Annotated in this window: 244 protein-coding genes, 1 tRNA gene and 2 pseudogenes; 90 read left to right on the top strand and 157 right to left on the bottom strand. The window is 35.6% G+C overall.

Features of this window, described 5'->3' with window-relative positions; genetic code table 11:
* Positions 1-243: 243 nt before the first annotated feature.
* From ACWA1F_RS16005 to ACWA1F_RS16015, 3 genes are all read left to right on the top strand, one after another.
* Positions 244-1236, top strand: a complete 993-nt coding sequence (locus ACWA1F_RS16005) for an FAD:protein FMN transferase (protein WP_456894984.1) — start codon at positions 244-246, stop codon at positions 1234-1236.
* Between the two features lie 267 nt (positions 1237-1503).
* Positions 1504-3897 carry a TonB-dependent receptor gene (locus ACWA1F_RS16010; protein ID WP_456894986.1) on the top strand — a complete coding sequence of 798 codons (2394 nt, stop codon included), beginning with the start codon at positions 1504-1506 and terminating at the stop codon, positions 3895-3897.
* Positions 3898-3934: 37 nt separating this feature from the next.
* On the top strand, positions 3935-5269 hold the full coding sequence (locus tag ACWA1F_RS16015) for a hypothetical protein (protein WP_456894988.1): 1335 nt from the start codon (positions 3935-3937) through the stop codon (positions 5267-5269).
* A 107-nt stretch (positions 5270-5376) separates the two neighbouring features.
* Here the strand turns inward: ACWA1F_RS16015 and ACWA1F_RS16020 are convergent, their stop codons facing one another.
* Positions 5377-6252, bottom strand: coding sequence for an NmrA family NAD(P)-binding protein (locus ACWA1F_RS16020; RefSeq protein WP_456894990.1), 876 nt, complete (start codon positions 6250-6252; stop codon positions 5377-5379).
* Positions 6253-6333: 81 nt separating this feature from the next.
* On the opposite strand from ACWA1F_RS16020, the gene ACWA1F_RS16025 reads away from it, so the two are divergent.
* Positions 6334-6699 (top strand): winged helix-turn-helix transcriptional regulator, encoded by a 366-nt coding sequence (locus ACWA1F_RS16025; RefSeq protein ID WP_125721855.1) that lies wholly within the window; start codon positions 6334-6336, stop codon positions 6697-6699.
* A 226-nt stretch (positions 6700-6925) separates the two neighbouring features.
* Here ACWA1F_RS16025 and ACWA1F_RS16030 read toward each other — a convergent pair whose 3' ends face one another.
* The 15 genes from ACWA1F_RS16030 to ACWA1F_RS16100 all read right to left on the bottom strand — a co-directional run bounded on the left by ACWA1F_RS16030 (position 6926) and on the right by ACWA1F_RS16100 (position 34456).
* A complete protein-coding gene (locus ACWA1F_RS16030; protein WP_456894992.1) occupies positions 6926-7891 on the bottom strand; it encodes a M20/M25/M40 family metallo-hydrolase in 966 nt (321 codons plus the stop codon).
* A 206-nt stretch (positions 7892-8097) separates the two neighbouring features.
* On the bottom strand, positions 8098-9150 hold the full coding sequence (locus ACWA1F_RS16035) for a sialidase family protein (RefSeq protein ID WP_456894994.1): 1053 nt from the start codon (positions 9148-9150) through the stop codon (positions 8098-8100).
* 243 nt (positions 9151-9393) lie between these two features.
* Positions 9394-10980, bottom strand: a complete 1587-nt coding sequence (locus tag ACWA1F_RS16040; protein ID WP_456894996.1) for a SusD/RagB family nutrient-binding outer membrane lipoprotein — start codon at positions 10978-10980, stop codon at positions 9394-9396.
* A 16-nt stretch (positions 10981-10996) separates the two neighbouring features.
* Complete coding sequence (locus ACWA1F_RS16045) at positions 10997-14083, bottom strand: SusC/RagA family TonB-linked outer membrane protein (protein ID WP_306156305.1); 3087 nt, start codon at positions 14081-14083, stop codon at positions 10997-10999.
* A gap of 263 nt (positions 14084-14346) precedes the next feature.
* Complete coding sequence (locus tag ACWA1F_RS16050) at positions 14347-17007, bottom strand: glycoside hydrolase family 3 N-terminal domain-containing protein (RefSeq protein ID WP_456894999.1); 2661 nt, start codon at positions 17005-17007, stop codon at positions 14347-14349.
* Positions 17008-17020: 13 nt separating this feature from the next.
* On the bottom strand, positions 17021-19264 hold the full coding sequence (locus ACWA1F_RS16055; RefSeq protein WP_456895001.1) for a GH92 family glycosyl hydrolase: 2244 nt from the start codon (positions 19262-19264) through the stop codon (positions 17021-17023).
* 11 nt (positions 19265-19275) lie between these two features.
* Complete coding sequence (locus ACWA1F_RS16060) at positions 19276-20760, bottom strand: alpha-L-fucosidase (RefSeq protein WP_456895003.1); 1485 nt, start codon at positions 20758-20760, stop codon at positions 19276-19278.
* Between the two features lie 57 nt (positions 20761-20817).
* A complete protein-coding gene (locus ACWA1F_RS16065; RefSeq protein WP_456895005.1) occupies positions 20818-22668 on the bottom strand; it encodes a glycoside hydrolase family 35 protein in 1851 nt (616 codons plus the stop codon).
* A 19-nt stretch (positions 22669-22687) separates the two neighbouring features.
* Entirely contained in the window at positions 22688-25000 is a 2313-nt protein-coding gene (locus ACWA1F_RS16070) for a beta-N-acetylhexosaminidase (RefSeq protein WP_456895007.1), read from the bottom strand.
* 522 nt (positions 25001-25522) lie between these two features.
* Positions 25523-26542: an isoaspartyl peptidase/L-asparaginase family protein gene (locus ACWA1F_RS16075; RefSeq protein ID WP_456895009.1), complete on the bottom strand. Its 1020-nt coding sequence runs from the start codon at positions 26540-26542 to the stop codon at positions 25523-25525.
* Between the two features lie 93 nt (positions 26543-26635).
* Positions 26636-27754: a putative glycoside hydrolase gene (locus ACWA1F_RS16080; RefSeq protein WP_456895010.1), complete on the bottom strand. Its 1119-nt coding sequence runs from the start codon at positions 27752-27754 to the stop codon at positions 26636-26638.
* Positions 27729-28796: a carbohydrate-binding family 9-like protein gene (locus ACWA1F_RS16085; RefSeq protein WP_456895012.1), complete on the bottom strand. Its 1068-nt coding sequence runs from the start codon at positions 28794-28796 to the stop codon at positions 27729-27731. The genes ACWA1F_RS16080 and ACWA1F_RS16085 overlap by 26 nt, the downstream gene beginning before the upstream one ends.
* Before the next feature lie 8 nt (positions 28797-28804).
* Entirely contained in the window at positions 28805-29770 is a 966-nt protein-coding gene (locus ACWA1F_RS16090) for a glycoside hydrolase family 130 protein (protein ID WP_456895013.1), read from the bottom strand.
* Between the two features lie 545 nt (positions 29771-30315).
* Positions 30316-32193 (bottom strand): sodium:solute symporter family protein, encoded by a 1878-nt coding sequence (locus tag ACWA1F_RS16095; RefSeq protein WP_456895015.1) that lies wholly within the window; start codon positions 32191-32193, stop codon positions 30316-30318.
* A 22-nt stretch (positions 32194-32215) separates the two neighbouring features.
* Positions 32216-34456 (bottom strand): GH92 family glycosyl hydrolase, encoded by a 2241-nt coding sequence (locus ACWA1F_RS16100; RefSeq protein ID WP_456895017.1) that lies wholly within the window; start codon positions 34454-34456, stop codon positions 32216-32218.
* A gap of 130 nt (positions 34457-34586) precedes the next feature.
* Between ACWA1F_RS16100 and ACWA1F_RS16105 the strand changes: the two genes are divergently transcribed.
* Positions 34587-35645, top strand: coding sequence for a sensor histidine kinase (locus ACWA1F_RS16105; RefSeq protein WP_306156293.1), 1059 nt, complete (start codon positions 34587-34589; stop codon positions 35643-35645).
* Positions 35646-35716: 71 nt separating this feature from the next.
* On the top strand, positions 35717-36430 hold the full coding sequence (locus tag ACWA1F_RS16110) for a LytR/AlgR family response regulator transcription factor (RefSeq protein WP_306156292.1): 714 nt from the start codon (positions 35717-35719) through the stop codon (positions 36428-36430).
* A 681-nt stretch (positions 36431-37111) separates the two neighbouring features.
* Here the strand turns inward: ACWA1F_RS16110 and nagB are convergent.
* The 38 genes from nagB to ACWA1F_RS16300 form a co-directional block, all read right to left on the bottom strand.
* Complete coding sequence (nagB, locus tag ACWA1F_RS16115) at positions 37112-39025, bottom strand: glucosamine-6-phosphate deaminase (protein WP_456895020.1); 1914 nt, start codon at positions 39023-39025, stop codon at positions 37112-37114.
* Between the two features lie 139 nt (positions 39026-39164).
* Positions 39165-41258 carry an alpha-L-fucosidase gene (locus ACWA1F_RS16120; protein WP_456895022.1) on the bottom strand — a complete coding sequence of 698 codons (2094 nt, stop codon included), beginning with the start codon at positions 41256-41258 and terminating at the stop codon, positions 39165-39167.
* Positions 41259-41344: 86 nt separating this feature from the next.
* On the bottom strand, positions 41345-41986 hold the full coding sequence (locus tag ACWA1F_RS16125; RefSeq protein WP_456895024.1) for a Pr6Pr family membrane protein: 642 nt from the start codon (positions 41984-41986) through the stop codon (positions 41345-41347).
* Between the two features lie 49 nt (positions 41987-42035).
* Positions 42036-42596 carry a YdeI/OmpD-associated family protein gene (locus ACWA1F_RS16130; RefSeq protein ID WP_456895026.1) on the bottom strand — a complete coding sequence of 187 codons (561 nt, stop codon included), beginning with the start codon at positions 42594-42596 and terminating at the stop codon, positions 42036-42038.
* Positions 42597-42747: 151 nt separating this feature from the next.
* Positions 42748-43959, bottom strand: coding sequence for a DUF4272 domain-containing protein (locus tag ACWA1F_RS16135; RefSeq protein WP_456895028.1), 1212 nt, complete (start codon positions 43957-43959; stop codon positions 42748-42750).
* Positions 43960-44189: 230 nt separating this feature from the next.
* On the bottom strand, positions 44190-46595 hold the full coding sequence (locus ACWA1F_RS16140) for a sugar-binding domain-containing protein (RefSeq protein ID WP_456895030.1): 2406 nt from the start codon (positions 46593-46595) through the stop codon (positions 44190-44192).
* Positions 46596-46961: 366 nt separating this feature from the next.
* The gene (locus ACWA1F_RS16145; protein ID WP_456895032.1) at positions 46962-50402 is read right to left on the bottom strand and encodes a malectin domain-containing carbohydrate-binding protein; all 3441 of its coding nucleotides are present in this window, start codon (positions 50400-50402) and stop codon (positions 46962-46964) included.
* Between the two features lie 454 nt (positions 50403-50856).
* Entirely contained in the window at positions 50857-53586 is a 2730-nt protein-coding gene (locus ACWA1F_RS16150) for an alpha-d-galacturonidase (protein ID WP_456895034.1), read from the bottom strand.
* 338 nt (positions 53587-53924) lie between these two features.
* The gene (locus ACWA1F_RS16155) at positions 53925-54812 is read right to left on the bottom strand and encodes a sugar phosphate isomerase/epimerase family protein (protein WP_456895036.1); all 888 of its coding nucleotides are present in this window, start codon (positions 54810-54812) and stop codon (positions 53925-53927) included.
* Between the two features lie 94 nt (positions 54813-54906).
* On the bottom strand, positions 54907-56052 hold the full coding sequence (locus ACWA1F_RS16160) for a sialidase family protein (protein ID WP_456895038.1): 1146 nt from the start codon (positions 56050-56052) through the stop codon (positions 54907-54909).
* 215 nt (positions 56053-56267) lie between these two features.
* Positions 56268-57098 carry a BRO family protein gene (locus tag ACWA1F_RS16165; RefSeq protein WP_456895040.1) on the bottom strand — a complete coding sequence of 277 codons (831 nt, stop codon included), beginning with the start codon at positions 57096-57098 and terminating at the stop codon, positions 56268-56270.
* Positions 57099-57149: 51 nt separating this feature from the next.
* On the bottom strand, positions 57150-59900 hold the full coding sequence (locus ACWA1F_RS16170) for an alpha-L-rhamnosidase (RefSeq protein ID WP_456895042.1): 2751 nt from the start codon (positions 59898-59900) through the stop codon (positions 57150-57152).
* A 267-nt stretch (positions 59901-60167) separates the two neighbouring features.
* Positions 60168-60791 carry a hypothetical protein gene (locus tag ACWA1F_RS16175; RefSeq protein WP_456895044.1) on the bottom strand — a complete coding sequence of 208 codons (624 nt, stop codon included), beginning with the start codon at positions 60789-60791 and terminating at the stop codon, positions 60168-60170.
* Positions 60792-60889: 98 nt separating this feature from the next.
* Complete coding sequence (locus tag ACWA1F_RS16180) at positions 60890-62455, bottom strand: MGH1-like glycoside hydrolase domain-containing protein (protein WP_456895046.1); 1566 nt, start codon at positions 62453-62455, stop codon at positions 60890-60892.
* Positions 62456-62866: 411 nt separating this feature from the next.
* The gene (locus tag ACWA1F_RS16185) at positions 62867-65314 is read right to left on the bottom strand and encodes a glycoside hydrolase family 95 protein (RefSeq protein WP_456895048.1); all 2448 of its coding nucleotides are present in this window, start codon (positions 65312-65314) and stop codon (positions 62867-62869) included.
* Between the two features lie 184 nt (positions 65315-65498).
* The gene (locus ACWA1F_RS16190) at positions 65499-66914 is read right to left on the bottom strand and encodes an acetylxylan esterase (protein WP_456895050.1); all 1416 of its coding nucleotides are present in this window, start codon (positions 66912-66914) and stop codon (positions 65499-65501) included.
* A 135-nt stretch (positions 66915-67049) separates the two neighbouring features.
* Positions 67050-69824, bottom strand: a complete 2775-nt coding sequence (locus ACWA1F_RS16195) for a glycoside hydrolase family 78 protein (protein WP_456895052.1) — start codon at positions 69822-69824, stop codon at positions 67050-67052.
* A gap of 214 nt (positions 69825-70038) precedes the next feature.
* Positions 70039-71907 carry a six-hairpin glycosidase gene (locus ACWA1F_RS16200; RefSeq protein WP_456895054.1) on the bottom strand — a complete coding sequence of 623 codons (1869 nt, stop codon included), beginning with the start codon at positions 71905-71907 and terminating at the stop codon, positions 70039-70041.
* A gap of 227 nt (positions 71908-72134) precedes the next feature.
* Positions 72135-73052: a glycoside hydrolase family 43 protein gene (locus ACWA1F_RS16205; RefSeq protein ID WP_456895056.1), complete on the bottom strand. Its 918-nt coding sequence runs from the start codon at positions 73050-73052 to the stop codon at positions 72135-72137.
* A 78-nt stretch (positions 73053-73130) separates the two neighbouring features.
* A complete protein-coding gene (locus ACWA1F_RS16210) occupies positions 73131-74696 on the bottom strand; it encodes a glycoside hydrolase family 28 protein (protein ID WP_456895058.1) in 1566 nt (521 codons plus the stop codon).
* Between the two features lie 230 nt (positions 74697-74926).
* A complete protein-coding gene (locus ACWA1F_RS16215) occupies positions 74927-76327 on the bottom strand; it encodes a glycoside hydrolase family 140 protein (protein ID WP_456895059.1) in 1401 nt (466 codons plus the stop codon).
* Positions 76328-76579: 252 nt separating this feature from the next.
* On the bottom strand, positions 76580-79660 hold the full coding sequence (locus ACWA1F_RS16220; RefSeq protein ID WP_456895061.1) for a DUF6298 domain-containing protein: 3081 nt from the start codon (positions 79658-79660) through the stop codon (positions 76580-76582).
* Positions 79661-79953: 293 nt separating this feature from the next.
* On the bottom strand, positions 79954-81660 hold the full coding sequence (locus ACWA1F_RS16225; protein WP_456895063.1) for a polysaccharide lyase: 1707 nt from the start codon (positions 81658-81660) through the stop codon (positions 79954-79956).
* 122 nt (positions 81661-81782) lie between these two features.
* On the bottom strand, positions 81783-82466 hold the full coding sequence (locus ACWA1F_RS16230; protein WP_456895065.1) for a DUF3826 domain-containing protein: 684 nt from the start codon (positions 82464-82466) through the stop codon (positions 81783-81785).
* A gap of 114 nt (positions 82467-82580) precedes the next feature.
* Positions 82581-84296, bottom strand: a complete 1716-nt coding sequence (locus ACWA1F_RS16235) for a polysaccharide lyase (RefSeq protein ID WP_456895067.1) — start codon at positions 84294-84296, stop codon at positions 82581-82583.
* A 100-nt stretch (positions 84297-84396) separates the two neighbouring features.
* A complete protein-coding gene (locus ACWA1F_RS16240; protein WP_456895069.1) occupies positions 84397-86391 on the bottom strand; it encodes a RagB/SusD family nutrient uptake outer membrane protein in 1995 nt (664 codons plus the stop codon).
* Between the two features lie 19 nt (positions 86392-86410).
* Positions 86411-89755: a SusC/RagA family TonB-linked outer membrane protein gene (locus ACWA1F_RS16245; protein WP_456895071.1), complete on the bottom strand. Its 3345-nt coding sequence runs from the start codon at positions 89753-89755 to the stop codon at positions 86411-86413.
* Positions 89756-90496: 741 nt separating this feature from the next.
* Complete coding sequence (locus ACWA1F_RS16250) at positions 90497-91480, bottom strand: pectinesterase family protein (protein ID WP_456895073.1); 984 nt, start codon at positions 91478-91480, stop codon at positions 90497-90499.
* A 314-nt stretch (positions 91481-91794) separates the two neighbouring features.
* Positions 91795-93816, bottom strand: a complete 2022-nt coding sequence (locus tag ACWA1F_RS16255; RefSeq protein WP_456895075.1) for an aceric acid hydrolase — start codon at positions 93814-93816, stop codon at positions 91795-91797.
* Between the two features lie 160 nt (positions 93817-93976).
* Positions 93977-96427 carry a pectate lyase family protein gene (locus ACWA1F_RS16260; protein ID WP_456895077.1) on the bottom strand — a complete coding sequence of 817 codons (2451 nt, stop codon included), beginning with the start codon at positions 96425-96427 and terminating at the stop codon, positions 93977-93979.
* On the bottom strand, positions 96424-98757 hold the full coding sequence (locus tag ACWA1F_RS16265) for a DUF5703 domain-containing protein (protein WP_456895079.1): 2334 nt from the start codon (positions 98755-98757) through the stop codon (positions 96424-96426). The genes ACWA1F_RS16260 and ACWA1F_RS16265 overlap by 4 nt, the downstream gene beginning before the upstream one ends.
* Positions 98758-98969: 212 nt before the next feature.
* A complete protein-coding gene (locus ACWA1F_RS16270) occupies positions 98970-100394 on the bottom strand; it encodes a sialate O-acetylesterase (RefSeq protein WP_456895081.1) in 1425 nt (474 codons plus the stop codon).
* Positions 100395-100479: 85 nt separating this feature from the next.
* On the bottom strand, positions 100480-103869 hold the full coding sequence (locus tag ACWA1F_RS16275; RefSeq protein ID WP_456895083.1) for a glycosyl hydrolase: 3390 nt from the start codon (positions 103867-103869) through the stop codon (positions 100480-100482).
* An 89-nt stretch (positions 103870-103958) separates the two neighbouring features.
* Positions 103959-107288 (bottom strand): glycoside hydrolase family 2 TIM barrel-domain containing protein, encoded by a 3330-nt coding sequence (locus tag ACWA1F_RS16280; RefSeq protein ID WP_456895085.1) that lies wholly within the window; start codon positions 107286-107288, stop codon positions 103959-103961.
* A 150-nt stretch (positions 107289-107438) separates the two neighbouring features.
* A complete protein-coding gene (locus ACWA1F_RS16285; protein ID WP_456895087.1) occupies positions 107439-108563 on the bottom strand; it encodes a glycoside hydrolase family protein in 1125 nt (374 codons plus the stop codon).
* Between the two features lie 309 nt (positions 108564-108872).
* Positions 108873-110546 (bottom strand): hypothetical protein, encoded by a 1674-nt coding sequence (locus ACWA1F_RS16290; protein WP_456895089.1) that lies wholly within the window; start codon positions 110544-110546, stop codon positions 108873-108875.
* Between the two features lie 148 nt (positions 110547-110694).
* Positions 110695-112881: an alpha-L-rhamnosidase-related protein gene (locus ACWA1F_RS16295; protein WP_456895091.1), complete on the bottom strand. Its 2187-nt coding sequence runs from the start codon at positions 112879-112881 to the stop codon at positions 110695-110697.
* Positions 112882-113409: 528 nt separating this feature from the next.
* A complete protein-coding gene (locus ACWA1F_RS16300; RefSeq protein WP_456895093.1) occupies positions 113410-114225 on the bottom strand; it encodes an AraC family transcriptional regulator in 816 nt (271 codons plus the stop codon).
* Between the two features lie 100 nt (positions 114226-114325).
* Between ACWA1F_RS16300 and ACWA1F_RS16305 the strand changes: the two genes are divergently transcribed.
* Positions 114326-115534, top strand: a complete 1209-nt coding sequence (locus ACWA1F_RS16305) for an MFS transporter (RefSeq protein ID WP_456895095.1) — start codon at positions 114326-114328, stop codon at positions 115532-115534.
* Positions 115535-115980: 446 nt separating this feature from the next.
* Here ACWA1F_RS16305 and ACWA1F_RS16310 read toward each other — a convergent pair whose 3' ends face one another.
* A complete protein-coding gene (locus ACWA1F_RS16310) occupies positions 115981-116259 on the bottom strand; it encodes a SymE family type I addiction module toxin (RefSeq protein WP_456895097.1) in 279 nt (92 codons plus the stop codon).
* Positions 116260-116422: 163 nt separating this feature from the next.
* Here ACWA1F_RS16310 and ACWA1F_RS16315 point away from each other — a divergent pair, with 163 nt between their 5' ends.
* Positions 116423-116629, top strand: coding sequence for a helix-turn-helix transcriptional regulator (locus ACWA1F_RS16315; protein WP_456895099.1), 207 nt, complete (start codon positions 116423-116425; stop codon positions 116627-116629).
* Between the two features lie 52 nt (positions 116630-116681).
* Here the strand turns inward: ACWA1F_RS16315 and ACWA1F_RS16320 are convergent, their stop codons facing one another.
* The 5 genes from ACWA1F_RS16320 to ACWA1F_RS16340 all read right to left on the bottom strand — a co-directional run bounded on the left by ACWA1F_RS16320 (position 116682) and on the right by ACWA1F_RS16340 (position 124809).
* The gene (locus ACWA1F_RS16320; protein WP_456895101.1) at positions 116682-118073 is read right to left on the bottom strand and encodes a hypothetical protein; all 1392 of its coding nucleotides are present in this window, start codon (positions 118071-118073) and stop codon (positions 116682-116684) included.
* Positions 118070-119302: a hypothetical protein gene (locus ACWA1F_RS16325; protein WP_456895103.1), complete on the bottom strand. Its 1233-nt coding sequence runs from the start codon at positions 119300-119302 to the stop codon at positions 118070-118072. Before ACWA1F_RS16325 ends, ACWA1F_RS16320 begins: the two co-directional genes overlap by 4 nt.
* 198 nt (positions 119303-119500) lie before the next feature.
* The gene (locus ACWA1F_RS16330) at positions 119501-121081 is read right to left on the bottom strand and encodes a sodium:solute symporter (protein ID WP_456895105.1); all 1581 of its coding nucleotides are present in this window, start codon (positions 121079-121081) and stop codon (positions 119501-119503) included.
* Positions 121078-122142 (bottom strand): Gfo/Idh/MocA family protein, encoded by a 1065-nt coding sequence (locus ACWA1F_RS16335; protein WP_456895107.1) that lies wholly within the window; start codon positions 122140-122142, stop codon positions 121078-121080. Before ACWA1F_RS16335 ends, ACWA1F_RS16330 begins: the two co-directional genes overlap by 4 nt.
* Before the next feature lie 153 nt (positions 122143-122295).
* On the bottom strand, positions 122296-124809 hold the full coding sequence (locus tag ACWA1F_RS16340) for an L-rhamnose mutarotase (protein WP_456895109.1): 2514 nt from the start codon (positions 124807-124809) through the stop codon (positions 122296-122298).
* A gap of 563 nt (positions 124810-125372) precedes the next feature.
* Between ACWA1F_RS16340 and ACWA1F_RS16345 the strand changes: the two genes are divergently transcribed.
* Positions 125373-127043, top strand: coding sequence for a glycoside hydrolase family 28 protein (locus ACWA1F_RS16345; RefSeq protein ID WP_456895111.1), 1671 nt, complete (start codon positions 125373-125375; stop codon positions 127041-127043).
* Positions 127044-127368: 325 nt separating this feature from the next.
* Here the strand turns inward: ACWA1F_RS16345 and ACWA1F_RS16350 are convergent, their stop codons facing one another.
* The 4 genes from ACWA1F_RS16350 to ACWA1F_RS16365 all read right to left on the bottom strand — a co-directional run bounded on the left by ACWA1F_RS16350 (position 127369) and on the right by ACWA1F_RS16365 (position 131317).
* Entirely contained in the window at positions 127369-128205 is an 837-nt protein-coding gene (locus tag ACWA1F_RS16350; protein WP_456895113.1) for an amidohydrolase family protein, read from the bottom strand.
* Positions 128206-128211: 6 nt separating this feature from the next.
* Positions 128212-129009 carry an SDR family oxidoreductase gene (locus ACWA1F_RS16355; RefSeq protein WP_456895115.1) on the bottom strand — a complete coding sequence of 266 codons (798 nt, stop codon included), beginning with the start codon at positions 129007-129009 and terminating at the stop codon, positions 128212-128214.
* A 289-nt stretch (positions 129010-129298) separates the two neighbouring features.
* On the bottom strand, positions 129299-130312 hold the full coding sequence (locus ACWA1F_RS16360) for a zinc-binding alcohol dehydrogenase family protein (protein WP_456895117.1): 1014 nt from the start codon (positions 130310-130312) through the stop codon (positions 129299-129301).
* Between the two features lie 150 nt (positions 130313-130462).
* Entirely contained in the window at positions 130463-131317 is an 855-nt protein-coding gene (locus tag ACWA1F_RS16365; protein WP_456895119.1) for a fumarylacetoacetate hydrolase family protein, read from the bottom strand.
* A 399-nt stretch (positions 131318-131716) separates the two neighbouring features.
* On the opposite strand from ACWA1F_RS16365, the gene ACWA1F_RS16370 reads away from it, so the two are divergent.
* From ACWA1F_RS16370 to fucP, 7 genes are all read left to right on the top strand, one after another.
* Positions 131717-132865, top strand: a complete 1149-nt coding sequence (locus ACWA1F_RS16370; RefSeq protein WP_456895121.1) for an ABC transporter substrate-binding protein — start codon at positions 131717-131719, stop codon at positions 132863-132865.
* The gene (locus ACWA1F_RS16375) at positions 132862-134004 is read left to right on the top strand and encodes a CaiB/BaiF CoA transferase family protein (protein WP_456895123.1); all 1143 of its coding nucleotides are present in this window, start codon (positions 132862-132864) and stop codon (positions 134002-134004) included. Before ACWA1F_RS16370 ends, ACWA1F_RS16375 begins: the two co-directional genes overlap by 4 nt.
* 200 nt (positions 134005-134204) lie before the next feature.
* Positions 134205-135344 (top strand): CaiB/BaiF CoA transferase family protein, encoded by a 1140-nt coding sequence (locus ACWA1F_RS16380; RefSeq protein WP_456895125.1) that lies wholly within the window; start codon positions 134205-134207, stop codon positions 135342-135344.
* Entirely contained in the window at positions 135344-136567 is a 1224-nt protein-coding gene (locus ACWA1F_RS16385) for an extracellular solute-binding protein (RefSeq protein WP_456895127.1), read from the top strand. The genes ACWA1F_RS16380 and ACWA1F_RS16385 overlap by 1 nt, the downstream gene beginning before the upstream one ends.
* A gap of 61 nt (positions 136568-136628) precedes the next feature.
* Complete coding sequence (locus ACWA1F_RS16390) at positions 136629-137702, top strand: Gfo/Idh/MocA family protein (RefSeq protein ID WP_456895129.1); 1074 nt, start codon at positions 136629-136631, stop codon at positions 137700-137702.
* Positions 137703-138061: 359 nt separating this feature from the next.
* Positions 138062-138505: a MaoC/PaaZ C-terminal domain-containing protein gene (locus tag ACWA1F_RS16395; protein WP_456895131.1), complete on the top strand. Its 444-nt coding sequence runs from the start codon at positions 138062-138064 to the stop codon at positions 138503-138505.
* 157 nt (positions 138506-138662) lie between these two features.
* On the top strand, positions 138663-139967 hold the full coding sequence (fucP, locus tag ACWA1F_RS16400; protein ID WP_456895133.1) for an L-fucose:H+ symporter permease: 1305 nt from the start codon (positions 138663-138665) through the stop codon (positions 139965-139967).
* Positions 139968-140651: 684 nt separating this feature from the next.
* Here the strand turns inward: fucP and ACWA1F_RS16405 are convergent.
* The 4 genes from ACWA1F_RS16405 to ACWA1F_RS16420 form a co-directional block, all read right to left on the bottom strand.
* Positions 140652-141131: a hypothetical protein gene (locus ACWA1F_RS16405; protein ID WP_306160784.1), complete on the bottom strand. Its 480-nt coding sequence runs from the start codon at positions 141129-141131 to the stop codon at positions 140652-140654.
* 177 nt (positions 141132-141308) lie between these two features.
* Positions 141309-142715: an efflux transporter outer membrane subunit gene (locus ACWA1F_RS16410; RefSeq protein ID WP_456895135.1), complete on the bottom strand. Its 1407-nt coding sequence runs from the start codon at positions 142713-142715 to the stop codon at positions 141309-141311.
* An 18-nt stretch (positions 142716-142733) separates the two neighbouring features.
* Positions 142734-145904, bottom strand: a complete 3171-nt coding sequence (locus ACWA1F_RS16415; RefSeq protein ID WP_456895137.1) for an efflux RND transporter permease subunit — start codon at positions 145902-145904, stop codon at positions 142734-142736.
* Between the two features lie 5 nt (positions 145905-145909).
* Positions 145910-147070 carry an efflux RND transporter periplasmic adaptor subunit gene (locus tag ACWA1F_RS16420; RefSeq protein WP_456895139.1) on the bottom strand — a complete coding sequence of 387 codons (1161 nt, stop codon included), beginning with the start codon at positions 147068-147070 and terminating at the stop codon, positions 145910-145912.
* 264 nt (positions 147071-147334) lie between these two features.
* Here ACWA1F_RS16420 and ACWA1F_RS16425 point away from each other — a divergent pair, with 264 nt between their 5' ends.
* From ACWA1F_RS16425 to ACWA1F_RS16440, 4 genes are all read left to right on the top strand, one after another.
* Positions 147335-148381, top strand: a complete 1047-nt coding sequence (locus ACWA1F_RS16425) for a sensor histidine kinase (RefSeq protein WP_456895141.1) — start codon at positions 147335-147337, stop codon at positions 148379-148381.
* Positions 148378-149109 carry a LytR/AlgR family response regulator transcription factor gene (locus tag ACWA1F_RS16430; protein ID WP_456895143.1) on the top strand — a complete coding sequence of 244 codons (732 nt, stop codon included), beginning with the start codon at positions 148378-148380 and terminating at the stop codon, positions 149107-149109. The genes ACWA1F_RS16425 and ACWA1F_RS16430 overlap by 4 nt, the downstream gene beginning before the upstream one ends.
* 110 nt (positions 149110-149219) lie before the next feature.
* Positions 149220-149513: a DUF3861 domain-containing protein gene (locus ACWA1F_RS16435; RefSeq protein ID WP_306160772.1), complete on the top strand. Its 294-nt coding sequence runs from the start codon at positions 149220-149222 to the stop codon at positions 149511-149513.
* 336 nt (positions 149514-149849) lie between these two features.
* A complete protein-coding gene (locus ACWA1F_RS16440; protein ID WP_456895145.1) occupies positions 149850-151079 on the top strand; it encodes a PQQ-dependent sugar dehydrogenase in 1230 nt (409 codons plus the stop codon).
* A 225-nt stretch (positions 151080-151304) separates the two neighbouring features.
* Here the strand turns inward: ACWA1F_RS16440 and ACWA1F_RS16445 are convergent, their stop codons facing one another.
* The 3 genes from ACWA1F_RS16445 to tnpA all read right to left on the bottom strand — a co-directional run bounded on the left by ACWA1F_RS16445 (position 151305) and on the right by tnpA (position 153531).
* Positions 151305-151919: a thioredoxin family protein gene (locus ACWA1F_RS16445; protein WP_456895147.1), complete on the bottom strand. Its 615-nt coding sequence runs from the start codon at positions 151917-151919 to the stop codon at positions 151305-151307.
* A gap of 6 nt (positions 151920-151925) precedes the next feature.
* Entirely contained in the window at positions 151926-152405 is a 480-nt protein-coding gene (locus ACWA1F_RS16450) for a TlpA family protein disulfide reductase (RefSeq protein ID WP_456895149.1), read from the bottom strand.
* Between the two features lie 664 nt (positions 152406-153069).
* Complete coding sequence (gene tnpA, locus ACWA1F_RS16455) at positions 153070-153531, bottom strand: IS200/IS605 family transposase (RefSeq protein ID WP_456895151.1); 462 nt, start codon at positions 153529-153531, stop codon at positions 153070-153072.
* Between the two features lie 311 nt (positions 153532-153842).
* Here tnpA and ACWA1F_RS16460 point away from each other — a divergent pair, with 311 nt between their 5' ends.
* A complete protein-coding gene (locus ACWA1F_RS16460) occupies positions 153843-154757 on the top strand; it encodes a DsbA family protein (RefSeq protein WP_456895153.1) in 915 nt (304 codons plus the stop codon).
* A gap of 65 nt (positions 154758-154822) precedes the next feature.
* Here the strand turns inward: ACWA1F_RS16460 and ACWA1F_RS16465 are convergent, their stop codons facing one another.
* A complete protein-coding gene (locus tag ACWA1F_RS16465; RefSeq protein WP_456895155.1) occupies positions 154823-155296 on the bottom strand; it encodes a CinA family protein in 474 nt (157 codons plus the stop codon).
* Positions 155297-155568: 272 nt separating this feature from the next.
* Between ACWA1F_RS16465 and ACWA1F_RS16470 the strand changes: the two genes are divergently transcribed.
* The 3 genes from ACWA1F_RS16470 to ACWA1F_RS16480 are packed head-to-tail and all read left to right on the top strand — an operon-like array spanning position 155569 to position 156797.
* The gene (locus tag ACWA1F_RS16470; RefSeq protein WP_456895157.1) at positions 155569-156045 is read left to right on the top strand and encodes a hypothetical protein; all 477 of its coding nucleotides are present in this window, start codon (positions 155569-155571) and stop codon (positions 156043-156045) included.
* A gap of 36 nt (positions 156046-156081) precedes the next feature.
* On the top strand, positions 156082-156504 hold the full coding sequence (locus ACWA1F_RS16475; RefSeq protein WP_306160757.1) for a hypothetical protein: 423 nt from the start codon (positions 156082-156084) through the stop codon (positions 156502-156504).
* Between the two features lie 17 nt (positions 156505-156521).
* Positions 156522-156797: a PrgI family protein gene (locus tag ACWA1F_RS16480; protein WP_306160755.1), complete on the top strand. Its 276-nt coding sequence runs from the start codon at positions 156522-156524 to the stop codon at positions 156795-156797.
* Positions 156798-156872: 75 nt separating this feature from the next.
* Here the strand turns inward: ACWA1F_RS16480 and ACWA1F_RS16485 are convergent, their stop codons facing one another.
* From ACWA1F_RS16485 to ACWA1F_RS16505, 5 genes are all read right to left on the bottom strand, one after another.
* Positions 156873-157241 (bottom strand): SpoIIAA family protein, encoded by a 369-nt coding sequence (locus tag ACWA1F_RS16485; protein ID WP_306160753.1) that lies wholly within the window; start codon positions 157239-157241, stop codon positions 156873-156875.
* Positions 157242-157827: 586 nt separating this feature from the next.
* Positions 157828-159597, bottom strand: a complete 1770-nt coding sequence (locus tag ACWA1F_RS16490) for a RagB/SusD family nutrient uptake outer membrane protein (protein ID WP_306160752.1) — start codon at positions 159595-159597, stop codon at positions 157828-157830.
* 5 nt (positions 159598-159602) lie between these two features.
* A complete protein-coding gene (locus ACWA1F_RS16495) occupies positions 159603-162887 on the bottom strand; it encodes a SusC/RagA family TonB-linked outer membrane protein (protein WP_456895160.1) in 3285 nt (1094 codons plus the stop codon).
* Positions 162888-162958: 71 nt separating this feature from the next.
* The gene (locus tag ACWA1F_RS16500; RefSeq protein WP_456895162.1) at positions 162959-163882 is read right to left on the bottom strand and encodes a FecR family protein; all 924 of its coding nucleotides are present in this window, start codon (positions 163880-163882) and stop codon (positions 162959-162961) included.
* Between the two features lie 83 nt (positions 163883-163965).
* The gene (locus ACWA1F_RS16505; RefSeq protein WP_456895164.1) at positions 163966-164490 is read right to left on the bottom strand and encodes an RNA polymerase sigma-70 factor; all 525 of its coding nucleotides are present in this window, start codon (positions 164488-164490) and stop codon (positions 163966-163968) included.
* 264 nt (positions 164491-164754) lie between these two features.
* Here ACWA1F_RS16505 and ACWA1F_RS16510 point away from each other — a divergent pair, with 264 nt between their 5' ends.
* Positions 164755-165816, top strand: a complete 1062-nt coding sequence (locus ACWA1F_RS16510; protein WP_456895166.1) for a phosphatidylinositol-specific phospholipase C1-like protein — start codon at positions 164755-164757, stop codon at positions 165814-165816.
* Positions 165817-166009: 193 nt separating this feature from the next.
* On the opposite strand, the gene ACWA1F_RS16515 is transcribed toward ACWA1F_RS16510, so the two are convergent.
* On the bottom strand, positions 166010-167941 hold the full coding sequence (locus ACWA1F_RS16515; RefSeq protein WP_456895168.1) for a metallophosphoesterase family protein: 1932 nt from the start codon (positions 167939-167941) through the stop codon (positions 166010-166012).
* Between the two features lie 167 nt (positions 167942-168108).
* Between ACWA1F_RS16515 and ACWA1F_RS16520 the strand changes: the two genes are divergently transcribed.
* Both ACWA1F_RS16520 and ACWA1F_RS16525 read left to right on the top strand, forming a co-directional pair.
* Positions 168109-168699 carry a Crp/Fnr family transcriptional regulator gene (locus ACWA1F_RS16520; RefSeq protein ID WP_456895170.1) on the top strand — a complete coding sequence of 197 codons (591 nt, stop codon included), beginning with the start codon at positions 168109-168111 and terminating at the stop codon, positions 168697-168699.
* A gap of 86 nt (positions 168700-168785) precedes the next feature.
* Positions 168786-169844 (top strand): SDR family oxidoreductase, encoded by a 1059-nt coding sequence (locus ACWA1F_RS16525; RefSeq protein WP_456895172.1) that lies wholly within the window; start codon positions 168786-168788, stop codon positions 169842-169844.
* 506 nt (positions 169845-170350) lie between these two features.
* On the opposite strand, the gene ACWA1F_RS16530 is transcribed toward ACWA1F_RS16525, so the two are convergent.
* The 6 genes from ACWA1F_RS16530 to ACWA1F_RS16555 form a co-directional block, all read right to left on the bottom strand.
* Positions 170351-173212 (bottom strand): RICIN domain-containing protein, encoded by a 2862-nt coding sequence (locus tag ACWA1F_RS16530; RefSeq protein WP_456895174.1) that lies wholly within the window; start codon positions 173210-173212, stop codon positions 170351-170353.
* Between the two features lie 243 nt (positions 173213-173455).
* Positions 173456-175078, bottom strand: coding sequence for a glycosyl hydrolase family 18 protein (locus ACWA1F_RS16535; protein ID WP_456895176.1), 1623 nt, complete (start codon positions 175076-175078; stop codon positions 173456-173458).
* Positions 175079-175250: 172 nt separating this feature from the next.
* Positions 175251-177905: a beta-1,3-glucanase family protein gene (locus tag ACWA1F_RS16540; RefSeq protein WP_456895178.1), complete on the bottom strand. Its 2655-nt coding sequence runs from the start codon at positions 177903-177905 to the stop codon at positions 175251-175253.
* A 127-nt stretch (positions 177906-178032) separates the two neighbouring features.
* A complete protein-coding gene (locus ACWA1F_RS16545; protein ID WP_456895180.1) occupies positions 178033-181419 on the bottom strand; it encodes a family 16 glycosylhydrolase in 3387 nt (1128 codons plus the stop codon).
* Between the two features lie 219 nt (positions 181420-181638).
* Entirely contained in the window at positions 181639-184569 is a 2931-nt protein-coding gene (locus tag ACWA1F_RS16550; protein ID WP_456895184.1) for a triple tyrosine motif-containing protein, read from the bottom strand.
* Between the two features lie 589 nt (positions 184570-185158).
* Positions 185159-185797 (bottom strand): HAD family hydrolase, encoded by a 639-nt coding sequence (locus ACWA1F_RS16555; protein WP_456895186.1) that lies wholly within the window; start codon positions 185795-185797, stop codon positions 185159-185161.
* A gap of 230 nt (positions 185798-186027) precedes the next feature.
* Here ACWA1F_RS16555 and ACWA1F_RS16560 point away from each other — a divergent pair, with 230 nt between their 5' ends.
* Complete coding sequence (locus ACWA1F_RS16560; protein ID WP_456895188.1) at positions 186028-187194, top strand: DUF4861 family protein; 1167 nt, start codon at positions 186028-186030, stop codon at positions 187192-187194.
* 588 nt (positions 187195-187782) lie between these two features.
* On the opposite strand, the gene ACWA1F_RS16565 is transcribed toward ACWA1F_RS16560, so the two are convergent.
* Positions 187783-188814 (bottom strand): LacI family DNA-binding transcriptional regulator, encoded by a 1032-nt coding sequence (locus ACWA1F_RS16565; RefSeq protein WP_456895406.1) that lies wholly within the window; start codon positions 188812-188814, stop codon positions 187783-187785.
* 245 nt (positions 188815-189059) lie between these two features.
* Between ACWA1F_RS16565 and ACWA1F_RS16570 the strand changes: the two genes are divergently transcribed.
* The 12 genes from ACWA1F_RS16570 (at position 189060) to ACWA1F_RS16625 (ending at position 210788) form a co-directional block, all read left to right on the top strand.
* Positions 189060-189509, top strand: a complete 450-nt coding sequence (locus ACWA1F_RS16570; protein WP_456895190.1) for a NanQ anomerase/TabA/YiaL family protein — start codon at positions 189060-189062, stop codon at positions 189507-189509.
* A gap of 2 nt (positions 189510-189511) precedes the next feature.
* The gene (locus ACWA1F_RS16575) at positions 189512-190177 is read left to right on the top strand and encodes a bifunctional 4-hydroxy-2-oxoglutarate aldolase/2-dehydro-3-deoxy-phosphogluconate aldolase (protein ID WP_456895192.1); all 666 of its coding nucleotides are present in this window, start codon (positions 189512-189514) and stop codon (positions 190175-190177) included.
* A 117-nt stretch (positions 190178-190294) separates the two neighbouring features.
* Positions 190295-191107, top strand: coding sequence for an SDR family oxidoreductase (locus ACWA1F_RS16580; protein WP_456895194.1), 813 nt, complete (start codon positions 190295-190297; stop codon positions 191105-191107).
* A gap of 371 nt (positions 191108-191478) precedes the next feature.
* The gene (uxuA, locus tag ACWA1F_RS16585; protein ID WP_456895196.1) at positions 191479-192663 is read left to right on the top strand and encodes a mannonate dehydratase; all 1185 of its coding nucleotides are present in this window, start codon (positions 191479-191481) and stop codon (positions 192661-192663) included.
* 394 nt (positions 192664-193057) lie between these two features.
* Complete coding sequence (locus tag ACWA1F_RS16590; RefSeq protein WP_456895198.1) at positions 193058-194686, top strand: DUF4955 domain-containing protein; 1629 nt, start codon at positions 193058-193060, stop codon at positions 194684-194686.
* Between the two features lie 190 nt (positions 194687-194876).
* On the top strand, positions 194877-198968 hold the full coding sequence (locus ACWA1F_RS16595) for a two-component regulator propeller domain-containing protein (RefSeq protein ID WP_456895200.1): 4092 nt from the start codon (positions 194877-194879) through the stop codon (positions 198966-198968).
* Positions 198969-199183: 215 nt separating this feature from the next.
* The gene (locus ACWA1F_RS16600; protein WP_456895202.1) at positions 199184-202186 is read left to right on the top strand and encodes a SusC/RagA family TonB-linked outer membrane protein; all 3003 of its coding nucleotides are present in this window, start codon (positions 199184-199186) and stop codon (positions 202184-202186) included.
* Between the two features lie 17 nt (positions 202187-202203).
* On the top strand, positions 202204-203724 hold the full coding sequence (locus ACWA1F_RS16605) for a RagB/SusD family nutrient uptake outer membrane protein (RefSeq protein WP_306160712.1): 1521 nt from the start codon (positions 202204-202206) through the stop codon (positions 203722-203724).
* Positions 203725-204055: 331 nt separating this feature from the next.
* Positions 204056-205231 (top strand): glycoside hydrolase family 88 protein, encoded by a 1176-nt coding sequence (locus tag ACWA1F_RS16610; protein WP_456895205.1) that lies wholly within the window; start codon positions 204056-204058, stop codon positions 205229-205231.
* An 88-nt stretch (positions 205232-205319) separates the two neighbouring features.
* The gene (locus ACWA1F_RS16615; RefSeq protein WP_456895207.1) at positions 205320-207740 is read left to right on the top strand and encodes a glycoside hydrolase family 2 protein; all 2421 of its coding nucleotides are present in this window, start codon (positions 205320-205322) and stop codon (positions 207738-207740) included.
* Between the two features lie 488 nt (positions 207741-208228).
* On the top strand, positions 208229-210028 hold the full coding sequence (locus ACWA1F_RS16620; RefSeq protein ID WP_456895209.1) for a glycoside hydrolase family 2 protein: 1800 nt from the start codon (positions 208229-208231) through the stop codon (positions 210026-210028).
* A 196-nt stretch (positions 210029-210224) separates the two neighbouring features.
* Positions 210225-210788 (top strand): DUF2911 domain-containing protein, encoded by a 564-nt coding sequence (locus ACWA1F_RS16625; RefSeq protein ID WP_306160705.1) that lies wholly within the window; start codon positions 210225-210227, stop codon positions 210786-210788.
* Positions 210789-211055: 267 nt separating this feature from the next.
* Here ACWA1F_RS16625 and ACWA1F_RS16630 read toward each other — a convergent pair whose 3' ends face one another.
* Genes ACWA1F_RS16630 through ACWA1F_RS16640 form a run of 3 tightly spaced genes read right to left on the bottom strand, consistent with a single transcriptional unit; the run spans position 211056 to position 214883 of the window.
* Positions 211056-213260, bottom strand: coding sequence for a xanthine dehydrogenase family protein molybdopterin-binding subunit (locus tag ACWA1F_RS16630; RefSeq protein ID WP_456895212.1), 2205 nt, complete (start codon positions 213258-213260; stop codon positions 211056-211058).
* A 7-nt stretch (positions 213261-213267) separates the two neighbouring features.
* Complete coding sequence (locus ACWA1F_RS16635) at positions 213268-214248, bottom strand: FAD binding domain-containing protein (RefSeq protein ID WP_456895214.1); 981 nt, start codon at positions 214246-214248, stop codon at positions 213268-213270.
* On the bottom strand, positions 214245-214883 hold the full coding sequence (locus ACWA1F_RS16640; RefSeq protein ID WP_456895216.1) for a (2Fe-2S)-binding protein: 639 nt from the start codon (positions 214881-214883) through the stop codon (positions 214245-214247). Before ACWA1F_RS16640 ends, ACWA1F_RS16635 begins: the two co-directional genes overlap by 4 nt.
* 817 nt (positions 214884-215700) lie before the next feature.
* Here ACWA1F_RS16640 and ACWA1F_RS16645 point away from each other — a divergent pair.
* A complete protein-coding gene (locus ACWA1F_RS16645) occupies positions 215701-216837 on the top strand; it encodes a cysteine desulfurase family protein (RefSeq protein ID WP_456895218.1) in 1137 nt (378 codons plus the stop codon).
* Positions 216838-217042: 205 nt separating this feature from the next.
* On the opposite strand, the gene ACWA1F_RS16650 is transcribed toward ACWA1F_RS16645, so the two are convergent.
* From ACWA1F_RS16650 to ACWA1F_RS16660, 3 genes are read right to left on the bottom strand one after another with little or no spacing between them, the layout of a single operon-like run.
* Entirely contained in the window at positions 217043-217666 is a 624-nt protein-coding gene (locus ACWA1F_RS16650; protein ID WP_456895220.1) for a nucleotidyltransferase family protein, read from the bottom strand.
* Positions 217656-218780 carry an XdhC family protein gene (locus ACWA1F_RS16655; protein WP_456895222.1) on the bottom strand — a complete coding sequence of 375 codons (1125 nt, stop codon included), beginning with the start codon at positions 218778-218780 and terminating at the stop codon, positions 217656-217658. The genes ACWA1F_RS16650 and ACWA1F_RS16655 overlap by 11 nt, the downstream gene beginning before the upstream one ends.
* Before the next feature lie 34 nt (positions 218781-218814).
* Positions 218815-219558 carry a response regulator transcription factor gene (locus ACWA1F_RS16660; RefSeq protein WP_456895224.1) on the bottom strand — a complete coding sequence of 248 codons (744 nt, stop codon included), beginning with the start codon at positions 219556-219558 and terminating at the stop codon, positions 218815-218817.
* A 134-nt stretch (positions 219559-219692) separates the two neighbouring features.
* On the opposite strand from ACWA1F_RS16660, the gene ACWA1F_RS16665 reads away from it, so the two are divergent.
* The gene (locus tag ACWA1F_RS16665) at positions 219693-220442 is read left to right on the top strand and encodes a DUF1349 domain-containing protein (RefSeq protein WP_456895226.1); all 750 of its coding nucleotides are present in this window, start codon (positions 219693-219695) and stop codon (positions 220440-220442) included.
* Between the two features lie 239 nt (positions 220443-220681).
* Complete coding sequence (locus tag ACWA1F_RS16670; protein WP_456895227.1) at positions 220682-221014, top strand: YegP family protein; 333 nt, start codon at positions 220682-220684, stop codon at positions 221012-221014.
* A 75-nt stretch (positions 221015-221089) separates the two neighbouring features.
* Here ACWA1F_RS16670 and ACWA1F_RS16675 read toward each other — a convergent pair whose 3' ends face one another.
* The 8 genes from ACWA1F_RS16675 to rhaT all read right to left on the bottom strand — a co-directional run bounded on the left by ACWA1F_RS16675 (position 221090) and on the right by rhaT (position 232183).
* Complete coding sequence (locus ACWA1F_RS16675; RefSeq protein WP_456895229.1) at positions 221090-222460, bottom strand: glycoside hydrolase family 27 protein; 1371 nt, start codon at positions 222458-222460, stop codon at positions 221090-221092.
* 165 nt (positions 222461-222625) lie between these two features.
* Complete coding sequence (locus tag ACWA1F_RS16680) at positions 222626-223213, bottom strand: LutC/YkgG family protein (RefSeq protein WP_456895231.1); 588 nt, start codon at positions 223211-223213, stop codon at positions 222626-222628.
* Positions 223206-224606 carry a lactate utilization protein B gene (locus ACWA1F_RS16685; RefSeq protein WP_456895233.1) on the bottom strand — a complete coding sequence of 467 codons (1401 nt, stop codon included), beginning with the start codon at positions 224604-224606 and terminating at the stop codon, positions 223206-223208. Before ACWA1F_RS16685 ends, ACWA1F_RS16680 begins: the two co-directional genes overlap by 8 nt.
* Before the next feature lie 334 nt (positions 224607-224940).
* Positions 224941-225681, bottom strand: a complete 741-nt coding sequence (locus ACWA1F_RS16690) for a (Fe-S)-binding protein (RefSeq protein WP_456895235.1) — start codon at positions 225679-225681, stop codon at positions 224941-224943.
* Between the two features lie 96 nt (positions 225682-225777).
* Positions 225778-227139, bottom strand: coding sequence for an FGGY-family carbohydrate kinase (locus tag ACWA1F_RS16695; protein ID WP_456895237.1), 1362 nt, complete (start codon positions 227137-227139; stop codon positions 225778-225780).
* A 104-nt stretch (positions 227140-227243) separates the two neighbouring features.
* Positions 227244-228518, bottom strand: coding sequence for a TIM barrel protein (locus ACWA1F_RS16700; RefSeq protein ID WP_456895239.1), 1275 nt, complete (start codon positions 228516-228518; stop codon positions 227244-227246).
* Between the two features lie 443 nt (positions 228519-228961).
* On the bottom strand, positions 228962-231106 hold the full coding sequence (locus ACWA1F_RS16705; protein ID WP_456895241.1) for a bifunctional aldolase/short-chain dehydrogenase: 2145 nt from the start codon (positions 231104-231106) through the stop codon (positions 228962-228964).
* A 27-nt stretch (positions 231107-231133) separates the two neighbouring features.
* Complete coding sequence (rhaT, locus tag ACWA1F_RS16710; protein WP_456895243.1) at positions 231134-232183, bottom strand: L-rhamnose/proton symporter RhaT; 1050 nt, start codon at positions 232181-232183, stop codon at positions 231134-231136.
* Between the two features lie 388 nt (positions 232184-232571).
* Between rhaT and ACWA1F_RS16715 the strand changes: the two genes are divergently transcribed.
* A complete protein-coding gene (locus ACWA1F_RS16715) occupies positions 232572-233612 on the top strand; it encodes a GntR family transcriptional regulator (protein ID WP_456895408.1) in 1041 nt (346 codons plus the stop codon).
* A gap of 608 nt (positions 233613-234220) precedes the next feature.
* On the opposite strand, the gene ACWA1F_RS16720 is transcribed toward ACWA1F_RS16715, so the two are convergent.
* From ACWA1F_RS16720 to ACWA1F_RS16800, 17 genes are all read right to left on the bottom strand, one after another.
* Complete coding sequence (locus tag ACWA1F_RS16720; protein WP_026729959.1) at positions 234221-234397, bottom strand: histone H1; 177 nt, start codon at positions 234395-234397, stop codon at positions 234221-234223.
* Positions 234398-234705: 308 nt separating this feature from the next.
* On the bottom strand, positions 234706-236028 hold the full coding sequence (locus ACWA1F_RS16725) for a rhamnogalacturonidase (protein ID WP_456895245.1): 1323 nt from the start codon (positions 236026-236028) through the stop codon (positions 234706-234708).
* A 26-nt stretch (positions 236029-236054) separates the two neighbouring features.
* Positions 236055-237335, bottom strand: a complete 1281-nt coding sequence (locus ACWA1F_RS16730) for a DUF4861 domain-containing protein (protein ID WP_456895247.1) — start codon at positions 237333-237335, stop codon at positions 236055-236057.
* Between the two features lie 158 nt (positions 237336-237493).
* Entirely contained in the window at positions 237494-237886 is a 393-nt protein-coding gene (locus ACWA1F_RS16735; RefSeq protein WP_456895249.1) for a hypothetical protein, read from the bottom strand.
* A 2-nt stretch (positions 237887-237888) separates the two neighbouring features.
* A complete protein-coding gene (locus ACWA1F_RS16740) occupies positions 237889-238272 on the bottom strand; it encodes a hypothetical protein (protein WP_456895251.1) in 384 nt (127 codons plus the stop codon).
* Between the two features lie 679 nt (positions 238273-238951).
* A complete protein-coding gene (locus tag ACWA1F_RS16745; protein WP_456895253.1) occupies positions 238952-239695 on the bottom strand; it encodes a rhamnogalacturonan acetylesterase in 744 nt (247 codons plus the stop codon).
* Between the two features lie 517 nt (positions 239696-240212).
* A complete protein-coding gene (locus tag ACWA1F_RS16750) occupies positions 240213-241568 on the bottom strand; it encodes a glycoside hydrolase family 28 protein (protein WP_456895255.1) in 1356 nt (451 codons plus the stop codon).
* Between the two features lie 99 nt (positions 241569-241667).
* On the bottom strand, positions 241668-243668 hold the full coding sequence (gene pelA / locus ACWA1F_RS16755) for a pectate lyase (RefSeq protein ID WP_456895257.1): 2001 nt from the start codon (positions 243666-243668) through the stop codon (positions 241668-241670).
* A 216-nt stretch (positions 243669-243884) separates the two neighbouring features.
* A complete protein-coding gene (locus ACWA1F_RS16760) occupies positions 243885-245474 on the bottom strand; it encodes a glycoside hydrolase family 43 protein (RefSeq protein WP_456895259.1) in 1590 nt (529 codons plus the stop codon).
* A 305-nt stretch (positions 245475-245779) separates the two neighbouring features.
* A complete protein-coding gene (locus ACWA1F_RS16765; RefSeq protein ID WP_456895261.1) occupies positions 245780-247006 on the bottom strand; it encodes a glycoside hydrolase family 88/105 protein in 1227 nt (408 codons plus the stop codon).
* Between the two features lie 77 nt (positions 247007-247083).
* A complete protein-coding gene (locus ACWA1F_RS16770) occupies positions 247084-248289 on the bottom strand; it encodes a glycoside hydrolase family 88/105 protein (RefSeq protein WP_456895263.1) in 1206 nt (401 codons plus the stop codon).
* 9 nt (positions 248290-248298) lie between these two features.
* Positions 248299-249492 (bottom strand): glycoside hydrolase family 88/105 protein, encoded by a 1194-nt coding sequence (locus ACWA1F_RS16775; RefSeq protein ID WP_456895265.1) that lies wholly within the window; start codon positions 249490-249492, stop codon positions 248299-248301.
* A gap of 177 nt (positions 249493-249669) precedes the next feature.
* Positions 249670-250635 (bottom strand): DUF4861 family protein, encoded by a 966-nt coding sequence (locus ACWA1F_RS16780; RefSeq protein WP_456895267.1) that lies wholly within the window; start codon positions 250633-250635, stop codon positions 249670-249672.
* Positions 250636-250647: 12 nt separating this feature from the next.
* Positions 250648-251586, bottom strand: a complete 939-nt coding sequence (locus ACWA1F_RS16785; RefSeq protein WP_456895269.1) for an alpha/beta hydrolase fold domain-containing protein — start codon at positions 251584-251586, stop codon at positions 250648-250650.
* Between the two features lie 101 nt (positions 251587-251687).
* Positions 251688-253376 (bottom strand): RagB/SusD family nutrient uptake outer membrane protein, encoded by a 1689-nt coding sequence (locus tag ACWA1F_RS16790; protein WP_456895271.1) that lies wholly within the window; start codon positions 253374-253376, stop codon positions 251688-251690.
* Between the two features lie 12 nt (positions 253377-253388).
* On the bottom strand, positions 253389-256517 hold the full coding sequence (locus ACWA1F_RS16795; protein ID WP_456895273.1) for a SusC/RagA family TonB-linked outer membrane protein: 3129 nt from the start codon (positions 256515-256517) through the stop codon (positions 253389-253391).
* 30 nt (positions 256518-256547) lie between these two features.
* Positions 256548-257987, bottom strand: coding sequence for a glycoside hydrolase family 28 protein (locus ACWA1F_RS16800; protein WP_456895275.1), 1440 nt, complete (start codon positions 257985-257987; stop codon positions 256548-256550).
* Positions 257988-258274: 287 nt separating this feature from the next.
* On the opposite strand from ACWA1F_RS16800, the gene ACWA1F_RS16805 reads away from it, so the two are divergent.
* Positions 258275-259303, top strand: coding sequence for a LacI family DNA-binding transcriptional regulator (locus ACWA1F_RS16805; RefSeq protein ID WP_456895277.1), 1029 nt, complete (start codon positions 258275-258277; stop codon positions 259301-259303).
* 332 nt (positions 259304-259635) lie between these two features.
* Here ACWA1F_RS16805 and ACWA1F_RS16810 read toward each other — a convergent pair whose 3' ends face one another.
* The 8 genes from ACWA1F_RS16810 to ACWA1F_RS16845 form a co-directional block, all read right to left on the bottom strand.
* Positions 259636-261258 carry a UxaA family hydrolase gene (locus ACWA1F_RS16810; RefSeq protein WP_306159389.1) on the bottom strand — a complete coding sequence of 541 codons (1623 nt, stop codon included), beginning with the start codon at positions 261256-261258 and terminating at the stop codon, positions 259636-259638.
* A gap of 197 nt (positions 261259-261455) precedes the next feature.
* The gene (locus ACWA1F_RS16815; RefSeq protein ID WP_456895279.1) at positions 261456-262901 is read right to left on the bottom strand and encodes a tagaturonate reductase; all 1446 of its coding nucleotides are present in this window, start codon (positions 262899-262901) and stop codon (positions 261456-261458) included.
* Positions 262902-263122: 221 nt separating this feature from the next.
* Positions 263123-263791: a bifunctional 4-hydroxy-2-oxoglutarate aldolase/2-dehydro-3-deoxy-phosphogluconate aldolase gene (locus ACWA1F_RS16820; RefSeq protein ID WP_456895281.1), complete on the bottom strand. Its 669-nt coding sequence runs from the start codon at positions 263789-263791 to the stop codon at positions 263123-263125.
* Positions 263792-263805: 14 nt separating this feature from the next.
* On the bottom strand, positions 263806-264825 hold the full coding sequence (locus tag ACWA1F_RS16825) for a PfkB family carbohydrate kinase (RefSeq protein WP_456895283.1): 1020 nt from the start codon (positions 264823-264825) through the stop codon (positions 263806-263808).
* Between the two features lie 111 nt (positions 264826-264936).
* Positions 264937-266337, bottom strand: a complete 1401-nt coding sequence (uxaC, locus tag ACWA1F_RS16830; RefSeq protein WP_456895285.1) for a glucuronate isomerase — start codon at positions 266335-266337, stop codon at positions 264937-264939.
* A gap of 24 nt (positions 266338-266361) precedes the next feature.
* Positions 266362-267153: a gluconate 5-dehydrogenase gene (locus ACWA1F_RS16835; protein WP_456895287.1), complete on the bottom strand. Its 792-nt coding sequence runs from the start codon at positions 267151-267153 to the stop codon at positions 266362-266364.
* Between the two features lie 3 nt (positions 267154-267156).
* Positions 267157-267996: a 5-dehydro-4-deoxy-D-glucuronate isomerase gene (gene kduI, locus ACWA1F_RS16840; protein WP_111377125.1), complete on the bottom strand. Its 840-nt coding sequence runs from the start codon at positions 267994-267996 to the stop codon at positions 267157-267159.
* Positions 267997-268094: 98 nt separating this feature from the next.
* Positions 268095-269690 carry an MFS transporter gene (locus ACWA1F_RS16845; protein WP_456895290.1) on the bottom strand — a complete coding sequence of 532 codons (1596 nt, stop codon included), beginning with the start codon at positions 269688-269690 and terminating at the stop codon, positions 268095-268097.
* 408 nt (positions 269691-270098) lie between these two features.
* On the opposite strand from ACWA1F_RS16845, the gene ACWA1F_RS16850 reads away from it, so the two are divergent.
* Complete coding sequence (locus tag ACWA1F_RS16850) at positions 270099-271037, top strand: alpha/beta hydrolase (RefSeq protein ID WP_456895292.1); 939 nt, start codon at positions 270099-270101, stop codon at positions 271035-271037.
* Positions 271038-271126: 89 nt separating this feature from the next.
* Here the strand turns inward: ACWA1F_RS16850 and ACWA1F_RS16855 are convergent, their stop codons facing one another.
* The 3 genes from ACWA1F_RS16855 to ACWA1F_RS16865 all read right to left on the bottom strand — a co-directional run bounded on the left by ACWA1F_RS16855 (position 271127) and on the right by ACWA1F_RS16865 (position 276310).
* The gene (locus ACWA1F_RS16855; RefSeq protein WP_456895293.1) at positions 271127-272512 is read right to left on the bottom strand and encodes a PepSY-associated TM helix domain-containing protein; all 1386 of its coding nucleotides are present in this window, start codon (positions 272510-272512) and stop codon (positions 271127-271129) included.
* A 144-nt stretch (positions 272513-272656) separates the two neighbouring features.
* Positions 272657-273895, bottom strand: coding sequence for a DUF4374 domain-containing protein (locus ACWA1F_RS16860; protein WP_306159407.1), 1239 nt, complete (start codon positions 273893-273895; stop codon positions 272657-272659).
* Between the two features lie 24 nt (positions 273896-273919).
* Positions 273920-276310, bottom strand: coding sequence for a TonB-dependent receptor (locus ACWA1F_RS16865; RefSeq protein WP_456895296.1), 2391 nt, complete (start codon positions 276308-276310; stop codon positions 273920-273922).
* Between the two features lie 107 nt (positions 276311-276417).
* On the opposite strand from ACWA1F_RS16865, the gene ACWA1F_RS16870 reads away from it, so the two are divergent.
* From ACWA1F_RS16870 to ACWA1F_RS16895, 6 genes are all read left to right on the top strand, one after another.
* The gene (locus ACWA1F_RS16870) at positions 276418-277449 is read left to right on the top strand and encodes an AraC family transcriptional regulator (protein WP_456895298.1); all 1032 of its coding nucleotides are present in this window, start codon (positions 276418-276420) and stop codon (positions 277447-277449) included.
* 539 nt (positions 277450-277988) lie between these two features.
* Positions 277989-278300: a hypothetical protein gene (locus tag ACWA1F_RS16875; protein WP_456895300.1), complete on the top strand. Its 312-nt coding sequence runs from the start codon at positions 277989-277991 to the stop codon at positions 278298-278300.
* A gap of 25 nt (positions 278301-278325) precedes the next feature.
* On the top strand, positions 278326-278886 hold the full coding sequence (locus ACWA1F_RS16880) for a 2'-5' RNA ligase family protein (RefSeq protein WP_456895302.1): 561 nt from the start codon (positions 278326-278328) through the stop codon (positions 278884-278886).
* A 314-nt stretch (positions 278887-279200) separates the two neighbouring features.
* Complete coding sequence (locus ACWA1F_RS16885; protein ID WP_456895304.1) at positions 279201-280124, top strand: helix-turn-helix domain-containing protein; 924 nt, start codon at positions 279201-279203, stop codon at positions 280122-280124.
* A gap of 502 nt (positions 280125-280626) precedes the next feature.
* Complete coding sequence (locus ACWA1F_RS16890) at positions 280627-281352, top strand: SDR family oxidoreductase (RefSeq protein WP_456895306.1); 726 nt, start codon at positions 280627-280629, stop codon at positions 281350-281352.
* Positions 281353-281626: 274 nt separating this feature from the next.
* On the top strand, positions 281627-282391 hold the full coding sequence (locus ACWA1F_RS16895) for an SDR family NAD(P)-dependent oxidoreductase (protein WP_456895308.1): 765 nt from the start codon (positions 281627-281629) through the stop codon (positions 282389-282391).
* A gap of 248 nt (positions 282392-282639) precedes the next feature.
* On the opposite strand, the gene ACWA1F_RS16900 is transcribed toward ACWA1F_RS16895, so the two are convergent.
* From ACWA1F_RS16900 to ACWA1F_RS16910, 3 genes are all read right to left on the bottom strand, one after another.
* On the bottom strand, positions 282640-283113 hold the full coding sequence (locus tag ACWA1F_RS16900) for a hypothetical protein (protein ID WP_456895310.1): 474 nt from the start codon (positions 283111-283113) through the stop codon (positions 282640-282642).
* A gap of 165 nt (positions 283114-283278) precedes the next feature.
* Complete coding sequence (locus ACWA1F_RS16905; RefSeq protein ID WP_306159422.1) at positions 283279-283980, bottom strand: LytR/AlgR family response regulator transcription factor; 702 nt, start codon at positions 283978-283980, stop codon at positions 283279-283281.
* Entirely contained in the window at positions 283977-285014 is a 1038-nt protein-coding gene (locus ACWA1F_RS16910) for a sensor histidine kinase (protein ID WP_456895312.1), read from the bottom strand. Before ACWA1F_RS16910 ends, ACWA1F_RS16905 begins: the two co-directional genes overlap by 4 nt.
* Positions 285015-285188: 174 nt before the next feature.
* Here ACWA1F_RS16910 and ACWA1F_RS16915 point away from each other — a divergent pair, with 174 nt between their 5' ends.
* The 5 genes from ACWA1F_RS16915 (at position 285189) to ACWA1F_RS16935 (ending at position 293468) form a co-directional block, all read left to right on the top strand.
* Positions 285189-286574 (top strand): TolC family protein, encoded by a 1386-nt coding sequence (locus ACWA1F_RS16915; RefSeq protein WP_456895314.1) that lies wholly within the window; start codon positions 285189-285191, stop codon positions 286572-286574.
* 12 nt (positions 286575-286586) lie between these two features.
* Positions 286587-289874: an efflux RND transporter permease subunit gene (locus tag ACWA1F_RS16920; RefSeq protein WP_456895316.1), complete on the top strand. Its 3288-nt coding sequence runs from the start codon at positions 286587-286589 to the stop codon at positions 289872-289874.
* 207 nt (positions 289875-290081) lie between these two features.
* The gene (locus tag ACWA1F_RS16925; protein WP_456895318.1) at positions 290082-291170 is read left to right on the top strand and encodes an efflux RND transporter periplasmic adaptor subunit; all 1089 of its coding nucleotides are present in this window, start codon (positions 290082-290084) and stop codon (positions 291168-291170) included.
* A 238-nt stretch (positions 291171-291408) separates the two neighbouring features.
* Complete coding sequence (locus ACWA1F_RS16930) at positions 291409-292254, top strand: hypothetical protein (RefSeq protein ID WP_456895320.1); 846 nt, start codon at positions 291409-291411, stop codon at positions 292252-292254.
* Positions 292255-292259: 5 nt separating this feature from the next.
* Positions 292260-293468 (top strand): AAA family ATPase, encoded by a 1209-nt coding sequence (locus ACWA1F_RS16935; protein ID WP_456895322.1) that lies wholly within the window; start codon positions 292260-292262, stop codon positions 293466-293468.
* Between the two features lie 138 nt (positions 293469-293606).
* Here the strand turns inward: ACWA1F_RS16935 and ACWA1F_RS16940 are convergent, their stop codons facing one another.
* The gene (locus ACWA1F_RS16940) at positions 293607-293840 is read right to left on the bottom strand and encodes a hypothetical protein (RefSeq protein WP_456895324.1); all 234 of its coding nucleotides are present in this window, start codon (positions 293838-293840) and stop codon (positions 293607-293609) included.
* A gap of 829 nt (positions 293841-294669) precedes the next feature.
* On the opposite strand from ACWA1F_RS16940, the gene ACWA1F_RS16945 reads away from it, so the two are divergent.
* Entirely contained in the window at positions 294670-295056 is a 387-nt protein-coding gene (locus ACWA1F_RS16945; RefSeq protein WP_456895326.1) for a hypothetical protein, read from the top strand.
* Positions 295057-295515: 459 nt separating this feature from the next.
* On the opposite strand, the gene ACWA1F_RS16950 is transcribed toward ACWA1F_RS16945, so the two are convergent.
* On the bottom strand, positions 295516-296064 hold the full coding sequence (locus tag ACWA1F_RS16950; protein WP_456895328.1) for a type 1 glutamine amidotransferase domain-containing protein: 549 nt from the start codon (positions 296062-296064) through the stop codon (positions 295516-295518).
* Positions 296065-296312: 248 nt separating this feature from the next.
* Here ACWA1F_RS16950 and ACWA1F_RS16955 point away from each other — a divergent pair, with 248 nt between their 5' ends.
* On the top strand, positions 296313-297107 hold the full coding sequence (locus ACWA1F_RS16955; RefSeq protein ID WP_456895330.1) for a helix-turn-helix domain-containing protein: 795 nt from the start codon (positions 296313-296315) through the stop codon (positions 297105-297107).
* A 140-nt stretch (positions 297108-297247) separates the two neighbouring features.
* On the top strand, positions 297248-297592 hold the full coding sequence (locus tag ACWA1F_RS16960) for a cupin domain-containing protein (protein ID WP_456895332.1): 345 nt from the start codon (positions 297248-297250) through the stop codon (positions 297590-297592).
* Positions 297593-297780: 188 nt separating this feature from the next.
* Here the strand turns inward: ACWA1F_RS16960 and ACWA1F_RS16965 are convergent, their stop codons facing one another.
* A complete protein-coding gene (locus tag ACWA1F_RS16965) occupies positions 297781-298215 on the bottom strand; it encodes a cupin domain-containing protein (RefSeq protein WP_456895334.1) in 435 nt (144 codons plus the stop codon).
* Positions 298216-298328: 113 nt separating this feature from the next.
* Between ACWA1F_RS16965 and ACWA1F_RS16970 the strand changes: the two genes are divergently transcribed.
* From ACWA1F_RS16970 to ACWA1F_RS17025, 12 genes are all read left to right on the top strand, one after another.
* On the top strand, positions 298329-298556 hold the full coding sequence (locus tag ACWA1F_RS16970; protein WP_456895336.1) for a DUF2683 family protein: 228 nt from the start codon (positions 298329-298331) through the stop codon (positions 298554-298556).
* Positions 298546-298842: a type II toxin-antitoxin system RelE/ParE family toxin gene (locus tag ACWA1F_RS16975; RefSeq protein WP_456895337.1), complete on the top strand. Its 297-nt coding sequence runs from the start codon at positions 298546-298548 to the stop codon at positions 298840-298842. The genes ACWA1F_RS16970 and ACWA1F_RS16975 overlap by 11 nt, the downstream gene beginning before the upstream one ends.
* Positions 298843-299476: 634 nt before the next feature.
* The gene (locus ACWA1F_RS16980; RefSeq protein WP_306159458.1) at positions 299477-300070 is read left to right on the top strand and encodes a TetR/AcrR family transcriptional regulator; all 594 of its coding nucleotides are present in this window, start codon (positions 299477-299479) and stop codon (positions 300068-300070) included.
* Positions 300071-300318: 248 nt separating this feature from the next.
* Positions 300319-301536, top strand: coding sequence for an efflux RND transporter periplasmic adaptor subunit (locus tag ACWA1F_RS16985; protein ID WP_456895340.1), 1218 nt, complete (start codon positions 300319-300321; stop codon positions 301534-301536).
* Between the two features lie 12 nt (positions 301537-301548).
* Positions 301549-304713, top strand: coding sequence for an efflux RND transporter permease subunit (locus tag ACWA1F_RS16990; protein WP_456895342.1), 3165 nt, complete (start codon positions 301549-301551; stop codon positions 304711-304713).
* Positions 304714-305038: 325 nt separating this feature from the next.
* Positions 305039-306457: a TolC family protein gene (locus ACWA1F_RS16995; protein WP_456895343.1), complete on the top strand. Its 1419-nt coding sequence runs from the start codon at positions 305039-305041 to the stop codon at positions 306455-306457.
* A gap of 491 nt (positions 306458-306948) precedes the next feature.
* Positions 306949-307554 (top strand): Crp/Fnr family transcriptional regulator, encoded by a 606-nt coding sequence (locus ACWA1F_RS17000; RefSeq protein WP_456895345.1) that lies wholly within the window; start codon positions 306949-306951, stop codon positions 307552-307554.
* Between the two features lie 73 nt (positions 307555-307627).
* Positions 307628-308359 carry a GNAT family N-acetyltransferase gene (locus ACWA1F_RS17005; RefSeq protein ID WP_456895347.1) on the top strand — a complete coding sequence of 244 codons (732 nt, stop codon included), beginning with the start codon at positions 307628-307630 and terminating at the stop codon, positions 308357-308359.
* A 514-nt stretch (positions 308360-308873) separates the two neighbouring features.
* Positions 308874-309254, top strand: a complete 381-nt coding sequence (locus ACWA1F_RS17010; RefSeq protein WP_306159468.1) for a DoxX family protein — start codon at positions 308874-308876, stop codon at positions 309252-309254.
* Between the two features lie 13 nt (positions 309255-309267).
* Positions 309268-309480 carry a hypothetical protein gene (locus ACWA1F_RS17015; RefSeq protein WP_456895350.1) on the top strand — a complete coding sequence of 71 codons (213 nt, stop codon included), beginning with the start codon at positions 309268-309270 and terminating at the stop codon, positions 309478-309480.
* Positions 309481-309664: 184 nt separating this feature from the next.
* Positions 309665-310171: a DinB family protein gene (locus ACWA1F_RS17020; protein WP_456895352.1), complete on the top strand. Its 507-nt coding sequence runs from the start codon at positions 309665-309667 to the stop codon at positions 310169-310171.
* Positions 310172-310201: 30 nt separating this feature from the next.
* On the top strand, positions 310202-310669 hold the full coding sequence (locus tag ACWA1F_RS17025; RefSeq protein WP_456895354.1) for a DUF1440 domain-containing protein: 468 nt from the start codon (positions 310202-310204) through the stop codon (positions 310667-310669).
* Positions 310670-310759: 90 nt separating this feature from the next.
* On the opposite strand, the gene ACWA1F_RS17030 is transcribed toward ACWA1F_RS17025, so the two are convergent.
* Positions 310760-310921 carry a DUF1328 family protein gene (locus ACWA1F_RS17030; RefSeq protein WP_306159476.1) on the bottom strand — a complete coding sequence of 54 codons (162 nt, stop codon included), beginning with the start codon at positions 310919-310921 and terminating at the stop codon, positions 310760-310762.
* A gap of 429 nt (positions 310922-311350) precedes the next feature.
* Here ACWA1F_RS17030 and ACWA1F_RS17035 point away from each other — a divergent pair, with 429 nt between their 5' ends.
* The 7 genes from ACWA1F_RS17035 (at position 311351) to ACWA1F_RS17065 (ending at position 320957) form a co-directional block, all read left to right on the top strand.
* Positions 311351-313621, top strand: a complete 2271-nt coding sequence (locus tag ACWA1F_RS17035; protein ID WP_456895356.1) for a glycosyltransferase — start codon at positions 311351-311353, stop codon at positions 313619-313621.
* Between the two features lie 260 nt (positions 313622-313881).
* Positions 313882-314640: an MlaE family ABC transporter permease gene (locus ACWA1F_RS17040; protein WP_306159480.1), complete on the top strand. Its 759-nt coding sequence runs from the start codon at positions 313882-313884 to the stop codon at positions 314638-314640.
* A 4-nt stretch (positions 314641-314644) separates the two neighbouring features.
* Positions 314645-315424 carry an ABC transporter ATP-binding protein gene (locus ACWA1F_RS17045; RefSeq protein ID WP_456895410.1) on the top strand — a complete coding sequence of 260 codons (780 nt, stop codon included), beginning with the start codon at positions 314645-314647 and terminating at the stop codon, positions 315422-315424.
* 22 nt (positions 315425-315446) lie between these two features.
* Positions 315447-316274: an MlaD family protein gene (locus tag ACWA1F_RS17050; protein WP_306159484.1), complete on the top strand. Its 828-nt coding sequence runs from the start codon at positions 315447-315449 to the stop codon at positions 316272-316274.
* Between the two features lie 149 nt (positions 316275-316423).
* On the top strand, positions 316424-319243 hold the full coding sequence (locus ACWA1F_RS17055; protein ID WP_456895359.1) for an AsmA family protein: 2820 nt from the start codon (positions 316424-316426) through the stop codon (positions 319241-319243).
* Positions 319244-319245: 2 nt separating this feature from the next.
* A complete protein-coding gene (locus tag ACWA1F_RS17060) occupies positions 319246-319761 on the top strand; it encodes a low affinity iron permease family protein (protein ID WP_306159523.1) in 516 nt (171 codons plus the stop codon).
* Positions 319758-320957, top strand: a complete 1200-nt coding sequence (locus tag ACWA1F_RS17065; protein ID WP_456895361.1) for an NAD(P)/FAD-dependent oxidoreductase — start codon at positions 319758-319760, stop codon at positions 320955-320957. Before ACWA1F_RS17060 ends, ACWA1F_RS17065 begins: the two co-directional genes overlap by 4 nt.
* Positions 320958-321240: 283 nt before the next feature.
* Here the strand turns inward: ACWA1F_RS17065 and ACWA1F_RS17070 are convergent, their stop codons facing one another.
* Entirely contained in the window at positions 321241-322266 is a 1026-nt protein-coding gene (locus ACWA1F_RS17070; protein WP_306159490.1) for a helix-turn-helix domain-containing protein, read from the bottom strand.
* A gap of 172 nt (positions 322267-322438) precedes the next feature.
* On the opposite strand from ACWA1F_RS17070, the gene ACWA1F_RS17075 reads away from it, so the two are divergent.
* Together ACWA1F_RS17075 and ACWA1F_RS17080 are read left to right on the top strand one after the other, a co-directional pair.
* Positions 322439-322924, top strand: a complete 486-nt coding sequence (locus tag ACWA1F_RS17075) for a DNA-deoxyinosine glycosylase (protein ID WP_456895363.1) — start codon at positions 322439-322441, stop codon at positions 322922-322924.
* Positions 322925-323224: 300 nt separating this feature from the next.
* The gene (locus ACWA1F_RS17080) at positions 323225-323659 is read left to right on the top strand and encodes a DUF6526 family protein (protein WP_456895365.1); all 435 of its coding nucleotides are present in this window, start codon (positions 323225-323227) and stop codon (positions 323657-323659) included.
* A gap of 3 nt (positions 323660-323662) precedes the next feature.
* Here the strand turns inward: ACWA1F_RS17080 and ACWA1F_RS17085 are convergent, their stop codons facing one another.
* The 3 genes from ACWA1F_RS17085 to ACWA1F_RS17095 form a co-directional block, all read right to left on the bottom strand.
* A complete protein-coding gene (locus tag ACWA1F_RS17085; protein ID WP_456895367.1) occupies positions 323663-324829 on the bottom strand; it encodes a hypothetical protein in 1167 nt (388 codons plus the stop codon).
* Positions 324830-325095: 266 nt separating this feature from the next.
* On the bottom strand, positions 325096-326517 hold the full coding sequence (locus tag ACWA1F_RS17090; protein ID WP_456895369.1) for an MATE family efflux transporter: 1422 nt from the start codon (positions 326515-326517) through the stop codon (positions 325096-325098).
* 60 nt (positions 326518-326577) lie between these two features.
* Positions 326578-327054, bottom strand: coding sequence for a MarR family winged helix-turn-helix transcriptional regulator (locus ACWA1F_RS17095; protein WP_306159499.1), 477 nt, complete (start codon positions 327052-327054; stop codon positions 326578-326580).
* Between the two features lie 175 nt (positions 327055-327229).
* Here ACWA1F_RS17095 and ACWA1F_RS17100 point away from each other — a divergent pair, with 175 nt between their 5' ends.
* A complete protein-coding gene (locus ACWA1F_RS17100) occupies positions 327230-328144 on the top strand; it encodes a hypothetical protein (RefSeq protein ID WP_456895371.1) in 915 nt (304 codons plus the stop codon).
* Positions 328145-328683: 539 nt separating this feature from the next.
* Here the strand turns inward: ACWA1F_RS17100 and ACWA1F_RS17105 are convergent.
* The 6 genes from ACWA1F_RS17105 to ACWA1F_RS17130 form a co-directional block, all read right to left on the bottom strand.
* Positions 328684-330699 carry a glycoside hydrolase family 97 protein gene (locus ACWA1F_RS17105; RefSeq protein WP_456895373.1) on the bottom strand — a complete coding sequence of 672 codons (2016 nt, stop codon included), beginning with the start codon at positions 330697-330699 and terminating at the stop codon, positions 328684-328686.
* Positions 330700-330724: 25 nt separating this feature from the next.
* A complete protein-coding gene (locus ACWA1F_RS17110; protein WP_456895375.1) occupies positions 330725-331969 on the bottom strand; it encodes a glycoside hydrolase family 71/99-like protein in 1245 nt (414 codons plus the stop codon).
* A gap of 236 nt (positions 331970-332205) precedes the next feature.
* Positions 332206-333720 (bottom strand): RagB/SusD family nutrient uptake outer membrane protein, encoded by a 1515-nt coding sequence (locus tag ACWA1F_RS17115; protein ID WP_456895377.1) that lies wholly within the window; start codon positions 333718-333720, stop codon positions 332206-332208.
* Between the two features lie 28 nt (positions 333721-333748).
* Positions 333749-336766 (bottom strand): SusC/RagA family TonB-linked outer membrane protein, encoded by a 3018-nt coding sequence (locus ACWA1F_RS17120; protein WP_456895379.1) that lies wholly within the window; start codon positions 336764-336766, stop codon positions 333749-333751.
* Positions 336767-336794: 28 nt separating this feature from the next.
* Complete coding sequence (locus ACWA1F_RS17125; protein ID WP_456895381.1) at positions 336795-337877, bottom strand: hypothetical protein; 1083 nt, start codon at positions 337875-337877, stop codon at positions 336795-336797.
* Between the two features lie 8 nt (positions 337878-337885).
* Positions 337886-338407 carry a DUF5004 domain-containing protein gene (locus ACWA1F_RS17130; RefSeq protein ID WP_456895382.1) on the bottom strand — a complete coding sequence of 174 codons (522 nt, stop codon included), beginning with the start codon at positions 338405-338407 and terminating at the stop codon, positions 337886-337888.
* Positions 338408-338890: 483 nt separating this feature from the next.
* Between ACWA1F_RS17130 and ACWA1F_RS17135 the strand changes: the two genes are divergently transcribed.
* On the top strand, positions 338891-340489 hold the full coding sequence (locus ACWA1F_RS17135; protein ID WP_456895384.1) for a DUF6377 domain-containing protein: 1599 nt from the start codon (positions 338891-338893) through the stop codon (positions 340487-340489).
* Between the two features lie 200 nt (positions 340490-340689).
* Here ACWA1F_RS17135 and ACWA1F_RS17140 read toward each other — a convergent pair whose 3' ends face one another.
* From ACWA1F_RS17140 to ACWA1F_RS17180, 9 genes are all read right to left on the bottom strand, one after another.
* On the bottom strand, positions 340690-341913 hold the full coding sequence (locus ACWA1F_RS17140) for a sterol desaturase family protein (protein ID WP_456895386.1): 1224 nt from the start codon (positions 341911-341913) through the stop codon (positions 340690-340692).
* A 489-nt stretch (positions 341914-342402) separates the two neighbouring features.
* Positions 342403-343689 (bottom strand): Glu/Leu/Phe/Val family dehydrogenase, encoded by a 1287-nt coding sequence (locus ACWA1F_RS17145; protein ID WP_456895388.1) that lies wholly within the window; start codon positions 343687-343689, stop codon positions 342403-342405.
* A 602-nt stretch (positions 343690-344291) separates the two neighbouring features.
* Positions 344292-345146 (bottom strand): EamA family transporter, encoded by an 855-nt coding sequence (locus ACWA1F_RS17150; RefSeq protein WP_456895390.1) that lies wholly within the window; start codon positions 345144-345146, stop codon positions 344292-344294.
* A 475-nt stretch (positions 345147-345621) separates the two neighbouring features.
* Entirely contained in the window at positions 345622-347085 is a 1464-nt protein-coding gene (locus ACWA1F_RS17155; protein WP_456895412.1) for an AAA family ATPase, read from the bottom strand.
* Between the two features lie 182 nt (positions 347086-347267).
* Positions 347268-348386 (bottom strand): vWA domain-containing protein, encoded by a 1119-nt coding sequence (locus ACWA1F_RS17160; protein ID WP_306157033.1) that lies wholly within the window; start codon positions 348384-348386, stop codon positions 347268-347270.
* Positions 348387-348492: 106 nt separating this feature from the next.
* A complete protein-coding gene (locus tag ACWA1F_RS17165; protein ID WP_456895392.1) occupies positions 348493-348873 on the bottom strand; it encodes a YchJ family protein in 381 nt (126 codons plus the stop codon).
* Positions 348863-349096 carry a hypothetical protein gene (locus ACWA1F_RS17170; protein WP_306157037.1) on the bottom strand — a complete coding sequence of 78 codons (234 nt, stop codon included), beginning with the start codon at positions 349094-349096 and terminating at the stop codon, positions 348863-348865. The genes ACWA1F_RS17165 and ACWA1F_RS17170 overlap by 11 nt, the downstream gene beginning before the upstream one ends.
* 110 nt (positions 349097-349206) lie before the next feature.
* A complete protein-coding gene (locus ACWA1F_RS17175; RefSeq protein ID WP_456895395.1) occupies positions 349207-349347 on the bottom strand; it encodes a hypothetical protein in 141 nt (46 codons plus the stop codon).
* Positions 349347-349889, bottom strand: a complete 543-nt coding sequence (locus ACWA1F_RS17180) for a hypothetical protein (RefSeq protein WP_456895397.1) — start codon at positions 349887-349889, stop codon at positions 349347-349349. Before ACWA1F_RS17180 ends, ACWA1F_RS17175 begins: the two co-directional genes overlap by 1 nt.
* An 85-nt stretch (positions 349890-349974) precedes the next feature.
* Here ACWA1F_RS17180 and ACWA1F_RS17185 point away from each other — a divergent pair, with 85 nt between their 5' ends.
* The 6 genes and pseudogenes from ACWA1F_RS17185 (at position 349975) to ACWA1F_RS17210 (ending at position 354664) form a co-directional block, all read left to right on the top strand.
* Positions 349975-350220: a hypothetical protein gene (locus tag ACWA1F_RS17185; protein WP_456895399.1), complete on the top strand. Its 246-nt coding sequence runs from the start codon at positions 349975-349977 to the stop codon at positions 350218-350220.
* A gap of 422 nt (positions 350221-350642) precedes the next feature.
* Positions 350643-351083: a KTSC domain-containing protein gene (locus tag ACWA1F_RS17190; protein WP_095931645.1), complete on the top strand. Its 441-nt coding sequence runs from the start codon at positions 350643-350645 to the stop codon at positions 351081-351083.
* A gap of 262 nt (positions 351084-351345) precedes the next feature.
* On the top strand, positions 351346-352107 hold the full coding sequence (locus tag ACWA1F_RS17195; RefSeq protein ID WP_306157047.1) for a DUF4369 domain-containing protein: 762 nt from the start codon (positions 351346-351348) through the stop codon (positions 352105-352107).
* Positions 352108-352125: 18 nt separating this feature from the next.
* Positions 352126-352512: pseudogene (locus ACWA1F_RS17200) on the top strand (TlpA family protein disulfide reductase); the annotation flags it as partial.
* Between the two features lie 470 nt (positions 352513-352982).
* A tRNA-Tyr gene (locus tag ACWA1F_RS17205) sits at positions 352983-353066 on the top strand.
* A gap of 290 nt (positions 353067-353356) precedes the next feature.
* Positions 353357-354664, top strand: coding sequence for a site-specific integrase (locus tag ACWA1F_RS17210; RefSeq protein ID WP_306157049.1), 1308 nt, complete (start codon positions 353357-353359; stop codon positions 354662-354664).
* Between the two features lie 42 nt (positions 354665-354706).
* Here ACWA1F_RS17210 and ACWA1F_RS17215 read toward each other — a convergent pair whose 3' ends face one another.
* Genes ACWA1F_RS17215 through ACWA1F_RS17230 form a run of 4 tightly spaced genes read right to left on the bottom strand, consistent with a single transcriptional unit; the run spans position 354707 to position 355999 of the window.
* The gene (locus tag ACWA1F_RS17215) at positions 354707-355030 is read right to left on the bottom strand and encodes a hypothetical protein (protein ID WP_456895401.1); all 324 of its coding nucleotides are present in this window, start codon (positions 355028-355030) and stop codon (positions 354707-354709) included.
* The gene (locus ACWA1F_RS17220) at positions 355014-355289 is read right to left on the bottom strand and encodes a DNA-binding protein (protein WP_306157051.1); all 276 of its coding nucleotides are present in this window, start codon (positions 355287-355289) and stop codon (positions 355014-355016) included. Before ACWA1F_RS17220 ends, ACWA1F_RS17215 begins: the two co-directional genes overlap by 17 nt.
* A gap of 15 nt (positions 355290-355304) precedes the next feature.
* Positions 355305-355592, bottom strand: coding sequence for a hypothetical protein (locus ACWA1F_RS17225; RefSeq protein ID WP_125720991.1), 288 nt, complete (start codon positions 355590-355592; stop codon positions 355305-355307).
* A gap of 17 nt (positions 355593-355609) precedes the next feature.
* A complete protein-coding gene (locus ACWA1F_RS17230; RefSeq protein ID WP_456895404.1) occupies positions 355610-355999 on the bottom strand; it encodes a hypothetical protein in 390 nt (129 codons plus the stop codon).
* A 92-nt stretch (positions 356000-356091) separates the two neighbouring features.
* On the opposite strand from ACWA1F_RS17230, the pseudogene ACWA1F_RS17235 reads away from it, so the two are divergent.
* Positions 356092-357165 (top strand): annotated as a pseudogene (locus tag ACWA1F_RS17235) (hypothetical protein); the annotation flags it as partial.

The following is a 357165-nucleotide window of genomic DNA, read 5'->3' on the forward strand; positions in this document are numbered from 1 at the left end:
AAAATCGCTGCGCTCTTTTTTTTGGAATTTGGGATTTTAATTTTCTAATTTAATTTTTGGAATTCGGCTTTTAAATAAATCCCAGAGGGATGACATATTTATAGATTTAATGTGACCTCCCGAAAAAAAGCCCCAGCGGGGCGGCATATATCGCTCCTCTGGAGCTTTAAATTGGCAACAATGTAATATATCTATAAATATTATGCTCCTCTGGAGCTCAACTAAATATTATAATTTGATTTCATGTATAAATCAACCCTATATAAATACTTATTTCTTTTTTTAATACTTCAAAACTTTTGCGCTAACGCGCAAGTTTTAAGAAAAAGAACAACGCTTCTTATGGGCGGACGTTTTGACATTAGTATTGTCGATAAAGACTCGCTTTCGGCTGAACAGAATATTGATATTGTTATTGGCGAAATTACGCGAATTGAAAACTTAATCTCCGATTGGAAATCCGATTCTCAGGTTTCTGAAGTCAATCAGAATGCTGGAATAAAACCTGTAAAAGTTGATCGTGAAGTTTTTGAATTGACGCAAAGAGCAATTAAATTTTCTAAAATAACCAATGGCGGATTTGACATTAGTTTTGCTGCTTTAGATCGCATCTGGAAATTTGACGGTTCCATGACCGAAATGCCTTCGGCGGAAGCTATAAAAAAATCGGTAGAAAAAGTGGGCTATAAAAACATCATTTTAGACAGTACAGAATCGACCATTTTCTTGAAATTAAAGGGAATGAAAATTGGTTTTGGCGCTCTAGGCGAAGGTTATGCAACTGATAAATGCCGTGCCATGATGATTACAAAAGGAGTTCAGGCAGGAATTATAAACGGTTCTGGAGACATGAGTACTTGGGGAAAACAGCCGAGCGGAAAAGATTGGAAAATTGGAATTACGAATCCGTTTAAACCAGAGAAGATTTTAGCTGCTGTTCCGCTGAAAGAAGGCGCTGTTACTACTTCAGGTAGTTATGAAAAGTTTGTCGTTTTTAACGGAAAGCGTTATTCCCATATTATAAATCCTGCAACTGGTTATCCCGCAACTGGTTTGTGCAGTGTAACGGTTTTCGGTCCAAATGCCGAAACCGCCAACGGATTGAGCACTTCTATGATGGTTCTAGGCCAGAAAGAAGGTTTGCTTTTACTTCAAAAATTTCCAAACTATAGTTGTGTAATGATTACAGACAAAGGAAAAGTTATTAAGTCTAAGAATTTTGCTTATAAATTGTAGATTGATTTAACCGCAAAGTTCGCAAAGTTTTTTTGATAAAGCTTTGCGAACTTTGCGCTTTTAAAAGTTACTCTAAAATTCTTGCGCTCTTTGCGGTTAAAAACTATAAACCGTAAATAGTCTTACTTGACTTATATGGTTTCAAAAAAATAACATTAAAAAAACATTAGAACCATTCCTGCAATTCTAATAATCTTCTAATAGCTTTATTTAGATTAAATTTAAATTATCATATAAGTTTGCGGCACTTTTATATGCAGACTCAATATGAGAACAACTTTACTTCTATTTTTATTTACTATTTCAGCTTGGTCGCAATCTGGAAATCTTACTGGAAAAGTGACTTTTGGAACCAATGAATTAGCTTACGGTTCTACCGTAATTATCAAGGGAACCCAAAAATATGCTATTGTAAATGATTTTGGTCGTTATGAATTCAAAGGACTAAAGTATGGCGAGTACATTTTAGAAACTTCTTCTATGGAAGGCCAAACAAGAATTGCCAAAATTAATGTGAATAAACCCAATACCGAATTCAACATTTCATTAGATAGAAATGCTCCTAAAGATTTACAAGAAGTTGTAATTAAGAAATCTTCTATCAGAAAAGAAATAATGGAAAAAGGTTTTGCTGTAAACGTAATTGAAACACAGGAAGCAGCACAAAGAAATCTGCAAACCAACGATTTATTAGATCGTTCTGGTGGCGTAAGGATTAGACAGAATGGAGGCCTAGGCTCTAGTGTTACCTACAACATTAATGGAATGTCTGGAAATGCCATACGCATCTTTATTGACGGAATTCCGATTCAGACTTATGGGGCATCATTTAGCTTAAACAGCATTCCACCCGCTTTAATTGAAAGAATTGAAGTATACAAAGGTGTAGTTCCTGGGTACTTAGCAGATGATTCGCTAGGAGGAGCTATTAACGTCATACTTAAAAAGGGATCTAAAAATATGATTGCAGCGTCTGTTTCTTATGGTTCTTTTAATACGATACAATCCAATTTCAGTACGACTTATAGAGACAAATCTGGCTTTACTGTTAAAGCAAACGGATTTCAAAACTATTCTGATAATGATTATGAAGTCTGGGGAAGATTCGTCTATAACATTCTGCCAAATGGACGTTACGATTACATACGAGCAAAACGATTCGAAAGTATGTACAGATCATATGGAGGAAGACTTGAAGCAGGTTTTACAGACGTAAAATGGGCCGATAATTTTTCTATCAGCTATAATGGTTCTGAAGATTACAACCAGATTCAGCACGGACAATATATGACCAAACCTTACAAAGGGCGCTTTAGCGAATCTGCTGCCAATGTTTTCAGCATCAATTATAATAAAAAAGATTTCTTGATTAAAAAACTTGATTTCTCTTTAATTTCTGTTTACAGCCACAGAAATGACGTAATCAATGACACCGTAAAATGGAATTATAATTGGGATGGCGAAAAAGCGCTGGGTCTTTATGGCGAGCCTACCACAACAACTCAAGGAGCACAACAGGGAGCGCCAACAATATTGCATCAAAGATCAGATATTTTTAATACACGAGCTGGTTTAACATACACTATTACCGACAACCATAAAGTTTTAGTAAATAATATGTTCTATAGCGTGGACCGAAATGATTTGGATGAAATGTTGCCAGAATTGGTTCGTAATTTTTTAGCTACACGCGATTTAGAAAAAAATGTTTTTTCAGCTTCGTACGAAATGCAGGCTTTCAAATCTCGTTTAAAAACTAATCTTTTTCTAAAAAATTATGATTTAAATACAGAACAGGTTACTCCTAAATTAAGTAATCAAAATGGTCAGAGTAATCTAGTATTTGAAGCCGATTCAAGAAATACCAATTTTACTGGTTATGGTTTTGCAGGTTCTTATTCTTTTTTACAAAAGGCAATGTTAATGCTTTCTGCCGAAAGAGCTATTCGATTGCCTAACGAAAATGAAATTTTTGGACTACCAGGCGAGAATGTTCTAAGCAATCCTAATTTAGGTCCTGAGCAAAGTGAAAACCTTAACGTGGGTTTAAGATTAGGTCCGTATCTAATCAATCATCATAAATTTTCATTTTACGGAAATGCTTTTTGGAGAAATATTCAAGATAAAATTGTTCGACAAATCAGCGATCGTGTTAACGAAGCGGTGCAAGCAACGCCTTTTATTAATTTAGGAAGATCTCAATCTGTTGGTTTTGAAACTTCTGTTCAATATTCGTTTAAAGATAAATTATTTGCGGGTGTCAATCTTTCTAAATTCAATTCGGTTTATAAACAGAAATATGACGCTAACGGAAATCTGCTTTCTTATTATAACAAGCAATTGCCAAATGAGCCTTTCTTTAATATAAATGGAAATCTGCAATACAATTTCAAAAATTTAATTCAAAGCAAATCAGAACTTAACCTCTATTACTATTGTGGCTATGTAGCTCCATTCTACACTTCTTGGCTTGAGATTGATAGAACTACAGCTCAATTTCCGCAGGATTTAGGTTTAAGTTATGCATTTCCAAACAAACAATTTATAGTAAGCTTTGATGCTAAAAATATTTTTGACGAACAGGTTTATGACAATTTTGCTGCTCAAAAACCAGGAAGATCTTTTTACATCAAGCTAAATTACACGATCAGTAAATTTTAATCACATTATAAATAACTAATTTTTTAAATCCATAAATATGAAAAAGAACAACTTTAAACTATTTACCTCTGGTTTATTACTAGGTGCATTAGCGTTGACTGCATCATGCAGCAGCGATGATAACAAAAATGAAAATGCAGAACCAGTGAATCCAATAACAGACGGAAGATGGATTACTGTAGCAGGAGCTTTGATGCAAACAGATCCAGGTGATGGAAACGGTGGAACTAGAGTTTTTGCTATTAGTAAAGAAAATGCAATTGATCCTAATTTTTCTGTAAATGTTTACGATCAGGGAGTTGCTGTTCAGTCAAACAGAACGGCTCGTTTACAGTCTTCTGTAGATGGAAATACTCTTTTCAATATTACGTATACAGGCGCAAACGGTGGAGAATTTATGACGTACCAAGTTACTGGAGCTAATAAATTTATTGAATCTAATGCAAAAGTAAATATTTCTCAATATGCTGGAACTTCTCCAAGATGGGTAAAACTTTTTGACGGAGATAAAACAGGTGTTGCAGTAAACGTAAGTACTCCAATAGTAAATACGAATGAGGACAAGACGTATAAAAATACAAGAGGAAAAGCTACTGTGTTGTCTTTAGACATGAAGCAAACTCTAATTTCTGCATTCAAACAATATGAAATTCCGTTAAGCGCTGAAGAAGAAGCACAAGGACACCATATTTTCCGTCTAGATGCTCCAACGCTAAACAAAGCAGGAAACAAACTTATCATTGGAACTTGGATGCGTAAAACAGATCCTGCAACAGGACAAAATGCATCTTCTTTCACTCGTTTAGGTTCAAAATCTGTTATTGTTGATTATCCTTCGTTAGAAAATCCAAAAGTTATTACTTCGACTGTAGGTTTTGGAGATACAAGCGGATACAGAAGTTTCAACAGTTTTGTGGCTACAGATGGTAATATTTACCAAGCAACACAAAGAGATGCTCAAAAAGGTTCTTACATCTTAAAAATCAACCAAAACAACGAATATGACAATTCTTATGTATTTAGTTTAGATACAGCTTTAGGAGTTAAAGGAAGTTATATCGATGCATGGAGATATGCTGGAAACGGAATTGCTTATGCGGTATATACTTTTGAAGGAACTGAGCAAGGTTATCTAGCTAGATTAGATTTGAACGCAAAAACAGCTACAAAAGTAGAAGGAATTGATTACGATGCTGATTTGAATTTCGGACAATATCAAGGTTTTGTTGTTGATGGAAACAACTTCTACATCGCTGTAACACCAGTTGGAAAAGATGGTAACATTTATGTAATTGATATTCCTTCTGGAAAAGTTACTAAAGGTGCTAAATTGGTAAACAAACCAGGAAACCACTACATTGGGGTATTCTAAAATATAAAAGGTTGTGAATAACAATCTCTAAAAATTTCATTCACTTGAGTTTTTTTTTAATCGAACATTCCGCTTCTATTTATAGTAAGCGGAATGTTTTTTTATGATTAGAATTTTGAAGCAAATTCTTTTGCGAAATCCTCTAATTTGATTTTACCATTTACCTTTCCATCATTGTTTAAGAAATCTGCGGCTATGGTTTCGTTTCTTAAGCCCGTTCCCATTTCGGTATACAATCCTGCCATTTCTTCTGGAACGCCAGCTTGCGTCATTCCGCCAAAATATTGTTCATCTGTAAATTCAACCCACGGAAGTTCTGGTTTGCCAATGGCAGTTCCAAACGCTTTTACAATTTCTGAAGGTGTTTTTACATCACTAATAATATATTTAATGTTTTTCCCTTCCTGAGTTTTCTGCAACTCTTCTGCAGCGGCTGCAGCAATATCTTCTGGATGCACTAGCGGAATTTGGTTTGATGCAGGAAAATTGGCTCCCATGATCCCCGCTCCTTTTATCATTGGGATATCATTAAAGAAATTAAAATAGAAATATCCTGCTCGTAAAAACGTGATAGAAGTATCTAATTTCTCATAAATCTTCTCAATGTTATACAAACCTGCAATTGGTCCGTTTCCTGTTGGCAAATCGGCTCCAATACTGCTTAGCATTACCACTCTTTTGATGTTGGCGGTTTGGATTGCTTTCGCGAAAGCGGTACCTGCATCAGTCGTATTTTTAACAATATTAATGCCACCCATATTTGGAGGAGTCATTGCAAAAAGGGCATCTGCTCCTGCAAAAGTTTGAGAAAGAAAATCGGCATCGCTAACTGATCCTATTGCGGCTTTTGCGCCCAGATTTTCAATTGCTTCTTTTCGATCTGCATTACTGCTAATTACCGTTACGTCATGTCCTGACTGTACTAATTGTGCCGTTAATGGCTTTCCTATGTTTCCTAATGAACCTGAAATTATAATTTTCATCTTAAAATGTTTTTTTATTTAACAAGACAAAGGTATATTTGTACTTACTTTTACACAAGTACTTACCCTAAAGTATGTATTATGACCGCAATTAAAGAATCGTCTACTATTCAGGAAAACAAGCAGTATGCATTGGAAAAATGTCCCGTGACTTTTGTTATGGAGAAAATTGGAGGCTACTGGAAACCTATTATTTTATATCATTTATCGACCGGAGATAAGCGCTATAGCGAATTGAAAAGAGCCATTCCGGCTGTGACAGAAAAAATGCTCATTCAGCATTTAAAACAATTAGAAGCAGACGGATTAGTAATTCGCGAGGCAAAACCTGTCGTACCGCCATTTGTAACGTATAAATTAAGCAATGCAGGAACTGGTTTATTGCCTGTTATTGATGCCATGGCTGCATGGGCTTTTAAAGTCAAAGACGGCGTCTATACTATTTGATAGACACCGCCTTCTTTTAAAAAACAAAAACTAATTAACTTAACTTGTTAAGGACGCTGATTTTTTTTTCTGTTTCACGCAGATTTAAAATGATCTAGGCAGATCTGACAGATTTTTTTTTTATTTAATTAAAAATGATTTAAAATATAAATCTGCGCTTTCTGCTAAAATCTTTTTAAATCTGCGTGAAACAAAAAAATCAGCGCAATCAGCATACTATAGAATTTTAGTTTTGCTTAATAAAAACCAAATCTTCATTATAATTTGCGATTGCTGTTAATGCATTAAAAATATATTTTGAGACCAAAGCACCGCCTTCAAAATTGATTAAATCGATATCATCATCGGGTGTGTGGTATTGAGGATGCCCACCTGTGTGAAAACCAACCGCCGAAATAGATTCTTTATAAAAAGAAACATGATCGGAACCTCCCACGTCGCCTGCGTGTATAACAGGATTTAATCCGCTGTTTTCTTGGAGGCTTTTCATCAATTCTACTCCGTTAGGAAAAGTTCCCGCACCGCCCATGTAAAGTTCTTTTTTATCGTTTAATCTACCGACCATATCCATATTCAGCATAACTTTTACGGCTTCTTTGGCAACTGGAAGATGATTTACAAAAAATTTTGAACCAATTAATCCTTCTTCTTCTCCGCTAAACGAAATAAAAATGATGCTTCGTTTTGGTTTTATTTTCATCTTAGAAACTTCTTCTAAAATGCACAGCAAAGCCGAAACTCCAGAAGCGTTATCGTCTGCTCCGTTATGAATCGCAAAAGCTTCTTTCTTTTTACTTCCAGAACCTTGTCCGCCCCAACCCCAGTGATCATAATGCGCACCGATTACAATGTATTCGTTTTTTAAAACAGGATCTGAACCTTCGATATAGCCTACAACATTTTGAGTCACCACGCTATCCGATTTCATTTTATTGATTCCTTCTTTTATAAAAACTTTAAAAGGCTGGTAATAAGAATTTCCGAATTCTTTTAATCCGTATTTTTTAAAATGCTTCTGAATGTAAGCCGCCGCTTTATTGTTTTGCTTAGTTCCAGGAAAACGGCCTTCCATCTTATCCGATGATAAATATTTATCGTGTTTATAAAAGGTTTGTGCCATGTTCTGAGCGTTTGAAATAGTGCTCAAAAAGAAGAAACTTACCAAGATGATGCTATTTTTTAAAACTTTCATATTTCGTTGTCTAAAAAATGGAACGCGGATTGAACGGATTTTTTTGTTTCTAGTTTCACGCAGATTTAAAATGATTTAAGCAGATTTAATAGATTCCTTTTTTATTTAATAAAATGATTTAAAAAATAAATCTGTGCTTTCTGCTAAAATCTTTTTAAATCTGCGTGAAACAAAAAAAACAGTTTTATCCACGTTCCACAAGAGTTTTATAAACTAAGCTCAAAAACGGTATGTTTAATATATTTTCGATCGTAAGTATATAAAACATGTATTCTTTTGTCTGTAGTCTGGATGATGGCTGGATAACTGAACTCTCCTTTTTCTTGTTTTTCGAGATCAAACAGTTTACTCCATCTTAAACCGTCTCTAGAAAATTCAACATCTAAAACATTTCTTCCGTTAAACCAATCTTTGCCCATTGGCAACGGATTATTTACTAGCAGAAACATGTTTTTATTTATTGTTAATGCATCTATTCCCGAATTGGAGTTAATCACGTTGATTGTATTGGTGCGAATCCAGCTTTTTCCATTGTCTCCCGACCAGCTGGCAACTACTTTGTTGTGTTTGCTTCGAGATAGCATCTGAATATCGGTAGCGCTATGGATTAAAAATGTAGGCTGAATAATATCAAAATTCAGATTGTTTTCTACCGCAATTTTCTTCCAAGAATCTGTTGCTTCTGTATATTCTTCAATATGTACGCGCCATTCGTCTGTGTTAACGCTTTCTGTGCTGCTTCCGCATAAAATTACGCCAGGTGTAGTTTCGATTGGTTTATTTCGAATTGGACCTAAAATTCCGTCTGGAAGATATTTCGGTTCTCCCCAGGTTGTTCCGTTATCTTTCGAAACAATCATAGCGCCAAACCATTCTCTCGGATTTTTTCCAATTTTATAAAACAAATACAAATTCTGGCTTTTGCTTTTAAACAAAACTGGATTCCAGCATGGAAGCGTGTCTCCGTTTTTAATCAACGGCTGAATGAGATTTATAGGTGCCGACCATTTTTTGTCTTTATAGGCCGAAATGTAAATTCCGACATCTTTCGCACCTTCATATTTTCCGCCAAACCAAGCTGCTAAAATTTCGTTTGGCTTGTATTCTACCAAAGTCGATGCGTGACTTGCTGGCGTTGCAGGCGGATCTGCAATGTAGCCGCTTTCTATATTAACCGCTTTCATTTGAGCATGTATTGCATTATTTGAAAATAAAAATGCTGCTAAAACGATGACGGTAGTTTTTAATTTGAAATTCATTATTTATTTTTTTTAGTACTTAGTCTTTTAGTCCTTAGTCCTTTTTTTTAGTCCTTAGTGGTTAGTCGTTAGTCCTTATTTTTTTTAGTTATTAGCTTATTTTTTGAAGTTACTTAGTAAAGACTAAGAGCTAAGGACTAACAACTAGGGACTAAGCACTAAGGGCTAAAAAAAACAAAAGGAGAGTTACCTCTCCTTCTGTTCAAGTAACAAATCGATTGACTTTTTACTTTACCAAATTAATTATTTTGTGTCCCACCAAAGTCTTGTTCCACCTGAATCTGGACCTCCTAATTTAGAAACTCCGTCTTCTACAGCCGCTTTGTTTGATGAGTACTCATTTGTAGTGTAAATAATTCTTTTCATTAAAGATTTACCAACTCCAGCATCTGGGTTATCTGTGTTTAAAGCTGGATAGATTACTTTAGCATCGCTACGACGTAAATCTGCCCAAGCTTCCCAAGATTCTGGGAAAATTGCTAAGTATTTTTGAACTGCAATCTGAGTTCTCTGATCAGCAGTAGATGCAGACCAAGCAACTGGCAATTTAACTGGAATATCTTGCAAGTCTAATGTTGGATATACTGTTAAGATATTTGGTAATGTTGGCAAACTTGTTCCGTTGATGTAAGCATTAACTACAGCAGCATCTGTGAATCCCCATTGTGCAAGAGACAATCTGATACCTGTTTCGTATAATGTTTTTGCATCTCCGCCCATGTTCCATCCATTTAAAGCTCCTTCTGCTCTACTCAAGTAGTTTTCAGAAGCCATAAAGATTTCGATGTTTTTAGTTTCGCTACGTGTATTATTTGGACCATTCCCTAATTCGTCATTATTAAATTTAGAGAATTCAGTAGTTCCAAATTGATCTTCTAAACCTCCAACTGGGTTTCCTCTATATACTCCTGATGCGATTGGGGCAAACCATTTTGATAAACGTGGATCTTGGTATCCTACTAAGATACTTTCCATAGAAGAAGTCATTACATAACCCCAGCTATTTACAATCATGTTTAAATTGTTTGGAGTAATGTTGCTTGCTTTAAAGAATGCACTCTGATCGTTTGTTTGCATAACTCCGGCAGCTACAGCAGCTTCAGCTTGAGTTTTTGCAGTTGTAGGTTCTTTATCAGAAATTCTTAAAGCCAAACGTAATCTCATACTGTTTCCAAAGATTCTCCATTTGTCAACACTTCCTGCGTATACTCTATCGTTTGGGGCAAGAGAGGCAACTGAAGTTGCAGAAGTAGAACTTAATGTAGCATTTGCTTCGTCTAATAATTTGAAGAAGTCTGCATAAATAAATTCTACGCTATCGTAAGGAACTTTTTCTTTTCCGTTACCAGCTTCAGTGTAAGGAAGTGGTCCGTAAGCATCAACCATTTGGTTGTACATAAAAACTTTCCAGATTTTTAATACCGCAGTAGCTTCTGCATTTCCTTCAGATGCTTTAAAAGCATTTGTTAAAGCTGGAGCCGCAACTGTGTAAAATCTTGTCCATCCTCTACCTTCGTATCCGTTTACGAAAGCATTTCTTTCTGTTCCGTATCCACAGTTTAAGTAGTGGATGAAAGTTGATGATAAAATACCTGTAGCAATACCCCAAGTACCTTGATCATCTACACCTGGCGACGAATAAGAACCGTTGTGGATACCTGCATATAGTGCAGATGCAAATGCAGGACCTGCTAAAGTAGCATCCAACTGATCTTCAGTCAATGAATTAGGATCTTTGTTTATTTCGTCGAAGTCCTTTGTACAGCTAGAAAAAGTAGATAGCATCGCTACAGCAATTCCTAGTGTTTTTATTTTAAAACTATATTTCATGATATCTCTTTTTTAATTAAAATCCGAATTTAACATTAACTCCATAATCTCTCGTTGAAGGAATGTTGAAAGATTCTATCCCTTGTAAGTTTCCTGTACCTGCTCCAGCTTCTGGATCAAAGTGTTCTGCTTTGTTTAAGAAGAAGAACAAGTTTCTACCTACTAATGAGAAATCGATGCTTGTAAATCCTGAGTTACCTAATAATTTTTTTGGCATTGAATAACCAAAAACAAGCTCTCTTAATCTGATGTTTGTAGCATCATAAACGAATGGCTCTGCGATTGGAGTTCTTTGTCCGATTGCTGTCCAGTATTGTTCAGCATTGATGCTTGCTGTGTTTGGAGAGTAAGTTCCGTTTCCGTTATCTACTACACCATCAACAATGATTCCACCATTTCTTCCTGCTAAAGTAATATCGCTCACCCCTAAACCAGCTTGTCTAGCTTGAGTGTATGAAATAACTTCACCACCAATTCTGAAATCAACCAAGAAGCTTAAAGAGAAATCTTTGTATTTAAAGTTGTTTTTGAAACCTGCAGTCCAGTCTGGGTTAAAGTTACCAGCACGAACATCAAAACCATTTGTTGCTAATGGAATACCTGCACTGTTTACAATGATTTGTCCAGCTTCGTTTCTTTGGAAACCTTTGATGTATAAATCACCGTACTCACCACCTTGAACAACTTTACTTCTAACTAAACGTCCTTCACCAATTACTAATTCATCACGTCCTTCAAAGATAGATTTAACTTTTGATTTATAAGAAGCGTAGTTTGCTGTAATATCCCAAGAGAAGTTTTCTGTTTGAATTGGAGTTGCAGAAAGCGTTAACTCGATACCTTTATTTTCAATATCTCCACCGTTTACGATTGCTCTAGAATATCCAGAAGACTCAGGAGTGTTGATGTAGAAAATTTGGTTGTTTGTTAATGTTTTAAAGTAAGTGAAATCTAAACCTAAACGGTTGTTGAAAAATCTAACATCTGCACCAAACTCATTAGAAGAAGAAATCTCTGGCTTCAAGTTTGGATTTGCTTTTGTGTTTTGTCCGTATAACATACCACCGTTTCCTCCGATGTATGAGAATCTTTGCTGTGTCTGATAAGGATCTGTATCGTTACCAACTTCTGCGTAAGAAGCTCTAAGTTTTGCAAAACTGATTACTTCTGGCAATGTAAACATATCAGAAAGAACAGCAGAAAGTCCGAAAGATGGGTAGAAATAATCTTGTGGCAATGTAGAAGACCAGTCATTTCTAGCTGTTAAATCTAAGAATAAGTAGTTTCTGAAACCAATTTGACCAAATCCGTAGATAGAGTTAATTCTTTTTTCTGAAGCTGTAGAAGTAGATTGAACAGTTTGTACGTTTGACAATGCGAAGAAGTTTCTTTTACTTAAAACACCACCAGAGTTTAAAGCTGAACTGTTTTGTTGCAATGAACTTGCTCCTCCATTAAGACCAATAGAGAAATCTCCAAATTTTTCGCTGTAAGAAAGTAAAGCATCAATGTTTAATTCGCTTACAGTTTCATAAGATTCGCTGTATGAACCCATGTTGCTGTTGAATGCATTTGTAGCGTATCTGTTTCTTACGTTTTTGTTTGTCATTTGGTCTAAACCAGCTCTACCTTGTAAGCTTAATGTTTTTGTAAACTCATATTTAAGAGAAGCTAAACCAATAAATCTATTTCTTTTGTCTGTACGAGCATCGTCACGTAAAGCAGACCAGAATGGGTTTCCACCTGGAGCTCCAGTTTCGTCTAAGAAATAGTTTACTTGTCTTTGTCCTGCAGCATCAAAAAATTCGAAATCTTTGTAATCGTTATAAGCGATACTACGAGGCAATAAGTAAGCAGATGTTCCGATAGATTCTTCACCTGTTCTTAACAAGTTATCGATGTCTTGAACGATGTAGTTTGTTTTTACATCCAAAGATAATTTATCAGAAATTTTGCTTGTCAATCTTAAGTTAAGATTGTGTCTGTCCATTTGGTTTCCTCCAACAATACCTTCAGCACGTGTGTTAGTATAAGAGAAATAACCTTGCGCTTTTTCGTTACCAGCAGTTACTGTTAATGTATTAGCTAAGTTATAACCTGTTTTGTAGAAATCAATAACGTTGTTTGGCTGTGCAATGTAACTTTGTGTAGCTGGTCCAGCATAATTTGGGTTACGAACTAACTGCCATGCAGAAACCTGACGTCCGTCTAGAGGAGCACCCCAGCTTGAACTTGAGTTAGAAACATAAGCTCCATTTGTACCTTGACCGTACTCATTTTGCAAGTTCATCAAATTATAAGCAGAAGATGCCATAAAGTTAGATGATAATGTAACTGAAGTTTTTCCAGATTTACCCGATTTAGTTGTAATAACGATTACACCATTTGATGCTCTAGAACCGTAAAGAGCCGCAGCAGATGGTCCTTTAAGAACAGTCATCGACGCAATATCTTCTGGGTTAATGTTAGAAATACCATCTGGCTGTGTAGTACCTCCTGTATCAATATCAGGGTTACCAGTAGTTGTACCGTTACTAATTGGCACACCGTCTACTACATATAATGGTTGGTTGTTTCCGTTAAGAGATCTGTTACCTCTTAAAGTAATTCTAGAAGAAGAACCAACACCATTTGAAGTTGTAGAGAAGTTAAGACCTGCAACTTTACCAGAAAGTGAGTTCGCAACGTTTAATGATCTTGCTTCAGAAAGCTCGTCTACAGAAACGTTCTGTGCAGAATACGTAATTGCTTTTTTCTCTCTTTTAATACCAAGAGCTGTAACAACTACCTCTCCTAACTGCTGTGTATCTGGGCCTAAAGATACATTAATTGTAGTTTGTGATCCAACAGCAACTTCTTTTGTAGCAGATCCTACATAGGTAAAAACTAAAACTGCTGATTGATTTGGAACACTAATCGCATACTTACCGTCAAAATCGGTAGAAGCACTTGTTTTAGTTCCTTTAACAATAATATTTGCTCCAGGAATTGGAATCCCAGTTTGAGCATCTGTTATCGTTCCTTTTACTGTAGTCTGCGCTTCTAGGCTTTGGAAACCAAAAAGGCATATGACCAACAGTAATTTTAGTACGCTTTTAATCATATTAGTTGTTTTTTTAGAGTTAATAACATGTTAAACTTAAGAATACATTTTGTTAACGAATCAAAATTTCGACAAATGACAATTTTGAAAAGGTGTTGGTGAATCTTTAGTCCAAAAATGAAAGAAAACGTTTTCATTTGTAATCCTAGTCTTGTTTATTTACAAGGCCTAAACCCCAAATAATTTAGAGATTTAAGCCTTTTATAATTGTATTCATTTTTTTAAAGCAAAAACGCCGAAATATCTTCGGCGTTTTCGGGTTTTTAGTTCAAAACCTTGAATTTATTTTTTAACAAATCGACCGAATTTCCGCCGACTAAAACTTCGAAATCTCCTGGCTCTACAACCTCCTTCATTTCTCTGTTCCAGAGAGATAGCTCATCCTTTGTAAGTGTAAAATCGACACGTTTGGTTTCTCCTTTTTTAATGAACAACCTTTTGAAACCTTTTAATGTTTTTTCTGGTGTTGTAACGCTGCTGTAAACATCATTTACATAAAGCTGAACAACCTCGTCTCCATCAAAATTTCCAACGTTTTTAACATCAACTGAAACTTTCAATTCGCCATCTTTTTTAATTTCAGTCGAGCTGATAGCCATATTTGAATATTCAAACTTGGTATAACTCAAACCAAAACCGAAATTGAATAATGGATTTTCGCTCTCTGCGACATATCTGTGAATCGCAGAAGGTTTTTGGTTATAATATATAGGTAACTGCCCAACTGATTTCGGAACTGTAATTGGCAGTCTTCCTGCTGGATTGTAATCTCCGAATAAAACGTCAGCAACGGCTCTACCTCCAAATTCTCCAGGGAACCATCCTTCAATAATCGCTGGAATATTATCAGCAATCCAGTTTGTCGACAACGGACGTCCGTTTAATAACACACAAACTACAGGAGTTCCTGTTTTCTGAATCGCTTCGATTAATTCCTGCTGTATTCCGTGTAAATTCAAATCGGCAACGTCTCGGTTTTCTTCCACCAATTCGTTAGATTCTCCTAAAACTACAATCGCAACATCTGCTTTTTTAGCGGCTTCAATCGCTGGCTGCATGTTTACTTTTTCTAAGTTCCAGCGCAAGTGAGCTCTAGCTCCCCAGCCTCCTTCCCACATTTCAATGCGGACTTTGTATTTCTTACCTGCTTCAATATTTTTTGGCGTTGTAACAATACTTGTAGCACCTTTTGTCCAGTTGTCAACAACCAATACATCATCAACCCACATTCTGATTCCGTCGTCTGAACTTAAACCTAACCAACCGTCAAATGATTTATCTGATTGAATATAACCTGTCCAACGAATAGAAAAATCATCCACATTCACACCATCACCAGGAGCCCAAGGCCAGTCAAATTCTAATTGGCTGTCAATACGAGTTAAAGCTGGAGTTCCTTCTAAATTTCTGTTATTGAAATATTCCCCTTTTAATCCGTTTTGAGATCCGTCAGAAGTAAATAAATATTTAGATGGAATCGCCTGCCCTTTTACGATCAGCGGTACGCCTTCTTCGTAAACTACATTTGCCGTTTTGCCAACTACTTGCTGAATACCTTCAAAAACCGTTGTTCCAACACTATTTTTAGGAGAATAACCTCCCAATCTTGAAGCATTAGCGTTTGGTCCGATAACCGCAATGTTTTTAAGATCTTTTTTCAATGGAAGAAGATTGTTTTCATTCTTCAATAAAATCATCGATTTTTGAGCTGCTTCTAATGCAACAGCCTGATTTGCTGCAGTATGAAAACGCTCTTTAATCAGGTTTTTATCTGTAAACGGATTTTCAAATAATCCTAATAAGAATTTCAAACGTAAAACACCGCCCGCAGCACGATTAATGTTTTCTTCCGTTAATTTTTTCTCATTAACCAATTCGATAATGGTATTCTGCCAGAATTCGTTTGAAAAATCGTAAAACTGCATATCAACACCAGAAGAAACGGCTTCTCTAATAGCATCTTTTGGAGAATCTGCCACTTTATGAGTCGTTTGGATGTATTTAATAGCTCCTAAATCTGAAACTACGATTCCTTTAAAACCCCATTCTTTTCTCAAAACATCTGTCAATAACCAATGATTTGCCGCACATGGAATTCCGTCTAACTCAGAATACGCACACATCGTTCCCAATGCACCGCCTTTTGTAAACGCTTTTCTAAAAGAAGGCAAATGATCTTCACGAGCCGAACGTTCTCCTACCAAAATCGGAGAAGAATTTCCTCCCGCTTGCGGAATACCGTGAACTGCAAAGTGTTTCGGTTCTGCGATAATTGAACGATCTGATTTTAAATCGTCTCCTTGCAATCCTTTAATAAAAGCCAAACCAATTTCACTGTTTAAGAAAGCATCTTCTCCAAACGTTTCCGCAACACGCCCCCAACGTGGCTCACGTCCTAAATCTAAATTTGGACCAAAACCAAAGTGAACTCCATGAGCACGGGCTTCCATACCGATTACTTTACCCACTTTATCCAGAACATTTACGTCCCAAGTTGCTCCAAGTCCAATGTTCATTGGAAAAGCTGTACTTCCTTCGTCCAAATAACCATGAAGCATTTCGCACATAATCAACGCAGGAATTCCCCAACGGTTTCCTTTAATTACGTTAGTCTGAAGGTCGTTTATCATTTTCGCTGAACGCGGATAAAGATCGTGGATCGCTCCAATTCCTAATTTCCCTATTTTTTCAGCCGATTTACCTTTAGCAAAATCTTCTTTTTCTTTAAAAAAATCTCCTCTGTACATATCCATCTGACGCACTTTTTCTTCAAGTGTCATACGGCTTAACAAATCCTGTACTCTCTCTTCTACCGGCAGTTTGGCATCCTGATACGGATACTTTTTCTGGGCATGGCTTTGGTTAAAAAAGCCAACAGCCATTACAAAAATAATGGCTGTTTTTCTCATTCTTAATTGTAACATAGTTGTGTGTATTTTAATTTTGAATCACTTTAAGCTTTGTTCCATTCACAAAATCATCGTGTGAAATAAAAAAAGTATTAAGTGTTTTTCCGTTTAGCTCAATCGAATTGATTTTCCCATCATTATTGACTTGTCTTTCAATTACAATGCTTTCTTTTTTATAATATCTTGGATCTAATTTAATCGTCACCCTATGAAACATTGGCGTTGTAATAGTATAAATTGGATCTCCCGGAGAAATCGGGTAAATTCCCATCATCGAATACACCAACCAAGCCGACATCGTTCCGGTGTCATCATTTCCTGGCAATCCTTTCGGTTCATTTTTGAAATATTCGCGAACCAGTCTTTTTACATGATCCTGAGCTTTGTATTCCTCACCTTTCACATAATTAAACAAATACGGATTGGCAATATCTGGCTCATTCGCCATATCAAATTGCTTCATGTCGAAGATTTTCTGCAATTGTGCCGAAAATGCTTGATCGCCGCCCATTAATTTCTTTAATCCGATGATATCATGAGGAACCATGAAATTATACTGCCACGCATTTCCTTCGATAAAACCAACATTTTCTTCAAAATTTGCTCCAGAAGCAGGATCAAATGGTTCGTACCAATCTCCGTTTGCAGTTCTTGGACGAAGTAAATTCAGATTCTTATCAAATAATTTTCTATACGATAACGAACGGTTTTTAAAACGTTTTACATTGTCTTTGTCCCCAAATTCGTTGGCCATAAGCGAAATAGCATAATCTGAAATATTGTATTCCTGAGTCGTCGAAACTGGCCCTTTATTATCTGTCGTTAGATATCCTTTTTTGATATAATCTTTCAATCCCGGACGAAGCGGATTATGTTCCACCTGATCTGCGCCTTTCAACATTGCGTAATACGCTTTATTGACATCATAATCACGAATTCCTTTTAAGTAAGTATCTGTAATTACAATACTTGCAGGATCACCAACCATCGTAAAAGTTTCTGTCGAATTCAATTCCCATTTCGGTAACCAGCCGTTTTCATCAAACATGCTCAACATGCTTTTTACCATATCAGATTGCTGTTTTGGATAAACCAAAGACATCAACTGGTGCACATTTCGGTACGTATCCCATAAAGAAAATACGGTATAACGTGTGCCATCGGTTTTACCAATTTTAGTTCTTTTGATTACGGGATATTCTCCGTTAATATCATTTAAAGTATTGGGGTGAATTAAAGTGTGATACAAAGCCGTATAGAAAATCGTTTTGTCATCTTTTGTACCACCTTCAACCAGAATTTTAGACAATTCTTCGTTCCATTCGTTGTAGGTTTCTTTGTAAATGGCGTCAAAAGATCTGTTACCTACTTCTTTTGCTAAGTTTTCACGGGCATTTTCGATACTTACGTACGAAATTCCGATCTTCACTTCAACTGTTTCTTCTTTTTCAAATTTATAAGTAAAATAACTTCCAATACTATCACCTACAACGGTTTTGATCGTATTTTCCATTATTCTAGCTTTTCCGTTGTAACCCATCCATTGCGCTTCAACGCCGTTGTATTTTGCAGGTTTTTTCCAAATCCCAAATTTATCGGCAGGTTTAGAAAATTGAGCCACAAAATAAACGGGATAAGCATCTTCTGGGCTGTTGTAGCAAAACGAACCCACCGAACGCATTCCTTCAATTTCTGTCGACGATACTACTTTTATCATCGCGCCTTCTTCATTCGTTAAACCTAATCCAAGATTTAGCAAAATGTTTGATTGCCCTTTCGGGAAAGTGAATCTGCTCACCCCAGCTCGTTTTGAAGCCGTGAATTCGCCTTTTACTTTATACTTGTCGATGTTTACGCTATAATACGCCGCTTTTGCCACTTCTTTAGAATAAGTCGAACCGTATTTTAAATGATCGATTTCTACTGCTCCAGTTGTTGGCATCAATAAAATAACACCCAATTCTGGACAGCCGACACCGCTTAAATTCACCTGACTGAATCCTGTCAAAAACGTATTTTCATTCACATACGGATTCGAAAGCCATTGGCTGTCTTTTTCCATCGGTGTACCTTTTACTCCCGCCACATTAAACGGACTAATACTTGCCATTCCGCGCGGCGCAATTGGTCCAGGAAATGCTGCTCCAAAATTGGAAGTCCCAATAATTGGATTGACAAAATCTGCAGGCTCCTGCGCAAAAATGCTGATGCTAAAAAACAGCATGTACAAAATACATGCTGTTTTGAATTTATTATTTGTATTTAAAACCATAGGCTTCGTTCTTATCTGTTAATCGCTTCGATTTTTAAAGTCCAAGCTTCTTTTGCAGGAAGATTATTTCTTAAACTTTCTGGAATAGTAACGGTAAATCCGTTATCTGATTTTACCCATTTCAATGAAGTTTTAGATCCTAACATTGTAATTTTCGTTCCTTTCTTAGGGCTGATCGATTTTACTGTAACTGTTGCAGGAATTTTGTCTTCTCCTTCTTTAGCTAAATAAAAGGCAAATACATTCCCCGCTTTATTTTGTGTAAAACAAATGTTTTCTTCTTTATAAGGCTCGATTGGTTTGGTGTTGTAAATTGCTGTGCTGTTTACTTTCATCCAATCTCCATAAGCTTGCAATAAATCGTAAGCTCCTTTATCCCATTCTCCTTCTGGACTTGGCGCAACATTTAACAATAAGTTTCCGCCTTTCGCCACGATATCAATTAACATGTGAATACCTTGTCTTCCAGTCATGTAAGTAGCGCCTGGAGAATATGACCATCCGCCGCCAGCAGGAATACAAGATTCCCAAGGATAAGGCAATGTTTTAGCAGGAACACGTCCTTCTGGCGTTAAATAGTTTTGGTTTTTACCGTGAACGGCTCTATCTACTACGATCAATCCTGGTTGTTTCTGACGCGCTTTAACCACCAATTCATCCATTTTCGGATCTTGATCTACTACTCTGTGTTTGATGAAACCGTTTTTAGATTCGTTTTCTGCAAACTTCTCATCGTAGTTTTCTTTGATGTTCACTTGGTCTCTCTTACGAACCCATCCTCCGTCTAACCAAAGAATATCAACTTTTCCGTAATTAGTCAAGATTTCCATAATTTGGTTGTGCGTAAAATCAACATATTTCTGCCATTTTTCTGGATATAAAGACGGATCGTAGTTTACGTTTCTATCGAATGGAGGAAAGTATGGATCCCAATAGTTTTCGTTATGCCAATCTGGTTTAGAGAAATACGCTCCTGTTGAAATTCCTTCTCCTCTAAATGAGTTGAAAATCTCTTTTAAAACATCTGCTTTCGGGTTTGTATTGAAAGGAACATCTTTACTCGTAATCTTATAATCAGAATATTTAGTATCGTACATGTTAAATCCGTCATGGTGTTTTGTTGTAAAAACCATGTATTTCATTCCCGCATATTTAGCCGCTTTAGCCCATTTTGCAGGATCAAATTTTACTGGATTAAAAGTTTTTCTCAACCCTTCATAATCTGCGATGTATTGATTGTAACTAGCAGGATTGCTCCCTTTTTTACGTTCACACCAACCGTAATCTTCTGGACAAATAGACCAAGATTCAACAATACCCCACTGGCTGTAAGTTCCCCAGTGCATTAGCAGACCAAATTTTTTGCCTTGCCATTCATCTAAGTTTTTCAATACTAACGGGTCAGTTTCTGGTACGTATCTTTCATCTTCATATATCGCCTGCGCGAATAGCTGAGCTGAAAATAAAAGGGCGATAATGAATATTCCTCTTTTCATCTTTAATCTATTTATTAGGTTTTTTATTTATTCTATGTTTTTTGTTTAATAGTATTCTTAATTTAACTTTTCAAGTATCGGCTGGTCTGTAAAAGTTAATTCTGTTTTGTTATTTTCATTAAGCTGCTCAAGCACAACAACTTTATTTTCTCCTTTTTTCAACCAACAACCTGGCACATACAGCGTTTGTTGCGGTCCAACTTTCCAGTAGCGTCCAAGATTGTGTCCGTTAACAAATACAATTCCTTTTCCCCAATTTGTCATATCAAGAAAAGTATCGGCTGGTTTATCAATGTTTACAATAGATTCATAGATAACTGGACGTCCAGTTTTTACCTTTTCATTTTTAAGAACTGGAACTTCATTCATAGGCATTTTATACATTTCCCATCCGCCACTAATTTCATATTCATTAATAAATACTGGAGAAATAATTCCTTTCGTATTGTGAACTATTTCGGCACCGTAATTAATGCGTCCCATATTTTCAACTAAAATTTCTAAAATACCGTTAAAAGGAATAGTAACTTCCAACTCGTAGTTATTGAAAACTCTATTCAACTCGCCAACATTAACTCCGTTTACATAAACTGTGGCAAAGTCTCTTAATCCCTCAATTTTTAATTTGCCTGTTATTGGTTGCGTAAATCTTTTTCTATACAAAACATATCCATGTCCCTGACCCAGTTTTTCAAATGTTAAAGGCTGATCATTTACAACAGCTTTCTCCTTTTTGATCCAACTTAAAACATCCATACTAGATTTGATAGGCTGATTAGGATATTTTACAACTGGTATTTTCTCTGGAATAGGCGCTAATTTTGTTTTAGAATATTTTTGCATTAGATCGCGAATAGCCATAAATTTTGGTGTCACCCAACCCGCTTCGCTAATTGGTGCATCATAATCATAGCTTGTAATATCAGGCTGAATATCTCTTTCTTCATTATAATTTGCTCCAGAAGTAAATCCGAAATTAGTACCGCCATGCACCATATAATAATTAAAAGAAACACCTGCATCAAGGTACTTTTTAGTCTGGCTTGCAATCTCCTCAGATCCAATTTTAATAAATGGTTCTGCCCAATGATCCAACCAGCCAGAATAAAACTCTGCAACCATGTAAGGCCCCTGCCCTTTATGGAATTTATCAACCTGTTTTTTTAAATTTTCAATATTGGATTCTCCATTTGCAGTTGGCAACACGCCATCAACCAAACCTCCTTCAAACAACCAAGAACCATCAGAAGTAAAAAAAGGCTCTTGAAAACCGGTTTGTTTCAGCATATTGTAAATAGCTGTTTTGTATGCTGCATGATCAGCAGCTGCAATATCTGTTCTTTGAGAAACATAAGAACCAAATTCATTTTCAACCTGAACCATAATAATAGGCCCACCTTGGTTAGCAAATTGTCCTTTAACCTCTGCATACAAATGCTCAATATACGTTTTACAAGCGTCTAAAAAAGCTTTATTATTGGTACGAATTACTAAATCTGGGTTATTTTGCAACCACCAAGGATATCCTCCAAATTCCCATTCACCGCATGCATACGGGCCTGGTCTAAGAATCACATATAATCCTTCGCTTTTAGCAATACGTAAAAACTCTCCTAAGTCTCTATTTTCTGTTTTAAAATCCCATACGCCTGGCGCTGTTTCGTGATAATTCCAAAACACATAGGTAGCCACGGTATTCATTCCCATCGCTTTAAGCATTTGCAGCCTATGTCTCCAGTATTCTTTTGGAATACGTGCATAGTGCATTTCTCCAGAATGTATTTTTACAATTTTTCCGTCTTGCTTAAATTCTCCATTAGATATAGAAAATCCTTTGGTTTGTGCTGTGCTAAAAAACGGCATCAAACAAATCAATAATATTCCGAGCTTAAATAATATCTTCTTCATCTTTTATATCGCTAAATAATTAATTGATTACAATTTCATCCACAAACAACCAAGAGCTTTCTCCTTTTGGACTTTTCTTTAAGTTGCCTCCAATTACTTTTACAAAACGTGCATTTTGTTTTTGGAAATTGATTTTGAAATCTTTCAATTCTGGAACTGCATTTACAGCATAAGGACGCATAATTTTTCCTACCTGAGTATATTTAACGCCATCTGTAGAAATCAAGACTTTAATTTGAATTGGGAAATTAACTCCTGCTCCTTGGCTTTCTAAAGCTCCAACTGATACTTGTTCGATGCTTTCTACTTTTTCAAGATCGATAACCAATTCCATATCGTTAACCAACCAAGCCTGCCATTGTCCGTCATGGAAATTTTTGCTTCCGCGAATGGTGTTTACCATAGTATTCGCATCTCCTTTGTAATTCGAATTGTAAGGAGTTAAGTATTTTACTTTTTTAGCGAATCCTTTGTGGAAAACAATCGTATCGGTAAATGTTTTTCCGACTGGTTTGTCATCTTGAAATAAAGAAGCTTTTAAAACAGTAGTTTCTTTTATTTCAATTGGAGCAACATATTTTATCGCATGATGATCAATGCTTTTGTCTCCTAAAACATAACGAATGTCTGGATTAGGAAATTCATTTTTCAACTCAACTTTAATTTGTTTATTTGCTAAATCAGCTGTAGAAGAAGCAGTTACCAAATAAGCACTTTTTGCATAATTGATTCCTAAATAATCGTAACGTTTTAATAAAGAGAATAATCTCGTTGTGAAATCATTCCAATTGCGTTTCTCTTTTGGACTCCATAAAGTCTCTGATAAAGCGGCCAATCTTGGAAAAATCATATATTCTGAATCTTTTGGCAAGGCTAAATGTTCTGCCCAAAGATTTGCTTGTCCGCCTAAAACGTGTGCTGCTTCCTGAGGCGTCATAGTCGAAACTACAGGATCAAATTTGTACACTTCACTTAATGGATTATAAGCATCAAAAGCTAAAGGTTCTTCGTTTTGCGGACCTTGATAAAAGTTGAAATAACAAGGCGATTCTGGAGTCATAATTACATCATGACCTTGGTCTGCTGCTTCGATTCCGCCTTTCATTCCTCTCCAGCTCATAACCGTTGCGTCTGGAGCCAACCCGCCTTCTAAAATCTCATCCCAACCGATTACTTTTTTACCTTTTGAGTTGATGTATTTTTCCATACGTTTTACAAAATAGCTTTGTAATTCGTTGACATCTTTTAATTTTTCGTCTTTGATTCTTTTTTGGCAATGCGGACATTTTGCCCAATTGGTTTTCGTCGCTTCATCGCCTCCAATATGAATGTATTTTGAAGGGAAAATCGTGATTACTTCGTCAATTACATTTTGTAAAAATTCAAAAGTGGTTTCTTTTCCAGCACAGTAAATATCGGTCAAAGGCCAAACTCCGCCTGACGGAACACCAATTCGCTGATTGAAACAAGCCAGTTCTGGATATGCTGCAATCGCACTGCTTACGTGTGCCGGCATTTCGATTTCAGGAATTACTTCGATTCCTTTTGTAGCCGCGTATTTTACGATTTCTCTTAATTCGTCTTGCGTGAAGAATCCGCCGTATGTTCCTTTTTCGTCAGGATTTGTCGTTAATCTGGCATTCCAAGAAACATTTTCCTGATCTACTCTCCACGCTCCAACTTCAGTTAGTTTTGGATATTTTTTAATTTCTATTCTCCAGCCTTGATCATCAACTAAATGCATGTGCAAAACGTTCATTTTGTGCATCGCTAAACGATCAATTGTTGCCAGAACATAATTTTTATCAAAGAAATGACGCGATAAATCTAGCATTAAACCTCTCCATTTGAAACGAGGTTCATCAGTAATTGTTAAACTTGGAACCTGCCATTTTGCAGAAGTAATTGCAAATTTACTTTCAATTGCTTCAGGAAGTAATTGGCGAACGCTTTCTAATCCATAAAGAAAACCTACATTTCCTTTAGCAGAAATCACAATATTCGTTGGATTTACATCTAAAACATAAGCTTCATTTTTTAAGTTCGGATCTACTTTAAACTGAACAAAATTACTTACCGGAGCTTTAGTTGTTGTTTCTGGTTTCCATCCTGCAGCAATTTCAAATTTAGAAGCTAAAGCATTCGCTGCATCTTTTTGGAAATCGCCGTTTACGACAAACTTTGTATCTTTTGTAAACTCAAAAACACCTGTTTTAATAAGAGTCTGACTCGGTTTCGGAATGATCTTTATATCACTTTCTGTGTAAACTTTCTGCGCATGAGCCGAGAAAACTGAAGTGATTAGTGTTAATAGGAATAATAATTTTTTCATTCTTTGTTTTTTGGTTTGTCTCTTTGTGGCTAATATTTTTAAACACATAGAGACATAGTTTTTTGTTTTAGTTTGTCATCCTGAGGAACGAAGGATCACACTAGTAATTCCTCACAGTAACTCACCAATCTTTGCAGAGTTTATTGTGTGATCCTTCGTTCCTCAGGATGACAAAAATGCGTTTAACCTTTCATCTTCAACGGATTAAAATCCGTTGCTACAATATGGTTCGTTCCTACGGAACTCTTACGAAAGAGCCTTCGGCTCGAAACATATTGTAGGGATGGATTTTAATCCATCCATTTTGCAAAGTTATTTGCTATGTTATTTATTCTTAGTGAAACGACTTTTAAACACAATAAAATCTATGTTTCGATGTGTTTAAAAATTTTCACATTTAGTTTGTCATTTCGACGAACGAGAAATCTTCACAAGTAGCTCCACACAGTAACTTACCAATCTTTGTAGAGTTTCTTGTGTGATCCTTCGTTCCTCAGGATGACAAAAAATACGTTTAATATATTATTTATCCCAAGACATTTTAAATTTCGCGTCTTCCATTCTGTGGCCTTTTACGTCATCAGAAACGGCAAAATTGAAACCAGATCTTAAACTATACCCTGCATATTCACCGTTTTTATTCAAAGCGATAAAACCGACTTGCAGGTACTCCATGTCTTTGTGATTTTTATGTTTGTTGTAAATACGTTCTGTAATTTCTTTACAAGCCTCAAAAGGAGATTTCCCCTGACGCATTAATTCGACAACCATTGCGCTTCCTGCAGTTCTGATCACGGCTTCGCCTAAACCAGTTGCTGCAGCTGCTCCCACCTCGTTGTCCAGGAAAAGACCCGCGCCGATTATTGGGGAGTCACCGACGCGTCCGTGCATTTTCCAAGCCGCACCGCTCGTGGTACATCCGCCCGAAAGATTGCCATCCTGGTCTAACATTAGCATGCTTATGGTATCGTGATTTTCTATATTAATAACTGGTTTGTATTTAGAATCTTCCAGCCATTTTTTCCAGTCTTTTTCAGATTCTGGAGTTAGCAAATTTTCTTCTTTAAATCCTTCTGATAAAGCAAATTGTAGTGCGCCTTGTCCCGCTAACATTACGTGAGGCGTATTTTGAAGTACTCTTTTGGCAACAGAAATTGGGTGTTTGATTCCTTGAAGAAAACAAACTGAACCGCAATTGCTATTGTGATCCATAATACAGGCATCCAAGGTAACTTTTCCTTCGCGGTCAGGATATCCTCCGTAACCCACACTGCGTACAGTCGGATCTGCTTCAGGTATTTTCATTCCTGCTTCGATGGCGTCTAAAGCTGATTTTCCTTCTTTTAAATTTTTCCAAGATTCTTTATTGGCAGGCAGACCATGATTCCAAGTCGAAATAATGATCGGTTTCTGCTGTTTTTTCTCTTTTACATCTTCAATTTCATTTTCATGATTTGCAGCAAATCCGCTAACGCCCAAAACAGAACTTACGGCCAAGGTGCCTAAAGCTGTTTTCTTGATAAAATCTCTTCTATTTGACATGTGGTTTTTTGTTTTTGGTTCAACATTAAGAATTAAGTTATTCTTGATGTCGCTAATTTACTTCGTAAAAAATTTTTATCCCAGTAAAATCTTTTATAAGCTTGCTTTTACCGCTTTTATAGTCTTTAAATTACTTTCTGATAAAGCATTTCCGTCAAAAAATGAAACGCCAGTTGCGCCATTTTTCTTAGCTTGAAGAATTGCTTCTTTCAATTCAACATCCGATTTTAATCCTGGAATATAAATTCCTGTATTTACTTTCGTAGGTTTTCCTTCTAAATCGGCTACGCCTTGTTTAGTCGCATAACCAACCCAGTCAATTTCTTCATCATAAAAACTATGGTAAATCATCGGATATACTTCGTCAATATTCCATTTGTCCCAACGCTGGCGTACCATATGGTCTGCCATTTCTGGATAAGGAAAAACGGCTGCCGTTAATTTTACATTGTGTTTGTGAGCAATTTTATACGCATCATCAACTACTGCTTTTACTGCATTTAAACGAAAGTTTTTCCACTCCATATCGATTGAAGTGTTATGACTTTTCTTTGGATTTTTATGATGTTCTTTTTCGAATTTAGAAACGCAGGCATCACAATAACAGAAATCAAATTGTGGTAATTCTACGTCTTGAACTAAATTGTATTTTGGTAATAAACTGATTGGCAAAAAGATATCTGGGAAACGAATGTAATCTAAGTGAACACTTTCAATCCCTTCTACTTTTGCTAAACCTTCAACCAAACCTAAAACGTGGTTTCTCGATTCTTCTTTAGTTGGGCAAAGCCATTGGTAATAATCTACATACGGACGGTTGTCAAAACAAGATTTTCCTTCTTTACTAACTTGGTACCAGTCTGGATGCTGTAATGCAACTGAATCGTTTGGACGGTTTATTGCCATAATCCAAGCGTGAACTTTTAAACCTTCTTTTTTCGCTAACGGAACCAATCTTCCTAAAAGTTTCGGATCTGTATTGGTGTTGATTAAAACTTCATCAATACCGCCGTCTTTGTATTTTTTGAATTCTGTTGTATAATCTGCATCCGATTTTTTAGGATCAGCAGTTGTCCAAACTCCAAAATTGAATTTTCCGTTTTCTGCTGTTTTAGCGTCTTTTTGTCCGCAAGAGAATAAACTCAGCGAAAGCGCCAAAACTAAAACTTTTGATAGCTGCTGTAACTTAGTCGTTCGTAATAATTTTACCATCTTCTTTAATTATTAAGGTTTTGTTTGAAAAAGGACTTTTTATAGCAATATTAAATCCTGATAAATGATTCTCTAATATCGGTTTTAAAACTTTTCCGTCAACAATTATATTTTTTGTACTGATATCTTTTAGGGATTTAGCCCATGTTTTATTCTTGTCAAAATATCTTTTTTGAGCTCTGTATAATGTATACAACTCCCATTTTACTTTTTCTTCCTGCGGAATTGTAAATTTATCCTCGCTTTCTTTTGAAGAGAAGTATACATAAGCCCATTTTTCGGGCTCATGCATATTTATGACTCCCATAGGCGACCAAACCCAATTGTATTCTGGGAGAAATTTTCCTTCTTTATCTTTTTTACGTTCGTATTTTCCGTCAACAATATCATGCTGCCAATTCACACGAGAGAAATTGACTTTCCAAAATTTATCTTTTGGAACAATATTATCAAAGTAAGACGTCTTATAAACCGACCACGGAATGGCAATTTCCAACGTCCAGCCTTTATCAATATCCGAAGGATTATTTAAAGTTCCGTGTACTTTTACAGCCGATTTTAATCCGTCGATATTCCAGTCGTTTAGAACGGTGTTTTTTTCGCGATAAGGTTTATTAATAAATAAATCCCAAGCCGTGTTTAAAGCATTTATTTCTAATTCATAATAATTGTGCGTATCATTATCTGGATCGATAAAAACCTCAAAATCATTATTGTAAAAAATAATAGTATCGCGCTGTTTTAGATTTGCCCAAACGTGAGGCTCCTCCATTTTGGCTAGAATATAGTAGTAATTATCGTCCCAGAGCATTTTGACCTGAGTTTTGTATTTTGGAGTTTCAACACCTTCTATGTCGACAAAAGGCGTTGTCCAAGATGCTTTTTCCCAAGCTTTATCTGCTTCATCGCCGTCAATAACAATTTCTTTAGATGTTTTATACGCAATATAACTTTTTGGTGTAACCTCTTTTTCAGATTGCGCATACCCCATCAACGCAACAAAAAATACGGCAAGGGACAATAATTTACTTCTACTATGCATCTTTCTTATTATAAACTATTTTCTTTTGTAAACTGAATTACTTCACTTAATTTTCCGAAAGCAATTGCTACGTGAGTATCTGCTGCACCGTAATAAACTGCCAATTTATCTTCTTCAATACTGTGTAAAGCGGCACATGGGAAAACTACGTTTGGAACGTCTCCAACCATTTCATACGTTTCTGCAGGTCCTAATAAATAAGGCTGTGTTCTGTATTTTACTTGATCTGGTGAATCAACATCTAAAAGTGCTGAACCCATTGCATAACGGAAACCGTTGCAGGTATTGATTACTCCATGGTAGATCATTAACCAGCCTTCGTCAGTTAAAATCGGGATTGGTCCTGCTCCAACTTTTGTACATTGCCAAGCACTTTTTTCGAATGGAGACGGTTTCATCACTAATCTGTGTTCTCCCCAATATTTCATATCCGGGCTGTAGCTGATCCAAATATCTCCAAAAGGTGTATGTCCGTTATCACTTGGACGGCTTAACATTGCATATTTTCCGTTGATTTTTTGCGGAAACAAAACTCCATTTCTGTTAAATGGTAAAAAGGCATTTTCACATTGGAAAAATTCTTTAAAATCGAAAGTGTAACCAATACCAATTGTTGGTCCGTTGTAACCGTTACACCATGTAATCCAGTAGCGGTCTTCGATCCAAACTACACGCGGATCGTATTTATAAGCAGATTCGATCATTTCTGTGTTTCCAGATTTCATCTCGATTGGTTCGTGATTGATGTCCCAATTGATTCCGTCTTTACTGAAACCAGCAAAAATATTCATCTGAACTGCTTTGTTATCACATCTAAAAACCCCAGCATATCCGTCTCCAAAAGGTACAACTGCACTATTGAATATACTGTTTGAAGAAGGAATCGAATATCTGTCGATAATTGGATTCTCAGAATATCTCCACATTACATCTTTACTGTTTTCGGGTCTGTCTTGCCAAGGAATAGTACTCATTTTTTTATCTTTTTATTGTTTATTGTTCTTTGTTTGTGGTTTTTGGTTTTTATTTTTTTTAAACACATAGAATCATAGCTTTTTGGAGCGTGTAAAAGGTGTTTCACTTTTAATAAATAACATAGCTATGTGTTTCTTTTTGTGTTTCCTTTGTTTTGCTTCGTCCAGTTTTGTCATCCTGACGAAGGAAGGATCGCACTAGAAATTCCGCAATCTTTGCCGCCAATCTTTGTAGAGTCCCGATGCGTACCCATAGTTGAAACTATGGGCTATGTTCAAAGCTCTATGTGTTAAAAACTAGTTTCTTTCTATTCCCTCAAGTAAAAGAAAAATCTATGTTTCTATGTGTTTAATTTTTTCAATTATTATTATAACTCACTTCTTATTTTGTCATTTCGACGAAGGAGAAATCTCCGCAAGTAGCTCTACAATCTAAATCCCAATCTTTGTCGAGTTTCGTGTGTGATCCTTCCTTCGTCAGGATGACAAACTAGACGTAGAACTTTGTCAAAGTTTTAAACTTTGACAAAGTTGTTGTACGTAAATTATTCTTCAATCTTCCTAACTCTATCCAACCAAGTAAACTTCAACACTGTCGTTGTAACTAAGAAAACTGCCAGCGCCACTAAAGCTTTTGGATAATCTCTGATAATGAAATAAATCGGAAGCAAAATCATACTCGACTGCCAAACGATACCGATAATACAATTCATCATATCTAAATAGAAATCATTATTTTTTTGGAAAGATTGATCTTCAGCTTTTAATGTTTTATAAACTGGTCCCCATAATCCCCAAGGTCTTACGTTTTTATAAAAAGATCGTAATACTTCCATATCAGTTGGTTTACTTAGATAAGTTCCTAAAAGACAACCTAAAATCGACATTCCGAAGATTAATGGGAATAAGTAAATTGATGGCACTTGCGAAAGATCATGCAAGAATGTTCCCGCTGCTAAATTTCCTTTATTCTGATCTAAAACAAACTGAAGAGAAGCTGCAATTAATCCGCCGACCATTCCCCAGAAATAACCCCATCCGTTAAAACGCCACCAAATCCATTTTAAGAAGTTGGCTGCAACGTAACCACCGTACAAAGCACTTGTAATCCAAAGTGTTAACGAGTTGATCGAATCTGCAAAGAATCCCATGAAAACTCCAAGTCCAACTACTAAGAAAGACGAAATCTGACTTACTTTAATATAATGTTTGTTTGAAGCAACTGGCTTGAAATATTTTTTATAAATGTCATTTACAATATACGCTGGCCCTGCGTTTACGAAAGCCGAGAATCCAGACATGAAAGCAGCTAAAAGACCTGCAAGAAGAATTCCTTTAATTCCAACTGGGATATAAAGATTAACGACTTTCGGCATTAATAATTCTAAATCGGCTCCTGTTAAATTTACATTTGCGTTTAATTCTGGTGCTAAATTCACCAATGCAATTACTACGATTCCTGTAATCAACAAATATCTTGGAATGAATAAAATCAAGTTGGTAAAACCGCTCATGTAAGCTGCTTCTTTAACCGATTTTGTAGACAAAACTCTTTGTAAATCATAGCTTGGAGTTGGTCCTGCAACGCTGGCAAAAAATCCTTTGAATAAAGTCATTCCGATGAAAGCGCCAAACATTTTGTAGCCTTCTGTATCAATTAATTTGTTGAATGTTTCAAATTTATCGCTCCATTGTGTTTCAAATTCCCATCCAAAGAAAACATTTTTCCATTCTGGCGTAATCACCGAATTGATCTGAATATCTGTATAATTAATGAAGGCATAACCTGCGATTAAAACTCCGGCAACAATCATAATAATGTATTGTACAACCTCTGTCGCAACTACAGAAAACATTCCCCCTTTAACGGTATAAATTGTAGTTAAGAAAATGATTAACAACGCATAAGCTTGTTCTGACGTTAAGAAAACCGATCCGTTCATGTAAACTGTCAAATCCCAAGGTAAAATAATCGTTACAAATTTTCCGATTCCAACGAAAAAATAAGCAATGAAACCAATAGTCGAAATAATCGCAAAAATCGCTACAATAATATGAGAAGCTTTTCCAGCTTTATCACTTCCAAAACGCGTTAGAATCCATTCAGAACCTGTCATCACTTTCGATCTTCTGATCCAGACTGCGAGGAACATCATGACGAAAATCTGATTCCAAATTGGCCAAAGCCACATAAACATGAAACTTTTTACACCGTATAAAAACAGCACGCCAATCATCCAGGAAGTTCCCGAAACATCAAACATTCCTGAGCCATTGCTCAATCCTAAAAAATACCATTTGATTGATTTTCCTCCCAAGAAATAATCATCAAGACCTTTTGATGCTTTTCTTGAAATCCAGATTCCTATACCGACCGAGAGGACGATGTAGATTAAAATGATTGATACGTCGATAATATTCATTAATATATTTATTTTGAGTTAGTTAGTTTAGACCGAAATTTTTGTTTGGCTCTGCTCCCATTACAAAATGAAGCACGCCACCGTTTAGTATTTCTTGATGAGAAATTGCTGTTTTATTGAATGGCTTTCCGTTTAAGGTAGCCGATTGGATATAGAAATTCTGTTTGGAAACATTTTCTGCTTCAATCACAAAAGTTTTTCCGTTTGGAAGATTTAAAGTTGATTTTTCGAAAATCGGACTTCCGATTTCGTATTCACCAGAAGCAGGATTCATTGGATACAATCCCATCGAACTGAACACATACCAAGCTGACATTTGTCCGCAGTCTTCGTTACCGCTTAATCCGTTTGCAGTCGTATTGTATTGTGTGTCTAAAATATGACGTACCCAATATTGCGTTCTCCAAGGCTGTTTGGCGTGATTGAACATATAAGCAATATGGTGACTTGGCTCGTTGCCGTGCGCGTATTGTCCGATCAATCCAGAAATATCAGCAGAAACATTACTTCCTGTAATCTCAGAACTTTCTGTAAACAATTGCTCTAAACGTTTGGTGAAATTTTCATTTCCTCCGTGAAGTTTGATGAAATTATCTACGTTATGAGGCACAAACCAGCTGTGCTGCCAAGCGTTTCCTTCTGTGTAATCTGTATGTTCTCTGTGGTTAGAGTGTTTAGGATCAAAAGGTTCGTTCCAAGATTTTCCGTCTTGCGATTTTCCTCTCATGAAACCTGATTTCGAATCAAATAAATATTCGTAAGCTTTTGAGCGTTTAGAGAAAAGCTCATAATCAGCTTGTTTCCCCAATGCTTTAGCTATTTGCGCTACACACCAATCGTCATAAGCGTATTCTAAAGTAATCGTAACCGATTCGTCTAATAAATTGTACGGAATATAACCGTATTGCTTGTAGAAATTCAATCCGCGTTCGTCTTGCATCATCGTTGCTTTCATCGCTTCGTAAGCTTTTTCAGCATCAAAACCTTTTATACCTTTAAAATAAGCATCTGCAATAACTGGGATTGAATGATATCCTGTCATTGTATTGGTTTCATTCGCGTAAAGCGTCCAAACCGGAAGTATTTTTTTTGTTTCGTAATACGCTAACATCGAATTAACTAAATCAGAAACTTTTGTTGGTTCCAAAATAGTTAACAAAGGATTTTCTGCTCTAAACGTATCCCAAAGTGATAAAGTTGAATACGCCGTGTAATCTTTTGCCGTTACAATTTTATCGTCTTCCGTTCTAAATTGTCCGTTTTTATCGCTGTACGTTACCGGCGCCACTTGTGCGTGATACAAAGCCGTATAGAAAATCGTTTTTAAAGAATCCACTGGAGTTTCAACTGTAATTTTGCTTAACGCTTTATTCCAGTCTGCAGCAGCTTTCGATTTTACTTTTTCAAAATCTTGTTTTTCGGTATCTAAATTCAATTTTGCATTTTCAATACTTACAGAAGAAAGAGCGACTTTTACATCTAACTGATTTGAATTCTTAGCATCAAAGAACAATTGCAACGCTGTGTTTTCTCCTTCAGCATTTCCACCAGAAACCACTTTTTTATCGGCTGTTAAAATAGATTCTGTAATAGGTTTAGAAAACTTCGCTACAAAAAATACTTTCTGATTTTTTGCCCATCCTGTACTGTAACGGAAACCGCTGATGGTGTTTTCGTCTTCAATTTTAATGGCTGTTTTGGTCGCTTTGTCCCAGTTAATTGCAAAACCTAAATCGACAACTACAGATTGTATATCGTTAGCAGCATAAGTATATTTATGGTATGCGGTTCTTTGCGTAGAAGTTAATTCTACATTGATTTTAGGATCCTCAAGAAAAACTTGGTAAGAACCCGGTGTTGCTTTTTCGTTAGCATGGCTATATTTTGATTTATACGGAAGGAAATCGCGTGAAGCGGCTTTGGCGGTTAAGTCTAACTTTTTGTTTGTCGGCATAAATAAAATATCTGCCAAATCACCGATTCCTGTTCCGCTTAAGTGTAAATGACTAAATCCAGAAACTATTGAGTCAGAATAATGATAGCCAGAACACCAGTCCCAGCTTGAAATCCCATTATCTGGACTCACCTGCAGCATTCCAAACGGAACTGTTGCGCCCGGATACGTATGTCCATGACCGCCAGTACCTATAAAAGGATCTACATAATTTGTTGCAAAACTTTTTCGATCTTTGTTTTTATCTACATTTATTTTGCAACTTGCAGCAAAAATTACCGTTAAAGAAAGCAGAGTAATTTTCTTCATATCAAAACAATATTAATTTAACTTTAAATTTAGATAAATTCAACTTTTACCAAAATATTTTTAGACGGACGACATTTAAACAGCTCTAAACATCAAAAAATAGTAACAAACGACACTTTAAAGACCGCATATGATTTTTAATGCCAACAAACCATACAGCTTACCTATTCGCTATCATGTTTATTTCTGGCTGACGTATTTTGTATTCAATACATTTCGCTGGGGAAGCTATTTTAACGACTACGTTTACTCCTTAAAAACCACTTTACTCGGATTCCCAATTCACATGGCACTGTGTTATCTGAATATTTTGGTTCTAATGCCACATTTGGTTTACAAGAAAAAGTATGTCCTATATATTATAAGTGTACTTTCTGCCATATTTGTAATGGTCGTTCTTAAATTCAATCTGACTTATTTACTGATTACGCACGATGTGTGGCCCGAAGGTCCGCAAACCATAAATACACTTACACTCAATTATACTATAGATATGATGATGGGCGAATTGTATGTAATGACTTTTGTAACTGCAATAAAAATCACTTTGGATTTTTTAAAAGAACAGAGACGTGTTACAGATCTTGAGAAATCGCAGCTAGAAACGGAATTGCTGTTTTTGAAGTCGCAGATTTCGCCGCATTTTTTCTTTAACACCTTAAATAATATCTATTCGCTTTCTGTAGAAAAATCTAACAAAACTCCAAAAATCGTTCTGAAGCTTTCTGAATTAATGCGCTATATGCTTTATGAAACAAAAGGCAAAAAGCAGACTTTAGAAAACGAAATCATGTGCATTCAGAATTATCTTGATTTGGAACGAATTCGCAACGGAGAACGCTTAGAAGTCGATATGTCAATTTCTGGAGATATTCATGACAAAGAAATTTCGCCTGTTTTACTTTTAACTTTCGTCGAAAATGCATTCAAGCACGGCGTGAATAAAAACACTGGAAATGTTCTAATTGACATCAGATTTAAAGTAAAAGGAGATTACTTACATTTTACAATTTCAAACCCAATGCCCGAATTTACCGTACATAAAGATAATTTTAACAAGTCAAGTGGTATAGGTATCGAAAACGTAAAAAAAAGACTCGAATTGGGATATAATAAAAGTGACTATAAGCTTTCATTTAAAAATAAAAAGAATATTTTTGTCGTTAAACTAGTTATAAAAGTCACATAGCCCCTGCTTTTAGATATAACTAAAATTATACTTACAAGATAACCACACATTGGCCCAAAATAACAGTACAAATGAAAATAAAGTGTTTAATTATCGATGATGAGCCATTGGCAATAAACGTTATTAAAAATTATATTGAGCAGATTGAAGAATTAGAATTGGTAAGCACTTTCAGTAATTCTATTGAAGGCCTTAATTTTTTAAAAAACAATACCATTGATGTAATTTTCTTAGACATCAACATGCCTGTTTTGGACGGTATTAATTTTATTAAAAGCTTAGAAAATCCGCCCTTATTGGTAATTACAAGCGCTTATGACCAGTTTGCTATTGAAACTTACGAACTGGATGTATTAGATTATTTGGTAAAACCAATTGAGTTTCCTCGTTTGATGAAAGCGGTAAACAAAATCAGCAAACGTCTTAATGCCAATACCAAAGCACCTATAGAAAACAGTAAAGAAAATCCGTTTATCTTCGTTAAAATCGATAAGAAAAAAATGAAGAAGATTTTCTTGAACGAAATTTTGGTCATCGAAAGCTTAAAAGATTATCTAAAAATAAGCACTACTTCTGGAAAGTTCATCATACACAGCACTTTATCAGATTTCACGAGTTTATTACCCGAAAGAGATTTTATCAGAATCCACAGATCGTACACGATCGCCATTGACAAAATTGACGCCGTTGAAGGAAATAGCATTGAAATTGAAGGGCTTCGCTACGTTATCGGAAGATCTTATATTGACGAAGTGAAGCAGAAAATTTTGAATTCTTCGATATAGTAGATTTAACCGCAAAGAGCGCAAAGAATTACGCAAAGGTCGCAAAGTTTATTTTTTAAGCTTTGCGATTTTTTTTTATGGAGAGATAAAAATAAAAAAAAGAGCTGTAAGCTCGATTCATATTGTAGCCCGGAATTTTAATCCCGGGATTGATGAATTCCAATAGAAATTAGATCCGTAGGATCGAAGCATTTTTTTGTTTTTTATATATTCCGTTTCTACGGAATTAATTCAAAACGACAACTATCATTTCAACGGATTAATCCCGAAGCCTCGGGACGTTGCTACAAAATTTTCCATTCCTAACGGAATTTTATTGTTATTTTTTGATTGAAAGACAAAAACTTTGCGCCTCTTCGACTTTGCGCGATTACACAAAAACGTTAGACGCACTGCTGTTCGCCTCTACATTCAATCTTTGAGATAAAACTTTGCGACTTCGCGACTTTGCGCGATTATATAACAAACGTTAGACGCACTACTGTGCGTCTCTACAATCAAACTCTGAAATAAAAAACCTTGCGAACTTTGCATAAACCTCTGCGCTCTTTGCGGTTAAACTTCAGAAAAAGTATAAAAAACGAAAATGCGGCCAACCACGACCGCATTTTACTCAATTATAGGTAACTAACCAAAATAAACCATGAAATAGTCTATTATCTTTATTGCTGCAAAAAATCACTAAAAGTGATATCTTTTAAACGCTTCTATAGCCGAATAATCTGCTAAACCTAAGCTGTGATATTTTTCTGCAGTCAATCTATTTCTGTCTTCAACTCGCACCCAAAACTCCCTGCTGTCATCACCCTGAAACATAACGCCGTCTTTTTGAGACTGGTGATAAAAAATAGCATGTCGTTTCTTCATAACCTGGTCAGGACTCATTGGTACTGCCATGTCAATTTGGTACGATTCCCATTCATGCCAAGCGCCTCGGTACAGCCAAACCCAACAATCATTCATAAAGCTATTGTGTTTTAATCTTTTCAAAGCTTCGAACAAACTGTCTAAACACACTTTATGAGTTCCGTGCGGATCTGCTAAATCTCCAGCAGCATAAATTTGATGCGGTTTTATTCTTTCAATAATATCGCACATAATCTCGATATCTGCATCCGAAAGATTATTCTTTTTAACCGTTCCTGTTTCGTAAAACGGAAGATCTAAAAAGTTAACATTTGAATCTGACAAACCAATGTAACGTGTTGCTCCAAAAGATTCGCTTCTTCTAATTAATCCTTTCAATTTTCTAACCTCAGGCGAATCAATTTCTGTTCCTGTTCTGTTTTTAAGAAAATCAATAATTTCCTGAGAAACTTCAGAATTCGGATTCAATGCTTTAGAAATTTCTGCAAACTTCAAAGCCTCTTCATTCGAAACGGCAATGTTTCCAGAAGTCTGATACGCTACATGCACCTCATGTCCTTGTTCGACCAAACGGTCAAAAGTTCCTCCCATCGAAATCACATCATCATCTGGGTGCGGGCTGAAAATAATGATCCTCTTTCTCTCCGGCGTGGAACGCTCCGGTCGATAAGTATCATCTGCGTTGGGTTTTCCGCCCGGCCAGCCAGTGATTGTCTGTTGCATTTTATTAAACATCTTAATGTTCAAATCGTATGCAGTTCCTTCTTCCGTCAAAAGACTCGACATTCCGTTGTCGTTATAATCTTTGTCTGTCAGCTTTAAAAAAGGTTTCTTAGTCAGCTCACTTAACCAAGCCACCGCTTTTAATTTTAATTCATCTGTCCAAACACAAGATTTCACCAGCCAAGGCGTTTTAACTCGTGTCAATTCAGACGAAGCTTCCGTATCTAGAACAAATGTTGTGTTGTTGTGCTCTTGTAAATACGTCGCTGGAACTTGCGAAGAAACCTGTCCTTCGATTGTCTTTTTTATAATTCCTGCTTTACTGATTCCCCAGCCTAGCAAAACAATTCTTTTTGCATTTCTAACGGTTCCTATTCCCATTGTAATGGCTTTTCTCGGAACATTATCAATTCCTAAAAAAGAAGAAGCCGCATCGACACGGGTTATATGATCCAAAGTAATACTTCTCGTTCCCGAATTAACGTGAGAACCTGGTTCATTAAATCCGATATGTCCTGTTCTACCGATTCCGAGCAGCTGAAAATCCAATCCGCCGTACGACTTGATTTTCATTTCGTAATCGATGCAATATTGCTGTAATTCCTCGGCACTCACCTGCCCGTCTGGAATATTTATATTTTTTGGAAGAATATTGACATGATTGAATAAATGCTCGTGCATAAAATGATAATAACTTTGAATATCATTTTTATCCATCGGATAATATTCATCTAAGTTGAAAGTCACTACGTTTTCAAAACTCAGCCCTTCTTCTTTGTGCATTCTTACCAATTCTTCATAAACCTTAATTGGCGAAGAACCTGTAGCCAAACCTAAAACACAAGGTTCGTTCAGCTCATTTTTTCTCTGAATTAAATTGGCAATTTCCTGCGCTACAAGTAAAGAAGCTTCTTGCGAAGATTCGAAAATAACATTGTGAATTTTCTCGTAACGAGTTTCTTCAAATTTCCCTGCTTCTCTAAAACCTATATCTTCTTTAATCATTTGCCTTGCCATTTAATTTCTAAGATAAAAGTAGAATTAAATTATTCGTTAGTCTTAAAAATTCGACTAATAACGGCTGCGCTTCGGCAAAAGACAAAATAAGAATGCTAAGCTATTTCTAAAGTTTCCGAAAAAGCTTTTATTCTACAACTCCAATTTCAGAAATCGAAACACTTTGTGATTTTCCAACGCCAGCTGTAGCGACAAACTTTAAAAACCTTGCTTTAACTGCAGTAAAACTCTTAATTTGTTCAATTGGATTATGTTTAATATTAGAGAACTCCCCTTCTGATTGTTTGTCCCAATAAAAACTGTCTACACTCGTATACAATTCATAATTGGAGATCAGATTCAAGTTGTTGCCAACCTGTTGCGGCGTATAAGTAAAACCTTTAATGCTTACCAATTCTCCCATGTCAATCACAACACTTTGAGGCAGTTTATTTTCATCATTTCCAAATCCCCATTCTGTATTCGCATTTCCGTCAATAATACGTTCAGCAGAAGCAAGGTCTCCGCTAGAAACCGAAACTACTTTCCATTTTTCTTTAGAACCCCCATATTTAGCTGTTTTTACCGCACTGTTGATTTTCTCTTTTGTATTTCTAGCAATTGCTTTTATTTCTACCGCTTTATTATATATAAATGGAGCTTTATACAAAATGCTTTTTTCCGATGGATTTTTTCCGTCAAGCGAATAATAAACAGCATTTCCATCTTCCGATTTAATCGTAACCAAACCATTTTTATCGCGAAGAATTTGAGGCTCTCTAACGAAAGTCGGAGCATTATAGGCTTCAATTGTACTGATTACAAATCCAGCTTTCGCATCTAAAACATTTACACGAATAGCCGAAGCTGTAACGCGGTCCAAACGCAAAATCCTTTTGTAACCAATTGTAGTTTCTGTTGCAATAGTTTTCCAGTTTCCATCAATTTTGGCTTCAACAGAAAAAGATTTAACTCTCTGTCCTAGCTTAATATATTCCTGAAGCAAAATTCTATTGATTGCTGTAGGTTTTTTAAACGTAAATTCAATTGTGGCTTCTTTTACTTTTTCGTCTGTAGCCCAATACGTGTTTTTATTTCCGTCAATAACATTTTGAGGGCCAAAATTAGAATCGGCTCCTTTTGTATTTGAAGCTTGAACTTGTGTATCTGCCAATAATTCTGTTTTGAAATCGGCTTTAATTGTAGCAACTAATTCTTTCAATCTCGCTTCATCATTTTCATGAACCAAACCGCGTTTATCAACCGGAAGATTCAATAAAAAAGTCGCATTTCGCCCAATCGATTCGTAATAAATATCGACCATTTCGTCAAGCGAACGAACTTTATCGTCTTCAACTGAGTGATAAAACCATCCTGGTCTGATCGAAACATCAGCTTCTCCTGGAACCCATTTTTCACCGTCTTCATGACCCGACATAAATTCGGTATAATGCACTTTGCCAGCCAATTCATCTTTCTGACGAAGCAGTGACCAATTGGTTTTTCCTGCTCTACCTTCTTCATTTCCAATCCATCTCGCTTCAGACGGACCAACACCCCAAACCAACGTTTTTGGTGCTATGTCATAAATTAATTTATAGGTCTCCTCCCAGTTGTAATAAGTTAACGAATTGATCTTTCTCATTTCATTGGCTCCGCCGTAGTAGCCATCACCACCATTTGCGCCATCAAACCACATTTCGAAAACATCTCCGTAATTGGTCAATAGTTCTTTTAACTGATTTCTGAAATACGTGATATACTCAGGTTTTCCATATTGCGGATGATTTCTGTCCCAAGGCGAAAGATATAATCCTAATTTTAAATCATATTCTTTACAAGCGGCTGCCAATTCTTTAACCAAATCACCTTTTCCGTTTTCCCAAGGAGAATTTTTAACCGAACGTTCTGTATACGCCGAAGGCCATAAACAGAAACCGTCATGATGTTTGGCTACCAAAATAATTCCTTTCATTCCCGACTCTTTCGCAATGCGAGCCCATTGGCGAACATCTAATTGTGACGGATTAAAAAGTTCTGGCGATTCGTCTCCGTAACCCCATTCTTTATTGGTAAAAGTATTTAATGAAAAATGCACAAAAGCATAAAATTCCATTTCCTGCCAATCGATTTGTTTCTGTGTCGGAAGCGGTCCAAAAGGTTTTGGAGCGTTTGGTAATTCTTGACTTGAAGCACTAGAAATTGCACCAAAAAGGCATAAGGAAAATAATATTTTTTTCATTGCTAATCTGCTTTAAAACGGTCTATAAAGCATAAATGTACTACAAATTGAAATCTAGTGAATAGAATTTCGACCAACAGCAGATTTTAAAGCATTTTGGTTCTAATTTTAGAAATAGAAATTAAAATCATCGACAAAACCACAAAAGCAATTAAAACGAATAATCCATTTACGAGAGCAGTTTTAAAGCCCAATTTAGTTGCGTCAATAAACGGATACGGGTAAAAATTGGTCGTAATCCCGTGAAACAAAGTATAAATAATATAGAGAATAGGATAAACGAGCCATCCCAAAATAACCTTAAAAGAGATTCTTTGTGGACTCACAAAAAATAGCCAATACGAGAAAAATAAAACTGGCACTACCGAATGAAATATTTCGCTTACAATAAGATGATGTCCTTTTAAATCGACAATGTGACGAAGAAGCAAATTAAAAACCATTCCGACAATTAGAATATAAACGGTTACGGCTGTAATTGTGGTGCATTTTTTGAAAAACGCATTAAGCCTGCATCTGCCGCTAAATAATAAAAAAGCACTGCAAAAGAAAACGATTGTATTTGTTGTAATTGTAAAAAAACTGAAAAAACGCACGGCTGCACTAAAGAAGGTAAAACCAGGCCCTTTTAATAATAAATAAAATTGTACAGGTAAAGCATATAATTCGAGGGCAAAAATAATACCCAACAAAATCTCTCCTTTTATAATGGTATTTTCTTTTTCCATATTATACTATAAGTCAAACCACTAATATAAGGAATTTTATTGGATTTTACTACATCACTCGTTTATGCTTTTCGCTTTCCACAATTGTTTTTTCAAGTCTTGACAATTGTGTTTTTTCCTGTTTGGCACTCATAATCCAATGAATCATAACTTTCTTGTAGGATGGTGCTTGTTTCTCAAAAAATTCCCAAGCTATTTTGTTGCTTTTAAATTCCTTTTCGTAAGCTTCTAAAAGCGGGATAGGTTCTTTCTTTTCGTGCGAATATATTTTTGATTTATTTTCTGATAGAAAACTAAAAGCTTTTAAACCTGCCTCAGTCATTAAACCTGCTTTAGTCAAATCATCCATTTTTTGAACATTAATGGCACTCCAAATACTAGAAGGCCTTCTCGGAGTAAAACGAATGCTGTAACTTTCTTCATCAATCGATCTGCGAACGCCGTCTATCCAGCCAAAACAAAGCGCTTGATCTACAGATTCTGACCAACTCATTGATGGCTTTTTGCTGGAAACTTTATAAAAACCAACTAAAAGCTCTTTTTCTTTTTGATGGTTCTTTTCTAGCCATTTTCTAAAATCTTTTTGATCTGCAAAAAAAGTCGGTGTCATTTTGTTTAAAATTTTAATCTCGCAAAGTCGCGGAGACGCAAAGTTTAAAATTAAAAAAATTAAACCATATAAGTCATGTAAGTTTAATTAAGCAAAAAACTTAAAAATTCTTATATAACTTATATGGTTCAAAAAAAATCACAGCTTTTGTTTAAGTGTCACAGGTAACATTATCCCAATCTTGATCCATGTAATGAATTAGCCAGTTGAGCGCATATTGCCTTTCGTACACAATTCCTGGATTAATGTTTTCTATTTGTCTTCCATTAATTCTTTCGTCTACACAAGCCCAATTGTATCTGTAATACAAATCGGCAGCGTCTAAAATTTCTTTTTTAGAACGAACTTCATGAACTGCATTTATAAATTCAAAAGGATTTTTGCCTTGTCCGACAGGATAATTTTCCGAACTAATATTTCCAAGATCACAAAACGCATTCGGAAAATCTATTGCATCTACTTTTTTCAAAGCCCACATCAAGGTCCAAATTCCTTCACACTTCCAAGTTTCGTACATTTTTTTGTCTTCTGTTGGATTAGCTAGAAATTCCTTTTCACCTTCAGTTACAGATTCCCAAAGTTTATATTCCTGCAAATAATCAACCGCTTCTTCAGAAGAAATACTATTGAAAGCAACTAAATTCGTCACAGCCAAAACGCTTGCCCTCTCAGCAATTTCTTTTGCAGATCGAATTGTAGTTTCTCTTTCCGATTCAATGCAAGGTAAATGTTTGTTGATTTTTATATTTTCGCTTTCCAGAATTGCTTCGTTTTTTGCTTTTCTTTCTATTTGATCTTCATCTAAATCGGTTTGATCGTTATCAAAATATTCCGAATTGATATTAACTTTTAAATCCTCTATTTCACATTTTCCGTCTGTATCAATAATCAGATTTAAATCTTTATCCAGAAAATGCTGCGTTTCAGATTTACTGATAATAGTTTTAGGCTGAACAAACAGAACAGCGTCAAATTCCTTTGCCAAATCAGCGATAATGTCATTTAACTCTTTTAATTCTCCTTTATCTTCGCGAATCGAAAATTCTGAATTCAGCGTTTGTATTTTATGAAGAAATAATCCTTTTACCTTTTCATTTTCAGTCGGTAACGAATCTACAAATCCATACAGTCCTTTTAAATTGGCAGTTAATTCAGAATCGTCTATTTGTGGAATTTGATAAGAAGGAACAGCTCTTTCTCTGTAAAATAGTGTTATTTTCTTTGACGGACTTAAGATTCCGCCTTTTACTTCAAATTCTAGATTTTCACCATTAGTAGAAAAAACGCCATTAGGAACATGAGAAAGAAATATTTGCTTGATTTTTTCCAGTCCTAAATGATGCGAATAAATTGTACAAATCATTTTTCGGCTTTTAAATATTATAAAGCTAATATAGGTTTAATTCTACAAAGAACAGAAAAAATACTTCAAAAGCATATTATGAAAATCTCGCAAAGTCGCGAAGGCGCAAAGATTATACAAAAAAGAAAACCATATAAGTCATTTAAGATCATTAAGGCAAAACTTAAAATTACTCATATAACTTATATGGTTCAAAAAGCTTAGCGACTTCGCGCCTTTGCGAGATTTTTTTAATTTACTTTTATCGTAATTTCTGAAGACGACAATCCATTGGCAGAAGCTTTCAACCGAATATTATCCTTCTTCCCATTCGACTGAATAATCGCAATACATTTTCCGTTAAACAAATTACAAGAATTGGCTTTAAACGAATCCAAATTGGCTTGATAGCCATTATCAACTCCAACTAATTTTCCTCCACCAGTAACTTCAAAATTGATTAAGTCCATGGCATTTGGCAAAAGGTTTCCATCTTTATCGGCTAAAGAAACCGTCACATAAACCAAATCGTAAGTATCATTTTTGATAGAAGTTTTATTTGCTTTTAAATCAATTTTAACAGCTTCACCAGCGGTATGAATTTCTTTTTCTAAAACTACTTTTCCATTCTTTCTGGAAACCGCTTTTAGCGTTCCAGGTTCGAACTTCACATTCCACGAAATATGCAAATCATCATTTTGTTTGGCTTTTTTACCTAAAGATTTTCCGTTTAAGAAAAGCTCCACTTCATCGGCATTATTATAATATGCCCAAACAGCAACTTCCTGATCTTTTTTCCAGTTCCAATGCGGAAAAATATACAGAACGTCTTTCTTCGACCATTCGCTTTGGTACATATAATACACATCTTTTGGAAGTCCGGCTAAATCTACAATTCCGAAATACGAGCTTCTTGCCGGAAAAGGATACGGATCTGGTTCACCGATATAATCGAATCCTGTCCAAATAAACGTTCCCGCCATGAAATCCTGACTTTTTATTGTTTTCCAGTTTTCTTCGTGCGTTGCGCCCCAATACGATTTCACCTGATCGTAAGCCGAAACCGTCCAATCTGCATTTCCGTCAAATGGAGCGCCGTGTTTGGTTGGCCAAGCTTTTATTCCGTCAGGAAAATCATAATGCCCACGGGTTTCTAAAGCCGAAACACTTTCTGATGCTAGTATTTTCTGTCCTTTAAATTTCGTGGGGAAATCTTTATAATCTTCGTGTTTATAATTGAATCCCAATAAATCTAAAGCGCCCGATTGATAAATAAAGTTTTTCTCAATTACATTCTCCGTCAAAGCGGAAGTTACAGGGCGAGTCGTGTCTAGATTTTTTACAATTTTAGCCAACTCACGTGTAATCGCAATTCCAGTTGAATCGAACTGTTCACGGATTTCGTTACCAATACTCCACATCATTACAGACGGATGATTTCGATCTCTTTTAATAAAATCTTCCAAATCCTGTTTGTGCCAAGCATCCCAATCTTTGTGATAATCGTTGGTTACTTTTTTCTTTTTCCAAACATCAAAAGCTTCGTCCTGAACAATGAATCCCATTTCGTCACACAATTGCATCATTTCTAAAGAATGCGGATTATGAGACATTCTGATGGCGTTTGCTCCCATTTCTTTCATCAATGTCAATTTTCTTCTAACAGCGTGGATATTTTCTACAGCACCCAAAGCGCCATTATCATGATGCAGACAAACTCCGTAAATTTTAGTCGGAACACCATTCAATGAAAATCCTTTTTCAGCATCAAAATTAAAATAACGGAATCCAAGCGGTGTTACGTAATTATCAACTAGTACAGATTTCTCGTAGATTTTAGTAACAACTTTATACAAATAGGGATTTTCAGTATTCCATAATTGCGGTTTTAGAACATCCAGATTATGCACTTTGGTTTCAAATGTCTTAGCCCCAATTTTCTCTATCGAAATTTTATTAGCCACTTCCTTATTCTTAGCATCTAAAATAGATGTCACCAATGTAAATTCTCTAGTAGTATCATTATCATTATCAATTGTAACTTCTAAATGCACTTTTGATTTGTTTGTTGAAACTTCAGGCGTAGTTACAAAAGTTCCCCACTTCCCAACATGCAGTTTTTCGCTAGCCACCAATCTTACATTTCTATAAATACCAGAGCCGGTGTACCATCTTGAGTTGGGTTGCGCATCATTATCAACTTTAACAGCGATAATATTGGCTTGTCCATAATTCAGATAAAGAGACAAATCATATCCAAAAGAGATATATCCATTTGGACGCATTCCTAATGATTTACCGTTTATAAACACTTCGCTATTCTTAAAAACTCCATCAAATTCAATCGAAATTGTTTTGCTTTTCCAACTTGCAGGAATAGTAAAAATCTTGCGATACCAGCCTTTTCCAGCAGGCAAAAAACCTTGCGCTTGTTTGGTTTTAGCATCTTTATCAAAAGCTCCTTCAATACTCCAGTCATGCGGTAATTGGAGCGCTCTCCAATCTGATGCATTATAGTTTGCGTTTATCGCTTCTGGATGATCTCCTAATTTAAAGCTCCAGTTTTTATTAAAGTCTTCTACAATTCTGGCTTGTTTTTGTGCCATTATTGATGCTGAAAGCAAAACTGTAAATGCAAGTAAAATTTTCTTAACCATATTTTTATTTTTTCTCTCGCAAAGTTTTTTTTGAAACCATATAAGTGCTATAAGTTTATTTTAGCAAAACTTAAAATTTCTTATATCACTTATATGGTTAATTTCTTAGCGTCTTTGCGACTTTGCGCGATTATTTTTTTATTCTAATTTAAATCTATACTCTTTATTTGTCAGGCTGAGCGGAGTCGAAGCCCACGCAAAGTAATTCCGTAAAGTTAATCGCCAATCTTTGTCGAGCTTCTTGCTCGGGCTTCGACTCCGCTCGGCCTGACAAAGGAATCTTAACGCGATCAAACTTAATTGAACTTATATGACTTATATGGTTTAAAAACCTTTGTACCTTCGCGTCTTCGTGGCAATACCTTTTTATTGAAACTCGAAATTATCCAACAGCAACCCTTTCAAATCATCTCCTTCTAGCGTAATTTTATATGTTCCTGCGTTAATATAACCTCCTGATGTTGTATTTAATATCTTCCATTTTTCTGGAGAAGGAAAAAATTCAATCGTATCATTTCGCATCAAGATTCCGTATGCATCTTCCATTTTGAATTTTACTTTTAATGGCGTTTCATTTCGATTCATAAAACGGAAACGCATTAAATAAATTCCCGCAACACCTGGTTTTACTTCAAACTCAATGCTGTTATTCGTCTTTTTAGTAAATTCAATATAATCTGCTTTTTTGAAATTTCCTTTTTCGATTCCAGTTCCAGTTGTTTTTGTTTTTTCGGCTTCGATGATTACAACTGGTCTAGAATCATCTTTTTCGCCCATATCGTAAGTTGGCACTACAACAATCGTTGAAATCGTTTCAGAATTATCAAAAGAAACCTTCTCGCCTTTTTTTACTTTTTTAGTGAAAACATCAAATGAAATTCCAGCGCTGTTTTTCGCTTTTTCTTCTATTTTTTTATAATCTGAAAGCCAATTTAAAGTCTTAATTTTATTGTCAGCTAAAACATAAAACGTCGATTCTTCTTTTGCTGTAAATGAACCCGAAACTTTTGAATTATTCGAAAACTGAATGAAATCAGCACCAAAAACTTCTGAAGGCAATTCTGTAAATACAACTTCTGAGTTTAGATATTGTTTTGAATTGATATCCAACCAAGAAGCGATTTTAAAATCTTTAGAATCTAAACTTACATTCTGAATATTTCTAGCTGATTCCTCAACAGGTCTAGCGTGATAATCTTTGGTTGCGATTGCAATTGCCGAAATAATCGCCTGCCCCACTTTGACATTTGGAAACGAAATTTTAATTTTTCCGCCAGTGCTTTTTACCTTAAATGTTTTCTTTAAAGCATTATCATGCCCCGCTTCTGTCCAAATATCGAAATCTTTTAAAACAACATTATCGTTTATTGCGACATCAAACAAACGCCAGCCTTTGCAATCCATTCCGCCTCCAGTTCCGTACCAAGGTTCTGTAAAGTATAATTCGATTACATATTCTCCATCAGGCGCAGGAAATTCATAACTTAATTTATCAACCCCGTATCTGAAGGTTTGAAATAAAGCTTGATCTTTTGTTCCATTTACAGGATCAAAACTACTTCTTTGGCTTGCGTAAAAATCGGGCAGTTTTTCAAAATTATCTGTCCATGATAAAGAACCCCAAGTATTTTTTCCGCTTTTGTGTGTATCGGTTAACCAAGTGTTTCCGTTAGAATCTGTGAATTCTGAACCGCCGCAATTTACTCTGTAAATGTAATTTAATCCGCTTTTTGCCTTTAAAATATCGGTTTTATTTGGCGTTAAAGTTTCTAAATTTGGTGCTTTTGGCAAATTATTTAAAACAACATAATCTTTCGCAACGGCTTTTCCGTTTACGTATCCAACGGCATATAAAACATTGTACTGAACATTGACATTATTAAACTGAAAATGTTTTCCGATTCCCGGATTTTTTAGTTTTCCTAATGAAGTTTTATTGACGTCATTAAACAATTCTACTTCGTCACAATTCGAGTAAATATCGATTCCATTTTTGATTCCCGCTTTTTCCCAACGGCTTGGCCAAGTATGCGAAACGATATAAACCATTGGATTGCTTTTGTTCGAAACATAATTGGCGCGGTACATATAATACGCATCTAAAGGTTCGCCCCAAATCGTAAAAAGTCCTTTATAATTTACGGGGCCTACTTTGTCAATATCTCTAAATCCTTCACCATTTTGAACGCGTCCCGGATTTTCGTGTGAAGCAAAAAGCCAGTTGAATTGTCCCGCAATTTTATCACGAACTGATTCGGCTTCGCGGACTTTGATTTCCATTAATTGTGAAAAACGGTTTTCGCTTAAAGTTCCTTTTTGATCGAATTCGCCTTCGGTATGCAAATCAGCCGAACGCCATGCGCCGTATTCTCCATTTAATAACTGCGTCGTCATCTCGAGATGGTATTTTAAAGGATCACCACCATAAGTTCCTGACCAGTTTTGAACGACATTCCAATCTGTTCCTTCTCCACCGTTGCAAGTCGTTACTATTCTTTGTTTTTCAGATAACGGATCCATTTCGCGGATAATCTGCGTGCATTCTTCCGCAAATTCTTTCGGAATTGTGCTTTCATTCTGCAAGCCCCACATTACTACAGACGGACTGTTTCTGCGTTCCTTAATCCATTCGCGTAAAAGCGTTTTAAAATTTTCTTTAAATTCTGGTGTATCGTACCAAATATGTGCGGAAAACTGACTCCAGAATAAGATTCCGTTTTCGTCTAATGCTGCCTGATATTTTAAATTATGTGGCTGATGTGCTTCGCGGAAAGCATTAAATCCAGCGGCTTTTATTTGCTCGATTCTAGCATGAATCTGTTCGTTTGAAAACGCGTGACTATTTCCAATCTGATGCTCGTATTCGCAAACTCCATTGATAAAAACAGATTCGTCATTAATGAAAAAACGATTGTCTTTTCCGTCACGGCTAACCGGCCAGCTCACCCAACGGATTCCGTAAGGTGTCGTTAACTGATCGATAATTTTTCCGTTTTCAGAAATAGTCGTAACCAATTTATACAAATATGGATTCGAAGGCGACCATAATTTCGGATTTTGAATTTCCGGCAACGTCAACGCTACTTCTTTTTTCTCTCCCGAATTGTATTTGATTTGATTCTTAATGCTAGAAATTTTCTTTCCAGAAGCATCAAAAAGAGTATTTTCTACGGTTAAATTTCGACTTGAAGTCCCGTAATTTTTGATTTCAGTAGTTGTATGCAGGATCGCTTTTTGTTTCGAAACCGATTTGTCATTCCAAATATGAATACCAAAAGGTTCGATTCTAACATCGTTTGTGATAACCAAAGAAACAGGTCTGAAAATCCCCATTGGCTGAGAACCTTCTGAAAATCCCCATTCGCCTGAACAACCTCCGCAAACCCATGGAAGATCGGCAATAAAGGATGGATGCGATGCTTTTACCAGAATCTGGTTTTCTTTCTTTGAGGAAATTAAGTTGGAAATATCCAATGTAAAAGTAGTTCTTCCGCCTTTGTGTTCACCAGCTTTTTTTCCGTTTACCCAAATTTTAGCGTATGAACTTACGCCTTCAAAAAACAAAAAGAACTTTTGTCCGGATGCAATTTTATCCAGTTTTAAAGTTCTTTTGTACCAAGCAGTTCCGTGTAAATTCCCATGTTTTGTTCTCCTGAAACCATAATACTGATCCCAATTGTGAGGTACACTTACCTTTTGCCAATTGGAATCAGTTTTTGGATTTTCTACAAAATCTTCTTCTTTCAGCGGAAGATTATCCAGCATTACGGTCTCCCAAGATGGATTCAGCGAAATTTCTTTACGCACTGAACTTTTGCCCTGACTCCAAACAGTGCAAAAACTTGAGAAAAAACAAAAAATAAAAAAAACTATTCTGTTCATATTTTTAAAACCATATAAGTTATATAAGGTTGTTTTTTAATTGTTGTTGACCTAAAGGTCGTTGTTTTGTCATTTCGACCGAAGGGAGGAATCGCACTAGAAACTCCGCACAGTATTTCAAATCTTTGTCGAATCCCGAGTGCGATTTCTCGTTCCTCGAAATGACAAACTTCTGTCGAGTTTCTTGCGTATCCTTCGACTTCGCTCAGATAACAAGATTGTATTACATTTTCGATGTAAACCTTACGGCTTTTCAAAACCCGTCAGGTTTAGCGTAACGTTTGGTTTGCGTGAGGGATTGAGGCGGTATCCTTTTATGCAGCGGAGCGGAATAAAAGATATAGCCGAAAGCCCGACCCGGAGGGACACGCCCAAATTATTAATAAAACAACCAGTCGATTGCTGCTTTTTCTCCTGCATCGATATACCCGACATCACGCGGTGTAATGGTCTGATCTGCGTCGATGAAACCTAAAATCAATACTTTTCCTTTTCCTAAATCGAGTTTGTTTTCGCCCGGCTGGAAAGTATAGGTGTGAATATTTACACGTGGCAATTCTTTCAAATTCATGGCGCTTGCCAAAATCACTTCAGCCTGACCATGCGCATTTCCTGCTGCATCGGTTTCTAAACTTGGCGGTAACAAAAATCTTTTCTGATCGGAGTTGAAATAACCGACTACTAATTTAACCGCTTTTGTGTTTCTAAACTTCAAATGAGTACCTTTTTCATTTTGGTCGTTTTCTACAAATGAGAATCCTTTTAAATTTTGAAGTTCTGGAGCAATTTTGGTTAATTCAGAAATATCTGTTGCGTATACTTTTGTTCCTTTTTTAACTAAATAGGTTCCTGGTTTTTCGTCGATGAAAGTTACTTCAGCAGGTTTCCAAGGTTTTCCTTCTTTGGTTTCGATTTTACCGTCTTTTGACGATTTCAGCTTTTCTAAATTTCTTTTAAAATTAGCCAATTCACGTTCGTAATGCGGTAACAATTCTGCCCAGGTTTTGTTGTTTCCGTCGTCGCCTCCAATCGGGATTCGACGTTGTGCAGTCTGCATACTGTTGGCATACCAATAATGATCTTTTGTTAGATTTACCAAAAGTTCGTAATATTCGATACTTTTTTCTAAATGCGGCAGCGCTTTATCTAAATCGGTAATATCATTTGAATAGCTGTAACGCAAAACCAAAATCGCAGCTTTTACTTTTTCTGAGAAAAAATCAGCGAAAGCTTTATAACAATGAACATCATTTTTAAGACGTAAAAATTCTTCTTTATCTTTGGTTACGCTGGCTTCGGCTTTATCGATCGCTTCAACTGCTAATCTTCCGTGTTCTGTAATTTCAGCAATAATCTGCGTTGGAAGTTCGCCAGAATGCGGTTCTTTGTTCCATTCTTTTTTTGCATATTCCAATAATAATTCGCCCGGAGGCCCGCAAGATTCGTGGAATCCCGGATATACTCTCCATTTTGATGGATTTACCAACTGACTTTCGAACATTCCTAACAATAAAGTTTGGCGGTTTCCTTCTGTGATTCCGAAACGTCTTAACGTTTTTGGAGCAATTTCTCCTGTTTCTTCGTATGCTTTTAGAATGTTGTTAGCAGCTTCCTGACTCGTTCCGTATTTTGCAGCTAAGTCATTATCCCAATATTTGATTTCTTCATTTCGGTCTCTTTTACTGTCCCAAGCATATCTCGCCCAAGCTTTGTACCAAATCCAGTCGCGATCCATTTCTAATAAACGTTCGCCTGTTTTGGTTTTATCGGCAGAATACGGCCAATCCCAATATGAAGCTTGCGGATACAAGTGTAAAGCATTTGCTCCGTGAATATTGTGCATGGCTTTTACCGTTTTCTGAATAAAATCTGGTGAACCGTATCTGAAAGGCTCTAAATTAGCCAAAATATGCACATTTTCGATATGAATCGATTTTAGAGAACTCAACTGTTTGTGCGTTTCACCCCAAGGTCCGCCCGGCGTGTAAGTCGTTAAAGATTCTCCTGTATATTTACTTTCTGTGTATAAGTTTTTGTATAATGGAAGCGATTTTTCCATTACCAAAGGTCCGTCTGTATCGTGCGAACGCAAGATAATTGGCGGTTCTTCTGTTTTTCCTAAAGCCTGTAAACCATCGCGAACACCCGGAATAATCGTTTTGGTAAACCATTCTACGTCGTCATCAACGGTATTGATTGCTTCTCCCAAACAAACCATTAAACCAACGTTTGGATATTTTTCGATGAAAGCTGCAATTGATTTTCTGGTATAATCTGATAACAAAGGCGTAATTGGTCGTGAACGATCCTGAGTTTTAATATTGTAATGTTCTGCAAAAGGTTTAGAAACAATGATATTGTAAAACATCTGAATCACCCAGATTCCTCTTTTGTTAGCTTCAACAGTTAGAAATTTGTAGATTTCCTCGTTCTTTTTGAAATCTTCGTCACTTACTTCTACTGCAAATGGATACTCTTTTAGTTTTACCAAAGAAGCAAATGGGTGTCCGTTCCATAAATATAAGGAATTCATGCGGTTATCAACCATCATATCCAAGTACTTAATCCATAATTTTTGATCGTAAAACCATGGAAAAGTTTCTGGCGTATACGGATATTCGTAAACGTCACGTCCAGGAAGATATACGGGTTTCTGCATTCCGATACAAGCTCCACGTAAAACCATTTCTGGACTATCGTCGATATTCAGATCTGATGGAAGTTTACCAGAATCTTTAATTCGGTCTACCAATTCCAAAGCGCCGTACAACGCTCCAGTTGCATCTGTTCCTTCGATATAAATGATATTATTTTGTGTACGAATCTGAAAACCTTCTTTTTTAGTCAGTTTGCTGTCGTCTATTTTAGAGCTTTTGGCGTTTTTTTTCCAAAAATCAGTTCCTTTTTCACCAATAACAATTACTTTATCTTTTGATTTTTTGAATTTGTCTGAAGCTGTAACCTGAAAACCTTTTGAAGTTAAAGTTTCGGCTAATTTCTCTGCACCGTATTTAGCTCTCGGCGCGTTGGCATCACTCACAATGGTGATGTTTTGCGCTTGCGCGAAAGTGACGTAAAAAAATAAAAGAAGTAATTGTAAATGTTTCATTGTGTTCTGGTTTTATTCTTGGCAATCAATTTTTTTTTCAGGAGCTAATCCCGCTATCCGTTACAATCTTTTTTATTTTTAAAGAAAAAATAAAAAAGGATTTCCACTTCTATCGGGGCTAGGGCATTCATTTTCATAAGATTGTTTTCGTCTTTTTGTCATTCCAACGGAGGAGAAATCTCCGCAAACTAAATCGACAATCTTTGTAGAGCATCTTGCGGAGATCCCTCGTTCCTCGGGATGACAAAAATGAGAGTAAAATCTGCGCAAAAACATCACGCAGATTTTTAAGTGAAAAATTGTGTTGTTTAACGATTACATATTTTCACCAATTTATTTTATTTCTGAAAAACTTTCTTCAAATAAGCTACATTCGCTCCGTAATTGGCTTTTACGTTATGAACTTGTGTCACGTCTCTTGAACGCTCCACAATAAGCCATCCACTCCATTTCATTTCGTCTAATGTTTGTTTGATTTTTGGCATATCGATCGCTGGATCGTTTTCTAACCAAAATTTATCGGTATTTGAAGCGTGAATCTGTGCTAAATGTTTTTTCCCTAAAATCTTTAATTCTGATACTATATCTCTTCCGTTATCTACGGCATTAGCAAAATTGAAAGAACTTTTAATGTATTTTGAATCTACTTCTTCTAAAAGCTTTTTCTCGTCTGTGGCGCTTAATGAAGTTTCAATAGCAATCACTCCGCCAATTTTACCGACTTGCTTTCCTGCCCATTTTAATCTTTCAATAACAATCGGACGCAGTTCTGGATTTTTAGTTAAGTCGCTTTCAGTTCCTAATGGTAAAAAAGCGACTTTAACTTTCATGTCTTTCATTGCCTTTACACAATCGTTAATCATCGGTTCGATGGTTTCTCTTTTTGCAAAAGACTGTGCGTAAAACCCTGACATGGCAATTGAGCTGATTCCGACATTTAATTCTTTCGATTTATCTAAGAATTTTTGTCTTTCTACAGGATCGCCTAATTTGCTGTCAAAAGTCGGACGATTTCCTAAACCGCCCATGTCGAGTTCAATTCCGTCAGCTTTTATTTCAGATGCTAACCCGAAAGCGCCTAATTTTTGTCTTTTTAAAATCATCCAATCGCAAACCGCAACTTTATACTGCTGTTTGTTTTTTGATGCCTGAGCCGTTGCACAGCTGTTGAATGTGGTTGATAAAACAACTAGCATGGCAACTAATAAATGTTTTTTATATATCATTGGGTATGTTTTTTTCTGCCACGAATTGCACCAATTTTCACGAATTATATTTAAAAAATTAGTGTAATTCGTGAAATTAGTGGCGACCTTTTCTTTACTCTTCTTCTGCTTTTACGGCCGTGACTACTTTTCCTTCTTCGCCCGGCCAGATTCCGTTTTTGATTGGAAGTGCTTTTAATTTACTTGGATCTACTTTTACATATTTCAGTTTTTCTCTTCTCCAAGTGTACACAATATGCACCATTCCGTCTGAACTCTGAATCATGGATGGATATGAATATTGACTGATTTTTGAATCTTCTAAAACCAAAGCTGCGTTCCAATGAATTCCGTCTTTAGAAACTGAAACATTCAATGGTGTTCTTGGTCCTTTTGCTTCTTTTCCTGGAGGCAGAACGTGATTATAAACTAACAAATGTCTTCCGTCTTTAAGAGTTACAGCATCTGTTCCTGAGTTATTATTTGGAAGTCCGATTAACTCCACATCCGACCATGTTTTTCCGTTATCTTTTGAGAAAGTACTGAAAATCGCTCTGTTTCTGGTTCTTCCGATAGCCTGAATACTGCCATCTTTATGAAATAAAATACTTGGCTGAATCGCATTGATTTTTTGTTTTCCTCTCGAAAGTGTGTCACCCATTACCCAAGTTTTTCCGAAATCTGGAGTCGATTCCATGCGAAGTCTCCAACCGTCACCTTCAATACTTGACGGACAAAGTAAAGTTCCGTTGCTTAATAAAACTGGTTTATTTTTGATTGGCCCTAAGAAACCATCAGGCATTTTTTGAGCCTCAGACCATGTTTTTCCGCCGTCAGATGAAGTTCTGATTACGCCCCACCATTCTGATGGTTTTGGTCCAATTTTGTAGAAAAGCATTAAATCTCCACCTGGAATTTGATATAAAACGGGATTCCAAGTTGGTAATCTTGGCCCTTCTTTCATTACGCCGTCTGCTACTTTTACACCTTCGTTCCAAGTATCGCTTCCTTTTGGTTTGATTGCCACATAAATGCAGACATCAGGATTTCTTTCGTGAGTTCCACCAAACCAAGAGGCTACTAAATCACCATTTGTTGCTTCGACAATTGTAATAGCGTGGCAAGACGGATAAGGTGCTTTATCGTAAACAAACTGATCTACTAAAATTCCTTCTTTCCAAGTTTTCTTTTCTAAAGCCGACTTACAACTTCCTAAAAGGAAAAGTCCAAACAAGACAAATGCTAATTTTGTAATCTTCATTCTTAATTAAATTATGAATTATTTTTTCTGACTATAAATATAGACCTAACATTTTTTTAGGTAAAAATATTTATTAAGTGTAAAAATAACACTAAAAAATTAACAATGTATCCTGTACTGTCCCGAAATACTAAAAATGTAAGTTATTTAACGTTTATCGCAAAATTTCCTGACGAAAGTGTCATCAAAACAAAATTGTAGATAGAAATTTATACTTATTCAGGAAGATCTTTTTGATTTGGAGGCAAAAAATTCTCTCCAGTTACTACATTTTTGCCTGTTTGTTGTTCGAGTTCAATTCTTGCATTCTTAGCAACTGAACCGCCTTTTTTACTGGCTACAGCATTTTCCTCCAGTCCTTTTGCTTCATCGTTTTCTGCTATTTGTCTTGTAGAAAGTTCGGCTAACGCTGTAAAAATTAATTCAGCTTCACTCATATGATCTCGCAGATTCTGCGATTCTAATCCTTTTATTTCTTTGTGTTTCTTTACTGATAGTCCAGTCCATTCCTTATGGATGATGTTGGTTAGAAAAGCAAATTCACTTTTCTCTTCGATGCCAGCTTCTTTCCAATAATCAGTGAGTTTGTTGCGGGTTTCCTGCCCCATCATTCTCTGCTGAATCCACTTTTCGCTTCTTCCGTGCTGTTTCCAGTTTTCTCTGGCACGATCTATACTTTCTGACGGATCCTGAATTTCCTGTATGCGTTCATATCCTACTTTTGCCAGCCAAAGTTTAAAGGGTTCTGCTTTTGGTGATGGTATGGATTGAATTATTCTAAAAATATCTTCGACATTTCCTACATCAGTAAGTCTCATTTTACCATCTTCGGCAACTAATTTCAACCGGTTACAATTTGTAACCGTTTCATTTCCTTCTTTCAACAATCTGCTTCTCAATACTTTCCAATAATTTCTTGCTCCCTGATGATGAGGCTGATTGGTGAGAATTTCAACAATATCGACAATTGAAAAATACCATATTTCATTATCAGCATCGAAATGACTTCGTACTTTTTTATCTTCAAAAACTTTAACAGCATCCATAATTACAGCTTTAAACTTACTGATGCAATAATACGAAAATTCTTCTTAAATTTATCTTTTTACATTAAAAACATACGAACCTGATTCTAAAGTCAAAACAATATTATTGTTTTCTATTTTAGAATTAAAAGTCTTATCCAACCTTTGTTTATTAATCGAAACAGTAGAAATATCACTAGTTGGAAGATACACAATAGCAGAAGTATTAGCTGGAATAGTAATATTCCAAATCAAAGATTTTTTATCTTTTTTCCAGTCGCTTTTTATAGTTCCGTAAACAGATTCATAAGAAGCATTTACATACGTTAATCCGGCATTGAAATCTGGTTTCATAATAATTTGCTTGAAGCCTGGCGTTTCAGGATTACTTTTGATTCCCGCCATATTTTCGTAATACCAAATCAGTAAATCGCCTAAAAGCATAACGTGATTTTGCGAATTCATAGCAGGGTCTGCCGTATTTCCGTTCCAAAGTTCCCAGATTGTGGTTGCACCGTTTTCAACCATATAACCCCAGCTTGGGTAGGTTTTGTTGGATGCTAATTTGAAAGCCAAATCTCCTCGTCCAAAATTGGTTAATGTTCGCATTAAAAACTGCGTTCCTATAACACCTGTACTAATATGACCATTTTTAACCACTTCAACTTGGTGTACTAAATTTTCGAATATTTTAGTTTGTAGTCCATCTGGCACTATTCCGAAAGTTAAAGGCAGTAAATTGGCGGTTACGGTATTATTCGCGTAGCTGTTTTTATCGCTGTTCAAATATTTAGCATTGAATGCTTTTTTGATTCTTAAAGCTAATTCATCATAATGTTTTATATCATTTTCAGCATTTGCAATCACCGCAAATTTCTTCATGATATTCAACAACTGATAATAGAACGCACTAGAAATCAATTCGCCATCTGTTAAACGCATTGGATCTTTCGAACGAATTAATTCTAAAGATTCTGGCGGAACGCACCAATCACCATATTTATCTTTGGTCATGATATCATCAACCAGATAATTTTCTTCCATATAATCCATCCATTTTTTCATGTTTGGATATTGTTTTTCGACCACTTTTGCATCTCCAAATTGTTGATACAACATATCAGCAACCGTGATATACGTTCCTGGCCACGTTACGTTGTCTCCATAATAACGCCAGAAAGCCGGTGCCACATCCGGGAGTCCGCCATCTATAGTTTGCGAATACTTAATATCGTCCAACCATTTTGCATACAAAGTCTGATTATCAAATAAAAAGCTTTCGCCATAAGCGCCCGTTGTTCTGTCTCCCAACCAAGGTTGACGCTCGTTTCTCTGCGGACAATCAATTGGCATTCCTTTGTAATTTCCGCTGATTCCCCACCACGCATTCTTAAAAATCTGATTCATAATTGGGTTCGAAGAATCGAAAGTTCCTGTTGTTTGGATATCGTCATAAACGACTTTTCCAACGAAATTTTCTAAAGTTGGTTTCGTTGTAAAACCCGAAATTTCAACAAATCGAAATCCGTGGAAAATAAAACGAGGTTCCCAAATTTCTTCTCCTTCGCCTTTTAAAGTATAAATGTCAGTTGTTTTAGCATCACGCAAATTGGCGATGTATAACGAACCGTCTGGCTGAAGTGATTCTGCAAACTTCATCGTGATTTTATCTCCGCTTTTTCCTTTCACTTTCAATTGTAACCAGCCCACCATATTCTGCCCCATATCTAAGATATAAGTTCCTTTTAGAGTCTGCTTAATCGAAATCGGTTTTACTTCACGTTTCACCTTCATATTTGCCGACATCTGTGCTTCGTAAAATCCGCCTGGTTCTTGAACATATTCTGCTGAAAGCCATTTTTTATCATCAAAATTAATGGTATTCCAACCCTTCATTTCTTTGCGGGCGTCGTACTCCTCTCCGTCGTATTCGTTGTTGGATAAAATCGGTCCATCAGTTGTAATTTTCCAAGTATCATCTGTACGAATAACATCCTTACTTCCATCAGTATATTCTACAAATAACTGCAAGGCCATTTTCGGGTAACCAAACGTTTTAATTTTATACGGTTTATAATCTTGGCGCATCGTAAAAAAACGCCCGTTTCCTAAAATCGTCCCTAGCATATTTTTACCTTCCTGAAGTTGCGAAGTCACATCAAAAACATTGTATTTTATATTCTTTGTATAATCCGTCGGAACAGGCGCTAAAACCTGATCACCAATTTTATTTCCGTTAATATACAATTCATATAAGCCCATTCCCATGATATAGACTTTGGCATTTTTAACTTTCTTTTTCAGATTGATTTCTTTTCGAAGATAACGTGCCGATAATCGAGAATACTGCGAAATGCTATCTCCAGAAGAAGTTTTTTCATATCCAATCCATCGTGTTGATTTCCAATCTGCATAAGTCAAAATTCCAATACTGAAATGTGCATTTTCTTTAGAATGAATTTCTCCTTTATTGGTAAAAACGGTTAATTTCCAGTAAACATCTTGTCTGTCTTTTAGTTTTTTTCCATTATAAATCACATTTATAGAAGCATCACTTTGCACTTTTCCGCTATTCCATAAATCGCCATTTCCTGCATTTAGTTTTTCTAAACTAGAAGAAGCAATAATTTGATATGCAAATTGTTTTACATCATTTACGTCTGCTTTTATCTTCCAGCTTAATCTTGGCTGTAAAACGTCAATTCCTTCTGGATTTGTCAGCATTTCGCATTTCAAATCACTCACCACAATCTTGTTTTGGGCTTTCGCCGAAATACTGAAAAGTGAAATGATTATTGTAAGATGTAAAAAAAACTTTTTCATGGTATTGTTTATTGTTTCCCGCAGATTTTGCAGATTTTTCAGATTGAGCAGATAAAAATTATTTTAATCTGTGTAATCCGTGGTAAAAAAATCTCCAATATCTACCAAATCTGCGAGAGTAAATTTTATTCTCATTTTTTGTCATCCTGAGCGAAGTCGAAGGACACGCACTGTAATTCCACAATCAAAATCGATAATCTTTGTAGAGCTTCTTGTGGAGATCCCTCGTTCCTCGGGATGACAAACTATACGTAATATTTTAAAAAATCATGGATTAATAAACCTTCTCAATTTATCCATTGTACTCAAACTTTCAAATGCAATTTTATTTCGTTCTAACAATTTACTGGTTTCACAACGCATTTTCCACTCAGGGTCCTTGAGTTTTTGCCTCAACTTAGAAACTATAGATGGATTATTTTTCAAAACGGATTCATCAATCCAATATTCTAAAAATTCTAAAGCATTTAAGCGAATGACAACATCTTTATGATCCAATCCTTTCAATAATTTTTCTCTAACTCTTTCTGCAAGATACGTATCTAGAGTTTCGACTAAAATTTCATTGATAACAGAAGAAAGTTCTTTAACGCGATTCTGGTCCAATCCTATTTGATAAACCCTGCTGAATTCATCCGAAAGAAAATCTGCCCATTTATCCAAATCTTCATCCTCACTCAAAGCATAATAGACAAACCTAACTTTATCTGGCTGTGCATAAAGATTATTTTCACAAAAACGCTTTACCGCTTCTAAATCTTTTACAGCTAGTTTCTGAACGTCTTTGATAGCTTCCTCAGATTCTTCATATTCAAGATCATAATATTCATCAAGAGTTATTAACTGATCTAAGTTATGTATAGGCCTAAAAACCGCTTTCTTCTCAATCATAATATTTCAAATAAGGTTTAGAATATTTTTTAAGAATTAGAATTTAAAAATCAAAAAAAATCTGCAGAATCTGCATGAAACCAAATCTCAGCAAAAAATTACTCCGAAATCACTTTCTCCAATTTCTCAGAAAACGCAATTTCTTTTCCGTTTTTATAAATTCTAAAACCTTTTCCTTTTTTATATTTTTCTCCAGTTTTGTCCCATAGTATAGTAATGATATTGCCGTGATACAAAACATTATCCAGACAAAACCAATCCCATTTTTCCTGCGGAATCAACGGATTCACCTCAATCTTTTCATCAGCTCTTGGACGTAATCCAACCATTCCCGTAATCATCAAATCGTTAAAAGTCGAATGATTGTAATAACGGCTTCTTTCTCTGTCGCCCATTAGCCAATAACCAGTCGTTTCGTCCAAATACTCGCCAAGATAAGGTTTTCCTCTGTAATACTGCGATTGAACATACAATTCCATTTGCTTGAAATAATCTGGTTTTCCAACAAAATTCTGATCATAATTATTCAAAACATTTGCCATTGCAGTCAAAGTCTGCGAACTTGCGAAAGGCCAAATCGCACCGTCCCACTCACAGGTTCCAGTTCCGTGCGTTCTAAAACGCGGACTTCTTCTTTCAGCTGTCGTCAAGCCAAACGGTGCCGAAAACCCTTTTTCATCTTTTACCTGTTCCCAAGCTTTTTCAAAACCTTTTCCTTTTTCAGGAAGATTAAAATACCAAGGAATAAATCCGATTGCTTCTCTAACCTGTGCCAAAGTATCTTTTTGTGTCAAAGTCTCAAAGAATTCACTCTTTGAATTCCACAATTTGGTTTCCACTAATTGCTGTAAAACATCAGCTTTCGCTTTAAATTTTGCTTCCGCTTCTTTATCGCCTTTCATTTCAGCCATTTTAGAAATCGCTAGAGCGTTTCCATACATATAACTGTTAATTGTAGGTCTTGCATTTTGCACTTTTCGTCCGCCACTTAAAGATTCTTCCATTCCGTCTTTTACATCATGCTGCCAAAACAAACCATCTTTTCGCTGACGGTCTTTTTCCCAAACCGCATAATCAGTAACCATGTCTGGATACAAATCCAGCAAGAATTTTTCGTCCTTATTCACCAAATAACGATTGTACAAAGCATCGGCTGTCCAACTGCTGAATTTATACAATTTATTCATCGGTTTTCCATCATTACCTCTATACCAAATTTTCACATCCTGCTCAATATATTTCGGATCATGAACCCAACGGAATTCATTAATATGATGCCCCAAAGCACAACTAATCATATTGTATTTATCGGCATACGAACGGTCTACCAAAAACTCTGTAATCGCAAATCCTTGTGGTGTTTGTTTAATATGTTTACGAACACTCCACCAGCGGAAATAATAAATTTCCTCAAAATTCTGCTGTGGACATTCAAACAACGGAATGTTCTTTTCCATCCAAGCCCAAGCACTGTCATTCGGAATCGCAAATTTTAAATTTTCGTCTTCCATCGTGTTGAAATAATCAACATAATGTTTATAATCAGCCGAATTTAAAACTGCAGATTTTCCTTTCTGAGAATGATTTACACTCGATTTACAGCTTGTGTTTAAAGCTATTAAAACTGTAAGCGCTATTATTTTGTATTTAAAATCTCGTAACATTTTAATTGTATTATTTTAATATTTTTTTGGGCGTGTCCCTCCGGGCCGTGCTGTCCGTTCCCGCTTTTTTTATTCGGCTTAAAAAGCCTCACAAAAAAGAGCTCCACTTCCATCACTCACGCGAGAGACGTTTACGTTTTTTCAACAGCTTTATTCTCCTGCAAGGTTTCCAAAACCTTGTAGGTGTTTATTCGTTCCAAGAGATTAATCTCATGGTTTTGTCATTTCGACGTTAGGAGAAATCACACTAGAAATTCCGCAACAATTTTCGACAATCTTTGTGGTTACGCGTGCGATTTCTCCCTAAGGTCGAAATGACAAAATGAACCTGAAATTTATACCTACAAGGTTTCGAAAAACTTGCAGGAAAAACTTAAATTACCTTATATAACTTATATGGTTTCAAAAAAATCAATACCCCGTAAAAGTATATGTTTGCCCTGCTTTCATATTCACATCGTAAACATTGTAATTCGGCAGTTTTACTTTTTCTAGTTTTGCTTCATTCGAAATAATCGGTTTCTTCACTTCCACATCATAAAACAAAACATTTGAATTTTTACCTTTTGCTTTTTTTATTGACGGCCCTTTCAAAGTATTTTCTACTTTTAAACGACAGTTTCCACCAATTTTCGAATAGATTTTTAAAGTCGAAACTTTGTTATTTTTCCAAGTCATGTCGATTACAAAACCGCCTCTTGCCACTAAACTTTTTATGCTTCCGTCTTTCCAAACGGTTGGTAGTGCTGGCAATAACTGAATCGCATCTTCTTGGCTCTGCATCAACATTTCTGCGATTCCGGCCGTACAGCCAAAATTCCCATCAATTTGAAATGGCTGATGCGCATCTAACATATTCGGATACGTTCCGCCACCTTTTCTTTGGTCGGCCGTTACCAAATGCAATTGATCCTGAATCAGTTTATAAGCATGATTTCCGTCTAATAATCTCGCCCATAAATTCACTTTCCATCCCATTGACCAGCCTGTAGATTCGTCTGTTCTGTAAATCAGCGATTGTTTTGCAGCTTCAAATAATTCAGGTGTTTTAATTGGCGAAATCTGATTACTCGGATACAAACCGTACAAATGCGAAACGTGTCTGTGATTGTCTTTCGGATTATCCCAATCGTCCTGCCATTCCTGCAACTGACTATGTTTTCCGACTTTCATTGGAGGCATTTTTGCCAAGGCATCGCTTACTTTTTTCGCATAAATAGCATCTGGCGAAACCAAAGCCGAAGCTTCAATCACATGCGTAAACAAATCAAATATCAACTGATTATCCATTGTCGTTCCCGATGCAATCGTCGATTTTCCAGTTCCACCTGCATGTGTGTTTTCAGGCGAACTTGAAGGCACAACAACTAAATATCCCGTGTTTGGATCTACAATCATGAAATCCAAAAAGAAATCGGCGGCACCTTTCATAATCGGATAAATTTCTGCCAAGTATTTTTTGTCTCCCGTGTACAAATATCTTTCCCATAAATCCTGACAAACCCACGCGCCGCCTGTCGGCCACATTCCCGAAGCTGCTGAATCTACTGGAGCGGTTACACGCCAAATATCGGTATTGTGGTGTAAAACCCATCCGCTGGCATTGTACATCATTTTGGCTGTTTCTGCACCAGTTACGCTTAATTCTTTTGCCATCTGTAAAAACGGTTCGTGCATTTCCTGCAAATTCGTTACCTGCGCCGGCCAGTAATTCATTTCAGCATTAATGTTGGTCGTGTATTTACTGTCCCAAGGCGGAGTTACCATATCGTTCCAAATTCCTTGCAAATTCGCTGGCTGTCCACCTGGCTGTGAACTCGAAATCAATAAATAACGTCCAAATTGGAAATATAATGCGGCCAACTGCGGATCAAATTGTTTGGAGAAATCTCTAATTCTTTCGTTTGTTGGTTTCTTCGCGTTTTCATTCGAACCTAAATCTAAAGCAACTCTATTGAAGAATTTTTGGTAATATTCAGTGTGAGCCTTTTTTATGGTTTCAAAATCTTTTATTTCGGCTTTAGCCAAATAATCTTTGCTCTTCGCAATTTCATCTCCCGAAATATCCTGATAGTTTTTAAAATTCGTTGCAATCGAAATGTACAAAGTCACTTCATCGGCTTTGTTGATGCTTAAAACTCCATTGCTAGCATCGATTTCACCACCTTTATTTTTAGTCGTTAATCTTCCCTGAAATTTTACTTTTCCTTTTACGCCTTCAAAATTGGTTCCAACGCCCGAAAGTATAATCTGGTTTTCTTCTGTTGATGGAACCGTTTTATCAATCGGACTGTTCATGAAAACATTGCACGTAATCTGTCCCGGCTTGCTTGCAGAAAGCTTCACTGCAATAACTTGATCTGAAAATGCTGTTATGATTTCGCGTGTAAATTCAACTCCATTAACGGTGTATTTCACTTTCGCGGAAGCGTTACTAATATCTAGATCTCGGTAGTAATTGGAATATTTTTGATGCCCTGGAAACGAAATATAAACGCTCCCAAAAGTCTGATACGGCATTCCGTCATTGGTCTGCGACATGATATCTTTTGTAGCCAAATCTTGCGCTTCATCAAATTTTCCTTCAAATATTAGTTTGCGGACAATCGGCAAAGCTTCAATAGATTTAGAATGGGCATTACTGTTTGGAGAACCAGCCCAAATGGTTTCTTCATTCAATTGTAAACGCTCAACAGCTGGATCGCCAAAGACCATTGCGCCTAAACGTCCGTTACCTAATGGCAGGGCTTCGTTCCAGATTGCAGCTGGTTTATCGTACCATAATTTTAAATCGCTTTGTGCTGATGCAAAGGAAAAAATCCCTAAACAGATTGCCGTTAATTTAATTTTTAGATTCATACTTATGTTTTTTTCTGCCACGAATTCACGAATTTGCTCTAATACTACTTTGAGCTTAATTTCTCAAATTTATTTCGAACTAATTAATCTGCCTAATCTGCAAAATCTGCGGGAAAAATATTTACTCTCGCAGATTTAGCAGATTCAGCAGATAAAAAATTCGTGAATTCGTGGCTATCTCTCTTTATTTTTTGACCTCGTAAACTTTCAGATTTTTTTCTCCGAACATTTCATATAATTTGTTGATGTCTTTCAGCGCATTTTCAGGCAGTTTTTCTCCTTTGTCTCCAAAAACAAACAACTTTTCTTTTGGTTCAATCACACAAGTTGATTCGTCGATTTCGCCTTTATCGTTCTTCACTTTATTCAAATCTAAATTTAAATATTTCGCCATAAACGGATACAATGCCATTCGTTTCGAGATTCCGAAATCGTGACCTTCTTTTGCAAAATGAGCATTTTCTACCAAATCTTTTTTACCGTACAAATCATAAGTTCGCTGAATAAAAGGAAATTCCAATTCTGGAACTGCCAATGTCCAATCTTTTCCATCTGAAACGATCAATTGCGGTTTTGGAGCCATCATAGCAGAGATTTCAGCGTTGTTTGTTCCGTTTCCACATAAGTGAATGCCGCGCCCGCTTTCGCACGGACATCCGCCAGAAAAGTGAGACGAAACCATTACCACTGGAGCCGAAACTTTTACACGATCATCAATCGCTGCTAAAAACATCGTATGCGATCCTCCGCCTGAACCTCCTGTAACGCCGACTCTTGTCATATCAGCATTTTTAACCGTTGCTAAATAATCCAGCATGCGAATTCCTGTCAATAACTGAACTGTCGATGCAATACTGTTTCTGTGCGTTTCTTCTGGAAACTGCAATAGCGATTCTCCCCAAGCAAATAAATCGTAACCCACAACAATAGCTCCCATTTTAGCCATCATTGCACATCTGTATTGTTCGTCTTTTCTATATCTTCCGTCGCCGAAATGCCCGTCTGGAGTTATAATAACAGCTGCTTTTTTGTTCAACGGATACGGTTTGTAAATCGATCCCGTTGCATAAACACCTGGCAAAATCTCCAGTGCGATATTCTCGACACTGTAGTCTTTATAGATTCTCTTTGGAGTTAAAAGTGGCTTAGACTTAGGTGTAGGGGGCGCCTTATCCAAACCAAATGATGAAATCATACAAGCTTTTAACTCCATTTTGCGTTTTTCCCATTGTTCTTTAGTCGAATAAAGGCTTTCTAAATAAAACAAACGTTCTTTTCCTTTATCAACAGAGACTTTATGGTTTTCATACTTGCGTATGATGTAAGTTCCGTCAGGTTGTTTGAAATACATCAATTCAAACGGTGCTAAAATATTAGTCAGCGACAACGGCAGGTTTCCCGGTTCAATTCTCCAGTCGGCGTAGTCAAGTTCTTTTCCTTTCAATAAACCTCTGTCATCGTTGATCGTTACATTAAATAAAGTTTCAATTTTCTTTATAGTTTCTGATACTGGTTTTCTAAAATTGGTATCAGAAGTCTGTGCTTTGGCAATTGTCAAAGCAAAAATGGAAACTAAGAAGATGTATTTTATTTTTTTCATTGTTGTGAGTTTGTACGCGGATGATACGGATTCGCTATCGCGAAGACGCTGATTTTTGCGGATTTTTTCATCTTTCTAAATAAAAAATCCGTTTTTATCCGCGTCTTTACGAAGTAAATCTGTGTCATCTGCGTTCTATATTGTGCATTCAATTATATATTTTCCAGAACCTAATTCTAAAACTGGTTTTATTCCATCATTACCCGCTCTAACCTTTTTATCATCAATTTTTATTTCTGAATTTTTAGGAACTGGCAATTTTATTGTCGCTGTTGTATTTACCGGAATTTCAACATTTAGAATAAACTTTCCGTCTTTCTTTTCCCAAGAAGAAACAATTTTTCCATAAACCGATTGATAGTCCGCTTTCGCGAAAGTCATGTCGCCCACAACTTCTGGCTGAATGAAGAAATGTTTGAATCCTGGTTTTTCAGGATCCGATTTAATTCCGGCTAAACTTTGGTAAAACCATTCTTCAATTTGTCCCATCATAAAATGGTTATACGAATTTCCTTTTCTCGGATCCCATTGCTCCGTTAAAGTTGTTACACCGTATTTAACCTGAAAACCATAACCCGGAGCATCGTAATGATTGTTCATTTTAAACATCGTTTCGTTTTCGCCATTTTGTGCTAAAGCTTGAAATAAATAACGATTTCCAACATCTCCCGTTGTTAAACGATCTCCTTTTGCTGCAATGTCTGCTAATAAGTTTTGCATTACCGCTTCTTTATATTGTGGCTCTACAATATTCATAAAAATTGGAACGGCATTGCTAAACTGGCTTCCCGTTCCGTATTGTTTGGTTCCTGAGTTGAAAAATTCGTTGTTAAAAGCTGTTTTTATTTCAGAAGTTAATGTTTCGTATTTCTCGATATCTTCCGTTTTACCTAATAATTTAGCTGATTTAGCCACCAAACTTGCTCCGTAATAAAAATGCGAAGTCGCCGAAAGCGCAATCGGACTGTTTTTTGAATATCCTGCTGGATGCGCTCCGTAATCGTACCAGTCGCCCAAACCGTGCGAAACAATGTGATTTTTAGATTTTGATTCTAAATAATCGACATAGTTTTTCATAACCGAATAATATTTTTCAATTAAAGACGCATCGCCGTAATATTCATAATACATCCAAGGCAGAATCACGCCTGTTACGCCCCATTCTGGAGAATCGGTAAAATCGCCTCCAAAAATGATATATTCAGGCACAATCGACGGAATAAGTCCGTTTTCTCTTTGCGAATCTGAAATATTCTGCATCGTAGCAGGAGCGAAAGTTTGCAGATTATAATTGAAAAGCAAACCTGGACCGTTTAAGTGAATTTCTTCCAACCAGCCTAATTTTTCGCGTTGCGGACAATCGGTAAAAACACTCTGGAAATTACTTTTTATAGCATAATTTATAATCTCATGTGTTTTATTAAAAAGCTCATTCGAACATGCAAAACTTCCTGCTTCTCCAGCTGAATTGTAAATGAAATTCGATTTTAAATCCACAAGAGTCGGCAAACTTTTATCTTTTGTTTCTTTGTAATTAATGTTTTCAATCTGAACAAATTGAAATCCGTAAAAACTAAATTTCGGCGTCCATTCTTCGGTATCTTTACTTTTTAGAGTATAGTCATAATAATACGGTTTTCCCGATTTTCCTTGTCCAACCGTCCCGTCTTCGTTTAAACTTTCTCCAACCCAAACGCGAACGGTTTGTCCTTTTTTTCCTTTTACTTTTATAGTTGGAAATCCAGAAAGATTTTGTCCCATATCAAAAACAAAGAAATTCGGTTTCAGCTCTTTTGCTGTTTTAACTTCGTACTGTTTCTGAATTGTAATTGGTGTTGTAGTCTGAGGTCTCAAAACTCCTTTTGGAGCTTCTTGAACCACTACTTTTTTCCAATCTGAATCTTTGAAATGTTTGGTATTCCAGCCTTTTTGCTCTAAATTGGCGTTGTAATCTTCTCCACCAAAAATGCTGTTATACGTAATCGGACTTTTGCTGTATTTCCACGTTTCATCTGACTTTATGATTTCTTCTGAATTATCATTGTATTTGATTTTCATTTTGAAGAATAAAGTAGGCGGCCCAAAACTCACGAAAAATTTGGTATATCGTTCAGCCAGTGTATTGTACATTCCATTTCCTAATAAAACGCCGATAACATTTTCGCCTTTTTGAAGTTGCTTGGCGCTTAATTCATAAACATTGTAATTCACCGTTTTATCGTAATCTGTCCATAAAGGTGCAAACTGACTGTTGCCAACTTTTTTACCGTTGATCGTCAATTCGTAATGTCCTAAACCCGAAATATAAACGACTGCTTCTTTAATTTCTTTTTTTACATCGAAAGGTTTACGAAGCATAATACTTCTTCTTGACAAAGAATCGGAAGCATTTATTATCGCATCTTTCTTTTCTCTTTTATAAGTGGCACTATGAAAGTTTCGGCCTTCTGGCAAATGACTGTCTGCTTTGGTAATCGCTCCAATCCAAACGGGATTTAGTTCTGATTCTAAAGGTGCCGTTCTAAAAGCAGCAGTTTTGCTCCATTTAGAAAGTTTTCCTTCCTGATTCCAAACTTTGACTTTCCAGAAATATTTGGTTTCGTTTTTTAATGGTTTTCCGTTGTAAACAATACGCAGGTTTTTATCTGAGTTTACTCTTCCAGTATTCCAAATATCTCCATCGTCATTATTTAATTTTTCTTCGGAAGAAGCTACTAAAATCAAATAAGCAATTTGCGAAGCATCAGATTCTTTTGAAACTAATTTCCAACCGAATCTCGGCTGATTCTGAACGACTGCTAAAGGGTTTTCAGCCATTTCTGTGGTAAGATGTACAGGAAGAATTTGTCCTTTAGAAACTAGGGTTACTAAAAGGCAAATCGCTAATACTATGTTTTTAAAATTTTTCATCTTTACTTGTTTGTCTGCTAATTTTGTTTCTCGCAGATTTTGCAGATTGAGCTGATTTTTTTTTCGCCACGAATTCACGAATTTTCTCTAATTTTTCTTTGTGTTTAATTTTTCGAATTTATACCAAAATATTAATTTGATTTATTCGTGAAATATTTTAATCATTGTTAAATAAATTACGCACTGATGATAAAAATAATTAGTGAATTCGTGGCTAATTTAATTTTTTAGTAATCAAAGATTCGATATTAAAAACTGCTTCTGGGATTAATTTTCCGGTTTGAGGCAGGTCGTCGTAATCGTCTGTGTCTGGCGCTGTGTCTGCATTTGGTGTAAATCTCTGTTCTCCTGTTCGGAACATAATTCTTTCAAATCCGTCTATTGGCGCGTAGAATATCTTTGTTGATTCTTTTTCATCGTTTACTTTTATCGTATACGAACGGTTTTTAGCATCTAATTTAACCGTTATTTTATACGTTTTGTTGGCTTCATATTTTCCAATCCCATTGAAACGCGCTCCAGTTTTCACTTTAATCTGACCATCCGAATCAAACGTCAATCGTACTGAAGGCAGACCTTGTTTGTTTTGGAATTCAACCTGCAATAAACCATGATTGTTCTGCTCTGGTTTAACCGTGAAAACAGCCTCCATTTTTGAAGCAAATGGAATAACACGTTCTGCTCTTGAATAATCAAAATAATCCTGATCTCTTAAAGTCAGCCATTTTTTACCGTCAGCTTTCTTTTCGATTTTTGTGGATGCCCAAGAAAGATCGTACGTATTCCAGAACTTCAATTCTTCTCCGTCAGGTAAATTATTGAAAACATCGTTTACATCATTTGTGACCACAGAAGTCACAGGAACAGGAATCGAAGCTACCCAAATATCTTCTTTGTTTACGCTGTAACCCACCCAGATTTTTCCGTCTGGCGGAGTTCCGTTTTTCTCAGTGATTCCGCGAACATATTGCGGACCGGCTGATTTGTAGTTTCCGCCATATCGCATCGGACTTACTTCTCCGTGAACCAGTAATAAATCTTTATAATTTAATCCGTCATCACTAGTCGAAATTGCCAATGGCCAACGGTATTCTGACGGATTGTAAAGTGTCGCATAACGATTGTCAGATGTTTTTTGTCCCCAGATTTTAGCATTGCTGTTTACAAATCCAGGCGCACGCAACGGCATATAATCCCATGATTTTCCACCGTCACGGCTGATTGACGTTAAAGCGTGTTTCCATAAACCTACTACATTTCCGTTTGGTAAATGGTAATAGCTGAAAGCTTTATAAGGTTTTTGAAGCGGAATTAATTCATCATCACGATCAGCTTCTTCTACCCATTGCTGTAAAACTAATGGCTCAGACAGAATTTCTTCACAGGCTTTGATCAATCCTTTGTCTTTTGATTTAGTATAAAAAGGGAATTTCGATTTCGATTTGTCCCAAGTTTTATTGTATCTGATGAAATAAATTTCGCCAAAACTTCCGTCTTTTTTAATTTCGCGAATCACACGACCGATTCCTTTTCCGTCATTTGGGTCGTCTTTTTCATCCATTGCGATTCCGTAATACGCCAAGGCAAAAAGGCGTTTATCTTTTGACGTATAAAAGCCCATTCTTTGGTGCATAATCGCATCGAGATTTTTGGCAACACCTTCAACGCCTTCTTTTTTCCATCCGTCTGGAATTCTGTAAATAGGAAAAATTACTTCTGGTTTTGTCCAAGTTTGACCATCTTTAGAAGTCATTAATAAAGTCTGGCTCGGCGGAATATGTTCGCCTGAAGGGTCGCTCAAATAATGCAGATAAAAAGTATTATTCCAATACGCCATCATCGGCTGGTGGTTGTATGTCCATCCGAATCCATCTGCTTTTTCGGGATGTTCACGGCTTGCACGCATGATCTGTGTGGCGTGAACTCCAACCGCTGGACTTAACTGTCCGTGATGGTAATCTACATTTGAAAGTGTTTTGCCAACATAACGCACGGTATCGTTTTGTGCATTTACACCTGTGCAAGTCAGAAGAATTGCAGAAGCGGTGATGATGTTGGTTTTAATATTTTTGAAAGTATTCATGGTATTATTTTTATCGTTATTAAACCTGACAGGTTTTAAAAACCTGTCAGGTTTGCGATCGTAAATTTTAATATTTTAAATCTGCTCAATCTGCCAAATCTGCGAGAGTAAATTTTCTCCCGCAGATTTAGCAGATTCTGGAGATTTTTATTTTTTTGCCACAGATTAAACGAATTAAAATGATTTTTAAAATCTGTGCTAATCTGTGTAATCTGTGGCATTAACTTTTATTTCCTATCAATTAATCCTTTTAAAACTTCGCTTGAAATTGTCGTAATCGTTCCGTGTTTGTGTCCTTCCGGAAGACTTATTTTGGATGAAACATCTTCAAAATGAACAAAATCTGAAGTGCTTAACGCTTTATAATTTTTGGAACCGTAATTGTCATAATACAACAGCCAATTTTTGCCAACTTTTACTACCGTCGGACCTTCTGATAAATATTCTGTTAAAGGCTCTGAACTTTTTTCAAACGGACCTAATGGCGATTTTCCGAAAGCTACCTTTATGTTTCGCATTGGTCTTGTATTGTCTTTCAAAACCAAAACATAATCCTTTTTTGCTTTTTTAACGATCACACAGTCAATTACACTGAAACCCGGATCGTAATATAATTTGGTATCTGAAAAGGTTTTGAAATCTTTTGTCGTTACATAATACATTCTGTGATTGTTTTTCTCGTCTTCCACACCTTTTTCAAATCGGAACGGAATGGTCGATGCCCAGATTATAATGTATTCTTTTTTAACATCATCATAAAAAATCTCTGGCGCCCAAACGTTTACTACATCCGGCTCGTTTTTCATTACGGGAATATATTGTTGTTCTGACCAGTGAATTAAGTCTTTTGAACTTGCGTAACCGAAACCGTTTCCGCCTTTCCAGTCGGTTGTCCAAACCATGTGGTACGTTCCGTCTGCGCCTTTTGTGATTGACGGGTCACGCATGATTTTACTGGCTCCGATTTCTGGTTTTAGAAATGATCCTTCTAAGCCTTTCCAGTTGTACCCGTCTTCGCTGTACGCCAGATATAAACCTTCTGTCGCTGGTTCTCTAAACGACGTAAAAAGATAGAGTTCTTTCTTTTTTTGCGAATAACTAACCGCGAAAAGTGAAAGGGTTAATATGATGAATAATTTTTTCATGTTATTAAATTAAACACAGATTTCACTAATTAGCACAAATTTAATTGGTGAAAATCTGTGAAATTCGTGTTGTGTTATTTATTCTATAATTGCTTTTTTATCTAAAGAAGCGCCTTTTTTAATCGCTATTTTCACATTATTCAAAACATTGTTTTTCAGGAAAACATTTTTGGTTTCTTTTCCATCGGCTTCGATAAAAATATCGGTTTCATTGAATGGAAAATTGTTGTTGATCAATGTATTTGAAACGTTGTCTAGTTTAATAACCGGAACTCCTTTTATCGCTGTTGACGAACCAACGTTGTCTAAAATAACATTTTTTGAATCTGAAATTTTGAAAGAAGAACCAATTGTCGCGTTTACTTTTACATCGTGAAATTCAACATCTGTTGCGGTGTTTACCGTAAAACCTTCTTTTCCGTCCATGTTGATGTTGGAGAAAGTAATGTTTTGAATCGGCATTTCGGTGATTCCTAAAATCTGTCCTGCTTTGTTTACGTTGGAAGCTGTGATGTTGCTCATGTGAATGTTTCTGAAAATTGGCGTTTTCTCGGTTACTGGCTCAACTGTAGTGCCTTTGTCGTAGAAAAGGCTCAATACGATGGCTTCTTCTTTGATGTTTTTCATGACGATATTATTCACACGAATATCTTCTACCACTCCGCCTCTTCCGCGAGCCGATTTGATACGGATTCCTCTATCGGTTCCATCAAAAACGCAATTTGAAATGGTGATTTTTTTGATTCCGCCCGACATTTCGCTTCCAATGACCACTCCACCGTGACCGCTTAACATGGTACAGTTTGTAATGGTAACATTTTCAGTTGCTTTACCATATTTACGTCCGTCGCCGTCTCTTCCCGATTTGATGGTAATACAATCGTCTCCAACGCTGATATGGCAGTTTGAAATATGTACATTGGTACAAGAAGAAGGATTAATTCCGTCTGTATTTGGCGAATGCGGATTAAAAATAGAGATTCCAGTTACGGTTACGTTATCGCAAAATTCTGGATTAATCGTCCAGAAAGGTGAATTTTGAAAAGTAACGCCTTCGATCAAAATGTTTTTACAGTTGTAAGCCTGAAAGAATGATGGTCTGAAGAATTTCTTGTCAACCGTTCTTTTGTAATACGGTTCCGTGTAAAGGCCTTTGTTTTGCTCTTCCCACATGGTTTGGTATTTGGTTGGAGGCAAAGGTTCTTTGGCAGTTTCGATTCGGTACACTTCATTCCACCACGCTTTCCCTTGTCCGTCGATTACGCCTCTTCCTGTAATGGTAATGTTTTGCTGATCTTTTGCGTAAAATAAAGGCTGGAAAGATTTCATGACAATTCCTTCGTAACGCATTTCTACGTAAGGCAAGTAGTCATCAAAGTTTTCTGAGAACTTCAAAACCGCTCCAGAATCTAAGTGAATGGTAATGTTGCTTTTTAATGTTAAAGCGCCTGTCAAATATTCTCCGGCAGGAAAAAAGATGGTTCCTCCGCCATTTTTAGATGCTTTTTCGATTGCGTTTTGGATGGCTTGAGTGCATTTTTGACCTTTGTTGTTTCCGCCTTCTTTTAGGATGTTTATCCAGCCATCTTGTGCAAATGTTGTTAGGCTGGTGATGAAGCAGAGTATGATTAGTATGTTTTTCATTGTTTTGTTGTTTTTTGGTTTCACGCAGATTTAAAAAGATTAAAGCAAATCGAGCAGATTTTTAAAATTTAATCTGTGCAGATCAGCTAAAATCTGCAAAATCTGCGTGAAATATTTTATTCTTATTTTTTGTCATTGCGAGGAACGAAGCAACCACATTTACAAAATAAAACTTTGCATTTTTATGGTAGTGAGGTTGCTTCGTTCCTCGCAATGACCAATCTATATGGTTACTTTGAGGTTAAAATCAAAACCCAGTCATTGCCATCTTCTTTATTTCCTGCTGGCTGGAAGTTTTGAGTTCCTTTATTATCAAATGTTCCGATTATTGTTTTCTTGCCGTTTCTTGGATTGTACCAAGTTGCTTCGAATTTATCTCCAGCAATTTTGCCTAGTTTTACTTCTATTATTCTTCCGTTGTAAGTGTATAATAATGCATACTTTTCTCCTCTTATGGCTGGAATGTAATCGTATTTTTCTCCTTGGTTAACCACTAAAGAAACGTCTGGTGTTCCTTCTAAAAATGGAAATTCTTCCATCAGCTTTTTAATGTAAACCATTTGTTTGGCTCCTGGCGCATTGATTGCTGATGTCCATAATTCTTTGTTTCCGTAAGCTGGTTTATCGCCTTTTCTGAACATTTGCATTACCGCGTTGTGTCCATACGTGTAACCTGCTCCGCCTGACAGAACCGACCAATATCCGTAACGGCGTACGTCGCTTGCGGTCCATTTTGGCTGTAATGTATCGTGGAGTCCGTGTGGAATATTTTCATATGAAGGTTCTCCGTCAAGCGTTGGTTTTATAGGTTTTAAATCGAAATCTCTAAGAACGAATTTGTAATTGTCCTCTTTGAAATTCGTTTTACTAGAATCCTGATCGTATCTTCTGTGTCCTGACTGAAACATATTGAAATCCAGCCATTTTACATTATGAAAATTCTCTGAAGAATCGGTTCTTCCAAATGGATGGAAAGTCACTAACTGGTCTGGATTACTGGTTTTTAAAGTACTTCCGATAGCATTCCAGATATCCTGAAATTCGTTTCCGTGCGTATCTCCTCCATTTAACCAGATTACGTTGGTTCTGTTTTTATATCTATTAGCCAAGAATTGAGCATATTCTGTTGCCTGTTCTTTGCTTACTTTATTTCCTTTTGAAACGTTGGTTCCCCAAACCGGAACCATGGCTACGTAAATTCCGTTTTTCTGAGCTACGTCTAACGTGTAATCTACATGATCCCAGTAGTCATACTGTTTTGCATCTTTGAAATCATTTCCAGCCGTAATCAACGGTTTTGAAACGTCTTCGTTGATTAATGCTGGATCACCATAAACATTTACGGCATTGATATTATGCAAAACCATAACCTGAACTACATTGAATCCTTTGTCTTTTCTGTCTTTGAAGTATTTCTCCACTCCTGCTCTGTCCAGTTTTCCGAATGCGAGCCAACCTGTATCACCAAGCCAGAAAAATGGTTTTTCGTTTTCGGTTACAAAATAATGCTGATTTTTAGATACTTTGATTTGAGGCAGTGCGCCTTTTGTTTTGGCTTGCGAGAATCCGCTTTGTGCTGTGAGCATAAAGGGAATGCAAAGGGCGTATAAGGATTTAATTTTCAGATTCATTTTGGGTTGTTTTTGAATTTATGTTTTTTGGTGTTTTGATAGCCACGAATTCACGAATTTTTCTTTTATAATCTTTGTGTTTTTTATTTCACGCAGATTTTGCTGATTTTGGCTGATTTGCGCAGATTTTATTTAAAAAAAAACTGTACGATCTGCTTTAATCTTTTTAATCCCGATAGCTATCGGGAGCGTGAAATATTTTTAACCATGCAGATTAAAAATAATTCGTGAATTCGTGGCTATCAAAACTTTTTATTTCTTCACTACGAAAAGCACTTTTTCTTTTATCTCGGCTTGTGGAATTGTGATTTGTTTTCCTCCGCTAATATTGGCTTTTTTGGTTGTATTTCCTGTTGAAGCATTGATTGCGAATACTTCAAATGTTCCTTTTTCGTTTGCTAAATCGATTGTGATATCCTGATCGTTTTTCAGGTAAAATAAATAGCTTTTCCCTTTATTTTCTAATTTCCAAAGATTGTCCGAAAATGTATTTCCTTCTGCTGGTTTCATTTCGCTTAAAGCGGTATAAAACTGAGGCAGTTCAATTTTTGGAATGTTTGGCAAAGAAGCTCCTGCCATTAATGCTGGCCAACCGAATCTTGATGAACCGTCTGTTGAATATAAAACTACTTTTTCAGGATATTTTTCGCGGTATTCTCTAACGGCTCGATATACCTGATTATCCGTTTCTTTTCCGGTTTTCAGTTTTCTGGCGTGCTGTCTTGGTGCTAAATTCACGCCTCCTTGTGGAGCGTAAGCTGAACCGTCTTCTTTGTAATACCAATATCTGATGTCGATTACATCAACCGTTTTGTTTCTTTTGGCATCATTCAGAATAGCATCCTGAACGTCTTTCGTAGCGCTTAATCCGATTAAACCTTTTTTACCTGTTTCGTCTTTCCATTTTTGGGCCTGGTCAATCCAGAATTCCATGAAGTGAAGCGGACCTGTATATTCCGCACTTGTTAACTGAATTACGTTGCTGTTTTCTTGAAAGTTTTCGAATGATTTTCTAATAAAACCTTCGTGCAATTTTCTTCTTTGCTCATTCGTAATATCGTAAAACTGTTCCGCCATAAAAATACGTTTGTCTCCTGCGTACGGCGGCGGCTCTGGAAATCCTGAATTATTAATATTGTTTGCCGAACGCCAAGGCGAACTTGCCCAATGCGCTCCAGCCTCTAAAATATTGTGCTGAAAATATTGCTGATTGATTAACAATTGTCCGTTTGGTTCTGACAATGTTGCAAACTGCGCTAAACGGTTCCAGTACCAATCGTTGAATTTCGTTAAATCGTATTTACTTAAATGATCCCAAGCCAAATCCTGTCCGCTTCTCGCGAAAGGCTGTTCGTAAAACGGAGGCCAAACATCAGCATCAAATCGGCGTACGCGTTCGTGATCGTCCATACGGCGCTCATACCATAAACCGTAATTGTGTTCTAAGGCAACGATGTTATTTTTTGTCAAATAATCTACCGTTTCCTGAACTTTATCTGTCAGTCCGTTTCCTGTTCTTCCGGGTACAAAACGGGTTAAATGCGGTGTCGATTTTTTTACGAAATCATCCGTAAGATCTCCTCTCCACCAGGCTACATTCGTTTCTTTTCCTGCAATTAGTTTTCCTTCAAAAGTCAATAAACCGTTTTCAACAATTACTTTTGAAGTTGATGTTTTCGCTTTATTTTCTGAAGCAACTTTTAAATCGTTGGCATTTTTAAGTTTGGAATTGTTTGTGTCTATTGGATTTTGTTTGGAAACTTCTGTAATCCATTCCTGCAAACTTTTTGCTGTTGTTGCTGAGTTTTTTGTCAGTTCCTGCGCTACTTCGATTGTTGGACTTGAAGAAGGTTCTGATCCTAAATCATAGATAAATGCCGGTGAAGGCAGTTTTCCTAATCTGTTTTCTAATTGTGTGTAGAACAAACTTCTTGGACTGATATGTCCGTTTACGTCTTTCCAGTGTCCGTTTCCTCCAAATTGTCCCCAAACTCCAAAAGCCCAGTTTTGTGCTGTTGGCGGACTATAACATTCTACTTTTGAAGCAGATGATTCCCAGATAACAGAATTTGCTGCTGTCCATCCTGCGCCTCTTCCTGCCTGTTCTCTGTTATTGTAGCTTAGTGCTTTTCCGTCAATATTAGCAATGTCAAATAAAACTCCAGTTGCCCAGCTTCCGATTGCACCACTGTTATCAAACGGAAGATGCGATTCGCACTGAACGAAAGCATTTGGACCTGTTGTTCCAAATCCACCCACGGCAAAATCATGATAGCCAAATTCAGAATAACAACGCTGGAAAAGGGTCTGCTGACCTTCGGTATAAAAAGTATGTCTTCTGAATGAAGCAATTTCAGAAACGGGTTCTGTCGCGATGCAATCTTCTACCGTAATCTGCTGACTTGTTTTTAAAATCGTAACGGCACCTCCTGCAAAGTGTTTGAAATTAACTTGTTTTACCCAAGCATTTGTAGTGTTTTCTATACTTACCGCCTGCCATCTATGTTCTTCGTCTTTTGCATTTGAAGGATTAAAAGTTGATTTCATCAGCATGTTTTCAACGCCGATATGTTCAATTCTTCCTGCCCATGAATAAACGGTAACTTTTGAAGTTCCGAAAACGTCGTCTAAAGACATGGTTATTGGCGCGTTTACCGTTACTTCGTTTCCGTTGATTTTAGTTACAATACGATTCCAAGTTGTAATCCAATCTCCTTTTTTCCAGCCAATCCATGAAGTTTCTCCGCCGAAATCTTGCATGTTTAGTTCTTTAATGAAATTATCCGTTAAAGGTTTGCTGATTTCGATTTCGTCACCAACTTTTAATTTTGACGTATTTTTTAATTGGATTTTCTGTGTTCCAAGCGGTGTGTAAGCATTGTTAAATTCGAAAGTATCTTTATACACCTTATCGTTTACACCCAAAATTCTAATCAATGCTTCCCTTTCTAAACCTGTTCCTAGAAGTACGGTTCCGTTTTCTGTATTTCCGCTTCCGCGAAGGACAACTCCCGATTTTCTGATGTATAAAGTGCCGCTTACTTTGAAAGTTCCTTTGTCTAAAAGAACAGCTCCGCGAAAACCATTTTTATCTGGTTTTAAACCGCTTACATAATCAATCGCATTTTGGATTTTCTGCGTCGCGTCTTCTTCCTGCTTCGAAACAAAAATCTTGTTTTCCAGATTCGGAATTGCTTTTTCTGATGCCATATAGCCCGCAAAAGAAAAATCCACAATTTGGTTTCCTTGATTGTCTGTCGTGAAGGTCAGTTTTCCTTCTTTCGTCTTTACAATATCTGGGAAAGCAGTTTGGGCTGTGGTACTTATTGACATAGCAAAACACATTATTACTAATGTGTTTTTGAAAGAAATTATATTTTTAAAATGAATGAAGTTCACTTTTAATTGTTTTTAGATTTTCTAAAGTTAAGTATTTCCTCAGTTTTGTCATTTCGACGAAGGAAAAATCTTCGCAAGAAGCTCCGCAAAGTTTGATTTAGATTGTCGAGCAACTTACGAAGATTTCTCCTTCGTCGAAATGACAAACTGTGCGTTATTACTTCATGTTATTAAACCTGACAGGTTTTAAAACCTTTCAGGTTTCTATTCGCAAAAATTACTTTTAACTATTGAACCAAAGATTTTACTTTAGCCAATGTATCGGTATTATTCTCCAATTTCGTCCAGTCTACTTTTTGATTTGGATCGATGTTGTTGAAATACTTTTCGATATTCGTGTAACCGTCTCCGTTTGAATCTTTATTGGCATCTGAAGCGTCTTTTGGATTTAAACCAAATTTCTTCTCCCATGCATCTGGAATTCCGTCGTTATCCGAATCTTTGTACGCTTTTCCTTTGTAAGTTGGATATCCGCCAACTTGATCTGGATGCGTTATAATTCCTCTTTTGTATGAATCGGCAGGAAGTCTTCTTTTTACAAATTCTTTTCCAATCGCATTTTCTAAACCGTCTTTCACTTCGATTTTTCCAGTGCGAACTTGTTTCAGAACTCTTTCATCAACAGCATCTCTTTTCGGGATTGTCGCTCCCACATTCGTTAAAACAAAATCATACGCTTCTTCTGCACTCATGATTTTAAATGAAGGCATTGAAAAAGGTTTTGGCTGTTTGATGGCTGCTAAAAATTCTTTGGTTTCCGCTTCTGGAAGGTTTTCCAATTGCACTCCGCCATTCCAATTGTCTGCCGTAACTTCTGGAGATCCTACGATAAAGTTACCTGAAACGTAAGCTCTTCCGTATTGTTTTGGCTGAATATATCCTGATTCTGGTTTTACGATTCTATGCGAAATAGGCTCATTTACTGGCGTAATTGGTCCTGGTTTAAAATAATTGTTGATGATATTTAACATCGAACGATAATCACCTCCGTCAAGCGTACGATTCCACCAATTAAATACTACGTTATTCACAAAATTAAAGTCGCCATACATTCCGATAGAAGCATTTCTAGAAATGTTGTCGGCCCAAAGATTACGCATAAAAGTACTATTTAATCCGCCGATTGTACTTCCAAACGCGTGATTATAAGTATCTAAACCTTCTGACGAAATAGTGTTTTGAATCGTGATATTACAAGCTGGTAGTTTCTCTAATTTAGATTTTTCATTTGCAGCAAACTGGTGTCTGTACAATGAAATATTTTCGTCTAATCCCCAGCTTACAGAACAGTGATCAATAATGATATTTCCCATTGGGTTTCCACCTAAAGCATCGTCTCTTCTGGTTACCTCAGTTGCACCACGTCTAAAACGCATGTGTCTGATAATAACGTCATGTGTGTCAATTTCTAATGTTTCTCCCGCAATACAGATTCCGTCACCTGGAGCTGTTTGTCCTGCAATCGTCACATAAGGCGCACGCATGCTGATTCTTTTTTCGAGTTTAATTATTCCTGAAACATTAAAAACGATTGTTCTCGCTCCAACAGCTTCGCAGGCTTCACGAAAAGTTCCTTTTCCGCTATCCGCTAAACTAGTCACTACAAATATTTTTCCGCCACGTCCGCCTTGTGTATAAGCTCCTCCGCCTTCAGCACCTGGGAAAGCAGGAATATCAGCTTGTACAAAATCTTTTGGATAAGAAGCCCAAGGCAAATAAGGTTTTCCTTGTTTAGCTTCTTCTTTAATAATATGATAATTAGCATTCCAAATTTCGGCTAGTCTTTTTTCTTCGTCAGCTAAAACAGCGTCTGCTTTTGCTTGAACATCTTTTGGAATTACGGGATATTGGGCGTATGTCGAAGAAACAAGTGAACAAAATGAGAATGCAAATAATGCTTTTTTTAGAGTACGGTTTGGAGAAATATTTTGCATTTTTTTAGTCGTTAGTAGTTAGTTGGTTAGTCCTTAGTTTTTTTTAGTAATTAGTCCCTAGTGGTTAGTCCTTAGTTTTTAGTTAAAAAATTGACTATGGACTAAAATCTAAGGACTAAGGACTATTCTTTTTGGCCTTCTTTCTTCGCTTTCTCTCTTGCTTCAACGCGCTCGTGCCAGTCTTTACTTTCTTTATTTAGATCGTAACCTTGTTTGGATAAATAGTTGTTGATTCTTCCTTTGTATTTACCAAACCAGCCGTGTTTTTCTTTAGATGAGCCAGCGTCCATGGCATGTTCTCTAGCTTCAACCAAAGCTTTGTAGATATAGTCTTTCTGCTCAGCAGTTAAATTAGGAAGCATGTCGTTGTAACCTGCAACCGTGATTGGAAGCACGCCATAAGTCATTCCGTCTTTTACTTCTGTGATTTTGTCTTCTGATAATTCTTTACTTAATTTTTTGATGTAAGATTTATGCAGTTTTTCAATTGATTCGTCTGCTTTTGCTTTCAGCTTATCAATTTTTTCGTTTTGTTTTTCTTTAGCTAACGAAGTGTCTTCTTTTACTTTTTTGATTTCAGCATCTCTTCCATCATGAATTTCAGTTAAATCTCTGAACTGCTGTGCGATTATATTTGAAACAACTTTTTCTTTAGCTTCGTTTTTCAAGTCTAATTTCACAACGATTTTAGCCGCTCTCTCGTTGGTAACTTTAACGTATTCTGGATCTACATGCTGTTGTGCATTTAAAGCCGAAAATGCGAAAAGAAACGATAATAAGCTGATATTTAGTTTTTTTATTAACATCGTCTTTATGTTTTAATCTCGCAAAGGCGCTAAGTCGATAAGCTATTTTTCTTAAGTCTTAAAATAAAACTTTGCGACTTTGCGTCTTTGCGAGAATTTTTTTTATCTAAACTCTTATTTTAAATCTAACAAAGGTCTTACCAAAGTTTCTTTATTGTTAGCTAAATCTTTCCAGTTTACTTTTATCGCTGGATTTACACCGTTGATATAATCTTCGATATTAGAATATCCGTCTCCGTTTAAGTCTCCTTTTGCATCAGATGGATCATTCGGATTCAAGCCATATTTTTTCTCCCAAGCATCTGGAAGACCATCTTTGTCTGTATCTACATAAGGTTTTCCTTTGTATTCAGGATATCCTCCAACTTGAGAAATATCTGTAATGATTCCTAGCTTATAAGAATCCATTGGAAGACGTCTGTGTTCGAATTGATAGAAAGTCTTTTTCTCTAAACCTTTTGCATATTCTGGAACTCCAGTTTTTACCGTTCTTACGATTCTTTCGTCAACTTTATCTCTAAGTGGTAATGTAGCTCCAGCATTTTTAAGAACATAATCATAAGTCTCCTGAGCCGTCATAATTTTGTCAAACCACGGCATTGGCATTGGCTCATTTACTCTCATTTTCGGGAAATATACTGATGCTTCTGCAAAAGTCATTAATTCTCCTTTTTTAGTTTCCATTTGTACTCCACCATCCCAGTTATCTTTAGAAACTTTTTCGTTTCCTTCAACTACGTTTCCATTTACATAAGCTCTTCCGAACTCCATGTAATCCAATTTGCTTCGTCCTGCTTCTGGTTTCAAGATTCGGTAGCTGATTGGCTCATTTTTATTGGTAGCTGGCCCTGGCTTAAAGTAGTTATTGATAATGTTGTATTTTGCTGTATAATCTCCGCCATCAATAGAACGATTTACCCAGTTAAACACAACGTTGTTTACGAAATTGAAAATTCCGTTCCATCCAATTGATGGATTTCTACCTGTATTACTAGACCACATATTTCTTAAGAATGAGCAATTTTCTCCTCCTAAGGTACTTCCAAAAGCGTGGTTATAAGTATCTAAACCTTCTGCAAACAAACTATTTTGAATCGTAACATTTACAGTTGGCAATTTTTTATCTGCAGAATTTGGTGTTCCATCATTATACATATGTCTGTAAAAAGACATGTTTTCATCTAATCCCCAGGTTGCAGAAACGTGGTCAATGATGATGTTTCCAACTGGATTTCCTCCGATTGCATCATCTCTTCTTCCAACAAAAGTTTCTCCTCTACGGAAACGCATATGTCTAATTACTACATCATGCGTATCTACCCAAATCGATTCTCCTGCCACACAAATTCCATCTCCAGGAGCAGTTTGTCCTGCAATTGTAACGTAAGGTGCACGGATAATTAATGGGCTTTTTAATTTGATAATTCCCGCAACATTAAAAACTATTATTCTCGCTCCACCTTTTTCGCAAGCTTCACGTAAAGATCCAGGTCCGCGGTCTTCAAGACTTGTTACAGTGTAGACATTTCCACCACGACCTCCAAAAGAATACATTCCTCCTCCTTCAGCTCCTGGAAAAGCAGGAATACTTGCCTGTGGTAAATCGGTTGGTCTTGCTGCCCACGGAATATAAGGTTTTCCATGTTTTGCTTCTTCTTCAATAACAACTAAAGCTTTCTGCCAAGCTTCGTCTGAAAGTCTTTGAGCTTCTTCTTTAATTGCTTTTTCCTGCGCCTGAACTTCTGGACTAATTTTAGGATATTGAGCAAAACATTTTGCACTTCCTAAAAAAAGTAGCGATGATGCGATAAATAATGCGGAATTTTTCATGTTAATTTTTAATTGTGGTAATTCTTTTTAAACAAATCACCTGTATCTTTTGACGAATACAGGTGAAAAGCTTTGTATGTTTTTTGTTTAGTGGTAAAATTTATTCTTGGTAAATGTATGTTCCAGCCGCTCCGTTACCATCTTTCCATCCAACAGTTTGTGTTAGCCATGGATTAGCAACCAAAGCAGTCTGATTAAGACCCATAATGTAATAATTTGATCTCCAAGAAATAGGAGTTGCAACGTTACCTACTTGATCCATTGGTGTTGGAGGAGAACGTAACTCAAAATTATTAGTATAAAAAGTCGCCAATGCATTAATTTGAGTTTGGAAGTTTGCAGCATCTGGATCAACAGAAATAGAAGCACGTTGAGAAGCTAAAGGATCTGTGTTAGCAGCACTAGTTCCATTTTTATAATGTAAATAGTTTCCAACACGCTGAGTTCCGTTGATTACTGGAATACCAAGTTTAGCATTTGTCTGATCATTGATTGAAGCATCATCACTGTAAAGCATCCATCTTTGAATATCCCAAAAACGTTTTCCTTCATAAGCTAACTCAACTCTGCGCTCATAAAGACAAGCTTCAAGGGCAGCGTATTTGTCTCCCAATGCACCTATTCCGTAATTATCTGTAGCAGCAATTCCAACACGTTTACGAATTCTTCCTAAATAAGTAGTAGCATTTCCAATATCTCCTTTTGCAGCATAACATTCTGCAATGTTTAATACTAACTCTGCAAAACGATATTCAAAAATATCTGTTCCAGAAATCTGGAAGTTTGAAGCATTACTTACAGTAGGGCTTGACATTTTACGAATGAAAGCAGGACTTGCTACATCGTTACCCATACTGAAACCGAAAGCAGTTGAAGTTGTACTCCAACGATATGCCCAAACAGTAGGTACTGCTGCTGTCGCCAAACTATTGTTGTAAGGCCAATAACTTCCTGAGAAACCAAATGTTCTATAAAAACGTGGGTCACGATCTTTAAAAAATAAGAACGGATCATAACTATTAGCTGCAGTTGGTCTTTTTCCATTAGCCATAGGAAATAAGTCAATCATACTTTTTGGAGCATCAACTCCACCACTTCCTTGTCCACCTTGGCTCGTCAAACGAATTGATCTTTCCCAAGAGTTATTTGATTGTAAAGAAGGAGTAACTGTAGTACTGCTTGCTAAAAGTTTAACAACAATTGCCTCTGAAATGAATGCATTATCATTAACATAAAACATTCTTTCCCAATCTCTTGCTGTTGCTCCATATAAGCCGTGTCCTTGAGAAGTTAATTCTGTTTCTGCTGCTAATCCAGCTGCTAAAGCTGCATCCCAACGCTCTGTAGATGAATCCCAATTTTTATTGAATAACGGACTTGCATACGTTAACAATACACGAGCTTTTTGAGCCATTGCTGCTCCTTTTGTAAAACGGCCATAATCACTAGCTGGCCATTTGCCAGGCAATAAACTTGCTGCTAGATCAAAATCGGCAGTAATTTGGTTCACTAATTCCGTTACTGTAGCCCTTGGTATTTTGATTGAAGGATCATCTTTAGATGGAGTCTGAACTGTTGTAACAATTGGAACACCACCGTAAGTACGCATTAAATCAAAATATTGAGTAGCACGTAAATAATACATTTGCCCTTTTATCTGATCACGAAATGTTTGAGGCAAATTAGCTCCGTCAACATCAATTCTTTCCAACATCACATTAATGTCTCTAATTCTATTGTAAGGATCATTAGAAGGGTTTTCAACTAATGTTTTTCCAAAATAACCTGATCCATCAGCGGCATTTTCCAAAGTTATATTTGGATTAATCATTGCAGAGATACCGCCTACTTCTTCCGTATAAGAAGTTTGAGTAGTTGTAAATGATCCAACAAGTGTAGCTGTAGGCGCTTTATAAGCATCGTAAAAATCAAAATATAAGTTATTTACGTACCAATTTACACGTTCTTCACTTTTAAAGAACTCTGCGTCATAATACTTATATTGCTTTTTGTCTTCCAAAAAGTCATCACTGCATGAAACTCCTAATATCATTAAAAGAGTCATTGCTATATATGTACAAAATTTTGCTTTCATAATTGTGTTTTAATTAAAATTAGAATGATACATTCAAATTAAGTGACCAAGTTCTAAGAGTTGGATATCTTGAAACTGAATCATCATACATATTTCTATAATGATTTGGATAAGGATTATATAAGTCCCAAAGGTTATTACCTGTAATACCTAAAGTAGCTTTTTGAATATTTAATTGTTTCATTGCTTCTTTTGGAAGTTCAAATCCGAAAGTCATATTTCTAATTACACATCTAAAAGTATCCAATTGCCAGAAATCTGATGGTACAAGAGCACTTTCTTGTGCCATATTAGGATATTTACCATTAGGATTATCAGTAGCATCATACATATCTGTCCAGAAAGATTCGTGAGACCAGTCGTTGTGAGCAGATCCTACACCTTGTTTTACTAAGTCAATAGATCTGTAACCTCCCCAAGAAGTTTGAATCTGTGTTCTAAAATAAACAGATTTGTATTTGAATCCTAAATTACTTGTAAAACCGTACGTTCTGTTGTTTTTTGCTAGTTTAACATAATCTTCATTTGCCATAATTCTACCATCAGCACCAGCCTGAGTTTTTGATGATGCATCATAAACACCCGCTGTATCTTCATAAGCTAACATTCCTTTTCTCATTTGAGTTACATTATTGATAGTCAAGTAATTTGGAACTCCACCTACCGCTGTAGCTCTTTCTGTTAAATAATTCCAGTAATTAGCAATATCCTCGTCTGTTCTTAAAATACCATCTCCTGTTGAAGTGCCTTTCCAAGTTTTGAATCCCCATTGTGGGAAAAATGTAGAAGAACCGACTTCTGTTACATTCATGTTTGCATTTGGTCTTGGAAGCGTAGGGTATTGTTTCACTTCATTATCATTAAACGCGAAGTTTATCCCAACATTATAACTAAAGTTTTCTTTAATTTTATCATTCCAGTTTATAGCAAATTCAGTTCCCCAGCTATCTATCGCAGCATAATTAACCTCTGCAAAACCACCTCCTACTGTAATCGGAGTACCTGCTTCTGCTGCCAATCCAATTAAGGCATCTGTTGTTTTATCATAGTAGTAATCTACTGAAAGTGATAATCTATTTTTAAGGAAAGCTACATCAATACCAATATTATTTTTGATTGTTTTATCCCAGTGTACATTTTGATTTGGATTTGGACGTGGTGTAATTCCTCCTCCTAAAAGACCTCCATTTCCACCAAATTGTGCTCCTTTGTCAGCAATCGGCTCGTAAAATTGTAACCATCTCCAGTAATCAATATTATCTTTACCAGTTTTACCAATTGAGTAGCGTAATTTCAAATTATTGATCCAAGAAACATTGTCAGTAAACCAATCTTCTCTAGATACTACCCATCCTAATTGAGCACCTGGGAAAAAGCCCCAATAATTTTCTGGTGCAAACTTAGTAGAAGCATCACTTCTAAAGATAAACTCCACAAGATATTTGTCTTTAAAGTTATAGTTTAAACGTCCTAAGTAAGATTGTGTTCCAGACTCTACTTTTACAGCTTCAGAGTTTGTACTAATAGGCCCAGCAGTAGTACTATTTCCTAAAAAGTCTTTTGAAGTTCCTTCGTAAGCTAAACGAACACGCTTATTCCAAGCTTCTGATTGCTCATAACCGAACATTGCAGATACATTATGATTGCCAAACGTTCTTGCGTATGATGCAAAAAAGTTAGCCTGCATCAATTTATCCAAATCTGTTGTATAGTAAGCTCTTGAACCACGAATATTCGTTTCTGGTTTTCCACCATTCGCAAACTCTGAATTTGGATTTAAGAGGTGATTATCTTGTTTTTCATGATTCACAATTCTTAGTAAATCATAAGGTAATTGAAACTGCTCTGTATAACTGCTTGACTGGCTTCTTGCAAAACTTCCTTTAACACTCAAACCTTTCAAAAATGGCAATTTATACTCCAAAGACAAATTCACATTATAAGAAAACTGTTCTTCAGTTTGTTTTCCAGCATCTAGAGCTGCAAAATAGTTCCATCCTGCAATAGTTGTATTCGCATTTGCACTTCCTAAGTTACGATCTGAACGTGGAAACGGAGACATCCAATACGTTTGATCACCTATTGTAGTTTCCCAAGGAACATACTTTGGCATGTGCAATAAATAAGCATAATCTGCTTGTTCACCTCCAGCTGCAGAACCAAAACTGCTATCGTTTAAGTTTGCCGAAGATTTAGTATATGATTTAACAACATCTGTTGTAATAGCAGAAACGGAAGCAGAGAATTCTAAATCTTGAGAGATTTTGATATTAGTTCCTGTTCTGAAATTCCATTTTTTATAATCTTGCTCTCCTAAGTTAGGACCTTGATCAAAGTACGTGATACCTGCAAAATAAGTAGCTTTTTCAGTTCCTCCACTTGCAGAAAGAGATTGTCTTTGTTGTGTAGCTGGTTTCCAAGCTTTTTTAAGCCAGTCATAATCCAGACTTTTCATTTGCTCAAGCTCTGCAGGAGAAAAATATTTAGAAGTAACAGGATCTAAATTTGAATTTAAAAATCTGTTTTTCCAAATTCCATGCTCATAAGCGCTCATAGTTTTACCATGACTTACCGCATCATTGAAAGAGTATTGACTATAATAAGTAAACTTTGGTTTTCCAGCTTTTCCTCTTTTAGTCTTTACGATAATAGCTCCTTGTGAAGCTCTAGATCCGTAAATCGCCGCAGAACCGTCTTTTAAAACAGTCATACTTTCAATTTCTGAAGGATCCAATTGGTTAAAAGTCTCTAAAGTAGGTTTACCGTTTTGAGGATCAACTTGAACCATATCATCAATAACTACCAATGGAATAGATGAATTACCATCTTTTGAGAATCCAAAAGTTTGACGAATTGCAAGTGTTGCTCCATCTCCAGGACGGCCAGCACCACCTTCAACATTTAAACCTGGAGTTAAACCTCTCAAAGATTCTGCTAAATTTGACACAGGTAAATCTTGAATATCGTCTGGTTTTAAAGATACAATAGCTCCAGTAACATTATTCTTTTTCTGAGAACCGTATGCAACTACTACAATATCATCCAATACATTAGAATCTTCAGATAATTTAGCATCTACAATTGCACGTCCGTTAACTGGAATTTCTAATTTTTTCATTCCGATAAATGAAAACACTAAAGTAGCTCCCGGTTTTACTTTAATTTGATACTTACCATTGAAATCTGTTGTAACCGTATTCTTTGTAGATTTCTCAGTTACATTTACACCAGGAAGAAGGCCTGATACATTATCAGTAACAGCTCCTGTTACCGTAACTTGATTACCTGAGTTTTGAGCATAACTCAATACACTCATCAGTGCAAACAAAAGAAAGCTACATCTTTTTATAAGTGCTTGTTTCATAAATGTTTTTTTTTGGTTAGGTTATTAATTGTTAGTTAGTCATGTTTAATGTGCCTATCTATTAACAAAATTTTTCTTAATGGAATCTTAAATTAATTTTATTAAATGTTTAAAACACATTTATTTTAATATTCCAAAAATATGACGATGACATATTAGAACCGTCCTGCTCTATCCTGTTTTAATCATGTTATTTCAAAAAAAAACAGTCAAAAAAAACAATATTAATAAAAAACGAATAGAAAAAATAAATGAACCCAAATATTTAAGACAATTGTTTGCTTAAAACAAAATTTAGAAACCTATTTTGACTAAAAAACAATAAGATTTATATCAAAAATAAACATATAGTATATATTCTGCAAAACTTAATACTATCTCATCTGATAAATAAGAGCTTATAAAATACCGTTTTTTACGAAAACGATAGAGATAAATACTCTGAGTATATTTTTTTGACGTTAAAAAACTTACAAAAAGACCAACAGGACACCTGCAGGACACTCCAAAAAAAACCTTAATATTTTTTTAATAAAAGATAAGATTTTTAAACGTAAATTCTGACCAACAAATTGTAAATAGCTTTTTTTGAAAATTTTTATTTCAAAATACAAATAAAAAAAGCCCGCTAAATCCTATGATTAGCGGGCTTACTTATTTCGTTTTAAAGATATATGCTCTTGATTGTTTTACAATAGTCAGCAACTCTCAAATCGTCAACTAAATAAATCGTTGTTATTGTCATTTTTGTGGATTCCATCCATTTAAAACTAAATCTCTATCGTATTTTTTAATCTCTTCTTTCTTTAACTGGTGCGACCATGAAACTCTTTGAGAAATATATTTCGCACTGGAACCTTTACTTCCGAATTCTGCATAATACGCCGTTTTATCTTTATCAGGAAAACGAGTGTCAGGCCATGCATTCCAACCTTCAGGAATAATATGCGAACCAATATCTGTATTGATAAAAACCGTTTGAGCGTAAGGCCTCCAAGGTCTTCCTAAAAATACTTGATCTACCGTTTTGTCTTTGGCAGTTAGCTTACAATCGACAAAAACATATCCATACGGCTGTCCTTGCGGAGTTGAAGCCGCAGTAATATAAGAGTTTACTAGACTTTCGATCGTACATTTGTAAAAATAAGCCGTAGCTGCTCCAAAAATAAAATCGGTTGTTCCGTTGATGAAACAGTTTTCGAAATAAATGCGTGTTTTTTCTTCAGATAAATAAAGTGTATCCTGATTGCCTAAAAGATTGCAATTCTTCACAATAACTCTATCACCTTTAATATGAAGCGCCACCGCCTGTCCTACTCTGCCTGCTGTATTTTCAACCGTAAGATTTTCTAGCGTACAATCGTTCGCTTTAATTTGAAATGAATACGAAGTTCCCGTTCCAAAAGCGGTTTTTCCTGACGGATCTTTCTCGCGAAGCGGTTTCCCCGAATAATCATCAAATGAAATTATCGTTTTGTTTCTATCTGTTCCTTTTAAAGTAATGAATGTTTTAGAAACTGGAATTTCTAACTTTTCTTTATAAACTCCAGGTTTTATCGTAATTACAACACGCTTTTCTGAATTGTCTTTTACATTATTTACTGCTTCCTGAATCGTTTTAAAATCTCCCGAGCCATCTTGTGCAACCGTTAAAGTTAATTTATTATCAAGCGTTTGAGCTGATAGAGAAAGTGTTATTAAGAATAAAGTTAGAATGTATTTCATAAATTTTCAGTTTAAGGTTTTAGATAAAGTTTATCTGTAGAGACGCACCGCAGTGCTTCTAGCCCAACGTAACCACAATGTTTGACACATGGCGTAGACGGACTGCAGTGCATATCTACAAAGATTAGCGATTCACTGTGAGGAGCTACTTGTGTGTCCTTCGACTCCGCTCAGGAGGACAATCTTTGTGGTAAATCTTTGCCGAGCTACTTGCGAAGATTTCTCCTTCGTCGAAATGACAAAATACATGATTAAAATCCGTTTTAATCTGCGTTTTCGCGATAGCGAATCCGTAAAATCCGCGTCCTAGCAAACTAGTGCGACATCCAAACCGTCATTTCTCCTTGCCCTTTATTTCCCCATGCAAAATAGGGAACCAATTTTACAGGAACAGAAACAGCATCTTTAGAAGAAAGAGGTTTGTATAAAGTCTTATTCCAAGAATTATTTGGATTAATTACTGCTTCTGCCTCAATGCTCACTAAATTTCTATTGTTTAAAGTAAAGTTGTTCGTTGTAAATTTCGAATTCAGTTTTAAAGCCACATCGTTTACGCTTGTTTTCGCCGGCAACTGATCTGATTCTAAACAATATACCAAAGGCCCTCTTTTTACAGCAACCTGATTTTTAACTTCTTCCACTAACGGATTCGCTTCCATCAACTCAACTGGCATTGGAAGATTCAATTCAATTACATCTCCTTTTTTCCATTTTTGATTTAATTTCAAATAAGTTCCAGAAACGATTTGATCCGTAATTTTTGAATTATTAACTGAAATTTCCGCATTCTGACTCCAACCTGGAATTCTTAAAAAGAAAGCCTGTAAATCTTTTGGTGCTTTTACGATTTTTAAAGTGATTTTTCCATCCCACGGATAATTCGTCTGTTGTTCGATTTCTAAAGCTTCTCCGTTTAACGATTTTGTATTCAAAGTGTTACTTCCATATAAATTCACATACAAACCTTCTTTCGAAAGATTGTAAGCGTAATTTCCAACTTCTGCAATTGTTCTCGTTACGTTTGGTGCACAACAATTTGACAAAGCAATATAACCTTCACGCACATTTCCCCATCTTTGGTGAAAAGGCAGATCTAAAGAAACATTCAGCGGATTGTTGTAAAGGAATTTTTCTCCTTCTAAATCCATTCCAGAAAGTACGCTGTTATAAAGTGCTAATTCCACAATATCCGCATATTTGGCATCTCCAGTAATCTGAAGCATTCTCCAGTTCCATAATACATTTCCAATATTGGCACAAGTTTCCGTGTGAGCCGTTGCATTTGGCAATTGAAAAGGTCTTCCGTAAGCCTGATGAATCTTCTGCACCACAGTCGGGTCATAGGAAGTTCCGTCTGGCGAAACGCCGTCATACAACGAACCACAGCCTCCAGTAATGTACATTTTACGATAGGTTACATCATCCCAAATTGATTCTAAATTATCTAGCAATTTCTTTTCTCCGGTTTCAGCATATAAATCGGCCACTCCTGCGTATAAATAATTCGCTCTTACAGCGTGTCCCATCGCCGTAGTCTGCTGTCTAAATGGAACTCTGTCCTGATTATCATCAGTTCCGTCACTTGTTGTTCCTTTAATGTCGATCAAATTATTGGCTAATTCCAGATACTTAGGATTTTTGGTTGTACGATACATTTCGACAATTCCCATATAATGTGACGGACAAATGGCATTTCGCGCTAATTCAGGCGAAGCTTTTTTGTAGAAATCATATAAGAAATCGGCAACACCTTTGGCGATAATAAGAAAATTATCTTTCCCAGTCGCACGATAATGAATACAAGCTGCAGTCATTAAATGTCCCATATTGTATTTCTCAAAACCCAATTGTTTTTTCACTTCTTCTGGACCTAAAGTTCCCCAGCGTTCATCAATTAAAACGGGCGTGTGAATATAACCGTCTTTGCGCTGTACTTTCGCGAAAAGCGCAATCGCCTTATCCATTTCAGCATCGAGTTTTTTGTCTTTTGTAATGGCGTATGTTGCTGCCATTCCTTCAAAAATCTTGTAGAAATCACCATCATGAAAAGAAGGCCCTTTAAAAGTGCCTTTGCTTAATCCTGCAGCAATTTCGAAGTTTTTGTAAGCGTGTGAAGTCTCACTATGGTACAAATCCCACATGTACGGAAGCGTATTTTTGGTCTCCACATCAAATTGTTCTTTCCAAAATCCGTTAGTCCATTTTACGTCTTGAAGTCCAACGCTTTGCAATTTCGAATACGGACTTTGTGAATTTGCTACCAAACCCTTATTTTGCGCCACTACACCAGCACTAACAAAAAACAAGCTAAGGGAAACATTTAATAAATTTTTCATTTTGTATTTTTTTTGAACCTTATAAGCTATATAAGTTCATTTAAACTAAACTTTTTTGAAACCATATAAGTGATATAAGTTCATTCAAGCCACTTTTTTAAACTTAAAAAATTAAATTCGAGCCAACTTAAATTTTCTTACATAACTTATATGGTTAAAATTATTTTACAAAGAAATTGATCGTTCGGCTCATAGAATCTCCATCTGCATCTTTTACAATAATGACAAACGACGCAAATCCTTTATCTGAAGCAGTGAACTGAATTTCCTTTCCTTTTAAACTCACTTTTCCGTTTTTAACTTCAGAGAAAGTGTAGACTGGTTTGTTGTCATAACCTTTAAAAAAATCTGCAACAGCTAAAACTTTTTTATCTTTTAAATTGATAAAATAATGAGGCTGCGCCAACCAATCTAAATAATTATCCAATTGCGTAAATCCGTCTTTATCGGTATCAGAATTCGCATCTGAGAAATCTCCTGCTGGTGAATTTTCATTTAAACCAAAAGCTTTTTCCCACCAGTTTGGTAGTCCGTCATGATCCGTATCCCAATCTGTCGGACGAGTTTCTGACGGAAAATTAGGCCATCCTCCCGCATCTGCTTCATTGTCAATCATTCCGCCTAAACCGCTTTTACTGCCTTTATAAGTAAAAGTTCCTTTTTTAGTTTCCTCAATAATTCGGTTATCGTGTTTGTCAAAAAACGGCTGATTTGCTCCAACATCCGAAAGAACATTTTTATAAGCTCCATTTGCCGATTGCGTTTGCACGAAAGAATCAAAAAATGGCTTATTTACAAACGTTTCGTATTCTACCATTTCTTTATTGGTAATCGTCATTTTTCTTCCTTTATCCTGCGTTTTTTCGTCGAAATAACCCGGCATAACGTTTCCGTCAAAGAAATAGCGTTGCATTCCTTTTCCAACACCTTCGTGCTGTGCATTCAAAGCAACAAAAATTCCAGTTGAAGCGCCTGGTTTGTAATAGTTATTAACGAAATTTACTTCATTGGCGCCGCCATCTGTTGCACGTTTTCCCCAGTTGTACACGACATTATTTCTAATATCAAGTCTTCCTGTATAAAATCCGTCACCGCTTAAACCACCTCCAATACTCCAGTTACGGCCTTGGTTGTGCGCTAATAAATTATGGTGAAAACTTCCGATATCTCCGCCAATTGTAGCCGCATATCCATGCATTTTTCCAGCTTCGTATTTATCGTGTCCTGCCACATTTAAAGCCTCGGAAATTAAAGTTCGCTGCAACGTAATATGATGCGCACCACGCGAACTAAACGATTCATCAATCGTCCAGCTAATCGAACAATGATCGATAATACTGTAATCGGCACCAGTTAATCCCATGCCGTCAAACGTTTTCCCTCCTCCGATTCTCACTTTCAAAAAGCGGATCACACCGTCATTTCCTGTCAGACCAATTGGAGCTCTGGTTACCGTGATTCCTTCGCCTGGAGCCGTTTGTCCTGCAATCGTAATATAAGGCTGATTGACAACCAATCTTGAAGCCAGTTTAATATTTCCCGAAACATTAAAAACAATCGTTCTTGGCCCGATTTCCTGATTCACCGCGTCGCGCAAACTTCCCGGACCGTCATCATTTAAATTCGTTACTTCGATAACTTTTCCGCCACGTCCTCCTACCGCATAACGCCCGTAACCTTCCGCTCCCGGAAAAGCCAGTTGAGCAGGTTTAAACGACCATATATTTCCTAAAGTTTCCTGACCCTTATTATCCACTTCATCCACTCTCCAATAATAGGTTGAACCGCTGTACAAATCAGAAACTGAATAATTATTATCTACTAATTTTCCTTTAAATTCTTTAGAAGATTCGGTTGCATTGGCAACAGCGTCTTTATCCAAACCAAAATATAATTTATGAGCTGAACCATTTTTTGAAGCCTCCCATTTTAAAATCACATTTTTGGTTACTTCAACATGCTCGTCTCTGTTTTTTGGTTCTGGAGAACGAGCCTGATTCATCAAGTTTGGCGTATCCAATTCAAAACCGTTAATCACGATTTGTTTTACAATATCAGGATTGTTTGTCGCATCAATTTCAAAACGAACAATCACATCCTTTCCTTTTTCGGCATTGAAAGTGATATAAGCCATTGAAGCATCAACTTTCGCATTCGCTCGCTGACTGGCATTTACCGTTTCTTGAAGTTTACCGTTGACGAAGATTTTTATCGGAGAAAAAGTTTTTCCTGTAATGATATCAAACGCATTATGAAACGTCAAAAGCGTATGCTTTCCTGCCGTTAAACCACTGATTTTTAATTGTAATTTTTCAGCCGTAATCAATCCATCGCTTCCTAATTTATTATAAAATGGTGCGCTCATTCCAACCTTGTACCATTTTGAACTGAAGTTTCCTTTTAATTGAAAAGTTACTCCGTTAAAAGTCTTCTGGTCTTCTTTGTTTTCATTGATTACCCAAGCTTCATAACTTGGATCATGAACTTCTTCTAATCTTCTTTGGAAAAAGTCAAAATCGACTTTTACAATCTGTTTGTCGGCATTTTGTGCCTGTCCATTTACTGCTAAAAGCGTGGTTAAAGCAAATGAACTTATTAATTTTTTAATCATTTCAAGTTAGTTTTTTCTGTTTCTGATTTTCCAATCAGGTTTATAATGTCTTTTTTTCTTTCTTCTGGAATCACTTTTAAAACCTTTAATTCTCCGTTAATGAGCTCAGCTTCAATAGTAGTGTTTTGTTTGGCATGTAATTTAAAATGAACATTCCAATCTTTTGGCCATGCCGGAAAAAGATAGATTTTCCCGTCTGCTTCCTGCAATAACATTTCCTGCATGCCTATCATTCCCGAGCCTCCCCAATTATGATCTGGAACCCAGTCAAATCCCGGTCCCCAAAATGCTGGGAATCTTCTTTCTGAATTCGCCATTTTCAGCAGATTGTATTTTTTGGCTTCTTCGGTCAAACCTAATCTTGCTGAGAAAATATTGTCTTGTTTCCAACCCACATGACTTCTAAATTTTAAAGCATCTGGATCGTATTTCCATGTATTTAAAGCCATTTCTAAATCTGGTTTTCCGACGCCGTAAATTCCCCATGGATAAACAGGATACAATTGCGGAACCTCTGTATTATTTACTCGTTCCCAAGTTTTAGCAGGAACTAAAACTTTATGATTCTCAATCTGACCAAAATTTAAAGGCGGAATTCTGTTTTGAAATGCTTTTAGATAATCGACTTCTTCTTTTGATAATTCTTTCTGCGAAAGGTTTAAAAGCTGTTCCGTAATTACTTGCAAAGCCGAAATCGTACTGTTTGAATTATTCGTCATCTTATAGGTTTCAGCCCCCGAACCCGGATAAAGAATTAATTTTCCGTTTCCGTCCAAAGCTTTTCTGCCTCTTTGTTTCGCTAAATATTGATAATGTTCATCGAAAAAACGAAGACAGCTAATAATAAACTGATTGTATTTCTGAATGTCTTCTTTAGCATATTCTTTTTGCTGAAGCATCATTTGGCAGAATTCAAAAACCGTGTCCCATTCGTATTCCAACCAAGCGTTATATTCCATTCCTGGATCGTAATCAGCTGGACGTTTCCATTCGTATTCAGCAGGATTCGGAAGTCCAAAGTTTTCTAATTGTTCTGTGAAAGAAGCGCCGTTGTGTTTCCAATACACTTTACTGCGTAATTCGGCATTTTTCTGAATCGTTAAATAATAATTCAATTGCGATTTCATCATATCAAAATCACCGCTTTTTACCATCGGAAAATAAACCAATCGCTGGTTTTGAGCCGTCATCGTTCCTCCGCCCCAATTTCTAAAATCGGGTGTGAAATTCAGATCCTTATTCGTGTAAACAGGATCAACCGTAAAAAGTCCGCCATTGAATTTCGTTGGATATTTTCCGTACGCATTGCATCCCAACATGTATCGAAACAACTGATAATTCTGTCCAATCTGATAAACCGAATCTTTAGCGGCCGATTGGTTTTTCTGCGTAAAAATAAAACTGCGGTTCCAGAAATTATTCCACCATTTTATGGTGTTTTTTTCTGCTTGTTTCGTTGTGTTTTTATTTGCATTAATCAAACTTTTCAGTCCATTATTCCAAGTCGAAAAGTCAGTTTGAGCGGTGTTTAAATAAATTTCTAATGAATGTTTTCTCGAAGGTTTTACACTTGTTAAATTAAAACCTTTGAAATCGGTGTCCTGATATTTTCCTAGATAGGTTCCGTCTGGTTTTAAGTTATCGCCTTTTATGAACCCGCCGAAAGTCAGATTGGCAATCGGGTTCATCATTTCGTCTTTAACCGATTCCATTTTCTGCTGTTTTACGGCAACATCAAAAACGGTCTGTTCACGATTTCTATGATAAAATTTAAGTCCGTTATTTTCAAAAGCAATCGAATCTTTAAAAATAAATAGATCGCCCTGAGTCGCCCATTTATAAGAATTGGCATTGTTTTCTTTTCCTTTTGATTGATGATTCTGATAACGCCAGCTTTCATAAGAAGCCGTCATTTTCAACGGATTTTTACTTTCTAAATCAACATGAATAATCGGTTTAAAAACATCTACCCAAAGTTTGATTTTGGTATCATTCTGCCCAACCAAAACGTAGCCGTCTCTGAGTTTCAATTCCTGACGAAAACCGTCTTTCCCTTCAAACGGATTTGGACTTAAAGTAATTTTTACACGACCTAATTTCAATAAAGTATTATGTTCATCAAAAGTCCCACTTCGTGAAAAATAAAAATACAAATCGCCTTTCTCTACCCAGACATTCATACCGATATCACCACCTCCCAAAGGCATAGATTCTGACGAATTCTGGCTTTGCGTTGTCCAAACCTGATTGTAAGTATCGAGTACAGGAATTTGCGCTTTAAGACAAAGCGTGGTAAAAAGAGAAAATAGAAATATTAAATTTTTCAACATACTAATTTTTATATAGAATACTGTTTTTAAACCATATAAGTTATATAAGATAATTTAAGTTGCTACCTAAAATTGAAACTTGTAAGGTTTAAAAAAGAACATAAAAGATAAATTTAAGCGAAGCTTTAAATTTTGACTTACATTTCCTTAAAACACAATCCAAACACAAAGCTTAAATTGTCTTATATAACTTACATGGTTTAAAAAAAGACCTACCATTCATCCGTTCTAAACGAAGAAACCGGCAGACCGCCTGCACTGAATAATTCCGCTTTCGCGAAATCTTTCCATAGATATCTAATTGCAACTGGCTTTTTAACTTTATCTGAGGTCAAAACCACTGATTTTCTTCTCACAACCGTTTTGGCAGGATAAAAAACTTTGTCTTCGCCTGCAATTTCAAAACCTAAAACTTCCTTGTCATAAGACGTAATTCCGTTCGCCACATCATCAAAAGAAACCGTTACAGCGCCATCTTTTATCTCCATAGATTTGTATTTCGGACTTTCAAATTCGAAACCTTCAATTCCGTACGTTCGTGCCAAAGCCTGAAAAGCCAATCTATTCCCGCCCTTTTCTTTGTCCATTGGATGAATATTATTCTCCTCTCCAACGTCCATTAAAACCGCCATTGCCGAATTCGAAATTTCCTTCGAAGCTTTAAACTGCGCTTCTCTCAAATAAGCCGAATTGTATTTCTCTAAATAATCTTTTGGATGAAATGAAGCATAATTAAACGGTGCAATCTGAGCAAAATAAAATGGAAAATCGCCTTGATTCCACATCTTTCTCCAACTGCTTACCATTTTCTTCATCAAAGCGGTATATTCATTTGCTCTTTCATAATTCGATTCGCCCTGATACCATATACAGCCTTTGATTCCGTAACCAATTACTGGCGAAAGCATTCCGTTAAACAAAGTCGTTGGAACACGATTTGGATCTTTTACCAATTCTTCTTTTGTAGTCGGAATTTTAGCACTAGCGAAATCTTTCAGCATTTCCTTGTTCATCCATGCTTCCATGCTTGAACCGCCGTACGAAACATGAATCAACCCCACGGGAACATTTAAAACTTCCTGCAAAAGCGATCCGAAATACCAAGCCGTTGCACTAAAATTGGAAGTTGATTTTGGAGAAGCTTCTTCCCATTTTCCTTCAAAATCTTCTTTTGGTTCTAAAACCGTCGCACGCGGAACAGTAATTAAACGAATGTTTTTATTGGCTGATCTTACAATGATTTCGTTTCCGTTTTTAACTGGCTGTCCTTGAAATCCTTTCAAAGGCATTTCCATATTGGATTGTCCTGAACAAAGCCAGACTTCGCCGATTAAAATATTTTTGATGGTTACTTTTTCTGTTCCTTCATTTACTTCAATTGTAAAAGGTCCGCCTGCGGTTGGCGTTTGCAATTGGTTTTTCCATTTTCCAGAAGCATCGGCTTTAGTTTTATAAATTTTAGAATCCCATGATGTTTTGATTGTAACATTGGCATTGTTTTCTGCCCAGCCCCAAATTGGTGCATTTGATTTTTGCTGTAACATCATATTGTCCGAAAACAATGCAGGCAGTTTGATTTTTGCATTGATTTGAAGGCTTAGAAAAACCGTTAAAATTGCAATGATTGATTTTTTCATTTTTATTTGTGTTTTATTAGCCACGAATTCACGAATTTTTTAAAATCTGATTTGAGATTAATTCGTGAATTCGTGGCGAAAAAAATTATTTTTCTTTTACAATACTTACTGGTCCCAACAATCCAGCTTTCAACAACGGATTACCTTCCAATCTAAATGCTGCTGTTGTCCACGTTAATCTTTCTTCCTTTGGCAATTTTTGATCACCAATTAAGCGGTTTGCCCACGTATTGGTAACTTTTATTACAATTGTATTTTTTCCTTTTTGTAATACCTTTGAAATGTCTGTTTTAAATGGAAAAGTCCAAAGCGTTCCACAATCTTTTCCGTTGATGAAAACTTCGGCGATATTAGCAACTTCACCTAAATCCAGCCAGATCTTATCAGTATCTTTTCCTTTCCAGATAAACTCTTTTTTATAAACCACAGTTCCAGAATAATACTTAATCTGATCGTTTGCAGAAGTACTCCAATCAAAAAGTTTATTAGTTTTTATTACTTCTTTCGGACCTTTAAATTCTGGATCAAATTGCAATTCCCAATTTTCGTCTAAAACTTGAATTTTTTCAAATTCAGCAGCTTTTGCTTTCGCTAAAACTTCTTTTGATTCTTCTTTAAAAATCACAAAACCAGATTCGTTAGCTTCTAAAGTCACTGAAACAATTGTTCTCTCATTTTCTATTTTCCAATTGGCTAAAGCCGAAGTTCTATCCGTAACTGGATTGTACCATTGTGGAACTTTTCCTGCAATTCTGAAAGAAGCTTCAAACGTTCTTTTTTCTGATTTTTGATTTGAAAGAAAATAAACTTCTTCATTTTCTGCTTTTCTATGAGCCCAAGCAATCGTTTCTGAATCGGCTCTGTTTAAATTCGGAAAATAAACGTCTTGTGCAATTCCGATGGAAGCAAAATCATTTCCTAAATAAGGTAATTTTACAACTGTTCCTTTTCCAATTTTCCATGAACTTGAATTAGCATTATTCCAGATTTCATTAATTACATTTTGCCATTTCTTTTGATTTTCTTCGGATTGAATTCCCGGCTGAATCGTTGGTTTATACTCTACAAAAATCGTTGCGCCATCTTTTAGCAACTGCAGGATTTTTTCGGCGGAAGCCAAAGATAAAATCTTATTTGGCGCCATTTTATGACTTCCTGGAAACAATAAAGCACCATATTCGATTCCATTTTCAAAAGTTACTTTTCCGTTTATAACTTTTGCTCTATTAATTAAAACATCAGCATTAAAAGAATCGTATTGATAACCGTTTAACGGATTAATCCATTGCGATAAATCGGTGATATTTTTCGAATACGTTACTTCTTTTGGCATTTTGGCTGTCGGCTGACCTTCATTTTCCAAACGGATTTTCTCGCTCTCTAATCTTTCTTTTCCAAACACATTCGGAATAAAAGGCACCAAACGATCCGGTACAAAAGAGCGAGAAGGAAAATCTTCACCAATAAAAATCGCCAGATCAATTACTGGTTTTCCTTTTTGCAATTGAAACTGAACGCGCTGACAATAATCAAACCATGCTTGTCCGGGTTTCCACCAAGTTTGGTCTCTTTGAAAAAAAGTTCCGATATCGTCCAGAGTCATTCCTGGTTTTCTGTCCGTCCAAGGGTTATGCACAAAAACATGGAAAAATAATCGGTTGATTCCTAAAGCATAATTGCGGTCTGCCGTAGTTTTCAAGTTTCCGGGATGTTCATCCCAATCCATTCTCAAAGCCGTAAAAGATTCTGCCTGAATAATGTCTTTTCCGTAAATATGTCCGCCCGAAATGGCATCGACCATATCAAAAGGTTTGTCGTGCGTTGGACTTTTCAGCCAAAATTCACCGCCCGGATAATCGACATATTTATAATGCAATAAAGCATCGCTCATCATGGTTGGCGCCACGTTTTCAGAACTTAATTTTACGTTGTATTCTTTTGCAATTTGCGCTATCGTTGCGTAGAAATTATCGGCAACCAAATCGGCAATAGTTTTACGTACATCATATAAAATTTTCTCTGAAAAGTCAGCGCTTTCAATCGGAATTCCCGCCATAACCGGCAGATATTCTACCAAATCATAACCACGTCTTTTTTTGAATTCATCTCTAAAAACCGAAGACCAGTTTTGGCTTCCGCATTCCCAACTATCAAAATGCAGGATTTCCAGCACTTTTGAAGCCAGTTCTGGACCCGCAGAACGAACGGCTTCTCCAAACCAATGATCCAATTGAAAACGAATTAATTCGGGATTAAATTTGTCTACTTCCAAACCTTTTCCTGCTCCACCCGTTGCATTTTCATGACCTGTAGAAGTGTGTCCCATTCGGATGATTTTCCATTTTCCTTTTGGCGCTTTCCAGTTTAGATTTCCGTCAGCATCCACAAAGCCGGATATATTTATAATTTCTGATTTTTTAAATGCATCAGAATTTGGAATTTCTTTTTCAGTAGTCTGTGGAGTCAAACGCCAGATTGCCCCCGATTTTCCTTCGTAATTATTAATTAAAGACTGATTTGAAAGTGTAATTTTACTCACTTTCAAATTCTGTTTCCATTTTGCAAAATCCAAATCTTCAGCACCTGGTTCTGTTCCTTTCGGATCGTAAACAAATCGGAAATATTTTGCGGTAACAGGCTTAACGGTATGGGTATTCGGAAAATCCATGTCCTGCCAGCCGTGTCGCGGTGCAATCAGTCTTTCGTGGAATTTAAAATGAACGCCGTCGTCACTCACTTCAACGATTAAACGCTGTGCCTGATAATCTCTTCCTTTAGTTTCAATTACAATGGATTTGCAGGTAAATGGCTTTTCAAATTCGTATTGAATCCATCCTGCATCGGCAAATTTGAAATTTTCGTCTTTTTTAGGATCTGCCAAAAACGAAGCATCGGTATTATTGGAGGTCGTTACTTTTGGTAATGGATTATGCGAGGTAGTTTCGTATTCTTTTATTGGAATTGCAAAAACCGCAATGTCTTTATAATAGTCTTTATAATGTTCTGGAACTGGCAGTTTTGAAACTATTTTTTTTCCACCTACAATTTCAGTCGTTGACCAGACTACTTTCTGCATCGACATTTCTGGTGTAATCCACGGACCGCCTGCAACGGCAAATCCGTCTGCTCCGTGAAAAGCGAGCTTCAATCCTAAACGACCAGCTTCTTGAAATGCCCAGTGAATCATATCCCAAAACTCTGGACTCAGCTGTAAAACTGGCGGATCAATCAATGGCGGATTGGCTGGGCCTTTTATAGTCATTAAATACGCACCAGCAATTCCGTTTTGTTTCATGGCTTCTAAATCGGCTGTGATTCCCGCTTTAGAATAGGCCGATTTCATCCAATACCAATACACCCAGGTTTTGGAGGATTCTAATGTTGGCTGAAAAGAGTTTTCTTTTTTATGGACTTCCTGCGCAGAGACGAAGCTTGCGAATAGGAGGATAAAAAAGAGGTGTTTTTTGTTGGGCATTTTTATGTTGTTTTGTCATTGCGAGGAACGAAGCAATCTCATACCGAGAGCAACTAAGTGTGATTGCTTCGTTCCTCGCAATGACCGCATTAATACTTAAACTTCTTCAAACTACTCTCCAACTGATTCTTCGAACCGCTGAAAGGCGTTAAATAAAAACTATATTGATAATTTCCTGATTTGATTTGATATTGTTCAATTGGCTGTGCTACAATCGTCCAACTGTCGTTTCCTCCTACTCCCATTTGGATTAAATCGATGTTTAGCGTCAAGAATCCTGGGTCTTTTAAATCGTACGTATGACCTGAAGCACTTAGGTTTTCTTGTGTATAAGGCCACGCACTCATGCTCAAAAGCTTATTGTCATTGACCACTACAAAACCTTGATTTTTCTGTGGAGTTGATAATGCCATCCATCTTACATCACAACGATTCCCGTTTTCCTGTGGTTTTGGATAATGTTCGATAAAATCATTAATTGGCAGTGAATATTTCCCGACAAATGAACCGAAACTTCTGTCGCTGTAATTTTCCAATTCTCCTTTTCCGTACCACGAAATCTGATCGAATTTTCTTTGAACGCCCATCTGCATTCCGATTTTTGGAATATTTGGCAATTTATCTGAAGCTTTTAAACTGTAATCTACTTTTATTACGCCATCTGGACTGATATTGTAAACAACATTTACGCTTGCGCTATCTTTTATAATTTCATAATCGCTTATTATTTTAATCTCAGAAGCCGATTTATCGATTTTCACATTCATCAATTTTGGTTTTGCTTTGTACCATTGTTTCAACAGTTTTTGCGATTTCCATCCGCGTTTGTCGTTGTCTGTAAGCGGTCTTACGAAGTTAGGCATCAAAGGTGCAAAAACTTGTTCTTCTCCGTTAAAAATATACGAACTTAAAGCTCCATTTGTTTTATTGATTTTAATATCAAATGATTTTCCTTTAATAGAATAATCCGAATCTGATTCCGAAACATTTACTGTTCCTTTAGCAGCTGGATTAACTTCGCTTCTCTTCTGAATCACGAATTGATCTTCCGCGACAGCGTAACCTTTAGAAGCCCAAAGTTCATCTGCTGAAAGCTGGAATTCTATATTTAAAATATATTCGGCATCGGCTTTCATCTTTGGCAGATATGAACTAATATTTAAAGTCGTCGATTGTCCTGCTTCAACTTTAAATGGTTTTAAAATCTGAGTTTTAATAACGTTTCCGTTTTCTAAAATTTTTAAAACCGGAATATAACTTTCTAAAGATTTAACCGCACTGCGATTTTTAATTTCTAACTGATTTCCATTTAAAGTCGAAATCGCTGGCTGATAGACCCATTTATTTTCAAAAAGAGAACCTTTTGGTTTTCCGTTAGAATCTACAATTCCTTTGGTATTAAAATTTCCGTCGTGGTATTTTTCGCCAAAATCACCTCCGTGTGCAAAATAATTTTGTCCTGATCTTGAATCAAATTTCACGATTCCCTGATCTTTAAATTCCCAAATACAACCTCCGATAACTCTCGGAAGCGAACGGAATTCATCCCATAATTCTTTTAAATTACCAACTGAATTCCCCATCGCATGAGAATATTCAACGAAAATAATCGGACGTGTATCTTTCTTTTGATCAACCAAAAATTTCGGAGTGAAAACACCTGGATAAAAACGGCTGACCATATCCACATACGAATCATCCTGTGGATTTTCAAAACGATACGCGTGATCAATTGTTTTCGGATATCTCGGATCAAGCGGATCAATATAGCCGTCTAATTTTGCATTCCCCTGTGCTGGTTCATAATGCACCGGACGAGTCATGTCAAAATCGTGAACCCAACCCGACATTGCAGCATGATTTGGACCTTTTCCGCCTTCATTACCCAAACTCCACATGACCACAGACGGATGGTTTTTATCACGTTCAACCATTCTGATCATACGCTCCATGTAAGCGTTTGTCCAAAGTGGGTCGTTAGCTAATTTACCTCCGATTCCGTGTGTTTCTTGGTTGGCTTCGTCCATCACCATAATTCCGTATTGATCACATAATTCGTAAAAATAAGGATCGTTTGGGTAATGACTCGTACGTATAAAGTTGAAATTAAACTTTTTAATTGTAGTTATATCTTGCTTGATGTCTTCTCTCGTAACTGCTTTTCCTCTTGTCGGATGATGATCATGACGGTTTACGCCATACACATAGGTTTCTTTTCCATTAATGAGCATTTTTCCGTTTTCTTTCGAGAATTCAATCGAACGGAAACCAACTTTACAGCTTTTAGCATCGGTAACATTTCCGTTTTTATCTTTTATAGAAATCACCATTGTGTATAAATTCGGTTCTTCTGAACTCCATTTTTTCGGATTTTTGATGTTTTCTTGGAAGAATCCAAAACGAACATTATCCAGACGAGGATAACTTTCATTGATTAAATCGAGTACAGGTCTTTGAAGCGGTTCTTTGAACATTGGTGCATTATTCGCATCATACAACTGAACATTCATTGTATAATCTTTAGCTTGAACTCTTTCTCCAGTCAGATTCTCTACTTTCGGACGCAGTTTAAATATAGCATCAGTATATTGTTTATCTAATTTCGTCTGAACAAAGAAATCCTGAATACGCAATTTTGGTTCAGCCATAATGAAAACTTCACGCTGGATTCCGCTCATACGCCAATGATCCTGATCTTCTAAATAAGAACCATCTGTCCAACGAATTACGCGAACTGAGACTACATTTTCTCCTGCTTTTAAATAAGGGCTAATATCAAATTCTGAAGGCAGAAAACTGTCTTCTCCATAACCTAAAAATTCTCCGTTTAGCCACACTTCAAAACCTGAACTTACGGCTCCAAAATGCAAAGTCACGGTCATATCTTTCCAGTTTTCTGGAACGGTAAAACTTCTTTGGTACGAACCTACTCCATTGTAATCTTTCGGAATAAAAGGCGGATTTATTGGTCGAAACGGATAAACAGCACTTTTGTAAATCGGGTTATCATACCCTTTCATTTCCCAGTTGGAAGGCACTTCAATTTTATCCCAACCAGAAACTTTGCTTAGGTAAAAATCTTTGGAAGCTTCTTTTAAATTTACAGCATATTTAAAATCCCAATCACCAGTCAGCATTTGCATTCGGCTTTTGGTTCTGTCACCTTTTAAAGCGTCTTCGACACTTGTGTACGAATAAGCAGTTGCTCTGGATGGCTGTCTGTTGATGCTTGTAATTTTTGGGTCTTCCCAAGGAGCAAATTCGTATTTTTTATTCAGTTCTGGTACGCCTGCGGGTTCTCCTGTTACGGATTGTCCATTAGTGTAAAATGTTAAAAGTAAAATGAAAAATGTGAATACTGATTTTGGTATCGAAAATCGAAACCTTGAAAAGTGATTATTTTGAATTGGTTGAAACATTATTTTATTTTTAGTTTTTTGTCATTCCGAGGAACGAGGAATCGCACTAGGAATTCCACCACTATAATCGACAATCTTTGTGGTTACGAGTGTGATTTCTCCCTTCGGTCGAAATGACAAAACTGTGTCTTAATACTTAATTCTAAATACTTAATTCTTTTTCTTTTTCTCCGGCGGCGCTACAAAATTCAATTTGCTTTTTCCTAAATCCTTCGAAGTCGCGATTGCAATACCTCTTTGTTCTGCTTTGTTAACCGCGCAGTAAAAATGAAACACTACGCCATCATGTTTTACCACAAAAGATTTATGAGCGAACATATCATCATAAGGTTCAGAAGATTTAACTAAATCGTCGCCTTTCCAGTCTGTCCAGTTTACTAAATCATTGGAAACGGCAAAACGATTAAAGGCACCTTGATTCCAACCCGTCCAGAAAGCTCCAAAATAAAACATCACCCAAGTATCATTAATACGCTGAATGTAAGAATCTCCCGAAATTCCTTTATGATGATTAATTAAAGGTTTATTGCCATAACGCTTCCAAGTTTTCATATCGTTTGATACTGCCATTGCAATACGCTCAGCGCCTTTAGCGGGATTTATACTATCGCCTCGGGCATTATAATACATGATAAAATTATGTCCCGTTACTTTATCTTTATCACGAATCACGCTGTTTTTGTACATCGTACTATTATCCCACCATTTGGCATCTTTATCTTTTGGTGTTAAAACCGGATTTTCTAATCTTTGAAATTCATGCGGTTTTGTCGGCGCTTCTTTTGTATACGCCATTCCGATTGACAAAACGCCTGCTTCGTAGCCTTTGCTGTCTCCACCAAAATAACTCATCCAGTATTTATCATCGTATTTTTCCCATTCGTAGCTTCCGCCCCAGGTCATATCTTGCAACGAAATATACCCTGCTTTTTGGTTGACATCCCAGTGTTTTTCATTTTCTGAAAAAGACATTACTTTTCCTAAATGTTTCCAATCTAAAAGATTATCACTTTCAGCCAACCAGGTTTCATAGCCTCTTCCGTCGTAAATTAAATACGTCATGTACCACTTGCCATCTTTTCTGAAAACACTTGGACAATCCATTTTATAAGAGTTGTCTGTTGGCACCATTACCAAACCGTACTTATAAGGTGTTTTTACTTCTTCGTAAATTTCCTGCATTACGCTGTCGGTAATTTCACGCTTCTTGTATTTGGTTGCACAGCTTGTTAGGACAAGTGTTGAAATGGTTAGGATTAGATACTTAATTTTCATTTTTTGGTTATGTTTTGTTTGCTTTTGCCACGAAGGCACTAAGACTCTAAGTTTATTTTTTCTTTGCTACTTTGTGTCTTTGCGAGATTAATTCTAAGCTTTATTTTTAGCTCTCGCAAAGTCGCTAAGGCACAAAGTTTTTTTTATTCTTCTCTCGCAGATTTTGCAGATTTAGCTGATTTTTTATCTGCTTGATCTGCAAAATCTGCGGGAATTTTAAACTATCCTCATATTCATTAAAATAAAATCTGTGTAAATCAGCGTTTTTACGAAGTAAATCCGTTTAATCCGCGTTCTATTTGTGCTAAATTATTTTTTTAATTCTTTCAATTTAGACTCCATTACATCTTTGTTCAGTTTTACTTTTACCATTCCTGTTGGATGAAATCTTCTTTTTAAATCGATGGCATTGTAAACGATAGTATAAACGTCATTTCCTTCAGGGATTAAGCAAAGCGGTGTTCTCATAATATCCCACCATTTATCTACTTTGGTTTCAATTGGGAGATAATGCGCTTCTGCCCAATTTACACCGTCTGCGGATAATGAATACGCAATCATATTTGGCAAATGGTGTCCCCAACCGTCTGGACCTCCGTCGAAAATCGCGATGTACATTCCATTTGGTAACTGACTCACAATTGGATTTTCAACAAAAAGCGGATGCATGGTTTTAATTGGTTCCAAACCTTTGTTCATTCGTAACCAAGGCCCTTCTAAACTTTTTGATTCGGCTAAAGCCACAAACCAGCCTTTTCCTGATTTCTTTGGATAATCTGCCCATGAATTAAACGGATATGCTCCACTGTAAAATCCGAAATATTTGTCACCCACTTGGTACGGAAAAAAGGATGCAACTCCCTGGCGTCCTTCCCAAGGCTGAGAATCCAATCCTGGTTCCATGATAATTCCCATATCTTTATAAGGGCCACCGATTCCGTTGATGCCTTCTACCATTGATTCACAACGCCAGATTCTTCCGAAAGAATGGTTTGGTTCTATTTCTTTACTAACTGTATACGCCAAATAATAGCCGTACCATTTGTTTGCCTTTTCGTTAAAAACTGGCATATAAGACCAAATAGCTGCACGACGATCATTCATTGGGTTATCATCTTCGGTAACGGCATATGTTCCACTTGCTTGGTAAATTGTCGATTCTCTTTTCCAATGAATCGCATCTTTACTGGTCCAATGTCCGATTTTGGTTTTTACTCTATCATAATAGTAATCAACACCTTTTTCTCCTGCTCTTTCCGTTGGAAACATATGATAGATATCGCCGACTTTCACCACGCGTCCGCCTTCGAAACCTCCCTGAATATCTTCTGTTCCAGACATTCCTTCGTCGATAACGGGTTTGTTTTCTCCGCCTATAACTTCAAAAAGTGGTTTTTCATCTGAAAATCCTTCAACAATAAAAGTCGGGTTCCACAATTTTCCATCTGGAAGTTTGGCGTCTCTTGGTTCTAATTTATCAGAAGCTTTTACAACTCCCAAAATGGCGAATAAACCTTTTCCAAAATTGATGGTTTGAGTTCCTTTTGAATAAGAAACAGCATAAATATTTACTGGAGGTAAACCTGTAATCGTTACTCCGTTTTCTAAAATTAACTTGCTATTTTTAATATTTTCCGATTGAAGATATTCTGCATTTTTCTCTTGAAAAACACCAACTAAAACCGTTACAGCTTCTTTAAATTTTAATTGCAAAGGAGCATTTGTACCATTTTTATATTTATCTAAAGGAAGTTCGATTCCTTTTAAATCTTGTAATTCCGGGGCTAAACGAACAATATTATGTTTACTTCCTGAAAATACATGTGCATATTGAGCCGTTTTGAACGTTTTGTAATTGGATTTTACAATTTCGAATGAAGCTGGTTTCCATGCTGTTTGAGCGTTGGCTTGTACGCATAGGAAAAACAGCGCTAGGAAAGCGGTTTTTAGATTGAAATTGTATTTTGTATTTTTTGAAAACATTGGTTTTTTATTTTTTTGATTGTCATTGCGAGGAACGAAGCAATCACATTTGCAAAAGTACTTTGTGTAATTATTAGCGAGGTTGCTTCGTTCCTCGCAATGACAAACTGGACGTTAAAACTAAGGACTAATAACTAGGGACTAAGGACTACAGTGCTTTATAACTCACCTTATACTCTACATTCGGTTTTACAATCAACTGATATTTATTCTTTGCCAATTCTGTAATCGTTCCTGAGTTTGTTTTGGGTTTGCTGGCACTTTTAAAAACTAATTTTCCTTCACCTTCGCCTGCTTTTATCTTAATTTCTTTAGTACTGCAATACACGGCAACTTCTCCGTTTGGTGTTGGGACTTTTCCTTCCATCCATTGTAAACCTCCCAAATTTGGTTTGATTTCATATTCTGAATATCCTGGAGCGGTTGGCTTTACACCTAAATAATATTTTCCTAATAAGTAAATCGGACTAGCTCCCCAAGCGTGGCAAAGGCTTTTTCCATAAGGACGTCCATACATCGTTAAGTGCTCTGCTCCTTTTTTCTTCGGATTGTATTCTTCCCAGAAAGATGTCGCGCCTTCATTCAACATGCCTCCCCAATAGTCTTTCATTTCTTTTAAAACATAATCCTGTTCGTCCATAGCGCACAAAGCTTCCAACTCGTAAAAACGCATATATGGGGTTGTGATTTGAAGAACATCTTTATTCAGCAACACTTTATTTTTTACACTCTGTTTTTGTTCCTCAGTAAAATAATTGAAGAAAATACCGAACATATTCGCATATCGGGTTACAATATTTTGCATTTTTCCGTCGATACGCTGGTGTTTCATGACGTTTTCTTTTTTATCCCAAAACACATCAAATAATTTTGCTTTCAAATCAGCTGATAATTTTTCATACTGTTTTTGATCTTCATTCTCATTTGCAATTTTAGCACTGACCGCCATCGCTTCTAAACTTCTTGCCAAAAGCATTTGTTCAAAACTCACTTCACCTGTTTTTGGTAGTCCGTCTGCCCAATCAATGAAAACCCAGTCGCCTTCTAATGGTTCGAGGAAACCGTTTTTATTTCTTCTTTCTAAACAGAAATCCATCAGCGATTTCATTCTTGGATAAAAAGTTTTAATGAATTTCGTATCGCCTGTATGCAAGTAGTAATCGTAAACTCCTACAAACCAATACAGCGAATAATCCATTATAATATTTACGTGCGCCGTTACAGGGTCTTTTCCACGAAGCGCCACCATCGTTCTTTCCACCGAAGCTGAATCAAAGAACAAATAATAATTCATTAAATAACTTTGATACGCATCACCAGACCAAACCCAACGGTCACGTTTGATTCCGTCTATAAAAAATTCGCGTGAAGTTAAATGCATCGTGTAAGCCGACACATCCCAAATTTTATTCAATTGTTCGTCTGAAGATTTGAATGCACCTCGATAATCTAATGGCAGATATTCGTAAAGCATCGAAATTGAATCGTATTTTACGCCTGCATCTGCCTGTACTTGAACATAGCGGAAAGCTTTCGATCCGTCGTGCGTGTAAGTTTCTGGTTGTTTTCCGTCAAAAGATAAATGATCTAAGGTTTCGCATTTGGCAGTATCTAAGGCTTCTTCGCGAGATTCTCCATAATAAAGCGCTACTTTTCCTTTGCCTTTTAAGCCGTGAATTTTGATGTAACCGAAAGTTTCTTTTCCAAAATCTACCAAATCACCATTTCCATTTTTCTCTGTTTTTTTTGCGAATAAAGGTTTGGTTGTCAACTTAAATTCAGAAGGTTTAGTTTTTGGAGAATCAAAATTCCAAGAACCAACAGGAACCCAAGGCGTACCAGATTGCTGTGCTTTTCCAGCTTCGTCAATCCAAAGCTTGTCTTCGTTGGTCACTTTCCATGAAGCATCAGATTTAACATAGTTACCTTCAATATAGATTGCAGGCAATACTTCTTGATTGTAAACTTTAAATGAAATTTTATGTTTTCCAGGTGGAACTGTTATTGATTTTGGCTGTCCATAAATTTGAACGCCATCTAAAAGTAATTGAAAAGGTCCTTCTGAAAAGATTTTTACTTCGTCTGGTTTTGGAATATCTACTTCTGTCTGAAAAGTGACCAAAGCATAAGGACTATAATATTGCCAAAGCGGAGGAAAAACTGCTTCACGTTCTGTACGTCTTACCTGCATTTTATTGCTCAACCAAACTTCAAAATCACCTGGATACCAGATCCATGTCGCTTTTTTTTGTTTTTCCTGCGCCAATACTAGCGAACAAGAAAAAAGAACGGCAAAAAGAAATATAATCTTAAAAATGGAAGGGCGGTTTAGCATAGTAAGTTTATTTTGGGACTAAAGATAAGTGTTATTATCACATTTCACAACCTGCACTATCCTGTTATTTCATAAAAAACAGTAATCTTTGATAATTTTTTAAGGGAAAAATTACGAGTTATCACTTTTTTAGTATTAAAAAAAATGATGTTGCGATTTTTATGAGGTACACGGATGAAACGGATTCGCTTTCGCGAAAGCACGGATAAAAACGGATTTTTTTATTTTTTTAAACACATAGAATCATAGACTTATCTATGTCTAAAAAGGCGTTTCACTTATTTTAATGCATCCCGAAGCTTCGGGACTATGTGTTAATGACTAGTCATTTTAAATATTTTCTATTTCATAAAGCAAATAAAATCTATGTATCTATGTGTTTAAAAATTAAAACCAAAATTTTATCTCAATGCAGCAAGCTTTGTCAAAGTTTAAAACTTTGACAAAGCTATTGTAGAGTAATAAAAGGAAAAATCCGCGTCAATCAGCGTCTTCGCGATAGCGAATCCGTGTCATCCGCGTCCCATATTATGCAGAAATTTTATCCTCGTTTTCATCTTCCAAAATATAATTAGAAGGTGTTTTTCCTAGATGTTTTTTGAACATAAAAATAAAGGCACTTGGAGTTTCGTAGCCTAAATTGAGTGCAATTTCTTTAATGGATTGTTTTTCGCCCAATCTTTTAATGGCTTCAAGCAACTTCAAACGAGTACGCCAATCGCTGAAATTCATTCCTAATTCTTTGATAAACAAACGAGATAAAGTTCTCGTGCTCATAAAAGAGAGTTCAGCATAATAATCTATGGTTTGTTTGCTTGCGACGTCATTCATTAAAAGTTCAACTACTTTTTGAAGTCTTTCGTCGTTTGTTGTTGGAAGAAATGTCGCACTTGGTACAATTAAAGCCAATTCATCAAGAAAAACATCTATCACTCTTCTTTGAGAATCTTCAAGTTTTCCTTCTGTTCCAAAAGTGATGATTTTAAAAACCAATTGTTTCAGAAACATCGGAATATCAAAAGAAAAACTATTGATTGGCAATCCTTTAGTAACCGACGGATCAATAAAAACGCTGTAATAATTTACGTCTTTCTGAAACGTAACCTGATGTTCTACTCCACCCGGAATCCACAAACCTTGCAACGGATTCACCACCCAAATATTATTGCCTACGACAACATTCATTACACCGCGAGTTGCGTATATCAACTGCCCGCGTGGATGAGCATGCGAAATACAAGTTTCATAATTCACTGTTTCTGTGTATCCTAAAACAGGAATTGACGGATCTATTTGGAATCCGTAATCTTGCGCTACCCTAAATGTCCGAATCTGATTATTCATTGTCCAAATATAGCAATTTTGACATTATTATTTATTTCAATTTTGTAAAAAATTAGTGCCACTATTATTTTCCAAACAAATATTAATCTAAAAATAACTCATGGAAACCGTTAAAGTACAACCAGAAGTCATTAAAAAAACCACGTATTCAATCTTATTTATAATCAGCTTTTCGCATTTAATTAATGATCTTTTACAAGCTGTAGTTCCTTCAATTTATCCGCTCATTAAAGATAATTTTGGTTTGAGTTTTACTCAAATCGGAATCATCACACTTACTTATCAAATGGTTGCTTCAATCCTTCAGCCGTTTGTGGGAATGTATACCGATAAAAATTCTAAACCGTATTCGCTAATTATCGGAATGTGTTTTACAATGGTCGGATTATTTCTGGTTTCAATTTCAACAAGTTTTGTATTTCTTTTATTATCAGTAAGTTTAATCGGAATCGGGTCTTCTATTTTTCATCCTGAATCTTCTCGCGTGGCACATTTAGCATCGGGCGGAAAAAAAGGATTGGCACAGTCTATTTTCCAATTGGGAGGAAATGCCGGAAGCGCCATCGGACCGTTATTAGCTGCATTTATCATTATTCCACACGGACAATCTTATGTGGCTTGGTTTTGTATAATTGCTTTGGTCGGAATTTTTGCTTTGTATAAAATTGCGATTTGGTACACTGAACACCTTTCTGAAAGAATGGCTAACAAATCAGCACATAAAATCGAAACGCATCATTTGTCTAAAAACCGTGTCATTGCATCTTTAGCTATTTTATTGGTTCTAATTTTCTCTAAATACTTCTACATGAGCAGTATTACGAGTTATTACACTTTCTTTTTGATTGATAAATTCCATATCTCGATTCAGCAGTCGCAAGTATATTTATTCTTGTTTTCTGGTGCCGTTGCAGCAGGAACTTTAATCGGAGGGCCAATTGGTGACCGTTTCGGAAGAAAATACGTAATCTGGGTTTCTATTTTGGGTGTTGCGCCGTTTACATTAATGCTGCCTTACGTTTCTTTATTCTGGGTTGGAACTCTTTCTGTAATCATCGGATTGATTCTTTCTTCTGCTTTCTCTGCGATTTTGGTTTACGCGACAGAATTACTTCCAGGTAAAGTGGGTCTTGTAGCCGGTCTTTTCTTCGGATTTGCTTTCGGAATGGGAGGATTGGGTTCTGCCATTCTAGGTAAAATCGCCGATGCAACGAGTATCGAATATGTATTTAAAATTTGTGCATTTTTGCCTTTGATTGGTATAATTACTGGATTCTTGCCTAATATTGAAGGTCGTAAAAAGGCTTAATTTTTTAATCTCGCAATCCCGATAACTATCGGGAGCGAAGTCGCAAAGTTTTTTTATTTAATGTCAATTGCCTCCAGCTTTAGCTGGAGGTTTTTATTTAAGATAGTATGAGGCTTTAGCCAAATTGTAAATAGTTTGGCTAAAGCCTTTTTTTATTCTTGCTATATTCCTCCAGTTAAAACTGGAGGCAATTCATATATTTTTTTCACAACATAGCCCACGATTTCAATCGTGGGAGCGCAATAAAAATCCACAACAATAATTTTTGCTATTATTGAAATCGTGGAAACACAATCCAAATACATAACAATAATTTTTATAGCATTGAAATCACGGAAGTGGAATGCAAATCTTCAACGATACGTTTCCCAAGGTTGAAACCTTGGGCTATGTTTGAATAGCTGATTTTATTTGGCTTGAATTCATTATTGATTGTAATAATTATTCTATTTAGCTGACTTTTTTCCTTTAACGAAATTATTTAAAGCTTTTTCTTCTTTTAATGTTAAAGCTTTTAATCCTCCAATAGTTTCAATTTCATTATTGGTTGTAATAATAATTTTATTTTGCTGATGTTCAACCGTTACGAAATTCCCGCAATTAAAACCGATTTCCTGAAGCCATTTTCCGCACAGACGAATTTCTGGGAATATTACATATTGACGATATGATCTTGCCATATATTTTGGCTGAATTTTTAATCGTCTTTTTGCTGATTGTTTCATTTTATTATTTATTTCAAAAAGCAAATATAGTAGGAATTTTAATATAAATAATATTTTTACGACTATAAATTGTTGTTTTATGGCAATTTTGAATATTTAAAATATTCTTTTTCTTATATTTAAATTATAAGATATTTGCATGAAATAGCAATAAATTAACATTGTGTCGAAACTTAAGTTAAATAGAATAAAAATTGTTTTAATTGAAAACAATAGGAAAAGTAAAGATTTAGCCAATCATTTGGGGAAAACTGTATCGACTGTTTCGCGTTGGTGTACAAATGAAGCTCAGCCTTCAATTGAGACGCTTTATGAAATTGCTAAATATTTGAAAGTTGATATTCGGGAGTTGTTGGTTTCTACGAAATAAAAAAAAAGACACATAACTTTATGCATCTTTTTTTATCAACTAAAATCGTACTTTATAATTCTTTCCAAAGAGTTAGTTTTGAATTATTATACCAAACAATATTGTTTTGAACTGTAATCAACGAAAAAACGATTTCTTCTAAAGTTGGAATTAGAAATTTTTCTAATAAAGTTCTAGCTGTATCAGCAAAAATTGGATGGCTAATTAAATTTAAATGAGTTAAATGAAATTCTGTTTCTCTATTGTGAACTATCGAATTTCTTACACAATAAATTAATTTAGGTAAAAAATAAGAAATAGTTTGATTGGTTACATAATTATGGGTAATATCCACACCTTTAGTTGTTACTACATTTAATTTTTTCAATAAAATATTTAAATTTACATCATCTACAAAGTGAGTTGGTATTATTGTTGTCCAATCAGAAAGAATTTTAGTCGTGTAATTTAAACCTGTTGAATGATTAAGGTTTAGAATTCCTTCAAACAGTTTTTTTAACATTGACAATTCAGAATCATTAATTTTGTCATACATCCTTTTAAAATCACGGACAGAAAAAACATCTCCATTAGCTTGTAGTTCTAGATTTACTAAGGGCGCTTTATACATAAAATTCTCAAAGACATGATATATTCGTAAATATTTATCTAAAACATCTTTTTGGTAATTATATTCACTTATTATATCAATCGAATCTTCAAATTGTTGATATGTATTTCCAAGTGTAATATTTGAAAGAGGGGAAAAATTTGGTGGTAAATTGTATTCATTACTTTGATGTATTGTTTCACCCGCTTTTACAATATGGAGACATAATGTAGCCCAAACGGTTTTAGGTTTTGATATAAATGTTGCATCTACAAAAACATATTTTGAAAGATTTAAAGGTTGATCTGTTTCTCCAATTTTTGCTAACAAATAAAATAAAATTTGAGCGCCTGAACTAATTGCATCAATAAAATTTTTAAAATCTTGTTTATCCGTAAGGCTAAAAAGTATAAGAGAATGATTTACATTAATATTATCAAAAACAAAGAAATTTTTCTTACTAATAGGATGAGTTAATCCAAGTAATCCAAAATCTGCTTCATTAATATTTTCAGTCAAGTCTATTGTTGTACCACCATATTCTGAAGTCAATTTTTGTAAGATTGAAATAATTCCGTAGATTTCATTTTTTCTAAAATCTGGAAAATCATCAAACGATTGTTTAAAATCATCTAAACTTTGTAATAATGATGTAAAATCAGTATAAAATTCTACTCTCATTTTCGCTTTATTAATTTCAGTTTTTTCACTTATAATAGAATCAGCGATTTCGATTAATTCATCTTGTTGCACACTAGTTTTTGAATCGTGATAAATTGTAAAAGCATCATTCTCATATGTTATTACAGTTAAAAGCTCCAACAAATTGTTATACATAACATCTATTTTTCTCATACCTTCGTAGTTTTAAAATAGACTGGCCAATCTAGAGATTTTGTTCTATCATCCAAAAGCTCGTAAATACCATAATAAATAGCATTCTTATTTACAGTTCCAATATTCACTTTGCTTAAGTCAAGGTTATTTCTCACTTGTTCAAATTCTGATAAATTTAAAGCTCCTGAATTTTGAATAAGCTTAAGTTTAAAAACATCAAGAATTTCCATCGGAGATTTGGAATTAATAAGCGCATATCTTCCTAAGGCTGCAAAAACTCCCACAATTGAAACTTCGCGACCTAGCCATTTAATTCCTTCTGCTCCATATGTTTTTGTTAATGAATCATCAAATTCTAAAAGCTCAAAAATGAATCTGTGTAAAAAAGAAAAATTAAAATATTTTTCATAATCATCAATTTCAAAATCTGTTGACTGAGCCTTATGAACTAAATTAACATTTGCTGTTATTGGTTTACCCGCATTAAGGGATAAAATTCCTGTTATCAAATGCGAAAAATGAAACTGTCCTATTTTCCTATTTTTACTAAAAATTGTTGAATTAGCATCTTTTTCCCTAACAAGTTCAAATCTATCTAGATTAGCTTTCTTAAGAATTGGAATAAGATTTAAAAATAAGATTTCAAGTTGATGCTGTGTTTTTACGGGCTTGTGACCAGCATTAAGAATTAGCATTTTATTTACTTCTTCTTGTGGAGTTAAATTAGACCAAACTTCAAACCATTGATAATTTGTAAAACAATTATCAATTTCTTTTTTATCATCCGATAACTTATAAAAATTAATTATAGATTCTAATATTTTAGAGTTAGAATTTATCTTTCTTAAATTTTCCGAATGATTTTTAGACAATTGTAATCTACTCATTTGAAGTAAATCAACAGAAATATCAAGTTGATCTTTAAAATATTGAATGGTATCCCATATCAATTTAATACGAAATGTTCTCTGCAAACCATCTAGAATTTTAAATTCACTGATTTTTATTACATCCTTATCAATTACATATTTTTCTTCATCTACTACAAGTACAATCGGAGGAATATGTTTTTTATGTAAAATAGTATCAACTAGATTATCAAGATAAGTATTATTAACTATTTCTCGTTGAACTTCATAATCCTGATACCCATCTGATAGAGCTGTAACATATTCGCCCAAGATTATTTTTGAAAGATAACATGTACTATCTTTTTCTTTAATTTTATCTAATATAATTCCATTCATTTATATCAAAATTTAAATTCTTTCATATTATTTGTATAATTTAATATTAAAAAAGTGAGCATTCAAAAAAATAAATTTGCAAAATTTTTCTTAATTATACTTTTTCAAATATAATGGATTTTTATTAGCAAGTATTTTATAATGATATAAAAAAAGCTTTCTTCAACAGAAAGCTTTTTTTATATCATTATATTTTTCTTAATTCCCATTAAAAACCAAATACAAAACTAAAATCGTCAGTCCTAATACCCCAAACAACAACTTCACTTTTTTACTAGTTTTTGGAATATCTGTTTCATCAGAAAAATTGGTTTCAGGATTTTTGTCTAATAACGAAATAGCGATTGCCGTTACGGTTAAAACAGCAAAAATGTAAAACGAAATCAATAAAAAGTGAGGCCAAACCGGATATTCATCGGCAGGGAAAATCCACAGGTATAAAACGCCCACAAACAAACTAAACGCCGAACCCCAAGACAAAGTAAAGTTTACGGCTTTTTTTGTCGTGCGTTTCCAGAAAACACTCAATAAAAATACCACAGACAATGAAGGCGCCAAAAAGCCCAAAACCGCCTGAAAAATATTGAACAAATTCTGCCCTTTAATATTATCAATCGCAACCGCCATTAAAATTGCAAACAAACATCCAGCTGCAATCGTAATTCGGCCAATTTTAATCTGATCTTGTATCGTCGCCGTTGGATTGATTTTCTTTACATAAATATCATTGGTAAAAACAGCGCTCAAAGCATTTAGAGAAGATCCAATTGTTCCCACCAAAACGGCAATCATAACGCAGATTACCAAACCGTTCATTCCACTTGGGAAAAGATTCGTAACCATCGTCATATAAGCCAAATCGGAGTTTTTGCCCAATTCAGGATATAAAACATAACACAAAATTCCAGGCAGAATAAATAACGGAAGTGCCATTACTTTCAACCATCCGATGAAATTTACCCCCAATTGTCCCTGTTCTAAGTTTTTAGCTCCCAAAACACTCTGCACCATCGATTGATCGGTACAGAAAAAGGCAACAGCTGCTACGGGATATCCTAAAAGAATGGCTGGCCAAGGATAACTAGCATCATCCGCTGGACGGACTAAATTCCAAAAATTAGAAGGTGTTTTGGAAAGTAAAACGTCGATTCCGCCTACTTTCTGTAATCCTAAATAGGAAAGCGTCAACGAAACGACAATCAATAAAATCATTTGAAAAACGTTGACTTTTGCAATCGCTTTTAAGCCGCCTGCAAAAGTAAAAATTCCAGAGAAAATCACTAAAACGGTAACGCTCTGCCACATCGGAATTCCCAGAATCTGACGCACTAAAACGCCTCCGCTAAACAATCCTAAAGAAAGCCAGCTTACGAGGATTTTTACCAAAGCGTACCAAGCCAGAATGTTCTGTGTGCTGTCGCCGTAGCGTTTTCCCATATATTCCGGCATCGTGCTAACTTTACTCGCAATATAACGCGGTGCAAAAACCATCGCTAAAAGCAGTAGAAACACAAAAGCATACCATTCGAAATTTCCCGCCACGATTCCTGTTGCGTAACCAATACTCGCAAAAGCCAGCAATGACGAAGGCCCAACATTTGTTCCCCACATATTAAACCCGATATTGTACCAGTTTAAGGAGTTTCCCGCCAGAAAAAGCGTTTCGTTTTTCTTGCTTTGTTTTACGCTTACAATGTATCCAATGACCAATAAAGTTACCAGATAAACCGCTACGATGATAAAATCGAGCGTGGTTAATTTATCGTAGATGCTGTTCATAGTCCGTATTCGTTAAGAATATCGGCAATTTTAACCGGCATTCCTGTTTGTAACGTTTTATCCATTGCCTGCAGTAAAGCCACGGTTCCGATTCCTTCTTCCATATCTGGATAAGCGGTAAAATCCTGTTCGATACTGTCTACGAAATATTCTAAATAATTCTGATATTCCCCGCCGTGGTGGCTCTGTCCTTCGAAACGGAAATAATATTTTAAAGTGCTGTCGCCCCAAGTCACTACTTTTTCTTCGCCCGTTTTATCGGTAACCGCATAACGCAATTCATGATAATCCGCCTGACTTGCGCCTTCTGTCGCTCTCAAAATCGTACTCATTCCGCTGTCGCGTTGCGCAGGTTGGGTCGGCGAAGTATAAACACCACTTACACGAGCAATTCTACCATCGGTTGCTTTGAAAATAAAATGCATAGTATCTTCATTTTTCAATCCAGCTGATTGTCCGTTACTGCTGATCATTCCGTAACCCATTACTTCTTGAATGTTTGGAAGATACCATCTAATGAAATCTACAGGATGGCTTAAGCCTCCGTACAGCCATTTAAAAGATTGCAATAAAGACCATTCTTTCTTTAAAAACCATCTGTGATCAGCGTGGTATTGAGCTTCGATTGTAATTAAATCGCCAATTAAACCTGCTTCGTAATCGGCTCTTTGTCGTTTTGCTGGTTCGAAGAAACGCGAACTTTGTCCGATAAAAATTTTTTTTCCTGTTGATTTGCTTAGTTCTAAAAGCTCTTTGGCATCCGAAAGATCATCGATAAACGGTTTAGTACAAACGACATGTTTTCCGTTCAGCAACGCTTGTTTTACGTGCTGTGCGTGTAAGTGATCGGGTGTATAAATCGCAATAATATCAATCGATTCGTCATTTAACAAATCGTCGTAATTGGTGGTGTACGAATGAAAATCGAATTCTTTTGCTCGCTGTTTGCACAATTCTTCGTTTCGGTCGCATACTTTTACAAGTTCTAGTTTTGAACTTTCGATAGCAGCTGACATTGTGCTTCGTCCTTCTCCAAGTCCCAGAATGGCTATTTTTAACATTGGTTTTATTTTAGTTTTTTGATAGTTTTTTTTCCGCCACGAATTCACGAATTTTCTTTTTCAAATCTGACTTTTTTATTATTCGAATTAATTCGAAAAAATAATCGCAAAGATTTTAAAAAGAAAATTCGTGAATTCGTGGCTATCTTTCTCTTATTTAGTTTCTACTTTGTTTAAGAAAATCCAGGTTTCGTCTGGTTTTGCGCCTTCGATTCCGGTTTGGTATTTTTTCATTAAAGCATTCCAGTCGTCTACACGCGGATTATTTTGTGTTGTTTTCGGATTCAATTTATCCAGATTTTCCCCTTTCGGAATACTGATTACCAAGATCAATTGTCGGTCTTTTTTGAAAACCTGTAACTGCTGAAAATCAGCATTACAGAAACCTTTGGCTACTTCCGGCCATTTTTCGAATTGCGTTTTATGATAGTCTACATATTCTTTCTGCAGTTTTTCATCCGCAGGAAGATTAGCAGTTAGAACCACATTTTCCCAATCAGATGCCGGTTTTGAATCTTTACATCTTTCGAAGTTTTGGAAATCGTAAACCAGATCTTCATAGATTTTTATTTCTAAAGAAGGAAAAGCTCCCGCCAGTTTTCGTTTCGTTCTTTCGGGCTGATTCATTTTTCCGTAAATCACCAAATGATTTTTCCATTGGTAGAATTCCTGGCCTACGATTCTAAATCCAACCAAAGTCGATTTGATTTTTTCGATATCGAAATCATTTCCGATTAATTCTATTGCATACGGTTTTGGCATTTCTTGCAATCCCCATTTTTCGTCGATTACAATTTCTTTTTCCAAAGCTGCCGCGTAAGGTGCTCTAATTCCCGCAGCTTCTTTAATTTTAGAACTTACGTAAGGATCATTATGTTCCCAAATATTCCCTTTTGGACCGTTGTGGTTTTTCAGGATTTTCTTTTCGGCAATCCAGTTGTTTTTAATAGTAAAACCTTCAGAACCTTCATCAGTATATAAATATAGCCATAAAAACGGATCGTGTGCATACGGACTGTTGTAAACCTTGTCAATATAGTTTTCTTCAATTCGGCTTCCAGGCTGTGCCGAAAGCGTGTAAATTCCCGCTACATCATGAAGATGTTTGGCATAATGATGAATTTTATTCGCCAGAATTTTATTGTTCTGCATAACGTTTGGCGTGTGCGTCCAGCCCCATCCCATCGAAATTCCAGAATAAGAAACGTCTGAAATCTCATTGTGTTCAATTGTAAGGTTTCGCACAAAACCTGCCGCAATTCCTAGAGTTCCCCAATCTTCATTGGTTACATTGGTGATTAAATTATCTGCAATAACTTCATCCGAACACATTTCTCTTTCGTCTTTGATGATTAAAGGCAAGTGCGCTTCAAAAGGCTCTTCTGAGAAAATGCCAACATTAATCGCGCTTCCGCCAATGTCTTTGAATAAATTCCCTTTTACCGTATTGTGATTCGTTCCTTTATTTAAATCTAAACCTGTCGAAGCCAAATGCTCAAAACGGCAGGATTCAAACTGAATATTATTCGAATAATTTACTTCGACAGCTGCACGAGGTCTTCCCACCCAAGCTTGATTTTCCAAATTCGCCTGATTTGGCGTTCCTGGCTGTTTCAGTTTATAAGCATCTAAAAGATACAAACCGCATTGCAAAGGCACGTGTCCTTGTTGTGAAGGACGAAGCCAGTTGCTGTATTGAAATGAAATTCCCTTAAATCTAAAATGACTTACCGGAGAATCAATCGTACCTTTTACTTCAACTAAACTTTCTAAAACAGGAACCGTAACTTTAACCGAATTAATATCTTCACCCGCTCTCGGAATATAATAGATTTTAGCATTTTTCTTGTCTAAAAACCATTCTCCAGGCTCGTTTAAAAGTGAAAAAGCATTGTTTAAGAAGTAAGCCGAATTTCCGTTGTTTTTAGAAATCCACGGTGCCGGCCACGGATGCTCGCTCTGAATACGGCTTTCTGGTTCTTCAAACGACAATTTTGCACTGTCTTTCTTCACTTCGATATTTTTGATACGTAAGTTGGCATTCGACCACCATTGTACGATAAACATTTCCATTCCTGGTTCAAACTTTACCGATTTATCTTTAAACGGAATCCAGCAGGTTTGTTCTTCGTGATTCCAAGACAGAATACGTTCCATTGAAGTTCCCGCTGTATTTTTAGCTCTAACGGCTTTTTTATCGTTAACCCATAATTGTCTGTAATCAAGTAGAGTTCCTGCTTTTTTAGGAGCGTCGGCTACCCAGACAGCACCTTTTTTAAGTCCGTTGATAACTGTAGTCGATTTTGTCCAGTTTTTGATTTCGATTCCACCGCTAATAATTGGTTTTGCATTTGCATCGGCCACAATTGTTGTCGGACTACCAGCAGTTCCAGAATCTTCTGGTCTTACAAATAAAGGTTCGTTTAAATAATACGTCCCGTCCATTACCACAATTCTAATCCCGTCTTTTACAGATGGATCTTTTAATCGGCGGAGTTCTCTGGCTTTTCGCATCGCCATGTGAACGGTTGCCAGCGGACTTTCTTTTGTTCCCGAGTTTTTGTCATTCCCTTTCGGGGAAACCCATATTTCGGCCGCATTTATCGAAAACGTAACGCAGAGGATTAAACAGAAGGTCAGGATTTTAGTAAATGAATTCAAACGCATTATTTAATATTTTGATTTTTTTCTGGGTAAAAAATTATTAGGCAGTCAATTTTAAGTAGATATAATTTACAAATAAATGTATTTTTAACACTTTTACCAAATAATTCGTCCAATTTACTTGAACATAAAGTTATATGTATCCTGTACCCTCCTGTTTTGGTTGTTTTTAAACCATATAAGTCATATAAGTTTATTTTAAAGGTTTGTGGTTAAAATAGTCTCGCAAAGGCGCGAAGACGCAAAGGCTTATTCTCATTTTTTGTCATTTCGAAGAACGAGAAATCTCCGCTTGAAACTCTACAAAGATTGGCGATTCAGCTTGTCGAGCTACTTGCGAAGATTTCTCCTTCGTCGAAATGACAAACAGTACTTAAGAACTGAGAAAAACAATTAAAAACTTTAAATTGAACTTAAATGACTTATATGGTTCAAAACTTTCACCACAATTCTATTTTCTAAACTTTTTTTAATAGATTTGTGTAATCGATTACATTTAACTATTGTTATTTATGTGAGAAGGAATTTTTCACATCTATAAAAATAACACCAAAAATTTACTAACAATGAAAACCAACCCACTAAATCTTTTTTCTCTTGCAATGGCAATTATGCTTTGCCTGGGGTCAAAAAATGTGAATGCTCAAAACGCATCTTACGATACTTATGCCAATGTTGAATTCAAAATGCCGAAAGTTAACGAACCTGTTATTCCTGCTAATGTTGTAAATCTAAAAGATTTCGGAGCGATGAACGGCGGTTATGTTTTGAATACCAAAGCTTTTGCAGATGCGATTGAAGCACTTTCGAAAAAAGGAGGCGGTAAATTGATTATTCCACCAGGAATTTGGCTGACCGGTCCAATCATTCTAAAAAGTAATATTGAATTGCATGCTCAAACTGGCGCTTTGATTAAATTTTCTACAGACAAAACTTTATACCCAATCATAGAAACGAGTTTTGAAGGTTTAAATACTTGGCGTTGTATCTCTCCTATTTATGGGAAAAATTTAGAAAATGTTGCTTTTACAGGAAATGGAGTTTGGGATGGTTCTGGAGAAGCTTGGAGACAGGTTAAAAAGAGTAAATTGACAGAAGATCAATGGAAGAAATTTGTGGCTTCGGGCGGAGTTTTAAACGAAAAGAAAGACAGCTGGTATCCTTCTGAACAATATATGAAAGGCGCGAAAGGTGCCGATCAAAATGTACGTCATGATTTGAAAACGAAAGAAGATTTTGAAGCGATTCACGATTTTCTTCGTCCGGTTTTGGTGAGTATACAGAATAGTAAACGAGTGCTATTTGATGGTCCTGTTTTTCAAAATTCTCCTGCGTGGAATCTTCATCCGTTGTTAATTGAGGATTTGATTGTTCGAAATGTAACAGTTCGTAATCCGTGGTTTTCTCAAAATGGTGACGGACTGGATGTAGAATCCTGCAAAAACGTAATTATTGAAAATTCTAGTTTTGATGTTGGTGACGATGCAATTTGTATTAAATCTGGAAAAGATAAAGACGGACGTGATCGCGGTGTTGCTTGCGAAAATATCATTGTGAAAAATAATATCGTATATCACGGACACGGCGGTGTAACGGTGGGAAGCGAAATGTCGGGCGGTGTAAAAAACCTGCATGTTTCTAACTGTACTTTTATGGGAACTGACGTCGGTCTTCGTTTCAAAAGTACTCGCGGACGTGGCGGTGTAGTGGAAAATATCTTTATTTCAGATGTTTTTATGACGGATATTCCGTCTCAGGCAATTTCGTTTGATTTGTATTATGGCGGAAAATCGATCGCTGAAACACTTGCTGAAGGTGGAAATACAGTTACAACAAAATTAGTTCCTGTAAACGAAGAAACGCCTCAGTTTAAAAATATTTCGATTAAAAATATTACGATTAAAGGCGCACAGCAAGCGGTATTTTTACAAGGTCTTCCTGAAATGAATTTGGAAAATATTGAGATTTCAAACCTGATTGCAAAATCTCAAAAAGGTTTTTCTATTATTGATGCAAATGGAATTAAAATCAGCAATGCGCAATTGGATATTGAAGGTAAAAATGCGTTCGAAATTTATAATGTTCAAAATCTTTCTTTGAAGAAAGTAGAATTTAATCCTGGTTCATCGAATGCGATAACTATTGATGGTGCAACAACTAAAAATATCGATTTGAGTGGTTTATCTAAAACTACTACTATTGGAAAAGATGTTCCTAAGAAAGCGGTTAAGTTTTAAAATTTTGAACCATATAAGTTATTTAAGTTCAATTTAGCTGGATGTTAAATAGTTCTCGCAAAGACGCCTAGTCGCAAAGTTTTTTTATTCTTTGTGACTTGGCGTGTTTGTTTTTATTGATAATCTTTATTTAAACATACCCCGAAACCTCGGCAAGTTATTTATTGCTCCAGCGGAGCAAAATATTTATAGAATATTAATAAAACAAAATGGGGAAAAAGCTCCAGCGGAGCGACATATAATTGTAAAAAACATGTCGCTCCGCTGGAGCTTTATATTGTAAACCTGTATTTCCTGCTATAAATATTTAGCTTCTCCGAAGCTACTAATCATTTAAATTGTAGAATGAAATTGCATTCTCAAACCAAATCTTATTCTGATCTTCTACAGAAAACTTCGAGATATAATCTTCTAATGTTTTTACAACCTCATTATAATCGGAAGCGACATTCAAGACCGGCCAGTCTGAACCGTACATTAATTTGTCTACAGAAAAATTATCAAAAATAACATCCAGATAAGGTTTTAAATCTTCTGGTTTCCAGTTTTTCCAGTCGGCTTCAGTGACCATTCCAGAGATTTTACACCAGACATTATCATATTTTGCAATTTCTTCTATTCCTTTTTTCCACGAATCAATATCGGCTGATTTGATATCTGGTTTTGCAATATGATCGATCACAAATCTTTGGTTCGGAAAATCTTTTACAAGGCTTATCGCCGCTGGCAATTGACGATGGAAAATTAATATATCGTAAGTATAATCGAATGCTTTTAAAGCTGCAATTCCGTTACGGAATTCAGTTCCGTACATGAAATCATCTGGTTCGCCCTGAACGACATGTCTGAAACCTTTCAGGGTTTTATAATTCGAATAAAAACTTAGACGGTCTTGAATATTTTCAGCTCGTAAATCGATCCAGCCGACAACGCCTTTTATAAAATCATTTTTGGAAGCCAAATCCAATAAAAAATTGGTTTCTTCCTCTGATTGACTTGCTTGTACGGCAACACAACCTTCAAACTGATTATTCTGAAGTTCGGTCAAAAGATCATTTGGCAGAAAATCTCTCTGAATTACAGCCATCGTTTCGTCAATCCAGCTGTCTCGAACGGGATCAAACTTCCAAAAATGCTGATGTGAATCTATTCTTTTACTCATAATTTCTTAGTTAACATCGCTAATTAATGCGCGGTCTAAATGTACGTAACCTCCATCAACAAAAACAAATTGTCCTGTAGTGTGCGATGATTTTTCTGAAATAATGAAAAGCGCCGTATCTGCAATTTCTTCGGTTTTAGTCATTCTGCCTTCAAACGGAATACTTTTATTGATTTTCTTCAAAACGTTTTCTCCATCTTCCAATGTTTTAATCCAGTCTTCATAGGCTGGCGTATAACTTTCAGCAATAATAATAGCATTCGAACGGATTCCAAACTGAATCAAATCTACTGCCCATTCTCTTGTTAGACCTAAAACGCCACCTTTCGCAGCAGCGTAACCAGAAGTGCCACCCTGCCCCGTTAAAGCCACTTTTGAACCAATATTTAAAATGTTTCCTTTTGATTCTTTTAAATACGGAAGTGAATATTTAGCTAAAAGAAAATAACTAACCACATTCAGCTTCAAAGAATTCATAAAATCCTCATAACTTGAATCTAATCCCGCACCGTCATTTACGCCAACATTATTGATTATAGCATCGATTCTTCCGTATTTTGCAGCGATTACTTTCACAGCATTTTCCATTGCAACAGGATCTGTCACATCGGTTTGAACAAATAACGAATTAACGCCTCTATTTTGAAGTATTTCAGCGTAAGCGAAACCTCTTGTATTTCGATCTACCAAAACTGGAATCGCGCCTTCGTCTGCTAGGCGGTTGATAATCGTTTCTCCGATACTGCCTTCTTTTCCAGCTGATCCAGAAACAACGACTATTTTATCTTTTAAGTTTAAATTCATTTTTGTGGTTATTTAAAGTTAAAGTTTTCCTCATTTTTGTCATTTCGACGAAGGAGAAATCTCCGCGAGTTGCTCCACCAAGAAATTCGCCAATCTTTGTAGAGTTTCTTGCGGAGATTTCTCCTTCGTCGAAATGACAAACTATTGACGAAAACTAGCTATGTGTGAGAAACTAGTTTCTTTTAGCTTCCTTTTATAAAGTAGAAAATCTATGTTTCTATGTGTTTAATTTTTACCCTCATTTAAACCTGACAGGTTTTAAAAACCTGTCAGGTTTCTTTGAAAACAATTATTCTATTTCGATCAACGCCTTGATTACATTATTTTTTGGATCAACTAAGTTCGCAAAATCAGTAATCATTTCGTCAAAACTCGTTCTGTGTGTAATGTATTTTTTCGGATCGATTTTTCCTTCTTTCAGGCATTTCATTACATATTCAAAATCTTCGATTGTTGCGTTACGGCTGCTCATTAAAGTCGATTCTCTTTTGTGGAAATCAGGATGACTGAAACTCAATTCTCCTTTTTGAAGTCCGACTAAAACAAATCTTCCGCCATGCGAAATATAATTGAAAGCGCTGTTCATTACTTTCTGATTTCCAGTCGCATCAATAACCACATTTGCCATATCTCCGTTTGTCAATTCAGCCAATTTCGCAGCAACATCATCGTTTAACGGATTAATCGTTTCATCAGCATTTAATTCTGTTTTACAGAAATTCAAACGATAGTCATTAATATCCATTACGATCACTTTTGCTCCGGCGATTTTAGCAAACTGAATCAAACCAATTCCGATTGGTCCTGCTCCCATTACCAAAACCGTATCTGTAGATTTTACAGCCGCTCTTCTAACTCCGTGCGCTGCAATTGCTAAAGGTTCTACCAATGCCAGTTCATCATAATCCAAACCTTGTCCGTGCAGTAAATATTGTTCTGGAATCGAAACATATTCGGCCATTCCGCCGTCAATGTGTACTCCAAAAACTTTGATATTCACACAGCAATTTGTCAATCCGTTACGGCATGCCACACATTTTCCACAGTTAAAATACGGAATAAAAGTGACTTTATCACCTGGTTTAAAACCTTCTGCATTTCCTTTTACATATTCAGCAGCCAATTCGTGGCCTAAAATTCTAGGATATTCAAAATACGGTTGAGTTCCGCCAAAAGCGTGAATATCAGTTCCGCAGATTCCGATTCTTTTAATTTTCAATAAAACCTCACCTTCTTTTGGTTCTGGAATAGCTGTTTCTTTTAGTAGAAATTCCTGCGGTTTTTCGCAAACAATATATTTCATTTGTTGATTTTTAGTTAATTCCTTTGGCGTAATTTGTAAATTTTATTTAACACATAGAAACATAGTTCTTGATTGCGCACAAGGCGTTTCACTTTGCATTAATAAACATAGTTTATGTGCTAAAATTTATTATGTCTGAGACGTTTATAATTATTTTGTATATGCAACAGCTTTCTGTTTGCTCGTTCCTAAACCTTCAATTCCCAGTTCGATAACATCTCCCGCTTTAATATAAACTGGATCTGGTTTGATTCCTAAACCAACTCCCGGAGGCGTTCCCGTACTAATAATATCGCCTGGAAGCAAAGTCATAAACTGGCTTAAATAATGCACCAAATAAGGAATTTTAAAAACTAAATTTAGCGTGTTGCTGTCTTGGTATTTTTTACCGTTTACTGTCAGCCACATTTTTAAATTGTCGACATCGGCAACTTCTTCTTTGGTTGCCAAAAATGGTCCAAGAGGCGCAAAAGTGTCGCTCCCTTTTCCTTTTGCCCATTGCCCGCCACGCTCCAACTGAAAAGCTCTTTCGCTATAATCATTCAACAAAGCATAACCCGCAACATAATCTAAAGCTTCAGCTTCTTCTACATAACTTGCCTTTTTGCCTACTACAAAAGCCAATTCTACTTCCCAATCGGTTTTTTCACTGTTTTTAGGAATGACCAAATCGTCGTCTGGACCGCACAAAGAAGTTGTCGATTTAAAAAAGATTATCGGTTCGGTAGGAATCGGCGCATTGGTTTCTTTACAGTGATCAATGTAATTTAAACCAATACAGATAATTTTTGAAGGTCTTGCAACAGGCGATCCCAAACGTACCGAAGCGTCTACTTCTGGCAGAGACGGATTATTTTCTAATGCTTTTTGTAATTTTTCCAATCCATTCTCTTCAAAGAAACTTTCGTTAAAATCGGTTACAATCGAAGAAACATCATATCTTTTTTCTCCGATAATAACACCCGGTTTTTCTTTTCCGATTTCTCCAAAACGTATTAATTTCATAATCGTATATTTTTAGTTGTTAGTTTATATTTTTTGAGGATTAAAAACCATCAAATCTTTTATTTTTCTTGAATCTTCCAGCATTTACCAGTTTAAATTCTCTAAAGAATGGAATCAAAAATAATAAATGTAAAAAATACAATTACAAAAATACTTTTTCTAAATTAATAACCGCGATCTATTTTATTTTTCTGCTCTTAAAATAGTCATCGTTCAAAATTTTATAACATTTTTTATACGGTTTGTAAAAATTAACAGCCTAAATAACCTTTTCAGCAAAAAAGAATAGTTAATAAACACGGGATTTCTTGCTCATTTCAATCTTATTTCTACTTTTGTAATTGTATTTTTTACATTTATTATTTCCAACTAACATTCACTACCCAAAATCCCTATAAAATGATAAAATTAAAAGGCATAACTTGGAACCATACAAGAGGTTTGCTTCCAATGGTTGCCACATCGCAGCGTTTTACAGAGTTACATCCAGAAATTGAAATTTCTTGGGAGAAAAGAAGTTTACAAGAATTTGCGGATGCTTCGATTGAAGATCTTGCTAAAAGATTTGATTTATTGGTAATCGACCATCCTTGGACTGGATTTGGAGCACAAACTAAAGCAATTCTTCCGTTATCCGATTATTTATCAGCAGATTATATTAAAGATCAAGAACGCAATACCGTTGGAAAGTCTTACGGTAGTTACGTTTTTCACAATAAATTATGGGCATTGCCTATTGATGCTGCAACTCCTGTAGCATCTGCAAGATTGGATATTTTAGAAAAGAACAATCTAGAAGTGCCAAAAACTTATGAAGATTTATTGGCTTTGGCGAAAAAAGGCTTAGTAGCTTTTGCTGGAATTCCAGTTGATGTTTTGATGAGTTTCTACATGTTTTGCTGCAGTTTGGGAGAAGCTCCTTTTCTTTCTGAAGAAAAAGTTATTTCTGAAACTACAGGAAAAAAAGCGCTTCAAATGTTTAGAGAATTAGCGCAGTTTATTGATCCTAAAAACTTTAACAGAAATCCAATTCAGGTTTATGAAGCCATGGTGAATTCAGACGAAATCGCTTACTGCCCTTTTGCCTACGGATATTCTAATTATTCTAGAGTTGGCTACAGCAAAAATCTATTGCACTTTTTTGATTTGGTGAGTTTAAATGACAAGCCAATGATTTCTTCGCTTGGCGGAACTGGTTTAGCGGTTTCATCTTTCAGTCAGCATATTGGCGAAGCGATTCGTTATGCTGATTTTACAGGATCTTCTGAGGTTCAGCAGAATTTATATACCGACAACGGCGGTCAGCCAGGGCATTTGGAAGCTTGGAAAAGCGACCGATTGAACGATTTGACACACGATTATTTCAAAAACACATTGCCAACTTTACAACGCGCGTTTTTACGTCCGAGATATTACGGCCACATGTATTTTCAAGATCACGCCGGAGATGTTGTCCGCAATTATTTAATGTACGGCGGAGATGAAGATAAAGTTCTAGAAGAAATGAACGGACTTTATGCAGAATCTCTAAAAATTCAGACGATATGAGACCTTTAGAAGGATTAATTGTTCTGGAATTCTGCCAGTTTTTGGCGGGACCTTCAGCCGGATTAAAACTGGCTGATTTGGGCGCACGCGTGATCAAAATCGAACGTCCTGTAAAAGGGGAAGCCTGCAGGCAATTGAGCATCAAAGACTTATTTGTAGACGACAGCAGTCTGCTTTTTCATACGATTAATAGAAATAAAGAATCTTTTGCAGCCGATTTAAAAAATCCTGATGATTTGGTTTTAATAAAAAAACTAATCGAAAAGGCTGATATTATGACACATAATTTCAGACCGGGTGTGATGGAAAAAATCGGTTTAGATTTCGAAAATACATTAGCCATTAATCCGCAGATTATTTACGGAACTATTACGGGTTACGGAAATGAAGGTCCGTGGGCAAAAAAACCGGGACAGGATTTATTATTGCAATCGCTTTCGGGTTTAAGCTGGTTGAGCGGACGCAAAAGTCAAGGCCCAGTTCCGTTTGGATTGGCGGTTGCTGATTTAATGTGCGGCAATCATTTTGTACAGGGAATTTTAGCAGCACTTTTAAAAAGAGCCAAAACTAAAAAAGGTGTTTTGGTCGAAGTGAGTTTATTAGAATCTATTCTAGACGTTCAGTTTGAAGCGATTACTTCTTTTTTAAACGACGGCGGTCAATTGCCTGAAAGAGGCGATATTAAAGGAAGCGCGCATGCTTTTTTAAGCGCGCCATACGGAGTTTATCAAACTCAAGATGGTTTTTTGTCTCTTGCCATGGGCGATTTGATTTTTATTGGAAAAACACTCGGTTTGGATTTAAGTCCCTTTGCTGATAAACACTTATGGTTTGAAAAACGCGATGAAATCAGAACGATTTTAAGCAAAAAAATTCAAACCCAAACTTCTGATTATTGGATTGAAATTTTGCAGAAAGAAGGCATATGGTGCGGGAAAGTTTTCAACTACGAAGAATTGGATAATCAGCCGTTTGTAAATGAATTGCAGCTGAAACAAACTGTAAAAAATGCAGAAGGCGAAACTTTAGTTACCACGAGAAGTCCGATTCAGTTGGACGGTGAAATTTTACTTAGCGAAAAAGCGGCGCCAAAAGTGGGTCAGGACAATTTAGCAATACATGCAGCCTTTATTCAATAATTCGGTTAAAATTATTTTTTAATTATAATCAAAATAGAAATTAAAATTTGCGCATATCTGCTTTAATCTGTGTAAATCTGCGTGAAAAAATCTTTGGCAAAAAAAAGTATTTCACGCAGATTTTAAAAGATTTAGGCAGATCAAATTAAATTTTAAATGTTAATTAAAAACGATTAAACAGATAAAACGGTTAACAAAAAATGAAACCATTAGAAGATTATTTAATTGTAGATTTCAGTCAGTTTCTTTCAGGGCCGTCAGCGAGTTTGCGTCTTGCCGATTTGGGTGCTCGCGTGATAAAAATTGAAAAACCGGGAACGGGAGACATCTGCCGAACCTTATATACTTCTGACTTGATTATGAATGGCGAATCGTCTGTTTTTCATACGATCAACAGAAATAAAGAATCGTTTGCCATTGATTTTAAACAGCCCGAGGAACTTCAAAAATTAAAAAAATTATTAGCAAAAGCTGATGTTGTCATGCATAATTTCAGACCGGGCGTTATGGAACGCATTGGCTTAAGTTATGAAGAAGTGAGAACTATAAATCCTAATGTAATTTACGGATCGATTTCTGGTTTTGGAGAACATCCCGATTTGAAAGATTTACCGGGACAAGATTTGCTTTTGCAGTCTTTAACGGCTTTAACATGGCTGAGCGGCAATCAGGAAGACGGTCCTGTACCTATGGGATTGTCGATTGTTGATATGCTCGCTGGAGCTCATTTGGCACAGGGAATTTTAGCGGCTTTATACCGAAAAGCAACTCACAATATTGGAGCGCAAGTTCAGGTAAGTATGCTAGAATCTGCTTTTGACTTTCAGTTTGAGACCATCACTACGTTTTTTAATGACGGAGGTGAATTGCCTGTTCGTACCAAAACCAATAATGCGCATGCCTATTTAGGTGCGCCATACGGAATTTACAAAACTAAAAACGGTTATTTAGCTCTTGCAATGGGTTCGATTCCTGTTTTGGCTTCACTTTTAAAATGTGATGCTTTACTGGCTTTCCCAGAGAATAAATTTACGCTAAGAGACGAAATCAAAAATATTCTTGCCGATCATTTACAAACTCAGGAAACACAATTTTGGCTGGATATTTTAGAACCAGCAGACATTTGGTGTGCGGGAGTTTTAAACTATCTGCAACTTTTTGCCGAAGACGGATTTAAAGTTCTGAATTTCACTCAACAAGTAGAAATGCTTGATGGTTATACTTATAAAACTACACGCTGTCCGATAAAAATTGACGGCGAATATCTGACTTCTGGAAAAGGTTCGCCGAAACTAGGTCAGGACAACGAACGAATTATTAAAGAATTTATAGACTGCTGATGGAAAAAATTAGAATCGCCGTTCGAAAATTCGATCCTTTCGAAAGTACACTTCAAAAGCTTTGGGATGCGTTTTGTCTTCAAAACAATATAAAAATTGAAGCCGAAATGATTCCGATGGAACTTCATGATTTATATGAAACCACTATTACCAAAAAGGGTTTAAAAGAAGGAAAATGGGATATTGCGCACCTCAATACCGATTGGATTTTTGATGCTGTACACGAAAAAGCGGTTCTAGATTTATATTCCTTTATTTCACAAAATCCGCCTGAAAATTATCCGCACGGCTGGCACAAATCGCTTTTGCATTTACAAAAAATTGATAATGGAACGTACGGACTTCCATTTCATGATGGGCCAGAATGTCTGATTTACAGAAAGGATTTATTCGAAAATGAAACCGAAAAAGAGAATTTTAAAAAGCAATTTGGTTACGAACTTTCGACGCCAAAAACTTGGCAAGAATTTCAAGAAATTGCAACTTTTTTTAATCGCCCAGAAGAAAATCTTTACGGCTGTATTTTTGCCAATTATCCAGACGGACACAATATGGTTTTTGACTTCTGCCTGCAATTATGGACGCGCGGCGGTTCTTTAATCAATAACAAAAATCAGATTTCCATTAATAGTAAAGCGGCAATTGAAGCTTTAGATTATTACCGAAAAATTGTGAATGACAAAAATGCTGTTCATCCCAAATCAAAAGATTTTGGTTCTGTTGAAGCAGGTTTGGCTTTCGCCGAAGGGCAAGCGGCAATGGCGATCAACTGGTTTGGATTTGCTTCGATGGCAGAAGTGATCGAAGAATCGAAAGTAAAAGGAAAAATTGATATTACTTCCCTCCCGTCTGATCCGAGACATAAAACGGCTTCACTAAATGTATATTGGTTATATACTATTGGTACAGGAAGCAAACACAAAAAACTGGCTTATGACTTTTTACGATTTGCCACAACTGCTGAAAGCGATAAATTATTGACTACTGAAGGCGGAATCGGTTGTAGAAAATCAACTTGGAAAGATGAGGAAATTAATGCTTTAATTCCGTTTTATCATAAACTGGAAATGCTTCACGAGAATGCGCTGACATTGCCACAAACGCCAATCTGGCCAAAAGTGTGTGAATTTATCGATCATATGGTTTTAAAAGCAATTAAAAGTGATATTCCGTCGGCACAATTATTAGAAGAAACACAAATTAATATTCAAAAAATAGAATAGAAAACTTTGTCAAAGTTTAAAACTTTGACAAAGTCGAAACTAACATAAAAATATTTACAAAATGAATATTCCTTATAAACCTTTATTACCCGAAACAGAACAGCCGATTATTATTATCGGAGCGAGCGGCATTGTAAAAGATGCGCATCTTCCGGCTTATCAAATGGCTGGTTTTAAAGTTTTTGGTATTACCAACAGAACGATTTCAAAGGCATACGATTTGCAGAAACAATTTAAAATCGATCATGTTTTTGAAAATGTTGCCGAAGCGGTGAAAAATGCGCCTTCAAACGCAGTTTACGATATTACGGTTCTGCCCGATCAATACATCGAAATTTTAGAACAATTGCCAGACGGTGCGGCGGTTCTGATTCAGAAACCAATGGGAAATGATCTGGCTCAGGCACGCGAAATTGTAGAAGTCTGCGAAAGAAAAAATCTTGTTGCTGCGATTAACTTTCAGCTTCGTTTTTCGTCATTCGTAAGCGCTGCAAGATATTTAATTAATGAAGGAATAATTGGTGAACTTTATGATTTCGAATTTAAAGTAACCGTAAATACGCCTTGGGAATTATTCCCTTTAATTAAAGAGCATCCGAGATTGGAAATTCTTTTTCATTCTGTTCATTATATCGACTGTATTCGCTCTTTCTTAGGAAATCCGAAAGGTGTTTATGCAAAAACAGCTAAACATCCGCTGAAAAAATTATCTTCAAGCCGTTCAACCATTATTTTGGATTATGGCGAAGATAAGCATGTCGTAATTAATACGAATCACGATCATCATTTTGGTCCGAAACACGAAGAAAGCTACATCAAATGGGAAGGAACAAAAGGTGCCATCAAAGCTAAAATGGGCTTGCTGATGAACTATCCTGATGGTTTGCCTGACGTTTTTGAGTACGCACTTCCGAAAAAAGACAATGAAAATGAATACGAATGGACGGAAGTGAAACTGGAAGGTTCTTGGTTTCCTGAAGCTTTCATTGGCGCAATGTCTAATCTGATGCGCTACAAAGAAGGTTCTGACGAAAAATTATCTGCCAGCGTGCAAGATGTTTTAGGCACAATGAAAGTGGTCGAAGCTTGTTATATCAGCAGTAAAAACGGCGGAATTTCTTTTGATGAAGTGTAATTAAAACACTATATTTCCAAACCATATAAGTTATATAAGATAATTTAAGCTGAATGCTTTTTTAAGCTCATAAAAGTTTTAGACAAAGCAGATTAAATGAACTTATATGGTGAAACCAAAAATTAAACCATAAAAGCTATATAAGGTAATTTAAGCTGGATGCTTTTTTAAGCTCATAAAAGTTTTAAACAAAGCAGATTAAATGAACTTATATGGTAAAAACGAAAATTTAAACCATATAAGTTATATAAGGCAATTAAAATTTTGCAGCCTTATATTTGCTTTCGAATGCTTTGCGCAATCTGAGATTAAATAAACTTATATAATTTATATGGTGAAAAACACAAAAAAATAATATTATGTTTTTTAAATCAACTTTTTTCGAAGATTATAAAATCGACGATAAACGAATAACTATCGGAAGAACCATAACAGAAACTGATTTTGTGGTTCATGCCGGACACACTGGAGATTTCTTTCCGCACCACATGGACGAAGAATGGTGCAAAACACAGCCATTCGGTCAAAGAATTGCACACGGAACAATGGTTTTTAGCATTGGAATCGGTTTGACAGCTTCTGAAATTAATCCCGAAGCTTTTTCAAGAGGTTATGATAAAATGCGTTTCGTAAAGCCAGTTCATATTGGTGACACGATTCACTCTGAAATTACAATCTCTGAAAAAGGAGATGCTAAAAAGCCAGAAATGGGCGCTGTAACTGAACATGTTGAAATTATAAATCAGCGTGGTGAGGTTGTGCTTGTCTGCGATCACCTTTTGTTTGTGAATAGAAAATCCTAAGGTGCTAAGCTACTAAGCTTCTGAGATGCTAAGTTTTTATATACTTTCCTTCTTTAGAACTTTAACAACTCAAAAGCTTAGAAACTAAACTTAGAATCTTAGCATCTCAGAACCTTAGAACCTCCAAAAAATAAACAACTTAAAAACTATCAAACGAATGCAAATTACAAACCAAACTGGCGATCAACACGAAGTGCCAACGGAAGGTGGAAACGGAAAACAATATCTGCTGCCTTTTATTCTAGTTACATGCCTATTTTTTCTGTGGGGAATGGCCCACAATCTTGACTCTGTATTGATTCCGCACTTGAAAAAAGCGTGTGAATTAAATAACCGCCAATCGACTCTTATTGATACTTCGGTTTTCTTTGCTTATTTTATTATGGCGATTCCTGCTGGAATGCTTATTAAAAGGTTTGGGTATAAAAACAGTATTATTACAGGCTTATTAGTGTTTGCTATTGGAGCTTTTTTATTCGTTCCTGCAGCCAATACTCGTACTTATGAATTGTTCTTATTTGCTTTGTTCGTAATCGGATGCGGATTAACAATTTTAGAAACGAGCGCGAATCCGTATGCGGCGATTTTAGGACCAGCTGAATCTTCTTCTAAGAGATTGAATTTAGCGGCTTCTTTCAACGGCTTAGCGGCTATGGTGGCTCCTATTGTGGGTTCGCTATTTATCCTTTCTGGAACTAATCATACGCCAGAACAAATGGCTGCGATGCCAGATGCTGAAAGATCTGCTTATTTATTAGGTGAAGCGGCTTCTGTAAAAATGCCTTATATTGTTTTAGGAAGCATTTTAGTTTTGGTTGCGATTATATTTTACTTCGTACAATTGCCTTCTATGAAAGCGACTCACACAGAAGCTGAAATTAAACCTGGATTTTTTTCTGTTTTAAAATTTAGACATTTAAGCTGGGGAGTTGTAGCGCAATTTTTCTATGTGGGTGCACAGGTTTGTATTACGAGTTTCTTTATTCGTATCGCACAACAAGGCGCAGGATTAGACGAAAAAACGGCTGGATATTACTTAGGTATTTATGGTTTCCTTTTTATGGCTGGGCGTTTTATCGGAACTTTCTTTTTACGTTTTGTAAAAGATTATGTATTGCTTTCTATTTATTGTGTAATGAGCGTTTTACTTTGCTTAGTGGCAATTTATGGCTCTGGAATCGTAGTAATCTACGCTCTTGGTGGAATTGGATTCTTTATGTCTATTATGTTCCCGACAATTTTTTCTTTGGGAATTAAAGGCTTAAAATCAAATACTGAAACGGGTTCTTCTTGGTTAGTTATGTCTATTGTCGGCGGGGCTATTATTCCGTACGGAATGGGAACTTTAATCGATATGAATCATGATGATATTCAGTCTGGATATATTATTCCACTGGTTTGTTTCTTGATTATTCTTTCGTTTGGTGCTATTGGGCATAAAGTGAAAACTGTTACAGAATAGTTTTTATAGCCACAGATTCTTTTTTATAGCCACGAATTACACAAATTTCTCGAATTTTTATTTTATCGAAATATTAATTGCCTCCAGCTTTAGCTGGAGGTTTTTATTTAAGCTTCTTGAAGGGCTTTAGCCAAACTTTTTTGCCACAGATTATTTGGATTAAAAAGGATTTTTATAGCCACGAATTCACGAATTTTTATTTTATCAAGACTGCCTTAACTGAAGCTTACTTGAATTAAAAAAGATTATTTTCTAACCACAAATTACACAAATTTTCGCAAATTTTATTTCTAAAATATCAATTGCCTCCAGCTTTAGCTGGAGGTTTTTTATTTAAGCTTGTCGAGGGATTTAGCCAAACTTTTTTGTCACAGATTATTTGGATTAAAAAGTTTTTTTTTGACACGAATTCACGAATTTTTATTTTATCAAGACTGCCTTAACTGGAGCTTATTTGAATTAAAAAAAGATTATTTTCTAACCACAAATTACACAAATTAGCGCAAATTTATTTTATCAAAATTGCTTCCTAATTAAGCTGGAGGCAATTCATTTTATATTTTTTCAGCCAAGAATTAGCATTAATTACAATCGTAAAAAAATAAAAATTCGTGAATTCGTGGCAAAAAACACAATAAAAAACGCCTCCAAATTGGAGGCGTCTTTCTTTAGTCATGTTTAAAATTAACGGTGTTTGCCGTTACCGTGATCGTGGTTCTTGTCTGACTGTTGTTTGGAGTTATTTCCTTTTTTGTTTCCGTTGTGATTTCCGTTATTGCTTTTTACTGGTTTTTCTCCTCTGTTTTTTTGAGGTTTACCTACATAGCCTTTTGGATAGCTGGCTCTGTGTTTTGTATGGTAACTATAAGGAGAGTCTCCTCTATAATCGGTCAAAACTACTTTGTAGCCAGAGTACAAATCATAATTTCTATATCTTGACGGAAGTCTTTTTTCGCGAATCCATTTTCCGCTGTTATCGTAGATAAATACGCTCTGATTTACATCATAATATACATCGATATCCGGCAGGTAATAATAACGGCTGTTGTCGTAACCTTGTGGTCCCCAATTTGGAGGAGTACCAATATTTACATTTACTGATACTTGCGCTTGAGCAAAAAATACACTCATAAAAAGCACTGAGGCGAATACTAACTTTTTCATGTCTTTAGAATTTAATTGTTAATCTTATTAGATATTAATCGAAAGTAATGCCAAAAAGCTGCTGTTCAAGTATTCATTATACAAAATCACCAAACTGATCGACGGATAGTGCTTTTTAAACGATGTACTTTTCAAAAAAACGTCTCAAAAATTGAGACGTTTTTTCATTATAAACAATTATTTCCAACCACCACCTAACGCTCTGTACAAATTAATAACAGCTTGCAGTTTTTGCAGATTATCTGCTACTCCGCTTAACTGCGCTGCTAAAAGATTTTGCTGCGATGTTAATACATCTGTATAATTAGTTGCTGAACTGTATTCTAAAAGTTCTTCGGTAAAATCTACTGCTTTTTCTAAAGCTGCAATCTGCTTGGCTCTTGAATCTTCTTTTTCAACGGCCATTTGGTACGAATACAAAGCATTCGAAACCTCCTGACCCGCCACTAAAAGACTTTGCTGGAAATTATTGTATGCTTGCAATTGTTGCGACTGCGCCGTTGTCAATCTCATTTTGTTTAATCCGTTATTGAATATAGGCTGTGTTAATCCTCCAATAATCGAATAAAAAATCGAATGGCTAAAGAAATCATTCAACTCTAAATTTGAGAATCCTGTGCTTGCCGTAAGTGTCAAACTTGGGTAGAAATAAGTCTTCGCCAAATTTGTTGATTCGAAAGCAACTCTGAAGTTAAATTCCGCTTGACGGACATCTGGACGATTATTTAGCAATTGAGCAGGCATACCGATAGAAATTTGTTCTGGAATAATCTGTGTCCCTAAAACGCCTCTATCAATTGGTCCGGGAGCTTGTCCTAGCAAGATATTTAAAGCGTTTTCTGTTTCACGAATATATTGTTTCAAATCTGGAATCAAAACTTCTGCTGCGTGCTGGTTAGCTTCACTTTGTACAACCGCTGCACCTGTTACAATTGCGCCTTCTTTTAAGGCTTTGATTGTTTCGACATTTTCAATACGGGTTTTTAAAGTTTCTTGTGTAATTTCCAACTGTTTATCATACGACAAAAGCAGGAAATAATTATTGGCAATATCTGCAATCAATTGTGTTTGAACCGCTTGTTTTGCAGCATCTGTAGCAAGATATGTCGCTAAAGCGGCTCTTTTAGAACTGCTTAGTTTTCCCCAAACATCAATTTCCCAAGAAGTACTTACGCCCAATTTATAAGTTGTCGTTAAAGTATTGATATTGATTCCCGCCGGAAAGTTTAATCCCGCTTGAGATTGCTTATTATGCGTTACATTGGCATCCAATTGCAATGATGGATAATACGCCAATTTGCTCTGACGCAAAGTAGCTCTCGCCTGAACAATATTTTCAATCGCATTTTTCAAATTCAGATTTTGATCTAATCCTTTTTGAATTAATGCATTCAGTTTTTCATCTTTAAAAACGGTATTCCAAGGCATATCGGCAATTGTTGTCGAATCTGAAGAATTCTGATCGCGATACAATTGATCGGTTTTTAAAGTAGTGGGACGTTCGTATTTCTTAGTAACAGAGCACGCACTAATCAGTGCGGCTGTCATTACCAGTAGAATATATTTATTTGAACTATTCGTCATCTTTCTTGTAATTAAAATTTACTCTTTGTGAGCTTCTATTAAATGAATTTCGTCTTCATCATCATCGTCATCGTCATAACCGTCTTTTGCCGGTCCGCTAACTTTTTCCTGTAAAGTCTGGAAAATGATAAACAATACTGGAATTACGAAAACCCCTAAAATTGTTCCGATTAACATTCCTCCTACGGCTCCAGTACCAATCGATCTGTTACCAACCGCACCCGCTCCAGTAGCAAACATCAGCGGTACCAATCCTAAAATAAAAGCAAACGAAGTCATCAAAATTGGTCTTAAACGTGCCACAGCTCCGTCAATTGCAGCCTGCACAATCGGAAGACCTTTTCTTCTTCTATCCAAAGCAAACTCGACAATCAAAATACCGTTCTTCGCGAGAAGTCCAATAAGCATGATTAAGGAAATCTGCAAGTAGATATTACTGTTCAATTTGAAAATAATCGAGAATAAATACGCTCCAGCCAATCCAAACGGAATTGAGAATAATACTGCGAATGGCAGAATATAACTTTCGTACTGCGCACTTAACAAGAAGTAAACGAATACCAGACACAGAATAAAAATGAAAATCGTCTCACTTCCTGATGCTAATTCCTCACGTGTTAAACCTGAGAATTCGTAACCATAACCTGCTGGAAGATTTTCTGCTGCCACCTCTTGAATTGCTTTAATAGCATCTCCCGAACTGAAGCCTGGTTTTGGCGCTCCTGTAATCGAAATAGAAGTAAATAAGTTAAATCTTGAAATCGATTCTGGACCAAATACTCTAGTCATTTTTACAAACTCGGTAATTGGCGCCATATTTCCAGCACTGTTTCGAACAAAGATTTTATTTAATCCTTGTGTATTGGTTCTAAATTCTGGAGAAGCCTGAATCATTACACGATATTGTTTTCCGAATTTGTTGAAATTTGAAGCATACAAACCACCGTAATAACCTTGCATCGTAGATAAAATCGAATTTACCGAAACTCCTGCATCTTTCGCTTTCGCTAAATTAATATCCATCATATACTGAGGGAAACCAGGGTTAAATGGCGTTGTCGCATATTGAATTTCTGGACGTTCCGATAGTTTAGCTAAGAATTCCTGATTCACTTTATAAAATTCAGCCGTTGTATGACCTCCTTTATCTTGTAACTGAAATTCGAATCCACCACTTTGTCCAAAACCTTGAATAGTCGGTGGCGAAATAAAGAAAATATTAGCTTCACGAATTCCGCTTGTTTTTGCAAAAAGCTGTCCGATTACATCGTCAACACTTAGATCACGCTCGTCCCAAGGTTTTAATTTTACAATAACCATACTGTAGGCACTACCCGCACCTGCCGTGAAGTTCTGCCCCACAATACGAAGTGTATTTTTAACTCCTGGAATTGTTTTGGCAATACTATCAACTCTTTTTGCAATCACATCAGAACGTTCCATAGAAGCTGATGGCGGCAAACTAATATTGGCAAAAACAGTTCCTTGATCTTCTGAAGGCACGAAAGCTGAAGGCGTCGTTTTCATCATATAAACTAATGCAATACCTGCAATAACGATAGAAGCTAATGCAATCCATTTTTTTACAGAAAGGAAACTTACCGAACGTTTGTATCTTGCCGTAACATTATCAAAAGCAACGTTAAACGAAGTATAAAAACGCTGTAAATAGCTTTTATGTTTATGATCGTCAGCATGCGGTTTCAATAAAAGTGCACATAAAGCCGGACTCAAAGTCAAGGCGTTTACCGCAGAAAGTATAATCGCAACTGCCAGTGTAATACCAAACTGTTTGTAGAAAACCCCTGTAGATCCTCCAATAAAAGTTACCGGAATAAATACCGCAGCCATTACCAAGGTAATCGAAATAATCGCTCCCGAAATTTCGTCCATGGCATGAATTGTTGCTTTTTTAGCCGATTTATAGCCGTGATCCAGTTTGGCGTGAACGGCCTCCACGACCACAATCGCATCATCGACCACAATACCAATGGCGAGTACCATTGCAAAAAGCGTCAATAAGTTAATGGTAAATCCGAATAAATTCAGGAAGAAAAACGTACCCACAATCGCAACCGGAACTGCAATTGCTGGAATTAAAGTCGATCTAAAATCCTGAAGGAAAATAAACACCACGATAAAAACCAGAATAAAGGCTTCTACCAATGTATGGATTACTTTTTCAATAGAAGCATCCAAGTTTTCGTTAACGTCAACCAAAGTGGTGTATTTAACTCCTTTCGGAAAATTCTTTGCTGCTTCTTCAATCAGTTTTTTAGAATTGTTGATTACGTCACGCGCGTTAGATCCTGGAGTCTGGCTAATCGCCATCGCTGCAGATTCTACACCGTTGGTTTTAATAGTCGAAGCATAACTTAAAGATCCTAACTCAACTTTTGCAACATCTTTCAGTCGAAGCATTTGTCCGTTTCCGACAGATTTGATAACAATATCTTCAAATTCTTGAGCTGTTGTTAAACGCCCTTTGTATTTAATTACATATTGAAAAGCCTGATTTCCGTTTTCACCAAATTTACCTGGCGCCGCTTCGATATTTTGTTCTGCCAAAGCAGCCGAAATATCGCTTGGAATCAGTTTGTACTGCTGCATCACGTCTGGTTTCAGCCAGATTCTCATCGAGTAATCTTTGGCACCAAAAACGGTTACATCTCCCACCCCAACTACACGCTGGATTTGCGGTACAAGGTTGATTTTCGCATAGTTTTGAAGAAACGTCTGGTCGTAAGCTTTGTCATCACTGTATAAAGAGAAAATCAATAAGTTACTACTCTGACTTTTCGTAACCGTTACCCCAGCCTGAGTTACCTCTACTGGCAGTAAACTTGTTGCTCTAGAAACCCTGTTCTGCACGTTTACCGCTGCTAAATCTGGATTGGTTCCTACTTTAAAGAAAATCTTAATTGAGGCATTTCCGTCGTTGGTTGCTGTAGAAGTCATGTACGTCATGTTTTCTACACCATTAATTTGCTCTTCCAACGGAATTACGATACTTTTCAGTACCACGTCGGCATTGGCACCAGTATAACTTGCCGCCACATTTACAGTTGGAGGCGCAATATCTGGGTATTGCGATATCGGCAACTCAATTAGGCCTAAAACACCTAAAATAACGATAATAACAGATATTACCGTTGAGAGTACGGGTCTTTGTATAAATTTTTTAAACATTTTTTTTATTTTAAATCGGCGTAAACTGTTTCTGGGCTTTGATTTTGGGCTTTTATTTCAGTTCCTTCTTTTAAAGAGGCTACTCCTTCTAATACAATCTGATCGCCAGGATTTAATCCGCTTGTTACTACATAATAATTGCCTGCAGAATTGTCTAATACTGTGATATTGGCATTTTTAGTTTTTCCGTCTTTACCAACAACTACAGCAAAAATCTTATCCTGTAATTCAAATGTTGCGCTTTGTGGAACTATAATTGAATTTTTAACTTCATTCGGAATTCTAACTGTTGTGCTGCTTCCACTTCTGATAATTCCTTTTGGATTTGGAAAACGCGCTCTTACATTTACAGTACCCGTTTCTGTATTAATTAATCCGTTTACCGTTTCAATATGCCCTTTCTGATCGTAAATTGATCCATCTGAAAGCAATAAAGAAACTGCTGGCATGTTTTTAATTTTCTGAGCTAAAGAAGCGCCCGTTGTATTGTTTTGTGTAAAATTCAACAGCATTTTTTCGTTTATAGCGAAGTACGCGTACACATTTCCAATACTAGAAACGGTTGTTAGCGGATCGGCCGTATTTGAACTGACCAAACTTCCTAAACGAAACGGAATTGAACCTACAACTCCATTTACAGGACTTGTAACGGTTGTATAGCCTAAATTAACTTTAGCATTTACTAAAGCTGCATTTGCCTGAGCCAAAGAAGCCAAAGCCGACTCATACGTATACTGAGCCGATTCTAAATCGTATTTACTGATAATTCCTTTTTCAACCAATGGCTTCACTTTATTTACAGCCAATTTTGCCGAACTTACATCTGCCTGAGCACTTTTAATACTTGCTGTTGCTGTACGAACTTCCTGCTCATATTCTGGAGCACTGATTTTAAATAAGGGCTGTCCTGCTTTTACAACCGCACCTTCATCAACAAAAATCTTATCGATATAACCTTCAACTCTTGGACGGATTTCTATATTTTGCTGTCCTTGTATACTAGCTGGAAAATCGCTGTTTAAAGTAGCCGATTTTGGCTGTAAGGTTACAGTCTTATATTCTTTAATCTGCGGTGCTCCTCCGGCCTGTGCCGATTTATCATTTTTACCGCATGAAGCGATAATAAGTGAAGCTGCAAGAATGCTTAAAAATGATTGCTTATTCATTGTCAAAAATGTGTAATTATCGATTATATCCTAGCAAAAGAAACAAATTATAACACACAAAAATTTTCAAATAGACGAAGAGCGACAAACAATCGATAAAGGTCGGATGACAGCCGATGGATTTTTTTAAAATATTAAACAACTGTTTAATTTTTATCCCATCGGCTCTAAATTGCTTTTTAGAGACTCTAAATCGGGTTTTGGCGATTGCTAAATTTTCATGTTCAAATAAAATGTAATATTGTCTCTAAATTACGAATTCTAATGACACCAAACATTTTCAGACCTTACTTATTTACTGGACTTCACATACTTGGCTGGTTTTTGTTAGGGTATCTTATGCTATTTTATATTCCGCTGACTTGGAATGTCGTGCTTCCGCAGGCATTCTGGCTTTGGCAAAGTATTATATTGTTTTTACTAATCAATCTATTTTATTATACTGCAAAAATCGTAGTTCCAAAAACCATTATTAAAGACAATACTTCGCCTTTCTTGCTTTGGGCATTTGCGGCAATTATTGCTATGCAGTTAATTGCTTATTTTTATACCTCGCAAACCGATCTACACGAGCAGATTAGTAGGGCTATCGGATTTAAGAAATACAAAAATCCGTATTTCGATAATTACGTTTTTACGCTGACTTTATTGGTTTTAGGAATAAGCACCAGCTGGGCCATGTTAACGCATTGGCAGAAAGCGGCGCAGCACAAACAAAAATTAGAGCAGGATAAAACAATGGCAGAACTGGCCATGTTAAAAGCACAGATCAATCCGCATTTTTTCTTTAATTCATTGAACAGCATTTATTCTTTAACTTATACCGATATTGAAGATTCTAGAAATGCATTGCATACTTTAAGCCGTATGATGCGTTATTTGCTTTATAGTACGGAAGAAAAAACAACGCTGCTGAAAGAAGCCGAATTTATGCGTGATTTTATTGCTTTAATGAAACTTCGTGCCAATAGCAAACTTACCATTACAACAGATATACCTGAAAAAATACACGATTACCCTATTGTTCCAATGTTATTACTACCTTTAGTAGAAAATGCTTTTAAACATGGTATTCACGCCACCGATAAAAGCGAAATTTACATTAAGCTTACGCAAAATGAAAGCAATCTGGAATTTGAAGTAGAAAATACTTTTTTTGAAAAAACAACAACTTCAGATGAAGGCGGAATTGGTTTAACAAACACCAAAAGAAGACTGCAATTGATTTATCCAAATCAGCATTTCATTTCTTTTGGAGTTACCGATCACGGAACATATAAAATTAAATTGAAAATAAATCTAGAGCAATGACGGTATTAAAATGTATAGCAGTAGATGATGAACCATTGGCTTTAAAACTGGTAGAAACGTTTATTCACCAGACTCCATTTTTGGAGTTAATAACTACTTGCGACAATGCTGTAGATGCAATGGGGATTATTCGGGAAACTAAACCTGATTTGGTTTTCTTAGACATCAATATGCCCAATTTAAGCGGAATGGAATTGGCGAGACTTTTACAAGATCAAGCCGGACCGCTGCCCAAAATCGTTTTTACAACAGCTTACAATCATTATGCAATTGAAGGTTATCGTGTAAATGCGGTAGATTATCTTCTAAAACCTTTCAGTTACGAAGAATTTCTTCGAGCTTCCAGCAAAGTTTTACAATTGTCTGAAGAAGCCAGCAATAACTTTACTCCAATTGCCGCAGACGACGAATTTATCTTTTTGAAAGTCGAGTACCAATGGGTTAGAATTTCTTTAAAAGATATTACGTATATCGAAAGTCTGAAAGATTATGTAAAAGTACATCTCGAAGATTCGCAAAAAGCATTAATGTCTTTGATTTCGCTAAAGGCATTAGAAGAAAAACTCCCTTCTTCAAAATTTATGCGTGTTCATCGTTCGTTTATAGTTTCGTTAGACAAAATAAGCGCCATCAGTAAAAACTCCATCTTTATCGATAAAATAGAAATCACAGTCGGCGAACAATACAAAGAAGCCTTTAAAACTATGGTCGATAAGTGGCTGAAATAAAACAATAAAATTAAACACATAGAAACATAGTGTTGTAATCTCAAAAGGCGTTTCACTTAGAAGAAAGCACAGAGAATTGCTATGTGATAGAAAAAATAATGATTAATAAAATGGAAAAAAGATCAAACAAATATTACCTTACTTTAAGCCTTAAGGAATATGCAAATGGTGAAACCGAACCAGCAAAAGAACTCGGAATTCAATTTGATAATCACGACGAAATCTTCGGAATCATTGAAAGAATTAAATCTAAGAATATATTTAAAGACGATTCTGAAGCTGTTCAATTTGCTTTAGGGCTAAAATTATTTAGTGAAATCAAATTAAAAAATCGCAAAAATCCACTTTTTGAAGAACTGAATGAAGTTTTTCCTGTCTTTATGAAAAAATTAAAAAGTCTTTAAAATCTCCTTTAAAAATAAGACTTCAGCCTTATTTCCCTTCAGATTTTAAATGTTAAATTTCTGCTAAGAAAAACATAATACAATTCTTACTGGCAATATTTTAAAACAATTATCCGTTTCAATTAGGCATGTCCCACTAAATGCTTTCCTTAAAAGAAGTTTAATTTCTAGTTGAAATTCTTTTGCTTTTGAAAAGCATTTAGGCATTCTTAATTGAAAATAAAACGGAGAACCTCGTTCGAAACTGACCATTTCATAGTTAACGAATCTCCACTTCTCTTTGGAAATGTTCGATAATGCAAAAATTATTTTATTAACCATTAAAATGAAAGCATTATGATAATTCAAAAAAGTATTTTTCTTCTTGCCGGAATTTTGGCTTTAGGCAGCTGTTCTAACAATGATAACGTTGATGGAGATACCGATGCAGGACCAACTGGACCTCCCGTAGAAACCGGTACGCCTAACACAAGTTATCAGCCAGCATTTTCCGGACAAACACGCGCAGGAAGCATTCAGACTACAACTGAAATCGAATCTAAAATTATCACCAACGGTTTAAGCGCTCCTTGGGGAGTTGCCTATCTTCCTGACGGACGTCTTTTAGTAACTGAAAAAGCAGGTAAAATTAAAATCGTTACCCAAGAAGGTGTCATTAGCAATGCCTTAACTGGTGTTCCTGCTGTTAATCCTGCTGAGCAAGGTGGTTTATTAGGAATTTGTCTAGATCCTGCATTTGCCACAAACCGAATGATTTACTGGACGTTTTCTGAAATTGTAGCTGGCGGAAATATTACCGCTGTAGCGAAAGGCAGAATTTCAGACAACTATTCTGCGATTGAAAATGCAACGGTTATTTATCGTTCGAATACACCTCATCCAAGCGCGAAACATTACGGAAGCCGTATTTTGTTTGACAAAACTGGAAATTTATTGGTAAGCATTGGCGAAAGATCTGATATAGATGCGCGTCCGTTAGCACAATCAGCCACTAGCAGTCTGGGTAAAATTGTCCGTATTACGACAAATGGACAAGCTGCTTCTGGAAACCCGGCTTTTACTGCTACAGGGGCTCTATCAGAACTTTATACTATGGGACATAGAAATCCTCAAGGATTGGCTATACATCCAACAACGGGTGAATTATGGGAAAGCGAACATGGCCCTAGAGGCGGTGACGAAATTAACCGAATTAATCCAGGAAAAAATTATGGTTGGCCAACAATTACGTACGGAATTGAATACAGTGGTACGAAAATTGGAGATGGAATAACACAGAAAGAAGGTTTAGAACAGCCAGTATATTATTGGGATCCAGTGGTATCGCCAAGCGGTATGACCTTCTATGCAGGAAAACGAGTTCCAGAATGGCAAAACAATTTGTTTATAGGTTCATTAAGCGCTACGCATATTGTTCGTTTAGCCTTTAAAGACAATAAAGTAGCAGGCGAAGAAAGATTATTGGCCAGCGAAGGACAACGATTTAGAGATATTACTCAAGGAAAAGATGAAGCATTATACGCCGTTACCGATCAAGGAAGACTTTATAAAATTGATAAAAAATAGAAAAAAGCAAACTTGTTCATAATACATGCCAAAAAACGCCCCAAATTGGGGCGTTTATGTTTTGGTACTGAAGTGTTTATTTAACCGCAATGGGCGCAAGGTTTTGATATACTAAATCTAATACAAACGCAAAGTTCGCAAAGCTATATCTATATAGCTTTGCGAACTTTGCGTTTACAAAATCTTTTAAATCAAAAACCTTGCGTTCTTTGCGGTTAAAAAAAACTACGCTTTTGCTTTTCTTTTTACCGTACACCCAATTTCTTTAGTTTGTGTAACAGCTGGTTTCTGACCGCTTTTTAGAGACGCAATCACATCTTCTGCATACTTGATTTTTTGAGGATTATTTCCTTCTGGATCATTATCAATTGCTCCAACATATTCTACCACATTTCCTTTTGCAGTTTTAGAAACAATGAAAATATGAGGCGTGCGTTTTGCACCATACTCATCAGTAATTTTTTGTCCCGGATCAAATAAGTATGGGAAAGAATATTTTTTCTCTTTTGCTAAATCCTGCATTTTTGCGAATGTATCTGCTGTAGAAGCTTCTGGATCGTTTGGATTTATAGCAATAACTGGATATCCTTGCGGTTTGAATTTTTTATCCAAATCGATAATTCGCTGCTCATATCCAATTGCATACGGACAAGTGTTGCAGGTAAAAACTACGATATATCCTTTTGCATCTTTAAAAGTTCCGAAAGAAACGTCTTTGTTGTCTACATTTTTCAGTTTGAAATCTGGAGCCGCGTCGCCTGCTTTAAGAGTTACAGCATTTTGTGCATGAGATAGAAAAGCAGAAAATGCTAATGCTAGTAATAAGATTATTTTCTTCATAATGGTTTAAAGTTTTTTATATTCAGTTAATAATTGTTCGTACGTAAATTCGCTTTCGACAAATTTTCTTTTGTCATTTTTGATGAAGAGCGTTGCCGGAATACTTCCTGACCAGCTCGGATCTATTCTGTCAATAAACTCCTGCGGACTGCTTTCATTCAACAGAAAAACTTCATTCTTCAAATTTTTCCTTTTCACAAACGGAACCACATTAGAAGCTAATTTCGATTTAAAATCTAAACTCACCAACAAAACAGCCAGTTTTTCTGATTTATGCTCAGCGCTTAGTTTTTCAAAATGCGGCAGTTCTTTGATGCAAGGAGCGCACCATGTCGCCCAAAAATTCACTACATAAGTGCTGTCTTTTCCGTTCTTGATTCTTTCATTCAGCTGATTTATAGTTAAAAGCTTCACATTCTGATTGTATCCTTTTACACAAAAAAGCAAAAACAGAAAAAAGGAGATTTTTAAAAGTTTATTTTTCATAGACCTTTTGACCTTAAAATTAATTTGTTTCCTACAAATATAAACTAATGCTTAATTAGATTTTGTTAATGAAAGTTTAATTGCAAGCTACTAAGCCTCTAAGTCGCTAAGATGCTAAGGTACCGACGAAATGTTTCTAGCGGAACATTATAATCATGGGAACGCATTATGTTACCAATGAGATGTTCCTAGCGGAACATTAACCAATCGAACATGCTATTGGGCTACCGATGAAATGTTCCTAACGGAGCATTCTTAATCGAACTTGAATTAGATGTTCCTAGCGGAACATCTAATTGGTAACAACCATCATATGCACAATTGGTTTTGTTCCGCTAGGAACATCTCGTCGGTAAGCTCTAGAATGTGCTCAATTAGCTATGTTCCGCTAGGAACATCTCGTCGGTAAGTGCTAGAATGTGTTCAATTAGCTATGTTCCGCTAGGAACATCTCATCGGTAAGTTCTAGAATGTGCTCAATTAGCTATGTTCCGCTAGGAACATTTCATCGGTAACAACCATCATATGCTAAATTGGTTAATGTTCCGCTAGGGACGTCTCGTCGGTAAGTTCTAGAATGTGCTCAATTAGCTATGTTCCGCTAGGAACATCTCATCGGTAACAAGTCTATCTGAGTATATCGTCCCGTAGGGACGTTTGAACATCACAATATTGGCTCTATAAAAATATACCTCGGATCATATTCTACTTCAAATGCTTTCAACATTTCGAGATATTCATCTAAAAATGCTTTTTTGCTATGATGTTGCTCTTGCTTTTCTATATAACGAATTACATTTGAAACATGACTTTTTGAATACGAAAAAGCTCCATAGCCTTCTTGCCAAGCAAAATCTGAACATAATTTTTGTTCCTTAATCCATTTTGAGCTTTCTGTTTTTACGTTTTGGATCAGAGACGACATAGATTGTGTTGGACGCATTCCTATAAAAATATGAATATGATCTGGCATACTGTTTATGCATAACATTTTGTGCTGATTGGATTGAATTATTCCTGTTATGTACTGATGCAATTTATCTTTCCATTCTTTTGCTATTAATGCTTTTCTGTATTTTACTGCGAAAACAAATTGTATATGCACCTGCGTGTATGTGTTTGCCATAATTATCATTTTAATTTTTCTACCGATGAGATGTTCCTAGCGGAACATTTTTTGTTAATCCCTGTGGGATTGTGATGTTAATTATTTTCAGCAACAAATATAATGTTTTGTAAGATTATAATTACTTTTTTTTATCATATTAAACTTCTGATAAATAGTCATCTTTTTTTGACTAATTGACTCGCAATGATATTCCATTCAACTTTGTAGTAATTTCAGAAAATCCGAGAGTACAAAAAAATATGAAAATACTGTCGCTACTATTAATCTTGATTTGCAGTGCAAGCTGTCAGTCGCAAACGAATTCTAAAATGAGTGAAGACAAAACAAATCCGCTATTGTGTGATCCTGTAAGCGGAATGTGTGAAATGCCTGTTGGCGAACAATCGAATGGAAAAACAGCTATTTCTACAGAAAATAAACCCGTTAAAATAGTTTATTACACCGATCCTATTTGCTCTTCTTGCTGGGGAATTGAACCTCAGCTTCGAAAATTAAAACTAGAATACGGCGACTATTTTGAGATTGATTACCGAATGGGCGGATTATTACCCGATTGGAGTTACAACAGTGGCGGAATTAGCAAACCTTCTGATGTAGCGCATCATTGGGACGAAGCTAGTCTGCATTACGAAATGCCAATTGACGGAAATGTTTGGATCGAAGATCCGCTAGATTCTTCTTATCCTTCTTGCATTGCCATGAAAGCAGCGCAAATGCAGAGTAAGGAGAAAGCGGTTTCTTTTATGCGTATTCTTCGCGAAAAGCTTTATTTGGATAAAAAAAATATCGCAAAATGGGAAAACATTGCTGAAGCTGCCAAAATCGCAGATTTAAATATAAAAAAACTAAAAGCCGATTATGATGATGCCGAAGAACTTTTTCATCAAGATTTAAATTTAGGCAAAAGTCTTGGAGTAAGAGGTTTTCCAACACTATTTTTTGCAGATGCTACCAATAGCCAACTGATGGTTTATGGTTCTAAACCTTATTCTTGGTACGAAAATACGCTATTGGCATTGTTTCCTGAAGCAAAGAAGAAAAGTATTAAAAATGAGAATCCGATGGATTTGTTCGAGATTTATCCTACATTGGCTCCTAAAGAGTACGCTGTCATTTTAGAAAAATCAACTTCTGAATCTAAAGCTATTTTAGAGAAATTACATCAGCAAGGTTTGTTGGATAAAAAGACCATCAAAAACGGTTCTCTTTATAGTAAAAAATAAATTTTGATTGTAAATAACAAAAGCCGTAAAGTTGAATTTCTTTACGGCTTTTGCTTTTTTGATATCTAAATCTCTTTCAAAATTAAATCGGCTATAACATCTATTGCCTGATCGATAATACTTTCTGGAGTTCCTTTAAATTCGAAACGTTTGGCAATTTGCTTTTCTCCTAAAATTAGATGTATAAAAATTGTCCCGACAGGTTTTGATTCGCTTTCACTTCCACCCGGCGTTGTTAAACCTGTTAGTGCAACACAAATGTCTGAATTGATATAACGATAAAAATTCTGTGCCATTAGCTTCGTCACTTCTGCAGATTCGGCACTGTACTGTTCAATTGTTCCCCATGGTATGTGCAATAAATCTTCTTTCATAGAAGTGTGATAACAAACTATCCCTCCTATGAGAATTCTTCCTGAGTTTATTACGGTAGAAAATTCATAGCACATTTTTCCTGCTGAAGCACTTTCTGCAAATGCTATTGTCTTGTTTTTTTCAATTAAAGCCTTACAGCAAGCGGTGACCTTCTCTGACGCCATATCGATTAAATTTAATTACACAATTATTTCATACCAAATGTATAAGTGTAACCTCATTATAAACTTACATAATTTCTTACATTATTTACATTATAAGTAACTGTTAATTATGCAATTATAATTTAATTTTTTATAAGACCTCCCTTCTATTTACGTGCTAAATTTGTAAAAATAGCTTTTTAGTGAAGCAATAGTACATGCCATTAGATTTATAAAAGCCAAATAATTAGAAGAAATTAAATTAGAAAATAACAAATCAAAAAAACACTATTATGGAAAAGCAGCACAACCATGATTATGGTCAATTTGATCCTGATTATATCGACCAAAATACGCTTGTAGATGGAACATATTCTAACGAAGATGAGTTTAAACAAGTTTTAAAGAAAGACGAGAATCGCGAATTTGGCGAAAGCGATCCTGATTATTACGAGCAAAATACATTAGTTGATAATGATAATTATGCTCGTGACGAAGATCCGTATCAATATCAAGAAGAATTTATTGAAGATCCTTCGCATCCTAAGGGAGATTTTGAACCAAACACGAATATCCGATCAGAAAACATTCCGAATGAAGAACGGGTTGTTAACGAAGATGACGCCATTACAAATGATGATACAGAAGAGGATTTGAAAGATCAGTACAATTCTGATCATGAAGACACTGTTGAAAAAAACAATGATGCGCCTGAGAATTTAAATGATTTTGACGCAGAACATTATCCGGAGAATCATCCTAGAGAATAAGCAAAATAATCGTAAATTGTAAAGCATTAATTAGTTATGACTTTAGCTGCTCAGATTGTCTGGCTCTTTTTACTCGCAATTCCTATTGCCTGTATTAGTTGGACTGTAACACACGAAGAAATTTTTAGAGAGCCTCATGAATGGTGTGTCAGACATTCTAAAAATGACAGATATATACTATCCAGAAAGTTCTTTTATCTTCTTACTTGTGAATACTGCTTCAGTCACTACGTTACCATTGCCTTTCTGATCCTTTGCGATTATAAACTTTTGTTAAATGACTGGAGAGGTTACATTTTGGCAGGGTTTTCTCTGGTTTTTATGGCAAACGTATATATGAGCCTTTTTGCTCTTTTACGTCAAGCTATTAAAAAAGAAAAAGTCGAAATCGAGAAAATCGAAAGCGAAACTGACAGCGATAGCGCTAAAAATGAAAACAATATTAAAAAAGAAGTATAATTAAATAAATTGACGTCATGGAGAATTTGAATTTTATAGACCCATTATTACACGGAATTACCCCTGAAACTTTAAACAATAAAAATCTATCGGTAAAGCAATTAGCATGCGCAGGAGTTGGTGCTCTTTTGGCTGCAGCAATTTTAAAGAAAACCGGAAATCCAAAAATTGGAGCAGTTGTAGGTGGTTTAGCATTACCAATATTAGCATCAGCAGGTTATAAAAAATACTGCGAAATAAAAAAAGAAAAAAACGATGCCATTTCTAGCAGTGGTATCGAATACAATCATTAATCGGTTAAAAAAAAAACTACCATAAAAAAAGAGCGCTTATAATTAAATAAGCGCTCTTTTAATTTTTTAAAGAGATCAATTTATATTGCCTTCGACCCAGTTTAAAGCTTTATTAAAATCTATTTTTTTATAACCACGAAACTCACCTGGAACAATATAACTGAATCCGTTTGTAAAAGAGATAATTTCGTCTGTATCGGTAACAATTGCAGCTCTGTTCCATTTTCCTAAATGTTTAAGTCCCAAAAGTCCGTCTTCTAGCCAAGCTCCTGCCGTAAAATTTTTAATATCAGTATCTAAAACCAGTAAAAAGTTAATTTCATTGATTTGTTTTACCAAATGCTCAACCGCTGGAGTTACAGTAGTTAAAAAATCTTCTTTTGTTACTTCTGCCAATGCTCTAAAGGCAACAATATTATCTGTCGTATCGATTTGATGTATCATGATTTTTACACATTTTGAGTTATTTAATGAAGTTTTATTTAAACATTTTCAGAATGTTCAATATCTACTCAAATATACTCATTATCAGTCAGATAAAAATTACATTTAACTATTCGTTTATTATATTTTTTTAAGGTTCTGAGGTGCTGAGCTTCTAAGGTTTTAAGTTGCAAAGTGACAGAGTTGCAAAGGTTTATTTTGATTGCGGATACATTGTGTATCTGTATATTTCTGTGTAAAATTTATCCACAAGGTTTTCTGTAGACACGCACTGCTGTGCGTCTAACGTTTTTATTAAAACAAAGGAAAATCAAAACAGATATCCCTTGCGTTAGATGCACTGCAGTGCGTCTCTACATTCCTAAACTTTGTCTCTTTGTCACTTTGAACCTCTGCATCTTAGAAGCTCAGCACCTCAGAAGCTTAGAAGCGTTAGATGCACTGCAATGCATCTCTACAATCCTAAACTTTGTCTCTTTGTCACTTTGAACCTCTGCATCTTACAAGCTCAGAAGCTAAAAAAAAAGCCTATCTCTTTCGAAATAGGCTTTTTGAAAAAAAATAAAAAATAAACTAACACACAAACTTAGTTGTATCCTTGATTTTGTTTGAATTCCTTAGTCACGTCGATTGTGGACTGCGGAATCGGGAATACTCTTCTGTAAGGTTCCGAAGCTGGTTTTGCTGTTCCTGGAAGATCAAATTTTCCGAAACGGATCATTTGTGGTCTTCTGTACAATTCCCAGTATAATTCGAAACCAATTTCGTTATATAAAACAGTTTGATCGATTGAAGTTAAAGGCTTACCTGCTACACTTCCGTATAAAGATTCTCTTTTTCTGCTGGTGCGTAAAATGTTCAAATCTTCCATTGCTTGAGCTGTATTTCCTTTTCTGAAATAAGCTTCAGCTCTCATCGTATAAATTCCTCCTAAACGAAACAACGGAATATCAACATTACTGTTTCCATTTCCTCCTTCTGGATCAAATTCATACTTAAAAATACGAGCTCCCTGATTGATTTCGTTTTGAGCAAAAACAGCCTGAGCTGGATTTTTGAAAGTTAAAGAAGGCGTAAAATCCATTTTGGTTGTAGTACTTTTTTCCATAACTAATGGCGAAACTTTAATACGTCCGTTAACCATTTCTAGTGAACCAGAAGACAATAATATTGGTCCGTATTGTGGTCCGTACTGAATTCCTCTGTTAAAGTGGAACCAAGGCAAATTAGCACTTTTCGGTACAATATCTGTTGCTGGAACGCTTACGTCAGTTCCGTCGTTCATAAACCAAGTTCCGTCTCCATACTGGTATTTCTGCTGGAATCTCGGGTCATCATGATTTCCATCCCATGTTGCAAAAAACTCAGGAGTTGTACAAGCTGCATTTGTTCCTCTATTTGCTGCAGAAGCTCTCTGGTTACGCTCTACACACACATAAGCAAAACTGTTTGAACCATTTCTGATGTAATCTATTTTCTGAGAAATAGCAAAAATCAATTCTTTCCCTTTGTCATTATCTCTTGCAAAATTCTTGAAATAATCGCTTTCTAAAGAATATTTTCCTGAATTTATAAGCAATGAAGTATAATAAATTACACGATCCATATCTGATCCTGTGCCAGTTGCTGCAGCTTCAGTAAAATTAAAGTTTGATGTAGCATTAAGACGATCTTTAAAAACAGCGCGGTTCAAGTACATCGTTGCCAAGAATCCGTAAGCGGCTTCTTTTGTAAATCTTCCGTGGTGTGTTTGCTGTGTTCCCATCTCTGCTAAATCTGGAATCAAAGCTTCAACATCTTTAATTAATTGATCAATTTGCGTATCGGCTTTTAAAATCTGCAATGGTGCATTTGGATTCATCGGATCTCTATATGGCGCTTGTCCGTACAAATCTAAAGTTGTGTATAAATAATATGCTAAAAGTCCTTTCGCTTCCGCTAAAAATAATTTCTTCTCTGGAATTGAACTTTCTTCAACCGACTGAATTGCGGTTAACGAACGCGTAATTCCGTTTGTCAATTTATTCCAGTTATCCACTACAATCGCATTATCCGATTTCCATGTAAACTCGTGCATGTCTCTCCATTTTCCACCATCTCCCCAGTCGCTTCCTCGAGTCGGCAGGATCGCTTCATCTGTAGTATATTCCTGTAAAGAGAAAACTCCCCCGTGATCTACAAAAGTTCCATCTCCCAAACGGTCATAAGCCGCTGCAAGAGCTCCAGCTGGATTGGAAGCATCTTCTCCTAAAACCTCATCCAAAACAACTTCGTCAAGATTGGTACAGCTTGCAAAAAGCCATATAAAAGAAAATATCGCAAATGTTTTTATAGTAAAAATTGTATTTGTCTTCATAATAATTATAGTTTTAAAGTTGCTCCAAAACTGAATGTTCTAGAAGTTGGATAACTTGCATAATCGATACCGATAGATTGGTTTCCTCCGTTTGATTTCGGACTATTAATTAACGGATCGTAACCTGTGTAATTTGTAATCGTAATTAAGTTCTGACCTGTTACATAGAGCGTTAATCCGTTGATCCAGTTTAATCCTTTTAAGTCAAAATTGTAACCAATACGAGCCGTATTTAATCGGATGAAATCTGATTTTTCTAAAAATAGCGTAGACAAGATTGGAGAATTTGTTGCATTTGCTCCAGACTCGTAATAACCTGTTGCCACGTTACGGTCAGATGCTAAATTGTTTATATTTAAAGCATTCAAACCTGTGTTATTCAATAAATAACCGCCAGTTTGTCCGATGATAGAGAACGAGAACGTAAAGTTTTTGTATCTCATATCACTGTTAAATCCGTAATAGAAAGTTGGAAGCGCACCTTCGATAATAATTCTATCGCTGTTATCAATTACGCCGTCTCCGTTTTGATCTTTAAAGATGTTTGCTCCATTGGCATCAAAACCAATGTGCTCCAATAAATAGAAAGATCCAGCTGCATAACCGCTTTTGTAAATATTTGCGTTTACACCCGATTGTCCAGGTCCTGAAATTGTTCCTGTTAAGATTTCTGAAACCGGAAGATCTTCAATTTTATTATTCAGAGTCGCACCGTTCATGTCGATATTCCACGAAAAGTTTTTAGTATCAACGATTTTAGAACCTAACATAAACTCGATACCTTTATTGATGATTTTTCCGTCTATATTGGTCCAGATTGTAGTTGTCGGACTCAAAGCTTGAGAAGGAACATTCAAAATAGCATCTGTAGTGGTTTTATTGAAATAATCTAATGTTCCGTACAATTTATCATTCCATAAATTAAAATCTAAACCTACGTTATACTGCGTTACAACTTCCCATTTCAAATCAGGATTTGGTGTTCTGTTTACCGAAACTCCGTTTACCAGATTCAAATCATCGTATAAATAATATCCATCAGCTCCAGCTAAAGAATAACTTGCTTGAGTAATTTTATTTTCAACTTCCTGATTTCCGGTTTGTCCCCAGCTCGCTCTTAATTTTAAATTATTTAAAGTCGAAGAATCTTTTAAGAAACTTTCGTTAGCAATATTCCAACCTAAAGCAAAAGATGGGAAATAACCGTACTTGTTGTTTTTACCAAAACGAGTCGATCCGTCACCTCTCATAGAAGCGGTAAGTAAATATCTGTTATCAAAGCCATAATTTAATCTTCCGAAATAAGACTGCAATTCGTTTTCTTGCGCATAACCCGTAGTTCCCGATTGCGTTCCTTTAAATCCAGGATTTATTGATGGTGGAACACCTTCGCCTTGATTCGCAATTCCGTCAATGCTGAAACTTGTTCCTGATCTTTCAAATTTCTGATAAGAGAAACCGCCTAAAGCTTCGATTTTATGTTTATTTAAATTTAAATTATAAGTCAAATAATGCTCTACCAAAGAGTTTTTAGAATCTAAATTATTCTGAACATATTTCCCCTTCGGATTCAAATCGGTTAAGTTTGGAAAAATAGTCGTGTTTCTTTCTGCCATAGAACGGTCAACACCAATATTCAGTTTATATTCCAATCCGTCAATAATTCTTAAAGAAGCTTCTAAGTTTCCTAAAACTCTCAACGTTCTTGTTTGATCTTGGTAAATGCTCAACAAATACGCTGGATTGTAATGCGCATTCATATTGAAATTGGTGTAATTTCCGTTAGCATCAAAAACAGAACGCGTTGGATTTGCCATCAAAGTATGAACGATCAATTGTCCGTTAGAACCTCCATCGTCAGAAGTTGGAACTCCGTCATCTTTAGTTTCACTTGCCGTAAGATTCATTTTTACTTTCAAACGTTTGTTGTCTAAAAATGATTCTGCTGCGTTAATTCTTCCAGAAAGACGTTTGAAGTTACTGTTACGAACCACACCTTCCTGATCCATTTGTGCGATCGAAGCATAATAGTTTCCAGATTCTGTCTGTTTAGAAAAAGAAAGCGAATTGTTTGTGGTAATAGCCGTTCTGTAAATTACATCTTGCCAATCTGTATTTCCGCCGTGATCAAATGCTTTGTCTTTAATCGCATTTCTATATTCGCCAGCGCTTAAAACATCTAGTTTATTTGCTACAGTTGCAACTCCCGTGTACGTATCAAAAGTCAAAGTTCCTTCACCTTTAGAACCTTTTTTAGTTGTTACCAAAACCACACCGTTAGATCCTCTCGCTCCATAAATCGCAGAAGCCGATGCATCCTTCAAAACCGTAATCGATTCGATATCGCTTGTATTCAAAAAATTCAATGGATTTTTAGCCGAAGAAGATCCAAATCCGACGTTGCTTCCAGACGGACTCACATCATCATTAGACAACGGCACACCATCCACTACGAATAAAGGCGTACTTCCGCTTCTAATAGATCCAACTCCTCTAATCGTAACGTTTACTCCTGCTCCCGGCTCACCGCTTGTATTGACAACACGCACACCCGCAACTTTTCCTTGTATTAAATTATCTACAGAAACGTTTACACCTTGTTTGAAGTTTGCCGCTTCCAATTGTGTAACCGCACCCGTAACATCTTTTTTAGACTGTTTTCCGTAACCAACAACCAAAACTTCATTTAACTCAGCCGTATTCGGTTCCAATTGAATCGTCATAAAACCTTTTTGCACAGCAACTGTTTTGGTTTTATACCCCATATACGAAATGTCAAGTGTTTTTCCGTCTCCAACCGTAATTTCAAATTCTCCGTCAAAATTGGTAACTGTAGAATTTGACGAACTAGTTTCTGACACTGTAGCTCCAGGAATTGGCACTTTAAATTCGTCAACCACTTTTCCTTTTACTTTAATTCTGTCAACAGCTTTAGTGCTTACCGCTTTTGGCGCAACTGTTTTTTGAATTAAAATTAGCTTGCCGCTAATGTTATAATTGAAATTGGCTTTTTTAGAAAGATCATTCAAAATTGCTGTGATAGATCCGTCATTATAATTTACGGTATACGCTGTATTATCAGCAATTACAGCTTGTCCGTAACTGAATTTGTAATCGGTTTGCTGTGTTAGTTTTGAAAAAATAGAAACTAAAGTAGCTTTTTCTATTTTATTTGTTACTTTTGGCTCTTTTAATATAATAGTTTTACTGTAACCGCTCTGAAAGGCAAGTAAAGCTAGAACTAAAAAGACAAAACTCTTTAGATTTAAATAAGAAGGTTTAAAATACATGATTTAAGTAATTGTTTTTTTACGATGCTTAGTTATTAATAGCAGTTGTTCCCGCAACTGCTTTTTTGTTTTTAATCCACTTTTACTGTTTCGCCATAAACTTTGAATTTTAGGTTTGTGATATAATTTATTTGTTCCAAAACATTTTCTAATGTCGCGTCCTTCTTGATGAATACCGTTAACGGCGTTGCTAATACTTGTTTATCATCATACTCAAATGAAACTCCGTATTTATATTGTAAAATGGTAATTACTTGTTTTAAAGTTGTTTGATCCAGCGTTACATCTTCATTGTACCAATTCACCAAAAAGGCTTTATCTGCCAATTGTTTCGTTAGTTTTTGAGCTTCGAATAAAGCTTCCTGATTGGGCACTAAATCAACGCTCTGCCCTTTTCCAGAAACATTAACTTTTCCGGTTACGACAATTACTTTGCAGTTTAATTTTGATAATTGAATGTGAAATGAAGTTCCGACAACTCTCGTCTGAATTTCTCCAGAATGAATAATAAACGGATGCTGCTTGTCTTTGGCAACTTCAAAAAACGCGTTTCCTTTTAGTAAAGAAACCGTTCTTTGATCGCCTTCAAATTTTTCAGGATACTGAAATGATGAGTTTGCTGCCAGATAAATTTTCGAACCGTCACTTAATTGGATAGATTTGGGAATCGATGACGTTTTAAATGTGATTTGTTTTTGGTTTAAAACATTTGGTCTCAAGAAAAATCCTAAACCAAGCAGAAAAAGAATGCTGGCAGCAGCCATATATTTTAAATAAGGATTGAAAGACTTCTTTTTTCCTATTCTTAATTGAATTTCGTCATAAATATTTTGAGATTCGATTTCTGGATTTCCCATAAGATCATTGTCCCATTTTGAATTTTGATATTCGCCAAAAGCAAAATCATGTAATAAATTTTCTTCTGCCGATGAAGTTTTTCCTCGCGAACTTTTATCCAGCAAATATTCTAAACTATGTTTAATTCTTTTTATCATAATACTTATTGTTATAGATAAGTACTAGAAAATTGAAATCGTACTATTGCCAAATATTATGAAAACATCAAGCGAAAGTTATTTTAAAATTTTTGGTTTAAAATAATAAAGGGAGCCAGCCAAGCAAGGTCTTTTAAGCCTTCGCGAAGTTGTTTTACAGCTGATGAAATCTGGTTTTTTACGGTTTGTTTTGAAATGCCAAGTTCATCTGCAATCTGATCGATTGTCATGTCTTGAAATTTATACATTAATAAAACCTCTTTTCTTTTCTCTGGAAGTTTGTCTAATGCAGCATAAAGCAGATCCATAACTTCTGGATCTATAGTCGAAAAATTTTCTATGATGTAGTCTTCGAATTTTTCTTCTAAAATAGTCTTGTTGAAACGATTGTTCTGATAATGTTTGAAAACCTGATTTTTGACCGCTCGAAACAAAAAAGGTTCGATCGCATTAATATTCAGCTCTTCCTTTCGTTCCCATAAATCTACAAAAACATCCTGAACAATGTTCTGTGCCAAGTCTTTGTCCTGAGTCATCGTATAAGAAAATGCATTGAGCTTTTTCCAATATTGATTATACGTTTTTTCAAAAACTTCAGGATTATTCATAGGGCAATTAAAGACTTTTTGGTATCGTAAAATAATAAAATGAAAATCCAATCTTTTTTGCGCCAAGGTTATCTTTAAATTAACAAATAAACACGTTTGTTGTAGAAATACTACTTTTTTAAGGCAGAAACGGTAATCACTTTGCGATTTCTTTTTTTTTATCTAACATAGAAATCGATAGCGAATTTTAATTTAGTGACTTTCAAAATGCAATTTTCTTTTGATGCGTCCCCAGTCAAACAGTATCAATTACATTTTAGAATTATGAAACAACTTTTGTTCACTTTATTATTTGCTGGGGCATTAAACGCTCAGGCACAAAACGACAATCTGAAAATTAACCAGATTCAAGTTATCGGATCACATAACAGCTATCGTCATGCGATAGAAACTGACTTATACAATCTTATTCAAGCTAGAGATACCACTCGTTCTCTTAAAGGTTTGCAATACACGCATATTAGTATTACCGAACAATTAAACAAAGGTTTGCGCAATCTGGAAATCGATATTTTCGCCGACGCGAAAGGCGGAAAATATGCGCACCCAAAAGGTTTGGATATTGCAAAATCTGAAGAAGCATACGACCCAGACGGATTGATGAAAAAACCTGGTTTTAAGGTTTTCCACATGCCTGATATCGATTTTAGAACTTCTTGCTATACATTCGAAATCTGCCTTCAGGAATTAAAAAAATGGTCTGATGCCAATCCAGACCACGTACCCGTTTTCATCACTTTGGAACCAAAAGACGGAGATGCTAATTTCTTCGGCACAAAACCAGAAGATTTTACTGCAGTTGTTTTTGATGAAATGGATAAAGTCATTAAAAAAGAATTAGGCAAAGACAAACTGATTACGCCAGATATGGTTCGCGGAAAATATAAAACGCTTGAAGAAGCCGTTTTAAACAATAATTGGCCAACTTTAAAAGAAGCAAAAGGAAGATTTTTATTCTTATTAGATAATAACGGCGCAAAAAGAGATTTGTATGCATTGAATCATCCGTCCCTTAAGGGACGCGCCGTTTTTATTAACGCCGAGCCAGGAAAACCAGAAGCTGCGGCTTTATTCAGAAATAATGCTGAAGACCCAACAATTAGTGATTTAGTAAAGAAAGGCTACCTAATAAGAACCCGCGCCGATTCTGACACCAAAGAAGCACGCGCCAATGATTATTCGCATTTTGAAGCAGCAAAAAAATCAGGCGCACAAATCATCACAACCGATTATTACTTGCCAAGCACTTTCTTCAATTCTCCTTATCAAATTAAATATGATGATGGGAGTTATGTTAGAGTTGATCCTGTTAATGGAGTTAAATAATTGTTTCAAGTCTTATTTGTTTCAGGTTTTAAGTTCTTATTGGACTTGAAACTTGAAACAATCATCCACACAAAATAACCACAAAGAATGTCATTGCGAGGAACGAAGCAACCTCACTTACAAAAAACAAACTTTGCGTCTTATTGTAGTGTGATTGCTTCGTTCCTCGCAATGACCAAACTTTGCGTAATTCTTAGCGTTCTTCGCGGTTAATCTCCCCCGTTTTCAAATCAACAGAAAAATGATCTGCTGGAACTTCGTGCATGAATTTATTGAAGATAATTAAGAACAACTTCATTTGCTTTTGAAGTCGTGTATTTTTTGAAAGATCAGCTTTAGAACCTTCTAAAAACAAATCGGATAAGACTTTATATTGTTTTGCCCTTTCAATTCCAACATCGGCAAGAGCTAATTCATCTGCGCTTCTAAAACGGTAAAAATCAATTAAAAGATCATTTCCTGTCCAATTGAAATCTGTTTTTTTGAGTTTATTTTTAACTAAAATCAGTTCCGATTTCGTTTCTGCTTCTTTCCATTCTTTTTGAAACTGTTCTTTATTTTTCAGAATGAAATCAAAATCCTTATCTTGGATATTCGCCAAAACCAATAAATCTTGAGCAGAAACATTCAATATAAATTGCTTAAAATCTGAAGGCCAATCGTCTTTTAAGAAACGTAGACGAACTAATTCCTTCAAATGAAAATCAGTAAAATCGTGATAGTTTTTAGTTTTTAAAATATCAATATTCCAAATATCTTTTGCATTCTGGCTTTCCAAAAACTGATATTCCATTTTATATAAATCAAAAAGTTCATCGTATCTCGGGACATCATCAATTGTAATCGTCTGAATATCTATAACATTGTCTTTTTTTAAAGTCAGCAATTTATACGCTGGAATATAAGCCGCAAGCGAAGGCGTTTGCACATTTACCAAAGTATTTCCTTTTGGTGAAGTTCTAACACCCGTATCGTTAATATGCATGTGGCCTCCAAAATGAATCTTCAATCCTGCATCGGCAAAAACCTGAGCCACTTCTTCAACCGGAACTCGATTTAACTGCCATTTGTTTGGGCCAAGCAGTTCTTTTATTTCCGCAGAAGCGTCATCATTAAAATCAATCATCGGAAAATGGCTAAAAGCAACCAAAGTTTTACCTCGTTTTTTGGCTTCCGCCGAAATAGTTTCAACCCATTTAATGAGATGCTTTTTGTTTGAAAGCACATTATTATATCCCGTACTTGCTTCTGAATAACTTTTAGAATCTTTAGGATCGCTATCCGTTTTTTTCGGAATATACACGTTTCCATCAATGGCCATTAACCAAAGTCCGTCAATGGGTTCCACTACATAACTAACGTCTGGAACTTCATAACCAGGTGCAACTTCATAAACTCGGTTCGCTAATTTTGCGCTTTCTAAAGCTTTATCAAACGAATAATTTTCACTTGAATAATTCGAAAAAGGAGTTGCCCAAAATTTGTTTTTTTTGTTCGGATGAAATCCAAAATCCTTCAAATTATCCGTAATTCCTAAATAACCCATTTTGGCAATATCGGCGGTAACAACTACAGGCTGTTCGATGGTGAGATTTGGCGCATACATGCCGTCTTTGCTATAAATGGGTTGACTTTTACCTTCTCTTCCTAAAAAATCTTCCTTTCCCGATTCTTGTGCAAAAGGTCCAACTGGATCATGATTTCCTGTGGTAATGAAGAATTCTATTCCGAATTTCTGAGTGTATTGTTCTAAAATTTTAGCTAATCCGCGAACGTGAATCGGCTGTCCGTCGTCTGTATAGTCTCCTGGAAGTGCCACATATTTGATTTTTCGCTTTGCGATATCTTCTAAAGCGGCTAAAAAAGCAAAATAGTTTTCATTGAAAATTCGGGTTGAATGCAATTGCGATGACATTGTTCGCACCAAAGCATATTGATTCGTTTTTGGATTCAGAACACCTTTATAATCTGAATCTGAGAATCCGCCAAATAAATCTTGCAAGTGAACATCTGATAAAAAGGCAATCTGTGTTCCGTTTAAATTCTTTGTTTTTTGCGCCGATACGGAACTATTAAAAACAGCAAAAAATGACACTATAAATAGTGAAGTAAGTTTTAAATTCATAGGTTTTTGACTTTAATAAATTTGGGGACACTTATTAGAAGTTTTGGAGCTTTTAATCAGCAGCAATTTTATCACTTTAAAGCCGAATTAAGTTTATGTTAGTGTTATGGAATAATAATGTTTTGTAATTTTGATTGCGTATCTAACCTAGAAATAAATTGGAAAAAATGACAGAATACCAGTCTTTAATAGATCATTTGCAAGCTCGTGTAGCATTTTCTGACGAAGAGCTTAATCAATTTATAACTGAATTTAAAGTCACTAAAATTAAAAAAAGGCAATTTATTGTACAGCCTGATTTTATAGCAAAATATAGAAGTTATGTTCTAAAAGGCGCTTTAAGGGCTTATGTGGTAAGCGATGATGGACAGGAGCACACGATTGCGTTTGCCATTGAAGATTGGTGGATTTCTGACTACAATAGTTACATTTATCAAAAGCCCGCCACGATGTTTGTTGTTGCGCTTGAGGATGCGGTTATTTTGCAATTAGATTTTGATGCTGAAACAAAATTAAAAAACGCGAACCCTAAATTTGAAACCTTTTTTCGCATTACCGCTGAACGTACCGCCGCAGCTTTTCAGCGAAGAATTATTATGAATCTTACTTCTTCTGCAGAAGAACGTTTCGAAAGTTTTAATACCGAATTTCCTTTGGTTGTACAGCGTGTGCCGCAATATACATTGGCGTCTTATCTAGGTATGACAACTGAGTTTTTATCTAAAATACGAAACAAAAAATTAAAAAATAAAAGTTGAACTACTTCAACCTTTTTATATAATCTACTTCATTTTTAATCTGTTGAAACCACCAGAACTTTGTAAAGAATTTAAATACAAAGAAAATGGAAACAAATAAAAACACCGCTTTAGTAGTTGGCGCAAACGGAGTAATTGGCACAAAACTTATTGATTATCTTTTATCTACAAAAAATTGGACTGTTATTGGGCTTTCTAGAAAAGGAGGAACAGATAGTGAGAATTTAAAATTCATTTCTGTTGATTTACTTGATATCGAAAACTGTAAAAAACAGCTATCAGAACTGAAAAATGTTACGCATATTTTTTACGCCGCCTATCAAGATCGTCCTTCTTGGTCTGAACTTGTCGAGCCTAATATGAAAATGTTTCAAAATGTAGTTGAAACAATTGAACCCATATCTAAAAATCTTCAGCATATTAGTCTCATGCAAGGATACAAAGTTTATGGCGCGCACCTTGGACCTTTTAAAACTCCAGCCAAAGAAACTGATGCAGGACATATGCCACCAGAATTTAATACTTATCAACAGCACTATTTAGAGAAAAAACAAGAAGGAAAAAATTGGAGTTGGAGTGCCATTCGTCCGTCTGTAGTTGGCGGAACGGCACTTGGAAACCCGATGAATCTAGCTCTTTTAATTGCTGTTTATGCTTCAATTTCTAAAGAATTAAATATTCCGCTCAGATTTCCTGGAAAAACTGGAGCATACCATAAATTAATGGACATGACCGATGCAGGATTATTGGCTAAAGCTACTGTTTGGGCGGCAACAAATCCTAAATGTGCCAATCAAGCCTTTAATATTACTAATGGAGATTTGTTTAGATGGGAAGAACTTTGGCCAAAAATTGCGGCATATTTTGAAATTCCTGTTGATCAACCGCTTCAAATGCAGTTAAAATCGGTTATGGCAGATAAAGATGTTCTTTGGAAAGAGATGCAGGAAAAATACAATTTAGAGCAATACTGTTATGATAAATTAGCGGCTTGGGAATTTGGCGATTTTGTTTTTTCTTGGGATTATGATTTTTTCTCAGATGGAACTAAAGCAAGACGTCTTGGTTTTCATGAATTCATAGATACCGAAGAAATGTTCTTTGCTCTTTTTGATGAATTTCGTCTTAAAAAAGTTATTCCTTAAATCTGAAAAATTATCGCAAAGAACGCAAAGAATTTTTGAGTAGGATTTTATAAAATTTAAGTTCGCAAAGCTTATACGTAATATTTGTCATCCCGAGGAACGAGGGATCTCCACAAGTAACTCCGCACAGATAATCAATCTTTGTCGAGCATCTTACGGAGATCCCTCGTTCCTCGGGATGACATACTCTGGGGTTACTTTGAACATATCCTTCGACTTCGCTCAGGAAGACAGAAAAGTTTATTGAAAGCACGCTAAGTTTTTTTTAATCTCGCAAAGACGCAGAGTCGCAAAGTCTTGTCAATGCTACTTTGTATTAAAAATTTATCCTCAAAGCTTTGCGATCTTTGCGTTTGCTTAGCTCAAAGAGAAGTAAAAAACCTTTGCGCCCTCTGCGTTAAAAATTACCACGCAATAAAAAAGGCCATCATCTCTGACAGCCTTTCATTACATTAAAACCAAAAAATGTAACGTGTTTAAAACCATTATGGCAAATGGGTTTATTTTTATTTCTTTATAAATCGTTTAATTGTTTTTTTGCCGTCTTTTTCTAGGATTAGGAAATAAATGCCTCTATTTAACTGACTAACATTCAAACTATTTTCATTTATACTTTGAGAGGCCACAACAGTTCCCTGTGCATCGATAACTGTCGTTTTTCCACCGACTACATCAGTTGTAAACGATAGTAAATCTACAACAGGGTTTGGATATACAATTAGTGCATTATTTTCTGCTTGTACAATTTCAGCAGTCGTTGCGATTGGCGCAGCATTTCCGACTTTTGTAATTCTAATCCAGTTGATATTCATTCCTGTATTTTGAATGTAGATTCCGAAATTGTATGTTCCAGCATTTACGTTTACATTTTGAGTCACCGTCTGCCAGTTTTGCCATCCTCCAGTATTAGGAACAGTTACATTTCCTAACACAATAGCGCCAGCATTTAAATCTGAAGAAAGTACACCGCCTGAAGCACTTGCAACTCTATATTCAATTAAATATGAACCACTTGTTGGGAAATTAATATTATTGTAAGCCAGCCAGTCACCTGTTTCGGTATACCCCACATTAGAGCCTCCGCCGGTGTCTGTTGTAGCTTCGACCTGAATACCGTTCATCGCTGAATAGTCTTCGGCCTGAATTAAAGTTGAAGTTTGAGAAGTTGTCGTTGCAATCAATTTCCACTGTCCGCAGGTTTGATTGTTGTTGTCCCATTGCTGTACAATGGCTCCAGAAGCAGTGCTTGCTCCAGCCACCTCAACAATTCTTCCGCTGTGGCGGGCAACAATTTTATAGAATCCGTCTCCTGTAGAAACTAAAATGAACTGCTGATTCGTTGTTCCGTTATACGGATATTGTTCTACACGTGTACCATTCACTTTATTAAAACCATTCACGTCCATTGACTGACCGCTGTGATTCGCAATAATTTTATACATTCCGTCTCCTAAATGCGTAAACGTAAATTTCTGATTGTTTCCAGAAGTCAAACCGCCTTGATTAATTCCCGCTCCATTTGACATGCTTGCCGACCAAACGTCCATATACAAACCACTGTTTCTATTTTGAAGAAAGAAAGTTTGGTTTCCTAAAGTCGCAACTCCGTTGGCAATAATTCGAATTGAACTTACTTTGTCATTCCAAGTCGTATTCAAACAAGAATTATCAGAATTAATAACCGTTGAAGCTCCTGTAAAATTATCGTCTTGATACAAAATCGCCTGATAACCTTGAGTAATTCGAAGTGAAGAAATATCATCATTTAAAACTCCTAAAGAATTTAATCTTGCCAGATTATAATCACCAATAGTTAATCCGCCCGAAAATCCTGTGTAGTTACAATCTTTGTAAACCGTAATTACATCTGTAGAAGACGCTATATTTCCTCCCGGCGGAATAGTTCCCGTAATCGAATAACTTCCGATAGAACCGTAAGCCGAATAACCTCCTGCTCCAACATTTCCGGCACCGTTTCCGTCAACTCCTATAAAATATTTTCCCGCCGGAAGATTAACATTCATAGAAGCATTCAAAGCAAACGGATCAGAATTCCAGTACGTTCCCATCTCCGCACCAGCAGAATTATACAATCGAATCAAAAGATGTAGATTTCCGTCTCTCGAAACCGTATTGGCATTGATCGAAACATTTCCGCCACCCGTTGTAAAAGTGAAGAAATCGTAATCGGCTTCACTCGAAATAATTCCATTTCTTTGATTAATCTGACCGCTTGCGTTATAATCTAAATTGGCTGCAGAAGCCGTAGTATTTCCATAATCGTCACCGCGGTAACCCACTCCAAACTTAGCACTAGCAATTATAGCAACATCATCTTGTAAATTATTAGCATAATTGTACTGCCCTTTACTCCATTGTACGACAGGTCTGTAATAGCCCGCACCCATAATTGGTGCCCAAGAAGTTCCGTCTAAACCAAGGAAATAATCTTCTGCAGGATTGGTGCGTCCGTCGTGACCTAAGTCAAAAGTATGTCCCACTTCGTGAGAAGAAGCATCTCCTCCTGATTTTCCAGAAGTGATAAACACCCAGCAAGGGACATCGTTATCCCAGTTAAAAGAACCGATATACGCTACTCCACCCGCTCCTGGCGCAGCAGTATTGGTTGTTGTCACAACTACGCGCATTCTTCTGTTTCTTGGATAAGAATTAAAAACGGCTTCGTTTGTGGTAACATTTACATTAAACGGACGATAATCTTCTGAAACTACTTCCCAATGCTGTTGTACCGCTGCATCGTTCATTCCAGATGGCGCTGCATTGATTGCATTTCCGTTGTTCCAAAGATTTCCTGCTGGCATATAATAACCGTCAAAATCAAGCATTATACAGCCTGCAGCTCCTGGTAAACTTTGCAGATCTAACAATGCCGGTGCAATTTCTGTAGCAACAGCAGTTTTGCTTGCGGTATTGTCTTGTGTCGGAACATTTTCATAATCGATACAAACCAAAGTGTTGATGTCTACTTTTTCTACAAAAGCATTTCCCTGAGCATCAGAAAAATATTTGTAGGCTTCTCTGGTTTTCTTTAAAAGAATATGCCCTTCTAGTGATTTGTCTTTTACTTTGATATAAAAAGAAGATTCAGCTATATTTTTAATTTCACCTATTAAAAACTCGCTCGATTCGTTGGATTCTTTGTAGTTTATTTTTCCGTTAAAGCTTGTTTTTTCAGCCTGAAGTAAAACGGTCTTTTCGGCACTTTTTCCTGTTGCGGAAGTTGCAAGTCCTTTCTTTAAATTATTTAAAAAAGTTTTACTCGATCCTAAGGAAGTCTGTGCAAAAGCGAAGCTTCCGACGGCGAGAAACAGTAATATACTAAAATGAAATTTGTAGTTGTTTTTCATATAATTTGGGGTTAATAAGATTTGTTAAATTTTGATGCTGAGTTTTTTTTTTAACGCAAAGCACGCTAAGTTTTTTTCCAATTTGGAACGCAAGCAATATCTAAATATTAAGTTCGCAAAGCTGTGTGTAAACCCAGCTTTGTGAACTTTTTTCAATTTATTGAGTCTTTTATAGAAAAACTCTTTGCGAACTTTGCGTTCCCGATAGCTATCGGGATTGCGCCTTTGCGGTTAAAAAAAAATCTATTTCTTAATAAAACGTCTCACCGTTTTGATTCCGTTTTTTTCTACAGAAATCAGATAAACTCCTGTTTTTAAAGTTGAGACATCAATACTATTGTTATTTACTGTTTGAGAAGAAACCGTTGCGCCTCCTTCTGTATTGATGATATTGACATTTCCGCCAGTAACTTCAGCTGAAAAGTAAAGCTGGCTTTCTGTTGGATTTGGATAAACACTCAAACTTTCAATAGAATCTGAAGATGCTGATTTCGCAGCCAAAGCAGAAGCCGATTTTGTAATTCTAAACCAGTTGATATTGAAACCTGTATTTTGAACATAAATTCCGAAATTGTACGTTCCTGCATTTACGTTTACAGTTTGTGTAATCGTCTGCCAGTTTTGCCAGCCTCCAGTATTAGGAACATTCACAGCACCAAGCTGAATCGTTCCTGCATTTAAATCAGATGACAATCTTCCTCCTGTAACAGCACTTGATACGCGATATTCAATTACATAATTTCCTGAAGTTGGAAAATTGATATTGTAATACGCCATCCAATCTCCTGTATCGCAATAGCCAACGTTTAATCCACCGCCAGTATCTGTTGTAGCTTCTGTCTGAACGCCGCTCATCGTGTTGTAATTTTCAGCCTGAATCAAAGTTCCTGTTCCTGGAGGGTTACTTCCTTTTACAACCTGATCAACAGCTGTTAATAATGATTTTGCTCCAGTTGCATCTTGAGATAATTCCCAAATCATAACTCCCGCAGCATTCTGAATTGCAAAAGTTGTTTTTTGTTTGATGGTTGGAATTCCGTTGTAATAAATCGTATTTCCAACTTGATCTACATTTTCTGCACCTGGATATTGCGCTACGATATTCGCATACGAAATTCCCTGATTGGCAGAAGCTCCAAATCCGTAACCGTAAAACGGAAGTCCGATCACAGCTTTGCTTGCCGGCAATCCGCGGCCTGTCCAATAATTAAACTGATTTACCGCCATACTGTAAGGAGAATGCTGTCCTGGATTTCCTGGTGCCCAAGGTCCTGTTGCATCATACGCCATGATATTGATCCAGTCATACGCCGCAAAAGTAGATGAAGGTACATTTGCACCACCATATCCTTCTGAAAGCGCTGCTGAAATCAATTTTCCGTTGGCATGCAATTTATTCGCCAAGGCAATTACAAATCCGCCGTAGTCTCCATTAATTGCTGGACCTTCCAAATCTACATCGACTCCGTCAAAATTATGCGCTACCACATAATCGTAGATTTTTTGGATAAAAGCGGTTCTGTTGGCTGGTGTTATCAGATTGAAATAATTGTCGCGAATCGCTCCGCCTTCTGAAACTGAGCCTCCTCCAAGAGAAACAAAAACTTTTACATTATTAGCATGCGCCGTGTTAATAATCGCATTACTCCCTGAATTAAAAGTCAGATATCCATTGGCATCTGGATTTTCAAAAGCAATATTAATATGAGTCAATTTACTATACTGGATAGTGCTTGAAAAAGCATTTAAATCGATCCAGTTGGGGATATAAGCGATTACTTTTTTCTGCGCAATCGACAGATTAAAAACTCCTAATACTAAAATGATTGTCCATTTTAGCGGCAACCTTTGGTAATTGTTTTTCATAATAATTGTTTTAATAGATTAATAAATTCGTAAATAATTGGGACGGTATTTATGAGTTTAAAAGGTAGATTGCAGATTTTAGATTCGCTTGAATTGGACTGCGTCCAAATTCAAGCGGAATTTTTACAACTAACAGTAAATCAATCTAAAATCTGCATTCTAAAATCTAAAATTATTTTTTAATAAAACGTTTGATCACTTTTTTACCATTCTGATCCAAAACCACAAAATAAATTCCGGTTCTTAATCTTGATACATCAATACTATTATTACTGATTTTTTGCTGAGACACAACAGTTCCAGTCTGATCTATTATGCTTACTTTTTCTCCGCTTACTGCTGTAGTTACATAAAGTGTGCTTTCTGCTGGACTTGGATATACTGTAAGTTCGGTTGAAGTTGCTTCTTCTTCTAAAGTTTCAACAGCTGCTATTCTTGCTGTTGCTCCTGCTCCAACTTTTGTGATTTTAATCCAGTTGATATTCATTCCCGTAGTCTGAATATAGATTCCGAAATTGTATGTTCCTGCATTTACGTTTACGGTTTGCGAAACAGTTTGCCAGTTTTGCCAGCCGCCAGTATTTGGAACCGTAACATTGCCTAAAACAATAGCACCTGCATTTAAATCTGAAGAAAGAACTCCGCCAGAAGCACTTGCCACTCTATATTCAATTAAATAAGAGCCTGTTGTTGGGAAATTGATGCTGTTGTATGCTAACCAATCGCCAGTTTCAGTATAACCCACATTTGATCCCCCGCCTGTATCTGTAGTAGCTTCAACCTGAATACCGCTCATTGCTGAATAATCTTCTGCCTGAATTAAAACTGAAGTTTGTGAAGATGTTGCTGGAACCAACTTCCATTGTCCGCAAGTTTGGTTGTTATTATCCCATTGCTGTACAATTGCGCCCGAAGCTGTGCTTGCTCCTGCGACCTCAACAATTCTTCCGCTATGGCGGGCAACAATTTTATAGAATCCGCTTCCTGCATCTACCAAAATAAACTGCTGATTGGTTGTCGCATTGTATGGATATTGTTCTACTCTTGCGCCATTGGCTTTATTGAAATTATTGATATCCATAGACATACCGCTGTGGTTCGCAATGATTTTGTACATTCCGTCTCCTAAATGTGTGAAAGTAAATTTCTGATTGTTTCCAGAAGTCAAAGCACCTTGGTTGATTCCTGCTCCGTTAGCCATACTAGCTGTCCAAACATCCATATACAGATTACTATTTCTGTTTTGAAGGAAGAAAGTCTGGTTTCCTAAAGTGGTAACTCCGTTAGGAAGAATTCGTATAGAAGTTACTTTGTCATTCCAAGTCGTATTCAAACAAGAAGTATCTGAAGTAATTGTGGTTGAAATTCCTGTAAAGTTATCATCCATGTATAAAATCGCTTTATAGCCTTGTGCCACTTTAAGTGACGAAATATCATCATTTAAAACTCCTAAAGAATTTAAACGTGCCAAGTTGTAATCGCCAATTGTTAATCCGCCTGAGAAACCAGTGTAGTTACAATCTTTGTAAACGGTAATTACATCTGTGGAAGCTGGAACAGAAGGCGTTGTAAGTCCAAAATATCCTCCAAAAACAGCAATTACTTTTGTTGGCTGTGGCGAATGAAGCGATGGCGACTGATCTGCAACGTCATCATAAGCAAATCCGTAGGCTAGATTATCAATATTAATTCCTGGTAAATGCCAGAATTTAGAATAATGATTGGTTGGATTTACCTGATAATATTTCGATGCATCGTACCAGTTTTGCTGACCCGGATTTGCAGTCGTTGTATTCACAACATGGCGATTTATCGCAGCTGTTAATTGTGCCTGAATCACAAGATCCAAATCTCCATCGACCAATCTTCTGTCCAAAACTCCTTTTCCTTCCAAAGCTTCTTGCGTGCTCGGACGGTTTTGCACGCGTCCTGTTCTTCCAATAAAAGCTCCAGATTGTCCAACCATTTCTAGTTGTTCGCCAATAACTCTTCCTTTAAAAACTCCAGCGTCTCCGGCGTAAAAAATCAAATCTTCATTTTTATATTTGTTCCAGATCGCATCGATATACGATTTTAAATAATTGGCGTGTGGTCCAGATCCTTCCGCGTAAGCAGGAGTTTTAGAAGGCGCTGTAATTTCTCCCGTTGCATCGTTTACACAACCTTGAAATTCTGCAGGAACATTCGCTTTAAAAGCGGCCACAATATCTGCGTGTTTTTTCAAATCTCCCACTTTTTTCTGATAGCCGTTTGCACCGAATAATTCTAATCCCATTGGATATTTGTATGAATCTACACGAGTTGGATTTCCGAAGAAACCGTGCTGATTATTTGTCAGCTCAATCATTTCATACAAAATTCCCTGATTCGGATCTGTTGCATTCTGCGGATTTGGCGATGCATATCCTGAAGGCGCTCCGCTAGCTCCAAAAAAGTAGAAATACAGTTGTGATCCTTTCGAAATAAAAACTCGACAGCCTGCAATTAATGGCAAAGTGAAGGTTTTGTTTGGAATTTCGCTCAGCTTGGTAAAACATGCCGCATATTTGGAGTTTTGCCCCGGCCCAGTGTTTCCGCCGTAAGTTGGTCCTATAACTGTATTGTAAGAAGCATTCATTGGTAAAACCTGACTTGTTTTGGCATTCACCCAAACGTGGTTTCCTGTGGTATAATCGATTCCGACAATCGCAACATATAATTCGGTGTCGGCAAAGGGTGAATTATTGCTTATTGTGAACGGGATGGGTCCCTGTCCGTGCATTAGATTTGAAAACACTAAAAATAGTGTCGTCAAAATGGAAAATCTTTGTAGTCTAATTCTTTTCATATCTAAATAATTTTGGGGTTACGTAAAGAGATTTTAAACCAAAGTCATTTTCGCAGTAATGACTAAATGATCCGCCAGGTGCAATTTGGTATGCCCTCCTTGAAATCGCACCCAACGGATTTAAAAATTATTTCTTAATCAGCTTTTTTGTCCAGCTTTTCTGGTCTGATTTGAAATTTAGAATATAGATTCCTCTACGAAGTTTACTAACGTCAATTACGCTTTCGTTTGCTTGAGGTTTATTTTCTAAAATCAAATTTCCTGTATTGTCATAAATTGTAATGACTTTATTGTTTAAATTTTCAGGAGATGAAACCTGAACATAATTAGTCGTCGGATTTGGATAGATTGCAAAAACAACTTCTTCTGTCTGAGGTTCTTCCGAAACATTCAAAGCCATTCTAGCTGTCGAAGATGAGCCGTAAGCTTCTATTTCGTATAACGAATATCCGTAAGGAGCCAAAGCTTTTGCATTACCCAAAATTCTCAAATATCTTCCTGATCCGCTTACCGCTAAATCGTCTGTCCCTCCATCTGAAGCCGTTTGCGTATTGATCGTTTCGCTTTCAGTGAAAACATTATCTGCAGAAAGCTGAATTTTATATTGAGTTGCATAAGCAGCTTCCCATTTTAAAACAACTCTGTTCAGATTGTAATTGGCTCCTAAATCAACATAAATCCATTCGGTTGCGTTGGCAAAAGAACTCGCCCATCTTGTACCAGCATTTCCGTCTGTTGCTTGGTTTGCAGTAAACGTTGTATTTTCTAATGTCGAAGCTGTCGCTGTTTTATTTAAAGCTAAATTCACAGTCGGATTCGGATTTTCTGTCGATACTAAATTTAAAGCTCTTAAATTATCGAAATAATAGGTGTTTCCAGAATTGGTTCCCGGTTCAAACAAGAAAACAAAACGGTTTACTTCGCTGTCTGATGTCGACGCGTCTGGAGAACTTGCGTATGTAAAAGTTATCGTATGCCAAGCATTGCTTTGTTTTACAACACCTTGATAAATACTATGTCTTCCAACTGGATAATTGGACGGAACCGAAGCGCTACTTTCTGCCTGCCAAGAAATAACCGATCCAACTGGCGCAGAAGTGTAAACGTCCATAGCGAATTTTTTAACGCCGCCTTTGAAATCTCCAATATTGGTTAAAGTGGTATTGAAAGAGAAGTTATCGTATAATTCAGTCGATTTACGAACATATTTTCCAACATTTGAAGACGTATTGATTCCACTTGCATTTGGGTTTGCCGTGTTTGGCGTATACGTTCCGATAGCGTCTCTAAATGTGATAGTGTGAATAGTCTGATAATCTTCGTACACTACGCCAGGCATAAAAGTATCTGGCACTTTGGTAGAACCAATTCTAATGTTATCAAAATAATACGTATCATTGGTATAAGAACCAGAATTAAACAATAAAACCATTTGATTTACTGCCAAATTTGAAGTTCCTGCATCTGGACTCGAATTGTAATAGAAAGTCAGCGTTTCCCATTGATTTTGTTTGGTTGTAATTGCGACATAGTTACTATTTCTCCCTGTCGGATAATTGGCTGGAAGCGATGTTGCACTGTTTTCTAAATTCAAACTTACCACGGTACCAATCGGTGCAGAAGTATAGACATCGATCATAATTTTATTGGTCTGATTTTTTAATAAACCAGCATCTTCGATCGTGCTTTGCGTATTGAAAAACAAAACGTCATATTGCTCTGTTACATTTCTAACATACCTTGCCACATTCGCGGAAGCGTTAACCGAATTACTTCCAGGATTTGCCACAACAGAATACGTTCCTGTTGTTGTTCCTTTTATAATTTTATTGATTCCGTCGTAGTTTTGTAGAATGTCAGTAGCAATAATTGGTTTTTCTGGTGCCGCTTTTGTCAGCAGATTATCAAAATAATAGGTCGCTCCTGAATTCGAATTCGATTCAAAAAGAACCACCACATTATTGATGGTTAAAGCGCTCGTATTAGGATCGATTACTTTTTCGAACTCAAATTCAATCGTTTCCCATTTGTTCTGAACCGTAGTCGTTGCTTTAAAACCGCTATGTCTTCCTAACGGATAATTGGTTGCCGTTGTTACGTTGCTGTTTTCTAACTGCATCGAAATTTTGGTTCCAACCGGCGCCGAAGTATAAATATCAAAAGAAAGTCTTTTCCTTCCGTAAACATAATCGTTCGCATTTGTGATAGTTACATTTCTGATATTCAACACATCATACAATTCGCTTGAATTTCGAACATATCTTCCAACCAAAGCAGAAGTGTTTATTCCAGTTGCAGAAGGATTCGCAACAGCTTCTGTCAAAACTCCTGTTTTTACAGGGTACAATACATTTCGATTACTTTGAAAATCTTCATGTATTTTTTCAACTGGCAAAGCGGGTTCGGTTGTAACCGCCAGTTTGTAGTTGTTGACATTACAGCCAGAAACTGTTGCAGCCACAGAAACATCTCCTCCAGAAGTTCCCCAATTTACAGTAATCGAATTTGTTCCCTGTCCTGATGCAATTGTTGCGCCTGCTGGAACTGTCCAGTTGTAGGTCGCCCCCGCAATTGCATTTACAGAATAGGTTTTACTAGTTTCATTTTGGTATACTTTGTTATCGCCTGTTACCGCATATTTAAAACTCCCATCGTAAACACGAACATAATCGACTTGTAATTTTGCTGGGAAATCGGCAGGAATTGGCTCTACTCCCGTACCGTTAACTCTCGTGTAAGGCGTTCCGTAGCTTCCAACTGCGAGATTCAGAATAATATAAAAATTGCTGTCATTAAAAGGCCATCCGCTATTTACGGTTGTATTTGGGGTTGCCGTGTGAAACAGTACATCATCTACAAACCATTTAATGATATTTGGTCCCCATTCTACAGCATACACATGAAAATCTGCTGATAAATCAATTGGCGAACTATAACTTCTACCCGTAAACTGATAGCCTCCGCCATCATAATGAATGGTTCCGTCTACCGATTTTGGGTTTCTGTGTTTGGCTTCCATAATATCAATTTCTCCCGTAAATGGCCAGTTTCCGTTTACTGGAAGCATCCAGAAAGCAGGCCAAGCGCCCTGTCCGTTAGAAAGTTTCATACGGGCTTCAACTCTCCCGTATTTTAAAGCATATTTTCCTTCTGTAGTCAATTTTGAAGAAGCGTACGGCTGATCTGGAAATTGAGCATTTGGCGCATACTTAGCCTCTATATTTAAATAGCTGTTTGCTCCTTCTTTTACAATTGTTGCCTGATTGGGGTCGTAACGCTGTGCCTCAGCATTTCCGAATCCGCAGAGCGACGGACAGCCGTTTCCTGATATGCTCTGCCATTTGGTTAAATCTACTGTTGTGCCGTTAAACTCATCAGACCAAACAAGCGTATTGCATTGGGCATGAGTTTTAAAAAATGGCAACAGTAAGATGAAAACTGCAACACAAAATTGTTTAAAAAAATAAGAATTGCTTTTCGGTGGTCGGCCGAAAAAAGAGTCATTTTGATTCATTTTTAAATAGGTTTTTAGTTAGTAAATGTCATTTCTTGAATGCAGACTGCTTTACAAAACAGTTTGTATTTTCCGACAATAACAGCGCAATATTAACTAAAAAATCAGGCTAGACTTACATTTTAGAGTACGGTTTGACTACGGTACTATAAAAAAACATCTAAAAATCAACTCTAAAAACACGTATAAGTACTTAGGATTTTACTTCTTAATAAAAATTTAAAAATTAAGAATGAATTCGGTAATATTAGTATCAGAAGGAAGCTGTAGTTTTTTGCGAATACGGTATCGGGTATCTTCAACACCTCGAACAGAAATCCCTAAAAGCGGTGCAATTTCTTTTGTATTAAAGTTCATTCGCAAATAAGCACATAGTCGCATGTCGCGAGGCGTAAGTTCAGGATAGCTTGCTTTTAGCCTTTGCATAAAATTATCATGCAACTGATTGAAAATTTCTTCAAATTCGTTCCAATGCTTGTCTCCCTGCAATTCGTGGTCAATAATTTTATTGATTTTAGAGAGAAGACTGAAATTTACATTCGGATCATTTTTCTTATCAATCTGTGCGATGAGTTCTTTTATCGAAAGCAAAATTTCATTTAAATGAATCAAATTGACCGTGTTTGAAGCTACTTTGGCATTTTTCAGGTTTATGGTTGCTTCGAGATTTTCGCGCATAATATTCATATTTTCCTGTTCCAAAGTCAGTTTCTGCTCGTTAAGTTCGGCACGGCTTCTAAGCAATTCCTTCTCCTGATTTTCTATCAATTGTTCACGCTGACGCCCAGCAACCAATTTCTGATATCTGACAATCAGATAAATAACCACACTGTAAAGCGCAAAATACAATAGATACGCCCAGAAAGTTCTGTACCAAGGCGGCAAAACTTCAAAGCGAAAAACAGCTTCTTCGCTCACTACATCATACATATTTTTTGCTCGTACGTGAAAAACATATTCGTTTTCAGGCAAATTAGTATATTCTTTTTCTGTCTGCAGACTGTAATCTGACCAGCCTGGCTCAAAACCTTCCAACCAATATTCATATTTCGTGGCATCGGCATCATCAAAACAAAGCGAAGCAAAAGAAAAATGAAGTGCGTTATTAGTATGCGGTAAAACTGTCGAGAATTTATCACCTACAGATCCTGTTTTGTTCGGAAGCACATCATATCGGCTGGAATACAGCAAACTATCTTTTGGAAAAATGCATTTAACCTCAGAAATAACTGCTTTATATTTGGTTTGATATTTTTTGTTTTTAATGGCGCTGTAATGAATTAAACCCTCTTGTGTACCGAAAAAAACATCACCGCTTTTTGTCGTCTGAATGTTTTCGAAACCAGGAACATATATATAGCGAAGCTTTCGAAAAGGAAGTTCTTCAATCTTAAAACTTCCGTTTTTCTGCTTGCTCATTTTTCCTGTATTTTCGCCAGAAACGTACCAAATATTATTTTGCTGATCTGGTTTTAATAAGCGAATATGATTTTCTAATCCGAGGTATTTCTTGAAAAGCGGATCTGGAATCATTTTTTTTGAAGGTAAATCCTGTCTGTAAACTCCTTTTGTAGTTCCAAACAAAATCTGATTATCGACTTTAAAAGTATTCAGAAACAGACTCGACGGAAAACCATTTTTATCATTATAAAACTGAATATCAGCAACCGCATCAAATGCTGCATTAAATTTAAGTTTGTAAATTCCTTTGTATCCATGTGCAATCCAAATGTTTCCTTGCTGATCCGTTTCCATAATTCTGCTGCTTTCATCAAAACCTTTTATCCGATGCTGAAAAACCCAAGAACCGTTTATTTTTTTGAGTAAATACAGTCCGGTATAACCGCCAACAAGCAATAAATCTGGATGATTCGGAATTAAAATTCCCTGCCAAGCACCGTCTATTTTGGCCAACGCTTTCGCGGAATTTCCATTGATTTCGAAAATTCCGTTTTTTTCAAAAGCCAATAACGAATTACCAAAAACGCCAACATTCCAGACATTTTCAGACATTCCAGAAATATGCTGAAAAGTTATGTTTTCTCTTTTTCCGCTTTTATAAGCTCCCCAATCCAGCCCAAATACCCCATTATCGGTGCCGATATACAATTTATTCTCATAAATCTGACTGCAATAAATTTTGGTTTCAGAATTGGAACTGTCTATAATTTTGGACAAAGGCGATGAAATCTGAATGAGTGAAATTCCGCCTTTGAGCGTTACCCACAAATTTCCTTCTTTATCTACTTTAAAATTAGTCACATATTCATTCTGAAGCCCCATTTGTTTGTCGATATGCTGAATCAAATGTCCTGCACTATCTATAACTATCAACCCAGATTGACGCGTTCCGATTCCGAAATATCCATCAGACAGTGCAATTCCAGCCGAAATCTGATTCTGCTTCAGCAAATGATCTACTTCTGTCACAAAAGGCTTGATTTGATTTTCGCTGAAGATAAAAAGACCGTTTTTTTGGGTGAATAATAAAAGGCCATTTTTAGTGCTAAAAATCTTTCTTACCTGCATTCCAGCAAACTTCTGACCACTTTCGATTGGAATTAACACATTATCTTTTAGTTTTAATAATCCCCTTTCATTATCCGAAACATACATTTCTTTTCCCACTTCGAAGAAATCATCAAAGGTTGTTTGAGGTTCTACTACTTTGATTGTATTGTTTTTATAAATAAATATGCCTTCGTAAGAAAAAAAGATAACTTCATTATTTCGGATAACGGTGTGCAACACATCACCAAAATTTCGAACCGATTTTGGAAGCAGTTTAACCAAAGAAGTATATTGATATTGTCCATTCGGAAGCTGAATCACAAATCCGAAATCGCCTTGAGCGCCAACATATATTTTATCCTTTGTATCAATAGCCATCGAGCGCACCATGCTTCGATTTTCTGGCTGCGTCACAATTGCCCAACGCACGCCATCAAACTGCATAATTCCAAAATGATTGGCAAAAAACATCATGCCTTTAGAATCTTGCAGAACATCCCAATTTTCAGACGCAGCTTTATAAACTTTCGGATTGTAATTGGCTATAAAAGGAACCCCAATCTTTTTGATTTGGGAATTAATTTTTAGGGAAATAAATAAAAGCGATAGAAGTAAAATTCTAATTTTAAATTTCATCATTCTGTTTGTGTCTGTAGGTTAGTTTTGTGATTTTGGGAAATCACAACTTGAAAATAGCTCTTTGGGAAAAGATATTTCCTAGGAAATCGTATTATTTCTTTAGTACAGCATTACAAATTCAACATGAAAAGCGTACTAAAAAAAAGAATGTACAAACTCAAATATATAAAATTTAATTTTAATGCAACAAATTACATTTTAAATTAAGAATTGGTCAATTTGACTATTTGAATTAGATAATTAGACAATTAGAGAATGTGAAAATGAGATAATTTTTTTAATGTCGTGAAGCTTTGTCAAAGTTTTAAACTTTGACAAAGCTGTCTACTAAATTGCGCATATCCTTTGCCTTCGCTCAGGAGGACAACCAAATGTCAGGCTGAGCGGAGTCGAAGCCCATTCCAGATTTAAAAACTCCAAATTCCAATCAATAAACTTAGTCAAAGCTTTGCGCATATCCTTCGACTTCGCTCAGGAAGACAAACAAACTGTCAGGCTGAGCGTCCCGAAATTTCGGGAGAAGTCCCGTTCCAAATTTCATTACTAAAACTAACCCTTTCTTTAAATAAACTTATATCACTTATATGGTTCAAAACATTTTCAGCAATCTGCCCAATTCTTCATAAGAAGAAAAAAGCTCTGCTCCTTCTTCTTCTAAATCTTCATTATTAAAACCATTTACTAAGCCGTAGACTTTAAATCCGCCGCTAATTCCTGCTTTTACACCAGATTTACTATCTTCGACCACAATGCAATCTTTTACCTCAAATCCCATTTCTTTTGCGGCATGCAGAAATATGCCTGGTTCTGGTTTCCAACTGTCTATTTGGTACGAGCTATATATTTTATTTTCGAATTTATCTAGCAATCCCGCAACTTCAAGATTTAAACGAATCTTTTCTACGGGTCCGCTCGAAGCCACACAATACGGAATTTTTAGGTTATTGATAAAATCTTCAACGCCTTCCATTGGTTTTACCTGAGTTCTAAAGGCTTCAAAACTCTTTTGACGATATTCGTTTTCAAATGTTTCTGGGAGATTTTGTCCAATGGCTTCTTCAATGTGGCAAAAACAATCTTTTAAACTTCTGCCATTAAAATAACGATACGCATCTTCCAATTCCATTTCAAATCCATGTTCCTGTGCCATTGCAAGCAGTATTCCGTTACCGATTTTCTCTGTATCCACTAAAACTCCGTCACAATCGAAAATTATACATTTAACCATTTTTGTTGATTTTTAATAAATTTCAATTTACAAAAAAAAGTTAATGAGATAATGGGGTAATTGAGATAATTAGATAATGTTTATTTTAATTGTCTAATTACCCAAATTGACTAATTATCTAATTACCTCAATTATCTAATTAAAAAAGCTTTGTACAAAATGACACCAAATCTGTATTTTAATTTCTTATTTGATTTGTACTTTTATGAAAACTATTAAACCCACAAATTTTGAAAAAACGTCTTTTTATCATAACCATTCTGGCAGTTCATTTTACTGCTTTTTCTCAGAATAAAATCATTACTATTTCTAATAATTTAAATGTCGATAGAGAATTTGAAACTGTTGAGTTGACCAAAAAATTACTAGGTTTAAGTGCTAATGCAAAACTGGAAGATTACACTGTAAAAGAAGCTGCAACCAATTCTTTTTTAGAAACCCAAACCGTTGACAATGACGGCGACGGAATTGCCGATGTACTTCTTTTTCAACCTAAAATAAAAGCTTACTCAAAACAGGATTTTGAAGTTTTTGTTGGGACAAATCCTTCTGCATCAAAAGTAATTAGCTGTTATTCTCGTTTCGTTCCAGAACGAACAGACGATTATGCATGGGAAAACAATAAAGTGGCTTTTAGAACTTACGGTCCTGTGGCACAAAAAATGGTTGAAGACAAAATTCCAGGTGGTACTTTAACGAGTGGAATTGATGCTTGGCTGAAAAGAGTAGATTATCCGATCATTAATAAATGGTATGAAAAAGCCACTAACGGAACGGGAACGTATCATAAAGATACAGGCGAAGGTTTGGATAATTTTCACGTAGGTGACAGCCGCGGCGTGGGCGGAATTGCAGTAAAAGTGGATGGAAAATACTATTTTTCTAAAAATTTCATCAGCTGGAAAACTATTACTACAGGTCCAATCAGAACGAGTTTTATTTTAACGTATGCGGATTGGGATGCTAAAGGAAATAAAATAACAGAATCTAAATTGATTAGTTTAGATTACGGAAGCCAACTTTCCCGTTTTGAAATTAATATCACAGGAACAAAAGAAATCGCTGCGGGATTAACGCTTCATGAGAAAAAAGGAGCTATCGGCACCAATCTAAAAGAAGGCTGGTTGAGTTATTGGGAACCTATCGACGATTCTGAAATTGGAACTGGACTGGTTGCTCCAAAAGGTTCTTTACTTAGTTTTGACAATCATGCTACAGACGAAAAAGATCTAAGCAATCTTTACGGAAATATTTCGGTTAAAAATAACAAAGCTATTTATTATGTCGGTTTTGGATGGAAAAAAGGAAGTCCGTTTCAGACTAAGCAGGAATGGGAAAAATATTTGAGTGACTTTGCTACGAAGATTAATAATCCTTTGGTTGTGAAGGTTAAGTAAGTTTTTTTTTTTTGCCACTAAGGCGCTAAGGCACGAAGGTTTTTTGTTTTTTATTTCGTGCAAAGGCGCAAAGTTTTATTTTAAGTTTTTGCTGATTTGATGATCTCATTTTTTGTCATCCTGAGCGGAGTCGAAGGACACGCAAGTAGCTCTACAAAGAACTGTACACATTTACACCTGACAGGTTTTTAAAACCTGTCAGGTGTCATTAAAAAAAATAAAAATCAGCTATTTCAAACATAGCCCACGGTTTCAACCGTGGGAAACGTTTTGTAATTAAAGCAGTTATTAATAATCATCGATTGCGGATATTCGTAGCGTAGCCACGGTTGAAACCGTGGGCTATTTTATAAGCTATATGCAATAAAAAGTAACAGTTTTTTGTCATTTAGGAACGAGGAATCTCAATGGTAAACTCTACCAACATTGGTAATTTTGTTTGAGGAATTTCTAGTGTGACCCTTCCTTCGTCAGGATGACAAACTAAACTTAAAAATAAACCTTCGCGCCTCTACTACCGATAACTATCGGGATTACGCGATTAAAAATAAAACTTTGTGCCTTAGCGCCTTTGTGGCGAAAAAAAAACTATCGCTTAGCAGGAAAATAATTCTCCTTTAAAATAATCTCCAGCGGGATATATTGCGTTTTCTCCACAGATTCCTGAAGAACCAGTTTTTTATATAAATAATTAATTCCAAAATATCCTTGCTGTTCTGGTCTTTGATTGATCAGGAAATCAATTACGCCTTTGTTGAGATATTCGATGTTTTCATTTAATAAATCGTAACCGATAATTCGCACACCTTTTATATTATTTTCATCTAAAAATCGGGCTACAATATAAGCACGTGAATTGGGTACAAAAACACTATTTACACCAGAAAACATTTCCAAACTCAATTGATCAATTCCAGAGTCCTTAATTGTGACTTCAGAAAACTTGAAATTGGTCAATTCATCATGATCTTTAAAATAAGAATAAAATCCGTTGATGCGTTGTAAGTAAACCGAAGTGCTTTCGATTTCTCTTGCAATTTTAAAAATCAAAACGTGCCTTTCATTTTTAACCGCAAAACTGATTAACCTTCCAGCCAAATAGCCACTTTGAAAAGCATCCTGCCCCACATAAGCATGTTCGTTTTCTTCGGAAATATTCGAATCGATCATGACAACGGGGATCCTTTTTTGCTGGTATTCCTTTAAAAACAAAACAGAATCTTCATAAAAAATAGGAGCAAAAAGCAAACCGTCGCAAGTGAACTGCATTACTTTTTTAACGGTTTCTTTAAAAGAGGCCAGATTATAATCGTAGAAAAAATAATCCAAAACAATTCCGAATTTGCTAAACTCTTGAGCCGCTTTTTCTATTCCATCGACCTGACTTTTCCAATATTCCAACTTTTCAGATTTTGGAAGAAAAACAGCAAAACGAAATTTTTTGTTTAAAGCCAAATTACTCGCCAGAATATTCCGTTTATAACCAAACTGTTCAATTATTGCATTGACTTTATCGACAGTTTCCTGTGCCACTTGTCCGCGGTTATGCAAAATTCTATCTACCGTTCCAGGAGAAGTATTGGCGAGTTCGGCTATTTTCTTAATTGTTATGATACTAATTCGTTTTAAGTTAAATTCTTACTAAACATACACTTTATTCGTTTTTTTATTTAGAAAAGTTGTTTTAGTTAACTTTTTCTCTACATTTGTAAACAGACCGTGTGCGTACACGCAAACATACACATATGTTTCTAAAAAATCATAACTTTTGGTAAAAATTTTATTAAACTAAATGATTTTCAGAGCAATTCGCTTTCTAAAAAAAGAATTTGAATCGGTTAAAAACTAACTAAATACAACTAAAAATGATTATTGACTCACTGCAAAATGCTTCCAAATACTTTGGGCTTCATCCCAATTTTAAAAAGGCATTCGATTATGTAAATCAAAACGACATTAGCAACTTGCCTGACGGTGCAATAGAAATTGGTGAAGGCTTAAAATTAATCGCCATTTCTGGTCAAGGAAATACACGCGAAGAAGCTGTAAAAGGTTTTGAATGCCACGACCAAAACATCGACATTCAGATTTCATTAAAAGGTCCTGAGACTTTTGCATGGAAACCTAGAGAAAAATGTGTAAATCCAAATGGAGAATATAGTGACGAAAGAGATGTAAGATTTTTTCACGACGCTCCAGATACTTTCTTCGAACTTCAAGAAAACCAATTTGCGATCTTATTTCCAGAAGATGTACATACGGCAATGATTGGCGGAGGTTTACTGCGAAAAGTGGTTATTAAAGTAAAAATATAATTATGAGTACAATTCAAAACTCGATCGAAGTAATCGTAAAACAGGGCATGCTTCCTTTGTATTTCAATGCTGACGAAGGTAAAAGTATTGCTGTTTTAAAAACATTATACAATGTCGGAATTAGAGCGGTTGAATATACGAGCCGTGGTCCAGAAGCACTTTCAAACTTCAAAAAAATGATTGAAGTTCGAAATGCTGAAATGCCTGGAATGCTTTTAGGCATTGGAACTATCAAAAATTTAGCGCAGGCAGAAACGTATTATTTAGCTGGAGCCGACTTTTTCATTAGTCCAGGATTTGTTCCTGAAGTGGCTTCTTTTTTAATTTCTAAAGAAGTTCTATATGCTCCGGGATGCATGACGCCAACAGAAATTATTGCGGCAGAAAATGCAGGAGTGAAATTCATTAAGCTTTTCCCTGGAAATATTTTAGGTCCGGATTTTATGAGCGGTATTAAAGATGTTTTTCCAAATCTAACTTTTATGCCAACTGGCGGAGTCGACACAACCAAAACGAGTATTCAAAGCTGGTTCACTGCTGGAGTTTCAGCAGTTGGAATGGGCAGCAAACTTATCAGCAAAAAAGTGATGGAATACGAAGAATACGATACTATCGAAAAGGAAACTAGAAATGTTTTGGAAATTATTGAAAACCTGAGAAAGGGATAAATTCCAAATTTTAAATTCCAAATTCCAATAAAACGAAACAAAAAAATTAATATAAACATACTTTATTTTCCAGATTGGAATTTGGAATTTTAAAGTATTTGAAATTTTAAAAATTTAATGGATTCAATATTTAATTTAAAAGGAAAAATAGCTTTAATAACAGGTGGCGCAGGAGTTTTAGGGAGCCGTTTCGCTAACGTTTTGGCACAGCAAGGCGTAATTGTCGGAATCGTTTCGCAGTCACTTGAAAAAGCAGAAAATACCGTAAAAGACATTGAAGCAAACGGCGGAAAAGGTTTTGCTGTTCAGGCGAATGTTTTAAACAAAGAAGAAGTAGAAAAAGCAAGAGATTTTATCGTTGAAAAATACGGCCGTCTTGATATTTTGATTAATGCCGCGGGCGGAAATATGCCTGGCGCAACGATCCAACCCGATCAAGCCGTTTACGATATGAAAAGCGATGATCTGCAAAAAGTAATCGATTTGAATATTATTGGAACGATGCTTCCAACTCAGGTTTTTGCGGAGCTTTTTGCAAAACAGAAATCAGGAAATATCATCAACATTTCGTCGGCATCGGCACAAAGACCTTTAACGAGAGTGGTGGGATATTCGGCTTCAAAGGCAGCGATTGATAATTTCACACAATGGATGGCGGTGGAACTGGCGCAGAAATACGGCGAAGGAATTCGTGTAAACGCTATTTCTCCAGGTTTTTTCATTGGCGAACAAAACCGTGCTTTATTATTGACTTCAGAAGGAAAATTAACGCCAAGAGGAGAAAAAATCATCGATCACACGCCAATGGGAAGATTCGGAACTCCAGAAGACATTGACGGTGCGCTTTTATTTTTATGCAGTGACATGTCCAAATTCGTTACAGGAACTATATTAAAAGTAGACGGCGGATTTGCAGCAACTAGTATTTAATTAGCGTGCTCTCCTGCAAGGTTTTCGAAACCTTGCAGGTTTAAATTTAAACACGAATTTCACTAATTATCATTTGTAATACTGCGAGATTTTCGAAACCTTGTAGGTAATCGTTTTAAGATCCGAAAATAATAAATGATTCTTATGAAAAGGAGTGCCATAGCCCCGATAGAAGTGGAAATCCTTTTTTATCTCGTTTCTTTAACGAGATAAAAAAGATTGAAACGTATAGCGGGAAATAGCTCCTCAAAAAAATTATAAATAACTCTAAATACCTACAAGGTTTCGTAAACCTTGCAGGAATTGATAAACTAACTAAAAATCAGACCTACAAGGCTTTGAAAACCTTGCAGGAAATAAAAACATAAAAAATGGAACAAACACTAAGATGGTTCGGACCAAATGATCCTGTTTCTTTACAAGATATCAAACAAACCGGCGCAACGGGAATTGTAACGGCTTTACACCATATTCCGAACGGACAGGTTTGGACAATTGAAGAAATCATTAAACGAAAAGTAGAAATCGAACATGAAGACGGCGATCCGAAAAAAGGTGCTTCTGGGTTGATTTGGTCGGTTGTTGAAAGTATTCCGGTTCATGAAGACATTAAAAAACAGACTGGAAATTATCTGGAATACATTGAAAATTACAAAGAAAGCATTCGCAATTTGGCTTTGTGCGGTATTAAATGTGTTTGCTACAACTTTATGCCGGTTTTAGATTGGTCAAGAACGGATTTATCGTATACGGTTGAAGACGGTTCGAAAGCTTTACGTTTTGATATTAATGCTTTTGCGGCTTTTGAATTGTTTATTTTGAAAAGACCTGACGCGCAAAAAGAATACTCGCTGGAACAAATTCAGAAAGCAAGAGATTATTTTGATGCGATGAATGAGGAGGATAAAATAAAATTGCAACGCAATATTTTAGCTGGACTTCCAGGAGCTGAAGAAGCGTATACGGTTGAGGATTTCTTGGTGACATTAAGTGCTTACAATCATATTGACAGACAGGCTTTAAAGAATAATTTATTTCATTTTCTAAAAGAAATTATTCCAGTTGCTGAGAGTAAAGGCGTTTTGATGGCGATTCACCCAGACGATCCGCCTTACCCGATTCTAGGTTTGCCAAGAGTGGTAAGTACGGAAGAAGATTTAATAGAATTAATGAACGCTGCTCCTTCTCCATCAAACGGATTTACGATGTGTACAGGTTCGTACGGTGTTCGTGCTGATAATGATTTGCCAGGAATTGTAAGACGTCATGGCGATAAAATGAATTTTATTCACTTAAGAAGCACGCAACGCGACGAAGAAGGAAGTTTTTACGAAGCGAATCACCTTGAAGGCGATGTTGACATGTATGAAGTGGTGAAAGCAATTCTAGAAGTAGAAAAAAGAAACAACAGCCAATTGCCAATGCGTCCTGATCACGGACACCAAATGCTGGATGATTTGAAGAAAAAGACTAATCCGGGTTATTCTGCAATTGGACGTTTAAGAGGTCTTGCAGAACTGCGTGGATTGGAATTGGGAATCAAGCGATCTTTATAAGGGTTTTGCCACGAAGGCGCTAAGGCACAAAGTTTATATTTTTTTTTAATCTCGCAAAGTCGCAGAGACGCAAAGTTTTTTTTGCCACTGATTAAAGTGATTAAAAGGATTTTTTTTTCGCAGATTTGGCAGATTAAGGAGATTTTTTATTCTCATTTTTGTCTTCCTGAGCGAAGTCGAAGGACACGCTAGAAGCTCGACAAAGATTGTCGATTTTGTTTGCGGAGTTACTTACGCGTCCTTCGACTTCGCTCAGGATGACAAACTAGACTTAAAAATCTTTGCGCCTCCGCTCCCGATAGCTATCGGGATTGCGAGAACCAGAAAAAACTTAGAGCCTTCGTGCCTTCGCGGCAAAACCAAAAAAACTAACTAACCACAAAAACCACAAACCATGATTCGCCAAACCATTCTTATCTCCTGCTCTTTATTTGCGAATGTGATATTGGCGCAGGAATTACCTAAAATCCTATCTCAAAAAACAAATTACCTTCCCGATTTCAGTTATGCGGGTTACCATTTTGGCGAAAAACCGCTTCCTGAATCTAACGGAAAAATTATTAATGCAACAGATTTTGGCGTTAAAGCCAACGATCAATTAGATGACTCTAAAGCGCTTTTAAAAGCTTTTAAAGCCGCAAATGCTGTTGAAGGAAATGTTGTTTTACAACTTCCTGCGGGAAAAATTATCCTTAGTGAAATTCTCTATATCGAAAGAAGTAATTTTGTGCTTCGCGGTGCGGGTTCTGCTGAAAACGGAACCGAAATTTACTGCCCAAGACCGATGATGTATCTTAAAGATTCTGAGGTTTTGGCTGAACTCCGCGAGTATTTAACCACTTTTGACAAACGTCAGCGTGAACCCGAAAATAACATCGATCTTCCGTTTTCGCAATATGCTTGGTCGGGCGGTTTTATCTGGACGCAGGTTCCAGGCGAACGTGTAAAATCTTATTTGGATAAATACGAACCCGAATCGAATGCGCTGGCAAAAGTGAGTTCGGGGAAAATGGGCGAACATGTTATTACAGTTTCTGAAATTAAAAATCTAAAAGTCGGTGACGTTGTCGAATTGCAATTATTCAATAAAGACGGTGAAAACGGCGAAATCATCAAAGATTTATATCAAGGCGCGAAAGTAAAACCGGGATCGCATCACTGGAAGTTTCCAAAACTTCCTATTGTGAGACAGCAGGTTGAAATCACTAAAATTTCAGGCTCCAAAATTACTTTAAAAACGCCTTTAACCATTTCGATAAAACCCAGTTATCAGGCACAATTGGTGGAATGGAAACATTTAAATGAAGTCGGAATCGAACATCTTCGCTTTACTTTTCCAGATATTCCGAGAGTGGCGCATCATGTTGAACCTGGAAATAATGGCATTTTCTTAACCCGTTTATTTAATTCTTGGGTTAAAGATGTCAAAATCACCAATGCCGACAGCGGTATTTTAGCCGAAGAAGTGGCCAATACCACCATTCAAGATATTATAACCGACGGCCCACATCTGGCACATTACACCGTAACTTTAGGTGGTGTGCACAATATTTTGGTCAAGAATCTGAAAATTTATAATTCGGCTGTTCATCCGTTAAGTTTCAACACTTTTGCTACTAAAAATGTGTATCAAAACTGCGAAATTTTTACAGACCCGCTTTTAGATCAGCATTCGGGAGCCAATCATCAAAATCTGTTTGACAATATTACCGTTCATTTTAAAGCCGACAAAAACAATAGTTACCTTTTATTTGGCGGTGGTGGCGCTGATTACTGGAAACCTTCTCACGGCCCTTTCAGTACTTTTTGGAATCTGAATGTTCAAGTTGAAAATCCAGACGCTTCAAAACCTGTTTTACTGTACGGAATGAAAGACGGCGCTTTAGCCAGAATCATTGGCGTTCACGGAAATACGAAATTTGAAATCAAATATGATGTTGATCCTTATATTGAGTTTTTGAATCAATCAGTTGATAAAGTGCCTTCGTTGTATGATTATCAATTGCAAAGACGATTAAGGTAAGTTTAAAATTGCCACAAAGGCACGAAGTCACAAAGTCCTTCATTTTTGTTTCACGCAGATTTAAAATGATTCAATCAGATTTTACAGATTTATTTAAAAATCTTAATTAATCTGCTACAATCTGCCGAATCTGCGTGAAACAAAAATCTTAGTGTCTTAGCGCCTTTGCGACTAAAAAAAATAACCCGCTATGAAATACAAAATAGCTTTTCTCACAATTCTATTTATTTTCGGAAATCTATTTTCCCAAAATAAATACCGCCTTAAAAATATTTCTACGACCGATGGACTTTCGCAGAGTTCTGTCATTGCTATTCATCAAGATAAATTTGGGCAGATGTGGTTTGGAACCCGCGATGGATTGAATAAATATGATGGAAGCCGTTTTACCATTTTCAGAAACGATGCTGCTGATAAATATTCGATCAGCAACAATGATATTTTAGCGATTGACGAAGATACTTCAGGAAAAATCTGGGTGGGAACTTACAATGGTTTAAACTGTTACGATCCTGTTTCCAACCGTTTTACGAGATATTTGCATACCAAAGCCAATCATACCATTAGCAATAATGCAGTTTGGAGCATTCGCGAAATTGGCGGCGAAATGTGGTTTGGAACTTCAAAAGGATTAACGATTTACAACAAAAAAACAGAGCGTTTTACTTCGGTTTTTCATTCCGATGATGATGCTTCTACCCTTCCGAGCAATAATATTCTGAGTATTTTAAAAACCAAAAAAGGCGAAATCTGGATTGGAACTACAAAAGGTTTGTGCCAGTTGACTAATAGACAAAATGGAAAATTCAGCTTTAAAAATTATCCTTTAAACGCAACCGATTTATTAAATGTTCAGTCAGTAATTGAGAACAAAGACGGCAGTTTATGGGTCGGAACAAAAAATAAAGGGCTTTTAAAATTTGATCTGAAAACGAATGCTTTTGTTTCTTTTCTTTCGGCTGAAAAATACCGCGAAATTAATACTGACATTCGTTCTTTACTAATTGACAATCAAGGTGCTTTATGGGTGGGCGCGTACGACGGAATTTATATTCTGGGACAAGATAAAAGTCTTCAGAAAATCAATAACAGCAATAATAATAACGGAATCGACAAAGTGAAATCGGTTTTTAAAGATCGAAAAGGTTCCATTTGGATTGGCTGTTATTACAAAGGCGTGAATCTTTGGGATGTCTCGAATGTCAATTTCTCGAATTACAATCAGAATTCGAAAAAGATTCCGATGAGTTTTGATGTCGTGAGTTCTATTATTGCGGATAAAAATCAGAATATTTATTTTGGAACTGAAGGCGGCGGAATTACTATTTTCAATAAAAATAACGAAGCTGTAAGCTACATCAACAGTAAAACGGGACAATCGAATAAAAACGATATTAAAGCGATGTGCCTTTCTGACGATCATATTTTATGGATTGGAACTTTTTCGAAGGGATTATCAGCTTACAATACCATTTCAAAACGAATTGAAGATAATAGAATCGCTTCTGATTTAGCTGAATTATTAAAAGAAAGCGGTGTTTATTCGCTTAAAGCGGAAAATAAAATTTTATGGATCGGAACTTTTGGTAAAGGTTTGATTCGTTACGATACTTTGGATAAAACTTTTCAGATTATTGGAAATGATAATACAAAACCAGTTTTTCTGACCAACAACATGGTTCGCAGCATTTTAATCGACAAACAGAACTATATCTGGCTTGGCACTCAAAATGGTTTAAATCGCATTTCGCTTCGAAATTTCAATCCGAAAAAATATACAATAGACCATTACTTTTATGATCATTCTTCGTTGTCTGGCGATGATATTCTGACTTTGTTTGAAGATTCTCAAAACAAAATCTGGATTGGCACAAAAGCAAAAGGATTGCATTATTTTGATGGAAAAAAATTCAGCCGAATCAATTTAAAAATTGGAAATACATTTATTACGTCCATTCATTCGATTCTAGAAGATAACAATAAAAACCTTTGGATCAGCACCAATCAGGGAATTATCAAGTACAATACGATTAAAAGAACGATTGCAATTTATGATCAGAAAGACGGTTTGGCGAGTAATGAATTTAATGATAATTCGGCTTTAAAAGTGGGCGCGAATCAGTTTTATTTCGGAAGTCCGTCTGGAGCAACTTATTTTGATGCGGGTAAAATTTCCTTAAACCAATATGCTCCGCAGGTTTTAATTACCGATTTGAAAATTAAAAACGAAACTGTCAATGCGCATGATAAAGACGGTATTCTAGAAAGAAGTATCGGTTTTACTAAAACCATTATTTTGGATTACGATAAGGCAAATTTCTCGATTGGTTTTGCGATTCCGAATTATATTCGATCTAAAAATAATCAATACAGCTATCGCTTAATTGGATTGGAAAATAACTGGACGACGACTAAAAATAGCGAAGCCAATTTTGCCATTCAGAATCCAGGAACGTATACGTTTGAAGTTCGCGGTGCCAATAACGACGGGGTTTGGAATCAGACTCCGACTACTTTGACCGTTGTGGTAAATCCGGCTCCGTGGCGCAGTATCTGGGCGTTTTTATTGTATGGAATTGTAATTGGTTTGGGCCTTTACGGTTTGATCTGGATTATGAAATCGAAAGCCAGATTGAAACAGAAACTCGAACTGGAGTATCTGGAAACGCAAAGAATTGAAGAGAACAACAAATTGAAACTGGATTTCTTTACGAATATTTCGCACGAATTCAGAACGCCATTGACTTTGATTTTAGGTCCGTTACAGCAGATTTTGGCCGATTATAACGGAACCAACGAAATGTACAAAAAGCTTTTGGTAATTGAAGGAAGTGCGAATCATCTGTTAAGTTTGATTAATCGTTTAATGGATTTTAGAAAACTCGAAAACCATCAGGTTACGCTGGAATCGGCAAACGGAAATATTGTGAAATTCACCAAAGAAATCTTTTTGTCATTTATTGAATATGCCAAAGACGGCGGTTACGATTATACATTTGAAACTGAAAATGAAGAAATTCTGGTGTATTTTGACCGATACAAACTCGAACGCGTATTTTATAATTTGATTTCGAATGCTTTCAGATATACTCCAAAAGGCGGTTCGATCAACATTAAAATCAATCATGATCAACAGAATCTTTTTATAGCGGTTGAAGATTCGGGTGTGGGTATTTCTGAAGAACATATTGACAAAATTTTCGATTTGTTTTTTGAAGTTCCGACACACAATCAGGTTCAGAAAAACTATAACAAAGGAACCGGAATCGGACTTTCGATCGTAAAAAACATTGTCGAACTTCATAAAGGAAAAATTGATGTTACCAATAAACCTTCTGGCGGCGTTATTTTCACAGTGACTTTACCGCTTGGGAGCGAACATCTGCTTGACAGCGAAATTATTCCGGATTTTAAAATCAGCGACGATATTGCACAGTATCAGGCACAATTGGAACCTTCGGAAGTTATTGAAAATGAAGATCTGGAAGATTTAATTGTAAACGAAGAAAAACAGACCATTTTATTGGTTGAAGATCATAAGGTTTTGAGAAAGTTCATGAAGAACCTGCTCAAAAAAGATTACAACATTATTGAAGCCGAAAATGGAAAAATCGCTTTAGAAAAAGCCTTAAAATTTGTTCCAAACTTGATTATCAGTGACGTAATTATGCCCGAAATGGTGGGAACAGAATTGTGTTCGAAAATCAAAGAAAACATCAAAACCAGTCATATTCCGGTTATTCTGCTGACTTCCAGATCTTCATTAGTATACAAATTTGAAGGATTGGAAAGTGGTGCCGACGATTACATCAGCAAACCATTTAATTTAATTGAATTCAGGCTTCGTGTAAAAAACCTTCTGAACATGACAGAACGTTTAAAAATGAAGTTTTCTAGCGAAGACAGTTTTATTCCGTCAGAAATTACGGTTTCTTCGCTTGACGAGGAATTATTAAAAAAAGCATTCAAAATTGTAGAAGAGAATATTTCGAACGAACAATTTGATATTCCATTTTTCTGTTCAGAATTGGGTGTTAGCCGAACCATGTTATTTCTAAAAATTAAAGCTTGGACGAATTGCACGCCAAACGAATTTATTCACGAAATAAGATTAAAACGCGCCGCTCAATTATTAGAACAAAATAAATTAACCGTTTCAGAAGTCAGCTATAAAGTTGGCTTCAACAATCCGAAATACTTTAGCAAATGCTTTCAGAAAAAGTATGGCGAAACTCCGTCGCAATATGCAGACAAATTTTATAAATCTTCTGCTATAATTTAACAAACCTATTGTTTTAGGGACTTAAAAAAGGGTATCTGTATTTTTAGATACCCTTTTTTGTACTTCTATATCGTTTTCGGCATCTACATTTGCGATATGAAAATCAAGAAAAACTACTTCTCATTGCTACAGATTTTATTTGTCGTAATCATCATCGGAATGAGCTTATTGATTTTTTACTACAGCTAACTTTTAACCTTAAAACCAAAAAATGAATGTTTACAAATCACAAAAACAAACCGTTTAAATGGTGTTTACTGGTGTCTTTTTTACTGGTAAATTTCATTGTGAATGCACAGGACAAAAAAGTCACCGGAAAAATTACTTCCAGCGAGGATCTTCTCGGACTTCCTGGTGCCAATGTTTATATTAAAAATTCCTCTGTGGGCGCTTCTGCCGATATGGACGGAAATTACTCTGTAATTGTTAATGAAAAAAATGCTGTTTTAGTTTTCAATTTTGTCGGATTTCAAAGTGTTGAAGTTCCCGTTGGCACTAAAAGCGTAATCAACGTAAGCTTAAAACCAGATACCAAAGCGCTAGACGAGGTTGTGGTAGTAGGATACGGAACGCGTAAAAAGAGCGACATTACAGGATCTGTTTCTTCAGTTACGGCAAAAGAACTGACGGCTTTTCCGCTTTTAAACGCAGAACAAGCCTTGCAAGGACGTGCTGCAGGGGTTTCTGTTATGACGAATAACGGAGGAGAACCAGGCGCGCCAGTAAAAATCAGGGTTCGTGGAGGAACTTCTATTAATGCGAGTGGAGATGCTTTGATCGTTGTTGACGGATTTGCGGGCGTTTCTATGCCAGCGCCTCAGGATATCGCATCTATTGAAGTTTTAAAAGATGCTTCGGCAACGGCAATTTACGGATCTCGAGGTTCAAACGGGGTTATCATGGTGACAACGAAAAAAGGTAAACCTGGAAAACCAGTAATTGAGTTTAGCAATTCAACTTCTGTTCAATCAGTAAATAATAAACTGCATTTATTAAATGCCGATCAATTTGCGGCTTACAGAAAAAGTTTTACTACGCACACACAAGGGCCAGCAAATACAGATTGGCAAGATGTAATTTATCGTGACGGAATGATTTCGAATACGCAATTGTCATTTTCTGGAGGTTCTGAAAACGTAAGATATTATGTTTCTGGAACGTATTTCAACCAGAATGGTGTTGTAATCAATTCTGGAATCGATAAATATACAATTGTAAGCAATTTGGAAGCTGATTTATCTCCAAAGTTTAAAGTAGGTTTAAACACTTTCACCAGCAAACAAAACAAAGAAGGAATTGTGAGTCAGACGGGCGCCGGAGGAACGGGTGCTGCGGGTGTAATTGCTTCTGCTTACCGTTTTATGCCAGATAAAGGTATTTATAATGCCGACGGATCTTATACGACTACAGCGCCAATTGGAGACGATATTGACAACCCGTATGCGACAGCAATGGAAAATATTCTAGAAACGGTTTCTATCGTAAACAGAAGCAATTTCTTTGGGCAATATCAAATTACAAAAGATCTTGATTTTAAAACGACTTTAGGTTTAACCGATAATAATTCGCAAACAGGAAGATTTATTCCATCGACTTTAATTGCAGGAAAAAATATTAAAGGAGAAGCTTCTGTAAACAACACTAGATTTTCTTCTTTCTTGACAGAGAATTATTTGACTTTCAAACGTGAAATTATCGACAGAGGTATGCTGACGGTTTTGGGCGGTTATTCGTATCAGAAAAACAAAAACGAAAATTCGTATGCTGGTTCAAGAGGTTTTTTAACGAATACCAATTCTTATAGAAATTTAGGCGCTGGAACTGTTTTCTTAAAACCAGATTCTGGATTATCTGAAACCGAGTTGATTTCTGCTTTCGGACGTTTAAACTTCGATTATGCCGACAAATATTTGCTAACCTTTACAGCGAGACGAGACGGTTCTTCAAGCTTTAGTAAAAATTACAAATACGGAACTTTCCCTTCTGGAGCAATTGGATGGAATGTTAGTAAAGAAAACTTCTTAAAAGACAACAAAACAGTTTCTAACTTAAAATTAAGAGCGAGTTATGGAGCAACAGGAAACCCTTCAATTGGTGCCTACTCTACTCTTTCTAGATTTTCTGAAATTTATTATGTGAGCGGTGACGTGATTACCAATTCAGTACAGTTGACTTCATTAGACAATCCGAACTTGAAATGGGAAACTTCGTATCAGCAGGATTACGGAATTGATTTGGGTTTATTTGATAACCGAATCAGCATTACGGCAGATTATTATAAAACCATTACGAAAGATTTATTGTTTAACCGTCCGCTTCCAGGAATCTCAGGAATTGCTTCTCAGCTTCAAAATGTGGGCGAATTGGAAAATAAAGGATGGGAATTAGGAATTAATACCAGAAACTTTATTGGTGCTGATTTTACTTGGTCAACGAACTTTAATATTTCTTCGAACAAAAACAAAGTATTAAAATTAGCCGATAATAAAGATCTTTTAATCAATTCTGCTCCAGGACATTTCTTGGCAACTGAATCTCAGATTTTAAGAGTCGGACAGCCTGTTGGTTCTTTCTTCGGATTTATTTATGATGGTGTAATTCAGCAAGGTGAAACAGTTTTACCTGGAAATTTTGAAACTGCTCCTGGAGGTGAAAAATTCAGAGATTATAATGGTGATGGAAAACTAGATTCTCAGGATAAAACGATTATCGGAAACCCAAATCCTGATTTCATTTTCGGATTCAATAATGATTTCACTTATAAAAATCTGGACTTGAATATCTTTTTCCAAGGTTCACAAGGAGGTCAAATTCTGAATTATACTTTAATGGAATTGGCTTCTGGAAATAATAATGCTACAACAGAAGTTTTAGATGCTTGGACACCGACCAATACAGATACAAACGTTCCTGCAAATGCGGCGAGAACCAAAAGAATCACTTCAAGATTTGTTTATGACGGAAGTTATATTCGTTTGAAAAACGTTTCTATCGGTTACAGTTTAGACGAAAAAGTAGTTTCGAAAATCGGATTAAGCAAAGTTCGTTTTTACATCAGTGCGCAAAATCTTTGGACGATTACAGATTATCCGGGAACCGATCCAGAAACCAACTACTTAAACGACACCAATTCAAGAAGTAACACCAACCTTGGATTAGATTACGGTGGATATCCAAACGTAAGAACGTTCACTTTCGGATTTAATTTAAAATTCTAGTAAAAAAATATTCAGATATGAAAAAATATATAGCTTTTCTATTTGTCGGAACACTCGCTTTTTTCAGCTGTTCTGATCTGGAAGAAAAACCGGTTGGAATTATTCGTCCGGACAACTTCTTCAACAACACAGACGATTTACAGGCTGCTGTAAACGGAGCTTTTGCCAACATTGGCCACAACAATTACTGGGGAAGAGAATTTACAATTGCCTTAATGCTTCGTGACGATATGTCTGACATTGGCGATAGAACCACACAAGCCGCGCGTATTGATGTAAACGATATGAGTATGAATGATACCAACGCATTGGTAGCGAATTTTTGGCCTCAGTCTTATGTTATCATCACGGCTGCCAATCAAGCCATTGAAGGGGCTAAAAAAACACCTGGAGATCCTGCAAAAGTCAACGCTATTGTAGCTCAGGCGCATTTTGCGAGAGCATTTGCCTACTATCATTTAGTGCGTCTTTTTGGCGATATTCCGTATGTTGATTTTGTTGTAAATGATGTGAATCAGGTTAATTCAATAGGTAAAACAAAAGAGGCTGAAATTTATCCTAAAATCATTGCCGATTTGGAATTTGCCAAACAATGGTTGGATGACAAACCAAAAGTAAAAGCGGTGCCTGGAAAAGGAACTGCGGCGGGCTATTTGGCTTCTGTTTACTTGACTTTAGGAAATTTTCAAAAAGCGTATGACGAAGCTAAATTTGTAATTACAAACGAAGCTAAATTTGGTTTGGGACTTGATGCAGATTTTCAGGATTTGTTTAATGCCACGAAAACAGCTTCGTTAAAAGAACCTCTTTTTACAATTGACTTTAACAACTTAACTTCAGGAAATTACGGCCAGGATTATACGGCGTTTTTTACTGGATCTTTAAAAGACGATAGCTACAGCTACGGACAAGGATTCTCTGTTGCTGTTCCTTCTTTAAAAGTATTCAATACTTGGGATCAAAGAGATTACAGAAGAGCGGTAAGTTTTGATACGATTATCAGAAAGAAAACAGGTCCAGGCGGATCGCTGCAGGTGTATCCGTCAAGCGATAACGAAAAAGCGCCTCGTCCGCATATTGCTAAATATTTCCGTTTTCCGGGAAAAGCTGGGGCTAACGGAAGAACTTCACAGCACAACTACATTACGATGCGTTTTGCAGAAGTTTTGTTAACCGCTGCAGAAGCTCTTAACGAAATCAATCCGGGAACTACAGAAGCTGATGGTTATGTAAACCGCGTTCGCGCAAGAGCAAGAAATAAAGCTGGAAAACTAGTTTCTTTTCCTGCCAACGTAACTCCAGGACTTTCTCAAACTGATTTTAGAAAAATGGTTATTGACGAAAGAAGATTGGAACTGGCTTTTGAATATGTGAGATGGTATGATATCAAAAGGCTTAAAATCGGACCAGAAGTTTTTGGACCAAACGGTTTAGAACCGCATGCTAATTTCGATCCAAACAGAGATTATCTGTGGCCATTGCCAGGAACAGAATTGGCTATTAATCCGAATTTACAACCAAATAATCCTGGTTACTAATTGTTGATTATGGTACGCGGATGACACAGATTCGCTTTCGCGAAAGCGCTGATTTTAACGGATTTCTTTCTTTTTGGTTGTCATTGTTTCACGCATATTTAAAAATGATTTTGGCAGAGAGCGCAGATTTAAAGTTCTCGCAGATTGGGCAGATTGAGCAGATTTATTTCAAAAAATCTTTAAAAATCTGCATGAAACAAAAAAATCAGCTTAATCTGCAAAATCTGCGGGAGTAAATAAAAAATCTATTCAAATCTGCTTTAATCTGCAGAAATCTGCGTGAAACAAAAACTAGCGAAAATCCGCGTCCAAAAAAATATATATTTTAAATATGAAGAATGTCAATTTTGTTTTTCTAATTCTGGGTTTTGCATCGCTGGCAACAGCGTGCAAACCTGGGGTTAATCCTCAAACAACAACTTCTGTTGCTACAGAAAAATTATTGAAAACCCGTTACCAAATGCTGCTCGATTATCCAGTCGATTCGATGTCGATGCCGAGAAGCATGAACATTAAAACAATGGAAATTCGAAAAGTACCGTCAAGAGATTGGACAAGCGGATTTTTCGCTGGAAATCTCTGGCAATTGTACCGTCTAACAGGCGATTCCCGATACAAAGAACAAGCTCAAAAATGGACTCCTTTTAGCAAAAAAGAAAGTGTCAATAGTAATTCGCATGACGTAGGTTTTAAAGTGTTTTGCAGTTTTGGAGAAGCGCTGAAAGTGGAAAACAAGAAAGAATACGAAGCTGTAATTGTAAAAGGCGCCGAAACTTTATGCACAAGGTTTAATCCAAAAGTGGGTTCCATTCGTTCTTGGGATTTCAACAAAGAAATCTGGGATTATCCCGTAATCATCGATAATATGATGAATTTGGAACTGCTTTTTGAAGCTTCTAAAATATCTGGAAATCCAAAATACCGTGACGTTGCGATTCAACACGCCAAAAAGACTTTAAAAAATCAGTTTAGAGCAGACAATTCGTGTTATCACGTAATTGATTATAATCCGAATACGGGAGAAGTTAGAAAGAAAACGACTTTACAAGGTTATAATGATGATTCGGTTTGGGCGCGTGGCCAAGCTTGGGCAGTTTACGGATTTACAATGTCGTACCGATATACCAAAGATCCCGCTTATTTGAAACAAGCTGAAGGAACGGCAAAGTTTTTTATGACCAATAAAAATCTGCCAGAAGACGGAATTCCATATTGGGATTTTAAAGATCCGAGTATTCCGAATTCGGCTCGTGATGTATCTGCCGCAATGGTGATGGCTTCTGGACTATACGAATTGTATTCTTACACCAAAGATAAAAGCTATCTCGCTTTCGCGGATAAATTAATGGCTTCCGTACAATCTGAAAAGTATATTTTAAGTACAGAAATCAAAGCCCCTTTCCTACTCGATCACAGCACAGGAAACTGGCCCAAACACGACGAAATCGACGAACCAATTATTTATGCCGATTATTATTTTCTCGAAGCTTTGCTTCGCAGAAAGTAACAAAGATGCAGAGTTACAAAGTAACAAAGTTTTTTGCCTTTGAGCCTTTGTCACTTTGTCCCTCTGAACCTAAAATGCTATATAACCTATGAAAAAACCACTGTACCATTATAATACATTTTACATTTTTATTACCCTTGTTTTTGTTCAAATTTGTCTGAGCAGCAGTTTTGCTCAGACAAAAACAAACATTAACGACAATTGGCTGTATTTGGAAAATCATACTGCCAACCTCAGCGAAGCTCAAAAAGCTTCTAACTGGGTTTCTCTCAACTTGCCACACACTTGGAATGCCGAAGATGCGACCGATTTAAATCCGGGCTATCGACGTGATGCGAGCTGGTACCAGAAGAATCTCAATATTTCTAAAATTGATCAAAATCAGGTTTATTCGCTTTATTTTGAAGGATCGAATGTTACTACGAATGTTTACGTAAACGGGAAAGAAGCTGGATCGCATATTGGCGGTTATATTGGTTTTTCTATCGATATTACTAAATTCATTAAAGAAGGAAACAACGACATTTTTGTTCGTGTCGATAATAGTTATGATATTGAAATTATTCCGTCTCAAAAAAGTGATTTCTTTATTTATGGAGGAATAACACGCGATGTTTGGCTGGTTTCGAAATACAAAAGCCATATCGAAAATATAAAAATTACAACACCTGAAGTTTCAGCTAAAAAAGCTTCTGTTCAAATTGTTTCGTCCATTATAAATCCAGAGAATTCAAAAGATTTATCGTTGACTGTAACTTTAAAAACTCCAAAAGGAAAAAAAGTTACGAGCAAAACGATTCCAGTTTCGGATAAAGTTTCGACAATCACTTTCGAAAACATCAAAAACCCAGAACTTTGGGATACTGAAAAACCGAATTTATACAAACTGACGGCTTCTTTATCTGAAAAAAATCAAATCAAAGATAGTATTACTGAGAAAGTTGGTTTTAGATGGTTTGAGTTTAAAGATCATGGGCCTTTTTACCTCAACGGAAAACGTCTGTTAATTCGCGGCACACATCGTCATGAAGAACAAGCTGGTGTTGGGGCAGCCATGAGCAACGAACAGCATTGGGCAGATATGAAATCGATAAAAGAAATGGGCGCAAACTTTGTCCGTTTAGCGCATTATCCGCAAGATCCTGAAATTTACAAAGCTTGTGATGAACTAGGATTATTGGTTTGGGATGAATTGCCGTGGTGTCGAGGCGGAATCGGAAATGAGGTTTGGAAAACCAATACCAAAAATATGCTGGCGGAAATCATCAATCAAAATTACAATCATCCGAGTATTATAATCTGGTCTTTAGGAAACGAAATGAACTGGCTTCCTGACTTTCCAGACGGAGATAATGCTGATAAAATGAATGCTTTTTTAACGGAATTAAATGACATTTCGCATAAGCTAGATCCGACAAGAAAAACAGCCATTAGAAAATATTATGAAGGTTCACATATTGTAGATGTATTCTCGCCTTCGATCTGGTCGGGCTGGTATTCTGGAAGTTACAAAAGCTACCAAAAAGCAATTGATGTTTACAAAAAAGAATACAAACATTTTATTCATGCTGAATATGGTGGCGACAGTCACGTTGGTCGTCACAGCGAAAAGCCAATAACGGGCGAAAATGTAATAAAATCTGAAGGTTGGGAAGAAGCCATCGTTCAAACCAAAGTGGCTAACATTGCTCAAATTGGCGATTGGAGCGAAAATTATATAGTTGATTTGTTTGACTGGCATTTGCATATATCCGAGAATGATCCAACGTTTGTGGGAAATATTCAGTGGGCTTTCAAGGATTTTGCAACGCCGTTACGACCAGAAGATGATATTCCGTACATGAATCAAAAAGGTTTGACGGACAGAAACGGAGTTCCAAAAGATGCGTATTATGTTTTTAAAAGTTATTGGGCGACAACACCTTTTGCGTATATCGAATCGCATACGTGGACGGAACGCCAAGGCCCTGAAAACACACCAAGAACTATCAGCGTTTTTAGTAATTGCGAGAAAGTAACTTTGTTCCATGACGGAAAATCATTGGGAGATAAACAACGAAATCTTTCCCTTTATCCTGCAAATGGATTAACTTGGGATGTCAATTTCAAAAAAGGGGAAAATGTTTTATTAGCTGTTGGAAAAACAAAAGAAGGTAAAACAGTTTCTGATACCTTAAAAGTGAATTATCGTTTCAATAAAAATGATACGGCAGTTTCATTACAATTGTCATCAGAAAAATTAAAAAATGGCAATTATTTGGTTACCGCAATTGCAATTGATAATAATAATTTACGCTGTCTGGATTATGAAGCAAGCGTGTATTTTCAATGTCTAAAAGGAGGAAAAACATTGAAAAGCCAAGGAACACCAACAGGAAGCGAATCGATTAGAATGGCAAACGGAAAAGCTTCGATTGAAGTAATTCCAGATGGTTCTGGAAATCCGATAGAAATGACGGCTTTGAATCAGAGTTTTAAAGGGGAATATTTGATTGTTCCTGTTCGATAGAAGGTTCTGAGGTTCTGAGCTGCTAAGGTTCTAAGTTTTTTGTTTCACGCAGATCTTAATGGATTTTGGCAGAGATCGCAGATTTAATTTTCTCGCAGATCTGGCAGATTGAGCAGATTTGATTTAATTAAAAGATTAATTTTAATCTGCTTAAATCTTTTAAAATCTGCGTGAGACAAAAAAATCTGCTCAATCTGCTTAATCTGCGGGAGAAAATTTTTTATACAGAATTCAGATTTATTTTAGATACAGCTTGTCATCCTGAGCGGAGTCGAAGGACACACAAGTAGCTCGACAAACAAAATCGCCAATCTTTGTAGAGTTTCTTACGTTCCTTCGACTCCGCTCAGGAAGACAAAAAATGAGAAAACTTTGCGTCTTAGCTCCCGATAACTATCGGGATTGCAAGAAGCAAAAACAAAAAAACTTAGTGCCTTAGCGCCTTCGTGGCAAAACAAAAACACAAATACCAAAAAACAAATTATAAAATGAAAAAACTATTAACCGCATTACTCCTAATCTCTTCCGTTTTGGCGTCTGCACAAAATCTAATCTCAAACGTACCCAACCGCAATACCACTTCGTTAAACGGAGTATGGAATTATATCGTCGATCCCTATCAAACGGGATTTTACAGTTTTCACTTGGATCAATATGATAAAAATGAAAAAGCGCCAAAAGGAGCTTTTTTCAGCAATTATCATGCTCAAAATAAACAAGAATTAGTAGAATACGATTTTGATAAATCTCCAACAATTACAATTCCGGGCGATTGGAATTCGCAGGTTCCTGAATTAAAATATTACGAAGGAAATGTATGGTTCAAAAAGTCGTTTGATTATAATTTAGCACCTAAAAAACGTCTGTTTGTATATTTGGGAGCTATCAATTACAAAGCTGATGTTTATTTGAATGGGAAAAAACTAGGTACGCACGAAGGCGGATTTACACCATTTAATTATGAAGTAACTTCGATTGTAAAACCAAAAGACAATTATCTGGTTATTAAAGTTGATAACACGCGCCACAAAGAAGATGTTCCGACAGTAAATACCGATTGGTGGAATTACGGAGGAATCACGCGCGATGTGACTTTAATTGAAGAAGAAGATTCTTTTGTAGAAGATTACACGATTCAGCTTAAAAAAGGAAATGTTGCGATAATTTCAGGTTTTGTAAAAATCAACAATCTAAATTCGACTCAAAATTCGGTTTCTATTTCGATTCCAGAATTGAAAATCAATTACAAAGGAAAAATTGGAGCTGACGGAAATCTGAATTTTGAAATTCCTGCGAAGAAAGTTTCATACTGGTCGCCGGAAAATCCAAAATTATATGATGTTACAATTGATTTTAATGGAAAAAAATTAAGCGATAAAATTGGTTTTAGAACTATCGAAACCAAAGAAGATAAAATCTTGCTTAACGGGAAACAGATCTTTTTACGTGGTATTTCTATTCACGAAGAAAATGCCAAAGGCGGGCGTGCTAATTCTGTTGAAGATGCTTTGCGCTTGTTGAATTGGGCAAAAGAAATGGGCTGTAATTATGTACGTTTGGCACATTATCCGCATAACGAAAACATTATTCGTGAAGCTGATAAAATGGGAATCATGGTTTGGGAAGAAATTCCGGTGTATTGGACAGTGGAATTCACAAACAAAAATACCTATCAAAATGCCGAAGATCAGTTAACGGCTTCAATAATAAGAGATAAAAATAGAGCCAGTATTATTATCTGGTCAATGGCCAATGAAACTCCAATTTCTGAAGCACGAAATACTTTCATTAAAAATCTAGCATCACATACGAGATCATTAGACAATACAAGATTAATCAGCGCGGCTTTATTAACAAAAAATGAAACTATAGATGATCCAATTGGTGAAGTTTTAGATGTTGTGGCTTTTAATCAATATCTAGGCTGGTACGGCGGAAATCTGGAAGATGCTGAAAAAAAAGTCTGGAAATCGAAATACAACAAACCAATTGTTGTTTCTGAATTTGGAGGCGATGCTAAAGCTGGTTTTCATGGAGAGAAAAACGAACGCTGGACAGAAGAATATCAGGAATATTTATACATTCAGAATTTAAAAATGATTGAGAAAATTCCTCATCTAAGCGGATTAAGTCCATGGATTCTAGTTGATTTCAGATCTCCGAAAAGATTGCTTCCAGGTATTCAGGATGGATATAATCGTAAAGGTTTAATTTCTAATGACGGAGAGAAAAAGAAAGCCTTTTATATCATGCAGGATTGGTATGCTAAAAAGAAAAGTGAATATTAAATGTAGAGGCGCACAGCAGTGCGTCTACGCAACGCATATCTACAATACGTTAGACGCACTGCGGTGCGTCTCTACAGTAAAAAATGACGAAAAAAGAAAACTGTTACCAATTCATTAACAAAAAACCGACTTGAATTTATATGATTTTTCTTCATTATTAACTTACTTTGTGATAATCTAAAAAAATTGTAATCCTATGAAAAAATTATGTTTATTGGCAGTTACGTTGTTTGCTGCTTTTACAGTTCAGGCTCAAGATGTGGTAAAATTTGCTCCGCTTGACAATAGCCCTGTTGATATTTCTTATTTCCCAAACAAAGCCGTAAAATTCAAAAAAACGGATACTCCAAACCCAGTTATCAAAGTGACTTACGCAAGACCTTCTGCAAAAGGAAGAACTATTTTTGGAGACGTTGTTAAGTTTGGCGAAATCTGGAGAGTTGGTGCTAACGAGAACACAGAAATTAAATTCTACAAAGATGTAACTATTGGCGGTAAAAAAGTTCCTGCTGGATACTACAGTTTATTTGCTATTCCTGAAAAAGATAAATGGACCATCATTATCAATAAAGAATTGGATTTATGGGGTGGTTATGCTTACGACGAGAAGAAAGACGTAGTAAGAGTTTCTGTTCCTGTTAAAAATGTTTCTGATGTAATCGAAGCTTTATCTATTGCTTTTACAACTCAAGGAAATGTAGCTAATTTAGTTATTGGTTGGGATAAAACTACGGTTGAATTGCCAATTACAGTGAAGTAATTTTTAATGATATAGGCCACAAAGGCACAAAGTCGCAAAGTTTTTTTTAAGCTTTGCGATTTTTTTTTAGCCACGAATTCGCGAATTATTTTTTTTATTAAAAAATATAACCACAAATTACACAAATTTCCACAAATTATATTAAAAAGAAATTTGCGAAAATTTGTGTAATTTGTGGTTTTAACTTTTGCAGAGATTTTCGATTTAGCAGAAAAAAAATTTGTGAATTCGTGGCTATTTTTTTTTCAATCGAAATAATCTGTGGCTTTAAACCTTCACAGTTTCTATAATTTTATCCAAAGTAATTGGTAAATCGCGAACACGCTTTCCTGTAGCGTTGAAAACAGCATTTGCAATTGCAGGCGCCATTCCAACTAAAGCTGTTTCTCCCAAACCTTTTGTCCCCATCGGATTACTGATAGGGTCTTTTTTATTAACAAAAAACACTTCCTGCTTCTCAATATCGGCGTTTACGGGAACATGATAATCTGCAAAATTGTTATTGATTGGACGCCCAAAACGATGATCGATTTCCAGAGCTTCCATTAATCCCATTCCGATTCCGCCAACAGCCCCGCCGAACATTTGTCCCGCAGAGGTTTTCTGACTGATAACCGTTCCGATATCCGCGCAAGAAACCACATGCGCCAATCTAATTTTACCCAGATTCGGATTCACTAATACTTTCACAAAATGAACAGAGAACGAATAAATCGAATATTTCTTAGCTTCTTCAGCAGCTTTAGAAAGATTCTCTACTTCTAGGTTTTCTAATTTATTAGCGCTTAAAAGCGCAGTCAGAGCAATCGATTTTGATTTGTCTTTTTTAGAAGAAATCAATCCGTTTTCGAAAGTCAGATCCGTAATTGGAATTCCTTTAAAAGTCGCATTTGTTCCTGCTAATTCCAGTACTTTACTTACCAAAAGATTACAAGAATCATGCACTGCCGAACCTACAGAAGAAGTCGTTGCCGAACCACCTTGCGTTGGACCTTTTGGCAAACCGCTTTTTCCCATTTCGATGATTACATTTTCAGATGGAAGACCTGTAATTTCAGCTCCAATTGCTGTCATCATGGTTGCCGTTCCAGGTCCCATATCATTCACACTGCACTGTAATACTAAATCACCATTCGCAAGAAATTTTGCTTTTACCGAAGTCGGACTTCTGTAGCAACCAAAAGTTCCCGTTCCCATTCCGTAACCTACAAGCCAGTTTCCTTCTTTCACCGAGCCTGGTTCATTTTTACGGTTTTTCCAGCCAATTTTATCCATTCCCGCTTCGTAGCATTCTAAGAGAAACTTACTGCTCCATGGTTTATTTTGTTCCTGATCTTTTTCTGCATAATTGCGTTTGCGAAATTCAATCGGATCTAAATTTAATTTATAAGCCATTTCATCCATGGCAGATTCTAAGGCAAAAGAACCGGTTGCTTCTCCCGGTCCGCGCATCCAGATTGGCGTGCAGGTATCCAAAGGCACAATTCTATAACGAGTAGAAACGTTCGCACAATCATAAATAAAGCGTGACATATTTACCGTTCCTTCCATAAAATCTTCATAACTCGAAGTCATCGCAACGGCTTCATGAGTTAATCCTGTTAGTTTTCCGTCTTTGGTTGATCCCAATCCCATTTTCTGAATGGTGTACGGTCTAAAACCAACATTGGTAAACATCTGCTCCCGATGCAAAACCAGTTTCACCGGACGATTTAATTTTTTTGCCCCAATTAAAGCTGCAATCTCATAAGGCCAGGTATGCAATCCCATTCCGAAAGCGCCTCCAATGTATTCTGCATGCACCTCAACATCTTCTACAGGCACGCCAAAAACTCCGGCTACACTTTTTCTTGTTCCTTCTACGCCTTGGCTTTTTGTATATAAAATGGGTTTATTTCCATCCCATTTCGCAATGATATTCGCCAATTCCATTGGGTTATGAACTTCGGTCGGAATCGTATATTCTGTTTCCAAAACAACTTCGCCATTTTTATAACCGTCATGCTCGCCACGATGATAGTCGTTTCCTTTATCGGTTTCGACTTTTTTCTCTTTATCAGCAGCTTTTTGAAGTTCGGTTGAATGCTCTTCTTTAAAATAATCCGCTTTAATTAAGCTTGCTGCATAGCGCATACGCTCAAAAGTATCGGCAATCACCAAAGCAATCGGCTGATCGTAATACAAAATCGAATCGTCTTTGAAAATCTGCAGCGGCTGGCCAAAATTATGTTTGTCTTTCGCTTTTTGATATCCAGAAGGTTTGTCCACATTTAAATGTGTAATTACAGCCAGAACGCCTGGTGCCCATTCTGCTTTTTTAGTATCGATAGTTTTAATTCTGCCTTTTGCGATTGTACTTCCAACAAGGCAGGCGTAAACAACTCCTGACGTTTTATATTCAGCCGAATACGTTGCAGAACCTGTTACTTTAGCAAATCCGTCAACTCTATTAATATTACTTGTTTTGCTCATAATTGAATTATTTTGATGCTGCTATTGTAAGTGCTTCCGTTACTGCATTTCCTCCCAACGTCAATTTAAAGTCATTGCCGCCGTATCCTCTTGCGCCTTTCATAGACAGATTTCCTGCTTGTTTAAAAACCTCTTCTGATATTATTTTTCCTTTCAAAAATTCTTCAGTTTCTGTTAATCGCCAAGGTTTATGTGCCACACCGCCCATAGCGAGTCTGACATCATTTATCTTGTTATTTTTTATATCTAAAGCTACAGCAACTGAAACCAATGCAAAAGCATAACTTGTTCTGTCACGGACTTTTAGATAATGAACATTTTTAGTAAAATTATTATCTGGAATTTCAACTGAAGTAATCAATTCTCTTTCATCCAGTTTATTGTCTTTTTCAGGCGTATTTCCTGGAAGTCTGTGAAAATCTATAAAATTAATTTCTCGTTTTCCTTTTGGCCCTTCCACTAAAACTTTCGCGTCAAGCGCCGCCAATGCCACGCACATATCACTCGGATGAACGGCTATACAGCTATCAGAAGCGCCAAAAATAGCATGCATTCGATTAGAGCCGCCAATAGCGCCGCATCCGCTTTTAGGAACACGTTTGTTACAAGGCATATCGTTATTGTAATAATACGAACAGCGTGTTTTTTGCAGCATATTTCCTCCCACAGTTGCCATATGACGAATCTGCTGTGATGCTCCTGCAGCCAAAGCCTGAGCGAGCAGAGGATATTTTTCTTTTATAGAAGCATCTTCGGCAACCTGACTATTTTTTGCCAATGCACCGATTGAAACTTTTCCTTTTAAAAATTCTATTTTCTTTAAATCCAATCCGTTGATGTCGACCAATTTGTCTGGTGCGACAATATTCTTCTTCATCAAATCGACCAAATTTGTTCCTCCCGCAATAAACATGGACGAATTGTCTTTGGCTTTTCCTGTTATTGCCGAAGAAGACGACAGTGCTTTAATTATCTGAAAGTTTTTCATAGCTCCTTCCCTCCTTCCTTCACTTCAGTTATAGCATCAACAATATTATGATAAGCACCGCAACGGCAAATATTACCGCTCATGTACTCGCTTATTTCTTCTCTGCTGTTGGCATGACCTTCTTTGATGCAAGCAATTCCCGACATAATTTGTCCTGGCGTGCAATAACCACACTGAAAACCATCGTGTTTTATGAAAGCTTCCTGCATTGGGTGCAGTTTTTTACCTTTTGAAAGTCCTTCAATTGTAGTTACCTGAGCATTTTGCTGCATCGTAGCTAGAGAAAGACAAGACAAAATTCGGGTTCCGTTTACGTGAACGGTACACGCACCGCATTGTCCGTGGTCGCAACCTTTCTTGGTTCCTGTAAGCTGTAACTGTTCGCGAAGCAAATCGAGCAAAGTGGTTCTTGGCTCGATATTCAGATTGTGTTTTGTGCCATTTACTTCAATAGAAAGCGGTACGGTTTCTAAATACTCCGCTATTTTTTCGTCCCATTTCTTTTCTGATGCCATTACCAATGAAGGCGGCGTCAGCGCCAAAGCGGTAAAAAGTCCCGATTTCTTTATAAAGTCACGGCGGGAATTAGCATCCTCAGGCGTTACTTTATTCTGGTTTGTTTTTTTAGAAGCCATTCAGTCTATTTGTTAAATTAGCCAATTCACTTTTGTTATTCTAACAAATTTAGCGATCTTCTGTAAGAAAAAATTATAAAATTCAAACATTACTCTTATTTAGAATAATTACAATTTCTGTTTTTTTAAAACCATATAAGTAATATAAGTTTAATTAAAATTCCAATCTTTTTTAAACTCAAAGAGCGCTAAGATATTCTACTTAATCTTTACAAAAACGCGAAAAGCGCAAAGATTAAATGAAAAAAAATCTCGCAAAGTCGCAGAGACGCAAAGTTTAATGCAAAAAATAACCATATAAGTAATATAAGCATTTTAAGTTCTCTTCTTAATTAAACTTATATCACTTATATGGTTTAAAAAACTTTGCGCCTCTTCTTTATGAGATTTATTATGCAAAGTTTTTTTCTCGCAGATTTGGCAGATAAAGCAGATTATTGTTGCGTTAAAAGATTTTGCAGATTTTTAAAATATACTAAAGAAATCTGCTGAATCTGCTGAATCTGCGAGAAACAAATTATCCCTTACATAAACTTATATCACTTATATGGTTTAAAAACTTTGCGCCTCTTCTTTTTGAGATTTATTATGCAAAGTTTTTTTCTCGCAGATTTGGCAGATAAAGCAGATTATTGTTGCGTTAAAAGATTTTGCAGATTTTTAAAATATACTAAAGAAATCTGCTGAATCTGCTGAATCTGCGAGAAACAAATTATCCCTTACATAAACTTATATCACTTATATGGTTTAAAAACTTTGCGCCTCTGCGACTTTGCGAGATTATAAAATTGTATTTTTACTTTTTAAGCAAAAGTGTATGTCGCAACAGCAAATTATTTATTTGGATAATAATGCCACAACCCGTGTTGATGAAAGGGTATTAGATGCCATGCTTCCTTATTTTACTGATTTTTATGCTAATTCAACTGCTTCGCATATTTCGGGTTTAACGGTTCAAGAAGCGGTGGAAAATGCTACATGGCATACGGCTGATTTGATTAATGCTGATGCTGATGAAATCATTTTTACTTCGGGTGCGACCGAAGCTATTAATCTGGCGATAAAAGGTCTGGCTCATCAAAATCGTAAACATATTGTAACAATTCAAACAGAACATAAAGCGGTTCTAGAAACCTGTCGTTTTATGGAAAGCATTGGCTTTGAGGTTACTTATCTTCCGACTAAATCAGATGGACTTTTGAACCTTCAACTTTTAGAAGATATAATTACTGATAAAACTCTGGTTTTCATCGGAATGTTTTCTAACAATGAGACAGGAGTCATACAAAACATTAATGCTATTTCTACAATTTTAAAAGCTAAAAATGTGCTTTTTCTATGTGATGCTACACAGGCGGTTGGGAAAATTCCGATTGATGTAAAAGAACTCGGAATTGATCTTTTAACTTTATCGGCTCATAAATTTTATGGCCCGAAAGGTATTGGGGCTTTGTACATTTCGACGAAGGCCAAAATCAAATTGGAATCTCAAATTCTTGGAGGCGGACAGCAACGAAAATTACGCAGCGGTACGCTTAATGTTCCGGGAATTATTGGTTTAGGTAAAGCTTGTGAAATAGCTGCAAATGAATTAGATGAAAATCAGAATAGAATAAAACTATTGCGAGACAAATTAGAAAATGGCTTGTTGCAATTTGAAGGTTCGTTCGTAAATGGAAACATCGAAAACAGAATTTACAATACTTCCAATATTTGTTTTCCGGGCGTCAATTCAGAACAGCTTATTTTGGGTTTGGGGAATATTTCTGTTTCGAATGGCGCTTCTTGTTCGGCTGTAACTTCTGAACCCTCGCATGTTTTAAAAGCTATGGGATTGTCAGATGAAGAGGCTTTGAGTTCGATTCGCTTTAGTCTGGGAAGATTTACTACTGCCGAAGAAATTGATATTGCTATTGAACGGGTTTTGGAATTGGCTCGACGGTTATGTGTGTAAGTTTTTTTTTCTAAGGCGCTATTTGATTTTGCCACGAAGGCGCTAAGACACAAAATTTTTTAATCTCACAAAGTTTTTCTTTTTTTGCCACAAAGGCACTAAGGCACTAAGTTTTTTTAATCGCGCAAAGTCGCGAAGTCGCAAAGTTTTTAAAAATAATCTTTGCGCCTTAGTGTCTTCGTGGCAAAACCCCTTTGCCCCTTTGTCACTCTGCCCCTTTGTCACTCTCAAAAAGAAACTTCAAATAATCTTCTTTGGTATCGATATCAATATTTCCCTTTTCGAAAGGAACAGAAACTACATCTTCAGTATATTTTTTTAGGAGTTTTTTGGCTCCTTCCTGCCCTTTTAATTCTTGGAATTCTTGGAAGTATTTTTGACGAAATAAAACTGGCGTTCCTAAAGTTTCGGCGTAAGCTGAAGCGGCAATTCCTTTTTGGGTTTTCTGGGATTCGCTGATTAAATTTTCAAAAATAGAATTTGTTACAAAAGGCTGATCGCAAACTGTCAGAATACATTGTTCGCAATCAGAATTTAGAGATAATAATTGGCTAATGCCTTTTATAATGGAAGAAGACATTCCGGTTTCCCATTCTGGATTGAAAGAAATTGTTATTTCAAGCGACTGAAGCTCTTTTTCGATTAAATCATGATTGGAACCTGTTACGACTATTACAAACGATTTTTCAACCTTTAGAGCTTCGGAAATGGTGTTTTTCAAAAGAGTCGTTTCTTTAAATTCCAACAATTGTTTGGGTCTGCCTAATCTGGAAGAATTTCCTGCGGCTAAAATGATAATGCCTGTTTTATGTCGAAATTTATTCTCCATAATAAACTTCATCGTGTATTTTACCCGATTTGTATTTTAAAGATGTTCCTGTTCGGGCAGATGCGACCGCTTTAATTTCAGAAATAATAGACAATGCAATTTCTTCTGACGTTTCAGCTCCAATGTCCAAACCAACAGGACTGTGAATTCGGCTTAATTGTTCTTCGTTTAGGGTAATTCCTTCTAACGAAAGATCATCGAGCATTCGGCTAAATTTTGACTTTGGACCCAAAATTCCAATGTAATGGCAATTGGTCTGCAGTAACGATTTTAAAACCGCCAGATCGTATTTGTAATTGTGCGTCATCAAAACAAAATAAGTCTGATCATCGATTGCTATATTATCGAGAAAATGTTCGGGTTTTAAAACTGAAACCTGACTGGCTTTAGGAAAACGTTTGACTGTTGCATGTGTTGCACGGCCTTCGCCAATGCTGATTTTCCATCCTAAAACGGAAGCCATTTTTACGAGTGGCTGAATATCGTTTCCTGCTCCCGCAATTACGAGCGAAATGGATGGTTTTATAAACTCAATTAAAGCTTCACTGTCGTTCTCTTCTTGAAGTTTTTTGACTATTGACGTTTTGCTTTTCAGCACTTCTTTTACATCAGAAATTAAACTTAAAGCTTCGTTGCTATGATTTAAAATCGGACTGTCTTTTCTAAAGAATAAAGTGGTTCCAATCTGAAAAGCATTTCTTTTTAAAGAGAAAACCGTTACGATTACAGCTTCTTTCCTTTCTAACTCCAATTGCTGTAAAAGCTGAATGGGATTATTTTCTATTTCGTCGTTTATGTATTCAAAAAGAATATGGACAATTCCGTTGCATCCGAGCTGCAAACCCACTTCGGCATCATCTTCATTACTAGTATTGTAGGTTACCAATTTATTTTGTTGCTGATTGATTGAAAGAAGTGCTTTTCGAAGTGCATCTCCTTCAAGACATCCTCCGCTTATAGCACCTGTCAGCAATCCGTCTTCTGTAACGAGCATACGCGCGCCCGGCTGTCTGTACGACGAGCCTTCGACTTTAACTACTGTAGCCAAAGATGTTTTTTTTCCTGCTTTCTTGGCCTCAGAATATGCTTTTAGAATTTCGCTGATTTCTTTCATATAAATATCTTCCTAACAAAAATAAGGAATTCTTTTAAAGGGAAATAATTCCCATAACAAAAGCCGTCTGTACAGCTTCGGCAGTATTGGTCACTTTTAATTTTTCTATAATATTCTGTCTGTGGCGTCTTACTGTATAAACAGAAATATGCATTTCTAACGCAATCTGTTCACTTTTCCTTCCTTTTGCAACGCTAGTCAGAACTTCTATTTCTCTTTTCGAAAGTATATTTTGGGTATTGTTTTTATATTTTTCAGGTCCGATTACTTCGCCAGTTTTTATATTAAAAATCTTTCCATCAATTCCAGTTCGAGACTGTAAATCTGTTGATGGCAGATACAAACATAAAGCCAGAGAAATGCTTCCGTTAGTAAACGTATTCAAATAAATCGTTCGGTGATTGATATAATTAATTTTATTATTAGAATCCTTCATTCTAAGTCGGCTGAAGGTGCTGTAGTTGCTGTATTCTTCTTTCGGAATTTCTTTTAAAAACTGATAGAAATTAAGTTCCAAAACATGTCTTTCGACCAAATCGTCTGAATTGATTTTAGTAAATATACATTCTTCAAAAGCAGAATCAATTTCTGAATTTTCATCTGGAAGTCCGAAAACAGCACCGAAGTTGCCTGAATAAATGTAACTTTTGTCCAGCTGATAATCGGATAAAACAGCTACACATTGTTCTATTTTGACATAATTGCGCACAAACTGCTTGTACATTTCGATATCATTTGATTCTCCAATCTCAAATTTTTGTTCTAAAAAGGTAGTCATTAATTGGTTTTCGACGGAAGAATTCTGTGGCATTTAAAAGTGCAATTGGTTAATTTTACGTATTGCCCTTTTTGAAAAGCAATTTTAATTTTGAAAAACTAAAAATATTACTTTCTATCCCAATAAAATAATCTATGAAAACATTTTTTTACAACACCATTATTATTCTTAGTCTTTCTGCTTTGACGAGCTGCAATAATAAAAACGAAACTGCAAAAACGACAATGAAAGAAGAAACAAAAACAGATTCTGCCTTTGTAAATGGTTCGCCTTGCGACATCAAATTATCTTCTATCCATTTTACAAAAGCAGTTAACGGTGCCGACACGCTGATAAAAACCGAAGCAAATGAAAAAATCGTTTTTAAAGCGGGCGAGAAATCAGATTACTTTTCTGATCCTGACGGAAAATTATCCAATACTACTGCACCAATGCTTTTGTCTAAAGTAGATAATACCAAACCTTTTACGCTTACCGCGAAAGTTACGCCTGAATTTACAAAAACAGGTTTGTACAATGCGGGTGTTTTATACATTTATGTGAACGATAGTTTTTATCAGAAGTTTTGTTTTGAACAAGACGAAAGAGGCAATCATAGAATTGTAACTGTTCGTACAATGGGAACTTCTGACGATAATAATCACGATGTGGTGAAAGAACCTACTGTTTACATGAAAATCTCTTCAGATACTAAAACAGTTGCAAGTTATTATTCGTTAGACAAAAAGAATTGGCAAATGGTTCGTTTGTATAAAAACAATTATCCAAAAGAAATCTGGATGGGAATTAGCACTCAATGTCCTGTAGAAAAAGGTACGCAAAGTATTTTTGAAGAAATCAGTTTAGAAGATAAAAGTGTTGCCGATTTTCGTTTAGGAATTTAAATGATTTTAGATTTTAGATTTTAGATTTTAGATTTTAGATTTTAGATTTTAGATTTTAGATTTTAGATTTTAGATTTTCTAAAAATCGCTACGCTCTTTTTGGAATTTGGAATTTCAAGATTTGGAATTTAAACTTTAGTTAATCATTTTTTTAAACCGATGTATGATTTATATTACTAAGTTTTGTATTTTTATCAATAGCAAAATAATATTATTACCTAACTTTAAAAATAAACTACATGGGAAAATTTGTAATTACCACCAGAGCTAATGGAGAGTTTCAATTCAATTTAAAAGCTGGTAATGGCCAGACCATTCTAACAAGTGAAGGTTATACAACAAAAGCAGCCTGCAGTAACGGAATTGAATCTGTTAAAAAAAATGCACCAGACGATGACCGTTATGATAGATTAGAATCTAAAAGCGGGAAACCATATTTCAATTTAAAAGCTGGAAACGGACAAATTATTGGTTCAAGCGAAATGTATGAAAGTACATCGGCTAGAGAAAACGGAATTGAATCGGTAAAGAAAAATGCTCCTGATGCAAGTGTAGATGATCAAACGGCTTAATTGCCTATTTATAATTATAAAAAAAGCTGTTTCTATTGATTTAGAAACAGCTTTTTTATTTAAATATACTTCTATTTATTTTTTACCTTTTAACTGATACAAAACAGAACTATGAGGTTTTAAATCGGCTGTTATTTCTTTTGAAGTTACTTTTGATTTCTCGCCCGTCCACATATTTAAAACTTCAGCTGAACTAGATATTCCTAAATCAGAAAGATTTACCGAAACCTTTTGCGAAGTATTATCCGAAATATTGAATAAAGCCAGATAAACGCTGCCGTCTTTTGCATTTTTTGATGTTACGGCAATTTTCCCGTCTTTCTGAAAAAGCTGTTTTACATCACTGCTTTCGTTGTGCATTTTTACCACCTCTTTATTCGTCAATAATGATAAAGTGAAAGCATCATTACTTGGCAAATCTCCTCCAAAAAACAATGGCGATTTGAAGATATTAAAAAAGGTAATCAAAGTATATTGTTCGTCTTTTGTCAAACGCGTCATTCTATCCTCGCCTCTTTCTCCTCTTATGGAAATGCGTCCTAACGGAATCATATCGCAGTCTGGCCAAGTTCCCGGTGCAATGTACGGATACCATTTTTGCGCCACCTCCATCAAATGTGTAATATGAGGCCACGTATCCCAAACATCGTCAACCATACGCCACATGTTTGCGTGCGTGCTCACGTGCGCAGCTGCTGAAATTGGCGTTTCTCCTGGCGAAGTGCTTAAAACAATTTTACGTCCGCATTTGTCAATCGCATTTCTAATTAGGTTGATTTCGCCTTCGTGATAAGGTCTTGACAAATCATCAATTTTAATAAAATCTACTCCCCATTGCGCATACAATTCCAAAATAGAATTGTAATATTCCTGTGCTCCAGGTTTGTCTGCCACAACAGTATAATTGTCTCTCAGCCATTCACATTGTAAGGCGGTAGAATACACCTGATCTGCCGTTATTCCGTTTGTTCCTTTTATGGGCAGTTTATCTTCAACGGCTTTTTTAGGAATACCACGCATGATATGGATTCCGAATTTGAGTCCTTTTTTATGAATATAATCAGCTAAAGGCTTGAAACCTTGACCGTCTTTTGCTGAAGGAAATCGGTTAACCGCAGGCAAATATCTACCGTACTGATCCATTACATACCGCGGATCGGTTTGGTTGTAGCCTCCTGCTTTGTCATTTTCTACAAACCATCGAATGTCGACTACGATATATTCCCAGCCAAATTTCTTTAGCTCTTTTGCCATATAATCGGCGTTGGCTTTTACTTCGTGTTCTTCAACCGTTGGTCCGTAACAATCCCAGCTATTCCAGCCCATTGGCGGTGTCTGAGCCCATTGTTTAAATTCTTCTTTTTGAAATGCTTTGGTTTGAGCATTTGCTAATGCTGACAGGAAAAAGACTCCTATCGCCATTGTAAATAAGTTTGTAATTTTCATTGCAAGTGTGGTTTAAGTGTAAGTTATACACTTTAAAAGTAATAAAAAAAATGTACGATGTCGCTTTTTTTATTCTTTGGTATAATCAAAACCATTTTGATGAAAACAAAAAATGCAGAAAAGTTACCCTTTCTGCATTTCATATAATTTTATTTTTTAGAATTTTTAATCCAATAAAAAGACAATTAATCCTCTTGCTCCGTGTGCTCCAAGAACCAAAGATTGCTCAATATCAGCCGTTTTCGATGGACCAGCGATGAAAGTTCCGAAACCGTATTCCATGTTTCCAATTCTTTGATACGCTTGCTGCATTGTTGGAACAAGATCACTTTTATGAACAATAATAGCTAAATATTGTGCAATAAATGGCGCGACGCGCTGTCCTAAAATATCATCGGTTACCCAAAGTCCGCTGTTTTCTGCAACTCCAAAATGAGCTTTTACAACCGTTAATTCTACATCTTGCAGCGAATGCGGATCTACGTTTTTCCAGTCTAAAGAAGCAATTTCTGAAAGCTCTGAAAGCGTCGTAATTACTCTTTTCTCCAGATTATAATTGGATTTGATGTAATTGATGATTTCGTTATAATCGGCCACTTCAACTGGATCGCCACCAATTCCTTTTAAAACGGTTTTATACGTTTCTAATACATCAAATTGTTCTGAACCTAAAAGATTTAGATCCGGCAATTCTGAAACCAAATCGGGTTGATTCAGTTTTATTCTTTTTAAAATTTCGCCTTTACTACTCATTCTTATTCTCTTTAGATTCTCTCGAATTTTTCTTGTACCATTCTCTAAAAGATTCCTCAGGAACATCAGGCATTTCGCGCTGATCGTACCATTTGTTCATCTTATTATTCACCATTCCTGGAATATTCTTCATTACAAATCGTCCTGATTTTCCAGCAATATTAAATACCGTCGGATTTGCCAAAACTGTTGCCATGGTTTTCATTGCTACCGTTTTTGCAGTCGGCGTATGCCCTTCTTTAACCAAAACCTGACGCCATTTGTACAATTGGTCGTGAATATCAATTTTTACAGGACAAACATTCGTGCATGAACCGCAAAGCGTACTAGCAAAAGGTAAATCGGCATTTTTGCTCATATCTAAATTTGGTGCCAAAATAGAACCAATTGGTCCCGCAACCGCATTGTGATAACTGTGTCCGCCGCTTCGTCTGTACACTGGACAAGTATTCATACACGCTCCACAACGAATACATTTTAGCGAATTTCTAAAATCTTCTCTTCCTAATTGTGTACTTCTTCCGTTGTCAACAATTACGATGTGCATTTCTTTCCCGTCTCTTGGCTTCTTGAAATGACTCGAAAAGGTGGTAATTGGCTGACCTGTTGCGCTTCTTGCCAATAATCTCAAGAAAACACCTAAATGTTCTCTTTTCGGAATTAGTTTCTCAAATCCCATACAGGCAATGTGAACGTCTGCTAAGTGCGCGCCCATATCGGCATTTCCTTCGTTGGTGCAAACCACAAATTCGCCCGTTTCTGCAACAGCAAAATTAACTCCTGTTAAAGCTACTTTTCTAGTTAAGAACGTATTCCTCAAACTCTGACGTGCAGATTCTGTCAAATACTGCGGATTGAAGTTTCCTTTTTCTGTTCCTAAATGTTCATGGAAAGTTTCGCTTACATCTTCTTTTTTTAGGTGAATCGCGGGAAGTACAATATGACTTGGCGGTTCTTTTCGAAGCTGTACAATATATTCTCCTAAATCAGAATCGATTACTTCTATTCCTTTTTCGGCTAAATAATCATTTAAATGGCATTCTTCTGTAAGCATTGATTTGGATTTCACCATTTGCTTAACATCATGTTTTGCCATGATCGAATGCACGATTTCGTTGTGTTCTTTAGCATCGGCTGCCCAATGCACGATTATTCCGTTTCGCTGCGCATTAGCTTCGAATTCGACTAAATAATCGTGAATATTAGAAAGAACATTAAATTTTATTTGAGATGCGGTTTCGCGAAGCAGTTCCCAATCTTCAATTTGATGTGCAGATCTGTCTCTTTTAGCGCGAACAAACCAGAGCGTTTCATCATGCCAATTGACACGCTCAACGTCTTTATTGAACTTTGCTGCGGCGTCGCTATGCGGTATTACTTTTTCTGATGACATTTTTAATTATTTAAAAGTCAATTTTTCAAATGTTTGTTATTGCTATCTTTATTTAACCGCTAAGGTCGCAAGGTTTTACACAAGGTTCCCAAAGCTAATTTATCTTAGCGTGCTTTACGGTTTTTCTTTGCGTGTTTTGCTGTAATTTTTTACGCAAAGTCCGCTAAGATTATTTTAATTGCGAGAGTAAGCAAAACCTAGATATTAAGTTCGCAAAGCTTTGTGCAAATAAAGCTTTGCGAACTTTTCATTTTAATGATTCTCAAAAAAGCTTTGCGTGCTTTGCGTAAAAATCTTTGCGTGCTTTGCGGTTAAATTTCACTCAATAATTTTCTTAATTTTCCAGTGAATTTAATATTTCAGCAATGTGAATGGTTTTAATTCTGCTTTTTTGTCTTTTCAGAATTCCGTCCAAGTGCATTAAGCAAGACATATCTCCACCGGTAATATAATCCACATCATGACTTTCGTGATCTTTAATACGATCCTGACCCATTTTTACAGAAACAGCTTCTTCGGTAACGCAAAACGTACCTCCAAAGCCACAGCATTCGTCTTTTCTAGTCAATTCAACTAAATTAAGATCTTTTATACTATTTAATAACTGCCCAGGTTTAGAAAAAAATGGCGCATTCAGTTCTGACATTTGCGAAAGATGCAATCCTCGCTGACCGTGACAGCTAACGTGCATTCCGACTTTAAACGGAAATCTTCCATCAATGTGGTCGATTTTTAAAACATCTGTGATAAACTCTGTAAGTTCATAAACCGTATTTCGAATTGCTGTTGCCTTCTCTTCCTGTTTTTCGTCATGCAAATGGTCTTTTACATGCAAAACACAACTTCCAGAAGGACAGACGATATAATCAAATCCAGAAAAATTGGCGATAAAATTGGCGTCGCATCCTTTTGTCAAGTGCGCATAACCACTATTTGCCATTGGCTGTCCGCAGCAGGTTTGTCCCATTGGGAACTCAACCTCACAGCCTAATTTTTGTAGTAATTCGTAGGTTGCGATTCCTACTTTTGGATAAAATTGGTCGACATAACAAGGTATAAAAAGTCCAATTTTCATATTGTAGTATTTAGTGTGTTGTTCATTAGGCGTGTACTGTAAAAATGTAAAAAATACGTTTATACCGCAAATTTACAACATACAGACCGTTTTTACCTAATGTTTATAGAATTTCAAATCAATTAAATCATTCTGAATTGGTTTTGGATTCCAGTTATCGTGAATGGCCAATGCAGCACCCAAAGCACTCGCCTGCGCCATCGAAGCCGCGTAAACCTCAACATCTGGAAAAGCTTCTGCCAATAAATTCATATAAATCGAATTTTTACTGAAACCTCCATCCACAAAAATCTTTTTTACTGGACTGTTATGAATCACCAAATTGGTCGAAAAAACCTGCTGTTCTACCAAATCCAGCATTAATTGATGGTAAGCTGTTTCGTAATCTTTATAATTGGAAAGATCCCTTTTTTGAAAAGGGCATTCTTTCAGAATATCAAAATTGTATTTTTTAGGATAGATAATTTGAAAATTAAGCGCTCTTAAATTGGCTACAATTTTTTTATCAAAATAAACCTCTTTGTACGTATCAACCGGAACATTAAAATGCTGCGCCAAACGTTTGGTCTGCACTTCGTGTTCGTTTCCTGCAAACAATCGAGCAGCTTTTACTGGTTTCTCGGTATACTGCATGTAACAAAGACAGTCGTTTTGCAGTTCGTCAAAAGTCAGCGGTTTGTTATTGAACGGATTTAAAGAAATACTCCAAGTTCCTGTAGACAACAATACAAATGGTTCTGTAAAGTTGATTGTATAAGGTATGATCGCCGATGAGCTATCATGCAAACCTACGCCAATTGCAAGGTTTTCACGAGTCATAATTACATCTTTACCAAAATGTATTGACGGTATTTTTTCTGCAATATTTTCTTCTTTCAGCCATTTATGGTATCTCATTTTTTTGAAATTCCACAAATTCGTGTGACAGCCAATACTGGTAATATCCGCGTAGGCTTCATTCGTTAAAAGAAAACTTAAAAACTGCGGCAAGTGCAGGCAGTATTTTACTTGTTCGAAGATTTCAGGCTTTTGTTCTTTTAAACGGTAAATCTGCATTCCCGAATTTAAACTGCCTAAAACTGGAGAAGCGGTTTTTACAGCAAACTTCTTTTCTCCTTTGTATTTTTCGTAGAATTCAGATTTTAAATCCTCTGGATAATCTTTTAAATAATTATACAGAGGAGTTAAAACTTTTCCGTTTTCGTCAATGTATACGAAACTGGCTCCGTAAGTGCTGAAATTGATGGCTTTTAAAACATACTCTTTCAGTTCTTTTATTTCAGATAATCGATCTAAAATCCAATTTTTCAGTACTTCGATATCTTCACACGGAAATCCTTCTTCATCTGTGGTTTCATCCAGATTTACCGATTTCTCCCAGACAATTTTATAATTTTCGTTAAATAAAAAAACCTTTTTGTTTGTTTTACCAATATCAAAAATCGCAACTACATTCATTTTTTTTTATTATAAATTATGAATTATTAGTTATGAATTCCAAAACTATAAATTATGAATTTTCATTTGAAGAAAATTCATAATTCATAACTCATAACTCATAATTATAATCCCGTTGCTACTGTTTTTAAACCTCTTTCGTCAATCAAAGTTCCTCTAACTTGAAGCGAACGATATAATGCTACCGGATTTAATGCTGCTCCAGAACGAAGACGAGCTTCTGCCACTAACGCACGAACATCTGTACGGAAAGCATTTTGAAGAATTTCCTGTGCTTTTACCACATCATTTTCTTCTTGCGCTTGTTCTAATGCTTTTCTGTCTACAGAAAGTGCCTGAGCATAAGCAATCATAATGGCTTCTACAGACTGCAATAAATCTTCTAACGGATCTTTGATGTTGTGAGAAGCATCGATCATCCAGCCTAAATCTTTAGCGTGATTCATCCCTCTTGCATCCATTCCTTCTACCAATTCATTGAAAATCAAGAATAATTGATATGGTTTTAATGCTCCAGCCGTTAAATCGTCATCACCGTATTTTGAATCGTTGAAGTGGAAACCTCCCAATTTGTTTTCCATTAATAAAATAGAAACAATCTGCTCGATATTAGCATTTGGAAGATGATGTCCTAAATCTACTAACGTCTGCGCTTTGTCACCTAACTTTTTAACATACGAATAAGACTGCCCCCAATCTGCTACAGTCGTAGAATAAAAGTTAGGCTCAGCACATTTGTATTCTAAAAATAATTTCCAGTTTGAAGGCAATGCATCGTAGATTTCTTCTAAACTTTCTAATGTATTTTGGTACGCTTTTCTGAAGTTTAATTGTCCAGGAAAATTAGAACCATCCGCTAACCAAACGGTTAAAGATTCAGATCCTAATTCGATTCCGTGCTTAATTACTTCTATATTATGAGCAATTGCTTGTTTGCGAACTGCTTTGTTTACGTTTTGTAAAGAACCGTATTTGTAAGTGTGCTCAGCACTTGCCTGATCTTGAAAAGTATTCGAGTTCATGGCATCGAATTTTAATCCGTGCTGTGCTGCTAATGTTTTAATTTCATTATAATTTGTTGGAATATCCCACGGAATGTGTAATGAAATTGCTCCAGAAGCATTGTTTAATTTGTGAAGCAAACCAACATCTTCGATTTTTTCTTCTAAAGAGCGAGGTTCTCCTCCGCCAGCAAAACGTCCAAATCTTGTTCCTCCTGTTCCTAAAGCCCAAGATGGAATGGCAATTTGAAAATCGATCAGTTTTTGAATAATCGCTTCTGTATCATTAATTTCTGATGCTGTAAAAACTAATTTGTTCTGGTGTTTTTTTAATAAATCCTCGTTATGAGATTCGATGTGGTTTGATCCGATTAACATAGTTATTGATATTTTAATAGAGTTTACAAGATATATAATTTTATATTTTTAGTATAGTTTTTTAACACATGCTCTCAAATAAGACGCTGATTTTTTATTTTCTGGTTTCACGCAGATTTAAAAAGATTTGAGTAGAAAGCGCAGATTATTTTTGAATCATTTTGATTAAAAAAAAATCAATAATCTGTCAGATCAGCTTAAATCTTTTTAAATCTGCGTGAAACAAAAAATCATTTTAATCCTTCCAATCTGTGGCTAAAAAAAATCACTAAAAATTAGAACTTATACAATCTAAACTCTTGTTTTACTTCACTTTTTTTTTGCTTTTTATAAAGCTGAAAGCGTTATGTCTAAAAAAATCTAACGTTCGAAAGAATTCGAACGCTAGACCACAAAAAACCACTTTTGCTTAAACAAACTTATATAAAAAACCTAAACAATCTTTATCTATAAAAGCCCATGCCTACGCCACCATCTACGTTTAATGCGTTTCCTGTAGATTTACCTAGTAAACCTCCAACAAAAGCATAACAAGCGTTGGCAATATCATCTGGCAATATGATTTCGTTTAATAACGTACGTTTTGCATAGTAAGCCGGAAGTTCTTCAACTGTAATTCCGTATGCTTTTGCACGACCTTCTGCCCATCCTCCAGACCAAATATTTGAGTCTGAGATTACAGCATCAGGATTTACTGTATTTACACGAATTTTATCGGCTCCTAATTCAGCAGCCATTAAACGTGTAAGGTGCGCTTGAGCCGCTTTTGCCGAACCATAACCAGGATTGTTCGGACCTGCAACTACAGCGTTTTTAGAAACGATATTTACGATATCTCCTCCAAAACCTTGTTTGCGCATTACTTCGATTCCGGCTTTAGAGACAATAAATTGTCCTTTAACCAAGATATCGTATAATCTATCCCACTCTTCAAGAGTGTGTTCTGCAATAGATTTAGAAATACTGATTCCAGCATTATTTACTACAATATCAACACCTCCAAAAGCTAAACAAGCTTCGTCTAATGCTAATTCTGTACTTTTTTCGTTAGTTACATTCAATAAAGTGCTAGAAACGGCATCTTTACCAAAAGCTTTAGTAAACTCTGCTGTAGCACCTTGCAAACGCTCTTCGTTAATATCATTGATTACTACGCAAGCACCTTCTTGAGCGAATTTTTTAGCGATAGCTTTACCAATTCCACCCGCAGAACCTGTAATCAATGCTACTCTTCCAGACAATGCTTTTGGTTTTGGCATACGCTGTAATTTAGCTTCTTCCAGCAACCAATATTCAATATCAAAAGCTTCTTGGTGCGGTAAAGAAGTATATTCAGAAACTGCTTCTGCACCTTTCATTACGTTTACTGCATTGATGTAGTATTCAGATGCTAAACGCGCCATTGTTTTATCTTTAGCAAAAGTGAACATACCAACTCCAGGATATAAAATCACCACTGGGTTCGGGTCACGCATTGCTGGCGAATTCGACTTTTTACAAGCATTGTAATAGTCTTTGTACATCGCACGGTATGCCTCAAATGCAGGCGTTAATTTTGCTTTAATTGCTGCAACATCAGATAAATCTTCGTTTGGATCCAACTCTAAAACCAATGGACTGATTTTAGTTCTTAAAAAGTGATCTGGACAAGAAGTTCCTAATGGAGCTAATTTTGCTAAATCATTAGAATTAATAAATTCTAAAACTCTTGCATCATCTGTATAATGACCAATCATTTGACGTTCTGATGAACAGAAACCTCTTAAGATTGGAGCTACTTTTGCTGCTTTTAATTTACGGTCTGCTTCTGGAAGACTGTCAATTTTCTTTCCTCCAAAAACTGGACGTTTTTTACCGTAGTTATCTTCTAAGTAAGAAGCACATTTCTCGATTACTTCCAGCGTATTGATATAACTATCAAACGCAGTGTCTCCCCAAGTAAATAAACCATGAGAACCTAACATGATTCCGCGTAGTTTTTTACCGTTTTGTGCCGCTTCTTCTAAACAAGCTCTCAACTGAAGACCAAGATCAAATCCTGGACGCTGCCAGCCTACCCAGCCAATTTCTCCGTTAAATAATTCTTCAGTGATTTTCTTTCCATCTTTCGCTGCAGCGATCGCAATTGCCGCATCTGGATGTAAGTGATCAATATGTTTGAATGGAAGAAAACCATGTAAAGGCGTATCGATTGAAGGCGCTTTTGAAGCCAAATCGAAAATACAGTGGTTGAATAATTCTACCATTTCATCTTCAAACTCAATACCTCTATAAACATTTTCAAGATTACGAAGTCTGTCCAAATACAAAGCCGCACAACCTGATTTTGTCAAAGTACCGATATCACCACCAGAACCTTTAATCCACATTACTTCAGAAGATTCTCCAGTAAGAGGATCTTTGTCTGTAATTTTCACAGAAGTGTTTCCACCTCCGTAGTTGGTCAATCTTAAATCAGCTCCTAACAAGTTAGAACGATAAATAAAAAGCGCTACTTCATCACCTGCCAATGCTGCTGCCTTAGCTTCATCCCAAAGGTAGCTTACGTGCTTAAAATTCATATTATTAATTGTTTTTGTATTCGACATATACTATTTTATTATTCTTGTATTTATTTATAATGAGTTACCAATTCCTACCAAAACGATTGCAAGCATTATCAGACCAATTCCCCAGAAAAAAGTTCTTAAAGTCTTTTTAGAAACTCCTGACCATTCTTTCAAATAAAATCCCCAGAAATTTGCTGTCAGGATAATGGTTGCCATGTGCAAAATCCATGAACTTGCTCCGTTACCAAGTTTGCTTTCTCCCATTCCGTAAAAGAAAAACTGTAAAAACCACATGGTTCCAGCCAGTGCAGAAAACAATACATTTTTAGTTATCGGAGTAGACTTATTGGTATAATCACCAATAGTTTTATTTTTAAAATTTAAGTAAAGACACCAGATAAAGTTGGTTGTAAGACCTCCCCAAAGCAAAACAACATAAGTCACATTATTTTGAAATAGCGGATTAGAACCATTTAGTATCGCTTGCTCTGCCATAGGTTTTCCAGCTTCTATTCCGTAGTTAAAAAACGAACTTAAAATTCCAGATATCACCGCTACAATCAGACCTTTTACTAAATTGAAATCTTTGTCTTTATCTTCGTGGCCTGTTGCAAAATCTTTCTCTTTCAGCATTCCTGCTTTTCCAGAAATAGCAATTCCTATAAGATATACCACCACTCCTAGTAAAACTAACTGTCCACCAGAATTAGAAAGCATGTGAGAAAATGAAATTTTTCCTTCTGTCGGAACAAAATCATAATAAATTGACGGAACTAAAGCACCAAATGCAGAACAAAATCCAAGCGTTATTGAATTCCCCAAAGACATTCCCAGGTAACGAACTCCAAGACCATAAGTAAGCCCTCCGATTCCCCAAATTAACCCCATTGAATAGGTAAATGCTTTGATTGAAGGAGAAGCTGTTGCTATAATTTCACCAAAATGAGGAATCGTCAAATAAGCGGCGATTGGCGGAACAATCAGCCAAGAGAAAAATCCTCCTACAAGCCAATAGCTTTCCCAAGCCCAGTCTTTTACTTTTTTAAAAGGCATATAAAAACTACCTGAAGAAAATCCTCCGATAGAATGAAAAATGATTCCTAATAATGATTCCATTTATTAAATTTTAGTTTTTGGTTTGTTTAGATAGCAATTTGGTTTTGTAAAATAAGAGAATGTCAAAAAGAAAACTGTCCTGTACTATCCTTTACGGATTTCGTATTTTTTGTTAAAACTAAGGATTATTAGAAATAACGGCTTGTAATTATTGGGTAAATAAATTTAAAATGGCTATTTTAGCAATCGATTTCGCAATTATTGATTCCGCATTCGGGTTAAAATTCAGGAATTATAAAAAAAAGATTACAAGCCTTAGTAAATTCTCTTTTTAATCGCTTAAATAATTCTGCGCAGACAGATTCTTTCGAAAGAAGAGATTTTTTTGAATTATTTAGAATTAAAATGGGTTTCGGTGCAATACGAAACAAATTTTCTCAAAATGAACATGATTAAACTTATTAAAATCGACGAAGATTCTCGAGTTCCTAAATACAAACAGATTGTTGACTCCATTCTTCAGAACATCGCTAACGGAAATTTGAAAATCAATCAAAAAATTCCTTCCATTAATAGTTTCAGTGAAGAGTTTTATATGTCACGCGATACTGTTGAGAAAGCCTATAATATTTTAAAAGAACGAAAAATCATTTCTTCCATTAGAGGAAAAGGCTACTATATTACCCGAACCAAACTAGAATCTAAAGTTAATATTCTGTTTCTGACCAATAAATTGAGCTCGTATAAAATGAAAACATACAGCTGCTTTATTGATACTCTCGGAGCCAATGCCCATGTCGATCTTCAAATTTATCACTGTGATGAAACTTTATTCCTAAATATATTAGACAAGTTTGAGGGCGCTTACGATTATTATGTGATTACAACGCATTTTAAAACAGACGAATTAAAACATTTAAGTTTTACTGATAATGTGGTAAACGCAATTAAAAATATTCCGCAAGAAAAGCTGGTTGTTTTAGATAATATCAAATTAGGAACCGGCGATAATGTCATCAAAATTTATCAGGATTTTGAAAATGATATTTATAATGCGCTAAAAGAAGGACTTTCTAAAATAACAAAATACAAACGTTTGATTCTTGTATATCCAGATAAAGCGGTTTATCCGTATCCGAGACGAATTCTGCACGGATTTAGAAAATTCTGTGTCGAACACGAAATCAATTTTGAGATTCTAAGCGAAGTCTACGATGATATGATTCTAAAAAAAGGCGATTTGTTTATTACGATCGAAGAATCTGACTTAGTGAATTTAATGAAACAGATTCGAGATGAAGAATATGTTTTAGGAAAAGAAATTGGTGTTATCTCTTATAATGATACACCTCTAAAAGAATTATTAGGCATCACGGTAATGTCAACCGATTTTAATGTAATGGGAGAAACTGCCGCAAGAATGATCTTGAATAAAGAAAAAGGTCAGGTAAAAGTGCCTTTTAATTTTATTGATAGAAATTCTATTTGAGGTGCTAAGGTTCTAAGTTACTAAGGCGCTAAGGTTTTTTTAGCCACTAAGGCGCTAAGACACAAAGTTTCTTCGCCACGAATTCACGAATTTTCTCTAATTTAATTCGTGCGATTCACCGCAAAAAACACCGATTTATTAGCCACGAATTCACGAATCATATAAAAAAATTCGTGAATGCGTGGCGAAAAAACTAACCGCAAAGGGCTTCGACTCCGCTCAGCCTGACAAACGCAGTAAAAACTATCCAAGAAAATTTGCGCTAATTTGTGTAATTTGTGGTAAAAAAATCCAAGAAAAATTTGTGCAATTCGTGTAATTCGTGGCAGAAAAACTAACCGTAAAGGGCTTCGACTCCGCTCAGCCTGACAAACGCACAGTAACTCTCGGTAAAATTTGCGCTAATTTGTGTAATTTGTGGTAAAAACCCATCCAAGAAAAATTTGTGCAATTCGTGTAATTCGCGGCAAAAAACACAAAATCTATTCGCCACGAATTCACGAATCATATATAAAAATTCGTGAATTCGTGGCGAAAAAACGAACGCAATAATTCGTGGCAATAGAAGACATAAAAAAACCTCGCCGATTGACGAGGTTTTAGTTGTATTATTTTTTTGATTCTTCGATAGAAACTTTTCTGAACTCTTTTAAAAGTTTTTCAATTTCTAAAGTAGCTTTACGTGCTCTTGGTCCTGCAGCCTTGATACCTTTCTCAGTTAAAGATTCAGCTTCTGCTTTGAATGTGTCAATTTCGGCGTTGATTTTTACTAATAAATCTTTCATGCTTATATATTGTTAAATTAAGCCACAAAAATAAAAGTTTGTGTGATAGTTACAACAATTTTGCTGTTAAATTTAATGCAGTTTTTCATTCATTTTCTTTACAATAAATTGACTTGCTTTGTTTTCAAAAACCCAGCAAACACAATACATTAACAATCAAAGACTTATTAATAAATTTTCCTTGTCTTGGTTATTTGAATGCTCTGTAGAAAGTATCTCAATCCAGATATTTTTTTCTACAATTAGCGTCTAAAACCCTTCTATTTGTTAATTTTTTCAAGGAAAAAGTACTTCAAAACGGAAAAAAACTACTCGATTAGAGTCTTATTTAGGTAAACATTCCTGAAAATAATACCATTTACAATACTCTTATCAATCTTCGTTTTTAAAGATTCTATATTCAGATTTTCAAATTCAAAATTGCTTAATCGCACATTCGGATCTTTTTCCACACCATAAAAATTAGTGCATTTGAGATTGATATTTCTCAAAGTAATATGATCTCCATAAGACAGCGGGATATCTTTACGATTTTTTAAATCATAAAACTGCCGCCACGCAAAAATAGCCAAACCCGTTTCTGCTTCACCTTGAATATTTTCTAATAAAATATATTCGTAACGTTGTGGTGTATCTGGTCTCATTTTCAGCCAAAGCAAACGAGAAGCGCCTTCTATTTTACTATTTCTAAAAATTACATTTCGGTTATGAATAGCTTCACTCCCATTGGTCAATGCCGAATGGCAAAATCCAAAAGTGCAATCTTCAATGATGATATTTTTATTAGAGCCGTTATTCTCGTCTTGGTCTGCATAAGGGCCTTTACCGCCTTTTAGAGCTACTGCATCATCATTAACCGACATGTAGCAGTTTTTTATTAAAACATTTTCGCAGACATCCAGATCAACCGCATCTGTACTAGGCGCTTTTATTCCGATATGTGGAGAGAAAATATAAAGATTCAGCAGTTTTACATTCTTGCATTTATAAAAATGACTCGTCCAAAAACCAGAATTAATCAATTTTACATCCTGAAACTGAACATCATTGCAGTTCCATACAAATACTAATCTAGGGCGTGAAACTTCTAGATTGGTACAGTCTGGATTTTCACTTCGTCTTTTCCAGAAAGCTTCCCAAAACTTTTTACCATTTCCGTTTATAGTTCCTTCCCCAGAAATAGAAAAACGATCTACTCCGTAAGCATTCACCAAAGCAGGAAAATAATCCAGATTTTGCCCTTCCATTCTAGAAGCTCTAATCGGATAATCAGCAATTTTGTCTGAACCTTTTAAAACCGCTCCTTTCTCTAAATATAAAGTTGTTTTTGGTTTAAAGAATAAAGCACCGCTCAAGAAAACACCTTTTGGAAACACAATTACACCTCCGCCATTTAATGATGCTTGGTCAATTACAGTCTGAATGCTCTTCGTCTGAATTAATGTGCTGTCCTGCTTAACTCCGAAATCTGTTATACGATATTGTTGTCCTAAATCTTTCAGCTGCAACTTCTGATCATTTTTAAACCAGTTGCTAATCGGACTTCCATCAGGAAAAAATTCCGAATCTTTCTGTGCAAAAGAAGAATTTAGGCAACATATAAAAGTTAAAACAAGAAGAAGCTTTCTCATTTGTATAACAGTCTGAAGTTTCAAAATTATTTAATTTTAACGGTAACTTTAGCAGAAAGCTGTTTCGCTAAATTGGTCACATAATTAGTAAAAAAAGCAGAATCTTCAAATCCTTTATCTGCACTTAGTTCCCAAGCTGCAACAGCATAATAACTGATTTCTTTATTGTTTTCAATTTTCAATTTTGCTAAATAAGAATCGGTTAGCTGTCCAGTTTTTGGAGCTTCCATATAGCCTTGATAAATATTTTTCGGAACCAAAATAGCCGATCCTAAAATCCATTGGCGTTCGTACGTAAGTCGGTCATGCAGAATCAAACACACCCATTCGCCCGCTTCTATCACTTGAAGCGGATTTTTATTGTTGATGTTTGAAAGCGCCGCGAGAAAAGTTTCTTTTCCTTTAATGCCATTGATAGATACGGTATTTTTATAGGCATACATTCCTGGCCAAATTGAAGTCGTTTCTTGCGCCTGATATAAGTTGTCAGAAGCTTTCCAATTTTCGTAGTGATAACTTAAAACTGACTTTACAGGTCCTTCTGCCACAATTTTGAAAGTCGTTTTCTCTACATTATTAATCGTATCATTTCCTAAAATACCAAGCCTAGTGATTTTATTATCAGCCAATAATGCAAAACCGCCCAGACCAGCTGAACTTCCCACAGGAAAAACATCTCTTCCCCAATCCAGCATGACGTGATAATTGTCTTCAACGGCACCTTTACTGTTTATTCCAACATCTTCTGGCGTTATTCCCGGAAGTTTTTTACCAAACACATCTTTACAGTTTCTTCCGTCCAGATAATGTCTAAAACCCACTTTATCATTTTCCCAAGTTGGGCCGTCAGTCTGATATTTTTGGTAGCCTAACTTTTTATGCACCTGATTTGCCATTAAAACTTCCTGCGTATCTGGATGAACTGGTAAATCTTTGCCTTCCCTTTTTCCAAAACGAACACTTGTCTTAATTGTAAATTTAGGATCTTTATCTGACCATTTCCATACAATCTTTTTTTCTTCGTTTGGCGCAAAATCGGTCACAAAAAATAGTTCATCCCATTTTCCATCTCCGTCAAGATCATTAATTTGTGCTGGAATCGTATCGTTTTTAAAAAGCAAAATCGGATAATTTGCTTTATTTTCAAATCGCTTTTCTCTTTTAATAGAAACTGCTTTTTGAGATAATTTCAAATTACTTGTGTTTTTTACAACTATAGTATTTTCTGCGGTTTTTTGAGCGTTACTGCTTGTATAACATAATGCGGTAAAAGCGATTGAAATATAAAATGGGATTATTTTTTTCATTCTTTTTAATCTTTATATTTTTTCCGAACAATTTATGAAATTAATTGTTATTATCACACTTAAAACATAAAACTTCATCCAAAAAAAATGCAGGATAACGAACAACAATTATCCTGCACTTGAACCACAACTTCTAAAAAATTATGAACGAAAAAAAACTATATTAAAAAATACATAGCTCTATAATAATCCTGAAACTTTGTTTCTTTACTTACTTTTTTATCAAAAGGTGTTTTTTTAATTTTTTCAACGGGTTTTTCCATAAAATGATGTTTCAATTCCTTAAAAACTTCTTTTCTGGTTTTTGATTCATCAAAAAGAATTAAGCTGTTTCTTTCTTCCAGAAATGACAAAGTCCTATAAAACCACTTATCAAATAAACACACTAAAATATTTTCATTTTGATCTTTCTTTTTTAAAAAACCCAGCAACTCCAATTTATCATATATTACAAATACAATTTTGTCGTATTGTTTTTTGTCTTCGTCCTTTTCATCAAAAAATAGACTTTCAGAAAATTCAAAATCATCTTTAAGCTTTCTTTTAAACATCCTTAAAAACAGCCCTCTATTATCGATTTTCCAGGCGCTCCATTACCTCCAGCGATACCATCTTTTCCAGAAACAGTTTCTCCAGAAACAGCTAATCTTACCCATTTGTCCACATACCAATAGTAGTATCCGGGAATAACATCTGAAGTAGTTTCTGTATTAAAAACCAATAAACTATTTGCGTATCCACCATTATCCAGTGTGACTGTGGTTTTATCAGTTGAGCTTTTCAGCTTTACACTCGGAATCAAGATACCTTTATTTCCATCTTTAGCATATACCTCTAACTGCGTCGAAGGACTCGGATTTAGCTTTCCAATACCTACTTGCGAATAAGCAGAAAAAGCACCTAAAACAAAAAATAAAGGGAGTAATTTATTTTTCATGAGATTTAATCTTTATGAATTATTAATTAATTTTAAGTTCTGATTAGAAATAAGAAACACCTCTACATGCATAAAATGCTCACTAGTACTAATAAATTTCGAATTCAGTTTTTTTGCTTCTGTAAAGTTTCGAGAAGTGATTTGCTGCCATTCTGTAATTTTTGCTGTGCTTACTGTTTTCTTTATTATATGCATTGTAGTTTTATTTCGTTACTACTATCTTGAAAGTATATTTACAATCAATTTGAAGGTGCAAAGTTCCAGACAAATGCCTCCTTTCTTAACCTGTAAAAGTTTTTATACTAATAGATTAAGACATTCTTGTTATTTCGAAAACAGACAATAAAGCATTAGCTGTCAAACACTTATATTCTACATGTTTTCAGAAACAGCTCTAGCAAAAGATGGTTTGATTATAATTTTAAAAATCTCAATTAGAAGAAATTACTCTTAGTGAATATAATGAGAGATGCTGTAATAAGTTAAAGGGTCTTTTAATACAGTTCTTATATAGAGATGGATATGTTCTGCAAAAAGAAAGCAGATAAGAAGAGATCCATTTTTATTTCTATATGAGTTAGCGCAAGGCGTGCGGAAGTACTTGCAGTAAAAAAAAATACTGTACAAAAACAGGTTTTGTACAGTATTTAAGGTTATTTGAGATTAATTAAATAAAGGGTTATTTAATTTCTTTTTGAAGTTTTTGAAGTGAAGGACTTTTTAAAAGTTTGACCTGGCTTATAAAAATCTGTGCTATTTCTGTTGCTCCTTTTAAGGAAAGATGGGTATCGTCTGCTTTGTCTTTATCGTAAAATGGATTTTCACCTGCTTTAAAATGCAAATGCAAAAGTTTAGAGTTTTCTGGTCCGTAAGATTGTTCTAGCTGTTCTGTATAATATTCTAAGTCTATAAAAGGTACATTGTATTCTTGTGCTACCAATCTGGTTTCTAAAGGGTAATCACCATGAGTAGGCACCAATACTCCTTTTTCATTAAAATTACGTCTGCTGATAGAAGTCAGCAAAATAGGAATTGCTCCTTTTTCACGGCTTTCTTTTACAAATTTGATCAGATTGTAGCGGTAAGCGGTGTGCGGGTTGGTATATCGTGAGGGGTCTTCTATTTTTTGGTCATTATGTCCAAACTCGATCAGTACGTAGTCTCCTTTTTTTAGTACCTTATATATAGAGTCCCAACGTTTTTCTGCAATAAAGCTTTTGGTGCTGCGGCCGTTTACTGCTTTGTTTACTACTAGTATATTATCTGTAAAAAATGGCTGTAGAACTTGTGCCCAACCGTGTTCTGGATTTTTCTCTGGATCTTTTTTGTTTGCCATTGTGGAGTCGCCAATACAATATAGGTTTGTTTTCTGGGCTACGGCTGCTGTGGTGATCAGAAGTGTGAGGATTATATACTTTTTCATTTTTTTAATGAGTTTAGATGCATTGTTTTTTTAACCGCAAAGTTCGCAAAGGATTACGCAGAGTACGCAAGGTTTTTTGTTTAATTCTTTTTGCCACAAAGACGCAAAGACGCAAAGTTTTATTTTAAGCTTAACTGCACATTTTCTGTTTCTGAAACTAGAATTGCGCTACGATTATTTTTATTTAATCGCGTAAAGACGCAAAGGCGCAAAGTTTTTTTAAGCTTAACTGAGCATTTTCTGTTTCTGAAACTAAGATTGCGCGATGATTCTTTTTATTTAATCGCGCAAAGACGCGAAGTCGCAAAGTTTTTTTCTAAGCTTAACTAAGCATTTTCTGTTTCTGAAACTAGAATTGCGCTACGATTATTTTTATTTAATCGCGCAAAGACGCAAAGGCGCAAAGTTTTATTTTAAGCATAAATCGTTGTGTTAGACGCACTGCGGTGCGTCTCTACAATTCGGTTCGTAAAAACCTTTGTCTCTTTGTCTCTCTGTCCCTTTGAATCAAAAAAAATTAAGGTTTCGAAACTGCTGTTGGCACGCTTGCTCTTTGTCCTATAAAAACATCTGTCATTAATACATTTTCTGCATTTTCGTTTGACAGGGCGTTTTTGGCTTGTTTAATTTCTATGTTGTTTAAGGTTATGTTTTTGATTTTTTTGTCTGTAAATCCTTGAATTACAATTCCTGATTCGGATGCTTTATTACAAGTAATATTCGAAAAATGTATATTGGATATATCCGATTGATAGCCTTTTCCTTCTCCGTGATAATTGGCTGTTATATAGAGACAGTCTTCCACTTGGTCTAATTGAATGTTTCTAACAAATATATTTTTAATATAACCGCCTCGGTCTGCATTTGTTTTTAGATAAATGCCTCTCTTTAAATAACCAACGGTTTTGCAGTTTTCAACAAAGACATTCTGTACTCCTGCTGACATTTCGCTGCCGATAACCACGCCGTGAAGTCCTTTAAAATTACAGTTTCTGATGACAATATTTTGACTTGGTGTTGCTGTATTGGCTCTTCCTTCGTGATCTCTTCCTGCTTTTATGGCTACATTATCGTCTCCGTTGTCAAAAGTGACATTTTCAATTAAGACGTCTTTTGCATATTCTGGATCGATTCCGTCGTTGTTGTGATTTAAGGATTTATAACTGATGCCACGTACTGTAATACTTTCTGATTTTAAGAGATGCAGACACCAAAAAGGAGAATTTTCTATTCTTATATTCTCGACTAATATGTTTTTGCAATCTAAAAATTGAATCATTTGCGGTCTTAAAAAATAGCCTTCTCCAAATTTTCTTTCGTTTAATGGTGCATTGTTATGATTCATTTCACGACTTAATTCTTTACCTTTGCCTTCTTTTGCTTTAAAGGTTTTCCAAGTTTTACCTCCTTCTCCGTCTATAACTCCTTCTCCCGTAATTGCAATATTTGTACAATTATTGGCATAAATTAATGGACTGTAATTATACAGCATTGTGCCTTCCCAGCTTGTTAGAACCATGGGTAAATAATCTTGCGGATTATCACTGAATTTAATTTTGGCTCCTTTTTCGATCTTTAAATTGACGTTGCTTACAAAGTGGATTGGCCCATTAATTTTATAAATTCCTTTTGGAACGATAATCGTTCCGCCATTATTCTTTTTGCATAAAGCCATGGCTTTATCAAAAGCTTTTTTATTATTGGTAACCGAATCACCTTTAGCTCCTAATTTTATGATATTTATTTGATAAGTGGAAATTACAGGCAGCTGGATTCGTTTTACAATAGAATCTACTTTTGCAGATGGAAATGAAGTTTGTTGCGCAAAAGCAGTAACTGAAATAAAAAGGAGAATGATATATTTTAAATTCATTTTTTTAGGTTCTAAGGTTCTGAGGCACTAAGGTTCTGAGGTTTTCTTTAGAGAAGCATTACGAAGAAGCTTAGCCTCTTAGCTCAGAACCTTAGCCCTTTATAAAAAATACCAATTTGTAATTTTGTCTTTAAGAATGTTTTCTATAGAATATTGACCAGCTTCTTTTTTTGTAAGCTGATGCGACCATTTTACTCTCTGAACTGTTTGGGCTCCTTCTCCTTTACAATTGTATTCGGCATAAAAGCTATTTTTTTCTGCTTCTGGTTTCGACCAGTTTTCCCAGCCTTCTGGTTTAATTTGTTTTCCTAATTCACATTCTATGTAAACGGTTTTGGCATAAATACGCCAAGGCCTTCCTAGATATACTTGCGATGCTTCTGGATTGGAAGTAATTTTACAGTTTTTAAATACAAAACCAAAAGCTGTTCCTTCTGGAGTTGAAGCCGCCGTAATATAAGAACTTTTAATGCTGTGAATAATACAATTTTCAAACAGCACTGTCGCACCTCCAAAAATAAAATCGGTAGTTCCTTCTATATAACAGTCTTTAAAATACTGTTTGGCTTCTTTTCCAGACAGGTATAAGGTATCTTGATTTCCTAGAAGATTGCAGTTTGAAACTTTTACACGATTTGCGACAACCGATAAGGCAATTCCCTGACCGCGATCTCCCGAGGCATTTTTAATCGTTAAATTTGAAACAGAACAATCATCGCCTTCTATTAAAACCGTGTACGTATAAAAGGTACTGTTTCTTCCTAAACCAATTTTAGAAAAGTTATCATCAAAGGTAATAATAGTGTTCTCTTTGCTTTCTCCTTTTAAAATGACGTTATTGTTCCATTCTGGAATTCGGACTTTTTCGTTGTAAATTCCGTTTTTTACATAAATGGTCACTTTTTCATACGGAAATGCAGGTGTTGCGTATACAGCATCTTGTATTTTAGTAAAGTCACCAGAACCATCTTGCGCTACAGTAATGAAGTTTACATTTTTCTTTTCGGCTGCTCCTACCTTTGTACCGTTTTTAACGGCCCAGTCTGGAAATTTTTTCAAAACTTCTTTTGGCGCATCCGTATACCACGAATAACCATTTCTTCTTTCGGAACCAATTTCTGCAATAGATTTCTTTTTAATTCCGTCGCGATCACAAAAGAAAGGTTCGTTGGTTTCCAGATCCATAAATCTTGCCCAAAGCGGTGCAGCATTTTGAGTTGGAATCATCTTTTTATCGATAATTTTTCCTGCATCGTTCAGTACTCTTTTTTCTTCCAGATTGGTAATTTTTGTTTTTTCAAACCAAGCGACTGCACTTTTTACAGCGGTAACAATTTCTGGCGAAGGTTTATCAATTGCCATTAATAGCAATACTATTTTTGCTGATTCGTATCCGCTTAGTGATGCCAATTCAAAAGCTCTTGCGTTTGCAGGCAGCAGCGTAATCTCGTCATGCTGTGCGCACCAAGCAGTTAAAATTCCGTTTTGCTTGTATTGTGTTTTTAAAATGCAGTCAATTCCTTTTTCGAAAGACTTTTTACATTTATCAACAATTTCTTTTGAAGGTTTTATGCTGTAATAATCGGTTTCCTCTGCAACGTTTTTAATTACATTCAAGATGTTTACCATCGAATCGTCGTTGTAGGTAATATGCGTGTAATAGCCTTTTTTTAACGGATAAAACTGCGGCCAACCACCATTGTCATATTGCGCTTCCAACAAATAATTTAATCCTTTTAAAAAAGAGGCTGCGTAACGTTCGTCTTTAACCTGAGCATACATTCTCGACATAAAAAGCATTTCCTGACAAGTTGCTCCGTTGTCTGTTGTGGTTTCTACAGTCGTTTTTTTGAGTGCAATTAAATCTTTTTTCTGCTTTTCAGTTAATTCTTCTTGCATTTGAATGTTCTTTGGCCATCCTCCAATATCTCTTTGGTACAGCAGTACATTTTCTGCTATTGTTTTGGCTTCCGCCGAAGCAAACCAAGCCGCATCACTTTTACGAATAATATCTGGCCATCTTTTATAAGTGGTTTGAGCGTGAAGTCCAATACTTAAAAATGCAAGAAGCAGTAAAGCTGTTTTTTTTAATTGCACCATCTTGATCTGTTTTAACTATCTGTTTATTTTTGAAAGCAAAAAAGGCATATAAATTTATAAATTGTAAGAAAAATCATTTAAAAGTAGTTTTAAAGCATTAAATTCTTACTAAATGTATTCTGATATTATTTTTTTGTTTTTGTTCGTCAGAATTAAATTATGAAAGCCATTTTTTCGACAAAAATCCAAAAAAAAGGCATTTTTCTCTTTTTTACTCTATTTTGTTATTCTAAACCAATCTACTTCAACATTTCCAGAATCGTTTTTCACTTCTTCGCCTAAAGCGAAAAGTCCGACTTTGGCACCAATCCATTTTCCTTCTTTAGCTTTAAAATCGATTCCAACTTTTTGATAATTTTTATCGTCTAAGCTGTAAAAGAAACTGCACATGCCTTCTTTAGTAATTTGCACTCTAAGGTAAATCGTATTGTTTTCTATTTTTATAGGTGCCGTTTCGGTTTCTGAAACCGTTTTGTCAAAAGTTCCCGTTTTCTGACTTAGGTATAATTTTCCGTCAACATTTTTAAAGCATAAAAAACTATAATCTAATCCCATTACGATTAAACCTGTAGATTCTTTGTTTAATCTCGGATTAAAAGTCAGTTTTGTGGTAGCTGTAAATTCTTCTGCTGGGAATTTCTGCAATAATAAATTTGGAGCATTGAAGATGTTCTGAGAAGTCGTATTGCAAAACAAATTCAGATAACCTAAGCTGGTCGGAAATCCCCAATTGATTTGTCTGTTTGCCTGCCACTGCCATTGCAATCCTAATTTTGGCGAATTAAATTCGTCTGATTCTGCTGGAGTTTCGATTGGATATTTTTTACCAACGTTTGGTTTTTTATAAGTCGTAACTGGTTCGCCAATTCCGTTTTTATCAAAATCTTCTCCCATTACTGGCCAATCGTTTACCCATTTCATCGGCTGCAGATGCACAATTCGTCCGTAAGCGCCTTTGTCCTGAAAATGGAAAAACCAATCTTCGCCTGTTTGAGTCGTAACCCAAGCGCCTTGATGCGGGCCATTTATAGCGGTCGAACCTTGTTCTAGAACCTTTTTCTTTTCATAAGGTCCGAAAACATTTTTCGATCTTAAAATAGTCTGCCAGCCAGTTGGAACACCTCCTGCAGGAGCAAAAATGTAGTAATAGCCATTTCGTTTGTAAAATTTAGGGCCTTCGATTGTTTCTTCGCCTTTATGTCCGTCAATAACCATTACTTCGTCATTGTTTACAACAGTTCCTTCTGGATTCATGGTGCAGACTACCAGTAAACTTTTAATCTGTGCGCGGCTTCCAGCAAAGGCATGAGTCAGGTACGCTTTTCCATCTGTATCCCAAAGCGGACTAGGATCTATCAGTCCTTTTCCTGCTTTTACTAAAAGAGGTTCCGACCAAGGGCCTTCTGCTTTTTTTGCTTTTATCATATAAATTCCAAAATCGGGATCTGGATAGTATATGTAAAATTCATTTTTATGATAGGTGATGCTTGGCGCCCAAACTCCGTTTCCGTGCTGTACTTTATTGTACGTTTCAAACGGCGGCTGTTTTACCAAAGCGTGTCCGATAATTTTCCAGTTTACCAAATCTTTAGAATGCAGAATAGGTAATCCTGGAATGCAATTAAAAGAAGAAGCGGTCATATAATAATCATCGCCTACGCGAACGACATCTGGATCTGAATAATCGGCGTGAAGGATTGGGTTTGTGTAGGTTCCGTCTCCATTATCTGATGTCCAGACTTGTGCTGTATTCTTCTGAAAACAAAAAATGGAAAGAAGAAAAAGGATGATTTTTATATTTTTCATTGTTGTATTGTTTTTTACCGCAAAGCACGCTATGATTTACGCAGAGGCTCTCTAAGTTTTTTTTGCCACTAAGACGCAAAGTTTTTGTTTGCCACGAATTACACTAATTGCACTAATTTTCTCGTCTGCATGTCTAAAAGAAATCGATTGCTTTTTGCCGCTAAGGCGCTAAGACACAATTTTTTTGTTTATCTGAGCGAAACTTTGTTTTTTTTTGCCACGAATTACACTAATTACGCTAATTTTTTCGTCGTGAAGTCGAATACTAATTTGTGGAAATTCGTGCAATTCGTGGCTAAACTTTATTATCTATTTAGCTCTAAAGCAGCTAAAATAAATGGTCCTGTTGCTTTTGGGTCGTTGTCTTTTTTTCTTTCGTTTACGTAATATTCGTAAGAACCATCACGGTATGGATTTCCTCCTAAACCTGCTACTTGACAGCAGTTTGTTAAAGTGATTCCGCCGTCAGCATCTACCTTTTTGATTAATACTGTTGTTAATCCGTCGAAAGCTTTGTTGGCTGCTTTTTTAAATTTAGCTGGCAAATACCCTTTGTTTGCTCCTTTTGCATACGCATACGCAAACATAGCCGAACCAGATGCTTCTAAATAATTTCCTTTTTCACCAGCTTTGTCTGTAACTTGGTACCATAACCCAGATGATTTATCTTGGTATTTAAGTAAAGCTTCAGAAGCATTATTTAGATATTTAACTAATTCTTTTTGCTTTGGATGCTCTTTTGGGTAATAATCTAAAACGTCAACCAATGCCATTACATACCAGCCTAATGCTCTAGACCAGAAATTTGGAGAATTTCCTGTTTCTTTATTAGCCCAAGGCATTTGTTTGCTTTCATCCCATCCGTGGTACAATAATCCTGTTTTAGGATCTGTTGCATGTAGCTGGATTAGCTCAAATTGTTTTGCAATATCATCCAGACTTTTTCCATTTTCAAACGTTACGGTGTATTGTGCATAGAATGGTTCTCCCATATACAAACCATCTAACCACATTTGGTTTGGATAAATTTGTTTGTGCCAGAATCCGCCACTTGCCGTTCTTGGCTGTTCTGCCAATTGTTTGCGTATTTGCTGTAAAGCTTTAAGATATTTATCTTGTTTAGATTCTGCATAAATATCAAATAAAAGTCTACCTGGCACTACCAAATCGATATTAAATTTATCAAATTCATAGGTTTTGATTTCTCCGTCTGCTTGAACCAATTCATCAACATATCCTCTTATGTAAGCTTTGTATCTAGGGTCAGGATTTTTTTTGTACAATTCTTCGATAGAATGTAAAACTAAAGCGTGAACATAATCCCACTTTGGCTTTTTGGCATCATCCAGCATGTAGGCTTCTGGATGACGTTTCATCAAAGTTAAAGCCATTTTATCAGACCATTTCAGATTCTTTCCAATCACGATATCTTTCTTCGCTGGCTCTTGTGAGGTTACTTTACAACTCGTAATTGTCATTACACAAATCAGTAAAACTGACATTAGGTAACTTTGCTTTCTACTATTCTTCATTTCAAAATATATTTAATTCTACTATAATCTATTTTCTCTAATTTTCTAATTCTCCAATTATCTAATTTTCTAATTGACTAATTATCTAATTCCAATGCAGCTAAAATAAAAGGGCCTAATCCATGCGAATTGTCTACTTTTATTTTTTCGCCTATATAATATTCATAAGAGCCATCGCGATAAGGGTTTCCTCCTAGCCCCGCGCTCGCACAAACTTGCGTAATATGTATTTCTCCATCTGGATCTACGGTGACTAGCTTTTTTACAATACCTTCAAATCCTTTTTCTGCTAACTTTTTATAGCTTTCTGGTAAATATCCTTTGTTTGCTCCTTTAGCGAAAGCGTAAACAAACATTTCAGAACCAGATGCTTCAAGGTAATTTCCTTTTTTATTTCCGGCATCTGTAACTTGATACCACAATCCCGATTTGTCTTGAAATTTTGCCACAGCTTTCGAAATCTGATTCAAGTACTGGATTAGTTCTTTTCTTTTTGGATGGTCTTTTGGCATGTAATCTAAAACATCAACCAAAGCCATCATGTACCAGCCAATAGATCTTGACCAAAAATTGGGTGACGTTCCTGTTGTTTTATTCGCCCAAGCCATTTGTTTACTTTCGTCCCAAGCGTGAAAAAGAAGTCCTGTTTTAGGATCTACAGTGTGTTTATGAATTTCTTCAAACTGTTTTGCAATATCGTCAAAGGCCTTGTTATTTTCGAATTCAGCAGTGTAACGTGCATAAAACGGCTCGCCCATATACAATCCGTCCAGCCACATTTGATACGGATAAATCTTTTTGTGCCAAAATCCTCCTGAATTAGTTCTTGGATGTGTTTCTAACTGCTTTCTCAAGGTCTGCAAAGCTGTTAAATAACGTTGTTCTTTAGTCGAATCGTAAAGATCAAAAAGTATTTTACCAGCATTGATATTATCAATATTGTAATCTTCCAATTTGTAATTCAATATTTCTCCAGACTCATTAATTGTCGATTCTGCGTATCCTTTTGCATATTCAAAATAAATCGGATTGTTGGTCTTTTGATATAATTTTTGAAAAGACAGCATGGCTAAACCTATTTTATAATCCCATTTTGGTTTTTCGTTATGATCAATCTGCCAAGCTTTTGGATGGCGTTTCATTATTGAAAGCGCCATTCTTTCTGACCATTTCAAATCTTTAGAAATAACAATTGCCTTTTCTTGAGCTGTTACATTGAAAATTGAACATAACAGAAAAATTATGACTGGTATCGAACTCAAATATTTTATTTTTCTATCCATCAAAAACGCTTATTTATCCAATTCAATTGATGCCAATAAAAATGCTCCAAGGCCTATTGCACCATTTTCTTTTGTTTTGGAAGTCAGATAATAATTATTTGTTCCGTCTCGAAATGGCTTTCCGCCCAAACCAACATTGGAAGAAACATTCAAAACATTTACTTCTCCTTTTTTATCTACTTTCACAAATTCTTTTACAAAACTGTCAAATGATTTTTTAGCTACTGTTTTATAGCTTGCCGCTAAATATCCTTTATTCGCTCCTTTTGCAAAAGCATAAATAATCATTCCTGAAGCTGAAGGTTCTATGTAATTTCCATATAAATCTGGTTTATCGGCCACTTGATACCATAAACCCGTTTCACTTTTGTACTGATTCACATTTTTTGCAATCTGATTCAAATACCCCACCAAAACTTTGTGTTTTGGATGTGATTTCGGAAAATAATCTAAAGTTTCTACCAAAGCCACCATATACCAGCCAATTCCTCTTCCCCAAATGGTAGGCGAAGTTCCCGTTTGTTTATCTGCCCATGCAATCTCTTTGCTTTCGTCCCAAGCCTGATAAACCAAACCTGTTTTTTTATCTACAATATGATTTTGAACGAGTTCGAATTGTTTCGCAATATCATCCAAATTTTTTCCTTTTTCGTACTTAACCGTAAACTGCGTATAAAAAGGTTCTGCCATATACAAACCGTCAATCCACATTTGATTTGGATAAATCTGTTTGTGCCAAAATCCTCCGCTCGCTGTTCTTGGCTGACTTTCTAACTGATTTCTTAGTCTTCCGATAATCTGCAGATAGCGCGAATCCTTTGTGACATCATATAAATTAAACAGCAATTTTCCAGGATTCAAATAATCAATATTATATTCTTTAAGATCGTATTTTTTGATATTTCCGGTACTGTCAATCATTCCGTCAACATACTCTTTGATATAGTTCAGGTATTTTGGATTGTTTGTCTTTTGGTATAATTTTTCAAAACCAGACAAAACAAAACCCATTTTATAATCCCATTTTGGCTTGTCGTTTCCGTCGAGCTGCCAAGCATTTGGGTATTTATTTAAAATAGAAAGCGCTGTACGTTCTGACCATTTTAAATCATAAGAAATCACAGCTGCATCGGCTTGATTTTGCCCAATTGCAAAAACATTGAAAAGCAGAAATAATAATATGGCTGTTTTTTTATACTTCATATTTATATTTTTTTTGCCACAGATTAATGGATTACTTGGATTATTCTTTGCTAACTTTTTTATACTGTTTTGTTTTCAATATGCTAAATATTTTTCACGCAGATTTAGCAGATCCAGCAGATTTAAAATTTCTAATTTGTAAATCTTTTTAATCATTTAATCTGTGGCAAAAACAACTTACATCTTCCCTTTTTTATTCAGTACTTCCAATTGTTTATCTAAATATTTAGCAAATTCTTCTTTGGTTTTAATTCCGTTTACTTCTTGTTCCCAAGCTCCCAAGAGGTAAAAAGTTACCGCTTTTGTAGTTGGTTTAAAAACTAAAAGATAATCTAAATCCGTATCTGCGATATTTTCGATAGTACTAATTTCATAAAAAATTGCCATTCCTAGCTTATCTGGAACCAAAGATTGTTCTCCAAAAGTTGCCAAATACGCCCATTTTTTATTCTTGCTTTCTTTTTTAAGCAATTCAGCTGTTTTTTGTTTTACAATTCCAGTACAGATTCCTTTTATTGCCTGAGATGCTTTAATAGTATGCTGCGTATATAATTGGCCTGGTTTTATTGTCAGTTCTGAAATAAAATCAATTTTGTCTGAAGCTGTTTTCCATCCATAATAATTTACTTTTACCGTAGATTCATTCGATTTGTTAGCCACAGTTGCGATAGTCGAATCTACTTCACGGAAGTGTAATTTTTCATTGTTTAAATAACGGTCGATAGAACCAATTCCGATTCCTTTTCCTGCTTTCAATATATCAGCTCCCCAATCGCTCATGTTATGGTAAGAATCAAATCCGTCTTGCCCAACAAGCGGTAGAATATTTTCTGATGTCTTTTTTCCGAAAATATCAATCGCATTTCTCCAATCTAAATACAAACGGTAACCAATTCTGTTGTTTTCCCAACCTGGTCCTTCGTAACGAATGTCAAAAGAATGATCGGTATGTTCTGGAGCCAGTTTTAATCGGTCCACATTTTTAAACACAGTTCCGCCTTTATACTTTCTTCCTTCCCATTTTCCGTCTGTTTTTGCAGATATTTCGGCGTAGGTTTTATTGGTTTTAATATCGTATTTCTGCGCGTTTATGGCCGTTAAACCTGCGAAAAATAAAACTGCTGTGGTGATTTTTGCTTTCATTTTGTATGCTAATTATTTAAAAATTGTATCTAGAAATCGTACGCTGTACGAAATTGTCTGTGTAAACCAAGGGTCGTAAAACCAAAATGAATGTGGAGAATCTGGAATAGTCTGCACTTCACTATAAATTTTATTTTCATTCAAAATCTTAATCATATCATCTCTCCCCGCATGAAATCTTGGAATACTACTGCAGATGTATAATACAGGCGGTGTGTTTTGGTCTGTATGGCTTAGCGCCGAAGCATTTTTCCAATTTTCAGGTATTTCATCTGATTTTCCTCCTAACCAAAATGCTGCCATATCTCCTTCTGACGATTCTGGATGTTTGAATGCCAAAACTCCATCTACATCAATTATGGCATGGACTTTTGAAGAAGAATGGCTTTTAAAATTTTTATCTTCAAAAAGCGGATTGTTATTTGTTGTACCAATTAAAGCTGCCATTTGCCCTCCCGAAGAACAGCCTAAAACCGCAATTTTATTTGGATCTACATTAAGCTTTGCCGCATTGTCTTTGATAAATTTTATTGCATTCTTGACATCAATAACTCCTTCTGGATATTTTGCTTCTAATGATAATCGGTATTCAATCGCAAAACAAGAAAAGCCTTTTGCTGCAATTTCTTTTCCTATAAACTGCATCTGACTTTTATTTCCTGATCTCCATCCGCCGCCATGAATCAGGATAACAGCAGGATTTTTTTTCTTTTTTGTATTGATAAAGGCATCAAAATGTAAAGTTCGATCCTCTTTTTTATTGTAAACTAAATCGAATGTTGCTACAACTTCTGGATTTGCTTTTATTTCAGGAATGGTAATAAAGGGATATTTCTTAATTAATTTAGCATAAGTGCTTTTAATGGTATACGACGTATCTACCTTGTATTGCTGGCTTTGCATTACAATGACATTAAAAAACAACGCTAAGATTAATTTAAATTTTCGCATTTTTAATCTTTACTTTTTTAGTTAAGAAAGGAGTTCGACCTATAGTCAAACTCCTTTTTAACTACTTCAAAAAACATAGTTCTCAAAAAACTAACAAATTACTAATAACCAGGATTTTGAGGAAAATCTTTATTCTGATTCAAATCTAAAGCTGATTGCGGTATTGGTCTTAAAATTTTAAGCTGACCGTCTATACCAACAAAATTTGCTTCTTTTATTCTATAATTATGAGCAGAAGCTCTTGCAACCAAAGTTCCTGTACGTTTTAAGTCGAACCAACGCTTGTATTCTCCCAATAACTCTCTTCCTCTTTCGTCTAAGATATAATCGATATTAAATTGAGCCAAAGTCGCATTAGCAACACCTGCTCTTCTTCTTACTTCGTTTAAACGGTCTAATCCTGTTCCTGGATTTCCTGCTTTTAAATACGCTTCTGCAGCAATTAAATACGTTTCTCCAAGTCTAGAAATAATGATATCTCTTGTGCTCACAGGTCCTGTGCTTGATGGCGTAGTCGGATTTGCATCATCAAACTTCTTAACTGGAATTGTGTAACAGTCTAAGTTTTTGATTAATGTATGTGCTGCCGAATATTCTCCCCAAGGGTGGTATACAAATGTCGAAGCTAATCTTGAAGCATTTGTTGTCATATAAGCAGTTTTGTCTGCAGGTGTAAACCATTTTGGTTCGTAAAAATGTCTCACTTTTAATGAAGCTGGATTTGAACTTCTGTAATACGGATAATATAAAATTGTTTTTGTAACTCCGTTTACTGTTTCTGGCCCTTCTAAAATTTCGGTCATAAAAGTGGCATTCCATCTTGCATCACCTTTTTCATATAAACCTAAAGCATAATCTGTAGGACATAAATTGTAACTTCTTAATGGCGCTCCTGTTTCTGCTCCTCCTAAATAAGAACTGAAATAGTAAAACTGATTGTTACCCAACTCTGTTGGATTTGTGCTTACTGAAGCTTTATCATATTGTACAGAAAAAATCGTTTCAGCATTCAAATCGTTATCAGTACCAGCTGCCGTTGTAACAAATAATTGGCCAAAAGGAATATTTAGTGCCTGCCCTGCAATTGCAGCATCTGCATAGGTAGCCGCTTTTGAAAAATCATCTGGTTTTGCAAAACTTTCGTATCCTCTTGTCAGGTAAACTTTTGCTAATAAATCGTTTACGGCTCTCTTATTTACTTTTCCAGCTGTGCTGTAAGCAGCAGTTCCTGCATTAGCCAAAGCAAAATCTAAATCTGATATGATTTGAGCATATACTTCTTCTGCAGTGTTTCTTGTAAAAAATAAAACAGGACTTGTAATATTCTCATTTACAATTGGCACACCGCCATATGTCTGAACTAATAAGAAATACGCATTTGCTCGTAAAAATCTTGCCTCTCCTACTAATGTATTCAGATTGGGTGTCTGTTCTGTAATTGTAGAATAATAAATCGTTTTATTTACAGACTGAATCAGCTGATAACATGAAACATACAAATCTTCAACATTTGTAGAAGATGGAATTAAAAGCGTATACTGGCTCAAACCTGCTGGTTCTGGAGTTCTTCCTTCGGCATACATATCGGTTCCAGCTTCAAAAAGCCACGGATTTTTTCCATAAATTCCTTTTAGCCACGCATAATTTGTATTGACTAATAACTGAAATCCTGAGGCTGTTTTATATGTTTCATCCGCTGGCACATACGAGCGGCTATCTTCTTCAATATAATCACTGCAAGAGCTTACCGCTGCTGCAATTATTCCTATCATTACTAATATTTTTTTCATTTGATATCTTTATTAAAATTTAACACTTAATCCCAATTGTGTAGTTACAGCTGCCGGACGGTTTACACCAAAAGGTGAAGCGGCCCATTCTGGATCATATCCATCAAAATTTGTAAACACAAATGGATCTAAAACGTTTACATAAATTCTGAAATTAGAAATTTTCAGTTTTTTCAATAATTCAGAATCTAGTGTATAACCTAAAGATATATTTTTAATTTTCACATAAGAAGCATCTCTGTAGTACCCGAATAATGAAGTCCAATACGCTCCAGCTCCCGTTGCAACAGGCCCTGGTCTTGGGTTCGTATTATTCGCATTTGCTTCAATTCCTGTTCCATTAGTAGGAATAAAATAATCCATTGCTAATTTCTGGCGTCCTCTATCACTTACGTCAGCAAAGTTTTGGTGAAAAGTACTCAAAACTGTTTGTCCTTGACTTGTAATTACGGAGAAGTTAAAATCGAATTGACCTACATTTAATTTAGAATAAAAACTTCCTTGCCATTCTGGATTTGGATTACCAATTACAGTTCTATCATCCTGATTAAATTTACCGTCACCATTTAAATCTTTTGGTCTTGCCTGTCCTGGAGCCATTCCATAAGAAGCCGCTGCTGCCGCTTCGCTTTCCTGCCAAACTCCATCATAAACATAATTGTAATTTGGATTTAAAGGCGCACCAAGAATCAATTTATTGCCAATATCACTTACTTTATCTTGATTGTAAATAGACTCTAATTTGTTTACGTTTTTAGTGAATGTGAAAGTAGTTTCCCAAGTTACCAAACGAGATTTGATGTTTTTAGTAGTCAATAAAACTTCCACCCCTTTATTGCTTACAGAACCAACGTTAGCAAAAGTATTTTTCCATCCTGATTCTGATGGTAACTGCTGTTTGTAAATCAAGTCATCAGATAATCTGTCGTAAACATCAACAGAACCTGTAATTCTATTTTTTAGAAATCCAAAATCAATACCTAAATTATATTCTCTTGTTTTTTCCCAAGTTAAATCAGGGTTTGCTAAATTCTCTGATTGCCATCCTGAAACCACATTTGGACCTGCTGCATAAAATGTTTGCTGGTTTAATAAGGCCTGAGAAGTATAAGGAGCTACGTTGTCATTTCCTGTGTAACCTAAACTCGCACGCAGTTTTAAATCAGAAACGAAAGAACTATTTTCTAAAAACGATTCTTTGCTTAATTTCCATCCTAAAGCTACAGAAGGGAAACTCTGCCATTTATTTCCTTCAGAAAGCACAGAAGATCCATCCCATCTTGTAGAAGCAGTAATTAAATATTTGTCTTTAAACGCATAATTTAAACGAACTGCATAAGAGTTTAAAGTGTTTTTTGCAAAAGATGATTTTACCACATAACTTGTCTGAACACCAGACCCCATATTATCTGTACCTACATCAAAAGGCTGGTTGTTAGAATATAATGAAGAAAATTCATCTGTATTGGAATATAAACTCTGAAGCAATAACAAACTAAAATCATGAACATCATTGAAAGTATGTTTCAAATCAATCTGATTATCCCAAGTGTAATTGAAGTTGTTTGAATTTTCTAGAGTTGCAGAATTTTTTCCGTTTAATGTTACCCCTGCATTCGTCTGTGCTGTATACGCTTTTGAATTTTGCGAATCCATAATTCCTGCCGCAAAAGTTGTTTTAAACGAAAGCCATTTTAACGGCTGGTACTGGAAATAAGCATTACCAACTGTTTGCCAAGTTTTTTCTGTTTGAGAAGAATTAGCAATTTCCATTAATGGATTTACAGTTGAAGTTTTATTGATTGCCCAAGCTCCATTAGGATAAGTTAACTTACCTGGAAGAAAAAACAATGTTCCAACTTGCTCGTTTCCTGCTGCATCAATTGCCCACGGAGACATTAACGGACTCAATCTAAATGCGTCCTGCATGGCTAAATCACTACCTAACTGATTGTCTAATCTAGCAATCGTAACGTTTACACCTGTAGAAAACTTATCATTTATTTTGTGATTTAATCCTAATTTGAATGAATATTTATCTGTTGAATCATTTTCAATTAAACCACGATCACTCTGGATTCCGAAGCCTAAATTATAGCTTAAACCAGAATCTGAACGGCCTGTAATATTTAAATAATTATTCTCTGTCATTCCAGATTTCAATACTGCATCGTACCAATCAAAATTGTAACCGCTGTTGGCACGAGATACTAATAACGGACTTTGGTTTCCTGCCAAAGCAGCCAATTGCGCTGGAGTTTGTGTTGCAGGAGTTGCACTCATGTAGGCCACTTGGTGAAATTTCCACCACTGCTCTCCTGTCATCATATTTGGCAATCTTGTCGCCGTTTTATTTCCGTAAGAAGTATCAAAAGTTACACTGATACCTGCTTTTGCACTTGTTCCGCTTTTTGTTGTTACAATAATAACTCCATTAGAACCTCTAGAACCGTAAATAGCAGCAGAAGAAGCGTCTTTTAGAACGTCCATTCGAGCAATATCCTGCGGATTCAAGAAATCAATTCCATCCATCGGAACGCCATCTACAACGTATAAAGGTGAAGAACCTACCATAGTCGAATTACTAGAATCGGCAATCAATGAGTTGTTTCCTCTAATAACAACTTTAAATCCGTCTCCTGCACGACCTGTAGAAGATGAAATCTGAACCCCAGGCGTACTTCCTTGAATCGCTTCTAGCGGACTGATTGTGTTTCTTTCTGTAATAGTAGCCGCACTGATCGTACTAACAGATCCAGTAAGATCTGTCTTTTTTACAGAGCCGTATCCTACGACAACTACTTCAGTCAATGCATTTGACTGTTCTGCTAAACTTACATTGATTTTAGTTTTTCCAGCAACACTTACCTCCTGTGTCTGAAATCCTAAATAGCTAATTATTAAAATTGCTTTACTGTTTGATACATTAATTTTAAAACTTCCTTCAAAATCTGTCGAAGTTCCATTTTTAGTCCCCTTTTCATTAATGTTTACCCCTGGCAGTGACATACCCGTAGCGTCGGTAATCTTTCCCTCTATTGTGGTTGACTGTGCGTTAATAGAACTGCACAGTAAAAAATTCAGGAAAAAGAAAAATACAAAGTACTTATCTTTTCTCTCAGATAATTGTTTAATACTCATGTGGTTTAAAGTTTGGTTAATTGATAGTGTTTAGTTTTTAATAGATTCTACTTTTTTCTCATTGATATAGGTATTTATAAAGTTTATATTTTTTACATTTTTTAATAAGTAGACTGAATCTACTTTCTGGATTTTTACATCTTTCAGCGTAATATTCTCAACTGGAGACTCCGCATAACCTTCTGCCCAAACGCTGTATTTTCCACCGTTTTTCACCGTGACATTCTCTAAGCTTATATTTCTGATCGTCGGAATAAAATTTCCGGTCTGAGATCCGTAGACGTTGTAAAACATGTTCAGTTTTAAAACACATTCTTTAACTGTTCCCACTTCAAGATTTCGAACATAGACATCTTCTATAATTCCTCCTCTTTTTGAATTTGTTTTAATTCGAATGGCACGATCCAGATTCGGACTGTCCATCACACAGTTTTCAACAAAAACATTATTTACTCCTGCTGAAATTTCGCTTCCAATTACAACACCGCCGTGTCCATCAATCATTTTGCAGTTTTGCACAATGATATTTTTACTTGGTATTGCCACTCTTCTTCCGTCGCCATCGCGTCCTGCTTTAATAGCAATACAATCATCCCCAGTATTAAAAGTGCAGTTTTTGATTAAAATGTTCTGCGAATATTCTGGATCACAGCCGTCATTATTCGGGCCATGGCTGTTGACCGTTACTCCGTCAATAATCATATTATTGGTTTTTATCGGATGTAAAATCCAAAAAGGAGAATTAATAATGGTTACATCTTTTATTAAGGCCGTATTACATTCAAAAAACTCGATAAAATTTGGTCTTAAATAGCGCCCTTCACCAAAAACTCTTTCTGCTACTGGAATCCCTTTTTCTGCCATATCCACCAAAACCTCACGATTTGTTGGATCATTTTGAGATGGAATTCCTTTTTTCCATCCATAATTTTTTCCTCCAGACCAAATCCACCAATTCGTACTATCTGCCTGACCATTTAAAGTTCCTTTTCCTGTAATTGCAATATTGGTTTTGTTTTTAGCATAAATAAGTGGCGAAAAGTTCATTACTTCTGTACCTTCCCAAGAAGTATGAACAATAGGATAATCTTTTGGGTTTAAACTAAACAGAATTTCAGCGTTATCTTCTAAATGCAAATTCACATTACTTTCTAAATGAATTGCGCCTGTCAAATATTTTCCGTTTGGAACCAAAACTCGACCGCCTCCATTTGCTGCACATTTTTGTATTGCTTTTTGGAAAGCTACCGTGTTTAATGTTTTTCCATCAGCAACAGCGCCAAAATCATTTATGCTATATACTTTATCTGAGAAATGTGTCTGCGGAATACTTTTTACGACCAAATCCATTCTTTTCCATGGATTATCTGAAGAGATTGAAGAAGAATGTCTTGTGCAAGATGCCAGTGACAGCCCCAAAGCAGCGAAAAAAAGAATCTTTTTAAATGCGACTATCTTATTTGTAATCATTTGTATAGATATTTCTTGTTTGGACGCCAAAAATCTCAAGATTTATGTAATCGATTACACGAAAGTAGAAAAATTGTTCTAAGAGACCAAATTAATTTAGAAAAAAATTATATATTTAATTTTTATTGCAAAATTTAATTACATTTAATGCAAAAAATTAGATAATTTATTATCATTGTAGAATCTAAAACGTTTTAGCTTTTCGATATGGTAATCGATAACAATTTTTATTACATAATGAAAAAAAATGTACTTTTGTCTAAAAATAATCCGAAAACTTTTTTTGAATGAGTGAAAAAGTAACTATTTACGATATTGCTGAAAAATTAAACATCACAGCTGCAACAGTTTCCAGAGCGTTGAACAACAATCCTAAAATAAAGGAAGCGACGCGTGAGTTGGTTATCAAGACAGCTGCTGCGATGAACTACAAGCAAAACAAATTGGCACTCGCTTTAAAGAGCGGTCGAAGCAATAATATCGGAGTTATTGTTCCGCGTATTGACAGCAACTTTTTCGCCTCGGTTATTCGAGGAATCGAAGAAGAACTTTATCCTCACGGTTATCAGGTTATTATCTGCCAGACGCACGAAAGCATTAAAAGAGAAAATGAAAACCTTCATACGCTGGTAGATGCACAGGTAGACGGTATCATGATGTCGGTTACTGGTATTTCAGATGAAAATGATAGCGCTTTCAGAAATGTTTTAGAAAAAAATGTACCTCTGATATTTTTCGATAGAAGCAAACATATTGATGGCGTAAGTTCTGTAACCATTAATGACTTTAAAGGAGGTTACTTAGCCACCAAACATTTAATTGATGAAGGTTGCCGACATATTGCACATTTTTCTGGAGATCAGTCTTTAGATATCTTTAAAAACAGGTTTTTAGGCTACAAACAAGCTTTATTAGACAACGGACTTCAATTTAATGAAGAATATGTTATTCATGTAAAAAGTAGTGTTGAAGCAGGTAAAGAAGCTGCTACTGCATTACTTGCTTTAGAAACTCCGCCAGACGCGATATTCTCTTCTAGTGATTTCGCCGCTCTAGGCGCAATTCAAGAACTACAAAACAGAAATATTAGCATTCCAAATGAGTTCTGTGTAGCCGGTTTCAGTAACGAGCCTTTTACCAAATTCATGGAGTTATCGATTACTTCTGTAGATCAGTCTCCTTTAGAAATGGGAAAAATGTCTGCCCGCGTTTTCTTAGAACAAGTCGACAAAACCGATACCATTAAAATAGAGAAAAAGGTTGTCCTTGCCCCAGAATTACACATTCGTAAATCTTCTACAAGAACCAATTTTTAATTAGTTTTTAAACCATATAAGTGATATAAGTTCATTTTAAGCTTTCCTGCAAGGTTTCCAAAACCTTGTAGGTATTTTTTTTTAGCAAAAACAAGTTTTCATTATCCTATTTCGCATTTTCAACCGCTTAGCGCAGGAGACCTACAAGGTTTTGGAAACCTTGCAGGAATCAGTACGCTTATATGATCTCTTTCTTCGAAAACAACCCAATCTAAAAGCATCTATTAAATGAACTTATATCACTTATATGGTTAAAAAAAAGACGCACTACTGTGCGTCTTTCTATATAAACCTTTGTTACTCTGTTACTTTGTAACTTTGAATCTAAAAAATTACAAAGAAACTCCTCTTTTCCAAGGAATAAAATCGTTCTGATTTAATATTGCCGCTTTAGTTTTTACCGTACCACTAGCAATATCGATAATAGTTTCAAGCATTTCATCGGCCATTTCTTCGATAGATTTTTCACCTTTGATGATTCCACCAGTATCAATATCGATGATGTCAGACATTTTTGCCGCCAACTCTGAGTTAGAAGATATTTTTACTACTGGTGCAATTGGATTTCCTGTCGGAGTTCCTAAACCTGTTGTAAACAATACCATATTCGCTCCCGAGCCTACCATTGCAGTTGTGCACTCCACATCATTTCCTGGCGTGCATAGCAATGTTAAACCTGGCTCGTTGATATACTCCCCATAATCGTAAACACCAGCAATTGGAGATGTTCCTCCTTTTTTAGCCGCTCCTGCAGATTTCATAGCGTCCGTAATCAAACCGTCTTTAATGTTACCCGGAGACGGATTCATATCAAATCCTGAACCAGCATCAACAACCGTTTTTTCGTACCATTTCATCAAATCTAAGAAACGTTTTCCGTCTTCGTCATCCACACAACGGTTTACTAATTCTTGTTCTACACCACATAGCTCAGGGAACTCAGAAAGAATTGTCGTTCCTCCTAATGCTGCCAATTTATCAGACAAAACTCCTAAAGTTGGATTAGCAGAAATTCCAGAGAATCCATCAGATCCACCGCATTCTAAACCAATTCTAAGCTTAGATAATGGCGCTGGTTCTCTCTTAATTTCGTTTGCTTTTTTAATCGCTTCAAAAGTATCTTTTACCACACTGCTCAACATCGTTTCAATAGTTCCGATAGACTGCTGATCGTAGATTAAAACAGGTTTTTTACTGTCTGGATTGATTGCATCTAAAGCTTCTTTGAAAATTGAAATCTGAAGATTCTGGCATCCTAAACTCAAAACCGTTGCTCCAGCTACGTTTGGATTATTTACATAACCAGCCAAAAGTTTAGCTAAACTGTGAGAATCCTGACGAATTCCACCGCAGCCTCCTTGGTGCGTAATGAATTTTACTTCAATATTATTGAACAAGTTCGCATCGTTTGAAGCCTCTTGATTTCCTGCTCCGCCCGTTTCTGATTTTACTAAAGAACGCAACAATAATTGATAATCGTTTTCTTTAGGTTTCATCAATTCTTTCTCAAAAATATCTTTTAAGATTTCGATGTTTCTGTTTTCACAAAAAACCAATGGAAAAAACAACCACACATTTTCTGTTCCAACCTGCCCGTCTTCTCTATGATAGCCCTGCCACGTTCTGTCTTTCCATTTATCTACATTTGGAGCTGTCCAGCCAATAGTTTCAGTTTTACCTGTAACTTTATCACTCTCGTGTTTTACGTTTGCAGTAGAAAGCAATCCTCCTTTTTCGATTCTTGCGCTTGCTTTTCCAACCAAAACACCATACATAATGATTCTGTCTCCTACATTAAAAGGAACCATTGCAATCTTATGTTTCATTTTCACATCAGACTCAACAGCAATTGATTGTCCTTCAAAATCAATCACTTCGCCAGCTGACAGATTTACCAAAGCCACCGCTACGTTATCAGTAGGATGTACTTTTATTAATTTTTTCTGCGTTGCCATAATTAACCTTTGTTCTTTGTTCTTTTTGTTTTTCTTTTATTTTCAAGCAATTGAGTATAATTCACTTTTTCTCAATCTTACTCACAATCTTAAATTTAAATCTGCTTTTATCTGTGTAAATCTGCGTGAAAAAATATTTCACGCAGATTATAAAAGATTTCAGCAGATCAAATTAGATTTTAATTCTTAGATCCTATTTATTTTATTCTTTCTTGAAACTTAGCAAAACCAGCTTCAATACCATTTGAATCAATTTCTTCTAAAGCGATTGTAATAGCTCTAGTTAATCCTGGAATTTCTGTTAAATCCTCATCCCAGAAAGATTTGTTTTGTAATGTCAAACGAGCAATTTTCTCGTAATCATCAGACTTCCAAAGTCCGCTAAAGAACGTTGTAATATCTTCACCATCTTTAACAGGCAATTCCTGTCCATTCCATGTTCCTTTATAGAAGCGAATTAAACTCGCTAATGAGAAAGTTAAATTAACTGGTAATTTTTTGTTAGCATTATAATATCCTAATAAACTAGGCAAAACTCTTACTTTGAATTTCGAAATAGAATTTAATGCAATATCAGCAAGTGCATGTTTGATAAATGGATTTTTAAAACGATCCATCACTTCCTCACAATAGGCCGTAATTTCATTTTTATCCATATCAAGCGTTTCACTAATTTCACCAATAACGCTATTTACAAATTTTCCTGTAAAATCTCCGTTAACAGTTTCCATCACTAATTTGTTACCATACAAAAGTGAAAAAGGAACCATTGCAGTGTGAGAACCGTTTAAAATACGAACTTTAATCATTTTAAAAGGACGAATATCATCAACGATTTTTACATTCAAATCTGTTTTATCAAAAGGCAATTTTGCTTTTAAATCATCTCCACCTTCAATAGCCCAAAGGAAAAAAGGTTCAGCAGCAACAATTAAATTGTCCTGATAATCTAATTTACTATTGTATTCTTCAATTTCAGCTCTTGGATATCCAGGAACAATTCTGTCAACCAAAGTACTGTGATAGGTACAAGCATCTGATACCCAAGTTTTAAATGCATCTTCTAACTTCCATGTATCACAATATTGCAAAATATATTTCTTAAGGGTCTCTGAGTTATAATCAATCAATTCACATGGAATGATTGTTACTCCTTTAGAAGCATCACCATTAAAATGTTTAAATCTTTCATATAATAAAACCGTCAGCTTTGCAGGAAACGACACGGGTGGCTGCATGTCTGGAGTATCACTTCCAATGAATTCAATTCCAGCTTCAGTAGTATTAGAAACAATAAACTGAAGTTCTTCTTCTTTAGCCAAAGCCAAATAATTTGAAAATTCAGTATAAGGGTTTACAGTTTTTACAATATTAGAAATTAACTCAATATTTTGTATTTTTTCGCCTTTTTTGATTCCGTTCATAAACAAAGTATACAAACCGTCCTGATCATTAATCATGTTGACCATACCGTCTTTCAAAGGCTGAACTATTGCAATACCAGCATTAAAATCAACTTCAGTATTTAGTTTGTGAAAAGCGTAATCTACAAAAGCTCTTAAAAAGTTCCCTTCTCCAAACTGAACTACCTTAATTGGCTGTAACTTTTCTAATCCTGTATTTATTCTATTTAATTTTTTCATTTTAAATTTTTCTTTAAAGTGTTTTAAATAACCACTATAAATCCCTATTGTTTATGTCCTTTTTTTAAAACTGTAAATGAAACATTACACTCGATTGGGTAAAACAAAGTCTGCTGTGAGGAATGGCAAACCAAATTTTTCAAGCGTAATGCTCAATTACAATCTCTAAAAATCTAAAAAAAACTTATAAAATAAGGAGTTCGGCATGATTACCCCTTAATCTATTTTCTAATATCTTTTATAATGTCAAGAACCTCTTTCACTTTTGAAGTTAGCCCTTCGAAATCTTTATTATCTAATATGTCTTTTGAAATTAACTGCGAACCTAAACCAACGCAAGTCGCACCGGCATTCAGCCAAGAACTCAAACTTTCAACCGTTGGATAAACGCCACCAGTAGGCATAATATTTGTCCACGGACAAGGGCCTTTTATTGCTTTAATGAATTCTGGTCCGTAAATATCTGCGGGAAATAATTTTACAATCTCACAGCCTAATTCTTCTGCTCTTGCAATCTCTGTCAAAGTTCCGCAACCTGGTGACCAAAGCACTTTTCTGCGATTACAAGCTATAGCTATGTCTTCTCTAAAAACTGGCGTTACAATAAAATTTGCTCCTAAACTCATATATAATGAAGCCGAAGCTGCATCTGTTACAGAACCTACACCTAAAATCATTCCTGGAAGTTCTGCTAAAGCGTATTTGTTTAAAGCTCCAAAAACTTCATGAGCAAAATCACCACGGCTTGTAAATTCCATTAATCTAGAACCTCCGTCATAACAGGCTTTTAAAACTTTCTTACTTAATTCGATATCCGAATGAAAAAATAGCGGAACCATTCCGTTTTCTTTCATTTGAGAAGCGACTTCTATTCTTGAATATTTTGCCATTTTTTATTTTAAAATTATCTTGATACTAATGCAGAACCATCACCATCAATCATATTTTCCACTTCTTTTAAGGTAACCAAGTTGTAATCTCCAGCAATGGTATGTTTTAAACAACAAGCCGCAACTGCAAAATCCAATGCTCTTTGGTTATTATCATATTCCAATAAACCGTAGATTAATCCGCCCATGAAAGCATCACCGCTTCCTACGCGATCTACAACTGGAGTAACTTCTTTTACAGCAGCGCTGTGAATTGCTTTTCCGTCATATAAAATTCCGCCGATTCTTTGGTGAGAAGCGCTTACAGAATAACGAAGCGTTGTTGCAGCAATCTTCAAATTCGGAATTAATTGAAATAATTTATCATATACCGCAGGAAGCGTTTTCTCATCCTGATAATTCGGATTCACTTTCGGAATTCCTAACATGAAATAAGCCGTATCAATATCTCCTAAAATTACATTGCTGTATTGCAACATTTCTGGCATCACTTCGCTTGGCGTTTTGCCATATTGCCACAATTTTGATCTGTAATTTAAATCGCAAGAAATCTTAATTCCTTTTTTGTGAGCGATTTTAATAGCTTCTAAACAAGCTTCTGCAGCACTTTGAGAAATTGCTGGTGTAATTCCGCTCCAGTGAAACCACTCTGCTCCTTCTAAAACTGTTTCCCAGTCAACTTGGCCTTTTTGAATAGTCGACATCGCACTATGCGCACGGTCGTAAACTACATTACTGCCACGTGTTCCCGCGCCAGTTTCTAAGAAATAAATTCCTAAACGTTCTCCGCCGTAAACAATATTTTTCGACTCCACGTTCATTTTTCTCATTTCTTTTAATGCAGAAAAACCAATTTCATTTTTTGGAAGTCTTGTAACAAATTCAGCATTTACACCATAATTTGCCAAAGAAACACAAACATTAAATTCACCGCCTCCGTATGTAGCACCAAATGCTGAAGACTGTGAAAAACGTAAATGTCTCTCTGTCGAAAGACGAAGCATGATTTCTCCAAATGCAACTACTCTACTCATGTTATATTTATTTTGCGACTCCCGATAGCTATCGGGATACAAAGATTTGAAGGATTTTAAAACTTAGCGAACCTTGCGTAAATCTTTGCGAACTTTGCGGTTAAACTTTAATTAAAATTTGAAATACTCTTTTGCGTTATTGTATGAGATGTCAGAAACTAATTTTCCGATCCATTCCATATCGTTTGGCAATTCTCCTCTTTTGATTTCGTCTCCCAAAAGATTACACAAAATACGTCTGAAATATTCGTGTCTTGGAAATGATAAGAAACTTCTAGAATCTGTCAACATTCCAACAAAACAGCTGATTAATCCCATATTAGACAAAGCATTCAATTGTTTTGTCATTCCGTCTTTCTGATCTAAAAACCACCATCCAGAACCAAATTGTACTTTTCCGCGAACGCTTCCGTCGTTGAAGTTTCCAATCATCGTTGCCATAACTTCGTTATCAGCAGGATTTAAATTATAAATGATTGTTTTAGTCAATTTATCTTTACTGTCTAAAGCATTTAAGAAAGCAGATAATTTTTGAGCCTGAGGATAATCTCCAATAGAATCCCATCCTGTATCTGGCCCTAAGATTCTGTGCATACGAGCATTATTGTTACGCAATGCACCTAAGTGAAATTGCTGTACCCATCCAAACTCATGGTACGTCTCTGATAAGAAAACTAAAATAGCGCTATGGAATTTTAAAACTTCTTCTGGAGACAATTCGCCGTTTTCTCTTTTCTTTTTGAAAATAGCATTTACTTCACTTTCTGTAAAGTTTTCAAAATCAATTTGATTTAAACCGTGATCACTTAATTTACATCCGTTTGCATTAAAAAATTCGATTCTTTTTCTTAATGCAGACTGTAAATCAGCATACGTGTTAATTGCAACTCCGGACACATCCCCTAATGTGTCCAGATATGCATTATATCCATCATTAGCAATTAAGATGGCTTTATCAGGTCTGAAAGCCGTACTCATTTTGATTCCGGTCGAATTGTTTGCGAATTTCTGGTGAAATTCTAATGTATCGATTGGATCTTCTGTAGTACAAACCAATTCAGCGTTTACTTTTTTAAGAAGATTTTGTGTGCTGTACGCTGAAGAATTTACTTTTTCTGAAGTTTCGATGTAAATTTTCTCAGCAGACTTTTCATTCAATAAATCATAAATATCAAAATAACGAGCCAATTCTAAATGCGTCCAGTGATACAAAGGATTACGCATTGTGTACGGAACTGTTTTTCCCCAGTTTAAGAATTTATCTTTATCTGAACCGTTTCCAGTTACAAACTGCTCGTTGATTCCTAATGTACGCATTGCACGCCATTTGTAGTGGTCACCGTTAATCCAAACCTGAGTGATATTGTCAAAGATTTTATCTTCGGCAATAAACTGCGGATTTAAGTGATTGTGGTAATCTATGATTGGCTGATTTTTAGAGTAATTGTGATACAACTCTTCAGCATATTTATTTTCTAATAAAAAATTATCGTTGATGAAAGTCTGGCTCATGTCTTTTAAAATATAATTTAAAAATTATTCTTCGTTTGAAGGTTTTCCGATTGTTGCAAGGATTCCTCCGTCAACATACAAAATGTGACCGTTTACAAAATCACTCGCTTTTGATGATAAAAATATTGCTGCACCGGCTAAATCACTTGGATCTCCCCATTTAGCCGCTGGCGTTCTGCTAATAATAAAATCATTAAAAGGATGTCCGTCTACGCGGATTGGCTTTGTCTGTTCTGTAGCAAAATAGCCAGGACCAATTCCGTTGATTTGAACGTTATACTTTGCCCATTCTGTCGCCATGTTTTTAGTCAGCATTTTTAAGCCTCCTTTTGCAGCAGCGTAAGCAGAAACTGTATTTCTTCCTAACTCACTCATCATAGAACAGATGTTGATGATTTTCCCTTGTCTTCTTGCAATCATTCCTTTTGCAACATGCTTAGAAACGATAAACGGACTTACTAAATCAATATCAACTACTTCTCTAAAATCTGAAACTTCCATATCAAGCAACGGAATTCTTTTGATAATTCCTGCATTATTGATTAGAATATCGATTGGTCCAACTTCACTTTCAATTTTCTGAACAGCAGTTTTCACCTCTTGCTCTTCCGTTACATTAAATTTGTAACCAATCGCATTGATGCCTTCACTTTTTAATTCAGCTACAGCGTTATCAATTTTTTCTTGAGAAGAATTTCCGTTTACTACAATTGTAGCTCCGGCTTGACCTAATCCTTTTGCCATTGCCATTCCCAGTCCGTGTGTAGAACCTGTAATAAGGGCAACTTTTCCTTTTATATCAAATAAATTTGTCATTTCTTATCTTAAATCAGTGATTTTACAAACATCCATATCTCCGTAATCTAAGTTTTCACCCGCCATTCCCCAGATAAAAGTATAATTGCTAGTTCCTGAACCTGAGTGAATTGACCAAGGCGGAGAAATTACTGCCTGATGATTGTTCATCCAGATGTGTCTTGTTTCCTGCGGTTGTCCCATAAAGTGGCAAACTGCTTGATCTTGTGGAATATCTAAGTAAAAATAAACTTCCATTCTGCGATCGTGTACGTGCGCTGGCATCGTATTCCAAACACTTCCTGGTTTCAATTCTGTCATTCCCATTTGCAATTGGCAAGTTGTTACTACGCTTCCAATAATCATTTGGTTTACAGTACGGTGATTTGCCGTTTCCATTGTTCCCAACTGTAATTTATTAGCTTCAGCTAAACTTACTTTTTTAGTTGGATAAGTGGTATGTGCTGGTGCAGAGTTTAAATAAAACTTCGCAGGATTGTTTTTATCATCACTTTTAAAAACAACTTCTTTATTTCCAGCTCCGATGTACAAAGCATCTTTAAAACCTAACTCATACGTTGTTCCTTCAACCACAACAGAACCGCTTCCTCCAACATTGATAATTCCTAATTCTCTTCTTTCTAAAAAATAAGGAGCTTTTAACGGATCTATAGTTTCTAAAGCTAAATCGCCTTTTACAGGAACTGCGGAACCTGCAATATATCTGTCGTAATGCGAGTAAACCAATACTACTTCATCTTCCTGCATTAAGTCATCAATCAGGAATTCTTCTCTCAATTGCTGTGTATCATATTTTTTAACAGCTTCTGGGCTTGACGCGTATCTTGAACTATATTTTGTCATAATTTTAAATTAATGTAATCGATTGCACAAAATTATATTTTTATATTTAAATAGCATAATTGAAATGAAAAAAAATGTTTCAATTATCAAAAAATCTATTAAAGATCGGTAATTGGACGGTATTTTGGAACTAAAGTTTTCATTACTATCCATCCTGTCAAATAACAAACCGCACAAATAGAGAAAATAATCATGTAACCTGAATTGATTCCGTTTGCAACAGTATCTCCTGCAGCGGTAAGCGACTTTAAAAAATCTTCTAAATTTGCTACTCCTTTTTCAGCAAGAAAAGCCTTTTCTGTTACTGCATCTTGAAACTGAGGATATTTTTCTAATAATGGCTGACCATTTACTGTACTCCAATTTCTTTGTGTAAAGTCAAACAATACACCTGAACCTTTGTTGATCAATGTTGAACCAACACCGCCCGCTAATCCACCGATACCGGTAATCGTAGCAATTGCTTTCTTAGGAAACATATCTCCTACCGTAGTAAAAATATTTGCTGACCAAGACTGGTGTGCTGCACCTGCAATACCGATAATGATTACGGGAACCCAATAACTAATATATCCTAAAGGCTGAGCCGCTAAAGCCAACAGAGGAAAAAAGGCAAAAATCAACATCGCTCTCATTCTTCCTTCATACGGGTTCATTCCTTTTTTCTCCACAAAATACGTTGGAAGCCATCCTCCAATAATAGACAGTAGAGTGATCATGTATAAAATAAACAATGGGAAAGCTGCTTGCGTAGAATCCATTCCGTAAACTGAGCTTAAATATGCTGGTGTCCAGAATAAAAAGAACCACCAAACGCCATCTGTCATAAATTTACCGAAAGCAAAAGCCCATGTCTGTTTGTATTTAAAACAATCCTTTAAAGAAACTTTAGAAGTAGTTTCTGGCTTGTAACCTTCGATTTTACTATCTGCAATATCATCTTGCTGAATATAAGCTAATTCTTCTGGCGTTACTCTTGCATGTTTTTCTGGTTTATCGTACATAAACATCCAGAATCCCATCCATACAAACCCTAAAGCTCCAATAATAATAAAAGACATTTCCCATCCGAAAGATTCTGCAATAAAAGGAATTGTAATTGGTGCCGCTAAAGCTCCAACTGTTGCTCCCGCATTGAAAATACTTGTTGCAAAAGCTCTGTCTTTTTTAGGAAAATATTCTGCTGTAGTTTTGATAGCAGCCGGAAAGTTTCCTGCTTCTCCAACAGCCAAAACGAAACGTGCAAAAATAAATAAAGCCACACTCACATTGATTACCAACGCTGTATCGCTTATTGTACCGATTATTTCTTTTGAACCATGAAAACCTACAAACCATTCACCTGTAATAATTCCAGAAGTGGCGATTCCGCAAAATGCGTGAAGACAAGCTCCTACAGACCAAATTCCAATTGCCCAAAGAAATCCTTTTTTAGTATCTAACCAATCTACAAATCGGCCCGCAAACAAAAGAGAAACTGCATAAAATATAGAAAACAAAGCGGTAATGTTTCCGTAATCGTTATTGGTCCAATGGAATTCAGGCGCAATAAAATCTTTCCAGGTTAAAGAAAGAACTTGTCGATCTAGATAATTGATTGTGGTCGCAAAGAACAGCAATGCACAAATACTCCAACGGTATTTTCCTGTAGATTTGATGCTCTGATTTACTGCAACAGTTTCGGTTTGATTCATAGTAAGTGGGTATTATAGTTTTTATAATTTTGGTAATCTTAAAAGACTATATTTACTGCTTTCTAAAAATATTAAAATCAATAAATTAGCACCTTTAAAGAAAATTAATGTAATCGATTGCACAAATATAGTTTTTAATCTGTACAATCCAAATAATATTGTATGAAAAATTATTTTAAGTCATTAAATAAACATATTACATAAAAAAAAGAATACAAAATTACACATTAAACAATATATTTGTTAAAAGCCAATAGGTGAATTTCATCCTTTTTAAGGGGTAAAATTGTCCTGAAATTTATATTTTGGAAGTTCATTTCATTTTAATTCCCTTTTTCGAATAATGCTATTGAATTTCTTTCGATAAAACCAAATAAACAATTGTAAAACAATTAATTAAAAATCAAATTGAAAACCACAAAAACACAATCTTTAAGAGGAGCTGCCTTTACTTTTCTTCTTTTTTCAGGAATATTTACTGTTAGCGCACAGAATCAAGTTATTCCGCTTTGGAATAAGATTCCTGACGAAATAATGGCAAACAACTATAAAGAAAAAGAAGTCATAAAAGAGGGAAAAATGCAGAGTACAAGTCAGGTTTCTGTTCCAACTCTAAGTATTTTTATTCCGAAAGAAGCGAAACCAAATCAAACGGCTGTTGTAATTTGCCCAGGTGGCGGCTACACACATTTGGCCTTTGATAAAGAAGGAACAAAAGTAGCCGAATGGTTTAATAGCTTAGGAATTGCAGCTTTTGTATTAAAATACCGAATGCCGACCGATTTAACGATGAAAAACAAAAATGTTGGGCCGTTGCAAGATGCTCAAGAAGCCATTCGCTACGTAAGACAAAATGCATCAAAATGGAATCTAAATCCTAATAAAGTTGGGATTTTAGGTTTTTCTGCTGGTGGACATCTGGCTTCTACTGCATCAACTCATTACGATGACAAAGTGTATGAATCGGCTTTTAAAGTAAGTGCACGTCCCGATTTTTCGCTATTGATTTATCCTGTAATTTCAATGGAAAACGAAATTACGCACAAAGGTTCGCAAACCAATTTACTTGGAAATAATCCTTCTCAGGAACTTATAAATTCTTTTTCTAACGAAAAGAAAGTTACTTCAAAAACACCGCCAACTTTCTTAATTCATGCCACAGACGATACGGTTGTAATACCAGAAAACAGCATCAATTACTATTTGGCTTTAAAGAAAAATGGCGTTTCAGCAGAACTGCACATTTATGAAAAAGGAGGCCACGGATTTGGTTTAGGCGTTGCAGACACTAGCAAATTTTGGACAAGAGATTGCGAAGAATGGTTAAAAGCAAACGGATATAACTAAAAAAAAGAAGGGCAAAACTTTTACAAGTTTTGCCCTTTATCAAAAAAAAAAAAAACAAAAAAGGAATTAAAAAAACCATTTTAATATGTTTAAGCAGTAACCTCTTGTTCTGCTGTATTTTTCAATTTAGGAACAGGAACTGCCTTACTTGCCACTTTTGGTTTTGCGGCAGGTTTCTTTTTACCAAATTTCTGTTTTCCCCACCAGATAATAAATCCTGTAATTGGTAAACTGGCAGAAATTAAACTGGCCAAAAAGGCTATGATTTTTCCTGTAAGTCCGAGAACACTTCCTACGTGAATATCATAATTCATACGTCGGATTTTGTCTGGGATATTGGCTTCGATATACTTTCCTGAGAAAGGCGTTTTAATCGAGATTTCTTTCAAACTCTGCTGATCATAACTGTATCGGTCCATATTATAAAAAGTGTGTTTTTGTTTGTAAACAAAAGCACCAATAGGGTCTGCAGGTTTCCCAGGAATACTAATTAAAATTCCGGCTGCCTGAGGATTTTCTTTTCTTATATTCAATAAAACTTTATCGGCTGTTGTAATATTAAATTCTTTTACATTGGTTGTGTCAGATTTTGGAGATTCGCGATTTTCTGTCAACGGTTTACCTCCAGAGGTTACCCAATACAATGATTTACTCCACCACCCAAAACTCCATACTAAGCCCGTTACGGCTATAAAAAACAGGAAAATACAGCTGTAAAAACCAAAGACATTATGCATATCATAATTGACACGCTTAAAGCTGGCATCCCATTTAATTTTAAAACTTTTATCTATAATAGATTTTATCCATTTTGTAGGCCACCACAAAACGATACCTGAAATTAATAATACAACGAAAATTAAAACTGCAACTCCAACAATTGGTCTTCCAATATCATAAGGAAGCCATAATGCACGGTGTCCGTTTAAAATCCATCTGAAAAAATCTGGAGAATCTCCTCTCGAAAAAGTTTTTACATTTAATACTTCTCCCGTATACGGATTCATATAAACGCTTATAAAAGTTCCAGATCTTCTTCCGCCTTTGCGTTTTTCACCTTTTCCTTTTTCTTTCCCTTTTTCACCAGGTTTCAGTTCCGATTTTGCTTTTCCTGCTTGATTTTGAGCAAAATCTTTTTTACGTTCTCCCCTTTTATGTTCACCTCTTTTATTTCCTCCTTTTTCACCTCGTCCTCCTTCGCCTTCTTCTTTTTTCTCCACAAAATAGCCCACAATTGCTGCTTCGTCTTTTGCACCAAAAGTCACACTTGTAGCTTTCTTGTCTTTCATTTTTTTATCTGCAATTGTAACCAATTGAGAGGGCAGTAAAAATGCTTCTTTCTGAGGTTTTACAAAACGCCAGTCTTCGATAAAATCTTTTATTTCATTTTCGAAAACATAAATACAGCCTGTAAGACTGACAATTACTACAATAATTCCAGAAGCTAAACCCAGCCACAAATGCAGCCAAGCCATGATACGCTTAAAAAGTGACTTTTTACTTTTTTTCTTGTTATTAGGTTTTGGTTTTGACGAAGAAAACATAATCGGATAGATAAATAGGATAAATAGAAAAACCGCAAGTCCTCATAAAAAATAAGGACTTACGGCAAAAAATTATTAGTATTTTAATTTCTGGATTGCAGTAATTTGTCCACCTTCAACTTTCATACCTTGTGTAGCTACACCAGTCGTTCCATTGATAGCGTAAATCCAGTTTCCATCAGGAGTATTTACACCAAGAACAGCTGAATTTCCATCTTCTGTTGTAATATTATAACGAGTAGTAGCATTTGATAATACAGCAGGCATACCAGTAACCCATTTAAAGGTTTGGTTGTACACATCAGCAACAGCTAACTTAACAGCTCCTGAATTAGTTCCTGGAGTTCCGTACATTAATAATAAGAACTTACCATTTGAGATATAACTTGTTGAAGAAATCTTGTATCCTCCAGATTTTTCTTGAACATTAAAGAAGTAAGATTTGTCAAATTCTGTAGTACCTTTATTAATTCTAACAATAGCTGAAGGTTTTGTAGAGCTTACAACATTATTAGCTGTTGCAATAGCTCCAGAAAATCCATAAGCGTCTCCTTTTTCATCTTGAAACAATCCATTAGTAAAATAAGCTCCTAAATAACTTGTACGGTTATCTTTGATTACTTTTTCTAATTTTAGATCTGGATAACTATAAACAGCTACCCAAGTACTATCAGGATGCCTTGTTCCAAAAGTATCTGGAGCAATACCATTAATTTTCATATAAGGCATAAATACTTTATCTCCCACCTGAGTTGCCCAAGTAAAATGCGCTCTTTCTGCTAAATCTGCATTTTTATTTCCAATTAAAAGTCTAGTATCTTGTGACACTGTTCCTGTGAGTACAGATTGTTCTGCATCAACTTTATACATATAAGAAATTGAAGCGCCACTTCTTGGTACTTTCACCATTAAAATATCTTTGTTAACTGGCGCAAAAACTTGTACTGTCTCAGCTTGGAAATTTGAAGTTTTAGTTAAATTTCCATCCGCAGTTAATCCATAAGTAGTAACAGCTCCTGGATTTCCCTGACCGTAAAGGAAACTAAAAAATTTGTTTTGCGTTGATAGGTAATAACGATAAGTACCATCTTGTTCTAGTCCATTTCCTGCTGTGGTAATCAATCCCTTTGAAACGTCGTCGGCAGTTAATAAATAATCTGCTACTCCAGTTGCTCCTGTAGAAACGGTAACTATATATTTTGATTTTCCTGTTTCTCCACTAGCTCCCTCATTTTTATCATCATTACTTTCGCATGAAATAAAAGTGAAAGCAAATGCAGCCAATAATAAAGGTAATTTGCTAATTGTTTTCATAAGTATTAAAAATTTATATTAAAATTATTTGTTCGATTTGTTAAAGAAGTATCTAAATTTTAGATAAAAGGCACGACTAGGTTTTTGAAGTGAAAAATTATCTACAAGTTCATTATCCAATAAGTTCTGGCATTCTAAGGCAACGTTGTATTTTCCATTGGCCATCGTGTAAACCAAGTTTAAATCATGTTTAAGTTGTGTAGGAATATCGTGTTTACCACTTGAACCTCCCCTACTTGGCCAATACAGATAATAAGCATGCACATAAAGAAGATTATAACCTACAGATAAATTATTTCCTTTCTTAAATACATCGTTAAAAAAAACTGTTGCATCTAGATTTCCAAACAAATAAGGAATATTTGGCACCCTGTCTTTATAATAGTAAGAAACATAATTTTGCTCTGGCTCATATTTGGTCATATTGCGTATATCCTGATACGTCATATTAATACCAGAAGTAAATCGGTTTTTATAAGAGTATCGAATTTCTCCATCAATACCTTTTGTTCTTACACTTCCTTGATTAACTGTTACCGTTTTGTTCTGATTATTATTAAATTCAGTACGAATAAAATCAGTAGCATTACGATATATACCATTTACATCAAATGTTAAGGCATTAATTTCATTAAATCTAGTTTGATAACTAAGACCTACATTGACATTGTTACTCGATTCTGGTTTTAAATTATTGTTACCCTGTAAATTATCATTAGGATTACCAAAAATTTCATTTGGTGTAGGTAATCGATAGGTTTTTTCATAAGAAGCTTTTACTTGCAAATTTTGTCTTAAATAATAGTTGCTTGCTCCTCCATAACCTAAAGAAGATGATTTATCATTTAACTCCTGATAGGCAACATCTCCCCAGTTTCCAGAAGGATTGTAACTTCTTGTGAGAGTAGTTTTTAAATCATAATTCTTTAAAAATAATGAAGTGCTCCATTTTTGGTTGTAGTCAAATTTATAGCCAAATGCCAAAATATTCTTTTGTAGCTTTTCAGGCTGTTGATACGTTACAGACTCAGGATAAAGTTCATCGCTTCCTTTACGGTCAAATGTGTTAAATGTATTGTTTAGCAACAATGAGTGACGTTCTCCTATAGCATAATTAGCATTAAAAGTAGCTACTCCATTGTTGTTTTTAAATTTATACAGAGATCTACCAGCTTCTCCACCTGGACCTTCATTTTGTGTATATTGCCCAAACCAATTGTATCGTCTATTTACTGTATCTACAGTTTGTTCATAACCAAAATTAAAATTTCCCGTTACATCCACATTCAACCCTTTTGTAAATAGATCTTTTACCTGGTATTTCAAAGTAGGCATCAAAGTATTCCCGCGTCTATACCTTTCGCCAAATACTGCTACCATTCTGGCTCCAGTTTGAATATCAGCCTTATTTTGTCCAGCTGTAAAACCAACCATCAATTTATCGGCATATTTTTTACCAGTAATTCCAATTTTAAAGATTACCGTTTCGTTATGGTAATTATCATGAAATCTTCTTACTCGCGTTTCAGGATAATACTTACCAGTTTCTAAATCATTAGTCTCAACATTTACCCAGTAATTATTATCCGAATAATTTTGAAATGCGTTAATCTCTGTAGTAAAACCACTTTTTGAAGTATAACCTGCGTTTATAGCTGTTTTAAACGTATTGAATGATCCAAAAGAATAAGAAGCATCCACATAAGTTCGAGGTTTGCTATTCGTTACAATATTAACAGCTCCACCCAAAGCATCTCCACCCAACCAAATAGGCACAACACCTTTGTAAACCTCTACACGATCAGCTAGGTTAATTGGAATATTATTGATTTGAAAAGACGAGCCAAAATTATCCATCGGTACGCCGTCAATAAAAATCTTAATTTGGTTTCCAGAAAATCCATTAATCGATAATTCTGATCGAGATCCTACACCTCCAGCTTCACGAAAACGTACGCCTGACACTCGATCTAAGGCATGTGCCAGATCCAAAGTAGAGTTGTGCAGTTTTTTTGCATCAAGAGCAGTTACATTATAGGCTTGTTTATTTACCTTATCAACTGCCGAACGCCCTATTACAGATACGTTTTCTAATTCTTGCAATTCACTTTCCATTTTAATCGAAAGATCTAAATTGCCTGAAACTTGAATTTGTTTTTTTTGAACTGAAAATCCCATTGCAGAGATTTTTATAGTGTGTTTTCCTGATGGAACATTTTTTAAAACATAGTTCCCTTTTTCATCTGACATTACACTTAAACCTGTTTTTTCGATGATAACGGTTGCAAACGGAACTGTTTCTCCAGAATTTTCAACAACTTTTCCTGACACTGTAAAACCTTGATTTTGCTGGGAAAATGATAAGAACGTGGTTAGAAAAAATAAACTGGCAAATAAAAATTTTTGAGCTGACATATCTTTAATTAGACTAATTATAAATAACTTTGCTGCAAAAGTACCATCAACGTCTTGAAAAAAGATAGGGAAAAACGGATTATTATTTTGTAAAAACGGATTAAATTTTGAAAATCAACGCCACTATTTTAACTTCTCAAACGCCTATAATTAAAATTCAAATTGGAGCTAACTATTATCCAAAAAGTATTTTAACCGAAGAAAATGTCAATACACAGAATGAAGATTCAGAACAAATAATTAGCAGACATCTCATAACCGACGGACTGGTTCTACTTGATACTCAGTTATATTTCTCAAGTTCTAAAACTGTTCTTTTTGAAATTGATGAAGAGTCTATTGTCATGAATTTTATTTACAGCAGTAATGTAGAAACTCATATTGACCAATTGGAAAGCGAAAAGTTTTCTAAAGAAAACACGCACAATATTTTCTATACGAATAATTTTAAAGGCTCTTTTAAAATTCCCGCTCATAAGCAGATAAATTACATGTCGATTATACTTTCTAAGGAATTCTATTACAACATTATAAACGAAGACTGGCAGCTGCATGAGAAATTTTCGAAAAAAATTCTGGGAAAGCAATCTTCTTATTTAACAACAAAATATCTTCCTTTTACGCCCGCAATTCAATGGGTAACATCAGAAATAAAAAACTGTACGAGAGAAGGCGTTTTAAAAAGAATTTATATCGAAAGTAAAATTAAAGAACTCCTTATTTATCAGCTTGAAACAGTAGATACAAAACCTTTAGCTTCAGAAAAAATTAGCGAAGAAGATTTTAGCAAGCTTTTAGAAGCAAAAAAAATATTAGAAAACGATTATAGAAACACTCCTACTCTACCGGAACTTTCCAGACTTATTTCGTTAAACGAATTCAAACTTAAAAAAGGTTTTAAAGCTTGTTTCGGAACGACTGTTAGGAGCTATATCATAAAACTCAGAATGGAACATGCGAAAGAATTATTCCAAAGCAAAACGGCTACGGTAAGCGAAGCGGCGTATAAATGCGGCTATAAAGATATTTCACATTTTTCGGCAGCTTTCAAAAGCTATTACGGATTCTCGCCTCAAAAATTTAAAATCAATACTGATATCATTCAATTCTTCTTATTGGCTTTTTCATTTGCTATATAAAAAAAGGGTTCTAAAATTCCGTCCGTCGACTTCCTTTTAAAACCCTAAAAAAAATTAGACATTAATGTATAGTGCAAACTCTTATACAAGTACCCACGATCAAATGAATATGTCAAAATTTAATTCAAAAAAAATGTTTCTCCAAAAAACATGAATTGTTAAAACTTAAAAAATGACATTCTAAAAAAGGTAAAAACAGCATTGTTATTAAATTTCAACAGCCCAAAATTAAAAGGCTCAATAGAGATTCCCTTACGGTTTTCCTCATTCAACAAAAAATTAACATCATTATAACAAACCGAAAAGCTTAAATGATTGTGCAGCAAAATATTGCCAAAATCAACTTTAACTAAATTTTGTAAAAGAAAATACTAGATTCCTTCCGAAAAACTTCTTAAAAATACATTTCTTGTCCTAGATTAAGTTTCTTTTTCTAAATACCTGACTACATTTGCGAATGCAATTATATAATTAGACAATTTCTTAGAAGCTTAGAAGCTCATTACCTTAGTACCTTAATAACTCAGAACCTCAAAAAAATGAAGCTACAATTTTTATTACTCGGAAAAAACGAAGCTATTTTAGCTATTTTGCTTCGCCTAGTTAACGCAGATGAAAACTGGAATGGCATTGCTTTTAATAACGAAAAAGAAGCTCAAGAATACTTTCAAAATAACAAAATAGATATTGTACTACTGAGTTCTGCAATTGAAGATCATATCGAAAAAGAGTTTACTTCTTTCTGCTTAAAACATCAGCCCGATGTCGAAGTTATTGAACATTTTGGAGGCGGAAGCGGTTTATTGAAATCGGAAATCCTGCATAGGTTGCATTTGAAAGGAAAGCTTTAAATTTGTTTTCTTTAAAATATCCAAAATGGAAAAAACATATTCAGTTGTATTTTATTCTAAAAAATTGGTCGCTCCAGTTAAGGAAATGAAAAACTTCTTAAAAAGTGAGATTGGATGGTACAACAGCTGCAATTCTGAAGCTCATATTACCATTTGCGAATTCAAAATTGACGATTCCCAACTTGATTCCACTAAAAAGAAACTTATTAAAATTGCTGATAATTTTACCTCTTCCCAAGTACATTTAGATCATTTTGGATTTTATGAGAATGCTGGCGCGTTTTACATTGGTGTAAACGATGAATCTAAAATGAATCTAATACCAATCATGAAAAAGATTCATGAAACGCTGAAATCTTTAAAACTCAAAAAAAGTGACGATCCGCACATGTCAATCGGTCGACGATTAACTCCAGAAAATCTTAAAAAAGCTACTGAATTATTTACCACAATCGACCTTAATTTTCTTTGTGATTCAATTGTTTTAAGAGAATTCGATCCCGTTGTAAAACAGTTTTTTGTAATTGATGCTTTTCCTTTTGGCAACAATCCCCAACCAGAATTTGTTCAGGAGAGTTTGTTTTGAAATTTGCCACAAAGGCACAAAGGCGCAATGTTTTTTAAATATTCTATTTCTCCATTTCAACCATAGCCCAAGGTTTCAACCTTGGGTACATATTTAGGGATGGCTTCGTTGCGTACCCAAGGTTAAAACCTTGGGCTATGTTCGAGCAAAATGCGTAAAGCTTTGCGCACTTTCTAATTCATATATAAATAAAACTTGCGTCCTTTGCGTAATTCTTAGCGCCCTTTGCGGTTAAACAAAAAACTTCGTGCCTTAGCATCTTCGTGGCATAAAAAACTTTTTTCGTATATTTGATTTTCGCAAATTCGAATGCTATGAAATCCCTTGACTCATTTTACAAAGACATTACCGAAGGATCTACTGTAGATCCAAATTCACTGCTTCCAAATGACATTCAGAAAGAAATCGGGCACTTTAATATTTTTGATATAAAAGAACTTTTGGAGCGCATGAAAGGAAAACCTGGTATGCCTTATGACCGCAGAGCGTATTATAAAATAAGTTTGATTAGAGGACACAATAAAGCAGAATATGCCAATAAAGTAATCGAAATAGAAAAACAAGGATTGTTATTTGCAACTCCCAAAATTCCATACAATTACCTTCCGCAGGATACCAATCAAGGAGGACAATTTTGTGTTTTTACAAGTGAATTTCTTTCTAAAAGCAAAAGCGGAATCGACTTGGACGAACTGCCTATTTTCGCTTCAGACGGCTATCCTATTTTTCAGCTTTCAGACGAAGAAGTTTCAGAAGTAGAACTGATATTCAACAAAATACAAAAAGAAATCAATTCTGATTATATATATAAGTACGACTTAATCCGAAATTATGTTGCAGAATTAATTCACTTTGGTCAAAAATTACAGCCTATTACGGCATTATATTCTAAACACAATTCTGCAGCAAGAGTTTCGTCTTTATTTGCTGAATTATTAGAAAGACAATTTCCGATTGAATCGCCAAACCAGCGATTAGAATTAAGAACCGCCAAAGATTTTGCTGAAAGATTATCAGTGCATGTTAATCATTTAAATAAAGTTTTAAAGGAAAACACAGGAAAAACCACCACCGAATTAATAAGCAGCAGATTAACCAACGAAGCCAAAATCCTTTTAAAACAAACGGACTGGAATATCTCTGAGATTGCCTATTCACTTGGTTTTGAAGAATTAGCACATTTTTCTAATTTCTTTAAAAAACAAACAACCTTTACGCCGATTGCTTTTCGAAGCTGATTTTAAATTTTAGAATGTTGATTTTAGATTGCAGATTTTAGATTGCAGATTTTAGATTGTAGATTTTAAATTATTGATTTTAGAATTAAATTGTAGAGCTTAGATTGTAGAGAATCCGAAGGATTCAAATGTTTATAGCATAATAATTAGTCAGTTGGGTTTGACCCCGAAGGGGTCATATTATGCTCGGTAATACATCTTCTATAAATATTTGAATCCTTCGGATTCTGTTTAAAATAAAGTAATTCCTGTATAGTTTGTCCTCCTGAGCGAAGTCGAAGGATCTCATGCTACATCCGCATCGTGTATATACTGTGCGTGTCCTTCGACTCCGCTCAGGAAGACATAAAATGAGAATTGGAATTTGGGTTTTGGAATTTGGAATTTCAAAAATTGGAATTTCACACTTGATTTGAATTTCGCAAACATCGGTTTGATATTTACAATTCTCCACCACTGCTTTGGCTATACCTTTGTCTCATCAAATTAAAAGATCGAAATTATGAACTTATCAAACAACAAAATTTTAATAACCGGTGGTGCAAGCGGTATCGGACTTGGACTTACCGAAAGATTTTTGAAAGAAAACAATACTGTAATTATCTGTGGAAGAAGGGCTTCTCTTTTAGAAGAAATAAAAACTAAATTTCCAACCGTAATTACAAAAGTATGTAATCTTTCTAAAGAGGAAGATCGTATTGCTCTTTATGAATGGATCAAAGAAAATCATTCTGATTTGAATGTTTTAGTAAACAACGCCGGAATTCAAAACTGGAAATCTGTAACCGATGCTGATTTTTACGAAAGTATGAAATCGGAATTAACAACAAACATAGAAGCTCCGTTGCATTTAACTTCGCTTTTCATTCAATTGAAATCACTCACAACGGTTATGAATGTAACTTCTGGATTGGCATTTTCACCTTTTGCAAAAGTTCCAGTTTATTCGGCTACAAAAGCATTTTTCCGTTCGTTTACGATTTCACTTCGTCATTTATTAAAAGAAAAAAACATTGAAGTAGTCGAGATTATTCCACCAGCATTAAACACCGATTTAGGCGGAATCGGACTTCACGACGCTCACCCAAGCGTAAGCAGTTTTATTGAGTCGATTTTTGAACAGTTAAAAGAAGGGAGACAAGAGCTTACTTTCGGAACCAGCGAAACGAGATTGAACGCAAGCGTACCAGAATTGAAGGCATCATTTGAAGCGTTACATTCTAACTAATTTATTAAACACATAGAAACATAGATTTAGAAACTTAGAAAAGGCGTTTCACTTGTTTAAAAAAACATAGCTAGCGTCTAGAATTACACTTCCAGCTATGTGTGAGAAACTAGTTTCTTTCAGCTCTCTTTTAACGAAAACAAAAAACCTATGTTTCTATGTGTTTAAAATTATTCACAAGCAAAACTCGTAAAAGTCTTCGACTTCACTCAGACAGACAACAACAAACAACAAACAACAAACAACAAACAATAAACAACAAACAATAAACATCATGACAGTAAATACAAAAATAGCTCTAGTTACAGGCGGTAGCAGAGGTTTAGGAAAAAATATGGCAATTGCAATTGCAAAAAAAGGATTAGATGTAATTATTACTTATAACAGTAAAAAAGAAGAAGCTGATGCAGTAGTTTCGGAAATTGAAAGTTTGGGGCAAAAAGCGGCTGCGTTACAATTAAATGTTGCAGATTCGGGAACTTTTGATTCTTTTTTCGAAGCTGTAAAAACAACTTTAAAAAACACTTTCAAAACAGACAAATTTGACTTTTTGGTAAACAATGCTGGAATCGGAATCCATAAATCATTTATCGAAACTACAGAAGCCGATTTCGATTTATTAACTAATATCCAATTTAAAGGCCCATTCTTTTTGACTCAAAAAGCTTTAAACGAAATGAATGACGGTGGTGGAATCGTGAATATCTCAACTGGTTTAGCAAGATTTTCGTTTCCAGGTTATGCAGCTTATGCTTCTATGAAAGGTGCGATGGAAACTTTGACAAAATATCAGGCAAAAGAATTGGGCGCTAGAAAAATAAGAGTCAATATTGTAGCTCCTGGTGCCATAGAAACAGATTTTGGAGGCGGTGTCGTTCGAGATAACGAGCAAATGAATCAGCAAATTGCTTCGGTAACCGCTTTAGGAAGAGTTGGTTTGCCAGACGATATTGGCGGTGTTGTTGCCTTTTTATGCAGCGAGGAATCTCGTTGGGTAAATGCGCAAAGAATTGAAGTTTCTGGTGGGATGATGTTGTAAAGAGGTTTCAGGTTTAACCGCAAGGCACACAAAGATTTACGCAAGGTTCGCAAAGTTTTTCACATAAAGCTTTGCGAACCTTGCATTTCTATTCGTATAGTTTAAAAAACTTGCGCTCTTTGCGGTTAAAAACACACAAAGAATATCAACTTGAAACTTGGAACTTGAAACAAAAAAACAAAACCCGATAAGCTTAAAAAACTTTATCGGGTTTGTCATTTCAAATAATATTTGAATTAGTAAAATCTTTAATTCTTTTCGATTGAGACTTCAAAACCGCCGTCTTTATCAAAAACAACATCATAAAACTTAGTGTCTTTTATTATGCCAACTTCGTAAGTTGTTTTGTTTTTATCGTCTACTACTTTTGCAATTTCTTGAATCGCTTTCGCTTTGTAATTCTTTTTCAAATAGGATTGTGCTTTTACGGGAAGATCTCTAAACGCGATCTCCAATTCAAAAGCTTTCATGATTCCTAGATTGTCATAAATCGCTACCGCTTTAGTGGTATCGTTTACATTGTATCGTGCTTCATACCTAACTTCGTCTGCATCGTCACCCACATATTCTTCAGACCAAACCGGTACCTTTCCGGGATATTCTTTTTCAAAAGTAAACCGCACCTTTTCTGGCGGTGTAATTACTTTTTTCATGTTAGTTCCTTCTTGCGCAATTAAAAAACTACTGCATAAAAAAGTAAAAATCAAAAATGCATTTTTCATAATTTCTCTTTTAAGTTGAACTTTAAGTAACGTATTAAAAGTACTACTTTTTTTTATTATGAAAAATAAATATTTTTTAGTTGGTAAATGGTCGGTTTTTTAATATTCAGACTTCTTATGATTAATTAAAAACTGAACACTATCCCTAAACTTCGAGACTGAACACTAATTTTTCTTAATCCTGTCCGTCAATTCTCTTTTATAAGTAATTCCAATTGGGATTCTTTCATTTTTAATGACAACAAAATCTTTTTCTGTCGCATCAATTTTATCTAAAGCCACGATATACGATTTATGAATGCGCATAAAATTCTTTTCTGGAAGGCATTTTTCAAATTCTGTTGTCGTGATCGAAGCCAAGTAAGTTCGTTTAGTAGTATGAAGCTTCACATAATTTCCGAAACTTTGCGCAAACAAAAGCTGATCCAGTTCTATATCCATAATATAACCGTCAACTTTTACGCTTACGGTATTTACAATCGTTTCTTCTTCTTTTGCTTTTCCATTTTCTGTTGAAAAAAAGCGATCGATTGCTTTTAAAAACCTCGGAAAATAAATCGGTTTCAGCAGATAATCAATAACGCCGTAATCGTAACTTTCTAAAGCAAATTCAGAATAAGCCGTTGTTAAAATCGTTTTTGGATGATTCGGAATAATCTTTAATAATTCCATTCCTGAAATTTCGGGCATATTGATGTCCAAAAACATTAAATCGACTGTATTTTCACGGAGATAATTCATTGCTTCGATGCCATTATAACCTTGAAAAACCAATTCTAACTGCGGATTCTGTTTGATATAATTCGCTAGAACATAATGCGCTGCGGGTTCGTCATCGACAATTATACATTTTTTGGTTTCTTTCATCCTACAAACTTTTTTAGCTGAATTTCTAAATCAACAATGTAAGTTTGCTTATCATCGTTAATATTCAATTTATAGTCTTTTCCATAAATTAAATTCAAACGTTCGATCGTATTTTTTAAGCCTATTTTGGTCGAAATCACATCGTTTTTCTTCGGAATCGAATTCGAAACATGCAATTTCAACAAACCATTTTCAACTGTAATCGTAATTTTAACGAAGCATCTTTCAATCGCGCAAGTGCCATGTTTAAAGGCATTTTCGATAAAAGCAATTAAAAGCATGGGAGAAATTTTATAGGTATATTCGTTGTCTACCTGACTTTCAAAAGTAATATCGCAACGATACCCAACACGCTCTTTTTCGAGCTGCACATAACTGTTTATAAACTCCAATTCGTCTTCTAAAGAAACACATTGTTTGCTGTTGCTTTCTAATTGATAACGCATTAGTTGCGAAACTTTCATAATTAAATCGGGCGTTCTGTCTGGAAACTGAAGACTGATTCCGTAAAGTGTATTAAAAGTATTGAATAAAAAATGCGGATTTAATTGTCCTTTCAATGAATTCAATTGCATTTGATTGAACAATAAAGCCGCATCGGTTTGTTTTCTGTGAATACGATAAAACTTAAATACAATAATCGGACTCAGAATGCAGACCAAAGTTCCTAAAACGCTCGCCAATTGGTACGCATAACTTCTCTGATGCGAGTTTTGATACAAATGGCATTTGGCAAACATATCCAGCATTGTGATTTCGTACAAAATGACCGAAAAGACAAATACTCCAAAAAGCGTTAAAATGATATATGTAAAAGGTTTATTGGCTTTGAATAAAATTGGCAGTAAAAAAAAGCGGTTAAATTGGGCGTGCATGTACAAAATGCAATAGAAAAATATACCCATTAAAATAGAAATGAAAGAACTGAATAACATCCAATCATTTTTTAAGGTATAAATTGTAAAGGAGAAAAGGACAACGGCAACCTCCTGCCACCATTTGTTATCCAGTATGTTATCAATTCTTTTGTTCATTCTTAATTTTGAAATAGTTTACAAAGTACGAACAAATATTTAATTATTTTTTTCAAAAAATGACAAATTCAATTCGTCATTTACTAGTGCAGTACATCACTTAACCTGACTTTTATCAGCATAAGAGAAATAAATTTGTTTCATCAAAAACATTTTATTTCACACCTTGAGTTTATGTATTTCAAAAAAATTACCTTTTTATTTTTATTGATTTTTGCCTCAATCGGTTATGCTCAAACCCTATCTTTAAAAGAAGCTGTAAAGATAGGTCTTGAAAACTACGGTTCTATCCGAGCAAAAAGCAATTACACCAATGCATCAAAAGAGACTCTAAAACAATCCCGTCGTGATTATCTGCCCAACTTAAATTTATCGGCGCAGCAGGATTACGGAACTGTAAACGGACAAAACGGACCGCTTTACGGATTTGGAGGTTTAGGAGTTGCTTCATCAGGTTTACCTCTTCCTGAACAAAACTGGAATTCGGCGTTTGGAGCGCTGTATTTAGTCAACATGAATTGGGATTTTTTCACCTTCGGAAAAACGAAAGAGAAAATCAATCTTTCAAAAATTGATGTTCAGGCTAAAGAAAAAGATTTACAGCAGGAAAAATTCCAACAGGAAATTAAAATTTCGGCTGCTTATTTAAATCTTTTGGCAAGTCAGAGATTACTGATTTCACAGCAAAAAAATCTTTCCCGCGCAGAAGTTTTTAAGAAGACTGCAGCCGCGAGAGTTAAAAACGGATTATTGGCTGGAGTAGATTCTACTTTGGCTACCGCTGAAGTTTCTAAAGCTAAAATCGCTTTAAATCTGGCTAGAAACTTCGTTAAAGAACAAAACAACAAATTGGTTGATTTGATGGGCGTTGCACCACAGGATTTTGTTGCTGATACACTTTTTGTAACGCAGATTCCGAAAGAATTAATTAAAAGTGAAGCTACTACAGACAGTTTGCACCCTTTATTGCAATTGTACAAAACGAGAATTGATTACAGCAATCAGCAGGTGAAATTGTACAAACGATTCTATTACCCAACAATGAGTGCTTTTGGAGTTTTACAAACCAGAGCCTCTGGATTTGATTCTTCTTATGCAACGAATCAAAATGCTTTTACAAGAAATTATTGGGATGGCGTAAATCCAGATCGTACCAACTATTTAATTGGAGTTGGAATTACGTGGAATTTAACCACACCTTTCCGTTCCAGCAAACAGGTAAGCGCACAGAAATTTGTTTCGCAGGCGATTCAGGAAGAATACAATCAGGCAGATCGTGAACTGAAATCGCAGCTGAATTTTGCTGAAGATAAAATCAGAATCACTCTGGAAAATTACGCCGAAGCGCCAATTCAAGTTGATGCAGCAAAACGAGCGTACATTCAGAAATCGACTTTATACAAAAACGGTTTAACCGATTTGACTGATTTAACGCAGACGATGTATGTTTTAAACCGAGCCGAAATCGATCGTGATATTGTCAATAATAATGTGTGGCAATCGTACTTATTGAAAGTCGCAGCAACAGGAAATTTTGACTTATTTATAAATGAATTTTAATTATAAATCCTAATGAATTTAATACGTTTTGCACTCCGCAAACCCATATCGATCTTAGTATTGGTTGCGGGTCTATTTTTCTTCGGAATCGGTGCCATCAAAGACATTAAGGTAGATATTTTGCCGAAAATGAATTTGCCGGTTATCTACATCGCGCATCCGTTTGGAGGTTATACTCCAGACCAAATGGAAGCTTATTTTGCTAAAAACTATGTGAACGTTTTACCTTTTTCGAACGGTATCAAATCGGTAGAAACCAAAAATATTCAGGGGTTAATGATTATGAAATTAACCTATTATGAAGGAACCAATATGGCGCAGGCAGCTGCCGAGTTGAGTGCACTTTCGAACAGGATTCAAGCGGCTTTTCCTCCAGGAACACAGCCTCCGTTTATCATTCGTTTTGACGCATCTTCTCTGCCAATTGGACAATTGGTTTTGAGTTCTAAAGTCAGATCCAACAACGAATTACAGGATTTAGCCAACGTTTATGTTCGTGCTTCCTTTACTTCAATTCCCGGTTTATTGTCTCCGGCTCCCTTCGGCGGAAGCCCAAGAACTATTGAGGTTAACGTAGATCCAGATTTATTGCGTTCGCACAATATGACGCCAGACCAGATTGTCGAAGCCATTCGTTTGAACAACCAAACGGCTCCGTCTGGAAACGTGCGTATGGGCGACAAAAACTATATTACGCCAACTAACAATACGATTAGAGAAATTGCAGATTTTGAGCAGATTCCACTATTGAAAGGCGGTGTTCAAAACTTAAAACTGGGCGATGTTGCTCAGGTAAAAGACGGTGCCGATATCACAGCGGGTTATGCTTTGGTAAACGGAAAACGTTCGGTTTATATTAGTATTGCAAAAGCGGGAGACGCTTCGACTTGGGATGTGGTTCAGAAATTGAAGAAAGAATTGCCTAAAATTCAAAGTACACTTCCTGAAGATGTCAACATTACGTACGAATTTGACCAGTCGGTTTATGTAATCAACTCCGTAAAAAGTTTGATTACAGAGGGAATTATCGGTGCGGTTCTTACGGGTTTAATGGTTTTATTATTCCTGGGCGATAGACGTGCAGCGTTAATCGTAATTATGACGATTCCGATTTCGGTTATTTCTGGGGTTTTATTCCTGAAATTATTCGGGCAGACGATCAACTTAATGTCTTTATCAGGATTAGCGCTTGCAATTGGTATTTTGGTGGATGAAAGTACCGTAACGATCGAAAATATTCACCAGCATCTCGACATGGGAAAACCCAAGGCTCTCGCCATTTGGGATGCCTGTCAGGAAATTGCCTTGCCGAAATTATTGATTTTACTTTGTATTCTCGCCGTATTTGCACCGGCATTTACGATGGTCGGAATTCCGGGAGCATTGTTCTTGCCTTTGGCTTTAGCGATTGGATTTTCAATGGTGATTTCGTTTTTACTTTCGCAGACTTTTGTTCCCGTAATGGCCAACTGGATGATGAAAGCGCACACGAAACACGCACACGAACCAAATATTACCGACGACGAAGCAGAGTTTAACGCCTGTGGATTAACGCCTGAATCTGAGCAAGATTTAATTGCACAGAAAAAGGAAATGGTCGAAAGGGAAGATTTTAACAACGACGGAAAAGTGAGTGGTTTCGAGAAATTCAGAAACCGTTTTATGCGCACTTTAGACCGATTGTTTGTACATAAAAAAATAACGAGTATTACGTATTTAGTTGTGGCAACTGTTCTAGCAATAGTATTCTTGACTTTTATCGGAAAAGACGTTTTCCCGAGAACCAATTCGAGCCAGCTCCAATTAAGAATGCGCGCAGTTGACGGAACACGTTTGGAAAGAACCGAAGAACAAGCTAGAGTTGTTTTGAAAGAATTAGAAAAAATGGTCGGCAAAGATCATATCGGAATTTCTTCTGTTTATGTCGGTCAGCACCCTTCTCTATTCTCGATTAACCCTATTTATTTATTCATGGCGGGTTCTCACGAAGCGGTTTTTCAGGTAAGTTTAAAAGATTACCATGAAGATATGGACGACTTTAAAGACGAGTTTAGAGCGCGTTTGAAAAAAGTGTTGCCCGATACTAAACTTTCTTTCGAGCCAATCGAATTGACTGATAAAGTGTTGAGTCAAGGTTCTCCTACTCCAATCGAAATTCGAATTGCAGGAAAAGACAAAAAACGAAACGAATTGTACGCGACTCAAATTGTAGACAAACTAAAAGCGATTTCGTATTTCAGAGACGTACAAATTGGACAGCCAATTCATTATCCAGCAATGAATATTGATATTGACAGAACTCGTGCTGCCGAATTAGGCGTTGATATGAACGACATTTCACGTTCGTTGGTAGCATCAACTTCCTCTTCTCGTTACACCGAAAAAAACAACTGGGTTGATGAAAGAGCAGGATTATCATACGCGGTGCAAGTTCAGGTTCCGTTGAATAAAATGAAAAGCAAAACCGATATTGGAGAAATTCCGGTATTGAAGAACTCGCTTCGTCCAGTTTTAAGTGACGTTGCCAAAATTACACCAGGCTTTGTGAGCGGTGAAAACGACAATTTAGGAGCCATGCCATACATTACCGTTACGGCCAACATCTACCAAACCGATTTAGGTACGGCATCAAAAGATGTGTCGTCAACAATTAGTTCATTGGGCGAATTGCCTCGTGGTTTGTTTATTACGCCAATTGGACTAAGTACTGTATTGACCGAAACATTAAGCAGTTTACAAACAGGATTATTGGTTGCCGTTTTTGTAATCTTCTTAATGTTGGCTGCTAATTTCCAATCGTTCAAAGTTTCGCTGGTAATCTTAACGACCGTTCCTGCCGTAGTTTTAGGATCATTATTAATGCTGACCATTACAGGTTCTACGTTGAACTTACAATCGTATATGGGAATCATTATGTCAGTTGGAGTTTCTATTGCCAATGCGGTTCTTTTGGTTACAAATGCCGAGCAATTGCGTAAAATAAACGGAAACGCCTTAGAATCGGCTCGTGAAGCGGCGGCGTTGCGTCTTCGTCCGATTATCATGACTTCGGTTGCGATGATTGCGGGTATGTTGCCAATGGCGATCGGACACGGCGAAGGTGGCGATCAGGTTTCTCCGTTAGGAAGAGCAGTAATCGGCGGATTATTATTTTCTACATTTGCCGTATTATTAATCCTTCCGCAGATCTTTGCGTGGGCACAAGAAAAAACATCGACACAATCTGTTTCTCTAGATCCTGAAGATCCAGAAAGCATTCACTATATTTCATCAATAAGTAAGTCGAAAGTTGGAAAGTAACCTGTTGAGTATATTTTTTAAACACATAGAAACATAGATTTGAGTTTTAAATAAAAAGAGGTAAAAGAAAAAACTAGTTTTCACACATAGCCAAACTATGTGCACTTAGATTAGTAAAACGCCTTCTATACGCAAAGAAAACTATGTTTCTATGTGTTAAAAATTACACGAACAGATTAAAACATATTCATTATATAAAACCAAAAAATGAAAAGTAACATTATAAAATCATCTGCATTATTATTTACAGCTTTAGTTGTATTAAGCGGTTGCGAAAAGAAAAAAGAAGAAACTGCGAAACCAGAAATCGAACCTAAAGTAGAAACGTTTCTTTTAGCAAAAGAAAAACTGACTACAGAATTGCGTTTACCAGCAGAATTAACCGGTTTTCAACAAGTTGATTTGTACGCAAAAGTAAGCAGTTTCGTAAAAACCTTAAAAGTTGATATTGGTTCTAAAGTAAAAAAAGGACAGCTTTTAATTGTTTTAGAAGCACCAGAAATCAGTTCGCAATTGGCAGCTGCCGAATCGAGATTAAAATCGATGGAAGCGATTTACGCAACCAGCAAAAGCACTTACAACCGTTTGTACGAAACAAGCAAGGTGGAAGGAACGATTTCTAAAAACGATTTAGAAATGGCAAGCGGTAAAAAGAATTCGGATTACGCACAATATCAAGCAGCCATTGCAGCACACAAAGAAATCTCGATTATGAGAGGTTATCTTGAAATTCGTGCGCCATTTGACGGCGTTGTAGCAGCAAGAAATGTCAATTTAGGAACATTTGTTGGGCCAGCAGGAAAAGGATCTGATTTGCCTTTATTAACGATTCAGGAGCAGAGTAAATTACGTTTGGCGGTTTCGGTTCCAGAATTGTATACAGGCTATCTGCATCCGGGCGACGAAATGAGTTTTAACGTAAAATCGTTACCAGAAACGTTCACTGCAAAAATTACGAGAATGTCTGGTGCTTTAGATTTAAAACTGCGTTCTGAAAGAGTCGAAATGGACGTTCACAACACCAAAGGAAATTTATTGCCTGGAATGGTTGCCGAAGTTTTATTACCGCTTAACGCGAAAGACAGCACATACGTAATCCCGAAAACGGCTTTAGTAAGTTCAGCAGAAGGTCTGTATGTGGTAAAAGTGGTTAACCACAAAGCCACAAGAATTGACGTTAAAAAAGGAAGAGAAATCGACGATAAAGTAGAAATATTTGGTGATTTAACTCCAAATGATAAATTGGTAAAAATTGCCAGCGAAGAAACTAAAGAAGGCGATACAATAAACGAATAACCTGCGTTTAGCCTTTTTAGTAGATTACCATTAACTGTACGCATTCTTTATGAATGCAAATCTAAAAATTTGCCTAAGGACAGTTCCTCTTTTTGGAGGGACTGTTTTTTTATTACTAACAAGTAAAAATACTTATGTCAATTATATTTTAAAATAAATATATTTGATAAATTAATAAGAGTTTACCTTATTAAGTTCCTATGTCAAAAAAATTACTATTTTAATCCTATTTAAAAATATGCTTTTCAATATATATTATATAAATTTTCCTAAAGTTTATGAAATCAAAATGATGCTTAGCAATGTTATCTCACTAAATAAAGAGATAACAAAAGATTTATCAGCTGAAGCAAAAGCTGAAATGAAAACCAAGCTTGGAATAAATTTCATGGACTGGTTTAAAATGGGAGATATTGAAGCCTCCGCTGAATTAAAAGGATCTGGAACAAAAAAAGTTTTCGAAACATTTGAAATCAAAACAACAAAATCTTTGATACTCAACGATGTAATAGAAAAAGCAAAAATTGTCAAAGATTTTTCATCAGTTCAAGAAGGAACATTATTGAAAATAGATAATGTAAAATTGAGTCTCGAAAATGAAGATGAATTACGTATTGTAAAATTCATTAACAGCGGAGCACTTAAAGATTTAATGATTCCTGGTTCGAATGGTTTTGATATGAGCAATCTGTTTAACTCTATGTTTAAAGATTATGCTTATAAAATTAAAGGAGAAAATCAAACTGAAAATATAATAATAAAAATTCCCTTGACATTTGAAAGCGAGTTCGAAAGTTCTTATAGTGTTGATGACTTATTCGTAGGTAAAGTATCAATTGTAGGACTTTATAAAGGGAAAATTAAAATTGATAGTCTAAAAAATTCCTTTCAGTATTTTCAAGAATTGGGACAATTACAAAATAGTCTAATTCTTCCAAATAATGACGATGATGAAATACAAGAAAGTCATTACACAACTTCACAAGCTCCTAATCAATTGTATTTTAAAAGTTCAGGTGATAATAATGAATATAATTATATTGATTTATTAGCAATTATTCAAAATGTTAATACGGAAGATTAAACACTATGGATTTAACATTACATTTTTACGAAAAAGATGATTACTATGATTTTAAAGAAACCAAAATATCTGAAGGATATTTTTTTGAAAGTATTACAAAATTTATCCATAATACTATAGATATTTCTGACTTAGAAGTTGAAAAATTAATTATTGATATATCTGCCATAACAGAATATATTAATATTCAATCTGTAACTGAACAAGTTGTTGATAGATTTGAGATTTCTCCATTTTATATTTGTGATATTTCTAAAAAAGAAAAAATTGAATACGAATTACGTCATGCATTTGAAAATTTAAAGAATCTTGATAAAGATTCTTTTATCAAAAAAAAGAAAGAAAAAAAAGCTTCAGAACTTGATGAAGTACAAATCGTTAAGCAACATAAAAAAATCACTGATTTAAGTGATGATGAATTAGACATTTTTTTACATGAATTTAATTCTAAATTATATGGTCATGAAAAATTTAAAAATGATTTTGCTCAACAATTAAGGACATTTCGGATTTTTAATAAACTTGGAGAAAATAAAATCCTCTCCCTTTTCTTAATGGGTGAGTCTGGTGTAGGGAAAACAGAAGTTGCTAGAACAATTTTTAATTGTCTCAATGGAAAAAAACGTCTTGCAAAAATAAATTTTGGAAATTATAGTAGTGAATTTTCTTTAAGTTCATTAATTGGGGCTTCAAGAGGATACAGAGATAGTGAAGATGGAGAAATTTTTATGAAAGTAAGAGATACTGATATTGGAGTTCTTCTTATAGATGAATTTGAAAAGTCAAATGCCACTCTCTTCAATTATTTTTTAAATGTTTTAGAAACTGGTTTAATGGAAAGTTCTCTAGGTGGTCAAATAGATTTAAACGGTTTCATTATAATTTTTACATCTAACATATCTAAAGAAAATTTTAAAGAAAAAATTTCTCCCGAATTGCGCTCAAGATTTGATTACAAGGGGATTTTTACATTATTAAGTAATACTGAGAAAAGGAAATATATTGAATTTAGATCTGAAAATATTAGTAAAAAGATAAAAACTGAATATGGATATGAATTTGGAGAAGAATTAAAACAATATTTACTAAACAATATTAAAATAGAGACATTTAAAAACATGCGAAATATAAATCGAGAAATAAAAAAGATGTTTTTATTATATCTAGCAAATCAAGAACAAAATAATTCTAAAAACAAAAACTTGAAAGTTTAATTTTACCCGATCGCGCAGATCTTCTTCGCAACGATAGCGAGAATTTGTCATCGATATCGCAAAATAATAAACACATTATATCTTTAAGAACTAAAACCTCGATTCCAAAAAAATCGAGGTTTTTCCATTTTATAAACCTTACTCCTCACTCAAATAAGGATTCAGAATCTCCGCCAATTCATTGAGCCAATAATAATTGTCTTCAAAATTTGCTAGTCCGATTTGGAGGGTTTGGTGTTGTCCTGAAACACCGAGAGCTAAAATGCAGTTTACTTGTCTTAATATTTTAGCCATATCTTCGGGATCGATTATATGGTTAAAAAAATCAATCAGCCTTGTTTCGGCTTCTTTGGAAAGGGTGTTTGAATTCATAAAGTCGTAGTTTTAAGAATTTAAAAACCCTTGTAAATTAGTGTTCCTAACGCCTACGACAGCGTTTACGGTCGTTTCCGATACCGTACACATAATACAAGGGCAAGTCTATTTAATTCTTAAGGTCGTAGTTTTAAGAGCTACAAACATAAGAAAAATACATTTAAAAAATAAATATTTTCTTACAATATTGTTTATATATTTATCGGCTTTATAATATACCAAATGTATAAAATTCGTTATTAGAAATAATCATTTTAAAATGGTATGTTTTGTATTTTCAGAAAGTCCCAGCGGGACGAAATAGGTATAGAAAACAATTCAGCCCATTTCAAAAGAACCCCAGCGGGGTGAAATCTTATTTACCGTATGTCGCTCCGCTGGAGCTTTGATACGGCACGTATTATGAATCTATAAATATTTCATTCCTCCGGAATTTTTAACTGCTGAAATATTCTGGTAATATGTGTCTTTCCTACACGTTTCGACGGATTAAAATCCATCGCTACAAAATAAATCGAGCCTATGGCTCTTGTTGAAATTCCGTTAGGAATGATTTATTTTGTAGCCCGGGATTTTAATCCCGGGTTAATGAATCCCAAAATTAAAAAGATCCGATCGCGCAGATCTTCTTCGCAACGATAGCGCGGATTTGCAATCCGTGCCCGTAACGATAAGTAAATATTAAAAGTAAAAAAATCCAAGCCAAGCCAATCTTTGTGGGCAATTGCAAATCCGCGCTATCGAACGGAATTAGTATCAGAATTACTATTTTCGCTTTAACTAAATAATTTTTATAAATTGTAATTTAATAAGCATTTGAAACATTATGATTAAAAAAATTTTCTTTCTTTCGATAATTATTGCTTTTTCATCATGCGAAAAAAGTGAATTCGAAAATTTACTTTCTAATCCAAACAAAAAATGGTGCTATATAAATAATAATAAATATGATAAAAATTCTATTATTAATTGGTACATGAAATTTTATACAAATGGAGATTTTGAAAATCTATCTGTAACAAATAATCAGAAACTTATTTTAGTGGACGGACAATATAAAGATTGCTTTTGGAAATATTCTAAAAATGATAGCATTCTAGAATTATGCGATTCTCGATATAAAATTTTAAAATACGAAAAAGATACAATTCATCTTATGGGATTAAAAGATAATTTTAAGTGTTTATTTATAAATTATAATCCAAAGAAATAAGAAAGAAAAATCGACAGCGCAGATCTTTTTCGCAACGATAATCAAATATTAAAAGTAAAAATTAATGCGAAGCCAATCTTTGTGTGCATGGATTGCAAATCGGCGCTATCGGAGTTTAATTATTTTGGGCGCAATTTTTGTCGATTTAGATTGCAGAGCTTCTTGTGTGTCCTTCGACTTCGCTCAGGAAGACAAAAATGATTATAAATCTGCATGATCACTTTGAGAATCTAAAATCTAATTAAATCAGCCTAAATCTGTGTAATCTGCGTGAAACAAAAAAAATCATCTGCTAAATCTGCGAGAGAATTTCACAAAGTGAATTACCAATCTTTATAGAGCTACTTGCGGAGATCCTTCCTTCGTCAGGATGACAAAAATGATGATAAAGTGAAACAAAAAAATGCAAGACCAAAATTGATCCTGCATTTTTGCAATTTTATAAATCTAAAAAATCTTTTACGCTCTCTGGCGCTCATGAATTCCTTCTTTGATTTCTTCGACCATTTTTTTATTAAAAGCGGGCAGATCATTTGGGTTTCGGCTGGTTACTAATCCTTGGTCTACGACTACTTCTGAATCTTCCCATTGTGCTCCAGCATTTTTCAAATCATTTTTAACAGAGAAAAACGAAGTCACTTTTCTACCTTCTAAAACATCAGCATCTACCAGAATTTGTGGTCCGTGACAAATAGCGGCTACTGGTTTTTTACTTTTAAAAAACGATCGTACAAAATCTACTGCAGCCTCTTCTCTTCTTAATGAATCGGGGTTTAAAACTCCACCCGGAAGAACCAAAGCATCGTAATCGGCTTCATTGGCCTGATCTAATACAACATCAACATTATATTCGTTGCTCCAATTTCCGTCTTTCCAAGCTTTAATAGTTCCCGATTTCAAACTTACAATATCTGCATTCCAACCTTGCTCTTCCAGATACGCTTTTGGAGATGCTAATTCTGATTCTTCAAATCCGTTTGTAGCTAATATGGCTATATTCTTTTTCATAATTTAAGTATTTAAAACGTTATTAATTTTGATTTACCTAAAATTACTTATTTCAAAAAGCTAGCGAAAACAGATGATGTTAAAGGTTTCTTTAATAAAAGTTAATTAACTGAAGTCCAATTATTTATTAAATATTAAATCAAAATTATATAAAATTGAAGTCACTTTAGTTTACTATTTTATAGCTTAAAAACTTTGTGCCTTAGCGTTTTAGCGTCAAAAAAAAATAATTTCTTATATTTGATATTATGCAGGAAATGATAACCATAAAAACTTTTGCCGAAGCAGAAGAACTTCAGAATCCGAGACGTGTTTTAAGATACGTTCTGATTTTCTGTACTGCCGGCGAAATCACGGTTTCTGTAGACGAGAGAGGATATATACTGATTCCAAATACGGTTTTAACGATTACTTCCGGTCAGATTCATTCTTTTACAGACAACAAAAATGCAGAGGGCTTTGTTTTAGAATTCACATATAATTTCTTTTGCAAAGATGACTACGATATGGAGTTGATTTTTCATAACGGGTTATTCTGTCATTTTGCAATGAATGAAATTATTTTGGTTGATAACAGCCAAATTGTTATCAATCAGCTAAATGAAATTACAAAAGAATTAAGTGAGCAGCCTTATCAATATCTCATTTCGGTTCACAGCAGAATCGAGCTGATTCTGGTAGAAATCAACCGAACCAAAATTAATCGCGGAGACGAAATCTATAAACCGGATGCTTTGTTTCTGCATTTTCTGGAAACTGTTTTAAAGAATTTTGATAAAAATCTTTCTGTTGCCGAAATTGCCGGTTTAATTGGCACAACAGAATCTAAACTCAACGAACTTTCTAAACTGCATACCAGTAATACAGCACAAAATGTCATTTACGGATTGATTATTTCTGAGGCAAAACGTCTTTTAAATTACGAGAAACTTTCGGTCAAAGAAACCGCTTATGCTTTGGGTTTTAATGATCCGTTTTACTTTCCGAATTTCTTTAAAAAACACACCAATGTTTCTCCTAAAACGTATAAGGAAATGTTTTGATTACTAATGTGTATTTTGTGTAACACATTGAAAATAAAAAAACTAGTTACATGCTTTTTCCAGAATTGTCTATTCTTTAAAATTCGCCACTATTCCATCTTTGTATTGTTATTATTTAAAAGAATTTAAAAACAATAAAAATGGAAAAGCAAATCACAAGAACAAACGAAATCAATTGGAAACCGCTTACAGAAGAAGGTGTAAACACAGATGGAATTTCTGTAAAAGCTTTATGTTTTGATCCAATCGCAAAAAGACCTACATCATTTTTATCCAAGTTTGAAGCAGGAGCTTCGTATCCAAATCACATTCATCCCGCGGGAGAGCAAATTTACGTTTTAGAAGGCGAAGTCCGTTCGGGTAAAGACGAATTAAAGCAGGGCGATTATTTGTATATGCCGCCGGGAAGTACGCATTCTGTGTATTCAAAAACGGGTTGTGTTTTATTGTTTATAGTTCCAGAGGAAGTTGTGATTTTGAAGTAGGTATTTTTATTAAAATTCAACAATTTGTCATTTCGACCGAAGGGAGAAATCGCACTCGTATATCGACAAAGATTGGAGAATTACTTTGCGGAGTTTCCAGTGCGATTTCTCCCTTCGGTCGAAATGACAAACTAAACGCATTTACCAATACACAAAAAATCACATCATATCATTTTGATACCCAGGAACTACCTCAAATCCTTCTTAATAACCAAATATTTCAAATTAGTATTTCCTGCATTGCTGATTCCGTGTTCGGCATTTGGCGGGCAATATAAACTGGTATTTGGACCAACAACAACGGTTTTTCCGTCTAAGAAAAAAGAAGCTGAACCTTCGAGTATATAAAAGAATTCTTCTTCAGGATGATGATGTGGTGCGTGTGTTGATTTTCCAGGTTCGACGATGCTCATTTTAAGCGTATTTTCCTGAGTGAAGTTTTTATCGCCAAACCAATATTGATAACCAACTTTGGTTTTCGTGGCTTTATCTAACTCAAAATGATTGACGCAGTTTTCTATAGTGTATTTTATTTCTGGTGCTTTTTCTTTGGCTTCTTGAGCGGAAGCTAGTTGTAGAAATAAAATCGTAATGGTGGTTTTGAGGATAGTTAGTGGTTTCATTTTTTTATTGTAATGTTACGAAAAATTGGGATTCATAAAAAATAATTAAATCATTAACATGAAAACTAGAGTTTTGTCTTAACTTTGCTTATCAACTTTAGTAAACTAAAATCATGCAAGCAATAAACATCACAGCGTATACAGAAGATGCTTCTCAAATTGAAGCTGTAAAAGCTTTTATGAAAGCACTAAAGATCAAATTTGAAATTGCAAATTTAAAACCTTACGAATTATCAGCCGAACAGCAAGAAATTTTAGATAGTCAAGTTAATTCAGATAAAAGCAATTATAAAGATGCTGAATCAATTTATACAGATTTAAAAAAGAAGTATGAATTATAAAATTATCGTTTCTCCAATTGCAATAAAAAACATTGAAGAGGCTGTTGAATATTACATTTTTAAAGCCAGTAAAAAAGTTGCTTTGGATTTTATGAATGATTACAAGAAAGTTTATAAAGCTTTACAAATAAATCCTTTCTATCAAATTCACGATAACAATTATCGTTTTCTTCCTTTTAAAAAATTTCCTTACGTAGCTTTCTTTATGATTGATGAATTATCTAAAACCGTTTTTCTAAATGCTGTTTTTCATACTTCTCAAAATCCTGATAAATATCCGAAATAAATGGTTCCCTAAAAATCAGAATCGCCAATCTTTGTGGAGTTTCTGGCGTATGCTTCGACTCCGCTCAGCAAGACAAACTGGATGTAACCACATAAAAGAGCCATCGGCTCGACCAATTTTGTAGGCCGGGATTTTAATCCCGGTTTTAAAACGAAATCCGAAATAAAGATCCATAAGGATCGCAACATATTGGCGTTTTATATGTTCCGTTCCTACGGAACTCATTTGTGGTGCAATTCTCGTGATTCAACGGATTAAAATCCGTTGCTACAATATTGACCATTCCTAACGGAATTTCTAACCATAATATTGAAATATTCTTTTTAAGTGTGTTGAGAAAAATTATGAAAATGATACCTTCTCGCCTAGCCCCGATCGAAACGGCATCCTTTTTCTGGCTTCTTTAGACAGAAAAAGATATAGTGTAGAGCGGGACAAAACTCGATGAAAACGAAAATGTTGTGCTTCAAAAAATATAAAGACTACAGATAACATCAATAAAATAAGGTGTTCACAATCTTTTTATGAAATGCTTATTGTACGATAAGAAAATATTATGATAAAAATATTTTGTAATTCGAAAAACCGTCATACATTTGCCTAACAGTGTTAAACGATTTAATACTCGAATAAAATGGCTAGCAAAGATCGAATTTTAAGACAAAAAGAAGAGACAAGAAATAATATTCTTGGCGCTGCTTATGATATCGTAAAAGAAGAAGGCTGGAATGGTTTGAGTATGCGTAAAATTGCCGATAAGATCGAATATACTGCTCCTATTATTTATGAATATTTCTCGAATAAAGAAGCAATTTTAGAAGAACTTACAGGCAAAGGTTTCGTAAAACTGACAAAAGAATTGCAAACTGCAATCGACAAGTTTGAAAAACCCGAAGACCAATTGGAAGCTATGTGGATGACGTATTGGGACTTTGCTTTTACTAATACTGAATTGTATCAGTTGATGTTTGGTGTCCAAATGACCTGTTGCGCACAGCGATGTTCGGCTCAGGAGGGACCTTACAAATTATTCACTCAGGTTATTGCTGAAGTAATGAAAGACAGCAATCCGAGTCAAGATATCATTAAACAAAAGTACTTCACTTTCTTTTCTGTTATTCATGGTTTAATCGCCATTAATATCATTAACAAAAGTGACATTTTAGAAACAATTAATGCCCAAATTTTGAAGGATGCCATTGGTGGTATCATCAAATCAATACAATAAAAATTTTTTCAAGTTTTACTTAACGGTGTAAAATAATTTAATCGGATAATATAAAATCCTTTTTTTTGAAACATTAACTTAACACTGTTAGAAAATTTAATAAAGGTAATAAAAGCTCTTTTTTTAGACTTTTACTTAACGATGTTAGATAATTTAATACCGATTTTGAAATAAACTTGGAATGGCTTGCTGTATGGAAATTTGCGCACTTTTACTTAACAACGTTAGATAATTTAATTCAATTAAATATGAATCCCGAGAATGCCAGAATGCCCAAAGAATTAATCCGAGAAAATGTTCAACCAATTAAAACCACGATTAAAATGAAAAATGTAATTATAACCAGTTTTATTCTGGCATTAGTTCTAAGTAGCTGTGCCGATAAAAATCAAGGTCCTGCTGCTCCGCCTCCACCAGTTTTACCAGTTTTGGCGATCACAAGTGCAAATACGACTACTGACGCTGAATATCCTGCTTCTATACAAGGAACTGTTGATGTTGAAATTCGCCCACAAGTAAGCGGCAATCTTGACAGAATTTATGTTGACGAAGGTGCTTTTGTAAGCAAAGGTCAGACTTTATTTAAAATCAATGAGCGTCCGTTTCGCGAGCAGTTAAACAATGCTGTTGCAAGTCTTCATGCAGCTGAAGCAGCTTTAATCAACGCTAATTTAGAAGTTGATAAACTGACTCCACTAGTACAAAATAAAGTTGTTTCTGATTATCAGTTAAAAACGGCTAAAGCTTCACAAAAAATTGCTGCTGCTAATATCGAGCAGGCAAAAGCAATGGTGGGTTCTGCGAAAATCAATTTAGGATATACTAATGTTACGGCTCCAGTAAGTGGCTACATTGGAAGATTGCCTAAAAAACAAGGAAGTTTGGTTTCTGCATCTGATGTTGAAGCTTTAACAACACTTTCTGATGTTCACGAAGTTTTTGCTTATTTCTCTTTGAGCGAAACAGATTTTATCAACTTTAAATCTAAATACGCTGGAAATTCTTTAGGGGATAAAATCAAAAAATTGCCGCCAGTGAGCTTGATTTTAGCTGATAATACGGATTATCCAAAAACAGGAAAAATCGATATGGTTGACGGTCAGTTTGATAAAACTACTGGTGCCATCACGCTTAGAGCAACTTTCCCAAATGCAAACGGAACACTTCGTTCTGGAAACACAGGAAGAATCCGTTTAGGATTAAATCATGACGATGCGATTTTGGTTCCGCAGTCGGCTACAGTTGAAATGCAGGATAAAGTATTCGTGTTTACTGTTGGAAAAGACAACAAAGTAACCAAAATGCCTATTACCGTTATCGGGAAAAACGGTACGAATTATTTAATTAAAGACGGTGTACATGCTGGAGATCAAATCGTATTGAGCGGTATTGACAAATTACAGGACGGACAAGCGATTCAGCCTGAAAAATCAACTAAAGTTGCCGAAGTAACTAACAAAAAATAATCAAAAGAAATAATGTTCAAAATATTTATACAAAGACCAGTACTGGCAACTGTAATCTCCATTCTGTTGGTGATCTTAGGGGTACTGGGTTTAACTAAACTGCCTTTACAACAGTTTCCAGATATTGCGCCTCCATCGGTTTTGGTAACGGCGGTATATCCAGGAGCTAACGCAGAAACGGTTTTACGTTCTGTGGCCCCTTCTCTAGAAGAGTCTATAAATGGTGTAGAAAACATGACTTACATGAGTTCTACTGCGAGTAATGATGGTACTTTGGCAATTACTGTTTTCTTTAAATTAGGAACAGATGCCGATCAAGCCGCGGTAAACGTTCAGAACCGTGTGGCACAAGCTACGAGCCAGCTTCCTGCGGAGGTTGTACAGCAAGGTGTTATTACGGCAAAACAACAAAACTCTTTCATCATGGCAATTGGTATGTATACCGATGATGAATCGAAATACGATCAGACTTTTGTTGCGAACTATGCTCAAATCAATATTATTCCGGAGTTAAAACGTATTCCAGGTGTAGGTTCTGCCAGTATTTTTGGTGGTGTAAAAGATTACTCGATGCGTGTTTGGTTAAATCCAACGCAAATGGCAACTCATAATGTTACGCCAAGCGAAGTGATGGGCGCTATTCAAGATAAAAGTTTGGAAGCGGCTCCAGGGAAATTTGGAGAGCGAAGCAAAGAGGTTTTCGAATATGTAATTAAATACAAAGGAAAACTTACCAAACCAGAAGATTATCAAAATATTGCCATTCGTTCTAACGCAGACGGTTCTGTTCTTCGTTTAAAAGATGTGGCGAGAGTTGAATTAGGTGCTTACTCTTACAACAGTTTAACTCGTTTAAATGGTAAAAAAGGAATTGTAATTGGTGTGATTCAGTTAGCGGGTTCTAACTCGAATGACATTCAGATTGCGATCAATAAAATGATGGAAAAGGCTTCTAAAGATTTTCCAAAAGGCATAAAACACAATATATTTTACAGTACAAAAGTTTCTCTAGATCAATCTATCGAACAAGTGGAACATACTTTGGTCGAAGCTTTTATTCTGGTATTTATTGTGGTATTTATTTTCCTTCAGGATTTTAGATCAACTTTAATCCCGGCTATTGCAGTACCTGTAGCAATTTTAGGAACGTTCTTCTTCATGCAGTTATTCGGATTCTCGATCAACTTGTTAACGCTTTTCGCATTAATTCTGGCGATTGGTATTGTGGTCGATGACGCCATTGTCGTCGTAGAAGCCGTGCATGCGAAAATGGAGCACAAAAAACTGTCTCCAAAAATCGCCACTCATGAAGCAATGCACGAAATCACGGGTGCTATTATCTCGATTACGCTGGTAATGGCTGCTGTATTCCTGCCGGTTGGTTTTATGGAAGGCTCAACAGGAGTTTTCTATCGTCAGTTTGCCTTTACGATGGCAATTGCAATTGTAATTTCGGCTGTTAATGCCTTGACTTTGAGTCCAGCACTTGCTGCTCTGTTCTTAAAAGATAATCACGGAGCTCATGATCACGATGCTGCTTATGAGAAAAAAGGATTTAAAGAGAAATTCTTTACCGCTTTTAACAGCAGTTTCGAATCATTGACGAATCGTTATGTTGGCGGTATTAAATTCTTAATCAGAAAAAAATGGTTGAGTTTAGGCGGATTAGCTGCTATTACTCTTGCAACTATTTTATTGGTAAAAACAACTCCTGCTGGATTTATTCCAACAGAAGATCAAGGATTTATCGCGATTGCAGTAAACACGCCATCGGGAACTTCGCTTGACGGAACTCAAAAAGTAATGACCGAAGCCGAAAATACTTTAAGAGGTTTAGATGCTTCAAGATTTGTAACAGCGATTTCTGGTTTTAACTTATTGACCAATTCAACAAGTCCATCTTCTGCGGTAGTTTTCGTTTTATTAAAACCAAACGAAGAACGCGGCGAAGTGAAAAACATTGACGAAATCATGAATCAAGTTCGTGGAAAACTAGGTTCTATTTCTGGCGGAAGTTTCTTCGTCTTCAGTTTCCCAACGGTTCCTGGATTTAGTAACGTTGAAGCTTTAGATTTGGTTCTTCAAGATAAAACAGGCGGAAAACTCGATAAATTCTCTGGAATCTCTCAGAATTTCATTGGCGAATTAATGAAACGTCCTGAAATTGCAGTTGCTTTTACAAGTTTCAAAGCTGATTATCCTCAATTACAATTGGATATTAATGACGAAAAAGCGAATCAGTTAGGCGTAAATGTAAAAGACATTTTACAGACTATGCAGGCTTATTTTGGTAGTGCACAGGCATCAGACTTTAACCGATTTGGTAAATATTACCGAGTGGTAGTTCAGGCTGACATTGCCGACAGAGCAGATCCAACAGCAATTGACCGTGTTTTCGTTAAAAATAAAAACGGCGAAATGGTACCCATAAATACTTTAGTAAAACTGACTCGTATTTATGGTTCTGAAACCGCTTCTAGATACAATCTATTTAACTCAATTTCTATTAATGCGATTCCGAAACCTGGATTTAGTTCCGGAGATGCCATTAAAGCAATTGAAGAAGTAGCAGCTCAACAATTGCCTGCAGGTTACGGGTTTGAATTCTCGGGCCAAACGCGTGAAGAGATTTCTTCTGGAGGACAGTCTGCAACTATATTTTTACTGTGTTTGATATTCGTTTATTTCCTACTTGCTGCACAGTACGAAAGTTACATTCTGCCTTTGGCTGTAATCTTATCAATTCCTGCAGGTATTTTTGGAGTATTTGTGGCTATTGGTTTAACTGGAATCGAAAACAACATTTACGTACAAGTTGCCTTAGTCATGCTGATCGGACTTCTCGCCAAAAATGCCATTTTGATTGTGGAATTTGCGGTTCAGAAACGAAAATCAGGACAAGCATTGGTAAAAGCTTCTATTGAAGCGGCAAAATTACGTCTGCGACCAATTATCATGACTTCTCTTGCCTTCGTAGTTGGACTTGTACCAATGATGAGCGCCAAAGGTCCATCGGCACAGGGAAATCACTCGATTAGTATTGGAGCAGCGGGCGGAATGCTTTCAGGAGTAATTCTAGGTTTGTTTATCATTCCGGTATTATTCATCGTATTCCAGCATTTACAAGAAAAATTCAGCGGCAAACCAGTTGCTGTCATTCATAATGAAGAAAAATAAAATATGGAAAACTATATCACAATCCTTTTAGTTGCCATCATATTTGGCATCGGATATATATCGTACAGAATCTCAAAAGATCTTGAAACCAAAAAAGATATTTGTACAGAAATCTAACTGTTTGAGTGAAATTTAAAAACTAATATTTAACACATAGAAACATAGATTTCTATATAAAAAAAGAGAATAAAAGAAACTCGTTTCCACACATAGCAACTATGTGCATTAAAACTAGTGAAACGCCTTTTTTGAATCTCTAAAAAACTATGATTCTATGTGTTGAAATAATTACACTCAACGGATAAAGAACATTAATAAAAAGACAATGAAAAATTATATAACCAAAATCGTGACCTTCGCCATTCTGATCACGACTTTAATATCCTGTAAAGTCTCTAAGGATATTGAAACTCCAAAAGATGCATTTCCTGAGAATTTCAGGAATGCATCGGTTTCGAGTGATACAACCAGTATTGCCGATATTGAGTGGAAAAACTTCTTTACAGAAAAAGATATTATCACGTTAATCGACAGCGCGGTTACCAGAAATAATGATCTGCTTATTGCACAAAAAAATATTGAAATTGCGCAATACAGATTTACACAATCGAAATGGGGGAATGTTCCTCAGGTGAATCTATTTGTAAATGCCAGCACCAGTAATCCTTCAGACAATAGTTTTACAGGAATGAACTTGAATCAGGCATTAGGCGCTAAGCATATTGACGACTATTCTGCTGGAGCTTCACTTTCTTGGGAGGCTGATATTTGGGGAAAGATCAGAAACCAAAAGAAAGGAGCTTACGCAGGATATCTTCAATCTGAAGAAGTAAAAAAAGCATTGCAGACTAATATCGTGGCAAATGTTTCTAGAGGATATTACAATCTTTTGATGCTGGACGCTCAGTTGAAAATTGCACAGCAGAATTTAAAGTTAAATGACAGCACGACTAAAATCATTAAATTGAAATACGATGCTGGTCAGGTAACTACTTTGGCAATTCAGCAGTCTGAAGCACAAGAATTAAACTCGAAACAGTTGATTCCGCTATTGGAACAGAATATTGCGATTCAAGAAAATGCATTAAGCGTTTTGACTGGTTCTTTTCCGAATTCAAAACAAAGAACAGTTCTTTTAACTGCACTGGAAGTGAAAACGAATCCGTCTATTGGAATTCCGTCTTCATTAGTAAGCAGAAGACCCGATGTAAAAAGTGCAGAATTGGCGCTTAAAGTAGCCAACGCAAATGTCGGTATCACGAAAGCGGATTTATACCCAGCTCTCAGAATTACGGCGCAAGGCGGTTTAAACTCTTTCGAAACGAGCAGCTGGTTCAATATTCCGGCTTCTCTTTTCGGAACCGTTGCAGGTGGTTTAACGCAGCCAATTCTGAACAATAAAAAGGTTAGAACGCAATATAATATCGCTGTCGCGGAAAGAGAAAAAGCGGTTTTAGCTTTTAGACAACAGGTTTTAATTGCCGTAAGCGAAGTTTCTGATGCTTTGGTGAAAGTAGAAAAGTTACAGCAACAGGAAACTTTCTTAAAAGAAAAAGTAAAAACATTGCAACAGGCTATTAAAAACTCCAACTTGTTATTCCAAAACGGTTTAGCAGAATATCTGGAGGTTTTAACAGCTCAGGCAAACTTATTGCAAAGCGAACTGGAATTAGCAGACATAAAAAGACAACAACTCACAGCCAATACCGATTTGTATCGCGCTTTAGGCGGAGGTTGGAAATAATACCCGTTACCCGTTAATTATTTATTTTTTGAGATGAAAACGCTGTGAGACTATTTGGTTTCATGGCGTTTTTTTGTTAGCCACGAATTCACGAATTTTTTTTTTACTTGCGACAAAGGCTCTAAGGCACGAAGTTTTTTTATTTTGCCACAGATTAATAAGATTAGAAAGGATTTTTTTTAAGCCACAACCCGAGCGATAGCGAACAGGCGAAGCAATTTCACAAATTTTCACGAATTATTTTCTCATCCTATGTCCTCCTGAGCGAAGTCGAAAGATGCGCACAGTAACCATCATTTTTGTCATCCTGAGGAACGAAGGATCTCCGCAAGAAACTCGACAAAGATTGGCGATTTACTTTGTGGAGCTACTTTACGTGTTCTTCGACTCCGCTCAGAAAGACATAAAATGAGAAGGAAATTTGTGTACATTTGTGTAATTTGTGGCAAAAAACTTTGCGTCCTAGCGCCTTCGTGGCAAAACAAAAAACAATGACTTTAAATAAAGAAACATACCTCAACAATCTAAAATTATACTTCGAAAGTTACGCTCCTATTTCTGAAAAGTCATGGAAATTGATTGAAAACCTGACACATTTCCAGACAATCAAAAAAGGAGAAATAGTATTGGAAAATGGGGAAATCTGCAAAAATCTTTATTTTATTGCAAAAGGAATTCTGCGAACTTTTATTACCGATCAACAAGGGAATTTTTATAACAAAAACCTTTTTTTCGAAAATAGACTTGCCTGTTCTAAAGTTTCATCAATGTTGCAAACTCCTTCCAGTTTTACAATTGAAGCTCTAGAAGATTGTATTTTAATCAATCTTAATTACCAAAAATACATCACGTTGATCAACGAAAACAATGATCTTAAAAGCTTCTATATTGCCTATTTGGAAAAAAACTGGATTATTGAAAAAGAACAAAATGAGATTGCTCTGGTTATGCAAAATGCAACTGAAAGATATTTAAGTTTGCTTCAAAAAAATCCAAATATTGAAGATCGTGTTCCGTTATTGCACATTGCATCACATTTAGGTATTACTCCAACACAATTAAGCCGAATCAGAAAAAGTTTAGAAAAAAAAATGTAAATCAACATATGTAAAGGTTTTCTACAAATGTCAATTTTATCTTTGTTCTCCTATATAAAATGAATTACCAAAAATGGAAAATACAAACCTTATAAAAGATAATATAGACAATCTTACAGCACTTTGGAAAACGGTTGCCACTCCACTCCTTTCTTATCATAAAAACGATCCGTTTGAAGTTATTCAGATAAAAAATTCTGGCTGGCCCAACCGAGTATGGTTTCGAGAAGATATTACAGAAGAAAATCTACCTCAGATTCTTGAAATTATAGAAAAGAACCCAGGCATAATAATTCCGTATTGGGATATTTTTGGAAGCGGTTCTAATGAAATTTTCGAGAAAAACGGATTTAAAACACGTATTCAACTCGTTGCAATGGCTTTGAAACTGGGAGAAAAATTTCCGCTTGAAAATAATCTTACTTTCAAAAGAGTTTTAAATGAAGAAGATGCGAAAACTTGGACCGATATTTATCCGTTGTCTTTTAGTTATGTGATCAGTAAAGAAACACTGACTCATAATTATGAAAATGCTAAGTTTTATTTAGTTCATTTGAACGAAAAACCGATTGGGACTTTGACTCTTTTTCAAACTGGAAACGTTATGGGAATTCATGGCGTTGGTGTTATTCCCGAAATGCGAAAAAGAGGTTTTGCAGAAGAAATCATGAAATTCGCCATCAACGAAGCGATTGACGCCAATGCCGAATATGCTCAATTGCAAGCTTCTCCTTTAGGAAAAAACATTTATACAAGATTAGGATTTGAGGATTTGTTTATGATTACGAATTACTTTTTGGATTAAAATTCCAATTAAAAAATTCTAAATTCCAAATTCCAAATTCCAAAAGAATCCGGAGGATTCACATATTTATAGCACGCAATTACCATCGCAGACATGTGACCCCGAAGGGGTCATACTTGGGTAGCATAATAGAATTCTATAAATATTTGAATCCTCCGGATTCTTTACATGCAAACCTAAAATTTTTGCTCTCATTTTATGTCTTCCTGAGCGGAGTCGAAGGACACGCACCGTAACCACACGGAATGGATTTAGCATGAGAGTCCTTCGACTTCGCTCAGGAGGACAAAACTTTGTCGAGCTACTTGCGAAGATCCCTCGTTCCTCGGGATGACAAACTGTACGTTAACATCACCACAACAAACAACAAACAGCAAACAACAAACAACAAACAACAAAACAAATTCTTGTCCCAAATGCCCCTAAAATAGTCGTAAATGTGTATTTCGTTTCAATAGAACAATTAGTTACATTTGTAATACATTAACTAATAACTATTTAAAACAAATACCCAATGAAAACAACGAAAATCATTTTCTGGACTACTACAATCCTTATTTTTTTATTTGAAGGCGTTATGCCGGCTTTAACTTCTCAGTCTGAAATGGCTAAAGAAGGAATCAGACATTTAGGCTATCCGGAATATTTCGGAAATGCATTAGTTGTATTTAAGATTCTTGGAGTTTTAGCCTTGATTATTCCGCAAGTGCCGGGACGTGTAAAAGAATGGGCTTATGCCGGATTTGCTTTCGATTTTATTTTTGCTTCAATCAGTCATTTTGCTGTAGACGGAATTGATTTTCAAGGTTTCTTTCCTTTAATTGTTCTGGCGATTTTAATTATATCGTATGTAACATATCACAGAATACAGCGTTATAAAAACATAGCGCTCTAAAAACCAAAACTTTATGATAATTGAAGTTTTTAAAACAAATGTTCAAGAAGAATCTCAATGTGCGATAATCATTGAGAAGCTTCTTGAGCATTATCCAAACAGCTCGATCAACTTCGATTTAGAAGATTGCGACAAAATCCTGCGCATTCATGCACCCAATTTTTCGAATACAAAAATCATCGACATTTTAAATTCGCACGGTTATTTCTGCGAAGCCCTTCCATAAAAAATTAACACTTCACAAACTATTGATATATAGTGTTTTAATATTTTTTATCGTATATTTGAAGGAGTATCATTTCCCCTAATTCTATAAATTTAATTTTTCACAGATAATGCACTGAGGTTTTTATTGAACCAATCGGTAAACATCTGCTATCGAATTTCCAATTTCTAAAATTAAAAAAAAAATGAAAAGTGCTATTCAAAATACCATACTAGAAACCTACAGTAAATTAGACGAACTGGTTTCAACTTTTTCAGAGGATGAAATCAATATTGTTCCGTTTGAAGGGAGCTGGACTGCGGGACAAACTACACAGCATATTATTCTAGCGTGCTCTGGTCTGACCAGCCTTTTTGCCGGAAAAACAGAAAAAACAAATAGAGAGCCTGACGAAAATGTCAAACAGCTCGACGCTATTTTTTTAGATTTTGATACCAAATACCAATCGCCCGAAAACATAAAACCTCCTGATATAGTGTATGAAAAAGATACGCTGCTGGCTTCTGTCAAAAAAATACAAAATGATTTATTTGAAGCTGCAGAAACTTACGATTTGACACTGACGTGCTTGGATGCCAAAGTACCCGGTTTTGATTATTTCACGATTTATGAATGGCTTCATTTTGCAATCGTGCATACGCAGAGACACACCCGTCAGATAAAATCGATTTACGAACATATCAAAAAATAATCGATCACAATTAAAATCAAAACTATTTTTATGAGATCAAAAGTAAAAACCATTGTTTCATCTGGTTTAGTTGCAGGAACATTAGATATTACTGCTGCCATTTTGATTTACGCGGGAATACTGCATAAAACAACAGCTGAAAAAATTTTACAGTCTATTGCAAGTGGCATTTTTAAAAAACAAGCCTATACGGGTGGAGTAGAAATGACTTTTGTGGGTTTGGGGCTTCATTTCTTAATCGCTTTTATTTTCGCTTGGTTTTATTTTAAAATTTTTCCTTACATCCCATTTTTTAAAATAAACACTTTACTTTCGGGAGTTTCATACGGCTTCTTTATTTGGGTCATAATGAATCTAGTTGTCCTACCAATCATATTTCCCGTTTTACCCGAAAAGAATTTAGATTTTCCGCTCTTACTTTCTATTCTCATCGTGATTTGCTGCGTCGGGATTCCGATTGCGTTTATAACGAGAAAGTATTATGCGAAATGGTATTGAGAAAAAGTGACAAAGAGACAAAGGTACAAAGTGGCAAAGTCACTAAAAAACTTTGTCTCTTTGTCACTTTGAATCTCTGAACCTTAAAGCTTAGACCTTCGTTCTTCCTGTTATTAATGAAATAACAAACAATACTATAAAGATAAAGAATAAAACTTTTGCGATTCCTGCGGCTCCGGCGGCAATACCTCCAAAACCAAAAATTCCGGCTATAATAGCAAGAATGATAAATATAACTGTCCAACGTAACATAATATTGATTTTTAAGTTCTTAAATATGACTGTTTATAAGCCTTTTTTGTTTATTTCAAAGTTCTTTTATTCCTACAAATCTTGTTAACTCGATACACTTTATTATTATCCCAATAAATTAATAACCACGCCAAGTATAGTGCGACTTTCACTATTATTTCAAAGTCTTACAGAATTACCATATTAATGCTTTTGAGTTAATTTTTTGATCGATTGGATTAATCGTGACTTCATTGCTGGAGTAATTTCACATAAAATTTCAAAGAACAATGGAAGTGTTATGAAACATGGTAAGTAGTCTTCCCTACAGGAACTTCCATTTTTGATGATCAACTATACTATTTTAATTATTGCGCTGCCGATCATAAGATTGCGGCGGCATCTTTGAACCTTAACGAGTTATTAACCGAACTTAAAAAATGTATCCACATGAAAACAATATCAAATAAATCCAAAATCGTTTTTTTATCTACTTTTCCGCCTACGCAATGTGGCATAGCAACCTATACTCAAGATACCATTAAAGGAATCACAGATGTTTATGGTAAATCTATCAAATGCGAAATATGTGAACTTGTTGATAAACCTAAAGAAAAGCCAACACAAGCATTTACCTTAAACACAAAAAATAGAGAAGAGTACGCTAAAGTCGCCGAGGAAATTAATCAGGATGAAACGGTAAAATTAGTGCATATTCAGCACGAATTTGGTTTGTTTTCAGGAAATTACGGAGATCATCTTTTAGATTTCTTAAATGTTATTAAAGCACCTGTTACATATACTTTCCATAGCGTAATTCCGAATCCGAATGACGAATTGAGAACGTTCGTGAGATTACTGCTGAGTTATAGCAATTCGGTTTTTGTAATGACGAATAAATCAAAAGAAATCCTAATTAATGACTACGACATCAATGAAGAAATAATTACTTGCGTACCTCATGGAACTCATATTGTGATATACGAAACTCCACAGCAGGCCAAAGAAAAATTAAACATTCATGACAGATTAGTGTTTTCAACTTTCGGACTTTTGGGCGAAGGTAAAAATATAGAAACGGGTTTACAGGCTTTACCAAAAATTATCGAAGAGGCGCCAAACGCCTTGTATTTAATTATTGGCAAAACACATCCAAATTTAATTAAGGACGGAGTTGATACTTATAGAGATAAACTAGAAAGTATCGTTGCAGATTTAAATCTTCATGATAATGTTCGTTTTGTAAATCAATATTTAGACACCGACGAACTTTTAGATTATCTAAAAGCTACCGATATTTATATGTTCACCTCAAAAGATCCAAATCAGGCTGTAAGCGGCACTTTTGCTTACGCAATGAGCTGTGCATGTCCGATTGTGGCTTCAAAAATTCCGCATACCAAAGAAGTACTGACCGCAGATTCTGGAATTTTGTGCGATATTGGAGATTCTGATCAATTTGCTGCAGCAGCAATTCAATTGATTAAAGATGAAAATCTAAGACACGAAATGGGAATTAGTTCTTTTACCAAAATGAGAGCTTCATCTTGGGAAAATGTCGGAATTACTCAAATGAATACTTATAAAAAATTGATTAAAAATCCATCAGAAATCAAATACAGCTATCCTCCTATTCAGTTAAAACATATCAAAAAACTGACTACCGAATTAGGAATTATTCAGTTCAGTAAAATTTCTATTCCAGATTTAGATTCAGGATATACTTTAGATGATAATGCAAGAGCTTTAATCGCGTTTTGTATGCACTATAAACTGACTCAGGATAAGGACGATTTGGCTTATATTTTAATCTATTTAGATTTTATTCAGCGCTGCCAAAAACCAAAAGGAGACTTTATCAACTATGTCGATCAGGAAAACCGCGAACATGTAGAACAAAATGCAGAAGTAAATCTAGAAGATTCTAATGCGAGAGCTCTTTGGGCATTAGGAACTGTAGTTTCTATGTCTGATATTCTTCCTGAAGCAATTACCAAAAAGGCGACAACATGTTTATTGAATTCTTTAAAATGGGCAGAAACCATTCAATCTCCGCGTTCAATTGGTTTTGCAACAAAAGGTTTGTATTTGTACCATTCTACAATTCCTAATTTGTACGTTGCGGCAATCATTAATAAATTAAATGCCAAACTGCTTGCCAATTATGAAAACACAGCTACAGAAGACTGGCAATGGTTTGAAAATTATCTGACTTATGGTAACGGAATCCTTCCAGAATCTATGCTTTATGCTTATTTGATTACCAATAAACCGGTTTACAAAAAAGTAGCTTTGGATTCTTTAGATTTCTTGATTTCTAAAACATTTGTAAAAGGAAATTTCAAAGCCATTTCAAATCAGAGCTGGCACCACAAAGGATCTGAGCCGGCACAATACGGAGAACAGCCAATTGATGTTACCTATACAATTCAGACTTTAAATGCATTTTATAATGCTTTTAAAACGCCTGAATACAAAAAGAAAATGAAAGCTGCATTCAACTGGTTTTTAGGAAAAAATCATTTAAATCAGATTATGTATAACCCAGTAAGCGGTGGCGGTTATGACGGACTTGAAAAAAATAATGTGAATTTAAATCAAGGCGCAGAATCTACTGTTTGCTTTCTAACTGCAAGATTATTAATGGAAAAATTAGCCATGTCACAGTCTCGTGTTATTCCTTTAATGAAATCACGAACTGGAGTAGCTATAAATTCTTAAAACATATTGAAGCTAACCAAATACTTCACTTTTTTTAAACCCTGAAAATCCCTTTTAGTTAAAAGGGATTTTTTGTTTTTAGGAACGACGCAACGTCACTTTTATTTTTTTATTGTGCAGAAGCCGATGAAAATTATATAAACTTCCAAAAAAGTTGTATAAGATTTTTACTCTTAAAAAAGAGTAATTTCATATAGAGAAAATAGGCTTTTTACCATTCCTATTTTCATTTTATATCATTCACCTTAAAACATACAATTTTGATTCTCGATATTAAAAATACATTCGCCGAAATTGGAGAAACCACAATATTCGCCAAAAGGTTTTTTAAGGAAGTTTTTATTCCGCCTTACGAGACCAGAGAATTTCTAAAACAGTGTTATGTTATAGGATACAAATCTCTGCCGCTGGTTGCCATTACAGGTTTTATTATGGGGTTGGTGCTTACGCTTCAATCACGTCCTACTTTGGTAAAATTTGGTGCAGAATCTTGGCTTCCAGGAATGGTCGCGCTTTCGCTAATAAGAGAAATTGCTCCTGTAATCACCGCTTTGATCTGTGCAGGAAAAATTTCGTCTGGAATTGGTGCCGAATTAGGATCCATGAAAGTAACCGAACAGATCGACGCCATGGAAGTTTCAGCGGTAAATCCGTATAACTATTTGGTTGTGACTCGCGTTCTTGCCTGTACTTTGATGGTTCCAATTCTAGTCTTTTTTGCCGATGCTATCGGAATCATTGGCGGTTATGTGGGCATTAACATTCACGGAGATGTAAACTTTTACCGTTTCTTAACCCAAATCGTCCAATCCTTAGAATACTTAGACTTGCTTCCGGCAACGCTAAAAACTTTCTTTTTTGGATTTTTTATCGGAATTATTGGCTGTTACAAAGGGTTTAATGCTTCTAACGGAACAGAAAGTGTGGGACAAGCCGCCAATTCAGCAGTAGTTACAGCATCGCTAAGCATTTTTATTATCGATATGGTGGCTGTTCAAATAACCGACTTATTTTTTTAAGATGATGGAGGAAAAAATACATAAAGAACCTAAAAAAACAAAAGAGAAAGATCAGACTCCGATTATTGTGATTAAAGATCTTCATAAAACTTTTGGAAAAGATAATGCCGTTTTAAAAGGTGTAAATCTCACTTTGAATAAAGGCGAAGATTTGGTGGTTTTAGGACGTTCAGGATCTGGAAAATCGGTTACTATAAAATGCATTGTCGGATTGATTGAACCTGACAAGGGAGAAATTAAAGTCTTTGACGAAAATGTTCTTAATATATCCAAAAGCGAGCTGAATGAAATTAGAGTCCGAATCGGATTTTTGTTCCAAAGCGGGGCACTTTACGATTCGATGTCTGTTAGAGAAAATCTCGCTTTTACTTTAACCAAACACAAACGCGATTTAAGCAGTGAAGAAGTGAACAAAGAAGTAATGGAAGCACTGGAAAATGTAGGCCTTGCTGAAGCCGTAGACAAAATGCCTTCTGAACTTTCTGGAGGTATGAAAAAAAGAATTGGCCTTGCCCGTACTTTAATTTTAAAACCAGAAATCATTCTTTACGATGAGCCCACAACAGGTCTGGACACGATAACATCAAGAGAAATCAGTCAGCTGATTTTAGATATTAAACACAAACAAAAAACCTCTTCGATCATTATCACTCACGATATGGCCTGCGCAAAAATGACTGCCGATCGAATTGTGGTTTTAAAAGACGGTGTCATTCACGCCGAAGGAACATACGAAGAATTAGAAAAAGACGAAGACGAATGGGTACGCTCATTTTTTCAATAAAGCAAAATAAATAATAGAAATCATGGAAAAGCAATCTGGATATACTTGGAAATTAGGAATGTTTGTTACGATAGGCTTACTGCTTTTTATAATGGCGGTATATTTTATCGGGAAACAGCAAAACCTTTTCGGATCTACCTTTCATATAACATCCCAGTTTAAAACAGTAAGCGGTTTAGAAGTCGGAAATAACGTTCGATTTTCTGGAATTAATGTCGGAACCGTAGAACAAATTCAGTTAAAAAATGACTCCACAGTTGTCGTGGTTTTAGTAATGAAAGAAGAAGTTCGAAAATTCATTAAAACCGATGCCACAGCCAGTATTGGTTCTGATGGTTTAATGGGAGACAAAGTGCTGACTATTTCGCCAGGTGCAAAATCTCAAAAAGTTATCGAAGACAACGGACAGCTAGCTTCTGTTGACGGAATTGAAATGCACGATATTATGAAAAGCGTGAAGAAAAGCGTGGATAATATTGGCGTGATTTCAGATGAAATAGCCATTTTCAGTCACAGCATGAACAACGGAAACGGTGCTTTGGCAAGATTGGTCAAAGATGATAAAATGGCCAATAGTGTTTCGAATACGCTTTCTAACCTAGAAACCGGAACAAAAGGTTTTAGCGAAAATATGGAAGCTGCAAAAAGCAATTTCCTTTTTAGAGGCTACTTCAAGAAAAAAGAAAAGGAAAAAGAGAAAAAAGCAGAAGAAAGAAAAGAGAAACAAGAGGAAAAGAAAGAAAAACAGGAAGAAGCAAAAGAAAAAGCCGCTAAAGAGAAAGAACAGAAAGAAGAAGCCAAAAAAGAGAAGAAAGAGGAACAAAAGCAGGAAGAAGCCAAGAAGAATTGATTTTTTTTAGAGAGTCCTTAGTCCTTAGCTGTTAGTCTTTAGTGCAAAGCTTAAAAGCTGAATGACAAGAACTAACAGCTAAGGACTAAGGACTAAAAGCTAAGGACTAAAAGCTAAGGGACTTCTCAAGAACCACAAATTACAAGTATATGCCTAGTACATTCAAACATACCGCCATTAAAGTTTTAAAAATTACTGGAATTTCTATTGCGGTAATTTTGTTTTTGCTATTTATTATTCCCTTGCTTTTTCCTGGGAAAATTGCTTCGGAAGTAAAGAAAATTGCCAACGAAAGATTGGATACCAAGCTGGATTTTACCAAATCGAAGCTTTCTTTTTTTACGCATTTTCCATCCCTGACCGTTTCTCTAGATGATTTGTCCATGACGGGTTCTAAACCTTTCAGCAATGACACTTTATTAAAAGCCGATCAGGTTGCTTTCGGAATCGATATCAAAAGACTTCTTTTTGATAACGAAGTCAAAATAAACAAACTGTATGTTTCGGATGCGCTGATTAATATTATGGTCAACGAAAAAGGTCAGGCCAATTATAATATTTATGTTGCTCCAGAAGATAGAGATAAAAAAGAAGATCCGAATGCTCCAGAAGAAGGAACAGCCATTCGATTGGAACGTATTGATCTGCAAAACTGCCACGTAAAATACAACGATCGTTCGGCTAAAATTTTGGTTGATGCAAAAGGTTTTAATTATGTTGGAAAAGGAAATCTCAGCGAGGACATTTTTGATCTCGCGACTGATGCGAAAATCGATAATCTGGATTTCTTTTATGACCGAACCGGTTATTTAAGACGAAAAAAAGTCAGTGCCGATTTAATTACCCGAATCAATACGCACGCCCTAACTTTTATTTTACAGAAAAATGAACTTCATATCAATAAACTGCCGCTTAAATTTACTGGTTTATTCAGCATTTTAAGAGACGGATATAAAATTAATATCAAAGCCGCTTCAGAAAATACAACCGTAAAAGATTTACTTTCTGTAATGCCTCCCGAATATTTAACATGGCTTGAAAAAACTGAAATTTCAGGAAGAAGCGATTTATTGCTCAGTTTTAAAGGAGATTACAATGTTCAGAAAAACCAGAAACCAAATTTGGCTTTCAATTTAAAAATTAATGAAGGTTCGGTAAATTATAAAAATGGGCCTGTTCCTTTAACCGATTTCCAAATGGATTTGAATGCTTTGCTTCCGTCGTTGGATACCGAAAAATTATTGGTCAACTTGAGAACATTCAAATTTAAAGTGGGCGAAAAAGATTATTTTAATGCTTATCTACACAGTAAAGGTCTAAGCGAAATGTCGATTAATGCAAGTGTGAAAGGTGCATTAGACCTTGCTGTTGTTGATGCGGCTCTAGGATTAGAAAAAATCGATCTGAAAGGAATTTTAAAAACCGATATTCAGGCGCGAGGGCTTTTTAGCACTTCCAAAAAATTATTCCCAAAAACGATTGGCGGAATTTCACTTCGAAACGGTTGGCTTAAAACAAGCTATTATCCCAACCCAATTACGAATATCACTTTTGTGGCCAACATGCTCAATAAAGCGGGAACGTATCAGGATCTGATTGTTGCCGTGGCACCCGCCTCTTTTACTTTTGAAGGAAATCCGGTTTATGTAAATGCCACTTTATCCGATTTTAGCGATTTGGCTTATAATGCCAAAATTAAGGGCGAACTGAATGTCGGCAGAATTTATAAAGTTTTCTCCCAAGAAGGTGTTGACATAACGGGTTATGCCAAAGCCGATCTTTCTTTAAAAGGAAAACAAAGTTATGCCACAACAGGACAATACGATAAACTGGACAACAAAGGAACATTATTGCTTAAAAATATAAAAGCAACTTCAGAATTGTTTCCAAAGGCTTTCTTTATTAAACAGGGAAATTTTCGTTTTCAGAACGAAAAAATGTGGTTTGAAAAATTCAATGCTTCTTACGGAAAATCAGATTTTGATATTAACGGTTATCTGCTCAATACGATTAATTATTTCTTAGAATCGAAAGGAACTCTGAGCGGCAATTTCAACTTAAAATCTAAACTGATTAATGTTGACGAATTTATGGCGCTTGAAACTGGCGAAAATAAAGACCGCAATATTGAAGTCGAATACGCCAAAGAAGATCATCCAAAAATGAGTGGTGTAGTCATTATTCCGAAAAACTTAAATGTCAATTTAGATGCAAGTGCAGACAAAATCGAATACAATAAATTAGTTTTTAACAAACTAAATGGAAAAATTGGAATAAAAAAAGAAGGATTTTACTTAGAAAACATTACCTTTAATATTATTGACTGCATTTTAGGAGTTAATGCGCTGTATAAGGACGAGTCTCCAACTTCTGCACATTTTGATGCACATTTTACAGCTAAGGATTTTGATGTTCAGAGAGCATACAAAGAAATTCCGATGTTTCATGATATGGTCACTGCAGCTGAAAAAGCACACGGAATAATCTCTGTCGACTATAAAATAAAAGGAGATCTGAATGGAAATATGGGGCCTATTTATGAATCTATGCAAGGCGGAGGAACCATTAATTTACGTGATGTAAAAATTAAAGGACTGAAACTTTTTGATGGAATTAGTTCTAAAACAGGACAAAGCGGTTTGAGCGATCCAGATATGGAAGGAATCGAAATCAAATCGACTATAGATAAAAATCTTATTAGTATTGAGCCATTTACCTTTACCGTGGCCAGCTTTAAGCCAACAATTAAAGGAACTACAAGCTTTGACGGACTTTTGGATCTCAGAATGCGTTTAGGTCTTCCGCTTTTCGGAATCATAGGTTTTCCGATTGTAATTACAGGAACACACGAAGCTCCAAAAATTAAAATATTCAGCAAAACGGGACAAGAAATTAATCCTGCAGTTTATGATGAAAAAAACAATAAAGTTATTCGAAAAGAAAAACTAAGCAAAACTCAAAAAAAATAATAATGAGTTCTAAATCTCCACATAGCGGCGGTGCATTCGAAAAATTTGCTTCTAAAGTTTCAAAAGCTGCAGGAAGCACAACGGCATTTATCAGTGCGTTTATCATCGTTTTGGCGTGGGCGGTTTCAGGCCCCATTTTCGATTATTCTGAGACTTGGCAATTGGTCATCAACACTGGAACGACAATTATTACTTTTTTGATGGTTTTCTTAATTCAGAAAGCACAAAATAAAGATTCGCTTGCTATTCAGCTAAAACTAAACGAACTCGTAGCTTCCAACGAATTATCGAGCAATAGTCTGGTTGATATCGAAAATATGACGGAAGAAGAAATGATCATTATTCAGAAATATTATCACCATTTGAGCCAATTGGCAAAAAAAGATAAAAGTATTAGAACGTCCCATTCTCTTGCAGAAGCAAATGAGCTTCATAGCCGTAAAAAAGAAAAAAACACCAAACCAGATAACACTAAAAAGATTGCCAAGAATACCACTAAAAAAATAACCAAAAAATGAAATTGAGCTCTACAGAAACGTATTGGCCTTTAAAAAATGCCATAAAACAAAGTTACCCCTCCCTAGATTCTGATATTCACACCGATATTTTAATTATTGGTGGAGGCATAACAGGAGCTTTAATAGCTTATAAATTATTAAACGAAGGAAAAAAAATCGTGCTTGTAGACCGTCGAGATGTTTGCGGCGGAAGCACTTCGGGCAGCACTGCTTTACTACAATATGAAATTGATGTTCCTTTGCATCAGCTCATTAAGCTTCGCGGCGCGAGATGCGCCGTAGACAGTTACCAGAACGGAAAAAAAGCCATTTTTGATCTTCGAAATATAATTGATGCAGTTGGCTGTGACTGCGGTTTTGAGTTCAAAAAAAGCGTTTATTTTACTACTTTAAAAAAAGATGTCCCGTATTTAAAAAATGAATTTAAAGCCAGAAAACAGCATGGTTTTGAAATCAGCTGGCTGAGCCGATCAGAATTGCAGAAAATGGGACTGAATGCCATTGCGGGCATAGAATCTAAAACGGCCGCGGTTATGGATCCTTTTAAGCTGGCAAGCGATCTTTTGTTTCATTGCCATGAAAAAGGAATGCCAATTTTTGACCGAACCAATATCGCTTCTATTCAGCATCAAAAAGGCAAAATCATTGCTACTACAGATTCTAAATGTGTCATAACAGCGGGGCATATTATACATTGCACGGGCTACGAAAGCACAGAAACCCTAAAAGAAAAAGTGGTCGATTTAAAAAGCACTTACGTTATTGCATCAGAAAGTCAGCACGATCTTCCGGAGCATTTTAGAAATACTATTTTTTGGGATACTGCAGCGCCTTATCATTACATTAGAACTACAGAAGATAACCGTATAATAATGGGCGGCGGAGACGAGGATTTTAAAGATACTTCCAAACGCGATAAACTGCTTCCTAAAAAAGAAGCTTATCTTTTAAAACAATTCTTTAAACGATTTCCAGACTTAAATTTCAAAATCGATTATTCCTGGGCAGGAACTTTCGGAGAAACCAAAGACGGCCTTCCCTATTTCGGAAAACCAAATCCGAGAAAAAATGAGCATTATATCCTAGGATTCGGCGGAAACGGAATCACCTTCAGCGTACTCGGAATGAATTCTATTTTGGATTCCATTCATAACAAAAAAAATACGGATTTGGATTATTATCGGTTTGGGCGCTGAAAAAAGCGTTGCTTTTTTAGGGACAAAGAGACAAAGGTTCAAAGTAGCAAAGTTTTAATTTTGTTACTTTGAACCTTTGAGATTTATATCTTATATCTAATATTTTTTAGAGAAAATGAAAAAGGTTCAGAGAGATAAAGTTTAAAATCTTTTTCCACTCTGAACCTTCGACTTGTATATATATTATGCTTAAAAGCTAACGAATTCAATTAAAAAAGCTAACCTTACTTTAAAAGCAGGTAAAACCTTTGCCACTTTGTCTCTCTGCAACTTTGTCCCTCAATTACGCAGTAATCGCCAAAGAATTCAAATTAAACTTATATTCTTTTGGGCTGCAATTGAATTTTTGTTTGAATATTTTAGAGAAATAGCTTCTGCTGGTGAAACCAATGCAGTAAACAATTTCTGAAATATTTAAGTCAGATGTTCTAATTAAAATTTCGGCTTTTAGAACACGCATGTGTGTGATGTAATCGTTGACTGTGCGGTTGTGAATCATTTTGAAGCCTTCCTGAAGTTTGTTTGGAGACAATCCCGATTTTTTGCTTAGTGATTTTATAGAAAAAGCTTCTTCTGGACTTGATTTTATAAATTCTGAAAGTTCTTTTATTTCTTCCATTTCTCTTAAGGTCAATCCGTTTGATTCATTTGCAAAAGCATGAAGATCGTCTGAATGCTGTTGAATTTCCATAGCGAGAATAATTCGCATAATACCTTCTTTAAGTAAATTGCGAACAATGCCCGTTTGTGTAATCGAGTTAAGCTGTTCAATTTTTTCTGCAATCTGCAAATTATAAGAACCTATATAAAAGAAATCTGTTACCTGATTGTTTTCAAAAAAAGTATCTTTCACTTGTTGATTTAATGAATGAACTTGATTTGCAGGATCAATTTGAGTTCCGACAATAATTAGGGTCAACTTTGTTTTCTTTCCTTTTTCAAAGTATAAAACATTATCTTGATTTTGCTTAGAAGTTACAATTGCAGTCTGAAAGGTTTTTAGCTTTCGCTCTTCTCCATTCAATCCAAAACTATGTGCAAGATTACCTTTTGAGCAATAGGCAAAATAAATTGGCGACGATTTTACATTTAGAAAATCCAGTCTCACATCTGCAGAAAATGTCATGTCAAACTGAACATAGGAGATATTGTCGTTAAACGAAGCTCCAATTATAGAACCTTCAGCAAAACTATTTTCAACTTGAAGTGCATACTCATCTAAATCAAAAGTCACTTTTCCGCCAAAACTAGTCTGAAGTTCATCAAATATATTTTGAGTTTTTTCTGTATTTATAGTAATAATTTTCATGGTTCGCCGGATTTTAAATTATAATTTGCAAAACAGATTATTTCTATCGAAAATCTGAAATTCAAAGTTCGTTTAAAGACACGCCAAGAATGTTATATAATTTTTCGGTTTTGTTTTATAATTCCTTATAAATGTTTAATTTAAGGTACATCAAATAGTATAAGAATATAGTATGAAAAGTTTTTCGTTTGCCCCAATAAGTTCTCCTTCTTCTAAAATTCTGATTTTAGGCACAATGCCTGGAACAAAATCTTTAGAACTCAATCAATATTATGGCCATAATCAGAATAACTTTTGGAAGTTTATGTTTCAGATTCTTGGAGAAGATTTTTCTACTGATTATGAAACTCGAAAAAACCTATTAATCAAAAACAACATTGCACTTTGGGATGTCTTACAATTTTGCGATCGTATAGGAAGCTTGGACAGCGCGATAAAAAATGAAATTGCAAATGACTTTGAACATTTTTTAGAAATTCATCCTCAAATAGAAAGCATTCTTTTTAACGGACAAAAAGCGGCGGCTTTTTTTAAGAAATACGTTCACTTAACAAAAGAATATAAAACTTTTACGCTTCCTTCTACCAGTCCAGCCAATGCTGGTAAGACTTTCCAAGATAAATTACAGGAATGGAGCATCGTTAAAACCTTATTATAAAGAAGCAGTTTTTATAGAATTAAAATGCAAATATTGAAATCATGTAACTTTTTTCGTTTAAAGTATAACAAAATTCAACCACTCTCGATCTAATTTTACATCAAAGAAAAATAAGCCATATTGAAGATTTGATGAACGAAAAGAAAAGGCTTTCTTCTTATTAAAATTTACAAAGCAAACTGTAAAAAGTTTAGTCTATAAAGAGAACATTGGTTATGTTAGTTTATTTTTGGGAAAAAGCTACTCTATAGAAATATAGAGTAGTTTTGTTTTTATAGGCTACCTTTAATCTAAAAAAACATGAAAATTCAAACATATTACAATCATATACGGTTTTATCCACCGCACCATTTTATCTATTATCCTGTTTTAATTTTATTCTTAGCCACGAGTATTTACTTAGGCATTACAACAGAAGATTATTTAATTTGGGGATTTATTAGCGTAATCTTTATATTTCTTTTTGCATTGGCCTATATGCTGCGCCAGCACTATGCTTTAACGCTTCAAAATAGAATTGTGCGCTTAGAAATGCGTTACCGTTATTTCACTTTAACAGGCAAAAGATTCGAAGAATTTGAATATAAACTCACAGACGATCAAATATTTGCGCTTCGCTTTGCACCAGACGACGAATTGGTTCCGCTTGTAGAAGATGCATTAAAAAACAGCTTGACAGGCGATGCAATCAAAAAAGCAATCGTGCACTGGAAAGCAGATTATCATAGAGTTTAGCAACTATTTATTTTTCTTTTTATTGAAAATCAGATAAAAAAGAAATAATATAATCCAAACTGAAATAATTACTACAAAATAAATTGCAATAATATTAGGATGCAAATAATTAGGTTCGTAAAACAATTTATCCAGAGTTGTAAATTTTTCTGCTAAAGCTTTCCTGTCAAAATTATTTCTGATCGCATTAAGCGGTTCGTCACGGTTAGCTTTATAATGATAAACATCTTGTGTCAGCTCTTTCGGAATGAGATTGGTTTCGATATTGTATTTCTTCAAAAGTGTATCCAATTTCTGGAAGGCATACGTTAGCGAATCTTTCTTAGCATTATACAATAATTTATAACGATCCACTGCGGCTTGATACTTTTGTTTATCGAGAGAATCTCCCTGAACAGGATTAAATAAAGACTTATTTTCCAGAAAAATACAAATATCATCATCGTGTTCTGGATGAACAGGGACACTCTTAAAAATAATTTGTGTACTGTCTCCTACAATTCTTTTTGAGATTACTCTTTTGTGTATTTCTTCTTTATCAAAACCCAGAATATCAAAAATGCTGTCTGCTGTATTTGTTGTTTTGTCAAAAGTGCTTGTTAAAGCAGTTATCGTATCTATACTATAATAATTGGTTTCTGTAATAGCATATTCACCCGGAACAATAGTGTCTTCTTCTTTTAGTACAGGATAAGGTTTTGGATATAAAATATTCTCGTAATTGAACAATTTCTCCGAACTATATGACGTATATCCATACAAAAAAGGATTCAAAACATTCAACAGCTTTTTGTCCTTATTAAAATCATTTTCAGACAATTCTGTTTTCAGTTTGGCATTCATTCCAAAACTATAACTCACAAAAAAGGAAAAAGTCAGAAAGGAAATAAACAGCAGACAAGCGCCAATCTTAAACAAATTTCCTCCTTTATAATTTTCTCTAGAATGATTTCGAATCAGAAAAATAAGAAAGAAAAGCAAAAACAAACCACTGACAAAAAAATGCGAAATCGAAACATCATCGTAAAATTTAAATCGGTAAAATTCGGTGTAGATGTTAATATTTTTAAGCCCTTTGAAGGTTAAATAACCGTATAAAAAATAAGCTACATGGATAAAGGTTAATACAATAACAGATTTTACAAAATAACGTTGTAGAGTTTTATTCATTTTTTAAGGTGCTAAGGTTCTAAGATGCTAAGACTAGAAGTATATTTTTGAAGTTTCTAATATACTGAAATTTTATTTTAGCATAAAAATATTACAAATAAAAAAGACGTGAAAAAAATCACGTCTTTAAAAAATTTTGTTACTTGGACATCTGCCAATCTTTGGTTAGATGCACTGCAGTGCATCTCTGCATTCACAGAATCAAAAACCTTTGTCACTTTGTCACTTTGCACCTTAGAAACTCAGAACCTAGAACCTTAGAACCTTTATTTCGTCAAATCAAACCCTTCTTTAACGATCTCACTTTCAACCTTATCAATCAATTTATTGGTTTTGCCTGTCAATCGTTCTTTTTTCCAATCGCCTTTAACATACATTATAACGGTAATCAAAGCTGTTACAACAGAAGCAATCGGAAACGCCCACCAAATACCAACTTTTCCTAAAGAAGTATTGTGCGACAAAATAAAAGCCAACGGAAACTGAATTACCCATTGAGAAACCAAAGTCAAAACCATTGGCAATTTGGTATTTCCAACGGCGCGGAAAACTCCAGTCAAGCAAAGCTGTAATCCTAAAAATCCCCAAGAAAGGCATGTAATTCTTAATAATTCTGTTCCTCCTTCAATAACGGCCTGATCGTTTGGAACAAAAAAAGCAATTAAATGCGGCGCAAAAATAAAAGCGATAATTCCAAGACCTGTCAATAATCCGAAACCGAGATAGGCACCTAGTTTTGCAATTTCAGTTGCTCGGTCGATATTTCCTGCGCCAATATTTTGTCCGACAAGAGTCGCAATCGCCATCGATAGTCCCAAAGCAGGAATCAGAATCAGCTGAATTAAATTGGAACCGGCTCCGTAAGAAGCCACCGTTAAAGTACCAAAACGAACAATCAAAAACGTAATCGCCATCATTCCTAAGGCACGCATAGACTGTTCTATAGAAGATGGAAAACCAATTTCAAAAGCTCTTTTTATGTGTTTGTAATCGGGTTTGAAATCGGCAAGACGAATATGAATTCCGTGTTTTCCTCTAAACAGAATTGCAAACCCAATTATAATCGCTAAAAGCTGTGTCGATAAAGTTGCCAATGCTGCGCCTTTTACGCCCATAGCGGGAATAAAATTCCATCCGTAAATAAACAACGGATCTAGCGCAAAATTCAGAATAACAGTTCCTAAAACAATATAAACTGGCAACGTCACACGTCCAACTCCACGCATAATAGATTGGAAAATCATGAATCCGAAACTAAAAACCAAACCAACAAATGCTACTCGCATGAATCCTAAAGCATCAACATAAACTGCTGGTTCTACTTTTAGCAGATATAAAAAATAGGGACTTAAAATATAACCAATAATGGATAATACAATAGAAACTATAATCACCATCGACAAAGTTTGTGCGGCAACGTGATTGACCATTGCCTGATTTCCTGCTCCAAAATATTGTGCAATCAAAATAGAACCTGCAATAGCCAGTCCGGTTCCTAAAGCTATGGTTAAAAATATGACAGGCGTACTTATGGAAACTGCCGCAACGGCATCTCCGCCCAAGCGTCCTACCCAAAAAGCATCTACTAACTGATATGCGGCTTGTAACAAATTAGCAATCATAATTGGAACTGCTAATTTTAATAATGAAGAAAGGATTGGCCCTTCTAACAATTCATTTTTTTTCATTTATTCGAAATAATTATTTAAAAATAAGTTGACATATCAACTTTTAAAGTTCAAAAAAAATTAAAGCGTTTCGAGTTTGTCTGCATAAAACTTTACTGCATTCAACGCTTCGATTCTTTCTTTTGGAGAAAAAACAGACATTACTTCTTCTTCTGCCCTTTTCATCAGCGACCGAATATTTTTAGCCATTATGATACCTTCCTCGGTAAGACTTACAATGTTTTTGCGTTTATCCATTTTGTCTTTTACGACCTCAACCAATTTCTTTTTTTCGAGTGCTGAAATACTTCTCAAAATAGATGATTTATCACGCATCGTTTTATCTGATAATTCTCTCTGCGAAAGACTTTTGTGATTCAAAATCATAAGCAAAGGCAATTGTTCCAGCTGCAATGTGATTCCTGCTTCAGTCATTAACGCATTTGTCCGTCTAAAAATTGCTCGTTTTATACGGTTAATCTGAAAGAAGAAACTATCTGATATTTCTTCTTTCCAAAAATTTGAAAAACTTGCTGTATCGGTATGTTTTTTTTCCATGAGGCAAATTTACAAAAAAGAGTGACATGTCAACTATTTTTAAAAACAAATTCTTATTTTACTGATAACCAAATGATTTCTAAAAATAATTCAATACAAAAAAGAAAAATGAAAGATAATTTTCGCTAACTTTAATTGTTAAATTTTACCTAATAAAACTTAAAAAACCAATCTGATGAAAAATTTCCTATTTCTTTTGATGCTAACATTTTTTTGGATTCCGGTAAACGCTCAGAATGTTGCAGATAATATTTCGAGCGAAAGCTTAACAACCTCTAAAACTTTCGACGAGGAATTTCAAGACAGCTATGCAGACGATCTGCCTTGGCATGCAAGACGATTTAAAGTAACTGCGGGTGCTTTTTTTCCTATTAACAATACCGAAATTCGTGTTGATGGCAATAATGGTAACATTGGTACAAAAATCGATCTTGAAGACGATTTAGGTTTTAATAAATCGAGTTCTTCTTTTATGGGAACTTTTGACTGGAGAATTTCAAGAAGATCCAGATTAGGAGCTGAATATTTTGTTTTGAACAGAAGCTCTACCAAAACTTTAGAAAGGGAAATTAATTTTGGAGATCATACTTACGATGTAAATGCAAGAGTAACGGCTTTCTTTGACATACAAATTGCCAGAATTGCTTATGGATATGCGATTATCTCGAAACCTAAATACGAAGCGGGTTTACTTATTGGAGCGCATGTGCTTTTTGGTGATTTAGGTATGCGTCTTGATACTCAGCAAACCAGCCAAGAAATAAGAGACAATTTCAGTTTTACCGCTCCTCTTCCTGATCTTGGTATTTGGGGTGAATTTGTTTTGGGAAAACGTGTGGGACTTTATGCTAATGTTAATTACTTGGCGGCTAAAATTGATAATATAGATGGACACATTATAAGTTACGGACTTTCTGTTTTGTATAATGTGCATCAAAACTTTAGTCTTAATGCTGGCTACACTGGTTTAAATTTTAAAGTAGATGCTGTTGGAAAACGTTTTAACGGCGATTTAAAATGGGGCTATAATGGACCAACGATTACAGCTGTTTATACCTTTGGAAATCATGTGAAGCTTTATAAACATTGAGGTTCTAAGGTGCTGAGATGCTAAGGTTCTAAGTTTTTTTTTAACCGCTAAGGACGCAAAGAATTATGTAAGGTTCGCAAAGGTTTTATGCAAAGCTTTCTAACTAAACAAAATATTCTCGCAAAGACGCGAAGGCGCAAAGTTTTTTGCCACAAATTTCACAAATTTTCGCTAATTTTCGTGTATTTATGGCCTCATTTTTTGTCTTCCTGAGCGAAGTCGAAGGACACGCAAGAAACTCTGCAACGATAATAAAAATTTGTGAAATTTGTGAAATTTGTGGCTAAAAAAAAATCAACGCAAAACATATCTATAAAACTTTGCGAACTTAATTTCTAGAACCTGCTTCAGCTTTAATTAAAAAAATCTTTGCGTACTTTGCGTTAAAAAAAAAACACAATCTACATCAAAAAACAAACCCGACCTCGTAAACGAAATCGGGTTTATTACCAAACTTAAACTTACTTAACTTAACTCAAAATAAAACTTTATAAACTTAGAAGCTCAAAAGCTTAGAAGCTTAGAATCTTAAAAAATCATTATTCTATTGGAGAAAATTTTATTGCTGTTCCTCCACCAGCTGCCAATTTGATATTTAAAACAGTTTTGCTGTTTACTTTTTGTTTAGAGATTGTAACGGGATACGGATTTGTTTTATAATTTGCTCCTTCTCCATCTGCATAAATTTCTGCTTCGTATTCTTTGTTTTTATCCAAAAACGAAAGCGCTACTTTCAGCTCTCTGGCATTTCTATTGGTAATCGAACCTAAATACCAGTTTTTCTCCTCCCAGTCTTTACGAGCGATTGTAGTGTATTCTCCAATTTTAGAATCTAAAACTTTGGTATCTGACCAAGTGCATGGCACATCTTTTACGAATTGAAACTCTGGTTTTCCTTCATAATTTTCAGGTAAATCTGAAGCCATTTGCAACGGACTGAAAATAATCACGTACAACGCCAATTGATTGGCCAAAGTGGTCTGCACTTTTGCACCAGACGGCGTTTTGTAATCAAAATTGAAGTTTCCTGGCGTGTAATCAAAGGGTCCAGATAGCATTCTTGTAAAAGGCAAAGTCGTTAAATGCTCTGGCGTATTTCCTCCATCTACAGACCATGCATTGTATTCTTGTCCTCTACCGCCTTCTTGCGACATAAAGTTCGGATACGTACGCTGTAAACCAGTTCCTTTCATTGGTTCGTGGTTATCAATCATGATATGATATTTAGCCGCAGTTTCCATTACTTTTCTGTAGTGACGCGCTCCGTACTGGCTGTCGTGCCATTCTTTTTTATCCAAATACTTGTTTACATAACCCGTTTTAACCGAATTCACTCCCATTTTTTGATACAATTTAAAAGCATCTTCCAATTGGTTTTCATAGTTTTTGGTTGCTCCAGCCGTTTCATGATGTCCGATTAAACGAACATTTTTCATAGCGGCGTATTTGGTAATTTCTTCCAAATTAAAATCTGGATATGCTTTTGTAAAACTAAATGCAGATCCGTCAGCTGTCCAGTCACCATCCCAGCCTTCGTTCCAGCCTTCTACTAGAACGCCGTCAAAATTATTTTTCGCAGCAAAATCAATATATTCTTTTGTGTTTTTGGTTGTAGCACCATGTTTTGGTCCTTGTCCCCAAGTATATTTTTCTAAATGCATTCCCCACCAGATTCCAATATATTTTGAAGGCGTAATCCAAGATAAATCTTCAATTTTTGACGGTTCGTTTAGGTTTAGCATAATGGTAGAAGTGGCTACTTCTCCAGGATTTTTGCCCACAACAATCGTTCTCCAAGGCGTTTTAAAAGGCGTTTCAGCGTAGACTTTTACGCCATCAGCCCACGGCACTAGATCACTTTTGTATTGTTTATCAGTAGTTTTTAATAACGTCATTGAGGCAAAATCAGTTAAATTGGCTTCGTGAATCGCTACATACAATTTGTCTTTAGTTTCAAAAGTTGCTGGTGTATTAATGGTATCGGTTTTACTCATTAAGGTTTTGCGATATTCGCTTTCGTAATAACTATTTTCGCGATGCACCGGAATCCACCAAACTTCGTTATTGTCTTTAAAAGTAAATTGCGTTACTTCATTCGAAATTTTGACTTTTCCTAAATGCGGCTGTTTTGGAAATTCATAACGGAATCCAATACCATCGTCAAAAACTCTAAAAATAATATCAACCAAACGCTCCTCGCCTTTTGCTTCTTTTAAGTGAACAATCAGTTCGTTATGATGATCTCTTACTTTTTTGAATTCACCCCAAGGCTGTTCCCAAGTTTCATCTGCCGATTTTTCTTCTGTTGAAACGACTTCAAAACCATCGGTCATTTTGGCTAATCCTTGAAATTCAAATCCCATAAGAGAAGGTTCAATAACCGATTTTCCGTTAGAAGAAAAACTATATTGAGGCTGTCCAGAAGGAGTTAATTCAAAAGTTAATTCAGAGATTTTTTCAGGAGAACTGATTTTATACGTTTTTTTAGTACTGCAGGCCATAACGAGCATCGATGCCAAAGCCACTATACAGTATCTATATTTTCTGTTTTTCATTATTTAAATTGTATTAATTACAGCTCTATTTTATTTCGCTTATTACTTGTTTTGCTCTTGCTGGCTGCATAGAAACAAAATAGTTAAATGCTTGGTCGAGTTTTTTCTGAGCTTCTGCATTTCCTTTTTTCTGCACGCGCAAATCGTATAATTTGCTGATTTCTGCAAAAACGCTTTCTGTACTTTTTACCCCAGCAAAAGTTTTGATTTTTTCGATAAAAGAATATCCAAATTCAACAGTTGGTTCAATCATGGTTCCTTCTCCGAAATCATTCCACGTAATCAGCTGCAGGTAATTTACATTGGCATTTTTTGCTAAAGCTAAAGTTTCGTCCAATGTTGCTCCGTTATTATGTTCAATTGTCCATCCAATGGCTGCACCACCTCCGCCTTGAGCGTAAAAATCTTTAAAACCAGGATAAGCACTTCCCATTGCAACTCCCAATTTTGGTTTGGTATTGGTGTAAAAATTAGTTAGGTAACTGTTGTCTTTGTACACCCAAGCATATTCGCCAGAAGCATTATCTCCTGCTTTTACAGAATGATCCCAAAGTGTCAGAAAAGTCGGTTTTACCGTCAGCGTATTAAAAACATTGGTCCATTCTGCGGGAGTCTGCAAAACGATTGGCCCAAAATTCATTAAAAGCGGTTTGCCATTAATTTTAATATAATTAGCATCAGAAAAATAATTATTTTGTACATAAGCTAAATCTGTTTTGGCGGCGCCGGTTACCGAAATTGCTTTTCCAGCATTTACAACATTGGTCAAAAATCGGTCTTCATATACAATCGCATATTCTAAACCTACTTTATCCAACATTTCAATAAGCTGATCTGTATTTTCTTTGATCATTCCGTAATCGTTGACATCGTAAGTGCCGTACCAATCGATCAGAATTCCATCAATTCCTGAATATTTCATCAACAGTAAATGATTTTCGATCACATCTTTATCGCCTGAGTGATAAGGCCCAATCAGCGGATAATAGTGCGATGCAATTTCTCTTCGGCCGTTTGCTCCTACGTTATTCGGATTTTTGTTTGCCATTGTCCAGTGATATCCCCATTCTTTATCTGCACTGCTTTCGTTGGTTTCAAACCAAGGCATGTAATGCATATAAATTTTGGTGCTGTTGGTTTTCTCAATCGCAACTGGCGCTGTAACTTCTGGTTCTATAGGTGGATCTGAGCCTTTGTCATCGCTGCTGCATCCAGCAACCATCACAATGCTCATCAAACCAAAAACCAATGATGTGATATATCTTTTCATATTGATTTAATATTTAAAGGATTTAAAAGATTTGTTTCACGCAGATTTAAAAAAGATTTTAGCAGATCTATCAAGATTAAATATTATTTGATCTAAAAAATCTGTTTCAATCTGCAATAATCTGCTAAATCTGCGTGAAACAAAATCACTTTAATGTTTAAGCTAAAAACTGTAAATCTTTAAAAACATGTCAGCCTTCCACGACTAACCAACATGGAAGACTGACATTTAAGAATCTAGCTTTGAGGGTATCCAGGATTCTGTTTTAAGTTTTTGTTTGTGGTTAAAACAGTACTCGGAATTGGGAAAATCGCTCTGTATTTTTCTGTTGTACCTTTTGACCACCATGGCTCGAAGAATGTACCGAAACGGATGTTGTCTGTTCTTCTTCTTCCTTCGAATGTAAATTCTTTCAGCAATTCTTGATTTATAAATGCCAAATCAATTGTTGCTGGCAATTCTTCTCCAGCACGAGCCGCTACTTGCTGTACAAATGGTCGAGCCAAATCTGGTGAACCTAAACGAACGTAACATTCTGCCTGCATCATCAAGATTTCTGAATAACGGATTAAAACAAAATCGTGATCACGTTCCCATTGCTCTCCTGCTTTCATTTCATATTTAGCCAAACGAACTCCTTCGTTCTCTTTTGCATCTTCTAAACTTGTTAGGTTTTCTGTGTAAGTCAAAGGTTCTCCGTTGTCCATCATAATCACCGTTCCTGTTGCCAGATTGATCTGATCGCCTTGAAGCATGCATTTTTTTCTTTTGTCTGTATCTGCAAAAGCTGAATATACTCCAGGTTGTGCGCACATTCCGTTTGCGCTCCAAGGATAATTGTTTGGAATTGCAGAAATCGCTAATTTTTGGTTGTAATGAGCAGACATGGAGTTCATGTAATTTCCAACTGTTCCCGCTTTTGAATCGTAAGGAATAGCAAAAATAATTTCTGGTGAAGTCTGATTCTCCGTCACAAAATTGGCAAAGAAATCTGGTGTTAAACTGTATCCTGTAACCTTCTGGCACATATCGATACAATCTTGCCAGCGCTGCTGACCTACAAATGCTTCTGAATTAAGATATAATCTAGCTAAAATAGAGTACGCTACATTTTTAGTTAATTTAGAATACACCGGACTTGGATTTAAAAATGGAATCGCATCTGTCAATTCTTTTTCAACAAAATCATAAACTTGTTTTCTTGTAGAATTGGCAGGAAGATCTGTGTCTTCAAAATTGGTTACAATTGGCACATTCCCGAATAAATCTAGAAGATTGTAGTAGTAATAAGCTCTAATCGCTTTTAATTCTGCAAAAATCGGCTCTTTGGCTTTATCGCTCAAAGATGATTTATTGATCTGATAAATGATCGCATTGATCTTAGCAATTCCAGTATAATTGTAGCGCCAAGCCGAAAGAATCATTCTATTATCTGCTTTCCAAGTATGTTTTTGCGCATCTTGATATTGCCCGCCATCGTACCAGTTTGTGCCTCTTGTCGGAATTGTAGCTTCATCTGAAACTACTTCATTCAAAAAGAAAACATATTCGCAAGTTGGAAAATTATTTGAGATTGCATCGGAGAATCCTCTTAAAGAAGAATAAGCTCCACCTACCAGCGCATCGATTTCTTTGGATGTATTTCCAAAATTTCCGTCTTCTACCTGATCATACAACTGTTCGTCCAAATCAGTACATGATACCGTAAAAAGCATGCTTAAAAGTATTGCTGCTGTTATTTTGATTTTCATTGTTAATATTTTATGGTTATCAATTCGCTTAGTTATTCAGCGTAAAATTTAGTCCAACAGAAATTGTAGTTGGTCGAGGATAATTGTTGTATCTGTCAATTCCAGGAGCTGCCAATCCGGTTGTATCCATTCTTCCAGTTTGATTAATTCCGTCCTGAGCATTTAAACCAATCTCTGGATCTACACCTTTGTAACCTGTAATTACAAATAAGTTTTCTCCCATTACATACATTCTCACTTTAGATTTTTTGTATTTCAATGGTAAAGTATAACCAAAAGTCAAGGTCTGAAGTCTAAAGAAAGAAGCATCTTCGATCCAGTAATCAGAATACTTAGGAGCAGACGTAATACCGCTGCTTAAGAATGAATCTGGCACATTGAAAGCTGGTAATCTGTTTGGATCATTCAACATCATGTTTGTAGCATTTAAAGCTTTTTGTCCAAACATTCCGTATCCAGAAACTCCAAGATCAAAATTTCCATAAGTAAAATTCATTCCAATACCTAAAGTCAAATCTGGCTGAATGTTTCCTAAATCTGTTTTGTCTTCATCAACCAATGCACTTTCAGCAACTACTTGTCCTGCTGCATTGTAATATTGAATTTTTCCGTCTGCATCTAAACCAGCATTTTTGAATCCCCAGAAAGTTCCAACAGGATATCCTTCAGCAATAATCTGAGAATATTGTCCAGACATACCCGCCAAACCGTGAAGAGATCCGCTGTAGATAACATCTGTTTTATAAGTTGGATTAGACAGTTTTTCAATTTTTTGAACGTTGTGTCCAAGCGTTAAATTGGCATTCCAATTGAATTTATCTCCTTTAATAATGTCTGCATTCAAGGTTAATTCAACCCCTTTGTTTGACATTTCACCAACGTTTGCCAACATTGTACCCACTAAGTATGGAGGCTGAGGCACTTCGTAAGTGTATAATAAATCTTTTGTTGTTTTAGAATACCATTCAAAAGATCCTGTAATTCTGTTGAAAAGTCCAAAATCAAAACCAACGTTAATTTGTTCTGTAGATTCCCATTTCAAATCAGGATTTGGGTTTTGTTTTGGAGAATAAGCCAAACTCCAAGTTTTTGTAACTGGATCGTAGTAACTGTCACTTCCAACTCCTAAAATAGAAAGCGATTTATACTCCCCAATTCCATCTTGATTTCCTGTAACTCCATAACCCACTCTTAGTTTTAAATTGTCTAACCAGCCTTTTGAAGATTCCATAAATTCTTCGTTAGAAATTCTCCACGCTGCAGAAGCAGATGGGAAAGTTCCCCATTTATTGTTTTCCCCAAAACGGCTTGATCCGTCACGTCTTACCGTTGCAGTCAATAAATATTTACCGTCGTAACCGTAGTTAGCACGAGCATAAAAAGAAACTAAATTTGATTTTCCTTTGTATGAATACACATCGTTTAAACGGTAGTTGTAACCAGCTCCTAAATTATTGTAGCTAAAAGCATCTGTAACAAAACCGCCTCTTTGCGCTCCAAAACCTTCATAGATATTTTCAAGGTAAGAATACCCAGCCAAAGCGCTAATGTTATGCTTGTCGATAATTTTGCTGTAGTTTACATACAGTTCTCCTTGCGCATTAGTATATTCTGCATACGTTCTTTGTGCAAAACCGCCTTCAGTCTGCCCTTCCATAACAGCATAAGATGGTTTGTAAGTCCCTCCTTTTACAGCATTATGTTCTAACGAAATATTTGCTGTCGCTGTAAAGTCATTTAAGAATTTTACATCGGTTTTAAAATACCCTAATAGTCTGTGTCTTTCGTTATCAAAAGTTCTGTTAGTTAAAATCTCAACTGGATTCTGATAGATATTTCCCGTTACTTCACTGAATTTTCCATCTGAAGTGTAAACCGGAATCGTCGGGTTTAAGTTATATGCTCTTTCAAAAATTCTGTAATCAATTGGGTGCCATTTGTCAATATTGGCAAATAATCCCATATCAAATTTTACTTCTTTATTATCTCCAAGAAACTGATAAGCATTTACATTACCGCTTAATCTTTCTAAACCAGAATTTTTAATAACTCCTTGATTGTCTAAGTAAGAAAGAGAAGTTCTAAAACCGCTGTCTGCTTTACCCGAATTGATGCTTAAAGTGTGTGATTGCGAAACAGAGGTCTGCTCGATGGCTTTCTGCCAGTTGGTATTGGCGCCATAATCTACCGCATCTGCAATTTGATTTTGGCGAACATATCCTCTCCATTGGTTTGCCGAAAGAAGATCCAAGTTATCATTCACATAACCGATACCCGTTTGCCCATTGTACACAACAGAAACTCCTTTTGTTCCCGATTTTGTTGTAATCATAATTACCCCATTTGCTCCACGAGAACCGTAAATTGCCGTTGCCGAAGCATCTTTAAGGACGTCAACCGATTTAATATCTGAAGGTTGAACCACGTTTATGTCAACTCCTGCAATACCATCTACCACAATCAACGGACTGTTGCTTGCTGTTAAAGAAGTTCCTCCACGAAGACGAATTGTAGCTCCCGCAGCTGGATCTCCAGAAGGACGAATGATATTCAATCCCGCTACTTTTCCTTGCAAAACCTGCTCTGTAGAAGAAATTGTTCCTTTAACTAAATCATCTGCTCCAACTGTAGAAATGGCTCCAGTCAAATCTGATTTTTTTACTTTCCCGTAACCTACAGAAACTACCTGTACTTCAGCCAATGTATAACCATCATTTTGCAAGCGAACCTCAACATTAGAAGTGCTTCCGGTAACTTGAATTTTTTGTGTCGTAGATCCGATAAACGAAACTTCGATTGCACCTCCTACGGCTACCTGAAGACTGAATTTACCATCAAAATCTGTTGTAGTTCCGTTTTTTGTTCCTACTTCAATGATAGAAGCTCCTGGCAATACCGTTCCCGTATTGTCATAAACGGTTCCTGAGATTTGTTTTTTCGTCTGCGCGAAAGAACTGGCAGAAAGAAAAAGCATAAAAATCATCAATACCGCTCCTTTAGCAGTCCACATTTGATGCAGGACGCTTTTTGTATTTTTACTATTCATTAGAATTGGTGTTTTAATTTAATAGTGATTATTTATCTAAAGTTTTAAGCGGAATCGTCGTATCCGAAATCGTTTTGTCTTTATTGTCTTTTACCAAAACATGGATTTCACTTAAATTTGGAACTCCGTTTAGTTCTGAAACCAAATTGACAAAACCTTTAATTTCTGCAGTTCCTCCAGTAAACTCACCAGAAATTGTTTTTGCTCCAGCTGTAATCGTGTAAATCAATTTATTTACACCTACCTCGTTATTTTTTCTTGACATTCCAAGAAAATCTTTCTGACTGATTTGTGATGGAAAGAAAGCAAAACTTGGCGGCGGCGGTGGAATAAATTCTCCTGCATAAATAACCTGATCGCCAGAATTAGCTGTCCAATTTTCTGCTACCATCAGGAAATTTATTTTTTCCATAACGAAACCATCCGGAGCATTGAAGTAATGCTTAGGAATAAAATCCATTTTATAAAAACCATTGCCCAAGTCCTTTAATTTTGTTTTTTCAGCAACGTCTGGTTTTGCTGCTTCATACATTTGCTGAATAGCCCAATCATTTAAACCACCGTGCATGTGTACACTTGGAGTACCAGCAAATGCAGGATTAAGATTGGCATTAAACAAAATACTTACCGGTTTGTCAATTAATGGTTTTGACGGATAAGCTCTAAATAATTCATCTGAAGTGTAAAAAGAGGAGAAATCAGTATAAGCCATGTTTCCAACATCACTTTGTTTAGATCCGTTTTTGTTTTTTAAACGAAACCAAAATCCTGCACTCGCAGCAATTTCTTCTGGAGTTTTAGAAAAATAAGCTGTTGGAGTCAGAGTAAAACTCCAGATTTTATTTCCTTCATATTTCAGTTTGGCAAAGTCCGAAGAGTTTTCCCAGTTTCCTGCGTCTGGTTCAGATGGAGACCAGATCCAGATGTATAAATCTTCTGTTTCAGCAAACGTAGATGCCGACATATCAAAATACCATGTAACTTTTTCATCGTATTTGTAAACCACCGGAAAAGACGACATTGGCCCAACAGCTCCAGCATTTTCCTGTGCTGTAATAAAATTAGGCGCCATCAATAAGGCAAGTAAAACTGTATATATAAACTTTTTCATATTACTTTTTAATTAATAGCATTTAATTTAAACACATAAGACAAGAAATCTACACCGCCAGAAGAACGCGCCAGTTGAAGCTGCATTTCTTTAGTTTTACCAGGAACTGCAATCAATCTCAGTTCATCTGTTTTTTGCGTTTTTTGCGCATCACTGTACAAATAGATTTTTGTTCCAACGCCATTGGTCTGCTGAAAATCGGAGCTAAGTGCCCAATACCCTTTTGGCGCAAATAACGGAGGCACGTCTCCCGTTACTTCATAACTTGTTGGATTGTTCTTTTCATCTACGTTAAATTTGATTTTAAAATCTTCGCAGTTAAAATAAGTACTCAAGTTTTCTTCGTTTGGTTCGATCTGATTTGCTTTCGCAACTTCATCAACCATTTTCAGATTTGTTAATCCCCAATTTCCATTTACTTTTTCATAAAGGGTAATCGGATCTACGTAGCTTCCGTCATCTGTGTTGTCGCATCCAATTGCAAAAAAACACATCATAAAAGCTAGCCAATAAAGACTTTTACATTTCATAAATTTTTGGTTTTCGTTAGTTTGTTATTCCCTTCAAAAGGATACAGCGAAACTAGACGTTAAATAAATCCTAAAAAAAAAATCTGATAAAAATCAAGATGAAATTCAAAGATTAAAAAACATAAGTAATTAATTATCAATTGTTTACATTTCCACTTATAATCGAAAAATCAAGATGATGTTTAGATGAAAATAGACAGTTTTTATATGGTAAAAATGACAATATGTAAAATATTCGGTATATTTTTTTCACTATGCATATATATAACTACTTTTTATTGTATAATTGCAAATAAATTATCTGTTTTTAACATTTACAGCTTACTTTCATCCTGAAAATCACCTTTTAAAGCGATGTTATTGAACATTTTATAAAATTCCAGAAAAACAGACTTAGCGTAATCTCAAACTTATTCTTAATTTTAAAACGAATTAACTAACTATATCTATCAACCAACCTTTTCCCTAAACCAAAACAAAATCATGCAAAGAATATTGATGCTGCTTTTCTTCTTAGGAGGTTTTTCTCTTACTGCGAAAGAGACAAATCCTTATTTAGAAGAATTAGATCAGGTTCTCTTGAAAAAAGACATTTACCTGAAACAGAAATATCGAAAAATTGAAACTTTAAAGAAAAACGTATCTAAGTTTACACTCAACCAAAACAATGAAGAACTATACAATTGTTATATGGCATTGTTTGACGAATACAAATCTTTTAAATACGACTCGGCTTACTACTATTTAGAGCAATCTAAAATCAAGGCTAAAATTCTAAAAGATCCCAAATTTTTATCCAAAAGCCGAATCAAAGAAGGTTTTGTGCTTTTGTCTTCGGGTCTTTTTAAAGAAGCAATCGATACGCTAAATGTTATCGATGACACCAAACTGGATCTCAAAAATAAGTTTGAATATTACAATATAAAAGCCCGTGCATACTACGATTTGGCCGACTACAACCGTGATCAGCGTTTTAATATTCATTATGTACAGCAGGGAAATCATTTCTTAAAAAAAGCTCTAGAATTAATTGGAACCAATACGAATGAATATTGGGCTGCAGAAAGTTTAAAACGCCTCAAACAGCAAGATTGGCGCGGTGCCGAATTTGCCTTCAGTTATTGGATTAACAATTATAATCTTCCGCCAGATTATTACGGAATCGCAACTTCGAGTCTCGGTTACATTTATTCGGAACGAGGTTACACCAAAAAAGCGATTCAATATTTGGCTTTAGCCGCAATTGCGGATGTAAAAAATGCGACAAAAGAAACAGTTGCACTTCGAAATTTAGCCAATGAACTCTTTAAAATGGGCTATTTGGATAAAGCCAACGAATACATCAATATCGCCATGGATGATGCTACTTTCTACAATGCAAGACATCGCAAAATTGAAATTTCGTCTATTCTGCCCATTATAGAAAAAGCACAGCTGAATAATGTAAAAGATAAGAATGATAAGCTGGAAAAAATCATCATTCTCTTAACGATTCTTACGGTTATCATTTTTGTTTTTCTCGGAATCATTTTCAAACAATTGAAAGAAAAAAATAAAGCAAGAAAAATCATGGCCGATTCGTACTTGCAACTACAGGAAATGAATGTGAGTTTGAGCGAAGCGAATGCGATTAAAGAAGAATACATCACGTATTTTATTAAAGCAACTTCAGCTTTCATTAATAAAATAGATCATATTCAGAAGAGTACGCTGCATAAAATCATCACCAAAAAAACCGATGAAGTTATTGCGAGTTTAAAACGCTATAATGTAAAAGAAGAACGCGAAAATCTTTTCCATCAGTTTGATGAAATCTTCCTGAAATTGTTCCCAACATTCGTAACCGATTTCAATAAATTGTTCCCGAATGACCATAAATGCATCGTTAAAAAAGGCGAACTCCTGAATACGGAATTGCGAATATTTGCGCTTTACAGATTAGGAATTCAGGACAGTAGTCAAATGGCAGAATTCCTAGAACTTTCTGTAGCTACCATTTACACCTACAAAACCAGAATTAAAAGCAAATCTGATTTTAAAGATACTTTTGAACAGAAAATTATGGAGATTAAGACGATTTAAAAAAGGTTCTAAGGTGCTGAGATGCTAAGGTTCTAAGTTTTTTTTAGCCACGACCCGAGCGATAGCGAATAGGCGAAGCAATTCACGAATTTTTTATTTAATATCTATCCGCATAGATTTTAAAATAATTCGTGAATTCGTGGCTGATAACTACACGAATTGATTGGAAAAAAGAAAATTCGTGAATTCGTGGCTATTTCTCATTCCGAAGCTTCCAACTGCAGAACAACGTTTTGATAACGTTTACTCAACGAAAACAATTGCTCTGCAAAAATCATAACCGCAATAGGCACAAAGAAAAACGCCAATAAATCTTCTTCGTATAAGAAATAAGTCGAAATCAAAGCCAAACGAGCATATTCCAAATAATAAATCCATTTGCGCTGTTCTAATAAAGCACCACAATTGATTAGGGTGAGAATTACCAAAGAAAGCACAAATAGCTTATCATAACTTTCCAAATAATCAAAATAATAAGTGAAAACAGTCAAAATTAACGTGCAGAATCCTAATTGAATGTAAAGGTAATTTTTAAAGCGAAGCCTTTGATTTGGAGCAGCTTTATCTTGAAGAAAACGCTTTTCTAGAATCGGGCGAATATCTTGATCCATATCGGCAGGGCTTCCAAAAACGGCTTTCCATTTGGCTTTGAATCCGTTGGAGCGTTTCATCAATTCGTAGATTTCAAAATAATAATGAAAATGTTGCCACAAGAAACTATAGCTTTTTAGCGGATGCGTTAATCCATATTTTGGCTTTTCTTCTTCAGTCTGGAAAGTTCCAAAAAGACGATCCCAAAAGGTAAACATGTCTCCATAATTTTTATCGAGATATTTTTCATCAGAAGCATGATGAACGCCGTGAACTGAAGGCGTAACAAATACATATTCTAGCCATTTTATTTTACCGATAAGCTGCGTATGCGTAAAGAACGAATAAGCACCGTGCACAATCAGCATCGTAATCACCATTGTTGGATGAAAACCTATAAATGGCAATACGCACCAAAATCCCGTTCTGATAATGGCTTGAAACGTCGTAATTCTAGCGGCGGCCGTAAAATTAAACTCTTCGCTATGATGATGCACAATATGCGCTGCCCAGAAAAAATTGACTTCGTGCCCTAATCGATGGTACCAATACCAGACAAAATCTGTCGCTAGAATAAGCGCAAACCAAACTAAAGCATTACTTGGAATCTCAAATATTCTATAATCGTCATAAATCAAATAATATAGCTGATAAAAACTGGCTGCGATAAATAAGTTAATCAAACGCTCTGCAATTCCAATTGAAATATTCGAAACAGAGCTTTCATAATTAAAAATTTCTGGTCTTTTTCGGCGCTGGGCAAGCTTATATTCTAAAAACAAAAAAAGAAAAAAGGCGGGCATGGCAAATGCCAGGAAATTAATGTTTTTCATTTGTATGATACTTTTTATTCTAAAAATATATGTTGGGTGAAATTTAAATTTTAACACATAGATTGCTTTTGCTTTGTCATCCTGAGGAACGAAGGATCACACTCGGGAATCGACAAAGGTTGGTAGCATTTCTTTGCGGAGTTTCTTGTGCGATCCTTCGTTCCTCAGGATGACAAACTTTTGTCTTAAAAAACTTCGCGACTTCGTGGCTTTGTGGCAAAAAAACTCAGCATCTTTGTCGAGTTACTTGCGGAGATCTTTGTTCAGGATGACAAACCTTTTCAAACTGCTATGTGCATTTCAACAAGTAAAACGCCTTTTCTACGTTTTCAAACTATGTTTCTATGTGTTAAATAATTCCACCTAACGGATTAAAAATTATATTTTAAAGTTCAAACGAAAAAGACATTTCCATCAATTACGTTCTTTTAGAGAGTTAAAGAAAAACGTAACCAACGAAAATGATCTTTTGCAAAATAAACCTGATTTTTAATTCTGCTTAAATTGAGGAGCTTCTAGCGCAATCTCTTTTACCGACTGCGTTTCGGCTACTTTTTTCAAAGCGATAATATAAGCCGCAATACGAGGCGTTACATCGTGTTTTACTGCAACTCTAAAAACAGTATCAAAACCTTTCTCTAGAATATCCTCCAGACGTTTGTTGATCTGGTGAATTCTCCAAGACTCCAAAAGCGAATTCTGAAGCCATTCGAAATAAGAAACGGTAACACCGCCAGCATTAGCCAAAATATCAGGAACAACTAATATATTTTTTTCATGTAAAATCTGATCTGCGTCTGAAGAAACTGGGCCATTCGCCGCTTCTATTATTATTCTTGCCTGAATATCTCCTGCATTTTTCTGCGTAATTACATCTTCTTTTGCAGCAGGAATCAATACATCAACATCTAAAAGCAATAAATCTTCATGTTTTATGGCAACTGAATTTGGATAGCCTTTTATCGTTTTGTTATTTAGATTGTAATACAAAATCAGTTCCGGTATATTAATTCCGTTCGGATTATAAAATGCTTCTGAAACATCGCTTACAGCTACAATTTTAACTCCTTTTTCGTGCAGAAACAAAGCGGAATGTAATCCAACATTTCCAAATCCTTGAATGGCTGCCGTAGCTCTCGCAGGTCTGATTTTTAATTTCTGAAGTGCCAAAAGCGTGATAATACTTACTCCTCTTCCCGTTGCTTCTACTCTACCCAAAGATCCTCCAGAATGAAGGTGTTTTCCAGTTACGACAGCATGAATTGGTCTTCCGTGCAAAATAGAAAACTCATCCATTAGCCAGCCCATTTCGTCTGGTCCTGTTCCCATGTCTGGCGCAGGAACATCTTTTTCTGGTCCGAAAATATCAGATAGCGTTTTGGTGTAGGCTCTTGTGATTTTTTCTAATTCTGTTTTAGAATGGTTTCTCGGATCGCAAATAATGCCGCCTTTTGCTCCACCAAATGGAATTCCAGTTACAGCAGATTTCCAGGTCATCCAGGCGGCAAGTGCTTTTACTTCGTCAATATTTACAGCAGTATCGTAACGAATTCCGCCTTTTGATGGCCCTAAAGCCGTATTGTGAATTACACGGTATCCTTCAAAATTCTGAACGTTTCCGTTATCTAAAGTAATAGAAAAGTTTACCGTGATCTGTTTTTCAGGACGCTGCAGTTTTTGACGGATAGAATCATCAAGATTTAAAATGTCTGCAGCAATATTAAAGCGATCAATCATTGATTGAAACGGATTGTGTTTTATAATTTCTGAACTCATACTATATAGTTTTTAGGTTTGGGTTATCTTTTTAGTTTATTAATTCACCGAGTGAAATTAATTTCAACACATAGAAACATAGCTTTTGTAAACTTAAAAAAAGGCGTTTCACTAATTTCAAAACACATAGCTATGTGTTAAAGCTTGCTTTTTCTTTACTCTTAAACGAAACAATAAAAATCTATGTTTCTATGTGTTTAAAATTTTATTCATTCTATTTTCTGGAACTTCAAATTAGATGCAACACGGAATCTTTATCAGACCGTTGCGCATCAAAATTTTCATATTTCTGTTGGTTCTCATATCTTGATTTTTTAATGATTCAAAAAAAAGCCTTTCATGGTGCAATGAAAGGCTAAAAAAAAAATAACTAACAAGTACTTTCTCTATTAACGCCATTTCAAAACGTGATTCATCATACAGCACATCGCAAAGCTGCAGGTGAAAGACGTCTTTATATTTTGGCTATAGTTTTTCATTGTTGAAGCAAATCTACAAAAATATATTTATAAATTCTATAGAATTAGTCGAGTTTATTTTAAACAAAAGTACAATAGCTTATTAAAACAACTGTAAACTAAAGGATTACGTACTAAAAAAAATTACTGTAATTGCGAAAAAAATATAAAAACAACAGCAATTAGTGCTAAAAACAATCCCAAAACATTGATTTTAGATAGTTTTTCTTTGAAGAAAAAAGCTCCAATAAGAGTTCCTAGAAAAATTACCCCCATATTCATTCCCGCAAAAACAGTTGATGGATTTTCTGCAAATGCTTTATGTGCTTTTAAATAAAAAAGAATATTACTAAAATTGAAAATTCCAACTAAAGCTCCGAAAAGTAAATTCTTCGCAGCCAGTCTCTCTTTTTCAGCAATAATTTTATAAACCACAATTAATACCGAAACGGCAAAGGAAATTATAAAAACAAAAAACAATGAAGTCGTGTAAGGAACAACCGTGTACAACGCAATCTTCTTGAAAAGAATATCAATTATTCCGAAACCAAACAAAACCGCTGCAGGATAAATCCATTTGTTTTCTTGGTTTTCTGAAGGTTTTTTCAAAATAAATAAAAGGGCTGTAAATCCAATTACCACTCCTATTGTTTTATAGGTATTAAAAGCTTCATTAAACAACAGCCAAGCAGCTAAAATCGGAATAAAAAGAGATAATCGCTGTGCCGCATCGGTTTTCGCGATTCCCATATATTTTATTGAAAAAGCCAAAAACAAGAAAACAATCGGCAATAAAATTCCGACTGCAGTATAAATATTCCAAGGCGCTTTATCGTCAAACTCCTGAAGATTTGGACTGAATGTAAAATAGCAAAGTGCAATAGCTATGATATAATTGAACGAAATAATCTGTGATGGATTTGCATTGTATTTTCTGGAAATCTTGAAAATCACACCAACAATAACACTGCAAAGAATGCTTAATATAAGGAATAACATAAATTGAATTTTGGATTGTAAAAGTACAGTATTAGTAGAGAAAATAATTCAACCGGTTTTGAAAAACAAACTAGTCCAGGTTATTTTTTATTTAAACACATAGAAACATAGTTTTTCTTTGCGAGTAAAGGCGTTTCACTTGTTTAAAATTCACATAGCTGTTTGCAAATTTTTTTTGTCATCCTGAGCGGAGTCGAAGGACACGCAAGTAGCTCTGCAAAGTTTTTTACGCATTTATCTTTGTCAAAGTTTAAAACTTTGACAAAGATTTTGATTTAGATTGTCGAGTTTCATGCGTGTCCTTCGACTCCGCTCAGGATGACAAACAGCAGTCAAGCTATGTGTTAGAAACTAGTTTCTTTCAATTACCTTTCTACAAATCTAAAAAATCTATGTTTCTATGTGTTTAAAAAAAATAAACCCAACAGACTATACTATCCATCGGGTTTAATACAATTTTTAAATCGTAAAAAGTTTAAAACTTACTAATATAACTTCCGTAAATATCTCTAAACTGATTTCCTTTTGCAAAACGGTCTTTGCTCAATTTTTTATATTCGACCAATCCCCAAAGAATGAATTCTTTCATGAAATACGCATCTTCATTTGCCAATTGAGGCTGGTATTTTTTCAATAAATCATCTAACGGACTTACTTCATCTAAAATACTTTTATATTCTTTATCAGAAGCGTCGTCTAATAATTCGAAACCGCTTTCCGCGAAAAACCATTCTACAACATCAGAATAAGGTGTTTTCTCATCTGGCTTTTCTAATTTTTCTATTTTCGGGAAATATTCTGGGAATAAAGTTCGAATGGCAGAACCAATCAGACTTTCAGCCACGACATCGGCTCCCTCCTGCTCTCCTTCATAAACCAATTCTACTTTTCCTGTAATCGCTGGAATGATTCCGACAAAATCAGACAAACGTAAAGTCGTTTTATCAGCACCCGAAATCAAAGCGCGACGCTCTGCTGTACTAATTAAGTTTTCGAATGCTGTAATACTCATTCTCGCACTTACACCACTTTTGTTGTCGATATATTCGCTTTCACGGGCTTCAAAACTTATCTGTTCTAAAATATCTCTAGCCAAACTCGGCACATAAACAATATCAGTTTGGTTTTGATCTAGTTTCGATTCTTGTTCTGTAATCGTTCTTGCAATCTCAATACTTTCAGGATAATGCGTCAGAATCTGCGAACCAATTCTGTCTTTTAAAGGCGTTACAATACTTCCTCTATTGGTATAATCTTCTGGATTTGCGGTGAAAACAAATTGCATATCCAAAGGCATTCTCAATTTGAATCCGCGAATTTGAATGTCTCCTTCTTGTAAAATATTGAATAATGCTACTTGAATTCTAGCTTGCAAATCAGGTAATTCGTTAATAACAAAAATACAGCGATTGGCTCTCGGGATCATTCCGAAGTGAATTACTCTGTCATCTGCATAAGACAGCTTTAAATTAGCTGCTTTTATCGGGTCAACATCTCCAATTAAATCGGCAACCGTAACGTCTGGAGTTGCTAATTTTTCGAAGAAACGATCGTTTCTGTGCAGCCATGAAATCGGAGTTTCATCGCCTTTCTCTACAATTAAATCTCTTGCAAATCGCGAAATCGGATTTAACGGATCGTCATTAATTTCTGAGCCTTCCACAAACGGAATATATTCATCTAATAATTCGACCATTTTACGCGCCAAACGTGTTTTCGCTTGACCACGAAGTCCTAATAAATTGATATTGTGACGAGAAAGAATCGCGCGTTCCAATTCCGGAATTACCGTATTTTCAAATCCGTGAACGCCTTCAAAAACCGGCTTTCCAGATTTGATTTTTTCACGGAGATTATTACGCAATTCATCTTTTATTGATTTGGTTTTATATCCTGAGGCTTTTAATTGGCCTAATGTTTTTACGTCTAGTATATTCATCGTATATTCAGATATCGGTTTGTATTTTTTTGAAATATTTAATTTTTCTCCCGCAGATTTAGGAGATTTTGCTGATTTATTTTGCATATGTTAGACGCACTGCAGTGCGTCTCTACGATTAAGCATGCGGAAAAACCTTTGCCTCTCTGTCACTTTGTTACTCTGTCACTCTCCTTAGAAGCTTACTTCACCCTCTTCTTGCGATTTGCTTCATAATCCTCAAAAATCATTTCACCAAGACCTTTTAATCCTGTGTAAAATGCTTTTCCTTGATTGGCTTCTGTAAACTGATTCACAAAGCGCTGTAAATAAGGATCTCTGGCAATCATGAACGTGGTAATTGGGATATGAAGTTTTCTTGCCTGCTGTGCTTGTGTGTAACATTTATCGACAATATATTCGTCAAGTCCGTTACTGTTCATATAGTATGAACCGTCACGCTCGCGAACGCAACTCGGTTTTCCGTCGGTAATCATGAAAATCTGTTTGTTGGTATTTCGCTTTCTGCGAAGAATATCCATCGCCAATTGCAAACCTGCAACCGTATTGGTATGATATGGGCCAACTTGCAAATAAGGCAAATCTTTGATCGGAATCGTCCAGGCATCATTTCCGAAAACCAAAATATCCAATGTATCTTTAGGATATCTTGTTGTGATTAATTCTGCCAAAGCCATTGCCACTTTTTTAGCGGGCGTGATTCGGTCTTCTCCGTATAAAATCATACTGTGGCTTATGTCGATCATCAAAACCGTACTCATTTGTGCTTTGTATTGCGCCTCTTCGACAACCAGATCGTTTTCTGTCAATTTGAAAGCATCAACGCCATTGTTGATTTGCGCGTTTCGAAGGCTTTCTGTTAGAGAAATTCTTTCTAAGCTATCACCAAAATTAAATTCTCGGAATTCTCCCGTATGTTCGTCACCGCTTCCAGCATATTTTGTTTTATGATTTCCGCTTCCAGAACGTTTTAAATTTCCGAAAATCTGGTCTAAGGCTTGTTGCCTGATCGCTCGTTCTGTTTTTGCAGTGATGCCGAAACCAGAACTTCCATCGCCTTTCACTTCATCTCTGATGTATCCTTTTTTCTTCAGGTCTTCAATAAAATCGTCGATTGTATAATTTTCGTCGGTAAGTTTATATTCGTTGTCCAGCTCCCGAAGCCAGTTGATTGCTTCATCAAAATCGCCCGAAGTATGGGTGATCAACTCTTTAAAAATCGTAAAAAGTTTGTCAAACGGAGACTGAAAAGGAGCTTCGTAAGTCTTAAAATAAAAGCCTTTTTTAAATTCGTTTTTCATAAATCTAAAATTACATCTTTTTGGAATTATGAAAAACGAATCGTTTATTAATTTTTAGTTAAAATATTTAACCAAAATCTTGAGCTAACAGTGTTAGATATAATAATTATTCAAACTTTCCGTCAACATAATACCAAGCTCCATTTTCAAACTTAAAAGTAGAAAATTCGTAGTGAACTTGCGGCTTATTAGCTGAATCTAAAAAGTAAGCTTTGAATTCGACTGTGTTTTCAGTGAAACTCAAAATTTCTAATTGCTGCCATTTATTCGAAACTGCCCATTTTAAAATTTCAGGTTTCGAATAATATTTTCTTTCTGATATATAAGTTGTTTCCATTAGATAATCCGCATTATGAGTTGCATACGCAGAATATCTGGATCGCATTAAAGCTAAAGCTGATGACGCTTTTTGTTTTCCGCCTAAATATAATTTACAGCATTCATCAAAAGGAAAGCCTGTATCACAGAAGCATTTTTTATTCTCCATCAACTGGTTCTTCTCCGTTAATTTTTACGTGAAGCTGATTCAGCAAAACCTGATAACGTGTAATTTCTCTCACTTCTTCGTCTTCTTCAGCAAAGTCGATCATTTCGTCCAGTTTTTCGCTTACTTCCAATAATTTATTGTTGGCTTCTCTATCGTTTTTCGCAGCAATTAAATCAATGATTTCCTGTACGTCTGCTTTTAATGTTTCAAATTTCGCGTTCATTGTGTTTTATTTTTTTGTTTGCCACGAATTGCACTAATTTTCACTAATTTTTAATTTATATTTCTCAAAAATTAATTCGTGCTAATTTGTGGAATTTGTGGCAACTTAAATTATTCTTTACTTTCGTTGTATTTCTTTAAAATTTCTTTGAGTTTTTCCTTGCGTTCAATTTCCGCTTGTTTCGCTTTTGCTTGAGCTTTATGCAGTTTATCGTTGTGCTTTTTGATATTTTTTTCGTTATTTCTTCCCATTACACCTCTCTTTTAATTTGTTCTAACGTTTTTTCTGTAAAAATCAATTCGTTGATTATTTCTTTTCGAAGCTCATAAATATCATCATAATCAAAATGTTTTGCCCAATTGGTCAGTTGCTGCAGATTTCGAATTTGTTTTAATCTTTTAGCAGTTTCAAAACTTGTCCTTAAAATTGCTTTTCCGTCATATTCTGGATTATTCTTGTGCTCGTAATTGGCAAGATTATTTTCGAAATCGGCTTTAATATAATACAGTTTTTCTTCAGCATTATCAGGATGAAACTCTTCCCACTTTGCAAAACCTATTTTGGTTTTCGATTCTGTCTCGGGGTTACGGGCAATCAGACGCCATTTGCTATTGGCCAATCTTCCCCAATGGTTTGAAACGCGATACATTCCTTCTTCAGTATAATAATAAGTGCTTCCTGCTTTGCTTTCGAATTGTTTTTTCAATCCTTGAATTGAATTTGGAAGCACTTCATTAAAAGCGCAAAATGTATTTTTAAAAGAATTAGGATGTGGTTTAAAATTTTTCTGCATGTGCAAATATACTCAGATTACAGTGAACTCCCTAAAACAAACATTAAATGCTTACCTTTGCCTTTTAATTTTAAAACAAAAAATCATGTCTAAAGATACAGAACAAAAAATGCCACAAAAAGGAGTTTTTACAGGCATTATAGAAAAAGATGAAAACAATAATTATTTCTGTGGAGAATATCTTTTAGACTATAAAATGGTTCAGGCTAAATTTAAAGAAGGTGACTGGATTACGATTAAATCGATAATCGAAAACCCTAGCGATATGAGCTACAAGAAATATCCAAAGAAATCTAGAAACTTTGATAAAGCGAATCATAAACCAGAATAAAGTTTTGTTTCAGATTTCAGATTTCAGGTTTCAAGTTGCTTGTTGGGGTGTTTTTTACCGCAAAGGTCGCTAAGATATTTTATTAAGAACCTAAGCAAAATCTAAAATATTAAGTTCGCAAAGCTTTGTGTTGACATAGCTTTGCGAACTTTTCATTTTAATGATTCTCAAATAAAAACTTTGCGCACTCTGCGTAATTCTTTGCGGTCTCAGCGCTAAAACAAATCTTGGCGTGCTTTGCGTAAACCTTTGCGCCTTTGAGGTTAAAAAAACAAGTTAACGTTTTAATAAACCAACTTTCCTGAATATTTTTTCCATCAAAACTAAAAAGTTAAAAAAAAGTGTACCTTTGCAAAAAATTTGTCGATTTGAACTAAAACAAAACGATTTCAAACTAATAGACAAGTAGTTACCTTTTATTTATGAAAAAAATAGTTGAATACCGCAAGTTACTAAACGTAGAAAAGACTGCAGAGTTAAAAGATTTAAAGACAATTTATCGTAATGCGATGAAAGAATCTCATCCTGATAAATTTGTGGGAAATGAAGCTGGTTTAAAAGAAGCAGAAGAAAAAAGTAAAACGATTATCGAAGCTTACCACTTTTTAGTAAGTATTCACCCTGATACTATCAAACTTAATTTACCTGAGTATACAGAAACAATTTCAACTTGTTCTATCACAGATTACAAATTTGTTGAAGGTCGTTTAATTATTGATTTTTCTAACGGAAGTGTTTACGAATACATCAGTGTTCCTAAAGCAACTTACGTGAAAATGGTAAATGCAGATTCTCCAGCTAGATTCGCAAAAAGACATATCTTAAACTCTTTTACTTGGAGAAAGAAAACAAACCAAGAATAGTTTTAGACTACTATAATTTACAAAAAAGCACTCCGTTAAACGAGTGCTTTTTTTATGCTTAAAATTCAAATATTTGAACACAGATCCCTCAAATAAGTTTCTTATTAAGAGTTTTTGATCAAATCAAGTCAACAAACACGCTGATTTTAGGCGTTTTAAAGCAAAAAAAACTATAACAAAATTTTAGGTAGCAAAATTCTGTATGTTTTATATTTTTAGATACTTTTGTTGCACAAATCAATTAACTAATTAATTTTTTATAATGAAAAAAATACTTTTTGTACTTACAGCTTCTGCAGCTATCATTTCTTGCAGTAAAGTTAAAGATGGAGAATACCTTATTACTGGTACTGCTACAGGAATTGAAAATGGAAAAACTATTATCTTACAAGGTCAAGATCCTGCTACAAGAATGCCAGTTTCTCTTGATACAGTAAAAGTTGAAAACGGAAAATTTGAAATAAAAGGAAAAGTTACTGAACCAGCTTTCCATACATTAATATTACAAGGTGCAAACGGTCCTATCCCGTTCATTTTAGAAACTGGAGAAATTAAAGTTGCTATTGATAAAGATAGTATCCACAAATCTAAAATCTCTGGAACTTACAACAATGATGAGTACGTAACTTTCATGGAAGATATGAATAAAACTCAAAAAAGTTTAATTGATTTCCAGAAAAAGAACAACGATAAAATGAAACAAGCTCAACAAGCACAAGATACAGCAACTATCAATGGCTTGATGAAACAATACATGGAAATTCAGAAAGAAGTACAGGAAGGAAGCAAAAAGAAATATTTAGCTTACGCTGAAAACCATCCAAAATCTTTCATTACTGCTTTAATTATTCAAAGTTTATTGAATGATCCAACTGCTGACATGAAAAAATTGGAAAGCCTTTACAACACTTTGGATGAGTCTTTAAAAAATACTGCTCCAGGAAAAGAAATCAAAACTAGATTTGGTCAAGCAAAAATGCCATCAGTTGGTGCTACAGCTCCAGCGGTAGGCAGCGCTAAATGAAGAGCAGATTTTTCGGCTCCAAATCCAGAAGGAAAAGTAGTTTCGCTTAAAGAAAGTTTAGGAAAAGTAACTATTGTAGATTTTTGGGCTTCATGGTGTGGACCATGCAGACAGGAAAATCCGCATGTTGTGGCTTTATACAAAGAGTTTCATTCTAAAGGATTAAATATTGTTGGAGTATCTTTAGATAAAGATGCAACAAAATGGAAAGAAGCCATCGCAAAAGACGGTTTAACTTGGACTCAGGTTTCGAATCTGAAATTTTGGGAAGAGCCCATTGCAAAACAATATAATGTTGAATCTATTCCAGCTACTTTTATTCTTGATGCATCAGGAAAAGTGGTAGCACAGGATTTAAGAGGCGACGAATTGAAAGCAAAAATCAAAGAATTGCTAGCAAAATAATCCGCTTTAAAACAATCAAAAAATCTCCCTTGTGGAGATTTTTTTTGTTTTTATACCTTACTAAACTTAAAAATCAAATTTCACTAAAATTACAAGAAGGTTCGAATGATTATTATAAAGATAGCTTAAACTTGTTGCTGCTAAAAAATGGAAAAACATAATTCTTGAAAAAAGTAAATAGATTTTTTTCATCGTTATTTATTTAAATTCGTCAATAAATGCAACACTTGACAACTTTTTTAGCGCTAAGCTTAAAACAAAATTGGCAAAATCACCATAAACATATTCTTACTTTTTATGGTAAATTAAAAAAAACTTCAATTTAGCAGATTTTTATTTTATTCAATTCCAGCAGATTAAAAAATAACTTTAAAATAACTTAAAATTAAGTCATTTTTTTGTTTGGAAATGTAGAAAGAGTTCCTATCTTTGCCACCGCTAAGAACAACTAAGCACAACGCTAGAGATTCGGGGAGATACTCAAGCGGCCAACGAGGGCAGACTGTAAATCTGCTGTGAAAACTTCGCAGGTTCGAATCCTGCTCTCCCCACCAAAAGGGTAAAAGAAGCGAAAACGAAAGTTTTTCAATCTTTTCAAAAGCCCGAAAAAAACGTGGTAAGACCTGCAAATCCAATGGATTCGCAGGTTTTTTGCTTTTAAGGCATTTTTCAAATTTTTTAAAAGCGCCCAAAACTTCTGTGGCAAAATCGTGGCACATTCAGGTGTCGGGCAAATGTGCCACAGAATTTGGGTTAATCCCTTGTAAACACAGGGGTTAAAGAGGTTAACGACTTGTATTTTACACGCCATAATTCTACATTTATTAACCTAAAACATTGAATTATGTTAGAAAGCAGCTTTGGGTTGGTTTTCTTTTTGAAAATCCCCCGCAATGACAGTAAGATTAGAACCGTCTACTTCAGAATTACCGTGGACGGCATTCCAAAGGAAGCATCAACCAAAAGAAAATGGGACATTACCCGATGGGATCAAAAAATGGAAAGGGCAGTCGGCAGCAAGGAAGATGCAAAATCGCTGAACTTCTTTTTAGACTCATTGACCTTAAAGATTAATGAGATCAAAACGGAAATGATGTACAGCGGCAAATCTATCACAGCTGAAAAAGTAATGGATCAGGTTCTGGGAAGAACTGCGCCAAAGGTGAAAGTCCTTGAAGAATTTCAAAAGCACAACGATGAGATGGAAGCGCTGCTTGGAAAAGGATATGCAAAAGGCACCCTTGAGCGCTTTACAATCACTAAAAACCATCTCACGTCATTTATCAAACTTAAATTCAAAAAGGATGATCATGAATTTGAAGATTTAAATCTGGAGTTTGTTAAGGATTTTGAATTTTACCTTAGAACAGTTCGCGAATGCAGCAATAATACAACACTGAAATACATTGCCAACTTCAAGAAAATTGTTATCCGAGCCATTGACAATGAAATTATCAGTAAAGACCCGTTTAAAAACTTTAAGGGACGAAAAACCAAATTGGTGAAAAAACCTATTACCACGCAGGAATTATATGAACTGGAGAAACATTATTTTACGACAGACAGACTTGATGTAGTAAGAGATGTTTTTGTATTCCAATGCTACACAGGACTGGCTTATATTGATGCATTTCAATTAAAGAAAACCGATATTAAGAAAGGAATTGATGGCAATCTATGGATAATGTCTCAAAGGCAGAAAACCAATTCATCATTTAACGTGCCTCTTCTTCCCCAGGCACTAAAAATAATTGAAAAGTACAAAGACCATCCCCTCTGTCTTCAGCGCGGCACGGTACTGCCTGTTTCTTCCAATCAGAAAATGAACGAGTATTTGAAAGAAGTTGCAAACTTATGCGGTTTTGCTTTTACGCTCAACACACATATGGCCCGCCGAACTTTCGGAAGTACGGTAACCCTCAATAACAATGTCCCAATTAATGTAGTAAAGGAACTTCTCGGACATTCATCGGTAAAACAGACAGAAGCATACGCCATCACAGAACAGGCAACTATCGGGCGGGAAATGTCTATTTTGAATAAAAAACTGAACAAGACCAAGTCCAAAATATCTAAGCCAGACCTGGAGATTCTTACAAGACTGGAAAAAGAGATACAGGCTATCAAAAAGAAATATAACATTTCTTCTTGATCAATAATTTCAAGATATAATTTAATTAAAAAAGGGATTATCTCAAATATTTTGAGATAATCCCTTTCTGCATAGTCTTACTTCGCTTTTATAGCCTGGATGATAAGACGGTTTGTATTTTATGTATCCTAAATCCTGAAGCTGTTTGAAATATTTGTGATAAGTTGGTAATGTGTTCACATGCGACAGCTCCATAATCTTGCTGCGGCTGACTTTTATCCTCTTTCTCTCCCCCTGCCTATATCCTAATCCTAATATGGCTGTTAAAATTGACAGATGCCAGACATTAAGTTTGGGATCATCAATGTAGATTGACAAATAATCCATAATATGTTTCTCTTTTATTCTATTATTTCTTTTCATCATCAAATAGTTTTAAAAGATCTTCTCTGCTGTAATAATAGGAACCAAGGACTTTTTTAAAACGTACTTTCTGTGATATCCTAAGATTTTGGACTGAACCGGCAGATATATCAAGCAGTTTTCTCACTGACTTGCTTTTAATCCATAAAGATTCGGTAGTATCTTTCACTGGTGGAATTGCTTGTGAAATCAGTGTACGCATGGACTCAGTCAGCATCAGTCCAAATTGTCTTAAATCGTCTTTTGTTAGAAAATCTTCCATACTTCTAAAATTATATTATTCTACATGAAAATAGATACTGCTTCTTTTATTTTTATTTTTTGTAGGAACATAGACTATGTATCCATAAGAATCCAGTTCCTTCATACATTTATGATAAGTCTTTGGAGAAACCACTTTAGCGATATTCTGAATTTCTAGACTGTAAGCCTGTATAGGATTGATAAAGTCTTTAGTGGCACGAAACTGAAGCAGTGCAGCAAATATCGCGATATGGGTCGTTCCGATCCGAAAGTCATTTTCAATAGCTTGAAAAAAAATGGTTGCGATTTTAATACTATCCATAGTATGGCTTTTATTGCTCAAAATTTAGGTGTCAACTTTTTCGGAGCTCGTTCAAATTGCATGTCAGATTTCTTTACCTGCTGGACTTTACAGCCACTTTGTAACTCCCTCAAACTAATCTTCTGCATCCTGTCATTATAAAACGTGAGTGTCTTAAAACGCGGATTTGCTTCTAAAAAAACCTTCATTTCTCTCCCTTCAATAAGCAGTACCGCCTCTTCACGTCTACCTTTTTTTAAAGAATTTGCAAGGGATTCAAATGAGTCGTCGTCATCACCTTTAAGTGGAAGGGTATTTAACACATTGCTGAGATTAAACTTGTAAGCTTCTGGATATTCGTGCAAGCGGTAGTTATCCAGTTTATCTTTGTCATAAAAATTGAATTGTTTCCCCCGGTTCGGTGTCAAACGGAGGAACCTATCAAGCCGCAAATTCCTCAATTAACTGGGAGAATTTGGTTCTAAGCAGCGGCGCCAATTTAAATCTAAGCTTCAGCGCCGTGGTAAATCCTATAGGTAGCTATCTAAATACAGCTCAGATAACGGCAAGCGATCTGCCCGATCCTGACAGTACTCCAAATAACAGTATTCCAACTGAAGACGATCAGGACGATGCCGAAATTACCTTTATCGGACCTTCTGCCGACTTATCTTTAGTAAAAAATGTCGTTGCAGGAAATACGAGTCCTATAGCAGGAAGCCAGGTATCATTTGAGCTTATTATCAAAAATGATGGCCCTGATAATGCTGCAGAAGTCCAAGTAGCCGATTTGCTCCCTTCAGGCTTTCAGTACATAAATTATAGTTCCTCCGCTGGTTTGTATGACAGTGCTTCGGGAATTTGGAGCGTAGGCACAGTTGATGCCGGCGTTTCAGAATCACTTATCTTGGATGTTAAAGTACTGCCAGCTGGGAATTATTTGAATACAGCCCAAGTAACAGCAAGTAATCTTCCTGATCCTGACAGCACACCAAACAATGATGACGGAGATCAGAGCGAAGACGATGAAGATAACGCTGCTGTAGTGCCTGTTCCGCCATCAGCAGATCTATCATTGACTAAAACCGTGAGCAGCACAACTCCTTTAGCGGGCTCAACAGTAACTTTTACTATTATTGCAACAAACAGCGGTCCGCAGGATGCTGCACAGGTTCAGGTGACCGATTTGCTGCCAGCTGGCTACACTTTCAGCAGTTTTAATGCAACAAGCGGAACTTATGACAGCACAACCGGACTTTGGACATTGGATATACTCGAAAGCAGCGAGTCTGAAACCCTACAGATTAACGCAATAGTAAATGCCACCGGAAATTACATAAACACAGCCGAAGTAACCAGCAGTGACACGCCAGACCCAGATTCGACCCCAAACAACGGAGTAACGACAGAAGATGATTATGCTGAGGCCAGCACCACTCCTATTCCGCTTTCATCCGATTTATCATTAACTAAAACAGTCAATAACACAACTCCATTAGTTGGTTCTAGAGTTACTTTTGAAATTGCCGTAACCAACAATGGCCCTCAGAATAATCCTGGAGTTCTGGTAACAGATTTATTGCCTTCAGGATAC

The sequence above is a fragment of the Flavobacterium erigeronis genome (assembly GCF_054075165.1).

What these genes read in the sequence shown, in the direction of transcription:
- ACWA1F_RS16005 (WP_456894984.1), top strand. Translation starts at nt 244, where the DNA reads ATGTATAAATCAACCCTATATAAATACTTATTTCTTTTTTTAATACTT.
- ACWA1F_RS16010 (WP_456894986.1), top strand. Translation starts at nt 1,504, where the DNA reads ATGAGAACAACTTTACTTCTATTTTTATTTACTATTTCAGCTTGGTCG.
- ACWA1F_RS16015 (WP_456894988.1), top strand. Translation starts at nt 3,935, where the DNA reads ATGAAAAAGAACAACTTTAAACTATTTACCTCTGGTTTATTACTAGGT.
- ACWA1F_RS16020 (WP_456894990.1), bottom strand. Translation starts at nt 6,252, where the DNA reads ATGAAAATTATAATTTCAGGTTCATTAGGAAACATAGGAAAGCCATTA.
- ACWA1F_RS16025 (WP_125721855.1), top strand. Translation starts at nt 6,334, where the DNA reads ATGACCGCAATTAAAGAATCGTCTACTATTCAGGAAAACAAGCAGTAT.
- ACWA1F_RS16030 (WP_456894992.1), bottom strand. Translation starts at nt 7,891, where the DNA reads ATGAAAGTTTTAAAAAATAGCATCATCTTGGTAAGTTTCTTCTTTTTG.
- ACWA1F_RS16035 (WP_456894994.1), bottom strand. Translation starts at nt 9,150, where the DNA reads ATGAATTTCAAATTAAAAACTACCGTCATCGTTTTAGCAGCATTTTTA.
- ACWA1F_RS16040 (WP_456894996.1), bottom strand. Translation starts at nt 10,980, where the DNA reads ATGAAATATAGTTTTAAAATAAAAACACTAGGAATTGCTGTAGCGATG.
- ACWA1F_RS16045 (WP_306156305.1), bottom strand. Translation starts at nt 14,083, where the DNA reads ATGATTAAAAGCGTACTAAAATTACTGTTGGTCATATGCCTTTTTGGT.
- ACWA1F_RS16050 (WP_456894999.1), bottom strand. Translation starts at nt 17,007, where the DNA reads ATGTTACAATTAAGAATGAGAAAAACAGCCATTATTTTTGTAATGGCT.
- ACWA1F_RS16055 (WP_456895001.1), bottom strand. Translation starts at nt 19,264, where the DNA reads ATGGTTTTAAATACAAATAATAAATTCAAAACAGCATGTATTTTGTAC.
- ACWA1F_RS16060 (WP_456895003.1), bottom strand. Translation starts at nt 20,760, where the DNA reads ATGAAAAGAGGAATATTCATTATCGCCCTTTTATTTTCAGCTCAGCTA.
- ACWA1F_RS16065 (WP_456895005.1), bottom strand. Translation starts at nt 22,668, where the DNA reads ATGAAGAAGATATTATTTAAGCTCGGAATATTATTGATTTGTTTGATG.
- ACWA1F_RS16070 (WP_456895007.1), bottom strand. Translation starts at nt 25,000, where the DNA reads ATGAAAAAATTATTATTCCTATTAACACTAATCACTTCAGTTTTCTCG.
- ACWA1F_RS16075 (WP_456895009.1), bottom strand. Translation starts at nt 26,542, where the DNA reads ATGTCAAATAGAAGAGATTTTATCAAGAAAACAGCTTTAGGCACCTTG.
- ACWA1F_RS16080 (WP_456895010.1), bottom strand. Translation starts at nt 27,754, where the DNA reads ATGGTAAAATTATTACGAACGACTAAGTTACAGCAGCTATCAAAAGTT.
- ACWA1F_RS16085 (WP_456895012.1), bottom strand. Translation starts at nt 28,796, where the DNA reads ATGCATAGTAGAAGTAAATTATTGTCCCTTGCCGTATTTTTTGTTGCG.
- ACWA1F_RS16090 (WP_456895013.1), bottom strand. Translation starts at nt 29,770, where the DNA reads ATGAGTACTATTCCTTGGCAAGACAGACCCGAAAACAGTAAAGATGTA.
- ACWA1F_RS16095 (WP_456895015.1), bottom strand. Translation starts at nt 32,193, where the DNA reads ATGAATATTATCGACGTATCAATCATTTTAATCTACATCGTCCTCTCG.
- ACWA1F_RS16100 (WP_456895017.1), bottom strand. Translation starts at nt 34,456, where the DNA reads ATGAAGAAAATTACTCTGCTTTCTTTAACGGTAATTTTTGCTGCAAGT.
- ACWA1F_RS16105 (WP_306156293.1), top strand. Translation starts at nt 34,587, where the DNA reads ATGATTTTTAATGCCAACAAACCATACAGCTTACCTATTCGCTATCAT.
- ACWA1F_RS16110 (WP_306156292.1), top strand. Translation starts at nt 35,717, where the DNA reads ATGAAAATAAAGTGTTTAATTATCGATGATGAGCCATTGGCAATAAAC.
- nagB (WP_456895020.1), bottom strand. Translation starts at nt 39,025, where the DNA reads ATGATTAAAGAAGATATAGGTTTTAGAGAAGCAGGGAAATTTGAAGAA.
- ACWA1F_RS16120 (WP_456895022.1), bottom strand. Translation starts at nt 41,258, where the DNA reads ATGAAAAAAATATTATTTTCCTTATGCCTTTTTGGTGCAATTTCTAGT.
- ACWA1F_RS16125 (WP_456895024.1), bottom strand. Translation starts at nt 41,986, where the DNA reads ATGGAAAAAGAAAATACCATTATAAAAGGAGAGATTTTGTTGGGTATT.
- ACWA1F_RS16130 (WP_456895026.1), bottom strand. Translation starts at nt 42,596, where the DNA reads ATGACACCGACTTTTTTTGCAGATCAAAAAGATTTTAGAAAATGGCTA.
- ACWA1F_RS16135 (WP_456895028.1), bottom strand. Translation starts at nt 43,959, where the DNA reads ATGATTTGTACAATTTATTCGCATCATTTAGGACTGGAAAAAATCAAG.
- ACWA1F_RS16140 (WP_456895030.1), bottom strand. Translation starts at nt 46,595, where the DNA reads ATGGTTAAGAAAATTTTACTTGCATTTACAGTTTTGCTTTCAGCATCA.
- ACWA1F_RS16150 (WP_456895034.1), bottom strand. Translation starts at nt 53,586, where the DNA reads ATGAAACATTTACAATTACTTCTTTTATTTTTTTACGTCACTTTCGCG.
- ACWA1F_RS16155 (WP_456895036.1), bottom strand. Translation starts at nt 54,812, where the DNA reads ATGATATATAAAAAACATTTATTAGTTGCCATGCTAGTTGTTTTATCA.
- ACWA1F_RS16160 (WP_456895038.1), bottom strand. Translation starts at nt 56,052, where the DNA reads ATGAAGATTACAAAATTAGCATTTGTCTTGTTTGGACTTTTCCTTTTA.
- ACWA1F_RS16165 (WP_456895040.1), bottom strand. Translation starts at nt 57,098, where the DNA reads ATGGATGCTGTTAAAGTTTTTGAAGATAAAAAAGTACGAAGTCATTTC.
- ACWA1F_RS16170 (WP_456895042.1), bottom strand. Translation starts at nt 59,900, where the DNA reads ATGAAAAAGTTTTTTTTACATCTTACAATAATCATTTCACTTTTCAGT.
- ACWA1F_RS16175 (WP_456895044.1), bottom strand. Translation starts at nt 60,791, where the DNA reads ATGATTGAGAAGAAAGCGGTTTTTAGGCCTATACATAACTTAGATCAG.
- ACWA1F_RS16180 (WP_456895046.1), bottom strand. Translation starts at nt 62,455, where the DNA reads ATGTTACGAGATTTTAAATACAAAATAATAGCGCTTACAGTTTTAATA.
- ACWA1F_RS16185 (WP_456895048.1), bottom strand. Translation starts at nt 65,314, where the DNA reads ATGAATCTAAAAATTAAATTAACGGCAATCTGTTTAGGGATTTTTTCC.
- ACWA1F_RS16190 (WP_456895050.1), bottom strand. Translation starts at nt 66,914, where the DNA reads ATGAAAAAAATAAAATACATCTTCTTAGTTTCCATTTTTGCTTTGACA.
- ACWA1F_RS16195 (WP_456895052.1), bottom strand. Translation starts at nt 69,824, where the DNA reads ATGAAAAATTTTAAAAACATAGTATTAGCGATTTGCCTTTTAGTAACC.
- ACWA1F_RS16200 (WP_456895054.1), bottom strand. Translation starts at nt 71,907, where the DNA reads ATGAATACTTTCAAAAATATTAAAACCAACATCATCACCGCTTCTGCA.
- ACWA1F_RS16205 (WP_456895056.1), bottom strand. Translation starts at nt 73,052, where the DNA reads ATGAAAAAATTATTCATCATATTAACCCTTTCACTTTTCGCGGTTAGT.
- ACWA1F_RS16210 (WP_456895058.1), bottom strand. Translation starts at nt 74,696, where the DNA reads ATGAAAAACATACTAATCATACTCTGCTTCATCACCAGCCTAACAACA.
- ACWA1F_RS16215 (WP_456895059.1), bottom strand. Translation starts at nt 76,327, where the DNA reads ATGAATCTGAAAATTAAATCCTTATACGCCCTTTGCATTCCCTTTATG.
- ACWA1F_RS16220 (WP_456895061.1), bottom strand. Translation starts at nt 79,660, where the DNA reads ATGTCAATAAGTACCACAGCCCAAACTGCTTTCCCAGATATTGTAAAG.
- ACWA1F_RS16225 (WP_456895063.1), bottom strand. Translation starts at nt 81,660, where the DNA reads ATGCAAAATATTTCTCCAAACCGTACTCTAAAAAAAGCATTATTTGCA.
- ACWA1F_RS16230 (WP_456895065.1), bottom strand. Translation starts at nt 82,466, where the DNA reads ATGTTAATAAAAAAACTAAATATCAGCTTATTATCGTTTCTTTTCGCA.
- ACWA1F_RS16235 (WP_456895067.1), bottom strand. Translation starts at nt 84,296, where the DNA reads ATGAAAAATTCCGCATTATTTATCGCATCATCGCTACTTTTTTTAGGA.
- ACWA1F_RS16240 (WP_456895069.1), bottom strand. Translation starts at nt 86,391, where the DNA reads ATGAAAGCAAAATTTTGTACATATATAGCAATGACTCTTTTAATGATA.
- ACWA1F_RS16245 (WP_456895071.1), bottom strand. Translation starts at nt 89,755, where the DNA reads ATGAAACAAGCACTTATAAAAAGATGTAGCTTTCTTTTGTTTGCACTG.
- ACWA1F_RS16250 (WP_456895073.1), bottom strand. Translation starts at nt 91,480, where the DNA reads ATGAAATACATTCTAACTTTATTCTTAATAACACTTTCTCTATCAGCT.
- ACWA1F_RS16255 (WP_456895075.1), bottom strand. Translation starts at nt 93,816, where the DNA reads ATGAAAAATTTATTAAATGTTTCCCTTAGCTTGTTTTTTGTTAGTGCT.
- ACWA1F_RS16260 (WP_456895077.1), bottom strand. Translation starts at nt 96,427, where the DNA reads ATGATTAAAAAATTAATAAGTTCATTTGCTTTAACCACGCTTTTAGCA.
- ACWA1F_RS16265 (WP_456895079.1), bottom strand. Translation starts at nt 98,757, where the DNA reads ATGTTGAAAAATTTAATATTTCTATTTTCTCTTTTTACCACGCTTTGT.
- ACWA1F_RS16270 (WP_456895081.1), bottom strand. Translation starts at nt 100,394, where the DNA reads ATGAAAAAATCAATCATTGCAATTTTAACGGTTTTTCTAAGCCTTCAA.
- ACWA1F_RS16275 (WP_456895083.1), bottom strand. Translation starts at nt 103,869, where the DNA reads ATGCCCAACAAAAAACACCTCTTTTTTATCCTCCTATTCGCAAGCTTC.
- ACWA1F_RS16280 (WP_456895085.1), bottom strand. Translation starts at nt 107,288, where the DNA reads ATGTTTCAACCAATTCAAAATAATCACTTTTCAAGGTTTCGATTTTCG.
- ACWA1F_RS16285 (WP_456895087.1), bottom strand. Translation starts at nt 108,563, where the DNA reads ATGAAAATTAAGTATCTAATCCTAACCATTTCAACACTTGTCCTAACA.
- ACWA1F_RS16290 (WP_456895089.1), bottom strand. Translation starts at nt 110,546, where the DNA reads ATGTTTTCAAAAAATACAAAATACAATTTCAATCTAAAAACCGCTTTC.
- ACWA1F_RS16295 (WP_456895091.1), bottom strand. Translation starts at nt 112,881, where the DNA reads ATGCTAAACCGCCCTTCCATTTTTAAGATTATATTTCTTTTTGCCGTT.
- ACWA1F_RS16300 (WP_456895093.1), bottom strand. Translation starts at nt 114,225, where the DNA reads ATGAATAATCAGATTCGGACATTTAGGGTAGCGCAAGATTACGGATTC.
- ACWA1F_RS16305 (WP_456895095.1), top strand. Translation starts at nt 114,326, where the DNA reads ATGGAAACCGTTAAAGTACAACCAGAAGTCATTAAAAAAACCACGTAT.
- ACWA1F_RS16310 (WP_456895097.1), bottom strand. Translation starts at nt 116,259, where the DNA reads ATGAAACAATCAGCAAAAAGACGATTAAAAATTCAGCCAAAATATATG.
- ACWA1F_RS16320 (WP_456895101.1), bottom strand. Translation starts at nt 118,073, where the DNA reads ATGAGAAAAATAGATGTTATGTATAACAATTTGTTGGAGCTTTTAACT.
- ACWA1F_RS16325 (WP_456895103.1), bottom strand. Translation starts at nt 119,302, where the DNA reads ATGAATGGAATTATATTAGATAAAATTAAAGAAAAAGATAGTACATGT.
- ACWA1F_RS16330 (WP_456895105.1), bottom strand. Translation starts at nt 121,081, where the DNA reads ATGAACAGCATCTACGATAAATTAACCACGCTCGATTTTATCATCGTA.
- ACWA1F_RS16335 (WP_456895107.1), bottom strand. Translation starts at nt 122,142, where the DNA reads ATGTTAAAAATAGCCATTCTGGGACTTGGAGAAGGACGAAGCACAATG.
- ACWA1F_RS16340 (WP_456895109.1), bottom strand. Translation starts at nt 124,809, where the DNA reads ATGCGTTTGAATTCATTTACTAAAATCCTGACCTTCTGTTTAATCCTC.
- ACWA1F_RS16345 (WP_456895111.1), top strand. Translation starts at nt 125,373, where the DNA reads ATGAAAACCAACCCACTAAATCTTTTTTCTCTTGCAATGGCAATTATG.
- ACWA1F_RS16350 (WP_456895113.1), bottom strand. Translation starts at nt 128,205, where the DNA reads ATGAGTAAAAGAATAGATTCACATCAGCATTTTTGGAAGTTTGATCCC.
- ACWA1F_RS16355 (WP_456895115.1), bottom strand. Translation starts at nt 129,009, where the DNA reads ATGAATTTAAACTTAAAAGATAAAATAGTCGTTGTTTCTGGATCAGCT.
- ACWA1F_RS16360 (WP_456895117.1), bottom strand. Translation starts at nt 130,312, where the DNA reads ATGAAATATATTGTTTGCGAAAAACCGCAGGAATTTCTACTAAAAGAA.
- ACWA1F_RS16365 (WP_456895119.1), bottom strand. Translation starts at nt 131,317, where the DNA reads ATGAAATTAATACGTTTTGGAGAAATCGGAAAAGAAAAACCGGGTGTT.
- ACWA1F_RS16370 (WP_456895121.1), top strand. Translation starts at nt 131,717, where the DNA reads ATGATAAAATTAAAAGGCATAACTTGGAACCATACAAGAGGTTTGCTT.
- ACWA1F_RS16375 (WP_456895123.1), top strand. Translation starts at nt 132,862, where the DNA reads ATGAGACCTTTAGAAGGATTAATTGTTCTGGAATTCTGCCAGTTTTTG.
- ACWA1F_RS16380 (WP_456895125.1), top strand. Translation starts at nt 134,205, where the DNA reads ATGAAACCATTAGAAGATTATTTAATTGTAGATTTCAGTCAGTTTCTT.
- ACWA1F_RS16385 (WP_456895127.1), top strand. Translation starts at nt 135,344, where the DNA reads ATGGAAAAAATTAGAATCGCCGTTCGAAAATTCGATCCTTTCGAAAGT.
- ACWA1F_RS16390 (WP_456895129.1), top strand. Translation starts at nt 136,629, where the DNA reads ATGAATATTCCTTATAAACCTTTATTACCCGAAACAGAACAGCCGATT.
- ACWA1F_RS16395 (WP_456895131.1), top strand. Translation starts at nt 138,062, where the DNA reads ATGTTTTTTAAATCAACTTTTTTCGAAGATTATAAAATCGACGATAAA.
- fucP (WP_456895133.1), top strand. Translation starts at nt 138,663, where the DNA reads ATGCAAATTACAAACCAAACTGGCGATCAACACGAAGTGCCAACGGAA.
- ACWA1F_RS16405 (WP_306160784.1), bottom strand. Translation starts at nt 141,131, where the DNA reads ATGAAAAAGTTAGTATTCGCCTCAGTGCTTTTTATGAGTGTATTTTTT.
- ACWA1F_RS16410 (WP_456895135.1), bottom strand. Translation starts at nt 142,715, where the DNA reads ATGACGAATAGTTCAAATAAATATATTCTACTGGTAATGACAGCCGCA.
- ACWA1F_RS16415 (WP_456895137.1), bottom strand. Translation starts at nt 145,904, where the DNA reads ATGTTTAAAAAATTTATACAAAGACCCGTACTCTCAACGGTAATATCT.
- ACWA1F_RS16420 (WP_456895139.1), bottom strand. Translation starts at nt 147,070, where the DNA reads ATGAATAAGCAATCATTTTTAAGCATTCTTGCAGCTTCACTTATTATC.
- ACWA1F_RS16425 (WP_456895141.1), top strand. Translation starts at nt 147,335, where the DNA reads ATGACACCAAACATTTTCAGACCTTACTTATTTACTGGACTTCACATA.
- ACWA1F_RS16430 (WP_456895143.1), top strand. Translation starts at nt 148,378, where the DNA reads ATGACGGTATTAAAATGTATAGCAGTAGATGATGAACCATTGGCTTTA.
- ACWA1F_RS16435 (WP_306160772.1), top strand. Translation starts at nt 149,220, where the DNA reads ATGGAAAAAAGATCAAACAAATATTACCTTACTTTAAGCCTTAAGGAA.
- ACWA1F_RS16440 (WP_456895145.1), top strand. Translation starts at nt 149,850, where the DNA reads ATGATAATTCAAAAAAGTATTTTTCTTCTTGCCGGAATTTTGGCTTTA.
- ACWA1F_RS16445 (WP_456895147.1), bottom strand. Translation starts at nt 151,919, where the DNA reads ATGAAGAAAATAATCTTATTACTAGCATTAGCATTTTCTGCTTTTCTA.
- ACWA1F_RS16450 (WP_456895149.1), bottom strand. Translation starts at nt 152,405, where the DNA reads ATGAAAAATAAACTTTTAAAAATCTCCTTTTTTCTGTTTTTGCTTTTT.
- tnpA (WP_456895151.1), bottom strand. Translation starts at nt 153,531, where the DNA reads ATGGCAAACACATACACGCAGGTGCATATACAATTTGTTTTCGCAGTA.
- ACWA1F_RS16460 (WP_456895153.1), top strand. Translation starts at nt 153,843, where the DNA reads ATGAGTGAAGACAAAACAAATCCGCTATTGTGTGATCCTGTAAGCGGA.
- ACWA1F_RS16465 (WP_456895155.1), bottom strand. Translation starts at nt 155,296, where the DNA reads ATGGCGTCAGAGAAGGTCACCGCTTGCTGTAAGGCTTTAATTGAAAAA.
- ACWA1F_RS16470 (WP_456895157.1), top strand. Translation starts at nt 155,569, where the DNA reads ATGGAAAAGCAGCACAACCATGATTATGGTCAATTTGATCCTGATTAT.
- ACWA1F_RS16475 (WP_306160757.1), top strand. Translation starts at nt 156,082, where the DNA reads ATGACTTTAGCTGCTCAGATTGTCTGGCTCTTTTTACTCGCAATTCCT.
- ACWA1F_RS16480 (WP_306160755.1), top strand. Translation starts at nt 156,522, where the DNA reads ATGGAGAATTTGAATTTTATAGACCCATTATTACACGGAATTACCCCT.
- ACWA1F_RS16485 (WP_306160753.1), bottom strand. Translation starts at nt 157,241, where the DNA reads ATGATACATCAAATCGATACGACAGATAATATTGTTGCCTTTAGAGCA.
- ACWA1F_RS16490 (WP_306160752.1), bottom strand. Translation starts at nt 159,597, where the DNA reads ATGAAGACAAATACAATTTTTACTATAAAAACATTTGCGATATTTTCT.
- ACWA1F_RS16495 (WP_456895160.1), bottom strand. Translation starts at nt 162,887, where the DNA reads ATGTATTTTAAACCTTCTTATTTAAATCTAAAGAGTTTTGTCTTTTTA.
- ACWA1F_RS16500 (WP_456895162.1), bottom strand. Translation starts at nt 163,882, where the DNA reads ATGATAAAAAGAATTAAACATAGTTTAGAATATTTGCTGGATAAAAGT.
- ACWA1F_RS16505 (WP_456895164.1), bottom strand. Translation starts at nt 164,490, where the DNA reads ATGAATAATCCTGAAGTTTTTGAAAAAACGTATAATCAATATTGGAAA.
- ACWA1F_RS16510 (WP_456895166.1), top strand. Translation starts at nt 164,755, where the DNA reads ATGAAACAACTTTTGTTCACTTTATTATTTGCTGGGGCATTAAACGCT.
- ACWA1F_RS16515 (WP_456895168.1), bottom strand. Translation starts at nt 167,941, where the DNA reads ATGAATTTAAAACTTACTTCACTATTTATAGTGTCATTTTTTGCTGTT.
- ACWA1F_RS16520 (WP_456895170.1), top strand. Translation starts at nt 168,109, where the DNA reads ATGACAGAATACCAGTCTTTAATAGATCATTTGCAAGCTCGTGTAGCA.
- ACWA1F_RS16525 (WP_456895172.1), top strand. Translation starts at nt 168,786, where the DNA reads ATGGAAACAAATAAAAACACCGCTTTAGTAGTTGGCGCAAACGGAGTA.
- ACWA1F_RS16530 (WP_456895174.1), bottom strand. Translation starts at nt 173,212, where the DNA reads ATGAAAAACAACTACAAATTTCATTTTAGTATATTACTGTTTCTCGCC.
- ACWA1F_RS16535 (WP_456895176.1), bottom strand. Translation starts at nt 175,078, where the DNA reads ATGAAAAACAATTACCAAAGGTTGCCGCTAAAATGGACAATCATTTTA.
- ACWA1F_RS16540 (WP_456895178.1), bottom strand. Translation starts at nt 177,905, where the DNA reads ATGAAAAGAATTAGACTACAAAGATTTTCCATTTTGACGACACTATTT.
- ACWA1F_RS16545 (WP_456895180.1), bottom strand. Translation starts at nt 181,419, where the DNA reads ATGAATCAAAATGACTCTTTTTTCGGCCGACCACCGAAAAGCAATTCT.
- ACWA1F_RS16550 (WP_456895184.1), bottom strand. Translation starts at nt 184,569, where the DNA reads ATGATGAAATTTAAAATTAGAATTTTACTTCTATCGCTTTTATTTATT.
- ACWA1F_RS16555 (WP_456895186.1), bottom strand. Translation starts at nt 185,797, where the DNA reads ATGGTTAAATGTATAATTTTCGATTGTGACGGAGTTTTAGTGGATACA.
- ACWA1F_RS16570 (WP_456895190.1), top strand. Translation starts at nt 189,060, where the DNA reads ATGATTATTGACTCACTGCAAAATGCTTCCAAATACTTTGGGCTTCAT.
- ACWA1F_RS16575 (WP_456895192.1), top strand. Translation starts at nt 189,512, where the DNA reads ATGAGTACAATTCAAAACTCGATCGAAGTAATCGTAAAACAGGGCATG.
- ACWA1F_RS16580 (WP_456895194.1), top strand. Translation starts at nt 190,295, where the DNA reads ATGGATTCAATATTTAATTTAAAAGGAAAAATAGCTTTAATAACAGGT.
- uxuA (WP_456895196.1), top strand. Translation starts at nt 191,479, where the DNA reads ATGGAACAAACACTAAGATGGTTCGGACCAAATGATCCTGTTTCTTTA.
- ACWA1F_RS16590 (WP_456895198.1), top strand. Translation starts at nt 193,058, where the DNA reads ATGATTCGCCAAACCATTCTTATCTCCTGCTCTTTATTTGCGAATGTG.
- ACWA1F_RS16595 (WP_456895200.1), top strand. Translation starts at nt 194,877, where the DNA reads ATGAAATACAAAATAGCTTTTCTCACAATTCTATTTATTTTCGGAAAT.
- ACWA1F_RS16600 (WP_456895202.1), top strand. Translation starts at nt 199,184, where the DNA reads ATGTTTACAAATCACAAAAACAAACCGTTTAAATGGTGTTTACTGGTG.
- ACWA1F_RS16605 (WP_306160712.1), top strand. Translation starts at nt 202,204, where the DNA reads ATGAAAAAATATATAGCTTTTCTATTTGTCGGAACACTCGCTTTTTTC.
- ACWA1F_RS16610 (WP_456895205.1), top strand. Translation starts at nt 204,056, where the DNA reads ATGAAGAATGTCAATTTTGTTTTTCTAATTCTGGGTTTTGCATCGCTG.
- ACWA1F_RS16615 (WP_456895207.1), top strand. Translation starts at nt 205,320, where the DNA reads ATGAAAAAACCACTGTACCATTATAATACATTTTACATTTTTATTACC.
- ACWA1F_RS16620 (WP_456895209.1), top strand. Translation starts at nt 208,229, where the DNA reads ATGAAAAAACTATTAACCGCATTACTCCTAATCTCTTCCGTTTTGGCG.
- ACWA1F_RS16625 (WP_306160705.1), top strand. Translation starts at nt 210,225, where the DNA reads ATGAAAAAATTATGTTTATTGGCAGTTACGTTGTTTGCTGCTTTTACA.
- ACWA1F_RS16630 (WP_456895212.1), bottom strand. Translation starts at nt 213,260, where the DNA reads ATGAGCAAAACAAGTAATATTAATAGAGTTGACGGATTTGCTAAAGTA.
- ACWA1F_RS16635 (WP_456895214.1), bottom strand. Translation starts at nt 214,248, where the DNA reads ATGAAAAACTTTCAGATAATTAAAGCACTGTCGTCTTCTTCGGCAATA.
- ACWA1F_RS16640 (WP_456895216.1), bottom strand. Translation starts at nt 214,883, where the DNA reads ATGGCTTCTAAAAAAACAAACCAGAATAAAGTAACGCCTGAGGATGCT.
- ACWA1F_RS16645 (WP_456895218.1), top strand. Translation starts at nt 215,701, where the DNA reads ATGTCGCAACAGCAAATTATTTATTTGGATAATAATGCCACAACCCGT.
- ACWA1F_RS16650 (WP_456895220.1), bottom strand. Translation starts at nt 217,666, where the DNA reads ATGGAGAATAAATTTCGACATAAAACAGGCATTATCATTTTAGCCGCA.
- ACWA1F_RS16655 (WP_456895222.1), bottom strand. Translation starts at nt 218,780, where the DNA reads ATGAAAGAAATCAGCGAAATTCTAAAAGCATATTCTGAGGCCAAGAAA.
- ACWA1F_RS16660 (WP_456895224.1), bottom strand. Translation starts at nt 219,558, where the DNA reads ATGACTACCTTTTTAGAACAAAAATTTGAGATTGGAGAATCAAATGAT.
- ACWA1F_RS16665 (WP_456895226.1), top strand. Translation starts at nt 219,693, where the DNA reads ATGAAAACATTTTTTTACAACACCATTATTATTCTTAGTCTTTCTGCT.
- ACWA1F_RS16670 (WP_456895227.1), top strand. Translation starts at nt 220,682, where the DNA reads ATGGGAAAATTTGTAATTACCACCAGAGCTAATGGAGAGTTTCAATTC.
- ACWA1F_RS16675 (WP_456895229.1), bottom strand. Translation starts at nt 222,460, where the DNA reads ATGAAAATTACAAACTTATTTACAATGGCGATAGGAGTCTTTTTCCTG.
- ACWA1F_RS16680 (WP_456895231.1), bottom strand. Translation starts at nt 223,213, where the DNA reads ATGAGTAGTAAAGGCGAAATTTTAAAAAGAATAAAACTGAATCAACCC.
- ACWA1F_RS16685 (WP_456895233.1), bottom strand. Translation starts at nt 224,606, where the DNA reads ATGTCATCAGAAAAAGTAATACCGCATAGCGACGCCGCAGCAAAGTTC.
- ACWA1F_RS16690 (WP_456895235.1), bottom strand. Translation starts at nt 225,681, where the DNA reads ATGAAAATTGGACTTTTTATACCTTGTTATGTCGACCAATTTTATCCA.
- ACWA1F_RS16695 (WP_456895237.1), bottom strand. Translation starts at nt 227,139, where the DNA reads ATGAATGTAGTTGCGATTTTTGATATTGGTAAAACAAACAAAAAGGTT.
- ACWA1F_RS16700 (WP_456895239.1), bottom strand. Translation starts at nt 228,518, where the DNA reads ATGTTAATCGGATCAAACCACATCGAATCTCATAACGAGGATTTATTA.
- ACWA1F_RS16705 (WP_456895241.1), bottom strand. Translation starts at nt 231,106, where the DNA reads ATGTCGAATACAAAAACAATTAATAATATGAATTTTAAGCACGTAAGC.
- rhaT (WP_456895243.1), bottom strand. Translation starts at nt 232,183, where the DNA reads ATGGAATCATTATTAGGAATCATTTTTCATTCTATCGGAGGATTTTCT.
- ACWA1F_RS16715 (WP_456895408.1), top strand. Translation starts at nt 232,572, where the DNA reads ATGATTAAACTTATTAAAATCGACGAAGATTCTCGAGTTCCTAAATAC.
- ACWA1F_RS16720 (WP_026729959.1), bottom strand. Translation starts at nt 234,397, where the DNA reads ATGAAAGATTTATTAGTAAAAATCAACGCCGAAATTGACACATTCAAA.
- ACWA1F_RS16725 (WP_456895245.1), bottom strand. Translation starts at nt 236,028, where the DNA reads ATGAGAAAGCTTCTTCTTGTTTTAACTTTTATATGTTGCCTAAATTCT.
- ACWA1F_RS16730 (WP_456895247.1), bottom strand. Translation starts at nt 237,335, where the DNA reads ATGAAAAAAATAATCCCATTTTATATTTCAATCGCTTTTACCGCATTA.
- ACWA1F_RS16735 (WP_456895249.1), bottom strand. Translation starts at nt 237,886, where the DNA reads ATGTTTAAAAGAAAGCTTAAAGATGATTTTGAATTTTCTGAAAGTCTA.
- ACWA1F_RS16740 (WP_456895251.1), bottom strand. Translation starts at nt 238,272, where the DNA reads ATGAAAAATAAATTACTCCCTTTATTTTTTGTTTTAGGTGCTTTTTCT.
- ACWA1F_RS16745 (WP_456895253.1), bottom strand. Translation starts at nt 239,695, where the DNA reads ATGAAAAAGTATATAATCCTCACACTTCTGATCACCACAGCAGCCGTA.
- ACWA1F_RS16750 (WP_456895255.1), bottom strand. Translation starts at nt 241,568, where the DNA reads ATGAATTTAAAATATATCATTCTCCTTTTTATTTCAGTTACTGCTTTT.
- pelA (WP_456895257.1), bottom strand. Translation starts at nt 243,668, where the DNA reads ATGGTGCAATTAAAAAAAACAGCTTTACTGCTTCTTGCATTTTTAAGT.
- ACWA1F_RS16760 (WP_456895259.1), bottom strand. Translation starts at nt 245,474, where the DNA reads ATGAAAAATATAAAAATCATCCTTTTTCTTCTTTCCATTTTTTGTTTT.
- ACWA1F_RS16765 (WP_456895261.1), bottom strand. Translation starts at nt 247,006, where the DNA reads ATGAAGAATAGTAGAAAGCAAAGTTACCTAATGTCAGTTTTACTGATT.
- ACWA1F_RS16770 (WP_456895263.1), bottom strand. Translation starts at nt 248,289, where the DNA reads ATGGATAGAAAAATAAAATATTTGAGTTCGATACCAGTCATAATTTTT.
- ACWA1F_RS16775 (WP_456895265.1), bottom strand. Translation starts at nt 249,492, where the DNA reads ATGAAGTATAAAAAAACAGCCATATTATTATTTCTGCTTTTCAATGTT.
- ACWA1F_RS16780 (WP_456895267.1), bottom strand. Translation starts at nt 250,635, where the DNA reads ATGAAAGCAAAAATCACCACAGCAGTTTTATTTTTCGCAGGTTTAACG.
- ACWA1F_RS16785 (WP_456895269.1), bottom strand. Translation starts at nt 251,586, where the DNA reads ATGCGAAAATTTAAATTAATCTTAGCGTTGTTTTTTAATGTCATTGTA.
- ACWA1F_RS16790 (WP_456895271.1), bottom strand. Translation starts at nt 253,376, where the DNA reads ATGAAAAAAATATTAGTAATGATAGGAATAATTGCAGCAGCGGTAAGC.
- ACWA1F_RS16795 (WP_456895273.1), bottom strand. Translation starts at nt 256,517, where the DNA reads ATGAGTATTAAACAATTATCTGAGAGAAAAGATAAGTACTTTGTATTT.
- ACWA1F_RS16800 (WP_456895275.1), bottom strand. Translation starts at nt 257,987, where the DNA reads ATGATTACAAATAAGATAGTCGCATTTAAAAAGATTCTTTTTTTCGCT.
- ACWA1F_RS16805 (WP_456895277.1), top strand. Translation starts at nt 258,275, where the DNA reads ATGAGTGAAAAAGTAACTATTTACGATATTGCTGAAAAATTAAACATC.
- ACWA1F_RS16810 (WP_306159389.1), bottom strand. Translation starts at nt 261,258, where the DNA reads ATGGCAACGCAGAAAAAATTAATAAAAGTACATCCTACTGATAACGTA.
- ACWA1F_RS16815 (WP_456895279.1), bottom strand. Translation starts at nt 262,901, where the DNA reads ATGAAAAAATTAAATAGAATAAATACAGGATTAGAAAAGTTACAGCCA.
- ACWA1F_RS16820 (WP_456895281.1), bottom strand. Translation starts at nt 263,791, where the DNA reads ATGGCAAAATATTCAAGAATAGAAGTCGCTTCTCAAATGAAAGAAAAC.
- ACWA1F_RS16825 (WP_456895283.1), bottom strand. Translation starts at nt 264,825, where the DNA reads ATGAGTAGAGTAGTTGCATTTGGAGAAATCATGCTTCGTCTTTCGACA.
- uxaC (WP_456895285.1), bottom strand. Translation starts at nt 266,337, where the DNA reads ATGAGCCAGACTTTCATCAACGATAATTTTTTATTAGAAAATAAATAT.
- ACWA1F_RS16835 (WP_456895287.1), bottom strand. Translation starts at nt 267,153, where the DNA reads ATGACAAATTTATTTGATATAAAAGGAAAAGTTGCCCTTATTACAGGT.
- kduI (WP_111377125.1), bottom strand. Translation starts at nt 267,996, where the DNA reads ATGACAAAATATAGTTCAAGATACGCGTCAAGCCCAGAAGCTGTTAAA.
- ACWA1F_RS16845 (WP_456895290.1), bottom strand. Translation starts at nt 269,690, where the DNA reads ATGAATCAAACCGAAACTGTTGCAGTAAATCAGAGCATCAAATCTACA.
- ACWA1F_RS16855 (WP_456895293.1), bottom strand. Translation starts at nt 272,512, where the DNA reads ATGGCTTGGCTGCATTTGTGGCTGGGTTTAGCTTCTGGAATTATTGTA.
- ACWA1F_RS16860 (WP_306159407.1), bottom strand. Translation starts at nt 273,895, where the DNA reads ATGAAAACAATTAGCAAATTACCTTTATTATTGGCTGCATTTGCTTTC.
- ACWA1F_RS16865 (WP_456895296.1), bottom strand. Translation starts at nt 276,310, where the DNA reads ATGTCAGCTCAAAAATTTTTATTTGCCAGTTTATTTTTTCTAACCACG.
- ACWA1F_RS16875 (WP_456895300.1), top strand. Translation starts at nt 277,989, where the DNA reads ATGAAGCTACAATTTTTATTACTCGGAAAAAACGAAGCTATTTTAGCT.
- ACWA1F_RS16880 (WP_456895302.1), top strand. Translation starts at nt 278,326, where the DNA reads ATGGAAAAAACATATTCAGTTGTATTTTATTCTAAAAAATTGGTCGCT.
- ACWA1F_RS16885 (WP_456895304.1), top strand. Translation starts at nt 279,201, where the DNA reads ATGAAATCCCTTGACTCATTTTACAAAGACATTACCGAAGGATCTACT.
- ACWA1F_RS16890 (WP_456895306.1), top strand. Translation starts at nt 280,627, where the DNA reads ATGAACTTATCAAACAACAAAATTTTAATAACCGGTGGTGCAAGCGGT.
- ACWA1F_RS16895 (WP_456895308.1), top strand. Translation starts at nt 281,627, where the DNA reads ATGACAGTAAATACAAAAATAGCTCTAGTTACAGGCGGTAGCAGAGGT.
- ACWA1F_RS16900 (WP_456895310.1), bottom strand. Translation starts at nt 283,113, where the DNA reads ATGAAAAATGCATTTTTGATTTTTACTTTTTTATGCAGTAGTTTTTTA.
- ACWA1F_RS16905 (WP_306159422.1), bottom strand. Translation starts at nt 283,980, where the DNA reads ATGAAAGAAACCAAAAAATGTATAATTGTCGATGACGAACCCGCAGCG.
- ACWA1F_RS16910 (WP_456895312.1), bottom strand. Translation starts at nt 285,014, where the DNA reads ATGAACAAAAGAATTGATAACATACTGGATAACAAATGGTGGCAGGAG.
- ACWA1F_RS16915 (WP_456895314.1), top strand. Translation starts at nt 285,189, where the DNA reads ATGTATTTCAAAAAAATTACCTTTTTATTTTTATTGATTTTTGCCTCA.
- ACWA1F_RS16920 (WP_456895316.1), top strand. Translation starts at nt 286,587, where the DNA reads ATGAATTTAATACGTTTTGCACTCCGCAAACCCATATCGATCTTAGTA.
- ACWA1F_RS16925 (WP_456895318.1), top strand. Translation starts at nt 290,082, where the DNA reads ATGAAAAGTAACATTATAAAATCATCTGCATTATTATTTACAGCTTTA.
- ACWA1F_RS16930 (WP_456895320.1), top strand. Translation starts at nt 291,409, where the DNA reads ATGCTTTTCAATATATATTATATAAATTTTCCTAAAGTTTATGAAATC.
- ACWA1F_RS16935 (WP_456895322.1), top strand. Translation starts at nt 292,260, where the DNA reads ATGGATTTAACATTACATTTTTACGAAAAAGATGATTACTATGATTTT.
- ACWA1F_RS16940 (WP_456895324.1), bottom strand. Translation starts at nt 293,840, where the DNA reads ATGAATTCAAACACCCTTTCCAAAGAAGCCGAAACAAGGCTGATTGAT.
- ACWA1F_RS16945 (WP_456895326.1), top strand. Translation starts at nt 294,670, where the DNA reads ATGATTAAAAAAATTTTCTTTCTTTCGATAATTATTGCTTTTTCATCA.
- ACWA1F_RS16950 (WP_456895328.1), bottom strand. Translation starts at nt 296,064, where the DNA reads ATGAAAAAGAATATAGCCATATTAGCTACAAACGGATTTGAAGAATCA.
- ACWA1F_RS16955 (WP_456895330.1), top strand. Translation starts at nt 296,313, where the DNA reads ATGCAGGAAATGATAACCATAAAAACTTTTGCCGAAGCAGAAGAACTT.
- ACWA1F_RS16960 (WP_456895332.1), top strand. Translation starts at nt 297,248, where the DNA reads ATGGAAAAGCAAATCACAAGAACAAACGAAATCAATTGGAAACCGCTT.
- ACWA1F_RS16965 (WP_456895334.1), bottom strand. Translation starts at nt 298,215, where the DNA reads ATGAAACCACTAACTATCCTCAAAACCACCATTACGATTTTATTTCTA.
- ACWA1F_RS16970 (WP_456895336.1), top strand. Translation starts at nt 298,329, where the DNA reads ATGCAAGCAATAAACATCACAGCGTATACAGAAGATGCTTCTCAAATT.
- ACWA1F_RS16975 (WP_456895337.1), top strand. Translation starts at nt 298,546, where the DNA reads ATGAATTATAAAATTATCGTTTCTCCAATTGCAATAAAAAACATTGAA.
- ACWA1F_RS16980 (WP_306159458.1), top strand. Translation starts at nt 299,477, where the DNA reads ATGGCTAGCAAAGATCGAATTTTAAGACAAAAAGAAGAGACAAGAAAT.
- ACWA1F_RS16985 (WP_456895340.1), top strand. Translation starts at nt 300,319, where the DNA reads ATGAATCCCGAGAATGCCAGAATGCCCAAAGAATTAATCCGAGAAAAT.
- ACWA1F_RS16990 (WP_456895342.1), top strand. Translation starts at nt 301,549, where the DNA reads ATGTTCAAAATATTTATACAAAGACCAGTACTGGCAACTGTAATCTCC.
- ACWA1F_RS16995 (WP_456895343.1), top strand. Translation starts at nt 305,039, where the DNA reads ATGAAAAATTATATAACCAAAATCGTGACCTTCGCCATTCTGATCACG.
- ACWA1F_RS17000 (WP_456895345.1), top strand. Translation starts at nt 306,949, where the DNA reads ATGACTTTAAATAAAGAAACATACCTCAACAATCTAAAATTATACTTC.
- ACWA1F_RS17005 (WP_456895347.1), top strand. Translation starts at nt 307,628, where the DNA reads ATGGAAAATACAAACCTTATAAAAGATAATATAGACAATCTTACAGCA.
- ACWA1F_RS17010 (WP_306159468.1), top strand. Translation starts at nt 308,874, where the DNA reads ATGAAAACAACGAAAATCATTTTCTGGACTACTACAATCCTTATTTTT.
- ACWA1F_RS17015 (WP_456895350.1), top strand. Translation starts at nt 309,268, where the DNA reads ATGATAATTGAAGTTTTTAAAACAAATGTTCAAGAAGAATCTCAATGT.
- ACWA1F_RS17020 (WP_456895352.1), top strand. Translation starts at nt 309,665, where the DNA reads ATGAAAAGTGCTATTCAAAATACCATACTAGAAACCTACAGTAAATTA.
- ACWA1F_RS17025 (WP_456895354.1), top strand. Translation starts at nt 310,202, where the DNA reads ATGAGATCAAAAGTAAAAACCATTGTTTCATCTGGTTTAGTTGCAGGA.
- ACWA1F_RS17030 (WP_306159476.1), bottom strand. Translation starts at nt 310,921, where the DNA reads ATGTTACGTTGGACAGTTATATTTATCATTCTTGCTATTATAGCCGGA.
- ACWA1F_RS17035 (WP_456895356.1), top strand. Translation starts at nt 311,351, where the DNA reads ATGAAAACAATATCAAATAAATCCAAAATCGTTTTTTTATCTACTTTT.
- ACWA1F_RS17045 (WP_456895410.1), top strand. Translation starts at nt 314,645, where the DNA reads ATGGAGGAAAAAATACATAAAGAACCTAAAAAAACAAAAGAGAAAGAT.
- ACWA1F_RS17050 (WP_306159484.1), top strand. Translation starts at nt 315,447, where the DNA reads ATGGAAAAGCAATCTGGATATACTTGGAAATTAGGAATGTTTGTTACG.
- ACWA1F_RS17055 (WP_456895359.1), top strand. Translation starts at nt 316,424, where the DNA reads ATGCCTAGTACATTCAAACATACCGCCATTAAAGTTTTAAAAATTACT.
- ACWA1F_RS17060 (WP_306159523.1), top strand. Translation starts at nt 319,246, where the DNA reads ATGAGTTCTAAATCTCCACATAGCGGCGGTGCATTCGAAAAATTTGCT.
- ACWA1F_RS17065 (WP_456895361.1), top strand. Translation starts at nt 319,758, where the DNA reads ATGAAATTGAGCTCTACAGAAACGTATTGGCCTTTAAAAAATGCCATA.
- ACWA1F_RS17070 (WP_306159490.1), bottom strand. Translation starts at nt 322,266, where the DNA reads ATGAAAATTATTACTATAAATACAGAAAAAACTCAAAATATATTTGAT.
- ACWA1F_RS17075 (WP_456895363.1), top strand. Translation starts at nt 322,439, where the DNA reads ATGAAAAGTTTTTCGTTTGCCCCAATAAGTTCTCCTTCTTCTAAAATT.
- ACWA1F_RS17080 (WP_456895365.1), top strand. Translation starts at nt 323,225, where the DNA reads ATGAAAATTCAAACATATTACAATCATATACGGTTTTATCCACCGCAC.
- ACWA1F_RS17085 (WP_456895367.1), bottom strand. Translation starts at nt 324,829, where the DNA reads ATGAATAAAACTCTACAACGTTATTTTGTAAAATCTGTTATTGTATTA.
- ACWA1F_RS17090 (WP_456895369.1), bottom strand. Translation starts at nt 326,517, where the DNA reads ATGAAAAAAAATGAATTGTTAGAAGGGCCAATCCTTTCTTCATTATTA.
- ACWA1F_RS17095 (WP_306159499.1), bottom strand. Translation starts at nt 327,054, where the DNA reads ATGGAAAAAAAACATACCGATACAGCAAGTTTTTCAAATTTTTGGAAA.
- ACWA1F_RS17100 (WP_456895371.1), top strand. Translation starts at nt 327,230, where the DNA reads ATGAAAAATTTCCTATTTCTTTTGATGCTAACATTTTTTTGGATTCCG.
- ACWA1F_RS17105 (WP_456895373.1), bottom strand. Translation starts at nt 330,699, where the DNA reads ATGAAAAACAGAAAATATAGATACTGTATAGTGGCTTTGGCATCGATG.
- ACWA1F_RS17110 (WP_456895375.1), bottom strand. Translation starts at nt 331,969, where the DNA reads ATGAAAAGATATATCACATCATTGGTTTTTGGTTTGATGAGCATTGTG.
- ACWA1F_RS17115 (WP_456895377.1), bottom strand. Translation starts at nt 333,720, where the DNA reads ATGAAAATCAAAATAACAGCAGCAATACTTTTAAGCATGCTTTTTACG.
- ACWA1F_RS17120 (WP_456895379.1), bottom strand. Translation starts at nt 336,766, where the DNA reads ATGAATAGTAAAAATACAAAAAGCGTCCTGCATCAAATGTGGACTGCT.
- ACWA1F_RS17125 (WP_456895381.1), bottom strand. Translation starts at nt 337,877, where the DNA reads ATGAAAAAGTTTATATATACAGTTTTACTTGCCTTATTGATGGCGCCT.
- ACWA1F_RS17130 (WP_456895382.1), bottom strand. Translation starts at nt 338,407, where the DNA reads ATGAAATGTAAAAGTCTTTATTGGCTAGCTTTTATGATGTGTTTTTTT.
- ACWA1F_RS17135 (WP_456895384.1), top strand. Translation starts at nt 338,891, where the DNA reads ATGCAAAGAATATTGATGCTGCTTTTCTTCTTAGGAGGTTTTTCTCTT.
- ACWA1F_RS17140 (WP_456895386.1), bottom strand. Translation starts at nt 341,913, where the DNA reads ATGAAAAACATTAATTTCCTGGCATTTGCCATGCCCGCCTTTTTTCTT.
- ACWA1F_RS17145 (WP_456895388.1), bottom strand. Translation starts at nt 343,689, where the DNA reads ATGAGTTCAGAAATTATAAAACACAATCCGTTTCAATCAATGATTGAT.
- ACWA1F_RS17150 (WP_456895390.1), bottom strand. Translation starts at nt 345,146, where the DNA reads ATGTTATTCCTTATATTAAGCATTCTTTGCAGTGTTATTGTTGGTGTG.
- ACWA1F_RS17155 (WP_456895412.1), bottom strand. Translation starts at nt 347,085, where the DNA reads ATGAATATACTAGACGTAAAAACATTAGGCCAATTAAAAGCCTCAGGA.
- ACWA1F_RS17160 (WP_306157033.1), bottom strand. Translation starts at nt 348,386, where the DNA reads ATGAAAAACGAATTTAAAAAAGGCTTTTATTTTAAGACTTACGAAGCT.
- ACWA1F_RS17165 (WP_456895392.1), bottom strand. Translation starts at nt 348,873, where the DNA reads ATGGAGAATAAAAAATGCTTCTGTGATACAGGCTTTCCTTTTGATGAA.
- ACWA1F_RS17170 (WP_306157037.1), bottom strand. Translation starts at nt 349,096, where the DNA reads ATGAACGCGAAATTTGAAACATTAAAAGCAGACGTACAGGAAATCATT.
- ACWA1F_RS17175 (WP_456895395.1), bottom strand. Translation starts at nt 349,347, where the DNA reads ATGGGAAGAAATAACGAAAAAAATATCAAAAAGCACAACGATAAACTG.
- ACWA1F_RS17180 (WP_456895397.1), bottom strand. Translation starts at nt 349,889, where the DNA reads ATGCAGAAAAATTTTAAACCACATCCTAATTCTTTTAAAAATACATTT.
- ACWA1F_RS17185 (WP_456895399.1), top strand. Translation starts at nt 349,975, where the DNA reads ATGTCTAAAGATACAGAACAAAAAATGCCACAAAAAGGAGTTTTTACA.
- ACWA1F_RS17190 (WP_095931645.1), top strand. Translation starts at nt 350,643, where the DNA reads ATGAAAAAAATAGTTGAATACCGCAAGTTACTAAACGTAGAAAAGACT.
- ACWA1F_RS17195 (WP_306157047.1), top strand. Translation starts at nt 351,346, where the DNA reads ATGAAAAAAATACTTTTTGTACTTACAGCTTCTGCAGCTATCATTTCT.
- ACWA1F_RS17210 (WP_306157049.1), top strand. Translation starts at nt 353,357, where the DNA reads ATGTTAGAAAGCAGCTTTGGGTTGGTTTTCTTTTTGAAAATCCCCCGC.
- ACWA1F_RS17215 (WP_456895401.1), bottom strand. Translation starts at nt 355,030, where the DNA reads ATGATGAAAAGAAATAATAGAATAAAAGAGAAACATATTATGGATTAT.
- ACWA1F_RS17220 (WP_306157051.1), bottom strand. Translation starts at nt 355,289, where the DNA reads ATGGAAGATTTTCTAACAAAAGACGATTTAAGACAATTTGGACTGATG.
- ACWA1F_RS17225 (WP_125720991.1), bottom strand. Translation starts at nt 355,592, where the DNA reads ATGGATAGTATTAAAATCGCAACCATTTTTTTTCAAGCTATTGAAAAT.